The 461,373-nt window shown below is 41.0% G+C and carries 469 protein-coding genes, 1 tRNA gene, 9 pseudogenes, 10 riboswitches and 2 other annotated features (2 of these 491 only partly in view); of the genes and pseudogenes, 145 read left to right on the top strand and 334 right to left on the bottom strand.

Annotated elements, in window-relative coordinates; translation table 11 throughout:
- Positions 1–1,330: the 3' portion of an aminotransferase class I/II-fold pyridoxal phosphate-dependent enzyme gene (locus NST39_RS07535; RefSeq protein WP_341027725.1), read on the top strand. It extends 143 nt beyond the left edge of the window; 1,330 of the gene's 1,473 nt are visible here — the last part of the coding sequence; its start codon lies off the left edge, out of view; it ends in the stop codon at positions 1,328–1,330.
- Positions 1,331–1,373: 43 nt separating this feature from the next.
- Here the strand turns inward: NST39_RS07535 and NST39_RS07530 are convergent, their stop codons facing one another.
- A complete protein-coding gene (locus NST39_RS07530; RefSeq protein WP_003212464.1) occupies positions 1,374–1,493 on the bottom strand; it encodes a GapA-binding peptide SR1P in 120 nt (39 codons plus the stop codon).
- Between the two features lie 316 nt (positions 1,494–1,809).
- Here NST39_RS07530 and NST39_RS07525 point away from each other — a divergent pair, with 316 nt between their 5' ends.
- Complete coding sequence (locus NST39_RS07525; RefSeq protein WP_223250645.1) at positions 1,810–2,190, top strand: hypothetical protein; 381 nt, start codon at positions 1,810–1,812, stop codon at positions 2,188–2,190.
- A gap of 117 nt (positions 2,191–2,307) precedes the next feature.
- On the opposite strand, the gene lpdA (NST39_RS07520) is transcribed toward NST39_RS07525, so the two are convergent.
- From lpdA (NST39_RS07520) to NST39_RS07500, 5 genes are all read right to left on the bottom strand, one after another.
- Complete coding sequence (gene lpdA, locus NST39_RS07520; RefSeq protein WP_003211097.1) at positions 2,308–3,720, bottom strand: dihydrolipoyl dehydrogenase; 1,413 nt, start codon at positions 3,718–3,720, stop codon at positions 2,308–2,310.
- Between the two features lie 4 nt (positions 3,721–3,724).
- On the bottom strand, positions 3,725–5,065 hold the full coding sequence (locus NST39_RS07515; protein WP_003211261.1) for a dihydrolipoamide acetyltransferase family protein: 1,341 nt from the start codon (positions 5,063–5,065) through the stop codon (positions 3,725–3,727).
- 108 nt (positions 5,066–5,173) lie between these two features.
- Complete coding sequence (pdhB, locus tag NST39_RS07510) at positions 5,174–6,151, bottom strand: pyruvate dehydrogenase complex E1 component subunit beta (protein WP_341027722.1); 978 nt, start codon at positions 6,149–6,151, stop codon at positions 5,174–5,176.
- Between the two features lie 3 nt (positions 6,152–6,154).
- Positions 6,155–7,270: a pyruvate dehydrogenase (acetyl-transferring) E1 component subunit alpha gene (gene pdhA / locus NST39_RS07505; protein WP_044142026.1), complete on the bottom strand. Its 1,116-nt coding sequence runs from the start codon at positions 7,268–7,270 to the stop codon at positions 6,155–6,157.
- A 409-nt stretch (positions 7,271–7,679) separates the two neighbouring features.
- Positions 7,680–8,348 carry a YkyA family protein gene (locus tag NST39_RS07500; RefSeq protein ID WP_341027718.1) on the bottom strand — a complete coding sequence of 223 codons (669 nt, stop codon included), beginning with the start codon at positions 8,346–8,348 and terminating at the stop codon, positions 7,680–7,682.
- Positions 8,349–8,582: 234 nt separating this feature from the next.
- Here NST39_RS07500 and NST39_RS07495 point away from each other — a divergent pair, with 234 nt between their 5' ends.
- On the top strand, positions 8,583–8,771 hold the full coding sequence (locus tag NST39_RS07495) for a YjcZ family sporulation protein (protein ID WP_106067392.1): 189 nt from the start codon (positions 8,583–8,585) through the stop codon (positions 8,769–8,771).
- A 112-nt stretch (positions 8,772–8,883) separates the two neighbouring features.
- Positions 8,884–9,441, top strand: a complete 558-nt coding sequence (gene def / locus NST39_RS07490) for a peptide deformylase (protein ID WP_065097207.1) — start codon at positions 8,884–8,886, stop codon at positions 9,439–9,441.
- A 242-nt stretch (positions 9,442–9,683) separates the two neighbouring features.
- On the opposite strand, the gene NST39_RS07485 is transcribed toward def, so the two are convergent.
- On the bottom strand, positions 9,684–10,463 hold the full coding sequence (locus NST39_RS07485) for a Cof-type HAD-IIB family hydrolase (protein WP_341027716.1): 780 nt from the start codon (positions 10,461–10,463) through the stop codon (positions 9,684–9,686).
- 395 nt (positions 10,464–10,858) lie between these two features.
- On the opposite strand from NST39_RS07485, the gene NST39_RS07480 reads away from it, so the two are divergent.
- Both NST39_RS07480 and rnjA read left to right on the top strand, forming a co-directional pair.
- Complete coding sequence (locus tag NST39_RS07480) at positions 10,859–11,068, top strand: DNA-dependent RNA polymerase subunit epsilon (RefSeq protein WP_003211882.1); 210 nt, start codon at positions 10,859–10,861, stop codon at positions 11,066–11,068.
- A 5-nt stretch (positions 11,069–11,073) separates the two neighbouring features.
- Positions 11,074–12,741 (top strand): ribonuclease J1, encoded by a 1,668-nt coding sequence (gene rnjA / locus NST39_RS07475; RefSeq protein WP_003212511.1) that lies wholly within the window; start codon positions 11,074–11,076, stop codon positions 12,739–12,741.
- Between the two features lie 100 nt (positions 12,742–12,841).
- On the opposite strand, the gene ade is transcribed toward rnjA, so the two are convergent.
- The 5 genes from ade to NST39_RS07450 all read right to left on the bottom strand — a co-directional run bounded on the left by ade (position 12,842) and on the right by NST39_RS07450 (position 18,116).
- Positions 12,842–14,572 (bottom strand): adenine deaminase, encoded by a 1,731-nt coding sequence (gene ade, locus NST39_RS07470; protein WP_341027712.1) that lies wholly within the window; start codon positions 14,570–14,572, stop codon positions 12,842–12,844.
- Positions 14,573–14,835: 263 nt separating this feature from the next.
- A complete protein-coding gene (locus NST39_RS07465) occupies positions 14,836–15,504 on the bottom strand; it encodes a potassium channel family protein (protein WP_044142031.1) in 669 nt (222 codons plus the stop codon).
- Between the two features lie 37 nt (positions 15,505–15,541).
- Positions 15,542–16,378, bottom strand: coding sequence for a gamma-glutamylcyclotransferase (locus NST39_RS07460; RefSeq protein WP_341027710.1), 837 nt, complete (start codon positions 16,376–16,378; stop codon positions 15,542–15,544).
- 4 nt (positions 16,379–16,382) lie between these two features.
- A complete protein-coding gene (locus NST39_RS07455) occupies positions 16,383–17,693 on the bottom strand; it encodes an ATP-binding protein (protein WP_341027707.1) in 1,311 nt (436 codons plus the stop codon).
- A gap of 144 nt (positions 17,694–17,837) precedes the next feature.
- Positions 17,838–18,116 (bottom strand): AbrB/MazE/SpoVT family DNA-binding domain-containing protein, encoded by a 279-nt coding sequence (locus NST39_RS07450; protein ID WP_341027704.1) that lies wholly within the window; start codon positions 18,114–18,116, stop codon positions 17,838–17,840.
- Positions 18,117–18,392: 276 nt separating this feature from the next.
- Here NST39_RS07450 and mreBH point away from each other — a divergent pair, with 276 nt between their 5' ends.
- The 3 genes from mreBH to NST39_RS07435 all read left to right on the top strand — a co-directional run bounded on the left by mreBH (position 18,393) and on the right by NST39_RS07435 (position 20,945).
- Complete coding sequence (mreBH, locus tag NST39_RS07445) at positions 18,393–19,400, top strand: rod-share determining protein MreBH (protein WP_012009812.1); 1,008 nt, start codon at positions 18,393–18,395, stop codon at positions 19,398–19,400.
- Between the two features lie 74 nt (positions 19,401–19,474).
- Positions 19,475–19,606 carry a protein YkpC gene (locus NST39_RS07440; RefSeq protein ID WP_003210922.1) on the top strand — a complete coding sequence of 44 codons (132 nt, stop codon included), beginning with the start codon at positions 19,475–19,477 and terminating at the stop codon, positions 19,604–19,606.
- A gap of 106 nt (positions 19,607–19,712) precedes the next feature.
- Positions 19,713–20,945, top strand: a complete 1,233-nt coding sequence (locus NST39_RS07435; RefSeq protein ID WP_111911417.1) for an aminopeptidase — start codon at positions 19,713–19,715, stop codon at positions 20,943–20,945.
- Positions 20,946–21,183: 238 nt separating this feature from the next.
- On the opposite strand, the gene NST39_RS07430 is transcribed toward NST39_RS07435, so the two are convergent.
- Positions 21,184–22,803, bottom strand: a complete 1,620-nt coding sequence (locus NST39_RS07430; protein WP_341027701.1) for an ABC-F family ATP-binding cassette domain-containing protein — start codon at positions 22,801–22,803, stop codon at positions 21,184–21,186.
- A 143-nt stretch (positions 22,804–22,946) separates the two neighbouring features.
- On the opposite strand from NST39_RS07430, the gene NST39_RS07425 reads away from it, so the two are divergent.
- The gene (locus NST39_RS07425) at positions 22,947–23,222 is read left to right on the top strand and encodes a hypothetical protein (RefSeq protein ID WP_034619939.1); all 276 of its coding nucleotides are present in this window, start codon (positions 22,947–22,949) and stop codon (positions 23,220–23,222) included.
- A 65-nt stretch (positions 23,223–23,287) separates the two neighbouring features.
- Here NST39_RS07425 and lepB (NST39_RS07420) read toward each other — a convergent pair whose 3' ends face one another.
- The 8 genes from lepB (NST39_RS07420) to NST39_RS07385 all read right to left on the bottom strand — a co-directional run bounded on the left by lepB (NST39_RS07420) (position 23,288) and on the right by NST39_RS07385 (position 31,583).
- Complete coding sequence (lepB, locus tag NST39_RS07420; protein ID WP_034620046.1) at positions 23,288–23,860, bottom strand: signal peptidase I; 573 nt, start codon at positions 23,858–23,860, stop codon at positions 23,288–23,290.
- Between the two features lie 211 nt (positions 23,861–24,071).
- Complete coding sequence (locus NST39_RS07415) at positions 24,072–25,964, bottom strand: PTS fructose transporter subunit IIABC (RefSeq protein ID WP_106065215.1); 1,893 nt, start codon at positions 25,962–25,964, stop codon at positions 24,072–24,074.
- A 13-nt stretch (positions 25,965–25,977) separates the two neighbouring features.
- Positions 25,978–26,889, bottom strand: coding sequence for a 1-phosphofructokinase (gene pfkB / locus NST39_RS07410; RefSeq protein ID WP_106065214.1), 912 nt, complete (start codon positions 26,887–26,889; stop codon positions 25,978–25,980).
- A complete protein-coding gene (locus NST39_RS07405) occupies positions 26,886–27,641 on the bottom strand; it encodes a DeoR/GlpR family DNA-binding transcription regulator (RefSeq protein WP_003211999.1) in 756 nt (251 codons plus the stop codon). The genes pfkB and NST39_RS07405 overlap by 4 nt, the downstream gene beginning before the upstream one ends.
- 321 nt (positions 27,642–27,962) lie before the next feature.
- Positions 27,963–29,156 carry an ABC transporter permease gene (locus tag NST39_RS07400; RefSeq protein ID WP_044142039.1) on the bottom strand — a complete coding sequence of 398 codons (1,194 nt, stop codon included), beginning with the start codon at positions 29,154–29,156 and terminating at the stop codon, positions 27,963–27,965.
- Positions 29,143–29,844, bottom strand: coding sequence for an ABC transporter ATP-binding protein (locus NST39_RS07395; RefSeq protein ID WP_341027697.1), 702 nt, complete (start codon positions 29,842–29,844; stop codon positions 29,143–29,145). Before NST39_RS07395 ends, NST39_RS07400 begins: the two co-directional genes overlap by 14 nt.
- Positions 29,841–30,947 carry an efflux RND transporter periplasmic adaptor subunit gene (locus NST39_RS07390; RefSeq protein WP_111911409.1) on the bottom strand — a complete coding sequence of 369 codons (1,107 nt, stop codon included), beginning with the start codon at positions 30,945–30,947 and terminating at the stop codon, positions 29,841–29,843. Before NST39_RS07390 ends, NST39_RS07395 begins: the two co-directional genes overlap by 4 nt.
- 9 nt (positions 30,948–30,956) lie before the next feature.
- Positions 30,957–31,583: a YIP1 family protein gene (locus NST39_RS07385; RefSeq protein ID WP_341027694.1), complete on the bottom strand. Its 627-nt coding sequence runs from the start codon at positions 31,581–31,583 to the stop codon at positions 30,957–30,959.
- A 516-nt stretch (positions 31,584–32,099) separates the two neighbouring features.
- On the opposite strand from NST39_RS07385, the gene NST39_RS07380 reads away from it, so the two are divergent.
- Positions 32,100–32,477, top strand: coding sequence for a Rok-like winged helix domain-containing protein (locus NST39_RS07380; protein WP_003211488.1), 378 nt, complete (start codon positions 32,100–32,102; stop codon positions 32,475–32,477).
- Between the two features lie 46 nt (positions 32,478–32,523).
- Here NST39_RS07380 and moaD read toward each other — a convergent pair whose 3' ends face one another.
- The 6 genes from moaD to NST39_RS07350 are packed head-to-tail and all read right to left on the bottom strand — an operon-like array spanning position 32,524 to position 36,658.
- Entirely contained in the window at positions 32,524–32,757 is a 234-nt protein-coding gene (gene moaD / locus NST39_RS07375; RefSeq protein ID WP_065097192.1) for a molybdopterin converting factor subunit 1, read from the bottom strand.
- Entirely contained in the window at positions 32,750–33,241 is a 492-nt protein-coding gene (locus NST39_RS07370) for a molybdenum cofactor biosynthesis protein MoaE (RefSeq protein WP_341027693.1), read from the bottom strand. Before NST39_RS07370 ends, moaD begins: the two co-directional genes overlap by 8 nt.
- On the bottom strand, positions 33,238–33,762 hold the full coding sequence (gene mobB / locus NST39_RS07365) for a molybdopterin-guanine dinucleotide biosynthesis protein B (protein WP_268484875.1): 525 nt from the start codon (positions 33,760–33,762) through the stop codon (positions 33,238–33,240). The genes NST39_RS07370 and mobB overlap by 4 nt, the downstream gene beginning before the upstream one ends.
- Positions 33,744–35,021: a molybdopterin molybdotransferase MoeA gene (locus NST39_RS07360; protein ID WP_341027692.1), complete on the bottom strand. Its 1,278-nt coding sequence runs from the start codon at positions 35,019–35,021 to the stop codon at positions 33,744–33,746. The genes mobB and NST39_RS07360 overlap by 19 nt, the downstream gene beginning before the upstream one ends.
- A 9-nt stretch (positions 35,022–35,030) precedes the next feature.
- Positions 35,031–36,047 carry a thiazole biosynthesis adenylyltransferase ThiF gene (locus NST39_RS07355; RefSeq protein WP_113767610.1) on the bottom strand — a complete coding sequence of 339 codons (1,017 nt, stop codon included), beginning with the start codon at positions 36,045–36,047 and terminating at the stop codon, positions 35,031–35,033.
- 29 nt (positions 36,048–36,076) lie between these two features.
- Positions 36,077–36,658 (bottom strand): molybdenum cofactor guanylyltransferase, encoded by a 582-nt coding sequence (locus NST39_RS07350; RefSeq protein ID WP_341027690.1) that lies wholly within the window; start codon positions 36,656–36,658, stop codon positions 36,077–36,079.
- An 84-nt stretch (positions 36,659–36,742) separates the two neighbouring features.
- Between NST39_RS07350 and NST39_RS07345 the strand changes: the two genes are divergently transcribed.
- Positions 36,743–37,660 carry a sigmaE regulated sporulation protein gene (locus NST39_RS07345; protein ID WP_341027689.1) on the top strand — a complete coding sequence of 306 codons (918 nt, stop codon included), beginning with the start codon at positions 36,743–36,745 and terminating at the stop codon, positions 37,658–37,660.
- 122 nt (positions 37,661–37,782) lie between these two features.
- Positions 37,783–38,933: pseudogene (locus NST39_RS07340) on the top strand (IS3 family transposase).
- A gap of 66 nt (positions 38,934–38,999) precedes the next feature.
- On the opposite strand, the gene rok reads toward NST39_RS07340, so the two are convergent.
- The 3 genes from rok to ahpA form a co-directional block, all read right to left on the bottom strand.
- A complete protein-coding gene (rok, locus tag NST39_RS07335) occupies positions 39,000–39,581 on the bottom strand; it encodes a transcriptional regulator Rok (protein ID WP_268484881.1) in 582 nt (193 codons plus the stop codon).
- Between the two features lie 470 nt (positions 39,582–40,051).
- Entirely contained in the window at positions 40,052–40,510 is a 459-nt protein-coding gene (locus tag NST39_RS07330; RefSeq protein ID WP_050945138.1) for a TlpA family protein disulfide reductase, read from the bottom strand.
- An 82-nt stretch (positions 40,511–40,592) separates the two neighbouring features.
- Entirely contained in the window at positions 40,593–41,135 is a 543-nt protein-coding gene (ahpA, locus tag NST39_RS07325; protein ID WP_003211758.1) for a biofilm-specific peroxidase AhpA, read from the bottom strand.
- A gap of 271 nt (positions 41,136–41,406) precedes the next feature.
- On the opposite strand from ahpA, the gene NST39_RS07320 reads away from it, so the two are divergent.
- Positions 41,407–42,213 carry a mechanosensitive ion channel family protein gene (locus tag NST39_RS07320; RefSeq protein ID WP_341027687.1) on the top strand — a complete coding sequence of 269 codons (807 nt, stop codon included), beginning with the start codon at positions 41,407–41,409 and terminating at the stop codon, positions 42,211–42,213.
- A gap of 43 nt (positions 42,214–42,256) precedes the next feature.
- Here NST39_RS07320 and NST39_RS07315 read toward each other — a convergent pair.
- From NST39_RS07315 to fadH, 16 genes are all read right to left on the bottom strand, one after another.
- A protein-coding gene (locus tag NST39_RS07315) for an IS3 family transposase (RefSeq protein ID WP_341027685.1) occupies positions 42,257–43,419 on the bottom strand; the annotation gives its coding sequence in 2 pieces (ribosomal slippage) (positions 42,257–43,134 and positions 43,134–43,419; 1,164 coding nt in all).
- Positions 43,420–43,535: 116 nt separating this feature from the next.
- Positions 43,536–43,778, bottom strand: a complete 243-nt coding sequence (locus NST39_RS07310; RefSeq protein ID WP_003211408.1) for a YkuS family protein — start codon at positions 43,776–43,778, stop codon at positions 43,536–43,538.
- 50 nt (positions 43,779–43,828) lie between these two features.
- On the bottom strand, positions 43,829–45,007 hold the full coding sequence (locus tag NST39_RS07305) for an N-acetyldiaminopimelate deacetylase (RefSeq protein WP_341027683.1): 1,179 nt from the start codon (positions 45,005–45,007) through the stop codon (positions 43,829–43,831).
- A 34-nt stretch (positions 45,008–45,041) separates the two neighbouring features.
- Positions 45,042–45,752, bottom strand: a complete 711-nt coding sequence (gene dapD / locus NST39_RS07300) for a 2,3,4,5-tetrahydropyridine-2,6-dicarboxylate N-acetyltransferase (RefSeq protein WP_341027681.1) — start codon at positions 45,750–45,752, stop codon at positions 45,042–45,044.
- A gap of 109 nt (positions 45,753–45,861) precedes the next feature.
- A complete protein-coding gene (locus tag NST39_RS07295) occupies positions 45,862–46,320 on the bottom strand; it encodes a flavodoxin (protein WP_034662756.1) in 459 nt (152 codons plus the stop codon).
- Positions 46,321–46,336: 16 nt separating this feature from the next.
- The gene (locus tag NST39_RS07290; protein ID WP_065097185.1) at positions 46,337–47,230 is read right to left on the bottom strand and encodes a WD40/YVTN/BNR-like repeat-containing protein; all 894 of its coding nucleotides are present in this window, start codon (positions 47,228–47,230) and stop codon (positions 46,337–46,339) included.
- Positions 47,220–47,696: a flavodoxin gene (locus NST39_RS07285; RefSeq protein WP_111912633.1), complete on the bottom strand. Its 477-nt coding sequence runs from the start codon at positions 47,694–47,696 to the stop codon at positions 47,220–47,222. The genes NST39_RS07290 and NST39_RS07285 overlap by 11 nt, the downstream gene beginning before the upstream one ends.
- 187 nt (positions 47,697–47,883) lie before the next feature.
- On the bottom strand, positions 47,884–48,306 hold the full coding sequence (locus NST39_RS07280) for a DUF4275 family protein (RefSeq protein ID WP_341029949.1): 423 nt from the start codon (positions 48,304–48,306) through the stop codon (positions 47,884–47,886).
- Between the two features lie 111 nt (positions 48,307–48,417).
- Entirely contained in the window at positions 48,418–49,299 is an 882-nt protein-coding gene (locus NST39_RS07275; protein ID WP_003211236.1) for a LysR family transcriptional regulator, read from the bottom strand.
- Between the two features lie 96 nt (positions 49,300–49,395).
- Positions 49,396–49,839 (bottom strand): cyclic-di-AMP-binding protein CbpB, encoded by a 444-nt coding sequence (cbpB, locus tag NST39_RS07270; RefSeq protein WP_003210874.1) that lies wholly within the window; start codon positions 49,837–49,839, stop codon positions 49,396–49,398.
- Positions 49,840–49,985: 146 nt separating this feature from the next.
- Positions 49,986–50,177 carry an antirepressor AbbA gene (gene abbA, locus NST39_RS07265; RefSeq protein WP_003210802.1) on the bottom strand — a complete coding sequence of 64 codons (192 nt, stop codon included), beginning with the start codon at positions 50,175–50,177 and terminating at the stop codon, positions 49,986–49,988.
- A 149-nt stretch (positions 50,178–50,326) separates the two neighbouring features.
- Positions 50,327–50,842, bottom strand: coding sequence for a ribonuclease H-like YkuK family protein (locus NST39_RS07260; RefSeq protein ID WP_003212504.1), 516 nt, complete (start codon positions 50,840–50,842; stop codon positions 50,327–50,329).
- Positions 50,843–50,984: 142 nt separating this feature from the next.
- Positions 50,985–51,227, bottom strand: coding sequence for a YkuJ family protein (locus tag NST39_RS07255; protein WP_003212254.1), 243 nt, complete (start codon positions 51,225–51,227; stop codon positions 50,985–50,987).
- Positions 51,228–51,410: 183 nt separating this feature from the next.
- Positions 51,411–52,307, bottom strand: coding sequence for a manganese catalase family protein (locus tag NST39_RS07250; RefSeq protein WP_003210823.1), 897 nt, complete (start codon positions 52,305–52,307; stop codon positions 51,411–51,413).
- Between the two features lie 303 nt (positions 52,308–52,610).
- Positions 52,611–53,831 carry an EAL domain-containing protein gene (locus NST39_RS07245; RefSeq protein WP_044142107.1) on the bottom strand — a complete coding sequence of 407 codons (1,221 nt, stop codon included), beginning with the start codon at positions 53,829–53,831 and terminating at the stop codon, positions 52,611–52,613.
- Positions 53,832–53,895: 64 nt separating this feature from the next.
- Positions 53,896–54,660 carry a 2,4-dienoyl-CoA reductase gene (gene fadH / locus NST39_RS07240; protein WP_065097181.1) on the bottom strand — a complete coding sequence of 255 codons (765 nt, stop codon included), beginning with the start codon at positions 54,658–54,660 and terminating at the stop codon, positions 53,896–53,898.
- Positions 54,661–54,797: 137 nt separating this feature from the next.
- Between fadH and NST39_RS07235 the strand changes: the two genes are divergently transcribed.
- The 3 genes from NST39_RS07235 to NST39_RS07225 all read left to right on the top strand — a co-directional run bounded on the left by NST39_RS07235 (position 54,798) and on the right by NST39_RS07225 (position 57,660).
- Complete coding sequence (locus NST39_RS07235; protein ID WP_106065203.1) at positions 54,798–55,655, top strand: metallophosphoesterase; 858 nt, start codon at positions 54,798–54,800, stop codon at positions 55,653–55,655.
- Between the two features lie 156 nt (positions 55,656–55,811).
- Positions 55,812–56,309, top strand: a complete 498-nt coding sequence (locus NST39_RS07230; RefSeq protein WP_341027671.1) for a L,D-transpeptidase family protein — start codon at positions 55,812–55,814, stop codon at positions 56,307–56,309.
- Positions 56,310–56,382: 73 nt separating this feature from the next.
- Complete coding sequence (locus NST39_RS07225; RefSeq protein WP_044142063.1) at positions 56,383–57,660, top strand: MFS transporter; 1,278 nt, start codon at positions 56,383–56,385, stop codon at positions 57,658–57,660.
- A 22-nt stretch (positions 57,661–57,682) separates the two neighbouring features.
- Here the strand turns inward: NST39_RS07225 and NST39_RS07220 are convergent, their stop codons facing one another.
- A complete protein-coding gene (locus tag NST39_RS07220) occupies positions 57,683–57,901 on the bottom strand; it encodes a hypothetical protein (protein ID WP_341027669.1) in 219 nt (72 codons plus the stop codon).
- Between the two features lie 167 nt (positions 57,902–58,068).
- On the opposite strand from NST39_RS07220, the gene NST39_RS07215 reads away from it, so the two are divergent.
- Complete coding sequence (locus NST39_RS07215; protein ID WP_003211341.1) at positions 58,069–58,284, top strand: hypothetical protein; 216 nt, start codon at positions 58,069–58,071, stop codon at positions 58,282–58,284.
- 132 nt (positions 58,285–58,416) lie between these two features.
- On the opposite strand, the gene NST39_RS07210 is transcribed toward NST39_RS07215, so the two are convergent.
- Complete coding sequence (locus tag NST39_RS07210) at positions 58,417–58,848, bottom strand: hypothetical protein (protein ID WP_341027667.1); 432 nt, start codon at positions 58,846–58,848, stop codon at positions 58,417–58,419.
- A gap of 313 nt (positions 58,849–59,161) precedes the next feature.
- Here NST39_RS07210 and NST39_RS07205 point away from each other — a divergent pair, with 313 nt between their 5' ends.
- Positions 59,162–59,623 carry a YkyB family protein gene (locus NST39_RS07205; RefSeq protein WP_044139814.1) on the top strand — a complete coding sequence of 154 codons (462 nt, stop codon included), beginning with the start codon at positions 59,162–59,164 and terminating at the stop codon, positions 59,621–59,623.
- A gap of 33 nt (positions 59,624–59,656) precedes the next feature.
- On the opposite strand, the gene NST39_RS07200 is transcribed toward NST39_RS07205, so the two are convergent.
- From NST39_RS07200 to NST39_RS07190, 3 genes are all read right to left on the bottom strand, one after another.
- Entirely contained in the window at positions 59,657–60,565 is a 909-nt protein-coding gene (locus NST39_RS07200; protein WP_044139813.1) for a chemotaxis protein, read from the bottom strand.
- Between the two features lie 73 nt (positions 60,566–60,638).
- On the bottom strand, positions 60,639–61,949 hold the full coding sequence (locus NST39_RS07195; protein WP_341027665.1) for an MFS transporter: 1,311 nt from the start codon (positions 61,947–61,949) through the stop codon (positions 60,639–60,641).
- Positions 61,950–62,074: 125 nt separating this feature from the next.
- Entirely contained in the window at positions 62,075–62,614 is a 540-nt protein-coding gene (locus NST39_RS07190) for an RDD family protein (protein ID WP_065097176.1), read from the bottom strand.
- Between the two features lie 301 nt (positions 62,615–62,915).
- Between NST39_RS07190 and NST39_RS07185 the strand changes: the two genes are divergently transcribed.
- Positions 62,916–63,068 (top strand): hypothetical protein, encoded by a 153-nt coding sequence (locus NST39_RS07185; protein WP_341027663.1) that lies wholly within the window; start codon positions 62,916–62,918, stop codon positions 63,066–63,068.
- Between the two features lie 61 nt (positions 63,069–63,129).
- Here NST39_RS07185 and NST39_RS07180 read toward each other — a convergent pair whose 3' ends face one another.
- On the bottom strand, positions 63,130–64,014 hold the full coding sequence (locus tag NST39_RS07180; protein ID WP_341027662.1) for a cation diffusion facilitator family transporter: 885 nt from the start codon (positions 64,012–64,014) through the stop codon (positions 63,130–63,132).
- A 293-nt stretch (positions 64,015–64,307) separates the two neighbouring features.
- Here NST39_RS07180 and NST39_RS07175 point away from each other — a divergent pair, with 293 nt between their 5' ends.
- Positions 64,308–65,477 (top strand): aminotransferase A, encoded by a 1,170-nt coding sequence (locus NST39_RS07175; protein WP_341027661.1) that lies wholly within the window; start codon positions 64,308–64,310, stop codon positions 65,475–65,477.
- Positions 65,478–65,502: 25 nt separating this feature from the next.
- Here NST39_RS07175 and NST39_RS07170 read toward each other — a convergent pair whose 3' ends face one another.
- Both NST39_RS07170 and NST39_RS07165 read right to left on the bottom strand, forming a co-directional pair.
- Positions 65,503–67,332, bottom strand: a complete 1,830-nt coding sequence (locus NST39_RS07170) for a PAS domain-containing protein (RefSeq protein WP_341027660.1) — start codon at positions 67,330–67,332, stop codon at positions 65,503–65,505.
- Between the two features lie 155 nt (positions 67,333–67,487).
- A complete protein-coding gene (locus tag NST39_RS07165; RefSeq protein ID WP_341027658.1) occupies positions 67,488–69,614 on the bottom strand; it encodes a peptidoglycan D,D-transpeptidase FtsI family protein in 2,127 nt (708 codons plus the stop codon).
- Between the two features lie 336 nt (positions 69,615–69,950).
- Between NST39_RS07165 and NST39_RS07160 the strand changes: the two genes are divergently transcribed.
- Positions 69,951–70,751: a CAP domain-containing protein gene (locus NST39_RS07160; protein WP_044139808.1), complete on the top strand. Its 801-nt coding sequence runs from the start codon at positions 69,951–69,953 to the stop codon at positions 70,749–70,751.
- Positions 70,752–70,881: 130 nt separating this feature from the next.
- On the opposite strand, the gene NST39_RS07155 is transcribed toward NST39_RS07160, so the two are convergent.
- From NST39_RS07155 to NST39_RS07110, 10 genes are all read right to left on the bottom strand, one after another.
- A complete protein-coding gene (locus NST39_RS07155) occupies positions 70,882–71,754 on the bottom strand; it encodes an NAD(P)-dependent oxidoreductase (protein ID WP_341027656.1) in 873 nt (290 codons plus the stop codon).
- A 13-nt stretch (positions 71,755–71,767) separates the two neighbouring features.
- On the bottom strand, positions 71,768–72,553 hold the full coding sequence (locus NST39_RS07150; RefSeq protein ID WP_341027654.1) for an SDR family oxidoreductase: 786 nt from the start codon (positions 72,551–72,553) through the stop codon (positions 71,768–71,770).
- Between the two features lie 74 nt (positions 72,554–72,627).
- Complete coding sequence (locus tag NST39_RS07145; RefSeq protein WP_341027653.1) at positions 72,628–74,589, bottom strand: methyl-accepting chemotaxis protein; 1,962 nt, start codon at positions 74,587–74,589, stop codon at positions 72,628–72,630.
- A 118-nt stretch (positions 74,590–74,707) separates the two neighbouring features.
- Positions 74,708–75,736: a spore photoproduct lyase gene (gene splB / locus NST39_RS07140; protein ID WP_044139804.1), complete on the bottom strand. Its 1,029-nt coding sequence runs from the start codon at positions 75,734–75,736 to the stop codon at positions 74,708–74,710.
- 82 nt (positions 75,737–75,818) lie between these two features.
- The gene (locus NST39_RS07135) at positions 75,819–76,061 is read right to left on the bottom strand and encodes a transcriptional regulator SplA domain-containing protein (RefSeq protein ID WP_044139803.1); all 243 of its coding nucleotides are present in this window, start codon (positions 76,059–76,061) and stop codon (positions 75,819–75,821) included.
- A gap of 97 nt (positions 76,062–76,158) precedes the next feature.
- Complete coding sequence (gene ptsP / locus NST39_RS07130) at positions 76,159–77,877, bottom strand: phosphoenolpyruvate--protein phosphotransferase (protein ID WP_341027650.1); 1,719 nt, start codon at positions 77,875–77,877, stop codon at positions 76,159–76,161.
- Positions 77,877–78,143, bottom strand: a complete 267-nt coding sequence (locus tag NST39_RS07125) for a phosphocarrier protein HPr (RefSeq protein WP_003211078.1) — start codon at positions 78,141–78,143, stop codon at positions 77,877–77,879. Before NST39_RS07125 ends, ptsP begins: the two co-directional genes overlap by 1 nt.
- A gap of 93 nt (positions 78,144–78,236) precedes the next feature.
- Positions 78,237–80,336 (bottom strand): glucose-specific PTS transporter subunit IIBC, encoded by a 2,100-nt coding sequence (ptsG, locus tag NST39_RS07120; RefSeq protein ID WP_106067350.1) that lies wholly within the window; start codon positions 80,334–80,336, stop codon positions 78,237–78,239.
- A gap of 202 nt (positions 80,337–80,538) precedes the next feature.
- Positions 80,539–81,393 (bottom strand): glucose PTS transporter transcription antiterminator GlcT, encoded by an 855-nt coding sequence (glcT, locus tag NST39_RS07115; RefSeq protein WP_003212366.1) that lies wholly within the window; start codon positions 81,391–81,393, stop codon positions 80,539–80,541.
- A gap of 55 nt (positions 81,394–81,448) precedes the next feature.
- Entirely contained in the window at positions 81,449–82,438 is a 990-nt protein-coding gene (locus NST39_RS07110) for a LacI family DNA-binding transcriptional regulator (RefSeq protein WP_065097166.1), read from the bottom strand.
- A gap of 93 nt (positions 82,439–82,531) precedes the next feature.
- Here NST39_RS07110 and NST39_RS07105 point away from each other — a divergent pair, with 93 nt between their 5' ends.
- Positions 82,532–82,675 (top strand): hypothetical protein, encoded by a 144-nt coding sequence (locus NST39_RS07105; RefSeq protein WP_003211556.1) that lies wholly within the window; start codon positions 82,532–82,534, stop codon positions 82,673–82,675.
- A 53-nt stretch (positions 82,676–82,728) separates the two neighbouring features.
- Here NST39_RS07105 and NST39_RS07100 read toward each other — a convergent pair whose 3' ends face one another.
- The 6 genes from NST39_RS07100 to NST39_RS07075 form a co-directional block, all read right to left on the bottom strand.
- Complete coding sequence (locus NST39_RS07100; protein ID WP_319610496.1) at positions 82,729–83,823, bottom strand: M24 family metallopeptidase; 1,095 nt, start codon at positions 83,821–83,823, stop codon at positions 82,729–82,731.
- A gap of 104 nt (positions 83,824–83,927) precedes the next feature.
- The gene (locus NST39_RS07095; protein WP_341027646.1) at positions 83,928–85,847 is read right to left on the bottom strand and encodes a heavy metal translocating P-type ATPase; all 1,920 of its coding nucleotides are present in this window, start codon (positions 85,845–85,847) and stop codon (positions 83,928–83,930) included.
- Between the two features lie 293 nt (positions 85,848–86,140).
- Positions 86,141–86,629, bottom strand: coding sequence for an endospore biogenesis thiol-disulfide oxidoreductase StoA (gene stoA, locus NST39_RS07090; protein ID WP_044139797.1), 489 nt, complete (start codon positions 86,627–86,629; stop codon positions 86,141–86,143).
- Between the two features lie 54 nt (positions 86,630–86,683).
- Entirely contained in the window at positions 86,684–88,000 is a 1,317-nt protein-coding gene (locus NST39_RS07085; protein ID WP_044139796.1) for a polysaccharide biosynthesis protein, read from the bottom strand.
- Positions 88,001–88,113: 113 nt separating this feature from the next.
- On the bottom strand, positions 88,114–88,767 hold the full coding sequence (locus NST39_RS07080) for a cell wall hydrolase (RefSeq protein ID WP_044139795.1): 654 nt from the start codon (positions 88,765–88,767) through the stop codon (positions 88,114–88,116).
- Positions 88,768–89,074: 307 nt separating this feature from the next.
- Complete coding sequence (locus NST39_RS07075; protein WP_044139794.1) at positions 89,075–89,269, bottom strand: hypothetical protein; 195 nt, start codon at positions 89,267–89,269, stop codon at positions 89,075–89,077.
- 167 nt (positions 89,270–89,436) lie between these two features.
- Here NST39_RS07075 and NST39_RS07070 point away from each other — a divergent pair, with 167 nt between their 5' ends.
- On the top strand, positions 89,437–89,625 hold the full coding sequence (locus tag NST39_RS07070; protein WP_003211747.1) for a YkvS family protein: 189 nt from the start codon (positions 89,437–89,439) through the stop codon (positions 89,623–89,625).
- Positions 89,626–89,745: 120 nt separating this feature from the next.
- Here NST39_RS07070 and NST39_RS07065 read toward each other — a convergent pair whose 3' ends face one another.
- The 6 genes from NST39_RS07065 to NST39_RS07040 form a co-directional block, all read right to left on the bottom strand.
- Entirely contained in the window at positions 89,746–89,964 is a 219-nt protein-coding gene (locus tag NST39_RS07065; protein WP_044139792.1) for a hypothetical protein, read from the bottom strand.
- Between the two features lie 468 nt (positions 89,965–90,432).
- The gene (gene queF / locus NST39_RS07060) at positions 90,433–90,930 is read right to left on the bottom strand and encodes a preQ(1) synthase (protein WP_003211403.1); all 498 of its coding nucleotides are present in this window, start codon (positions 90,928–90,930) and stop codon (positions 90,433–90,435) included.
- 15 nt (positions 90,931–90,945) lie between these two features.
- Complete coding sequence (gene queE / locus NST39_RS07055) at positions 90,946–91,677, bottom strand: 7-carboxy-7-deazaguanine synthase QueE (protein WP_278178830.1); 732 nt, start codon at positions 91,675–91,677, stop codon at positions 90,946–90,948.
- Positions 91,670–92,110 carry a 6-carboxytetrahydropterin synthase QueD gene (queD, locus tag NST39_RS07050; RefSeq protein WP_044139790.1) on the bottom strand — a complete coding sequence of 147 codons (441 nt, stop codon included), beginning with the start codon at positions 92,108–92,110 and terminating at the stop codon, positions 91,670–91,672. The genes queE and queD overlap by 8 nt, the downstream gene beginning before the upstream one ends.
- Positions 92,111–92,767, bottom strand: coding sequence for a 7-cyano-7-deazaguanine synthase QueC (gene queC / locus NST39_RS07045; protein ID WP_065097160.1), 657 nt, complete (start codon positions 92,765–92,767; stop codon positions 92,111–92,113).
- A 159-nt stretch (positions 92,768–92,926) separates the two neighbouring features.
- Positions 92,927–92,971: riboswitch (PreQ1 riboswitch) on the bottom strand.
- A 71-nt stretch (positions 92,972–93,042) separates the two neighbouring features.
- Positions 93,043–94,086 carry a YkvI family membrane protein gene (locus NST39_RS07040; protein ID WP_341027636.1) on the bottom strand — a complete coding sequence of 348 codons (1,044 nt, stop codon included), beginning with the start codon at positions 94,084–94,086 and terminating at the stop codon, positions 93,043–93,045.
- Between the two features lie 243 nt (positions 94,087–94,329).
- Here NST39_RS07040 and NST39_RS07035 point away from each other — a divergent pair, with 243 nt between their 5' ends.
- From NST39_RS07035 to motB, 3 genes are all read left to right on the top strand, one after another.
- Positions 94,330–96,438, top strand: a complete 2,109-nt coding sequence (locus NST39_RS07035) for an ATP-dependent Clp protease ATP-binding subunit (protein ID WP_065097158.1) — start codon at positions 94,330–94,332, stop codon at positions 96,436–96,438.
- A gap of 374 nt (positions 96,439–96,812) precedes the next feature.
- Positions 96,813–97,607: a flagellar motor stator protein MotA gene (motA, locus tag NST39_RS07030; RefSeq protein WP_003212085.1), complete on the top strand. Its 795-nt coding sequence runs from the start codon at positions 96,813–96,815 to the stop codon at positions 97,605–97,607.
- Complete coding sequence (gene motB / locus NST39_RS07025) at positions 97,600–98,364, top strand: flagellar motor protein MotB (protein ID WP_065097157.1); 765 nt, start codon at positions 97,600–97,602, stop codon at positions 98,362–98,364. The genes motA and motB overlap by 8 nt, the downstream gene beginning before the upstream one ends.
- Positions 98,365–98,393: 29 nt before the next feature.
- Here motB and NST39_RS07020 read toward each other — a convergent pair whose 3' ends face one another.
- A complete protein-coding gene (locus NST39_RS07020; RefSeq protein WP_003211701.1) occupies positions 98,394–98,849 on the bottom strand; it encodes a MarR family winged helix-turn-helix transcriptional regulator in 456 nt (151 codons plus the stop codon).
- Between the two features lie 205 nt (positions 98,850–99,054).
- Between NST39_RS07020 and NST39_RS07015 the strand changes: the two genes are divergently transcribed.
- Positions 99,055–100,560 (top strand): ATP-binding protein, encoded by a 1,506-nt coding sequence (locus NST39_RS07015; protein ID WP_065097156.1) that lies wholly within the window; start codon positions 99,055–99,057, stop codon positions 100,558–100,560.
- 46 nt (positions 100,561–100,606) lie between these two features.
- Here the strand turns inward: NST39_RS07015 and NST39_RS07010 are convergent, their stop codons facing one another.
- The 6 genes from NST39_RS07010 to NST39_RS06985 form a co-directional block, all read right to left on the bottom strand.
- Entirely contained in the window at positions 100,607–100,849 is a 243-nt protein-coding gene (locus NST39_RS07010) for an aspartyl-phosphate phosphatase Spo0E family protein (RefSeq protein WP_065097155.1), read from the bottom strand.
- 301 nt (positions 100,850–101,150) lie between these two features.
- Positions 101,151–101,681: a 1,2-dihydroxy-3-keto-5-methylthiopentene dioxygenase gene (locus tag NST39_RS07005; protein WP_065097154.1), complete on the bottom strand. Its 531-nt coding sequence runs from the start codon at positions 101,679–101,681 to the stop codon at positions 101,151–101,153.
- A 16-nt stretch (positions 101,682–101,697) separates the two neighbouring features.
- Positions 101,698–102,336, bottom strand: coding sequence for a methylthioribulose 1-phosphate dehydratase (locus NST39_RS07000; protein ID WP_268508029.1), 639 nt, complete (start codon positions 102,334–102,336; stop codon positions 101,698–101,700).
- On the bottom strand, positions 102,300–102,995 hold the full coding sequence (locus tag NST39_RS06995; RefSeq protein WP_341027630.1) for a 2-hydroxy-3-keto-5-methylthiopentenyl-1-phosphate phosphatase: 696 nt from the start codon (positions 102,993–102,995) through the stop codon (positions 102,300–102,302). The genes NST39_RS07000 and NST39_RS06995 overlap by 37 nt, the downstream gene beginning before the upstream one ends.
- Positions 102,996–104,216, bottom strand: a complete 1,221-nt coding sequence (gene mtnW / locus NST39_RS06990) for a 2,3-diketo-5-methylthiopentyl-1-phosphate enolase (RefSeq protein ID WP_044139779.1) — start codon at positions 104,214–104,216, stop codon at positions 102,996–102,998. It abuts the gene before it with no gap.
- A 102-nt stretch (positions 104,217–104,318) separates the two neighbouring features.
- A riboswitch (SAM riboswitch) is annotated at positions 104,319–104,420 on the bottom strand.
- Between the two features lie 44 nt (positions 104,421–104,464).
- The gene (locus tag NST39_RS06985; protein ID WP_113767590.1) at positions 104,465–105,655 is read right to left on the bottom strand and encodes a pyridoxal phosphate-dependent aminotransferase; all 1,191 of its coding nucleotides are present in this window, start codon (positions 105,653–105,655) and stop codon (positions 104,465–104,467) included.
- A 165-nt stretch (positions 105,656–105,820) separates the two neighbouring features.
- A riboswitch (SAM riboswitch) is annotated at positions 105,821–105,979 on the top strand.
- Between the two features lie 79 nt (positions 105,980–106,058).
- Here NST39_RS06985 and mtnK point away from each other — a divergent pair.
- Both mtnK and mtnA read left to right on the top strand, forming a co-directional pair.
- Complete coding sequence (gene mtnK / locus NST39_RS06980) at positions 106,059–107,252, top strand: S-methyl-5-thioribose kinase (RefSeq protein ID WP_185106969.1); 1,194 nt, start codon at positions 106,059–106,061, stop codon at positions 107,250–107,252.
- 6 nt (positions 107,253–107,258) lie between these two features.
- On the top strand, positions 107,259–108,320 hold the full coding sequence (mtnA, locus tag NST39_RS06975) for an S-methyl-5-thioribose-1-phosphate isomerase (protein WP_113767589.1): 1,062 nt from the start codon (positions 107,259–107,261) through the stop codon (positions 108,318–108,320).
- Positions 108,321–108,345: 25 nt separating this feature from the next.
- Here the strand turns inward: mtnA and NST39_RS06970 are convergent, their stop codons facing one another.
- From NST39_RS06970 to NST39_RS06960, 3 genes are all read right to left on the bottom strand, one after another.
- Positions 108,346–108,480: a hypothetical protein gene (locus NST39_RS06970; protein WP_003211599.1), complete on the bottom strand. Its 135-nt coding sequence runs from the start codon at positions 108,478–108,480 to the stop codon at positions 108,346–108,348.
- 91 nt (positions 108,481–108,571) lie between these two features.
- Positions 108,572–109,063 (bottom strand): methylated-DNA--[protein]-cysteine S-methyltransferase, encoded by a 492-nt coding sequence (locus NST39_RS06965; protein ID WP_341027626.1) that lies wholly within the window; start codon positions 109,061–109,063, stop codon positions 108,572–108,574.
- Position 109,064: 1 nt separating this feature from the next.
- Complete coding sequence (locus NST39_RS06960) at positions 109,065–111,260, bottom strand: PAS domain S-box protein (protein ID WP_341027624.1); 2,196 nt, start codon at positions 111,258–111,260, stop codon at positions 109,065–109,067.
- A 293-nt stretch (positions 111,261–111,553) separates the two neighbouring features.
- On the opposite strand from NST39_RS06960, the gene NST39_RS06955 reads away from it, so the two are divergent.
- The gene (locus NST39_RS06955; RefSeq protein WP_341027622.1) at positions 111,554–112,573 is read left to right on the top strand and encodes an acyltransferase family protein; all 1,020 of its coding nucleotides are present in this window, start codon (positions 111,554–111,556) and stop codon (positions 112,571–112,573) included.
- Between the two features lie 27 nt (positions 112,574–112,600).
- Here the strand turns inward: NST39_RS06955 and NST39_RS06950 are convergent, their stop codons facing one another.
- The 5 genes from NST39_RS06950 to htpX all read right to left on the bottom strand — a co-directional run bounded on the left by NST39_RS06950 (position 112,601) and on the right by htpX (position 115,952).
- A complete protein-coding gene (locus tag NST39_RS06950) occupies positions 112,601–112,783 on the bottom strand; it encodes a hypothetical protein (protein WP_341027620.1) in 183 nt (60 codons plus the stop codon).
- Complete coding sequence (locus tag NST39_RS06945; RefSeq protein ID WP_341027619.1) at positions 112,776–112,940, bottom strand: hypothetical protein; 165 nt, start codon at positions 112,938–112,940, stop codon at positions 112,776–112,778. Before NST39_RS06945 ends, NST39_RS06950 begins: the two co-directional genes overlap by 8 nt.
- A gap of 6 nt (positions 112,941–112,946) precedes the next feature.
- Positions 112,947–113,465 carry a DUF421 domain-containing protein gene (locus tag NST39_RS06940; protein ID WP_044139769.1) on the bottom strand — a complete coding sequence of 173 codons (519 nt, stop codon included), beginning with the start codon at positions 113,463–113,465 and terminating at the stop codon, positions 112,947–112,949.
- Positions 113,466–113,562: 97 nt separating this feature from the next.
- Positions 113,563–114,909: a TrkH family potassium uptake protein gene (locus NST39_RS06935; RefSeq protein WP_106065174.1), complete on the bottom strand. Its 1,347-nt coding sequence runs from the start codon at positions 114,907–114,909 to the stop codon at positions 113,563–113,565.
- Between the two features lie 143 nt (positions 114,910–115,052).
- Positions 115,053–115,952 (bottom strand): protease HtpX, encoded by a 900-nt coding sequence (gene htpX, locus NST39_RS06930; protein ID WP_341027616.1) that lies wholly within the window; start codon positions 115,950–115,952, stop codon positions 115,053–115,055.
- Between the two features lie 278 nt (positions 115,953–116,230).
- On the opposite strand from htpX, the gene NST39_RS06925 reads away from it, so the two are divergent.
- Both NST39_RS06925 and NST39_RS06920 read left to right on the top strand, forming a co-directional pair.
- A complete protein-coding gene (locus NST39_RS06925; protein ID WP_106065172.1) occupies positions 116,231–116,944 on the top strand; it encodes a DUF1836 domain-containing protein in 714 nt (237 codons plus the stop codon).
- A gap of 129 nt (positions 116,945–117,073) precedes the next feature.
- On the top strand, positions 117,074–117,268 hold the full coding sequence (locus NST39_RS06920) for an alpha/beta-type small acid-soluble spore protein (protein WP_003211343.1): 195 nt from the start codon (positions 117,074–117,076) through the stop codon (positions 117,266–117,268).
- Positions 117,269–117,307: 39 nt separating this feature from the next.
- Here NST39_RS06920 and NST39_RS06915 read toward each other — a convergent pair whose 3' ends face one another.
- From NST39_RS06915 to NST39_RS06900, 4 genes are all read right to left on the bottom strand, one after another.
- Entirely contained in the window at positions 117,308–118,492 is a 1,185-nt protein-coding gene (locus NST39_RS06915; protein WP_341027614.1) for an anti-sigma factor domain-containing protein, read from the bottom strand.
- On the bottom strand, positions 118,489–119,244 hold the full coding sequence (gene sigI / locus NST39_RS06910; RefSeq protein ID WP_034662939.1) for an RNA polymerase sigma factor SigI: 756 nt from the start codon (positions 119,242–119,244) through the stop codon (positions 118,489–118,491). The genes NST39_RS06915 and sigI overlap by 4 nt, the downstream gene beginning before the upstream one ends.
- Before the next feature lie 215 nt (positions 119,245–119,459).
- Positions 119,460–120,251 carry a TerC family protein gene (locus NST39_RS06905; protein ID WP_065097142.1) on the bottom strand — a complete coding sequence of 264 codons (792 nt, stop codon included), beginning with the start codon at positions 120,249–120,251 and terminating at the stop codon, positions 119,460–119,462.
- 30 nt (positions 120,252–120,281) lie between these two features.
- Positions 120,282–120,453: riboswitch (yybP-ykoY riboswitch) on the bottom strand.
- 79 nt (positions 120,454–120,532) lie between these two features.
- The gene (locus NST39_RS06900; protein WP_003210834.1) at positions 120,533–121,147 is read right to left on the bottom strand and encodes a DedA family protein; all 615 of its coding nucleotides are present in this window, start codon (positions 121,145–121,147) and stop codon (positions 120,533–120,535) included.
- A 245-nt stretch (positions 121,148–121,392) separates the two neighbouring features.
- On the opposite strand from NST39_RS06900, the gene NST39_RS06895 reads away from it, so the two are divergent.
- Positions 121,393–123,816, top strand: coding sequence for a bifunctional diguanylate cyclase/phosphodiesterase (locus tag NST39_RS06895; protein WP_341027611.1), 2,424 nt, complete (start codon positions 121,393–121,395; stop codon positions 123,814–123,816).
- A gap of 30 nt (positions 123,817–123,846) precedes the next feature.
- Here NST39_RS06895 and NST39_RS06890 read toward each other — a convergent pair whose 3' ends face one another.
- The 3 genes from NST39_RS06890 to NST39_RS06880 all read right to left on the bottom strand — a co-directional run bounded on the left by NST39_RS06890 (position 123,847) and on the right by NST39_RS06880 (position 125,030).
- Positions 123,847–124,311 carry a MarR family winged helix-turn-helix transcriptional regulator gene (locus NST39_RS06890; RefSeq protein WP_088004396.1) on the bottom strand — a complete coding sequence of 155 codons (465 nt, stop codon included), beginning with the start codon at positions 124,309–124,311 and terminating at the stop codon, positions 123,847–123,849.
- Between the two features lie 357 nt (positions 124,312–124,668).
- Complete coding sequence (locus tag NST39_RS06885; RefSeq protein WP_044138874.1) at positions 124,669–124,833, bottom strand: hypothetical protein; 165 nt, start codon at positions 124,831–124,833, stop codon at positions 124,669–124,671.
- A 38-nt stretch (positions 124,834–124,871) separates the two neighbouring features.
- Positions 124,872–125,030 carry a hypothetical protein gene (locus NST39_RS06880; RefSeq protein ID WP_445662400.1) on the bottom strand — a complete coding sequence of 53 codons (159 nt, stop codon included), beginning with the start codon at positions 125,028–125,030 and terminating at the stop codon, positions 124,872–124,874.
- A 188-nt stretch (positions 125,031–125,218) separates the two neighbouring features.
- Here NST39_RS06880 and NST39_RS06875 point away from each other — a divergent pair, with 188 nt between their 5' ends.
- The gene (locus NST39_RS06875) at positions 125,219–125,548 is read left to right on the top strand and encodes a MerR family transcriptional regulator (RefSeq protein WP_012009715.1); all 330 of its coding nucleotides are present in this window, start codon (positions 125,219–125,221) and stop codon (positions 125,546–125,548) included.
- A 265-nt stretch (positions 125,549–125,813) separates the two neighbouring features.
- Here NST39_RS06875 and NST39_RS06870 read toward each other — a convergent pair whose 3' ends face one another.
- Entirely contained in the window at positions 125,814–126,185 is a 372-nt protein-coding gene (locus tag NST39_RS06870) for a cupin domain-containing protein (protein ID WP_341027609.1), read from the bottom strand.
- A gap of 212 nt (positions 126,186–126,397) precedes the next feature.
- Here NST39_RS06870 and NST39_RS06865 point away from each other — a divergent pair, with 212 nt between their 5' ends.
- The gene (locus NST39_RS06865) at positions 126,398–127,261 is read left to right on the top strand and encodes a LysR family transcriptional regulator (RefSeq protein ID WP_065097139.1); all 864 of its coding nucleotides are present in this window, start codon (positions 126,398–126,400) and stop codon (positions 127,259–127,261) included.
- Between the two features lie 86 nt (positions 127,262–127,347).
- Here the strand turns inward: NST39_RS06865 and NST39_RS06860 are convergent, their stop codons facing one another.
- The 3 genes from NST39_RS06860 to NST39_RS06850 all read right to left on the bottom strand — a co-directional run bounded on the left by NST39_RS06860 (position 127,348) and on the right by NST39_RS06850 (position 129,856).
- Positions 127,348–127,752 (bottom strand): hypothetical protein, encoded by a 405-nt coding sequence (locus tag NST39_RS06860; RefSeq protein ID WP_113767585.1) that lies wholly within the window; start codon positions 127,750–127,752, stop codon positions 127,348–127,350.
- 101 nt (positions 127,753–127,853) lie between these two features.
- Positions 127,854–129,212 (bottom strand): magnesium transporter, encoded by a 1,359-nt coding sequence (gene mgtE / locus NST39_RS06855; protein ID WP_003212108.1) that lies wholly within the window; start codon positions 129,210–129,212, stop codon positions 127,854–127,856.
- A gap of 207 nt (positions 129,213–129,419) precedes the next feature.
- Positions 129,420–129,583, bottom strand: a riboswitch (M-box (ykoK) riboswitch).
- A gap of 132 nt (positions 129,584–129,715) precedes the next feature.
- On the bottom strand, positions 129,716–129,856 hold the full coding sequence (locus NST39_RS06850; RefSeq protein ID WP_003212346.1) for a hypothetical protein: 141 nt from the start codon (positions 129,854–129,856) through the stop codon (positions 129,716–129,718).
- Positions 129,857–130,117: 261 nt separating this feature from the next.
- Between NST39_RS06850 and NST39_RS06845 the strand changes: the two genes are divergently transcribed.
- Positions 130,118–131,410 (top strand): aminotransferase class V-fold PLP-dependent enzyme, encoded by a 1,293-nt coding sequence (locus NST39_RS06845; protein ID WP_341027607.1) that lies wholly within the window; start codon positions 130,118–130,120, stop codon positions 131,408–131,410.
- 298 nt (positions 131,411–131,708) lie between these two features.
- Here NST39_RS06845 and NST39_RS06840 read toward each other — a convergent pair whose 3' ends face one another.
- From NST39_RS06840 to NST39_RS06825, 4 genes are all read right to left on the bottom strand, one after another.
- A complete protein-coding gene (locus NST39_RS06840; RefSeq protein WP_341027605.1) occupies positions 131,709–132,227 on the bottom strand; it encodes a PepSY domain-containing protein in 519 nt (172 codons plus the stop codon).
- Between the two features lie 93 nt (positions 132,228–132,320).
- On the bottom strand, positions 132,321–133,010 hold the full coding sequence (locus NST39_RS06835; protein ID WP_003211196.1) for a PepSY domain-containing protein: 690 nt from the start codon (positions 133,008–133,010) through the stop codon (positions 132,321–132,323).
- A 66-nt stretch (positions 133,011–133,076) separates the two neighbouring features.
- Complete coding sequence (locus NST39_RS06830; protein WP_341027603.1) at positions 133,077–134,426, bottom strand: sensor histidine kinase; 1,350 nt, start codon at positions 134,424–134,426, stop codon at positions 133,077–133,079.
- Between the two features lie 3 nt (positions 134,427–134,429).
- Positions 134,430–135,116: a response regulator transcription factor gene (locus tag NST39_RS06825; RefSeq protein ID WP_341027601.1), complete on the bottom strand. Its 687-nt coding sequence runs from the start codon at positions 135,114–135,116 to the stop codon at positions 134,430–134,432.
- Positions 135,117–135,384: 268 nt separating this feature from the next.
- Between NST39_RS06825 and NST39_RS06820 the strand changes: the two genes are divergently transcribed.
- From NST39_RS06820 to NST39_RS06805, 4 genes are all read left to right on the top strand, one after another.
- Complete coding sequence (locus tag NST39_RS06820; RefSeq protein WP_003212396.1) at positions 135,385–135,864, top strand: GNAT family N-acetyltransferase; 480 nt, start codon at positions 135,385–135,387, stop codon at positions 135,862–135,864.
- Positions 135,865–136,242: 378 nt separating this feature from the next.
- Positions 136,243–137,202, top strand: a complete 960-nt coding sequence (locus NST39_RS06815; RefSeq protein WP_309216562.1) for a S8 family peptidase — start codon at positions 136,243–136,245, stop codon at positions 137,200–137,202.
- A gap of 112 nt (positions 137,203–137,314) precedes the next feature.
- A riboswitch (cobalamin riboswitch) is annotated at positions 137,315–137,506 on the top strand.
- A 153-nt stretch (positions 137,507–137,659) separates the two neighbouring features.
- Positions 137,660–139,948 (top strand): 5-methyltetrahydropteroyltriglutamate--homocysteine S-methyltransferase, encoded by a 2,289-nt coding sequence (gene metE / locus NST39_RS06810; RefSeq protein ID WP_341027600.1) that lies wholly within the window; start codon positions 137,660–137,662, stop codon positions 139,946–139,948.
- Between the two features lie 139 nt (positions 139,949–140,087).
- Positions 140,088–140,558, top strand: a complete 471-nt coding sequence (locus NST39_RS06805; RefSeq protein ID WP_341027598.1) for a nucleoside deaminase — start codon at positions 140,088–140,090, stop codon at positions 140,556–140,558.
- A 59-nt stretch (positions 140,559–140,617) separates the two neighbouring features.
- Here NST39_RS06805 and NST39_RS06800 read toward each other — a convergent pair whose 3' ends face one another.
- Positions 140,618–141,034 (bottom strand): organic hydroperoxide resistance protein, encoded by a 417-nt coding sequence (locus NST39_RS06800; protein WP_341029946.1) that lies wholly within the window; start codon positions 141,032–141,034, stop codon positions 140,618–140,620.
- Between the two features lie 168 nt (positions 141,035–141,202).
- On the opposite strand from NST39_RS06800, the gene NST39_RS06795 reads away from it, so the two are divergent.
- Positions 141,203–141,649 (top strand): MarR family winged helix-turn-helix transcriptional regulator, encoded by a 447-nt coding sequence (locus tag NST39_RS06795; RefSeq protein WP_003212097.1) that lies wholly within the window; start codon positions 141,203–141,205, stop codon positions 141,647–141,649.
- Between the two features lie 32 nt (positions 141,650–141,681).
- On the opposite strand, the gene NST39_RS06790 is transcribed toward NST39_RS06795, so the two are convergent.
- From NST39_RS06790 to purU, 6 genes are all read right to left on the bottom strand, one after another.
- Positions 141,682–142,110: an organic hydroperoxide resistance protein gene (locus NST39_RS06790; RefSeq protein WP_044138892.1), complete on the bottom strand. Its 429-nt coding sequence runs from the start codon at positions 142,108–142,110 to the stop codon at positions 141,682–141,684.
- Positions 142,111–142,260: 150 nt separating this feature from the next.
- Positions 142,261–142,398, bottom strand: a complete 138-nt coding sequence (locus NST39_RS06785; RefSeq protein ID WP_065097131.1) for a phosphatase — start codon at positions 142,396–142,398, stop codon at positions 142,261–142,263.
- Positions 142,388–143,524 carry a Rap family tetratricopeptide repeat protein gene (locus NST39_RS06780; protein ID WP_341027596.1) on the bottom strand — a complete coding sequence of 379 codons (1,137 nt, stop codon included), beginning with the start codon at positions 143,522–143,524 and terminating at the stop codon, positions 142,388–142,390. The genes NST39_RS06785 and NST39_RS06780 overlap by 11 nt, the downstream gene beginning before the upstream one ends.
- A gap of 124 nt (positions 143,525–143,648) precedes the next feature.
- Positions 143,649–144,896 (bottom strand): glutamate-5-semialdehyde dehydrogenase, encoded by a 1,248-nt coding sequence (locus NST39_RS06775; protein WP_341027594.1) that lies wholly within the window; start codon positions 144,894–144,896, stop codon positions 143,649–143,651.
- Between the two features lie 12 nt (positions 144,897–144,908).
- Positions 144,909–146,006, bottom strand: a complete 1,098-nt coding sequence (proB, locus tag NST39_RS06770; RefSeq protein ID WP_341027593.1) for a glutamate 5-kinase — start codon at positions 146,004–146,006, stop codon at positions 144,909–144,911.
- Positions 146,007–146,061: 55 nt separating this feature from the next.
- Positions 146,062–146,284: a binding site (T-box leader), on the bottom strand.
- A 43-nt stretch (positions 146,285–146,327) separates the two neighbouring features.
- On the bottom strand, positions 146,328–147,230 hold the full coding sequence (gene purU, locus NST39_RS06765; RefSeq protein WP_003212058.1) for a formyltetrahydrofolate deformylase: 903 nt from the start codon (positions 147,228–147,230) through the stop codon (positions 146,328–146,330).
- Positions 147,231–147,392: 162 nt separating this feature from the next.
- Between purU and NST39_RS06760 the strand changes: the two genes are divergently transcribed.
- The gene (locus NST39_RS06760; RefSeq protein ID WP_341027591.1) at positions 147,393–147,578 is read left to right on the top strand and encodes a hypothetical protein; all 186 of its coding nucleotides are present in this window, start codon (positions 147,393–147,395) and stop codon (positions 147,576–147,578) included.
- Positions 147,579–147,610: 32 nt separating this feature from the next.
- On the opposite strand, the gene NST39_RS06755 is transcribed toward NST39_RS06760, so the two are convergent.
- The gene (locus NST39_RS06755; protein WP_341027589.1) at positions 147,611–147,925 is read right to left on the bottom strand and encodes a DMT family transporter; all 315 of its coding nucleotides are present in this window, start codon (positions 147,923–147,925) and stop codon (positions 147,611–147,613) included.
- On the bottom strand, positions 147,922–148,251 hold the full coding sequence (locus NST39_RS06750) for a DMT family transporter (protein WP_003211810.1): 330 nt from the start codon (positions 148,249–148,251) through the stop codon (positions 147,922–147,924). Before NST39_RS06750 ends, NST39_RS06755 begins: the two co-directional genes overlap by 4 nt.
- 66 nt (positions 148,252–148,317) lie before the next feature.
- Positions 148,318–148,425: riboswitch (guanidine-I (ykkC/yxkD leader) on the bottom strand.
- Positions 148,426–148,645: 220 nt separating this feature from the next.
- On the opposite strand from NST39_RS06750, the gene NST39_RS06745 reads away from it, so the two are divergent.
- Both NST39_RS06745 and NST39_RS06740 read left to right on the top strand, forming a co-directional pair.
- Positions 148,646–148,780, top strand: coding sequence for a YrzI family small protein (locus tag NST39_RS06745; RefSeq protein WP_341027588.1), 135 nt, complete (start codon positions 148,646–148,648; stop codon positions 148,778–148,780).
- 176 nt (positions 148,781–148,956) lie between these two features.
- Entirely contained in the window at positions 148,957–150,000 is a 1,044-nt protein-coding gene (locus tag NST39_RS06740; RefSeq protein WP_341027587.1) for a bifunctional transcriptional activator/DNA repair enzyme AdaA, read from the top strand.
- A gap of 17 nt (positions 150,001–150,017) precedes the next feature.
- Here the strand turns inward: NST39_RS06740 and NST39_RS06735 are convergent, their stop codons facing one another.
- The 5 genes from NST39_RS06735 to NST39_RS06715 form a co-directional block, all read right to left on the bottom strand.
- A complete protein-coding gene (locus NST39_RS06735; RefSeq protein ID WP_341027586.1) occupies positions 150,018–150,563 on the bottom strand; it encodes a GNAT family N-acetyltransferase in 546 nt (181 codons plus the stop codon).
- Between the two features lie 17 nt (positions 150,564–150,580).
- Entirely contained in the window at positions 150,581–151,069 is a 489-nt protein-coding gene (locus NST39_RS06730) for a small multi-drug export protein (protein ID WP_044138901.1), read from the bottom strand.
- 312 nt (positions 151,070–151,381) lie between these two features.
- Entirely contained in the window at positions 151,382–152,134 is a 753-nt protein-coding gene (locus NST39_RS06725) for an HAAS domain-containing protein (protein WP_341027585.1), read from the bottom strand.
- A 4-nt stretch (positions 152,135–152,138) separates the two neighbouring features.
- The gene (locus NST39_RS06720; protein WP_065097119.1) at positions 152,139–152,465 is read right to left on the bottom strand and encodes a PadR family transcriptional regulator; all 327 of its coding nucleotides are present in this window, start codon (positions 152,463–152,465) and stop codon (positions 152,139–152,141) included.
- Positions 152,466–152,579: 114 nt separating this feature from the next.
- The gene (locus tag NST39_RS06715) at positions 152,580–153,101 is read right to left on the bottom strand and encodes an acyl-CoA thioesterase (protein ID WP_034619972.1); all 522 of its coding nucleotides are present in this window, start codon (positions 153,099–153,101) and stop codon (positions 152,580–152,582) included.
- 179 nt (positions 153,102–153,280) lie between these two features.
- Between NST39_RS06715 and NST39_RS06710 the strand changes: the two genes are divergently transcribed.
- Complete coding sequence (locus tag NST39_RS06710; RefSeq protein WP_341027584.1) at positions 153,281–154,162, top strand: dimethylarginine dimethylaminohydrolase family protein; 882 nt, start codon at positions 153,281–153,283, stop codon at positions 154,160–154,162.
- A gap of 39 nt (positions 154,163–154,201) precedes the next feature.
- Here NST39_RS06710 and NST39_RS06705 read toward each other — a convergent pair whose 3' ends face one another.
- From NST39_RS06705 to proG, 10 genes are all read right to left on the bottom strand, one after another.
- Positions 154,202–155,170: an ABC transporter ATP-binding protein gene (locus NST39_RS06705; RefSeq protein ID WP_065097116.1), complete on the bottom strand. Its 969-nt coding sequence runs from the start codon at positions 155,168–155,170 to the stop codon at positions 154,202–154,204.
- Positions 155,160–156,077, bottom strand: a complete 918-nt coding sequence (locus NST39_RS06700; protein WP_341027583.1) for a C40 family peptidase — start codon at positions 156,075–156,077, stop codon at positions 155,160–155,162. Before NST39_RS06700 ends, NST39_RS06705 begins: the two co-directional genes overlap by 11 nt.
- Positions 156,077–157,156, bottom strand: coding sequence for a mandelate racemase/muconate lactonizing enzyme family protein (locus NST39_RS06695; RefSeq protein ID WP_278178750.1), 1,080 nt, complete (start codon positions 157,154–157,156; stop codon positions 156,077–156,079). Before NST39_RS06695 ends, NST39_RS06700 begins: the two co-directional genes overlap by 1 nt.
- A complete protein-coding gene (locus NST39_RS06690) occupies positions 157,153–158,094 on the bottom strand; it encodes a S66 peptidase family protein (protein WP_341027582.1) in 942 nt (313 codons plus the stop codon). Before NST39_RS06690 ends, NST39_RS06695 begins: the two co-directional genes overlap by 4 nt.
- Positions 158,095–158,404: 310 nt before the next feature.
- Complete coding sequence (locus NST39_RS06685; protein WP_341027581.1) at positions 158,405–160,027, bottom strand: peptide ABC transporter substrate-binding protein; 1,623 nt, start codon at positions 160,025–160,027, stop codon at positions 158,405–158,407.
- Entirely contained in the window at positions 160,027–161,037 is a 1,011-nt protein-coding gene (locus NST39_RS06680; RefSeq protein WP_341027579.1) for an ABC transporter ATP-binding protein, read from the bottom strand. Before NST39_RS06680 ends, NST39_RS06685 begins: the two co-directional genes overlap by 1 nt.
- 7 nt (positions 161,038–161,044) lie before the next feature.
- Positions 161,045–162,007 carry an ABC transporter permease gene (locus NST39_RS06675; protein WP_341027578.1) on the bottom strand — a complete coding sequence of 321 codons (963 nt, stop codon included), beginning with the start codon at positions 162,005–162,007 and terminating at the stop codon, positions 161,045–161,047.
- Entirely contained in the window at positions 162,004–162,939 is a 936-nt protein-coding gene (locus NST39_RS06670) for an ABC transporter permease (RefSeq protein ID WP_003211100.1), read from the bottom strand. Before NST39_RS06670 ends, NST39_RS06675 begins: the two co-directional genes overlap by 4 nt.
- A gap of 18 nt (positions 162,940–162,957) precedes the next feature.
- Positions 162,958–163,782 (bottom strand): M55 family metallopeptidase, encoded by an 825-nt coding sequence (locus tag NST39_RS06665; protein WP_224925177.1) that lies wholly within the window; start codon positions 163,780–163,782, stop codon positions 162,958–162,960.
- Between the two features lie 189 nt (positions 163,783–163,971).
- On the bottom strand, positions 163,972–164,796 hold the full coding sequence (proG, locus tag NST39_RS06660) for a pyrroline-5-carboxylate reductase ProG (protein WP_268508083.1): 825 nt from the start codon (positions 164,794–164,796) through the stop codon (positions 163,972–163,974).
- A gap of 168 nt (positions 164,797–164,964) precedes the next feature.
- Here proG and NST39_RS06655 point away from each other — a divergent pair, with 168 nt between their 5' ends.
- Positions 164,965–166,281, top strand: coding sequence for a trypsin-like peptidase domain-containing protein (locus tag NST39_RS06655; protein ID WP_341027573.1), 1,317 nt, complete (start codon positions 164,965–164,967; stop codon positions 166,279–166,281).
- Between the two features lie 135 nt (positions 166,282–166,416).
- On the opposite strand, the gene NST39_RS06650 is transcribed toward NST39_RS06655, so the two are convergent.
- Positions 166,417–167,373 (bottom strand): ring-cleaving dioxygenase, encoded by a 957-nt coding sequence (locus NST39_RS06650; RefSeq protein ID WP_044138917.1) that lies wholly within the window; start codon positions 167,371–167,373, stop codon positions 166,417–166,419.
- A 318-nt stretch (positions 167,374–167,691) separates the two neighbouring features.
- On the opposite strand from NST39_RS06650, the gene NST39_RS06645 reads away from it, so the two are divergent.
- The gene (locus NST39_RS06645) at positions 167,692–169,017 is read left to right on the top strand and encodes an APC family permease (RefSeq protein WP_341027571.1); all 1,326 of its coding nucleotides are present in this window, start codon (positions 167,692–167,694) and stop codon (positions 169,015–169,017) included.
- Between the two features lie 40 nt (positions 169,018–169,057).
- Here the strand turns inward: NST39_RS06645 and NST39_RS06640 are convergent.
- The 15 genes from NST39_RS06640 to ggt all read right to left on the bottom strand — a co-directional run bounded on the left by NST39_RS06640 (position 169,058) and on the right by ggt (position 184,307).
- Positions 169,058–170,208 (bottom strand): IS3 family transposase gene (locus tag NST39_RS06640; protein ID WP_341026768.1). Its coding sequence is split into 2 segments (ribosomal slippage): positions 169,058–169,935 and positions 169,935–170,208, totalling 1,152 coding nucleotides; the frame shifts between segments, so codons are not numbered across the junction.
- A 95-nt stretch (positions 170,209–170,303) separates the two neighbouring features.
- On the bottom strand, positions 170,304–170,645 hold the full coding sequence (locus NST39_RS06635; RefSeq protein ID WP_106032379.1) for a bh protein: 342 nt from the start codon (positions 170,643–170,645) through the stop codon (positions 170,304–170,306).
- Positions 170,646–170,708: 63 nt separating this feature from the next.
- Positions 170,709–171,665 carry a sugar-binding transcriptional regulator gene (locus NST39_RS06630; protein WP_003211594.1) on the bottom strand — a complete coding sequence of 319 codons (957 nt, stop codon included), beginning with the start codon at positions 171,663–171,665 and terminating at the stop codon, positions 170,709–170,711.
- Positions 171,666–171,758: 93 nt separating this feature from the next.
- Positions 171,759–172,544 carry an SDR family NAD(P)-dependent oxidoreductase gene (locus tag NST39_RS06625; RefSeq protein ID WP_341029945.1) on the bottom strand — a complete coding sequence of 262 codons (786 nt, stop codon included), beginning with the start codon at positions 172,542–172,544 and terminating at the stop codon, positions 171,759–171,761.
- Positions 172,522–173,223, bottom strand: a complete 702-nt coding sequence (locus tag NST39_RS06620) for an SDR family NAD(P)-dependent oxidoreductase (protein WP_341027568.1) — start codon at positions 173,221–173,223, stop codon at positions 172,522–172,524. Before NST39_RS06620 ends, NST39_RS06625 begins: the two co-directional genes overlap by 23 nt.
- Before the next feature lie 25 nt (positions 173,224–173,248).
- Positions 173,249–174,631 carry a dihydrolipoyl dehydrogenase gene (gene lpdA, locus NST39_RS06615; RefSeq protein WP_341027566.1) on the bottom strand — a complete coding sequence of 461 codons (1,383 nt, stop codon included), beginning with the start codon at positions 174,629–174,631 and terminating at the stop codon, positions 173,249–173,251.
- A gap of 12 nt (positions 174,632–174,643) precedes the next feature.
- Positions 174,644–175,966 carry a dihydrolipoamide acetyltransferase family protein gene (locus NST39_RS06610; protein ID WP_106067730.1) on the bottom strand — a complete coding sequence of 441 codons (1,323 nt, stop codon included), beginning with the start codon at positions 175,964–175,966 and terminating at the stop codon, positions 174,644–174,646.
- 17 nt (positions 175,967–175,983) lie between these two features.
- Positions 175,984–176,964 carry an alpha-ketoacid dehydrogenase subunit beta gene (locus NST39_RS06605; protein WP_034620051.1) on the bottom strand — a complete coding sequence of 327 codons (981 nt, stop codon included), beginning with the start codon at positions 176,962–176,964 and terminating at the stop codon, positions 175,984–175,986.
- 31 nt (positions 176,965–176,995) lie between these two features.
- Positions 176,996–177,979: a thiamine pyrophosphate-dependent dehydrogenase E1 component subunit alpha gene (locus NST39_RS06600; RefSeq protein WP_044138927.1), complete on the bottom strand. Its 984-nt coding sequence runs from the start codon at positions 177,977–177,979 to the stop codon at positions 176,996–176,998.
- A gap of 182 nt (positions 177,980–178,161) precedes the next feature.
- Positions 178,162–179,193, bottom strand: coding sequence for an alcohol dehydrogenase catalytic domain-containing protein (locus NST39_RS06595; protein WP_111912545.1), 1,032 nt, complete (start codon positions 179,191–179,193; stop codon positions 178,162–178,164).
- A complete protein-coding gene (locus NST39_RS06590) occupies positions 179,190–179,636 on the bottom strand; it encodes a hypothetical protein (RefSeq protein WP_044138929.1) in 447 nt (148 codons plus the stop codon). Before NST39_RS06590 ends, NST39_RS06595 begins: the two co-directional genes overlap by 4 nt.
- Before the next feature lie 61 nt (positions 179,637–179,697).
- Positions 179,698–179,976 carry a PTS sugar transporter subunit IIB gene (locus NST39_RS06585; RefSeq protein ID WP_003212259.1) on the bottom strand — a complete coding sequence of 93 codons (279 nt, stop codon included), beginning with the start codon at positions 179,974–179,976 and terminating at the stop codon, positions 179,698–179,700.
- A gap of 19 nt (positions 179,977–179,995) precedes the next feature.
- The gene (locus tag NST39_RS06580; RefSeq protein WP_003210771.1) at positions 179,996–181,369 is read right to left on the bottom strand and encodes a PTS galactitol transporter subunit IIC; all 1,374 of its coding nucleotides are present in this window, start codon (positions 181,367–181,369) and stop codon (positions 179,996–179,998) included.
- A gap of 54 nt (positions 181,370–181,423) precedes the next feature.
- A complete protein-coding gene (locus NST39_RS06575; protein WP_113768790.1) occupies positions 181,424–181,891 on the bottom strand; it encodes a PTS sugar transporter subunit IIA in 468 nt (155 codons plus the stop codon).
- Between the two features lie 664 nt (positions 181,892–182,555).
- Entirely contained in the window at positions 182,556–184,307 is a 1,752-nt protein-coding gene (gene ggt / locus NST39_RS06570; RefSeq protein WP_341027562.1) for a gamma-glutamyltransferase, read from the bottom strand.
- 226 nt (positions 184,308–184,533) lie between these two features.
- Between ggt and NST39_RS06565 the strand changes: the two genes are divergently transcribed.
- From NST39_RS06565 to NST39_RS06545, 5 genes are all read left to right on the top strand, one after another.
- Entirely contained in the window at positions 184,534–184,992 is a 459-nt protein-coding gene (locus NST39_RS06565; RefSeq protein WP_065097683.1) for an ASCH domain-containing protein, read from the top strand.
- 206 nt (positions 184,993–185,198) lie between these two features.
- A complete protein-coding gene (locus NST39_RS06560; RefSeq protein WP_003212390.1) occupies positions 185,199–185,816 on the top strand; it encodes a DUF47 domain-containing protein in 618 nt (205 codons plus the stop codon).
- A 15-nt stretch (positions 185,817–185,831) separates the two neighbouring features.
- Positions 185,832–186,830: an inorganic phosphate transporter gene (locus NST39_RS06555; protein ID WP_341027561.1), complete on the top strand. Its 999-nt coding sequence runs from the start codon at positions 185,832–185,834 to the stop codon at positions 186,828–186,830.
- 145 nt (positions 186,831–186,975) lie between these two features.
- Positions 186,976–187,746 carry a type II toxin-antitoxin system SpoIISA family toxin gene (locus NST39_RS06550; RefSeq protein WP_341027560.1) on the top strand — a complete coding sequence of 257 codons (771 nt, stop codon included), beginning with the start codon at positions 186,976–186,978 and terminating at the stop codon, positions 187,744–187,746.
- Positions 187,721–187,891: a type II toxin-antitoxin system SpoIISB family antitoxin gene (locus tag NST39_RS06545; protein ID WP_034620052.1), complete on the top strand. Its 171-nt coding sequence runs from the start codon at positions 187,721–187,723 to the stop codon at positions 187,889–187,891. The genes NST39_RS06550 and NST39_RS06545 overlap by 26 nt, the downstream gene beginning before the upstream one ends.
- Positions 187,892–188,111: 220 nt before the next feature.
- On the opposite strand, the gene NST39_RS06540 is transcribed toward NST39_RS06545, so the two are convergent.
- Positions 188,112–189,011: an N-acetylmuramoyl-L-alanine amidase gene (locus NST39_RS06540; protein ID WP_341027559.1), complete on the bottom strand. Its 900-nt coding sequence runs from the start codon at positions 189,009–189,011 to the stop codon at positions 188,112–188,114.
- Between the two features lie 310 nt (positions 189,012–189,321).
- Between NST39_RS06540 and NST39_RS06535 the strand changes: the two genes are divergently transcribed.
- The gene (locus NST39_RS06535; RefSeq protein WP_065097685.1) at positions 189,322–189,870 is read left to right on the top strand and encodes an ImmA/IrrE family metallo-endopeptidase; all 549 of its coding nucleotides are present in this window, start codon (positions 189,322–189,324) and stop codon (positions 189,868–189,870) included.
- Between the two features lie 26 nt (positions 189,871–189,896).
- Here NST39_RS06535 and NST39_RS06530 read toward each other — a convergent pair whose 3' ends face one another.
- On the bottom strand, positions 189,897–190,520 hold the full coding sequence (locus NST39_RS06530) for a poly-gamma-glutamate hydrolase family protein (RefSeq protein ID WP_065097686.1): 624 nt from the start codon (positions 190,518–190,520) through the stop codon (positions 189,897–189,899).
- Between the two features lie 239 nt (positions 190,521–190,759).
- Here NST39_RS06530 and NST39_RS06525 point away from each other — a divergent pair, with 239 nt between their 5' ends.
- A complete protein-coding gene (locus tag NST39_RS06525; RefSeq protein WP_044138938.1) occupies positions 190,760–191,131 on the top strand; it encodes a DUF5412 domain-containing protein in 372 nt (123 codons plus the stop codon).
- A 235-nt stretch (positions 191,132–191,366) separates the two neighbouring features.
- Here the strand turns inward: NST39_RS06525 and NST39_RS06520 are convergent, their stop codons facing one another.
- Positions 191,367–192,191, bottom strand: a complete 825-nt coding sequence (locus tag NST39_RS06520; RefSeq protein WP_341027558.1) for a methyl-accepting chemotaxis protein — start codon at positions 192,189–192,191, stop codon at positions 191,367–191,369.
- A gap of 223 nt (positions 192,192–192,414) precedes the next feature.
- On the opposite strand from NST39_RS06520, the gene NST39_RS06515 reads away from it, so the two are divergent.
- Entirely contained in the window at positions 192,415–193,887 is a 1,473-nt protein-coding gene (locus tag NST39_RS06515; protein WP_341027557.1) for an NAD(P)/FAD-dependent oxidoreductase, read from the top strand.
- 32 nt (positions 193,888–193,919) lie between these two features.
- On the opposite strand, the gene hag (NST39_RS06510) is transcribed toward NST39_RS06515, so the two are convergent.
- From hag (NST39_RS06510) to NST39_RS06460, 10 genes and pseudogenes are all read right to left on the bottom strand, one after another.
- The gene (gene hag / locus NST39_RS06510; protein WP_319610467.1) at positions 193,920–194,840 is read right to left on the bottom strand and encodes a flagellin Hag; all 921 of its coding nucleotides are present in this window, start codon (positions 194,838–194,840) and stop codon (positions 193,920–193,922) included.
- Between the two features lie 289 nt (positions 194,841–195,129).
- Entirely contained in the window at positions 195,130–196,062 is a 933-nt protein-coding gene (gene hag, locus NST39_RS06505; RefSeq protein WP_319610466.1) for a flagellin Hag, read from the bottom strand.
- 265 nt (positions 196,063–196,327) lie between these two features.
- Complete coding sequence (gene hag, locus NST39_RS06500) at positions 196,328–197,218, bottom strand: flagellin Hag (RefSeq protein ID WP_341027556.1); 891 nt, start codon at positions 197,216–197,218, stop codon at positions 196,328–196,330.
- A 263-nt stretch (positions 197,219–197,481) separates the two neighbouring features.
- The gene (gene hag / locus NST39_RS06495) at positions 197,482–198,447 is read right to left on the bottom strand and encodes a flagellin Hag (RefSeq protein ID WP_326287253.1); all 966 of its coding nucleotides are present in this window, start codon (positions 198,445–198,447) and stop codon (positions 197,482–197,484) included.
- Positions 198,448–198,775: 328 nt separating this feature from the next.
- Positions 198,776–199,729 (bottom strand): flagellin Hag, encoded by a 954-nt coding sequence (hag, locus tag NST39_RS06490; protein ID WP_341027555.1) that lies wholly within the window; start codon positions 199,727–199,729, stop codon positions 198,776–198,778.
- A gap of 366 nt (positions 199,730–200,095) precedes the next feature.
- Positions 200,096–200,859, bottom strand: a pseudogene (locus NST39_RS19980) (Kelch repeat-containing protein); the annotation flags it as partial.
- Between the two features lie 102 nt (positions 200,860–200,961).
- A pseudogene (gene alr / locus NST39_RS06475) lies at positions 200,962–202,144 on the bottom strand (alanine racemase).
- Between the two features lie 165 nt (positions 202,145–202,309).
- Positions 202,310–202,942: a hypothetical protein gene (locus tag NST39_RS06470; RefSeq protein ID WP_341027553.1), complete on the bottom strand. Its 633-nt coding sequence runs from the start codon at positions 202,940–202,942 to the stop codon at positions 202,310–202,312.
- Positions 202,943–203,270: 328 nt separating this feature from the next.
- Positions 203,271–203,720, bottom strand: coding sequence for a GyrI-like domain-containing protein (locus tag NST39_RS06465; RefSeq protein ID WP_341027551.1), 450 nt, complete (start codon positions 203,718–203,720; stop codon positions 203,271–203,273).
- A 223-nt stretch (positions 203,721–203,943) separates the two neighbouring features.
- Positions 203,944–204,177, bottom strand: coding sequence for a hypothetical protein (locus NST39_RS06460; RefSeq protein WP_341027549.1), 234 nt, complete (start codon positions 204,175–204,177; stop codon positions 203,944–203,946).
- 195 nt (positions 204,178–204,372) lie between these two features.
- On the opposite strand from NST39_RS06460, the gene NST39_RS06455 reads away from it, so the two are divergent.
- Positions 204,373–205,725, top strand: a complete 1,353-nt coding sequence (locus NST39_RS06455) for an IS1182 family transposase (protein WP_341027547.1) — start codon at positions 204,373–204,375, stop codon at positions 205,723–205,725.
- 116 nt (positions 205,726–205,841) lie between these two features.
- Here NST39_RS06455 and NST39_RS06450 read toward each other — a convergent pair whose 3' ends face one another.
- The 5 genes and pseudogenes from NST39_RS06450 to NST39_RS06430 all read right to left on the bottom strand — a co-directional run bounded on the left by NST39_RS06450 (position 205,842) and on the right by NST39_RS06430 (position 209,126).
- Positions 205,842–205,979: an aspartate phosphatase gene (locus NST39_RS06450; protein WP_341027546.1), complete on the bottom strand. Its 138-nt coding sequence runs from the start codon at positions 205,977–205,979 to the stop codon at positions 205,842–205,844.
- Complete coding sequence (locus NST39_RS06445) at positions 205,969–207,102, bottom strand: response regulator aspartate phosphatase (RefSeq protein ID WP_341027545.1); 1,134 nt, start codon at positions 207,100–207,102, stop codon at positions 205,969–205,971. Before NST39_RS06445 ends, NST39_RS06450 begins: the two co-directional genes overlap by 11 nt.
- Positions 207,103–207,341: 239 nt before the next feature.
- Entirely contained in the window at positions 207,342–207,863 is a 522-nt protein-coding gene (locus tag NST39_RS06440; RefSeq protein ID WP_341027544.1) for a ClbS/DfsB family four-helix bundle protein, read from the bottom strand.
- Between the two features lie 238 nt (positions 207,864–208,101).
- A pseudogene (locus NST39_RS06435) lies at positions 208,102–208,526 on the bottom strand (GNAT family N-acetyltransferase).
- 30 nt (positions 208,527–208,556) lie between these two features.
- Positions 208,557–209,126, bottom strand: coding sequence for a TetR/AcrR family transcriptional regulator (locus tag NST39_RS06430; protein ID WP_126741358.1), 570 nt, complete (start codon positions 209,124–209,126; stop codon positions 208,557–208,559).
- A gap of 185 nt (positions 209,127–209,311) precedes the next feature.
- Between NST39_RS06430 and lpdA (NST39_RS06425) the strand changes: the two genes are divergently transcribed.
- Positions 209,312–210,706: a dihydrolipoyl dehydrogenase gene (gene lpdA / locus NST39_RS06425; RefSeq protein WP_341027542.1), complete on the top strand. Its 1,395-nt coding sequence runs from the start codon at positions 209,312–209,314 to the stop codon at positions 210,704–210,706.
- A gap of 121 nt (positions 210,707–210,827) precedes the next feature.
- Here lpdA (NST39_RS06425) and NST39_RS06420 read toward each other — a convergent pair whose 3' ends face one another.
- Positions 210,828–211,982: an MFS transporter gene (locus NST39_RS06420; protein WP_341027540.1), complete on the bottom strand. Its 1,155-nt coding sequence runs from the start codon at positions 211,980–211,982 to the stop codon at positions 210,828–210,830.
- A 127-nt stretch (positions 211,983–212,109) separates the two neighbouring features.
- On the opposite strand from NST39_RS06420, the gene NST39_RS06415 reads away from it, so the two are divergent.
- Positions 212,110–213,000 (top strand): LysR family transcriptional regulator, encoded by an 891-nt coding sequence (locus tag NST39_RS06415; RefSeq protein WP_050945239.1) that lies wholly within the window; start codon positions 212,110–212,112, stop codon positions 212,998–213,000.
- A 56-nt stretch (positions 213,001–213,056) separates the two neighbouring features.
- Here the strand turns inward: NST39_RS06415 and NST39_RS06410 are convergent.
- From NST39_RS06410 to NST39_RS06350, 13 genes and pseudogenes are all read right to left on the bottom strand, one after another.
- Positions 213,057–213,287 (bottom strand): annotated as a pseudogene (locus NST39_RS06410) (SMI1/KNR4 family protein); the annotation flags it as partial.
- 109 nt (positions 213,288–213,396) lie between these two features.
- On the bottom strand, positions 213,397–213,570 hold the full coding sequence (locus NST39_RS06405; RefSeq protein ID WP_003212043.1) for a hypothetical protein: 174 nt from the start codon (positions 213,568–213,570) through the stop codon (positions 213,397–213,399).
- Positions 213,560–213,763, bottom strand: coding sequence for a tetratricopeptide repeat protein (locus NST39_RS06400; protein WP_341027539.1), 204 nt, complete (start codon positions 213,761–213,763; stop codon positions 213,560–213,562). The genes NST39_RS06405 and NST39_RS06400 overlap by 11 nt, the downstream gene beginning before the upstream one ends.
- A 64-nt stretch (positions 213,764–213,827) precedes the next feature.
- A complete protein-coding gene (locus tag NST39_RS06395; protein ID WP_181462043.1) occupies positions 213,828–214,004 on the bottom strand; it encodes a hypothetical protein in 177 nt (58 codons plus the stop codon).
- A gap of 360 nt (positions 214,005–214,364) precedes the next feature.
- On the bottom strand, positions 214,365–214,589 hold the full coding sequence (locus NST39_RS06390; RefSeq protein ID WP_017359644.1) for a hypothetical protein: 225 nt from the start codon (positions 214,587–214,589) through the stop codon (positions 214,365–214,367).
- Positions 214,571–215,086, bottom strand: coding sequence for a DUF3102 domain-containing protein (locus tag NST39_RS06385; RefSeq protein ID WP_341027537.1), 516 nt, complete (start codon positions 215,084–215,086; stop codon positions 214,571–214,573). The genes NST39_RS06390 and NST39_RS06385 overlap by 19 nt, the downstream gene beginning before the upstream one ends.
- Before the next feature lie 29 nt (positions 215,087–215,115).
- Entirely contained in the window at positions 215,116–216,033 is a 918-nt protein-coding gene (locus tag NST39_RS06380) for an ETX/MTX2 family pore-forming toxin (protein WP_341027536.1), read from the bottom strand.
- Positions 216,034–217,098: 1,065 nt separating this feature from the next.
- Positions 217,099–218,266 (bottom strand): annotated as a pseudogene (locus NST39_RS06375) (IS3 family transposase).
- 761 nt (positions 218,267–219,027) lie between these two features.
- Positions 219,028–219,315 (bottom strand): hypothetical protein, encoded by a 288-nt coding sequence (locus NST39_RS06370; RefSeq protein ID WP_341027535.1) that lies wholly within the window; start codon positions 219,313–219,315, stop codon positions 219,028–219,030.
- A gap of 29 nt (positions 219,316–219,344) precedes the next feature.
- Complete coding sequence (locus NST39_RS06365; protein ID WP_341027534.1) at positions 219,345–222,473, bottom strand: collagen-like repeat preface domain-containing protein; 3,129 nt, start codon at positions 222,471–222,473, stop codon at positions 219,345–219,347.
- A gap of 343 nt (positions 222,474–222,816) precedes the next feature.
- Positions 222,817–224,169 carry an IS1182 family transposase gene (locus tag NST39_RS06360; RefSeq protein WP_341027533.1) on the bottom strand — a complete coding sequence of 451 codons (1,353 nt, stop codon included), beginning with the start codon at positions 224,167–224,169 and terminating at the stop codon, positions 222,817–222,819.
- A 328-nt stretch (positions 224,170–224,497) separates the two neighbouring features.
- Positions 224,498–225,301, bottom strand: a complete 804-nt coding sequence (locus NST39_RS06355; RefSeq protein WP_341027532.1) for a peptidoglycan recognition protein family protein — start codon at positions 225,299–225,301, stop codon at positions 224,498–224,500.
- A 53-nt stretch (positions 225,302–225,354) separates the two neighbouring features.
- Positions 225,355–225,606 (bottom strand): phage holin, encoded by a 252-nt coding sequence (locus tag NST39_RS06350; RefSeq protein ID WP_341029944.1) that lies wholly within the window; start codon positions 225,604–225,606, stop codon positions 225,355–225,357.
- Here NST39_RS06350 and NST39_RS19975 point away from each other — a divergent pair.
- Positions 225,542–225,937, top strand: coding sequence for a hypothetical protein (locus NST39_RS19975; protein WP_445662382.1), 396 nt, complete (start codon positions 225,542–225,544; stop codon positions 225,935–225,937). The two genes, NST39_RS06350 and NST39_RS19975, sit on opposite strands and share 65 nt — an antisense overlap.
- 27 nt (positions 225,938–225,964) lie before the next feature.
- Complete coding sequence (locus NST39_RS19970) at positions 225,965–226,201, top strand: tyrosine-type recombinase/integrase (RefSeq protein WP_445662393.1); 237 nt, start codon at positions 225,965–225,967, stop codon at positions 226,199–226,201.
- A 94-nt stretch (positions 226,202–226,295) separates the two neighbouring features.
- Here NST39_RS19970 and NST39_RS06340 read toward each other — a convergent pair.
- From NST39_RS06340 to NST39_RS06330, 3 genes are all read right to left on the bottom strand, one after another.
- Positions 226,296–226,368: transfer RNA gene (locus NST39_RS06340), tRNA-Val, on the bottom strand.
- A gap of 128 nt (positions 226,369–226,496) precedes the next feature.
- Positions 226,497–227,675 (bottom strand): cystathionine beta-lyase, encoded by a 1,179-nt coding sequence (metC, locus tag NST39_RS06335; protein WP_341027530.1) that lies wholly within the window; start codon positions 227,673–227,675, stop codon positions 226,497–226,499.
- Positions 227,672–228,790 carry a methionine biosynthesis PLP-dependent protein gene (locus NST39_RS06330; RefSeq protein ID WP_044140432.1) on the bottom strand — a complete coding sequence of 373 codons (1,119 nt, stop codon included), beginning with the start codon at positions 228,788–228,790 and terminating at the stop codon, positions 227,672–227,674. The genes metC and NST39_RS06330 overlap by 4 nt, the downstream gene beginning before the upstream one ends.
- A gap of 79 nt (positions 228,791–228,869) precedes the next feature.
- Positions 228,870–228,991: riboswitch (SAM riboswitch) on the bottom strand.
- Between the two features lie 221 nt (positions 228,992–229,212).
- Between NST39_RS06330 and NST39_RS06325 the strand changes: the two genes are divergently transcribed.
- The 3 genes from NST39_RS06325 to NST39_RS06315 are packed head-to-tail and all read left to right on the top strand — an operon-like array spanning position 229,213 to position 230,962.
- Positions 229,213–229,953, top strand: a complete 741-nt coding sequence (locus NST39_RS06325; protein ID WP_341027529.1) for an alpha/beta hydrolase — start codon at positions 229,213–229,215, stop codon at positions 229,951–229,953.
- A 52-nt stretch (positions 229,954–230,005) separates the two neighbouring features.
- A complete protein-coding gene (locus tag NST39_RS06320; RefSeq protein WP_003210845.1) occupies positions 230,006–230,521 on the top strand; it encodes a YjcG family protein in 516 nt (171 codons plus the stop codon).
- 6 nt (positions 230,522–230,527) lie between these two features.
- Positions 230,528–230,962 carry a GNAT family N-acetyltransferase gene (locus tag NST39_RS06315; protein ID WP_044140428.1) on the top strand — a complete coding sequence of 145 codons (435 nt, stop codon included), beginning with the start codon at positions 230,528–230,530 and terminating at the stop codon, positions 230,960–230,962.
- Between the two features lie 82 nt (positions 230,963–231,044).
- Here the strand turns inward: NST39_RS06315 and NST39_RS06310 are convergent, their stop codons facing one another.
- Entirely contained in the window at positions 231,045–231,302 is a 258-nt protein-coding gene (locus NST39_RS06310; protein WP_003210759.1) for a hypothetical protein, read from the bottom strand.
- A 126-nt stretch (positions 231,303–231,428) separates the two neighbouring features.
- Between NST39_RS06310 and NST39_RS06305 the strand changes: the two genes are divergently transcribed.
- Positions 231,429–233,741 carry an ATP-dependent helicase gene (locus tag NST39_RS06305; protein WP_341027528.1) on the top strand — a complete coding sequence of 771 codons (2,313 nt, stop codon included), beginning with the start codon at positions 231,429–231,431 and terminating at the stop codon, positions 233,739–233,741.
- A gap of 16 nt (positions 233,742–233,757) precedes the next feature.
- Here the strand turns inward: NST39_RS06305 and NST39_RS06300 are convergent, their stop codons facing one another.
- From NST39_RS06300 to NST39_RS06280, 5 genes are all read right to left on the bottom strand, one after another.
- Entirely contained in the window at positions 233,758–234,015 is a 258-nt protein-coding gene (locus NST39_RS06300; protein ID WP_003212292.1) for a stage VI sporulation protein F, read from the bottom strand.
- Between the two features lie 138 nt (positions 234,016–234,153).
- Entirely contained in the window at positions 234,154–234,291 is a 138-nt protein-coding gene (locus NST39_RS06295; RefSeq protein ID WP_003212017.1) for a YjcZ family sporulation protein, read from the bottom strand.
- 84 nt (positions 234,292–234,375) lie between these two features.
- Entirely contained in the window at positions 234,376–234,597 is a 222-nt protein-coding gene (locus tag NST39_RS06290; protein WP_341027526.1) for a hypothetical protein, read from the bottom strand.
- Positions 234,598–234,683: 86 nt separating this feature from the next.
- Entirely contained in the window at positions 234,684–234,812 is a 129-nt protein-coding gene (locus tag NST39_RS06285) for a hypothetical protein (protein WP_258395192.1), read from the bottom strand.
- A 71-nt stretch (positions 234,813–234,883) separates the two neighbouring features.
- Entirely contained in the window at positions 234,884–235,234 is a 351-nt protein-coding gene (locus tag NST39_RS06280; RefSeq protein WP_034620057.1) for a DUF1360 domain-containing protein, read from the bottom strand.
- A gap of 177 nt (positions 235,235–235,411) precedes the next feature.
- Between NST39_RS06280 and NST39_RS06275 the strand changes: the two genes are divergently transcribed.
- From NST39_RS06275 to NST39_RS06255, 5 genes are all read left to right on the top strand, one after another.
- Positions 235,412–235,798, top strand: a complete 387-nt coding sequence (locus NST39_RS06275; protein WP_044140425.1) for a spore coat protein — start codon at positions 235,412–235,414, stop codon at positions 235,796–235,798.
- 44 nt (positions 235,799–235,842) lie between these two features.
- Entirely contained in the window at positions 235,843–236,178 is a 336-nt protein-coding gene (locus tag NST39_RS06270; protein ID WP_044140424.1) for a hypothetical protein, read from the top strand.
- 88 nt (positions 236,179–236,266) lie between these two features.
- Positions 236,267–236,749, top strand: coding sequence for a spore coat protein (locus NST39_RS06265; RefSeq protein WP_340910095.1), 483 nt, complete (start codon positions 236,267–236,269; stop codon positions 236,747–236,749).
- A 146-nt stretch (positions 236,750–236,895) separates the two neighbouring features.
- Positions 236,896–237,387 carry a CotY/CotZ family spore coat protein gene (locus tag NST39_RS06260; protein WP_003211658.1) on the top strand — a complete coding sequence of 164 codons (492 nt, stop codon included), beginning with the start codon at positions 236,896–236,898 and terminating at the stop codon, positions 237,385–237,387.
- 205 nt (positions 237,388–237,592) lie between these two features.
- The gene (locus tag NST39_RS06255) at positions 237,593–238,036 is read left to right on the top strand and encodes a CotY/CotZ family spore coat protein (RefSeq protein WP_044140422.1); all 444 of its coding nucleotides are present in this window, start codon (positions 237,593–237,595) and stop codon (positions 238,034–238,036) included.
- Between the two features lie 31 nt (positions 238,037–238,067).
- Here the strand turns inward: NST39_RS06255 and NST39_RS06250 are convergent, their stop codons facing one another.
- The 10 genes from NST39_RS06250 to NST39_RS06205 all read right to left on the bottom strand — a co-directional run bounded on the left by NST39_RS06250 (position 238,068) and on the right by NST39_RS06205 (position 247,016).
- A complete protein-coding gene (locus NST39_RS06250; RefSeq protein WP_341027524.1) occupies positions 238,068–238,682 on the bottom strand; it encodes a spore coat CotO family protein in 615 nt (204 codons plus the stop codon).
- A 114-nt stretch (positions 238,683–238,796) separates the two neighbouring features.
- Positions 238,797–239,573, bottom strand: a complete 777-nt coding sequence (gene fabI, locus NST39_RS06245; protein ID WP_003211867.1) for an enoyl-ACP reductase FabI — start codon at positions 239,571–239,573, stop codon at positions 238,797–238,799.
- A gap of 150 nt (positions 239,574–239,723) precedes the next feature.
- A complete protein-coding gene (thiD, locus tag NST39_RS06240) occupies positions 239,724–240,530 on the bottom strand; it encodes a bifunctional hydroxymethylpyrimidine kinase/phosphomethylpyrimidine kinase (RefSeq protein WP_341027523.1) in 807 nt (268 codons plus the stop codon).
- Between the two features lie 16 nt (positions 240,531–240,546).
- Positions 240,547–241,560: a thiazole biosynthesis adenylyltransferase ThiF gene (locus tag NST39_RS06235; protein ID WP_113768428.1), complete on the bottom strand. Its 1,014-nt coding sequence runs from the start codon at positions 241,558–241,560 to the stop codon at positions 240,547–240,549.
- Positions 241,557–242,324: a thiazole synthase gene (locus tag NST39_RS06230; protein WP_034322849.1), complete on the bottom strand. Its 768-nt coding sequence runs from the start codon at positions 242,322–242,324 to the stop codon at positions 241,557–241,559. The genes NST39_RS06235 and NST39_RS06230 overlap by 4 nt, the downstream gene beginning before the upstream one ends.
- 4 nt (positions 242,325–242,328) lie before the next feature.
- Positions 242,329–242,532, bottom strand: coding sequence for a sulfur carrier protein ThiS (thiS, locus tag NST39_RS06225; RefSeq protein ID WP_137054778.1), 204 nt, complete (start codon positions 242,530–242,532; stop codon positions 242,329–242,331).
- Positions 242,529–243,641, bottom strand: a complete 1,113-nt coding sequence (gene thiO / locus NST39_RS06220; RefSeq protein WP_341027521.1) for a glycine oxidase ThiO — start codon at positions 243,639–243,641, stop codon at positions 242,529–242,531. Before thiO ends, thiS begins: the two co-directional genes overlap by 4 nt.
- Positions 243,625–244,242, bottom strand: coding sequence for a thiazole tautomerase TenI (tenI, locus tag NST39_RS06215; RefSeq protein ID WP_044139616.1), 618 nt, complete (start codon positions 244,240–244,242; stop codon positions 243,625–243,627). Before tenI ends, thiO begins: the two co-directional genes overlap by 17 nt.
- The gene (tenA, locus tag NST39_RS06210; protein ID WP_341027519.1) at positions 244,217–244,927 is read right to left on the bottom strand and encodes a thiaminase II; all 711 of its coding nucleotides are present in this window, start codon (positions 244,925–244,927) and stop codon (positions 244,217–244,219) included. Before tenA ends, tenI begins: the two co-directional genes overlap by 26 nt.
- A gap of 78 nt (positions 244,928–245,005) precedes the next feature.
- Positions 245,006–245,115: riboswitch (TPP riboswitch) on the bottom strand.
- A gap of 59 nt (positions 245,116–245,174) precedes the next feature.
- Complete coding sequence (locus tag NST39_RS06205; RefSeq protein WP_341027517.1) at positions 245,175–247,016, bottom strand: monovalent cation:proton antiporter family protein; 1,842 nt, start codon at positions 247,014–247,016, stop codon at positions 245,175–245,177.
- Between the two features lie 162 nt (positions 247,017–247,178).
- Here NST39_RS06205 and prpE point away from each other — a divergent pair, with 162 nt between their 5' ends.
- Complete coding sequence (gene prpE / locus NST39_RS06200; protein WP_341027515.1) at positions 247,179–247,922, top strand: bis(5'-nucleosyl)-tetraphosphatase PrpE; 744 nt, start codon at positions 247,179–247,181, stop codon at positions 247,920–247,922.
- Positions 247,923–247,964: 42 nt separating this feature from the next.
- On the opposite strand, the gene NST39_RS06195 is transcribed toward prpE, so the two are convergent.
- The 4 genes from NST39_RS06195 to NST39_RS06180 form a co-directional block, all read right to left on the bottom strand.
- The gene (locus NST39_RS06195; protein ID WP_341027514.1) at positions 247,965–248,831 is read right to left on the bottom strand and encodes an RluA family pseudouridine synthase; all 867 of its coding nucleotides are present in this window, start codon (positions 248,829–248,831) and stop codon (positions 247,965–247,967) included.
- 44 nt (positions 248,832–248,875) lie between these two features.
- On the bottom strand, positions 248,876–249,676 hold the full coding sequence (locus NST39_RS06190; RefSeq protein WP_003211364.1) for an NAD kinase: 801 nt from the start codon (positions 249,674–249,676) through the stop codon (positions 248,876–248,878).
- Between the two features lie 65 nt (positions 249,677–249,741).
- Positions 249,742–250,371 carry a GTP pyrophosphokinase gene (locus tag NST39_RS06185; RefSeq protein ID WP_044139621.1) on the bottom strand — a complete coding sequence of 210 codons (630 nt, stop codon included), beginning with the start codon at positions 250,369–250,371 and terminating at the stop codon, positions 249,742–249,744.
- Between the two features lie 33 nt (positions 250,372–250,404).
- Complete coding sequence (locus NST39_RS06180; protein ID WP_282061866.1) at positions 250,405–250,770, bottom strand: UPF0738 family protein; 366 nt, start codon at positions 250,768–250,770, stop codon at positions 250,405–250,407.
- 236 nt (positions 250,771–251,006) lie between these two features.
- Between NST39_RS06180 and NST39_RS06175 the strand changes: the two genes are divergently transcribed.
- From NST39_RS06175 to NST39_RS06155, 5 genes are all read left to right on the top strand, one after another.
- On the top strand, positions 251,007–251,582 hold the full coding sequence (locus NST39_RS06175; protein WP_341027510.1) for a CYTH domain-containing protein: 576 nt from the start codon (positions 251,007–251,009) through the stop codon (positions 251,580–251,582).
- Between the two features lie 25 nt (positions 251,583–251,607).
- A complete protein-coding gene (locus NST39_RS06170; RefSeq protein ID WP_217012893.1) occupies positions 251,608–252,375 on the top strand; it encodes a lytic transglycosylase domain-containing protein in 768 nt (255 codons plus the stop codon).
- A 274-nt stretch (positions 252,376–252,649) separates the two neighbouring features.
- A complete protein-coding gene (locus NST39_RS06165) occupies positions 252,650–253,048 on the top strand; it encodes a globin domain-containing protein (RefSeq protein ID WP_003211417.1) in 399 nt (132 codons plus the stop codon).
- On the top strand, positions 253,045–253,956 hold the full coding sequence (locus tag NST39_RS06160) for a ClpXP adapter SpxH family protein (RefSeq protein WP_044139627.1): 912 nt from the start codon (positions 253,045–253,047) through the stop codon (positions 253,954–253,956). Before NST39_RS06165 ends, NST39_RS06160 begins: the two co-directional genes overlap by 4 nt.
- A 296-nt stretch (positions 253,957–254,252) precedes the next feature.
- Complete coding sequence (locus NST39_RS06155; RefSeq protein WP_226805021.1) at positions 254,253–254,426, top strand: hypothetical protein; 174 nt, start codon at positions 254,253–254,255, stop codon at positions 254,424–254,426.
- Positions 254,427–254,696: 270 nt separating this feature from the next.
- Here the strand turns inward: NST39_RS06155 and pepF are convergent, their stop codons facing one another.
- The 5 genes and pseudogenes from pepF to NST39_RS19965 all read right to left on the bottom strand — a co-directional run.
- The gene (gene pepF / locus NST39_RS06150; RefSeq protein WP_284906233.1) at positions 254,697–256,523 is read right to left on the bottom strand and encodes an oligoendopeptidase F; all 1,827 of its coding nucleotides are present in this window, start codon (positions 256,521–256,523) and stop codon (positions 254,697–254,699) included.
- 214 nt (positions 256,524–256,737) lie between these two features.
- Positions 256,738–257,898, bottom strand: a complete 1,161-nt coding sequence (locus NST39_RS06145) for a competence protein CoiA (RefSeq protein WP_341027506.1) — start codon at positions 257,896–257,898, stop codon at positions 256,738–256,740.
- A 162-nt stretch (positions 257,899–258,060) separates the two neighbouring features.
- Positions 258,061–259,581: a cardiolipin synthase gene (cls, locus tag NST39_RS06140; RefSeq protein WP_003212118.1), complete on the bottom strand. Its 1,521-nt coding sequence runs from the start codon at positions 259,579–259,581 to the stop codon at positions 258,061–258,063.
- 85 nt (positions 259,582–259,666) lie between these two features.
- The gene (gene mecA / locus NST39_RS06135) at positions 259,667–260,332 is read right to left on the bottom strand and encodes an adaptor protein MecA (protein ID WP_034619997.1); all 666 of its coding nucleotides are present in this window, start codon (positions 260,330–260,332) and stop codon (positions 259,667–259,669) included.
- Positions 260,299–260,419, bottom strand: a pseudogene (locus NST39_RS19965) (hypothetical protein); the annotation flags it as partial. The gene mecA and the pseudogene NST39_RS19965, both read right to left, overlap by 34 nt.
- Positions 260,420–260,594: 175 nt before the next feature.
- Between NST39_RS19965 and NST39_RS06130 the strand changes: the two are divergent.
- Positions 260,595–261,260, top strand: a complete 666-nt coding sequence (locus NST39_RS06130) for a TerC family protein (protein ID WP_003211565.1) — start codon at positions 260,595–260,597, stop codon at positions 261,258–261,260.
- Between the two features lie 40 nt (positions 261,261–261,300).
- On the opposite strand, the gene spxA is transcribed toward NST39_RS06130, so the two are convergent.
- The 8 genes and pseudogenes from spxA to NST39_RS06090 form a co-directional block, all read right to left on the bottom strand.
- Positions 261,301–261,696: a transcriptional regulator SpxA gene (spxA, locus tag NST39_RS06125; RefSeq protein WP_341027505.1), complete on the bottom strand. Its 396-nt coding sequence runs from the start codon at positions 261,694–261,696 to the stop codon at positions 261,301–261,303.
- Positions 261,697–261,889: 193 nt separating this feature from the next.
- A pseudogene (locus tag NST39_RS06120) lies at positions 261,890–262,466 on the bottom strand (GNAT family N-acetyltransferase).
- A 136-nt stretch (positions 262,467–262,602) separates the two neighbouring features.
- On the bottom strand, positions 262,603–262,890 hold the full coding sequence (locus NST39_RS06115; RefSeq protein ID WP_341027504.1) for a hypothetical protein: 288 nt from the start codon (positions 262,888–262,890) through the stop codon (positions 262,603–262,605).
- Between the two features lie 105 nt (positions 262,891–262,995).
- Complete coding sequence (locus NST39_RS06110) at positions 262,996–263,907, bottom strand: ABC transporter ATP-binding protein (protein ID WP_445662392.1); 912 nt, start codon at positions 263,905–263,907, stop codon at positions 262,996–262,998.
- 10 nt (positions 263,908–263,917) lie between these two features.
- Positions 263,918–264,979: an ABC transporter ATP-binding protein gene (locus NST39_RS06105; RefSeq protein WP_341027502.1), complete on the bottom strand. Its 1,062-nt coding sequence runs from the start codon at positions 264,977–264,979 to the stop codon at positions 263,918–263,920.
- A gap of 18 nt (positions 264,980–264,997) precedes the next feature.
- Positions 264,998–266,026, bottom strand: coding sequence for an oligopeptide ABC transporter permease (gene opp3C, locus NST39_RS06100; RefSeq protein ID WP_341027501.1), 1,029 nt, complete (start codon positions 266,024–266,026; stop codon positions 264,998–265,000).
- Entirely contained in the window at positions 266,026–266,955 is a 930-nt protein-coding gene (gene opp3b / locus NST39_RS06095) for an oligopeptide ABC transporter permease (protein WP_111912298.1), read from the bottom strand. Before opp3b ends, opp3C begins: the two co-directional genes overlap by 1 nt.
- A 109-nt stretch (positions 266,956–267,064) precedes the next feature.
- Complete coding sequence (locus NST39_RS06090; protein ID WP_111912296.1) at positions 267,065–268,723, bottom strand: peptide ABC transporter substrate-binding protein; 1,659 nt, start codon at positions 268,721–268,723, stop codon at positions 267,065–267,067.
- A gap of 449 nt (positions 268,724–269,172) precedes the next feature.
- On the opposite strand from NST39_RS06090, the gene NST39_RS06085 reads away from it, so the two are divergent.
- Both NST39_RS06085 and trpS read left to right on the top strand, forming a co-directional pair.
- Entirely contained in the window at positions 269,173–269,436 is a 264-nt protein-coding gene (locus NST39_RS06085; protein WP_341027500.1) for a DUF3899 domain-containing protein, read from the top strand.
- A 44-nt stretch (positions 269,437–269,480) separates the two neighbouring features.
- Positions 269,481–269,699, top strand: a binding site (T-box leader).
- A gap of 53 nt (positions 269,700–269,752) precedes the next feature.
- Entirely contained in the window at positions 269,753–270,748 is a 996-nt protein-coding gene (gene trpS / locus NST39_RS06080; RefSeq protein ID WP_341027499.1) for a tryptophan--tRNA ligase, read from the top strand.
- Positions 270,749–270,783: 35 nt separating this feature from the next.
- Here trpS and NST39_RS06075 read toward each other — a convergent pair whose 3' ends face one another.
- The 11 genes from NST39_RS06075 to NST39_RS06025 form a co-directional block, all read right to left on the bottom strand.
- Positions 270,784–271,536 (bottom strand): YjbA family protein, encoded by a 753-nt coding sequence (locus tag NST39_RS06075; protein WP_050945290.1) that lies wholly within the window; start codon positions 271,534–271,536, stop codon positions 270,784–270,786.
- Between the two features lie 72 nt (positions 271,537–271,608).
- Positions 271,609–272,886, bottom strand: coding sequence for an MFS transporter (locus NST39_RS06070; protein WP_341027498.1), 1,278 nt, complete (start codon positions 272,884–272,886; stop codon positions 271,609–271,611).
- Positions 272,887–273,056: 170 nt separating this feature from the next.
- Entirely contained in the window at positions 273,057–273,809 is a 753-nt protein-coding gene (locus NST39_RS06065; RefSeq protein WP_341027497.1) for an SAM-dependent methyltransferase, read from the bottom strand.
- Between the two features lie 118 nt (positions 273,810–273,927).
- Positions 273,928–274,827, bottom strand: a complete 900-nt coding sequence (opp4C, locus tag NST39_RS06060) for an oligopeptide ABC transporter permease (RefSeq protein ID WP_106064987.1) — start codon at positions 274,825–274,827, stop codon at positions 273,928–273,930.
- A gap of 33 nt (positions 274,828–274,860) precedes the next feature.
- Positions 274,861–275,811, bottom strand: coding sequence for an ABC transporter permease (locus NST39_RS06055; RefSeq protein WP_044139928.1), 951 nt, complete (start codon positions 275,809–275,811; stop codon positions 274,861–274,863).
- Positions 275,812–275,944: 133 nt separating this feature from the next.
- Positions 275,945–277,579 (bottom strand): peptide-binding protein, encoded by a 1,635-nt coding sequence (locus NST39_RS06050; protein WP_341027494.1) that lies wholly within the window; start codon positions 277,577–277,579, stop codon positions 275,945–275,947.
- An 83-nt stretch (positions 277,580–277,662) separates the two neighbouring features.
- Complete coding sequence (locus NST39_RS06045; RefSeq protein ID WP_065098859.1) at positions 277,663–278,685, bottom strand: ABC transporter ATP-binding protein; 1,023 nt, start codon at positions 278,683–278,685, stop codon at positions 277,663–277,665.
- Positions 278,682–279,662 (bottom strand): ABC transporter ATP-binding protein, encoded by a 981-nt coding sequence (locus tag NST39_RS06040; RefSeq protein WP_341027493.1) that lies wholly within the window; start codon positions 279,660–279,662, stop codon positions 278,682–278,684. The genes NST39_RS06045 and NST39_RS06040 overlap by 4 nt, the downstream gene beginning before the upstream one ends.
- Before the next feature lie 170 nt (positions 279,663–279,832).
- Entirely contained in the window at positions 279,833–280,627 is a 795-nt protein-coding gene (locus tag NST39_RS06035) for a DUF2268 domain-containing protein (RefSeq protein ID WP_185107555.1), read from the bottom strand.
- 77 nt (positions 280,628–280,704) lie between these two features.
- The gene (gene fabF / locus NST39_RS06030; RefSeq protein WP_003211631.1) at positions 280,705–281,946 is read right to left on the bottom strand and encodes a beta-ketoacyl-ACP synthase II; all 1,242 of its coding nucleotides are present in this window, start codon (positions 281,944–281,946) and stop codon (positions 280,705–280,707) included.
- 21 nt (positions 281,947–281,967) lie between these two features.
- A complete protein-coding gene (locus tag NST39_RS06025) occupies positions 281,968–282,906 on the bottom strand; it encodes a beta-ketoacyl-ACP synthase III (protein WP_003212296.1) in 939 nt (312 codons plus the stop codon).
- Between the two features lie 169 nt (positions 282,907–283,075).
- Between NST39_RS06025 and NST39_RS06020 the strand changes: the two genes are divergently transcribed.
- Entirely contained in the window at positions 283,076–283,309 is a 234-nt protein-coding gene (locus NST39_RS06020; RefSeq protein WP_226805013.1) for a hypothetical protein, read from the top strand.
- Between the two features lie 10 nt (positions 283,310–283,319).
- Here NST39_RS06020 and NST39_RS06015 read toward each other — a convergent pair whose 3' ends face one another.
- From NST39_RS06015 to NST39_RS06000, 4 genes are all read right to left on the bottom strand, one after another.
- Positions 283,320–283,517 (bottom strand): ComZ family protein, encoded by a 198-nt coding sequence (locus tag NST39_RS06015; RefSeq protein ID WP_341027490.1) that lies wholly within the window; start codon positions 283,515–283,517, stop codon positions 283,320–283,322.
- A 10-nt stretch (positions 283,518–283,527) separates the two neighbouring features.
- Positions 283,528–284,490, bottom strand: a complete 963-nt coding sequence (locus NST39_RS06010; RefSeq protein WP_341027488.1) for a BMP family ABC transporter substrate-binding protein — start codon at positions 284,488–284,490, stop codon at positions 283,528–283,530.
- Between the two features lie 90 nt (positions 284,491–284,580).
- Positions 284,581–285,156: a nad binding enzyme gene (locus NST39_RS06005; RefSeq protein ID WP_268484149.1), complete on the bottom strand. Its 576-nt coding sequence runs from the start codon at positions 285,154–285,156 to the stop codon at positions 284,581–284,583.
- Positions 285,157–285,231: 75 nt separating this feature from the next.
- Positions 285,232–285,972, bottom strand: coding sequence for a hypothetical protein (locus NST39_RS06000; RefSeq protein WP_341027485.1), 741 nt, complete (start codon positions 285,970–285,972; stop codon positions 285,232–285,234).
- Positions 285,973–286,183: 211 nt separating this feature from the next.
- On the opposite strand from NST39_RS06000, the gene NST39_RS05995 reads away from it, so the two are divergent.
- Complete coding sequence (locus tag NST39_RS05995) at positions 286,184–286,378, top strand: YjzD family protein (RefSeq protein WP_003211779.1); 195 nt, start codon at positions 286,184–286,186, stop codon at positions 286,376–286,378.
- 116 nt (positions 286,379–286,494) lie between these two features.
- Here NST39_RS05995 and NST39_RS05990 read toward each other — a convergent pair whose 3' ends face one another.
- From NST39_RS05990 to NST39_RS05930, 13 genes are all read right to left on the bottom strand, one after another.
- The gene (locus NST39_RS05990) at positions 286,495–287,760 is read right to left on the bottom strand and encodes an MFS transporter (RefSeq protein ID WP_341027483.1); all 1,266 of its coding nucleotides are present in this window, start codon (positions 287,758–287,760) and stop codon (positions 286,495–286,497) included.
- 169 nt (positions 287,761–287,929) lie between these two features.
- Positions 287,930–288,109: a YjzC family protein gene (locus NST39_RS05985; RefSeq protein WP_003211282.1), complete on the bottom strand. Its 180-nt coding sequence runs from the start codon at positions 288,107–288,109 to the stop codon at positions 287,930–287,932.
- 102 nt (positions 288,110–288,211) lie between these two features.
- Positions 288,212–289,162, bottom strand: a complete 951-nt coding sequence (gene argF, locus NST39_RS05980) for an ornithine carbamoyltransferase (protein ID WP_065098864.1) — start codon at positions 289,160–289,162, stop codon at positions 288,212–288,214.
- On the bottom strand, positions 289,159–292,239 hold the full coding sequence (locus NST39_RS05975) for a carbamoyl phosphate synthase large subunit (protein ID WP_341027481.1): 3,081 nt from the start codon (positions 292,237–292,239) through the stop codon (positions 289,159–289,161). Before NST39_RS05975 ends, argF begins: the two co-directional genes overlap by 4 nt.
- Positions 292,232–293,293: a carbamoyl phosphate synthase small subunit gene (locus NST39_RS05970; protein WP_106067194.1), complete on the bottom strand. Its 1,062-nt coding sequence runs from the start codon at positions 293,291–293,293 to the stop codon at positions 292,232–292,234. The genes NST39_RS05975 and NST39_RS05970 overlap by 8 nt, the downstream gene beginning before the upstream one ends.
- Positions 293,294–293,362: 69 nt before the next feature.
- The gene (locus tag NST39_RS05965) at positions 293,363–294,514 is read right to left on the bottom strand and encodes an acetylornithine transaminase (protein WP_341027478.1); all 1,152 of its coding nucleotides are present in this window, start codon (positions 294,512–294,514) and stop codon (positions 293,363–293,365) included.
- On the bottom strand, positions 294,511–295,287 hold the full coding sequence (argB, locus tag NST39_RS05960; RefSeq protein ID WP_111912280.1) for an acetylglutamate kinase: 777 nt from the start codon (positions 295,285–295,287) through the stop codon (positions 294,511–294,513). Before argB ends, NST39_RS05965 begins: the two co-directional genes overlap by 4 nt.
- 14 nt (positions 295,288–295,301) lie before the next feature.
- Positions 295,302–296,522, bottom strand: a complete 1,221-nt coding sequence (argJ, locus tag NST39_RS05955; protein ID WP_341027476.1) for a bifunctional ornithine acetyltransferase/N-acetylglutamate synthase — start codon at positions 296,520–296,522, stop codon at positions 295,302–295,304.
- 20 nt (positions 296,523–296,542) lie between these two features.
- Positions 296,543–297,580 carry an N-acetyl-gamma-glutamyl-phosphate reductase gene (argC, locus tag NST39_RS05950; protein WP_341029942.1) on the bottom strand — a complete coding sequence of 346 codons (1,038 nt, stop codon included), beginning with the start codon at positions 297,578–297,580 and terminating at the stop codon, positions 296,543–296,545.
- A 137-nt stretch (positions 297,581–297,717) separates the two neighbouring features.
- Positions 297,718–298,266 carry an MFS transporter gene (locus NST39_RS05945; protein WP_341027475.1) on the bottom strand — a complete coding sequence of 183 codons (549 nt, stop codon included), beginning with the start codon at positions 298,264–298,266 and terminating at the stop codon, positions 297,718–297,720.
- The gene (locus tag NST39_RS05940) at positions 298,263–299,708 is read right to left on the bottom strand and encodes an FAD-binding oxidoreductase (RefSeq protein ID WP_341027474.1); all 1,446 of its coding nucleotides are present in this window, start codon (positions 299,706–299,708) and stop codon (positions 298,263–298,265) included. Before NST39_RS05940 ends, NST39_RS05945 begins: the two co-directional genes overlap by 4 nt.
- 122 nt (positions 299,709–299,830) lie before the next feature.
- Entirely contained in the window at positions 299,831–300,139 is a 309-nt protein-coding gene (locus tag NST39_RS05935; RefSeq protein ID WP_003211530.1) for a metal-sulfur cluster assembly factor, read from the bottom strand.
- Between the two features lie 45 nt (positions 300,140–300,184).
- Entirely contained in the window at positions 300,185–300,970 is a 786-nt protein-coding gene (locus NST39_RS05930; RefSeq protein ID WP_044139908.1) for a prolyl oligopeptidase family serine peptidase, read from the bottom strand.
- 136 nt (positions 300,971–301,106) lie between these two features.
- Here NST39_RS05930 and NST39_RS05925 point away from each other — a divergent pair, with 136 nt between their 5' ends.
- From NST39_RS05925 to NST39_RS05915, 3 genes are all read left to right on the top strand, one after another.
- Entirely contained in the window at positions 301,107–301,919 is an 813-nt protein-coding gene (locus tag NST39_RS05925) for a Cof-type HAD-IIB family hydrolase (protein WP_113768411.1), read from the top strand.
- A gap of 88 nt (positions 301,920–302,007) precedes the next feature.
- Complete coding sequence (locus tag NST39_RS05920; protein WP_060699564.1) at positions 302,008–302,157, top strand: hypothetical protein; 150 nt, start codon at positions 302,008–302,010, stop codon at positions 302,155–302,157.
- Complete coding sequence (locus NST39_RS05915) at positions 302,154–302,345, top strand: DUF3813 domain-containing protein (RefSeq protein ID WP_024425070.1); 192 nt, start codon at positions 302,154–302,156, stop codon at positions 302,343–302,345. The genes NST39_RS05920 and NST39_RS05915 overlap by 4 nt, the downstream gene beginning before the upstream one ends.
- Before the next feature lie 59 nt (positions 302,346–302,404).
- Here the strand turns inward: NST39_RS05915 and NST39_RS05910 are convergent, their stop codons facing one another.
- Entirely contained in the window at positions 302,405–302,860 is a 456-nt protein-coding gene (locus NST39_RS05910) for a BsuPI-related putative proteinase inhibitor (RefSeq protein ID WP_341027473.1), read from the bottom strand.
- 14 nt (positions 302,861–302,874) lie between these two features.
- Positions 302,875–303,717 (bottom strand): YitT family protein, encoded by an 843-nt coding sequence (locus NST39_RS05905; RefSeq protein ID WP_003211320.1) that lies wholly within the window; start codon positions 303,715–303,717, stop codon positions 302,875–302,877.
- Positions 303,718–303,857: 140 nt separating this feature from the next.
- Between NST39_RS05905 and NST39_RS05900 the strand changes: the two genes are divergently transcribed.
- Positions 303,858–304,715, top strand: coding sequence for a DegV family protein (locus tag NST39_RS05900; RefSeq protein WP_003211090.1), 858 nt, complete (start codon positions 303,858–303,860; stop codon positions 304,713–304,715).
- A gap of 48 nt (positions 304,716–304,763) precedes the next feature.
- Here the strand turns inward: NST39_RS05900 and NST39_RS05895 are convergent, their stop codons facing one another.
- From NST39_RS05895 to NST39_RS05885, 3 genes are all read right to left on the bottom strand, one after another.
- Complete coding sequence (locus NST39_RS05895) at positions 304,764–306,413, bottom strand: methyl-accepting chemotaxis protein (protein WP_341027471.1); 1,650 nt, start codon at positions 306,411–306,413, stop codon at positions 304,764–304,766.
- Positions 306,410–307,387: a BMP family lipoprotein gene (locus NST39_RS05890; RefSeq protein WP_106067192.1), complete on the bottom strand. Its 978-nt coding sequence runs from the start codon at positions 307,385–307,387 to the stop codon at positions 306,410–306,412. The genes NST39_RS05895 and NST39_RS05890 overlap by 4 nt, the downstream gene beginning before the upstream one ends.
- 232 nt (positions 307,388–307,619) lie before the next feature.
- Positions 307,620–308,468, bottom strand: a complete 849-nt coding sequence (locus NST39_RS05885) for a CvfB family protein (RefSeq protein ID WP_003212403.1) — start codon at positions 308,466–308,468, stop codon at positions 307,620–307,622.
- Positions 308,469–308,705: 237 nt separating this feature from the next.
- Between NST39_RS05885 and NST39_RS05880 the strand changes: the two genes are divergently transcribed.
- The 4 genes from NST39_RS05880 to NST39_RS05865 all read left to right on the top strand — a co-directional run bounded on the left by NST39_RS05880 (position 308,706) and on the right by NST39_RS05865 (position 315,712).
- Entirely contained in the window at positions 308,706–309,197 is a 492-nt protein-coding gene (locus tag NST39_RS05880; RefSeq protein ID WP_341027469.1) for a YajQ family cyclic di-GMP-binding protein, read from the top strand.
- Between the two features lie 81 nt (positions 309,198–309,278).
- Positions 309,279–309,397: riboswitch (SAM riboswitch) on the top strand.
- 78 nt (positions 309,398–309,475) lie between these two features.
- Entirely contained in the window at positions 309,476–311,317 is a 1,842-nt protein-coding gene (locus NST39_RS05875) for a bifunctional homocysteine S-methyltransferase/methylenetetrahydrofolate reductase (protein WP_341027468.1), read from the top strand.
- Positions 311,301–314,729 carry a methionine synthase gene (gene metH, locus NST39_RS05870; RefSeq protein ID WP_341027466.1) on the top strand — a complete coding sequence of 1,143 codons (3,429 nt, stop codon included), beginning with the start codon at positions 311,301–311,303 and terminating at the stop codon, positions 314,727–314,729. The genes NST39_RS05875 and metH overlap by 17 nt, the downstream gene beginning before the upstream one ends.
- A gap of 125 nt (positions 314,730–314,854) precedes the next feature.
- On the top strand, positions 314,855–315,712 hold the full coding sequence (locus NST39_RS05865; RefSeq protein ID WP_341027465.1) for a GNAT family N-acetyltransferase: 858 nt from the start codon (positions 314,855–314,857) through the stop codon (positions 315,710–315,712).
- A gap of 244 nt (positions 315,713–315,956) precedes the next feature.
- On the opposite strand, the gene NST39_RS05860 is transcribed toward NST39_RS05865, so the two are convergent.
- Genes NST39_RS05860 through NST39_RS05835 form a run of 6 tightly spaced genes read right to left on the bottom strand, consistent with a single transcriptional unit; the run spans position 315,957 to position 324,267 of the window.
- Complete coding sequence (locus NST39_RS05860; protein ID WP_065098878.1) at positions 315,957–317,771, bottom strand: IucA/IucC family protein; 1,815 nt, start codon at positions 317,769–317,771, stop codon at positions 315,957–315,959.
- 13 nt (positions 317,772–317,784) lie between these two features.
- Positions 317,785–319,134, bottom strand: a complete 1,350-nt coding sequence (locus NST39_RS05855) for a lysine N(6)-hydroxylase/L-ornithine N(5)-oxygenase family protein (protein WP_341027464.1) — start codon at positions 319,132–319,134, stop codon at positions 317,785–317,787.
- Complete coding sequence (locus NST39_RS05850; RefSeq protein ID WP_126741322.1) at positions 319,109–319,663, bottom strand: GNAT family N-acetyltransferase; 555 nt, start codon at positions 319,661–319,663, stop codon at positions 319,109–319,111. The genes NST39_RS05855 and NST39_RS05850 overlap by 26 nt, the downstream gene beginning before the upstream one ends.
- The gene (locus tag NST39_RS05845; protein WP_340909843.1) at positions 319,660–321,441 is read right to left on the bottom strand and encodes an IucA/IucC family protein; all 1,782 of its coding nucleotides are present in this window, start codon (positions 321,439–321,441) and stop codon (positions 319,660–319,662) included. Before NST39_RS05845 ends, NST39_RS05850 begins: the two co-directional genes overlap by 4 nt.
- Positions 321,438–322,934, bottom strand: a complete 1,497-nt coding sequence (locus tag NST39_RS05840; protein ID WP_341027463.1) for a pyridoxal phosphate-dependent decarboxylase family protein — start codon at positions 322,932–322,934, stop codon at positions 321,438–321,440. The genes NST39_RS05845 and NST39_RS05840 overlap by 4 nt, the downstream gene beginning before the upstream one ends.
- Positions 322,921–324,267, bottom strand: a complete 1,347-nt coding sequence (locus tag NST39_RS05835; RefSeq protein ID WP_341027462.1) for an aspartate aminotransferase family protein — start codon at positions 324,265–324,267, stop codon at positions 322,921–322,923. Before NST39_RS05835 ends, NST39_RS05840 begins: the two co-directional genes overlap by 14 nt.
- Positions 324,268–324,653: 386 nt before the next feature.
- On the opposite strand from NST39_RS05835, the gene NST39_RS05830 reads away from it, so the two are divergent.
- Positions 324,654–325,190, top strand: a complete 537-nt coding sequence (locus tag NST39_RS05830) for a serine O-acetyltransferase (RefSeq protein ID WP_341027460.1) — start codon at positions 324,654–324,656, stop codon at positions 325,188–325,190.
- Here the strand turns inward: NST39_RS05830 and NST39_RS05825 are convergent.
- From NST39_RS05825 to NST39_RS05810, 4 genes are all read right to left on the bottom strand, one after another.
- A complete protein-coding gene (locus NST39_RS05825) occupies positions 325,185–325,445 on the bottom strand; it encodes a hypothetical protein (protein WP_044139886.1) in 261 nt (86 codons plus the stop codon). The genes NST39_RS05830 and NST39_RS05825 overlap by 6 nt on opposite strands.
- A 36-nt stretch (positions 325,446–325,481) precedes the next feature.
- A complete protein-coding gene (locus NST39_RS05820) occupies positions 325,482–325,748 on the bottom strand; it encodes a hypothetical protein (protein ID WP_341027458.1) in 267 nt (88 codons plus the stop codon).
- Positions 325,749–325,814: 66 nt separating this feature from the next.
- On the bottom strand, positions 325,815–326,372 hold the full coding sequence (locus tag NST39_RS05815) for a GNAT family N-acetyltransferase (RefSeq protein WP_106067187.1): 558 nt from the start codon (positions 326,370–326,372) through the stop codon (positions 325,815–325,817).
- Positions 326,373–326,386: 14 nt separating this feature from the next.
- Positions 326,387–327,253 (bottom strand): AraC family transcriptional regulator, encoded by an 867-nt coding sequence (locus tag NST39_RS05810; RefSeq protein ID WP_341027457.1) that lies wholly within the window; start codon positions 327,251–327,253, stop codon positions 326,387–326,389.
- A gap of 112 nt (positions 327,254–327,365) precedes the next feature.
- Between NST39_RS05810 and NST39_RS05805 the strand changes: the two genes are divergently transcribed.
- On the top strand, positions 327,366–328,742 hold the full coding sequence (locus tag NST39_RS05805; protein WP_341027456.1) for an MATE family efflux transporter: 1,377 nt from the start codon (positions 327,366–327,368) through the stop codon (positions 328,740–328,742).
- 25 nt (positions 328,743–328,767) lie between these two features.
- On the opposite strand, the gene NST39_RS05800 is transcribed toward NST39_RS05805, so the two are convergent.
- The 4 genes from NST39_RS05800 to asnB form a co-directional block, all read right to left on the bottom strand.
- On the bottom strand, positions 328,768–329,607 hold the full coding sequence (locus NST39_RS05800) for a phytoene/squalene synthase family protein (protein WP_065098887.1): 840 nt from the start codon (positions 329,605–329,607) through the stop codon (positions 328,768–328,770).
- A complete protein-coding gene (locus NST39_RS05795; protein ID WP_341027454.1) occupies positions 329,600–331,075 on the bottom strand; it encodes a phytoene desaturase family protein in 1,476 nt (491 codons plus the stop codon). Before NST39_RS05795 ends, NST39_RS05800 begins: the two co-directional genes overlap by 8 nt.
- Complete coding sequence (locus tag NST39_RS05790) at positions 331,072–332,589, bottom strand: phytoene desaturase family protein (RefSeq protein ID WP_341027453.1); 1,518 nt, start codon at positions 332,587–332,589, stop codon at positions 331,072–331,074. The genes NST39_RS05795 and NST39_RS05790 overlap by 4 nt, the downstream gene beginning before the upstream one ends.
- A gap of 147 nt (positions 332,590–332,736) precedes the next feature.
- Positions 332,737–334,578 (bottom strand): asparagine synthase (glutamine-hydrolyzing), encoded by a 1,842-nt coding sequence (asnB, locus tag NST39_RS05785; protein ID WP_106067184.1) that lies wholly within the window; start codon positions 334,576–334,578, stop codon positions 332,737–332,739.
- Positions 334,579–334,733: 155 nt separating this feature from the next.
- Between asnB and NST39_RS05780 the strand changes: the two genes are divergently transcribed.
- Positions 334,734–335,261 (top strand): DUF2777 family protein, encoded by a 528-nt coding sequence (locus NST39_RS05780; RefSeq protein ID WP_065098891.1) that lies wholly within the window; start codon positions 334,734–334,736, stop codon positions 335,259–335,261.
- A gap of 38 nt (positions 335,262–335,299) precedes the next feature.
- Here the strand turns inward: NST39_RS05780 and NST39_RS05775 are convergent, their stop codons facing one another.
- From NST39_RS05775 to cotG, 3 genes are all read right to left on the bottom strand, one after another.
- Positions 335,300–335,668: a YisL family protein gene (locus NST39_RS05775; protein ID WP_003212021.1), complete on the bottom strand. Its 369-nt coding sequence runs from the start codon at positions 335,666–335,668 to the stop codon at positions 335,300–335,302.
- A 92-nt stretch (positions 335,669–335,760) separates the two neighbouring features.
- Positions 335,761–336,666 (bottom strand): fumarylacetoacetate hydrolase family protein, encoded by a 906-nt coding sequence (locus tag NST39_RS05770; RefSeq protein WP_341027450.1) that lies wholly within the window; start codon positions 336,664–336,666, stop codon positions 335,761–335,763.
- Between the two features lie 126 nt (positions 336,667–336,792).
- Positions 336,793–337,317: a spore coat protein CotG gene (cotG, locus tag NST39_RS19960; protein ID WP_445662381.1), complete on the bottom strand. Its 525-nt coding sequence runs from the start codon at positions 337,315–337,317 to the stop codon at positions 336,793–336,795.
- A 205-nt stretch (positions 337,318–337,522) separates the two neighbouring features.
- Between cotG and NST39_RS05760 the strand changes: the two genes are divergently transcribed.
- From NST39_RS05760 to NST39_RS05725, 8 genes are all read left to right on the top strand, one after another.
- Positions 337,523–338,617, top strand: coding sequence for a CotH kinase family protein (locus NST39_RS05760; RefSeq protein WP_106067181.1), 1,095 nt, complete (start codon positions 337,523–337,525; stop codon positions 338,615–338,617).
- A 122-nt stretch (positions 338,618–338,739) separates the two neighbouring features.
- Positions 338,740–338,901 carry an aspartyl-phosphate phosphatase Spo0E family protein gene (locus NST39_RS05755; RefSeq protein ID WP_065098894.1) on the top strand — a complete coding sequence of 54 codons (162 nt, stop codon included), beginning with the start codon at positions 338,740–338,742 and terminating at the stop codon, positions 338,899–338,901.
- A gap of 127 nt (positions 338,902–339,028) precedes the next feature.
- Positions 339,029–339,250, top strand: a complete 222-nt coding sequence (locus tag NST39_RS05750; protein WP_003211745.1) for a spore germination protein — start codon at positions 339,029–339,031, stop codon at positions 339,248–339,250.
- A gap of 14 nt (positions 339,251–339,264) precedes the next feature.
- Complete coding sequence (locus NST39_RS05745; protein WP_034323585.1) at positions 339,265–339,498, top strand: spore germination protein GerPB; 234 nt, start codon at positions 339,265–339,267, stop codon at positions 339,496–339,498.
- 31 nt (positions 339,499–339,529) lie between these two features.
- Positions 339,530–340,144: a spore germination protein GerPC gene (locus tag NST39_RS05740; RefSeq protein WP_217012831.1), complete on the top strand. Its 615-nt coding sequence runs from the start codon at positions 339,530–339,532 to the stop codon at positions 340,142–340,144.
- Positions 340,141–340,317 carry a germination protein GerPD gene (locus NST39_RS05735; RefSeq protein WP_003210893.1) on the top strand — a complete coding sequence of 59 codons (177 nt, stop codon included), beginning with the start codon at positions 340,141–340,143 and terminating at the stop codon, positions 340,315–340,317. The genes NST39_RS05740 and NST39_RS05735 overlap by 4 nt, the downstream gene beginning before the upstream one ends.
- Positions 340,317–340,748 (top strand): spore germination protein GerPE, encoded by a 432-nt coding sequence (locus NST39_RS05730; RefSeq protein ID WP_065098896.1) that lies wholly within the window; start codon positions 340,317–340,319, stop codon positions 340,746–340,748. The genes NST39_RS05735 and NST39_RS05730 overlap by 1 nt, the downstream gene beginning before the upstream one ends.
- A 22-nt stretch (positions 340,749–340,770) precedes the next feature.
- Positions 340,771–340,989 (top strand): spore germination protein, encoded by a 219-nt coding sequence (locus tag NST39_RS05725; RefSeq protein WP_003211468.1) that lies wholly within the window; start codon positions 340,771–340,773, stop codon positions 340,987–340,989.
- Positions 340,990–341,034: 45 nt separating this feature from the next.
- On the opposite strand, the gene NST39_RS05720 is transcribed toward NST39_RS05725, so the two are convergent.
- Genes NST39_RS05720 through addB form a run of 5 tightly spaced genes read right to left on the bottom strand, consistent with a single transcriptional unit; the run spans position 341,035 to position 353,133 of the window.
- Positions 341,035–341,334 (bottom strand): hypothetical protein, encoded by a 300-nt coding sequence (locus NST39_RS05720; RefSeq protein WP_044139870.1) that lies wholly within the window; start codon positions 341,332–341,334, stop codon positions 341,035–341,037.
- A gap of 19 nt (positions 341,335–341,353) precedes the next feature.
- Positions 341,354–344,749, bottom strand: coding sequence for an SMC family ATPase (locus tag NST39_RS05715; RefSeq protein ID WP_341027445.1), 3,396 nt, complete (start codon positions 344,747–344,749; stop codon positions 341,354–341,356).
- Positions 344,746–345,921 (bottom strand): exonuclease subunit SbcD, encoded by a 1,176-nt coding sequence (gene sbcD, locus NST39_RS05710; protein ID WP_113768392.1) that lies wholly within the window; start codon positions 345,919–345,921, stop codon positions 344,746–344,748. The genes NST39_RS05715 and sbcD overlap by 4 nt, the downstream gene beginning before the upstream one ends.
- Before the next feature lie 26 nt (positions 345,922–345,947).
- Positions 345,948–349,646, bottom strand: coding sequence for a helicase-exonuclease AddAB subunit AddA (addA, locus tag NST39_RS05705; protein ID WP_341027443.1), 3,699 nt, complete (start codon positions 349,644–349,646; stop codon positions 345,948–345,950).
- Positions 349,624–353,133, bottom strand: coding sequence for a helicase-exonuclease AddAB subunit AddB (addB, locus tag NST39_RS05700; protein WP_341027442.1), 3,510 nt, complete (start codon positions 353,131–353,133; stop codon positions 349,624–349,626). Before addB ends, addA begins: the two co-directional genes overlap by 23 nt.
- 164 nt (positions 353,134–353,297) lie before the next feature.
- Between addB and NST39_RS05695 the strand changes: the two genes are divergently transcribed.
- Complete coding sequence (locus NST39_RS05695) at positions 353,298–353,744, top strand: ferritin-like domain-containing protein (RefSeq protein WP_044139865.1); 447 nt, start codon at positions 353,298–353,300, stop codon at positions 353,742–353,744.
- A gap of 196 nt (positions 353,745–353,940) precedes the next feature.
- Here NST39_RS05695 and NST39_RS05690 read toward each other — a convergent pair whose 3' ends face one another.
- Genes NST39_RS05690 through NST39_RS05680 form a run of 3 tightly spaced genes read right to left on the bottom strand, consistent with a single transcriptional unit; the run spans position 353,941 to position 355,662 of the window.
- Positions 353,941–354,351: a DoxX family protein gene (locus NST39_RS05690; RefSeq protein ID WP_065098902.1), complete on the bottom strand. Its 411-nt coding sequence runs from the start codon at positions 354,349–354,351 to the stop codon at positions 353,941–353,943.
- Positions 354,352–354,407: 56 nt separating this feature from the next.
- A complete protein-coding gene (locus tag NST39_RS05685) occupies positions 354,408–355,247 on the bottom strand; it encodes a M56 family metallopeptidase (RefSeq protein WP_217012827.1) in 840 nt (279 codons plus the stop codon).
- On the bottom strand, positions 355,240–355,662 hold the full coding sequence (locus NST39_RS05680; protein ID WP_003210872.1) for a BlaI/MecI/CopY family transcriptional regulator: 423 nt from the start codon (positions 355,660–355,662) through the stop codon (positions 355,240–355,242). Before NST39_RS05680 ends, NST39_RS05685 begins: the two co-directional genes overlap by 8 nt.
- 266 nt (positions 355,663–355,928) lie before the next feature.
- Here NST39_RS05680 and NST39_RS05675 point away from each other — a divergent pair, with 266 nt between their 5' ends.
- On the top strand, positions 355,929–357,074 hold the full coding sequence (locus tag NST39_RS05675; RefSeq protein ID WP_185107650.1) for an AbrB family transcriptional regulator: 1,146 nt from the start codon (positions 355,929–355,931) through the stop codon (positions 357,072–357,074).
- A 36-nt stretch (positions 357,075–357,110) separates the two neighbouring features.
- Here the strand turns inward: NST39_RS05675 and lepB (NST39_RS05670) are convergent, their stop codons facing one another.
- Positions 357,111–357,623, bottom strand: a complete 513-nt coding sequence (lepB, locus tag NST39_RS05670) for a signal peptidase I (RefSeq protein ID WP_041815362.1) — start codon at positions 357,621–357,623, stop codon at positions 357,111–357,113.
- On the bottom strand, positions 357,623–358,240 hold the full coding sequence (locus NST39_RS05665; protein ID WP_080772985.1) for a TVP38/TMEM64 family protein: 618 nt from the start codon (positions 358,238–358,240) through the stop codon (positions 357,623–357,625). The genes lepB (NST39_RS05670) and NST39_RS05665 overlap by 1 nt, the downstream gene beginning before the upstream one ends.
- 150 nt (positions 358,241–358,390) lie before the next feature.
- Here NST39_RS05665 and NST39_RS05660 point away from each other — a divergent pair, with 150 nt between their 5' ends.
- Positions 358,391–358,753 (top strand): hypothetical protein, encoded by a 363-nt coding sequence (locus tag NST39_RS05660; protein ID WP_185107594.1) that lies wholly within the window; start codon positions 358,391–358,393, stop codon positions 358,751–358,753.
- Positions 358,754–358,821: 68 nt separating this feature from the next.
- Here NST39_RS05660 and NST39_RS05655 read toward each other — a convergent pair whose 3' ends face one another.
- The 7 genes from NST39_RS05655 to NST39_RS05625 form a co-directional block, all read right to left on the bottom strand.
- Positions 358,822–359,778, bottom strand: a complete 957-nt coding sequence (locus tag NST39_RS05655; protein WP_113768389.1) for an LCP family protein — start codon at positions 359,776–359,778, stop codon at positions 358,822–358,824.
- A gap of 141 nt (positions 359,779–359,919) precedes the next feature.
- Complete coding sequence (locus tag NST39_RS05650) at positions 359,920–360,864, bottom strand: siderophore ABC transporter substrate-binding protein (protein WP_217012983.1); 945 nt, start codon at positions 360,862–360,864, stop codon at positions 359,920–359,922.
- A 22-nt stretch (positions 360,865–360,886) separates the two neighbouring features.
- Positions 360,887–361,645, bottom strand: coding sequence for an iron ABC transporter ATP-binding protein (locus NST39_RS05645; RefSeq protein WP_044140715.1), 759 nt, complete (start codon positions 361,643–361,645; stop codon positions 360,887–360,889).
- On the bottom strand, positions 361,636–362,586 hold the full coding sequence (locus NST39_RS05640; protein WP_065098908.1) for an iron chelate uptake ABC transporter family permease subunit: 951 nt from the start codon (positions 362,584–362,586) through the stop codon (positions 361,636–361,638). Before NST39_RS05640 ends, NST39_RS05645 begins: the two co-directional genes overlap by 10 nt.
- Positions 362,579–363,529 (bottom strand): ABC transporter permease, encoded by a 951-nt coding sequence (locus NST39_RS05635; RefSeq protein WP_065098909.1) that lies wholly within the window; start codon positions 363,527–363,529, stop codon positions 362,579–362,581. Before NST39_RS05635 ends, NST39_RS05640 begins: the two co-directional genes overlap by 8 nt.
- 166 nt (positions 363,530–363,695) lie before the next feature.
- Positions 363,696–363,971 carry a barstar family protein gene (locus tag NST39_RS05630; protein ID WP_044140712.1) on the bottom strand — a complete coding sequence of 92 codons (276 nt, stop codon included), beginning with the start codon at positions 363,969–363,971 and terminating at the stop codon, positions 363,696–363,698.
- A gap of 64 nt (positions 363,972–364,035) precedes the next feature.
- On the bottom strand, positions 364,036–365,205 hold the full coding sequence (locus NST39_RS05625) for an MFS transporter (RefSeq protein ID WP_341027439.1): 1,170 nt from the start codon (positions 365,203–365,205) through the stop codon (positions 364,036–364,038).
- 144 nt (positions 365,206–365,349) lie between these two features.
- Between NST39_RS05625 and pdxR the strand changes: the two genes are divergently transcribed.
- Complete coding sequence (gene pdxR, locus NST39_RS05620; protein WP_341027437.1) at positions 365,350–366,789, top strand: MocR-like pyridoxine biosynthesis transcription factor PdxR; 1,440 nt, start codon at positions 365,350–365,352, stop codon at positions 366,787–366,789.
- A gap of 35 nt (positions 366,790–366,824) precedes the next feature.
- Here the strand turns inward: pdxR and NST39_RS05615 are convergent, their stop codons facing one another.
- The 3 genes from NST39_RS05615 to NST39_RS05605 form a co-directional block, all read right to left on the bottom strand.
- On the bottom strand, positions 366,825–367,307 hold the full coding sequence (locus NST39_RS05615; RefSeq protein WP_044140709.1) for a hypothetical protein: 483 nt from the start codon (positions 367,305–367,307) through the stop codon (positions 366,825–366,827).
- Positions 367,308–367,622: 315 nt separating this feature from the next.
- Positions 367,623–368,735, bottom strand: a complete 1,113-nt coding sequence (locus NST39_RS05610) for an alanine racemase (RefSeq protein WP_341027433.1) — start codon at positions 368,733–368,735, stop codon at positions 367,623–367,625.
- Positions 368,736–368,884: 149 nt separating this feature from the next.
- Positions 368,885–369,463 (bottom strand): competence protein ComK, encoded by a 579-nt coding sequence (locus NST39_RS05605; RefSeq protein WP_003212419.1) that lies wholly within the window; start codon positions 369,461–369,463, stop codon positions 368,885–368,887.
- 289 nt (positions 369,464–369,752) lie between these two features.
- On the opposite strand from NST39_RS05605, the gene NST39_RS05600 reads away from it, so the two are divergent.
- Positions 369,753–369,983 carry an IDEAL domain-containing protein gene (locus NST39_RS05600; RefSeq protein ID WP_003210924.1) on the top strand — a complete coding sequence of 77 codons (231 nt, stop codon included), beginning with the start codon at positions 369,753–369,755 and terminating at the stop codon, positions 369,981–369,983.
- A gap of 63 nt (positions 369,984–370,046) precedes the next feature.
- On the opposite strand, the gene NST39_RS05595 is transcribed toward NST39_RS05600, so the two are convergent.
- The gene (locus NST39_RS05595) at positions 370,047–370,907 is read right to left on the bottom strand and encodes an SDR family oxidoreductase (protein WP_113768384.1); all 861 of its coding nucleotides are present in this window, start codon (positions 370,905–370,907) and stop codon (positions 370,047–370,049) included.
- Between the two features lie 145 nt (positions 370,908–371,052).
- On the opposite strand from NST39_RS05595, the gene NST39_RS05590 reads away from it, so the two are divergent.
- The 5 genes and pseudogenes from NST39_RS05590 (at position 371,053) to NST39_RS05575 (ending at position 376,325) form a co-directional block, all read left to right on the top strand.
- Positions 371,053–372,585, top strand: coding sequence for an FAD-dependent oxidoreductase (locus NST39_RS05590; protein WP_341027432.1), 1,533 nt, complete (start codon positions 371,053–371,055; stop codon positions 372,583–372,585).
- A gap of 91 nt (positions 372,586–372,676) precedes the next feature.
- Positions 372,677–373,216, top strand: a pseudogene (locus NST39_RS19955) (protoglobin family protein); the annotation flags it as partial.
- A 144-nt stretch (positions 373,217–373,360) separates the two neighbouring features.
- Positions 373,361–373,972, top strand: coding sequence for a methyl-accepting chemotaxis protein (locus NST39_RS19950; protein ID WP_404841025.1), 612 nt, complete (start codon positions 373,361–373,363; stop codon positions 373,970–373,972).
- Between the two features lie 61 nt (positions 373,973–374,033).
- Positions 374,034–374,618 (top strand): histidine phosphatase family protein, encoded by a 585-nt coding sequence (locus tag NST39_RS05580; protein ID WP_065098916.1) that lies wholly within the window; start codon positions 374,034–374,036, stop codon positions 374,616–374,618.
- A gap of 561 nt (positions 374,619–375,179) precedes the next feature.
- Entirely contained in the window at positions 375,180–376,325 is a 1,146-nt protein-coding gene (locus NST39_RS05575; RefSeq protein WP_341027431.1) for a serine alkaline protease SapB, read from the top strand.
- A 36-nt stretch (positions 376,326–376,361) separates the two neighbouring features.
- Here NST39_RS05575 and NST39_RS05570 read toward each other — a convergent pair whose 3' ends face one another.
- The gene (locus NST39_RS05570; RefSeq protein WP_113768381.1) at positions 376,362–377,645 is read right to left on the bottom strand and encodes a M48 family metallopeptidase; all 1,284 of its coding nucleotides are present in this window, start codon (positions 377,643–377,645) and stop codon (positions 376,362–376,364) included.
- 177 nt (positions 377,646–377,822) lie between these two features.
- Here NST39_RS05570 and NST39_RS05565 point away from each other — a divergent pair, with 177 nt between their 5' ends.
- Complete coding sequence (locus NST39_RS05565; RefSeq protein WP_106067175.1) at positions 377,823–378,230, top strand: sporulation protein; 408 nt, start codon at positions 377,823–377,825, stop codon at positions 378,228–378,230.
- An 87-nt stretch (positions 378,231–378,317) separates the two neighbouring features.
- On the opposite strand, the gene NST39_RS05560 is transcribed toward NST39_RS05565, so the two are convergent.
- The 3 genes from NST39_RS05560 to NST39_RS05550 all read right to left on the bottom strand — a co-directional run bounded on the left by NST39_RS05560 (position 378,318) and on the right by NST39_RS05550 (position 381,778).
- Positions 378,318–379,871, bottom strand: coding sequence for a fatty acid--CoA ligase family protein (locus NST39_RS05560; RefSeq protein ID WP_341027430.1), 1,554 nt, complete (start codon positions 379,869–379,871; stop codon positions 378,318–378,320).
- A 171-nt stretch (positions 379,872–380,042) separates the two neighbouring features.
- Entirely contained in the window at positions 380,043–381,032 is a 990-nt protein-coding gene (locus NST39_RS05555; RefSeq protein ID WP_044140700.1) for a lipoate--protein ligase, read from the bottom strand.
- 2 nt (positions 381,033–381,034) lie between these two features.
- Positions 381,035–381,778 (bottom strand): MBL fold metallo-hydrolase, encoded by a 744-nt coding sequence (locus NST39_RS05550; protein ID WP_185847330.1) that lies wholly within the window; start codon positions 381,776–381,778, stop codon positions 381,035–381,037.
- A gap of 156 nt (positions 381,779–381,934) precedes the next feature.
- On the opposite strand from NST39_RS05550, the gene yhfH reads away from it, so the two are divergent.
- Together yhfH and NST39_RS05540 are read left to right on the top strand one after the other, a co-directional pair.
- Positions 381,935–382,072, top strand: a complete 138-nt coding sequence (yhfH, locus tag NST39_RS05545) for a protein YhfH (RefSeq protein WP_008359029.1) — start codon at positions 381,935–381,937, stop codon at positions 382,070–382,072.
- A 339-nt stretch (positions 382,073–382,411) separates the two neighbouring features.
- Positions 382,412–383,701 carry a cation:dicarboxylate symporter family transporter gene (locus tag NST39_RS05540; protein WP_044140699.1) on the top strand — a complete coding sequence of 430 codons (1,290 nt, stop codon included), beginning with the start codon at positions 382,412–382,414 and terminating at the stop codon, positions 383,699–383,701.
- Positions 383,702–383,735: 34 nt separating this feature from the next.
- Here NST39_RS05540 and NST39_RS05535 read toward each other — a convergent pair whose 3' ends face one another.
- The 7 genes from NST39_RS05535 to NST39_RS05505 all read right to left on the bottom strand — a co-directional run bounded on the left by NST39_RS05535 (position 383,736) and on the right by NST39_RS05505 (position 393,780).
- Positions 383,736–384,785 (bottom strand): M42 family metallopeptidase, encoded by a 1,050-nt coding sequence (locus NST39_RS05535; RefSeq protein WP_065098920.1) that lies wholly within the window; start codon positions 384,783–384,785, stop codon positions 383,736–383,738.
- Between the two features lie 143 nt (positions 384,786–384,928).
- A complete protein-coding gene (locus NST39_RS05530; protein ID WP_106067170.1) occupies positions 384,929–387,238 on the bottom strand; it encodes a YhgE/Pip domain-containing protein in 2,310 nt (769 codons plus the stop codon).
- A 64-nt stretch (positions 387,239–387,302) separates the two neighbouring features.
- Complete coding sequence (locus tag NST39_RS05525; RefSeq protein WP_034620016.1) at positions 387,303–387,881, bottom strand: TetR/AcrR family transcriptional regulator; 579 nt, start codon at positions 387,879–387,881, stop codon at positions 387,303–387,305.
- 174 nt (positions 387,882–388,055) lie between these two features.
- Positions 388,056–389,468 (bottom strand): protoporphyrinogen oxidase, encoded by a 1,413-nt coding sequence (gene hemY / locus NST39_RS05520; RefSeq protein WP_217012978.1) that lies wholly within the window; start codon positions 389,466–389,468, stop codon positions 388,056–388,058.
- Between the two features lie 22 nt (positions 389,469–389,490).
- On the bottom strand, positions 389,491–390,429 hold the full coding sequence (hemH, locus tag NST39_RS05515; protein WP_050945387.1) for a ferrochelatase: 939 nt from the start codon (positions 390,427–390,429) through the stop codon (positions 389,491–389,493).
- A 32-nt stretch (positions 390,430–390,461) separates the two neighbouring features.
- Positions 390,462–391,520, bottom strand: a complete 1,059-nt coding sequence (gene hemE, locus NST39_RS05510; RefSeq protein ID WP_065098924.1) for a uroporphyrinogen decarboxylase — start codon at positions 391,518–391,520, stop codon at positions 390,462–390,464.
- Between the two features lie 124 nt (positions 391,521–391,644).
- A complete protein-coding gene (locus NST39_RS05505) occupies positions 391,645–393,780 on the bottom strand; it encodes a transglycosylase domain-containing protein (protein ID WP_341027428.1) in 2,136 nt (711 codons plus the stop codon).
- Between the two features lie 127 nt (positions 393,781–393,907).
- Between NST39_RS05505 and NST39_RS05500 the strand changes: the two genes are divergently transcribed.
- Positions 393,908–394,393, top strand: coding sequence for an antibiotic biosynthesis monooxygenase family protein (locus NST39_RS05500; protein ID WP_217012976.1), 486 nt, complete (start codon positions 393,908–393,910; stop codon positions 394,391–394,393).
- Positions 394,394–394,622: 229 nt separating this feature from the next.
- Here the strand turns inward: NST39_RS05500 and NST39_RS05495 are convergent, their stop codons facing one another.
- Complete coding sequence (locus NST39_RS05495; protein ID WP_341027426.1) at positions 394,623–394,910, bottom strand: hypothetical protein; 288 nt, start codon at positions 394,908–394,910, stop codon at positions 394,623–394,625.
- Between the two features lie 147 nt (positions 394,911–395,057).
- Here NST39_RS05495 and NST39_RS05490 point away from each other — a divergent pair, with 147 nt between their 5' ends.
- Positions 395,058–396,245, top strand: a complete 1,188-nt coding sequence (locus NST39_RS05490; RefSeq protein WP_341027424.1) for a M20 family metallopeptidase — start codon at positions 395,058–395,060, stop codon at positions 396,243–396,245.
- A 229-nt stretch (positions 396,246–396,474) separates the two neighbouring features.
- Here NST39_RS05490 and NST39_RS05485 read toward each other — a convergent pair whose 3' ends face one another.
- Genes NST39_RS05485 through NST39_RS05475 form a run of 3 tightly spaced genes read right to left on the bottom strand, consistent with a single transcriptional unit; the run spans position 396,475 to position 399,189 of the window.
- Positions 396,475–397,182 (bottom strand): EcsC family protein, encoded by a 708-nt coding sequence (locus NST39_RS05485; protein WP_044140689.1) that lies wholly within the window; start codon positions 397,180–397,182, stop codon positions 396,475–396,477.
- A 53-nt stretch (positions 397,183–397,235) separates the two neighbouring features.
- On the bottom strand, positions 397,236–398,456 hold the full coding sequence (locus NST39_RS05480; RefSeq protein WP_341027422.1) for an ABC transporter permease: 1,221 nt from the start codon (positions 398,454–398,456) through the stop codon (positions 397,236–397,238).
- On the bottom strand, positions 398,449–399,189 hold the full coding sequence (locus NST39_RS05475; RefSeq protein ID WP_003212171.1) for an ABC transporter ATP-binding protein: 741 nt from the start codon (positions 399,187–399,189) through the stop codon (positions 398,449–398,451). Before NST39_RS05475 ends, NST39_RS05480 begins: the two co-directional genes overlap by 8 nt.
- Positions 399,190–399,676: 487 nt before the next feature.
- Between NST39_RS05475 and NST39_RS05470 the strand changes: the two genes are divergently transcribed.
- From NST39_RS05470 to NST39_RS05460, 3 genes are all read left to right on the top strand, one after another.
- Positions 399,677–400,105, top strand: a complete 429-nt coding sequence (locus NST39_RS05470) for an HIT family protein (RefSeq protein ID WP_003212458.1) — start codon at positions 399,677–399,679, stop codon at positions 400,103–400,105.
- A 159-nt stretch (positions 400,106–400,264) separates the two neighbouring features.
- The gene (gene serC, locus NST39_RS05465; RefSeq protein ID WP_341027420.1) at positions 400,265–401,344 is read left to right on the top strand and encodes a 3-phosphoserine/phosphohydroxythreonine transaminase; all 1,080 of its coding nucleotides are present in this window, start codon (positions 400,265–400,267) and stop codon (positions 401,342–401,344) included.
- 125 nt (positions 401,345–401,469) lie between these two features.
- Positions 401,470–401,988, top strand: coding sequence for a tryptophan transporter (locus NST39_RS05460; protein WP_003212065.1), 519 nt, complete (start codon positions 401,470–401,472; stop codon positions 401,986–401,988).
- A gap of 49 nt (positions 401,989–402,037) precedes the next feature.
- Here the strand turns inward: NST39_RS05460 and NST39_RS05455 are convergent, their stop codons facing one another.
- Positions 402,038–402,229 (bottom strand): hypothetical protein, encoded by a 192-nt coding sequence (locus NST39_RS05455; protein WP_003211362.1) that lies wholly within the window; start codon positions 402,227–402,229, stop codon positions 402,038–402,040.
- Between the two features lie 128 nt (positions 402,230–402,357).
- On the opposite strand from NST39_RS05455, the gene NST39_RS05450 reads away from it, so the two are divergent.
- Complete coding sequence (locus NST39_RS05450; protein ID WP_007497160.1) at positions 402,358–402,714, top strand: YtxH domain-containing protein; 357 nt, start codon at positions 402,358–402,360, stop codon at positions 402,712–402,714.
- A gap of 187 nt (positions 402,715–402,901) precedes the next feature.
- Entirely contained in the window at positions 402,902–403,525 is a 624-nt protein-coding gene (locus tag NST39_RS05445; protein ID WP_044140685.1) for an HTH-type transcriptional regulator Hpr, read from the top strand.
- Here the strand turns inward: NST39_RS05445 and NST39_RS05440 are convergent.
- Positions 403,500–403,847, bottom strand: coding sequence for a YhaI family protein (locus NST39_RS05440; protein WP_044140684.1), 348 nt, complete (start codon positions 403,845–403,847; stop codon positions 403,500–403,502). The two genes, NST39_RS05445 and NST39_RS05440, sit on opposite strands and share 26 nt — an antisense overlap.
- A gap of 233 nt (positions 403,848–404,080) precedes the next feature.
- Here NST39_RS05440 and NST39_RS05435 point away from each other — a divergent pair, with 233 nt between their 5' ends.
- Together NST39_RS05435 and NST39_RS05430 are read left to right on the top strand one after the other, a co-directional pair.
- Positions 404,081–404,599 (top strand): DUF3267 domain-containing protein, encoded by a 519-nt coding sequence (locus tag NST39_RS05435; protein ID WP_003210901.1) that lies wholly within the window; start codon positions 404,081–404,083, stop codon positions 404,597–404,599.
- 82 nt (positions 404,600–404,681) lie between these two features.
- On the top strand, positions 404,682–404,867 hold the full coding sequence (locus NST39_RS05430) for a hypothetical protein (protein ID WP_072368131.1): 186 nt from the start codon (positions 404,682–404,684) through the stop codon (positions 404,865–404,867).
- A gap of 53 nt (positions 404,868–404,920) precedes the next feature.
- On the opposite strand, the gene NST39_RS05425 is transcribed toward NST39_RS05430, so the two are convergent.
- Positions 404,921–405,010 carry a YjcZ family sporulation protein gene (locus NST39_RS05425; protein ID WP_017360317.1) on the bottom strand — a complete coding sequence of 30 codons (90 nt, stop codon included), beginning with the start codon at positions 405,008–405,010 and terminating at the stop codon, positions 404,921–404,923.
- Between the two features lie 145 nt (positions 405,011–405,155).
- Positions 405,156–405,242 carry a YjcZ family sporulation protein gene (locus tag NST39_RS05420; protein ID WP_008361129.1) on the bottom strand — a complete coding sequence of 29 codons (87 nt, stop codon included), beginning with the start codon at positions 405,240–405,242 and terminating at the stop codon, positions 405,156–405,158.
- 161 nt (positions 405,243–405,403) lie between these two features.
- Between NST39_RS05420 and NST39_RS05415 the strand changes: the two genes are divergently transcribed.
- A complete protein-coding gene (locus tag NST39_RS05415; protein WP_044140682.1) occupies positions 405,404–406,306 on the top strand; it encodes a peptidylprolyl isomerase in 903 nt (300 codons plus the stop codon).
- Positions 406,307–406,359: 53 nt separating this feature from the next.
- Here the strand turns inward: NST39_RS05415 and NST39_RS05410 are convergent, their stop codons facing one another.
- From NST39_RS05410 to NST39_RS05395, 4 genes are all read right to left on the bottom strand, one after another.
- The gene (locus NST39_RS05410) at positions 406,360–406,590 is read right to left on the bottom strand and encodes a sporulation YhaL family protein (protein ID WP_044140681.1); all 231 of its coding nucleotides are present in this window, start codon (positions 406,588–406,590) and stop codon (positions 406,360–406,362) included.
- 116 nt (positions 406,591–406,706) lie between these two features.
- Positions 406,707–407,651, bottom strand: a complete 945-nt coding sequence (gene yhaM, locus NST39_RS05405; protein WP_065098931.1) for a 3'-5' exoribonuclease YhaM — start codon at positions 407,649–407,651, stop codon at positions 406,707–406,709.
- Between the two features lie 62 nt (positions 407,652–407,713).
- Positions 407,714–410,503: an ATP-binding protein gene (locus NST39_RS05400; protein ID WP_341027417.1), complete on the bottom strand. Its 2,790-nt coding sequence runs from the start codon at positions 410,501–410,503 to the stop codon at positions 407,714–407,716.
- 16 nt (positions 410,504–410,519) lie between these two features.
- A complete protein-coding gene (locus tag NST39_RS05395; RefSeq protein WP_341027416.1) occupies positions 410,520–411,734 on the bottom strand; it encodes a metallophosphoesterase family protein in 1,215 nt (404 codons plus the stop codon).
- A 172-nt stretch (positions 411,735–411,906) separates the two neighbouring features.
- Here NST39_RS05395 and NST39_RS05390 point away from each other — a divergent pair, with 172 nt between their 5' ends.
- Entirely contained in the window at positions 411,907–412,095 is a 189-nt protein-coding gene (locus NST39_RS05390) for a YhzD family protein (protein ID WP_044140677.1), read from the top strand.
- A 31-nt stretch (positions 412,096–412,126) separates the two neighbouring features.
- On the opposite strand, the gene NST39_RS05385 is transcribed toward NST39_RS05390, so the two are convergent.
- From NST39_RS05385 to NST39_RS05360, 6 genes are all read right to left on the bottom strand, one after another.
- Entirely contained in the window at positions 412,127–412,897 is a 771-nt protein-coding gene (locus NST39_RS05385; protein WP_341027413.1) for an enoyl-CoA hydratase, read from the bottom strand.
- Between the two features lie 177 nt (positions 412,898–413,074).
- Positions 413,075–414,349 (bottom strand): lysine N(6)-hydroxylase/L-ornithine N(5)-oxygenase family protein, encoded by a 1,275-nt coding sequence (locus NST39_RS05380; protein ID WP_341027411.1) that lies wholly within the window; start codon positions 414,347–414,349, stop codon positions 413,075–413,077.
- A 275-nt stretch (positions 414,350–414,624) separates the two neighbouring features.
- Positions 414,625–416,124: a coproporphyrinogen III oxidase gene (locus NST39_RS05375; protein WP_341027409.1), complete on the bottom strand. Its 1,500-nt coding sequence runs from the start codon at positions 416,122–416,124 to the stop codon at positions 414,625–414,627.
- 114 nt (positions 416,125–416,238) lie between these two features.
- On the bottom strand, positions 416,239–417,105 hold the full coding sequence (locus NST39_RS05370; protein ID WP_065098937.1) for a Cof-type HAD-IIB family hydrolase: 867 nt from the start codon (positions 417,103–417,105) through the stop codon (positions 416,239–416,241).
- Between the two features lie 451 nt (positions 417,106–417,556).
- Positions 417,557–417,913 (bottom strand): YlbF family regulator, encoded by a 357-nt coding sequence (locus NST39_RS05365; RefSeq protein WP_012009440.1) that lies wholly within the window; start codon positions 417,911–417,913, stop codon positions 417,557–417,559.
- Positions 417,914–418,034: 121 nt separating this feature from the next.
- Positions 418,035–419,168, bottom strand: coding sequence for a DUF445 domain-containing protein (locus tag NST39_RS05360; protein WP_341027407.1), 1,134 nt, complete (start codon positions 419,166–419,168; stop codon positions 418,035–418,037).
- 213 nt (positions 419,169–419,381) lie between these two features.
- Here NST39_RS05360 and NST39_RS05355 point away from each other — a divergent pair, with 213 nt between their 5' ends.
- From NST39_RS05355 to NST39_RS05325, 7 genes are all read left to right on the top strand, one after another.
- Positions 419,382–420,485 (top strand): YheC/YheD family protein, encoded by a 1,104-nt coding sequence (locus tag NST39_RS05355; RefSeq protein WP_341027405.1) that lies wholly within the window; start codon positions 419,382–419,384, stop codon positions 420,483–420,485.
- Positions 420,442–421,800, top strand: a complete 1,359-nt coding sequence (locus NST39_RS05350; protein ID WP_341027404.1) for a YheC/YheD family endospore coat-associated protein — start codon at positions 420,442–420,444, stop codon at positions 421,798–421,800. Before NST39_RS05355 ends, NST39_RS05350 begins: the two co-directional genes overlap by 44 nt.
- A gap of 155 nt (positions 421,801–421,955) precedes the next feature.
- Positions 421,956–422,165: a YheE family protein gene (locus NST39_RS05345; protein ID WP_003211787.1), complete on the top strand. Its 210-nt coding sequence runs from the start codon at positions 421,956–421,958 to the stop codon at positions 422,163–422,165.
- 20 nt (positions 422,166–422,185) lie between these two features.
- Positions 422,186–423,061 carry a helix-turn-helix domain-containing protein gene (locus tag NST39_RS05340; RefSeq protein ID WP_044140669.1) on the top strand — a complete coding sequence of 292 codons (876 nt, stop codon included), beginning with the start codon at positions 422,186–422,188 and terminating at the stop codon, positions 423,059–423,061.
- 140 nt (positions 423,062–423,201) lie between these two features.
- Complete coding sequence (locus NST39_RS05335; protein WP_044140668.1) at positions 423,202–424,308, top strand: ABC transporter ATP-binding protein; 1,107 nt, start codon at positions 423,202–423,204, stop codon at positions 424,306–424,308.
- Positions 424,309–424,541: 233 nt separating this feature from the next.
- On the top strand, positions 424,542–424,745 hold the full coding sequence (locus tag NST39_RS05330; protein WP_003210761.1) for an alpha/beta-type small acid-soluble spore protein: 204 nt from the start codon (positions 424,542–424,544) through the stop codon (positions 424,743–424,745).
- Positions 424,746–425,234: 489 nt separating this feature from the next.
- Positions 425,235–425,852, top strand: a complete 618-nt coding sequence (locus tag NST39_RS05325) for an NAD(P)-dependent oxidoreductase (protein ID WP_341027402.1) — start codon at positions 425,235–425,237, stop codon at positions 425,850–425,852.
- Positions 425,853–425,956: 104 nt separating this feature from the next.
- On the opposite strand, the gene NST39_RS05320 is transcribed toward NST39_RS05325, so the two are convergent.
- Together NST39_RS05320 and NST39_RS05315 are read right to left on the bottom strand one after the other, a co-directional pair.
- The gene (locus NST39_RS05320; RefSeq protein WP_111912709.1) at positions 425,957–427,972 is read right to left on the bottom strand and encodes an ABC transporter ATP-binding protein; all 2,016 of its coding nucleotides are present in this window, start codon (positions 427,970–427,972) and stop codon (positions 425,957–425,959) included.
- Positions 427,969–429,726: an ABC transporter ATP-binding protein gene (locus NST39_RS05315; protein ID WP_341027401.1), complete on the bottom strand. Its 1,758-nt coding sequence runs from the start codon at positions 429,724–429,726 to the stop codon at positions 427,969–427,971. The genes NST39_RS05320 and NST39_RS05315 overlap by 4 nt, the downstream gene beginning before the upstream one ends.
- A gap of 560 nt (positions 429,727–430,286) precedes the next feature.
- Here NST39_RS05315 and NST39_RS05310 point away from each other — a divergent pair.
- Positions 430,287–430,793 (top strand): universal stress protein, encoded by a 507-nt coding sequence (locus NST39_RS05310; protein ID WP_003210990.1) that lies wholly within the window; start codon positions 430,287–430,289, stop codon positions 430,791–430,793.
- Between the two features lie 248 nt (positions 430,794–431,041).
- On the opposite strand, the gene dat is transcribed toward NST39_RS05310, so the two are convergent.
- Complete coding sequence (gene dat, locus NST39_RS05305) at positions 431,042–431,899, bottom strand: D-amino-acid transaminase (protein WP_341027399.1); 858 nt, start codon at positions 431,897–431,899, stop codon at positions 431,042–431,044.
- A gap of 296 nt (positions 431,900–432,195) precedes the next feature.
- On the opposite strand from dat, the gene NST39_RS05300 reads away from it, so the two are divergent.
- Positions 432,196–433,050, top strand: coding sequence for a polysaccharide deacetylase family protein (locus NST39_RS05300; RefSeq protein ID WP_106064914.1), 855 nt, complete (start codon positions 432,196–432,198; stop codon positions 433,048–433,050).
- A gap of 43 nt (positions 433,051–433,093) precedes the next feature.
- Here NST39_RS05300 and NST39_RS05295 read toward each other — a convergent pair whose 3' ends face one another.
- From NST39_RS05295 to NST39_RS05285, 3 genes are all read right to left on the bottom strand, one after another.
- Complete coding sequence (locus NST39_RS05295; protein ID WP_445662391.1) at positions 433,094–433,825, bottom strand: NAD-dependent protein deacylase; 732 nt, start codon at positions 433,823–433,825, stop codon at positions 433,094–433,096.
- A 29-nt stretch (positions 433,826–433,854) separates the two neighbouring features.
- Positions 433,855–434,943 (bottom strand): mechanosensitive ion channel family protein, encoded by a 1,089-nt coding sequence (locus tag NST39_RS05290; protein WP_106064912.1) that lies wholly within the window; start codon positions 434,941–434,943, stop codon positions 433,855–433,857.
- A gap of 164 nt (positions 434,944–435,107) precedes the next feature.
- Entirely contained in the window at positions 435,108–435,209 is a 102-nt protein-coding gene (locus tag NST39_RS05285; RefSeq protein WP_008359843.1) for a YhdX family protein, read from the bottom strand.
- Positions 435,210–435,516: 307 nt separating this feature from the next.
- On the opposite strand from NST39_RS05285, the gene NST39_RS05280 reads away from it, so the two are divergent.
- Genes NST39_RS05280 through crcB (NST39_RS05270) form a run of 3 tightly spaced genes read left to right on the top strand, consistent with a single transcriptional unit; the run spans position 435,517 to position 437,000 of the window.
- On the top strand, positions 435,517–436,233 hold the full coding sequence (locus NST39_RS05280; protein WP_268483921.1) for a glycerophosphodiester phosphodiesterase: 717 nt from the start codon (positions 435,517–435,519) through the stop codon (positions 436,231–436,233).
- A gap of 5 nt (positions 436,234–436,238) precedes the next feature.
- Positions 436,239–436,634 carry a fluoride efflux transporter CrcB gene (crcB, locus tag NST39_RS05275; protein ID WP_044140660.1) on the top strand — a complete coding sequence of 132 codons (396 nt, stop codon included), beginning with the start codon at positions 436,239–436,241 and terminating at the stop codon, positions 436,632–436,634.
- Positions 436,635–437,000 (top strand): fluoride efflux transporter CrcB, encoded by a 366-nt coding sequence (gene crcB, locus NST39_RS05270; protein ID WP_268483926.1) that lies wholly within the window; start codon positions 436,635–436,637, stop codon positions 436,998–437,000.
- Here the strand turns inward: crcB (NST39_RS05270) and NST39_RS05265 are convergent.
- Together NST39_RS05265 and NST39_RS05260 are read right to left on the bottom strand one after the other, a co-directional pair.
- Complete coding sequence (locus NST39_RS05265; RefSeq protein WP_044140658.1) at positions 436,997–437,389, bottom strand: hypothetical protein; 393 nt, start codon at positions 437,387–437,389, stop codon at positions 436,997–436,999. The genes crcB (NST39_RS05270) and NST39_RS05265 overlap by 4 nt on opposite strands.
- A gap of 89 nt (positions 437,390–437,478) precedes the next feature.
- Entirely contained in the window at positions 437,479–438,861 is a 1,383-nt protein-coding gene (locus NST39_RS05260; protein WP_341027395.1) for a hemolysin family protein, read from the bottom strand.
- 334 nt (positions 438,862–439,195) lie between these two features.
- Between NST39_RS05260 and NST39_RS05255 the strand changes: the two genes are divergently transcribed.
- Positions 439,196–439,636 carry a MerR family transcriptional regulator gene (locus NST39_RS05255; RefSeq protein WP_034620022.1) on the top strand — a complete coding sequence of 147 codons (441 nt, stop codon included), beginning with the start codon at positions 439,196–439,198 and terminating at the stop codon, positions 439,634–439,636.
- 58 nt (positions 439,637–439,694) lie between these two features.
- Positions 439,695–441,026 (top strand): hemolysin family protein, encoded by a 1,332-nt coding sequence (locus NST39_RS05250; protein ID WP_034620023.1) that lies wholly within the window; start codon positions 439,695–439,697, stop codon positions 441,024–441,026.
- A gap of 39 nt (positions 441,027–441,065) precedes the next feature.
- Here NST39_RS05250 and NST39_RS05245 read toward each other — a convergent pair whose 3' ends face one another.
- Positions 441,066–441,668: a lysophospholipid acyltransferase family protein gene (locus NST39_RS05245; protein ID WP_003212102.1), complete on the bottom strand. Its 603-nt coding sequence runs from the start codon at positions 441,666–441,668 to the stop codon at positions 441,066–441,068.
- Between the two features lie 372 nt (positions 441,669–442,040).
- On the opposite strand from NST39_RS05245, the gene NST39_RS05240 reads away from it, so the two are divergent.
- The 3 genes from NST39_RS05240 to NST39_RS05230 are packed head-to-tail and all read left to right on the top strand — an operon-like array spanning position 442,041 to position 443,861.
- Entirely contained in the window at positions 442,041–442,532 is a 492-nt protein-coding gene (locus NST39_RS05240) for a sigma-70 family RNA polymerase sigma factor (RefSeq protein WP_003211938.1), read from the top strand.
- Positions 442,525–443,583, top strand: coding sequence for an anti-sigma factor (locus NST39_RS05235; protein WP_113768356.1), 1,059 nt, complete (start codon positions 442,525–442,527; stop codon positions 443,581–443,583). The genes NST39_RS05240 and NST39_RS05235 overlap by 8 nt, the downstream gene beginning before the upstream one ends.
- Complete coding sequence (locus NST39_RS05230) at positions 443,571–443,861, top strand: hypothetical protein (RefSeq protein WP_044140655.1); 291 nt, start codon at positions 443,571–443,573, stop codon at positions 443,859–443,861. Before NST39_RS05235 ends, NST39_RS05230 begins: the two co-directional genes overlap by 13 nt.
- A 331-nt stretch (positions 443,862–444,192) precedes the next feature.
- On the opposite strand, the gene NST39_RS05225 is transcribed toward NST39_RS05230, so the two are convergent.
- Positions 444,193–445,026 (bottom strand): C40 family peptidase, encoded by an 834-nt coding sequence (locus tag NST39_RS05225; RefSeq protein WP_065098947.1) that lies wholly within the window; start codon positions 445,024–445,026, stop codon positions 444,193–444,195.
- A gap of 354 nt (positions 445,027–445,380) precedes the next feature.
- Here NST39_RS05225 and NST39_RS05220 point away from each other — a divergent pair, with 354 nt between their 5' ends.
- Entirely contained in the window at positions 445,381–446,745 is a 1,365-nt protein-coding gene (locus NST39_RS05220) for an alkaline phosphatase (protein WP_065098948.1), read from the top strand.
- A 244-nt stretch (positions 446,746–446,989) separates the two neighbouring features.
- Here NST39_RS05220 and NST39_RS05215 read toward each other — a convergent pair whose 3' ends face one another.
- The gene (locus tag NST39_RS05215; protein WP_411814156.1) at positions 446,990–448,414 is read right to left on the bottom strand and encodes a SpoVR family protein; all 1,425 of its coding nucleotides are present in this window, start codon (positions 448,412–448,414) and stop codon (positions 446,990–446,992) included.
- A gap of 67 nt (positions 448,415–448,481) precedes the next feature.
- A complete protein-coding gene (locus NST39_RS05210) occupies positions 448,482–449,681 on the bottom strand; it encodes a globin domain-containing protein (protein ID WP_341027390.1) in 1,200 nt (399 codons plus the stop codon).
- A 183-nt stretch (positions 449,682–449,864) separates the two neighbouring features.
- Here NST39_RS05210 and NST39_RS05205 point away from each other — a divergent pair, with 183 nt between their 5' ends.
- Both NST39_RS05205 and NST39_RS05200 read left to right on the top strand, forming a co-directional pair.
- Entirely contained in the window at positions 449,865–450,296 is a 432-nt protein-coding gene (locus NST39_RS05205) for an Rrf2 family transcriptional regulator (protein WP_003210795.1), read from the top strand.
- A gap of 160 nt (positions 450,297–450,456) precedes the next feature.
- Entirely contained in the window at positions 450,457–451,932 is a 1,476-nt protein-coding gene (locus NST39_RS05200) for a catalase (protein ID WP_341027389.1), read from the top strand.
- A 237-nt stretch (positions 451,933–452,169) separates the two neighbouring features.
- Here NST39_RS05200 and NST39_RS05195 read toward each other — a convergent pair whose 3' ends face one another.
- Complete coding sequence (locus NST39_RS05195; protein ID WP_341027388.1) at positions 452,170–452,553, bottom strand: YqzG/YhdC family protein; 384 nt, start codon at positions 452,551–452,553, stop codon at positions 452,170–452,172.
- Between the two features lie 128 nt (positions 452,554–452,681).
- Here NST39_RS05195 and NST39_RS05190 point away from each other — a divergent pair, with 128 nt between their 5' ends.
- On the top strand, positions 452,682–452,930 hold the full coding sequence (locus NST39_RS05190) for a YhdB family protein (protein WP_003211315.1): 249 nt from the start codon (positions 452,682–452,684) through the stop codon (positions 452,928–452,930).
- 35 nt (positions 452,931–452,965) lie between these two features.
- On the opposite strand, the gene NST39_RS05185 is transcribed toward NST39_RS05190, so the two are convergent.
- The 7 genes from NST39_RS05185 to glpK all read right to left on the bottom strand — a co-directional run.
- Complete coding sequence (locus tag NST39_RS05185) at positions 452,966–453,850, bottom strand: GNAT family N-acetyltransferase (protein ID WP_341027387.1); 885 nt, start codon at positions 453,848–453,850, stop codon at positions 452,966–452,968.
- Positions 453,851–454,101: 251 nt separating this feature from the next.
- On the bottom strand, positions 454,102–454,752 hold the full coding sequence (locus tag NST39_RS05180) for a response regulator (protein ID WP_003212112.1): 651 nt from the start codon (positions 454,750–454,752) through the stop codon (positions 454,102–454,104).
- On the bottom strand, positions 454,749–455,894 hold the full coding sequence (locus tag NST39_RS05175; protein ID WP_065098951.1) for a GAF domain-containing sensor histidine kinase: 1,146 nt from the start codon (positions 455,892–455,894) through the stop codon (positions 454,749–454,751). The genes NST39_RS05180 and NST39_RS05175 overlap by 4 nt, the downstream gene beginning before the upstream one ends.
- Positions 455,895–456,045: 151 nt before the next feature.
- Positions 456,046–457,791 (bottom strand): phospho-sugar mutase, encoded by a 1,746-nt coding sequence (locus NST39_RS05170; RefSeq protein ID WP_341027385.1) that lies wholly within the window; start codon positions 457,789–457,791, stop codon positions 456,046–456,048.
- Between the two features lie 232 nt (positions 457,792–458,023).
- Complete coding sequence (locus NST39_RS05165; protein ID WP_341027364.1) at positions 458,024–459,376, bottom strand: IS1182 family transposase; 1,353 nt, start codon at positions 459,374–459,376, stop codon at positions 458,024–458,026.
- A 127-nt stretch (positions 459,377–459,503) separates the two neighbouring features.
- On the bottom strand, positions 459,504–461,165 hold the full coding sequence (gene glpD, locus NST39_RS05160) for a glycerol-3-phosphate dehydrogenase (protein ID WP_217012959.1): 1,662 nt from the start codon (positions 461,163–461,165) through the stop codon (positions 459,504–459,506).
- Positions 461,166–461,304: 139 nt separating this feature from the next.
- Positions 461,305–461,373: the end of a glycerol kinase GlpK gene (gene glpK / locus NST39_RS05155; RefSeq protein ID WP_217012958.1), read on the bottom strand. It continues 1,428 nt past the right edge of the window; the window shows 69 of its 1,497 coding nt (coding positions 1,429–1,497); the start codon falls outside the window, past its right edge; the stop codon is at positions 461,305–461,307.

The raw sequence follows: 461,373 nt of genomic DNA, 5'->3' as shown, positions 1-461,373 counted from the left end.
CATTGATCTCATTAATATAGAACCTCTCGATGATTTACACTCACCTCGAGGAATGATAAAAGAAGCACAAGATTTAGCTGCTGAAGCCTTCGGTGCTGACCATACGTTTTTCTGTATTCAAGGAACAAGCGGCGCCATCATGACAATGGTTATGACCGTATGCGGACCTGGGGATAAAATCATCGTTCCGCGTAACGTCCATAAATCGATTATGTCCGCGATTGTATTTTCTGGCGCAGTTCCTGTTTTTATTCACCCAGAAATAGACAAAGAGCTTGGCATCTCTCACGGCATTACACCAGAATCAGCGAAAAAGGCACTCACGGAGCACCCAGATGCAAAAGGTCTGCTTGTGATTAATCCGACGTATTTTGGCGTTTCAGCAGACTTAAAATCGATTGTAGACATTGCCCATTCATTTCATGTGCCTGTCCTTGTCGATGAAGCACACGGCGTGCATATTCATTTTCACGATAAGCTCCCGCTATCTGCCATGCAGGCAGGTGCCGACATGGCAGCAACAAGTGTCCACAAACTCGGCGGTTCCCTGACCCAAAGCTCTATTTTAAATATGAAGGAAGGGCTTATCTCAAAAGATCGCGTGCAATCGATTTTGAGCATGCTGACAACAACGTCTACTTCTTATTTGCTCTTGGCGTCACTTGATGTCGCTCGAAAGCGATTAGCCACTGAAGGAAAGACACTAGCAGATGAAGCCATCCGTTTAGCTGAATCAGCGAGAAACCGTTTGAATCAAATTGATGGCATTACGTGTATTGGCAAGGAAATACTCAGTTCAGCTTCTACGTATGATTATGATCCAACGAAATTAATTATTTCAATTAAAGACCTTGGCCTCAATGGCCATGATGTCGAAAAATGGTTGAGAGAAAGCTACCGGATTGAAGTGGAGCTTTCTGACCTTTACAACATTTTATGTATTGTGACCCCTGGTGATTCTGATGAAACAATCGATACGCTTATAACGGCTATGAAAGACATTGCCGCAACCTCTACAAGTGAGAGCGGCACACAACCGGTAACAGAAGTACTGCTGCCTGAGATTCCATCGCTTGCCATGACGCCGCGTGATGCCTTTTACGCCACAACTGAAGTGGTTCCGTTAAAAGAAGCAGCTGGCCGCATCATCGCAGAGTTTGTCATGGTGTACCCGCCAGGCATACCTATTTTTATACCAGGAGAGATTATCACAGAAGAAAATATCTCCTATATCTTTAAAAACATTGAAATTGGTCTCCCTGTCCAAGGACCAGAAGATTCAACGCTAGAAATGATCCGCGTGATTAAAGAACAGAAAGCAATTTTATAAAAAAGAAACATGCAGCCCCAAATGGAGCTGCATGCTTTTTTATTTATTCAGAGGCTTCATCACAGCAATGACAGTGACCACACGTTCCGTATAGTGTTGTCACTTTTTCATTTTCAAATTGATCAATGGTCTCATTGCAATCTTGACAAATAATTGTACCCACGTACATTCCCCTTTTCTTCATTCAATATTTGAAAGCGTTTAATCTATTTCATACTTCTATAATATGGTGTCACATTTAAGTTGTCAACGGTTAATTGTATGACACATTTAATTATTTTTTATGAATATATGCTATTTTCTCATCATATTGAGAGAACGTTTCAATTGTATTTTGCTTCATATCAATTCTGTAACAATTGAGTAACAATCGAAAATTGTCAAAAAGGACATGATACACTAGAGTGACTAACAGGTAACCAGCTCCTAAAAATGTTGGGACAACCCCAAAGGATTTTGAGGTGAATAGATTGAATTTTATGAGGACACTTCTCATTATATTCCCCATGCTCTTTGTACTTAGTTCATGCTCATTTGCGTATATCATACCGAATCAGACAGACCAAGTCAGTCATATTCAAAAACCAAGAATTCTCTTTTTTACAGATGCAGAAAATCTCGATAAAGAAAGTCCTTATTATGATGCAGTCCTCGATTTAAAGAATGAATACCCGAAGGAAATGTCAAAGATGATTGTGAAAGAAGATCGTAAAGGCTGGAAAAATGAAGTAGACGAATTACCGGCTATTTTACTTGTAAATAATGAAAAAGTCATTGTAAAGGTTGAAGGAAATGTCAGCAGCAAAGAGGATATTTTATCGCCTTTATGCCACGCTTTAGACCGCGTGAATACAAATTAATGGCTTCACCTTGCACTTATATATCCATATGAAAAAGCCCCTCATTTCATGAGGGGTCTTTCTCATGCAGCGCTCAAAAAAACCCTCTCCTTGATGGAGAGGGTTTTAATAAGTTCATTATTTTACGATATGAATTGGGCTTCCAATTGCTACTTCAGCCGTTTCCATTGTAATTTCACCTAAAGTTGGGTGAGCGTGAATTGTCATTGCGATATCTTCGGCAGTCACTCCAGCTTCGATTGCAAGGCTAAGCTCTGAAATCATATCAGAAGCGCCAACACCTGCGATTTGTGCACCAATCACAAGACCATCCTCTTTACGAGTGATCATCTTCATGAAGCCATCAGTTGCGTCAAGAGAAAGTGCACGTCCGTTTGCTGCGAATGGGAATTTCGCTGCAACGATGTCGATTCCTTCTTCTTTTGCTTCTGCTTCAGTGTATCCAACAGTTGCAAGTTCTGGCTCAGAGAATACAACAGCAGGAATACCAAGATAATCAATTTCAGCTGGCTCTCCAGCGATTGCTTCAGCTGCAATTTTACCTTCGTAAGAAGCTTTGTGTGCAAGTGGTGGTCCATCAACGATGTCACCAATTGCATAGATGTTAGATACGCTTGTACGGCATTGTTTGTCTGTTTTGACAACTCCGCGGTCAGTCAATTCAACACCAACTTGCTCAAGACCAAGCTCATCTGTGTTTGGACGACGACCAACTGTCACAAGTACGTAATCAGCATCAACTGTTTTTTCTTCACCTTTTACTTCGAAAGTAACAGTGACACCATCAGATTTTTCTTCAACGCCTTTAGCAAGAGCGTTTGTATGGATTTCAACGTTTCCTTTTTTCTTCAGGTTACGTTTAACCAATGAGCTCATTTGCTTTTCGAAACCTGGAAGGATTTCGTCTCCACCTTCAAGGATGACAACTTCTGTTCCAAAGTTTGCATAAGCAGTACCAAGCTCAGTACCGATATATCCACCACCGATAACAACTAACTTCTTAGGTACTTCTTTAAGCGCTAAAGCACCAGTTGAGTTGATCACGCGATCTGTGTATTTAAAAGTAGGCAATTCAATTGGACGAGATCCAGTTGCAAGAATTGCATTTTTGAAAGTGTAAGTCTGTGCTGAATTTTCATCCATTACACGTACAGAGTTGCTGTCTACGAAATAAGCTTCACCTTTAACGATATCTACTTTATTTCCTTTAAGAAGACCTTGAACTCCACCTGTTAATTTGTTTACAACAGAAGCTTTCCACTCTTGAACTTTTGTGAAATCAACTGTTACGTTTTCAGCTTTGATACCCATGTCTTCAGAATGCTTAGCATTTTCGAAACGATGGCCAGCATTGATTAATGCTTTTGAAGGAATACAACCAACGTTTAGACATACACCGCCAAGAGTTCCTTTTTCAACGATTGTTACTTTTTGTCCAAGCTGTGCAGCACGAATAGCAGCTACATATCCACCAGGACCTGCACCGATGACAAGAGTATCTGTTTCGATTGGGAAATCTCCTACTACCATGACATTACGCCTCCATTAAAATTAATTGTGGATCATTCAATAAACGCTTGATGTGGTTAAGGGCATTTTGCGCAGTAGCTCCGTCGATCATACGGTGGTCAAAGCTTAGGGAAAGAGCTAAGACTGGAGCTGCAACGATTTCGCCATCACGAACAACCGCTTTTTCAGCGATACGGCCAATACCAAGGATCGCTACTTCTGGGTGGTTAATGACTGGAGTAAACCATTGTCCACCAGCAGAACCGATGTTTGTGATTGTGCAAGATGCACCTTTCATTTCAGCTGGAGCCAATTTACCATCACGTGCTTTTGTTGCAAGCTCGTTGATTTCGTTAGACACTTCGAAAATTGCTTTGCGATCTGCATTTTTCACAACTGGAACGAGCAGGCCTTTTTCAGTATCAGCTGCAATTCCGATGTTGTAGTAATGCTTTTGAACAACTTCATCTGTTTTATCATCGATAGAAGTGTTAAGTACTGGGTACTTTTTCAAAGCAGAAGTAAGAGCTTTTACAACGTAAGGCAAGTAAGTTAACTTGATTCCTTGATCAGCTGCAACTTGTTTGAATTGTTTACGATGTGCAACAAGGTTCGTTACATCAACTTCATCCATTAATGTTACGTGAGGAGCTGTATGCTTAGAGTTCACCATTGCTTTCGCGATCGCTTTGCGGATTCCGCTCATTTTCTCGCGAGTTTCTGGGAATTCCCCTTCAAGAACTGGAGCTGCTGCCGCTTTAGGAGCTGCTTCTTCTTTTGCACTTTCAGCTGCTTGAGGTGCTGCTTCTTGAGCTGCAGAACCACCATTAACGAAGCTGTCGATATCTTCTTTTAACACACGACCGTTTTTACCAGAACCTGCAACTTTGTAAATTTCAATGCCTTTTTCACGAGCATATTTACGTACAGATGGCATAGCGATAACGCGTTTGTTTGGATCAGCATCTACTTGTTCTTGTGCGCCTGCACCAGTTGCTGCTGCCGCTTCTTCTTGTGCTACTTCTTTCTTCTCTGGCTCGTTACCAGCTTCAGCAGTACCTTGTACTTGAGCTTCAGTTTTTGCTTCGCCTTCTTCTTCGCTGCCTTTAAATTGAAGATTTTCGTAACCAGGTGCATCAAACGTAATGATTGTTTGTCCTACAGTTGCAACTGTTCCCTCTTCAACTTTTAATTCTAATACTTTTCCTTTAACAGGTGAAGGAATTTCTACAACTGCTTTATCGTTTTGTACCTCTGCTAAAACGTCATCTTCATTAATTTCGTCGTTTGGTTTTACAAACCACTTAACGATCTCACCTTCGTGGATACCTTCTCCGATGTCCGGAAGTTTAAATTCAAATGCCACTGTTTTTCGCCTCCTAGATTTTGTTGAATCCTTGTTGTGTAAACATTACACGATCATGTAATTGATAAAGGGGAAGAGAAATAAATTCTTTTCCCCCTTGTCATTTAATTAAAATTCAAGAACTTTCTTAGCTGTTTCAAGCACGTCTTTATGGTTTGGAAGCCATACAGTTTCAGCTTGAGAGAAAGCAAATACAGTATCAGGTGCAGCTACACGAAGTACTGGAGCTTCTAAGCTAAGGATTGCTCTGTCATTGATTTCAGCTACTACGTTTGCAGCAATACCAGCTTGTTTTTGTGCTTCTTGAACAACGATCGCACGGCCTGTTTTTTCAACAGAAGCGATGATTGTTTCAATATCAAGCGGGCTTACTGTACGAAGGTCGATCACTTCAGCAGAAACGCCTTCTTTTTCAAGTTCTTCAGCAGCTTTAAGTGATTCGTGAACCATTGCACCGTAAGTAATGATTGAAAGATCAGAACCTTCACGTTTCACGTCAGCTTTACCGATTTCAATTGTGTACTCTTCTTCAGGAACTTCCTGACGGAAAGAGCGATAAAGTTTCATATGCTCAAGGAATACAACTGGATCGTTGTCGCGAATTGCAGAAATTAATAGTCCTTTTGCATCGTAAGGTGTTGAAGGAATAACCACCTTGATACCAGGCTGTTGTGCGATAAGACCTTCTAAGCTGTCAGCGTGAAGCTCAGGTGTGTGAACTCCCCCGCCGAATGGAGAACGGATTGTCACTGGAGAATGCCAGCGTCCGCCAGAACGGTAGCGCATACGAGCCATTTGTCCAGAAACAGAATCTAATACTTCGTAAACGAATCCGAAGAATTGAATTTCCATTACTGGGCGGAATTCTTGTAGTCCAAGGCCAATTGCAAGACCGCCAATACCAGATTCAGCAAGTGGAGTATCGAATACGCGATCCTCACCAAACTCTTTTTGCAATCCTTCAGTCGCACGGAATACGCCGCCGTTTTTACCAACGTCTTCTCCGAAAACGAGAACGTTTTCGTCATTTTTCAGTTCTGTGCGTAACGCATCAGTGATCGCTTGAATCATTGTAATTTGCGCCATGGCTTACTTCGACTCCTTCTGTTTGTAAATTTCAAGCTGTTCAACTAGGTTGAATGGTTTTACTTCATACATGTTTTCAATCAAGTCAGTGACTTTTTGCTTAGGCTGTTCGTCAGCTTCTTTGATTGCTTGTTTGATTTGTTCTTTTGCATCTTCGATGACTTTATTCTCTTCTTCTTCAGACCATAGGCCTTTGTTTTCCAAGAATTTGCGGTAGCGTACCAATGGATCTTTTTGCTCCCACTCGTTTTCATCTTCTTTTGTACGATATCTTGTTGGATCGTCACCAGCCATTGTATGTGGGCCGTAACGGAATGTAAGAGTTTCGATTAATGTTGGACCTTCACCATTTATAGCACGCTCACGAGCTTCAGCAGTCACTGCATATACAGCTAATGCATCCATACCGTCAACTTGTACGCCTACGATACCAGCTGCAGCTGCTTTTTGTGCAATTGTTTGCGCAGCAGATTGCTTTTCAACAGGTGTAGAGATCGCATATCTGTTGTTTTGGACAACAAAAATCGCTGGCGCTTTGTAAGCCCCTGCAAAGTTAATACCTTCGTAGAAATCACCTTGTGAAGCTCCGCCATCACCTGTGTAAGTGATTGCAACAGCTTTTTTACCGCGTTTTTTCAAACCAAGAGCTACACCAGCAGCTTGAATGATTTGTGCACCGATAATGATTTGTGGAGAAAGTACATTCACACCTTCAGGCATTTGGTTACCAACAAAATGTCCTCGAGAGAACAAGAATGCTTTTGTTAGTGGCAGGCCATGCCAGATTAATTGTGGTACATCACGATATCCTGGAAGAATGAAATCTTCTTTCTCAAGTGCAAAGTGAGTTGCAAGCTGAGAAGCCTCTTGTCCAGCGGTTGGCGCATAGAAGCCAAGACGTCCTTGACGGTTCAATGAAATTGAACGTTGATCTAATACACGTGTAAACACCATACGGCGCATTAATTCTTTTAATTGGTCATCTGAGAGATCTGGCATTGCCGCTTCGTTTACGACTTCGCCTTTTTCGTTTAAAATTTGAAACGTTTCAAACTGCTTTTTGATGGCATCAAATTGCTTTTTGCTATCAACAATTGCTTTTTTTGTTTTTGCAGCCATTCTAAAGTCACCTCTTCCTTTCTTTTAACAGTCAATTTGTCGTGAATCCATTTATACATACAGATATAGGATAACCCAAAATACACATATGACTCCTGTATTTAATAGCCACTAGGATCGTTGTCGAAACATGAGATGATCGCTCGTTTTTGAGTTCTTATAACTGTATTAACGATAGTTCACAAATAACTAATACAACTTCTGTTAACAAGGACTAGTTTACAACAAGAAAAATAGTCCGTCAATTGATTTAACGCCTTTATTTAAATAAATGTATTCGCTTTACTTTTTATGGTGAGCTGTATCAATCTGTTTAACAAACACTTCAAACTGTACTAGTATAGAGTATACTACTGTACTACAATAGAAAATGTTTGTTTTTGTCGAAAAATAAAAAAGAGCTGTTTTTTCAGCTCTTTTTGGACTCTTGATCTGCCGCTTTAGACAAAGCCTGTTTATGCTCATTCAATTGCTTTGTATATTGATTGAACTTTTTACCTTCTTTTCTGACTTTGCTATAAGAATGGTTCACCGTCTTCAGCTTGAATTTTAGCTCTTTATATCCTAAGTCCTTTTTCTTTAAAGATTGATATAAATGCTGATCTTGTTTCAACGCCTTTTGATATTCCTTGTAAAGCTGGTCATACGACGCATATCTTTTCTCAAGCGATTTGACCGTTTCATCTGCTTTTTCTTTTAAATCCGTATCTTGTATACGTCCCGCAGATTTCTTGACCGTTTTCAATTCTTTTTTCGATTCATCCATGCTGTCTTTTTCTGTTTTCAAATGTTCTTCTCGTTTCGCTGCAGATGCTAACGCCTGATCAGAAAGGCTTGTCACTGTATTAGTGTGATCCTTTGTGGTTTGAATCATTTTTTTATAGAGCTGCTGCTCTTTTTTCTCATAGCTTTGCAGTGCGCCTTGCTCTTTTTCAAAGGATGCTTCTTTTTCGCTCATTTTCTTCATCGCATCTTGCATGTCATGAAATGAACTTTGACCTCCGCATCCCGCCAGCAAAAGGGTACATATCCCCGCTAAAGCAGCACCTGCTTTCATGCTTCTTCTTATTTGTTTCATCACAAGGTTCCCCCTTTACATCTCCACATACCACTATAATTTTTATAGGCGTTTGTGACAAGGAAAGAGGTCATTCTGATGAGCTAAAGAAGATTTTTTTCAAGTGATAGGCGCATGACTATACAAATAGTGCATTCATACATAGTTTATATTACACGCTTCGCCTTCACTTATGAGAGGCCGAGTGTATTTCCAAAGGAGGTCAAAAGTATGTCTAATTATAGTCATGGAAGTATGTATGGTGGATACGGCGGTTACGGGTATGGACACGGTGGTGGATATGGCGGTGGCTGTTGTTACCCAAGTTATGGCGGTGGATACGGATACGGCGGTGGACGGACATTCGCTTTAATCGTTGTCCTTTTCATCCTATTAATCATCGTTGGCGCAGCATTCTTAGGCGGCGGTGGCGGCTGCTGCTAATGGCTGTTTAAGCCTCTGACCGGTCTCATAGGACCGGTCTTCTTTATTTCATTGCATATGTTGTGTATCATTTTATATACTTTACATACAAAGGAAATAGGAGTGAAGATTTGTGATTACCATGGAAGATATCGTACGGGACGGACATCCCGTCTTAAGACAAACAGCTGAAGCGGTCGAGCTCCCGCCGACAGAAGAGGAAAAACAGCAATTAGCTGACATGATTGAATTCGTTAAAAATAGTCAGGATGCTGACATAGCTGAAACGTATGGACTCAGACCCGGCGTTGGACTCGCGGCTCCGCAAATTAATGTCAGTAAGCGAATGATCGCTGTTCACTGTGAGGATGAAGATGGAGAGGAATACAGCTATGCCCTTTTCAACCCGCGCATTGTCAGTCATTCCGTCAAAAGAGCTTATTTAACTACTGGTGAAGGCTGCTTATCTGTTGATGAAGCCATTCCTGGATTTGTCCCTCGATATCAAAAGATCAGGGTGAAGGCCACAACGCTTGAAGGAGAAGACATTGACATTCGCCTAAAAGGGTTTCCGGCCATTGTGTTTCAGCATGAAATCGACCATTTAAACGGCATTATGTTTTATGATCATATTCAAAAGGATCAGCCATTCGCTGAGCCTGACAACTCTGTTGCGATCGGCAGATCATAAAATAAAAAGAAGACCCAATCACCTAAGGGTCTTATTAGATTGTTGACAAAGTGCTAAAATGATTTTTATTTTAGCACTTTGTCTTCTTTTCAGAGTGATAGAAAGCCTTTGCAGTCTAGGAAGGGCAGCTACTTTTGCGGAGCGAATTGAACATTCGTGAGCATCAGCGCGCAGACCTGCGGGCGAATGCGAGGGTTTGTCTACACGCTGAGAAGACCCAATCACCTAAGGGTCTTCTTTTTTTATTCTTCAATCAAGCCTAGATGAGTCACTGCATGGAATATGCCGTCTTCATCCACCGGCTTTGTCACAAAATCAGCCAAATCTTTTAGTTCATTCACAGCATTTCCCATGGCGACGCCTGTACCAGCAAACGAAATCATCTCTCGATCGTTCAGACCGTCTCCAAAGGCAACGGTATCCTTTTGCTCATAAGGCAGTCTTTCGATAACTCGTTTAATGCCTTCAGCCTTCGATCCGCCTTTTGGCACGACATCTGTTGACAGCTCGTGCCACCTGACAAGATCAATTTCTTCGCGGAACGCCTCGTATTGGACTTCCTCTTCTGCCTTACAGAATAACAGTATTTGAAAAATCTCGTTCTCTTTAAAGTAAGACAAATCATGTTCAGGATGCTTTATTTTTAAAGTCCCAATCCCCTCATGGATAAACGGATGATTTGGCACAGAAGCCTTCAGCGCTTTTTCTCCCATGAAAACAAGCGGATGATCTTGACGATCTGCCGTTTCATAAATTTTCTCCATCAGCTCCAGTTTAAGCGGATTGCCGTAAATGACTTCTCCCTCAAACATGACATACTGACCGTTATAAGCAATAAAGGAGTCAAGCCCCAATTCCTCTAAAATAGGCTTAATTAAAAAAGGCGAACGCCCAGATGCAATGAAGAGATGATGGCCTTTTTCTTTTAATAAATGAACCGCTCGCTTCGTTGATTCAGGTATTTTTTTATCATGATCATATAAAGTACCGTCGATATCAAAGAAGATGACTTTTTTATTCATATCCCGTCTCCTGTCTCTTGTTATGTATACCCACTCCCTTTCATCATACAGAAAGATTTCTGCTTTCGAAACCACTTCCTATGAAAACGCCCATTTCCCACATATAACCATGTAACATTCAATGGAAACGTCATATAATACAAGTATAAAGAGAGAACGGAATACAAGGTCTAATCTAAGTTCAATTCGAAAGGAGGCGACCTGCGATGCTTCGTCGTCTGCGCAAGAAAATTAGAAGACAATGGAAGGACATGCTTCGAAAAAAATCGATCGCTTAAAAGGATCTTCCGCACATTTGCTGAAGGTCCTTTTTTCTCAGAGACTTTTCTTATGCGCGTTTTTTTAATATAATAGAAATAGCGAGTGTAACATACGGTATTTAAGGAGAGATTTGGATGATATATAAGGTATTTTTTCAGGCAAGTACTACTGAGGTACCTGTAAGAGAACACACAGATTCACTATACGTTGAAGCGGTTTCTGAAAGAGACGTACGCGATAAGTTGAAAAAACATAGCTACAACATTGAATTCATTCAGCCTGTAGACGGTGCTTTTTTAGACTATGAACGAGAAAGTGAAAATTTTAAAGTATTGGAGCTATGAGAGGAATGAAATTTGTAAAAAACGATCAGGCGGCAGTTTTTGCGCTCGGCGGTTTAGGCGAGATCGGTAAAAACACGTATGGCGTTCAATTTCAAGATGAAATCATTTTAATTGATGCTGGTATTAAGTTCCCTGAAGATGAGCTTCTTGGAATTGACTACGTCATCCCTGACTATACGTACTTAGTTAAAAACGAAGATAAAATCAAAGGTCTTTTCATCACTCACGGACATGAAGACCACATCGGCGGTATCCCTTACCTTCTCAAGCAAGTGAATATTCCAGTTTACGGCGGCAAACTCGCAATCGGCCTACTTCGTAATAAATTGGAAGAGCACGGTCTCTTGAGACAAACAAAACTTCACATTTATGAAGAAGAAGATACCATTAAATTTAGAAAAACAGCTGTGTCTTTCTTTAGAACTACACACAGTATTCCAGATTCTTATGGAATTGTCGTGAAGACACCTCCTGGTAACATCGTACATACAGGTGATTTCAAGTTTGACTTTACGCCTGTTGGCGAACCTGCCAACTTAACAAAAATGGCTGAAATCGGGAAAGAAGGCGTTCTATGTCTTTTATCCGATAGTACAAACAGTGAAATTCCAGAATTTACGATGTCTGAAAGACGCGTAGGCGAAAGCATTGATGACATCTTTAGAAAAGTCGACGGACGTATCATCTTTGCTACGTTTGCTTCAAACATTCACAGACTTCAGCAAGTGATCGAGTCCGCTGTTGCCAACGGCCGAAAAGTTGCGGTGTTTGGACGAAGTATGGAGTCTGCCATTGATATTGGACAAGATCTTGGCTACATTAAATGTCCAAAAAACACGTTCATTGAACATAATGAAATCAACCGTCTACCAGCAAACAAAGTGACGATTCTTTGTACTGGGAGCCAAGGTGAGCCGATGGCTGCTCTTTCTCGTATTGCAAACGGAACTCACCGCCAGATTTCGATTAATCCTGGAGACACTGTTGTCTTCTCATCTTCACCAATTCCGGGTAACAATATTAGCGTAAGCCGCACCATTAACCAGCTGTACCGTGCTGGCGCTGAGGTTATTCATGGCTCACTTAATAATATTCATACATCTGGTCACGGCGGACAAGAAGAACAAAAGCTGATGCTCCGTTTAATTAAACCAAAATTCTTTATGCCGATTCACGGCGAATACCGCATGCAAAAAACGCATATTAAACTTGCGAATGATTGCGGAATTCCTGAGGAAAACTGCTTTATCATGGATAACGGTGAAGTACTTGCACTAAAAGGTGACGAAGCAAGTGTCGCTGGCAAAATTCCATCAGGTAACGTGTATATCGACGGAAGCGGAATTGGCGATATCGGGAATATCGTCTTAAGAGACCGCCGCATTCTTTCTGAAGAAGGTCTTGTCATTGTGGTCGTCAGCATGGACATGAAAGAATTCAAAATCTCTGCTGGTCCTGATCTCATCTCAAGAGGCTTTGTCTACATGAGAGAATCTGGAGATCTCATCAACGACGCACAAGATCTCATTTCAAAGCATCTTGAAAAAGTAATGGAACGCAAGACAACTCAGTGGTCGGAAATTAAGAACGAAATTACGGACACACTTGCACCTTTCCTTTACGAAAAAACAAGACGCCGCCCAATGATCTTACCGATTATTATGGAAGTGTAATCACAAAAAGAGACACGAGCCGACTGGCTGTGTCTCTTTTTTTCATCAAGTATTGAAAAAAGCCGCATATATCCATCGTACACATGCGGTTTCTCACTTTTTATGATTGAATTGGGAGGTGCTGAAAGTTTCTGACATCAAACAAGCCCTTTGTCGTCATTTTCACATCAGGAATGACTGGAAGTGCCAAGAAGGACAGCGTCAAAAACGGATTAAAGTCTAAGGTAAAACCTGTTTCTTTAAGCGCTTCATGAAGTGTATGAAGGCTTTCATTGACGAGATGTGCCGGCTGATCTGACAATAAACCAGAGATCGGTAATGGCAGCGTATGAAGAGAACGCCCTTCTTTAACAACAGTCAAACCGCCGCCTGCTTCTTTTAACGCCTCAATCGCTTTGATGATATCAGCATCATTTGTGCCAACTGCAATTAAGTTATGTGAATCATGTGCAACCGTTGTTGCAATCGCGCCCTGTTTGATGCCAAAGCCACTGACAATCCCTACGCCCATTTCAGATAAACCTTGATGACGTTCAACAAGCACCATTTTCAATACATCTCTGCCTGTATCACTTGTAAATTGTCCGTTCATTTCTGAAGGAGAGACTTGTTCTAACTTTGTTTCAAGCTGATTCGGAATAATACGGATGACATTCATCTGTTGATCGCCCGTGATAGGTAGTGCAATGTCTTCCTCTTGAACATCTACTGCATGAACAGATTGTAATAATGCTGGGCTCGGTGCGCTCTTTTCGACACTCGGCTTGTACTCTCCGTTCTGTGCAACCAATTCACCTGCGATAAATACGCTTGTAATGTCTACATGATGAAAGTCTGAAACGAGCATAAAATCAGCATCATAGCCTGGTGCAATGGCTCCCTTTGTTTTAAGACCAAAACACTCTGCGGCATTTAAGCTTCCCATTTGATAAGCTAAAAATGGATCTAAACCTTCTTTTATGGACATCCGTACTTGCTCATCAATACTTCCCTGTGCCATTAAATCATCCAAATGTTTATCATCTGTACAAAAGAAAAAGCGTCTCGCATTCTTTTCATTGACAGCGGGTAAAACATTTTTCACGTTTTTGGCAACAGATCCTTCTCTCAGCATCACATACATACCCCTTTTCACACGTTCAAGGGCTTCCTGTGCAGTTGTCACCTCATGGTCTGTTTGGACATTGGCCGTCCGGTAGACGTTGATTAAACGATCTGTTAAGCCTGCTAAATGGCCATCAATCAGTTTATTCTCATTTTGGGCATCAAGCAGCTTTTGAAGCATATCTTCTTCTGCCTGCTCCACACCGACATAGTCCATCACCTCAGCAAGACCAAGCACTTCCTTTTCTTGATAAAGAGGCTTTAAATCTTTCGCTTTTAATGTAGCACCTGATCGTTCAAAACTGACTGCCGGTACACAGGATGGCAGCATGAAATAAATATGTAAGGCAGCTTTTCTCGCTTCTTCCAGCATAAAACGGATGCCTGTTATACCTGACACATTGGCGATTTCATGAGGATCTGTTACGACAGTTGTCACACCGCGCGGAACGACAGCTTTGGAAAATTCAGCAGGGGTAACCATAGAAGACTCGATATGAACGTGGCCATCAATAAAACCAGGCACAAGCATTTGACCTGCTGCATCAAGCTCCTGCTTACCCTCGTACTCTCCTATCCCGACTATTTGTCCATTTTCAACAGCGACATCTGCGTCTATCCATTCTTGGTTAAACACATCCATGACTTTCGCATGTTTAATCACGAGGGCTGCTTTTTTTCTCTTTGCTGCTACCTCAATTTGATGTCTGAAAAGCTCCTTATCCAACGACACTGCCTCCTCCAAGTAAACAATATAATGTTTCTTATCGTAAACGAATCTGTTTGTCCAGTCAATGACATTTAGAGAAAATCAACCATATCAAAACACTGATTTTTATTTCTGAATAGTGATAATTGCATGAAAAATAGGATGACTTATTTTTGCGGTTATACATGAATAAAACAACCCTTTTCAGTGTCTATTTCCGTCTCAATGTCCACCTACCATGAACACATTCATATAAAAAAAACACCCCGTCATCGGAGTGCTTAATAATCGTTCTGCATTTCTCGTTTTTCAAAGCGTCCTATATCGGCTACTGCCCCAATGACAATGAGGATATCTTCTTTTTGAATCATTTCATCTGCCAGCGGGGAAACAATGACTTCTTTTCCGCGCTTAATGGCCACGATGTTGATGCCGTACCTTGCCCGTATATCAAGATCTAAAAGAGAATGTCCCGCAAGCCTGCTGTTTGCCACAATCTCAATCAGGCTGTACTCATCTGACAGCTCGAGGTAATCAAGTACGTTATTTGAAATGATTTTATGTGCAATCCGTCTGCCCATATCTCGCTCTGGATGAACGATGCGATCCGCTCCAATTTTGTTGAGCACCTTTTCATGGTAGTCATTTTGCGCTTTCACGGTGACCATTTTGACGCCAAGCTCTTTCAACATAATCGTTGTTAAAATACTTGCCTGAATATTTTCACCGATTGCAACGATGACATGATCAAAATTGCGAATACCAAGATTTTTTAAAACGTTTTCGTCCGTCGAATCACCAATGACCGCATGCGAGGCAATTTTCGCGTACTCGTTTACTCGATCTTCATTCATATCCATCGCCATGACTTCAAGTCCTTCTTCGCTCAGCGCCTTGCAAATACTTCCGCCAAAGCGTCCAAGACCAATGACTGCATATTCCTTTTTCATGTTCAGACTCCTTTTATCTCACTTACCATGCATTTTACTACGGTTTGATTAATGAATCCATATGCGAACGAATTTTTCTGCGGAACGCTTCACTTAAGTAAAGGTCTGCTCCTTTTTCGATTTCACTTCGATAATGAGCTGGCGGAGCGATTTCTTCGCTCTTTTGAATCACAAGAAAGGTTAAACAGTCCTCATAAATTTGATCACCTATTTTGACATCGACAAAAGCTGGACGATATGTACCTTCATATACTCCCTCTCGTTTATACAAATAACGAATGGCATCAAAAGGAACTTCATATAATACACCCTCTGTTTCGCCGCCGTCTTCTACCATATCAGCTCTTGATCCATCTGGCCTCACCAATGTAAATCTCGTAGTAAAACCATTTAGTACACCACCGCCGATGATTTGTCTGAAGTGATGATCGACTTCTGCTAGCTTAAACCTAGCATCATCCATACAGGAGCCATAGGCAAAATAATAGAAGGATGATGGCTTCTGCTGCCACAGTTTATAAGCTTTCCAGCACCCTCTCTTTATTTCTTTCAGCGCTGATGCCTTCTGCTCTGGCAAAGTGTATGTCACGGCTGCTACCTGACCTTGATCCGTCATGACATTGATTTCCTGCTTGTCATACCCTTCCTCTAGTACGTCTATCTTATTCAACGTGTCAGCGGTTACCTCGTATAATTCCCCGTATACAGTGCCTTTTTCTGCGGGAACACACGCTGGATATCCTTGACTTGTATCATAAATCCTTCCATTCATCCAAGCAGATTTAGCTATTAGTCTGCTTTCTTTCATGTACGCTTCTTGGTGCTCTTCATGCTGCAATAGCGTCCCATATACAAATAAAGCTTTCACCGTCATGACTTCACGTCCTCTCAACTTGCTGCTGTCTGCTTTTTTGACACATAGGCAAATAAATATGAAAAGCTGTGCCTTTTCCAAGCTCACTAGACACGTCCATTGTTCCGTGATGATCTTTTAAAATTGTCGCACAGATGGTCAGACCAAGCCCTGTCCCTTCTTTTTTCGTGGAAAAGAAAGGATCATATATTTTTTGAATATCCTTTTCTGACATCCCTTTTCCTTCATCTTGAATGGTAATCTTCCATTCATTCAATACTTTTTCTGTAGATATGTATATGCTGCCACCTTCAGGCATTGCCTCAATCGCATTTTTGATTAAATTAATGAACAGCTGCTTCATTTGGTTAGCGTCTGCTAGGATTGCGCCGGCATCCTGCCTTTTAAATGGCTGCTTGAGATCAATATTTGAAAGAACGGCATTTGTTTTTAATAAAGTAATCACTTGTTCTAGAAGCTCATGAAGCTGAACTTCTTGAAAATGGACCGATTGAGGCTTAGCCAATACAAGTAGCTCACTTAAAACAAAATCAATTCGTTTAATTTCAGAGAAGATAATGTCAAAATAATCGGTTCTTTCAGGATATTGTGTCTTCATCAGCTGTAAAAAACCATTTACTGATGTCAGTGGATTTCTGACTTCATGGGCGATTCCAGCGGCTATTTGTCCAGCGACGGCCAGCTTTTGCGCCTGCATTTGCAATTGCTGATTGGATCTTTCAAGCTCAAGCTTTGCCTGCTTTTGTTTCGTAATATCAGCTACTGTTCCAATTCCTCCGGTAAACTGGTGATGCTCATCAAAATAGAGCTTGTAATGAACGTCTCCCCATACCTTCTTTCCCTCTTTATGTAGAAGCTGCAGTTCTACCCGCCCCGCATCCTTATGCTCCTTGATCACAGATAACAAATGCTGCACCACGCGTTCCTCTTGATCAAAGTACTGATTGTACATGGTGCCTAGACATTCATCAATGTCATAGCCTGTCATTTGTGTCCATGCTTGATTCAAAAAAATAATTTCACCTTTTTCGTTTGTTTCAAAGACGATTTCTTGCAAGTTATCTGTGATTCGATTCAGCCGCTCTGTCAGTTCGTGTGCTTCTTTCTCTCTCGTATTTAAGTCTGACACAAATAGATTTAAGCGGTCTACATAGCCTGAGACAACCCAGATCCCTGTTAGAACAAGGACTGTAAAGGCTAGATCGAGCGGCCAATTAATTTGATAGCCGCCTAGATAATAAAAGAAATCCCAGCTTAATATTAAAATAAATGCAAGAACAGATAACACGATCCGCACTTGATATGTTTTGTTCAAATGATTCCACCTGCCGCCCTGAGATTCTTTGTCAATTGTACCATTTTCCACTTATTTTTTGAGGGAGATGGGGCATTTTTAAGGAACTTTTTTCATAAAAAATAGCCTGTTCTCCGCACAAAGAAAGAGAGCAGGCTATTTTCATTACTGTTGAAGGGCTTCTTGCAGCTCTTTTAGCAGTAGTTCTGCGCCTTCAGCGCTTAAATTAATTTTACCATTTCCATATTCATGATTCTCAGAAGTAATCTCACCAGTCATGAGGCAAACACCCTCTGGCTTGTATTTTTTCAAGACGATTTTCTCCCCATCTATAAAAAATTCCATACTGTCTTTAATTGCGATATCAAGTGCTCTTCTCAATTCGATTGGCATCACAATACGCCCTAGTTCATCTACTTTTCTTACGACTCCGATAGATTTCAATTTCGTTCCCTCTTTCTTTCATTAGCTCAAGATCAATCTGTTTTTCACCAATTGATATATCGTAGACGTAAGAGATTCACGAAAGGTTTCTCCAACTTGAAAATTTTTTTCACAAAAGAAAAAACAAAGGGAAAATTTATTGTGATTGTCAAAATGATACTTGAATTTTACAAGTTCATTTCAAGGTCATCACAAACCCCCACAAATGAGCTCAACCCTCTGAACTTTTAAATGTAAAATTGTTTAAAACAGCAAAAATAGAGATTGGGTGAAAACATGTTTCAAAATGCCGAAATTGGAATTGATTTAGGAACAGCTAACATATTGGTTTATAGTAAAAATAAGGGAATTATTTTAAATGAACCGTCCGTCGTGGCAGTCGATACAGAAACAAAAACTGTACTTGCCGTCGGAACAGAAGCAAAAGAAATGATTGGGAAAACACCTGGGAAAATTGTGGCGATTCGTCCGATGAAAGACGGTGTCATCGCTGATTATGATATGACAACAGATTTACTCAAACAAATCATGAAAAAAGCAGGAAAAAATATCGGGTTTACCTTCAGAAAACCAACGGTCGTCGTATGTACACCTTCTGGTTCAACAGCTGTTGAGCGCCGTGCCATCAGTGATGCTGTGAAAAACTGCGGAGCAAAGCACGTGCATTTAATTGAAGAACCAGTTGCAGCCGCAATCGGCGCTGATCTCCCAGTAGATGAGCCTGTTGCAAACGTCGTAGTCGATATTGGCGGAGGAACAACGGAAGTTGCCATCATTTCGTTTGGCGGCGTTGTCTCTTGTCATTCCATTCGAATTGGTGGAGATCAGCTGGACGAAGATATCATTACATTTGTGCGAAAGAAATATAACCTATTAATCGGCGAGCGGACAGCTGAGCAAGTTAAAATGGAAATTGGTTATGGTCTCATTGAGCATGAGCCAGAGTCATTAGAAGTACGTGGACGTGATCTGGTGACAGGTCTTCCAAAAACGATCACACTTGAATCTCATGAAATTCAAGGTGCCATGCGAGAGTCACTTCTTCATATTTTAGAGGCGATTCGTGCCACATTAGAGGACAGCCCTCCAGAGCTTAGTGGTGACATCGTAGACCGCGGCGTGATCTTAACTGGCGGTGGCGCTTTGTTAAACGGGATTCAAGAATGGCTCTCACAGGAGATTGTCGTTCCAGTTCATATTGCAGCAAATCCACTTGAATCTGTCGCAATCGGAACAGGTCGTTCACTAGAAGTCATTCATAAATTGCAAAAAACATTAAAATAATCTTCTTGTTCTACTTCTTTTTTTATCATTTCGATCATATCGTGAGGAATGGATAAACGTGAAGGAGGAAGAACATGTTGCTTGATTTAGGTAAACGGGTCGTTGTCACAGTCATTTTAACGGGTATTATATTAGGAGGAATGAGCCTGTCGTTTTCACATATGCCCCCTTCTAATGCACAGCCTGTGAAACAACTGAACCGCTAAAAAAGCCGCATGAAAGCGGCTTTTTTATTTTGGCTTTTCGCGTGCTCCCCATTTTCCTTTTCGGTCTTAAATCTGATATGATGAACATGACTAAAGGAGGGTTTTTATGAATTCATTTGAAAAACAACTAGATCAATATGCGAAGACCATCGTTGAAGTCGGTGTGAATGTTCAAAAAGAACAAGAAGTCGTCGTATCTGCATCTACTGAATCTGCAGACCTTGTTCGTCTTGTTGCGAAACATGCGTATGAGCGCGGGGCGAAAAACGTACATATCCGCTGGAGTGACGGTGTTCTTGCTCGTTTAAAATATGAACATGCACCGCAAGATGTGTTTGAGCAATTCCCAGAATGGGAAGCACAGATGATGGAAACCATCGCAAAACGCGGCGGCGCTTTTATCACGATCTTGTCAGAAAGCCCTGACCTTCTGCGAGGCATTGATTCGAAAAAAATCGCTGCACAGCAAAAAGCCGCTGGATCCGCCCTTCATACATATCGCCAATACGTTCAATCAGACAAAGTGGCTTGGACGGTTGTAGGCGCTGCATCAAAAGATTGGGCGAAAAAGATTTTCCCTGACCAGACAGATGAAGAAGCTGTCGCTTTATTATGGGATCAAATCTTTAAAGTCGCTCGCGCTGATCAAGCAGATCCTGTGGAGGCTTGGAAAAAGCACGATGAGTCGCTAAATGAAAAGGTCAAAATCCTAAATGAGCGCCACTACCACAAGCTTCATTATGATGCTCCTGGCACTGATTTAACGATTGAGCTCCCTGAGCAGCACATTTGGGTAGGTGCCGGCAGCGTGAGTGAGCGCGGCGTCTCTTTCATGGCTAACATGCCGACAGAAGAAGTCTTTACTGTACCTAAAAAAGACGGTGTAAATGGGACTGTCTCAAGCACAAAACCGCTCAGCTATGCAGGAAATATCATTGATGAGTTTACTTTAACATTTGAAAATGGCCGAATTGTCGATGTGAAAGCGAAGGAAGGCGAAGACATTTTAACTTCGCTCGTTGAAACAGATGAAGGCTCTCATTATCTAGGTGAAGTTGCTCTTGTACCAGATGATTCACCAATCTCAAACTCGAATATTCTCTATTACAATACCCTTTATGATGAAAACGCATCGAACCACCTTGCCATCGGCAGCGGATATGCGTTCAATATCGAAGGCGGAAAAGAGATGAATCGTGAAGAATTGGATGCAGCTGGTGTAAACAACAGTATCACACACGTCGATTTCATGATTGGTTCAAAGGAAATGAATATTGACGGTATTACAAAAGACGGAAAACGTGAACCGATCTTCCGTAATGGGAATTGGGCGATTTAACCGAAAAAAAGACATCCACAATTGGATGTCTTCAGATTGTTGACAAAGGGCTAAAATGATCTTGATTTTAGCCCTTTGTCTTCTTTTCAGCGTGATAGAAAACCTTTGCAGTCTAGGAAGGGCGAGTACCGGAGCGGAGCGAATTTGACATTCGTGAGCACCGGCGCGCAGGACTGACAACGAATGCGAGGGTTTGTCTACATGCTGAAGACATCCACAATTGGATGTCTTTTCTTATTTACGCATAAAGTTCAACGAGTCTCTTTTGAATCTCTTGATCTGATAAGAACTCATCATATGTTGTTTGTTTATCGACGATGCCATTTGGCGTCACTTCGATAATACGGTTTGCCACTGTTTCAACAAACTGATGGTCATGAGATGAGAAGAGCATCGCTCCTTTAAAGCTCATTAAACCGTTATTTAGCGCCGTAATGGATTCTAGGTCTAAGTGGTTCGTCGGCTCATCCAGAAGCAGTACATTCGCTCCTGACAGCATCATTTTCGATAACATACAACGAACCTTTTCTCCTCCTGATAAGACGCTTGCTTTTTTCTTTACTTCTTCCCCAGAGAAAAGCATACGTCCTAAGAATCCGCGTAAGAAGCTTTCGCTTTGATCATTAGGAGAATATTGGCGAAGCCAATCCACTAAATCGACATCGTTTCCTTCAAAGTATTCACTATTGTCTTTCGGGAAAAAGGCTTGAGATGTTGTGACGCCCCATTTATATGTCCCGCTGTCTGGCTCTATCTCACCAGCAAGAATTTTAAATAAAGTAGACACAGCAAGCTCATTACGGCTTAGGAACGCAATTTTATCCTCGCGATTCATGATAAAGCTGACGTTATCAAGTACTTTCACACCGTCAATTGTTTTCGATAGACCTTCTACTTGAAGGACATCATTTCCGATTTCACGCTCTGGCGCAAAATGAACATACGGATATTTACGTGAAGAGGGCTTAATATCGTCTAAAGAGATTTTATCAAGCAATTTCTTTCTTGAGGTCGCTTGCTTCGATTTAGAAGCGTTCGCACTGAACCGGGCAACGAACTCTTGAAGCTGCTTAATTTGCTCTTCTTTTTTCTTATTTGCATCTTGGCTGAGTTTCAGCGCTAGCTGGCTAGACTCATACCAGAAATCATAGTTACCGACATATACTTGAATTTTTCCGAAGTCTAGGTCCGCAATATGTGTACACACTTTGTTTAAGAAGTGACGGTCATGCGAAACGACGATGACGGTATTTTCAAAATGAATAAGGAACTCTTCTAGCCACTGGATGGCTTGTAAGTCCAAGTGGTTCGTTGGCTCATCCAGAAGAAGGACGTCAGGCTTGCCAAATAACGCTTGGGCTAGTAGTACTTTTACCTTTTCAGAACCACCAAGCTCAGACATTTTCTTCGATTGAAGGCTCTCTGGAATGCCAAGACCTTTTAATAAGATCGCTGCTTCACTTTCTGCTTCCCAGCCGTTTAACTCAGCGAACTCACCTTCAAGCTCTGCTGCACGAATCCCGTCTTCATCTGAGAAATCAGGTTTCATATAGATTGCATCTTTCTCCTGCATCACATCATATAAACGCTTGTGACCCATCATGACGACTTTTAATACTTCAAATTCTTCGTATTCAAAGTGGTTCTGTTTTAAAATCGCTAAACGCTCACCAGGGCTCATATGAATATCGCCCGTCTGAGCCTCAATTTCACCTGAAAGAATCTTTAGAAACGTTGATTTACCAGCTCCATTGGCACCAATTAAACCGTAGCAGTTGCCAGGAGTGAATTTAATATTTACTTCTTCAAATAGTTTACGATCAGCAAATCGCAAACTAACATTATTTACTGCAATCATTTATTAATCCTCCATCACTCATTCATCATTATGAAGTATAACATGAATAACGTTTGATAGAAACGTCTCTCACTAAGAACGAAGGCAAATTGTCCAATATGGTATAATAAGTGGGAATGATTTATTGAAGGAGTTCGTGCGATTTGAGATTACTTACACTGATGGAATACTGTTTATTGATTTTCTTTATGGGTATTTATTTATCTGCAACAGGCTTTAATGCGAGGGATTTTGGCCTTTATATTGGGCTTGTGCTTATTTACACACTGGTACACATCTTTTCGAAACGCTTTTTACAAAAGCGAGGGAAAGAAAATCATAAGATCGGATTGTTTCGGTCCGTTTTAGCCATTACTGGGTCTGTCTTCGCTTCTGTGTTGGCCATTGTGCTCATTGTTACAGTGCTCACGCCAAATTAAAAGCGACCCTTCTTTTAAGGGTCGCCCATTCAAGCACTTTTCTCACGCACCTGAGAAGGGTGCTTTTATTTTGTTTGCCGAATGTCGCCAAATGGGAAGAAAACAAATTCTGATGTCCCGACAACCCGATCCTTTTCAATGAGTCCAAGTCCATTTCTGCTGTCCATGGAATTGAGTCTGTTGTCCCCCATCACAAAGTAATCGTTTTTCGGTACTTTCACTGGACCAAAATCACCTGTCAAATGCACTTCATACTCTTTCGCATGTGCCTTGTTCTCTTTTAAGTAAGTCTCATCTACTTTTTTACCATTAATGTAAAGCGTATCATCCTTCATTTCAATCGTGTCTCCCGGAAGACCGATCAATCGTTTTACATAATGAATTTTCTGGCCATCTTTTCCATTAATAATCACGATGTCACCTCGTTTGACACCACCTAGATAGTTAATGGTTTTGTTGACAAACAGCTTTTCCCCATCATGAAGGGTCGGTTCCATTGACTCTCCTTCCACCACATACGGCTCAAATATAAACGTACGGATGAGCAAGACGAGCGCAAGTGCAATTAAAATGGCTTTGATCCATTCAAACAGTGAACTTTTCTTCTCTGTTTTGGCTTGCTTTGCATCAGATTGAATATCATTTTCGTTTTGTTTGTTTTCTTCGTTCAAAATACTGCTTCCTCCTAAGACTTTCTGCTAAAAGACTTGAAACGTGAATTGAATAACTTTACTTTATCACATGTCATTTAAAAATTCACAAGACAACCATTCAATTAGATATTTTTTCCTAATTTGTTCATAATTAAACAAAAAGAAGCACCGCTGTTCACGATGCTTCTCTTCTACTTTACGCTTCTAGTTTCACTGGTTTTTTCAAAATACCAAGTAAAATCGCTGTTACAACGGCACCGATTAAGATGCTGATGATATAAAGTATCGGATGATTTGTTACCCAGAAAACGAATAGTCCGCCGTGCGGTGCAGGAAGCGTGACTCTAAAGAATTCCGTTAATCCGCCAGCCACAGCTGCTCCAATGACAGCTGAAGGAATCACGCGTAGAGGATCAGCCGCTGCAAACGGGATCGCCCCTTCAGTGATGAAGGCAGCTCCCATGAAGTAGCATGTAATTCCTGCTTCTCGGTCACGTTTTGAGAATTTATTTCTAAAAATTGTTGTAGCAAGTGCAATACCTAATGGTGGTACCATTCCGCCTGCCATAATGGCAGCATGCGGTGCATAGTTTCCAGCAGCAATCATTGCAAGACCAAATGTGTAAGCCGCTTTGTTAATTGGCCCACCCATATCAATCGCCATCATACCTGCCAAAATAATGCCCATTAAGACAAGGTTTCCAGTACCTAAAGTTTCAAGCCAATGAGTTAATCCGTCCATCACCATTTTTACTGGTGTGTTAACAACGTAATGCATAATGATACCTGTGAAGAAAATACCGAACAATGGATAGAGCAGAACCGGTTTAATCCCGTCGAGCGACTGCGGTACGAAAGTGAATACTTTTTTAAGTAACACAACGACATAACCAGCAAGGAAACCGGCAATGAGTCCACCTAAGAATCCTGCACCTGCTGCTGACGCCATAAATCCACCGACCATACCTGGCGCAAAACCTGGACGATCAGCAATACTCATCGCAATAAATCCGGCTAATACAGCCACGATTAAGGCAAGTGCATTATCTCCGCCAATTCCTTTTAAAACAGCTGCAAATGAATTAAATGAAGGGTCATTAGGGTCAGCCGATTTAATACCCCAGAAGAATGAAATTGCAACAAGGATACCGCCCCCGACAACAAATGGAAGCATGTTGCTTACACCGCTCATTAAGTGCTTGTAGAAACCACTTCTCCCTTTGCCAGATGACTCATGTTCGTCTTTTGAAGAACTGCCGCCAGATCCTTTATAGATCGGCGCATCTTGATTGACTGCTTTTTCAATCAATTCCTGCGGACGACGAATTCCTGCTGTCACAGGTACTTCAATGACATGTTTGCCTTTAAAGCGTTCCATTTCAACTTGCTTGTCCGCTGCCACAATGATGGCTGGTGCTTCTTCGATTTCTTTTGCCGTAAGAGCGTGTTTAATACCGCCAGAGCCGTTTGTTTCGACTTTAATGTCAACGCCCATTTCTTTCGCTTTTTCTTTCAAAGCATCTGCTGCCATAAATGTATGTGCAATACCTGTTGGGCAAGCTGTTACTGCTAAAATCTTAGCTGGTTTACCTGATACAGCCGGCTCCTCTTGAACTTCCTCTTCTTCTTCATCGTCCTTGTCATGCGTATTGATGATATCGATGATTTCATCTTCAGTAGCCGCTTCAAGAAGCTGCTTTCTAATTTCTTCACGCATCAGAAGTGTTGATAAACGAGAAAGTGCTTCTAAGTGCGTGTTGTTTGCGCCTTCAGTTGCTGCAATCATAAAGACAAGATGACTCGGCTGCGCGTCCAGTGATTCATAATCTACACCAGCTACCGAGCGGCCAAATGCAATAGCAGGCTCTTTGACACTTGCTGTTTTAGCGTGAGGGATAGCAATTCCTTCACCAATACCAGTAGAGCTCTGTTTTTCACGGTTGATCACTGCTTCTTTGTAGCCCTCTTTATCATTTAACTTGCCAGCTGTATCTAAAACAGTGACTAGTTCTTCAATGACTGCTGCTTTTTGCTGGCTGTCTAATTGAAGCTTAATGGTCTGCTTTGTGAGTAGTTCTGTTATTTTCATGATGACTCCTCCTTTAAATGCGTGTGACTTTTACTTGTGGTAATAGTGTGTCGACAAGCTCTTTTGTCCCAAGCTCTTCAGAAAATGCTGTAGCACTGCCTGATGTGACGCCAAGCTTAAATGATTCTTCAATCGAAAGGCCTTTCGAAACGCCGGCTAAAAATCCTGCAACGACTGAATCCCCTGCACCAACCGAATTAACAAGCGTACCCTTTGGAACATTGGACTGATAAATCCCTTCCTTACTGAATAAGAGAGCGCCATCTCCAGCCATGGATACGATGACATGTTCAGCACCTTGTTCTAACAGCTTCTTCCCATAAGGAATGGCTTCTTCTGCAGTAGAGATGCTCGTCTCAAACATTTCACCTAGTTCATGATGGTTTGGCTTCATTAAGAACGGTTTCAAGCCTGCTGCTTTTTTTAGAGCTTCCCCGGAAATATCAAGGACAACTCTAACGCCTTGCTTTTCGCACACTTCAGCAATACGTTCATACGTGTTATGAGGCAATGAAGAAGGAATGCTGCCAGCTAACACAACGACATCTCCTTCAATCAATGAAGTAAATTGAGACAGAAACGACTCAAATTGCGCTTCAGTAATTGATGGGCCGAGTCCGTTGATTTCGGTTTCTTCACCTGTTTTTAGTTTCACATTAATTCGTGTATCTTCTGCCACCTCGTGAAAGGCTGTTTGTAATTGTTCGTTTTGTAAAAAGTCTTGAATATATTTGCCTGTAAATCCGCCTATGAATCCAAGCGCTTTTGATTCAACACCGTGACGTTTTAAAAGCCTTGAGACATTGATCCCTTTTCCGCCCGGATATTTTTTGTCATAGGTTGAACGATTCAAACCGCCGACTGCGAAATCCTCCACGTGTACGATGTAATCAACTGATGGGTTTAAAGTAACTGTATAAATCATGTTTTCACTACCTTTATAACCGTTTTTTCATGGTAATTATCGAATGAATCCTCTTTTGCGTCGTTTGTGATAATGGTGGCTTCCTGTAAACTAGCAAAGGTTGAAAACGATATTTCGCCAAATTTAGAGGCATCTGTTAAGATATAGGTTTTTTTCGCCTGCTTCATGGCCCTTTTTTTCATGAGCGCTTCCTCTGGATCAGGTGTTGTAAACCCTGCCTCGGGATGAATGCCGTTCGTCCCAACAAAGCTTTTGTCAAAACGGTAATTTTCCATCGCCGTCAAAGCTGCGGCTCCCACCATGGCTCCTGTTCGATGTTTCACTGATCCGCCTATCAGGTAAAAAGAAATGCCTTTTCTCATGAGTGCTTCAATGTGCATAACACCGTTTGTCACCACAACAATATCTTGTTCTGGATCGATATATTCAATCATTTGCTGTGTGGTCGTACCAGCGTCTAAATAAATACAATCGCCTTGTTTTAAAAGTGAAGCAGCTGCCTCTGCAACCAATGACTTTTCTTGAAGGTTTTTGGCAGATTTCTCAAATACATCTGGTTCAAGACGGATACTTGATATCTTGGCTGCTCCCCCATGAACTCTTTTAAGAAATCCTTTTTCTTCAAGGGCTGATAAATCTCTTCTAATAGTAGATTCAGACGCATCCGTCATAATCGTTAAGTCCTGTATTTTGATGACATCATTTTCTTCTAAACAGTCGATAATGAGTTGATGTCTTTCCGGTGTTAACATGAAAACACCCCCTTTTGAAAACGTATTCATTTTGCGCGCACCTTTATTGTAATCGCTTTTTTCAACATTATCAATACAAAACAATCAAATACATTCAATAACTATCAAAATCTTTCACAATGGTCATCTTACCTTTATATGTACCATTTGTAAACTGAAAAATATGTGACATTAAGATGAAAGTCATGATCTTAGCATTTCTATCATTTTTCATTTCATTCAATAGAACTAAAAAAAGCTTTTATGCGATGTGCATAAAAGCTTTTGATGTTTGATTACAGCGGAATTCACACTATTTGTATACTTTTGTTCTTCTCGAAATTATTCATATCTAAGAGAATCAATCGGATCTAGTCTTGCTGCTTTATTCGCAGGAATTAACCCAAAAACAATCCCAATAAACATACTAAACAGCACACCTACACAGATGATTTGCCAAGATACTAAGGACGGCCAGCCGGCAATGAGTGATACTAACGAGGCACCGCCTATACCTAGTGCAATCCCCATCAACCCGCCGATCAAGGTTAAGACGACAGACTCAATTAAAAATTGAACGAGTATTTGAGCCCTCGTTGCTCCAATCGCTTTTCGAATACCGATTTCCCTTGTCCTCTCTGTCACAGAAACAAGCATGATATTCATCACGCCGATACCGCCGACAAGTAAAGAAATTCCAGCTATTGAGCCAATGATTGTGGTCATAACAGACGTGATTTGACCAATGCCTTCTGCGATTTCTTCCATGTTGATCATTTCATAAGCATCTTCTGTATGATGATTTTCATTTAATAATGCAGCCGCACTCTTTCCTACTTCCTTCATTTGATCAGCATGTGCGACTTGAATTGACAACTTATCGTATTCATTGATCCCAAATGTGGAGGTGAGCATTGCAAAAGGGACATATATTTCATTCATATCGAATGAGAGCATCCCTTTTTGTTTGGCTAAAACACCGATGACTTCAACCGGCTGTCCGTTCATCCAAATCATTTCGCCCAATGCCTTCTGTCCATTAAATAATTCTTTTTGTAAGCCTTCAGAGATGAGGGCGGCTCTTCTGCCGCTTCTAAAGTCAATATCTCTTAAATTCTGCCCTTCTGCTATTTGTAATGAATGTACATTCGTATACCCTTCATTTATACCGTTAACTGTCGCATCCACTGTTGTATCTTGAAATCTCAACTGCATTCCTTGCGCAGTCGAAGAGGCAACCTGATTCACCCCATTGATTGTCTTAATGCTTTTTATGTCTTCCTCAGTAAATGTGGCATCGAATAAAGCGTTGGGATTTGCATTTAACTCTTCGTCAGACGGCGTATACGTCATATCAACTGTATTGTTTGGACCCGAAATTGACCCTTTTAGCATTTGCTCGCCGCCTTGACCGATAGCCACGACCGCAATGACTGATCCAACACCAATAATAATCCCAAGCATCGTTAAAATAGAACGTAATTTATGAGCTAAAACAGAATTCATCGCTATTTTGATATTTTCAAAGAGTTTCATTCATAGCGTCCCCTTGTGTCAATCTATCTTTAACGAGTCGGCCATCTCTTACAACGACCGTCCGATTTGTATATGCAGCTATTTCTTCTTCATGGGTGACAAGCACAATCGTTGTCCCTTCCTCATTCAGCTTAGTAAACTGTTCCATGATTGAGAAGCTTGTTTTTGAGTCAAGAGCGCCTGTCGGTTCATCTGCTAAGATAAGCTGCGGCTTATTGACAATTGCACGGGCTATTGCCACTCTTTGCTTTTGTCCTCCCGACAACTCACTTGGCATATGTTTCATTCGGTCTGTCAAACCAACCTTTTCAAGTGCCATCTCTGCGCGTTCTTTTCTTTCCTTTTGACTGATACCAGCGTAAATCATCGGAAGCTCAACATTACGCCTCGCATTTAACCTCGGCAGCAGATGAAATTGCTGAAAGACAAATCCAATGAATTGATTTCGAATCACTGCGAGGTCTTGATCCTTTGCTGCTGACAGCTCTCTTCCTTGAAAATGATATTGTCCTGTAGTTGGCCGGTCTAAACAGCCAACGATATTCATTAACGTCGATTTTCCAGAGCCGGACGGGCCCATAATGGACATATACTCGCCTTTTTCGATGACAAGATCGACCTCACTTAATACATCAAATGATTCTTGGGCAACCTCGTAGCTTTTTGTCACGTTTGAAAGCTGAATCATTCAGCATTCACTTCCATTCCGTCATACATATCATCTGATGGATGAGAAATGATTTGATCCTCTGCTATGACACCTTTTGTCACTTCAAGATCATGACCTGACGTTTCCCCTAGCTCCACTTTTACTTTTTTAAGTACATTCTTTTTGACAACATATACATATTGTCCATCATCCTCTTTTTTTACAGCTGATTCAGGAATCGTTAAGGCTTGACGCTTATCTGTTTCAATTTCCATGATCATTTTAAAACCAGGTTTTGCTTCAGGTTTTTTTCCCTTTATTTCGATTTCAACTGGATATTGCACCGTTTGATCACCTGCAGTTGTTTCGGATGCTGCCTGAGCAGGTACAACCCCCACTTTTTTCACGACCCCTTGCCAGCTCTTTCCGCGAATGACATCAGACGTTATCTTTACTTTTTGTTTCTTTTTCACTTTTATGGCGTCATACTCAGAAATCAATCCTCGCACAATCATTTTTTTCTCATTGCCAATATGAATGATCGGCTGTCTCTCTTCTGGCTTTCCTGCCCCTTCTTCTTGCTCAATGGAAATGACTGTACCGGCAATTTTACTATGTACGATTAAATCTTCTATTTGTGCTTTTACTTTTTCTTGGCTGATCTCTGCTTGTTTTTGTTCTAATTCAGCCGCTTTCAGCTCTAGTTCAAGCTGGTCTCGCTCGGTTTTAGGGTTGGCAGCGGAGTCGCCTCCTTGTTTTTTATCTAATTCGCTCAATCTATTTTGTAATTGTTCGCGTTTTAACGTACTGGATTCAGCCGCAAGAGCTTGCTGCTCTTCTTCAAGTTCCAGCTCTCTATTTTCATATGTAAGAAGCGGCGTTCCAGGCTTTACCTTTTCTCCTTCTTTCACAGAAATCCCCTTCAAGTGTCCCTTTTCCTCTTCTGCATAAATGAACTGCTCTTCAGAGAATGAAAGTGTCCCTGGCGTCATGACCGTAGTGGTGATTTCTTTTTGCGTAGGTTTTACTGTTTTGATAGCTGCTGTCGAAGCAGGCTTTGATTGATTTTTTGCAATGTTAAAGCCAATAAATAGACCGATAACAATAATAAAAATGGATCCGATGATGATTTTCTTTCTCATAAAGACATTCTACCCCCAGCTTACTGATATGGTGATTGCAGTTCCTACATATTGAAAAATGATAGATAAGAGATAAAAGACTCCTATAATGGTCCAAGCGATTCTTGGCGATATCTGGCCAACTTTCATCAATAAAAAGCCTGTTAAAACAAGGTTCCAGATCACAAATAGATCAATATTGGCAAGCACAGCATGCCATGGACCAGGCGTTTGAATGAGTGCATTTAATGAGGTGATTGTGATGTTTTTTGGCACATGGAACAGAATGATGGACAGATGAGAAATAATCGTACCAACGATCGTAACTGGTGTAATAAAAAGGACTGCTGAAAATAGCTGCTGAAACGATGCATCACCCTTTGCTAAAAATACGATGAACTTATATATTGCAGCATTAATCACAAGCCCGAGAAGTAGACCAATTAGCGTCACCACATAAACGACCGATACCGGCAAGCTTAAATCTGCCCACATTCCTTCATTCACCAGCTCTGACAAATAAGTGACAATCACTGTTAAAAGAAGTACACAGGATAAAGGCCACCAAACCACCGGATTTTCCCATACTCTTTTCAGGTGCTCTGAAGGTCTTATGCTCACTCCAATGATCGTAGGCTTTTGCATATTTTCTTTCATCAAATGTCACCCTCTCTATGTCATGCAAGTATGCAAACGCACATGCTCTCTCTTATTCTTTCTATTTTATCAAAAGATTGCCAATAAGTGATGGATGATTTGATTTTCTTATTTTCATTGCGGAAAAAAATGATCTATTATTCTATTATCATGAATGACAACCTCCAAATGACACCATGACCAGACCATATTCATATCAAAAAATAGAGGTTTTACTGACCTAAAAACATTTTATCAAAAAACACATGTCTTTCGGAATAAATATCCTTTTCCTTTGAATTTGGATAGTCTTCGTGAGACACAACATTTTTTTGTTAAAATAATCCTAGTAATTTCAACAAATCCCGGCTTTATAGGACTACGAATGGTTTCTTTTATAGAACAAATGAGCCTTTAGTAACAATACTTTCATATTAAAAAATTAAAAATATAATGATTTTACTTGATCAAAAGTTATTTTTTCATATAATGTAAAATAGAGGTAGGTTAAATGATAGTGGAAATGGAGTCAAGTGAATGTTAAGAGAAAAATTGAAAACGCAATTGATTTTACTTTATGAAAAGGAACAAGAAGCATGGCAATACTTTCGAAAGGAAAGAGAACTGATTTATCATGAGCTCAAATTACTTGATATGAAAGAAAGCAGACCCTCTAATGACAAAATATACTACGCTGCCAGATGTGTAGATATTATTAAAGAGAAAAAGGGTAGCATTGTGAGCACAAAAGAATTAAAAGAACAGCTTCAAGCCCAGACAGATTTCAATGTGAGACGAATTAGTGAATTGTATGATCTGATTCAGCAGCTCGATCCTCACATATCTAAAGCACGAAGGGGATGTTTTATTTACGAAGATCACACCCAAATACCTCTACAATCTTTTCACACATAAAAAATTGGTTACAGCCGCTGGCCATAACCAAATCCTCTAATATCTATTATCCACCGCTTACAGGAGGAATGAATGCAACAGTGTCCCCGCTACGCACTTCAGCGTTTCCCCTCGTATATAGTTCGTTGACTGCAACCATCACATTTTGTGCAGCATCAACACCGTATACCTCCTGTAATTCTAATTTAATCTCATCAACCGTTGTTTGATCTTTTTGAATGATGATTTGTTGTTTACCGGCCTTCTCAGCAAGGCCGGCGAACAATAATACACTAATCAAGCTGATCACCTTCTTTCTTTGCAAGTTGAAGATCGCTAGGTTTCCCCTCTGGATATGAAACTTTTTCAAGCTGATCACCTATCCAGGCTTCCCCGTCTTCCCAATATTCTTTTTTCCAAATCGGAACGATTTCCTTAATTCGCTCAATGGCATATTCGTTCGCTTCGTATGCAACCTTCCTATGAGGAGATGAAACGGCTATCGCAACAGCAATATCCGTTATATCAAGTGTCCCGATCCGGTGCACAATGGCTGCTTCAGTATCAGGCCATCGTTTCTTGATTTCTTGTCCAATTTGACTTAGCATGCTTTCAGCCATTGGTATGTAAGCTTCATAAGTTAAGCACAACGTTTTCTTACCGTTTGTCCACTCTCTGACCGTCCCGATAAACGTCGTAATGGCCCCTGCCTTCCGCCTTGTCACATGCTGAATCAATTCATTCACATCAATCGGCACTTTTGTTATTTTAAAAAGTTCACTCAAATAGAGCCACCTCCCTTCAATAAGTTATAACAAAATGTATGCGCATCCTTTTCAAAGGCTGAAAACACTGGAAAAGAGTAATTTTTGGCTAACTGAAACTCTTGAGAAAAATAAATAGCTGCTTGTATATCGGAAAGTGTTGAAAGATCAATGAGCTCCTCTTCATTCTTCACACAAACGATTTTACGGTATGGTGCCTGTTTATACCCTTCTATCAAGACCGCGTCTAATGGAAGATACTTACACATTTTGAGCAATTGCTTTAACGTGATGTGCTGCATTGAAAAGTGAAATTCACCCTCTCCTTCTACGCCAGCGGCAAATGCACCTGCCCCGACATATCGATCGGTGTCTTTTTCTTTCAAAAGACGATCTGGTTTACCGCCATGTCCATGGTGTTTAAAACAGCCTAGCTTCAGCTCATCAATTACAGCCAGCTGACAGAGCTTTTCAATCAACGACGTCTTTCCGCTGTTTTGATAACCGACCACCTGTAATATGCTTAATGTGTCATCCAGCATGGGGAACCCTCGCCTTCGTGCTGAAACAGCAGAACATGCACCTGATCACCAGCCTTAAAACCTCTTGTTCCACCTGGCAGCACAATGAAACAGTTAGCCTCTGCTATTGAGGTCACAGCACTTGATTTATCGAGACCTGTTGGGGTCACACTGAGCTGACTGCCAGTGAACTCAAGTGCCGCTCTAACAAATCGAGTAAACGGATTGGCTTTTGGGAAATCGTGTGTCAGCTTCGCCTCAGCAAAATCGGGTAACGACTGTGTCTTGAAAGACCATTTATAGATCATCGGTTTCACAAATAATTCAAAGCCAACGAAACAGGCAGCAGGATTTCCAGACAGGCCAAACAGCAGTTGACCATTTGGCATCACAGCAACCGTCGTCACACTGCCGGGTCTCATGGCCACTTTATTAAATAGCACCTGAGCTCCCAGCTTTTCATAAATTGCGGGGAGAAAGTCAAAATCACCTACAGAAACTCCGCCTGTTGTAATTAAGAAGTCTACCTTGCTTAAGGCTGCTTTGACTGCATGATAGCTTTTGTCAAATTCATCGGACACACCGCCTAAATCAAGCGGCTCTCCCCCAGCCTTAAGGATCTGGGCATAAACCATACTAAGGTTACTGTTTCTAATCTTCCCGTCCACCATCGCATCACTCACTTGAAGAAGCTCTGTACCTGTTGAGATGATGCCGATCACTGGCTTTTTGACAACTGGAACTACCGCATATCCGAATGTCGCCAATAAGGCCGTAACGCCCGGAGTTACTTTGGTTCCTTTTTTGAGCATCACATTCCCTTCAAGTACCTCTTCTCCTTGACGAGAAATATTGTCCCCTTTTTTCAGCGGTCTTTTAAGTGACATGTATGATTTTCCATCTTTTTCAAAGGTTTTAGTCAGCTCAAGCATGATGACGACATTTGCTCCATTCGGGATTTTTGCTCCTGTCATGATACGAATGGCTTGAAAGGGACCGATGGTTTTTGCTGAGACCACTCCTGCCCCAATATGATCAATGATCTCAAATTCAACCGGATGCTCGCTTGACGCTTCTTTTGTATCTTCTGCCCGAAGTGCAAAACCATCATACGGGGACCGATCAAATGCAGGCACATCATGATCTGCCAAAATGTCTTCTGCAATGAACCTTTCAAGGCTATTTCTTAAGGGCACCCATTCTGCTTCTCCATGCTTTTCATATTGATGGACTTTTTGAATGGCTTCTTGTACTGGAATTGGCTGACGTCTTTCCATCACACTTCACTCCTATATCCCTAGCAGTTTTGCTAGTAATGAATTGGCTGCTTTTTCATCATTTGTCCCATGGATTAATGCACGTCCACCTTTGAAAAAGACAATACGATAAGATTCATAGCGGACATGGATTAAGAAGTCATTCACTTCCACCTCACAAATAGATGACAGCCGCTCTTTCACATGCTGAAATGATAGATTAGCTAAATCCTTAGATACGACTTGGACGGTATCCCGCCCGCAAAGAATCGTCGTTTTTTTACGCTGCTCGTGTAAATAAGGATAGGTTCTATCTTTGCCGCAAGATGGACAGTCCTTCTGCTTAGTAAGAGACAAATCCATTTTAAACGATGTCGCCTGCCAAAGATCAAATGTGACAAATTTCCGTTCGATTTGATCTTCATGTCCTGTTAAATACTTTAGCGCCTCTGTTTGCTGATAAGCAGAAACCATCTGAACTGCTGGAGAAATAATCCCCGCTGTATCACACGTCAAGCCGCCAACAGGCAGTTCTGTAAAGACACACGATAAACACGGCGTTTTATCCGGCAAAATGGTCATATACATCCCCTGACTGCTCACACAAGCGCCATATATCCACGGCGTCTTCGTTTCCTGCGATAAATCGTTCATAACCATTCTCGTCTCAAAATTATCCGTCGCATCAATGACAATATTTGCGCTTTGAAATAACGGTCTTAACAGCTCCACCCCTGCATCTTCAATCAGGGCGTGTATGGTCACTTCATGATTGATCTCTTGGAGACGTTTTTTTGCCGCAGCTGCTTTCGGCACATGTGCCTTTGCATCATCTTCTGTGTACAGCTGCTGCCGCTGTAAATTTGAAAACTCTACATAATCACGATCAACAATCGTCAACTTGCCGATCCCAGACCGGACAAGCCCTTCCGCAGAGGCCGTTCCAAGTGCACCCGCTCCAACAATTAGAACATGACTGTCAGCAAGCGCACGCTGACCCTTTTCCCCAACCGGAGGGAACAAGATTTGTCTTGAATATCGGTCATTCAATGCTGTTCTCTCCTCACCATTTTTATGTATCATATCATACCGTTTTCAGGTAAATCGCTTCTTTTATTGATATTTCGAAATTCATTTGGTGTTGCGTTCAGTTCCTCCTCTGGGACGATACGCACCTTAAGCCTTTGAAGCAACTCTTTCATGGCTAATTGATTCTCTTTTAAACACGCATCAATGGACGGCAGACAGCGGCGGTGATAAAGCGCAAATAAAGGCTGTAATCTGCCCTGAACAAGCGGGATGATAGCATCTGTGTGATCGCTGCAATAGGACGATAATGCTTCGGCTGTCTCCCTCCGCACGAAAGGCATGTCACATGCCGTCATTAAATACCATGCTGCTTCTTGCTTTTGCATCGCCGTATACATGCCGGCAAGCGGCCCGCATCCGCGAACCTGATCATCATCCAACCACACATCTCGTTCACCTCTTTCTTTAAAAAAAGTCAGAAGTGATGGATGGCTGATGATAACTGTCTGTCCTTTCAAAAGCTGCTTTTTCACATGCTCATATAGTGGTTTTCCTTGATACATATAACTTGCCTTTGGCTCTCCAAAACGTCTGGATGCTCCTCCAGCTAAAATGACATTGACTACGTCCATCCGCTCACCCTCCTTTGATATGGTTGTTCTAATCGCACTCATCTCGCATACTTTATTGGTAACATGAATAAGGAGGGTCTATCGATGAAAAGGCGCCATGCTTCTCCACTATTCCATGACCTATCTCAAGAGAATTTATACTTAAAAGCGGAAACAGCCAAATATCAACAAATGATCTCTGATTTACAGTCCTCATATACGTATGCTAAAAATAAGAAGTTAACTCAAGAATATCACGAGATGAAAAAGGATTACACGCAATTAAAACAACAATTGGATGAAATGACCATTGATCAAGACGATGCAGCCTCAAAAATACAGGATCTTTCCTACAGCAAATCTGAATTATTACATAAAATAGTCCTTCTTCATGAAATGCTCCAAAAAGAAACCTTTCATAGAAGGAAAGAAACGGAAGAAAAACACCGGCTGCATTTAAAAGTAGTCAAATATAAAGAAATCTCTCAACAATTAAATGAACGGATGCAGGATCAAGATAAACGGCTTGCAAAAGAGGAGAAAAAAGGAAATACTTTATCCGCTGTGATTGAGAAACTGCAGCAAACATTAGGTGATAAAAACGCAGAGCTCAATCTATTACAGGAAGGCGTTAAACACCTGCAGGAGCGTTTTTTTGAAACACAAGAGAAATTACTGCAAATCGAAAAAGCAAAGGAAGCGATTTTTTATGAAACGCTCACAAGCTATCAAAAGCAGTTAGCAGAAAGTGAGGAATGGATCGCATCTCATTTTGCTGATATTGACCAGTCAGCCCAAACAAATTCACAACCATTCTCTCGAGACAGCCTCCTGCAAACAACGGAAGAAATCGAACCCATCTTGAAAAAGCTGAACGAACAAGTTCAAACACTCCAAGCACAAGTCGATGCGGTGCAGCAAAATGGAGAAGTCATGACAGTGAAGATTGAAGGCTTCAAAAAACAGCGTGATCACCTGTCAAAGGAACGAAAAATTGTCTATACAGTTGATCAAAAAAAGTAATGCTCGCAATAAAAAAACTGCTGGCTTGGAACTGACCCCATAAGATGAGACAAATAAAAAACACCTTCAAGTTTGAAAATGGATCGTTGTGATCCGAAATAAAACATGGAGGTGTTTTTTCTATGGGGACAAGAGTGAGTTATCCGGTTGAAGTCAAACAGAAGGCTGTAGAAATGAGATTGGCAGGCGTACCTATGAAAGAGATCATGCAGAAATTGAATATCAAGAATAAGACGCAGGTTCAGACATGGGTGAGGTGGCATAAGGCTGGGGATACACACCGGTTCGAACAGCCTGTTGGAAAACAATATACCTACGGAAAGGGTCCCGAGTACTCTTCCGAATTAGAGAGACTGCAGGCAGAAAATCGCTATTTGAGTCAACAGAATGAAGTTTTAAAAAAGTACAACGAATTGGAAAGGAAGTTGATAAGGAAACGTCAATCAAACTGGTAGAAGAATTGTGCAAAACGATGACGGTACAGGACATCTGTGTCCATTTAGGCATCTTACGTACTTCGTATTATAGATGGAAAAAGGAGTTGACTCAGAATCATTCTAAAAGACAACTAGAGAAATAGGTCGGCACGTTGTGCCGAAAGCACAAATATCGATATGGTTATCGAAAAATCACAGCCATACTAAAAAGGAGAATGCGTATTAACCATAAAACTGTTCAACGTATCATGCAGAAAAACCAGTGGCAATGCCGGGTTAAAATGAAAAAGCGTAAGAAGAATGGGCAGCCCTATGCCGTGGCCGGTAATATACTGGATCGGAACTTTCAGTCTGATCGCCCTCTTGAAAAACTAGTAACGGACATCACGTATTTGCCTTATGGACAGAAACAATTGTACCTTTCCAGTATATTGGATTTATATAATGGAGAAGTGATTGCTTTTACGATTGGTGATAAGCAGGACACAGACTTTATCTTAAACACACTTAATCAGCTCCCAGCACTGCCTGAGAATTGCGTGTTACATAGCGATCAAGGTTCTGTGTATACATCTTACGAGTATCAGAAAGCTGTTCATATAAAAGGCATTACCATGAGCATGTCCCGTAAAGGGACGCCCGCTGATAATGCCTCCATCGAATCGTTTCATTCCTCACTAAAGTCTGAAACGTTCTATCTTAACAGGATTGACCGCACTACGACCAGCATCGTAGAACGCACTGTCAAAGAATACATTTATTATTATAACAACATTCGTATTCAAACGAAACTAAACAACCAATCACCGATAAACTATCGGCAATTGGCTGTATAAAGGTGTTTTGATCCCTGTCTCAAAAACGGGGGTCAGTCCCCTTTTCGTCAGCAGTTTCTTTTTTATTTATTCGTCTTCTGTTTGAATATCGCCTTCTAAAATATACTGTCCGCGATATGGCTTTTTCACTTCAGGATACATTTTAATTAAGCTTTGCATAAACGTTGTCATATTGGGAATTTCAAGACCGCTCTCTTTTTCAATTTCTTTTTGAAGTTCAGAGCTTTTAATCGCTGCATTATGACGCTTTAACGTTTTAATCGCAGCTTCACGAAGCTTAGCTGCCTTTGAACCAGGGCGAGCTGTGCCTCTTCTGCGTCTTGTAGATCCTTCAGGAATACCTACAGGTGCACCGGTTAGCTGTCCTGTTCCTAAAGTTGATGCAGAATTTGATTGTGATTGTGCAGGCGGCTGGTAGCTTCTCATTTCTTGTGCAGCCAGTTCAGCTAATACAGGCAGTGAATCCGTTTTTCTTTCTGTACGCACTTCTTTTTTTGTATCTGACACTAGACCTGTTCCTTGACGGTCTAATTCTCTTAATTTTGCATAAATCGCATCTCGCTCAATTTGATATTCACGGATGACCTTTACTTCTGCTTCGTTTAATTGTTCCAATCGTAATCGTAACGCTTCCCTCTCATTAAACAATGGATTTCCCCCTCATCATATAAAAAATATTCTATAGTAAATATTAGATTAGAAAACTAATTTTATCAACTATTTTTTTATCATTTTACAGTTTGTTATCAGATAGGTATTTTCAACTAAAATTTTGCCAAAGAGGAACAATCGGCATCCATTTCATTGCCACTAAAGGCTTTTGACAAACCTTAAAATATTGTAAAAAATTTGAATAAACACTTATACTACTTGATTTACATCGTTATTTACCAAACTGAAATTTCTTTTGTGCAAAAACGTTCTGAATAGTAAAAAGTTAAAATCTTTACATTTTCATTTCAAAACAAAAATGTAAATAGGTCGTTATACCTTTTTGTTTCAGGAATATTTTTTTATAAACTCCCTCAATTTCTCTTTTCTTAGGAAGGCGAAGTCCATTCCGTGCAATAGGTCGCCTATTTTTGTCCATGAAAAAACCCCCATTTATGGGGGAAAGCCTATTCTGCAGCCTTTTCAGACTCAGAAAGCACTCGATTGACACGTTTCTCAAGCATTTTCATTCCGCTTCCGCCAGCTTGGAAGTGGCGCAGAGCACCTGTTTTATCAAATACATAATATGCTGGTACATATTCATTTTCAAAGGCTTCTGTTAATTTATGATCACTGTCCACAAAAATTGGCTGCGTGATTTCATGCTCTTTCGCAACTTCCTTGATCTTATCCAGATCTAGGTCATCCTCTGAACGCGGCATATGAACGGCTATCACGTTTAGTTGATCCTTGTATTCATCACGGAATTGATTGACTTGAGGCATTGCCTCTTTACAAAGATGACAGCTGACTGACCAGAAATGAATCAATGTTGGTTTCTCACCAATCAGATCTTCTTTTGTTACTTCTCCATTTAACCATTCTTTTGCACCAGTTAGTTCTGGCATTGGTTGACGTAATTTCATTATGAAGCGCCTCCATCCATTGTATGTGTCGAAACAAAAAGGTCTAACATTAGTTAGACCCTTCTGTTTCTTCAGCTATCAATTAAAGTGTTTTTTGACCAGGCTTCCAGTTCGCTGGGCAAAGTCCACCAGTTTGTAATGCTTGAAGAACACGTAATGTCTCATCTACATCACGACCGATATTGTTGTGGAATACTGTTTGATATTGAAGTTCGCCTTCTGGGTTGATAATGAATAGACCGCGAAGTGCAATTCCTTCTTCTTCAATTAAAACGCCGTATTCTCTAGATACTGTGTGGTTTGTGTCAGCAGCTAGCGGATATTTCAATTCACCTAGACCATTGTCTTTACGGTCTGTGTTGATCCAAGCAAGATGCGTATGGATTGTATCAGTAGATACACCAATAATTTCAGCATCTAAATCTTCGAACTCATCATAACGATCGCTCATTGCTGTAATTTCAGTTGGGCAAACAAATGTGAAATCCATTGGGTAGAAGAAAAGAACTGTCCATTTGTCATTCTTCATGTTTTCTTCTAGACTCACTTTACCAAATTCCTTGTTAGCAAGTACTGCTTCCATTTCAAAACGTGGAGCTTGTTTTCCTACAAAACGCTCTGCCATATGTAAATCCCTCCAAAAATAATATCTTTATACAGACTTCTAAGCTGCATATAAAATGAGAATCAAAAGTTGAAATTCTCATTTAGTTAATAACTTCACAATTACAATTATAATACTTAAGCGGTTTTTAGTCAATATTAATTAATAATAAATTTAATTAACGTTTTGTCACAATCTCTTACTCCACTTAACAAAAGTTTAACATGTCTTGCAGAAGGGAACAAATGATTAGCTTCTCTATTAGAGCATACATAGAAAGGTTTTGAAGATCATGAAAGCATTTGAACAAGTAGATTGGGTTTCTATTATCCTCAATAGCAGTGTGATTTTGCTAAAACTAATCGCTATTTTCGCGATTTATTTTATCATTAGAGCCATCGGAAATAAGATGATTAAGCGTGCCTATTCCACATTCTCTGAAAAGCATGATGTCTCTTTATCAAGAGCTCAAACGCTGCAAAGTCTTACGTTAAATATTTTCGCCTACTTATTGATTTTTATTCTAGTGGTCATGATCCTCGACTTATTTCATTATAACCCAACCGCTTTATTAGCTGGGGCAGGCGTTGTGGGGCTTGCAATCGGCTTTGGCGCTCAAGGGCTAGTGAGTGATATTGTGACAGGATTCTTTATCTTATTAGAGAAACAATTCGATGTGGGAGAATATATAACAGTTGCTGGCTTTGATGGGATCGTAGAACAAATTGGACTTAGAACCACGCAGCTTCGAAGCTTTGACGGCACCCTTCATTTTATTCCAAATCGAAGCATATTGAACGTGAGCAATCATTCAAGAGGGACTATGCAGGCACTCGTCGATATCGAGCTATCTCCAGAAGAGAATGTGGATCAAATGATCACAGCTCTTCAAGCTGCGTGTGATGAAGTGCGGGAGGACATTCCTCAAATTATCGAAGGACCTCAAGTTGTCGGCGTGGAGGCGTTCGGATCCTCTTCCCTTGTACTGCGCATCATTGCAAAAACCGAAACAATGGAGCAATGGCGGGTAGAACGAATCTTGCGCAAAAAAATGAAAGAAGTTCTCGATATAGAAAAAGAGCAAAAAGAACCGGGATGAATAGACTGACATAGCAGAATGAGACACGAATAAAACACCCTTATTAGGCTGACATGCTACCAAATGTTTTTGGTGCGTGGTAGCCTAATTTTTCTTGGATACGCTCTTCATTATAATACTTGATGTAACGGTCGATTCGTTGCCTGACATCTTTTTCTGATATAGAATTGAATTTTGTAAACATAAATTCCTCCGATTTTAAGCTGGAATGGAATGATTCAATCACTGCGTTATCCCAACAGTTACCTCGTCTGGACATACTGCTTGTGAGGTTCCTTGCCCCCAGTTCCTTTTGATATGCATACGAACTGTATACACTTCCTTGATCTGAATGCACAAGTACACCTTTAGGCAAATTCCTTTTCTCTAAAGCTGCCTTCAATGTGTTCAATATGAGTGATGTCTGTTGGTGATCATCTAGGGTATAGGCTACAACTTCGTTGTTGTATAAATCCATAATGGTCGAAAGGTAGAGCGTTCTCGGTCCATACTGAATATAAGTAATATCTGTTACCCATTTTAAATTCGGGTGTATTGCAGTGAAGTTTCGATTTAATATATTTGGGGCAATGATGACAGATTCCCCTTGTGATTTCCATTTCCTTTTACGCTTCACACGACATTGAAGATGGTATTTTTGCATGATGCGCTGTACAGTATTTCGGTTTCGTTTGATATCATATTGACGCTGAAGTAGCTTTCGAATCTTACGGTGGCCGTACCGGAACGACGTTTCGGTACATAAGGAAATAACAGCCTTCTCGACTTGTGATTTTTTACGTATTCCTTCGGATACCCAACGATAATAGGTCGATCTGGCGACCTGCAAAATACTTAAGATAGACGTTACTGTATATTTCTTCCGTAGTCTCTTGATCAAATACAAGGCTACTCCCTTTTCAACTCCTCTACGATCTCCAAATATTTTTTTAGAATTTCATTCTCCATCTTAAGGTGTTCAACCTGCCTATTCACTTTTTCCTCTTTGGATACATTGTCAGGTCCATGCCCAAAGCTATATTGTTTTCCAATTGGCTGATCGAATCGATGTAACTGATTTCCTCGATACCACTTCATCCATGTTTTAATCTGAGATACATTCTTTATATGATATTTATCCATAATTTGTTGATTGGTAAACTGCCCGCTTAATTTATCTTTCACAACCGCCCATTTTATTTCAGCTGAATATTTGTTTTTTTTCATAAAAAATACCCTCCAAATTAGCACTTAGTTTAAGTGTATCACTTGAAGGGTGTTTTTTTATGTCCCTTTTGACTAGGTTAGTCTAGATCATCTACCGGTTCTTTTTCTTGTTAGTTTTATTGAACACGCTGTTCTACTTCTTGACAAATTTCATCAGCCGTCATACCTGACGCGGTAATCACAGATGCTTTTGTCGTTGTGTCTGAGATGCCAAGAACATTTGAATCTAGTCCTGTGACAACATAGCAATCACACTGATCCATTTGCTGTTCATTTTGAATACGTACGACGTCATATCCTTTTTGCTTCAGTAATTCTTCTACATCGGATAAAGATGGTTCTACACCAATTCTTGTCATAATCAAGAACACCTCCTGTTCATAAGGTGTACAGGAGGCAGCTTGATTATTCATTCCCCTGCTTGCTTTTTGAAATAAGCTGTCATAACGTTTACAGCTGTTTCAATCGCTTTTTCATCAGGCATGAGTTTTGCATGATGCAGGCCATATTCTGAATCGACCCCTAACCAAAACATGAATCCAGGGTATTTTTTCAGCATGTAGCCAAAATCTTCTCCTGTCATGGCTTCTCTGCATTCAACCACATTCGCAAGCCCTTCTCCGGCAATATATGACATGAATTCCTCTGTCAGTTCCTTTGAATTGTCCACTTCGTAATAAGATGATGGATATCGCACGGTTGCCTTGCATTCGTAGCCAATTTCAATCCCTTTTGCTAGTGCTTCAATTCGCTTTCTCACTTTTTCCATAGATTCTGGTGAAAGTGTACGAATGGTGCCATCAAGCTTCGCATGCTGCGCAATGATATTTTGAGCCGTTCCTCCTGTAATCGTGCCAACCGTAATGACCGCACTATCAAGAGGATCGACATTACGAGAAATAACCGATTGCAGCTGACCTACAAGTGCACTCGCAGCCACAACCATATCATTCGCTAAATGAGGGTAAGCAGCGTGCCCGCCTTTTCCTTCAATATCAATTACTAGCTCACTCGTATTGGCAAAAAGCAGCCCTGGCTTTGTGGCTATCGTTCCGACAGGATACTCAGGTGCAATATGCAGCGCTGTAATAAAATCTGGCGTCCACTTTTTCAGCACATCACTTGTAAGCATCGGTTCAGCTCCGCCTGGACCTTCTTCTGCCGGCTGGAACATAAATAATAGATCTTCTTTGATAGGCTCATGAACGAAATGATCAATGACCCCAAGTGCGATGGTCATATGAAGGTCATGTCCACACGCATGCATCTTCCCTTCATGTACTGATTGAAATGGATACCCAGTGTCCTCAGGAATAGACAGACCGTCCATATCTGCACGATAAGCAAATACGCGCTCAGGATTTGTTCCCTTTACTTTGACAAAAAGTCCAGTTCGCCAAGTTTCTATCTCAACTCGATCTTTTGAATAAGCACCAAGATGATTGATGAGGTACGCTTGTGTTTTGAATTCCTTAAAACCAAGCTCAGGGATTTGATGTAAATCTCTTCGAATGGATATCAATTGCTCACGATTTAACAAGTGAACTCGCTTCCTTTCCTCTATACGAATAAGACGTGGATATATCATCCACGTCTATGTCTTCAGCTGCGAATTATTTGAATTAAAGCTGACGCAGTTCTTGTTTAATTTCTGTTTTACCTTTTGTTTTTTCATCAATGTCTTTGATTTTCTTTGCAGGTGTACCTGCTACAACTGTGTAAGGCTCTACATCGTTCACAACGATCGCACCAGCAGCTACGACTGCACCTTTACCAATTGTCACACCTTCTAGAACAACAGCGTTCGCACCGATGACAACTTCATCTTCTACGACAACTGGTTTAGCAGACGGCGGCTCAATGACACCTGCAAGAACAGATCCAGCACCGATATGACAGTTCTTACCTACTGTCGCACGGCCGCCAAGCACCACGTTCATGTCAATCATCGTACCTTCGCCGATCACAGAACCGATATTAATAGAAGCCCCCATCATGATGACTGCATTATCACCGATTTCAACTTGGTCACGAATGATCGCACCTGGCTCAATACGTGCTTTAATGTTCTTTAAATCTAACATCGGGATTGCAGAGTTGCGGCGGTCATTTTCCACGACAACATCTTCAATTTTGTCTTTGTTCGTTTCTAGCACTTCTTGAATGTCGCTCCACTCACCGAAAACAACTCCAGTGTTTCCTGTGATGAACGTTTTTGCATGTTCACCAAACTCAATACCTTCTAAATCACCTTTAATGTAGACTTTGACAGGTGTTGATTTTGTGCTATTTTGAATAAATGAAATAATTTCATTAGCGTCCATTTGTTTCATGTATGTATGTCCTCCTCTTAATTTATACTTCATTACTGTACCAAAGGAGAGTTTTAATGACAAGTGAAAGAGTTGACTCTTCAATGGACAATAAAACAAGTGGGACCGATTACCCCGCTTCCTGCTGGTGAAGATGAACAAATTGCTTGCCAAAAGAAATCAATTTCTCCTCTTCTTCTCCTTCTGGATTTAGCTCGATCTTGACGGATGGCAGGACAATGTCACCGCCAAGCTCCTTCACTTTTTCTTCGATTAGGTCAACAGCTCCGCAAAAATGCTCATAAGATGTATCCCCGGAACCGAATACAGCAAATGCTTTTCCCGTTAAATCAAGCTCTTCCATTTCTTCATATAAATCAATAAAATCATCAGGAAGGTCACCATCTCCCCATGTGTACGCACCTAACATAATGTGCGTGTAATCATTGAGAAGCTCTGCATCAATATCCATTGCTTCATGACGGTCCACGCTAGCTCCTGCTTCTGTTATTCCTTTTTCAATTAAATCTGCCATCGCTTCTGTATTCCCAGACATCGTGGCATACACCAGTAAAACCTTTTCTGTCACTTTTTCTTCCTCCTTATCAATGAATCAATGCCGGCTCCTCATATGGCCTCACAAACTTGCTTTCATATAAACCAGCACAGAAAAAGTTTTCATTTTGATTGGCTACACGAAAACCGTGTCCTTTGATCGTATCAAACCATTTGAGCTCTTTTTGCTCAATATCAAGCTGATACACTTTAGAAAACCCGTGTTCGTCTTGTGAAGTCGTCACATACACAATGCCATTATCCTCTGACACATCCAAGAATGATTCCTCTCTAGCAAAGGCTTGTGATTGAATATCATGCAGCATATTGGTATGTAAATCTAAAATTTGAACAGATCCCTTTTTACCTTTTTTTGACCCCAATGCGCAAACAAGCAGATGCTCCTGACAGAGCAGCATAGAAGCTGTCATTCGGTGCTCCTCTCTGTTTAGGAGAAAAACCTGTTCACTCTCCAAGTCATACACCCATATTCCTCCGTGAACCTCATGAATCTGTGTTCCAATATAAAGGTGATCACCCGCAGCACATAAAGAACGAATGACAGGCGGGTGGTTCACATGAGCAAATGGCTTCATAATTTCCCAGGAAATCCCGAAATCATTTGACACATAAATACTATGTTTTCCATGTGCACACACAAACCCATCTTTGCGTCCTGTAATAGACCAAACGACTGCATTTGTTGGAAATGATGATAGCGCCCATGTATGGCCTTCATCTCCTGATCTAATCACTGTGCCATTTTCACCAACACCGAATAAATAAGGTCCAATATAGCTGATGGCATGAATTTTATGCTTGAACTTAAACAGTTGCTGCCACCCGCGCTCCACACTGTAGTGAAAAATACCTTCACGTTTTACAGCGACAAAGTATCCACCGTTTTTAGATGCAGCAACAGCTGTCGCTCCTTTATGAAACATGATTTTCAACTCGTTTCTCAGATAACGCCGCCCACGTTAAGAAACTCGTGGCAAATTCCTGACAGCATGCCACATCCTCATCGGTATCAGGCGCAAGCTCCATTTTCAATGTTTCAGGAAATACAGATGCACCGGTTGATTTGAGCATGTCATGAAATGTATGGACAGCCTCACAAAACTTCGGGTAGCTGTAATCTCCAGATCCGAACACAGCTGCTTTGATGTCACTTAGTTCAAGCGTAGAGACCTCTTCATAAAAGTCCTCAGCTTCATAAGGTAAATCACCATCACCCCAAGTATAAGAACCGATGAACACATAATCGTATGAAGAAAGGTCCTCTGCGCTTGTATCATCAAATTCCAACATCTCTGTATCGATCCCTTTTCCTTCTAGTGTTTGCTTTATGATTGCTGCCATATCTTCTGTATTACCAGACATACTCGCAAATGCAATTAGTGCTTTCATCTATCGGTCACCTCATCTAAATGATAATCATTTTCAATTATTATATGTACACTTTAAATGATAATGATTTTCATTGTCAAATGATTTCATAAAAAAGCTTTGACCAAATCAACACTATAACCCAATGAAAAACCCGCTCATTCCAATTGGAAGGCGGGTTTTTCGTATCGAAGAGATCATCGGTTCCTCATTCGTTCGTTTCATCTATTCGAATAAAATATGGACCATAATCCGTTTCGTGCGTCATCACAAATGTCCATTTTTCATTCCAGTCCATCACATACATATCGTTATAATCCATATGATTAGATTGATATGGTAAATCATTGATTAAAAGAGAGCTGGCATTTTCGAAAAGATACGCCTCGTCAACAAATTGATAAAAAACAGTACACTTATCCTTTGATTGTTGAAGAAATGCTTCTATCGCTTCAGCCTTTTCAAGGCATGTAACCATTCCAAAACTGCATAAATGCCATAAAAAATCATCTATTGATATCTCATTTTGTTCTTTAATTGAAAGATGACTAGCAAAACGTTCACGCCACCTCGCGCGCAAATGATCTCCCCATTCAGGTTTGTTGATTTTGATTAATTGATTGTTTTTCATAAGATCGAAGTCTCCTCTATGATTCGCTCCATCTATCTGTTGCTTTGATATGCGTGCAATAAGTAAATGATCATTCAACTAAAAAAAGCACCTCCTCTTCCAAGAAGGTGCTTACACCGCATCACTTTCAAGCATTTCTTTGACCACACCAACAAATGCTTGCACCTGTTTTAATTGAAAAGAAGCTTCATAGCCTAGCAGCCATGTGTCACGTCCGATTTGCTCTCCATTCACGTCAACAAGCGGTGTTTTATGAACACTTTTTTCGTGGTCGTATAAGGTGACCGAAGGCAAAATGGCGTAACCGATGCCGTGGTAGGCCATTTGTTTACACGTCTCAATCTGGTCCACTAGAATCGTCTGCTTTGGAGACACTTTGAATTTTTGATGCCACCAGTGCTGGATTTCCTGATAATACGTGCTGTCGCTTTTAAATTGAATAAACGGGCGTTCTGTCTCGATTAACTCGTCCACGTCTTTGATAACAGAATCGACTAAATATAAATGATCTGTCATCAAATATTCCTTTGTTCCCTTCCAATCAGGGTTTCCGCGAATGATCCCAATGTGCACATGGTCCTCATATAAGCTTTTGAGCATTTCACTACTCCAGCCGGTCACAAGTGATACCTTCGCATTTGGGTACTTTTCGACATATCGCTTTAACACTTTCGGCAGCCAGTGCTGTCCAATAATGGATGCAACCGCAAGCTTTAGTGTACCGTGAATTTCCCCTTCAAGTTCATCGATTCGTTCTCTCACTCGATCTTGCTCAACCGTCACCTCTTTTGCAAATTGAATGATCTGTTCACCTGCTGAAGTTACGGTGAGCCCTTTCTGAGAACGAAAAAAGATTTTGGTTCCCCACTCTTTTTCGATCGTCTGCAATCTTTGGGATAAAGCAGGCTGAGAGACAAAGAGCCGCTCCGAAGCCTTTCTCATATTCAATTCTTCACTTAGCACAACAAGCATATGTAACTCCTGAAGCTGCATGGGCGTCCCCTTTCTCTCTATAAGTTTTTCTTATTCCATATGGTCATTATATAAATTATAGCTTATGAAGGCAAAAAAAATAAGCTGGGTTTCAGCTCATTTTTTCGCGGCATGAATCACTTCATTTAAGCGCTTTAATACAACACGTCGTGTAAATATTCCTTCAAAGACTTGCTCCTCATTTACGACACAAACAAATCCATTATTCGTTACAGCGTGAACGCCTTTTAGCACAGGATCCGTCGTTTTAAGCCTTGGGATATCAGTAAGCATAACCTCTTCTACCTTCAGTTGGTCCAGCTTTTCGAATTCAATTCGTTCTAAACCAAAGATCTTATCCATGATCATATTCGTTCCAATTAACCCATGCAGGTGATAAGAAGGATCTAATACCGGGATGGCTGTATATCCTGTTTTTGTAAGGACCAATAGAGCATGCTCAAGGTTATTTCCAATTTGAACATGTGCCACTTTATCTGCATCAATCATATGCTCGGCTACTGTTGACTCAAGCAATTGAGTTGGTTCTATCTCTATCATGTTTCTTCGACCCCTTTTCTCTCAATCATCAATCATACATTCCCCTTTACCATTAAGCATAAACTAAAACGAAATTTGTCGAAAGATTTTTTCTGCATAAAAAAGATACTCAGCTCCCGAGTATCTAATAGAATGTTAAATCAATATTAATTCTCAAACCTTACTCTGTCATACAATGTGATCAATTGCTTATACGTATTGTCATCGACATTTTTTGTTCCACATTCTATATCATTGATCTCACTGCTTAGTAATTCGACAGCATATTCCTGATTCAGCAATACGTTTAATAATAGCTTTTTCTCTTCTTCATTAAAACGATTTTCGATGACGCTCATCCAACATCAGGCCCCCTGTTTCATATATGCTTTTATATTGATTAGCAGGCTTTTGAATGTCTGCTTCCTCTCTATACAGCTAGAATAAGGAACTAGAATCGAATCGTCAACCGCACGTTTCGACAAGGTTTGGAGAAAAATGACGGAATTTATTTTGTGTATCGATTGGCATAGCAAAATGCTGCGTATGAGTCGGGTTTTATTTTAGCTTCAATTCCCATAGCTGTGATCATTCCGGTCATTTCCTGAATTAGATCTTTTGTACTTCCTTTTTTGCCAATATCCAGATGGGCTTCAAAACGGAGGTCTGCCCCTTCCTCAGCAAACGGAAGAAGCAAATCCATCAGTTCTGTTAAAGGCCCCTCAAGGATGTCTGCACATACCTTTTGGCTAAACGCTGTCTCTAATGAAATTTTTTCTCTAAGGCTTTGCACAGGCCTGCTGATCACTTGTTGCGTGAGGCAACCCCAAGCCCCTTTGCCAATCCGGTGGAGATGAATTGCAGTCATAAATCTTGTGACATTTTGATTGACCTGAGAGTCCGTACCAATTGATAACACATAGGCGGATCTAGGGTCTTTTCGAATAAAGTCTTTCATTCTCATGACGACATCAGAAAACGCTAAATGATCTTCAGAAAGATTGTAGTAAAAAGAATCACTCACAGAAAGGAACTCCTTTTTAATGGTCTCTTATCCGAAATGTGCGCTGATTGATCATCTTCCATTACACTGCCAAAAATGACACATGTATATTGCCGCAAATAAACGAAGGAATCCTTAGAAAAAACATTTCATACGATTCAGCTTAGGATTGTAGAAGCTCAAAAATCTCAATCGAAATCATATCAATGTTGTCAAATGGGAAAGTATTTGGCTTATCCCCTTGTTGAAAAACAGTCAATTCAAACGTTTGATTCTTTTCGAAATACTTAACACTGCAGATTTTCTCACCGTTCACTTCGAAATAACGCTGTGCCGGTTCGTTTGCAGCTTCTGCTGTCTCTTGAAGACTTTGCAGCCTTGTAATGATACCCATTAATTGTGACATTCTAAAAAAAGACTCCTTTCAAAAAAACAACTCAAGATGAACCCGTATTGATTATACACAAGTCCTACAAAGCATCATACCATAAAGTGTTCTCAGATGATATTTTTCCTCTTGAATTCAAAAAAAGAAAAAGAATCTGTTTTTTTAGTTTGAGTCTTTTTTCTGATCTCATGCACCATGTTTTTATAAACCTGCAGATCTCATCAGCCGTTTGGCAATTTCGTCAAAATCCTCTTTGGAAATGCCTGGGGCAAACTCTTCCGGTAATTCTCTATAATCTGGCACAGGTGCTCCTTGCGGGGTGCCCTCAATCACTGTCAGCGGCTTTCCATCAATCGGATGGCTGCCCTTCCAAATCTTATTGATATCCTTGTAATCCGTATCACTAAATGTGTACAGCTTTGTATGAACATTTTGGTCTTCAAATTTCCTCGCTGAATCAAAGTATTTGTTGTCGAGGTTTGGGATCGGCAGCATCTTTCCTACATCTACACCTGTGGCTACCTCAAGCGCCTTTGCATATGCCACAACATGCACTCCGCCCCTGACGAGTAAATAACCGATCATCTCTCTTGCTGTAGGATGATCTGTCATTTCATATACGCGCATTTTGTGCGTACGTGCTCCGCATTCTAGGAAGAAATTATGAAGGAGATCAAGAATCAGGTTTCCGCTTGAAAACACGTTCTCTCCAGTCCAAGGTTTTGCCATAGAATCAAACGGATAGCCTGTTTGAGCCGTTTGAATAAAATGCTGTGTATTTCGTTTATCGACAGCCGCTTTCATCGGTGTCGTATCTGGATCTCCACCATGAGTGGTCCCTGTAATCATGAGGTTCACAGCTGTGGTCACTAGCTCTACGTGACCGAATTCTTCAGCCGTAATGCTGGATACGAGGTCATAAAACGGCTTGAGTTTTCGTTTTCCTCGAAAGTTAAAGGATTGAAACATGTAATTATTTAATGTGGACATTTCACCGAATTTTCCGCCGAGTAATTCTTGCACAGCAGCAGCACCATTTGCATCTGGGTGATCTGGTCTTGGCAAATCAATCAGCAGCCGCTTGTCGCGTTTGATCATGACGTTCCCTCCTACTATCTAACTGTCATCACTTAAGATGTATGGAAGGATTGGGCTGTCCTATGCATGAGGCAAAGATGAAAAGTACAAAAAAAACTTGGCGGGGGTAGCGCCAAGTTTTTTGGATCTTGATCTGATAGAGGGGTTGGGGAACAGAGAGTAGCTTCTCTCTATAACTAAATGATAATGATTATCAGTTTCATTGTCAACCATTTTTTATTTCTTTTTTTCAATCAAAAAAAGCAGCCTAAAAGGCTACTCATATTGTTAATAAATGGATAATATGATCTTCACACTTTACTTTTAAATTAATCCATCTTGCTCATATAAATAGGCATACGGAAGATCTATAAATAAATACATATCTCCCTCTAACGGGTAAGAAAACGTACGTATCCTCTCACCAGTTTCTAAATCGCTGTATATATCACTGAAAAATCCTTTCCCGCTCATTCTCATTTGGAGAATATTTGCTAGAAAATAAGGACGCCAGCTCCAGTTTTTCTCGATATATTCAGGCTGAAATAGCCATTCTTTTTCTTTTTTAAACACATTTCCAGTGATTTGAAAGCCTTCTTCATTACACATATAAATTCGAAAGCTACAATCCGTTAATTCTAATGCCAGCTTTTGGATGAGTTCATCATTTGTACTGCATGATTTTTTTAAGGTCGTGACAGCTTGGTGAATTCGCTTATAAAATGTTTCAGAATGTTCGTAGACAGTTTGAAGTTTCTTTTTCTCATGGGCAATAAATTGCTGGAATTCTTCTCTCAGCTGATCTTTTCGTTTATTGCGGTCAATTAATTCCGCCGCCGGCTCGTGAAGATAGAACCCTTGAAAGTATCTGCCACCATTTCTCCAAGCATATTGCAGCTGGAAATTTGCTTCAATGTCTTCATAAATTAAAGCCGCCCCTATTTTTCTCGCAAGCAATGAAATGCTGTACAAGACATATTCATAGGAAGGAGAAGGCGCCGATGCCCTTAATGCGTGTAAATCTATTTTTAATAGATCGGGTGAGAGCAAGGCAATCCGGTCAAGATTGCTGCTTTCTTTTCCGATATTCGAGATGGCGATTTTAATACCATATGTACGAAAATACGTTAACGTATGGTAAAGCTGTTCAATATCGCCGCTAAACGTATGCTCTGTAAATTCGATAACAAACCGATTAAGCTGAATGCCCCTTGCTTCATATCGCTTCAAGAGTTCTAAAAAGCTTTCACCATGATCAAGCATCAGGATATTGGCATCATGATTAATAAAAATGAGCAAATCATCATCTGCTGTTGTGAAAAGATCGAGTGCTTGCGTCAGTACTTTATGATCTACTTCCACTTTATATTCGTCAGGAATAGATGAATCCGTAAAGAAGGAGCCTAGGCTAACTGTTTCAGACTCGAGCTTCATTCTTCCTAAAATCTCATAGCCTATCACTTTTTGCTCTTCCGCACTGAATATCGCTTGATAGTGCGGGAAAACATCTTCAATATTCGTTAAAATATCCAATGGATCGACCATTTTCATCACCTGCTTCTCTCTTTGTGTGATTATAACACATCAAAAGCAGGTCTTACATCGTCATTCAAAATGGGGATTGGTTGAGCCATTGCCCCCCATCCATTGTGATACAATCTCCATTTATATAAGACGCTTGTTCAGATAATAAAAAGCTTGCAAGCTTTGCAATTTCCTCTGGTGTGCCAAGTCTGCCAAGAGGAACACTATCTAATGTTCTTTGCGCTGCCTCTTCCGATTCCCATAGTTTATCCGCACCACCTGTTCTCTCGATTGGACCTGGCGCGATGGCATTAACGCGAATTCGATATTGCTTTCCCCATTCGACGGCAAGCGTTCGAGTGAGAGATAAAACACCTGCCTTTGCTGCCGCTGAATGCGCCACACCTACACCAGCACCCCATGCATAGGTCGCCACCATATTGACCATACTTCCCCTTTTCTTTTGACGAATCCAGTAATTACCCACTGCATGACTGCAAAAAAATGTTCCATTTAATACAATATCAATGACAGCCTTCCAGCCGTTAGGAGATAGTTTTTCTGCTGGAACCAAAAAGTTTCCTGCAGCATTGTTAATCAGAGCATCCACATCGCCAAATGTATCTACGGCAAAATTGACCATTTGATCAGCATCTTCTGGGTTTCGCACATCCATTTGGAAGTAAGCGATCGAGCCGCCATTTTGTTTTATTTCATTTGCTACCTTTTCTAACGTTTCTTCTGTTCTTCCAGTAATCACGACATTCCAGCCTTCATGTGCCAAATGGACAGCCATTGCCTTCCCCATTCCGCTTGATCCTCCTGTGACAATCACTGTTTGTTTCGTCATTTGTTCTCCCCCTCTTTGGTTTTGAATGACTATTCATTCATTATTTTCTATCATATCATGATTGACCCTAGATGCACCATATGGGAGATTCTTTAAATATGATGCTATACTTAATTTTATTTATAAAGGAGTCTTATATGAAGCAACTTTCTCGGAGACAGTTTTTAAAAGGAGCAGCTGGCGCGAGCATTCTCGGTTTTTTAGCTACAACATGTGGATACGGATATGCCAGATACATCGAACCACGCATGATCGATACCGTGTCAATGACCATTCGGGATGCTCAGCTTCCAGCTTCATTTGACCAGTTTAAAATCGCTCAATTTAGTGATGTTCATTTAAGTGATACATTTCCTGCGAAGGAATTAGAATCCGTCGTCCAGCAAATCAACGCTGAGTCTCCAGACCTCATTGTGTTCACAGGGGATCTCGTTGATTTTCAAGCATCGATTGAAGAGCATGAAAAAGCGAAAGCCTATTTGACTAAGCTCCATGCCCCGTTTGGTAAGCTCGCGATATGCGGTAATCATGACTACGGGCCATTTGGCATTGATCTTTATGAGAATACGATGAAAGATTGCGGCTTTACAATATGTAAAAATGATGTGTTTCCATTAGAAAAAGAAGGGACGCATATTCAGATTGCTACAATGGATGACCTGATGATGAGTGTGCCGGATTATGACCTGATGAAGCGAGAAGTATCATCTGATTTATTTACCTTGCTGCTCGTACATGAGCCTGATGCAGCATTGGAGCTGGATACAACCCCCATTAACTTGCAGCTTTCTGGACATACCCATGGCGGACAGGTGCAGCTTCCTTTCTACGGACCCATTCTCACAGCACCTTTTGGCCATACATATGTGGAAGGTTTATACGGAAGTTATCAGCACCGAATCTATGTCAACCGCGGACTTGGGACAACAAGACTGCCGCTTCGATTTTTAGCAAAACCTGAATTAACCTTTTTCACCCTCTCTTCTCGCATTTAGACAGAAGCCAAACCGCTCCTTTTTGCATATGTATAATCAAAGATATTTCTCATGACAAATGTTAGGAGAAACCTTCCTTAGCCTGATTCCGTCCATATATATATTAAGTGACAGGCATCATGGCTTCTTTTATTTGAGCAAAAGGAGTGTACTTTGATGCTACGATATACGGTAAAACGCGGAGAAACGCTTGCTTCTATAGCACTTGATTTCCGAACAACAGCAGATGCTTTAAAGGCTGCAAACCCTTCACTTCAAGGTCAAGAGCCGGTACAAAATGAGGTCATCATCATTCCTGGTCTACCCGATCCTAATACGATCCCTTACCGCATCTCTGTTTCGATTTCAAGGAAACGTCTCGTCTTGTTTTCTGGACCAGAGCTTATTCGGTCGTATCCGATTGCAACAGGAAGAATTTTAAATATGACACCGACAGGTTCTTATTATATTGTGAACAGACAGCCAAACCCAGGAGGTCCCTTTGGCGCCTATTGGCTGAGCCTCTCGAAAGTTCATTACGGCATCCACGGTACGAATAACCCGTCTTCAATTGGTAAAGCTGTGTCTAGGGGATGCATTCGTATGTATAATCAGAATGTCATCGAACTTGCTTCAATCGTTCCAAATGGAACACCTGTGACCATTAGCCAGTAGGAGAAATTATTTGTATGAATGCTTAAAATTTTATATGATATAAAGTGGGATCTTCAGGGTAAGGAGCGTATTTATGGATATTTTTAAAAACAGAAATTTTGTTCGTCTCTTTTTTGCAGCACTGGCTTCGCAAATGGGGACAACAGTAGGCAATATGGCGTTTGCCTTTTATTTGCTCGATCATTTTAGTCATCAGCCCGCCTATGCCACATTAGCAGAGCTCATGTATTCACTTCCAACGATCTTTGTCTTTTTTATGGTCGGTGTCGTAGCAGATCGTTTTGATCGTAAAAAAGTCGCAGAGAATTGCGATTGGATACGAGCTGGGCTGACGATTGTTTTATTCATTGTTATTTATTTCAATTCACTTCCACTTATTTTCTTGATCTTGTTTATACGAAGTGCCATTACGAAGTTCTTCTATCCAGCTGAAGCCTCTCTCGTTCAGGCGATTTTAAATAAAGATCAATATGCAAAAGCCGCTGGCTTAAATCAAATGCTGTTTAGTTTATTCATGGTATTTGGTGTTGGTATCGGTGCGATTATGTATAAGACAATTGGACTTCACGGTGCCATTACCATTGATTTGATCAGTTTTATTGTGTCAGGCATCCTGATTCGTACATGTAACATTCCAATTGAAGCACGTCAGCCAAATGGACAAGCAGGCTGGAGAGGCATGACCATTAAAACGTCTCTAAAAGATTTTAAAGAAGGCATTCTTTACATTATAAAAAATAAATTATTGGCTTCTTTAATTTTTGGCTTCTTTGTTTTTGGTCTAGTCAATGGCGCATTTGCTGTACTTCCGATGTTTACAATGAAATATGGCCTTTCACCGGACCATTTTGAACTGCATACATCATTCTTTACAATCGCAATCGGTGCCGGTCTACTTGTTGGCAGCTTAATGGGCTCTGTTCTCGCTAAAAAAGTAAAGATGCAATATCTCATGTCGCTTCCAATTTTGGTTGCAGGCATTCTGATTTTTGTACTTGGTTCCACGCATACACTATGGTTGTTTTATGTCACATCATTTGTCATTGGTACATGCATTGGCCCAGTCAACATTGTCATTGGCGGCTGGCTGCCGAGAATCGTCCATCCTCGTCTGATGGGACGTGTGTCAGGATGGGTTGATCCGCTTACCATGTTTGCTCAATCCTTGACATTAGGTTTGATTGCGGTACTATTTCCAAAACTCATTACAAACGTTTCTTATATTTATTACGGAATGGGCGTTATTATTTTACTCGTTTTCCTTTTTTACTTCTTTACACTGCCAAAGTTCAGCAGAGAAACTGACGACTTAGACGTGCAGCGTGAACTAAAAGGTCAGGGAGCGCAATAAATGAAGCAAAAAGGACTTTCTTCTATAGAAAGTCCTTTTTGCATGGCTGAAACAGAAACGGCGTTTTTTTTTTCTGCTCATCGAAATGATTCGAAGCAAAATGAATGATTCTTTCAACTGCATAAATGCTAATAAATAGGATGAGAAATAGAAGCAAAGGATGAACGGGCCGATCATCTATCACGTACACAATGCCTCCAACGACAAATGCGACCAATAAAGGAGTTAACATCTCTTTCAATCTAAACAGCCCTTTATGTTCTCATTCACTTTGATCTTCTTATCTTATAACATATTTTTCTTTTTATGAAATAAAAGGAATGTGTATAAAAACGCAATATTTTTAATTAAAAATATTTACATCAATGGAAGTTTTATAGTAATATAGTCAGGTTGGAGGTGAGGGGTATGCTAAAAAGTTATTATTTTATTCATACAAAAGATGATCAAGGTCAATATGTTGTACATACAGAGGATTGTGCATTTTTAGGTGATGCTGCAAGCCGTAAATTGATTGGTCTGCACATGAGTGGCGAAAGTGCCATTGATGAAGCTAAACAAATGACGAATGAAACTGATTTTAATGGTTGCTTCTACTGCGCTTATTCAAGCCATAAGAAATAAAATATGATGTTATGTTTGTCTTACATATGATAGATTTGCAGTCATCTAAACCTATTTAACTTTAATTTGTAAAATGAAAATTCTCCCTACTAAAGGGAGAATGAATTATATCTATTAGCTTTTATGAATTTTCTAACGTTTTTTTATATTGAGCTTATTAGATTCTACAAACCCCAGATCTTTACCATTTTTACTATATAAATCGACAAATACTTTAGCTTCATATCCTCTTTGCTTGTATTCTGGTAGATTTAAACTTAATTTTTTCAGTGGGGTTTTATATTTAAAACTTCCTCTTACAAATTTTGCATTGTATGTATAAAGTGCAATTGGAATCAAATGAGCTTGATATCTTAATTCACCACATTTACCATTTTGTTCAATTGTAAAATCGACAGTTTTAGCATTTTTAGAATAATTGGTAGCATCTGTCCATACTCTTACCTTACATGTAGATTTAGCAAAATAAGGGGTTTGCCAATTGCTAGTTGCTGCTGATGCATCAATAGAAAAAAAGATTGATACACATAAAAATACGAACGAAATTACTAGTCTTAATTTCATAAAATCACCCTTTTCTTAAAATATTAATAAATTATACAATATTATTACATTTTAATCAACAACCCTTTCTGAATCACACTATATGAAAGCGCTACCAAAATTATTTATTCAATTTTCATATTATAAATAATTTTTCGAGTATTTAACCCCGTTTTGTTTCTATAATAAACATCAAGTCATGTGCACAATTTAAAAAATGCTGATCAAATCCAATACATATATCGCTTTTTACAATAACTCTATTTGCAATTTACTAATAAAAACGTATAATTTATACTAAGCACAGGAAGACGAAAGACAAAGGAGAGAAAAAATGGACGATTATGCTCATACTAAAGACATAGAACCTACAGCAGAAAACATCGCAAAAGCCATTTATACTGTTAACCGTCATGCTAAAACCGCACCAAATCCCAAGTTTCTTTATCTTTTGAAAAAACGTGCGCTGCAAAAACTATTGCAAGAAGGTAAAGGAAAAAAAGTAGGCCTACATTTCTCTAACAATCCCAAATATAGTCAACAACAGTCCGACGTGCTGATTGAAATTGGAGATTATTATTTTCACCTGCCACCAACCAAAGAAGACTTCGAATTTTTGCCACACTTAGGAAATTTAAATCAATCATATCGCAATCCGAAAGCGAATATGTCATTAAACCGAGCAAAGCAAATCCTTCAAACGTATGTCGGTTTAAAAGAAAAACCTGCCGCCACAAAACAAAAATCACATTATACGAAACCCGTCTTCAAACGACTCGGGGAAAGTTATTTTTAAAGAAAAAACCACTCATGACGAGTGGTTTTTTCTTTAGATAATAAAGTGATCAACCTTTTCAATCAGCTGATGAATTTCTGGTTTACTAATTTGATCATCAGCACCGATTGTTTCCCCTTTATGCCGCAAATCTTCAGTGATTAACGAAGAGAAGATGAGAATCGGTATGGAACTCGTTAAAGGGTTTTCCTTTAGCAGTTTTGTTAATCGGTGACCATCCATTTTTGGCATTTCAATATCCGTAATAATCATATCAATTTCTTCTGTCACAGTAATTCCTTTGCTAACAAGATCCATGACGTGATCATATGCCTGTTTGCCATCTTCAAAGGTCACAATGTTTTTATAACCTGCTTCAGTTAATTCATTTGATAATAAACGCATGAGAAGCGGAGAATCTTCAACGACATATAGCTTCTTCCCTGTTCTTCTTTCGTCTTTCTCACCGTCAAACATATGGTACGTTTCTACACCAGAAGCCGATTCAATATCATAAATGATTTTTTCATAGTCTGGAAGGAACATCATTTTCCCATCAAGCTTAATAATGCCTGTTAAATGACGTTCCATACCTTGATTGAGTGCAGTTGGCTTTTCAATCTCTTCCCAGCTGACGCGGTGAATTTGTGAAACCGTTCCTGTATGGAACACAAATTTCCGTTGGTTGAATTCAGTCACGATATACTTCTCTTGTTCGGACTGATCTGACTCGACATTAAAAAAGGAAAATAGATTGATGACTGGCAAAATCTCGCCTCGTAAACTAATCATACCTTCTACGTCTTTGTGAGAGTGCGGTACAACAGTCAACTCTACCGGCTGAATGATTTCTCTTACTTTCATCACGTTAATGCCGAATTGATTTGAACCAATTTCAAACTTTACAATTTCCAATTCATTTGTACCAGAATCAAGTAAAATTTCTTGTTTGTTTAAAGCCACGGAAATCCCTCTATTCTTCAATATAAGATTGTACTTTTTATATCGGCAGCATAGGTAAAAAGTTGACGTTTCTTTATGCTTTCTCTCGTACGAATTGATGAATCACAAGTCCTATCGCTGCAAGAATAAGTAAAGACCCTAGCGCAAGACGGCTTGCGAGGTTTCCGTGCTCTGCAAACAGCAGAGTGACTGACCCATAAATGATGGGTCCAATAATGGAAGACACTTTCCCTGAGAATGCAAAGAGACCAAAAAACTGTCCTCTCTTTTCCTTTGGTGTCAGCTCAATAATCAATATTCGTGATGCCCCCCAGCTTGCGCCGAGTGAAATACCGAATAAACTGCCAGCCACCCAGAAGATCCATTCTGTTGTGGCTGTCACAGCCAGAATCAGGGCAACGATCAAAATCACATACACGACTGTAATTGAGCGCTTTGCCCCAATCGCTTTTGTGATATATCCAAATAAAAAGGAGCCAATGATACTTGAAATGGTCGACACAAGATAAAGCAGAATAAATTGTCCTGCAGTAAAGCCAATGATGATTTTGGCATACACAGCCATCATCGCAATCGCTGTCTGTAAGGCATCATTCATAAAAAAGAAAGCAATCATAAAGATAAAAGCCGGCTTGTAATGCTTCATCTCTTTAAACGTGCGAATAATTTCTTTATACCCGCTGAAAAATGACGCCTTTTTCTCTTGCTGCGGAAGTGGATGAGGGTCTTTTACAAAAAAGAGAAATGGCAGGAAAAAGAGAAAGAATAATAGTGCTGTCGGAATAAATGCTTCATGAAATTGGTCATTGCCAACAAGTAAATAAACTGAGAGACCGACGAGTGTCCCTAAATAACCAACGGCAATGCCAAATCCAGAAATTAGTGGTATTTCATCCTTTGTCCCAAGATCAGGCAGGATGGTGTCATAAAACACTAGGCTCGAGTGATAGAAAAATTTTGCAATCACAAACAAGGTGACCACTACTAATAAAGAGACAGGCAGCCCAAACCATTCGGCTGAGAAATCAATTCCAGCAAAGATCCCCATTAAAAACGTACAAGCTATACATATTAGAGTAAACACTGTGATGTAGCGCTTCTTTTTTCCTGTACGATCAATCAGGACTCCATATAATGGTGTGAAAATGACGAGAAAAAAACTAGCTAGTGCGTTTGCATAAGATATAAATGTACTAGCGATCTGATCCATTCTCGCACTGTCTCCGATCGTTTCCTGCAAGTAGAACGGGAAGAAAATGGTGATCATATTCGATGAAAATATCGTATTTGCAAAGTCATACAATGCCCAGGCCAAAATGGGTGCTGTCATAAACAGCCCGAAGCCTGCCCCTTTTTTCTGCATGGTCTTTTTCCCTGTTTTCAATCCTTTGTCTCCCTTCCCTGCCTAATTTTCCACTATCATTCTATTTTATGTCATACGTCTCTCTTCCATACAAGCAATCTATAGAAAAAGCACCTCTTACGATTGAGCAGAGGTGCTTTTTTTCATTATTTCTTCACAACAATGGTACTTGCAATTAAATCGTGAAGTGCTTGTTTTTTCTCTGTGAAAAAGGCAATGATGTAGCCAATATATAAGATTGGAGACAAAAAGCCTTTTGCAAAGAAGCGGCCTGTTGCACGGCCGAATGTCACTTTTTCGCCCGTTACTCTTGTCACTTTAATCCCAAGAGCCATCTTACCAAGCGTTCCTTGCAGTTTTGTTGATTCCATAATGGCGTAATAAAGCCATGTCACCACGATACCGATCAAGATCGCTCCTATATAGAAAAAGATAAGTCCCATAATCACTGCCCATTCTTCATCTGTCATCACGGTTGTTGAATAGTAATAGCTGTCGTCATCCATCATCAAGGCTGCCTCTGGACTTGAGACAAAAAAGAGTGTTGCCAAAATAAACATGATAAAAGAATATGGTACGCCGATGATGATACCATCTAAAAGGTGTGCAAGAAAACGATAGCCTACGCCTGCTAGCTCAGGATGTTTCTTTTCTTGAATGTGTGGTTCTGTTATGTTTGTTTCCATCCTATTTCTCCTTTATTATGTATGTTTTCTATAAATTTCTTATAATCATTCGTTATTATATCTTATGAATATCGCAAGATCAATGTAACTTTACACTTTTACATATATTTTAGATCAGTTCATCCTCAATGATTTATGTGAATAAATACTGAAAATTTGTGAAAATCATGGCAATTCTAGTTCTTTTACCTCCTGATTTTTTAACATTTTGTGATATTTTCGTCTTGTTTCCATTCTGCTGTTGACAATCGTTCTTCACATGGTACAATAGTCAAGGATTTTTTAAAGAAAGGTGTTCATGATGGGAACTGTCGTACAATTAAAGAACAATGAAATGACTGTGATTGAAGATATTTGCGAAGCTGATTTTTTAGACATGAAGCATGATTTGTCAAATGATGACGCAGCTTATATCTCTTGGTATGAAGATTACGATACTGCTTATGGATATTGATTTCATTTCATAGATGAAGCGTAAAAAAAGGCGATACAACCTAAGTTGGTTGATCGCCTTTTTACGTTTGCGTGCTTCTTTCACTTTCAGGTTCTACATGAATAAAGATTTGTGCATGCGGAAATTCTTGCTGAATCTTCTCTTCAATTCGATCACATAATTGATGAACATCTTCAATCGTTGTCTTGCCATCTACAATCAAATGAAAATCAATATATTCCTCTGCACCGGATCGTCTTGTTCGAAAGTCATGATATTCGATGAATTCTTGACTGAATCCTTGAATGATTGCTTCGATCGATTGTTCTTCCTCGGGCGTTAGCCGGGCGTCTACGAGCGGCGGGAAGGCTTCTTTCATGAGTTTAAATGCTTCACGCATAATAAAGAGAGCAAGTATCATTCCAATGATCGGATCTAAGAAATACCAGTCGGTTAATGCGACGAGCAATAAACTGAATGCGACCCCTAATGACGTATACACATCTGTTAACAGGTGCAATGCATTCGATTTCATGGCGACAGAATGTACTCGCTCTGCCTCTTTGTTCACAACCTTCGATACGATAAAATTGATGAGCGCGCCTATCAGCATCACCACAATGCCAAGCACAGGCAGCTTGACTGGCTCTGGATGCATTAATTTGTGAACACATTCGTAGATGATCCAAATGCCCGCAACGAAAATCAGCAAGGTCTCAATCGTTCCAGAAATATTTTCGACTTTTCCGTGTCCATAAGGATGTTTAGAATCTGCTGGCTTTCTTGAAATACGAACAGAGATAAATGCAATAAAAGATGCCATTAAATCGAGAAAAGAATGAATGGCTTCTGATAAAACCGCAACAGATCCAGTGAGCAGACCCACAATGACTTTTAAGATGACAACAAATGTGTTACTTATCACGGATAGAAACGCTATTTTCGATGTCTTCGCTGATTGTTCCATTTATCGTCCTCCTTTAGGAGATCGTATGTCTATGAAAGCAATTCTCATGACCCTGATTCTCACGTTCTTTCAGTTTACGCAGTTGTGACGTTTTCTAATCATGTTCACCGCAGCCTGTATTTTCTCGTGAGGTTACGCTATAATAAATGTTGCTCTTTCTTCAATATATCACTCATGCTGTGATGAATAGGAGAATAGACTACAGATAATGATATCCAGTGCCTTTCGCAGGTGACATTTATGCAGTGAATGGTAAAATAGGATAAAAACATAAATTTTTAAGGTGATGAGAAATGGAGCATTTGCTGAATCCAAGAGTAAAGGATATTGAAATTTCAGGCATTCGAACATTTTCAAATCTCGTATCGTCATATGAGGATGTCGTTTCTTTGACGATAGGCCAGCCCGATTTTTATACGCCGCATCATGTCAAAACAGCTGCAAAAGCAGCCATTGACGAGAATTTTACTTCGTACACTCATAATGCTGGTTTCCTAGAGCTAAGACAAGCAATCCAGCACTACATCAAGAAGAAAGTCAACCTTGAGTATGATGCAGAGTCAGAAATCATTGTGACGACAGGTGCAAGTCAAGCGATTGATGCCGCGTTTCGAACCATTTTGTCAGAGGGTGATGAAGTGATTTTACCTGGACCTGTCTACCCTGGCTATGAACCGATCATTCGAATGTGTGGCGGGAAGCCCGTACATATCGACACAACGAATGCTGGCTTTAAATTAAATGCCAAGCTGATTGAGGATGCATTAACGGAAAAGACAAAGTGTGTTGTGCTTCCTTATCCTTCAAACCCAACTGGTGTCACGCTTTCAGAAGAAGAATTGAAAGAGATTGCCCAGCTCCTTGAAGGAAAAGACATCTTTATTTTATCCGATGAAATCTATAGCGAGCTGACATTTGACCGGCCGCATCATTCAATCGCTTCTTTCTTAAAGGAACAGACCATTGTGATTAACGGACTGTCTAAGTCTCATAGCATGACCGGCTGGAGAATTGGCTTTTTATTTGCTTCAGCTCCCATTGCTAAACATGTATTAAAAGTACATCAATATAACGTGTCTTGTGCCTCGGCTGTCTCACAAAAGGCGGCACTTGAAGCTGTGACAAATGGTGTGGATGATGCACTCATCATGAGAGAGCAATATAAGAAAAGGCTCGATTATGTATATGATCGGCTCATTTCTATGGGGCTTCCGGTCATTAAGCCTTCTGGCGCTTTTTATATTTTTCCATCCATTGAATCGTTTGGGATGAGTTCCTTTGATTTTTGTATGGAGCTGTTAGAAAGTACAAGACTCGCTGTCGTACCAGGGTCTGCTTTCTCTCCACTCGGCGAGGGGTATGTGCGTCTATCCTATGCTTATTCACTTGAAACACTGAAAGAAGGACTTGACCGCCTAGAACAATTCGTTCTTGAAAAACGTTCCATTCATTTAACAGACTGAAACAACGGCTCTCCTGCCGTTGTTTTTATTTTGCAGGAAACATGATGTGAAATGCGGTGCCCTTTTCGGGATGACTATCCACACGGATCGTGCCGTTGTGATTTTCTAAAATATTAAATGTCACCATAAGGCCAAGTCCAGTCCCTTTTTCCTTTGTCGTTAAAAAGGGCTCTCCTATTCGCTTCATGACCGATTCAGGAATACCGACCCCTTCATCACGAATGGTAACGTGGATTCCATCTCTTTCTGCTTTGGCCGTAATGTCAACCTTACCTCCGTCCGGCATGGATTCTACGGCATTTTTGATTAAATTGATAAACACCTGCTTGAGCTGATTTTGATCCCCGTTCATCAGGAGACCCTCTTCTATCTCACTAGTATTCATTAAAATGCCATTTAAGTTCGCTTGTGTTTCTAATAAAGCCGTGACTTCGCTGATGATTTTTTTCAAATCTAGTGTCTGCATCGATGCCGTTTGCTGCGGTTTTGCCAGCATGAGCAGCTCACTTAAAATAATTTCTATCCGGCTCAGTTCAGAGAAAACAATCTCGAAATATTGATCCCGATCTTTTGTTTGCGGTTTAATGAGCTGCAAAAAGCCTTTGATGGCAGTCAATGGGTTTCTGATCTCATGTGCAATGCCCGCAGCCAATTGGCCTGCGATCGATAATTTTTCAGATCGGAGCATGAGCTCTTCTGTCTGCTTACGTTCGGAGATATCTCTTAAAATAATTTGAACGGCTGTTTCTCCAAAAAATGTAGTTGGGATACACACCATTTCTGTATAAATCAGCTTGTGTTTAAACGTATGACAGCTCATCGTGACAATCTCAGAATCTGATGCTCTTTCAATAATACGTGATATGCTTTTTTTCACTTTTTGCTGGTCACATGAATGGATTTGATGGAAAATATCTTTTCCTATTAATTTATCGTAATGCTCGGCTTCAAATAATTTAATGCCTGATTCATTCATAAACACCCATTTGTGATCATGAATAACCGCAATCGTATCAATGGAGTTTTGGATGAGCAGCTGATACCGCTCACGGCTTTTTTGCAGAACGGTTTGAAATTTCTTACGGGATGAGATGTCTACTAATAGCAAAAGCTCTGCCCGCTGATTTTGATAGATCGTTGGTGATGACTTCACTTCGATATGAATGCTGCTTCCATCTTTCCGTTTCCAAATCTGTTCAATCATTCCGACTGGAAGACCTTGCTGCAGCCTTGTAATTCGGCTTCTCACAATGTCATGGTACTCCTCAGCAATAAAGTCAAATGCAGTTTTGCCAATCATGTCATCCCTTGTACTTACCCCCATTAATTGAAGCATCGCATCATTCGCATAAACAATTTCCCCTAAAATCGTAATACATAACGGATTTGGCAGCATGGCAATCAATTGTTCAGCTTCACTGACATGTTGGAAAGCCGGCAGACTGCCTAACGACTGTTCTGACACTTCTGATGTTGTTTGAAATGCTGCTTTTTGCGGTTCAGTGTCCAGCACCCTCATTTTTAGGATCATTTCTCTACTTAATTCACTGTCTAACTCATCACAAGCAACAAAATCAATACTAGCTTCAATCCATACAGCTGTTAGGTCACTTCTAAGCAGCCTAAAGTGGGAAATCTCTAGCATGTGCTGATTGTAGAAATAACTCTCGACGAGAAATTGATCTTCGGTATGAACAAAGTCTTTCAAAAAACACCCTAGTAAATCCTTTTGTTCATAGAGCAAAAGCTGCTTACAGTTAGAAGAAATGTAGAGAAAGCGGCCATTAGAAGAAAGAACGGCATGTAAATCAATATTCGAATAAAGCTGATTCGAATCTTTCATTTTTTGTTCCATCGTCGTCCGACCCTCCTTTTCATTTTTTAGGGTTGTCCTTAGATTGATGTATAAAAAAGATTCGCTAGAAAACCCGTATTTTCCTTCCGTCATCGAGGGAAACGTCCATATTTTCAGCAAAAAAGAGCACATTCTCTTGCTGTGCTCTCTGCTGTTTACTGCTTTTCGTATTTCTTTTGTAATTCAACGTACTTATCAATAATTTTACTTGGGATGGTTTTAATGACGGAATCTTTGTCTGAGACATAAGGGGTCACGACACTAAAAGCCACCTTCGGATTGGACGATGGATAATATCCCCCAAAGGTTAAATTGTACGTGGCATTCCCCCACCAGCTGCGGTTAGCACCATAGTAAAAGGTTTGGGCCGTCCCTGTTTTTCCTGCGACATCATGCTGACCAAAGCGGCCTGCGGCAGTACCGCCGGTCGATGTGACCATTTTCAGCCCCATTTTGACGCGGTCAATATCTGCTTTCGAGTTGTTAATTGTATTCAGCACTTTCGGCTCATATTTTTTCACAACTGGGCCGACTTCATTCTTCTTCGTTGGAAGGTGAACGCTTTTCACCACTCTTGGCTGAACGCGATTTCCTCCATTGGCGATCGTCGACATGTACTGGGCAACTTGAAGCGGTGTATACGTGTCATACTGGCCAATTGCTTCATCAAGCAAAAGTCCTCCGACCGTCTTCGGATGTGTCTGCATCCCGCTTGATTCCTGCGGCAAATCGATCCCTGTTTTCACGCCAAGACCAAATTGCGCATAGTAGTTTCTCATTTTTTGTAAGTGTTCAGGTCTCGCTGGTAATGGCCCATTCTTTTGGTAGGTAATCCCTGCCATTCTCATCGCTACTTGGAACATGTATACGTTGGAACTCTTTTGGAGAGCCTGAAGGTCGTTGACCCATCCAAGGTCTTTGTAAGACTTTTTCGGTTTCCCTCCAGTACCTGCAAAATAGAGCCCAGTATCCAAATATGATTGATTGTGTGACATGCCATCTTGATAACCAGAGAGGACAGTAGCTCCTTTGACAACAGAGCCCATTTCGTACTGGGTCGTAAATGTTCCGATGGCATAATCAGTGACGTCTCTACCGTCCATTTTCTTGCCAGACATCGCAAGAACATCCCCAGTGTTAGGGTCCATCATCACAACAAATGCACGGTCCATCATATAGTTTCTCGCACTAGCGGATCTAAGCTCTGATTCGACGATCTTGTCGACTTCCTTTTGCAGTTCCATATCAAATGTCAGTGCAAGATCAAGTCCTCTTCGTCCCTCTGTCCGCTTGATTTCATCGAGCAGCTTCCCGCCAACCTGAGTATATTGAACGGTCGCTTTCTCCGGGTTCAGAAAATCCTCGTATTGATACTCTAAATAGCTCTTCCCTACTCGGTCATTACGTGAGTAGCCTCTTGCCATATAGTAATCTTCACGCTCTTTTATAATCCCCTGCTCAGGTGTGGTCACACCGCCAAGTACATTATAAAGGGTCTTCTCATACGGATATTTTCTTGTCCAATCATTGATGACATTCACACCAGGCAGTTCATCAAGATGCTCTGACACAAGTGAAATCTCTTCATAGGTCAAACTCACAGATGATGTCTGCTTTGACTCTTTTGTTTCATCGAGTAAAGCAACTTTTTCGTCCCCTTTTTTCTCTTCATTGGGGTCCATTGCTTTCACGATTTGAGGCTCAAAGGCATATCCGCCTGTAAATCGACGATAGATCGCTGCAACTTCTTTTTCCTCTGCATCTTTTTCGATCGCCTTAACTTCTTTCTTAGGCACACGCTCTACTTGAAGCGGATAGACATCTTTTGCTTTAAGATTCTTTTGCTCTGCTTTTGAAATGAGCTTATCCGCTTCTTTCGGATGGCTTGCCAGCCAAAAATCTCGAATGTCACGCTCTCTCAAAAAATCAGTATCCATTTTTATATAAGTCGCAAGTTTTCTTGCTACCTTAATCTTATCTTTCGCTTTCACACCGCTTTCTGATGTATAAACGATGGCAGGTACACTTTCATTATCAACGACGACTCTTCCTCTCGCGTCATACATTTTTCCTCTCGGAGAAGGGTATGATGCTGTTTTGACCTCTGTTCGGTTTGCTTGCTTTTTATAATCCTCACCATTGACGATTTGCAGCACACCAAGCTTGATCACAAGCACAGCAAACAAACTAAAGACAGCGAAGAAAAAGAGATTAATCCTCCAGGCGTTCCGGCGCTTGAATTTTTTCTGCTCGGCACCACCTTGATGCTGTTTCTCTCCCACTTATGTAGCTCCTCTCATCCTTTCAATCTTTTACAATTACCACTCATTATTGTAACACTTTTGTAATAGTTGTTACAGCGAAACAAGTGAAAAAAAGCTGTCAATCCCTATTATGAAAAAAAATATACTAACACTTTAAAATATTGGTATGTTTATGTCGTTTTCATTAAATGGAAGAATCCCCTATCCATTGATATGAGGCGGATTTTTTTGTGACTTTAACAAAAATGACAAACAGGCATTGTCAATGGAGGATGCTGGTACGTTTATAACAAAAAGTCCATGTTATGATTTTCTGTGAGAAAACAAAACAAAGATTTTAGGAGGAGTTACAATATGAAGAAGAAATCATTCTTTTTTTCAGCGCTAACGGCTGCTGCACTCATCACGTTCACTGGGGGACATTCAGCTGATGCGAAGGAGCTTAACCTGAAACAAGTAATACATGTACAGCATCAAACCATTGATCTTCATACATTAGCTACAAAATTACATATCTCTTCAGATGTAAACAAGCTAAGCAAGTCGAATCAAAAAGAGATCGAAGCTCTTTTAAACAAGCTGATCAAAAGCGGTCAACCTGTTACTGGCACAAAAGTGGTGAAAGAAGTAAACAAAGCAAAAAATGAACAAAAACAAGAATCAGTGAAAAAACCTACTGCTTCTAAACCAAGTGCGCCAGCAAAACAAAATACAAACAACAATAACAATACAAAAGCTGATCAAAAAGACACAACGACAGCAAAAGCAGACAGCAGCTTGAATGCATTTGAAAAAGAAGTCGTTGAGCTTACAAACAAAGAGCGTGCAAAGCAAGGATTAAAAGCACTTTCTGTTGATTCAAAGCTAAGCAAATCTGCTCGCGCAAAATCTCAAGATATGAAAGATAAAAACTATTTCTCTCATACAAGCCCAACTTACGGATCTCCATTTGATCAAATGAAGAAATTCGGGATCACTTACAAAACAGCAGGTGAAAACATTGCCCAAGGTCAAAGATCTCCACAAGAAGTGGTGACTGCTTGGATGAACAGTGAAGGCCATAGAGCCAATATCTTAAACAAAAACTATACACATATCGGTGTTGGTTATGTGAAATCTGGCAACTACTGGACGCAGCAATTTATTGGGAAATAATATCAAAAAAACCTGTCCCTCTGGGGCAGGTTTTCAATTTGTCTTCTTTTTAGCGTGATTGAAAACCTTCAAAAAATGAGAGGGTTTGTTTACACGCTACAATCTGTCCCATCTACGTGGGACAGATTTTTTATTTCACCCATAATTTATATATACTTTGGGTGCCGCTGTTTTCTTCTCCCTGCTCACTCAGCTTTTCATAAAGTGACTTTGCAAGTGAGAGTCCTGGCATTTCTTCTCCCATCAGCTCTGCTTCTTCAAGTGCAATGCCCATATCTTTAATAAAATGCTTCACGTAGAACCCTGGCTCGAAATCACCTTTCAGCATTCTTGGTGCAAGGTTTGACAAGGACCAGCTTCCTGCCGCGCCCGTTGTGATGCTTTTGAGCACGTGCTCTGGATCAAGTCCTGATTTTTCGGCATAGGCCATAGCCTCTGCGACACCTACCATGCCTGCTGCAATCGCAATTTGGTTACACATTTTGGTATGCTGGCCGCTTCCTGCAGGTCCTTGATAATGAATGTTTTCGCCCATTTTCTCAAATAAGGGCAAACACGCTTCATAGGCTGATTTTTCTCCGCCAATCATGATCGCAAGCGTTGCATTTTTTGCGCCTACGTCTCCGCCAGAAACTGGTGCATCTAATGCAAACAGCCCTTTTTCTTTCGCTTTTACTTCAATTTCTTTTGCCAGCTGAGGCTTCGATGTCGTCATATCTATCAGATAAGTACCAGGCGCAGCATATGCCACAAGCCCCTCTTCACCTAAATAGATTTCTTCTACATCTGATGGATATCCTACCATTGTGATGACAGCATCTGCATGTTGTGCAATTTCCTTCACTTCCGGCTTCCATGATGCGCCTTTTTGAATGAGTGCATCTGCTTTCGCTTTTGTTCTTGTATAAACGAGAACTTCATAACCTGCATCCATTAAATGTTCTGCCATACTGCGTCCCATTACACCAATTCCAATAAAACCAACTGTTTTGATTTGTGTCATCTCTTGTTCCTCCTTAAAGAGACTTTGTCAATCCACCATCAATGATAAGTGTTTGACCTGTCATATATGTACTTGCTTCAGATAAAAGAAAAGCTGCATATGCTGCAAATTCCTCTGGCTGTCCATAACGGCCAAGCGGAATCGTACGTTCAGCCTGTGCTTTGATCTCTTCAACCGTTTGGTGCTCTGCCTGCGCGCGGTGCTTATCTAGCTGTTTGACGCGCTCTGTTTCAATTTTCCCTGGGGCTAACGTATTAATCAAAATACCATCCTTTGCAAGCTCCTGAGCGGCTGTTTTTGTCCAGCCGGCAATAGCCGGTCTAAAAGTATTTGACAGCATTAAGCCTGGGATCGGTTCTTTTACTGACATAGACGCAATGTTTAACACGCGTGCACCGTGTTTTTTCAAATAAGGCAAGGCCGCTTTTAATAATCGAATATAGCTGAGTAAATGAAGCTGAAATGATTCCATCCAGTCTTCATCTGTTAAGGTTTCAAGCGTCCCTGTTTTAGGCCCGCCTGTATTGTTCACAAGAATGTCTACACACTTCTCATCACCAGCTGCCGCTTGAACTAGCGCCTTGATTTGCTGCGCGTCAGACACATCACATACTTGATAAGTCAGCTTTCCTTTTACAAGTGGAGATAATTCTTTCACCGTTTCTTTCAGCGTGTGCTCATGCCTTCCTGAAAGCATCACATCTGCTCCCTCTTTCGCTAGAGCAAAGGCAATCGCTTTTCCGATACCTTGACTGCTTGCAGCGACCAATGCTTTTTTTCCAGATAAATTGACATTCATGTCAACACCTCCTCTGCTTTATTTTATCATACAAAAAGAACCTTGCTCACGTCGCAAGGTTCCTTTCCGCTTCTTTACAGCTTAAACCGATCTACTGCCTGACGTAATGCATTGCTTGATTCGTTCAGCATTTCAGTCGAGGTTTTCGTTCTTTCTAAAACTTGGACTTGTTCATCTGTAGACGCATGCACTTCCTCAGCTGAAGCCGCCGATTCTTCTGAAATTGCAGCAATGCTTTGAATGGAGTCACTCATCTTCTGCTGTTCTTCTGTCATTTCATTGATCTGTGTATGAATGTTGTCGATTGTACCGACAAGTGCCTGCATTTCCATTGTGATGCTGCTCAGTGCCTCACCTGTTGCATTAATGGCGTCACCTTGTTCCTCATTCATCTTGCTTGCTGCTGTCATCGCTTCAGCCGCCTTCTTCGATTCATCTTGAATGAGTTTGACGGTTTCACTAATGTGTTTGGTTGATTGCGCAGATTGTTCAGCAAGCTTTCTGACTTCTTCTGCAACAACAGCAAATCCTCGTCCGCTTTCTCCAGCTCTCGCTGCTTCAATGCTTGCATTCAGTGCAAGTAAATTCGTTTGATCCGAGATTTGAGAGATGGCTGTCACCACGTTTTCGATATTTTTCGTTTTATGCTCAAGGTCTAGCAGCATTTGCTCTACCTTTTTCGATTCTTCGCTCGCTTGTGTTGATTTTTGAACGAGCACACCAAGTGCATCAAGCCCTTTATAGCTTGCATCTTCAGATGATTTTGAGTTGGTTTGCATTTGCGTGGCAAGCTCACCCATATGGCGCACTTTCTCATACAGTTGCTCTGATTTCTCATTAATTGTTTCTGCATCTGATGCCTGTTTAGACGCGCCTGTTGCCACCTCTTGAATGGCGGTCGCAATCTGTTCGCTCGACAGCAAGGTTTCATTTGAAATTTGTGTGACTTCATCCGTTGATGTCACTACTTGGTCTGAAGCCCCTTTCACTTTTTCAATTAACTCTCTGATTCCCTCGGTCATTTGGTTAAAGCTCTTTGTGAGGATACCAATCTCATCTTGAGATTTCGTTTCAAGTGAATTGGTTAAATCACCTTCAGATACTTTACGCACATGCTCGATCAGACGCTTGATTGGCGTTGTAATGCTTTTTGCTAATAAGAAACTGAGAATGATCGCAAGAATAATGGCAATCACTGAAATAATGATGCTCGTCTGATTCATTTGTTCTGTGATCCAAAGCAGTTTCTTTTTCTCAAAGCTGACACCTATTGTCCAGTCTGCCTCTTTGATTTTAGAAATGACCGTCAGTTCTTTATTATCATCAATACCGGAATTGTCGATCGCTTTTTTTACAGAAGCAACTTTTGATATGTTTTTTCCTTGCTCAGTTGGATGTGCCAAAATCGTTCCTTTGCCATCAACTAAGAAAGCAGTTCCCATATAAGGGATCTTTTGTTCCTTAATATATGATTGAATGGAAGACAGCTTCAAATCAAGTCCTGCGACGCCAACAACTTTTCCATTTCGCACAATTGCCTTGGTGGCTGAGACAACCATTTCATTCGTTGCTTTATCAATGTACGGATCTGTCCAGATGACTTCATCAGGCTTTTCAGCAGAATTAATAAACCAATCTCTCTTTGTTGGATCATATCCCTCGCCAAAATCAGATTCTGGGAAGGCAAACATTTTGCCGTCACTTGTTCCTATATAGGCAAGTGAGATCAGTTCATCCTGCTCCTGCAAGCCTTTTAGTTCATCGTTTTCAAAAGTTAATGTTTGTTTTGTTTGCTTTTGGGCAAAATCTTTTGTCAGTGTACTTGTTGCCAGTCTGTTTATTGTATCCCCGTAATTATCAAGCTTTTGAGCAATAATATCTCTCATGCTTTCTGCTGTTGCTGCTGTAGTTGTTTTTGCATCCCGTTCAATGAGTGGTGTCAATACTATGTTGGAACCCACTTGAACTGCCACAACGGTTAAAATTAAAATAACTGAGATAAAAACAGCTATTCTCACTTGAAGTTTCTTAAACATCTCCTCACACCCCTATATCCTACTTTCATACCTTGTTGTATATATCGGCATAATTGATACCGTATTCAATAGTTGTAAGAAAATTTAAATAGAAAAAAACAAGCCACAAAGGCTTGCTTTAAGTAAAATATTCAATTTTTGCAGACGGAAAGTACTGATCAATATATGATTCTAACGTCTGTCTTAGTTCTTGTTCCTCATCTTTTTGGTAGATATATTTCCCAATTCCATACCTACCCCACTTGTAACGTCTTTTTTCTTCATCTAATTCTAATTTTGATTTCGGATAGTTTTTTTGGATCACACGCTTCGCTGGTTTTGTAAAACGATGCTGGATCATTTCAAAGGTGATATCGTGCCTCACATCTTCAGGAAGAGCTGCATCGAGCTTTTCAAAAAGAACTTTATATCCTTCCTGCCAGCCTTCATGAATGTAGATTGGGGCAATAATAAAACCAAGAGGATAACCTGCTTTCGCAACCTTGACAGCCGCTTCAATTCGCTGATCTAACGGTGATGTACCGGGTTCGAAATATTTAATGACATAATCCGCATTGATGCTAAAGCGGAATCTTGTCCGGCCATTATGCTTTGCATCAAGTAAATGATCGACATGATGAAATTTTGTCACAAAGCGAAGCTTACCAAGATCAGTCTGGCCGAAGTATTCAATTGCTGTCTTTAGTGTATGTGTCAAATGGTCAATTCCTACAATATCTGACGTACAAGAAGCTTCGAATCTCGTGATATCCGGTGCACGCTCGTTCATGTACTGCTCCGCCTGATCTAATATTTCTTCAACATTCACATATGTTCGAATGTATGGCTTACTTCCCATCGTCGTTTGCAGGTAGCAATAATGGCAATGCCCCATACAGCCTGTTGCAAATGGGATCGCATACTCCGCAGATGGTTTAGACGTATCAAACTTCAACGTTTTCCTCACACCAATGACAAGCGTTGATTTCGCATTACGATACTTTTGCAAGTCATTTTTACCCGGAATATTTCTTACTTGGTTATGTGAAGTCGTTTCTCTTATTTCAATACCCATCCCCTCGAACTTTTCCTTCAGCTCTCGTCCTAACGGGTACTCTAACGCCCGTGGTTCAATGTACACAAGCTGGGGCACAAAAGGTTTGATCATATTTAGCACATCCTTACCTTATAGGTTTTCATACCGTTACTTTAACCGTGCAGGATGGCTTTTATCCTTTCTAAAATCTCCCTTATTCAAATAAATCTTGATAAAGAGCTTCTGCTTCTTCATATGTCGGAAAGACCGCATCATCTGGAGCTAAAGGATGGTACGTTTCAAGTAAAAATAGGGCAAGCTCCTCTTCGTTGTATGGATGTGAAACGATTTCTGCTTCTTTGATTTGTGCTACGTTTGCTGCATGTGGATTTCGATAAATCACATATACTTGATCACCCGGTTTATAGTCTGAGAAAGGCAATCTGGACACCTCCATTTTTCTTATAGAATGCCCTTCTCTCTGACGGATATGACCCAATATGATAAAATTCGACAAAAAAACCAGACAGGGTTACTGTCTGGTTTGAATTCACTTAGTGATGTTGAAACGTTTTCTTCACGAAATCAACCACTTCTTCTGTCGTGCTAAGTGATAAAATATGCTCTTTAAATGATGCAGCTTCTTCCTTAGAAAGCTTGCTTAGCTGAGTTCTTGCTGGAAGAATAGATGTTGCACTCATTGAGAATTCATCTAATCCTAATCCAAGAAGAAGAGGAATTGCGATTTCATCTCCTGCCATCTCTCCGCACATGCCAACCCATTTACCTTCTTTATGCGCTGCTTCAATAACAAGCGTAATCAGACGTAAAATCGCTGGATTGTAAGGCTGGTAAAGATAAGACACTCGTTCGTTCATTCGATCAGCAGCCATTGTGTATTGAATCAAGTCATTTGTTCCAATACTGAAGAAATCCACTTCTTTTGCAAATTGGTCTGCAATGACAGCTGTTGATGGAATTTCTACCATTATACCGATTTCAATGGAATCGGATACGTCTGTACCAGCGGCAACCAATGCTTCTTTTTCTTCAAGTAAAATGGCTTTTGCTTCTCTAAATTCTGATAACGTCGCGATCATAGGGAACATGATTTTCAAGTTTCCATATGTACTTGCACGAAGTAAGGCGCGTAGTTGTGTTCTGAAAATCTCCTGTTCTTCGAGGCAAAGGCGGATCGCTCTAAAGCCAAGAAACGGGTTCATTTCTTTTGGAAGCTGCAAGTAAGGGAGTTCTTTATCGCCACCAATATCTAGTGTGCGGACAACCACTGCTTTGCCTTCCATTTTCTCTAAAACAGTTTTATACGCATCGAACTGCTCTTCTTCTGTAGGAAGCTGATCTCTGCCCATGTATAAAAATTCTGTACGGTACAATCCGACTGCTTCGCCGCCATTTTCAAGCACACCTTTTACATCTTCAGGTGTTCCGATATTTGCAGCTAGCTCTACGTGAACGCCGTCTTTTGTGACCGTTGGCTGGTCAACCAGTTTCGCCCATTCCACTTTTTTAGCTAAATAGTCTTCATGCTTTTTTTGATACGCTTTCACTTCATCTTCAGAAGGCTGAATGATGACGTCTCCGCTAATACCATCAACAATGATCAGATCATTGTTTTTCACCGTTTTTGTTGCTTCTTTTGTTCCAACAACAGCTGGAATCTCCATTGATCTTGCCATAATCGCTGAGTGAGAAGTACGACCGCCGATATCTGTCGCAAATCCTTTGACGAATTGTCTGTTCAGCTGAGCAGTATCAGAAGGAGTTAAATCTTCAGCAATGATGACCACTTCTTCAGAAATCATGCTTGGATTCGGAATGTCAACGCCTAGCAAATGTCCAGTTACACGTTTTGTTACGTCGCGAATATCCGCTGCGCGTTCCTTCATGTATTCATTGTCCATTGCTTCGAACATCGTAACAAACATTGTCGCTGTTTCTTTTAAAGCAAATTCAGCATTTACTTTATCAGAGTTGATTTTATCCTTTACTGGGTTTAGCAGCTCTGGATCACTTAACACAAGAAGGTGTGCAGAAAAGATATCTGCTTTGTCTTGGCCAAGCTCTTTTAGCGCATGTTCTTTAATTGCTTCAAGTTCTTGTTTAGAAACATGAATTGCTTCTTCAAAACGCTTCACTTCTGTCTCTGGATCGTTGATGTCTTTTTGGTGAACTGTTAAATCTGGTTCTTCCAGACGATATGCTTTTGCAATCGCAACGCCTGCTGAAGCACCGATTCCTTTCAGTTGTTGCATTACTCGCCTAGGCCTTCACTTTTCATTGTGTCTTTAAGCGCAGCAAGTGCATCATTTTCATCAGAACCAGAAGCAGAGATAGTGATTGTAGCACCTTTCGCAATTCCTAGAGACATTACACCCATAATAGATTTCAGGTTCACTGTTTTACCATTATATTCTAAGTTGATATCAGCATCATATTTACTAGCAGTTTGTACAAGTACTGTTGCAGGACGTGCGTGAATTCCAGAATCTGCAGTTACTTTGAATGTTTGTTGAGCCATTTTTATCAATCTCCTTTTTATACAATTAATACATCCACAATATTATATCATACTGCCGAGCTTGTCATCTAACAAGAACGGCAGTTATGAAAATTATTTTGAAATTTTCATGATGTTTTCTTGACCAGCTTTGATTTCACCGGATTCTTGAAGGTCAATAAATTGTCCTTCACTTAAGTTGGTAAATACAATTGGTGTCATCAAAGATGGTACTTCAGACTTAATTTTATCAATATCAACCTCTAAGAGTTTTTGACCGATTTCTACTTGATCTCCCTCTTGTACAAATGCTTCAAATCCTTCTCCTTTGAGGCTGACCGTATCAATACCGAAGTGGATCAAAATTTCAAGTCCACCATCAGATTGCAGGCCAATTGCGTGTTTCGTTGGGAATACATTTAAGATCTTCCCTTTCACCGGTGAAACCACCGTTCCATCTGTTGGCAAGATGGCGAAACCGTCACCCATCATTTTCCCTGAGAATACTTGATCTGGTACATCTGTAATCGGATGAAGCTCCCCTGTAATTGGTGAAGCAAAGATTTCTTCACCTAGTTCGTTTTGAAGCGGTTTTGCAATGACTTCTTCGACCTGCTGGCTGACTTCTTCTTTTGCAGAAGGGTCTTTCGCTGGACGAGGCGTGCGGCCTGCAATGATGTCCTGCATTTGTGTTTTTAAATTATCAGAGCGAGGACCGAAGATGGCCTGGATGTTGTTCCCTACTTCGAGAACTCCTGAAGCACCAAGCTTTTTCAAGCGGTCCTTGTCCACTTTCTTCTGATCGTTAACAGTGACACGTAAACGCGTAATACAAGCATCAAGGTGTTTAATGTTTTCTTGGTCACCCATTGCTTCAAGAATTTCATAAGGTAAGTCATTACCCTTTTCAGACTTAGCACTATCTGCACCGTCAGCTGCTTCATCCTCACGGCCTGGCGTTTTCAGATTAAATTTGCGAATGGCGAATCTAAATCCGAAGTAATAAATAGCAGCAAGTGCGAGACCAACTGGAATCACAAGCCACCAAGCGGTTCTGTTTGGCAAGATACCGAATAAGAAGAAATCGATTAATCCTCCTGAGAAGGTCATACCGATTTTCACGTTTAGAATATCCATTATCATAAAGGATAATCCAGCAAATACACAGTGGATGGCAAATAACACTGGTGCAACAAACAAGAATGAGAATTCAAGCGGTTCAGTAATCCCTGTTAGGAAAGAAGTCAGGGCTGCTGATCCCATAATTCCTGCGACAAGCTTTTTATTCTTTGGTTTTGCTTCATGGTAAATCGCAAGTGCTGCTGCTGGCAGACCAAACATCATGAACGGATATTTCCCTGTCATGAATGTACCAGCTGTCAGCTGAACACCATCTTTGATTTGAGCCATGAAGATACGTTGATCACCACGGATAATATCTCCTGATAAGCTCTTATAGCTAAAGAACTCATACCAGAATGGCGCGTAGAATATGTGGTGCAGACCAAACGGAATTAATGAGCGTTCAATGACACCGAATACAAAGGCAGCAAGCGGCTCATTCGCTGCGAGCAGTCCTGTTGAGAACGAGTTCAGTGCACCTTGGATTGGCGGCCAAATGACTAGCATCAAAAGCCCTAAAATAAGTGCTGAAATAGATGTAACAATTGGAACAAAACGCTTACCAGCAAAGAAGCCAAGATATTGCGGGAGCTCAATTTTGTAAAATTTATTAAACATATAAGCTGCTAATACCCCGACAATAATCCCGCCAAAAACTCCGGTAGACAAGGTCGGTATGCCGAGCATATTAACATATGCTGGATGGCTTTCCTTAAAGAACTTAGCCAATTTGATTGAATCGGATGGAATGGATCCGTTGGCCATTAATACGGCACTCATCGTTACGTTCATGACAAGATAACCGATAATTGCGGCAATCCCTGCCACACCGTCTCCATTAGCAAGACCGATGGCAACCCCTACAGCAAATAAGAGCGGAAGATTCGAGAAGACAATGTTCCCCGCATTTTCCATGACGCTTGCAACAAGCTGAATTGTATCATTGCTTAAAAATTGAGCCACATCGATCAGCTGCGGATTTTGCATCGCATTCCCAAGTGCTAGTAAAATACCAGCAGCAGGAAGGATCGCAACTGGAAGCATAAGTGCTCGTCCAATTTTTTGCAACACACCAAAAAGTGATTTAAACACTAGTTGAACCTCCTTTTATTTTCCCTTACAACATACATGTGGGACGCTCCCTGACATACATTTCATAGTTAACCGTTTACATTTCACTTTCAAACACAAAAAAAGGCATGGTGATATAAGGTTGCGCAAATAACAGGATCTTATCCTGTATTTACCTTAAGTCACTCATGCCTGATCGAATCAGTTACACGTTTCAAGGAAACTATGAAATTTTATTTGTCAATCTGTACAGATGAAGGGTCAGGTAGACAGCCTCTGCATCTTGTACAGGCTTTTTCAATGCGTGTTGTAATATTTTGATCATTTTCCAAGCAGTATTGTAGCATAAAGGATATTCATTTTTCAATAGATGAAGCAATTTTTCTGGCTCCTCTAAAGATTCTTCCCGTTTAATACGCTCAATCGAAAACGTAATATGGCGCAATAAGCGTAAATAATGAATACTTTCTCTGTCTACTTTCATATGAAATGAATCTTCTATGACTTGGACCATTTGCGTGATGAGCTGCGAATGACGGTTCACCTCAGATAATGGCCGATTCGTTAAAGCTGAGTGAATGTGGAGCGCAATAAAGCCAATCTCTCCTTCTGGCAGCTTTGTTTCGACATCAGGACGCTCGTTAATTAGCTCAACGACTTCCTTTGCGACCTCGTATTCTTTCGGATACAGCGACTTCGTCTCAAGCATAAAGGGATTGGTGATATCATATCCTTGCTGCACCCGCTTAAAACTAAAGGCAATATGGTCAGTCAGGGCAATATGAATATGCTCATTCAAACGGTGTCCCATTTTTTCTCGTATATGATAAATGACGTCATTGGCAAGCTCGATCATGTTCTCATCAATGTGGTGAAGCAGTTGTTTATATTCTGTTTGTTCCTTTGTATTTTTAAGGACAAACATTTTTTCAAATGTATCTTGATCGAGAACATCACCCGATTTTTTCCCGAAGCCGATTCCTTTCCCAATCAGAACTACTTCGCCCAAAGAAGGGTGTCTTGCAATGATGACATTATTATTTAACGCTTTATCAACGGTGAAGGATTCCATGAACATCCCCACCTCCTTCTTATTCAATCCCTCTTATCGTACAAAACAGATGAAACGTGCGTCAACGATTGTTTTTGAAAACGGTGGTTGATCGCTCGATCAGGCGAAATGGCAGCATTCTTTTCTCTGGCACCTCTCCCTTTATGGCCCGATCGAACAAATCAAACGCTTCCTGACCCATTCGTTTCAGCGGAATATCAATGCTGGAAATCCCCAAAGCCTCACTTAATTGGTTATATTGAAAGCTCAGTATGGCTGGAAATTCTCCTACTTTTATGTCATGACGCTGCGCCTCTAATAAAAAGCCTGCAGAGACATCGTCATTTGTCATGAATAATGCCGTAGGGCGATTTTTCATTTCCTTCCATTCTGCAAACAATCGTTTCCCATCAAGAAGTGATAGCTTCCCTTCGATGATCCACTCTTCATCAATGGCCTGCCCGAGTGATTTCATCATGTCTTGATAAGCCTGAAGGCGCGACTCGCTATTCGCTCCTTCTGTTCTGGCGAGAACAATCGCAATTCGTTGATGGCCGCATGCTGCCAAATGATGCAGGCCTTCCTTAAATGCTTGATCATGCGCAATTGACACTGTTGAGCATGTATCATGCGGCGTGGGATGACAAAATATAATCGGCCCAGATTCCTGCCACTTTAGAAGGTGCCCATCACTTAACGCATTTGAACAAAATATTAAACCATCCACACGGCGTTCTTTTAAACTCATTAACGCTTCTTTTTCTTTTAATGGATCATACCCCGTTTGAAATAAAGCAAAATGCATACCGCGCGCCTGTGCTTTTTCTGCAATACCTGTGACAAGTCCGCTGAAATAAGAGTGTTCAATCGTCGGAAGAACGATGCCAAGCATATTTGAATAGCCCTTTGCTAAATGGACAGCTTGAATGTTTCTCGTATATTTAAGCTCTTTCATCGCATGTAGAACACGTTCTCGTTTTTCCTCTTTGACATAAGGATGATCATTCAACACACGTGAGACAGTTGTCACAGATACGCCCGCTCTTTTCGCAATCTCCCTTATGTTTGCCATTTTTTCTCCTACTTTCTCTTGCTATGGTAAGCGTTTCATACTTTAAGATGTATGTGAGCTGAACAAATCACTGGATGGAAAGGGGAATTCAAGATGGGTTTCATCATATGGATTATATTATGTATGACTGTTTTGTTTTCTGCTCGTTTTGCACTACATCCTTTAGGAAAAGAACATAAAATCAAACCGTTTGAATCAATTGATGATTTTTTTGTTGATAAGGATCGAAAAGAGTGACAAAAAATCACGATGACACTTCCAAGACATGGACGTTCATCGTGATTTTTTTATTACTTGATGATCGTCAGCTCTTTCGGATAATTGGTTAAAGTGATTGGACCGTCTGCTGTGATCAATACATCATCTTCAATTCTGACGCCGCCGACTCCTGGGACGTAGACCCCCGGTTCGATCGTATACACCATGCCTTCTTGGAGAAGATCATCATTTGCCTGGCTCATCGAAGGAAACTCATGAACAGACACCCCTAGACCATGTCCAAGGCGGTGAGGGAAATAGTCTCCATATCCAGCATCTGTGATCAGCCCGCGTGCTTTTAAGTCCAGGTCTCCAATTCTCACACCCGGCTTACTCATTTCAAGTGCTGCCATTTCTGCGTTTAGAACGGTTTGATAGATGTCCTTTTGCTGATCAGAAGCTTCCTGATAGATGAATGTTCTTGTAATGTCTGAGCAGTACCCATCAACAATGACTCCAAGGTCAAATAACACAAAGTCGCCTTTTTTTAAGGCTGCCTGTCCTGGATTTCCGTGAGGCTCTCCTGATTTTTCGCCAAAGAGAACCATCGTCGAAAAGGACATGCCTTGAATGCCTTTTTTCTTTAGCTCATATTCAATGACAGCGAGCACTTCTGTTTCCGTGACTCCTTCTTTTAAGGCGTTCACCCCAATTTTTACCCCTTCATCTGCCAATTGAGCTGCTTTTTTCAGTGTAGCAATTTCAGATTCATCTTTAATCAGCCTTAGCTGATTGAGCTCTTCTTCTGCCCGGACAAAAGTTTCTGCCCCAGTGGCAGCTTGAAGCTGTTCTGCTCTTTGAAGCGGAATCGACTCTTTTTCAATTGCAAGTCGAGTTGCTCTTACACCGCGTTTTTCTACTTCTGACTGAATGAAATCAAATGGATTCTCATGGTCTTCATAACCAATGATATCGCCTGACCATCCAGCATTTTTCGCCTGTTCGACTTCCATTTTAGGCAAAATAAAAAATGGATCTGCCTCTTGAAACACAAACAGCCCCATTACTCTTTCATGCGGCTCTGTGAAGTATCCAGATAGATAAAACACATTTTCCTTTGTATGTATAAATGCACCTTGAATGTCTTTTTCCTTTAGCCAAGAAGACAAGCTCTTCATTCGGTTCATCGTGATCCTCCTCACACGTTTTACTACTGATCTATTGTATCAGTTTTTGCTTTATTTCGCACAAAAGCGCACTGGCAGAAGCCAAGTGCGCTATGATGATTTGCTTAAGATGCACGAAGCAGACGCAATCCATTTAAAATGACCAAAATCGTACTTCCTTCATGCCCGATGACGCCAAAAGGCAAATCAAGCACTTGTAAGAAATTCGCACAAATTAACAAACAAATCACCGTTAATGAGAAAATAATATTTTGCTTAATAACTCGATTCATCTTTCTTGAAAGACGGATCATCTTTGTTAAGTTATTTAAATTGTTTTTCATTAAGATCAAATCTGCTGTTTCTAAGGCTACGTCTGTGCCTCCGCCCATCGCAACCCCGACATCTGCTGTGGCGAGTGCCGGTGCATCATTGATTCCGTCGCCTACCATGATGATCGAGTTCCCTTGTTTTTTAAATTGATTGACCTCATGGACCTTTTCATCTGGCAGACACTCAGCAACAACCGTTTGGATGCCGGCTTCCTGCGCAATGGCTTCAGCCGTTTTTTGCTGATCTCCTGTCAGCATGACAGTTTGGATGCCTAAATCATTCAGCTCTTGAATCATTTTCTTCGCTTCAGGTCTAATTTGATCCTTAAGGCCAAGGCATCCAACGACTTCTTGTTCCTTCTGAACATACACCACTGTATATCCTTTTTCAGAAAGATGCTCACCTGCCTCTTCAATCTCGCGGTCCATTGAAGCCTTGCCAGCAAAGTCTTTCTTCCCAATCCGCCACGTTTCTCCATTCAATTGTGCCTTTACACCAAAACCAGAGGTTTCTTCAATGGTGACATGAGCTGATCTTTCTATTTGTTGCTCTTGTGCCATATCAGAGATCGCTTTCGCTAATGGATGGTTTGATTGACTTTCAATTTGATAAAGCGCCTGATAAAAGGCCGCTTCCTCTTGTCCTTTAGCGATCACCACCTGCTCCACAGCTGGCTTTCCGCTTGTAATCGTCCCCGTTTTGTCAAAAGCAATCATGCTGCTTGTGCCTAGCTTTTCTAAAAAGACGCTCCCTTTGACGAGCATTCCGTTTCTTGCGCCGTTTGAGATCAGTGACAAAGCAGCTGGCATAATGGATGCAACAAGCGCACAAGGTGATGCAACAACCATAAACACCATGGCCCGGTAGAAGGTTTCACTCATACTCCAGCCTAGTACAAAATGAGGCAGAACCATTAAAATCGCAACGGTGATCAGTACACCTTTTACATACACACCTTCGAATTTTTCAATAAAAGCCTGGCTTGGTGACACACTTTCTTGAGCCGATTCGACAAGTTTAATAATTTTATGGAAAAGCGTTTCTTCATTATGTTTTGTCACTTCTACTGTTAAGGAACCATTTAAGTTCACTGTTCCCGCAAACACATCTTCGCCTTGCCCTTTTTCCTGGGGCACAGACTCTCCCGTAAGCGCAGATTCATCCACACTTGTTCTGCCGCTTAGAATCACACCATCTGCTGCAATACGTTCCCCAGCTTTGATCATGATACGGTCACCTGGTGTTAATGATGAAGCAGCGACTTGAATGGTCGTGCCATCTTCTTCAATGAAAGTCGCTTCATCTGGTGCGATGCTCATTAAAGCTGTTAAATCCTTCTTGCTTTTATTTGAAGTATACGTTTCAAGCGCACCACTAAGTGAGAAAATAAAAATTAAGATCGCGCCCTCTGCCCAATATCCAATGATTGCTGAGCCTATAGCTGCGAAAATCATTAAAAGTTCAACATTCAAGCTTTTAGACGAAATGGTTTCTTCAATTCCTTCCTTCGCCTTTGCAAAACCTCCAATAATAAACGCAAGGATAAATAAAGGAATACTCCACATGCTCTCATCCTTTAACATCCATCCAACCAAAATGAGAATCCCCGAGATACCTGCTGCTATTAATTCTCCGTGCTGTGCCCATTGATGAAGGGACCATTTCGATTTCTTTTGATTTGTTGTTTGATAAAGTGCTGTATTCTCATTCATGATTGTTTTCTCCTCTCTAATTGATAATGATTTTCACATCATCAATTGTTGCCCGTTTCCTTTTTTCATCTATATTTTCTGCTATTTCAAGCTTTTTATAGGTCTGTTATTCATTATAACAGGTTCTGACCGATTTTCAATTAATAATTATTATAATTTCTTTTTGATAATAATTATCATTATTGATGTAGACCATTTCATCTCTTCTGAGCACAGTTTATTCAGATAAAAAGCAATTGAACACAAAAAAGAACCAAAGGAATGATCCTTGGTTCTTGAAATAATGTTTCGTTCTAAAAATCCGTCCACTCCTTGATTTGTTTTTTCGTCAGTGGACCTACATGATTTTTCACAATTTCCCCTTTTTCATTTATCAAAAAGCTGGTTGGAATGGTGATGATTTGGTATTTCTTCATCATTTCCCCTCGCTCATCTAGTATGACCGGGAATGTAAACTTTCTGTCTTTCACAAATTGGGCAACCGCATGTTTACTTTGTTCTGCCCCTAGTAAATTCACCGTTAAGATATCAACATCACTCTGATTTTCTTTCACGATCTGGTCAAATACGGGCAGCTCCATTTTGCAGGACGGGCACCATGTTGTCCAAAAATGCAAAATGGTCTTTTTTCCTTTCGCCGGAATCATCTGCGTTTCACCAGTTAATGCAGGAGCCTCTATCTTTGGCGCCATAACGGGCTCTTTCGCTTCAGCCTCGCTGCCTATGAGTAATAGAAGCAAGGTCATTATAAGAAGACTGGCGGGTAGATATTTACGATTCATCAGGATCTTCCTTCCCAGTTTTCTTATAGCTTGCCCGCTCGACGAAGAGGACATTCATGCTTTTTTCACTCTAAGAAACATGGAAACGCCGAGCTCCTTACAAATCGTCGCATAATGCAGTGCAGTCAACAGAAGCATGCCCGTATTCATCCCTAATATGACCCCCATCATATTCAAGCTTTCAATTGATCCGAGAAAATACACCATTGAAAACGAGACGACATGCACCCATATATTATGTAGGAACACATCTTTAATGAGCCCCATACCGATTAAGCACGCTTGAAATGGCATCACAAACAGGTGGCATAAAAAGTACGGCCAAAGCAGCTGTAAGTAGACAGCAGCTTGCGGTGAATCAAAAAAGAGCTGCGTGAGCGGATAAGCAAAATAATACATCACCATCACTGCCGGCACCCCGTACCCAAATGTAATGAGAATCGCCTGCCTGACACGTTTTTTCACAAGGTCATACTGACGTAAAGCATAGGCTTCAGATACACTCGGAATCATCACAATCATGATGGAATGAGCGATAAACGCAGGGAAAAAACCGATCGACATCGCGACACCAGCCAGCATGCCGTAATGATCAACAGCAAGTGTGCCAGAGATGCCTGCTGCAATAAGGGCTCCTTTGATTAAAAATGGTTCTATGGCATTTGCGATCGCATGAAAAATCCGCATGCCCGTTGTCGGAATGGAGACAGCTAATAGGCGCTTTCTCACGTCAATTCCTCTTAATTCAACAGACCTGACATTGACAGCATTTTTCGCCATGACGTATTGGGAGTATAAATAAATAAAGACGACGAGATCACTCGCGACAATGACACCGATGGCAATGAGTACCGCTGTTTCAATATCAAACGAATACCAATGGAAGAACAAAAACAAGCAGATGAGCTGGATCGTTTTCTTCAGCATATTGGCAAGAGCGATCCTGCCCATTTGCTGCTTTCCCATAAAATAGCCGCGTGCGATCGAGGTAAACGCAATAATTGGAATAAGAGACAGCACAAGCCCTTTCATGAGCGGATGATACGACTGAAACACTGGAATGAACGGCAGGACAATCGCAGCGATCCCCGTTGTTGTACATGTCACCACAAGCGTCATTTTAAACGCATGACGGAGCATACTTTTATGGAGCCGCTCATGCGATTCTGCAATGAATTTAGAAATGGAGACTGGCAGCTCTAAGCTGGCAATCACAAGGACAAGCATAATGATTGGAAGGATACTCATATATAGACCCATTCCATGTTCTCCAAGCTCTCTCGCTAAAATCATATTGACTAAAAACTCGATACACTCCGCAATGAAAGCTGCGACAGATAGCAGAATGACCCCTTTTACAAATCGATTCATGTAGCCTCCCCTTTATCTAAAGCAAATTCTTTTCACATTCTATGAGACAAGTCCTGAAAATATTTTGATAAATGAAGACAAAAAAGAAGCGATCCATCAAATCGCTTCTTTCTTTATACGGCAAATACGTGACGACCGATACGTTCTACAATTTTGCGAGAACGAATCCAGTTATCTGTTGCCGTTTTGGGATTATAAAAATAAATGGCCTTTGTTGTTCTGTCATGTTCTTTCACTACTTGCTTCACAGCTTTAACAGAATCTTGATCTGCTTTATCATGAATACTTCCATTCGATACTGGCTGGAAAGCATTTCGCTGATAAATAACACCTTTGACACTGTCAGGAAAAGAGCGATGCTCCACCCTGTTTAAGACGACGCTTGCCACAGCTTTTTTACCTGCGTAAGATTCACCTTTCGCTTCAGCATGTACCAATCGTGAGAGCAGCTCCATTTCCTCATTAGAATAGCGTTTGGCGCTTTCCTCATTCGTCGTTTCTGATTTTACTCTTTTCTTTTGCTTCGTTTTTGAAGACTTTTTTTCTGTAGACGTACTTAGCATTTTGACTTTCGGCTGACGCTTCTCCTCTGAAAATGCTGGGATGACTTGATCGTGATCATCTTGATCTATATATGAAAGCTCATGCTTAACAGGTGCTTGTGAAAGTTCGTGACTTAGTGTGCCTTGCTGCTCTTGTATGTTGTCCATCTTCATGGCTGCGATTAGCATAAGGATGACAAAAAGAGCGGTATGAATTTTCATCATTCGCCTCATTCCTCCTTTAATTTAAGTAGGCGGTAAGATACTTGTCCACTCTAACAAGAGCTCCTTTTATTTTCACGCACAAAGATTTGCATGCTTGTCCAAATTCCGTCATTAAATGGCATGTCCTAGTTGAATTACGCATCAACTGGAATTGTTAGCGCTTAAAAAGGCCCCTTTTCCGCCTATAATCATCCTTATGCTCCTGATTATGGGTTATTACATTTTCTTTTCAGATGTATCAAGCTCGTTTGAAGTGTGACAAAAGAACTAAAATAAAAAAGCTTTCTCTCATTCATGAGAAAAAGCTTTAGCTTCTTGCTTCTGTAAGATATTCAAAAATAACATCTCCACCATGTTTCGCAATCCCGCGAAAATACTTAAAATCATCTTGATTCACTAAGATCGAACGAAACGTTAAAAAATCATCTTTCTGAATGGTCACTTGCTTTTCTGTCCCATTTCGTAACGATTCAAGTATTGTGAGGATTTGTTCTTCCGTCAAATAAACCGCTCCTTTACAGCCATCATCAAATATTAAATATACCATCCGTTAGGAAAGCATACAACGAAAACAAAACAAAAACGTCTTTATCCTTTACATTGGTATGAAAATATTGCAAAATACTTTTTAATAGGGAATGAAATCTGTTTTTAAAGGAGAGGGATCGGTTGAAGATTGCAAAAATTGGAAATGTGATCGAATTTAGAAATGGTTTAACAGGTGTAGTTGAAAAAGTGAATGAAAACTCTGTCATTGTCGATGTCACCATTATGGACAACTATAGAGATTTAGAACTGGATTCACTAACAGTCGTTAATCATAAAAACTATAAAATCATCAAAGACTCCGTACATTAATTTGCAATCCTCAATTCAGACTATCGATACATACGTAAATACAAAGCAAAGCTGCTTTCTGACAGTTTAGCTCTCTTTGACAATCACATATGAAAAAGACTGACACCATATGAAGAAGTGTCAGTCTTTTTGCGTATGAAAGGTCTGCATTTCCGCTTTCGTTTTGTACATGTCCACTTCCTCGGGGGTGATAACGCCTTTATCAATCAAAAGTGCAATCACTCCAAGCAATGTGGAGGCACTCCATTTATATCGTTCTTTGTTTTGATGTTCGAGCATTTGAAGCTCTTCTTTTAGCTCCATCAGCAGCTTCTCTGTCTTTTCTTCTTTGTTTGCCAACTCAAACGCCTCCGTTATTCGTTCATTTCCTCTATTTTATCTCAAAGCAAATAAGATAAGCAAAAAACACAATTTATCTTTACAAACATACGTTCTGTCATGTATAATAAATTTACGAGCTGGTAGCCCCCAGCCGTCCTAGCAAGTTCTATTCCCATTTGTATGAGGAGAGCGACATGACTCTTCTCTTTTTTTATCACTTCAGTCTAATTCATCTCATTCAAACCCATAAAAAAAGACATGTCATTAGGCATGTCTTTCAGATTGTTGACAAAGGGCTAAAATGATCTTTATTTTAGCCCTTTGTCTTCTTTTCAGCGTGATTGAAAACCTTTGTAGTCTAGGAAGGCCAGCTACTTTTGCGGAGCGAATTTGCAATTCGTGAGCACCAGCGCACAGGACTGACAAAGAATGCGAGGGTTTGTCTACACGCTGAAAGACATGTCATTAGGCATGTCTTTTCCTTTATTAGCGATTATCAATCGTTTCAGGATACATATCATGATTCATCATGCGATATGAAGCCATTTCTTCATATTTGGTACCAGGTTTTCCGTAGTTCGTGTACGGGTCAATTGAAATACCGCCTCTTGGTGTAAATTTGCCCCATACTTCAATGTATCTTGGGTCCATCAATTCAATGAGATCATTCATAATAATATTCATACAATCCTCATGGAAATCACCATGGTTACGGAAGCTGAACAAATACAATTTTAATGATTTACTTTCAACCATGATTTCATTTGGGATATAGCTGATATAAACTGTCGCAAAATCCGGCTGACCTGTTTGCGGACAAAGTGACGTAAATTCTGGGCAGTTAAATTTCACAAAATAATCTCTATTTGTATGTTTATTCGGAAATGTTTCAAGCACTTGCGGTGCATAATCAAACAAATAATTGGTTCCTTGATTTCCTAGTAAAGTGACACCTTCTAATTCTTCTGGTTTTCTTGTCGTCATGTCGTCTCTTCCTTTCTATACGCCTCGTTTATTTCCCCACAATAATGTGTGCAGCTGCGGCAGCACTCTTACGCGATTTAAGTCTGGATCTTGCGCTACTTGATCAACAAGCGCTTCATATTTCTTTAATAAATGCGTCAATAAGTACGCATCATCACCTGTCGTTGTGTCATCATTTCCTACCTGCAAATAAAAAGGAAGCTCTGGATATTTCGCATGAACATCCTTTGCATAGGCTAGATCATGATCGTCAAAAATCACGACCTTCAGGCTTGCATGCTGTAATCTATTTTCGTTTTTCAGCTCATCTATAATACATGTGAGTTTCGTAAAATCTGTTTTCATATTAGAGCTTGGCGGCTTCGGAGAAATGGTTAAATCATCAATTTTCAAAAACCAGTCCTGATACATCGTCCCTTGTGTTTCAAGCGCTGTATCAATTCCTTCTTCGTGAAGCAAATCAATAAGTGATTCCATTTGTTTTAAAAGCGCAGGGTTTCCCCCTGAAATGGTGACATGGGAAAAAGCCTGTCCACCTATTCTTTTTAATTCTTTGACAATGTCTTCAGCGTGAAGCCACTGAATGTCATGCTTTGCTGAGCCATCCCATGTAAAGGAGGAATCACACCAGCTGCATGAGTAGTCACAGCCAGCTGTTCTGACAAACATGGTTTTTTGTCCAATGACCATCCCTTCTCCTTGAATGGTCGGACCAAAAATTTCTAATACAGGAATCGCTTTAGCCATTGTGTTCAACTCGTTTCGGACGGTAAATGCAGTAGCTTGTCGGTGTCTCCCTAACAAAGACCTGAACACATACTGGTTTATTTGCTAAAGTCGATAAATATGCTGCGACTTTGTCATGGACTGTCTTTGCCACAACCTCTGTAGTAGGCATCGCGTATGGATCAGTTGATGAGAATTCCTCATGATCATTGAGCAGCGTGTGATCATACTGTCCATGAATAAGTTTTTTCAGTGTACTAAAATTGACAAGGAAGCCCGATTCATCTAGGTCGTCCCCAGCAATGGTTATATTGATGGTGTACGTATGACCATGTACACGGCTGCAAGCACCTGCATCTTCTCTTGGAATGAAATGAGCAGCCGATATATGCATATCTTTGTTCAATTCAAATGAGTATGGATGATTCGCTTGTGGATAGATTTGAGAAAGCATTTATTTTGCCTCCTTCATTTCCATATAAGTGTCATAGCCATTTTTCCGAAGCTTACACGCAGGACATTCCCCGCAGCCATCAGAAATGATGCCATTATAGCAAGTGAGCGTTTCATTTTTCACAAAATCTAATGCACTCAGCTCGTCCGCCAGCTTCCATGTTTCTGCTTTATTGAGCCACATGAGTGGTGTATGGATGACAAATGGTTTTTCCATCGCTAAATTCACTGTGACATTACAAGACTTTACAAACTCGTCACGGCAATCTGGATAGCCGCTAAAGTCTGTTTCACATACACCTGTGATAATATGTCTTGCACCGATTTGATACGCAAGAATAGAAGCGAAGGATAAGAACACTAAGTTTCTTCCTGGTACAAATGTGGAAGGCAGCTCTCCTTCTTTTTCCTCAATGTCAATGTCAACTCTTGTTAAAGCATTTGGTGCCAGCTGATTCAAAAGAGACATATCTAATAGATGGTTCTTCACACCTAACTTGTCAGCAATTCTTTTGGCGACATCAATTTCTTCTTGATGACGCTGATTATAATGAAAGGTCACGGTTTCTACCTCTTCGAATTGTTGAAGTGCCCATAACAAACATGTCGTACTATCTTGTCCCCCGCTAAAGACAACAACTGCTTTTTCATTTTTCATTTTCTGTTCTCCTCCTTTTGCAGATCTATACCATCGTACAAAGCTGCATCTGAAAGGCTCATGAAAACCCCTATTTTTCTCAAAAGAAAAGACACCTTTACATGTGTATGAGGTGTCCCAGCCATAAAAAATAAAAAATGCCACATCCAAGGATACGGCAAGTCCTTAGTTTTTTATAGAGGGTTTTGCTAGAACCTCTCCCGTTTACACGGATTTTTGTTCAATTTTCACAGAGGATAGTGTACCACATATTTGTCATGCAGGCTATCCCTTCTTTACTTATCAAGTGATGTAGGCACTTTTTTTAGAAAAAGAAAGAGGATAAAAAAGATGCTCACATATCCAAAAATAGGATAAACCGTTGATATCAATGTACCGTAACCAATTTTACTAATCACATAGCAGCACATGAGAATAAGGGATATCGTCAAGACACTATTCATTCGTATATACGCCCTCACTTGTCTCTCCAGTCCATATAAATTGCCTATGACGGATGTAAAGACTTCGCCGAAGATCACAAATAAATAAATGAGGTGAATGGAATTTGCTACTTGATACACAACCTGAGCCATTGGAATATCAAACGCCTCCAGCATATCTAATGAAGAAAGAGATAAAAAGCATACAAATAAAATAACTGTCAGCATGACGCCCCCAAGCACAGCTCCCTTTTTAATCACCGCTTCAGAGGTCATTTCATTTGCGACGGGCACTAATACCGCTTGAGAAAGTGCCAAATTAAAAGCACCATATGAGATAGCTGATAAAATCCACTCTCCCTCACCCATTTGCAGCGCAAGAACATAACTTTCACTACTGCTAAAAACGAATGAATCAAGAAATACGATCAATGAAAAGAAAATAAGCATTGGGACGACGAGAACATTGACACCAAATAACCCTTTTGATCCTTTCAAAAGCACAATTACGCTCAGAATAATTGTTAAAAAAATGCCATATTCCTTCGATATGCCAAGCTGTTCTTCAAATATAGCACCTGCGCCAGAAATCATCACTGAAGTGACGCCTAATAAAATAAAAAACATGACGACATTAATATACCTGCTTGCAGCTGCGCCAAATAGAAACCGGTTCATATCTTGATAAGACTCCGCTTCAATTCGTTTAGAAATGAGCATCATTTTTGCCCCAAGTCCAGTAAAAATAGCGCCGCTAATCAAGATTCCGAATAATCCAATCCAGCCAAAACGAACAAAAAACTCTACGATTTCTTTTCCTGTCGCAAACCCAGCTCCAACCACTGTTCCTACATATACAAAGGCAAGCTGAAAAGCGGATTCATTTGAACGTTTCATGTGACCCCTCCGCACCCATCACTTTCGATTGTCTTTTTTTATCCTATGAGACAAGTTCCTTGAAAAGAAGGACAAACCATGATTAAATGCAAAAAAGGATTTTCACCTGCCTTTGAGCAAAACAGTTGAAAGTCAAAATAGGTCAGAGTATACTATAGTCAAAGATGGTCAAACAACAGACCATTTTCTTTAAATTCATTGGTCAAATAAAGTCAAACTTTTATCATAAGGAGGTCATGGCAAATGCGTTGTCAACATTGTCAAGTAAATGAAGCAACAATTCGCCTGAATATGCAAGTGAATTCATCCCGGAGCCAAATGGTTTTATGTGAAGACTGCTACACCTCTTTGATGGAGCAATCAAAAATGAAAATGGGACCTCAATTGTTCGGAGGAAGCTCATTCTTCTCTGGGCAAGAGCAAGCAGGACATACGCAAAACGTAGAGCAGCCAAAGCAAAAAGGCTTACTCGATGAACTTGGCCGCAATTTAACAGATGGCGCAAATGCTGGTTTAATTGATCCAGTCATCGGCCGTGATGAAGAAGTCGCAAGAGTCATTGAGATTTTAAATAGAAGAAATAAAAACAATCCTGTCCTCATTGGTGAACCAGGTGTTGGGAAAACAGCGATCGCTGAAGGACTTGCACTGAAAATTGCAAGTGGCGATGTACCAAATAAATTAAAGAACAAACAAATCTATTTATTAGATGTCTCCTCCCTTGTAGCGAATACAGGGATACGTGGTCAATTTGAGGAAAGAATGAAGCAGTTAATTAAAGAACTACAAAGCCGTAAAAATATTATCTTATTTGTAGATGAAATCCATCTTCTTGTAGGCGCAGGCTCTGCTGAAGGGTCAATGGATGCTGGCAACATTTTAAAACCAGCTCTTGCACGAGGCGAGCTCCAGCTAGTAGGTGCGACGACATTAAAAGAATATCGTCAAATTGAAAAAGATGCCGCACTTGAACGACGCTTTCAGCCCGTCATTGTAGATGAGCCAACACAAGCTGAAGCGATCGAGATTTTAAAAGGCATTCAAGATAAGTACGAAAGCTATCATGGCGTCACCTATTCAGCGGAAGCCATTCAAGCGTGTGTTCAATTATCTTCCCGGTATATTCAAGACCGTCATTTGCCGGATAAAGCCATTGATTTAATGGATGAAGCAGGTTCAAAAGCGAACCTCTCCATTGATGCAGCAAGTGAAGATGAACTAACGAATCGTCTGACAGAAATCGCTGCTGAAAAACATGCTGCTTTAAAAGAAGAACAATATGAAAAAGCGGCGAAGCTTCGAGATGAAGAAGAAGCCATTGAAGCAAGACTTCAAAACAAAACAAATGACAAAGAACATGTCGTCACAGCAGAAGACATTCAAGCCATTGTGGAACAAAAAACAGGCATCCCTGTCGGCAAACTGCAAGCAGACGAACAAACCAAAATGAAAGAAATTGACGTCCGCTTAAAAGCACGAGTGATCGGCCAGGAACATGCGGTTGAAAAGGTAGCGAAAGCTGTGAAAAGAAGCAGAGCCGGCTTAAAATCGAAACATAGACCAACTGGCTCCTTCCTTTTCGTTGGACCAACAGGTGTCGGGAAAACCGAATTGTCGAAAACGCTAGCTGAAGAATTATTTGGTTCAAGAGATGCGATCATCCGTTTAGATATGAGTGAGTACATGGAGAAACACTCAGTATCTAAGCTCATCGGTTCTCCTCCTGGTTACGTTGGGCATGATGAAGCAGGCCAGCTGACAGAAAAAGTGCGCAGAAAACCATACAGCATCATTTTGCTGGATGAAATCGAAAAAGCACATCCTGATGTGCAGCATATGTTCCTTCAAATCATGGAAGATGGCCGGTTAACAGACAGCCAAGGCAGAACCGTCAGCTTTAAAGATACAGTCATCATCATGACAAGTAACGCAGGCAGCACAGATAAAACGGTCAAAGTCGGCTTCCAGTCTGATCAGGAAGAAGCGATTGAAGAACAATCACTCATTGATTCACTCAGCGCCTATTTCAAACCAGAATTTTTGAACCGTTTTGACAGCATCATTCAGTTTGACTCATTAGATCGAGATGATTTAGTGAAGATTGTGGATCTTCTGCTCAATGAGCTGTCAGAACAATTAAAAGAGCAGAATTTGACAGTCCATGTGACAAAAGAAGCGAAAGAAAAAATTGCAGAACTTGGATATCATCCTGCATTTGGTGCTCGTCCACTGCGAAGAACCATTCAAGAGCACGTTGAAGATCAAATGACGGAAATATTGCTTGAAGAAGAAAAGTTTTCAGGATTTACTGTAGATGTTGAAGATAACGAAATTGTCGTAAAAAAAGGATAGTTACATCTTAAGAAGGATCTACAGCTCCATCATGTTGCGGTGTTTAAGTTCCATCTGCACGCCGACGCTCCCCCGCCTCTTTTCCTTTAAGATAAAAAGAAAAAGAGGTGGATCACATGATGAATTGGAGCTATGATCTTGTCAAAATCATGTATGAAGAAAAATTAAAAGAGCTGCTTTTAAATGAAACTGCTCAAAGAAATTAAAAGAAACTCCCTTTATATCAGAGGGAGTTTCTTTTTTAAGGTAATAGAAAGCGCTTTCGTCAAAAATTCTTCACAGAAACTGCCTTAATTTGATATTCAGACTAAAACCCTTCTAGAAGACACCGATATTAACTATAGAAAAAGATAGTTAAAGGATTTGGTGAGATAATGGACAAAACATCGTTAATAGGTATTATTTTAGCATTTATTGCACTGAGTGTCGGTATGGTTCTGAAAGGTGTAAGTCTAACCGCTCTTATCAACCCAGCGGCTATATTGATCATTGTGGTTGGGACGATTGCAGCTGTTGTCATCGCATTCCCATCTAGTGAAATTAAGAAAACACCAAAATTGTTCGGCAAAATTTTCAAAGACAATAAGCTTCCAACGATTCAAGAAATGATCCCTCTTTTTTCAAACTGGGCACAAATTGCGCGTCGTGAAGGTCTTTTAGCATTGGAAGCTAGCATTGAGGAAGTAGATGACGATTTCCTTAAGAACGGCTTAAGCATGGCGGTTGACGGTCAAAGTGCAGAATTTATTCGCGACGTCTTAACAGAGGAAGTTGACGCCATGTCTGAAAGACATCAGTCAGGCGCATTAATCTTTACACAAGCCGGTACGTACGCTCCGACGCTTGGTGTACTTGGCGCCGTTGTCGGACTTATTGCCGCACTTGCAAACATGGGAGATATTGAAGCACTTGGACATGCAATCAGTGCAGCCTTCGTTGCCACACTGCTTGGGATTTTTACCGGGTATGTGTTATGGCATCCATTTGCCAACAAGCTGAAGCGTAAATCAAAGGAAGAAGTAAAACTTCGTCTGATTATGATCGAAGGGATCCTTTCTGTTCTTGAAGGTCAATCTCCAAAAGTGATTGAACAAAAACTTCTTATGTACTTACCAGCAAAAGAACGTGCAAATCTTGTCATTGAAGAAGGAGAAAAACAAAATGGCTAGGAAACGTAAAAAACATGATCACGATGACCATGTAGATGAATCTTGGCTGATCCCTTATGCCGATCTTCTGACGCTTCTTCTCGCTCTCTTCATTGTGCTTTTTGCATCTAGTTCGATTGACAAGGCAAAGTATGAACAGATGGCCAAGTCTTTTAATGTCGTCTTTACGGGCGGTACTGGTGTCATGGATCAGACCAGCATGCAAAGCACTGAAGAAACTGAAAATAGCAACCAGACCAAGAAAGCTGCTGAAGAAGATGAAGAAGCTAAAGCGAAAGCTCGAGATCATGCCGTTCTCTCAAAGGTCAAAAAGCAAGTGGATTCCTTCATTGCCAATAAGAAACTTGGAGCTAAGCTCGAAACAAAGCTCACGGACGAAGGTTTGCTCATTACGATAGAAGACAGTATCTTCTTTGATTCTGGCCGGGCGATTATTCGCCCTCAAGATGTCCCGTTAGCAAAGGAAATCTCAAAACTACTCGTCATTAACCCCGCTCGTGACATCGTCATTAGCGGACATACTGATAATGTACCGATCAGAAATTCAGAATTTGAATCCAACTGGTATTTAAGTGCCATACGTGCTGTAAACTTTTTGAGTATTCTTCTTGAGAACAGCAATTTAAACCAAGAGAACTTTAGTACAAAAGGTTTCGGTGAATTCAAACCAATCGCTTCAAATGATACAGCAGAAGGCAGAAGTAAAAACCGACGCGTAGAAGTACTTATTTTACCGATTGAGAAAAAAGCAAAATAAAAAAGGGAGCCCTCGGCTTCCTTTTTTATTTATTCTTTATGATCATATAAATGTTTTGCACGGAGTCCCACATGTTTAAGCATGTCAATGCAGGCATCCTTCTCTTCTTCGCTCAGGACACTGATCATCTCATGAATTTCTTTCGCATGATCTGGGAAGATATCATCAAGCAAAGCTCGTCCCTGCTCTGTAATATGCGCAAATGTGACCCTGCGGTCTTCTGCACAGGCCTTACGACTGAGGAGTTCTTTCTTCTCCAATTTATCGACCACATACGTGATGCTGCCGCTTGCAAGTAAAATCTTATCACCGATTTGCTGAAGCGGCTGATCCCCTTTATGATACAGCAATTCTAATACTGCAAATTCAGTCGGATTCAGCCCGTGCTTCACAATATGCTTGTTCATGTGATGATTAATCGAGCGATAGGCACGTGATAATACAATAAATAATTTCAAAGATTTCTCAACATTATGATTTTCCATTTTTTTATCATCCTTTATGAAATGCAACCCACTAATGTGACATTAATAAACAATAAGTAAAATGTCAACATCTTGATCCATCTTTAGCATGAAAATGAGACCAGAACGAATCACCTAATTTTTTAAAAATCACACAAGTCATCGTAATAAAGATAGGTTCAATGCTATAATAAGTCTATTAGGTAATACGTTGGAGCGATGAATGATGAGTATATTGAAAGGGTTTTGGAAGAAGATCAGGCTGTACCTTATTTTGGTCATGATTCCAACCCTAATCATTAGTTATTTTATCTACGAAAAAGAAACGGAAAAAATCGACTTAAAAAACAAACAAACTGCTACACTTATGTTAAATATTCACAAAAACCAAATGAATTATTTAATTAGTGAAACAGAAGCGAGATTAACTTCTCTTGCCATGGGATTTGACCAGCCTCTCGAGACGAAAAAAGTACAAAACATCCTAGAGAAAATCTATAAACAAGAACCTCGTTTTTCAGGTCTGTATCTCCTAGACAAAAAAGGAAATGTAACAGTAAGCACGACACCGTTAAAGGAAAAAATCAACCTATCATTCAGAGATTACTTTAAGCGCATTCAAGTGACCAAGCAGACGGTGATCACAGATAACTATGTGAGCCGAATTACAAAACAGCGGATTCTTTCCATTTGTGTGCCTGTGCTGGATGAAAACGAAGAAGTCACCAATGTGCTAGTCGCCGCCATTCAAATTGATTATTTAAGAAATATTATGAATGTATTGAACCCTGATCTTCATTTTAAGATGCTGAATCAAAATGGACATGTCGTGTTTACAAGTGGTCCACAGCCAGCATCAGAAAATGGCAGCACCGTGTCTACATATTTAGATGAAAACAGCTGGAAGCTGGAGGTCTATCCGCAGCGCGCTTCTACAGGTGAAGTGCTGTCTGTTATGCTGATCCCTTTATCCAGTGCTTTTATTTTATTAAATATTTTATTCACACTTGTTCAATATATCATTTTAAGGCGTCAAACCCAGCAGGAGCGTCACCAAAATGAAGCACAAAAGCTTGAATTAATCGGGACCCTCGCAGCAAGTACAGCACATGAAATTCGCAACCCATTAACAGGGATTAGTGGATTTATACAGCTTTTGCAAAAGAAGTATCACTCTGAAGAAGATCAGCTCTATTTCTCTGTCATTGAAGAAGAAATCAAACGAATTAACCAAATCGTCAGTGAGTTTCTTGTATTAGGGAAACCAACGGCAGAAAAATGGCAGAATAACTCTGTAAAAGAAATTGTAAGTGAGATCATGCCGATCGTTTTCTCTGAGGCGAACCTTTATAATGTTGAGGTTGATTTGCAAATTAATACGATTCAAGATGTTGGGGTTTATTGCACAAAAGATCACATTAAACAAGTCGTATTAAATGTAGCGAAGAACTCATTAGAAGCGATGCCAAATGGCGGTCATTTGAAGATTTTGATTGAGGCTGAAAAAGAACATGTCATTATTAAAGTGAAAGATACGGGTGAAGGCATATCAGAAGAAATGTTAAAACATATCTTCCTCCCTTTTATTACGTCGAAGGAAAAAGGGACAGGTCTTGGGCTTGTCGTGTGTAAACGAATCATTTCGATGTATGGCGGAACAATTGATATCGAGAGCGAAGTGAATAAAGGATCAACCGTCGTGATCATGCTTCCTTCTGCTCACTCAGCATAGCTGAAACATTCAGCCGGTTTTGCTTAGGCAAGACCGGTTTTTCATGTCAATAAGAGGGACGGTTTACAGATAGAAGACTCATTTGAGATACAAGATCATGAAAGGAGGGGGCAGATTGTTTCTCATGAAAAAGGAGATGCTGATACTCATTCATCAGGTTGTCCAGTTCTTGACTATATTTAATTGTCGTCTCACCAGTGTAGCCTTCTGCTTGAGCAGCTTCTACCATCTGTTTTCTCTTCTCATCAATTGACATTAGCAATTGTTCTTTCCTTACATAACTATTCATGATCTCAGCTCCCACAATGAATTCGACTGTCTATGCTCAAAATGATCCGACACCAAAATTATACTTTATTTGTAAATTAAATTAAATATGCTAATTTTATTTAATTTTATACAGCCTAAAGACCTCTTACCCAATCATATTTGGGGGTAAACTTCAAATTTGGACAGGACTGACACATGGATTAAACAGAATTTTATCCTATGTAGAAGATCAAAATCAACTATTTTCTTTCTCATTTTATGTCTATTTCCCTAAAAAAAAGCTGATCTTCCGCCTCATGCGGAATGATCAGCTTTTTTCATTAAACCTTTTCTTCCTCGTAAATTGGCACCCAGCCCTCAGTTGTGACAAATATGCGAACTGCAACCACTTTTCGATCCTCTTGCAGTGTAAAGTAGTGACGAATATGTGGCGGAACAGAAATTAAATCGCCTGGATTCAGTCTCACGTCAAAAAAGACGCCATCCTTACCTTGAATGGCAAAGATTCCATGTCCGCTTACAATAAAACGTACTTCATCATCTGTATGGTGATGCTCACGCTGAAAGTTTTGGAGCAGCTCGTCAAGATTTGGTGTCGCATCAGATAATGAAATCACGTCCTGCGCTTTGTATCCTCGTTTTTCAGATATACTCTCAATTTCCTTTTGGAAAACAGTCAAAATCTCTTTCTTTTCCTCATCTGTTAAATCATACTTTTCTGATAAACGGTTTGGCAGCTTTGCAATATCCCAATGTTCATAAATGACCCCTTGGTTTTCTAAATAGGCTGCCACCTCTTGCTCGCTTTCAAGTAATGTGTTCTCTTCATTATGAATCAAAATCGTCGCCATGTGCTTTTCCTCCTTTTTATGTGACAAGCTGCTTTTGATAAAGCGTTAATTTTAAGTGGTAGCTAAACAAAAATTCATACGCCTCTAATACTCGTTTTGCTTCAGAGGCTGTTTTCCCCCATACTGTGATACCGTGATTTCGAATGAGCACAGCACCTGATTCCGACTCTTCAGTGAGGTGCTTTGCAAATTGTGCTGCAAGATGCGGGATATGGGCTGGATTTTCAATAATCGGTAACGACACTTCTGCATCCTCTTCCCAGTAACCAAGCGCTTTGATGATTTCGTTTCCTTTGAAACGAACCTCGCCCTTATCCCCATACAGTTCAGAGATCACATTATTATCGATTGTATGGACATGGAGACAGCAGCCTGCATTCGTCTGCTCATACACATAGTTGTGAAGCAGTGTTTCAGCTGATGGTCTAAGCGGTTCATTCAGATCAACAGGCTTACCTGCCGCATTTACTAAAACAAAGTCTTCATCTGTTTCTTTTCGTTTATCTTTGCCGCTTGCCGTCACCAAAAACGTGATTGGATCATCCGACACCTTGATCGATAAATTGCCGCTTGTTCCATAAAACCAGTCTCTTTGTGCCAGTTCACGTTTGATGTCTGCTAGCTCCTGCCAGCGCTTGCTCTTTGCGTCTGCCATTCCTTCACTTCCTTTATTTGATCAAATTGTGCTTTAAGATCAATAAATGTTTCATACTCTAGATGGACAAGCCCGAGCTCTTTACATTCGTTTAGTAAGTAGTCACGCGCAAATGTGAGATCCGCATGCTTTGACGCCTCCACATCGGTGACTGAATCTCCAATCATGATAATGAAGTCATTCTCACAGGTCAGCTCTCGAATGATTGACGGCTTGCAGCATCCGCAGCCATTTTGACATTGCGAATCGCAGGCATGCGGCCATTCAATCTGAATATGCTCTTCCCCAAATGACGCATGATTGCAATAAATATCGTCTCGATCCACAATGCCCTTGAGTATGGGATAAACAAAGAAGTCCATCCCGCCGCTTAGCACATAGAAGGGAATATCAGCCTTTTTCACATGATCAACAAATTGCTTGAATCCTTCTCGAATCTCTGTATCTTCTAAAATAAACGATTGAATGGCTTCTTTTTGATCACTCGTCAGTAATTGAAACATCTGCCCGACGCCTTCTTGAATGGTGATCTCCTTTGTGAGAACATCGTCCTTCAGCTCCGTCCATTCACTTGGTGCAAAGTGTTTCATGATGCGAATGATATTATCATTTTTCGTAATGGTTCCATCAAAATCACAACATACAATTGGTTTTTTCATTTATTCTGCTACCCTTCCCCATAGTTCAAGTGCTGCTTTTAAATCTTGGCAAGAAGCTGCCTTCTCTTGGATCGACTCTCCATGTGTCACCGCATCAATGATCGATCGAAATGCTTTCCCTCCCCCGATGGCTCCATGCGGATGTCCGTGAATTCCTCCACCAGCATTTATCACATGATCGAGTCCAAAATCTTTCATCAAAACTGGTACCATTCCAGGATGAATGCCTGCTGACGGAACAGGGAACGTTTTTTGAACCGAATCCTCTTTTACACAAGCTTCATAGATTCCAAAGGCATCTTTTTTCGAAAGTGCGACCGACCCATACGGTGAGGGAAAAAGACTCAAATCAGCACCAGCATATCGATTTAATTTACCTAAAAGAAGAGAATGGGAGAATCCATATTCGTGCGATGATGTCAAAGCGCCGCTTACTGCGGGATGGGCCATAATAGGCAATCGAATATCTGGATCCTCAGCTAAGCTTTGCATGACATCTAGCCCATAGGCAAAGACATTGAATAAGAGTGCATCCGCTCCAAGCTCAGCTGCCTTTCTTGCTCGATCCTTTAGTTCAAAGGTTCTGCCTGTTAAATTAACGGCATATAGCGTTCGGTGCCCTGTCTCTTCATATGTTTCTTTTAATATCTTTTTTCCTTCTTTGATTCGTTCTTCAAAAGGGGCTAGTGGGCTCTCAAATAAAATTTCATCGTCTTTGATAAAGTCAACGCCGCCTAATGCTTGTAAACGGAGCTGTTCTTTTAAATCTGCCATATCACGGCCAATGACACCTTTAAAAATACTCATCAACAAAGGTCGATCAAACACGCCTGCTTTTTTTCGTATGCCATCAATTCCAAATACCGGTCCTGGCAGACTTCTTTTAAATCTATCTGAGAATTGAATGTCGACTAGCTTCACTTTTCCATCTAGTGAAAGCTTTCCAAAGATCGTCGTCAAAACGGCCGGTATATCCGCTGAAAAGTTAGCCTCAGGATAAGCAATGGTCACCTCAGATTGATATAGGCCATTTTCGGCTGGAGCAAACTTTTCTGATACCTTTTCCACCCGGCCTTTATGCTTTTGAAGCTGCTCTTTTTTGAGCTGCGGCAAATCCGTCCATGATCCAACTGTTAAACCAAGCGCGATCTGCTCCGCTTTTTGGTTCACTTGTTCATCCTCTCGATGTGTTAATACGTATGTTGCCAGTAATTCACTCACTAGGAATCCCCTTTCGATTGCGTCATGCATATGGTCAATAAAAAAACCTCTTCAAGTGCTTTATCAGCGCCTTAAAGAGGTTGTTTCGTGTCATTCATCCGAATCTTATCTCTCAGCGCTTGCTGCAAGAATTAGCACCGTGCTTCATGGAAGTCGGTTGCCGGGCTTCATTGGGCTAGTCCCTCTGCCTACTCTTGATAAGAATATTCAATTTTCTTAAATATTGTCTGAATTATCGCACCGTTTATTCATGTTGTCAATGGCTTATTTTCAAACAGATTCAAGGCATCGATTCGCCGAGCGGCTTCTTTTAACCGCTCCTCATTTGTTAAAAGTCCTACTCTCACGTATCCTTCACCGTGAGTACCAAACCCATTCCCCGGCGCCACAACCACATGTGCTCTCTCTAATAATACGCCAGCAAAAGATTCAGATGTATATCCTTCTGGCACCTTTAGCCAAGCAAAAAACGACCCCTTTGGTGCAGTGACCTCCCAGCCAATCTCCTTGCAGGCAGCAATCCACACATTTCGCCTTTTCTCATATCGATCATTTTGCACCTGTACGCACGTTTGGTCGCTTAACAAAGCTTCCGCTGCTGCATCTTGAGTGGCTTTGAACAGTGAAACAAACAGGTGATCCTGATAAAGCTCAATCGCTTCAATAACAGACGGATTTCCTGCTGCAAAACCTACTCTCCAGCCTGCCATATTATACGTTTTAGACAATGTGTATATTTCAATTCCTGTCTCTTTCGCTCCATCTGTTTGCAAAAAGCTGATTGGCTTTTCCCCATCAAACCCAATGCCTCCATAGGCAAAATCATGGACAACACAGAGCTTGTGATTTTTTGCGAATGTAACGGTTTCTTCAAAAAATGAACGGCTTGCCGTGGCACCTGTCGGATTGTTGGGATAATTTAAATACATCAACTTTGCTTTTTTCTTAACATCCTCAGGCAACCGGTCATAGTCAGGTAAAAAATCATTTTGTTCAAGAAGCGGCATCGTCACCATCTGAGCCCCAGCAAGCACGGCACCTGACCAATAATCAGGATAACCTGGGTCTGGAACAAGGAGTGTATCACCCGGATTCAGCAGGCATTGCGGCAGCTCAACAAGCCCCGCTTTTCCGCCAAATAAAATCGCAATTTCCGTCATCGGATCAAGCGTGACACCATATTCTCTGTCATAAAAGGCAGCGGCAGCCTTTTTTAATTTCGCTGTTCCGCGGAATGACGAGTATTGATGATTTTCAGGTTTTAATACCGCTTCCTGCATGGCTTTTACAATGTGCGCGGGAGTTGGCTGGTCAGGATTTCCCTGCCCTAAATTAATAATATCTGCGCCTTCCTGCACTTTTTTCTGCACCTTTTGGACAAGAGATGCAAAAAATTGTGTCGGTAATTGTTTCAATACATCTGATTGCTGAAATTCCATTTATCTTCACCTTCTATTCAAGTTACATAGCAATACAAATACTGTAATGGATTGTTTTACGAATTGTAAAGCAATTTTGAAAAAGGATTGACATGTGAAGCGCAGCTCTGATAATATCTTGAATTAAGAAATGCAAACAGACACGAGACAATTACATATTGATTTCTCTTATCGAGAGTTGGGCGAGGGATTTGGCCTTTTGACCCCAACAGCAACCGACCGTTAATACCACTGTGAAGTGGGGCGCAGCAAGTAAGCGCCAAGACAATTGTCTTATAGGGCACGGTGCTAATTCCATCAGACGTATGTGCTGAGAGATAAGAGAGGCTTTGAGCATACACACCATCAAGCCTCTTTCTCTCAGGAGAAAGAGGTTTTTTTATATGATTTGGAGGGGAAGCAATTGGTTACACTTACGGCATCATATGAAGAATTAACAGAAAGCTCGGCAGTTGCACTCGCAATTAGACTTGGCTTGATACAAGAAAGCAGTCATTTGACATGTACGGAAATCGGTGACGGGAATTTAAATTACGTCTTTCATATTTTTGATCATAAACAAGAAAAAGGTTTGATCATCAAGCAGGCACTGCCTTACGCCAAGGTGGTCGGAGAGAGCTGGCCGCTTACATTAGACCGTGCGAGAATCGAAAGTACTGCCCTGATCAAGCAGTCAGAGTATACACCGCATCTCGTACCAGCAGTCTATTATTCAGATACAACTCTTGCTGTGACGGCAATGGAGGATCTATCACACCTAGAAATCGTCAGAAAAGGGCTAATTGCCGGAAAACAATATCCGCATTTATCCGATCATGTCGGAGAATTTTTAGGAAAAACACTTTTCTACACTTCTGACTTTGCCACAAATCCTAAAATCAAAAAACAATTTGTGAAGCAATTTACGAATCCGGACCTTTGTGACATTACCGAAAAGCTCGTCTTCACAGATCCTTTCTTTGATAGCGGCACAAATGATTTCGAAGAAGAATTAAGAGAAGCTGCCGAAGCGCTTTGGGCAGATCTTGAAGTGCAGGCAAAAGCAGCTGAATTGAAGCGTATTTTCCTGACGTCTGCCGAAACACTTGTTCATGGAGATCTTCATACAGGTAGTATTTTTGCAAGTGAGACGGAAACCAAAATCATTGATCCAGAATTCGCATTTTATGGTCCCTTCGGATTCGATATCGGTCACTTTATCGCTAACCTGTTCCTGAATGCTTTGTCCCGTGAGAATGAACATGATCAGCAGCACCTTTTTGACCATGTCGTCAATGTATGGGCAACCTTCAAAGAAGTGTTCGCAAAAGCTTGGAAAGAAGACAGTATTGAAGCGTTTAGTGTATCTGACAGTTTTTTAGAAACAACCTTTGACCGTATTTTAAAAGAAGCGACAGGCTTTGCGGGCTGTGAGCTTGTCCGCCGAACAATCGGTCTTGCTCATGCCGCTGATCTCGATGCGATTCCATCACCATCTAGACGGATTCAGCAGAAAAAAGCAGCACTTACGCTCGGAAAAACATTCATCAAACAATATCATGCAGTGGAAACAGCGTCTGACCTCGTCGCATTATTCCAGCAATCTGTAAAGGAGTGACGGGTTTTGTCTAAAGAATTTGAAGTCCCCCGTTCTGTCGAATGGGAAGAAAACCATATTAACATTTTGAATCAGCAAAAATTACCGGCAGAAACCGTGTTTGAGCATCTATATACAAAAGAAGACGTGTATGATGCCATTGTCACATTAAAAGTGCGGGGAGCACCTGCCATTGGCATCACAGCAGCTTTTGGACTGGCGCTCAGTGCCCAAGACATTGAGACAGAAGAAATTGATGTGTTTAAACAAGAAGTCATTCAGATAAAAGAATATTTAAACAGTGCTCGTCCAACTGCTGTGAATCTAGCCTGGGCATTAGAGCGATTGTTGCAGCGCATTGATCGTGCAGCTTCGGTCAATGCAGCCAAAACAGACCTTGTCCATGAGGCCATTCAAATTCAAATTGAAGATGAAGAAACATGCAAACAAATCGGTCAAAATGCACTCCAGCTCTTTAAATCGGGTGATCGGATTATGACCATTTGCAATGCAGGCTCCATCGCCACGAGCCGGTACGGAACAGCCCTTGCTCCATTTTATTTAGCCAAAAAGAAAAATCTCGATCTTCACATTTATGCCTGTGAAACACGACCTGTTCTCCAAGGGGCTAGGCTGACAACATGGGAGCTCATGCAAGGCGGCGTAGATGTGACGCTCATTACAGATAACATGGCAGCCCATACGATGAAAGAAAAGCAAATTTCTGCTGTCATTGTTGGGGCTGATCGCATTGCCCGTAATGGAGATGCGGCGAATAAGATTGGCACGTTAAGTCTTGCCATTTTAGCCAAGCATTTTCAAATTCCGTTTTTTATAGCTGCACCGCTTTCTACCTTTGATATCTCAACCAAAGACGGGGCAGATATTCCAATTGAAGAGCGCGACCCGCTGGAAGTAAAAGAATTAAACGGCGTCCAAATTGCACCACCTGATGTTCAGGTATTCAATCCCGCCTTTGATGTCACTCCTCACCATCTCATTTCAGGGATCATTACAGAGAAAGGGATTATTACGTCGAACTATACAGAAGAGATTGACGCTCTGTTCACTGAAAGCATCTCACTCTGATCATAAAAAAAGCGCCGTGTACTTCTTATTTAAGAGCACCGCGCTTTTTTATTTCATTCGTTTTTGCTAAAATTTCTTTTTTCTGTTCTTCTGTCAAAACCTTCATTTTGACACATAGTGATGTGACGGCATACATTTTATTCTTTTTGTCCCAAAACATTCCCTAGCGCCCTCCTTTTTCCCTCAACCAACTTTTTTAGCTTAATAAAAGGATATGTCGTTTGGAAAACATTTGGAACAGGTCAATCGATTTATTTTTGAACAAATGGGATACCTTCTAATTCAAGCAGAACCGCTTTCATATCTGTCTTCGTTCCTGCATAGCCCGTCAGAGAACGGTCTTTTCCAATCACTCTGTGACAGGGAATAAAAATAGGTAATGCATTGCGTCTATTGGCTTGTCCAATCGCCCTCACTGCCTTTGGGTGACCAATCGCTTTTGCAATGTCTGCATAGCTTTTTGATTCACCATACGGAATAGTCGAAAGTGCTTCCCACACTTGCTCTTGAAACGAAGTTCCCTTTTGCTTGAGCGGGAGATCGAATACTTGGCGCTGCCCCTTGAAATATTCATCTAGCTGCTTTTTCGCTTCTTGTAATACTGACGTTTCTTCTTCTTTTAGATTAGATTCTTGCTTTTTTGCTAAAAACGGCTCATCATCAAACATCACTTCGATGATGGCATCGTCTTTTTCTAGTATGTATAATGTCCCAATTGGTGCGTGATAGACGGTATAATACACGTTAATGCTCTCCTTCTTGTTTCTTCTGCCTCAGTGGCAGCGTGAGATGGAAGACGGTTCCTACCCCTTCCTCACTTTCTACCTCAATGGTTCCTTGATGCTCTTCAATAATTTTATAACTAACCATTAAGCCAAGTCCAGTTCCTCTTTCTTTTGTCGTATAAAATGGTTCCCCTAGACGCTTTAGCTTGTCCTCTGCCATTCCGCAGCCTTCATCCCGCAGTGAAATAACAATATGCTCTTCACCCTTCCGCTGAATGCTCACATAGACATTTCCTTTTCTCGGCATGACTTCAATTGCATTTTTTAAAATGTTAATAAAGACTTGTTTTAATTGGTTTTGTTCACAATAAATGAGCGGAATTTCATCCAATACATTGAGATGCATTTGAACGTTGCCAAGATTCGCCTGTGCGTGCAGCAGATCCATCGTGTCCTTCACAATTTGCACCACATTTTTTTCTTCATATACGATGGCTTGCGGCTTCGCTAAAATCAAAAATTCGGTGATGATCGATTCAATTCTTTTTAGCTCTGAAGTGATGACATTGAAATAGAGCGAATACTCCCCTTCTATATTTCCTTTTAGCAGCTGAATAAAGCCTTTTAATGCTGTCATCGGGTTTCTGATTTCATGCGCAATTCCAGCGGCAAGCTCTCCGACCACATGAAGGGTATCTGATTTTCTCACCCGCTCTTCTAATTCCTTCCGCTCTGTCACATCTCTAAAGATCGCCAAATTCATATTATGAATGATGTTGCGTTTAAAAGAGAATTCCAATATACGCTGATCTGGATGGTTCAGCACAAATGGGACTTCATTGTCCATTTCATCTAATGACATCGCCTGGGCAGGCTGTGCCAAATGTTCAATTTGATAAGGCGCAAGGATATGGAAAAGGTTCATTTCAGTTAAATGATCATCTTTCAATCCGAGCAGCTCGCTTGCGGATGGATTGACTTCGATAATGCGGTATTGGTTATCAAAAAGAACAATGCCGTCCATTGATCCATTAAATACTTTACGGAATTTGAGCTCACTTTCGCGCAGCTCCTCCTCCATCCTTTTTCGATCACTCACATTACGTAAAATGGTTAAGTGCTGTCCTTCTAATACCGCATGCTTTGATGTAAACTCGAGCTCTTTAAACTGACCATTTGCCATTCTGAACAAAAGCTCTTCCCTTATTTCATGATTCCGAATATATCGTCTTCTAGTCGGTCTATATCTCTGATCAGATTTCACGAGAAAGTCTGTGAGTTTTTTGCCAATCAGTGAATGCATAGGCAATTCAAAAATGCGACAGGCTGATTCATTGGCTCTCACAATCTCTCCATCATCCGCCCATATGATGATTGCATCCATTGCATTTTCAAAAATTTCTCTAAAGCGTTCCTCACTTTTTAACAGCTTCTCTTCCATTAACCTTTTTTCTGTAATATCCCGCATGATGGACATATAAAAACCGCTCATCACATTTGATGTAATGGTGAGCTCGAATAATTTGTACTGGCCAGATTGAAGGGTAACGGGAAGTTCTCCCTTGGCTTTCCCTGTTTCTTTAAGTGACGTTAAAAGGTGCTGCAAGGCTGGAAGATTTTCATCTTCGACAAATTCATTTAAATAACGATCGGTTAAATCCGTCTTTTGCAGCTCAAAGCTCTGACAAAAAGAATGATTGGCGTCGATCATGCAGCCATCCTGATCAAAAATGACCATTCCGTCAATGGCTCGGTCAAACAAATCTTTGAACAGCTGCTCATTCATGGATCTTTCTCGTTCTAGTATTTTCTTTGAGGAAATATCTCGCATGACGACAATATATTGCTGATTCAAAACGTCATGCTCTGCAACAAATTCAATGTATTTTGTTTCGCCGTTTTCAAGCTGAATGGAAATTTCTCTTCTTAACGTTCCTTTTCGAAAAAATAAATCGAGGGAGCATTCAATTCTGTCTTTCGGGATGCCATATAGGAAATCTAGAACAGATTTATTGAGGAGGTCTTCTTTCGATGTCTGTACAAGCCTGCATGTCGCTTCGTTGGCTTGGATGATATTGAGGTGTTGATCAAATATGAAAATGGCATCTAACGTCTTATTTAACAGCATTTTTTGCTGCATCAACTCTGTTCGCAAATATTCGTTCTCTTTTTCTAATTTTCTGATATCTTCTGCGCCATCGAGCGTTTCAGTCATTTTCTTACACTCCTTTTCCAGCCTCATTCCTCTACAATATTTCTACAATATTTTCATTGTTCCTTCATTCGACTCATAAAAAAAGATAACTTCTTGCATGAAGACTGTCTCTTTTGTTTCATTCGGATGACAGGATTGAACCTCGATTCTCTTTTCTTACGCTTCTTTTACAGCCGTTCTACAATTTCACATCAAATAGCGAAATGAGCCAAAATGTATTTTAAAATGGGGCAAATACGGGAACAGTGCACTTAGAGCATTTATGTTTAAAATCAAACAGGAAAGGTGATGTTATGGCATCTTCACGAGATAGTTATTTTGATAATGCGAAGTTTCTTCTGATTTTTCTAGTTGTTTTTGGTCATTTGTTACGATCATTCATTCATGATAATGATTGGATGCTTTATTTATACAAGTTTATTTATACTTTTCATATGCCTGCCTTTATTTTAGTTTCCGGTTTCTTTGCAAAAGGGTTTAGAAAGCCAGGTTTTATGAAAAAAGTTGCTGTTAAGCTGATCATCCCATATTTCATTTTTCAGGTGATCTATTCCGTTTACTATTATCTCTTGCAGGATCAAAGCATGGCCAATTTAAATCCAATTGATCCGCAATGGTCTTTATGGTTCTTAATTAGTTTATTCTTTTGGAATTTGCTGCTCATTCCTTTTTCTAAACTGCCATTTCACTGGGCGATGATCGTCAGTTTATCGATTGCGTTACTTGTCGGTTACGTGGACAATATTAGCAATACGCTGAGCTTATCACGTACGTTTGTCTTTTTGCCAATGTTTTTAGCAGGCTTCTATTTAAAAAAGCAGCATTTTGAATTCATCCGTACAAGTAAAGGAAAGCTGTCAGCACTTCTTGTATTAATGGCTGTATTCTTGTTTTGCTATTTCTATGAATTTGATTATTCCTTCTTATTTGGATCACAGTCATATGCTTCTCTTGGTGATGAGGGAGTGATTGCGCCAATGAAACGAATGGCATGGTATCTGCTTGCATTCGGCGCTACATTCAGCTTCTTTGCTTTAGTGCCAACACGCCATTTCTTCTTTACAAAATGGGGCACAAGAACGTTATATGTGTATTTATTACATGGCTTTGTCATTAAGCTGCTTAGAACGACTTGGTTTGATGACTGGGCCCTGAATGCAGCAAGTGTGCTCATGTTATTGCTGCTAACCATTCTGTTAACCTTTACCCTGTCTAGCACCTTTGTTAAAACCGTTGCACAGCCAGTGATTGAGCTCAAAATGACCAATCTCATGCGTACAATCACCGGCAGACAAGGCAGTTATAGCAAATAAAAAACGATCCCGCGCGGATCGTTTTTTCTATTTTTCATTCATGTGTCCATCGTGACATTCAGCATCTTTCTTAGGCTTTACAAGCGTATCAATCCATTTGCTGCTGTTGATATCTCCAAGCTCACTGCCAAATTCCTCTTCTAAAATATCTGGGTCCATTGGCTTTTTATGGTCTTTCATGTCCTTGCTTTTTACATGCTTCTTAGTCACGAGATCCTCCCCCTTGTTTCCCTTTATGAGAATTTCGGTTTGCCTGACGATCTCTTGATTGTTCATCAAATTGCGTTTGTCCTTGATCATGTTCCATGCTTTCTGTCGGTGTCATATTATTTGTCAGTGCTTCATTTTTCGCTGCTTTTCTTTTCATCTGAAATCAGTCCTTTTTTAACATATTTAGTTCTTCTCTTAATTGGTCTAGGAGTTCCTTCATTTGTTTAACCGTCACGGGCTTTTCCTCTGGCTTTAACTCATAGCCGATTTGTCCATTGGCTTCTAGGGTGGCTTTTTTGAGACTGCTGATCTCTGTAATGCCTTGCTGCTTTAAGCGCATTTTGAATTCATCCCTTGTGAGCCTCGTTTTCTTCAGCTTGTGATCAAGCATTTCTCCATCCTGCAAAATGACGACAGATTTCCCTGAAACCAATTTTTCAAAGAAATCAGATTGGATAGACAATTTTTCCATGATGACGAGTGCAATGATAAATGTAGCGGCGGCATAAATCGTTTCAAGTAAATTGTGCTCAATAAAGGGTTGGATAATAATCGATCCGATTGAAATCATGATCACTGTTTGTTGAACAGTTAATTGACTAATGGATTTAGGCCCTGCTATTCTCAGCAGCAAGGTACCAACTAGCAGCATGACAATTGCTTTCCATATTACATCCAGCACGTCTCGTTCACCTCTTACCTATAGATTGCGAACATCCCATGTGATTTAGCCAGTTAGATAATGGAAATAAAAAAACAGCATTCGCTCGGAATGCTGTTTAGCCGATGATGACGCGCTCTTTCGGATAATGATAATTCGCTTCGCTTTCTCTTCGGCCAATTAAATATAAGAAGCTTGGAATGCCAATTCGCCCAATAAACATGACCATCATAATGATACACTTACCGAAAACTGAGAGCTCAGAGGTAATCCCTAGTGATAAACCTGTTGTTCCGAAAGCAGAACAGACTTCAAATAAATTTTGAAGAAGCGTATTATGCTCGGATAAGGTTAATAAGAATGTAGCACCAAACACCAATATAAAGGCCATCATCGTCACCATCAGAGATTTGTTAATATCTGCTTGATGCAGTTCTCTTTTGAAAATTTTAATGGACTTATTTCCCCGAGCAAAATGAAACAGTGCGAGTAAATTAAGGGCAAACGTGGTTGTCCGAATCCCACCCCCGACAGAGCTTGGAGATGCCCCGATAAACATGAGCAGACATAAAAATAACAGCGTCGGTTCTGTCAATTGAGTAATATCTAATGTGGAAAGTCCCCCACTTCTTGTGGCTGTCGATTGGAACAATGAATAAAACAAAACTTCGTGCCAGCTTTTCCCTAGGAAACTGAACCCGGCTTCAAGTGCATATATGCCAATCGCTCCAACAACGACAAGACCGCCAAACGTAATCGTTGTGATTTTTGTAAACAATGAGAACGATGCGTGCTTTCGGTCCTGATTAAATAAATAATCCTTTACTTCCACGAGCACAGGAAAGCCAATCGCTCCAAAGATGATTAGCAGCATCGTAATAAATTGGACGAAATAATCATCTTTGTATGGGATGAGCGAGTTCCCTGTAATATCGAAGCCACCATTGGTGGTCGCACTAATACTTGAGAAGAAGCCATGTAAGAATGCTGTCTGCACATCGTAATATTTGAGAAAATACATACTTAAAATCAGACCGCCTACAAACTCAATGAGCAAAATTAAATAGAAAACCTGCTTCATTAATTTCACAATTCCTGATAAATTGCTCTGGTTTTGATCTGCCATAATGAGCTTTCTTTCTTTAATACCGATTCTTTTTCGCATGACAATCCACACAAAGGTACCGAGCGTCATAATGCCGATACCTCCAATTTGCAGGACAAACGCAAGGATCCACATACCTGCCACACTAAATGTTTGGGAGGTATCAACCACAGTAAGTCCTGTGACACTTACCGCACTCACCGCCGTAAATAATGCATCAATAAATGTCCACTTCACTCCATCTTGATGAGCGACTGGCAAACTGAGAAGAATAAATGAGACGGTTACTGCGAGAAAATAATAAAGGGCAATCAGCTGGAAAGCCGATAGCCGGTCGATTAGCTTTTTAATTGGGTTCATTGTCATTCCTTCTTTTAACTTTCATTTTTCAATACTTATCATTTTAATGAAAAGAGACATGATTTTAAAGATATTTTATGCTTTATTTTCTTTTTCATCAAAAAGAAAAAGACATCCTGTTGCAGAATGTCTTTTCGTCTTTCTTATTTTGCTTCTAGTCTTCTGATTCTTTCGTTTAAATCAGGGTGTGTTGAGAAAAGAGAAGCTTTTCGTTTACCACTGATTTTAAGGGTAGCAACTGCTGTTTGATCATCATCTTTGATTCTTGACGTATACGCCTCAAGTGAGCGAAGCGCATGAATCATTTTATCTTTACCGGCAAGGTCAGCTCCGCCGCGGTCTGCATGGAATTCACGATGTCTAGAATATGCAAACACGACAAGGCTTCCTAGGACAGAGAAAATGATTTGGAAAACAATCACTGCAATAAAATGAACAATCGGAACAAGCTCTTCACGCGGTACAAAGCGGCTTGCGATCCATGCCGCAATTCTTGAAAGGAAGACAACGAACGTGTTGACAATCCCTTGAAGCAGCGTCATTGTCACCATATCACCGTTCGCAACGTGAGCAACTTCATGAGCGATGACACCTTCAACTGCTGCATCATCCATTTCATGAAGCAATCCAGTTGAAACGGCAACAAGTGATCTTCTCTTAGAAGGACCTGTCGCAAAAGCATTTACTTCAGATGATTGATAAATACCAACCTCAGGCATTTTAGAAAGGCCTGCTGCTCTTGATAACCTGTGCACGCGGTCAACAAGCTGCTGCTCATCATATGTTAATGAATCCTTTTCAGGGTTTAACACACGCACACCCATCATCATTTTTGCCATCCAGCGAGACATCGCTAGTGACATGAACGAGCCAACAAAACCAACAACTGCACTGAATACTAGCAGTGCCACCAAATTAATTCGACCGTCTGCTCCTATATAAGAACCAACACCAGTTGCTGCACTAATAACCGACAGTACAATACCAATCGTAGTGATAACAAGAATGTTCGTTAATATAAACAGAAATATTCTTTTACCCATACATAACCTCCGCTGTCATATTAAGTTCATTTGAACTTATTAATAAAATTATAAAAATAAACGTCTTAAATTGCAAGGAAAAAGGAATCATTCCTTCTGTTTATCATAACGGCTTAAGCCCCGTCACTTCAATATTTACGACTTTGTCACAGCTGAAAAGTGAACAAATTGTGACGCTACGTTCTGGATTTTAGTTTATTTTGCATTTTCATCAAAAAGAGATTATGATGTTGAATTAGATCAATAATCACGTTTTTGACGTACAAATGAGGTGGAACATGGTGACTTTTAAATTAACGAGAATTGACATGACGAGACTTCTATATTCTCTAAAAGGAGAGGGAGATCTGACTCCGCTTCAGCTTTTGAATCTATCTGTAAAGGGCGATAAGGATCATGAATATGATGAGTTAAAGATCCCTTCGTTTTTTGAGAAGCTCGAACGGCGGAAGCAAAAATCAGAGCACGGTCTTTCTACAAATGAAATTGTTGAGCTTGGCAACTTGTGTGAGCTAACGTCTCTTAAATCGACGGCGATTCAAAATTGGATCAAGCGTGATATTAAAGATATGATTGGTCATCCAGAGCTTGGCAAGAAGTACTCCATTGATCAGGTCGTTATTTTATTAATAGTCAGGGATTTAAAATCAGTTTTTGACTTTGATGCCATTCGCATGATCTTATCTGCCTTATTTAACACGATCACAGATCGAACAGATGATATTATTAGTCCAATCCGTTTTTATGAAGCATATGCGCACGTCCTAGATTTTATTTATCACCATACACATTTTCCGTTAAAGGAAACAAATTTACGAGAAATGACTGAGGAGCAGACAGACATGCTCCATGAAGAGTTTACAGAATTAACGAAGAATCAATGGAATTTGATTAAAGGCATTATCTGTTCTACCGTCTTCTCTGTGTTCACTTCCCACTTGCAAAGTACAGCGCAAGAAATGATGTTTAATACGCTGCAGGCAGCTAAATAAAGATAAAAGAAAACCGAGGTGATGAGGTCACCTCGGTTTTTTTGTGCAGCAATTGCCAGCATAATTGTACGCCGTTTTCTTCAAAATAAGAAGGCGCAACAAAGATGAGGTGAAAGGAGGAATATGGACATGGCAAATCGAAATCAGCTTCTTGTTCCTGGAGTAGAACAAGCATTAGATCAATTTAAATACGAGATCGCTCAAGAATTTGGCGTGACTCTCGGTTCAGATACAGTCGCACGTGCAAATGGTTCTGTTGGCGGTGAAATTACAAAAAGACTCGTTCAACAGGCTCAATCACAAATGGGCAATCAATCTAAATAAAAACATGGTGAAATACGCCGGAGCTATTCTGGCGTTTTTTTATTGTTCATATGTGTGCTCATACCGGTTCTCACGATACGGGGACGGTGCACCTTTTCCTTGCTTCTTCATATGGTCTTTTTTTCGTTCAGTGAACGGCTGTTTCTGATCCCTGGCGTTTTTTTTTGCGTGCTTTTCAGCACCACCATGTGATGTGCCGTTTGGATTCCTTTTGTCACCAGGTTCCGTTGAGTGATTTTTTTTTTGTTCTTTATCGATCGAACGATCCTTTTCTTCCTTTATTTGATTGTCTTTGCTTTTATCATCAGGTTTTGTTTGGTAAGGCTTTTGAATAGATCCTTGCTCTTCCCTCTCTTGATCCTTCTGCTCTTTGTCTTCAGCTTCAGGAGCCTCTTGATCTGGCTTCATCTCTTCGCTATCGTCTGTCTTGACGTCTTCTTGTTTGTCTTTGTCTGCTTGATCTACATCATCTTTTTTAGGCTCTTCTTCTTTAACAGCGTCACTCTCTGCTGCGTCTTCATCCTTTTGAATGTCTTCTTGTTCTTTATCTTGCATTTCTTGATTTCTGATATATGTGCCTGTTGAAATGCCTGCCTTTTGAGCTTTTTCTCTTGTTTCCAGGTCACTTTCTACAGTCTTTAGCTTGTAATCGCGCTTTTGATATTCACCAGAGATGGTGTTAATTTTACTTTTGACGTTGGTTTTATATGTATCGTCCTGCTTGTTTTCATAAACCGTTGAAATATAAATGCTCTTAGAGTTGTTCACATAACCTTTTTTGTCACAGTCATCTATGATTTCCTGCACGACTTTGGTCATGTCGTTTTTTTCTAAATCCTTCATACTAGCCAGTACTTGTCTCGCATCTTTATTCAGTGGTGTGACACCGATCACTTGATAATTGTGATCAAGCTTCAGTTCAAAGCTTGGATTAATGTCAATCGTCATATATGCATATGCTTTTTGACTTGAGAAAGATGGCATCATAGTAAAAATCACGACGATAATCGCTGCGATTGATAGGATTCCTGCATTTAATGGACGTAAACGAAGCAAGTCAAAAAAACCGGCTTTTTTTCTTTCGAGACGTGATTCATTCGGAAATGTCACTTCTTGACCGATTTCATAATCTTGCTGTTCATATTTTGTCCGCAGAAATTGTCCATCAGGGGTCAGCAGCGTGACATATTTTTTGTTTTTCTCTACTATAATGCCTCTTCTCATGAATTAAGCACCCCTTTAAGGTAATCTTTCAAATACACATAATCACCCGTCATAATGATCGCCATCGCAATGATATATTTTCTATTTCTCTCAATCGTTTTGCGGCTGACTTCCACTAGCTTTTCAAGCTGTTTGACTGGCAATTGTTTTTTCTGAAATAAAATGGTTCTGAGCTCATCGTGTTCAACGAGTGTGTGAGCTACTTTAATGGCATTTTGCCTTGCATCTGCATGCTTTGGTGAATGTTCAAGCAGCTCTTGAAACGTGAGGCCGTATACTTTCAATCGTTCTTTAAAATGTTCAATTTCTTCTCTTCTGTGTTCTTGTTCAATTAAACGTCTATATTCATTTGTAGACAGCTCTGCTTCAATCATGCTTTGAGAGTACTCGCCATTTTCACTTTCTTGCAGGTCCATTTGAACCGTTGGCGCATTTCTTGCTTCTTTTCGAATATAGTCGATCACTTTTCTTTTAATAATTAATTCTGCGAAAGCAAGGAGTGAGTTTCCTTTTTCGGCAGAGTATTTTTCTATCGCTTCATTAAAGGCAATTAAGCCTATGCTGAATTCATCATCTTTTTCATCTATATATCGTTTACAAACGGATGAAACCGTCTTAGCGACAAATGGTTTGTATTGCTCTATTAATGCATTTTGCAGCTCGATATCACCTTGTTGAATACTGATAGCCGACTGCTCTAATGTTTGCTTTTTCTTTCCTTTTTTAAACAAAAGGCTAAGCAATGGTTTCACCTCAGTTCTCCCTATATTACTCATTTATGATAGCTAATTTATGAGGGAAGCGCAAAGGAAGAAATGAGGAATTCAATTCCTGTTACTCAATTATGACAAGCATATCATCATCTACTTTACAGTGTTTCGTCTAAATGCAAAGAAATAAGGGGGTATCTCCCCCTTATTTGTAATATACGTGTTATGAAAATGAAATGATATTTCTTTCAAAAACCCTACTCTTCTAGGCGTCCCTCTTGTTTTTCTTTGTTTTGTTGCCCGCCTTTTCTTGATGGACTTGATAAAAACCAACCAAATGCTGCAATTGCGAGAAGCACTGTCCAGAAAATCACTTTCCATAATGTTGAATGAATAAAATGAGAGGACACGATGCCAATGGCTGGATGTGACAGTGTGTAAAGCGTGAGCTTCACACCAACCCATCCGACAATGACAAAGGCTGCTGTTTCTAGGCTCGGTCTTGTTTTGAGCAGTTTCACAAAAACAGTCGCTGCAAATCTCATGATGATCAGACCGATGATACCACCTAAAAGAATGACAATAAATTGACCGCCATCAAGTCCACCGATTTGCGGAAGACTTGTTGTTGGCAAAGTTACGGCTAATGCGACCGCCGCTAAGATGGAATCGACAGCAAAAGCGATGTCAGCAAGCTCGACTTTTACGACTGTTGCCCAGAAGCCGCTTTGCTTCATGTTTGTGTCTGATTCCTTTTTCTTAAATACGTGCGATTTTAAAATATGGTGAATGGAAATATAAAGAAGATAAATTGCACCAATGGCTTGAACTTGCCACACATCCACTAAAAACGAAATAAGAAACAGGGAACCAAATCGCATGACAAACGCACCCGCAAGTCCGTAAAACAATGCTTTTTTCCTTTGCTTTTCTGGAAGGTGTTTCACCATCACAGCCATGACCAGCGCATTATCAGCGGCTAAAATCCCTTCTAATCCAATCAGTACGAGAAGAACCCACCCGTACTCTAAAATAATTGCTGCATCCATCATCATTCCTCCTTGTTTTATCTATTGTCCCACAACAGACAAAGGCTTATGAATGCAAAAAAGACCTTTGCCTGTAATGGCAAAGGTCTTGCTAGACATGTGATATGTAGAATCATGCCAACAAAGCCGATGGAACTTGAGTCCATGTAATGACGACTTTGTTTCCGGTAAAAACCGGACGCTACTCCCCTTTGGTGGGATATAAGAATATTTAGATTACTTATATTTTAATCAATAGACACTGTATTGTCAACTGGGGACTTTCACCTCGTGTCCAGTGATTAGGCAGTTGGTGTTTCTGCTTTTCTTTTTCTACGTTTCAGCCATATATACATCACGAACAACAACACAATCCCGATCCCAATCGGCAGAAGATATGGATCTAACATTGCGCCAACCTCTTTCCAGTTCTCCCCGAGCACAAATCCAAGATACACATATACAAATGTAATAGGTGTAATCGCTAAAAACGTGTACAGGCAAAAGACCCACACATTCATCTTGGCAATACCGCACGGGATGGAAATAAGCGTTCTGACTCCCGGAATAAACCGGCCGCTAAAAGCGACGAATCCACCATGCTTTTCAAAGAAGGCATCCGATTTATCAAGCGACTCCGGTTTAACAAAAAAGTACTTCCCATATTTATTTAAAAAGGGTCTACCGCCATAACGTCCTAACCAGTACAAGGTCAAAGGACCAGCCACGCCGCCAATAGAGCCGGCTGCCACAACACCAATGAAGGCCATGTCCCCTTCTGAGACCCAGTAACCCGCAAGAGGCAGAACCACTTCAGCAGGAACAAATTCAATACATAATGCAAGGAAGATGCCAAAGTACGACAAGTTCTTAAAGGCATCAGCTAAAGAAATAATAAAATCTTCGATGTTTATCAATCCCTTTCACACATAATCGTTTAACTGATTCTATCTCTTTTAGAATCGCACATATATTAAACGAATAAAACCGAAGAAACGATTCACTTTTCGTCGTTTTTTTACATTAAATTTGATTTTACTATAAAAGACAATTGAAAAAAACGTTGATTGTGGTATTTAAGTGAAGGAAAAGTGAACACAGAAGCCATTCGATCCGATATATTAGGTATACGTCTGTTTTAAGATACTGGAGGTTTTCTTACATGACCCATTTAACAGGAAGCTACAATGGATGGCTTGTCTTTCTGTCAATCGCAGTCGCCGCTGTCGCCTCCTACTCAGCTCTTCAATTAGCCAGCCGAGTGGCACAGTCAAGCGGTGTAAAGAAAAAGGTATGGCTGATCGTTGGTGCCATGATCATGGGAATGGGGATATGGTCGATGCATTTTATCGGCATGATGGCATTTCACATGCGTGCTGGCATCACATATGAAACACCCTTGCTCATTTTATCGATTTTGGCATCTTTTGTCGGGTCCTTGATCGCATTCACAATATGCATTCAAGAGCAGCTCTCCACAAGACGGCTGCTCATTAGTTCAATCACCATGGGCTCAGCTATTTGCAGCATGCATTATCTTGGAATGGAATCAATGGCCAATGTCTCAATCAGCTATGATCCAGGCCTCTTTTTTCTTTCATTTTTCATTGCTGCGATAGCGTCTTTCTTTTCGCTTCATCTCTTTTTTCGGCTCCATCGAACCGGGAAAAAGCAGGAGGATCATCTGTTAAAAATAGCTGGTGCACTCGTGATGGGCGGGGCTGTTTCTGGCATGCATTATACCGGTATGGCTGCTTCTACTATGTTTTTTCATTCAGACGGACAGTCCTATGGGGGTGGTTCTCTTGAATTATCACCATTCAGTCTGTCGATTTTCATCGGCTTAATGACACTGATTGTCCAAACACTGATGATTTTTGGTGCCTATATAGATCACCGAATCATGAAGCAGGCGGATAAGCTAAAGGAAAATGAACAGCGGTTCCAATCGCTCATCAAACATAATATCGATGGCATTATCGTGTTATCTGTCGATCGAAAGGTGCTTTCTGCTAACGACTCAGGTAAGCAAATTTTAAAAATGTGCAATTTCTGGATCGGTGATGATGTCAGCCAATACGTCATGCCGACTGAGGTGTGGGAAGAATTTATTAACCAATCTAAGAAGGCCATTACACGTGAAGCAGAATTGAAAACAGCAGATCGCTTTTATTATTACCATGTTACTTACATACCTGTTCACGTCAACAATAGACTTGACAGCATTTATCTTATTTTAAAGGATTTAACGCAGCAGCGGATTGCAGAAAAAGAAATTCATGTCATGGCACATTATGATGCGTTAACTGAGCTTCCTAATCGGCGCCACGCCATCAACCATTTAAGTGATGTTCTCTCCGCTCAAGAAGAGACAGGAACATCGACGACTGTTCTGTTTCTTGATTTGAATCGTTTTAAAATTATTAATGATGCACTTGGTCATAACATAGGGGACTTACTTCTTAAAGCAGCTGCAAACAGACTAACGCAATGTTTACCAGGCAACGGCTTTATAGCCAGACTAGGCGGGGATGAATTTTTAATGATCTTCCCTGACATGGGGCATGACACACAGAAAATTGAACAGCTTTCTCAAAATATCATTCGGCAATTTGAGCGTCCTTTTTTCATCCAGAATCATCAGCTCATTACTTCTATCAGCATTGGAATCGCTATCTCACCTCAAAATGGCAAAGATGGGATGGAATTAATGAGGAAAGCCGATATGGCGATGTATTTATCCAAAAAACATAAGCAAAGCCGTTATGAGTTTTTCACCGAATCAATGGAAAGATCAAGTGAAGACAGGTTGAACCGAGAGCTTGAGTTACGGGATGCCATTCAAAGAGAACAGTTTGTGCTCCACTACCAGCCGCAAGTGAGTGCGAAAACAAGACAGATGACTGGCGTAGAAGCTCTTCTAAGAATGAAAGCACCAGATGGTTCTTTAAAATCACCCGAGGCTTTTATTGAGCTGGCAGAGGAATCAGGACTGATCATTGATATTGGCAGATGGGTGATTGATACCGCATGCAGGCAGGCTAAAACGTGGTATGACAACGGGTTGAAAATTCCCGTGGCTGTCAATTTATCTGCAAAACAATTCAATTCTGAAGACTTAATTGATTTGATTAAGCTGACACTGAAAAAATACGATATGACACCGTCACTGCTCGAGCTTGAAGTCACAGAAAGTATGACAATGGACAATATCAAGCAATCAAAACAAGTGCTGACCTCACTGAAACATCTGGGCGTTCGCATTAGTATTGATGACTTTGGTACAGGGCATAGCTCCTTAAGCTATTTAAAGGATTTGCCCATTCATCGACTAAAAATCGACAAATCCTTCATCGAAGATATTTTAAATGATTCGAAATCTGAACAGATTACAGGTGCCATTATCGCGATGGGACATCAACTATCTCTCGAGGTCATAGCAGAAGGTGTTGAAACCTTTGCGCAGGCGCAGCTTTTATCTGCGCAAGGATGTGACGACTTGCAAGGCTTTTATTATGCAAAGCCCCTTCCAGCAAACGATATCGAAAAATTCATTGCCTATCCAGCACATCAGCTGGACACATAAAAAAGGTGCCAATCATGGCACCTTTTCGTTCTATCTAAATAATAAATGTTGACTGTGAATACCTGCTTTTTTCAATAGACTAATCAATTGTTCTTGTTCTTCTCGCGAGAGGCCAGAGAAGGCACGCGCAATCCGGAGAGAATGAATCGGGTAAATCTTATCAAGATAACTGCGCCCTTTATCCGTTAAATGGGCATAAACCGACCGTTTATCCTTTGGGTCCTGCTCTCTTTCAATGAAACCATTTCGTTCTAATTTGTCAATTACGTACGTCACATTCCCGCTGACAAGCAGGAGTCTTGAGCCGATTTGCTGAAGTTTTTGAGCACCTCTCGTATACAGCAATTCAAGAACCGCAAATTCAGTTGGATTAAATCCATGCTCTTTGCTGTCTCTAATGCTGTGTTCTGAAACGCTTTTAAATGCTCTTGCAAATACCTTGTAAAGTGTCATTGAACGTTCTACTTCTTCTTCATTAAACGATAGTCTCATCACATATCTACCTCTTATAATATTTTTTTAACTTCAAGGCTTTCTTGCGGTGCAGTTGGAGCCTTTCGTAAAAAATAGAAGTACGTTTTTGAAAACCCTTTCAACCACATAAGTGACTCCATTCGTGTTATGTATAAGATTTCGATATAAACTTTTAAAATCCTTCTTATTTTTCACAATCATCTCGAAAAAAAGGTTTTTTAGCAAACCATCAAGATACGACACAGTTTAACATAATCTGTAAAGACTCTATGTTTCTTTACACTGTATTCGTCAAATTTCTACAAAATTCAATATTGCTATAATATTGAGCACAAAAAAAGAACCCTTTATGTGACATACGCACATTTCAAGGGATTTTCACAAATCACGCTCTGTTTTGTTGAAATAGAAGTGATACTCTTTTTTTAAGTCACTAATTGTCATGTTCTTGGCCGCACTAGGGCTGTACACTCCCAATGAACAGAGCTGCTTCGTATAATAATGTCTTTCCTTTGCTAAAGCTTCTGTTAAGATACGCCGCACCGATTATCCCCTCCTATCAATTGATCTGGAGCAGGTGCTTATGAAGACCTTTTATACAAATCATTTTGTACAGCTCTTAGAAGAGCATGCGCATTCTGACCTGCAGCCTGCATGAATCGCTCCATTAATTCATCCCTCTTCATATCTATTGCGATAATTTCCTTTGCCATACAGATGATCCGTGTTTTCTCCATCATATGCTCCTCCTCCTATTTCAACTCATCATCATTATATGCATGCGTAGCAATCACTTCACATATGTTGTCAACTTTCCTTCCATCATTTTTTCATTTTTATGTTTTTGTGTTATATTTTCTAACAAACGATAGGTTTTTTTCGTTGTCATTTTGTATAATATGAAGAAAAGACTTGCAGGGGTGAGTATATGACGCAGGAAGATGTATCTTATAAAGATAAAAAAGTCATTTCAATCGGGATTGTCAGTGAATTAACAGGGCTATCCGTCAGGCAAATCCGATATTATGAGGAACGCAGACTCATCTACCCCCAGCGCTCAACAAGAGGCACGCGTAAATATTCTTTTTCTGATGTAGAACGATTAATGGACATTGCCAACAAACGAGAAGACGGTGTGCAAACAGCGGAGATTTTGAAAGACATGAAGAAAAAAGAACAGGCATTAAAAAGCGGACAATATAAGAAAAAAATGCTGGAAGGTCAAATTAACGCACACTTCAGGTACAAAAATCGATAAACAAATAAAGTTTAGCTGACTCTTTTAGGCTTTGTTCGCACTTGATTTTTGGTCATGGCTTAATGAAAAAGAGACAGCTTTTTTTGCTGTCTCCGTTATCAAACCAAAGCCCTTGGCAATGCCAAATCCTATTAAGTGAAATAAGCTATATAAGCAAGGACATCAGTTTAAATTTACTTTTTTCAGGCGGCGTGCAACAACATTTCATTCTAAGAAACAACACTATATCAAATAGCGTTTAGGTATATTGTTAAGTGCAGGCGATCTAGCGTTTATCCATTCGTTCAGGAATCGAAACAGTTCGTTCATTGATCACATTCCCCGTGTTTAGAGTCGTTTTTGGTTCAATTAAGAGCAAATGAACTTCTTCTTCAGCAATTGGCTGATGTTCAATTCCTTTTGGAATCACAAGAAACTCCCCTTCATTAAGCGCTATTTCTCTATCCCTAAAACGGATGACTAGATTTCCTTTCCATACAAAGAACATTTCATCCTCGTCATCATGGTGATGCCAAATGAATTCACCATTAATTTTTACCATTTTCATGTATGAGTCGTTCAACTCTCCGCTTATTTTTGGATTCCAATAATCATTTATTTGCGAAAATTTCTCTTGGATATTAACCTTTGAAATCAATAGATTCCCTCCTCATTTACTTGAAAACGTCTTTTTATCTTTCCTAAGCTAAAACTCCCTACCTCTCAAATTCTCCTCCTCATGATCAGACACCAAGGGACACAATGAGCATCAACCTCTTATTATTAAGTTTACTTATTCTATTGGATCACGTAAAATCAAAAAATAGTGTATAGTTCTTCACAATTTGTGATGCAAAAAGGAGCATTATTTTGGATATTAAATCTTTGGAGATATTTAAAGCAGTAGCGATTGAACAAAGCGTTACAAAAGCTGCTGAGAAATTAAATTATGTGCAGTCCAATGTCACTGCACGAATCCAGCGTCTTGAACAAGAATTAGGTGTTCCTCTTTTCTATCGATATCACAAAAAGATATCCTTAACGCCTGCAGGGCGTGAATTGTTGCCATATGCAAACAAATTACTCTACGATTTTGAAGAAGCGATAGAGGCCGTAAAGCTTTCCTCTACTCCGCGGGGAACTTTGCACATTGGATCTATAGAGTCTACTGCTTCGACAAGATTGCCCAGCATTTTCGCAGCATATCACAAGACATTTTCACAAGTAGAATTGAGCTTGTATATGGCACCTACTGTAGATCAGGTTCATGCTATTCTCAACTACAAGGTAGATGGTGCATTGGTTGATGGGCCTATTCTTCATCCCGACATTATTGAATATCCGGTATTGGAAGAATCTCTTGTTCTCATTACAAGCTACTCCCAGGAGGAATTCCAGGTAGAATCAATTTTGCATGAACCATTGCTTTCGTCATTTGCGCATTGCATCTATTTGGGGCGTTGGCAACGATGGTTAGAGAGCAATGGCTTTGCTCCGATGAAGGTAATGGAATATGGCACTTTAGAGGGCGTGCTTAAATGCGTCGAAAACGGGCTAGGGGTTACCGTATTACCAAAATCTATGGTCGAATCTCGGGTGCAAGGCAAATTTACCTGTCATCCTTTACCGGAACCACATAGAATCGTGCCCACTGTGTTTATAAGGCGCCGCGATTCGTACATGACCAGTGCCCTCTCACGGTTTATGGAATTATTGGGCATAACTCATATGTGATCGGGTCATTTGTGGTAAAAAAGAGGATAGATAGAGCAAAGTTCTTTCAGCTCTTCTATCCTTTTTAAATAAAATCATTTTAACTTTCATTGAGAGGAAGCATCAGTTCCTTCAACGAGCCCTACAAAGTCAATCCGTACACCGCCTTTTTCAGGATCTTCTATGACCCGCATGGCCAGTGCCTTTTTCTCCCCTGTTTTTTCATCTTCGTAATTCGCATGAAAGACGTGAATGCTGGCTTCTTCCAATTGAAAATCTTCATAAGAAAGTGTCTCTATGCCCCATTCTTTTTTCATTTTTAGAATGTCTTTCGGGCTTGGGACAGCGCCTTCAACATAGATGTTTTCTATTTTTTGTTTATTTCCTTCGGTAATCGCTTCAATCATATGCTCTGCTGCCACCAGTCTTCTGTCTTTCCCCTCGTCTTCCCTTGAACATGCACCTAGCAATACAATTACAATGCACATTAAAATGAATAAAAACTTCTTCATTTTTCTCTCCCACCTTCTCCTTAAAATGTAAAGGATGGAAGCGCTATATGCAATCTTTATTCAAAAAAGACTGTAAAACGTCACGTTTTACAGTCATTTTGCTACATCAGTGTATGAAGGAATGCTGTTGCAATTCCAAAATAGATCAGTAAGGATAAAATATCATTCAATGTTGTGATCAGCGGCCCAGATGCAATAGCTGGGTCCACGTTTAATCTGTGTAAAATAATCGGTACGACCGTACCTGCCATAGTCCCAATAATCAGTGTTGCAAGCAGCGAGGAACCAACAACAAAACCTAAAATCATATTGCCCTGCCACACCATTGCGACGACTGTAATAATAATGGAACAGACAATCCCAATGTAAATACTCGTTCTCAGCTCTCTAAAAATAAGACGCATGATGGTTTTTTTCGTTAATTCTTCTTTTGAAAGCCCTCTAATGACGACGGCAAGAGACTGTGTCCCTGTATTCCCTGTCATCCCGGCAATCATCGGCATGAAGAACGCTAAAGCAACGACTTGCTGAAGGGTACCTTCAAAATAATTTAAAATACTGCCTGAAATCAGCCCAATGAACAAGAGTAAAATGAGCCACGGAAGACGGCGGTATGCCGCCACAAATGCCGGCGTATCGAACGTGATATCTTTACCAGAGGCAGCAAACTTTTCATAGTCTTCGCCCGCCTCTTGAATCACAACATCAATGATATCATCGACTGTAACAATTCCGACTAGAACATTGTTCTCTTCCACAACAGGAATCGCAAGGAAATCATATCGTTCAATCAGCTTTGCGATTTCCTCCTGATCCTGAAAGGCTCCAACGGCAATGACTCTTGTAAACATGAGATCCTGTACCTTTTCATCCGGTTCACCTAAAATGAGATCCCGGTATGAGAGAACGCCTACAAGCTGTTTTTGATCATTAATCACATATAAATAGTTGATTGATTCCGCAATTTCAGCAAAGCTTTTCAGCTTCACAACTGCATCCTGCACTGTAAAATGCTGAGGAATCCAAACGTAACGGTTGGTCATGATCCGTCCCGCTGTCTCAGCAGGATAATTCATAAGAAGCTGGACGGCCTTGGATTCCTCTGCTTCCATGTTAGATAAAAGCTGATCCTTTAGCTCATCCTCCATCTCATCAAACAAGTTAGCTAGATCATCGTTATCCATTTTATTTGTGACGAAGGTCGCTTTGTCTTTCCCTACTTTTTCAAGAACAATTTCTTGATATTCCCGCTCCAGCTCACCCATCATTTCTGTCACGTCATCGACTGGTAAAAAGCTGAGGAAGCGGCCGCGGTGTTTCTCTGGAAGTTCTTTAAATAAGTAGGCCATATCATATGGCTGAAGTTCTTCCATGATGTTTTTAAATTCTTTTCGTTTTCCATCTCTTAGTAAAATAATGATGCGTAAAATGAGTTCATCATACGTAATATTTTGTATCATCGCTGTTACCTCCCCAAAGTCAGGAGATACCCGAATCCCTTAGAATGTGCGGGGGTCAGGATCTCCTCTATCTGATGTCTCAATCTGATCTTTTGACATATCCTCTATGTGTCTCGAATCGGGATGATCCATCCCCACACCTCCTTTTCTCATAAAAAAGCACCTTCAACCGAATGAAGGCGCTTTGTAAGCATGACAAATAAACACTTGCTCCTTCAATCGTAGAGCTTTAGCACTGTATGGCATAGGAAAAATCCAGCTGCATTAAAAATCACCTTATGTCGATGATTTCTGTTGACCCATTGGCGTCTTTGGACATTTTTGGGCAGCAGCGTATCTCCATACAGGAGCCTCACCTAACGAAGTCTCATATTGTTGACACACTGAGATTACAGAAAAAGCGCAGTAATGTCAATAAGCAAGATGCCAATTTCCCTTATGTATTCGCTTACTTTTGAAAAAAAGAGCGATAGACAAAGTAGACCATCGCCCTTTCATGTCTTTTATTCCTCTTCTGGCTGATTCATATCCTCTTGGGAGAGGAGATGAAAGGAATCATGCAAAAACAAAGCATATCCTTCTCCATCAGGATGCGGAACATATTCCGCATGGTCCATTGTTTGCTCTTCTTCTTTTTTCTTCATATTCTCTCGCCTCCTTTCCCGTAGTTTGTCCCAATGAAAAAACCTTACACATGAAAGTGTAAGAAGTGATTAGTACAAAACGGCTGAACTCATAAAGGTGCGGCGAATGTCACCATTGGCAATGCACTGATAACCGTCGCTATAGCTAAAAATGAATGATTGTTTACAGAAAAAAAGATCTCTCTGATTAGGGTACAACCATTGATTGATAACACAATGTATAATACTAAGTATAAAAATTGAATATTGGGGGATATGATAATGAACGAAACTACACTGAACATGCACTTTTCAAATGATTTATTAAAAAAAGTAAGAGAACAATTTTTATATATTGATGAGGATCCTATCCTAAAAAAGGAACGACTTTTTTTTGACAATGCAGGTGGCTCTCTTCGTTTAAAACAGGCAAATCATATATTTTCAATCATTGATGGCATCCCAGATTGTTCTGAAAGAAATCATAAAACTGCAAAACACTTGATCGATATCCATAAAAAGGGAATCGTTGATCTTCAAACCATTTTTAACGTGAAACAAGGAAGCTTCGCCACATATCTGACAGCATCACAGGCTATCTTTCAAACTACGGGTATCATTGCAGAACATATTCAAGGAACAAATATTGTCACAACATCCTTAGAACATCCAGCAGCCTATGACGCAGCTAGTTTTTATGCAAATAAATTAAACAAAGAGCTGAGAGTGGCCAAGTCTAATCCTTTAACAGGTGGAGTGAACGTAGAAGACATCTTGGCATTAATCGATCAAGATACTGTTCTTCTAAGCGTCATCTATGCTTCGAATATCTCTGGTGCTATTTTAGACATTGAACAAATTGTACAAGAGGCAAGAAAAAAGAAACCAAACTTATTTATCATGGTTGATGCCGTTCAACATGCACCTCATGGTTTAATTGATATTGAAAAAACACCTGTGGATGTGATAAATTTTGCCCCATATAAATTTTTTGGTGTTAGAGGCTGCGGGATTGCTTATTTATCGGAAAGAGCTGCTCTTCTCCCTCATCATAAGTTAAAAGGAAAGAAAGAAACTGAATGGGGTCTAGGAACTCCAGCACCTGCTCATTATGCGGCTATTAGCGCAATTGTTGATTATGTGTGCTGGCTTGGAGGTCATTTTACAACAGTGAATGCCAGACGACAGTTATTCGCAGCAGGTATGGAAGCTATCGGAAAACAAGAAAGGTCTTTATTAAAAATAATGCTAGACGGGACACCCAACGTAAAAGGGCTAAGAGAAATCAAAGGAGTTACCGTGCATCTTGATGACCATGATTTATCAAAAAGAGATTTCATCGTAGCCATATCGATAGAAGGAACAAACCATGAGGATGCAGTAAGACAATATGAACAGCACGGTGTGATCGTATATGAAAGGTTGAATACAAGCATTTATTCTAAAAGGATGCTGGATTCCTTTGGAATGAAAGGGGCTATTAGAATATCACCTCTCCATTGTCATACTATTCAAGAGATTGAGACGTTTTTAAGAACAACTGAAATGATAAGCAATCAATATAAAAAGCATTAACATGCATGCAGATTGTTGACAAAGGGCTAAAATGACCTTTATTTTAGCCCTTTGTCTTCTTTTCAGCGTGATAGAAAACCTTTGAAGTCTAGGAAGGACGAGTACTGGAGCGGAGCGAATTTGACATTCGTGAGCACCAGCACGCAGGACTGACACCGAATGCGAGGGTTTGTCTACATGGAAGTACGCTATTCAGTTTGATATTCATTTGTACTTGTATACAATCAATTAGGCAAAAATAACGGTCTGAACCATCGGTTCAGACCGCATACAAATTTATCTTAGGATTGCTGCCGTATTAATCATCCCATTCTTGCTTCAGGATTTTGCCTGTTTTAGCGGAAATCTCAAAATCAACTTCCTCGCCGTTTGGTGTGGTGATTTCGACTTCATATAAGTACACACCATTTTCTTTATCTAAATCAGAATCTGTGACTGTTCCTTTTACTTTTGCAAGGGCAATTTGTTCAGCCTGCTTTTTAGTGATTTTCACATTCTTTTTCTTTTCTTTGACTGGATCATTCAGCGCTTTCCCTGTTTTGGCATCGACATATACTTTATATTCAAAGCCGCCTTTTTTAATCTCGACCTCATACACCCATTTTCCTTTTTTACGCTCAAGATCCACATCATCCACATAGCCTTTCACAACTTTTAATGCTGCTTTTTCAGCTTGTTTCTTTGAGACAAACGATGATTTCTTTTGCACCACTTGCTCGGCGTTTGCGGTTTGATTTGTATTTTGCGCTTGAAGTGTGAAACCACCTGCGACAAGAGTTCCTGTTAATGCTGTAACTACTAGTACTTTTTTCATCATGTTCATGTCCTCCTCTATTTGATTTCTCCTTTATCTTAAAGAAACAAGATGATAAAGGAAGGAAAGAAACATGAGAAAATCATGAGAAAAGGATTAGTTTTCGTACGTAATTCCTTCTATATCTCCTGTATATGCGTTCACAAGCACCTCTGCCTCTCGCCCATCAGGCAAATCCAGCTCCACCTCAAATACGAGCATACCGCTAAATGTTTCAAGATCGGCATCATCCACTGTCCCTCCGACTTCTTTTACTGCAATTCGGATGGCTTCTTCGACCGTGATTTTTGTCATTTTCTTTTCTTTAGAGGTCGGGTTTTTCTTTTCTGCTTCAAGCACCTTAAACGTTTGCTTGTCGACATCGACTTGATATAATTCTTTTTTTGATTGGATCGTAAAGATAAAACGATCGGACTTTTCTTTCTTTTGAATGACCGTACCGCTCACTTTTTTAACAGCCGCTTCTTCTGCCAGAAGCTCAGCATTTTTTTCATTTGGCTTTTGATAGCTTTTTAACTGCTTGATTTCTTTCATTTGACCGCTTGCGGAAGATGCAATGATTTGATAGATCCCATTTGAATTTTCCAGGGTCAAGGTATAGTCCTGTTTATGATTGATTAAATCAATATTTGTAATGTTTCCATTGTAGTCTTTTGCGATGATTTTTTTGATTTCTGCTTCACTTAATATTTTTTGATCAATGGTTTGAATCATGAGCATTGCAAAGGCTGCAAGAACGACGAGACATCCTGCAAGCGCAAGCACCATTTTCGTTTTTCTAGACATGCAGCGCCTCCTTCCTATTTCCTATTTTATAAGGAGGAAATGAGAAATTGATGAGAAAAGACCCATTTATTTCGGAAAAAGAATGGTCATGGCTGTCCCTTCGCCGATTCGGCTGTCTACCATCAGCTCAGCTCCATGCTCTTCTGCAATTTGCTTCGCAATTGAAAGACCAAGACCCGTTCCGCCGGTCTCACTGTTTCTTGCTTCATCCACACGGAAAAAGCGGTCAAAGATTTTCGGGAGATCCTCTTCTTTTATGCCAATCCCATGGTCAACGACTGAAATAAACGGCTTCTCTCCTCTCCATCCGCAGGTCACATCAACTGGCTCTGTACTATATTTGACCGCATTATCAATCAAGATGGTCAAAAGCTGTTTGATTTTCTCTTCATCCCCCTCAGCGACGAGCGGCTGATCTGTTTGCACATCAGGATCAATGGTTCGATTCGTTGCGACTTCAAGTGTATGGCATATCTGCTTGCATAAATGGCCAAGATCAACTGGCCTCATGTCCAAGTAAAGCGGCTGACCATTTTTCGCAAGTGTTAATAATTGATCTGTCAGCCTTTTCATTTTTTTCGCTTCATCATGAATCGCTTGAGAGGATTCTTCTATAACCTCTGGACGTGTTTGTCCCCAGCGCTTTAGTAAATTGCTGTAGCTCATAATGACGGTAATCGGTGTCTTCAATTCATGAGAGGCATCATGCAAGAATTGCTGCTCTTTCTCATAATGCTTCTCGAGTATTTCTGACATTTCATTAAAGGTTTGTCCCATTTGATACAATTCATCCTTTGAATCCCCTGCTAGTTTGATTCGCTTAAACGCCTTCTCCTTCATACTTGCCTTCATGGTGCTCGTCATTCTACTAATAGGGCGTACGATTTGTTTTGTTAAAATGTGGCCAGCAAAATAGGAAAGCACTATAATTAAAACGCCAGCAGCGATTAAAATCATTCTTAATAACGCCAAATTCTCTTCCGTATTTTCGATTTCTTCATATACTTGAAGCGACACAATCTCTCCATTTGTCCAAATGACCGGAATCGCAGCGAACGCAATCATATGCTTGTTGTATTCTTTTATTTCTGCTGTCTGACCAGTTTCATATGTAAAAGGCAGTGAGCTAAACGTTGATTCCTTTGTGACAGTCAACTTTGACTCACCCTTTTCTGTCACGACACGGATCATACCATTTTGGGGCAGGTACGCTTTCAGCAGCTCCGAGGATGGAAGACCCTCTTCTTCTGATTTTTTTAAAGCAATGGCAATATTTTCAGCGACCTCAGACAGCCGGGACATATCTTTTTGCGTTAAGGTCATCGAAAAAATAAAATAAATGGCTGTATGAAACAGCAGCACCATTAAAAACAAGGACAACGATGTATAAAGCTGAATTTTATTTTTTAATCTCATTCTTTATCCTTTCATCACATAACCCACACCTCTCACTGTGTGAATCAGCTGTTTTTCGAATGGGTAATCGACTTTTTTCCTTAAATAACGAATATAGACATCCACTACGTTTGTGTCACCGAAGTAATCAAAGCCCCAAACGGCTGTTAAAAGCTGATCTCTTGTAAGCACTTGCTGCTGATGCTTCAGCAAGTGGACAAGCAGGTCAAATTCTCTCGGTGTGAGCTCAAGCATTTGCCCGGCCCTTTGTATGTCTCTTGTTTTCTCGTTGACGGTCAAATCTGCTATGCTAAGCTCTGTTTCCTTTTCTTCTTGCGCATGAATATTCAACCTTAGCTGCGCACGAATTCGCGCTAATAATTCTTCTATGTCATAAGGCTTTGTAATATAATCATTCGCCCCAAGATCGAGGCCGCTTACTTTATCAGGCACACTCCCTCTTGCTGTTATCAAAATAATAGGTGTCGCTGTATTTGTCTTTCGAACCCTTCTCAGCACTTCAAGACCGCTTAATTCTGGAAGCATGACGTCAAGCAGCACCAAATCGAAGCTTTCCTCTTCAAGAGCCTGGAGTCCATCCATTCCTGTCTCTTTGACTGTCACCTCATATCCTTCATATTCAAGCTCTAGTGACAGCACCCTTGCAATTTTCTTTTCATCTTCGACTACGAGTATCTTCCCTTTGTTCATCTCTATCTCTCCTATCTGAAAGGCAAGCTTGTCTTTCCATTATTATATGTTGCCTTTCCCATTTGGAACAGCCACAAACTTCACATGTTATTTTTTATATGAACATTGATAAAAAAGAACATTTGTTCTATAATGAGGTTATCATCATAACAGTTATTGACATTGTAAGCACCTGAACGTAATCCTATTTCATTCGTTTTTATAAACATACCTATAGAATATGCAAATCGCACTCATTTATAAAAAATACAAGGAGGAACACCATTCTATGAAAAGCAAAAACAATGTGAAATTAACGCACTTTTCAGATGTATACATAGAAGGCTTATCGTCTTTTGTTCTAGAGGAAGAACAAGCAAAATTTACTGCTTTACCAAGCGCATATTTTGAGTTTACCGAAGGGCAATACAGAATTGTCATACTCAATGAAGATGAACCGGTTGGATTCTTTGTATTACATGCAACAGATCGTATTAAGGATTATTCAGATAACCCAAACGCTATGTTGTTAACTTCATTATCTATTCATCAGACGCAGCAAGGAAAAGGATTTGCTAAACAAGCAATGTTCTTATTAAATCAATTTGTCACCTCTGAATTCCCTAACTGTAACGAGATCGTACTGGCTGTAAATCATCAAAATATTCCTGCTCAGACTCTGTACTCACAAGTAGGCTATAAGGATACAGGTAAAAGAAAAATCGGTCCAATTGGTGAACAGTTGATTATGAGCTTATGGTTATCCTAACTGTTCACCAAACGGGTACTAGAGTGAAAAATATTTTAGAACAAAAATATTTCCGCTCAATCTTCCTTCTTCTCACTTCTCAACTATCACTTATTTTCGTTGTCTAATCAGAAAGCCTTTTTTAGTCCTTTTCACCCATTTTCACCTGTACAGGTGCAAGCTCACTATGCAGCATTTCCTTCTTTTTCATATGATATCAAGAGTTTTCCTCAAAAGTTGAGTTCTTTCGTCAAGAAGTGAGGAGAACTGCACTTTTGATAATAGATTGATTATTTGAAAAATTATTACAATTGACCCTTTCCGATCAAAAGTTTCTTTTATACAATAACATTACGCAGCCTGAATCTACTTTGAAAACAAAATAAGGAGGGCTTTCTTATGAAAGGTGAAATTCGCTTAATTCCGTATGAAGTAAAAGCCAATGTGATGGAAGCGAAAGAGACGCCGGAAAGTATTCAGGAGATTAAAGCACCCGAACTTTGGTCAAGTGGCTTCAAAGGAAAAGGCATAACCATTGCTGTCCTTGATACAGGCTGTGACACAAAGCATCCCGACTTAAAAGATCAGATTATCGGAGGCAAGAACTTTACCGATGATGACAATGGAGATGCTGAAAATGTAAAAGACTACAACGGGCATGGTACCCATGTAGCAGGAACGATTGCAGCAACAGATCAAAATGGCGGAATTCTAGGGGTTGCCCCTGAAGCCAAGCTGCTGATCGTGAAAGTTCTTGGCGGTGAAAATGGCAGCGGGAAATACGAATGGATCATTAATGGCATCAACTATGCCGCTGAGCAGAAGGTGGATATTATCTCTATGTCTCTCGGTGGTCCAAGCAATGAGCCCGCCTTGCAGGAAGCCATTCAAAATGCTGTGAAAAGCGGTGTACTTGTTGTGTGCGCAGCAGGAAATGAAGGGGACGGGGACGAGCGTACAGAAGAATTCTCCTACCCAGCAGCATACAATGAAGTCATTGCCGTCGGCTCTGTCTCCCTTGCAAGAGAATCCTCTGAATTCTCCAACGCCAATAAAGAAATCGACCTCGTCGCTCCAGGAGAAGACATTTTATCCACTCTTCCTAACCATAAATATGGCAGACTCACAGGCACCTCAATGGCTGCCCCTCACGTGAGCGGTGCACTAGCCATTATTAAAAATGCCGAAGAAGAAGCGTTCCAGCGCAAGCTGACAGAGCCTGAGGTCTATGCTCAGCTTGTCAGAAGAACCCTTCCACTGAAGCAATCTAAAGCCCTCGTCGGAAATGGATTTTTATATTTAACTGCGCCTGATGTCCTTTTAGAAAAAACATTGGAAGCAGATCTTTTATCTCTATAGCTTGAATAGAGGTCCTGAGAATAGATAGAATTTTCTCAGTATTTCTTTAATTAAAATTATTCAAAATTTACTTTGACGAAATGAAATGGACGTTATATAATCGAACACAATAAATTCATAGTTTGAGAGTCGGTAATTCGATCACACGTCGAATTTTAATTGGGAAGACCGGTGAAAATCCGGCGCGGTCCCGCCACTGTGAGTGAGGAGAGCTTTTCTCATGAATCCACTGTCATAAGGACGGGAAGGAAGAAAAGCTTGGAGATTCACCAGCCAGGATACCAGCCGCTCTATCACATCAAACCCCCTACGGTTGATAGGAGATGTCGGAAAAAGCGTCAGTTATGCTCACGTCTTATTTCGCACACACATTTTGTCTTTTTAGACCAGACATTTGCCCTCATCAATCTTCACCATGAGTGTAAATGTCTTTTTATATTTAGAGGAGGAATTGGAATTGACAATTGTTAAAACAAGTAATCTAGGTTTCCCGCGTATTGGTTTAAACAGAGAATGGAAAAAAGCACTTGAGTCTTATTGGAAAGGTCAAACTGACCGTGAAACCCTCTTAAGCACACTGGATGAACAATTTTTAACTGCCATTAAAACGCAAATTGATCAACAAATTGATGTTGTTCCTTCTGGAGATTTTACCTTCTACGATCACGTGCTCGATACTGCTGTCATGTTCAATTGGATTCCAGAGCGCTTCCGCAGCTTAAAAGACCCGCTAGATACATACTTCGCGATGGCAAGAGGAACAAAAGATGCTGTCTCAAGTGAAATGACAAAATGGTTTAATACAAACTATCACTACATCGTTCCAGAATACGAAAAAACCACCGAATTCAAACTCACACATAACAAACCGCTTGAAGCTTACGAAAAGGTGAAAAAGGCGTTTGGTGTTGAAACAAAACCTGTCGTACTTGGTCTTTATACATTTGTCTCACTTTCTAAAGGCTATGAACCAAATGAAGTAAAAGAGATTCAGCAGCGTCTCGTCCCGCTTTATACTCAAGTTTTAAAAGAACTTGAAGAAGCCGGCGTCAAATGGGTACAAATTGATGAGCCAGCACTTGTCACAGCTTCATATGAAGACGTGACATCCGTCAAAGAAATCTATCAAACAATCAAAGAAGCCGTACCTGCCTTAAATATTCTTCTTCAAACCTACTTTGATTCAGTAGATGCGTATGAAGAGCTTGTCACATATCCTGTTGAAGCCATCGGTCTTGATTTTGTCCATGATCAAGGACGCAATCTTGATCAAGTGAAAAAGCATGGCTTCCCGAAAGATAAAATTTTATCAGCAGGCGTCATTGATGGAAGAAATATTTGGAGATCAGATCTTGGCGAAAGATTGTCATTCGTTTCTGAGGTCATTGCTGACGCTCAGCCGAAGGAAGTATGGCTGCAGCCATCAAGCAGTTTGCTGCATGTACCAGTTGCAAAACACCCAAGCGAACAGCTTGAAGAGAAACTATTAAACGGACTGTCTTATGCTACTGAAAAGCTGGCTGAATTAACAACATTAAAAGAAGGCTTAACAAAAGGCGCCGCAGCGATTGAAGCCGACATCAATGAAGCCAAGCAAGCACTTCTTACTTTAAAAGAATTTGCAAAAGGAACCAATGCGGATTTGACAGCAGAACGCAACAATCTTTCATCGAAAGACTTTAAACGTCCAGTTGCCTTTGAAGAGCGCCTTCGTATCCAAAACGAATCTCTTGAACTGCCGCTCTTGCCAACAACAACCATTGGCAGCTTCCCGCAGTCTGCTGAAGTGCGAAGTGCTCGTCAAAAATGGCGTAAAAATGAATGGACAGATGCAGAATATGATGAATTTATTAAGAAAGAAACAAAAAGATGGATTGATATTCAGGAGGAAATCGGTCTGGACGTTCTCGTACATGGAGAATTCGAGCGTACAGACATGGTTGAATACTTTGGTGAAAAGCTGGCCGGATTTGCCTTTACGAAATTTGCTTGGGTACAATCCTACGGCTCGCGCTGCGTGAAGCCGCCAATCATTTATGGAGATGTCGAGTTTACAGCGCCAATGACCGTGAAAGAAACGGTTTATGCACAAAGCTTAACGGAGAAAAAGGTCAAAGGAATGCTGACAGGTCCTGTCACCATCTTAAACTGGTCTTTCCCAAGAACAGATATCTCCCGAAAAGACATTGCCTTCCAGATTGCTTTCGCATTACGTAAAGAGGTAGAGGCGTTAGAAGAAGCAGGGATTCAAGTCATTCAAGTGGATGAACCTGCACTAAGAGAAGGTCTTCCGCTCAAAGAAAGTGATTGGGCAGACTATTTAAACTGGGCAGCAGAGTCATTCCGTCTATCAACATCATCTGTTCAAAATGAAACGCAAATTCATACACATATGTGCTACAGTAACTTCGAGGATATTGTCGATACGATCGAAGACCTTGATGCCGACGTGATCACTATTGAACATTCACGCAGTCATGGTGGATTCCTCGATTACCTAGAGAAGCACCCGTATTTGAAAGGACTTGGACTTGGTGTATATGACATCCATAGCCCGCGCGTTCCATCTATCGAAGAAATGAGTCAAATCATTGATGATGCACTGAACGTATGCCCGGCAGATCGCTTCTGGGTGAATCCTGACTGTGGTCTAAAAACGAGACAAGAGCCTGAAACCATTGCTGCTTTGAAAAACATGGTGACGGCAGCTGAAGTCGCTCGTAAAAAGCTGGCGCAGCATGCATAATTGATACCCTCTCCCCTGCTATCATGGCGGGGGAGTTTTATGCGTAAATTATCCTGCTTGACCATCTACTAGGAGGTTTCCTTTTCTAGCATGATTCGTTTATACTAGAGAAGTCAGTCGAAACAAAGGGAGGAAGACAATGAATCACGAAGATTTTTTACAACGCGCAATTGATCTTGCAGTAGAAGGAGTCAATAGTGGTACTGGCGGCCCTTTTGGAGCAGTCATTGTCAAGGATGGACAGATTATTGCCGAGGGAAGCAACAATGTGACAACAACAAATGATCCAACCGCACATGCTGAAGTCACAGCCATTCGAAAGGCGTGCCAGACGCTGAATACATACCAATTACAAGATTGTATTTTATATACAAGCTGTGAGCCTTGTCCGATGTGCCTTGGTGCTATTTACTGGGCTAGACCAAAAGCGGTCTATTTTGCTGCTGGACATCAGGATGCAGCAGTTTCTGGTTTTGATGACTCGTTTATTTATGAAGAAATCAATAAAGATTACGAATCAAGAAATATTCCATTTTATCAGCTGACACTTCAAAAAACCCTTGCACCATTTGAAGCATGGGAAACCTACGAACAAAAGAAAGAATATTAAAAAAAGACACCTGCTCATCAGCAGGTGTTTCTTTTTTTCAGCGTAATAGAGAACCTTTTTTATTCAGCCACTTCAAGCTCTACTTCGATGTTCCCTCTTGTTGCTTTTGAATATGGACAGAATTCATGCGCAGCCTCGACAAGCTCTTTCGCCTTGTCATGGTCAAGCCCTTTTGCAGATACAATCAGCTTGACACCAAGCTTAAATCCGCCATCACTTTCATCTTTTAAAAGACTGACATGTCCCTCGACTTCTGATTCAATGTTGACCCCTTGGTTTTTCGCTACTTGTTCAAGTGCCCCTCCGAAACATGCTGCATAGCCCGCTGCAAATAATTGCTCTGGATTCGTACCAGTTTCTCCGTCTTTCTTTGCATTAGGCATGACAATGTTATGATCGAGCACACCATCTTCTGAACGAACATGTCCAGCTCTTCCGTGTTGTGCCTTTACTTTTGCTGTGAATAATGGTTTCATCTTCATCTTCATCTCCTCCTTTATCTATTTATTCCTTTCACGTTCTATCCATTTCTCAAACATTTATCGCACATTAAAGAATTTTTTCGTTTTTGGGCTGTATTTATTTTAAAAAAGAAGAAAATCTTATACAATGATAAGTATGACAAAAAATAGTTGGTGACTGACATGACAAATGAATTCGAGCATATGAAGCTGGAAAATCAGCTTTGTTTCTTGTTATATGCAAGTTCAAGAGAGATGACGAAGCAGTATAAACCGTTATTAGAAGAGTTAGACATTACGTATCCGCAATATTTGGCACTGCTTTTATTGTGGGAGCATGGGACATTAAATGTGAAAACGATGGGAGAGCTTTTATATTTAGACTCCGGTACACTCACACCTATGCTGAAACGGATGGAGCAAAACGGACTCATCATCCGCGAGCGCTCGAAAGAGGATGAACGTTCTGTGCAAATTCGTTTAACGGAATATGGCGAGCAACTAAAAGAGAAGGCTACTGCAATTCCATTTCAGATGCTGTCTGGGACAGGCAGATCGGAAGAAGAGTTAAAAACGCTGCGCGCCTCTTTGCATGAGCTTTTGCAAAAATTAACACAATCAAAAGGCTGAGGGAATATTCCCTCAGCCTTTTATGATATCGATTATTGTGCGACAGCTACTAATTCTACTTCAATATTTCCTTGAGTTGCTTTTGAATATGGGCATACGCCGTGTGCTTTATGAACAAGCTCATCTAATGCTGATTGCTCGATTCCAGTTCCTTTTACTTCTAGCTTAACGCCTAGTTTGAAGCCGCCATCTGAACTGTCTTTTACTAAGCTCACATGTGCTGTTACTTCACTTTCAAAACGGATACGCTCTTGTCTTGCGACCATTTGAAGGGCTGAATCAAAACATGCAGAGTAGCCTGCTGCAAATAATTGCTCTGGATTTGTTGCTTTTTCAATTTTTTTCGCTCTTGGTGTTCCAGGCATTGCTACATCATGCTCAAGCACACCATCAGTTGAAACAACCTTTCCTTCTCTTCCTCCTACAGCTGATACCGTTGCAGTAAATAAAACTTCTGACATGTATATAACCCTCTTTCTCTCCAATAATATTTTCTACAATTGAATTGTACACAATTAAAATTCAAGAGTCAACGAATACACACTCTTTTTTAAGATTTCCTTTCTCCTCTATTTTATGTACACAGTAAAAAAAGCCCTTAATAAGGGCTTTTAGAGGATGTCATGCTGCGCATTTGGTTGTTGTAGCGTATGGTTTCTGTTATCCGGGTCGGCATTTGGTGCTGCTGCCAGCCATAATGCCAGGATGGTGATGCTTGTACAGACGACTGCCCATTTTTTAAAATTCATATAAACAATCCCCTCTCTGAATATAGATTCGAGCATGTTCCGCTTCTCCGTAGAAAATGGAAGATTTTTCATAATCTTCCATTTCATTATAATGCTTTGCGGTGTCTAATGCCAGCTCCTCTATATCTGGATATGCATAGGCAGACTCTAAAAAATGAAAAATTCGTTTAATATGCTCCGCATCTTGCTTTAAATACAATGCTTCTAAAAATATCGTCTTTTGAATATGAATGTCATCTTGAAGTGCTTCTGCTCGCTTCATACATTCTTCTCTGTAGTGTAAGGCTTCTTCGTGTTTACCTTGTTTGTATAATATCTGAGCGGCTGTATAAAGAGGGTCTATGGATCGACGAAGGTGATCAGATTGATTTTGGTCAAATAACGAGATGGATTCTTTCATTAGTTCCAGTGCGCGGTCAAGATCTCCCATTCGGTAATAACTGTTGCCCATATTAAACAAAGAGGAAGCAATAAAACGCACATTTTGAAAGTCTTTTGATCTCGCAAGCGCTCTCTCGAGATGTGGTAATGCCTTTTCATGTCTTCTCATATCATCATAATTACCTGCCACAATAAATTCGCACTGGATCGTGCGAAGCGCATATAGCTCATGCTGTATATAGACATCTAGCGCCAGTTTGGCATGATGCATCGAGATATGTGTTTGTTTCATGTGATAATATATTTCTGACATTTTAAAATGAAATTCCGCACGTTCAATATCATCTGACACAAAAGAAAGCTTGTGCTCTGCCTTTTGATAAGACGAGATGGCAGCAATATACTGCCTACGGCCAAATTCATACATGCCTCTGAAAAAATGATAGTAGTATTCAAGCATGCCTGTGACATGTGTTTGATGCTCATCTATTTCTTTCGAAAGCTCGGAAAAGTTGGCGCGGAGCTTTCCTTCCTTTAATGGCTTTAAATAATCGAGCATGACCTCATGTCTGAATTCCATTAAAGAAAAATAGAGAAGCAAATTCTGATCTTCTTCCATTGAATCAAGAGAGGTGCGAATTTCCTGCTTTAGTTGTTCTGCTTGTTCTGAATCAAATCTGCGGATTAATTCATACCACTTGTTGATTTTCACTCCAATATCCGAAGAGGGAATGATTTTCGCCATACGTTGCTTTCTCCAATCTTCTCAAAATATAAAACATTACCATATTTTATCATACTTGACCGAAGAAATACAAAAATGAAAGGAAAAAGAGAGCCTATTGTCACGAGACTCTCTTTTGAATTCGTTATTCTCTTATTTGTCCTTGACCGCGAATGACAAACTTTTCAGAGGTTAAGGCAGGCAGACCCATAGGTCCTCTTGCATGCAGTTTTTGTGTGCTAATCCCTATTTCTGCTCCGTAGCCAAATTCAAAGCCATCTGTGAACCGAGTAGAGGCATTATGATAGACAGCGGCAGCGTCAACAGCTGTTAAGAAAAGTGACGCACTTTGATCATTTTCCGTAATGATCGCTTCAGAGTGCTTGGAGCTATACGTTTGTATATGCTGAATCGCTTCTTCTATATTGGCTACGATTTTAATACTGACAATCGGCGCTAAAAACTCTGTTTCATAGTCCTCTGTGGTCGCTAATGAAGCACTTGGCGCAAGGGCACATACAGCTTTATCGCCCCGTATCTCTACCCCATTTGCATGAAGGGCTTCAAATAACGAAGCGCCATATGTTTTTGCCCATGTTTCATGAATGACAATGCTCTCGATCGCGTTGCAAACAGATGGCCTTTGGGTTTTAGCATTCAGCACAATCTGCTCAGCCATTTCGTTTTTCGCTGTTTCATCAATGTAGATATGACAGTTCCCTGCACCTGTCTCAAGCACTGGCACGGTAGACTCTCTCACGACAAGATCAATTAAATTTTTCCCGCCGCGCGGAATAAGGACATCCAGATATTCATTTAAAGTGAACAGCGTTTTCGCCGTTTCACGGCCTGTATCTTCAATCAATTGCACACTGTCTACTGGAATATCCGTTGTGTGAAGCGCTTCATGGATCACCTTCACAATCGCTTTATTACTATGAATGGCAGAGGAGCTCCCGCGAAGAATAACAGCATTCCCAGTTTTCAAACAAAGGGTGGCAGCATCTACAGTCACGTTTGGTCTTGCTTCATAAATCATTCCAACCGTTCCAAGAGGCACACGTACCTTTTCGATGTACAGACCGTTTTCTTTTTGAATGGTTTCTAATGTTTCACCAATTGGGTCTTTTAGGTGAATGAGTTGAAGGGTCGCGTCTGCGATGGCTTCAATTCTCTCTTCTGTGAGTGTAATCCGGTCAATAACAGAAGGCGTGAACTGCTTTTCCTCTGCAGCCTGCACATCCTTTTTATTCTCCTCGAGTAAATAAGCGGAAGATGCTTTAATTGCAGTTGCGATGGCATGTAAAGCTGCATTTTTTTGCTCCGTCGTTTTTAACAGCAGCTGATCTTTGGCTACACTTGCTTTTTTTGCTTTTTCAAGAACTTCATTCATCGTATTCCCTCCTCAGTTTTGTACATGCTGTACCCAGTGATCTCTGTGTATGACTTCAGGCTTCTCATTTGAAAGCTGATCACTTCGCATCCCTTTAATACCGAGAAGCTCATCGGATGCATACAAGGTTTGTCCTTTACCTACTAGTCCGTTCGGCCCTACGACTTCAACGACCTCTCCTTTAGAAAAGTCCCCAGCGACATCAATGACGCCAGCTGGAAGAAGACTTCTGCCATGATGCAAAATCGCCGCTTCCGCTCCTGCATCTATCATAATTTTCCCAGAAACGGGTGAATGGAATTGAATCCATTGACGGCGGTTGTTAACAGCTGATAAGTCCTGTTCTCCGATATACGTTCCGTCTCCTTGACCCCCTAGAATATGAAGCAGCTTATCCTCACCAGTACCTGTGCCAATGAAGACTTTCACGCCTAGTGAAAGTGCCGTTTGTGCAGCAGACAGCTTTGATTTCATCCCGCCTGTTCCCACTTTTGAGCCTGTGCTCTTCGCGTATGAAAACAATTCTTCTGAAATGTGTGTTAGTACATCAAAACGCTTCGCCTCAGGATGCTCATTTGGATTTGCATTATAAATTCCATTAATGTCTGTTAAGATGATCAATTGGTCTGCATGAATTAAACCGCTGACAAGAGCTGACAGCATGTCATTATCACCAAAGGTAAGCTCCTCAATGGAGACAGAATCATTTTCATTAATGATCGGTAAAATTTTTCTTTCTAGCAGCTCCATCATCGTTGCGTAAGCATTTCGATATCTTGTTCGATCTGAAAAGTCATTACGGGTTAAAAGCATTTGCGCAGGTGTCATGTGAAACTGTGAAAATAGTTCTGTATATTTCTGCATTAACAAGCCCTGACCAACGGCTGCTGCTGCCTGTTTTCCCTTTAAGGTCACAGGTCTTGATGGATACCCTAAGCTGCCAAACCCTGCTGCCACGGCTCCTGATGAAATTAAAATAATTTCATGCCCAGCCTCTTTCAGCTTTGCTATCGCTTTCACATGATCCTGCATTTTTTGTTCATCAATGGCTCCTTTTTGCTCTGTTAATGAACTGCTGCCAATTTTGATGACGATCCTTTGCTTTTTCATTATTGATTCCCTCCGCTATACCTTTAGGCACAAAAAAATCCCTTTTTCTCCTTATGTAAAGGACGAAAAGGGATTTTCCGTGGTACCACCTTCATTGAATAAGCATGCATACATTTAGCTTATTCCACTCAACTCCTGTAACGCCAGGCACGCGCTTAGATTTTTCCTCTAAGGCTCAAAGGGCAGGTTCAGCAGGTGTCTGCGGCAAATGTTTCAGCATGTCATTTGCTCTCTTTACGCATCAGTTCCTGCTTACTATTCCTTTTCAACGCTCGTTAATTTTTTTATATTATCACCAATTGCTAAGGAAAAGTCAAGCGGTCAATTAAATACAATCGTTTTATTCTCATGCACAATAATTCGATCTTCTAGATGCCATTTGACGGCACGTGCAAGCACACTCCGCTCAATTGTTCGGCCAATATTTTTTAAAGCTTCCGCATCATCCCGGTGATCTACACGCTCAATATCCTGTTCAATGATCGGTCCTTCGTCTAAATCATTGGTCACATAATGAGAGGTTGCACCAATTAATTTGACTCCTCGCTCATATGCACGCTTATATGGATTCGCACCGATAAACGCTGGCAGGAAGGAATGATGAATATTAATGATTTTGTTCGGGTGTTGTTCTATAAATCCAGGCGTTAAAATTTGCATGTATCTAGCAAGCACAATGGCATCAATATCATACTCTTCTAATAATGTGAGCTGCTGTTTTTCCGCTTCTTTGCGAATGTCTTTGTTCGCCTTCACAAAATGGAACGGAATTCCAAGCGCTTCTACTGTATCTTTTGCCGTTTCATGATTGCTGATCACGACCGCAATTTCAGCCATCAAATTGCCGCTTTGCCATTCCCATAGCAGCTCATGTAAACAATGAAGCTCTTTTGACACAAAGATTGCCAGCTTTTTCAGCTCACTTGCACGCGACATGCTCCACGTCATTTGAAAAGATGCTGCAATTGGTTCAAACTGCTGCTTCAGCTGATCCATATTTGCCGAGATGTCTTTCCAATCAAATTCAATTCTTAAAAAGAACCGGCCGCTTTCATGATCTGTTGTGTATTGGCTGGATTCAATGATATTTGCTCCGTGCTCAAATAAAAAGGAAGAGACAGCTGATACAATTCCAGGCTGATCCGGGCAGCTGACAAGCAATCTTCCTTTTTGCTCATGCTTTTGTCTGTGTAATTCAAGTTTCTCTGTTATCAAAGTTCTCATGTATCATGACCTCATTTACGTTTTCATTCTAATGAAATATTATACTGGACTGGAAAGAGAAAAAGCAATGTAGAGCCCTATTTTTCATTGAATATTCATTCAATTCTGCACCTGGCGTGATATAATGTGAATAGACCTTTTATCATAAAAGGAGTGATGGAGATGAAAAGTATGACTTTGTTTGGAAAAGTGAGCTTTTGGCTCGGCATCATTTGTCTGATCACAGGTATTTCCCTTTTTATAGCCGGTGAAAGACTCATTCCTTTTCTCACATTTGGTGTGTGTTTTCTGCTTGTGAGCCAGCTTTACCGCAAAAATGAAAACGGTTCCAATCATCGTTCGATGTAACAAAAGGCTGGCATCTATCTGCCAGCCTTTTCTTATTCAATGATTTTCAATCCTACTGCCGCAGATAAAATCAGTGCGATGAAGAAAATACGTTTTGCGTCTTTCGATTCTCCGTAAAACAGCATACCGACGATGGCGCCTCCAGCAGCTCCGATTCCAGTCCAAATGGCGTACGCCGTTCCCATCGGAATCGTGTTCATCGCAAGAGACAGCATCAGAAAGGACATCGAAAAGCCAGCCGCAATGAATAAAATCCATTTGACATGCTTGTCTTTTTGGAATTGGTTCATCATGGTCACACAAAACATTTCTAAGATGCCTGCTCCAATAAGTAAAAACCAGCTCATGATTCAGCCTCTCCCTTCTTTTCACCTGTTGTCAGCTTCAGTCCTAATACACCGCACAAAAGCATGACAATCAAAAGCAGTTTGACAAGCTGAACCGGCTCACCAAGCACCATGCCTATGACGACGGTACCTGCTGTCCCAAGCCCGGTAAAAACGGCATAAAGTGTGCCAACTGGGAGTACACTTGTTGCTTTCAGGAGTAAATAAAAGCTCACGATAATACAAACGATGGTTGCGCCCCATTCTATGAGCGAGTGGGCATATTTCAGCCCCATCACCCAGCCGACTTCAAAGATGGCCGCAATAAAGACATTTCCCCATTTCATCTGATCTTCTCCTTTCTGAACGATTCCAACCAACAAAAAAAGCCTGGAAATCGATCGTTTGATCAAATCTCCCGGGCTTTTATCCCTCCGTGTCCATATGGCCTCTTCTAAGACCCTATGTGTTTTCTCTCGGTCCAGACTGCGCCAGCGCACGGAACCCTAGAAAACCAATTCATGATAAACAGACCTGACTTAGAGCAGATTCTGTATTAAAAATCTTATCACACCCCAATATACCGGTCTACCAGTTTGCTCTCCCTCTTCAAATATACTTGTTCATTTTTCGAAAGAAATGATTTGGGACCGGCGTATACTAAGTGTTAGAAACAGATCAACTGATAAAGAAGATCTGCGGGATATTTGCGTGCTGCTAACCGAAGGGAAATGAGCGTATATGACAATCCATTTATTTTTTATTACATTGACGATCAAGCGTAAATACAAGGACATGGAGACCATTCTTTACGAACAAGAAGTTGAAACATTTTATGAAGAAATGAAACAGAAACAACTAAAGTATATGAACTAAAACAGAAAAAATATGGAAGAAGGACCAAGTTGAGACACGTTCAGACGTTAAAGGAACGATCATATCGCTGGTATAATGAACTTTAGATTGATGTGATGAACGTTCAACTTTAGGATGCTGCATTTACAGATCATCCGTTGTATCGGCCCAAATAATGAAACCAAGAGGTGGATCGTATGATGATAACCGACGTACAGAAACATGAATTTTATCAAGCACTGGTTGACAAGAATCCGCAATATGACGGCACATTCTTCGCCGGCATTAAGACGACCGGTATCTTCTGCCATGCCACATGTACCGCTAGAAAACCAAAATATGAGAACTGTGAGTTTTTCTTTACAGCAGAGGAAGCACTGCTAGCAGGATATCGTCCGTGCAAGCGCTGCACTCCATTAACCTATCCAAACAGCATTCCAGAAGAAGTCAAAACACTCGTTTCAGCAGTTGAAACACATCCTGAAAAACGCTGGAAAGAAGAGGACTTTCGCGAGTTAGGGATTCACTCTGCAACGGCCCGGCGAAAATTCAAAGAAATCTACGGCATGACCTTTGTTCAATATGCGAGATCACGCCGAATGGGGCTTGCCTTTAAAGAAATTATGAATGGAAAAAAAGTGATTGATCAGCAGGTCGCCTTGGGCTATGATTCTTCGAGTGCCTTCAATGATGCCTTTACGAAAATCATGGGAAATCCCCCTAAAAAGGCGCAGACTAAGATTCTTCATGCCAATTTTATTTCCACACCGATCGGACGGATGATCAGCGTGACAGATGCCGCGCATGTGTATTTACTGGAATTTATGGACAGGCGGGGACTAGAAAAGGAAATTGAGAACATGAGAAAAAAGCATCATGCGCGTATTTTAGTTGGGGAAACAAACGTCCATCAGCAATTGGTACAGGAATTGACCTTATATTTCGAGAAAAAACTCACGCAGTTTACCGTACCACTGTCCATGCATGGCACCCCTTTTCAAATGAAGGTGTGGGAGCTGCTCACACGCATTCCATCAGGCGAAACAAGTTCTTACCGAGATCTTGCTGTGATGCTGGGCGATCCGCATTTGGTCCGGGCGGTAGGGAATGCAAATGGTGCCAATCAATTGGCGATCATCATTCCATGCCACCGCGTCATTCAAACAAGTGGTGAGCTTGGCGGCTACGGCGGCGGGGTTGAACGTAAGAAATATTTACTTCAGCTAGAACAGCGGATATAAAATAAAAACGGCTCTGCTTATTTTGTAAGCGAGCCGTTTTCTTCGTTGTGGGTGATGCTGTATACATCAATGATTTGGTCCCATTTTGAAATGGTTTTTTCTTTTTTCATGCCCATTTTTAAAGCGACTTTTACCGATGCTTCATTGTCTGGGCGGATTAAGCTCACCATTCGTCTGACCTTCATTTCTTGAAAACCATAGGTGAGACAGCCTTTTGCGGCTTCAGCAGCATAGCCATTTCCCCACGCTGCTTTTTTTAGCATGTAGCCGATTTCAAGTTCTGTTCGTCCTTCAATGTTTTGCAGAACAATCCCGCTTTGTCCAAGTGGTTCATTCGTTTCTTTGTCTTCAATGATCCAGAGAGAAGTATGATACATACGGTCATTCTTTTGATTCCATGCAATCCACTCTTTCGTCTGCTGCTCATCCTTCAAAGAAGGATAATACTTCATTACTTCTTCATCTTGGAACAACATGTCATATAAAAATGGCGCATCATGTTCATTCATCGTTCTCAGTCTAAGGCGCTCTGTTTCAAGCACTATGCGTGTTTGAAGTTTCATTTATGGTCTCCCCTCACTTACTGATTAAAAATATCACCGAACAATCCATTTGAATCTGGGGCAAAGTAATGGATTCCCGCACCGGTTAAACTAGCTGCCAGCGCCGTCCACATGATTAAACTGACTGTCATCCACACTGCGACTTGCTTTCTTTTCGTTCCGAAGCTCATGCACATAAATGCCGCTAGATGACTGCCGATGATAAAAGGACCAATAAGCGCTAATCCCGGGAGACCATATCGTTCCCAAATTTTTCTGGCTCGCAGTTGCTTTTTTTCTCCTTTTTCATCACTTTTGTCCTCTTTTCTCCTCAACCGCCATGCTTTGAAGCGGTCTACGAAAACAATGAGGAGCAAGACTGTGAGAAAGTTGCCGATGAACCCGATTACAGCCGTTGTCACAGGATGCAGTCCACCTAAGATGGCCAGTGGAACAACACCAACCACTTCAAAAAAAGGCAAAGCAGCCAATACAAAAACAAGTACATATCCCCATAAAATATCCAAGCATAGAACCCCTTTTCATTTTTGTCCTCTTCCCATTGTAATGAAAAATACGCTACCATTTCTACATTTTTTTAGAAAAAGAAAAGCACATCGGATGGGATGTGCTCTCAGATTGTTGACAAAGGGCTAAAATGATCTTTATTTTTGCCCTTTGTCTTCTTTCAGCGTGATAGAAAACCTTTGAAGTCTAGGAAGGACGAGTACTGGAGCGGAGCGAATTTGACATTCGTGAGCACCAGCGCGCAGAACTGACAACGAATGCGAGGGTTTGTCTACACGCTGAAAGCACACCGGATGGATGTGCTCTATTTTTTACATCGTGTTTTCATTTTTCTTGTTCGCCCGGCGTAAGACCATGAGCATAAGCCCTATTACGATCACAACCGATAGTAGACTTTGCATGAGAAGCACGCTTGGTGATGTCCAGCCAATCCATTCGAATATGAGCTGCGGTCCGAAGAAGATGATCGGAATCAATGAAATGAGATTCGCCTTCATGATCGCATTAAAGACAATGATACATAACAGCATAAGCAGGATGACGCCCCATCTTTGACCTGAAGTCAGCACAAGTAATGGTGTGCCGAGCTTTTGATCCAATAGTTTGATTGTGACCATTGAAGTCAGTTGAAAGATTCCTAAGATCCAAAAATAAAGAAATGCCCGGCCGCTTGTCTGAAAGGCAGACGCTCTAAACATCACAATGATCATGATAACATTGGCAACTAAAACGAGCGGATATCCTATTAACGCATACCAAGAATAGGATAAGCTTTGACTGATCGCATCTGATAAAATCATATAGAAGAGTGATCCAATTAAGAAGGCACTGACGAAGGGAACCCAGTCTTTATGGTTTCCTGACAGCTCTTTTGCGAGTTCATCAGCATAGCCCCTCGGATCTCCGCCAAATACAGCCTCCCCTGTTTTGCCATCTTTTTCAGCCTCAACCGCATGCGTCGTTAGCTCATCCATCAGCTCATCAATTTCGTCCTCATTTTTTCCCATTGATATGAGATAAAATTTCAGCTCTAGTAAGATGTGTCTTGTTTCTTTTGATACCATAATCTCACTTCCCTTTTTGTAGTAAACAGTTCACATTTTTTGAAAGCTCACTCCAGCGGGTAATAAACTCTGTGAGCGCTTGTTCTCCAGCTTGTGTGAGCGTATAGTATTTCCTTTTCGGCCCGCTTGCTGATGCTTTTGTGACAGTGGTCACGAGCTGTTCCTTTTGCATACGCAGCAGGATCGGATAGATACTTCCTTCACTAATTTGATCAAACCCATAATAAGCGAGCTTCTTCGTCATTTCATATCCATAAATCTCACCCTCTGAAATAATCGACAGCAGGCAGCCTTCTAAAATTCCTTTTAGCATTTGTGTGGATGTTGTCATCTTTGTTCCTCCGATTCCAGTACCTTGCATCACAAGATAGCATCATCTTACCACACACTATCTTGCCATGCAAGATACCGTTCTAGAAAAAAATCACCGCTTAAAGGGTGATTTTTACGCCCATGGTTTATCTGTCCCAAGTGCGTCAGCCAGTGCCTTGCTATGCTTTCGGCGGCTTTTTCTTTCTTCAGCTCGCTGTTTTGCGGTTTGATGCAGCATGATTTCTTCCTCTGTTTCCGGCATGACTTGCGGGACTTTCTTTGGCTTCCCATTGTCATCTAACGACACAAAGGTAAGAAATGAAGTCGCTGCGAGTCTGCGCTCTCCAGACATCAAGTTTTCTTTGATGACCTTGACGAACACTTCCATAGAAGACGTACCCACCCATGTGACATAGGACTCTAAACATACCGACTCCTTTTGTCCAATCGGCTCTAAAAAATCAACTGAATCCATTGATGCCGTGACCGTTTCACATCGGCTGTGCCTTGCTGCCGAGATGGAGGCAATGTCATCTATATAACTCATTAATTTCCCGCCAAATAAGGTTTGGTGATTATTCGTATCGAGAGGAAATACCCTGCTGGTTTTGACAACTTTCGATTCCTTGCAGTATTTGAAATTTTCTTCACTCATCATCATAGCTCCTTCTTGCTGTTTTCGTGAATGCGGAACGACTTTTATTAAACACTATTCTTTTAGGTTTGTCTAAACTTTTTGCTTTAGTCTCTTGTGAGAGATTTTCTTTCGGAAATGTTTCAACTATGACTAGAACGAGGAATAATAGAACTATGAACAAACAAGGAGGCCATTTGATGGATTCTATGAGAGCAGAACAAATACACAAAATGCCGCAATGCATGAGTGAATATGATGATTTACAAGAAGTCCTTTTATGCAGTCCCATCTATATGGAAATCAAACAGATCATCAACGAAACCCAAAAACAATTTGCAAGAGAAAATATTTCTCAAATGAAAGCCGTTGCTCAGCATAAGCAATTGATCCAAACCCTAAAAGACCATCAAGTACGCCCCATTATGCTTCCTGCAAATGACCGCTTTCCTGAGCAAGTCTTTACTCGGGATATTGGGTTTACGATTGGACATACACTTTTTGTTTCAAGCATGGCCGCTCCGGTTCGGCAAGGAGAAGAACAATTGTTAAATGAGTGGGCACAGGGAAATGGCTTGAAAACTGTTACCCTGACAAATGGAACGATTGAAGGCGGCGATGTGCTTGTCGATCAAAGACGCGTATTTGTCGGAACGAGCAAAAGAACAAACCAAGCTGCTATTCATGAGCTTAAAAAAGAACTGCCGGATCATGACATCATTCCCATTCATCTTCCTCCTCACATTTTGCATCTCGATTGTGTGATGAATATTCTCTCTCATGATGAAATATTGATTTATCCAGAAGCGTTCAAAAATGAGGATCTTCACCTGCTCAAAATGCATTATCATCTAATTGAAATAAGCGAACAAGAGCAATTCACACTCGGCCCAAACGTTTTATCCATTGGACAGAAAAAAGTGATCAGTTTGCCCATCAATCAAGAAACAAATGCTGCATTAACCGCTCACGGCTACACTGTCATTGAAGTGGATTTTTCAGAAATCATTAAATCTGGCGGCTCTTTTAGATGCTGCACATTGCCGATTCGGCGTTCGTTCACTAAAAAAGCCAGCGTGTAGAACAGCTTGTCTACTTGCTGGCTTTTTTTCTGCCTATTTTTATGTCCGATCGTATAAATGACAGGCGACATCATGCCCTTCTTCTACTGCTTGTAATATTGGCTTTTTTTCAGCACACACATCCATCGCTGCAGGACACCTTGTTCGAAATACACAGCCGCTTGGCGGGTTCACTGGACTTGGAATTTCTCCTTTTAAAATGAACCTTTTGCGCTTGTCCTCCACGTCAGGATCTGGAATGGGGATCGCAGACAGCAATGCTTGTGTATAGGGGTGCAGCGGTGTTTGATATAACGTATCACTGCTGGTCAATTCGACGAGATGACCTAAATACATGACACCGATTCGGTCGCTAATATATTTGACCATCGACAAGTCATGCGCAATAAAGAGAAATGTCAGCCCTTCCTCCTTTTGCAGTTTCTTCAGCAAATTCACGACCTGCGCTTGAACAGAGACATCTAGTGCAGAAATTGGTTCATCTGCCACAATAAATTTCGGCGCTAAGGCGAGTGCTCTTGCAATACCGATTCTCTGCCTCTGTCCTCCGCTGAATTCATGAGGATAGCGCGTGGCAAAGTCATAGCTAAGTCCAACAGCTTCCAGTAGTTCTTTCACCCGGGCAACCCTTTTCTTTTGACTCCCATAAAGGTTATGAATCTCCATTGGCTCCAGCATAATATCTTTTACAGACAGCCGCGGATTTAAGGAGGAATACGGATCTTGAAACACCATTTGAATTTGCCGATTAAAATCAAATGATTCTTTTTGAGAAAGGTGATGAAGGCTTTTCCCTTCATATAAGGCTTCCCCATCTGTCGGTTCATAAAGACGCATAAGCACTTTTCCAAGTGTGGATTTCCCGCAGCCGGACTCGCCAACAAGGCCAAATGTTTCGCCTTGTTTCAGCTGAAAGGAGACACCGTCTAGCGCTTTTAGCGTTCTTCCTTTCGATAGATGAAAATGTTTTTTGAGATTGTTTACTTGTAAAAGTGGTTCAACTGCCATGACCTTTGCTCCTCTCGCTTGGCAAATACCGTCTTGCACCTGCCCATTCTTTTTCATATGAAGTGCCAGCAAGGGAAAGAAGTTCAATTTCTCTGCCGGTTTTAGGCGAATGAAGCATCATACCGTCACCTGCGTAGATCCCAACATGGCGGACTGCTCCCTTTCCGTTGTCATTGGCGAAAAACAATAAGTCGCCTTGTTCTAAATGGCTTGATGCGACCGGTGTTCCTTGCACTGCTTGGTCACTTGCGTCCCTCGGCAAAAGATATCCGCACGCTTTATACATGCTGTAAGCAAAGCCCGAACAGTCATAGCCAAAGCTGCTCATGCCGCCCCATAAATACGAAAGACCAATAAATTGTTTTCCCTTGTCTACAACATCTTTGCCGGCCATAGAAGAAATGGATGAAACTGGATGCATATCTGCTTTATTGATTTCTCTCGTACCTGCTGGTGTGACAACACGAAAGCGATCACTCGTTTCTTCTACAGCTACGAGCTCTGTTAAAAAACTAATTTCCATGTCCGCTTGCCCGTTTCGATAGAGCATGGATTTTTTCTGACAAACGATATGAGATGCAGTAGGTGCACTTCCTTCTGTCACTTGCTTTAGTTGGTTCGCAGGTATATAGCCAGGATAACCTTGTGGATGTTTCCGGCTGGCCTGCTGCGGAATAACGACTTTCATCCAGCCGTCTGTTTCTTCTAATCCAATGACTCGTTCGCCGAGCAGTACTTGCGACTGGATCAGATTTTCTTCACATAAAGCCAGTTTTTCTTCATATGTTTGCTTGTCAATCCACTCTTTGATTTTGAAGGAGCCATGAAGAACCTTTTGATCGATTTCTCTCGGTGACTGCGGCGCTGTCCATACGTTCGCAACTGCAACCTTTGATTCAAATATCATCATGAGACTCCTTTCACCCCTTGAATGCCTAACCCATGTTGCGGCGGGAAAAAGATATTTTTTCCTTTGTACACGATTCCTCCGTCTACCATGTCCTCTTTTAGCATCAGCGGGGCATCAAAATCATAGCGGGTGATATTTGGCTGGCTGGCGGCGAGATGAGCGGCTGCTGTAATGCCAAGTTTTGACTCAATCATACTGCCAACCATGCACTTTACGCCGTATGCTTCTGCCAAAGCATTGATTTTTAAGGCTTCTTTTATGCCGCCTGATTTCATTAATTTTAAATTGATTAAATCACAGCTTCTCGTTTCAAGCACCTTGATCGCATCATGAAAACTGAAAATGCTTTCGTCTGCCATAATCAGTGTATTTGTTGCCTGCGTCACACGGCGCAGACCTTCGATATCTTCTTTTGGCACTGGTTGCTCGACTAGTTCGATATTCAGTGATTCCATTTTCCGAATGGCTACAACCGCTTCCTTCCACGTCCAGCCCTGGTTCGCATCGAGCCTAATCTGAATATCCGGCCCGATCTTTTCTCGAATTCGCTTGATACGCTGAATATCCGTGTCTATATCATCTTTTCCTACCTTGATCTTTAATGTCTGAAAGCCTTCTGCTGCGTATTGCTTCGCATCTTCCGCCATCTCAAGCGGACGGTTTACACTGACCGTATAATCGGTTTCAAGCTGACTGCGATATCCGCCAAGATATTGATAAAGCGGAAGCCCTGCCTGCTTCGCTAAACCATCATAAATGGCCATGTCAACCGCTGCCTTTGCGCTTGTGTTGCAAGCGAGCACACGGTTCATATGAGAAAAAATTTGTTCATATTCTGACAAGGAAGCTCCAAGCAAAATCGGTCTGATCACTTCGCAGATGGCATAGTCGATGCTTTCCAGCGTTTCACCTGTAATCACCGTTGTCGGGACTGCTTCTCCGTAGCTGACGTCACCTTGATCATATGTGATGATAACAATCAGAGATGCTGCGTCATACACCGTTCGTAAAGCGGTTTTGAAAGGCTTTTTTAGCGGTACACTCATTCTGCATGTACGAACATCGACGATTTTCATTTGATCGCCTCTTTCGCTGCAACGCCTGGAGAAATATGCAGTTTTTTTCCTGTCGCATCTAATGCAGCCTGCGTGCCCATTGGAATGGCAAAGTTCGGCGAAGAATGACCGATTCGGAAGCCCCCAAGTGTAGGTTTCTTTTGCGGAACAATATAGGTGTCCCATACTTGATTCAATGTGAGAGACTGATCTTTCTTTTTTGGCTCACATTGATGAAAATCTCCAATGATGAATCCAGCCGCATCATCCAATTTTCCAGCAGATTTGAGGTGCTGCATCATTCGATCGATTTTATAGGGCTCTTCGTCAATATCTTCAATGAACAATAGCTTTCCCTTCGTATCGATTTCAAAAGGCGTACCAAGTGTTGTCACGATGAGGGCAAGATTTCCTCCTACAATCTCACCTGAAGCGGTGCCCGGATAGAAAGTATGAAGGGGTGACAAGTGGTGCGCATACGTAAAGGCTTTCGGTGCGAACAGCTGTAAAAAGGTATCTTTCGTATAAGGATGGACCTCCTCAAGTCCCACATCTGAGGAAAGCATTGGCCCATGAAACGTCACAAGACCCGTCTGCTGCTGGATGGCCGTATGTAAAAACGTAATATCACTATAGCCCCAAAAGATTTTTGGATTCCGGCGAATGAGGTCATAGTCAATGGCTTCCGCAAGTCTGCCAGTCCCGTATCCTCCGCAAGCACAAATAATCGCCTTCACTTCTGGATCTTGAAACATACGATGAAGATCCTCCACTCTTTCATGATCATGACCTGCTAAATATCCATACCGGCGGCCCAAATACTTCCCTTTTTTCACCTTTAGCCCGAGGCTTTCTAAAAAGGCAATCCCTTTTGCTAATTTCAGCTCATCAGGCGGGCTTGCTGGTGCAATAATCCCCACCGTATCCCCTGTTTGAAGTGCCACTGGCAGCTGGCTCATGCCATATCCCCTCTTTCTCTTTGTTTCTTTCAATCTATGGGTTTCTGCTTCATAACATGAACGAATAAAGGAACAGACGCTTTTATCTCAAAGCGTCTTAGATTGTTGACAAAGTGCTAAAATGATGTTTATTTTAGCCCTTTGTCTTCTTTTCAGCGTGATAGAAAACCTTTGAAGTCTAGGAAGGGCAGCTACTTTTGCGGAGCGAATTGAACATTCGTGAGCACCAGCGCGCAGACCTGCGGGCGAATACGAGGGTTTGTCTACACGCTGAGACGCTTTTATCTAAAAGCGTCTTTTGATCCTAATATTACTCTCCATCTACTTGTGCCCATTTCAAATCGATATACCCAACAGGGTGACGGACAATCCCCTTCACGCCTTCTTTTTGTAAATGAACTTGGTTATAAAAATGAATCGGAATGATCGGTGCTTCTTCAATAAGTAGTGCCTCTGCATCATGAAGGATGTTGTTTCTCTTTTGTTCGTCTGCTTCCTGGCTCGCCTTCTTGATCAGTTGGTCATAGGTATCGTTTGACCATCCTGTCCGGTTCATGGCATTCCCTGTTTGAAAGCTCTCTAAGAAATTGATCGGATCTGCATAGTCTGCTAAAAATGAACTTTGTGAGAATTGGAATTTCAGTGCCTTTTGATCTTCTGCAAATACATTGGCTTCCATGTTTGCAAGCTTCACATCTACACCTAGCGCTTCTTTCAGCTGCTGCTGGATGGCTTCAGCTTTTTTCTTGTTCTCAGGCTTTGTACTATATGTCAATGTGACGGCTGGCAGTTTTGAATAGTTCTCTTCTTTCAGCCCTTTTTCTAGTAGCTTCGCAGCTTCACTCTTATCATTCTTCACAAGATCACCGCCAGCTTTTCTGAAATCTTCACCCTTTGAATCAAGAATGCCTGGCGAGACGAAGGCACGTGCTGGCTTCTCTTCATTTTTCGTTACATAATCCACGATATCTTGCGGGTTGATCGCCATTTGAAAAGCTTTGCGGATGTTCTTATTTTGAAAAGGTTCCATGTTCACATTCAGACGATAAAAGAACAATCCAGCCTGGTCTTCAATTTGTACATCTTTATTTTTCAGCAGGTTTTCACTTTGCTCTGCTGGGACAAAGGCAGTATCTAAATCTCCTGATTGATACATTTGATAGTCTGTGTTTCGATCACTGATCATCAGCCACTTCACTTGATCCAACTTGACTGTTTTTTTGTCCCAATACGTCTCACTTTTTTCCATTGTGAAGCTCTCATCATGCTTCCACTCTGTCAGCTTGAACGGTCCATTTCCGACAAAGGTTTTGGCGTCTTTTGCCCAGTTTGGGTCCTTCTTAGCTACCTGTTCATTGACAGGAAAAAAAGCAGGGTTTGCGGTCATATTTAAGAACGATTTCTGCGGATATGCCAGTGTGACCTTGAGCGTTTTGTCATTTACAGCGCTGACTTTCACGTCTTCTTTCTTTCCTTTTCCGCTGTTAAATGCCTCTCCGCCTTCAATCATGTAGGCTAGGAACGATGCAGATGAGCCTGTTTTCGGATCAAGCAGCCGCTTCCACGCATATTCAAAGTCACTCGCTTTCACTGGATCACCATTTGACCACTTGATGCCATCTCTTAAATGGAACGTGTACGTTTTTCCATCCTCTGAAATCTCCCATTTTTCAGCCATTGCAGGAGATGGTTCCTGCTTTTCATTTAGTCTTGTTAATCCCTCCATTAAGTTATTGAGTCCTTGCCACGATACATTATTAAAACCAATCGGCGGATCAAACGACGTCGGTTCATTTTCGTTATTTAAGGTTAATACTTTCTTTTCACCCTGATTGCTTGATGATCCTTTCCCTGCTTGCTCATTTGCTGTACATCCTGCGAGCAGCATGATCGTGAACAAACATATACTGATGATCCACCCTTTTTTTCTCATCAAAAACTCCCCCTTTGTGTTGAAGATAAAACCGTTTGATTCGCTCGCTCATCTTGGAGCCAGCAATGCACTGTGTGGGTAGGTGACCGCTGCGTTTCGTGCGGCATGATATGATCACATATCTTCATGGCGGACGGGCAGCGATCTGTATACGGACAGCCCTTTGGCGGAGCAAATAAATCAGGTGGGCTTCCTTCAATTGGAATGAGTTCATCTTTCATATCAAGTCTTGGAACGGATTGCAGAAGTCCTTTTGTATAAGGATGCTGCGGACTGTAAAAAATATCTCGCCTCGTTCCGACCTCTACCATTTTCCCTCCGTACATGACGGCTACCCGGTCTGCGACTTGGGCGACGACCCCTAAATCATGTGTGATTAAAATAATGGTGACCCCTGTTTTTCTCTGAATCTCTTTAAACAGCTCTAATATTTGTGCCTGTATGGTCACATCCAGCGCGGTCGTTGGTTCATCAGCAATCAGCACTTTGGGCTCGCAAATCAGTGCCATGGCAATCATGAGCCGCTGCCTCATTCCCCCGCTGAACTGATGAGGGTATTGCTTTAGCCTTTCCTTCGGCTGCGGAATGCCGACCAAATCAAGCATCCGAATGGCGGCTTCTTTCACTTCTTTTTTCGTCAGCTTTTGGTGCTCCTTTGCCGCCTCCATGAGCTGATCGCCGATTGTCAAGGTTGGGTTCAGTGCGGTCATTGGATCTTGGAAGATCATCGAAATATCGACACCTCGTATGGCGCGCATTTCTTTTTCAGATAATGACAGCAAATTGCGGTCTTCAAACCAGATTTCTCCCTGATCAACATGAGCACTGTATGCTGGCAGCAGCCTCATAATGCTTTGTGAAGTCACACTTTTCCCGCAGCCTGACTCTCCTACAATGGCAAGGGTTTCTTTTTCATATACATCCACATTCACCCCGCGTACCGCTCGAACTGAGCCGCCATATGTCCGAAAGCTGACGTGCAGATCGATGATTTGTAGAACTTTTTTCAAAGCGCCATCACCTCTTCATCTTCGGATCAAGCGCATCTTGCAAGCCATCACCTAAATTGTTAAAGCAAAACATCGTGAGCGAAATAAAAAACGCAGGGAAAAATAAACGCCACCAATGTCCATTATCTGATAGCACTGTCGGCAGCGCATCGTTTGCCATCACGCCCCAGCTTGCAAACGGTGCTTGAATGCCTAAACCAAGAAAGCTTAGGAACGCTTCTGCAAATATCGCGGTCGGTACAGTTAAGGTCATCTGAACGATAATCGGCCCCATCGTATTCGGCAGCAGGTTGCGGCGAATGATACGAAGGCTCTTTGCACCAAAGGTTTTTGAGGCAAGGACATATTCCTGGCTTTTCAGCTGAAGAACTTGACCTCTCACGATTCTTGCCATTCCAATCCATCCGGTGACAGTGAGCGCTACAATAATGGTGACGAGCCCTGGCCCCATCAGAACCATCAATAAAATGACAACAAGTAAATAAGGAAGACCGTAAAGCACCTCGACGATTCGCATCATGACATGGTCATATCTCCCGCCCTTATAACCGGCAATCCCTCCATAAATCACGCCGATGGCAAAATCAATCAGGGCTGCCATGACGCCTACAAATAAAGAAATACGAGCCCCGTACCATGTACGTGTGAACACATCTCGTCCAAGCTCATCCGTTCCGAACCAGTGAGCAGCGGATGGCGGCAGATTTTGCATCGAAAGACGCTGCTCTGTCACGCTATTAGGTGCAAGCAATGGGCCTAATAGTGCCATGATAAAAAGAAAAATCAATACCGATAGACTAAACATCGCAAGCTTATTTTGCTTCAGTCGTCTCCATGTGTCTGCCCAATAAGAAAGAGAGGGCCTTTTAATGGCATGGGTCTCTGTTTTCTTTTGCTCTCTCGGAGAAAACCATTCGTCCGGCACTTCATGATGCGGATTCGGTTGATCCTGCTGCAAATGTATACTCATGCCTTGCCTCCTTTCTGATGCAGCTGAATCCTTGGATCAAGCAGGCGATACGCCACATCAACAATGAAAAGAAGTGTGATTAAAATGATGCTGTAAAAAACAGTGGTTCCCATGATGACAGGATAATCACGGTTGTTAATACTCTCGACAAAATATTTTCCCATTCCAGGAATCGCAAATATTTTTTCAATGACAAAACTTCCTGTTAAAATGCTTGCGACAAGTGTGCCAAGAATGGTCACAACAGGCAAAAGCGCATTTCGAAGCGCATGTTTGAACACAATTTTAAAGGGAGAAAGTCCTTTTGCTTTAGCAGTGCGAATATAGTCCTGAGACAGCACTTCAATCATGCTCGATCTTGTTAACCGGGCAATAATGGCCATCGGACTAACGGCAAGAGCAATGGTCGGTAGCACCATATGCATCGGACTTGTCCACATCGCTGTAGGAAAGAGCTTCAAATTCACAGCAAGCTGCTGAATTAATAAAGTAGCAAAGATAAAGTTTGGAATGGATATACCGAAAACAGCAATGGTCATGGCGATATAATCAATCAAGCCATTGTGCCGGAGGGCAGCCATGACCCCTAGCAGGATGCCGGAGATGACAGCAATCAATATTGAGATAAGACCAAGTTCTAATGAGACTGGGAAGCCTCTCGCCAATAGATCATTGACACTTTCAGAAGGCTTTTTAATGGAAGGACCAAAATCAAAGGTAACGATGGATTTTAAATAGATGACATATTGAACATACAGTGGTTCGTCTAAGTGATAGTAGCTTTCGAGGTTTCGCTGGACGGTTTCGTTTGTATTTCGTTCTTCATTGAAGGGCGATCCTGGGATGACCTTCATTAAAATAAACGTTAACGTCGTAATCGTTAAGATCGTGGCAATCATCGCAATAAAACGCTTGAGCAAAAAGCTGGTCATCTGCCGTCTCCCCCTCGCTTAACAAAATGTTGTACGTGCGGCAAGCTCTGTCATGACAAGCATCGCTTGGTAGGCTTCTAATATATTCTCTGCTTGATACGTCACCGTTGTTGTCCCTTCAATAATGGCAGTACCAGGCATTAAATTCGCCCATTCAGCTTGTCCATAATTGGCAAACTCAATCTTCAGCAGCGGCTGATCAGGAGGCGTCAGCGGCTTGATGTGATGAATCTGTTTCATTGCGACTTCCACTTGCTGTGAGATTTGTTGGTTGACTTTGGCAGGAGTGAGACATTTCACAGCAGATCTTGAAATGGTCTCTTTCACTGCCACTGTTTTCACACCAGGCATCAGCTTTTCTGCTTCAAGTGCCGCTTGATCATCTCCGCAAACAAGAATCACCGGTACACCATAGTAGCCTGCAACATACGCATTAAAGCCCATTTCACCAATTGGATGATCATTTATGTAAAAATGTCGGACACCAAAAATCATACTGTGGGACATCACACCTTTCATAGACGCCCTCGCATGATAGCCTAAAAAAACAGCAGCATCATAGGTTTGATCTAACCCTTGAACCATTGAATAAGGCTTGACGTCACCAGATATAAGAGATGCTTCTTCATGCAATTCTTCAATCAACAAATTATTCATTTTAGAATGACTGTCATTGACCAAAATATCCGTTGCGCCATGCTGAAGAAGTGCCTCCACACAGGCATTCACTTCACCCGTCATGATCTTTCTGCCCCGTTCATAATTGTGCTGACGGGCATCGACAAATGTATGATCAGCTAGACCAGTAATTCCCTCCATATCGACAGATACATAGAGCTTCATCCCCATCCCCCTTTAATTAAACTTAAAATTTGTGTATATTTTTCTAAATTTTCTAAAAAATTATATGATTACTTGATTGATTTTTCAATACAATGTCTGAAAATAAGGAAATTAGACTCAGTTAATACAGGTCAATAGACTGAATGAGAAAGGATTTTTTTAACAAATAAAACACCACTAACTGTGTCTTTAGTGGTGTTTGTCCGCTTCGTTAATCTGTGATTTCAGTTGTTCATATTTCTTCATGGTTTGTGTAAATAGATCATCAAACATCTGAGGTGCCTGCTTTTGAATCACCTCGGCGCCTTCTCCTGTAATGCCCCCTTTTGTCGCCACCCTATCGACAGTTTCAGCAAAGGTGAGACCTCGTTCTACAAGGACTTGACCTGTGCCTAAAAGGGCATATGTTAAAAATTCATACGCTTCCTCTAAAGAAAGCTCACTATTTCTCACAGCGGCTCTCGCCATTTCTTCAAAAAGAGCAGCGATAAAACCAGGAGATGAGCTCGTCAAGTTACTCGCCGCATCAATCCGGTCTTCCTCCACTTCACGGACGATGCTAAAAGCTGAAAGCAGACGATGCAAACACGCCTTTTCTTCCTCTCCAGCAGTTTCGCCATGCACAACGAGGGATACGCCCGTTCCAACAGCTGACGTGAGCGTTGGGATGTATCTGGATACTGGTTGAGTCGTATGCTTTGATAACTTGTCTAACGTCACAGCCGCGGCTACTGATACAATATGGACCGATTTGGCTGCTGAAGGCAGTTGATCGAGTACATCAAGTACAGCAAGTGGCGGCACGCAGATAAAAAGTACATCACATGACGCAGAAAGTTCGTCTAATGAGCAGATGTTTATTTCTTGATGCTTGTCTTTGAGTTGAAGCAGGCGGTCCGTTTCACTTCTTGTGTGGATCATGATTTGATGGGCATTGAGTACTTCTTTTTCCAGCCATTTTTGCACCATCATATCAGCCATGCTTCCATATCCAATGATTCCAATTGTCTCCACAGTTTAATCTCCTCTATTTTGCTTAGATTCACTACTTATTTTAACAATTTCCCACAATGTTTTCATTTTTATCCCACACTTTTTTCTTACGATCAAGTCAGTATCCACCACAAAAGGTAAAACCCCTTAAACCCATACATGAAAAAATGATGAAAGAGAGTGATTTGAATGACACATCACAAAAATGAACAACAACCTTCTCAAGAACTTCAAACAACGGAACAGCCACAAAAACAAAAGAAGAAGCCAAACGGATGGTTTAAGCCATTTGTCAGCGGTGTTGTAGGCGGTACGCTGGCGTTAGGTGTGTACGTCCTTTCGCCATATGCCCAGCACGCATCAGACAACTCAGCACATAATTCAGCAGCAAAAACAGAAGCTGTATCGACAAATGATACAAGTGCCAATTCGTCAAAAACAACCGCAGTCCAAACATCACATTCTTCAAGCAGCATCTCCAGCATGGTAGAAAATGTATCACCAGCCATTGTTGGCATTACAAACTACCAAGCGCAAAGTCAAACAGACATGAGCTTTGGCGATTTCAATACACCTTTTGATGAATCACAGCAAAATAAAAGCAGTCAAGAGGAAAAAACAGGTACAGGCTCAGGAGTGATTTTCAAAAAATCCGGAAGTAAAGCCTATGTCTTAACAAACAACCACGTCATTGAAGAGGCAAATAAACTCACAGTATCCTTGCACGATGGCAAAACCACCAATGGTAAATTGGTCGGAGCTGACCCGCTGACTGACCTAGCAGTTGTAGAAATTAGCAGCAGTCACGTAACGAAGGTCGCGGCATTAGGCGATTCCTCCTCGCTGCGTGCTGGGGAAACCGTCATCGCGATCGGAAACCCGCTTGGTGAAGATCTATCAAGAACCGTGACCCAAGGAATTGTCAGCGGTGTCGACCGAACAGTCTCGATGAACACATCAGCAGGCGAAAGCAGCATTAATGTGATTCAAACAGATGCAGCTATTAACCCAGGAAACAGCGGCGGCCCGCTTCTTACGACAGATGGAAAGGTTGTGGGGATCACGAGTATGAAAATTTCTGAAACAGGTGTTGAAGGCATTGGATTCGCACTTCCAATCAATGATGTCAAACCAATCGCCGATCAGCTTCTCGCAAAAGGAAAGATTGAGCGTCCATATATCGGCATCAGCATGCTGGATCTCGAACAAGTCCCGGACGTGTATCAGAAAGAAACACTCGGTCTCAAAAATAGTCAGCTTGATCAAGGCGTATACGTCAAAGAAATCGCCGCAGGCTCACCTGCCGCCAAAGCCGGCTTAAAGTCAGAGGATGTCATTACCGCCATCAATGGGAAGCAAATCAAAACCGGAAGTGAATTACGTCATGAGCTATACACGAATACAAAGATTGGAGACACCGTGAGCATCACACTCATTCGAAACGGAAAAGAAGAAACGAAGAAGGTGACATTAACACAAACTGAATCTAAGCAGGTAAGTTCCTAATGCAAAAAGAAGGGCTAAAATCATCTTGATTTTAGCCCTTTTTTCTTTTCAGCGTGATAGAAAACCTTTGCAGATCTGACAAAGAATGCGAGGGTTTGTCTATACGCTGAGCAGCTCATGAATGAGCTGCTTTTATTATGATGACTGAATTGGCGTTAATCTCTGTTCTATTTCTGCTCGTTTGTGCTCTAGAAATGGCGGAAGGGCTAATTGATCGCCAAGCTCATCTACTCCTTCGTCCACTGTAAACCCAGGACCGTCTGTTGAGATTTCAAATAAGATCCCATTCGGTTCTCTAAAGTAAAGGGCTTTAAAGTAGAAACGTTCCACAACACCAGAATTCGTGAAGCCTGCTTTTGATATTTTGTCATACCATTTTTCCAGTTCCTCAGCATCTTCCACGCGAAAGGCTACGTGATGCACACTTCCTCTGCCTGAACGCTCAGAAGGTCCTTCCGTTTTTTCGATCACATGAATTTCTGTTCCAGCACCGCCATTTCCTGACTCAAAAATGGTCACGATCTCACCATCATTTGATTGTTCACGCGCTCTTTCGGTAAAGCCAAGGATGTCTGTTAAAACACGAATCGTTTTGTCCGCTTCTGCAACGGTTAATTCCACTGGACCCAAGCCTCTAATGGCAAACTCTGCCGGAATATCATCATGCACTGGCGGTGAGCCTGCTTCTTGTGCGTTCGGTTCTACTGTTAAAAATAGCTGCTGTCCTTCTGGATCTTGAAAGCGCAAGGCAGGTCTGCCCCCTCTCAAGGAAGCCGTTTCTTGCTGCACGCCTGTCTCTTCAAAACGCTTTTCCCAAAATGAAAGTGCTTCTTCAGAAGAAACGAGAAGGCCTGTGCTTGTGATGGCGTTTGTTCCTTTCAAACGACGGGCGAGCATTGGAATTTCAAAGAATGTGAGCTCCGTTCCCGGTGAAGCGACCTCATCTCCATAAAATAAGTGATACATAGATGGGTCATCTTGATTGACCGTTTTCTTTACAAGTTTTAAGCCAAGAATCTGGCGGTAGAAATCAACATTTTTTTGAGCATTGGCTGTTAATGCAGATACGTGGTGAATTCCATTGATTTTCATTACGTTCACTCCTCTTTCAAAATATCTCGAATTCAAGATAATATCCTTATGAATAAAATAGGTCATTTTTCAAGAAAAGTCAACCATTTGGCTAGATGTTCGGTTTCTAACGATAAAATTAACATTAAATCAAAAATAATCTTTTATTGTTCGTTTTTAACGAAACATTTACCCTGATATCTCCAATAAACGAACACTTTTAAATACAAATACGAAAATCAGAAAATTTTTTTAATTCTTGTTTTCCTAAAATCGTATTACAATGAACAAAATACATGTCACAGTAACGTACGAAAGTGATGCAGGAGGTCGCGAGTAATGAACAAAGAACAACCAGCGTTAAAACAGGACATCGGCTTATTTTTCGCCCTATCTCTTGTCATCGGGACGATTATCGGGTCCGGCGTCTTTATGAAGCCAGGCAACGTCCTTTCCTATTCAGGAAGCTCAAATATCGCATTATTCGCTTGGCTGCTAGGCGGCATTTTAACCCTTGCAGGCGGACTCACTGTTGCTGAAATTGGTACACAAATCCCTCGGACTGGCGGATTGTATGCCTACCTTGAAGAAGTGTATGGTGAGTTTTGGGGCTATTTATGCGGCTGGGTGCAGATTATCATTTACGGACCTGCCATCATCGGTGCACTCGGTCTTTATTTTGGTTCATTGTTAGCCAATTTATTTTCTCTTTCTTCTTTATGGTCAACAACAATCGGCATTATCACTGTTTTATTTTTATGTTTGATTAACATCATGGGAACAAAATACGGCGGTTTTGTACAAGGACTGACCACCATCGGAAAGCTTGTCCCGATTGCCGCTATTATTGTGTTTGGCTTATGGAAAGGAAACGAAAATATTTTTATGGCTGTCAATGATAGCATTGCTCAAATGAACTTCGGTGCAGCGATCCTAGCTACGCTTTTTGCCTATGATGGCTGGATATTGCTTGCAGCACTTGGCGGTGAAATGAAAAACCCAGAGAAGCTGCTTCCTCGTGCAATGGCAGGCGGGATTTTAATCGTCACGGCTTGCTATCTCTTTATTAATGTCGCTCTTTTGCACGTATTACCAGCAGATCAAATCGTACAGCTTGGAGAAAATGCGACAAGTACTGCTGCGACAATGCTCTTTGGACCAATCGGCGGTAAGGTCATTAGTATCGGCATCATCATTAGTATCTTTGGCTGTTTGAACGGAAAGGTTCTTTCATTCCCACGTGTGATTTTCGCGATGGCAGAGCGAAAGCAAATTCCTTTCGCAAACGCGATCTCACGTATCCACCCTACATTTAAAACACCGTGGATTGCTGTATTTGTACAAATTTTGATCGCCATTGTGTTTATGGTCGTCAGCAATCCAGAAAAGCTGTCAGAGGTTTCGATCTTCATGATCTATATCTTTTATGTCATGGCCTTTTTCGCAGTCTTTAAACTGAGAAAACAAAACAAAGGAATGGAGCGTGCTTATAGCGTACCACTTTATCCGCTCACACCAATCATTGCGATTATCGGTTCTTTATTCGTCTTAATCAGCACCATGATCACCGACTGGAAAAGCTGTCTCATCTCCATGCTGATCGGGATTGCTGGACTGCCTATTTATTATTATATGAAAAAAGCACACAAAAAAGCAGAGCGTTAAGGGACTGACCCCCGTTTTTGAGACAGGGATCAAAACACCTTTATACAGCCAATTGCCGATAGTTTATCGGTGATTGGTTGTTTAGTTTCGTTTGAATACGAATGTTGTTATAATAATAAATGTATTCTTTGACAGTGCGTTCTACGATGTTGGTCGTAGTGCGGTCAATCCTGTTAAGATAGAACGTTTCAGACTTTAGTGAGGAATGAAACGATTCGATGGAGGCATTATCAGCGGGCGTCCCTTTACGGGACATGCTCATGGTAATGCCTTTTATATGAACAGCTTTCTGATACTCGTAAGATGTATACACAGAACCTTGATCGCTATGTAACACGCAATTCTCAGGCAGTGCTGGGAGCTGATTAAGTGTGTTTAAGATAAAGTCTGTGTCCTGCTTATCACCAATCGTAAAAGCAATCACTTCTCCATTATATAAATCCAATATACTGGAAAGGTACAATTGTTTCTGTCCATAAGGCAAATACGTGATGTCCGTTACTAGTTTTTCAAGAGGGCGATCAGACTGAAAGTTCCGATCCAGTATATTACCGGCCACGGCATAGGGCTGCCCATTCTTCTTACGCTTTTTCATTTTAACCCGGCATTGCCACTGGTTTTTCTGCATGATACGTTGAACAGTTTTATGGTTAATATGCATTCTCCTTTTTAGTATGGCTGTGATTTTTCGATAACCATATCGATATTTGTGCTTTCGGCACAACGTGCCGATCTGTTTCTCTAGTTGTCTTTTAGAATGATTCTGAGTCAGATTCTTTTTCCATCTATAATACGAAGCGCGTGAGACGCCTAAATGGACACAGATGTCCAGTACCGTCATCGTTTTGTGAAATTCTTCTACCAGTTTGATTGACGTTTCCTTATCAACTTCCTTTCCAATTCGTTGTACTTTTTTAAAACTTCATTCTGTTGACTCAAATAGCGATTTTCTGCCTGCAGTCTCTCTAATTCGGAAGAGTACTCGGGACCCTTTCCATAGGTATATTGTTTTCCAACAGGCTGTTCGAACCGGTGTGTATCCCCAGCTTTATGCCACCTCACCCATGTCTGAACCTGCGTCTTATTCTTGATATTCAATTTCTGCATGATCTCTTTCATAGGTACGCCTGCCAATCTCATTTCTACAGCCTTCTGTTTGACTTCAACCGGATAACTCACTCTTGTCCCCATAGAAAAAACACCTCCATGTTTTATTTCGGATCACAACGATCCATTTTCAAACTTGAAGGTGTTTTTTATTTGTCTCATCTTACGGGGTCAGTTCCTTAATCAGCTCTGCTTTTTTTATATTGCTTAATCACTTTGTATGATTCGTTTAAATATCTCATGAGCCGGTATGGCTTACTAAGCACGCGGATTGGGAGTCTTGAGATAAATCCATTCAAATTCGCCTTATATTCCTGCGTCATCCGCTTTGGCTTTGTCGCAATTTTTTCGTATACTTCTTTGTAAAATTCCTTCATGATGTCGACTTTCACACTGATCTTCTGATGACACTCTGTACACTCAACGCTTTTCATCTGATCATTCACATAAACGATGCTGTGGAGGGTCTCTTCTTGGCACCGAGTACAATGTAGGTTTGCTTCCATTTCGGTTTTCTTCAAGATACACAGCTCCTTTCTCGTTTGATGTTGCTCTTTTTATACAATTCGATAGCTGTTAGCCGTTTATTGGACGGAAGCTTCCTTTAAAATGGCTGCGGCCGTTAGTTCGTCTGTCACCAGCACTTGAATAAAGCCGCCATTTAAAGCCCCTAAAATACTTTCAGCTTTATGGGTTCCTTCTACAACAGCGATGACCGTTTTGACGCTCTTTAACTGCTCCAGTGATAAACCAATGACCTTTTGATTCAATTCATCTTGGACAGGCTTGCCTTGACCGTCAAAGAAACGAAAGCCAATATCACCAACAGCCCCTGATTGCCTTAAACCAGATAAATCCTCTTCTTTTAAGTAACCAACTGTTTTTAACGTTGAACCTTTATGCGGGTTGCCAATACCGATGAGGGCAATGTCTACATTTTTACCTTCTTCAAGCACAGCTTCTATATCCTGCATTGCCATGAGCCGCTCTTTTAATTCTTCTGTTTCTAAAATCGCTGGTGCATATAAATAGGAACATGTGCCATTCATTTTCTTTGCCAGCTCATATGCCAGCTGATTGGCATGAATGTCGACTGCCTGCCTGCCCATTCCGCCCTCTAAAGGAATGACCTTCACATCGTTTCTTCGCTCGAACGGGTATTCCTTTACAAGCGCAGCCAGTGTAGTTCCCCATGAAATGCCGATTTTCTCCGCGTCTTTCATGTTTTTAGATAAATAATAGGCGCCTGCTTGACCGACTGCTCGTTTCACCATCTCAGACATTGTCCCGACGCTTGGGACAACGACAGCATCTGTTAATTGAAAAGTTGTTTCTAGCTGCTTTTCCAGTTCCACCGTATGAATACTTTCGTCTTTAATGTACACCTCAACGATTCCCACATCTTTTGCTTTTTGTAAGAGCTTTGAAATGACTGGTCTTGAGACATTGAGCTTTTTTGCAATTTCCTGCTGCGTCCACCCGTCTGTATAATAAAGATGAGCAACTTTGACGAGCTGTCGTCTTTCTTCCCAATTCAGCATGTGACATCATCCTTTTAATATACTATGATTCCCAGTATACCAAACATTCGTTTCTAATTGGCACAATTGTTATGAAAATGACAAAAAGAGCGATTACCTCTCCGCTCTTTTTCCCTCCGTATATTTTGGCTGATACGTTCTCCCGCCGTCTAACAGGATAATTTGTCCGTGTAAATAGCTTCCCTCGTCACTTGTAAGAAATAAAGTGAGTCCTGCGATATCGTCTGGTCTTCCTAATCTCCCGACAGGAATGAGCGATTGTAGCTGCCTTTTCTCCACCTCAGTAGGATAGAGCGTATCAAGCATTTGAGATTCAATCACGCGGGGTGCAATCACATTGATACGCACATGGCGTGCCCCTAATTCCTTTACAAGCGAACGCATCAGGCCAAAAGCACCTGCTTTTGAGGCGTAATACTGAATTCCACCGCCTGAACCAGTGATAGCAGATCCTGATCCAATCACGACAATGCTTCCTTCTTGCCGCTCACATATATAAGGTGCTGACGCTTTGATGCAATAGTAAAGACCATACAAGTTCACAGCCAGTGTCTTTTTCCAAAGTGAAAAATCGACTTCTAAAAAAGGAAGTGATTTTGTCATCCCTGCTGAATACACAAGATGAGCAATGCCGCCTAGCTCCCTTTCAGCTGCTGAGATCATGTGCTGAACACTTTCCCACGATGAAACGTCAGCTTGAAATGTCAGCAGCTGAGAGTGCTGTTTTTTTAAAAGCGAAAGTCCTTGTTCATCTATATCAGACACAGCCACTCTGTGCCCTTCTTTTAAAAAACGCTCGGCAATTTCCTTTCCAATCCCTTGGGCACCACCAACGATGAGAACCGGTTTTTGATCATTAGCCAGCACTCTCACCCCCATCAAGCATAATCGCTGCACCATCTGTAAATGCGCCATATGATGTACTTAAAAAGACCGTCATATGGGCCACAGACTCCTTGATTTGCTCTGCATTAGGAATCAAATGGAGAGGCGGCGGCAATAAAGCGAGCACTCGAATCCCTTTGTCTTTAAATTCTCGCGCCAGCCCTTTTGTCATGGCATTCAGCATAGAATTCGATGTCGCATGTGAAATTCCGCCATCACCTGTGATACTGCCTGATGACGATATATTAATAATGCAGCCTTTTTTTTGGTCAACCATGTGCCATACGGCAGCTTGACTGGAAAGAAAGACAGTATTCACAGCTGTTTCCACTTCGTCCATCCACTCATTAGGGTGAGCGGCATCAAGCTCCGCTTCAGCTCCTTGTGTTGCTTGATTGACCAAAATATCCAGTTTCCCGCACGTATCGATCACTTGTCTCAGCATACCCGTGGCATCACGAGGCGTTTCAAGCGGATTCATGATGATACTCGCCTGACCACCCATTTTTTGAATGTCTTCACAAATGGTTCTAGCCTTTGATTCATCATGAAATGTGTGTAAAAAGACATGTGCACCTGCCCGGGCTAAAGCCAGGCAGATGACTTCTCCAAATCCATCTGTGCTACCTGTCACAAGTGCCGCTTTCTGATGAAGCTGGACGTGCACATGCATCTCCTCCCTATCCCTTGTTTGGCATTTATTTTCTCAGCTTACTCACGATATCAAGAGCTGCTTCATAAAAACCTTCTGAGATGGTCGGATGCGGATGAATCATTTTCGCCATCTCTTCTGTTGTTCCTTCTAAATACATAAAGGAAGAAGCTTCTGAAATCATCTCTGTGACATGCGGACCTACCATCGTTGCGCCGATCACTTCTCCATAGGTTGTATCGTACACCAATTTAATAAAGCCTGTTTGAACACCTGCCGCTAACGCTTTACCGCTTGCCGCTAAATCAAATCGTTCTGTTTGTACGCTGAGCCCTTTGGCTTTTGCCTCTTTCTCCGTAAGACCGACACTTGCTACCTCTGGTAATGTATAAATACATCTAGGCATAATATCAGCATTCATCTTTTCCGGCACGCCGCAAATATTGCTGACCGCAACAGCAGCCTCTGCCATCGCCGCATGAGCCAGCTGATAACCGCCGGCGACATCCCCAACTGCGTATACACCTTCAGCACTTGTCTGCATCTGATTATTCACCTTGATAAACGGGCCATCGAGCTGAAGATCAAGCTGGTTAACAGCTGATACATTCGGTTTTCTTCCAACGCAGACAAGTAGTCTTTCCGCTGTAAAGATGTGCGTCTCCCCTTTATCATCTGTTGCATGAACCGCTTTGACTCCTTCGCTTTCCGTCACCTCTGTCACAGTGGTCTTCTTCGCGATATGGATGCCCTTTTTCTTGAGTTCTCTTTCTAGCAGCTTAGATGCTTCTTCATCCTCTTGTGGAATTATGGACGGTGCCGCTTCAATAATGGTGACTTTTGATTGAAGACTTTGGAAGATACAAGCAAGCTCAAGACCAATGACACCTCCGCCAATAATGACGACAGAAGCAGGAATATCTGGGATATCAAAGATTGTATCACTTGTATCAAATGAAATATCTTTAAGCCCCGGTATTGGTGGAATGGCTGGTGTAGATCCAGTAGCAATGATTAATTCTTTCGTTTCAATCGATTCTGATCCATCTTGTTTTTCTATTTCAATCCGATGCTTTGTCACTGCTGTGCCTCTGCCGTTATATACATCAATCTTTCCTTGCTTTAATAAAAAGGCGATTCCACCTCTGAGCTTTTCAATGACGTCATCTTTGCGCTTTCTCATTTTATCGAAGGAAAGAATCATGTCACCTGTTTCGATTCCCCAGCTTTTCGCCTTCTCGATTGATTCAATGACTTCTGCATGTTTCAGCAGGGTCTTTGAAGGGATACAGCCTCGATTTAAACAAGTACCGCCTAGAAAATCCTCCTCAATCAAAGCAACCTTCCGTCCGCGCTCAGCCGCTTGAAGGGCGGCAGTATACCCGCCAGGCCCTCCGCCAATGACTGTCAGATCATACGTTTTCGTCATCCGATTCATCTCCTACATTAGCAATTCAAATGGTTGTTCAAGCACTTTTTTAAGGTCTGTTAAAAAGGCAGCCGCTGGTGCGCCATCTACAACTCGGTGATCAAACGATAAACTGACACCCATCATTGGCCGCACCTGAATTTCTCCATCTACTGCAACAGGTTTATCTTGAATCCGTCCTACACCTAAAATCGCCACTTCTGGCTGATTAATGATCGGGGTAAAGGTATCAATGGCATACATGCCTAAGTTACTAATCGTAAAAGTGGACCCTTTCAACTGGTCTGGAAGTAGTTTTTGATCGCGTGCGTTTCGGCCAATTTCTTTCGCTTCTTTTGTCAGTTGTTTTAATCCTTTTTGATTCGCATGAGAAATGACTGGTACCATCAAGCCGTCTTTCACTGCAACAGCGAGACCAATGTGTACATCTTCATGGAAATGGAGCTCATTTTGTTCAAATGTCATATTGATCTGCGGGTGGCGCGTGAGTACATGGCTGACCGCATGAATGATGATTTCTGTGAACGACAACCTGTAGCCTGTCTCTTTTTCAATCGCCGGAAGTAACTGCTGACGCACTTCTTTCGCTTTCGTCATATCAATTTCACTTGTTAATGTGACGTGCGGTGCTGTAAAGGCACTTTGTGACATGCGATCAGCAATCACTTTTCTCATGCCAGCTAATTTTTGTGTTTTCACAGGCGAAGCCTCTTTTGTTTGCGTTGCTGCTTGTACGTCACTCTTCATGATCTTACCGTGAGCGCCAGATCCAGAAACTGCTGCTAAATCGATTCCTTCACGAGCAGCGACTTTTTCTGCAAGCGGTGAGACGCGCTGGTCTTTCTCGCTAGAATGAACGACTGCCTCGACGTCCCGCTTTTGGACTCTGCCTTTTGGCCCTGTGCCAGATACCTCTTGAATCGCCACATGATGATCCTTTGCCGTTTTTCTCGCTGCGGGCGTGGCACGTACTTTTTCATCAGATGTTTTTGGGGCTTCAGTAGAACTGGATGAAGACGAGTCTGGTGAAGACGATTCGCCGCTTTCTGAGGAATCTTCATCAGCCTGTGCTGGCGGCTCGCTTGGCACCTGTTCATTTGCCTCTCCGATATATCCAATAACAGCATTGACTGGAATTTGATCATCAGCTTCGTAGTATTTCTTTAGAAAAATGCCATCATCATAGGCTTCCACCTCGATGTTGATCTTGTCTGTCATAATTTCAAAAAGAGGCTCACCGACTTCAACCGAATCTCCTTCTTCTTTCAACCATTGAAGCAAGGTTCCGATCTCCATCGTACTGCTTAGCTTCGGCATAAATATCTCTTTTGGCATGATCTTCTCCCCTTTATTTAAGAACGTACAAGCTCTTTTGCTGCTTCAATAATATCTGGCACTTGTGGAATGACCGCTTTTTCCAGTGTCGGGTTGTATGGTATTGGAACTGCAAGGCCGCCAAGTCGTTTAATCGGCGCATCTAAGTAGTCAAACGCTTCACTTTCCGCTATCATACTTGCAATCTCTCCGCCATAGCCGCCTCGTTTGACCGCTTCATGAACCACGATACATTTACCTGTTTTCTTCACAGATTCGATAATGGTTTCTTCATCTAATGGGACAAGTGTTCTTGGGTCAATGATTTCAACATCGATTCCCTCTGCTTCTAGTTCCTTTGCCGCTTCTAATGCTTTGTGTACCATAATCGCTGTTGCTACGATCGTGACGTCCTTCCCGCTTCTTTTCACATCAGCTTTCCCTAGAGGAATCGAATACGGTTCTTCAGGCACTTCACCGATTGTTTTATATAAAAGCTTATGCTCGTAGAAAATAACAGGGTTGTCATCATCCATTGCTGCTTTTAAAAGTCCTTTGGCATCATAAGCTGTTGAAGGCTGAACCACCTTTAGTCCCGGAATATGAGCCATCCACGCTTCTAAGCTTTGTGAATGCTGCGCTGCGGCACCCGTTCCTGATCCTGCTGGTGTTCTCACAACGAGTGGTACTTTTCCTTTTCCGCCAAACATGTATCGTGTTTTGGCTGCTTGGTTTACAAGCTGATCCATTGCGATTGTAATAAAGTCAGAGAATTGAAGTTCTAAAATCGGACGCATACCTGTCAAAGCCGCTCCGACTGCACCTCCTGCGATGGCAGCCTCAGAGATTGGTGTATTGCGTACGCGCTCTGGACCGAACTCTTCAATCATGCCGCGCGTGACCCCAAAAGCACCACCATATACGCCGATATCCTCACCTAAAATGAATACATCTTGGTTCTCTCTCATTTCCTGACTCATAGCCTCTCGAACGGCTTCTAAATATGAAATCTCTCTCACTGTTGTTTTTGTCACGTGATTCCCCTCCTAATTAGGCGTATACATCCTCTAATAGTGTATCGATTGACGGTTCTTTACTGTTTTTAGCGAATTCTACAGACGCTTCAATTTCCTGCTTCGCTTCTTCCTGCAAGACCGCTGCCTGCTCTTCTGTCAAAACATTCAGTTCAATCAAGAGAGACTTAAAGCGTTTGATTCCGTCTTTTTGTCTCCACTCTGTTTCTTCTTCACGTGTACGGTATTTTTTCGCATCACTCTTAGAGTGACCTTTCCAGCGATACGTTTTCATTTCAATAAGTGATGGACCTTCTCCAGCTCTTGCGCGGCTGACTGCTTCATCTACTGAGTTCATAATCTCGACCATGTCATTTCCATCAATCGATTTTCCTGGTATTCCGTAGCTTTCTGCTCTTGTTGAAATGTCTTCAATGTTGATCATTTCTTTTACAGGGCCAGACATGCCGTACTGGTTGTTTTCACAAATGAATACAACAGGTAGATCCCAAATGGATGCAAGATTTAGCGCTTCGTGAAAGCTGCCTTCATTCGTCGCTCCATCTCCGAAGAAACAAAGAACGACAAAGCCTTCCTGTTTCATTTTAGATGTGAGCGCTGCACCTGTTGCCAATGGGATACCGCCGCCAACGATTCCATTTGCGCCAAGGTTCCCTTTTTCTAAATCAGCGATATGCATCGAGCCGCCTTTTCCTTTGCAATAGCCAGTCTCACGTCCGAATAGTTCTGCCATCATCTTATTGACCTCTGCACCTTTTGCAATACAGTGACCATGTCCACGATGTGTGCTGATGATCTTATCTTCGTCCTTTAATACGGCAATTGATCCAACAGCTGACGCTTCCTGTCCGACACATAAATGAGTGGTTCCATGGATAAGTCCTTTGGCAAAGAATTGATCGACCTTTTCATCAAAATATCTCACTAACCACATTTGTTTATATAAATCTGCTAATCTCTCATGACTAATCTGTTCAGGCAAAGTGATTTGTTTTTGCATTTCTTCTCTCCCCTTTACATTTGTTCTTGTATGTTACATTTGTAATTATCATACGTTTAAGTATCATTGAAGTCAAGCATTTCTCTTTCATTTTTAAGCGTTTTCATCTTTTATCAGAAAAAAAGAGAAAGGCAAAGCCCTTTTCTAAAGAACTTCTCTTTCTCTTCCAATCTAGTGCGCCCTCATTCATCTGGATACATCATGATTTTGACACTCTCACCTTCAGGATGCCTTGCGCATTCTATCGCCTGAAGGAGCTGACTTAACGGATAACGATGCGTCACCATCTTTTCTGTGTTGACTACTTTTGCTCTTAGAAGTTCAAGGGCTTCGAGGTAGTGATAAGGATGTGAGGAATAGGCTCCTACTACTTTCACTTCATCATGGAAAAACCGATCAGCCGGAATGGAGACGTCTCCCTTTGGAAAATGAGCAAACACTAAAATCGTTCCACCTCTCGCTACTGCTTGAAACGCTTCTTTTAAAAGCGCACTACTCCCAACAGAAATAATGACGAGGTCTGCTCCCTTTCCATTTGTTTCTCTCATGACCCGGTCTTCCACCGGCTCAGAGGCAGGATGAAAAGCGACGTCTGCACCTAAATTTCTCGCTTGCAGCAGCCGGTTCTCATTCACATCCGTTATCATCACTTTCCCAGCCAAGTAATGCTTGGCAAGCTGTAGTTGAATACAGCCAATTTGCCCCGCTCCAAGGATCAGCACAGAATCTCCTGGATGAACAGGTGCTCGTTCAAACCCGTGCAGGCAGCAGGCGACTGGCTCCACCATCGCCCCTTGCTCATATGAGACGTCATTCGGGAGCTTGCCCATTGTGTGCTTGACATGCAATGCAGGTACGCGGATATACTCTGAAAACCCGCCTGGCTCTACATTAGTGGCTGCAAACTGCGGACACATTGTATAAAATCCCTTTTGACAAAAGTCACAGGTGAAGCAAGGTACATGGTGTGCAACATAAACCCTGTCTCCCGTTTTGATATTTGTTACATGCTTTCCAGTTTCAACAATATCACCAGCGATTTCGTGCCCTAGTACCGTTCCTGGAGGTACCGTCTCATGTGTTGCTTTGTAAATATCTGTGCCGCATAAACCGCAGGCACGCATTCTTAATAGCACTTCATCATCACCAATCGCAGGCCGGTTCCGCTCCTCATACCGAATGTCCTCTGAAGAATAAAAGACAGCTGATTTCATGTAGCTGCATCCTCCTTTGCATCACCTTTCGCAAAATCTTGCAACGTTTGCACAAGCTGCTTGTACTCACTCATCTCACTGGATATCCAGTAACGTCCTCCGAATATGCGAGATGGACCCACCCTGACATAAACTTTTCCGATATGAGGGTATGGCTTGATAAAAAGCTTTCCTTTAATATCAGAGACCGCATATGTGTGCCATCTGCCAAACGCTCCGATTTTGAGTTTATCTTCACTAATAATGACGTTTGTCGGCTGGTTCAGTCCAGTGATGCTAGAAAGCATGAGGATAGGCAGCGTATAAACGCCTAACACAGCTAACGGTTCAGGTCCTGCTGACATTAACGTATAAAGAGACCAAAGAAAAAACAGACAGATGAGTACGGCTGGAAGAAAAATAGACAACACTGCAGACGTTCGGCTATAAGCATGATGCTGCATGAGACGTCCTCCTTTCAGATACATAAAAGGAGCCGAGAAAGCTCCTCCATGGAATGATTGTTTACTTAATATGATCGATGATTTTTTCAATATCATCTTCAATGCCAAATCCGGTTAAAAAGGATAATGTTTGAATCACAGGCGTTCCTTTCGTATCACTCACTGGTGTTGTCGTTACAATTAAATCGGCGCCCTCCGCTTTTTGCGGGACTTCAGATGCCTTGCACTGTTCCACCACAACATCATATCCTTTTTCCTTTAACGTCTCTTCGACCTTTTTGGCAACAACCGTTGATGTTGCAACTGCTGTTCCACATGAAACCAATATTTTCTTTGCCATAAGAATCCCTCCAGCTCTTTTATTGATCTTTCTGATCTAAGCCCATTTCTTTCGCATACTGCTTTCTAATATCATTTCGCACCCAGTACCATAGAAGCGCATAAGCCAGAGCACAGATGATGGCTGCAATAAAGTACGGGTTGCTCGGATCAAGAAGTCTCACCATGATCCAAGGAATGACGTGGGAACCAAGGTCAATACCTGAAATCATATTGGCTCCTTCTGGGAAGTCAAACCCGACTGCTTTCCCCATTGTTGTCGCAAGCGGTGCGAGATTCGTTGCGATAAAGAAGACAATCATTAATGTAAAAATACTGTTAATAAGACCGCGAATAATGTTTCCACGAGCGGCTGCTACTGCCCATACAACTGTAAATGGTAGAACTGATAAGTCAGCAAACGGCAGCATGCCATTGTAAGGCAGAACGACTGCAAGTAGAATCGTAATCGGCACCATAAGAAGGGCTACCGCCATATTCGCCGGATGACCAATTACAATTGCTGTATCTAACCCAATATAGACATTTTTCCCAGGGAAGCGCTTTTGAATATAAGAACGAGCGCCCTCAGAGATTGGAATAAGACCTTCCATTAATAACGCAACCATTCTTGGCATGAGCACAAGAACTGCTGCCATTTGAATACCAAGTGTCATGACGCCTTTCGCATCATAGCCACCTAAAAGACCAATAATGATACCAAGTATGAGACCCATCACAAGCGGTTCGCCAAAAATACCAAAACGTTTCTTCAATGTTTCTGGATCAGCATGAATTTTGTTTAAGCCAGGGATCTTGTCAATGATACGGTTGGACGCATACATAAGCGGTGCGAAGTTGACCGTTTCAGCATGAGCCATCGATACGCCTTTCAATCCAAAATGGTGTTCGATTGTCGGTGCCGTCCAATCAGCTAATTTAAGCGTGATAGCAGAGACGATCAAACCAACAGCAAGTGCCAAGAACATATTATGATAAGCGTAGTAAGTCACAGAGGCTGCGAAAATCAAATGCCAGAAGTTCCAAATATCCACATTCAGCGTTTTCGTAAAGTTAACGGACAATAAGATGACATTTAACAAAAGCACAAGAGGTATCATCAAAGGGGCAACAGGTGTACCGAAGGATATAGCCGCTCCAATCGGCCATCCAACATCCAAAATATCGAGCTTTAGTCCAAGGGAATTAACCATAGCTTTTGCTGCTGGCCCAAGGCCGCTCACAAGCAAATTAATGACAAGGTTGACACCGACAAAACCAATTCCGATTGTAATACCGGCTCGGAAGGATTTTTTAAAGCCTTGCCTTAAAATCATACCGAAAAGCGTCATAATAATCGGGAGCATAATAGTTGGTCCAAGGTCTAATATAAAATCGACAGCTTGCTTGATCATACATCCACCTCCTGGATTTTTCGGATAAAGCGCTTACATTCTTTTTGTGAAAGGCTATTGGTTTAATTCTTTCTGAAGCACAGCAACCGCTTCTTCATACGACGTCATATCAGACAACCTCGTCATCACCTCTTCTTTTCTAAAAAGTGTCATGAGCTTCTCTAACATCACAAGCTGCTTACTAGGTTCAGAGATTGCTAGGACGAACACAATTTTGGCTAGCACAGTTTCATCAGGGCTCCCCATCTTGTGAAAGATAACAGGTTCCTTTAAAGTGGCTACACTAATCGCCGGTTTGTTCACATGCTCAGGATCTGTATGTGGAATTGCTACCCCAAAGGTCGCAAGTGGAAGGCCCGTAGGATATGTTTTTTCTCTTTCAAGCACCGCTGGTAAAAAGCTCGACTTAATATATCCTCCCGCTTCTAATCGCTCTGCTAAATATGTGGTCACCTCCTCTCTCGAAGATGCATCGTACTGTAGCTTGATCAGCTGTTCATCTAACTCAAACAAGTTGTTCAAACAACCACTCCTTTCATTTGGTATAAATATGAACACATGTAACAAAAAGAAAGAACATTTTGGAATAGAACCTTTTATAAAGCGCTTACAAATATACGTTCTGAAAAATGTTCAATGTTGTTACCTTTGTAAAGATATTATAATATTCTAAATTATAAGTCAATGTCCCTAGGAAAAATTTTATAAAAAAAGATGCAGTCTTTTCTGCATCTCAGATTGTTGACAAAGGGCTAAAATGATCTTTATTTTAGCCCTTTGTCTTCTTTTCAGCGTGACCTGAAAACCTTTGAAGTCTAGGAAGGACGGCTACTTTTGCGGAGCGAATTTGCAATTCGTGAGCACCAGCACGCAGGACTGACACCGAATGCGAGGGTTTGTCTATACGCTGAGATGCGGTCTTTTCTGCATCTTTCATCAACTCTGCTCTACTTCTTATTAAATGTGACTTCCTCTCTCTAATTACTCTGTACTTGCTCTTTGATGTCAGCAACAAATTTGTCATTCATACGCAAAAAAGACCCTTAATCATTGAGAAATACATTACAGTCCTGTACTTCATAAATGGCGAAGCGTCTTCCGCTCTCTGATCAGCTGTGTTTCTTTTATTTTAAATAAAAAAAGAAACGCCATCCTTAAGAGGCGCTTCTTTTCCCGGGAAATGTTCTTATTGGGCAGATAGCTTTAAATTGACGCCAACGGCAGTTCCGTTTCTCGAGGAGTCAGCCACTCCAGTAAAGGTTCCTGCTTTTCGATCAATGAGTAGTGCTTGGACATTTCCTATATCAATAGGCGAATTGCCGAAACGATGTCCCATGTCATTAAGCTTTGTTCTCACATCGAGAGGGACACCTACTTCATAACGATAAGAAGTTGGGCTGTTTGTATAAATTCTTGGTTCTTCAACTGCATCCTGAAGCTCCATCTCATATTCAAGCAAATTCAAAATGGTTTGTGAAACAGAAGCAATGATGGTCGTTCCCCCCGGTGAACCTACTGTCATGACAGGCTCATTATCTTTAAAAATGATGGTCGGTGTCATACTGGACAATGGTCGTTTATTCGGCTGAACTTCATTTGCTCCGCCTGGCCTTGCATCAAAATCTGTTAGTTCATTGTTTAAGAAAAAGCCATATTCCGGGACGAGAATCCCTGTACCAAATAACTGTTCAATGGTTGTCGTAAATGACACAACATTTCCCCACTGATCGGCAACAGTAAAATGTGTGGTCTCACCAATGGTTTTATCTTCAGGCTGCGGAACAATAGGGGATGGATTTTTTTCATCCTCATACGCCCATGGATCTCCTTCTTTCGGGTTACGATTCATTTGATCTAATTGAATAAGAGAGGCTCTTTCTGAAATGTAATCATCGTCTAATAGTCCGTTTAGTGGAACATCTACGAATTCGGGGTCGCCGGCATATGCAGCACGGTCAGCATAGGAGAGATGCATTGTTTCAGCAAGTAGTTGATATTTTTCGAATGATTTGGGGTCATATTGAGATAGGTTAAAGTGATCAAGTATTTTGAGCATTTGCAGCATAAACACCCCGCCTGAGCTTGGTGGAGGCATACTTGCAAGCTGGTATCCTTTATAGTCTCCCCAGATAGGCTTGTCAGTCTTGACCTCATAACGACCAATGTCATTAGTTGTCATTGTTCCGCCAAAATCTTGGACTGTATTTGCAAGTGCCTTTGCTACTTTTCCTTCATAAAATGCTTTGCTTCCTTTTTTCGCAATGAGCTTAAATGTTTTTGCAAGACCTGGCTGAACTAGGAGGTCCCCTTCTTTGAGCGGCTGACCATCTGGAAGAAAAATTGGTGCAGCGGCCGTTTTTTTCAATTTTCCTTGATGATCATCAATGGCTTTTGCCAGGACAGAATCGATTTCAAATCCATCCTCTGCAAGCTGAATGGAAGGCTTAATTAATTCCTTCATCGAGCGGGTACCCCACTTATCTAATGCCGCCTCAAGACCTTTTACAGTCCCTGGAACACCAACAGCATTACCGTGTGTAGATCGCTCATCGAACGGGATGACTTTTCCCTCATCTGTTAAAAACATGTCTGGTGTTGCGCCTTGTGGTGCTCTTTCTCGACTATTGATGATGGATGTTTCTTTTGTCTTCCCATCATAAACCATCATAAATCCTCCGCCACCAATTCCAGACATCATTGGCTCTGTCACATTCAGTGCGTACTGGATGGCAACAGCAGCGTCAACAGCGTTTCCACCTTTCTTTAATACATCTGCACCGACTTCTGATGCGAGCGGATGGGCAGTAGCCACCATGCCATCCTTCCCAACAGCTACTTTATTCCCATGAGTTTCGTTTGCAGTGACCTGACTGACAGGCAGAAAAAACGAGAAAACCAACAGACATATGGACAAAATAGTTAGAGAAATGCGTTTCATACACAACACCCCTTCCATATTCTTACTTTGACCATACCGACTTCTTGACCAGAATACAATAGATTATTCTAAAATTTCTAAATTTTTCATTCTATCATCCTATATTCATCAAATATAAAGCGGATTTTCAAAACATATGACATACTTACTAAGTAGGGATAAAGACATGCCCTTTCATGTTTTTGATTTCGCGGTATAATAAACGCATCACGAAGGGGGAAGGATGATGAATCAGAAGAGCACCTTATTTTGGGAAACATATTGGAAAGAAAAATCAGAAAGCGCACCAATTGACGCATCTGTTTCCGCTTGGGCATTTGGAGCAGACCCAGATCATTTACTTGACCTTGTTCTGAAAGGAAAAAAAACAGCGACTTGTTCTGGACATCTTTTTTACGAAAAGGAACAGGAGCCGCTTCCAAAGGCAGGACAATATGCGGTCATTTTGGACAGCCATGACGAACCAAAAGCCATCATAGAAATCACGCATGTAGATGTCATGCCAATGAATGAGGTTCCAGAATCATTTGCCCAAGCAGAAGGTGAAGGCGATCTTTCATATAACTATTGGTACAGAGCTCATCAAGCATTTTTCACAGAAGCACTCAAACCGTACGGATTAGAATTTAAAGAAGACATGCTCCTAGTTTGCGAGCGATTTAAACTAGTTTATTCAGCTACTTAAGCTTTAAGCGGCGCCAAAAATGGACCGCTTTTTTCATTTCTTTTCTCCTTTCTGCAAAAGGTGTGTTGAGAACACATCTTTAGGTCAGAATAAGATCAAATAGAAAAAGTGAAGAAATTTTCGACTACACCTGTTTTTTTTCGACAAAAGAATATATAATTATTTGATGTGTGCATTGTCTCATTTATACAATGGAGGGTTTTTACATGTTAAAAAGGAAAAAAGACAAGTTTTCCGTCTTGTTAACGGAAATTGCTAAAAATTTAGATGAAACTGCTGAGTATTTTGTTAGCTATAAAGTAACAAATCAAACCACTCTGAAAGAATTTTCTGACACATTGAAGGAATATGAGACAAAAGGTGATAATCATGTTCATACGATGATTAAAGAACTGAACAAAGCCTTTATTACGCCGATTGAACGTGAAGACATTCTTCAATTGACGAATAGCCTCGACGATGTTTTAGATGGAATTGAGCATTTTTCAGCAACAATGGAAATTTATTCAATGACAAGCTCTGACGAACATATCGACAAATTCAGCCACTACATCAGAGAATGTGCAAAGGAAATTTTAATTACAATCGATTTACTGGCTGAAAATCGCTTAAAAGATATTCAACCACACGCAATCAAAATCAAAGAGATCGAGCATAATTGTGACAATCTTTATCGTAAATCACTAAAGAACTTGTTTGGAAAAGAAACTGATCCAATCAAGGTCATTCAATACAAAGAAATTTACGAAACACTTGAAGAAATTGCTGATTCCTGTCAAAGTGTTGCCAACAATCTAGAAACAATCATTATGAAGAATGCGTAACGGGGTTAGTTAAACATGGACACATTACTCATCCTTACCATATTTATTGTCATTTGTGCACTTGCTTTTGATTTCATCAACGGATTCCACGATACAGCAAATGCCATTGCCACTTCGGTTTCAACAAAGGCGTTAAAGCCTAGACATGCTATTATTATGGCAGCGTTCATGAACTTCTTAGGAGCAATGACATTTACAGGTGTGGCAAAGTCCATTACAAAAGACATCGCAGATCCTTTCACACTTCAAAACGGTTCTGTCGTCATTTTGGCTGCTTTAATTGCGGCCATTACTTGGAACTTGCTTACTTGGTATTACGGAATTCCGAGTAGTTCTTCGCACGCACTGATCGGATCAATTGCAGGAGCTGTTATTGCCTCTGCTGGTTTTGGCGCTTTAAACTATTCGGGGTTCATTAAAATCATTCAAGCACTGTTGCTTTCACCTATCCTAGCTTTCGTATTGGGATATACCGTGTATACCATTATCAAAATTATATTCAGAAACAACAATCTCGCAAAAACAAATAAACAATTCCGACGTGTTCAAATTTTAACTGCTGCACTGCAATCGTATACCCATGGAACAAACGATGCGCAAAAAGCGATGGGAATTATTACGATGGCTTTAATTGCAGGTAATTTGCATACAACTGACGACATTCCTTTCTGGGTACAATTCTCTTGTGCGCTTGCAATGGGACTAGGTACTTCTATTGGCGGCTGGAAGATTATTAAAACAGTCGGCGGTAAAATTATGAAAATTCGTCCAGTAAACGGAGTATCTGCCGACTTAACGGGTGCAGCTATTATCTTCGGTGCGACATTTATTCACTTACCTGTTAGTACCACTCACGTGATCTCATCTTCTATTCTAGGTGTAGGTTCTGCACACAGAGTAAAAGGAGTAAACTGGGGTACGGCAAAACGCATGCTTGTCACTTGGGTGATCACATTACCGATTTCGGGAACTCTAGGGGCTCTTATATACTTTGTGTTACATGCGATTATCTAATATCAAAGACCTGTCTGACAGGTCTTTTTTTATTTGCCCGCACACTTCAACACCTTTTCCTACAAGCCATTTTTTCATGAAGCAGGGTTTCCAATCATATCCATAGAAATGAATAAGTATCCATCTGTCTATGGGAGAGAAGAACATGCTATTATTTTTTCAATTGACCGTGTGGTTATTGCTAGGTGCTCTTGCTGTATATGTATTTGCCGTATGGCGCTTTGAACAAAAAGTAAAAGAAAAGATGTTTGCCATTCGTAAAACGTGGTATTGGATTTATGTAGCTGGTGCTGTTGTGTACTGGACAAATGACCCTTCTTCAATCTTTACCGATTGGATGCACTACTTGATTATTGCCGTTTTTTTTGCATTAACCGATGCATTCATCTTTCTCAGCTCCTATATTAAAAAACTCGGAAATCACGAACTGGAAACCGACACCCATCAACTCCTAGAACAAAATAACGATCTACTTCATTCTTACCTCAATAAGCTAAAAACGTACCAATACCTATTGAAAAATGAACCGATTCATGTATATTATGGAAGTGTAGAGGCATATATAGAGGGAATTGAACGGCTCATTTATTCTTTTGCCGACAAGATGAATATTCAAGCAGTTCTTTGTCCATACGATACGCAAGAACAAAAAGATGACCTGCTGCGGACACTTGACCAGCGAGCTCTTATTCAGGCGAAGCTTAACAGGCAGGAAGTCTATTACGATGATTTCGGCAAATTGGTGCTCATCCCGTTTTCTGTAGCAGATGATCACTTCGTCATTAAGCTCACCTCTGATGACATTGTCACTGAGTTCGACTATTTATTAATGACGTCACTTACAACAATTTATGACCTAATCTTGCCTGACGAAGAGGAAGGTGATGAAGATGGACCACGCACTTCAAGGGGATAACAACAATCGCAAGAAAAACCCTTTTAAGATTTTAAAGAAAAAGCAACATATCAGTATGGCTGATTACAAGGTAAGCCCCCATACAGAGCGTATTTTTAAAAAGAACGAACAGCTCTTGGGTGAGTATAAAAATAAAAGGGCTTGATTACACTAAAGGACGCGGAACAAAATCCGCGTCCTGCTTCCATTTTCACATAGACTTGCATACAATAATCTATACGCTGCAACGATTGAGGTGCCAATAAATGAAAAAGAAAATCAAACAATTGAGATATGTTCAGTTTGCTGAATATAAGTCGTCGCCTTATATGCGTCGATTAAATGAGCAAAGTGAAGCAGTCATCCAATCATACAAACAGAAACACTCACTTACTTAACAGCTTCAGAAGTTTTTCCTTCGTTTTAGGTCCGTATATCCCATCACTTGGCAGACCATTTACCAGTTGAAAACGCGCTACGGCGTTCGCCGTTTTTTCTCCGTAAACTCCGTCTATTCCTTTATTTGCAGCTGCTTTATCAGGATAAAAATAAACAGCAGCAAGCGCCTGTTGGACGAGGCGTACGTGCTCTCCCTTTGTCAATGGAGAAGTCACCTTTAAAACCCCACCTGGCAGCTCATACAAGCTCTTTGCATCATTACGATAAATTTTGAGAACCTGTCCAATTTGAATCTTATTCGGATCGCTAATGTCATTCCACTTCTGTAAATCCTGAACTGTGACCCCATGAGCTTTCGCAATACTCGTTAACGTATCCCCGCTTTTCACGACATACGTGATGACCGTCTCCGGATCTTCTGCCGTTTCAATCCCTTTTTTAAATTCATCCCAAGTAGATAGAAGCTGGCGTGGACATGCTTTTCCAGACCAGTACTGATGTGTGACCACGTTTGCTAGCGGAATGTGATGTTCTTTTAACAGCTTTTGAATGAGCCATTGTGCATGTTTGACCGCTTTCCGAAAATTTCCATCTTCATTCTCACAAATTTCAATACCGATCGACTTCCGGTTACCCTTCCCATGACCATCCCCTGCATGCCAGCCATTTTCATTTAATGGCAGATGCTGAAAGATTTCATGATCATCCACTGTAAAGTGCCAGCTCACCTCAGTCGTTGGGCTTTTTACATAGGCCGCATGACTTTTCGCATCCGCTCCCTTTGACGTGTTTGCTGTGTTATGCACTGTTACATACTCCGGTGTCATCGCATATCCTGGGCGGTTCCCGTTTCCAACTGGAATAAAATCTTGATAAATTTGTACCATCTACTGCACTCCCTTTTGCTAGATTGAATTGATCTTTCTCATCAATCGGTGGCGTTCGTAAGACAATACTTGTTTGTTTTCATGAGAAGACTATGGTAAAATTTGAATTCAATTCACTCTTTTTATTAGTGAGAAGTGCAAAAATACAGAAAAAAACAGGAATTAATTCCATTTTTCCTTGATTTTATGTTAAAATTGTTAAAAATACGCCGATATAAAAAGTAAGTAATAGCTCATTTAGCTATTTAGTCCTATATGGACTTTTCTTTTACGCTAAAAATAGAACACACGTTTGTATGGAGGTTTTCAAATGACTGGTTTTTTAACCCATTTAGAAGAAGATATTAAGCGTTTATATGATCAATTGCAAATAAGCGGTCCTGCTTATAGAGAGATGCAAAGGATCGCTTCTGAATTTCGTGTATGGGTCCATTACGAAGAGACTGGCAGCATGATGATCCAGCATCAAGGTCTTTACAGTATTATCTTAAACAGATCCCTATCACCTGAAGAACAGTGGCAGGATTTTGCCCACGAGCTTTGTCATGTGCTAAAGCATACAGGCAATCATTTCAAAATGAACAAACTCTTTCGAGAACTACAGGAGTTTCAGGCAAAACAATTCATGTACCACTTTTGTGTGCCAACCTTTATGCTGCTGAAAATGAAGCTTCCAACCCTTCGGCAACAAGCCATTTTGCATATTGCTCAAACGTTTCACGTCACTTGGGCTTTTGCTGAAAAACGGGTTGCCTTATTCGAACAGCGAAAAGCAGGTATTCGCTTTCAACAGGAGTTTACGTCTTATTTAATGAAAGCAGAAAGAGTCGCAGAAAAAGAAGCCGTTTATCAAACGTAAATAATCGGACATAAAACGATAGAAGTTTATTCATAAAGGGCTAATACTTGTTTGAGTACATTTGTGTACCGATAAAATTGTTCAGTTTGTGTATCTCGCCGGTATCGACGCCTAAAGTCTTGAAAGAATGCTCTTCTTTGCGCCTGACTAATTTCAAGTTGAACACTTTTTCCTGTCAAACATTTGTTATTGATATTATCAGGATGTGTTCCAGAAAAACGATCAGATTCGGCTAGCAGCAATGCGTGAAAGCCATTTAGCGTTAAACGCTTCACAGTTTCTGCCGCTCTTTCTCTGTCCGTACCTCCCACTAACGTTTGAAGCACCTCTGTTTCTCCGTAACCATGAAGTGCAAACGTATAATGATGGGTATGCACCTCTGAAAGGCAAAGCGGCTCATCAAAGCGTGTGCTTGTAATATGAAGAACATGATTGCCTTTTACTTTAAGGCCTTCAAATAAATACATAGAATAATCACAAGATATTTCATGAACGAGCTCACTCACGCCTGATTCAATTCCTCCGGCATGAGGCGACAAAACTAGTAGCTGGTCACCTTTCCGCTCATGAAGAATTTGATAATCAATCCCTTTTCTTTCATGAGCGGAAAGCTCTTCATAACTTTGATACGTATCGATAATTTGCCTCATGTCATCTGCTCCATTTCTTTATATGAGCATAAGTCTACTGATCCCTCATTCTTTTGTAAAGAGGTTTCGAATCAAATATACCACTTGAATTCTTCCTTAAATTTTCCTTACATTTACGCCATTCTGTTGAATCTTGAGAAAAAATGACCGATAATTGAATAGAACTTTTGGACTATATGAATCTTTTTGTATTCTCTCTCATAAATTAGAAATATTGTGATCTACATCTGGAGGAAATCATGTTAAAAAAGAAAACGACCCTCACTCTGATCATCTTACTCCTTAGCTTCGCTGGCATTATTTATTGGAAATGCTTCTCTCTTCAAGGCGTGTCTCACGGAACATTCATCCGCTCGATGTCATCACCTGACGGAATGTACATCATCAACACCTATCAGCATAGCGGAGGAAAGCTAAAGGAAAACGCAGTCAGAGCAGAAATTGAAAACAAACTGACCCACCGCAAGAAAACGATTTACTGGAAATACCCTGATAAAGACCCTCTCATCCAATGGAAAAACGGACAGCTTGTTCAAATTGGACATGAATTTTTAAATGTGGTGAAAGGCGACACGTATGATTATCGCTTTGATCAGAACAAGAGAAAATAACGACATACAAAAAACGAATCCTCTTGGATTCGTTTTAGATTGTTGACAAAGTGCTAAAATGATGTTTATTTTAGCACTTTGTCTTCTTTTCAGCGTGATAGAAAATCTTTGAAGTCTAGGAAGGGCGGCTACTTTTGCGGAGCGAATTGAACATTCGTGAGCACCAGCGCGCAGACCTGACAACGAATGCGAGGGTTTGTCTACACGCTGAAACGAATCCTCTTGGATTCGTTTTTTACGTTGACATGACGGTTTGCATGAATTTCTTCATATCCTTACTAACCGTCGTCAATCGATCGACAATTTCACTAAACTCTGTCACAAGTGAAGCCTGTTCTGATGAAGAACCTTTCATATGGTCCATACTTTCAAGTAATGTATGTATGTTGGAGGAAATTCCTTGCAGTGAGCTTTCGATGTTTTCTGTTGCACGTGAAGTTTCACTTGAAAGCTTTTGAACCTCACTTGCTACAACACTAAAACCTGCTCCCTCTTTTCCTGCCCTGGCCGCTTCAATTGACGCATTCAATCCTAGCAAACTCGTTTGTTTCGAGATGCCTTTAATCATTTTTGTAATATCGGCTGTTTGTTTCGAGCTTTCAAGAGTTTGCTGCGTTTGTAAGGTCATCTCCTCACTTGTAGCAGAAAGCTCCTCTGAATGTGCCGCCACCACGTGTACTTTTTCTTGAATACTTTGAATAATGTCATTCAATGATTCCATATACGCTTCAAGCTCTAATTGATTTTTGAGCGGAAAACCTAAAGCGAGTGCACCAATGACTTGCCCATTTCCATCAAAAATGGGCAATCCCATTGCATTTAAAGGTACTCCATATACTGATTCAGGCACAAACATACTCGATGTCTCACCTCTCAGCGCTTTTTTCATATTCAGATCATCTGGTTTAATACGTTCACCAGCTCGAATTTGAAAATCAACATCTTTCGATGGCAAATACAGCAAAAATTTCTCTCGGTCAATGACACCCATCGTCACTTCATTTTTTAAAATCTGCATCATATAAGGTGCTGCTGTCACTATACTCTGTAGTATAGCCATTTTACCTACACCCTTGTATTATTTATCGGTTGTTCTTCTTAAAATAATAGTTATTTTTTAAAAATAATGATGATGATGAAAGTTATTTCTCATATGTACGAGTAAAAAGAAGGGGATTCCCTATTGATATTCAACAAAACGTAAATTTGCTATAATTTAAGTATCAACATATGATGAAATGGTCATGTAATCATTTTATATATATTCATTGGAGGCGCATGTTGTGAGACAACCTATGACATATGAGCGGGCGATCGTCATTGGCGGTGGTATGACGGGAATACTCGCTGCAAAAGTTTTATCAACGTTTTATCATCAAGTTTTCATGATTGAAAAGGACGAAATGCCAGACTCTCCTAAGAATCGTCTCGGCACTCCTCAAGCTTATCATCCACATAGAATGCTGCCACTAGGCAAGCAAATAGTGGAACGTCTATTTCCTGGTTATACAAAAGAGTTACTGGCAATTGGCGGGTTTAATACATTGCATCAAACATCTCGATTTATCACAAAAGATGGTGAATTAGCGCTCACCGATACAGAAGAAACAGCTGTCACAAGACGTGCCATGCTAGAGTGGGTGCTGATGCAAAGAATGTTAAGTGAGGAACGTGTTCATTATCTAGAAAAACATGAAGCGATCTCGCTTCAGTTTGAGGAAGGAACAAATCGAGTCATAGGACTCATTGTGAAAGATCGGCATGTAAAGCCGGGAAATATTCATCAAATGAAAGCAGACTTAGTGATTGATACGTCTGGAAGAATGTCTAAATTACCAAAATGGCTGAAAGACGAAGGACTGTCCTTGCCACAGACAGATGAGCTAAGCGTCTCTCTTGGCTACAGCACAAGATACTACCAGATACCACCTGAGGCGCCAAACCTGCAAGCAATGGTCGTAGTTGGACAACCAAATAAACAAATCCCGACAGGACTGTTTGAACGGGTAGATCATGATTTAGTAGCTGTTCTTCTCTCAGCAGCTGGCGGATCACATTATCCAACAACAGACGCTGATCAATTTGATTCAGAAACGGCTGCACTGACCCATCCCGCAATAGCAGATGCCATCACCCATTTAACGCCCTATACTAAACCAAAAGGATTTAGAGTACCTTCTTGCGTGAGATATCACTATGAACAAATGCACGATTGGCCGAGTGGATTATTGGTGATGGGCGATGCCTTGTGTACATTAGATCCCATTCATGGGCAAGGAATGACAAAGGCCGCACTCGAAGCACAAACTCTTGAGCGTATGCTCAAACAAGCACAAAAAAAGGAGCAGCTATCTTTTGAAAAGGACACATTACAACAAATGCAGCATGTCAATGAACTTGGCTGGTGGCTTTGTGCGATTGCTGATATGGCGTGGGAAGGCGTCAAATTAAAAGGAGAAACAACCATTCCCCATTTGACGTTCGTACAAGGATTTTTAAATCGCTACGTACAATACGCCATTTTAACAAAACAGCCTGAACGTCTTGAGGCGTATCACCAAATGCATTCTTTCTTAACAGAACCTAGAGACATCATTAACTTAGAACAGCTACATGACATGATTCAAGTCGACACCTCTGGAGAAATCGCTGAATGGTGGAGTCAATGGGATCAAAAGAACAATGAATTAAATCGAGCTTTTTTCCATGAGGCTGTTCCTGAATTTCATTTACACAACCTGCTTCATACAAATTGACAGAAAAAAAGCCCCTCATTGGGGCTTTTTCATTAACGTAATAATTGAAGCACGTTTTGTGGCTGTTGATTTGCTTGAGCTAACATTGCTTGAGAAGCTTGAGAAAGAATGTTGTTCTTTGTGAACTCACTCATTTCTTTTGCCATGTCAACGTCACGAATACGAGACTCAGCAGCTGTTAAGTTTTCAGCAGAAGCGCTAAGGTTGTTAATTGTGTGCTCTAGACGGTTTTGGACCGCACCAAGCTTAGATCGCTGATCAGACACTTGCTTAATGGCTGTTTCAATAATACCAAGTTGTGCATCAAATCCAGCAGCTTCCTCGCCATCTTCACCACTTGCACTAATAAATTTTGTCACATCGATTCCAGCAACAGAACCAGATCCATCTTCACCTTCAGCAGTCCCATCTGTACCTAAAACTGAAGCACCCATGTTTTCAATGTTAAGTGTAATTTGTTGTGTTGCGTTTGCACCGATTTGGAATACAAGGCTTTGTGCCTCACCTTCTCCTTCAGTACCCTTAGACGAATAAGTCCCGTCTAATAATTTTTTCCCGTTAAACTCTGTACGAGTAGAAATGCTTGTAATCTCATCTTGCAAGTTTGAGATTTCATCTTGAATTGATGCTAAATCCTCTTCCTGTTGTGTACCTGTGTTCCCTGCTTGAACAACAAGCTCACGAATACGTTGAAGTATCGCATGAGATTCAGTCAATGCACCTTCAGCCGTTTGAATAAGAGAAATACCATCTTGAGAGTTTTTAGTAGCCATTTCTAAACCACGGATTTGACTTCTCATTTTTTCAGAGATCGCAAGTCCTGCTGCGTCATCCCCTGCACGATTGATGCGAAGACCAGAAGAAAGTTTCTCCATGTTCTTTTGGCTTGAACCGTTGTTAGCAGAAAGACGATTCAATGTGTTAAGTGCTGCGATATTGTGGTTAATTCTCATGTTAAATGACCTCCATGTGTTTGAACCAATTAGACATCCTTGTCCAAAAGTTCTAAATTAGAATTTTTTTGTAAGCCTTACAATCCATTTATCGAACTTTAATGGAATTTGTTTAACAAAAAAGGATTAAATAAGGGAAAAGTCTCACTCATTATGATCATTTCGCTAGTGTATACCAAATTTAAAGGTCATTTTTCATGATTTACCAGAGGGATTTAAGAATCATAAGACTGGGGGAAAATCGAAGAAAAAAACACCATAAAAAAAAGCCCCATTAAGGGGCCTGTCATTAACGTAGTAATTGAAGTACGTTTTGTGGCTGTTGGTTCGCTTGTGCAAGCATTGCTTGAGACGCTTGAGAAAGAATGTTGTTCTTTGTGAACTCACTCATTTCTTTCGCCATGTCAACGTCACGGATACGAGACTCAGCAGCTGTTAAGTTTTCAGAAGAAGCACCAAGGTTGTTGATTGTGTGCTCTAGACGGTTTTGAACTGCACCAAGTTTACCACGTTGAGCAGATACTTGGTTGATAGCTGAATCAACAATGTTTAATTGCTCATCAAAACCACCAGTGTCATCAGCAGCTACATCTGCAAATTTAGTTACATCAATATCTTTAACAGATTGGTTAGCTAAGATTGCTCTTCCAGTTGTATCAGCTGGATCTTTAGCTCCAAGTCCATCAGTGCTCATCTTTTCAATGTTGACTGAAATTTGTTGAGTTGCGTTAGCACCGATTTGGAAGACTAAAGATTTCTCAGTAGCAGTTGGTGCTGCAGGATCAGCAGGAGCTTTAAATGTACCATCTAATAATTTCTTACCGTTAAACTCTGTACGATTTGAGATACCGTCTACTTCTTCTTGTAGAGCTTTAATCTCATCTTGAATAGATTGAAGATCAGTAGTTTTATCCTGTGTACCAGTATTTCCAGCTTGAACGACCAGTTCACGAACACGTTGAAGGATTGAGTGAGTTTCAGTCAATGCACCTTCAGCTGTTTGGATAAGAGAGATACCGTCTTGTGCGTTTTTAGAAGCCATTTCTAATCCGCGGATTTGTCCACGCATTTTTTCAGAGATTGCTAGACCTGCTGCGTCATCTCCTGCACGGTTGATTTTAAGACCAGAAGAAAGTTTCTCCATGTTCTTTTGGCTCGCACCATTGTTTGCAGACAAACGGTTTAATGTGTTAAGTGCTGCGATATTGTGGTTAATTCTCATTTCCTATTACCTCCATGTATGTGGGACCTGACAGACGTCCTTGTCTGAAAAAAGTCCTTTATTCTAGGGCTTAACAACCCTGACAATTAAAATATCGGTTTATTTTAAAGGATGTTTAGCATGATTTAAGATTAATTTAATAATTTATATATCTAAATTCATAATTTCACTTAATACTTTATTCCTCAATTCTTATTAAAATATTCAAGGTTATCCATATTCTTTAATTAATAAATGTAAAAAAGCCCCATAAAGGGGCCTGTCATTAACGTAATAATTGAAGTACGTTTTGCGGTTGTTGGTTTGCTTGTGCAAGCATTGCTTGAGACGCTTGAGAAAGAATGTTGTTCTTTGTGAACTCACTCATTTCTTTCGCCATATCAACGTCACGGATACGAGACTCTGCCGCTGTTAAGTTTTCACCAGAAGCACCAAGGTTGTTAATTGTATGCTCTAGACGGTTTTGGACCGCACCTAGTTTAGCACGTTGAGATGATACTTGGTTAATTGCATCGTCAACAATTTTTAACTGTGCATCGTAACCAACAGCTGCTGTCGCAGGTGCATTATCAGCAAATTTAGTTACATCTAAAGAAGAGACATTTAAAGTATCGCTTGTTCCAAGTGCATCAGCAGACATTGCATCAATGTTAACTTTAATTTGTTGCGTAGCATTTGCACCAATTTGGAAAACCAAATCCTTTTGATCTGCAGGAGTATCTGTATTAACTTTGTATTCTCCAGTTAGTAATTTTTTACCGTTAAATTCTGTACGGTTAGAAATACCGTCAATCTCTTCGATTAATGCATCCATTTCATCTTTAATAGCAGTTAAATCTTCACCTTGTTGTGTACCCGTGTTACCAGCTTGAACTGTTAGTTCACGCATACGTTGAAGGATTGAGTGAGTTTCAGTCAATGCACCCTCAGCTGTTTGGATAAGAGAGATACCGTCCTGTGCGTTTTTAGATGCCATTTCTAATCCGCGGATTTGTCCACGCATTTTTTCAGAGATCGCTAGACCTGCAGCGTCATCTCCTGCACGGTTGATACGAAGACCAGAAGAAAGTTTCTCCATGTTCTTTTGGCTCGCACCGTTGTTTGCAGATAAACGGTTTAATGTGTTAAGTGCTGCGATATTGTGGTTAATTCTCATTTCCTATTACCTCCATGTATGTGGGACCTGACAGACGTCCTTGTCTGAAAAAAGCCCTTTGTTCTAGGGTTTATCTACCCTGACAATTAAAATATCGGTTTGTTTTAAAGGATGTTTAGCATGATTTAAGATTAATTTATTAAATTATCTGTCTAAATTCATAATTTCTATCGGTACTTTTTTCTCAACCCTTATTAAAAATTCAAGTTTTTCCATATTCTTTAATTAATAAATATAAAGAAGCCCCATAAAGGGGCCTGTCATTAACGTAGTAATTGAAGTACGTTTTGTGGCTGTTGGTTTGCTTGTGCAAGCATTGCTTGAGACGCTTGAGAAAGAATGTTGTTCTTTGTGAACTCACTCATTTCTTTCGCCATGTCAACGTCGCGGATACGAGACTCAGCAGCCGTTAAGTTTTCAGCAGATGCACCAAGGTTGTTGATTGTGTGCTCTAGACGGTTTTGGACTGCACCAAGTTTTCCACGTTGAGCAGATACTTGGTTAATAGCTGCATCAACAATCTTTAGTTGAGTATCAAAACCAACATCAGTAGCATCTGCTGCATTATCAGCAAATTTTCTTACATCGATGTCTTTAACGGCTTGATTTGCTACAATATTCCCAGCATTTTTAACTCCTAATGCATCAGTACTCATTTTATCAATATGAACTGAAATTTGTTGAGTTCCGTTAGCTCCGATTTGGAACACTAAAGCATCACCAGATGCTGGGACTGCTGGTGTTCCTGTACTTGGATCAGCTGGATCTGTCGGCGGAATTGCTGGTGTTCCTGGGGTTCCTTCAAACGAACCATCTAATAATTTTTTACCGTTAAACTCTGTACGATTTGAGATACCATCTACTTCTTCTTGTAAAGCTGTAATTTCATCTTGGATAGATTGTAGATCTGTATCTTTATCCTGTGTCCCAGTGTTTCCAGCTTGTACAACTAGTTCACGAACACGTTGAAGGATTGAGTGAGTTTCAGTCAATGCACCTTCAGCTGTTTGGATAAGAGAGATACCGTCTTGTGCGTTTTTAGAAGCCATTTCTAGTCCGCGGATTTGCCCACGCATTTTTTCAGAGATTGCAAGACCTGCTGCATCGTCTCCTGCACGGTTGATTTTAAGACCAGAAGAAAGTTTCTCCATGTTCTTTTGGCTCGCACCGTTGTTTGCAGATAAACGGTTCAATGTGTTAAGTGCTGCGATATTGTGGTTAATTCTCATTTCCTATTACCTCCATGTAATTGGGACCTGACAGACGTCCTTGTCTGAAAAAAGTCCTTTATTCTAGGGGTTTTATGCCCCGACAATTCTTTTATCGGATTATTTTATAGGAAGTTTAGTACTTTAAAGATTTATTAATTAATTTATCAGCCTTAATTCATGATTTAATTCTATGAAAAAGCTATGTTGTGAGCTCCGTTTGAAAATTTTATTGTTTCTTAACGCACTTTTAACTTAAAGTACGACAGCACATAAAATGATTCCAAAATGAGATCGCCTACAAGCAATAAACCAGTGAACAAAAAAAGCCCCATAAAGGGGCCTGTCATTAACGTAGTAATTGAAGTACGTTTTGTGGCTGTTGGTTCGCTTGTGCAAGCATTGCTTGAGACGCTTGAGAAAGAATGTTGTTCTTTGTGAACTCACTCATTTCTTTCGCCATGTCAACGTCACGGATACGAGACTCAGCAGCTGTTAAGTTTTCAGAAGAAGCACCAAGGTTGTTGATTGTGTGCTCTAGACGGTTTTGAACTGCACCAAGTTTACCACGTTGAGCAGAAACTTGTTTGATAGCTCCATCAACGATTGCTAACTGATCATCGAATCCACCATCTTCATTAGCTGCAATTGTTTCAAATTTAGATACATCGATATCTTTAACAGATTTACCTGTCTCAATTGCACCATTGCCGTCATCAACGCCTAAAGCAGCAGCGCTCATATCTTGAATGTTTACCTTAATTTGTTGTGTAGCATTTGCACCAATTTGGAATACTAAAGCATCACCAGGAATTGCAGGTGTACCTGTACTTGGATCAGCTGGATCTGTCGGCGGAACTGCTGGTGTGCCTGTTCCATTAAACGTACCATTTAATAATTTTTTTCCGTTAAACTCAGTACGATTAGATATACCATCTACTTCTTCAACAAGCGCTGTGATCTCATCTTTAATTGCAGTTAAGTCTTCACCTTGCTGTGTCCCAGTGTTTCCAGCTTGAACAACGAGCTCACGTACACGTTGAAGGATCGAGTGAGTTTCAGTCAATGCACCTTCAGCTGTTTGGATAAGTGAGATACCGTCTTGTGCGTTTTTAGAAGCCATTTCTAATCCGCGGATTTGCCCACGCATTTTTTCAGAGATTGCAAGACCTGCTGCGTCATCTCCTGCACGGTTGATTTTAAGACCAGAAGAAAGTTTCTCCATGTTCTTTTGGCTCGCACCGTTGTTTGCAGACAAACGGTTCAATGTGTTAAGTGCTGCGATATTGTGGTTAATTCTCATTTCCTATTACCTCCGTGTAATTGGGACCTGACAGACGTCCTTGTCTGAAAAAAGTCCTTCGTTCTAGGGCTTATCAACCCTAACAATTTTATTATCGGTCGTGGTTATAGGATGTTTAGAAGATTCTTTAAAAGATATCACATTTTTATCATGACGATGATCCTAATTTTAACAATTTTATAAAGACAAAAACTGCTGAGCTATCATCAGCAGTTTTTCCATTATATGAATATCATATCAGTATTGTTTGATATCAAACATTAAAATATTTTGGTACACAACGTACTCTTTCTTACTTGTGAAAGGACCTTTATTGTGTTCTTCATTGATTTCATAGAAGTTCATACCAACTCCAAAGCTTCTTTCTTCCCCATTATTTGCTTCGTAGGCCGGTTCAAATACAGTTGAAGTTAAGTCACTATCTTTTAATTTACTCCATTTATCTGTTGAAATATCATACTGGAACAAAGATCTTTCTCTACTATGTCCAATCAAATTTTCGCCGCCTGCAACATATATTTTGCCGTCAATTGCAGAAATGGCTCTCCCATTTCGAGATGGTAAAGCCGATGAGTTCAAGCTCTTCCATTCACCAGAAGCTGTATTATACCGATAGACATTATTCTTATAAGAGTTTTTTGAAGATACAATATATATATTCTCTTTCACTGCAACTGCGTACAAAGTTCCTTTGTCATAAGTTGAAAATACAGGGTCTCTTGGAATTTGAATCGGTTCTTCAGCCCACTGATCAAGTTCTGTATCATATATATCAATCGTGTTATAAGCTGTTTTTGTTTCTTCGTTTATTCCACCTATTAGATATATTTTCTTACCTACTGTAGCATATGTACCGCCTGTTCTATTTGTCGGCATGCTCGTTTTTTCTTCCCAAACATCTTTCTTAGGGTCATACATAAATGTTTGATTATTTAACTTATTTTTTCACTTGCGCCACCAAATAAATAAATCTTTCCATCTACCACTCCTACACCAGCATTAATACGTTCTTCTGGTAAATCAGCTCGTTTTGTCCATCCAGTTGATTTTGTTTCTGCATCAGCTTTAAATGGACTAAGAGTACTTGTTAAAAGAAGTACCATGATAAATAGTAAAAATTTCTTTTTCATTTTTATTCCTCCACATCATTATATTCCCTCCTTTTATCGATCTAATATTTGTAAAGTTTACAATTTAATGGTTTTTTAAATAAACTTTTTATAATAAAATCCTCACACATACATCACCGGCGTTGATATTTTAATAATCTTCCCGCCCTCGACGATAAAACCTTGGAACGCGGCGGCTTAAGGTGGCGATGACTTCGTAGTTGATTGTATTGAGCATTTCAGCGATTTCATCGACAGAAATTTCTCCGCCTTTTTGACGACCGTATATGACGACTTCCTCGCCTTGCTTTGCTTTCATTTCTCCTAAACTGATCATCGTCATATCCATTGTGACTCGGCCAGCAATCGGCATTCGTTCTCCGCGGAAAAGCATAAATCCCCGATTTGATAAAGCACGTGAGTACCCATCTGCGTAACCGATTGGTATGGTGGCAATGACTTCATCCGGTTTTGCTACATACGTTGCCCCATAGCTGACAGTCCTTGGCTTTGTTACCATTTCCTTCACGAAAGCAATTCTCGCTTTTAAACTGAGAGCCGGCTCTAGCTGAACAGCGTCTAAGCTTTCAATGTATTGCGAGGGATACAGTCCATAAAGTCCGATGCCCAGCCGAATCATATCGGCGCTAAATTCAGGAAATGCGATAGCAGCCGCTGTATTGTTCATATGTACGGTCGGTAGCTTAATTCCTTGTTTTTTCAAAAAGCGGAGAAAATCAATAAAAATACTGTGCTGCAGCAGCGTGAAATCAGGGTCAGGCTCATCCGCAGTAGAGAAATGCGTAAAAATCCCGTCCCATCTAAGGTTTTCACTCTTTTCAAGTGAATCCACCACTCCTAAAAGCTCTTCCTTCGTCCGTACACCTAATCGCCCCATCCCTGTGTCGACATTGACATGTATCCCAAGCCGGCGCTGACTTTCTTCTTCCGCTAAGATCTCATTTGCTTCAACAATCCAGTCTTCACGAAGGCCAGATAGATCAATTCTCCAGGCCGCAGCCCTTTTCACACAGTCGAGCGGGGTAAATCCAAGAACCAAAATCGGTGCTTCAATTTTTGCTCTTCGCAGCACAATGCCTTCCTCCAAGCTAGCAACTGCGAGCTCCGTCGCACCGCTTTCCAGTGCCTGCCGGGCTACCTCCACTGAACCGTGACCATAAGCATTCGCCTTCACGACAGCCATGATCTTACTTTTTCTCGGAATATGCGCTTGAATGGCTTCGATATTTCTTTTAATCGCATCGAGATTGACTTCGATCCAGACTTCCCTGCATAGCTTTTTCATTTATTTTTCCTCCTCATCACATGAGCGTTCTTTCTATCTCCATGCTCGCTTTTGCGTCTAGTCTATCTTTATTCATTTTTGAGAAAAACATTCAACTACAATGACTGGACCTGCTTTGTCTTGTTTCACATAAAAAAAGAAACCACATCAACTGTGATTTCTTCTCTATGAGCGATGATATTCAATTTCATCCGCAGATTTCATCATTTCATCAATTTCATGATAAATCTCCTGCAAATTTTCCCGTTCAGTTAAGTATTGAGCATTGCTCTTAGGAACAGGCACATCAAATTGCAGGAAGTTGATTGTCATCGCGTGTAATTCTTGGTCATTCATTGTGAACCTTAATTCAAGCGTCGAGACCTCTTCTTTATCATCACTCTCCGCTACATCATCAATCGGCACACCATCTTCTAACATCTCAACTTGTTTCAAATCTTTCAAGGAAATATCTGTGACTGCAAATCTTTTTTTTCTAGTTGACCCGCCAGGCTGATGTTCAATAAAGCGCATTTTCTTTAACTCATCATCAATCGCGAAGCCCTTATCAACTTGCTCTGAAAATATATAGGTAGATGCTTGAAACCCATCTTCGTGAAAAAACATCATCATTTTGTCCAATAATATGTTGGGATCATTCTGTTCTTTTCGCCTTTGACATCTACCGGCTATGAATAAAATGACCAGTCCTCCGATGATGCTGAGAACCGTCCCCAATCCATTCCCTACATCTACGAAAACAGTAAAACCTAAAATAGCAATCATAAAAGCAATGACAATGCCTATGATGAATATCACACAATGCTCCTCCTATCATGACCCTTCATGAATGGTTTAGCCATAGTATAGCATTTGAAGCAAGATGATTTAAGAATATGAATCTGATAGGAAGAAAAACAGACCATAAAGGTCTGCCAGCATGTAGACAAACCCTCGCATTCGTTGTCAGTCCTGCGTGCTGGTGCTCACGAATGTCAAATTCGCTCCGCGCCAGTACTCGTCCTTCCTAGACTTCAAAGGTTTTCTATCAAGCTGAAAAGAAGACAAAGGGCTAAAATCAAGATCATTTTAGCCCTTTGTCAACAATCTGACAGACCATAAAGGTCTGCTAATTTCGTTCAAGTGTTTAAAAGATAGGTAGTAAGAACTCACACACGCCTTCTTCTTCTCTATATCTCTCCATAATAGATGCCTGACGCATGTTCAATTGATTGTTTTGGATCATTTGAGGCAATTGGCTCCAAAACAAATTCACTTTTTCGGTTGTATGTGTCACTGTAAACACAGCATACTTTCCCCCTTCAAAATGTCCAGTCTGAACCATTTGATCTTTTGAGAAATCTCTATTTGTCATCAACATGAGGTCGTATCTGCATTTTTCTGGTGGGGTTTTTCCAGGATCATCTTGAGGAACACCATATATACCATATTCCTTTAATTCATCATTTAATTGATGTTGATTGATCCATTGTTTAAATCTCTTCATCATCTCTACATTTTCTTTGCTACCATATGGTCCTATATTCCTCATATACACCATTTTCATATTCGTTAACATTTCAATTTTGCAATTCATGATTTCCCTCCAACTTTTATTGGAAGATTGGCCAATCATTCCTTACATCCAACGGTAACATCCTTTAAAATATAATACGGCAGGATATTAAAAATAATTGAATTATGTTGAAAAAACATTCACAGGAATTGCGATTTAGATAATTAAGTCATCTCATTTTCTCTTAAAATAGCATGTCCAATTTTTAAAAATAAAAAAGAACGGTCTTTAGCCGCTCACTTGTTTATTGATTTTCCTTTGAAGATTTAGCAAAGAGAAGGGTGACAATCAAATAGATAATTGTGCCGAAAAATAGACCATTTAACAAGCTGATAAACAATATTTTACAAACCAGGACAACATAATAAGACACTGGCGTCCCTGGAAACACCGCCATATTGAACAGACTAATCATAAAGGTTAAAGCAAAAAATATAATGAAAATCTTTCGAAATACTGTTGATTTTAACATTGTCATTTTACTTCCTCCTCAGTATGTTTTCTATGGGAAAAATATTCTTTATACATAGCGTATATTCCGTTTTATAGTAAAAAGCCCTTAAAGGGCTTCAGGCTGTCGAGAAAATCTCGACAGCTTTATTTTTTTCCTTAAAGTTTCCATTCCCCCGTTTTATAATAGAGAAAAGACTACCAAAGGAAGGTGTTTTTTCTGATGTTTCACACTAGAAATTCTTCTCAGCACGAAGCCGAATTTGTATTGCTAGATCAACTGGTCGAAGAGGATCACCTGCTTCGTAAAATTGATCAGTACATTGATTTTTCATTTATCGTAGATAAAGTAAAACCGTATTATAGCGAGAATAAAGGTCGCCCTTCTCTTGATCCACTTATTTTGTTCAAAATGATGTTTATCGGTTACCTGTACGGTATCCGTTCTGAAAGACAACTTGAAAAAGAAATTTACTATAACATGGCGTATAGATGGTTTTTAGGTTTGAACATCAATGACCCCGTTCCCCACCACTCGACCATTAGCTGGAATCGTCGTACTCGATTCAAAGATACAACGATTTTTCAAGACATTTTTGATGAAATTGTGCTTCAAGCCATCAATCATGATATGGTAGGAGGCCGCGTTCTTTTTACTGATTCGACTCATCTTAAAGCCAATGCCAATAAACATAAATATACGAGAAAAACGATTGAACAAGATACCCAGAACTATATCAATGAATTAGAAGAAGCGGTCCAAGAAGATCGGATGGCACACGGAAAAAAGCCCTTAAAGGTAAAAGAGGAGGTGCAAACGAAAAAAGATATTCGCCAAAGTACGACTGATCCTGAAAGTGGCTATCTTTATCGTGAAAACAAGCCAGAAGGCTTTTTCTACCTAGACCACCGTACAACGGATATGAAGTACAATATCATCACGGATGCCCATGTCACGCCCGGCAATATCCATGACTCTGTTCCGTATCTTGATCGATTGGATCACCAAATCGCCCGATTTGGTTTTCAAGTAGAAGCGGTTGCCCTTGATTCTGGTTATTTGACAACGCCAATCTGTAAAGGTTTATCCGATCGCCGTATTTTTGGTGTCATCGCACATAGACGCTTTCATCCAACAAGAGGATTATTTGAGAAGTGGAAATTCCAGTATGATTCTGAACAAGATCATTACATATGTCCAAATGGTGAGAAGCTGTTATATACGACAACTGATCGAAAAGGTTATAGGTACTACAAATCAGACCCTAAAAAATGCATCTCGTGTCCTTTCCTCGAGAGCTGTACAAGATCGAAAAATCATCAAAAAGTGATCTCAAGACATGTATGGGAAGAACATAAAGAAAAGATCAGACAAAATCGTCTGTCTGCTTCTGGAAAAGAGCTATATAAAAAAAGAAAAGAAAAAATAGAGCGAAGCTTTGCAGATTCAAAACAACTGCATGGGCTTCGCTACTGCCGGTTGAGGGGAAAACAAAATGTGAGTGAGCAAGTGCTTCTCACAGCTGCCTGTCAAAACATGAAGAAGATTGCCACACACCTAGCGAAGCTAGGCTAGGTGTGTGGGAGGCCTTTTTCATTAAATTTCTTCCATCATCATTACGATGAAAATAAAAAAGATTGTAGAAAAACATGAGTTTCTCTACAATCTGAAGCCCTTAAAGGGCTTTTTACTTAAGCAGTATAACCAATACTTGCAGTATGACCTCTCCTAGCTTCATCATGACTTGCTGTCACTTCAGACATAAAATAACCAACAACACTTATGACACTAATCATCACGAATACTACTGATAACGTTTTAAATTTCATACTGACAGTCCCCCCGCTTTACTTGAGTTTGGAAATAAAGAATCTTTTCATAGAAATGCATCGCATTGTCTTTATCTCCCATTTCATTATAATATTTTGCAGCATCTTTTGCTAAATCTTCGAGGTCAGGATACATTGACTTTACTTCTAACAATTCCATTATTTTTTCCAACTGCTCAAAATTATTGTCAATGTATAGGGATCTTAAAAACTTGAATATCAATAATAAAATATGGTCTTTCAGCTTTTCAGATAGTTCTATGCCGTTATTTAAAGCGTATGTACCTAAATCCTGTTCTTTCTTTTTGAAGTAGGCTTTTGACAACATAATGAGCGGATCTAAGATTCTATTTAAATGCTCGTATCCCTGCTCTTTAAATGCTCGTATTGAATCATTAAAGTGAGTAATCGCTTGTGCTAATTCTTTGTTATGAAAATAACTCAACCCTAAATTATAAAGTGCTGATCCTTTTAATCGTTTTGTTGAGTTGTCGGCGGCTTTTTCTAGTGCGTGTTGAAAATGGGGTATCGCTTTTTCGGGGCAGCCCATATCGATATAGTTTAATCCAATAACAAAAGAACATTGAATCTCTCTAACAGTGTATGTATCTTTTTCTCGGTAACATTCTATCGCCTGTGCGATATGGTGCATCGACATGTGGGTTTGTTTCATGTGGTAATAGATTTCTGCCATCTTGTAATTGAACTCGGCACGTTCAATATCGTCGCTGACAAGAGACAGTTTTTTTTCTGCCCGCTTATAGAAGGTAATCGCATTTAGGTATTCATAGTTTTCAAATTCGTACATGCCGTAGAAAAAATTGAAATAATACTCGAGCAATCCTGTTAATTTCTCTTGGTCCCTTTTGATTTTCAGTGCGAGTTCCCTAAAGTTCGCCCGCTCTTTCCCATTTTCTAAAGGATTTGAGTAATCAAGCATTAATTTATGTCTGAACTCCATAAGTGAGAAATACAATAATAAATCTTGATTCTCTTCCATATGATCAAGCATTGATTTGATTTCCTCTTTATATGCTTCGGCGTCCGGTACGTTAAATCGTTGAATATGATAATACCATTCATTGATTTTCAAACCGACGTGAGAAGAAAGTACTTTCTCCATCAGCCCTTACCCCTTCCTCTAATTTCCCTATAATGACACATATTATCATTTTATGATTCTTCCAGCACCGAAAAGAAACCGCAAAAGAACAAAAAAAGCTTCTTGAAAGAAGCCATGTGAGTAATCATAATTTTGAGAAGGAGGAATAACTGAGCTCGAATCAGTGCCCTCTGTACTCTCTAAAATTTGATGATAACATCAGGTCTAACGAAATATATGTATCTAGTCTATCCTTCACGTCATACTTGTTTTAATCGTTTCCATTTACGAATTTGAGTACGGAAATTTTTAAAAGGGGCGACGGTATTCACATGAATAAATTTATAAACTGGCCAAACAGCCTTTGCTGTAGCTTCATCCGCCCATTTTCGTTGATGAGGTTCAAACAATTCTTCTTCACTCATACGATCCAACATATCACAAATAGTTAAAACATTCTGTTTGAGCTGAGCTCTTAATGCGACTAGTGATTGACAAGCATACTTCTCATTAAAAAGAGAATATAATGCGCCAAGCTGATTCCATTTATATCCTTCTGCTGGCGTATGGACAACCTTTCCTTCAGTTTCGTCTTGCTCCCATTGAAGCAGCAGGGTTGTCCAACCAACTTGATAAGCCAAATTTTCTGCAGGAGTTCGGCTCACATCCTCTATTCGATCATCTTTCATTTCTTCTGGAATCATATCGAATTCTTCATCGTATTGATTGTACGATTTCATGATTGCTTGTTTTAAAATGTCTTTCGACTCATAGGTTGTCATCATATTCACCTCTAGTTCTTTTCGTGAGAATTTTCCTCAGAACATATCTAGCAAAAGTAAAAAAATAACTAGAGCTCATGGTACTGAATTATTCTAATGTTTTCTGCTTTATTATCTCTATTATAATCAAACTCTTAATCGAACAAAAAAGCAATAGCATTTCTGGTTAAATGAAAGCATCTACGTAAGTTTAATAAAGAATATCTATAAAACCGGCTGTGAAAAATGAAGACACTCTTTACATTCCATCATAAACAAGCACCCAGTATCTCGCCCCAGGTTCCCCTTCTTCTACTACAGCCTTCCAGCCTCTTTTTTGATAAAAAGCCAAAGCCTTGTGATTGTCATAGACACATTTGAGGGTGACTGGTGTTCCCAGCACTTTTATAGCTCGTTTGAGCAGTAGAACGCCAGCCCCTTGACCACAGCTTCTGGATGTACAAACAAGAGATGAATAAAACGATCTGGTACATAGAGCGAGATAAATCCGAGAATTTTATTGTTTTCCTCAGCTAAGAAAATTTGTTCTTCCAGCATATCTTGATCAAAATCTTGCAGATTGATTTCTTCTGTATTGAGCCAGTGAAAGCTCTGACGGCGGGATTATAAATAGATTTGTCTAAATTTTGGATAGTCTTTGGTGCTCGCTTCTCTAATGAACATCACAACATCACCTATGCTTTTATTTCAATGTTACTTCGCCTCTAAAATGTGTTTTGCCTGTATTCTGCCTGCCAGTAACAATTGATCGCTGAACTGCGAATCATTGACAGCACGTGCAAGAGCGATTGTACCGACCATGCTGCTTACTAGTGCGTAACTCGTAGAGAGACCGATGTTTCCCGTATCGGCTATAAACGCCATAAACCGTTTCAATTCATCCGTATAGGCTTTCCGTACCTCTTGCGATAATTGAGAAATCTCCCCTGCTAGTGCAGGCAGTATACAGCCTACCTCCGTCTGATCACGGTGAACGGAACTTAAATAGAATTCAATGATCGTCTGAATTCGAGACTGGTCTGCTTTCTTATCTGCAACACTTTGTAGCAGCTTTATCGTATCAGTAATAGCAAAATGAAAAGCCTCTATCACCAACTGATCCTTGTTCTTAAAATGAGCGTAAAACCCTCCATGAGTTAGACCTGCCCCTTTCATAATGAATGGCAAACTGATATTACGAACGCCATTTGTTCGAAATGCTCGTGCAGCACTTGCAATGATTTGCTCTCTCACTTTTGACTTATGACCTTTCGGATAAGGCATTTTCTTACTCCCCTCCTTCACTTCAACTCTTTCTAAGTGTATTTATCAAAATATTATAATCATCATATTTTCTTGTGTCAATTGACTGAAATCCATCTTTCCTCACTTAGATGGGATTGACTTCATCAAAATATGACGGCTATAATATATTATGGTCATCATATTTTAAGGTGGAGGTGCAAGAAATGATCCATTTAGAAACAGTAGATACTTTAGTGATCGGATCAGGTCCGGGAGGCTACGTGGCAGCATTACGTTCAGCTCATCTCGGCATGAAAACAGCGATTGTAGAGCGTGATCAATTAGGTGGAGTATGTACCCATGTAGGCTGTATCCCTTCTAAAGCCCTAATAGCAGAAGCAGAGCGGTTCAAACTCCGCACACAATTGGGGGTTTTTCAAGAAAGCGGCTCTTTCAAGGATGCTCAAACGTTCAAAAAAGCTGTTGTGAAAAAACAAGCTGGAGGCGTCCAATTTTTGCTAAAGTCAGCGGGAGTTACCATTCTGGAAGGTGAGGCAAGCTTGATCGATCATCATACAGCGGTGGTTCAACATGCCGAAAAAGGTGAAAAGCGAATCAATTTCAAACACCTAATACTAGCAACTGGTTCCCGTCCGATTGAAATTAGATCACTCCCTTTCGGAGGTCGTATATTGTCTTCAACTGAAGCACTATCCCTTCCTAAAATTCCGAAAAGCCTTGTCGTAGTTGGAGGTGGTTATATTGGGATTGAACTAGGACAGATGTTTGCAAGGTTTGGAGCAAAAGTCACCATTTTGGAAGGCGGCAATCAAGTATTGCCTGGCTTTGAAAGTGAACTTGTCTCGCCTGTCGTTCGACAATTGAAAGAAGATAACATCACCCTGATTACAGGAGCAAACGTCACAGATGCCGAACAGCATATAAGCGGAATTGATCTTCATTATGAGAAACAGAAAGAAAGCCACACGGTGAAAGCGGAATATGCACTGATTACTGTCGGAAGAAAACCGAATACAGATGATTCATTAGGCCTTGATTCTATCGGGTTGTCCATTACCCCTCACGGACTGATTGAAGTTGATGAACAATGCAGAACATCCATTCCGCACATATATGCCATTGGAGATATCACCGAGGGTCCTGCTCTGGCTCATAAAGCTTCCTATGAAGCGAAGGTTGCAGCAGAGGCAATCGCTGGTAAACCTTCTATTATAGATTATAAAGCGATCCCACTTGTTGTGTTTTCCAGCCCAGAATTGACGAGTGTTGGACTGAGCGAAACGGATTGCAAGCAACAATCTATTCCGACTGTCGTTGGAAAAACAATGTTCTCCATTAATGGTCGAGCGCTGGCATTAAAAGAACCAAAAGGATTTGTGAAGATTGTAGCTCATGCCGAATCTGGCCTTATTTTAGGAGCACAAATCGTAGGTGCAGAAGCATCTACTCTTATATCAGAACTTTCTCTCTCTATTGAAATTGGTGCTACAGTAGAAGATTTAGCAATGACGATTCATCCTCACCCAACATTAGGTGAAATGATCATGGAAGTTGCAGAAATGGCCACCCGTAAAGTTGAAAAATATCTTGCACGATAATTGGTTCAGGTGTAGCTTCTAAAATTGAGCAAAAATAATCGCCATAGCTTATTTATTTAAGAATAATAGGCTATGGCAATTTCAATTGAGCACTCATATTAAAACGTCGGTCAATTTATCGTTAATTGGATCCTACTTCACGCTTTTTACCGAGATTCATGGATAACTGAACGCCAATCATCAGCATGACGATGACAAGCATTGCCACAATAGAAGCATAAAAATGTCCGCTTAGATCGAAAACCAAGCCAATGAAAAACGGACCGAATCCTCCCATGATATACCCGCCCATCTGCGACATGGCGGACCATGTACCAGCTTCCTCCGGTGTACGCGTCTCAATAATGGGCAGCATAAGTGCTAAAGGAAATAATCCACCTGCCCCAATACCTAGAAAAATGACGGCTGGCAAAATAGGCATTGGAAGTAGAAGGAAAATAAGGCCGATCAACTCTGACACACTGCATAAGATCAGAAATAATTTCGGTTTTCCTAAGCGAGTGACGACCGCTGGAACGAGTAGTGCCACCGGAATCTGAATGAGTGTAAATATGGTCAGCAGCATGGCAGCATATTGCGGACTGTTTCCGAAACTAAGAGCAATCGGTGAAATCCATGCCGTCAAAGAATAAAACATGCTGGACATAAAGCCAAAAAACAAGGTAAATTGAATCGCCTTTTTGTTTCGCAGCGGCAATTTTAACGGCAAGGTTACATGATCACTCTGCTCATTTTTGCGAGCTATACCTACCCATAGAATAAGCGCGATTACCCCTAGAATAGCCCAGCAAGACAATGCAAACGGAAGATGGTGACTGCGTAGGTAAATCGGAATGGTGAAGCCGGAAGCAAGTGCTGCCCCAATCGTCATCGAAATAGAATAAACACTCACAATCCCCGGATTTTTCGGGAAATACTTTTTGATAAAACTAGACAACAAAGGACCTGCAAAGCTAATCCCAACTCCTCCTGCAAATGCAGTGATAAGAAGGACGGCAACCGTTTGACTCGTCCCACGTAGTCCAGTAGCGATCGTGATGAGAAGAATCGAGAAAAAAAGCGTTCTCTCTAAACCAAAACGGCGGCTTAGTTTAGTTGCTACAGGTGCAAACACCCCCATGCACAAGACCGGTAAAGTGGTTAGAAGACTTGCTGTCAGCGCACTAACACCAAGCTCTGATTGGATCATACTCATCATAGAAGCCACGGACGTAATGATTGGGCGCAAGTTTAATGCAGCTAAAAATAAAGCGGCTAAATAAAATATTTTTTTCATCAATGCACTTCTTCCTCTCTCAACTTGTTGAAGTTACTTTGAGTATAAATCTGCCGCGTTCATTGATCAATACAATAATTCGTATTATAATGATAGTAAAAAACTATCATTAATGAGAGGATGACAAATGGATACTCGGCATATTACATATTTCATGGCTGTATTCGATCATTTACATTTCACAAAAGCTGCTGAGCAATTAGGGATATCACAGCCTACATTAAGCCAGCAGATTCGGCTGCTTGAAGCAGAAGTTGGGATGCCGCTCTTTGATCGAATCGGCAAAAAAGTCGTCGCTACCGAAGCGGGTTCTTTGCTATATCAATATGGGATGAAAATGCTTCAAGCTGAAAGAGATGCAAAAAATGCGATGAAAGAACTATTATCTGAAAAACGGGGAAACGTTCGACTTGCCGTTCTCCCTTCCGATCTTGACTTTCAGCTTGTTCCGCTATTTGTAGAATTTAAAACACTTTATCCTGAAACCAATCTGAAAGCATATTCAACGATCTTCGTTCGTGAAGAGGTTCTGTCGCATAAGGTGGATCTCGGCATCGGGCTGAGAGGGCCTGCGGATAAGCGTCTCATTCAAATTCCACTTGGAAGTGAGCCCTACGAATTATTTGCTCATTCAGAAAGTGAACTAGCCCAACAGAGTGAAGTGACATTGGAAGAGCTGACGCAGCATGCTTTGGTTATGTATCCGAAGGGATATCTAGGAAGAGATTTAGTAGAAGACGTATGTAAAGAACAGGGTGTGGAACTAGACACTGTCATGGAGGTTGGGTCCGCATCTTCATTATTGCAGCTGGTTGAAGCCGGCATCGGTGCAACCATTCAGCCTCGAGGATTGCTGCAACAACATGCGACATGGCCAAATATTGTTTCGATTCCTATTGCTGATCCGGCACCTGTTCGTCACTTAGAATTAACTTATTATGCAGATCGATTTGTCAGCAAAGCACAGCAGCAGCTATCTGAATGGCTAATAGACTTTTTCAAATCAAAAACAAACTAAAAATGAGGGTAAAACATGAAGAATGCAAACAGCATATTTACAAGGACAAACCGGGTAGCGATTCCTCTTAGATGGTCAAATTGAACATGATCCTTAGCCCATGAATTCGGCTGTTCGGTTGGAAAAGCATTACGAACTGTAAAGCCGCCATTCCATTCTAAAATGAGCTTTTTGTATGTATCTGGTAAAGTGACTCCAAGTGTTCCCTCTGCTTCACGAATTTGTTCCTCATCTATCTTTTTTAACGTAAAAGGACTCTTTTCTTCTTTCTCCCAGAATGATTTCAAAGTGGGTGCCTCCTCGTATCTATTGAGATAAGTATAACATTGACCAACTGTTCATTTGCTCATTCTACTTCATAAAAAAACAGACTCTTAAAGTCTGTTTTAATCTTGTCTATACGTTTTCAGTGGTTGTATTTCGATCAATCATAGTCGTGTTTCGATTTGATTTTTGTTCCTCCATTGTTGTATTCCGAATTGATTTTGTTTCAATGATTTTTAAAGTTTCTGCTGTTGAAACACTTAACAATACAATGGATAAAATGATTAGTAATTTTTTAATAATCATACAGACACTCTCCTTTTTGAATATCATTTTGAGCCTTAAGAGCCTTTCTGTAATATTCGGCAGCTTTTTCAAAGTCCCCTTTTTTTTCATAAAATAACCCGACACTTTGAGCAAATGCTTCCACATAGACATGTAGTTTCTTTTCTTCAAAAATATCAAACACTTCTTTCAAAGCTTGTTCATCAGTATCCATATAAATAGCTTTTAATGCTTTAAATAACAAGACACTTAGCGAATCATTTAGACTAGGGCTATTTTTATTGCTGTTTTTGCTCTTTTAGCTTTTTGAAAATCACAAATTGGTATACTCCAAATAGTACGGTTAGAATCATAATTGCGGTAAATATTTGATCGACTGGAAGCAAGAAATATACGACAATAAAAGATAAAAGCAAAACAAAATAACCTATATTGAACGCTTTTTTAAATGTCATCACATTACCTCCTTTTTACAATCATATCACGTTTCACCTAACCTTATAACCAACTTTTTCCCAATTAAAACAAAAAAATTCCCCATCCAACAAAAATGAGCTGGAATCGTTTGACCACATTTTCTGTTTTTGCTCCAAGTAGCCGTCTATCCCATTGTTTATAGCATCCTTTTCAAAGGCTCGGTCACTTTAACGATGCCAGATGGTAAGTCGAACACTTAAATCGTTCTGATCCTAAAAATGCTGAGAAACAATCTGGCGGATAAAATTCGGCCCCAATCAAAAGAAACTGAACAAATATTCGTTACTGAAAAAACAAAAAAACCCTTGCTAAGCAAGGGTTTAAACGATGATTCCGATTTAAGCTTTATCACCATTAATATATTTCACCAACATGGCTGCTGCGTACATAAAGAAAGCAGCGATTAATCCATTCACCATACTCCCAAAAACGACAATCAAAATCTGTCCTGCGTAATCTGTCCATGTCTTATCTGGAAATACAGCAATGTTCCATATACTCACCAGCATATAGAATCCAGTCACAACGATAAACGTCCAAACAACTAACTTTGATTTGAGCATTTACTGACAATCCCCCAATATCCATTTTCTTCTATGATAACATGGGTTCTTTTCAAATCCTCGATTAATTCATCATGATCCATATTCCTCGCTTCATCTATCTCACGTTCTAATCGCTTCTTATCTTGTTCCGCTTCCTTTAATGCTTTCTTCACTTCACGCAACTCACGCACAGTCATTTCGTCTACAGTTTTTGTTTCACCTGTTGATAGGATTTGGTGAGAAATGGTTCGAGCATCTTCGGGTATCGTCGCAATTTCGTACAAAGTTTTCAGACCTAAATGTGCGCCTGGGCGCACATTTGATTCGCTTAGATTATCGAATACTTTGATGAAACGTGCTGCCTGATATCTATCCATGTCTATATTCTCTAACCACTTAATCCACTCATCATGCACCAAATCATTCTCTTTAACATGTTTTAGTCGTCTGCCAATCTCAAATATGGCTTGACCAGCTACTTGTTTATATGAGTTGATTTCTATTAAAAAGGCCAAAGAGACTACTACACTCTTTGGCCTTTTTATTATTCTAATGGTAGAGTAAATTTATCAACTAAAATTCGTTGATTCTTTTTATTTTTTTCATAAATTTTAATAGTATACGTACTGCCATAAACGGCTTTAGTAGAAACTTTACCATCAAATGAAAAACTATTATTCACATTGTTTATTTTTAAGTTTTTTATTTCAGACTTGCCATTGTTTGATAATGCATTCCAGTAATAAATTGTGTCGTTGGACAGGTTACCTTTTTTGAGATGTGGAGTTCCATCGTACGCTATCCACAATGCAGTAGTTTTAATATCTGTGCGCCCTAAATTACCTTTGGCTGTATAGGTAGTTGTGAAATCATATTGATCTCTAGTTAGGTATGTTTCTACAACATAAGTTGTATGAGCAGGAACTATAACTGTTTGAGGAGAAGCTGTAAGTGTTTGTTTCTTTGTTTCGCTTGATACTGTTTTTGATGCTGTATTTTGAATAATATCAAACTTTTTTCCATCAATCATCTGTAACACAATAGCAATAAATCTATTGCCGCCTAAATTGAAACCAGAAACATTTGAAGTGTCAAATGTTTGAGATATCTCTTCTGAATAAGCTTGGGTTGTCAAGTTCTGTGATTCTTTTGTACCATTATAAATTTCACTTCGACCAATAAATACAGGTGATATAGAAGTTCTATTACTTGTAGTTTTTACACTAGAACTATCAATATCAAAATTTTTATAACTTGTATCAACTGATTTTGGTTCTCTAGAATATTCGTATAAACCAGTCATAGTAGTACCAGCTACTCGTTCGTGATAATAACTTATTCCAATTTGGTCTAAATCGGATTGGAGATTGTGAATCTGAATATCTTGTGCTTTTGTAACTAATGGGAATGAACTTAAAATAAAACTAAAGATAATCGTACTAAACAAAAAGACTTTTTTCATGTAATCTCATCCTTACCGTTTGTATTTTATATTGAACATAATTATCATAACACAAATATACATAAATACAATTTATTGTAAATTTAATTCACCCCTAATAGAATACCTTAGTTTTAAACGACTCAATTGTTCGTTAGATTATATCTCCACTCCTACAGTGGGCTACTTCACTTCCTTAAGTTCAACTTATCAGCTTAACACTCTCATTTAAAATGATAGTGGTGACCGTCATAGTGTTCCTATCATATAGGGTGTCGGTTAAAACTACTCCCTTTAATACCTGTCAAATGGACAGACATGAAGCTAACCCTTTGACATAAGTTTGAGGATTCCCCGGTTTCTTACAACTCCTCAATTTATTTTCACTATTAGTCTTGACTTGTCGTTTGCTTTTTGGCTTGATAGGTTGAAAGCAATGGACAACGGCTGGACAAGTTGTCTGCCTGAATTTGCTTGTAAAAAAGAAACAAGCTCAGACAGGCGACTGATCATCTTGATAGTGTATCAAGCTTATGGTATCCGTATGTGTCACCCTATTTGCCGTTGGTTATTCCCCAAACAAGCCTACTGTGTCAAGTGTCCCTAACAGTTTCAGAGAACCCAAAATGGATTCTCCTACTTGTGGCTTGTCCGCATCGTCAGAAACGATACACCCATCCTTCGTTCAGCACTTAATGGCAGCTTTCGCACTTCAGATACATGTACAAATAGGGAAGCAGGGTATGCTATTCTCATTAATTGCATTAATTTTTAGAGCTTTTTCATTTTAAATAGACAAAAGCCATCCTTGAATAACTCAAGAATGGCTTTATATCAACGTCTTTTTATATGATTCCGACTGGGCTCGAACCAGCGACCTCTACCCTGTCAAGGTGAATGACCTCATTCAAAAAAAACGTATGTTCTCTTAAAAAGACTGATTTAATAAGGTTTTATGATGAGCATTTCTGATAAAAAATGTGCATTTCTGAAGAAAACTGAAAGGGTTGGTCCCCAATCCGTCCCTATAAAAAAATAGACCTTTAGACTGACATAGCAGAATGAGACACGAATAAAACACCCTTATTAGGCTGACATGCTACCAAATGTTTTTGGTGCGTGGTAGCCTAATTTTTCTTGGATACGCTCTTCATTATAATACTTGATGTAACGGTCGATTCGTTGCCTGACATCTTTTTCTGATATAGAATTGAATTTTGTAAACATAAATTCCTCTGATTTTAAGCTGGAATGGAATGATTCAATCACTGCGTTATCCCAACAGTTACCTCGTCTCGACATACTGCTTGTAAGGTCCCTTGCCCCAGCTCCTTTTGATATGCATACGAACTGTATACACTTCCTTGGTCTGAATGCACAAGTACACCTTTAGGCAAATTCCTTTTCTCTAAAGCTGCCCTCAATGTGTCCAATATGAGTGATGTCTGTTGGTGATCATCTAGGGTATAGGCTACAACTTCGTTGTTGTATAAATCCATAATGGTCGAAAGGTAGAGCGTTCTCGGTCCATACTGAATATAAGTAATATCTGTTACCCATTTTAAATTCGGGTGTATTGCAGTGAAGTTTCGATTTAATATATTTGGGGCAATGATGACAGATTCCCCCTGTGATTTCCATTTCCTTTTACGCTTCACACGACATTGAAGATGGTATTTTTGCATGATGCGCTGTACAGTATTTCGGTTTCGTTTGATATCATATTGACGCTGAAGTAGCTTTCGAATCTTACGGTGGCCGTACCGGAACGACGTTTCGGTACATAAGGAAATAACAGCCTTCTCGACTTGTGATTTTTTACGTATTCCTTCGGATACCCAACGATAATAGGTCGATCTGGCGACCTGCAAAATATTTAAGATAGACGTTACTGTATATTTCTTCCGTAGTCTCTTGATCAAATACAAGGCTACTCCCTTTTCAACTCCTCTACGATCTCCAAATACTTTTTTAGAATTTCATTCTCCATCTTAAGGTGTTCAACCTGCCTATTCACTTTTTCCTCTTTGGATACATTGTCAGGTCCATGCCCAAAGCTATATTGTTTTCCAATTGGCTGATCGAATCGATGTAACTGATTTCCTCGATACCACTTCATCCATGTTTTAATCTGAGATACATTCTTTATATGATATTTATCCATAATTTGTTGATTGGTAAACTGCCCGCTTAATTTATCTTTCACAACCGCCCATTTTATTTCAGCTGAATATTTGTTTTTTTCATAAAAAATACCCTCCAAATTAGCACTTAGTTTAAGTGTATCACTTGAAGGGTGTTTTTTTATGTCCCATTTGACTAGGTTAGTCTACTTAAAGGATCTGTTTTATTTTTGCCTATAGATTTTAAGATGATATGTCTTTTGGGGATCATTGTCAGGTTTTGATCATTTTTTTACTTACCCTGTCCGCCCTTGAATATCATACTTACAAGGATCGATTTCGCGCATTAATTTTTTATGGTTTTCCGAACTTTCCCTCTTACAACTATCACACCCCTATCCATCATCCTCATGGCATCATACCAGCTTTTTTAGTATTGCTTTTTCGATTTAATTAGAACGGGATGACTCTGTTAAAGTCATCCCTGAGTTTCAATTACGTGATTAATATATCAACACTCTTAACCCACTGTGGAATCACCAAAACTATCTTAGATTACAACGACCTCGTTTCCTGTTTAATTGATATATTTAATTTGCGCGGCTAGAGTTAAGACTTTCTCAATATTGGAGCCAAATTACCTGCGACTATAATACTTTTTCCAACCAATACAGTGCTACGCAACTATCTTACTAATATATAGCAAACGAAGCTGGTGTTCTATTTATTACAATCCAGAGCTATCATGATTAAAAACACTAACTCCTCCTGTTAATAGAACACCATAATACCAACACACATTACAAAGTTATCCAACTAACTATCGTTGCTAAGTCAATATATAAACCTAATATAAACGGATTAATATCAACCAATCCTGTTACTACTGTGATCAACTGATTTTGACAACAGTAAATCTTACCAGATTTATTGAAATAGCCTGCCCGCTAACATTCCTTAATTGAAGTGTACTTCCTGCAGCAACTTGAGCTGCAAAACCGATAGCTGTTACTTCTAGACCAGCTGTGGTTGCGTTAACTCTACCACTACCGATAGCAAAAACACCATTGAGGATTATATCAATGAAAAGCGGACCAGCTTGCCCAGCATCAGCGGAAACAATTGCCTTTAAGTCATAAGTACCACTTTGTGGTAAGACAAGAGTATCTGGAGGAGTCAAAGTTATATTATCAAAGAAATTATTCCCAATTAATGGAATATTAGCATTATCAGCAATGGTTTCAGGAACGAATCTAGCAATAGCGGAGAGGCTGTTGCAAGCGTTCCCGTGGCTCCTGTATCTCCTGTGGCTCCCGTTGCTCCTGTGGCTCCGGTTGGTCCGGTTGCTCCTGTGGCTCCTGTATCTCCTGTGGCTCCCGTTGCTCCTGTGGCTCCGGTTGGTCCGGTTGCTCCCGTTGCTCCTGTGGCTCCTGTATCTCCTGTGGCTCCTGTGGCTCCTGTGGCTCCCGTTGCTCCTGTGGCTCCGGTTGCTCCCGTTGCTCCTGTGGCTCCTGTGGCTCCGGTTGCTCCCGTTGCTCCTGTGGCTCCGGTTGCTCCCGTTGCTCCTGTGGCTCCGGTTGCTCCCGTTGCTCCTGTGGCTCCGGTTGGTCCGGTTGCTCCTGTATCTCCTGTGGCTCCGGTTGGTCCGGTTGCTCCCGTTGCTCCTGTGGCTCCGGTTGCTCCCGTTGCTCCTGTGGCTCCGGTTGCTCCCGTTGCTCCTGTGGCTCCGGTTGGTCCGGTTGCTCCTGTATCTCCTGTGGCTCCGGTTGGTCCGGTTGCTCCCGTTGCTCCTGTATCTCCTGTGGCTCCCGTTGCTCCCGTTGCTCCTGTGGCTCCGGTTGGTCCTGTATCTCCTGTGGCTCCGGTTGGACCGGTTGCGCCGGTTGCTCCCGTTGCTCCCGTGGCTCCGGTTGCTCCCGTGGCTCCTGTATCTCCTGTGGCTCCTGTTGGTCCGATTGCTCCCGTGGCTCCTGTATCTCCTGTGGCTCCTGTTGGTCCGGTTGCTCCCGTGGCTCCCGTGGCTCCTGTGGCTCCTGTTGGTCCGGTTGCTCCCGTGGCTCCTGTGGCTCCTGTTGGTCCGGTTGCTCCCGTTGCACCTGTATCTCCTGTGGCTCCTGTTGGTCCGGTTGCTCCTGTGGCTCCGGTTGCTCCTGTGGCTCCTGTTGGTCCGGTTGCTCCCGTGGCTCCTGTATCTCCTGTGGCTCCTGTTGGTCCGGTTGGTCCGGTTGCTCCCGTTGCACCTGTATCTCCTGTGGCTCCTGTTGGTCCGGTTGCTCCCGTGGCTCCTGTGGCTCCTGTTGGTCCGGTTGCTCCCGTTGCACCTGTATCTCCTGTGGCTCCTGTTGGTCCGGTTGCTCCCGTGGCTCCGGTTGCTCCCGTGGCTCCCGTGGCTCCTGTATCTCCCGTTGCTCCTGTTGCTCCGGTTGCTCCCGTGGCTCCTGTATCTCCTGTGGCTCCTGTTGGTCCGGTTGCTCCCGTTGCACCTGTATCTCCTGTGGCTCCTGTATCTCCTGTTGCTCCCGTGGCTCCTGTTGGTCCGGTTGCTCCCGTGGCTCCTGTATCTCCTGTGGCTCCGGTTGCGCCTGTGGCGCCTGTTGGACCAGTGTCACCGGTTGCGCCTGTAGCTCCTGTGGATCCCGTTGGGCCTGTTGCACCTGTGGCTCCTGCTGCTGCTATTAAAGTGTAGTCTGGTGATGAGCCCGGTACGCCCGTTGGTGGTGCGGTATTCACTACAAACGTACTGCCATTAGAAGTTACCACTTGACCTACTGGGTATGTCGGACTGACTACTGGATCAAACGCTACGATTCCTGTTAATCCTGCGCCGGTTGCTCCGGTTGCACCTGTGGCTCCTGTGGCTCCTGTGACTCCTGTGGCACCTGTATCTCCGGTTGCTCCTGGATCTCCGGTTGCTCCTGTTGCTCCTGGATCTCCGGTTGCTCCTGTGGCTCCGGTCGCTCCGGTGGCTCCCGTGGCTCCGGTTGGACCCGTTACTCCTGTTGCCCCGATAGCTCCTGTTGCTCCTGGATCTCCTGTTGCCCCGGTGGCTCCCGTGGCTCCGGTTGGACCCGTTACTCCTGTTGCCCCGGTAGCTCCTGTTGCTCCTGGATCTCCTGTTGCCCCGGTGGCTCCCGTGGCTCCGGTTGGACCCGTTACTCCTGTTGCCCCGATAGCTCCTGTTGCTCCTGGATCTCCTGTTGCCCCGGTGGCTCCCGTGGCTCCGGTTGGACCCGTTACTCCTGTTGCCCCGATAGCTCCTGTTGCTCCTGGATCTCCTGTTGCCCCGGTGGCTCCCGTGGCTCCGGTTGGACCCGTTACTCCTGTTGCCCCGATAGCTCCTGTTGCTCCTGGATCTCCTGTTGCCCCGGTGGCTCCCGTGGCTCCGGTTGGACCCGTTGCTCCTGTTGCCCCGGTAGCTCCTGTTGCTCCTGGATCTCCTGTTGCCCCCGTGGCTCCGGTTGGACCCGTTACTCCTGTTGCCCCGGTAGCTCCTGTTGCTCCTGGATCTCCTGTTGCCCCGGTGGCTCCCGTGGCTCCGGTTGGACCCGTTACTCCTGTTGCCCCGGTAGCTCCTGTTGCTCCTGGATCTCCTGTTGCCCCGGTGGCTCCCGTGGCTCCGGTTGGACCCGTTACTCCTGTTGCCCCGATAGCTCCTGTTGCTCCTGGATCTCCTGTTGCCCCGGTGGCTCCCGTGGCTCCGGTTGGACCCGTTGCTCCTGTTGCCCCGGTAGCTCCTGTTGCTCCTGGATCTCCTGTTGCCCCGGTGGCTCCCGTGGCTCCGGTTGGACCCGTTACTCCTGTTGCCCCGGTAGCTCCTGTTGCTCCTGGATCTCCTGTTGCCCCGGTGGCTCCCGTGGCTCCGGTTGGACCCGTTACTCCTGTTGCCCCGGTAGCTCCTGTTGCTCCTGGATCTCCTGTTGCCCCGGTAGCTCCTGTTGCTCCTGGATCTCCTGTTGCCCCGGTAGCTCCTGTTGCTCCTGGATCTCCTGTTGCCCCGGTGGCTCCCGTGGCTCCGGTTGGACCCGTTACTCCTGTTGCCCCGGTAGCTCCTGTTGCTCCCGTGACACCCGTGGCTCCTACTCCTGGTCCCGTTGGACCGGTTGGACCGGTTGGACCTGCTGGGCCTCTTCTACCTCTACCCCCTGGCCGACCTTGGATGACACACACACAAGGATCCTTTCCACAGCAAGGATTTTTCACTGGTTTTCTTGTTTTTCCTTTCTTACAGCTATCACACTCCCAGTCATAATCTTCATACGAACCATACCAACTTCCTCGCTTATTATTATTTCCCGAATGAGATGTACATAATTTTCCACAATGTCTACACCTTTTCATAAAATCACCTCTTTGACATCTTATGCATCTGATCTACATTAGTGAGATTGTTTAGCAAAATGAATAAAAAGTCTAAATTAACAGATGATTTATAACAACATTTTTATTATTGATAAATATGTATAATGTTCTTTTTCTTATATAGTTTTCAAAAAAGCATTAGTAAGGAATTACAATAAATTATTCCCCTCCACAAGAAAAGAAAAATAAGATAAAGACACAAAAAAAAGACCTCCCCATAAGGGGAGACAGATTGTAGAGAAACTCATGTTTTTCTACAATCTTTTTTATTTTCATCGTAATGATGATGGATGAGATTTAATGAAAAAGGCCTCCCACACACCTAACCTAGCTTCGCTAGGTGTGTGGCAATCTTCTTCATGTTCTGACAGGCGGCTGTGAGAAGCACTTGCTCACTCACATTTTGTTTTCCCCTCAACCGGCAGTAGCGAAGCCCATGCAGTTGTTTTGAATCTGCAAAGCTTCGCTCTATTTTTTCTTTTCTTTTTTTATATAGCTCTTTTCCAGAAGCAGACAGACGATTTTGTCTGATCTTTTCTTTATGTTCTTCCCATACATGTCTTGAGATCACTTTTTGATGATTTTTCGACCTTGTACAGCGCTCTAGGAAAGGACACGATACGCATTTTTTAGGGTCTGATTTGTAGAATCGATAACCTTTTCGGTCAGTTGTTGTATATAATAGCTTCTCACCATTTGGGCATACGTAATGATCATGTTCAGAGTCATAATGAAATTTCCACTTCTCAAATAATCCTCTTGTTGGATGAAAGCGTCTATGTGCGATGACACCAAAAATATGGCGATCCGATAAACCTTTACAGATTGGGGTTGTCAAATAACCAGAATCAAGGGCAACAGCTTCTACTTGAAAACCAAATCGGGCGATTTGGTGATCCAATCGATCAAGATATGGAACGGAATCATGGACATTGCCGGGTGTGACATGGGCATCTGTGATGATGTTGTGCTTCATATCCGTTGTACGGTGGTCTAGGTAGAAAAAGCCTTCTGGCTTGTTTTCACGATAAAGATAGCCACTTTCAGGATCAGTCTTACTTTGACGAATGTCTTTTTCCGTTTTCACCTCCTCTTTTACCTTTAAGGGCTTTTTTCCGTGTGCCATCCGATCTTCTTGGACCGCTTCTTCTAATTCATTGATATAGTTCTGGGTATCTTGTTCAATCGTTTTTCTCGTATATTTATGTTTATTGGCATTGGCTTTAAGATGAGTCGAATCAGTAAAAAGAACGCGGCCTCCTACCATATCATGATTGATGGCTTGAAGCACAATTTCATCAAAAATGTCTTGAAAAATCGTTGTATCTTTGAATCGAGTACGACGATTCCAGCTAATGGTCGAGTGGTGGGGAACGGGGTCATTGATGTTCAAACCTAAAAACCATCTATACGCCATGTTATAGTAAATTTCTTTTTCAAGTTGTCTTTCAGAACGGATACCGTACAGGTATCCGATAAACATCATTTTGAACAAAATAAGTGGATCAAGAGAAGGACGACCTTTATTCTCACTATAATAGGGTTTGACTTTATCTACGATAAATGAAAAATCAATGTACTGATCAATTTTACGAAGCAGGTGATCCTCTTCGACCAGTTGATCTAGCAATACAAATTCGGCTTCGTGCTGAGAAGAATTTCTAGTGTGGAACATGAGAAAAACACCTTCCTTTAGTATGCTTTTCTCTATTATAAAACGGGGGAATGGAAACTTTAAGGGAAAAAATAAAGCTGTCGAGATTTTCTCGACAGCCTGCCTCCCCATAAGGGGAGATTTTTTCTAGATGGGGTAAAACCATAAAAGATTAAAGACATACGGTCTGTATACTATATGTAAGTGGAATTGGAAAAGTGATTATTTATAAATTTGGAGTTATAACCACTAGAAGATTTGGGTAAAATATGTAAGGAGAACCTCCTCTAACGCTTGCGGATAGAAAAAGACCTCATTTGATGGTGAGGTCTTTTTTATTTTTTGATAATTATTTCAATGATTTTTGAAGAGCTGCTTTAGTCTTTGGACCATAAATACCATCAGCCACAAGTCCATGCATGAGCTGGAATCGTTTGACCGCATTTGCTGTCTTTGGACCATAGTAGCCGTCAATGCCGTTATTTTTTGCCCCTTTATCAGGGTAGAAATATGCAGCAGCAAGGGCTTCCTGCAATGCTTTTACTCCCGCTCCCTTTGTAAGAGGCTTGGTCACTTTAATGATTCCAGATGGTAAGTTAAATGATTTTTTAGGTTTAGGCTTGGATGGCGTATTTTTGACAGGTGTTGCTTTAACAGGCTTAGCTGTTGCCTTTTTACCTGTATGAGCGGTTGCAATACCCGTTTTGAAGGAATCCCAACGATTCAACAGCTTGCGAGGACAATTTTTGCCACTCCATCTCTTATGTGGCACAACGTTTGCCAATGGAATGCCTTGCTCTGTCATCAGCTTCCGAATGAGCCATTGAGCATTTTCAACCGCTTTTTCAAAATTGCCGTCTGCGTTTTCGCAAATCTCAATTCCAATTGACTTCATGTTTCCGGTTCCTCGTCCATCTCCTGTATGCCATACGTTTTCGTTTAACGGCAGATGTTGATAAATGACTTTATCATCCACTATAAAGTGCCAGCTTATAGCTGTATTAGGATTTTTCACATAATTGACATGACGCAAGGCATTTGCTCCTTGGTCCGTGTTAGCGGTATTGTGAACCGTAATATATAGCGGCTTCATCCTATTTCCTGGTCTGTTGCGGTTACTCTTTGGAATAAAATATTTAATGATTTTCACCACGTTCATCCTCTCCTTTTGGTGTATTAAAAAGAGCCACCTCTCATGGCAGCTCTTTATTTCGTTAATCCTTTTTCTTTTAGAACTTCTTTTTGCAGCTTTCCTTTATCCGTCACATAGTTGTTTTTGAACCATGCCATCAAGGTTGTGACAATTGTAAAAATCATTGAGACTGCAAGATATAACGTATCAGCCAGAGATGTGACTTGATCTTCATCAATTGGCAAAACAGGTTTGCCAAACATGATTAGCTCCTGGTTGATTAATGCAATAAAATGTATAAAAATTTTGTATAAAGAAGTTGATATTAAATGGAGACTTTATTTTTTAGCTGCTATGATCGGCGGTCTAAGACGCGGTGAAGGTCTTGCACTTGAATGGCATTTGGATGTTGATTGGGCTCTCGGCGGCTTTCATATTAATCGTTCAATTCCAAAGACAGTTGATGGCAAACCCTATGTTAAAGAACCTAAATCAAGAAGTTCTAAACGTTTTGTAAAGATGCCTAACTGGTATATGGATGAATTAAAGCAGTACCATATCATGTGGAAAAAAGAAAAACTATTAGTTGGTGACTTATGGGAAGGAGATGATCACCAATATTTATTTCATAATGGCTTTGGTGAGCCTTATTATTAGACAACCCCTACTTCCAAATGGTCAAAAATCAAAAACAAACACAAATTAAAAAACATTCGACTACATGATTTAAGACATACAATGGTCGCTCTCCTTAAAGAGGCAGGTGAGAGCATTAATGCTATTCAGAAAAGAGCCGGACATGCTAGTGCTAAAACAACCTCAGATATTTATGGTCATGTAACAAACAAATTAGAATTTAACACTGCAGAACACCTTAATCGTTTTTATCCAAAAAATATTGAGAAACAATCTGGTGGATAAAGATCGTCCCCAATTCGTCCCCAATCAACAGAAACAGAACAATTATTCGTTTTCAGAAAAACAAAAAACCCTTGCTAGGCAAGGGTTTAAACGATGATTCCGACTGGGCTCGAACCAGCGACCTCTACCCTGTCAAGGTAGCGCTCTCCCAGCTGAGCTACGGAATCGGGTTATGTATCAGTTCTGGGCTTTCTGTTACTGACAGTCTCTATTATATAACCATCATAACCAGTCGTCAATGGTTTTGTTCAAAAAAGGTCAAAAAGCCGGCGGCTGTGCCGGCTTTTTCTCTTCTTTATGATTGGTTTACAAGAACGGGCTTGAGTTGATCGAGTGCTTGTTTGAAGTCGCGTTTGAGGTCTTCTCCGTTTTCTACTCCTACACTTAATCGAAGCAGGCCGTCCGTAATCCCTCTTTTTTCTCTTTCTTCTTTTGGCATAGCAGCATGTGACATTTTGGCTGGGTATGACAGAATGGATTCGACGGCGCCAAGGCTGACGGCGAATACAGGTAATGTGACAGCATCCACTAATTCTTTGACAGCTGCTTGGTTTTCTAATTCAAATGAGAGAACTGCTCCAGCTCCGCTCGCTTGCTTTCGCTGAATGTCTGCACCAGGATGGTCATCTAAGCCTGGATAGTATACTTTTTTCACCGCAGGATGTTCTTTGAGAAATGAAGCGAGTTCTAATGCCGTTTGGCTTGCTTTTTCTAATCTGACTTGAAGGGTTTTTAACCCTCTTAATACGAGCCAGCAATCCTGCACGCCAAGGACCGCACCGAAGGAGTTTTGCAGCGAATAAAGTTCCTCACCCAGTTTCTCGTCTTTCACTACAGCTAAGCCTGACAGTACATCACTGTGACCGCTTAAAAATTTCGTTGCGCTGTGCAGGACAACGTCAACACCAAGATCAAGCGGACGCTGAAGAGCGGGTGTTAAAAATGTATTATCTAAAAAAGTCAGACATCCATGTTCTTTGGCAAGCTGGACGACGCCCCCAATATCCGTAATTCCTAGCGTAGGGTTTGACGGCGTTTCCATGTAAATGACTTTTGTATTTGATTGAATGCCTCTTTTGACTTCATTCAAATCCGTCATGTCCACAAAGGTATGCTCAATGCCAAATCGCGAAAGAACTTGAGTAATCATTCTGAAAGTACCGCCATACACATCTCTTGTGACAAGGACGTGATCTCCTTTTGATAATAGAAGAAAAGCAGTTGAGATGGCTGCCATGCCTGATGCAAAAGCAAGCCCTCTTGTTCCTCCTTCTAGCGCCGCAATCGTATCCTCTAATGCTTGACGTGTAGGAGTTCCCGATCTTGAGTAGTCATATTGACCAAAATCATCGAAGCTGCTTTGATGAAAGGTGGATGCATGCTGAATCGGCACACTGACTGCACCTGTTGAACGGTCTGTTTTGAATGCATTATGAACGAGTTGGGTTTCGAATGTCCAATCATGTGTGGTCATTTGGCATGTACCTCCTCTTTTACTTGTGATAGTGCCTGCTTTAAGTCTGCCTTCAGGTCATCTACGTGCTCAATACCAACGGAGAAACGGAGCAGTTTGTTACACACACCGTTTGCAATGCGAATTTCCTCAGGAATATCCATGTGCGTTTGCGTCGCAGGATACGTAATGAAGCTTTCGATTCCGCCAAGACTTTCAGCAAAACAAATCGTTTTCAGCTGCTTTAAAAATGGATTGACCCAGTCCTCTTCGGCTACACGGAATGACAGCATTCCTCCTTTGCCTGGGTAAAGGACATCTTGAATTTCTGGCTGTTTCTTTAAAAACTCAGCTAGCTCCTTCGCATTTGCCTCGTGCTGGCGCATTCTAAGTGCCAGTGTTTTCATCCCTCTCATTAACAGCCATGAGTCAAATGGAGATAAAACGGCGCCAATTGCGTTTTGATGCTGGAACATGTCTTCAGAGAGCTTCTCTCCTTTTGTCACCACAAGCCCGGCAAGAACGTCATTGTGTCCACCTAAATATTTGGTTGCACTATGGATGACAATGTCCGCTCCAAGCGTAATCGGCTTTTGCAAAACGGGTGTGTAAAAGGTGTTATCGACAATGACCAAAGCGCCATGTTCTTTTGCAATCTTCGCTATTTTTTGAATATCCGCTTCCTGCATAAGTGGATTTGTCGGCGTTTCAATAAAGACTGCTTTTGTGTTTGGCGTGATTTTAGAGCGTAAACAGTCTTCATCTGAAAAATCATCGTAAAGAAAACGTAAGCCGTACTTTTTCCATTCGTTTTCAAACAAACGATATGTACCGCCATATAGGTCTGATGAGACGATGAGTTCATCACCGCTTTCAAATAGCGCCATGATCGTTTGGATCGCAGCCATTCCCGAACTGAAGGCAAATCCGGCCGTCCCTTCTTCGAGTGAAGCAATCGCATCCTCTACAAGCTGCCTTGTTGGGTTTTTCGTTCGAATGTAATCAAATCCGGTTGATTCCCCTATGCCTCTATGTCTGTATGCTGTTGAAAGATAAACGGGGGGACTGACCGTACCAGTCGCCTCTTCGCTGCGGTTTCCAATTTGCGCTAATGTCGTTTCCACATGTTCTGTCATTTGACACCATCCTAAGTAAAAATCTGATTTCAAAACAGAAAACCCCTTCTTCATAAGAAGAAGGGGTTTTAATCGCTTCCTCTTATCTTCCAAGCAAAAAAGCTGCTTGCTGGATTTAGCACCTTGGTACATCACATGAAGTGATGCATACCGGTTGCTGAGGTTTCAAAGGGCCAGTCCCTCCACCTCTCACGATAAGAATGTGTTGTCTGTCTGTTCTAATTCTTAATACTGTAACGCATTAAATCTCATTTTTCAAGAGGAATCTGAACAATTAATTGAAATTTTCTGTATTTTATAACAGATTCGGTGTTAACTGAATTGATTGCATGTTAGCATATAGGAACAACGCTATTTTTCATGTTACAATGAATGGAAACGTTTCACTTTGTGATGAAATCGGTTAGCTGGAGGAATGGATTATGGTGAAGAAAACAGGCATTATTCAAGAAAAAACCTTACATTCAAAAGAACTTGGGGCGGATATGACCCTTTTGATCTATTTGCCAGTCAATTATTCCCCCCTTTATACATATCATGTCATCATTGCCCAAGATGGTCATGATTATTTCCGCTTAGGAAAAATAGGCAGACAGGCAGAAGAATTGATGCAAAACAAAGAAATGGAACGCTCCATTATCATTGGTGTCCCTTATGAAAATGTCACGGAAAGACGGAATACGTATCATCCAGATGGCACAAAATTTGAAGCGTATAAACGCTTTTTAGCAAATGAACTTGTCCCTTATATTGATACGCACTACCCTACCTATCAAATTGGCTCAGGACGCACGTTTATTGGTGATTCGCTAGGTGCTACGATTTCCCTTATGACAGCGATTGATTATCCTTCTTTATTTGGCGGACTCATTTTGCAGTCTCCTTACGTTGATGATTCAGTCTTAGAAGCTGTTAAACAGTCGACAGCCCTTTCTCATTATGCGATTATCCATCAAATTGGACTGGAAGAAACGGCTGTGAAAACGACAGATGGCCAAGTGCTTGATTTTATTCAGCCAAACGACGATTTAAAGGCACTTCTTGAACAGTCAGGTGCGGATTATTTATTTGAGACATTCGAAGGGGATCATAAATGGACGTTTTGGCAGCCACTCATTGCGCCTTCGTTAAAAAGAATGCTCCCATATTCGTTAATCAACTGAATTTTGTTATAATAAACAATAATAAATACTTTCTTAATCAGGAGGGAACACGATGAAATACGGAGTTGTTATATTTCCATCAAAAAAATTGCAAGATATTGCGAACTCTTACCGGAAGCGTTATGATCCGAACTATGCACTCATACCGCCTCATTTAACACTTAGAACACCTTTTGAATTAACGGATCTAGAAGCGGCTGAGGTCGTCTCAACGTTAAGAGAGTATGCAAAAAATGTTTCTCCTATTACGTTACGTATTAAAAAATTCAGTTCATTCGCTCCTGTAAACAACGTCATTTATATGAAAGTAGAACCGAACGAGGAAATCATGGCGCTCAATGAAAGATTGTACGCAGATCCACTTGAAGGTACACCTGAATATGCCTTTGTTCCGCATGTGACAGTGGCTCAAAAACTATCAGATGATGAGCATTCAGACGTACTTGGCACATTAAAGCTGAGAAAGATTGACCATGAAGAAACAGTGGATCGCTTCCACCTTTTATATCAATTAGAGAACGGATCTTGGACCGTCTATGAAACATTTATTTTAGGAGAAGAGGGTTAAGTACACTTGAAAACAGTCATCGCAACAGCACAAACACAACGAGAAGATGCATATTACGTTCGAAAAGAAGTATTCGTCAAAGAACAAGAAGTCCCAATAGAGATTGAAATAGATGAACTAGAAGACGAGGCCATTCATTTTGTCATTTATAACGATGAAATGAAGCCTCAAGCAGCCGCTAGATTACGGATCATTGAAGGGCCAAAGGCAAAGCTAGAACGAATTTGTGTGTTAAAAGAGGCGCGCGCTTTCGGCCTTGGCCACAAACTATTAGAAGCGCTAGAAACAGAAGCCATTGCGAATGGAGCGAAGGAAGCGGTTATGCACGCACAAGTCCAAGCTCTTCCTTTCTACGAAAAAAAAGGCTACAAAGCCGTATCTGAACCGTTTGAAGAAGCGGGGATCACACATGTCAAAATGACAAAAACACTGTCTGTTTGACCAAAAGAAAAGCCAGAGCATTCAAGATGCCCTGGCTTTTCTTTCTTTATCATCGTTCGTCAATGGAAGAAAGCGCAATCATTTATATATACGTATTAATATGAACGCCTTTGCCTTCCTCCATAAACATATCTCGTACAAAGCGTTCCCGCTTTTTTTGTTGTACTTTCGTTTCCGCTTCTGTCACTAAGTCCTCTTTTTTCTCCAGCTCTCTGTATATCTTGTCATGAAAGGTGCGAGTAACCTTAGTTACTTTCGCGTAGTCTTCTTTATCCTGAGGAGCAGGACGATTGATATACTGAAAATACAGATCCGGCTGAATCGGGGCTATATATCCCATCAAGAACGCCTCCTTTGCTTCTCTTCTACTCTACTATTCCCTAATTAATACTGTTTGAAACACGTCTCATTTGATATGATTAGATGTGTTTCTTTTTAAGATTGATTAACTATTGGAGGACTAGCTTTGAAATGCGCACGACGACATGATCGAACGATCTCATTACATACGTATTCGAGAGAACATTATCAATTCCTCCATGACGAGGGAAAAAAAGGGCACTTATTCTGCCCATATTGCGGACAACCAGTCTTTTTCAGATTAAATATACATGAAGAACCTGCCTTTATTCATAAACATATGTCTCAGCAAGTGCTGTGTGAACAAGCAGAAGAACAAGAAGATCAGAAAAAACACGCAGATCGAGAGGAAAGTGCTTCTTATAAAGAACTTGGGGGCTTCCGTTTTCCAACAGGTAAACAAATCATCTCGCAAACGAATGAATCATATGACTGGCAGGAACCAAGGTCGATTCAATTTAGTGATGCGTTACATTTAGAAGAGAATGAACAAGCACATACCATCGATCTCTTTCCGCATATCACCTTTAGCACACCGCAGCTTCAAGCTGTCACACATAAAGACGGTCCAATGCTGGTGCTGGCTGGCGCTGGCAGCGGGAAAACAAGAGTCCTAACAGCAAGAGCGGCTTATCTCATGTCACATCATCATATTCCTGCTCACCATATCTTACTCGTGACTTTCACCACAAAAGCCAGCAGTGAAATGAAAGAAAGACTGCGCAAGCAATATCAGCTTCACCCATCACAAGCAAGCCAAGTGGTGACAGGCACCTTCCACAGTCTTTTTTATAAAATGCTGCTTCACGATGACGCAAACAAATGGAATGGGCAGCACCTGATTAAGTTTGATTGGCAGAAGGAACAGTACATTCGGAAAGCCATCATGAATGAAGGACTAGATGAAAAAAACTACCCTACCGATCAAGTCCTGCAATCGATCGGCTATTGGAAAAATGCTTTTTTACCAGGTGAGCTTCCTGATTTGAAGGATGAAAAGGAAAAGCACATGTGGACGATCTATCAATCTTATGAACATCAAAAACGAGACAATCAGCAATTTGACTTTGATGACATGGCCATTGCCTGCTTGCACATGCTGACTGAACAGCCTGAACTGCTGGAACGGTATCAAGAACGGTTCAAATATATATTGGTGGATGAATTTCAGGATATAAATCCAGTTCAATATCAATTGATTCAGCTGTTAGCTGGAGAATGTGAGCAGCTATTTTGTGTCGGTGATGATGATCAAGCCATTTATGCCTTTAGGGGCAGTAATCCTGCTTTCATTCTTGAATTCAAACGAGATTATCCTTCGGCTCAGATTGTCCATTTACATGCCAATTATCGGTCGCATCATACAATTGTCGCAAGTGCGGATGCCATTATTAAGAAAAATCAGCATCGTTATGAGAAAACGTTAAAAGCCGTCCGATCGGAGACAATCCCTCCTACGCTCTTTTATCCATATGACGAGGAAGAAGAAGCGACCATGATCGTGGCAGATATTCAGGAGAAAATTAAAAACGGCGCAAAGCCGAATGATATGTGCGTACTCTTTCGCACCAATACGGGAGGCCGCGCGATTTATGAGCGTCTGCATCAATCCGCGATTCCGTATGAGACGGAGGCTGGTGTCAAAGCCTTCTACAGCAGACGAATTGTTCGGGTTCTTCTCGCCTTTCTCTCTTTAAGTCAGGATGCCGATGATGTGGCTGCTATGAAACAGCTGCTTCCGGTTTTCTTTTTAAAGCAGCAGACCTTAAACACAATGAAGGCACTAACCATCACGGAAGATTGTTCAATGGTCGAAGCACTCGGAAAACTAACAGATATTCAGCCGTTTCAACGGAAAAAGCTGCAATCCATTGTTCCTCTGTTCCGCACGTTACGAAATTTAAAGCCGTCTGACGCTGTGGCGTTTATTGAACAAAAGATGGGACTTGGTGATTACTTGAAAAAACGAGTGAATGATACGAATGTACTTGAAAAAGGGGCGGATGATGTACGAGATGTAAAAACCGCCGCCAAACGCTTTGAAACGATTGAAGCCTTTCTCGCACATGCCGAACATATGAAATCTGCTGAAAAAGAAAAAACAGACGAACCAGGTGTTCAGCTCATGACGATTCACCGTGCAAAGGGACTGGAATTCCAAACGGTGTACATCACTTGCGTGGTCGACGGAGCACTGCCACATGATTTCTCACTCGATGAACTCAGAAACGGTGATGAAGAAGCCTTGGAAGAAGAGCGCCGTTTATTATATGTGGCCATGACAAGAGCTGAACAATCTCTTTATCTATCGGTTCCATCATTTAGACGAGGAAAAACTGCTCATCGCTCGCGCTTTTTGTATCCCCTTCTAAAGAAAAACCGAGAATTATTCACAGAAAAACAACAGGCCCCCCTTTAAGCGGAGAGCCTGTTGTTTATTTTTTGTTGTTCATCATTTTAGCGATGGTATTGAAATCAAGCTTTTCTTTTCCACTTGTAATCGATTGAACGATTTTGTCTTCCATTTCTTTCGGTACACGTTTATTCGCAAGCTGTGCTACTTTTTTAATGACGCCTCGAACTGTTGCTTCATCTTTAAAGTTGGCATTTTGCAAAGAACCTGCAAGTTTAAAAACGTCGTTCATATTCACACCTGTTTTATTTTCAACGCTTTTAAAGAATTTATTATCCATTCATTTGCCTCCTCTTTGTGGAGTAATCACCTTACTATATGAAAATAGGCGAGATATGTGCCTATCCTAAAGCCTTGTTTGCCCAAAGAGAAAGGAAAGCAAAAGGCTCCCCTATTGCTTCCCTCACCTTCTTACTGTTTAGTTAAAGAAAGAAGCACCAACGATGATTAAAAGGATGAAAAGCACAACGACAAGAACAAATGTTGATCCATATCCGCCGCCATAACCTCCGCCGTAGCCGCCGCAAGAACCGCCACCGTAACCGTAACAACTCATATATAAGCACCTCCTCTTCTCCCTTACAAAATATGAAAAATACAACAAATGGTTTGGACGATCACATAAAAAAGTGCGGAATTTTTATTTCTGCTGTTTAAAGACGTAATCTGCCTCTCCATGACGTATCATGAATGCTTCTGTTTCTTTCGCAAAAGCATCCATCTTCACGCCAAATGCTTTTAAATGCTCCTCAAGATCCTTCGCTTTATCCGTTAGATCCATTTCAACCTTTTCATGCGCTTGCTCTTTCCCATCATGGGGTTCAGTGAACAAGGAACCGATTAATTGTTCGAATGCATCCATTCTGGTCACCCCTTCTCTCTTACATATGCTTCACTCAAAAAAAGGGCAACAAAAAAACCGGATAAATCCGGCTTTTGTTTTCTCTTCTATTGAGGTTTCTTTTTCTTTCCACAGCCGCAGCCTGCTTTTTTAATTTTCTTCGTATAAACAGATTGTTGATTTGACTGCGCTGGATAACCTTGAAGCATATGTGACGGTGTTTCATTTGGTTTCATCGCAACCCTTCCTTTCCTCTTCCATGATAGTATATGCATTTTTTAAAAGCGTGTCTGATCAGAATGCCTGTTTATTTCACCAGCTTTGAGACGATCGCTTCAATAATGCCTGCTGCTGCGGCAATTGCTAATAGTAAATTAAGCCACATGCTAATGACAGGAAATAATATGTATATCAGAAGTAAAGCAGCAGTGCACCACATGCCAGTACACCAATAACAGCTTAACAGCTCTCCTACCCAAGACCGCAGCCCTTTACCTTTAATGATAATATATGTCTCTACTTCACCTTGTTCATTGACCTCTTCTTGTTCTTCATGAAATAAACGGCGGAAAGGAGCAGTAATAGTATCAAACACAATGAGCCTCGTCAGTCTAAACGATGCGAGGGCAAACACGACAAATGACAAAGCACCGCTCAGGAGCCTCCACCTCCTTCTTTCTTCTTTTTTGCGTCCTTTCTTTATATATGCAAAAAGAATGAGCGCCATGATGAATCGAGCGGAAATAAAATTGGGTTGTACTTTTTCACTCTTTCCGATTCCACCTTGAGCCTCTGCTGCATTAAATAATGTATAGATAAGAAAGGAGTGAAAGTATTGTCTATTGAAGAAAGTGCTGATTTATTATACACACAACTGTTAAACGAACTAATCAGCAATTATGATGATTTCATTGAGATCAAAGATTCCGAAAATGTCACAATTCATAAAACAGATGTAACAGCCGCACTCTCCCTTCAAGCGACCGTAACGACAATCATTACTCTTTTAATCCAACTTCTTGTACCAGACGATGAATTGGCTACAGACATCACAGATCAGCTTTTAGCCACACAACAAGTGACAGTCCAAAAGAAAACTGTGATCCAAATCATCAATTGCTATAACGTCACGATTACATTATCAGATGCATCTATTATGAACTCTGTCCAAATTCTCACTCAAACATTGAATGTACTATTAGTTGAAGCCGGCATTCTTTGACCCTTTCTTTTTCTAACATTATGTATGAAAGAGGTGAAATAATCGTGGCTGAAGAGAACGAAAAAAAGGAATTCCAAATCAACACCGATGTTGATCCATTAACGAGCCTTCTTGTAAGTGATATTTTAAACAAAAACAATATCACAGATGATCAGAAAGCAAATATTTCAGATGATCAAAGAAGAATGATTTTGAAATTAGTTGAGGACTTACAAAAGAAAGCAGATGACTTCGTACAGCAACAGCAGGAGAAAAAAAGGCAGGCTGAGGCAGCAAAACATGTGGAAGAAGCAGAGCCTGAACCGCAAGTACGTCCAAAACGCAATTCACTTCGAGATCGTATTCAGCAGCGCCGTGATGCGCAGCGAAACAACGATTAAATAAAAATGGGTTGCCTGCTAGGGTAAATGCCCGAGACAAAACCATTCATTGCAGCATTTAATAAAGTAAACGGAAGGAGGAATAGAAATGGAATCTAAACCATACTCTTGGGTCGCTCTAGATCGTAACTGTACACACCACGGCGATTACAACAACTACGAAAGAAAAGCAGTTTGTGACGGCCACTATTATGATGATGAAGATGTCTTACAAGACTTTGATCAAGTGAGTTTTACAAAGCAGACGTCTGAGGAAGTCATTATCGTCAGAGACTCTTGTGACATTAACGTATCTTCTGTTGACGCACAGGTTGCAGCATCTATCCAAGTAGCTGTTCAAACAGCGATCATCACCATTACAAATATCTCAATCGCAGACGGTGATTTGGCAGACCGCGTCACACAGGATCTTTTACAAGCCGCTACTCACAAACAAACAAACCGCCAAAAACTTGTTATCGAAAATTCAAGAAACGTTACAGTATCGACAATCGATGCGGACATCTCGATCGCAATCCAAACACTTACTCAAACACTCGTTGCGACAATCGTTGCAATCGGTATCCTCTAATGTCCAAAAGCAGAGCGAAAAGCTCTGCTTTTCCTTTTATAAAAATACAACAAATATAAATAGTCATTTACCCACACCAACTAGAGGGCGCATACATATGTTGTTAAGGACTAAAGTCAAATACCTTGTTAAAGGAGCTGAAATCCATGAGCTGCGGAAAACACCATGGCCGACATGATGAAAACTGTGTATGCGATGCGGTTGATAAGATTTTAGCAGAGCAGGAAGCTGTAGAAGATAAATGTCCTACGAGCTGCTACAGTAATTTATTAAGCCCAACCGTTTCTGGAAAAGATACGATTCCGTTTTTACTTTTCGATAAAAAGGGCGGATTGTTTTCTACTTTCGGAAACATTGGAGGATTTGTTGACGATTGCCAATGCTTCGAATCCATTTTCTTCCGGGTTGAAAAATTACACGACTGCTGTGCTACGTTATCTGTATTAAGACCTGTTGATGTACACGGACATACGCTGAGCGTTTGTCACCCTTGTGACCCTGACTTCTTTGGTTTAGAGAAAACGGACTTTTGTATTGAGGTTGATCTAAACTGCTTCTGCGCGATCCAATGTTTAAACCCAGAGCTTGTCGACAGAGTCATGCCATCGAAAGATAAAAAGCATCATCACCACGGCTAAATCAATCGTCCGTTGACCTAACTTGTCATGAGTCAAAGCATCCCCTTCCTTACGAATGACAGCCAATCATGCGGAGCAGTCAGCATAAGAGCTGCCGCTTCCGCATTGATTGTAAGTAGAAGTATCAACCGGCAAAACAAAAAGCTTGTAGATGATGACAGTGCTCAAACACTCAAACAAATTTCCTAGTATAGGAGGGTTGAATATGAGCCGCAAACATTCATGGAATTGTGTAGCAGAGGCTGTTGAAAATATTAACGACTTACAAAATGCCGTCGAAGAAGAATGCCCGACCAGCTGTTACAGCAATCTCCTTTCTTCATCCCATTCATTAGGTGACACTGTCCCGTTTGTTCTCTTTACATCCAAATCAAAACCATTCGTCGCATTCGGAAACGTCGGAGAAGTAGATGCAGGTCCTTGTTTCAGCACTACATTTTTCAGAGTCGAACACATCTCTGATCACTGCGCAACACTCAGCTTGCTTATCGCATTTGACAAAGACCGTCATATTTTAGATTTTACAGACAAAGATTCCGTATGTGATGTGTTCCGATTAGAAAAATCGAAGTATTGCATTGAAGTAGATCTTGACTGCTTCTGCGCAATCGAGTGCTTAAATCCAAGACTCATCAACCGTAACTGCTAACAAAAAAAGTCCCTCTATGGGACTTTTTTCGTTAAAAGCCAAGTGGATGAATCGAGGAAATTTCATCTATTGCTAATTCAACTGGATTTCCCCCGCCTGCTGTTCGAATGACCACTGTATCTTCTTTTCGATCCATGATAATCCCTCTATATGTTTTACCAGCAGCTTCAATCAGGCAAAGGGCTCTTGGCATATTATGAGGCAGGCTTGTGAGAAAATCGACTTTTTCGTCAATGCTCATCTGACTTAAAGGCTTTTTCACACGTTTTCTTCTAGGTTCTTCTTTTGTTTCATGAAATACACCTTCTGGCGGCTTCTCCTCTTCTCGCTGAGGTTTTCGTTCTTGTATAAGCTCTGGTTCTTTTATGATGTCTTGTTCTTGGGTAAGCTCTGCTTCTTGCATCATGTCTTGCTCTTGCTGACGCTCAGGCGGCTTTGCTTCTTTTTTCTTCTCGATTTCTTGAGCCACGGGTTCCTCGTGTGTACTTTCTTCGACCTTGTCTTTTTTACTCTTAGAAATTCCTTGTGGTTTTTCTGATTTCTTTCGCTTTCTCACAATATTTTGCATGGCCGGCATTGATTCATCATAGCTCGGCTGAACAATATACATAAGCGGCTTCTGGTTCTCATCACCTTTATTTGACATACTAATCCCTCCCGAATGATTCATTCCTTATATATATGAGCGGACGCCTCAAATCAGAAGAAAAATAAAAAAACAGCATACCCTTATTCGGTATGCTGCAAATCAATTAGTTGTTTAGCGAGCAATGATATGGAAGCCAGAATCAACATGCAGATTCTCACCTGTCATGCCGCGTGATAGATCACTGAATAAGAATAGAGCTGTATCGCCAACTTCTTCAGGAGTCGTTGTACGGCGAAGCGGTGCACGCTCTTCAATATCCTTCAGAATGGTATTAAAACCACTGATGCCTTTTGCAGACAGCGTACGAATTGGACCAGCAGAAATACTATTCACACGAATACCTTCTGCGCCTAAATCAGCTGCTAAGTATTTCACACTTGCTTCAAGTGCTGCTTTCGCTACACCCATTACGTTGTAGTTAGATACTACACGCTCTCCGCCTAGGTATGTAAGCGTGACAATGCTTCCACCTTCTGTCATCAATGGACGTGCTGCTTTTGCTACAGCTGTTAAAGAGTATGCACTAATGTTGTGCGCCAAAAGGAAACCTTCACGGTTCGTGTTTAAGTATTCACCGACAAGCTCTTCTTTGTTTGCAAATGCAATCGCATGCGCAACGCCATGAATGACTTGTACTTTTTCTTTAATTGTAGCGAAACATTTTTCGATTTCTTCGTCACTTGTCACGTCACATGGAAGAATGATTGAATCATCACGCTCAAGTGTGCTTGCAAGTTCTTTTACAGATTCAGCAAGACGATCTCCAACATAAGTAAAAATCAAACGAGCTCCAGCTTCGTGAAGTGAGCGGGCAATTCCCCAAGCGATGCTTCGTTTATTGGCAACACCCATTACCACGATATTACGGCCTTCTAAAGAAAAGTTCATATGTAATAAAGCCTCCTATTTTTTCAAGACATAGTATTAGTACCTGATCATAATATTATCACAGATCAAGAGAGAATGACAATTTCCGCTGAAAGAAAGTTTCTTTTTCATCAAAAAACCGTCCTCGCAAATGAAGACGGTTCGATTCTCTTATCGTTTGAGCCGGTTTTGCTGATAAGCAAAATGGTTGGTAGGTCCGTGTCCAGCCCCAATATTCAAAGGGAACTTGATGGCTTCATGGACAAAGGTTTCTGCTGTGTCAAAAGCCTCCCTCATGGAGGATCCTTTCGCTATTTCAGCTGTTAACGCCGCTGCAAACGTGCAGCCTGTGCCATGTGTATGCGGTGTATCAATATGTTCATTTGTGACTTCTATAAAGCCTTTTCCATCATACAATAGGTCTGTAATCATCCCGCCAGATGGACCGTGACCGCCTTTGATCACGACATGTTTCGTACCAAGCTCATATAAACGCTCCGCTGCTAGATAGCGATCTTCTTTTGTCTGAATGCGCACATCTGTCAGCACTTCTGCCTCAGAAAGATTCGGCGTTACGGCATAGCTGATAGGCAGCAAGTGTGTTTTCAACGCTGAGACCGCATCTTCATTTAATAAAGAAGCGCCTCCTTTTGCGATCATCACTGGATCGACAATGAGCTTCATGTCATATTGAACCGTTTTTTCAGCAACTATCTTGATCATGTCTGCGCTCCACAGCATTCCTGTTTTGACGGCATCTGGCAGTAAATCCTCTGCCACTGCATCAATTTGACTTTCTAACGCCTCGTTTGAAAGCGGATATACTCCGTGAACACCTAGTGTGTTTTGTGCTGTAATCGCTGTGATCGCAGACATTCCGAACACACCGAGCTCCTGAAAGGTTTTTAAATCAGCTTGAATGCCTGCTCCGCCGCCAGAATCAGAACCTGCAATTGTGAATGCTTTTTTGATCGTCATTTCATCACACCTCTCATTAGCCAATCCATTGATGATAAATGGTTCTTGCTTTTGCCACATCATTTGTGCCATGGACAAGGGCTCTGCCGTCTTTAAATAAGACAAGCTTATATTCATTCTTTTGACAGGAAAGCAAATACGGATTCTCAAGAACATCCATCCCTGCTTTCTTTAACCGAAGAGCCACTTCGTGTAACGACGGCGGGGTTTCGGCTGCACTGCGGATTTGGACCGTATTGCGGCCGCATAGTACATCTGCTTTCGCTCTCTTGTCATAGGAGAGAAAAGGATATGTCTTCAGTCCGCAGCTTGGACATTGTTTCTTCTTTAAGGAGCTGGTTGATCGGATGTCAGACCGCTCATTGGTCCATAAATCAAACGACCTTAAAATTGGCGTCACTTGATGACCTGTTAAATACTTCAGGGCATCTGCCACTTGATATGCTGCCACCTGCTGCACCACTGGACTAATGATACCGGCTGTATCACATGTCATGCCTTGTGCAGGTAAATGTTCAAGAAGACAGTGTAAACACGGCGTTTCACCAGGAATGACAGTAAATTGAATACCATAGCTGGCGACACAAGCTCCATAAAGGAATGGAATTTGATGTTTCACAGCAGCATCATTAGCGATCATTCTCACCTCAAAATTATCCGCTGCATCGACAATAATTGAAGCGCCGCTGACTAGTTCATCAATATGTTCAGCAGTCACATCGACGACGATTCCTTTGACCTGCACGTCACTATTTATCTGTTTGAGTCTATTTTCAGCCGCCACGGCCTTTGGCAGCCGATCCTGCACATCTTGCTCTGTGTAAAGCTGTTGACGCTGAAGGTTGCTCCATTCAATATAATCTCGATCTAAAATGGTGACAGACCCAACGCCAGCACGAACGAGCATTTCCGCACTAGCTGTTCCAAGCGCTCCCGCACCAATAATGACAGCCTTTGAGTCATTTAACCGCTTTTGCCCCTCTATGCCAATTGGCTGAAAGAGCTCTTGTCGTGAATAGCGTGTGCTCAAAATGCCGGCATTCCTTCCTGCGGACTGCTTGCTGTCCCATAGTTTTTCAAAGGAATACGTCCCGCCTCGAAGCCTAGCCTTCCTGATTCAATCGCCAGCTTCATGGCTTTTGCCATTTTCACAGGGTCCTTTGCACCTGACACAGCGGTGTTCAGTAATACAGCGTCAGCCCCTAGCTCCATCGCATAAGCCGCATCCTTCGGAGAGCCTACACCAGCATCAATAATCACCGGTACCTTTGCCTGCTCGATAATAAATGAGAGATTCAGAGGGTTTAGTAAGCCTTGCCCTGAACCAATCGGCGAAGCACCCGGCATGATGGCATGGACACCAAGCTCTTCTAATTTTCTAGCCAGTACCACATCATCAGATGTATATGGCAGCACGATAAATCCTTCTTCGAGTAGCATTTCGGATGCTTTTAACGTTTCGACTGGATCTGGCAGAAGAGACCTTGAGCAGCCAATGACTTCTACCTTGATCATGTCACACAGTCCAGAAGCCTTCGCTAAACGAGCAATACGAACTGCCTCTTCTGCTGTACTAGCACCAGCTGTATTCGGAAGCAGCGTATATTTTGATAAATCAAGCTGCTCCAAAAAGTTTGGCTGAGATGCTTCGAAAATGTTCATTCTTCTCACAGCAAAGGTTAATATTTCTGCTTCTGATACGTTCACGGCTTCTTTTTGAACTTCAAATGATGGGTACTTCCCTGTACCAAGTAATAATCTAGATGTGAATGTTTTCCCGCCAATGTGCAGCATGTTGTCATCCTCCTCCTACAAAGTGAACGATTTCGATCGTGTCATTAGGTTGAATTTTCACTTGTTGAAACGCTTCTTTATCAATAATTTCTTGGTTCTTTTCCACAATCACTACTCGATTTTCAAGCTGATAGTCTGATAGCAGGTCATAGATCGTTCCATTCTCTTGTTCGAAATCAACGATTCTGCCATTCAATTGAATTTTCATACAAACAGTGCCTCCTTTCGGCCAATACGAAATGCGTGAAGCCATTCCGTTTTGACCGGCTCACCTAATATCAGGTCGCGAATGATTTCTCCAGTAATCGGGGCAAGTAAAATACCATTTCTGTAATGCCCTGCAGCAAAAAGAATACGCTGATCTTCTGGATGTCTACCAATGTAGGGATGCCGGTCGCTTGTCGCTGGACGAAGGCCAGCCCAGCACTGATCAATCGGCATCTCCTTGATCGAAGGCATCAGCTGTGACGCCTTTTGAATGACAGCTTCGATGCCGCCAAGCGTCGGAACAGTTTGCCACTCGTTTGGCTTCATCGTTGCGCCAACGACCAGTTTGCCGCTATCTCGTTGAACGATGTAACAATGATCATGATAAATGGTGTGTTGGAGTGCTGGACCATGATTCCATACAGACACACATTCCCCTTTTACTGGATAAAGAGAATGAGAAAATCCAAGCTCTTCAAAAAAACGGCCAGACCATACACCACTTGCTACAGTGAGATCATCACATGTGAATGTTCCCTTCGTTGTTCTAATCGCTAACGCTTCTTTCTCCCGCTTCACTTCGATCACGGGTGTACACTCTTTCACTTCTGCCCCGTACCTGACCGCCGCCTGCCAAAATGCCCGGCATACCGCATAAGGTTCGACATGAACATCCTCTTTAATCAAACCTGCTCCTAAAATGTTCTCTGCTATTTGAGGCATGCATTTTTTTACGCTGCTTGCGTCAAGCCACTCAAATGTAGACAAATGCTGCATCCGGCAAAGTGCTTGTTTCTCCTCTTCTGAAAAGGCTACCTTCATGATACCGCCCGCTGATGTTCGAATATCAATGCCAGATTCATGCTGTAGATCGACTTTTAACTTTTCGTACAATGCCTGGCTTGCTCTGCCTACTTGAAAAAAAATATCCTCATGACCCTCTCCTTCAGCATGTGCACCGAGCATCCCAGCAGCCGCACTTGTTGTTTGCTTCCCTACCTCATTCGCCTCAAGTAAGACGACCTGCTTTCCTGCTTTTGCAAGGTGATAGGCAATGGACATCCCTATGATTCCACCACCAATGATTGCCACATCATAATGCTTCTTCATAAGGATGCTCCTTTACTTGTTTAGAAAATGCTTGTGCCATCTTGCGCGGCTGATGATGAGTAAAAATTCCAGACATGACAGCAATCCCTTTCACATTCGCGTGTCTCAATTCTGGAATGCGGTCAGGTGTCACACCACCGATCGCCACGACTGGAATAGATAGTAGAGATGTCAGTTCTTTCACAAGCTGTACGCCTCTTGCCTGAAGTCCTGGTTTACAAGTGGTGTCATATACGTGCCCAAATATGACATACTCTGCTCCATTTTTCTCAGCTGCTTTCCCTTCTTCTATCGAATGAACAGAGACGCCCGCATGAAGATGAGGGAATTTTTTCCGCAGCTCTTTTGGCGAAAAGCTATGGCCCGGGAGATGTACCCGGTGAATATTGGTGAGCAGCGCAACGTCTACTCTGTCGTTGATGATGAGCTTCTCTTTCGGTACACCTTCTAAAAGGAGACCTTTCACGAGATCAACAAGCTCACTTGCTGTTTTAGACCGTTCCCGGATATGAATAAAATCCACTTCAGGTGCAATGTTTTTTATTTGTTTGATCAGCTCACCCGCAGGAAGCGAATCATTTGTCACTGCGTGGAGTTCCATTTGCACCAACCCCATCTAAACATGCTGTTTGCCACAATTCTTTTTGATACGCCATCTCCCAGAAATGGTATTCGTAATAGCTAGAAATCACAAAATTTTCTTTCATATTGGTCCGTACATGTTCTGGTGCTTTTTCGGCTAGTTCATCAAAGCGGTTGACCTGTTCAAAGACGAGTTCCTTAAACCAATCCCCTCCATATGTCAAAATCCATTCTTGATAAATCGGATGGTCAGGTGTGGTTTGTTTCAGCTTTTCACCCACCTCATAATAAAGCCAGTAGCACGGCAATAACGCAGCTAAAACCTCTTCGAATCGTCCACTTTTCACAGACCGGTACATATGTGAGGTATACGCGTAAGCAGTAGGAGAAGGCTTAAAGTTTTCGATGGCTTCATCTGAAATCTCTAAAAGCTCTGTAAACTTTCTATGCAGCGACAGCTCCGCTTCATACGTTCCCTGCGCATGATACGCCATTCTGCCCGTCGTATGTAAGTCCTCACTAATCGCCGCTCCATATGCTTGCACCTTTGCAAAATGAGTTAAATAATATGAATCCTGCATCACATAATACGTGAAACGATCGAGTGACAGCGTGCCATCTCCAATTCCTTTCACAAAGGGGTGTGTAAAGCTTCCATTCCACCATGTTGCTGCTGCTTCTTTACATTCAATTGAAAACGTCATGTTCCTCTCCTCCTGTTTTTCCATATAAAAAAGCCACTTTCCGCGTGGAAAGTGGCTTGGAATTTGTCAAAAACATAGTCAAAAACCGCACCACTTCCCTACGCAGGTATGAACCTGTTCAGGTAATGAGGGTCTAAAAGTCGATACTTTTATCTCAGCCCTTTTAAAGGACTCCCCTAGTGGATCAAATATATGATGTTGTACTTCTATCTTAATCAGGAATTGTTCATTGGTCAAGGGTTCATTCTCACTCTAATTGGGCTCTAAGTCCTGCTACATACTCACGAGAGCCCGACACAAGCACACGGTCACCGCTTCTAAGCGTCGTATCTCCATGTGGGACTAAACTGTCTATCCCTCTGAAAATACGGACAAAGACCAAATCGCCGGTAAACGGAAATTCCCTCAGCATGACATTGTGATAGCGATGATTATTCATTTGAATTTGATACAAGGAAGTATCCTCATTTGTTAATAATCGAATCGCATCCGGTGCTTCAATCAAGGCTCTTAGCACCGTTTTAGATGATAGGAAATTAGAAAACGTATCAATGCCCGCTTCCTTCAATGTCAGCTCTGCCTCCGCTTTGCTCACACTCGCAATGACTTGTTTCGCTCCTTCTTCCTTTGCAAATAAAGCAATTTCCTTATTTTTCGTCTCACTGCCTGTTGCGACGACGAGGACATCCTCCTGGCCAACGCCTGCCTTTCGCAGCGTCTCATCATCGTACTCTTCAATCGATTCGACTTCAAAGATGGAGTCAGCAAGCATCGCTTCTTTATTTTCTTGAAAGACATGCAAAATTCGAATATCATATTCATCCTGATGTAAATCGAGTGTGACAGGTAAGGTCAGCTGATTTGCACCAATAAAGGTCACACGTTTTTTATGGCTCGCAGCTTGCTCTTTTTTAAACAGCGCTTTAAACCAGACAGGCGTTAATATACTCGTGAGTATCGCGACTAAAATCAGCGCGCCGGACATTTTATGATCAATGACTCCGAGCCGCTCCCCGATCGTCGCAGCTGCAATGACGAGTGATAATGTCGATGTTAATAAAAAGCCAGAACCGATCACTTTTTTCATGTCATACCATTTTTTCAAATAAAGAATCGGGATGAGCTTACTAATCAATAATGCAATAAATAGCAGCGGGATCATGATCATAATGGTTGGGTCCTTGAACAGTGCCCATATATTCAAATCCACGCCGACCATCACAAAGAAGATGGGGATCAAAAATCCGTAGCCAAATGAATCCAATTGCTGGACAAGCTCTTTATTCGGCGAAAGAAGGGACACAAGTACGCCCGCTAAAAACGCTCCAAGAATATTTTCAGCACCGAGTGATTCAGATAAGGCAACTAAGACTATAATGAGAGTAAAGATCGCCCTTGTCCCAATTTGCACGGTCCCTTTTGACATGGACTGAAAAATTGACTTTGTCTTAAATACACGGCCAAATAAATAAAGAAGGATGCCCGCAGCAAATAATAAGAGCAGAAGCCACATATTCCCTGTACCATCGCCATAAATGGAGGAAAATACAGCAAGTAAAATCATCGTCACCAAATCAGCAATGACAGCGACAAGCAAGATGATTTGACCGATATTCGTCTGCATCAACTTTTCCTCTTTTAAGGTGGGAACCACTACCCCTAATGAGATCGTCGATATAATGAGCGTCATTAAAAAGGCATTTTGGATAAACCCTGCAAGGACAAACGCATAGGACAGAATAAAAGAAATACTAAATACGCCAAGAAAAACAATAGTGGCTGCTTTAAACGTATTCGGTTCTTTTAGACCATTTGGTAGTTCTCGTGCTTTCTTCTTTGACTCGAAAGAAGAAAAATCTATTTCAAGTCCACTTAAAAACATCAGAAAAATAAAACCGAGCATGGATAACGTATCTAACCATGCATCATGTTCAACAACCAGCTGAAGACCGCTTTTTCCAATGATGAGCCCCATGATGATTTCAGCAACAACGACCGGAATGGTCAGCTTAAATCGGTGCAATAAAAGTGGGGTGAAAAAGGCGACAATAATAACGATAACGAGTGATGAAACAGATGTATGCTCCATTGGCTAAAGCCTCCTAACATTGATGTTTAATCTTCTAAGGTTTACGTTAAAGCATTGATTCTAACAATTGCCTAAACGAAAAGAAAGCCATTCGTTATATGTTCTAAAATTCAAACTTCTTTAGCCCCGATGAATGGATGAGAAAAATCAGGAGGAAATCTTATGGAATTTGATATCATTGGTGATATCCACGGCTGCTACGAAGAGCTGCTTACCCTCATACACAAACTAGGATACGAATTCAAACATGGATTACCCGTCCATCCTGATAAGAGAACGCTAGCCCTTGTCGGTGATTTAACAGATCGAGGACCTCAGTCAGTAGATGTGATGCGATTTGTCATTCATGCCTACTCACACGGCGCGATCCGCTACGTACCTGGCAACCATTGCTTTAAGCTTTATCGTTATTTAAAAGGAAATCCGGTGAAATTACTTCATGGCATCGAAACCACAGTGAACGAAATAAAAAAGCTGCCCCTTCATGAACAAACCAAATTGTCACATGAATTTAAGCAGCTATTTGAGAAGGCTCCGCTTTACGATGTACTTATTCCTGATGAACTGATGATTGCTCACGCAGCGATGAAGGAAAAGGACATTGGTAGAAAGCCGAACAAACAGATGCGATCCTATCTATTATTTGGCGCAGTCACAGGAGAGACGTGGCCGGATGGACGACCTGTGCGGAAGGATTGGGCAAAGGAATATCGCGGAAAACCATGGATTGTCTACGGACATACACCAGTGAAAGAACCACGATTTGTTGGCAGAACTGTCAACATTGATACAGGCTGCGTATTTGGCCACCGGCTGTCTGCCCTCAAATATCCTGAGCTTGAAACGCTTTCTGTTCCTTCCTCTATGCCTTATGACGATTCAAGGTTTCAGCATTTCACATCATAAAAAAACCCGGCCCTGCGCTTGCAGGTAGCCGGGTTTCTCTATTTAAAGCAGCAATGATTTCATGTCTTCTGGAAGCGGAGCCGAAAATGTCATTACCTCTCCAGTTATCGGATGAGGAAAGACAAGAGTCTCACTATGCAGTGCCTGCCGGTTCATCCGCTCACTCGTTCCGCCATATAACGTATCTCCGATGAGTGGGTAACCAAGATACTGCATATGAACACGAATTTGATGGGTTCTCCCCGTTTCAAGTGCTAGCGTCACATCTGACATGTTCAACTCAGCGTCCACCGCTCGCACTGTAAAATGCGTCACAGCTTCCTGTCCAGTATCATCGACCATTCGCTCAATGATACTATCTCCTTTTCGGGCAATTTTTGCACGAATGGTTCCATGCTTTTCTTTGATCATGCCATGTGTAAACGCTCTGTATGTTCGTTTGACCGCTCCACTTCTCTGCGCTTTTGATAAAAGGCTGTGGGCAAAGCGATGCTTGGCCACAAGCATGACGCCAGATGTATCACGATCAAGACGATTCACTAAATGAACTGTCAGCCGAACAGACTGCTCTGCATAATGGTGCAGCAACCCATTTGCAATACTGTGCTCTCGGTGCTCCCTAGAAGGAATGGACGGGATATATGGCTTTTTATTCAGCACAAGGACATGCTCGTCCTCAAATAAAATATCAAGCGGAATCGGAGCAGGCTTTAGCCCTTCACTCACTTTTTCCTGTGGGAATAAAATGGTGAGCCTGTCTCCGTTATGCAGCTTGTATCTCACAGTCACATGCTCTCCATTAATGAGAAGATCACCGCCATCAAATTTAATATCCGTCAGCATTCTTTTCGAAATGCCAATATCTATTAAATAATCCTTTAAAAGCAGCCCTTCTTCTTTGGCTGTCATGGTTTTGTTTAGTGTAAAGTATTCCAGCGAGAACGACCTCTTTCTTATTCTCCTTTTCCGATAAAGGAATCTTGCACCCTTTTCCAAAACGGAAATGGTCTAAATCGGGCAAAGCGGACATTCTCGTCTGCTACCCGGCATTGAATGGATTTGACATCCTTATGAAGCAGCGTCAAATGATCAATGGTTACCTGAAAATCGACATCATTCCTCGGTTTTATGACACAAGTATGGTGGTCTGGTAAAATAAGCGGCGAACCGACCGTTCGAAACACTCTGTTATTGATTGAAGCCATTTCTGCCAGCTGAATGGCTCTAATGGAAGGATGAATAATGGCGCCCCCAAGTGCTTTATTATAGGCTGTACTGCCAGATGGTGTAGACAGACAAAGACCGTCACCTCTGAATGTTTCAAACAGCTGACCCCTAATTTCAACATCTGCCACAAGTGTCCCTTCCATACTTTTAATCGTACATTCATTCATGGCTAAATATTTCTCTTCTCTGCCACCGTCGTTGTATCTGACAATGACTTCTAAGATCGGATATTCCACAATATGATAAGGGGTTTTCGCAATAGCTAAGACGAGTTTTTCAATTTCACTTGGCACCCAGTCAGCATAAAAACCAAGATGACCTGTATGAACACCGACAAAAGCTGTTTCATTCAGACGGTCGCTATAACGGTGAAACGCATAAAGAAGGGTGCCGTCTCCACCAACCGTAATGACAAGATCTGGTTCCTCTTCATTGAGTTCCATCCCGAAATCCAATAAATAGGTCTGAATTTTACTTTTGAGTGTGTCAGATACAGAATTCCCTTTCGAAGAAACTGCAAATTTCATGAATTCTTCTCCTTTTCCACCTTGCTGCTATGAGAGGGCAGCATCATATTTGATCAAGCACAGGCTCAGCTATCGTTTTTCTTTTTCCGGGAAAATGCCACTTGTGCTTCTTGAATTTCCCCTCTAATTTCAGACATCTCATCATCAAGAAGAGATGCTGCCTCAGAAGCTCTTTGAAGGCGCAGCTTGACTTTTTCCGGGATATTCCCGCTATATTTATAATTCAGAGAATGCTCAATGGTCGCCCAAAAGTTCATCGCAAGTGTACGAATTTGGATTTCGACGAGGAGCTGCTTCTCTCCGTTGATCGTTTGCATCGGATATAACACAACAAGGTGGTACGAACGGTATCCGCTTTCTTTATGCTCTGCAATATAGTCGCGTTTATCAACAACCACAAAGTCTTTTCGTGACTGGAGCATTTTTTTCACGACTTGTATGTCTTCTACAAACTGGCACATAATGCGAAGCCCAGCAATATCCTGCATCGTTTCGATTTCATGCATTGGGATGTTTTTACGCTTTGCCTTTTCTAATATGCTGGCAACAGGTTTCACTCGGCCTGTAACAAATTCTACTGGTGAATGGTCATCCTCGAATTCATATAGCTTTCGAATGCCTTTTAGTTTCACTTTTAATTCTTCGACTGCTTGTTTATACGGTGCGAGGAATTGATCCCATTGTTTTTTGTCCATGAAACTTCCCCCAATTCCATATACCTAATTATTTCAGAGGAATGTGATCTTCACTTTCTCTTCCATATCTCCGTAATTGGCATTGTCTTTAATATTGTCGATTAAATAATGTAATTCTTGATGAAGCTGAATGAGTTCTAACGAATGTCCTCCCGCTGTCAAATAGACAGGGATGTCAAGATCCATTGCTTCTTTTAATGGAGCCCATGTATGTTCCCCTAAGATAAGATATGAAAAGGACTGCTCGTTTTCAAGTATGTAAACGAACGCAAAGTGATCAGAATCAACAAGCATTTGTCCTGATGCTTTTGCTTTTTGGATTTGCTCTTCTGACTTGGTCGTCAAAATCAGCCTGTCTTCTTTTAAAGTTGCTTCTGCGATTTCAATTCGGTTTTGCATCATGATCTCCTTTACAACAAAGTACAGCTTTATTTTATCATATCAAGTTCAATATTGATAAACCGAACTTATTGAGAAAATCCTATTTTCTTCTTATAAATGATCCTTTCACGTAATTATCCATTGATTTTGGCACATATGGAAAGAGAAATAATAGATAAAAACAGTCTTTTACATGATGAACATACTTCATGTACAATAATCATATTTCCTCTAAATGAAAGGTTGATGTCAAAATGGCACAGGAAATTGAAATAGAACTAAAGCAATTGTTAATGAAAGAAGAATTTGAACAGTTGAAACAACATTTTCAATTGAAGAATTCGGATTTTCACACGCAAACCAACCATTACTTTGATACACCTCAATTTGATATAAAATCTCAATTCGCTGCATTAAGAATGAGAGAAAAAAACGGTCAGTGGGTTCTCACGTTAAAGGAACCACACGAAATAGGCTTGCTCGAAACCCACCAAACGATCGCTCCTCCTTCAAGCCTTGACGATTTTCAGCTACCAAAAGGTGAAGTGGCTGATAGGCTAGACCATCTGAACATTCAAAAGGATCAAATTGTGTATTTTGGTTCACTTGAAACGTCAAGAGCTGAAAAAATGATCAAAGAAGGCTTAATTGTTTTGGATCACAGCCGATATTTAACAGTAGAGGACTATGAACTTGAATTTGAAGTGAGCGACCTGGAAATCGGACAAGCCGCATTCTCCGCATTGCTCCAAAAATTCCAAATCCCTGTACGAAACACGAAAAACAAAGTCGTACGTTTTTATGAAGAGAAAATGAAAACACAGAAATAGATGAATTCCTTGAAGGAGGAACATGATGAACGTCAATCAACTTCAATCCTTTATGCAGCTCCAAGCGCTTAAAACATTACAATCAGAACCTGGACAAACGCAAATGCCGGGCGGCCAAGAATCGAATGCTCAAGCTTCCTTTCAATCGCTGCTGCAAGATTTTTTAGGCGGATCAGAATTATCACGCCTGCCGCTTTCAATTTCTGCATTTATGGGAACGGACCCATCAACGGCTCCGAACACGCAATACGCGCGTACAAACCCATACTTATCTGCTATCGCTGGCGGTGAGCAGCTTCAAGCTCAACCTTCATATGCGAATGACGCTCAATTGAATACAGCGAATGGTATTGGAAATGTCTTAAACAACAGCTACACGCCGCCGCTTCAAAAGGCTGTTTCAAGCGGCTCATCATCAAAAGAAATTAATCAAATTGTGTCACAAATGGCTCAAAAACATGGTGTTCCAGAAAAGCTGATTCATGCGGTCATCAAGCAAGAATCCGGCTATCGTACGAATGCGGTCAGCCATGCAGGCGCGCTTGGTCTCATGCAGCTTATGCCATCTACAGCTAAATCACTTGGCGTGAATAATGCCTTTGATGCGGCTCAGAACATCGAAGGCGGCACGAAGTATATCAAACAAATGCTTCAGAAATATAATGGAAATGTCTCACTCGCCTTAGCTGCTTATAATGCAGGCTCAGGAAATGTTGATAAATACGGCGGCATTCCACCATTTAAAGAAACACAAAATTATGTAAAGAAAATTACAGCACAATATTTCGCTTAAACCGAAGAGAATAACCTCTTCGGTTTTTTGTATGTCGCTTTTCACCCTTTTTTGACTGAATGTGTTATGATATGGTCAATTGATCACGGAACCCGCCTCTCCCCTTATTTCCAATAGACCAAAGCGGTTTGTTTGTGGAATTGAGATGAGGTTGTTAAAATAAGTACAAGAATAGAAACATTAAAATAGAACAAACTGAATATCACTTTTGAAATAAATGAATTCACAATAGGGCGCTTCATCCTATTAACTACGAGTAAAAGGAGTAGTCAACATGGTACAATCGTTTAACGCACCTTACGAAGCGGTTGGAGAGGAACTTCTATCGCAACTTGTTGATACTTTTTATGAAAATGTAAAGTGTCATCCTTTGCTTCATCCTATTTTCCCGGATGACTTAAAAGAAACAGCAAGAAAACAAAAACAGTTTTTAACGCAATATTTAGGCGGACCCTCGCTTTATACAGAGGAGCATGGCCACCCCATGCTACGGGCGAGACATCTCCCTTTTCCGATTACTGAGGAGCGGGCTGACGCATGGCTTGAATGCATGGAGGATGCAATGGATCAAGTAGGATTAACCGGCGATATTCGTGACTTTTTATTTGAGCGGCTTTCTTTAACGGCTCGTCATATGGTCAACCAAACACCTGAAAAGGATGGACGATCTTGAGCTGCAATACGCACGATCAATATTTCTCACACTGTCACGGACATCCTCAAAAGCCGATTGAAATTTATGTATTCATTGACCCTCTAAGTCCAGACTGCTGGTTATTAGAGCCATCCATTAAAAAATTGAAAATGAAGTACGGCCGTTTTTTCACTTTACGAACGGTGACAAGCTCTAGTATTAATGCATTGAATCGAAAACGTAAAAAGCATTTACTGACCGAAGCGTGGGGGAAATTTGCGACCAAAACTCAGACCAAAAAAGAACAAATGCTGTCTGAACAAATTGTGACTTCACCTTATCTCGCCTCGCTTGCATTAAAAGCGGCTGAACTTCAAGGTAGAAAATGCGGAATGAAATTTCTGCGTCTCATTCAAGAATCACTTTTTTGCCATCAGCAAGATGTTACAAGTGAACATGTACTGCTAGAAAATGCAAAAAGCGCTGGACTAGACATCGAGGAATTCCAGCGCGATATTCATTCTCAAAGTGCTGTCAAAGCACTAAAATGTGATATGAAAATTGCCGCTGAAATGGACGTGTCTGAGCTTCCGACCTTTGCCTTTTTTAATACAGTAAACGGAGACGAAGGATTAAAAATTTCAGGTGCGTACTCTTATGATATATACGAGGAAATCCTTTTTGAAATGATTGGTGAAAAACCAACCCCTTCAGAACGGCCTCCAATTGAATGGTTTATTGCTTACTTTCAATTTGCATCTGCCAAAGAGATTGCGGTTGTTTATGACCTGACACTTGAAGAAGTTGAACGAGAAATGAAAAAGCTAGCTTTCGCTAAAAAAGTCGAACGTGTACAAGTGCATCAAGAAATGTTTTGGCGCTATAAAGAAGATGATCATCATTCAGATCTTGATGTCTATCGCTGTGAGAATGAACATGGGTGCTGACCCATGTTTTTTCTTTACCTCAAAAAGGAACATTTGTTCTTTTTTAAACCACGAAGAAACCGCGCCGGGATAAGCGCGGTTTCACTATGTCTTAACGACAACAAAGGGGATGGGAGAAATTTTTCACGGTCAAACAAAGGGGTAATGTTTGTATGTGATTAATTTCACATCTTTAGTATATCAAATTTTGTCGACTTATGACAACAGATATACTATATGTTCATATTTTTGTCACAAAACATAAGAGGGTTGTCACTTTCATATAGTGAAAGTAATGAAAAAATGGAGGGATCTGCATGCGCAGCACAACCATTGGACTTGTTTCCATTGGCTTATGTTTCTTTTTAAACATATTAGGCTTAATGAAAATGCTTCCTCTTTATCTCACATCGCCACTCTTATTTGCTGCAATACTTTTTACACTTTATCGACTGAACCACCGGAAGACCTTTAAGGGATTTAAAGGTTGATGATAAGGATCGGCCTCTTCATACGAAGAGGTCTCAGCATGTAGACAAACCCTCGCATTCGTTGTCAGTCCTGCGTGCTGGTGCTCACGAATGTCAAATTCGCTCCGCGCCAGTACTCGTTCTTCCTAGACTTCAAAGGTTTTCTATCAAGCTGAAAAGAAGACAAAGGGCTAAAATCTGCGGCCTCTTCATGTGAAGAGGTCTTTTTTGTGAAAAAAACTCCTGTCAAAAGATGAGTATGCACTCACACGTCTGACAGAAGTCTTTTCATTACTCACCCGTTTTAGAGATGAGCTCTTCCATTTCTTTTAATTTTTCTTCGAACAATTGACATGCTGCTTCTATTGGTTCTTTGGAAGCCATATCAACACCCGCTTTTTTCAGCACATTGATTGGATAATCAGAGCTGCCTGCTTTAAGGAAGTCTGTGTAGCGCTCCACCGCAGGTTTTCCTTCTTCTAAGATTTGCTTGCTTAATGCCTGTGCAGCACTATAGCCTGTTGCATATTGATAGACATAATAGTTGTAATAGAAGTGAGGGATTCTCGTCCATTCTAATCCGATTTCTTTATCCACAACCATGCCGTCTCCAAAATACTTCTTGTTCAGGTCGTAATAAAGGTTCGTCATGAATTCTGGCGTTAAAGCCTCTCCTTCTTGTGCTTTCACATGAATCAAATGCTCAAACTCAGCAAACATCGTCTGTCTGAACACCGTTCCTCTAAATCCTTCTAGCAAGTGATTTAACACATACAAACGCTGTTTTTTATCATCTAGATGATTCAGCAGGTATTCGCCTAGTAACGCTTCATTTGTCGTGGAAGCTACTTCAGCTACAAAGATGCTATAGTTTCCATACGGATATGGCTGGTGCTTTCTTGTATAGTAGCTATGAACAGAGTGCCCAAATTCATGAGCCAGTGTAAATAAATTATCAATATTATTTTGCCAGTTCATGAGGATATAAGGATTTGTGCCATAGCTTCCAGATGAATACGCACCGCTACGTTTCCCTTTATTCTCATAAACGTCTACCCAGCGATTATTGAGTCCCTCTTTTAACACGGACACATATTCTTCTCCTAATGGCGCTAACCCTTTTAGCATATAATCCTTTGCTTCATCGTAGGTTAGCTTCATGCCAGCATCTTTTACAAGTGGTGTATACAAGTCATAATTGTGCACTTCATCAAGCTTTAACACCTTTTTACGCAATTCAATATAACGGTGTAATAACGGTAAATATTGATGAACTGTATCAATTAGATTGTCATATACTTCTTCTGGAATACTGTTTCGAGATAGTGCTGATTCTCTAGCCGATTTATAATTTCGTACTTTTGCATAAAAATTATCCTTTTTAATCGAACCGCTCAGTGTCGAAGCAAGCGTGTTTTTATACTGATCATACGTTTTATACACAGCTTTAAAGGCATTCTTTCTCACTTCACGGTCATCACTGTTTAAAAATGTGATAAAGTTGCCGTGGGTAATTTTCTTTTCTTCCCCATTTTCATCCTTTACAGAAGGGAACGAAATATCAGCATTGTTAAACATACTAAAAGTAGTAGATGAAGTTGAGAGAGGTTCAGATGCCTCAGCTAATAAGGCCTCTTGCTCCTCACTTAAAATATGTGGACGTTCTTTATTAATTTCTTCAAGAGCATGGGAATACAGTTTTAATTCTTCTTTTTCCAGAATAAACTGCTGCAATTTATCTTCTTGAATCGACAAAATCTCTGGAACAATATAAGCAGAAGTACTAGAGAGTTGTGTAAATAAATTCGATGCTTTATCATTCAGCGCTTGAAATGATGAGTTAGTTGTATCCTCATCGTATTTCATGTGCGCATATGTATAAAGCTTGCCAAGCTTTTCAGAAAGCTGATCCTGAAAGGTTAGGGCTTCATACAGTACATCAGCAGAATGGGCGAGCTTGCCTTTAAATTGGGCGAGCTTAGGAATTTCTTTTTTGACCGCTTCGAATTCCTTGTTCCATGCATCGACGCTTTCAAAAATATCTTCAAGTCGCCATTTGTTTTCTTCTTTTACTTCGCTTCTGTCTGGTAAATGGTTGTTTTTGCTTTGTGAAGTCATATGAATCCCCCTTGCATAAGTTGTGTTGAACCAACCTTTCGGAAAGTGAAAGAAATTGGTGTTGTATTTATCTTCTTTGTTTTGAACTATATTTGTCAAATCATATGCAGAAATAAATACCAAACAGACTAAAAAAATGAGAAAAAAGCGTTTCTTTCTATTCAATCGCAGCACCACCTTTTTCTTATCATGATCAAAGTGGGGATGAAACATGCTAATGAAATAAGAAAGTATCTTGTTTGAACGCTTCATCTACTGTTTGTATTGGCATTTGATTTGACGCTACTTCATAATTACCCTCTTTTGTCATGTGTAAAAACCCTTGTCTAACAAGCGCATGAACATATGCAGTGATGACCTCTTTTATTTCTTCTATTGAAACATCGCCATATCGAAGCTTTACTTCTTTCATCTGGATACACCGCTTGATTTCTTTCATCAGCAGTTGAATCGTCACTGGACTGCTTCCTTTTTTCCTTATTATCCAATCATATAGACACCCCTGCCAGACATAAACGGGACTTGTGAAGATATACGCTTCTTTCAGCGGGATAAATAATTCAGTTGGCAGAAAAGGAAAAGCTGTTTGATGATGCTCATAAAAAACGTCTCTCAACCGTTTGCTTTCATTTGATAAAATGCGAGGAGGCCGCTGCCTAAATTGCTGTATACATTTTAGCCATTGTTTGTAGACTTGACGCTTGCTTGAGGGCGGCGATAGAATATCCGAAAGTTTGCGGTATGCTGTTGGCGGTCTGACAGTCATGGCAGCACATATTTTCGTTGGTTGAAATACAAGGAGTTGAGCAAGATGGATGAATCGATTCTGGAGCGGACAATAAAAAATCAGACTTCCTTTCTGTGATTCCCTTAACATTCTCCAATGAATGGAGGAGAAGGAAAAGAGCTGGGCAGATTTTCGCTTTAAACGATTTGCTCCTATGACCCATATAGGGAAGAGCCCTGCTTCGCGGAGTCCTGCTGTCCTTTTACGGAGCTCTTGCCGTGAAATATTTGAGCATTGATATTCGATTGCATAGCTTGTTCCTCCAATAGAGACGGCCACGTCAGGACGCTGATGAATCTTTGACACATACTTTTCAAGCACCGGTTTATGTCCAAGCCGCTGAAGCCAATTCATAATGGCTTCTTTCCCCGCCTGATGATATGCCGTTTCGCCTGAGGCTAGTGGACATGTTGTCAGCTGTTTATGTGCAAAATGATAAACACGTTGTTCACCAAGCTTTAATTGCACTTCTTCCCTGCATTCAGGGCAGTAAAATTTGCACGTCGTCCTGACATGCTCCAACCTGTTTTTAGATAAGTGATGTGTAATTCGAATAAGTTTTCCATTATCCATGATCGCTGTATTCATTCAGTTCGCCCCTTAGTCTTTGTTGACCGTATTATAGCTTTTTCATCTATAAGAGAGCGAATAGGTGAAATGAATTTTTATTGTGTGAAAACATGATTTTACTGTTGTTTTCCTGAGGAAAATGAAAAAACCCCCTCATAAAAAAGGGGGGAAATACAATCTTTATAGTAATGGCGATAATAATCTTGCTGTTGATTCAAAGAGTCTTACCCTTAACGGTCTCTTTGCAAATTCTTCTGGGACAATCTCGTGCGACTGCTCTAAATCACCTAAGAAGTCGTTCACGAGCTTCTCAGTGCTTTTCGTTTTATAGAGGAAGGCATTCACTTCAAAATTCAAATGAAAGCTTCTCATATCCATGTTGGCCGTTCCTATCGAAGCCAGCTCACTATCCACAATGATAAATTTACTATGCATAAAGCCTTGATCATATTCATACACCTTTGCCCCTGCTTCTAAAAGCTCCGGGAAGTATGAACGGGACGCATGGAAGACGATCCGTTTATCTGGATTCTTCGGTGCAATAATCCGTACGTCTACTCCGCTTAATGCAGCAATTTTCAATGCAGACAAAATATCATCATCCGGCACAAAATATGGTGAAGCGATCCAAATAGACTTTTTGGCAGAGATAATCATGGAGAAAAAGAGATTTTTAATGACCTCCCACTGTTTATCAGGTCCGCCAGCGATCATTTGTACGCCTTGTGTTGTGCTTTCAAGGTGGCTGAAATCTTTAAAGTAGTCCACACCTGCGCATCTTTCATTCGTCATATAGTACCAATCCTGCATGAAAATCTGCTGCAGGTCACGAACAGCTTCACCCTTAATCATCAAATGGGTGTCACGCCAAAATCCATATTGTCTGCTTCTGCCCATATATTCGTCTCCAATGTTTAGCCCGCCAACAAATCCAACTTCTCCATCAATCACGACAATTTTTCGGTGATTTCGGAAATTGATTTTATTATTTAACAGAGGCAGCCTCACGGGTAAAAATGGAACGATCTGAACGCCAGCCTTTTCGAGGTCAGCAATATATTGACGAGAGAGCTTTAAACTCCCTACATCGTCATATAAAAAGCGGACAATCACGCCATTTTTCGCTTTATCAATGAGAATATCTTTTAATTCTTGTCCAAGGTCATCGTGGCGGAGAATATAATATTCTAAATGAATGTGATGTGTCGCCTTTTTGATTTCTTCAAAAATATGAGAGAATGTTTCTTCTCCATTCGTCAGGACTTTAGAGGACGTGCGATACGTAATAGGGGTATGTCCAAGTCTGTGGGCCAGCTTAAATAAGAGCTGCTGATGATCACCCATATGCGTCATTTTCTCAATTGCTTCTCTATGAATATGTTCATCTTCCTGGATTAACTGTTCGTCCAGGATGGCTTTCTTTTCAAACAACCGGCGCTTTTTGATATTGCGTCCAAAGAAAATATAGAACAAAAAGCCAAATAACGGAAAGCTGCCAAGCAGGACAAGCCACGTAATCGTTTGAGATGGATTCCGGTTCTCCAAGAATATGACAAACCCGATGAAGATAATCGATAAAGTGAATAGAACACTGACAGAACTTAATACACTTACCGCTAAATCACCGGCAATTAATTGAATGACTAAATAAGCACCTATCGTAATGATAAGAAAAAATAGAACTTTGACTAAATTTCTCATTTCATTTTCTCCTTGCCGATCTCTTTATTTACCGATTCATTCAGATAAAAAAGCCGATTCCTCTATAGAAATCGACTTTTGTTGGTTACGAGAAGTGCTGTTGAATCGTTTCAAGGGCATTTCCTTCGATAATCAGCTGACCATATTCTTTCAGTCTGTAAATGCTGACCACTGATTCATGAGCATATTCAAGCAAAATGCTGAGCTTATTCTCCACTTGCTCATCTGACAAATCCTCGTGGAAGTCAACATATAGATAATAACGGTTTTCAAACGAATATAAACTTGTGGTAAAATCCTGCATATTTAATTGAGAAAGTGCAATCAAATCTTCAAAGTCATCCATTTTCAACACAAATTGAAGTTGAAGTTTTTTGTCCTTCTCATTATCGTCTTCTTGATCCTGCTCTTCTTTTTGAAAATCATCAAGCAGTGCGTCTAGACTTTCTTCATCTGTTTGATCTTTTTTATCTTCTGGAATCGGCAATTCGAGCTTTTGTCCATCTTTAGAAAGTTGGGCTTTCGTCACGACAATTTCAAGACCTTTGTCAAGTGCCTGCACTTGAATCCAAAGCGGTCCCTCAACTGCAAATTCTTCTTCTTCGTGTACTTCGTCCATTACTTCCCAAAACAGCTCTTCACTGCGTTCACGATTATACCAAATCTCTTCACGGTCAAATCCGCGGTCTTCAATATCACCGTAGGAAATATAAAATTTCACTGTATGTTCATTAATTCTTTCAATTTCCATTTTGCCAACCTTCCCTTCTATATAAGATGTTGAAGGGACATACAAGCTCCCAATTAATAGTACTTTACTACACTTTACCCGTTCCGTCTACATGTTAACCTTTTAAAGAATTGAGGTATTTCTTTGTACTGTCTATTTTATGATAAAACATGAATAAAAGAAATAAAAACGCATTTTTTGCAGAGAAAACTTAAAGAAACATATATTTGAATTGTCTTCATATATTGGTTGTACGAGCTCTATTAGACATGAGGTGAAATGGATGGAAACAGAGTGGATCATATCCTTACTGATGATTATTGGCATCGATCTGATTTTAGGCGGAGATAATGCGTTGATCATTGCGATGGCTAGCCGCAGCTTGTCAAATGACAAACGCAATAAAGCCATATGGATCGGCACACTTTTGGCAGTGCTGATGAGAATAACAATGACAGGTGCCGCAGTTTATTTATTGACCATCCCTTATTTGCAATTTATCGGCGGACTTTTTCTCCTTTATATAGGATACAATTTGTTAATTGAACAAAAGAAAGAATCGATTCGCATTAAAAGCAGCGGCTCCCTTTGGCGTGCGGTTCAGACCATTGTGATTGCCGACCTCTTTATGTCACTTGATAATGTGATTGCAGTTGCAGGAGCGGCAAAAGGCAACATGCTGCTGACCGCTTTTGGCCTAATGATTTCAGTACCGATTATTATTTGGGGAAGTAAGCTAATTCATGCCGCTTTCACCAAATTTCCGTATCTATTATACGGAGGAAGTGCTCTTTTGGCTTTTACTGGCGGTGAAATGATTGTTCGTGATGTGAAATTGAATGAATTTATGGCTCAGCATGCGACTCTTGAATTGATGCTTCCGTTTTTAACAGTCGTAATGGTCATTTTAGCCAGCCTGTTTTACGAACAAACGGCTGAAAACAAATAAAAAAAGCTGCCAAATGATCGGCAGCTTTTCGTTTTTTCTATTAGTTAGCAAGTCGCTGAGCTTCTCTTAGTTGGAATGTACGAACCGTTCTTGGAAGGAAACGTCTAATTTCATCTTCATTGTAGCCAACTTGTAGTCTTTTTTCATCCAAGATGATTGGACGTCTTAAAAGACCTGGATGCTCATTGATCAGTTTATACAATTGTTGAAGAGGCATTGTCTCAACATTCACATTTAGCTTTTGAAATACTTTTGAACGTGTTGAGATAATTTCATCTGTACCGTCTTCAGTCATTCGAAGAATTTCTTTAATTTCATTGATTGAAAGAGGCTCTGAAAAGATGTTTCTCTCTTGATACGGAATATTGTGCTCTTCTAACCACGCTCTTGCTTTTCTACATGATGTACAGCTTGGTGATGTGTATAATGTTACCATAAATCTTCACTCCTCAATTTGTAGAATGAATATTGATCTGTATTCTTAAATTAAAATTGTTCTAAATAAGTAATCTTTATAGTGATTATACTATAAAAAAGTAAGTGTGAACAGATATTCTTGCAATTTTTGTGACAAAAACTAGACAATTTCATTCATTTTGTGGTGTTGCTTGATGTCTGAACATTCTCATTTAGTCGAGATGATCGAAAATATTTTTTTGTTTTCTATTTTCAATGACCTTCAACATCATCAACATCCTCATACGACTGCCCATACCATTCTTCATCTTTATACGTATGGATTCGTTCATAGGTCTTCCTCATAGCCTCCATCATTTCTTCCTCATTATCTGTAAGAGGCGACCAATAAAGGATTTCCATGCGGTTCACTTCATTTGTTGCAAGTGACCTGCGTTTATAACCGATTGATTCGGCATGCTTGAAGTGCTCTCTTTGGTAAAACTTTAGGCGTTTTGCAGTATCTGCATCATCTTCATCTACAGGCTCGACCTCAAGCAAGATCGGTTTCTTTTTTTCCTTCAGCTTATGAATGAGCTTTGATCCGAGGCCTTCACCTCTTGCATCTCTGGAAACAAATAAATAATCAATAAAGATGAAAGAATCAAATTCGGCGTACATCATCACATGATGAGGCCCTTCTTCCTTATGATAAATTTCACTTCTTTCCTTTAATAAAGCTTCCATATGCTCTTTTGACTTCATTTCTTCTATCGGGAAGTATTCACTGAGCTTTTCATACCAATTCATGGATCCGCTCCTTATGATATAGTGAAGAACCACTTCCTTATATATTCCCGATTTCCTGCTATTTAAACGCCTGTACTAGTAAGACGCAGCAAAGTCTCCTCTAGTTTCACTTTTTTTCAAACAACAGAAAAAAGTTTTATATCGAACGATTCATGAGTAATTGAAAACAGACAAACAGGATGAGTGTCATCCCAGTTTGGAACATGATGAAATAAAGATACTTCATGCGCCTTGCTTCCTCTTTCTGATTGCTTGTTTTCCGGTGAAGCATATATTCCACGGAAAAAGACAAGATGCCAATGAGCACCATAAATATGAGCATCCACTGCCCTCCATTTGGCTTTCTCAAAAAAGACGTTGAAAAAAGCATGAATACAATGAGAAAGTGAAAGAATGAATAGCGAAACGTCTTCCATATCGACATTTGATTTCCTCCTAGAACCCGCTTGTTGTTAACTAGAAATTACCATCATCTTGTTTTTTTGTAAAATAAAAAAAGAAGCACTGACATAGCAGTGCTTCTTCCTTCTTATGATTGTTTTGCCTGAAGCTCTTTGAATTCTTCCTCTGTGCAGTTCACAAAGTGACCTGGCTTCACTTCACGGAAATCAGTGTTTGTTCCTTTGTGAACGGAAGGATCATACTTGATTCGCTTGCGGTTACGCTCATAATCTGGATCTGGAAGCGGAATCGCAGATAGTAATGATTTTGTATATGGATGAAGCGGGTTTTCGTATAATTCATTCGCTGGTGCCAGCTCTACCAATTTCCCGAAATACATCACGCCAATACGATCGCTGATGTATTTTACCATGGACAGGTCATGGGCAATGAATAAATACGTTAAGCCTTTTTCTTCTTGCAGTTCTTTCATTAAGTTAACGACCTGCGCTTGAATCGACACATCTAATGCAGAGATTGGTTCATCGGCAATGATGAAATCTGGCTCAACTGCTAATGCACGGGCAATTCCGATACGCTGCCTTTGACCACCAGAGAATTCATGCGGATATCTGTTTGCATGCTCTTTGTTCAAGCCAACAGTTTCAAGCAATTGGTACACTCGCTCTTTACGTGTTTGCTTTGTTTTTGCTAGGCCATGAATGTCGATACCTTCTGCAATGATGTCTTCAACTTTCATTCTTGGATTGAGAGAGGCATATGGATCCTGAAAGATCATTTGCATTTTTCGATTAAATTGCTTCAGATCAGTAGTCGATTTTTTATCATGAACATTCTGTCCATTAAAAATAACCTCACCATCTGTTGCATTATACAACCGAATGATACTTCTGCCAGTAGTAGATTTTCCGCAACCAGACTCACCTACTAGTCCCAATGTCTCCCCTCTATAAATATCGAAGCTAACATCATCAACAGCTTTTACTTCATTTGGTTTGCCCACATTAAAATATTGCTTAAGATTATTCACCTGTAAAATAACATCTTTTTCACTCAATGTGATCCCCCCCTTTTTGCGCTTTAAATTGTCGCATTCTTTGCTTAATCGATTCAGGAGGTTCTACTTTGGGTGCATTAGGATGTAATAGCCATGTAGCTGCATAATGCGTTTCTGACACCTGATATAAAGGCGGCTGCTTTTCAAAATCGATTTTCATCGCATATTGATTTCTAGCAGCAAACGGGTCGCCTTTTGGAGGATTTAGAAGGTCTGGCGGCGTACCAGGTATAGCAAATAATTTCTCCTCTTTTGCGTCCAGACTAGGCATAGAACTTAATAATCCCCAAGTATAAGGATGCTGTGGGTTATAGAAAATCTCATCAACTGTACCAATCTCGACAATTTGACCACCATACATAACTGCTACACGATCAGCTACATTCGCAACGACCCCTAAATCATGCGTAATAAAGATAATCGATGTTTCAATTTTCTTTTGTAGATCCTTCATGAGTTCTAAAATTTGCGCTTGAATTGTAACATCTAACGCTGTTGTCGGCTCATCAGCAATTAGTATTTTTGGATTACAAGCAAGAGCAATTGCCACCACAACTCTTTGTCTCATACCCCCTGAAAATTGATGAGGATATTGCTTAAACCTTTGTTCAGGTTTTGGAATACCTACAAGGCTGAGTAGCTCAAGCGCTCTTTTTCTAGCTTCTTCTTTATTAGTATTTTGATGTTTTAAAATAGGTTCTATAATTTGTTTGCCAATTGTCATCGTAGGATTTAAAGAGGTCATTGGATCTTGAAAGACCATTGCAATATCTTTCCCACGTATTTTTTGCATTTGTTTATCAGAAAGTTTTGTTAAATTTTTGTCTTGAAACAAAATCTCGCCTTTTTTCACTTCAGAGTTAGATTTAGGAAGCAGTCCCATGATTGATTTTGAAGTAACTGATTTTCCTGAACCTGATTCTCCTACAATTGCAAGTGTTTCGCCTTTTTTTAGATCAAAATTCACACCTCTTATCGCCTTAACTTCACCAGCGAACGTGTGAAATGAGATATTTAAGTCATTTACTTTTAGAATAGTTTCTTGTTTATTCATCATCATCACCGTCCCGTACTAATCTTTCATTTTTGGATCAAGTGCATCTCTCACACCGTCGGCAACAAGGTTAAAGACGATCATGATAACACTAATGATAATTGCTGGATAAACCATCTGATATGGGAAAGCGATCATTGATTTAAATCCGTCTTCAATTAACGTCCCTAGTGAAGCTTGTGGCTCTTGGAGACCTAAACCAATAAAGCTTAAGAAAGCTTCGAAGAAAATTGCACTAGGAATGGTGAACATTGTATTAATAATCATCACACCTGTTAAGTTAGGCAACATGTGTTTAAAGATAATTTTAAAGTTGCTTAATCCCAAAGTTCTAGAGGCTAGTACATATTCCTGTTCTTTCAGCTTCATGACTTGGGCTCGTACAACCCTGGCCATACTGATCCACCCGGTAATACTTAGAGCAATAATAATTGGAATAATCCCTGGCTTTAAGACGAGAATCATTAATATGACAACGATCAAGTTGGGAATACCCATTAGAACCTCTAAAACACGTTGCATCGCATTATCAATTTTTCCCCCAAAATAACCAGAAATAGCACCATAAGCAACACCAATAATTAAATCGATCACAGCTGCAACAACAGCAATAAGCAGTGAGATTTGAGTTCCTTTCCACACTCGTGTGAATAGATCTCTCCCAAGATTATCCGTACCGAACCAGTAGTAATGATCAATTCCTTTTTGTTCATAAGGATTGACCACATCACCATTTTTCAGCGTTCTATCCCCAGTAAATGGAAGAAAACTAACGTGCTCTAATCCTTGGATTCGAGGTGGTAGGTTCGCTTCAGACGTTGTCTGAGTACTAAAATCTTTGCCACTAATTAACGGTCCGACTATAGCCATGAATACAATTAAAAATAAAATCACCAAACTTACAACTGCGGCTTTATTCTTTTTGATTCTAAGCCATGCGTCTTGCCAATAATTTAGACTAGGTTTCTCAATTTTTTCAGCAGAAAATGTATCAACACCAGCGGGCTCAAATAGACTTTTATCAATATTTTCTTCTTGCTGTTTCATCATTTGTTACCCCCTGCTACACGAATTCTCGGATCGATAATTCCATAAAGAATATCGACAATAAATACAACCACAACAAAAAGAACGGCGAATAAAATTGTTGTTCCCATAATAACTGGATAGTCATTTACAGTAATGGCTTTTACAAACTGCTCACCAATTCCAGGAATTGAGAAGATTTTCTCTATTACGAGAGATCCCGTCATTAAACTAACAGTTAGTGGACCAAGAACTGTAACAACAGGGATCAAAGCATTTCTCATCGCATGCTTAAATGCTAATTCGAAGTAGCCTGCTCCTTTTGCCTTTGCTAGTAAAATATAGTCTGTCTCAAGAACTTCAACCATTTCTGTTCGCATAAAGCGTGCACAAATGGAGATAGGGAACATAGCTAATGCTATTGTGGGCAAAATTGTATACTCGAATCCATTCCAAAATTGAGTTGGCAGTAATCCCAATTTCACCGCAATAAAGTATTGAAGTAATCCCGCGAATACAAAACTAGGTATTGATTTACCAATAACCGCCAAGAAAGTAGCAGAATAATCTATCCATGTGTTCTGCCTTAAAGCTCCAACTACTCCCAAGAAGATACCTACAATCGTTCCTATAATAATCGCTTGAAGGCCTAGGACAGCAGATGGTCCTACTCGGTATGAAAGAAGTTCTGTTACGGAGGTATTGTTGAATTGGAATGAAACACCTAAATCCCCAGTGAATGTATTAATCATGTAATGAAAGTATTGAACTGGGATAGGCTGATCTAGCCCATATTTTGCATTAAGTACAGCTTGCTGAGCTTCTGACAACTTTTGTGCATTAACAAAAGGAGAACCCGGAATGAGTTTCATTAAGAAAAAAGTGATTGAAACAATGATGAAGAGGGTAACGACCATGAAGCCGACCCGTCTAATTAAGTATTTCAGCATACTTGCACCTCCTGATAAAACTGATTTTTCTGTATATTTCGACATATTTCTCCCAGTGAAAAAGAGAGTATATTCAGAGAATACACTCTCTTTTCTATAAGATTGTTAATTATCCTTCAATTTTCATCCATTTGTAACTGAATTCTGGTCCAACCTTGTGAATGACAAACCCTTTAACTCTGTTATTAATCAGATAGTTAGTTGCTCTCTGATAAATTGGTGAAAGTGCTGCGTCATCTTGTAGTAATACTTTTTCAGCTTCTTGTAAAGCTTTCCAGCGTTCTTCAGGTTTAGCAGCTAATTTACCAGATGCATCTTTTAACAGCTGATCATATTTCTTATCAGAGTATCCCATGTGGTTGTTTCCACCACCTGTGATAAACAAGTCAGAGAATGTGATTGGATCAAGATAATCAGGACCCCATCCAGCCATCTGTAGATCATAATCCTCTTTCTTATCACGATCAATACGAGTAGCAAAAGGAACACTTTGAATATTGATATCTAAGCCAGGTAAAGTTTTCTCAAGCTGATCTTTAATGAAAGCTCCGATTGTTTTAGCTGTCTCAGAATCATCACCTAAGTAGTTAAGCGTTACTTTAGACGTTCCTAATTCTTTTAGACCTTTTTCGAAAAGTTTCTTAGCTTCACCTTTGTTTGTTTCTAAGTATTTAGGCATTCCATCGCGGAAGTCTTTTCCGTTTTCATCATGTACAAAGTCTTTTGGAATTTGATAGTTTGCAGCAACTGAACCATTCTGCAATACATCTTTTACAAACGCTTCTTTGTCAATTGCGGTTGCAATTGCACGACGAACGTTTTCATTCTTTAGTGATTTATTTCCTTGGTTCATTTTCAACCAGAACACAGTAGGTTCTAGTAATCTTTTCATTCGCTTATCACCTTCGTACTGAGAGATGATTGCAGGAGTTGATAATTTAGGTGTAATATCAGCTTCTCCAGCTTCGAATGCGTTAACAGCTGCTTGTGGATCTTTAGATACTTTAAAAGTAAGTTTTGTCATAGAGACGTTCTTTTTGTCCCAATATTCTTCATTCTTTTTGTATTCCCAAGTTGTTGCTTGTGGTCCATCCCAAGAAGAAAGTTCATATGGGCCATTGTATACAAGGTTTTTTGCAGTCTTCGCATATTTATCACCTTGTTCTTTAACGAACTTTTCATTCACTGGATAGAAAGTTGGGAATGAAAGTAGAGATTGGAAGTAAGGAATTGGTTTTTCAAGTGTAATTTGCAATTCTTTATCACTTACAGCTTTAATTCCTAGTTCGTCAGGCTTTGCCTTTTTGTTGTAAACCTTATCAGCATTTTTGATTTTACCAACCATCATATATGGGCCATACTCAGACTTTTGTTCCGGATCTAAAGCACGTTGCCAAGCGTACACGAAGTCTTGAGCTTTAACTGGATCACCATTAGACCATTTTGCATCTTTCAATTTAATGTTATAGACTGTTTTATCTTTGTTAGCAACTGGTTCGCCATCCGCCATACCAGGTACTAATTCTTCTTTATCGTTGAATCGATACAAACCTTCAAAAACGTTATTCATAGTTGTGAAACTAATTGTATCACTTGCTTGGATTGTATCCATCGCAGGCATTTCCTGTGATTCTAAAATTGTAGCCTCTTGTTTTGAATCTTTGGATGCAGTGCCCTTGTCGCTACTTTGTTTACCTGAACATGCAGATACAAAAATAGTCAGCACCAATAAAAAAACTAAAAGCAGTGAAAATTTAGACTTTTTCATCTAGTTGTTGACCTCCCCTTCATAAATGAACTACAGGAACTATTATACTAGCAAATAAGTAATTGTGCATTCATTTTTTTAAGAAAATTTTCATATTTCGATGATTTTTTAATAAATTTATTAAAAAATTGAAACAAATTGGGTATTTCCCTTTGATTTTGTGATCTGAAATACCTAATCAGAAGTAATCCTGTCTATACAATTGGCAATCTTCATGATTCATTGTAAACTGATATCAAGAATTTTGTTAAAACAACTGCTTAATTCCTTGTTTCGTTTTTCTTATATAGTGAAAGTCTCGAATTAAATGTTTTTATTGCTATTTTAGTACAGTAAAGTTTTAATGCACAGGAGTGATTGTTATCAGATTTTTTATTCTTTTAATTAGTTCTAACTGCCTTGTATTTATTTTAAGTTTCATCTTTTATGGGCACCTCTCTCTCTTAAGTATGATTAACATCACTTTTTATTTAGCATCGATCACTTTGCTAATATGGTTATTGTTAATCACTTTAAAAAGTGGTTTTTTTGATCAAACAGCTTACAGCTTTCGAAAGGTATTTGATTCATTAAACAAGCAAAAGGGCACTATTGACGATGATTTAAACAAACATTTATCATCATCTTTCCAAAGTAATTTTCCCTTCATGAAAATAATAGGTTTTAGCTTATTAATTGAAATGTTTATTCTGCTCTTCATTTATTATATATAGGCTTTGACTTTTGATTTTTGCTTAATTATAATGAATTAAATTATACTGTTGCGATGAAAAAGAAGAGTACATATATTCACCATTAACAGAGAGTCTGCGGCCGGTGCGAGCAGATAATGGCATGTATGGAATGGGCTTTGGAGCAGCTAACCGAACACTTTTGAAAGTCAGTAGGCTTAGACGGAGCAGTCTCCGATATCAACGTCTTGAGTGATTTCCATGTGAAATAACAAGGGTGGTACCACGGTTCATTCGTCCCTTTTCTGTTGAAAAGTGACGAGTGGGCCTTTTTATATTGAAGAAAAGAGGTTTTAGTATGACAAAGAAGAAAATTTTTTCAGGCATTCAGCCGAGCGGTTCTGTGACATTGGGGAACTATATTGGAGCGATGAAGCAATTTGTCGATTTGCAGCATGATTATCACGGCTATTTTTGTGTAGTCGATCAACATGCGATTACAGTGAGCCAGGACCGACTAGCCCTACGCCAAAATATTAGAAGCTTAGCAGCTCTTTATTTAGCAGTTGGACTTGATCCAGAGAAGGCGACATTGTTTATCCAATCAGAGGTACCTGCTCACGCCCAGGCAGGATGGATGCTGCAATGTGTTGCTTATATTGGGGAATTAGAAAGAATGACCCAATTTAAGGACAAATCCGCTGGTAAGGAAGCGGTTGTTTCAGGCCTATTAACGTATCCCCCATTAATGGCTGGCGATATCTTATTATATGGTACTGATTTAGTCCCTGTCGGAGAAGATCAAAAGCAGCATCTTGAATTGACTAGAACGCTTGCTGAACGTTTTAACCGCAAATACAATGACATCTTCACTGTACCTGAAGTGAAGATTCCAAAAGAAGGCGCTCGGATTATGTCTTTAGCAGATCCAACGAAAAAGATGAGCAAATCCGATCCGAACCAAAAATCCTTCATTACCTTATTAGATGAACCAAAGCAGCTTGAAAAGAAAATCAAAAGTGCTGTGACGGATTCAGAAGGCATCGTTAAGTACGACAAAGAAAACAAGCCTGGGATCGCCAACTTGCTGACGATTTACTCTGTCTTAGGTAACATATCGATTGCAGAGCTTGAGCAAAAGTATGAAGGCAAAGGGTATGGCGAGTTTAAGGGAGATCTTGCGAACGTCGTCGTTGATGCTTTAAAACCAATTCAAGATCGATACTATGAACTCATTGAGTCAGACGAGCTTGACCGCATTCTTGACGAAGGTGCTGAAAAAGCAAACCGCGCAGCAAACAAAATGCTGAAAAAAATGGAGAATGCAATGGGTCTAGGTAGAAAGCGCAAATAAAAAAAGCTTGCAGCACATCACGCTGCAAGCTTTTTCTAATTCACCTTTGATTCGTTTTCCATTTCCCAAAGCTTTTCAAAAAACGGCTGTCCCTTAATCATTTTTTCACAAAATGCTAAATGATTCTCTGACCATCCATCAATGGTTTCATTGTAAAGCATGTTCCAAATCTCTTCGAATGACATTCGTTTGATTTGATTGTACATGCGCGGATTCCATTCCGTATACCAATACGCAATCTCCGCCCTGTTTTGAAGACCTTTTAATTGATCGAGCGCCATAAACATTAGCTGCTTCAGCTGTCTTTCTTTTCTCGTTAATCCGCTGATGTGCTGCGGCGGCAAAGACAAAATGTGATACTCCTTCGCCGACTCAAGACGGTCCTGAGAGAATTCATATTCCTCAGCCTTCACATCCTTCACCATTTCATACACCAATTGCTCCTGCCTTGGGATTAAGCGGCTTTTCCTCACAGGAATAGAATACCCAATCGTATCCACAGCAATAATTCGTATGCCGTCTGTCACCACAAAGCAATATTCTAATTTACGCCGTTCATGATTTTTTCGAATATATGATTTCTCAAAAACAGATTCTAGCAGCGTCTTCGGCAGCTCTGAAAGATCATTCTCTATGTAATCATACAAAGGACTCTGCACCTTGAGTAAAGGTACTTGATCTAACAGCTCCACACTGTCCTCCTTGCGCCACTCATGAAAATGACACACATTGTAGCCATTTTCTTCCCCTTCAAACCAATTCACCCATACGTCATGAAGAAATAACATAACCAATCCCTCACTTTATAAAAACTGTTGTCCACAGTATGGGCAAGGGATAGAGAAATTATTCCAACTTTATTAAACTTCAAGCTGGGCATCAGATGGTTTATCTTTATTTTCTTTCGTGACAGTTAATAAAGCATAAAAACCTTTCATCCGCATTGACAATAAACTGATAGCGAGCAATACTCCGCCGGAAATGGCAGTAATCCATATAACACCAATATATTTAGAAAAAATACCGGCGATGATTAAACCGAGAATGATACCAAGATTGGAGAACATTTGTAAAATGGACATCGCTCTTCCTCTATAGGCATTTGGAGTCAGCCCAAGAAATAAACTGCTAATCGGTACATTCAAGAAAGCGTTCATTAATCCTATACCGAACATCCAAAGATAGACTGGGGGTAATCCAAATAATGTTTCAAAAAACTCAATCGGCAGGATAGCCATCATCCAAAGCCCCATAAAGATCGTCGTGGTGATTAAGATATAGCCTGGTTTTAATTTCCCTAACAAATATGGACCTAAAATGGATCCAATAACGGCACCGATCCCTGAAAATGCTTCAATCATTCCGAAATGAAAACCTGTCACTTTAAATTCGTGCAGCAAAATAGAGTTTGATGTTGTGTTAAAAATACCAGCGATAAACATTACTTGTGTTAATAAAATGATTAAAAAAGCAAGAGGAGCTGATTGAAATACAACCTTCAATCCTAGTTTGATCGCCGTCCATTGTTTTTCTTTAAATGATGAGGAAATCTCTTCTTCTTTTTTATTTTTCTTTTTCACAAGTACAGCCGTTAACAAAATCAAACATGCGGATAGACTATAAGAAAGAATATCGATCACAAGCAGTATAGTTGGAGAGAAAAAAAGAAGCAACAGCCCTGCAATACCAGGTCCCGCAATTTGCATAACAGAATAAATACTCTGTGAAACGCCCATTGCCTCTGTAATATTTTTCTCCCCTACTACAACCGGGATATAAGAGGAACGTGCTGGATAAAAGAAAGCACTTCCTATACCTGATAAAAAAACAAGAACAATGACATAAACTGGGTGGTTTATACTAAAGATCATTCCTATTAATATGAGAGCTCGAAATAAATCGGCAGCTATCATGATATGGTGTTTTTTAAAATGGTCTGCCGCAACACCACCTATCAATCCGAAAAAAAACATAGGTGAATATTGACAAAACAAGACAAATCCAATTAATAAAGGGTCATCGGAAGTGGTCCCAACAATATAAAGGATGACAATAGTGGTCAGACCGTCCCCAAAACGGGAAATCAGTTGCGCCAAACAAAAGGTTAAAAATCGCGGCTGTTTCAGGATAGCGATCAATCAAATCAACCTCTCTATCTTCTCTTCTATTGAATTATTTACGTAAGAAAGTGCGTGTTCTTTTACACGCACTTTACAGAATAAATATAAATGATTTGTTTTCTATAGATAGTTATTTTGGTACGATGATGATGACGTTTGTTTTCATATGACTCACCCCCTTTAATGCTTTATTTAGTGCATAAAAGTATCATGTTGTGAGCTTCTACGGTATAAGGATTGCCTTCAAAATCTCCATAAATTTGTTGGACGATAAAACCAATATCTTTTAACATATTTGTGATTTCTGAGACACTGTATAACCTCATCTTAATAACATGTTTAGTTGTTTTGTCATTCACTATTCTTGTTTGGTCTATCTTAATGGTGCTGTTTACAATGTCTAACTGTCTTCTTTCTAAAGCATAGCCTGTCTCTTCGTCACCAAACCAAATAAGCGGATGGAAATATTTAACTATAAATTCTCTGTTTGCAAGATGGAGAAGCAAAGTTCCTCCTTCTTTTAAACATGCATACATAGTTTTAAGCATCTTCATGTTTTCCTCATCTGACATATAGACAATGGACGTTTCCATATTAAGCACAACATCATACGTTCTAGGAGGCTGAAAGTCTCTTCCATCTGCTAAAAAAGTTGTCACTCCGTGATTTGAAACTTCTTCAATATGCGCCAAAAAATCCTGATTGAGATCTAGTCCATCTACCTGATATCCTTCTTGCCAAAGTTTAAGAAGATGTCTTCCATGCCCGCAACAAAAATCTAATATTTGCGGATGATCATAAGTTTGAAGGATTTTTCTTCGGATGAAATCAATTTCTACATCGACATTACGTGATAAAAGATGTGAGTAAATTTCTTTATACTGAGCACCAAAGAAATCAGTGCCTTCATCTGAAATTGGTGTTTCCACTTTAGCAGACAATTAGGAGCTCTCCTCTCAATCTCTTTATTCATTGTAAATCTATGGTATCATATTAAAATACCTTTTCCAACCTTTTTTGTTATAAAAATACATATTTTTGATACTTAAGTATTGAGATTCACTTCAGCTTTTTAGGATCAAGCGCATCTCTCAGTCCATCTCCTAAGAAATTAAAGCATAAAACGGTCAGCAATATCAGTAAACCTGGGAAGAGAGGATACCACCACGCTTGCACCATAATCGAGAAGTTTTGTGCATCTTGCAGCATGTTGCCCCAGCTCGCTGTTGGCGGCTGTATGCCAAATCCTAGATAGCTCAGCGTTGATTCGGCTAAAATGACGGAACCTACTTTTAGTGTAGCTGACACAATAATAGGACCGATACAGTTCGGTAAAATATGCGAAAAGATGATGACATGGTTTTTCGTTCCAATGGTTCTTGCTGCGAGTACGAATTCTCTTGTTCGTAGTGATAAAAATTCACTGCGGATCAGTCTCGCGGTTGTGGTCCAGCCGGTCAAAGCAAAGATTAAAATCAATTTATCAATGCCCGGTTTGAAAATGGTAACGAGCGTGATCAAGAGAAAAATATCGGGAATCGACAACACGACATCCACAAGTCTCATTAACAAGGAATCAACAAATCCTTTGAAATACCCCGCTACCGCTCCGACCACCGTGCCAATGGTAATCGCACCGACCACCGAGACGAAACCGACTAATAAAGAGACCCTCGCGCCATAAAGCACCCTTGAGAAAATATCTCTACCAAACTTGTCAGTTCCCATCAAATGCTCAGCACTTGGCGGCTGGAGTCGTTTTAATAAATCTTGCTGCTCTGGTGCGTAAGGGGCAATTACTGGAGCGAAAATGGCTGAAAAGATAATCACCAATAAGATCACGGAGCCGGCAACCGCCAATTTATTTTTGAAAAATTTCTCACAAAATAAACGCAGCATCGTCTCTGGCTTTGGCGGAAGACCTTCCTTTAATTTGATATCTACAGGAGGTGTTCCCATATTAGGCTGTGCCAATTGTGCTTCAGCTCCCTTCTAATATTCAATACGCGGATCAACGATCGCATAGAGAATATCCGCTATTAAATTTCCAACCACCACGAGCACTGCGGAAATAACAGTCATCGCCATAATGACCGGATAATCTCTCGAAAAGGCAGAATCAATGAACAGCTTTCCAAGCCCTGGCCAAGTGAAAATTTGTTCCACCACGACTGCACCACCAATAAAGGATGGAATCATCAATCCGAAAATCGTAATGACAGGCATAAGACCGTTTCTTAACCCGTGCTTGAAAATGACTTTGTTTTCTCGAAAGCCTTTCGCTCTTGCGGTACGAATGTAATCCTGCCTCATGACATCAAGCATACTCGACCTTGTGTATCGGGTGAGCCCTGCCATATCAGCGGTTGCTAAAACAAAGGCTGGTAAAATGATGTGATGAAGCCGGTCAAATACATTAAAATCGGCATTTAAGGTAGAGACGCCGCCTGTTGGGAACCATCCTAAATTCACAGATAAAACCATTATTAGAATGAGTCCAAACCAAAAATTCGGAATAGCCAGTCCGATAAAAGATGTAACCGTAATGCCATAGTCTAGCTTTGTATATGGACGTTTTGCTGAAAGAACACCGAATGGGATGGCGATAATCAGGGCGACTAATGTAGAAAAGATCATGAGGATGAGGGTATTTGGCAGCCGGGCAAAAATCAAATCAGCCACAGGCGTTCCCTTTTTAACAATAGAGGTGCCAAAGTCACCTTGAAGCATATTGCCAAGCCATTTCATATACTGCACATATTCAGGGTCGTTCAAGCCGTACTTATCAATAAAAGCTTCCCGGTCTGCCGCACTAATGGTTGGGTCCATCATAAGTGACATCGGATCGCCTGGTGCTGCTTTCATAATGGCGAAGGACAAAATGGTAATCCCAAATAAGATGGGAATGGAAAGCAGTGTCCTTCTAATGATATATGTAACCATATGCACAACTCCTTTTTCATCGGATCGCCATACTGTGATGAAAAAGGGCTAAAATGGTCTTTATTTTAGCCCTCTGTCTTTTTTGGTGTCTTCACGCTGAAAGGGGAGAACCTTCCCCTTTTTCACTAGCAGCCTACTGTTCAATCCACCATTTCTCGATTTTGTAATACTCATCTTTGGGGTGGTAAGAGTAGCCTTGGAGATTAGATGGCATCGCACGATGTGAGTTGGCATAATAAAGGAACGTATATGGCTGATCTTCTGCGATCAATTCATAAATTTTTTCATATGCCTTTGAATATTCTTTTCGATCGCTTAAGTTCTTAGCATCCACTAACAGCTTATCGACCTCCTCATTTTTATACCAGATGTTATTCAAGCCTTTTTCTGACTGGCTTGAGTGGAAGATGCTGAATTGATCAGGGAATGTGGCAAGGCTCCAGCCGAGCAGCAACGCATCATAATCCCACTTAGGCGGTGTCGTCTGCTCAATGAGTGCACTGAATTCCACAATTTGCGGCTTCGCTTCCACACCAATTTCTTTGAGCTGCTGCTGGACAACGACAGCAATATCTTCACGGACTTTGTTTCCTTGGTTGGTCTTTATGACAAAGGAGAATTTTTTGCCGTCCTTATCAAGATAGCCATCTCCATCTGTATCCTCCCAGCCCTCTTCTTTCAGCATCTTTTTCGCTTTTTCTTGATCAAACTCAAATACTGGAACACTTTCATTCTTCGGATAGTTCCATGACAGCGGACTTTCTGGAATGTTGGCTACTTTGCCGTCTCCATCTAACACTTGATCAACAATCGTTTGACGATCAATGGCATGTGTCAGCGCTTGACGGACCTTTTTACTTTTAAACAGATCATTTTTCTGGTTCCAGCCAATGTATGAATAATTGAGCCCTAGATCAGATTCAATTTTAATGTTGCTGACTTTTTCAGCCGTTTGCAGCTCTGCTCCCGGTACAGCAAAGAAATCAATATCACCTGCTGACAGCTGGGCAATCGCTGCGTTCTGATCAGGAATGGTTTTAATCGTGACGGTATCAAGATATGGACGTCCATCCCAATAATCGTCAAAGGCTTCTAGTTTCACGTAGTCGCCTTCTTTCCACTCGGCAAATTTAAATGGACCTGAACCAATTGGTTTTTTTCGGTTAAATTCATTTTCACCGAGATCCTTTACAGGCTCATCACCTAAAATATGCTTAGGCAAAATGCCATAGCTTCCTAGTGTGACATTATAGAAATAAGGATCTTTTTTATTGAGCTTGAATTCGATTGAGTAATCTCCTGTCTTTTTAACAGAATCTAATACTTCAAAGCCTGATCCGCGCTCCCCGTTGTAGTCCTTATTGATCGGAATGCTGTATGTAAACACAACATCATCAGCTGTCAATTCTTCTCCATCATGAAACTTTACGCCTTTTTTAATGGTCACATCAAACTGCTTCCCGTCATCAGATTCTTTAATATCTTCTGCGAGTGATAACTGAGGGTTCAATTTTCCGTCCGTTTGAAGTAAAAAGCTGTAGATTCTTTCTTCAATATCAGAGCTAGCCACATCTGTTGAATACAACGAGTTAAATAATGTTGGTTCTGCAATGGAACCGATGACAAGATCTCCGCCCTGTACAGGTTTACCGGTGGATTTCTTTTCACTGTCTCCAGAGGTTTTATTTCCACTAGAGCAAGCCGCAAGCATGAGCGTGAAAATCAGCAGTAAACTGATCAATATGGATTTTCCATTTCTACCTTTCATATACAATTCCCCCTATCCTTTTTTAGAAATGACGACAGATGCCGCTTCATCCCCCCTCTCAAAGATGAAATCATCCAAGCCGATTAAGCGTCGTAGAGGTGACAGGCAACGAAGTGATTTGGTTTTAATTCTTGAAATGCTGGTATTTTTTCTTTACAGATTTGTTTCGCATGCGGGCATCTTGTGTGAAATACGCACCCTTTTGGCGGATTCGCAGGACTTGGCAAATCGCCTTGAAGCATGATCCGTTCTCTTTTGATCTGACCCTTTTTACGGGTAACAGGTACAGAAGAAAGCAGTGCCTGTGTATATGGATGGAGCGGTTCATCGTACAGGCTGTGCTTATCGGCAAGCTCCATCATTTTGCCGAGATACATCACGCCGACTCGATCACTAATGTGCCTGACCACACTTAAGTCGTGAGAGATAAATAGATAGGTCAGGTCAAATTCCTCCTGAAGCTCCTCCATCAAATTAATCACCTGCGCCTGAATGGATACATCCAGTGCTGATACCGGCTCATCTGCGATGATCATTTCGGGATTCATGGCAAGCGCACGAGCGATGCCGATTCGCTGCCTCTGTCCGCCAGAAAATTCGTGGGGATAGCGATTAGCAAAGCTTGGATGAAGGCCCACCTTTGATAAAAGCTGTTCTACTTTTTCATTTCTTTCTTTTAAGGAATATAAGTGGTGTGTTTTGTAGGGTTCTTTGATGATGCTTCGAAGTGTTTTTCTAGGGTTGAGTGATGCAAAGGGATCTTGAAAAACCATTTGAATGTTTTTTCGTGTTGATTGTCTTAGCTTTGATTCTGATACACGGGAGATATCTTGCCCTTTAAAAAGGATTTGACCGTCAGTTGGTTCATATAAACGAATCATGGTCCGGCCTAATGTCGATTTACCGCATCCTGATTCCCCCACTATCCCTAACGTTTCACCTTTATAAATCTTCAAATCTATGCCGTCAACAGCTTTGACTGCACCGACTTTCTTCTGAAAGACGCCTGCTTTAATCGGAAAATGTTTTTTGATTTGTTTCAGTTCAAGAATGGTTTCTTTCTCTATTAGATCTGTTGCATGTGGTTGATTTTGAGCAAGGGTCATGTTTGGTCTGCCTCCTCATATAAGAAGCATCTGACGCTTCTGCCATTTTCAAAAGTCCTCAGCTTAGGCAGTTCACCTAGGCAGCGCTCCTTCACTTGCGGGCATCTAGGAGCAAAGCGGCAGCCGGCTGGAAGCTGATCTGGCGCAGGGACATTCCCTTTTATCGCTGTTAGCGGCTGTATGTCTCCTTCAATGACAGGAATCGATTCAAGCAGCCCTTCTGTGTAAGGATGCAGCGGCTGATCAAATAATTCTTCGACGGTCCCATTTTCAACAACCTGTCCGCAGTACATGACAATGACTCGATCTGCCACTTCAGACACGACACCTAGATCATGAGTAATGAGGAGAATCGATGTACCAAATGTCGTGCATAAATCTTTCATCAATGTGAGCACTTGGGATTGAATGGTCACATCTAGTGCCGTTGTCGGTTCATCTGCAATGAGAAGCTTTGGATCACAGCTTAGCGCAATGGCAATCATCACTCTTTGCCGCATACCGCCGGATAAACGGTGCGGATAATCTTTGATGATTTGTTCCGGTCTGGAAAAACCAACAAGCTTCAGCAGATCAATCGCTTTTTTCATCGCTTCTTTTTTTGAAAGTTTTTTGTGATAGATGAGGATTTCTGTTATTTGTTCCCCGATGGTTAAGACGGGATTGAGTGAGGTCATGGGCTCCTGAAAGATCATCGACACGTCATTACCACGAATGCTGCATAATTCCTTTTCACCATATGTAACGAGATCCTTACCATCTAGCTTGATGGAACCGTCCATAATTTTTCCACCAGTGCCGTTAATCAAGCCCATAATGGATAAGGACGTAATGCTTTTGCCAGATCCAGACTCACCGACTAATGCGACAGTTTCTCCTCTGTTGATGCTGAAATCAACGCCATCTACAGCAGGTATCGCTTCTTTTTTTCGAAAAAAATAGGTTTTTAAGTTCTGCACTTCAAGCAGCGTGGTCATGTATTCGCCCCTTTCACCATCAATCAATCGAACTGAATCTAAAAATTCCTTCTTTTTTGAATAAAAAGAATTATCAAAATTTATATTTGTATATTATTACATTATTATGACGAAATCAAGAAGAATTTAGTAAATTTGTAATATGTCTCTTTTTATGTGAATCATTCATTTTATGAGTCTATCGCCTTTAAAAAAGTTTCGGACGGCTCTGCAATCATAGACTCCTCGCTGATTCTGTGTTCACTGAAATATTTTTTCACAATATAATACCCAGTAGCGTAACCAAGCATTTTGGGGTAGTTCCCTTTTCCATAAAGGAGGTTCTGTATCAGTCTTTCGTCGTCCTGCACTTTTTGATCAAGATGACTGGATACCCATTTCTGATACATACGCTGAAGCTGCGTTTCGTCATAGAGAGTGGTCCATTTGGCTGTATAGCTTTCTCCGTATCTATGATACACAGCATATTCAGCGAGCCCCTCCATCATGATTGTATCAAGGAATGTAAAATCTTTTTCTTCTTTCGTGAGAAAATGCAACCTGCATACATGGTGATATTCATGAGTCAGCAATGTGCCGATACGTTCTTTCGGGGTATTTGGCGACAAAAAGAGAAAGACCTTGTCGTCAAATGCCATGCCGGATTGATAATAAAATTGCTCTCTAATTTCTTTACTGCTCTCATTGACTGGCAAAATAAAGACTGGAATGTCAGGGCCTTTCCACTGCTTTTGGAGCGCCTTGTATTCTTTCATGACGAGCTGGAAGTACCCTTTTTCTTTGAGCTTGTCGATCATGTCTTTGCATGATCGAAAAGACCGAATCATGCCGTGATGTTGCAGGTGGGAGAGAATAGAGGACCATTCTTTTTCCTCCGCCCCTTTAAAATAAGGAACAAAGCGCGACGCAAGCTCCTGAAATGATGAAGATTGATGAATGAGATATTGTGTATTGACTAGACCCATACCGCTAAACACCTCCATTTTCATCATATGCAAAAAAGCGGCGATCTGTTTATAGATCACCGCTTTCCTAGGAAATATTACGCTTCGTATTTTTTAAAGATAATTGTCGCATTGTGTCCGCCAAAGCCAAGTGAGTTACTTAGAGCCACTTGTACTTCTTTTGAACGTGCTTCATTTGCCACATAATCAAGATCACATTCTTCATCCGGTGTTACAAGGTTAATGGTTGGAGGAATAACACTGTCTTTAATCGCAAGCACAGAGAAAATAGCTTCTACTCCACCTGCTGCACCAAGTAAGTGACCTGTCATCGATTTTGTCGAACTGATCGCAAGCTGATTCGCATGCTCTCCGAACACTTCTTTAATCGCCATTGTTTCAAATTTATCATTGTACGGTGTGCTTGTTCCGTGGGCATTGATATAATCAATTTCTTCCACAGACAAACCAGCATCTCGAATCGCTTCTTTCATTGCGCGTACGCCGCCTTCTCCGTTTGGAGCCGGTGCTGTAATATGATACGCATCTCCAGTTGATCCATATCCAACAATTTCTGCATAAATCGTCGCGCCACGTTTTAATGCATGCTCAAGTTCTTCAAGAACGACAATCCCTGCGCCCTCTCCCATAACAAATCCGTCACGGTTTTTGTCAAATGGACGGCTTGCTGTCTCTGGATCAGGATTTGTCGAAAGAGCTTTGTTCGCACAGAAGCCAGCAAACGACATTTTTGTTAACGGCGCTTCTGTTCCGCCTGTGATCATCGCATCTGCATCTCCGCGCTGAATGACTTTAAATGCATCACCAATTGAGTTTGTACCTGTTGCACATGCTGTTACAGTACAAGAGTTAACCCCTTTTGCGCCAAGTGCAATTGAAATTTGGCCTGTTGCCATATCTGGAATCATCATTGGAACGAAGAACGGGCTTACGCGTCTTGCCCCTTTATTTGAATACACTTCAAACTGCTCTTCAAATGTTTCAAGTCCGCCAATACCAGATCCAACCCATACACCAACACGCGGTGCGATTTCATCTGTGATTTCAAGACGTGAATCTTCTAGCGCCTTTTGAGCAGCAACGACTGCATATTGCGTGAAGCGTGCCATTTTTCGTGCTTCTTTTTTCTCCATGTAATCTTCAATGTTAAAATCTTTTAATTCTGCAGCCACTTTTGCTGTATATTCACTTGAGTCGACACGTGTGATCGGTCCAACTCCTGATACACCTGCTAAAGCATTTTTCCATGTTGATTCTACATCGTTGCCAAGAGGTGTCAAAGCACCTAATCCTGTAACAACTACTCGTTTTTTATCCATTAATTTGTGCACCTCACTCTTTTATCGGCCCCATCGCATAGCGATTGCGCCCCACGTTAATCCGCCACCAAAACCTACCATTACAATCACATCGCCGTCATGAATTTTTCCGGCTTCGATTTCTTCACATAGTGAAATTGGAATGGATGCTGCTGATGTGTTTCCATATTTATGGACTGTTTTCGACATTTTTTCAACTGGTAGCTCTAGGCGTTCGCGGGCTGCTTCCATAATGCGAATGTTTGCTTGATGCGGGATCAAGAAGTCAACATCTTCTTTTGATAGTCCAGCTTTTTCGATGACGTTTACGCTTGACTCGCCCATTTGTCTTACAGCAAATTTAAATACTTCTCGTCCATTCATGATTGTATGATCTTTTTCATCTAAGTACAAGTGCTTCCCGCCTCTTCCATCGGCTCCAAGCTCAAATGAGAGAATTCCTTTCCCTTCGCTGACCTCTCCTAACACAGCAGCCCCTGCTCCATCTCCAAACAGAACAGCAGTATTGCGGTCATCCCAGTCGGTAATGCGAGAAAGTTTTTCAACGCCAACGACGAGCACGTGCTTGAACGTACCTGATTCAATAAATTGTTTTCCAGTAACAAGCCCATACATAAAGCCAGCACACGCAGCGCTAATATCCATTGCACATGCTTTATGTGCACCGAGCTGCTCTTGAATCATACAAGCGACTGTCGGAAATGATTGATCTGGCGTGACTGTCGCCACAAGAATCATATCGATATCTTCTGCAGCTACATTTGCGTCAGCTAATGCTTTTTTTGCAGCAGCAAGCGCCATATGTGATGTATTGACATCATCAGAAGCAATTCTTCTTTCTTCTATACCTGTTCTAGTACGAATCCATTCGTCAGAAGTTTCAACCATTTTTTCTAAATCAAGATTTGTTAACACTTTTTCAGGTATATAGCGGCCAAGGCCAATAATTCCAGCATTCATTGAATAAGACTCCTTTTACTCATACGAGCATGTGATATTGTGATCTTATATTAGTATCTGGTACTAATTTTAACTTATTTTTTTCTCCTTGGCAATACAAACGTCTAACCTTTCCTCTCACTTTTTTCATAGATTATTGATATACCAATAGTAGAAAGGAGCATTTGATATGGCGCAAAAAGATATTTTTTCGGCTATGATGTTTGGACAGCCGCTTGAAAAGGAGAAAAGCAAGGAAGAAGCAAAGGAGGAACGCGTGGAGACATCTTCAAGTGAAGACTCCATTGACTACATGCATGTCATGAATCAAATTGGGAACATTATGAACTCCATCGATGAGCTGAAGCCTGTGTTTAAAGATGTTGGCCCTATGATTAGTGCCTTCAAAAAAAAATTATCATAAAAAAAAGCCACTATTCTGTGGCTTTTTCTGATTCTGCATCTGCTTTTCCAAGCTCATATGCCTCTTGCATAACAGATGTAAACAATGATAAAAGCGGCTGAAGAGCTTCGGGCTCAAGCTGAATACCTGCTTTATCTAATTCTTCTTTTGCCTGCGGAAAATACTTCATGGCAATATGTAAAAACTCCATCGATTTTTCGTGTTGCATCGCCTTATCCTCACTTTTCATTTGGCAGTTTGCCAGTTTTTTTGTAAGACGCAATATCACTTTCAATGTCTTTCAAAAAAGCACGGTCAATGGTGGAACTAAATTTCCCCATTTCGATCACTCCTTCTTTAAAGTCAAAGGAGTACTCACCTTGTGCATTTAGCTTGCCTTCATTAAATTTCTTCGCAATAATACTATACGCTTTATCCACATGCTGGACTGTGCTTGTTAAGACAGTATGACTGCCGAGGTTAGATTGATCGGTGACATATCCGATCGCTGATAAATTATCGGCTTTGATTTGTTCAATGACAGGGATATTATAACCATCACCTGCTGGATACACAACATCTACGCCCTGTTTTTTTAATTTTTGATAGAGCTCCACGGCTTTGTCCGCATCATCCCAGTTTTCGACAAACTCGGCAAGCACTTGTACATGTTCATCTTGATACTTTGCACCTTTGATAAAGCCGTCTACTTCGCTTTGCCAATCATATGTAGCAAGAATACCAATCTTTTTTGATTTTGACATATGGGCTGCTGTCATGCCTCCAAAAAAGCCCATCGCTTCACCTTTAAACGTCACATTCGCAACATTATCCGCCTGAGGCTTGTTTCCATTTACCGTGATAAATTGTGTTTTCGGATAATCTTCACTAATGATGTTGAAAATTTCGCTGTATTCATTGCCATGGCCAATAATCAAATTGACTCCTTTTTTGTGAAATTCTTCAATGGCATCAACGATTTTCTCTTTGTCGACCATTCCTTCCCTATAATAAACATCTACACCAAATGTTGATTGAATATTTAATAAGCCTTTATAACCTTTCGTTCCCCACACTTGATCATTAATTGTATCGGGGACGAGTAAACCCACCTTCTCAATCTGTCCTTTTAAAGGTGCCTGTGAGCAGGCAGATAATAGGAGAAGGAACGAAAAGATCATGACAAGCCGCTGATACTTCATGCCATGTTCAACTCCCTTTGCCACATGCAGGCATGAACCTGTATGTTAAATATAGGTTTATTTTATACTGAAAAAAGATAAGATGGAAGATCATTCTTGCTTTTTGTCGAAAAATGTTGAGTTTTGTCTTTTCCATTCTGCCATCATTTCTTCTGCTTGTTTGTCATCTGTTTGTCTTTCTACCTTCAATTCATGTGTTATTTCCTGTCTTTGTTCAGAGCCTGATGCCCACTTGAACAAATCCCTTGCCACATCTTCTACAAAAAATGCCTCATCACGCTTCGTTCTTTCTTTATCAAGTGTCCATGGTCCAAACATGCGAGGAAGAATAATAGCCGGCACTTTCTGATTGGATGATTCGTCTTCGTTTTTTTCGTAAAGTACTCGGTACATGCCATGCGCCGCTTTCAAGTCTTCCTGTCTTTTATCTGGTTCTTCTGATTGAATAAAGATCAGATCATACGTGTCTTTTCCATCCTGAAAGTCAATGACACGGAAAAGATCATTTCTGCCAAGCCACATCATTCGTTCTTCTAATAACCTCTTTTGCTCTTCTGTTTGATTATGAGGGCATGTGATATCCACATGAATGCCCTCTTTCATCATATATTCACACAGCGCTAGGCCAAAAAATTCATCTGCCCCTATGATCAGTCCTGTCTCCATGTTCATGTCCCCTTTTTTAGCTTATCAAATAAAAAGAAGAGCCCTTTCCATGAAGGGCTGTTATCATCCTATTCATCACAATTCTCTTTCATGCGATTTATAAAACTTGTGAATGGATTGAAAGATTCTTCTCGGATGATCAAACATATGCAAGGTGAGATCGATTTGACAATGCTCTGGATTCTTCATGTGCTGATCAATAAAAGGCTTTGCATGCAGTTCATATGCATAGGGTGCACCGTTTAGTCTTTGCCATATGTGAATCGGTACATGAGCAGAATGAACAGGGCAAGCTGGGAGCGGATACGTTTCCGCTTCCTTTTCAGAGCAGCCGTAGCTCTTCGCTAATTCTTTGATTAGCTGTTTATAAAAGAATTTGTGTTCCTTTTCTCTTTCTCGTTGTGCATAGAGATGCAGACATGGATTCACCATCGCAATGGATCTTAGCACTTCTGGCATCTCTTCAGCAAGGCTCATAGCAATGAGTGCACCCATCCCCTCTGCCAGCACATGAATTTCCCGGTTTAATATTTCTTGTTTTAATGTGTGATGAACGAGCTGCTTTGTACTAAAAACAGCATCTTCGCATCCCCAGTGATTCCCATGAAGATGACTATTAAACAATGTATATCCTTCATCCTTTAAGGCAGTTAAAAGCTGGTTTCTTCCATAGTGCTGAAGCCAGAATGATGTATTTTCCTGCACAAAGTGATTTCGGTCACCGAGGATAAGAATGCCAAAGCCATTTGGTTTTTGAGGAAGGTGAATGACGTTCCACTGGGAACCAAGCTGGAAAAACCGTTCGCTTACACCCATATGGCCAGCCTCCTTTCAGTGATTCTGCTTTCTATGATATGAACAACAACTCTTGTAGGAATAAGGAAATCCCCTAATGACAGAAGAATTCTTTTTATTTTTATAGAAGAAGGTCTAAAAATGGTCACATAAAGGCTAAAACAGTCTTTTCCCCTCACTCGTATCTATGGTATGATAATCAATAGATTGTTACATAAAGGACGGTGGGATTATGCATTATATTATCACCCTCATTTGGACTTTTCTGCTGACACATATGGCTGGTTACATCGTTGCTTCGATGAATGGCGCTGCTTATGACTTTACTTTGACTTCTATTCTTGCAGTGGTGTTTACGGTTATTTTATTCATCTTTGCTGAAGTAAGTCCAATGAAAGAAACGGAAAGTTCAACAAAACACTCTTAATACGTAAGAGATGAATGTGAGAAAGAGCTAAAATGATCTTGATTTTAGCTCTTTTTCTTTTTGCTTGAAAAGCGGTACGCTAAAACCCCCTGCAGCCACAGGGGGTTTTTTATTGCTTACACCTCGACGGTTTCGGACTTCTGTTTGTCTGCTGTCAAATGGCTTTTCGCAAGCCCTGTAAACAGGAAGATCGCGATACCTGATAAAATTTCAAGGACCCCGCCGCCAGCAATGACAGGTCCCGCTCCAAATCTTTCTGCCAGGACGCCTGATACGACAGCTGCAAACGGGAGGAAAACATTTGATGAAGCATTGATCACCGCGTATACTTGCGGCTGATCATCTTGGTCGACAGACGTTTGAATAATGACCATTTCCGGTACATTGATCGCACTAACGGCGGCACCGAATATAAAGGAAGCAAGTAAAACGACCGGCAGCCATGTACTCATCCCTGTGATAAAGAATGCAGCCCCTTCAATCATACCAGCGACAATAAAGAACAAACCAAATCTCTTAATTTTTACCTTCGCCAAAGCAAAGCCCATCATAAACGCGCCGACTGCAGCAACTCCTCTTAAAATGGAATACACCATGGAATCACTTTGCAGCGCTTCTGCTACGTATACAGCAGATAGTGCCTGCCACGGAGCTGCGGCGACATTCATTAAAATACAATACAACGTCAGCGCAAATAAAATGTGATGATTTTTGACGACGAGAAACCCTCTTTTTAAGTTATACAAATATGTATTCTTTACTTGTTTTATACCTGCTGCTTTGTCTTCATCGGTTTTCTTTAATTTAACACCGATAATAAACAGGCCGGATATGATGAATAAGGCAGTGGTGATGAGCAGGGTATCTGCAGGTCCGATTAATTTGACTAAGAGACCAGCGACCATGACTGCTGCAAGTGCAACAATTTCAAAAGAAGATTGCAGGATGGCATTTGCTTTTTGAATCAGATGCTTCGGTACAATCTGCGGTAAAATCGCCACCGAGGCTGGGTTATACGCTGCACCTGTTGCCGATTGAATAACCATTAATGAGATCAATAACCATAATGGCAATAGATGCGAAAAATGCAGTAGCGGAATAATGAGTACAATGGTTGCTCGAACGACGTCTGAAGCGAACATCCATTTAGACAAATGGTGCTTTTTCATAAGAGGTCCTAGTATTGGGGCTAGCAAAGATGAAGGAAGTACGGTTACTGCTAGGAGAAGTCCTGTACCGAGCGCTCCATCCCCTCTCAAAATCAATAGCCAAAGGACGGATGTAAAAGCAAAACTTTCTCCTGTGTTTTTAATGAGTCTTGATATGAATAATGAGGTGAAGCGTTTATTCCAAACACTTTCACTGAGATTCATCTTTTCCATCACACAAATCCTTTCAACAATATATTACAATTACATATTTTACCTTATTTTCTCTTTTATTCATACTATTTATTTGAAAATTTGAACTTAATTGTTTTTTATTATAAAGAAAAAAGAGGCATGACACATGCCTCTAAAGACTTATTCCAACCGACTCTTAGTCAATTGCTTATGGCTTTCTCTGATAGGTCCAAACACGGTTATGGTTCGAGTTATCCGGAAAGACGTCGCCTGCTTGAAGCTTAATCTTTAAAGGATCTTTCACCATACTGCCGGTTTCACCGATCTCGACATACACACCATTATTTGGTGCTTTATTCCCTGATTTAAACTGATGCTGCTGACCCATTTTCATCCTCCTTTCTCGATGATGTTATTATGTCCCGTGACTTACCTCTCCAATCCTTTATGCAAAAAGTCCCTGCTCCTACGAGTCAGGGATACTTTTCATTTATTTGGTTTGTTGATACATGAGCTCTTTGATTAATGCTTTTTGAACATGTAGGCGGTTTTCTGCCTGCTGAAATACTTTTGAGTGCGGTCCGTCAATAATGTCTGCTGTCACTTCTTCTCCGCGATGTGCTGGGAGACAATGAAGGAAAATATATTCTTTTGCTGCATGACGCATTAGTTTGTCATTGACTTGATATTCTTTAAATTCAGCAAGGCGTTTCTCTGTTTCTGCTTCCTGCCCCATGCTTGTAAACACATCGGAATAAATGACATCTGCATTTTGGACAGCAGAGATTGGGTCTGTTGTAATGATGACTTCTGCGCCTGATTGTTTTGCAAACTCACGTGCTGTGTCTGTTACTTCTTGAAGTGGTTCATAGCCTTTTGGTGATGCAACTGCAATATCACAGCCTAGCTGCGCACAGCCAACCATCAAGGAGTGTGCCACGTTATTTCCGTCACCGATGTAGGCGACTTTGATTCCTTTTAATGTTCCTTTTGCTTCTTTTATCGTCAATAAATCAGCAAGTGCCTGGCATGGATGGGAGTAGTCAGTCAGTCCATTGATGACAGGAATGGACGCGTATTGTGCCAGCTCCTCGACCTTCTCATGTTCAAAGGTTCGAATCATAATGCCGTCTACATAGCCAGACAGCACCTGCGCTGTATCACTGATCGTTTCTCCTCTGCCGATTTGCAAATCATTTGAGCTGAGGAAGAGCGCATGTCCCCCCAGCTGCGTCATTCCCGCTTCAAACGACACTCGGGTTCTAGTTGACGATTTTTCAAAGATCATCGCTAACGTTTTCCCTTTGAATAAATCTTGGTATGGGTTTTGTTTCATTTCTTCCGCTTTTTCAATTAAATAAGCAATATCCTTGATTGAGAAATCTTTTAATGATAAAAAGTCTTTTCCGTATAATGTTGGTTGCAGATCAACTTGACTCATGCCGTCACTTCCTTTTTGTATAATTCTTGGAGCGATACTGGTGATACATCTCCATTTTTTCCTTGCAGGAATGCTTGAACTGTTTCATATTCGGTTAGAACCTGGACGCCATGTGTGAGTGCTTTTACCCGTTGCTCTTTTGCCTCTTCATCTTCGCCTAAATGGATGTGAAGGGATTTATCTTCGTTTTGCAGCCAAGTGTCAAAGCTGTCCGTCCAGACATCAAATCCTGCATGTTTTGCTTCATCTACTAATTGTTCACTGCCTTTTATAAAGAGGCTACCTTTCTGATGCCAGATCGACGCAAACACTTTTTTCAAAGCGCTTTCTACGTTCTTGCCTACACACATTCCTTCTCCTGTCGCTTTCATTTCAGGTGTCAGCTTTAAGTCAATATCTTGAATGGCATGTGATGAGAAGACTGGGAATTTGACCGCTGTTCCCCCTTTGTTTTTCGTTACTGGGTTCAGTTCTTCAAGCGTTGCACCCGCTAATAATTGAGTCGCAAGCGGAATCATGTCAATGCCCATCACCTTGCTGACAACTGGAACGGTCCGGCTCGCCCGCGGATTCACCTCTAGTACAAGCGCCTGATCCCCTTTGATCACAAATTGGATATTCATAATGCCCTTAAACGCTAATTTCTTCGCTATTTGTTCGGACGCAATATGCACCTGCTGTTTGATGTCTTCACTGATGGAGACACTTGGTAAGATGGCAAAGCTGTCACCTGAATGGACGCCCGCTTTCTCAATATGCTCCACGATCGTTGGGATGAAAGTCGTTTTTCCGTCAGAAATCAGATCCACTTCAGCTTCTTTTCCAGTGACATACTCATCAATTAAAATTGGATATGGCAGATGATCTGGCTGATCAAGTAGTGACGTCAAATGCGCTTCTGACTGGACAACAATCATTCCCATTCCGCCAATGACATACGATGGGCGAATTAACACAGGGTAACCGATGCTTTTAGCATGCGTGAGCGCTTCTTCTTTTGAATGAGCTGTATTTCCTTTTGCATGAGGTAGGTTCAGTTCATCAAGAAGCTGATAGAACAGATCACGATCTTCCAGCGCATCTAGCGTGTCAAAGGATGTACCTAATAACGTAATGCCCGCTTTTTCTAAACCTTCTGCTACATTGATGGCAGTCTGTCCGCCAAATTGAACGATGACGAAATCAATTTGCTCTGCTTCCACAACGTTTAAGATGTGCTCTAATGTAATGGGCTCAAAATATAAACGATCTGCGATTTCATAATCCGTACTGACCGTCTCTGGATTGTTGTTCATCATGATCGTTTCAAAGCCAAGCTTTTGTAGGGTAAGAACGCCATGCACCGCACTATAGTCAAACTCTACTCCTTGCCCAATTCGAATTGGACCAGAGCCAATGATGAGTGCACGCTGTTTGGTTTTCTCTTGATGCTCTCCATCACTTTTGCCAAAGTATGTGGAATAGAAGTAGTTCGTTTTTGCATCAAATTCCGCTGCACATGTGTCGACAATCTTAAATGAAGCCGTAATGCCATATTCTTGACGAAGCTGTCTAATAGCCTCTTCACTATTGCCTGTTAGAAGAGCAATCGTTTCATCAAGGAAGCCCTTTTCCTTTACCTTTTTCAAGGTGTCTTTTGAGAGCGTTCCCTCATGGTTCTTCAATTCCTGTTCGAGCGTGATCATATTGTTGAATACATGTAAGAAGAATAGATCGATTTTCGTCGCTTGATGGATCGCTTCAACCGTTTCCTGTCTTGAAAGAAGCTCCATGACAGCAAAGAAACGTCGATCGTCTGGTGTTTTGACAAGCTCAAATAGTTGTTCAGTCGATTGGTCTTTCAATTCTGGCAAGTGGAAACCCTTTGTTTTGATTTCAAGAGAGGCGACCGCTTTTTGGATGGCTGACTCTAAATTACGGTCAATCGCCATGACTTCGCCAGTCGCCTTCATTTTTGTACCTAATTGACGATCTGCCTGTTTAAATTTATCAAACGGCCAGCGCGGAAATTTCACGACGACATAATCGAGTGCCGGCTCAAAACTAGCATAAGTTGTGCCTGTGAGCGGGTTTTTCAGTTCGTCTAGTGTATAGCCTACCGCAAGCTTTGCTGCCATTTTAGCAATTGGATAGCCCGTTGCTTTTGAGGCAAGAGCGGATGAACGACTAACCCGCGGATTCACCTCAATGACAAAGTATTCTTTACTGAGTGGATCAAGGGCGAATTGGATGTTGCATCCCCCGACTACATCCAGTGCTGAAATGATTTTCAGGCTCGCTGAACGAAGCATTTGATAATCCTGATCCGTTAATGTTTGCGAAGGTGCAACGACAATCGAGTCTCCTGTATGCACGCCAACTGGATCGATATTTTCCATATTACAAACCGTAATACATGTATTTTGACGGTCTCTCATGACCTCATATTCGACTTCTTTAAAACCCGCGATGCTTTTTTCAACTAAACACTGATGAATCGGGCTCGCTAAAAGGGCTCCTTCAATAAGCGGTTTAAACGCTTCTTCTGTTAAAGCAATTCCGCCGCCCTTTCCGCCAAGTGTGTATGCTGGTCTTAGGATGACTGGGAAGCCTACTTCTTTTGCAAATTGAAGGGCATCCTTTGCATTATCCACAATTTCACTATCTGGCACAGGTTCGTTCAACTGCTTCATGAGAGCACGGAATTTCTCTCGATCTTCACCGTTTTCAATTGTTTCAACTGACGTTCCGAGCAGGGTTACCCCGTGCTTTTTCAGCACATCGGCTTTTTCGAGCTCGACAGCAAGGTTTAAAGCGGTCTGTCCGCCAAGGTTAGCTAAAAGACCATCTGGTTTTTCCTTTTCGATGATTCTTGTCACTGAATCAACTGAAAGCGGTTCAAAATAGATTTCATCAGCAAATGATTCGTCTGTCATAATGGTTGCTGGGTTGTTATTCACTAAAATGACTTTGTAGCCCTCTTCTTTTAGGGCCATACATCCTTGTGTTCCTGAGTAATCAAATTCTGCTGCCTGACCAATGATGATTGGACCAGACCCGATGACTAGAATGGTTTGTATGCTTTGATCTTTAGGCATGTGCAACTTCTCTCCTTGCTTGTTTCACTTTCTCAATAAAATCATCGAATATCCATTCACTTTCAGCAGGACCTGGGTGTGCTTCTGGATGAAATTGAACTGACATAATGAGCTTCTCTTTATGAATGAATCCTTCGACAGATCCATCATTAACATGAAGGAATTTCACGTCCACTTCTTTGTCATTCATGCTTTTTTCATTCACCACATAGCTGTGATTCTGACTTGTCATGAAAACACGTTTGGATTCTGTATCTTGTACAGGGTGATTCGCCCCGCGGTGGCCAAATGGAAGCTTATACGTATCCCCGCCAAGTGCAAGAGCGATTAATTGATGACCTAAGCAGATTCCAAGTGTCGGGAAGGTCATCATGATGTCATGAATGGTTTTTAAATATGGCTTCATTGTTTTGGGATCTCCAGGCCCATTTGATAGCAGGACCGCATCTGGCTTAATTTCAAACACCTTTTCCAGTTGTTTGTACGGAATGACGGTTACTTTACAGCCGCGCGCTTCAAGCGAATCTGCTATTGATTTTTTAAAGCCAAAATCAATAAGCGCTACATGTTCCTCGCCGCTGCCTTGAGTGTAGATTTCATCCTCTGTCACCTGTGCGACCACATTGTCTTGTTTCATGGCCGGCGGTGTTTCGTTTTCGTCTACACTGATCACAGCGTTCATCGTCCCATTTGCCCGGATGTTTTGCACGACTGCTCGTGTATCTGTATGAGTCAGAAGCGGAATGTTCCACTTCTGTAAATAATCTTTTAAGCTAACCGCTGCCAGATGGTGAGAGAAATGATCCGCTGCTTCATACACAACGACAGCTTTCACTTGTGGTTTTTTGCTCTCAAAGTCTTCATGATTAATGCCATAATTTCCGATGAGTGGATATGTGAAAACAATGATTTGTCCCTTATAGGAAGGGTCTGTGAGCACCTCTTGGTAACCGGTCATCCCTGTAAAGAAAACCACTTCACCCGTCATGCCAGCTTCTCCTGTCAGATCTCCTTCAAAAGAGGCTCCATCTTCTAAATTTAAATAACCTTTCATGCTTGTGTCACCCCAAATTGAATAATTAGTAATATAAATGCATTTTTATGCGTTTTGGTGTAAAAAAATTTATGCCGTCACTGTTTCATTTGCTAAAACATGAGTCATCGCTTCTATTGCTTGATCTATTTCTGCTTTTTCTACATTCAGCGGAGGCAATAACCGAATCACATTCGGACCAGCTGGAAGTACCAGCAATCCCTGTTCTCTCAGAGCTGTGATATAATCTCCGACTGGCTGATGACATTCAATCCCTGCCATCAATCCTTTTCCGCGTACTTCTTTTACGATATTCAGTTGTTTCAGATCTTGCAATTTTTCTAGCAGATAAGCGCCTTTTTCTTTGACTTCTGTCAGAAACTCATCTTTGAAAATGACATCGAGTGTTGCATTCACAGCAGCCATGGCAAGCATGTTGCCACCAAAAGTTGTTCCATGTGAACCTGGTAAGAATGCGTCTCCTAAAGCCTTTTTCCCGATGACTGCACCGACTGGGAAGCCATTTCCTAATCCTTTAGCAGAAGAGATAATATCAGGATCAAGTCCCGTCTGTTCGTATGCAAATGCTGTTCCTGTACGTCCAATACCCGTTTGAATCTCATCTACGATCAGAAGTGCTTCATGCTTTTGGCAAAACGCTTGAACAGCTTCTAGAAATTCTGTTGACGCTGGATTTACTCCACCTTCTCCTTGCACAACCTCAAGCATCACCGCTGCCACATCATCGACTTCACATGCGGCAATAGCGTCTGGGTCATTAAACGGTACATAATGAAAGCCTTCCAGCATGGGGCCAAAGCCCATTTTGATTTTATCTTGACCTGTAGCAGCCATACCAGCATACGTGCGCCCATGAAAAGAGTGCAAAAATGTCACGATATTTGTTTTCCCTGTTGCTTTACGTGCTAATTTGATTGCACCTTCATTTGCCTCAGCTCCGCTATTACAGAAAAACACGAGATCCCCTGAACTGTTTGCAGCCAGCTTTTCTGCTGCTTTTTCCTGCAGCCCATTTTCAAATAGATTCGATACATGCCAAACGTGATCAAGTTGCTTCTTGATGGCTTGATTGACCTTTGGGTGATTATGACCGAGATTTGTGACCGCAATGCCTTGTATAAAGTCTAAATATTTTTTCCCATTTGTATCGACTGCCCAAGAACCTGCTGCCTCTTTAATTTCAACATTCCACCGTCCATAAGTTTGAAAGAGATGACTCACAGGACCGCCTCCTTTTCCTTCACAATTCTTGTTCCTTTAAACGTTTCCCCTGTAAAGATACTGCCTTTGCCATTCACGATCATGACTTCATCCACATCTCCTGATAAAGCACTCAAAGCGGATTGTACTTTTGGAATCATTCCCCCGGAAATAATGCCTTCATCAATGAGCGTGAGAGCTTCTTGTTCGGTGACGACATCTAATAATTCACCATTTTTTAAAATGCCTTCCACATCTGTCACAAACATGAGCTTATCAGCTTTCATCGCTCCTGCGACAGCTGATGCTGCTAAATCAGCGTTTACGTTTAACGTTTGGCATTCTTCTGTCATAGACAACGGTGCAATCACAGGAATAAATTGTTTTTCCATTAATGCTTCTACCATCTCTGGATGCACTTCTTTGATTTCACCAACGTACCCGTACACGTCTTGATCAAGAAAATCAGCGACAAGCATCTGACCATCTTTCCCAGACACGCCGACAGATGAGATATCATGCTTTGCGAGCTCTGACACAAAGTATTTATTGACCGTTCCCGAGAGGACCATTTCGGCTACCTCTAATACCGGCTTCGTTGTTTTGCGCTGCCCGTCAACAAATTCTGTTTTCACTTCTAATTTTTGCAGCATGCTAGTGATTTCAGGTCCTCCGCCATGGACGATAGCCAGCTTAAATCCAGCAGCTTGAAGTGAGCGGACATTTTCATAAAAGGTATCTGAAAGTTCTCGAATGACACTGCCTCCACACTTGAATACGATCGTTTTATCCATGTCTATCTCCTTCATTATGTGCGATAGCTCGCGTTAATTTTCACATAATCATAGGTAAGGTCACAGCCCCATGCCGCTGCCTGACCATTTCCCTCATTCATTTGAATCAAAATCGTAATCTCATCCTGCTCTAGATACGCTTTTGCTTCCTCTTCTGAGAATGACTGCGGTTCGTTATGTTTAAACAGACATTGTCCACCTAAATACACTTCTACCTCTTGTGGAGTGACGGACGCTGCGCTATGGCCAATCGCTCCAATGATACGCCCCCAGTTGGCGTCGGTACCGTATACGGCTGTTTTCACTAGACTTGAACCGACGATTTTCTTCGCTATGATGCCAGCTTCTAAATGATTTTTAGCGCCAGCGACTTGCGCTTCAATTAATTTCGTTGCACCTTCTCCGTCTCTTGCAATCTCTTTAGCAAGATCCTCACAAGCTAGCTTTAATCCTTCTTTGAACAATGGCCATTCTGGATGCTCTTCATTTAGCACATCATTTTCTGCCATGCCATTTGCCATCACGAGCACCATATCGTTTGTCGATGTTTCTCCGTCGACAGTAATTTGATTAAAGGTCACATCGGTAATATCACGCAGTGCATTTTGCAGAGCTTCTTGTTCGACATTTGCATCCGTTGTCACGAAGCCAAGCATTGTTGCCATGTTCGGATGAATCATGCCAGAGCCCTTCGCTGCACCTGAAATGAGAATCTCTTTGCCGTTTATCGTCAGGGTGTATGTTGTGTTTTTAATGACTCTATCTGTCGTTAAAATTGCCTCTTCAAAGTGGCCATTTCCTGCTTTTGCTTCTTTCAGCTGAGTGATGCCGTTTTTGATTTTATCCATATCCAGACACTCTCCAATGACACCAGTAGAAGAAACAGCAATGTAATCAGGTTCTATCCCTAACATATCTGCGCAGGCTGCCTGCATTTCGTATGCGTCTTTCAAACCTTGCTCACCGGTACATGCATTGGCGATAGCACTATTGACAATGACCCCTTTTAATTGCCCTGTCTTTTTTAAGCTTTTCTGAGTGACTTGTAGAGGCGCAGCTTGAAAGTGACTTTGTGTGTATACAGCTGCACTCGCTGCCGGTACTTCACTGACGATCAGTCCAAGGTCTTTTTTTGAATAACGTAATCCAATATGAATTCCCTTTGCTTCAAAGCCTTTTGGTGATGATACGTCACCGTCTATTTTAACAATGCTTTTTTCATTCAATTCGATCATGTTTGTTGTCTCCCCTGTTCTTAAGGATAGAGAGGTGTCATTGTGAGGCCCGCCTCTTCATCTAAGCCTTTGATGATGTTGAAGTTTTGAACCGCTTGGCCGGCTGCGCCCTTCATGAGATTGTCGATCACAGACACAATCGTGAGTCTGCCTGTACGTTCATCTAAATGAAAGCCAATGTCACAGAAATTACTGCCATATACTTCCCTTGTTTGCGGATACACCCCGTGATCTCTCACTCTGACAAAATAGGAATCTTCATAAAAGCCTTTCATATGCATCATCAATTCCTCTTTTGTGATATCTGATTTCAGCTGGGTATACATCGTCGCCATAATCCCCCTTGTCATCGGGACAAGGTGCGTTGAAAAGGTGATGTTCGCCGTTTGCGGATTCCATTCTCTTAATATTTGCTCTATTTCAGGTGTATGTTGATGTTCATTTACCTTATAAATTTTGAAGTTGTCGTTTAGCTCTGAAAAATGCGTTCCAAGTGAGGCAGATCGTCCTGCACCGGACACTCCTGTTTTTGCATCTATGATGATCATAGATTCATCGATTAGATTCTGTTTCATCAGCGGTGCTAAGCCGAGAAGAACTGCGGTAGGGAAGCACCCTGGGTTTGCAATGACTTCAGCCTGCTCAATCGTTTCACGATTCAATTCAGGTAACCCATACACAGCTTGTTGAACAGATGATTGATCAGCTGCCCTTCGTTTATACCAAGCTTCATAGGTTGCACCATCTTGAATGCGCAAATCACCTGATAAATCAATGATAGGCACTCCTTGGTTCATGAGCTTCGGTGTGAGTTCACTTGATACGCCTGCTGGTGTCGCTAAAAACACAGCATCTGTTTCTCGCACAATGGCAGCAGGATCAATGGCTTTTAATGTTTGATCAGTAATCGTTGTTAGATGTGGATAAGATTGACTGTATAATTGACCATCACCACTTGATGAATACAATATACATTCATCCACGTGTGGATGTTGCTTGAAGATACGAACTAATTCCGCACCACCGTATCCCGTAGCACCTATAATACCTATTTTCAACGTCAATACACCCTCTTGATCTTTGTGAAATTATTTAACATTATAACATGTATAAAAATTAATTCAATTGTATATTTAATATTTCTTTTCGTTTTTTTTCATAAAAAAATCCACATATCTTCGTGAGACATGCGGATTTATCTTTCATATTTCATCATGATGACCATGAGAGCACTGCATAAATATAATATGGAGCTTGCATAAAAAATGAAATACACGGTGAAGAAATCTGCAAACAGGCCGCCAAGCATAATCGCTATCGATGAAAAAAGAGCTGTCCAAAAATGATAGCGGCCGACCTCTTTCATTCTCTTATTCTCTGTTGTCAGCTCTGTGACAAGCAGTTTTTCCCCGTGCTTTTGAAAGCCGCCTAGCGCACCAAGAGCCAGTTGAATCATATACACTTGCTCGACTTCTGTGATATGAGGAAATAGCAGTAAAAGAAATGCCATTCCGAACGAATGAATGATTAAAAAGAGACGCCTGTCAGTGGTTTCGGGCAGTTTCCCTAAGAGTAAATGAATAAACGCTCCACTCAAACCAAACAGGCCATAGGCAAGACCAAACTGAGAGTAGCTTGATCCAACATTTTTAATAAAAAGAATGTAAAAAGGGAAAATCAAACTGCTGGCGAAAAACAGCAGGCTTTGTGAGTAGACGAACCATTTCATTGCTTTTGCATTCATTGTGTATTGTACCTTTCATAAAAGTAATTGATAAACCTGCCATCTGGATCTGCTTGCTTTTTCTTTTGAAAGAATACATCCGTTTTAGGATACGCCTGTTTCATTTGTACCTTCGTTTGATAAGGCATGTACGGTAAGTAATAGCTTCCATGGTGCTGAAGCGTGATATCTGTCATTTGCCGGATGATCCGCTCTGCTTCTGCCTTCTCTTCTTTCTTAAAACCATAATTCACTAAAAGAACAAGGGCAAACATATCTTCTTTCGCATATGAGAGATCCGCTTTTTCATTTTTTTGTACGTAGCGGATCGTGATGTTCATTAAATTCAAATCTTCCTGTTGTAAAAAGTGTCTCATTTCATCGATATACGCACGAAAGCGATCCACTGGGACGAAATATTCCTGCAGTACATCTGTGTCTGACTCATTCTCATAGTCTAAAAAAGCAGAATCTGAGCGCATCACATTATTTCTTGTGATCAGCTGATCATTTTGACTTTGGAAATACTTCTTTTGCAAATTCCATAGCAGATCTTTCCCCATATCAAACCTTCTTGAAAGACCGAGCATAAATTTGAGTGGCATAACGAGTTGATCCTCTTTCAGCTCTTGATATGATTCGATCTCTTGTTGTGAAGTGAGGGAATAATTCGTTACATACATCTCTTTCAAAAAGTTGGTTTTCGATGTTGAGATTCTGGCAAGATGCATGCGTACTTGTTTATTTTGTTTGACATGTTTTTGAAAATAATCAGTGTATTCATCGTAATTTAGAGAGGTTGTCTCCATTTTATATAATTCATCCTTTGTTAAGGAAAGTTCAACATCTAAAATGACACCGAACAAGCCGTACCCTCCAATAACGGCAGTAAATAAATCATCGCCTGGCTTCACTGTGATAATCTCACCATCTGCTTTTAACAGTCTGAAAGAACGAACGGTGTCAATGAGTGATCCGTAGCGAATGTCACGTCCATGTGCGTTTGCACTGAGGGAACCGCCAATCGTAAAGATGTTCTGTGATTGCATGACCTTCACGGCAAGACCATATGGGTTGACATATCTTTGTATATCATCCCATGTAGCGCCGCTTTGGACACGGATGGTTTTCTTTTTTTTATCAAATGCTAAAATTTGGCGGAATTCTGTCATATCGAGCACGATGCCATTTTCATAATACGTGTGGCCGCCCATGCTATGCTGTTTGCCGGCAATGGATATCGGCAGGTTTTTTGCTTTCGCTTCTTCTACTACTTCTTTTAAAGTATCTATTTCTTTACCTTGAACGACTTTTTTTATTTTAACAGGCATGAGATGACTGACATCTGTAAACGCCTCAAGATCTTGTTTTTTGTGTGCTTGCTCCTCGCGGATGGTGATTGATGTAAAAAATGCAGCAGCGTATCCCATTAAAAGAACAATCCATAACCATTTTCGTTTCATTATGAGGTACTCCGATCTGTCATATTACACCCATTATATCAATCCATTCTCTTCCTCCACCTTATTTTTTCATAAAAAAACCTGGCATGAGTTCAACTCATACCAGGCATTTTTATTTGTGCTTATTGAATACCGAGCGCGATTTTTGCGTATCTTGACATTTTGTCTCGTGTCCAAGGCGGATTCCATACGATGTGAACTTCTGTTTCTTTCACTTCTGGAAGATCACTTAATGCTTTTTTCACTTCATCCACGATAACTGGTGCAAGGGGACACCCCATTGATGTTAAGGTCATCGTGATATCCGCTTTTCCATTCTCATCAAGATCGACATCATAGACAAGTCCAAGGTTGACGATGTCGACATTCAGTTCAGGGTCAATCACCTGTTCTAGGGCGCCTAAAATATTTTCTTTCAATGCTTCATCCATGATATCCACTCCTTTTCCATTAGTATAACGTACTTTTTCTTTTGACTAAACGTTTGTGCTTTTCAAATGTGTCACAAACCAGTCAATCGTTTCAAACATTGCTTGTCTTGAGACCTTATGGCCAGCCTGTCCATCTGTAATAAAGCGAATCAGGTGCGGATCTTCTTTATATTGGGTTGCTGCTAACTCGTCATAAAGAGCTTTTGCATGCCGGTAAGGGACAACTGGATCATTTTCTGCATGCCAGAATAACAGCGGTCTTTTGTTTAATCGATCTGTTTGCAGCGTTAAATCATAAGGACGCAGCACGTCTAATTGCTGATGAACCTCTTCGTCTGTAATTTCTTTCATCAACCCTTTGTTCCGCATGTTCATGATTTGTGCTTGTAGGAATGTCGTATATTTCGGACTGCCCATCAAGCTAACTGCTGCTTTAATCCAATCATGCTTGGCGAGTGCACCAAAGGTCGTGATGCCGCCCATGGAAGTACCTGCAACACCGATCAGATCGGCTTCAATCAAATGTTTTTCTTCAAAGTATGTTTTGAGTATATCGATTTCACGTATTTCGTTCAAGACAATTTCCCAGAACCTTGACGCCAGTTCCTCTAAGCTGAGGTTTTCTGATCTTACACCATGATAAGCACAGTCAGGCAAAATCACTCTCATGCCTTTTTCCGCCAAATGAAAGGCGAAGTGTAAGTTGTGCTCGCGTGCACTTGTAAATCCGTGTATAAAAAATACAAGCGGCAGCGGTTTGTCTTTATTTTCAGCTTTTACGATATGTAAAAATGGAATATCGCGCGCAATTTGCTCATCAATGGTGATCACAGCCTATGAATCCTCCTTTATCATTCCCGTCTTTGTTTATTTTAACATGTAGACAACAAAGATGTGATAAAGATACACTATAGGTAGAGGCGCCGCACGAACTGCCTCCTATCACTTACAGATCAAAGGAGATTTTATGGAGACTAAACCTTACCTAATCGCACTTGACCTGGATGGCACGTTATTAAAAGATGATAAAACCATCTCTACACACACACTTGACGTCATTCAAAAAGTGAAAGACAGCGGGCATCATGTCTGTATTTCAACCGGCCGGCCATTTCGTTCCAGCTCTCCTTATTATCAGCAATTACAGCTTGATTCACCCATTGTGAATTTTAATGGAGCGTTTGTCCATCATCCTCTTGATGAAAAATGGGGCAGATTTCATACGTCACTTGATCTTCAAGTCGTTAAACAGCTTGTAGACATTAGTGAGGAGTATAAAGTGCATAATGTGCTAGCTGAAGTGTTAGACGATTTGTATTTCCATTATCATGATGAGAAGCTCATTGATATATTTAATATGAATGCAAATAAAGTCACTGTTGGAGACCTTCGGGACAACCTTGGAGAGAATGTGACGAGCGTGTTAATTCACGCAAAAGAAGAGGACGTCGGAGCCATTCGAAGCTATTTATCAGATGTTCATGCAGAAGTGATTGATCATAGGCGATGGGCTGCTCCGTGGCACGTGATTGAGATCATTAAAACAGGCATGAACAAGGCCGTTGGACTGCAAAAGATCAGTGATTATTACGGCGTTCCACAGGAGCGGATTGTGGCATTCGGAGATGAAGACAATGATTTAGAAATGCTTGAATTTGCTGGATGCGGTGTGGCTATGGGCAACGGAATCGATGCCGTGAAACGTGTTTCAAATGAAATCACAGATACAAACGAACAAGATGGGATTGCAAAGTTTCTAACGAATTACTTCTCCCTTTAATTTTTCCATTCATACATAACCGAAGGAAGCGGGCATACTACCTTTAGACAGGTTGTCCTGTCAGCTTGTGTAAAGGGGCGGATTCCGAATGGGTAAAAGAAGCAAATCGAAACGCTTTATACAACAAGGTAAAGATTCAGTCAGTCTGCATGACGCACGTTTTCCTTATCGTTCTACGCTTGAAGAAGCGTCTGGCAGAGAAAATATGAAGACTGATGCTTCTGGAGGTTCATTGTGAGAAACGAACTTTTTGATCAAGCCAAATCATTTACTGAAGAAGCCCTTACTTCTTCATTTTCATCTGGGTTAGAGCGTCAACAGGCGGTCAAACGAGCCAAAAATGCCGTATCTTCTGCATTTGCCAATTCGACAGATGCAGAAAGAAACCAGCTGCATACCTTCCAAGACTTGCTCGATGATCTCTAACATAAAAAAGCTGTCCAACATTGGACAGCTTTTTCTGATTCTCATGAAGCTGAAAGCACTTATTTCACTTGGAACGTTTTCTTTTCCGTGATTTGCTTCAGCCCTTCTGCTTTTCCTTTAAATGTGACGACCGCTTCATACGTTCCCGGCTTGACACCATTTGACCACGTATCTTGAAAATCATAGGCTTCGCCTTTCTTCAGCACAAATGATTGGATGGCCTGTGTGAACATACGGTCTTTTGAATAGCGGTATTGTTCATTTCCGTTTTCATCATACACACTGAGTTCGAATTTCTGGCTTGTGTTAAAGGTAAATTCAATATCTCGATCTGATTCATTTTTCAATGACATGTTAAATTGAACCGAAGAACCTTTCTGGACGGGGTCTACTGTGAATACAACCGTTTTTTCTCCCATTTGACCTGATACCTCCTTGTTTGGTTCATCCTTTTTTTGTTGTCCACAAGCGGTTAAAATCAATACAACGAGGAGAAGCACCAACCCTTTTTTCATTCGCTACCCACCTTTTAATCTCGTCTGAAAAATCCAAGAATATTAGTTGTTTGCACAATATTTGTAAAGGCTTTTGGATCGACTTCTTTAATAATTTGTTCAAGTTCATATAGCTCATACCTTGTAATGACGATCACCATCATTTCTTTTGGCTCATTGGTAAAAGCTCCCTTTGCAGGTACAGTCGTAATACCTCTGACCATTTTTCCATAAATGGCTTCCTTGATTTCATCAGCCTTCTTCGTTACAATCATCGCGGTCAGCTTCTCATGTCTTGTATGGATGGCATCAATGACCCTTGTGGTCACATACAATGTGACAAGGGTATATAATGCTTTCTCCCAACCTTGTAATAATCCTGCTGTAAAAATGATGATACCATTTAAAATGAAGAAATACGTGCCGACTGGTTTATCCTTCCACTTCGCTAAGATCATGGCTATGATGTCGAGTCCGCCTGTCGATGCCCCAAATTTGAGCGTGATCCCAATCCCTACTGCGGATATCACGCCGCCAAACACAGCATTTAGTAAAATATCATGTGAAACACTCGTTTCTGGTAAGATGCCGAGGAAAATGGTCGTCAGGGCCACACTGATGATGCTGTAAAACGTAAAGGAACGGCCCACTTTCATCCAGCCTAAAATGCCGACTGGAATATTTAAAATAAATAATAGAATCCCTGTGGATACATAAAATGGCGCATATTGATCCATTAAGCTGGATAACAGCTGGGCTACCCCTGTAAACCCACTCGCGTATACATCAGCTGGGATTAAGAATAAATTCAGTCCAATCGCATTGAGCAGTGCACCAATGACGACGACAATGAGTTTTTTTGCTTCTCCGATGAACATATTGTCATTCCTCCACTTACCATTCTCTCTATGGTTTTCCCTAAAATTTAGAATTTGAACACGAAAAGTTGATTTCTGTGATATAGTTAGGCTAAAAAGTTGTAAAATATGGCTGATTTTTTTAGAAAGAAGGGATTTTGATGACTGTTCATATCATAGCAGACAGTGCTGCTGATCTGCCTCTTTCTTATTATGATGAACATAACATGACGGTTATTCCGCTCCGTGTATTGCTTGGCGAGCAGGAATTTGAAGATTTGGTCACCATTGAACCAAAACAAGTATTTGATGCGATGAGACAAGGTGCCAGCCCAAAAACGTCACAAGCTTCACCAAACCGAATCAAAGAAGCCTTTGTTTCTCTCGCACAAACCCATACATCTGCAATCTATGTTGCCTTTTCATCAGAGCTTTCTGGTACATATCAAACCGCTGTGATGATGGCAAACGAAGTGAAGGAAGAATACCCTGATTTTGATTTACGAATCATTGATTCTAAATGTGCTTCACTCGGCTATGGGCTTGCTGTCAAACACGCTCAATCACTTGCCATTGACGGAAATACAATACAAGAAATTGAAACGTCTGTAAAGCATTTTTGCGAATCTTTACAACATATTTTTACTGTAGACGATTTATCGTATTTAGCAAGAGGCGGAAGAATTAGTAAAGCGTCCGCATTTGTTGGCGGTTTATTGAGTATTAAGCCCATTTTACACGTCGAGGATGGAAAGCTCATCCCCCTTGAGAAAATCCGCGGACGTAAAAAGCTGTTGAAACGCATTATTGAACTGATGAAAGAACGTGGAACGGATTGGTCAAATCAAACTGTTGGCATTAGTCATGGTGATGATCCTGCACTTGCAGAAGACATGAGACAATTGATTGAAGCCGAATTTCATCCAAAAGAAATTGATATTCAGATTGTCGGCGCAGCTGTTGGGTCCCATTCAGGCCCAGGCACACTTGCCATCTTCTTTACAGGCAAACCATCATAAAAAGCACCCTTCCCTGACACATCACGGGAAGGGTGCTTTTCTTATGACTTATGAAAGTTTAAAACGGTGGACGGTTTCATTTAACCTTGCCGTCATACTCATCAGTTCTTCTACCTGTTTATTCATTTGATGGAATGATTGCAGCTGTTCATTGGCCGAGGCAGAAATTTCTTCACTGCCAGCTGCTGTTTCTTCTACAACCGCACTAATATTTTCAATCGAGTTGAGCACTTGTCCGCCAAGCTCTGTTGATTGAACAATTTGGTCATTTAAGACCGCCATTTCTTGTTTAATGTGCTGCGCTTTTGTTTCTATATCTTCAAAGGAGTGTGAGGTTTTGTCCATCGCATCCTGCTGTTGAAGTGAAAGCTTGACTCCTTCTTTGACAGTTTGACTAATGGATTGAATGCCTCTTTCAATATGACTGACCATATCAAAGATTTGTCTTGTAGCGTTAGATGATTCGTCGGCAAGCTTACGAATTTCATCTGCTACAACGGCAAAGCCTTTTCCAGCCTCACCTGCTCTTGCCGCTTCGATCGCCGCATTTAGCGAAAGTAAGTTTGTCTGATCCGCAATGTCAGAAACTGTTTTGGCCATAGCCGAGATCCCGCTAGCATATTGCGTGAATTCTCCTGCCGACTGCTCGATTTGCCTTGTGGCATGTGTATTTTTTTCAATCGCCGTTTTTGTTTCTGTTAACGTGTGCTTTCCACTTTCCACTGCTTCTATCGCATCCTCTGTACTTTGGATGACTGTTTGTGAACGTTCGGAATTTTTACGTCCATGCTGATCCATCTTTTCAATCAAGCTAACGCCATGCTGGAGATCCTCTGAAATGGCTTGTGACCCATTTGCCATTTCGTCTGTCGAGACAGATACTTGATTTGCAGATTCCATCAGCTTTTTGTTTTCATCATCTAACTGGATCGAGAATGTCTCTACTTGACTTGAGACATTACTGATTTCTTTAATCAAACTAATCAGTTGATCTGTCATTTGATTAAAGGATTCATTCAAGCCGCCGATTTCATCCTTACGCTGAATATCCATTCGCTCGACAGCAAGGTTGCCTTCTGCGATCTGCTTCGCTCGGTAGGAAAGTGATTTAATCGGTGTCACGATGGATCTTGTTAATCCAATATTTAAAAAGACAGCAATGACAATCAGTGTGAGGGCTGCGACGAGTGCACTTGTGATGATCCATTGCACATTATCCGCTGTATTCTCTAGATTTTGTTTATATGCTTCTTCTGCTCTTTTATTCATTGTATGGATGTCGTTTAAAACACCATCAATTCTTGCAGCGACCCGTCTTGTATCCGATGCGTTTTTTTCACCAATGGCCTTATTTGCTTCTTTGGTCCACGTGTCATATTTTGCATTTAACCTTGTTAATTCACCTTTATTTATATTTCCTGCATGTTTGTTTAACGTTTGCAGTTGTTTTTTTGCTGTAGAAATACCGGTTTGAACAACCTCTAGCTGTTCATCAGAAAGTGTCATTGAATAATTGGTCATGGTTTGTTCGACGCTTTCAAAGCTTGCCTTTGTTTTTTGAACATTTAATAAGGTTTGAACTTCTGTTTCATTTGATGATTGGATCTTTGTCATACTGACAATGATAAAGGCGATGACGCCAACTGCTAAAAGAAGTGAGACGAGTGAGTTGAGTAAAATTTTGATGCGCAAGCTCATGATGCGTCCCCCTCATCTTTTAGCAATTTCTGCTTCAGTTCATTTACTTTTTTGGTCAATGTTTCAGCATCTTTGAGCACCCGAATTCTTGCCATATCGATTCCGTCATTGCTTAAGTCATAAATAACATGCCCATTTTTGATTTGATTGCTCTTAACGAGCTGTTCGCTGAATTGATAGACCACTTCATCGACTTTTTTTACCATGGACGAAATCACCGCTTTTTCAGCGGTGTAGTACTGATCGCTATCTACACCAATGGCATATTTGCCCTGCGCTTGCGCTTCTTTTAATACACCGACACCTGTATAGCCAGCTGCGGCATATAAAACGTCTGCTTTCTTTTTGATCATGCCTTTGGCTATTTTACTGCCTTTGTCCGCATCACTAAACGTATTAGCATAGGTGGATAAGATCTTGATGTTCGGATTCACTGATTTGGCGCCTTTTTGGAACCCTTTTTCAAAACGATGGATCAACTCCGCATCAACACCGCCAACAAATCCAATGACATCACTTTTCGTTGTCATTGCAGCAAGTGCGCCCGCTAAATAGCTGCCTTGCTCTTCTTTAAACGTCACGGAGGTCACATTTTTCAGCTCAGATACGGCATCGATGAGCAAAAAGTGCTTCTTCGGATATTTCTTTGCGACTTTTTCTAAGTCTTCTTGCATACTAAAGCCTACCCCGATGACGAGATCATTGCCAGCTTTTACAAGCTCGGTCAGTCCTTTTTCATATGTATCGGTTTCTGCAATTTCTCTATAATCAAATTCAATACCTAGGTCATCACGTGCTTTTTCTAATCCTTTAAACGATGAATCGTTAAATGATTGATCACCAAGACCATCATCTGTGAGCATAACGCCAATATGCTTCGCATTTGATGCTGGTGGTTTCCCTTGTTGATTGCTGCATGCGGCGAGCACCATAAGCACGGCTACCAACAGAAGCAATGAAATTTTCACTTTCATCCAAACACACACTCCTTTTATCATCCTTACTCCTTTCTTATCGGATTTGAGAGGCGGTGTTTCAATGATTAAGTGAAGGTTTTTCAGCTTTTTTCATGACTTTTTTCACTAAAAAAACCCATTATTTATCACAAATATAAAAAAAGGGATAAAACCATGATGATTTTATCCCTTTTTCTTCATTTCAGTTTGATATGAAAACCCATGAGGTTAGGGTTCTCTTTCACGCTGCTCATTTTTTCTCGTATGTCCAGCCCTCTTTTTGGTAAACTAGGCCGTTTTTCATCAAATGACCTAATGCTCGTTTAAAGGCTGCCTTGCTCATTTGGAATCGTTCGCGGATGTCTTCTGGATCACTTTTGTCTCCATAAGGCATAGCACCATTTCTCGTTCTCATATAGGTTAAAATTTCTTCTGCATCGACAGATAACGCTTCCTGTTTTCTAGGAAGCAGAGAAACGTTCACGGTTCCATCCTCTTTCACTGCGATGACGCGTCCTGTCACGGTCGATCCTAATCTTGGCTCTTCCTTTCGTTCCGTACGGTGGATAAACCCTCGCACGCCTGTATCTGTGAGCATAAAAGAGCCTGTCGCAATTAAGCGATAAATCGTACCAGTGATTTCTTTGTTCATTAAGGTTTCGGGTGCTTCAGTAAACAATTCACTGATCACATCTTCAGTGGCTGGCTTTGCGAACATTCTGCCGTAGCTTGTGACTTTCAGCATACAGTAAAGTTTGTCTCCTTTTTTCGGCCATGCTTCCTCGAAAGGCGGAAGGTGTTCTGTTGCAACAAGTGCATCCTTTGACAGCCCAACATCCACAAATGCGCCCATGTCTTCTAGGACGTCTACGACTTCTACCCAGCCATATGTATGCGCATTGATTGTCGGTATTTTCATCGTCGCAGCTAGTCTTTCTTCATGATCTACGTATAAGTAGACCTCTACTTCATCTTGGTCACCAATATCTTCTGTCATTTCACTGCGGTGCAAGAGGACAGAATCTTCACCATCTGTCAAAAAGTAACCGTATTCCATTTCGTTCTCTATTTGCAAGGTCAGTTGCTCACCTGGTCTCATGTTCTCTTCCTTCCTATCTGCTCATAAAAGAGCGTTCGTTCATCTTTTGATTCACTTTATTCTACTATACTTCTCCTCACATGAACATCTCTAGTTATGTTAGCTAAAGTGGTCAAACCGAACGCGATTTATACCGCTGCCAGCAGAACTCTTTGACTCGTCTCTTCGATAAAGTTTCTTCTTCTCCACGTTGCATGATAAAATAGACGCAATATCTATCCATGGAGGTCATGTGTTATGGCAAAAGAAAGCTCATTTGACATTGTATCGAAGGTTGAACTGCCAGAGGTGCAAAACGCCGTTCAAGCAGCGCTGAAGGAAATTAAAAACCGTTATGATTTTAAAGGAAGTAAAAGTGATATTTCTCTTGAAAGAGAAGAGCTTGTGCTCATCTCTGATGATGACTTTAAGCTTGAGCAGCTAAAATATGTACTTGTGTCGAAGCTGATCAAACGAAATGTTCCAACTAAAAACATCGACTACGGAAAAACCGAGCATGCCCTTGGCGGAACCGTACGCCAGCGTGCAAAGCTGATCAGCGGAATTGATCAAGACAACGCCAAAAAGATCAATGCACTCATTAAGCAATCCGGCATCAAAGTGAAGTCACAGTTTCAAGATGACCAAGTGCGTGTAATAGGAAAAAATAAAGATGATTTACAAGAGATTATTTCTCTTATGCGCAAGGCAGATTTACCGATTGACGTTCAATTTATAAATTTTCGATAAATTTCAAATTTTCCATTGATTATTTCCGATTTTTTCGATACAGTGGATGGAAGTTCAATTTATTGACATGTTCATATCGCTTTCTTATCAAGAGAGGCAGAGGGACTGGCCCTGTGAAGCCTCAGCAACCGGTGTAGTAGAAATATATTTTCTATGACCAAGGTGCTAAATCCAGCAAGCAACTGCTTGGAAGATAAGAAGAAGAATTACGATACAGCCAAAAAGTCTTCTTCTTATCAGAAGGCTTTTTTTGTTACATACAAATAAGGAGGAAACCAATGGGCCTATTACAAGACTTACAAAACCGCGTACTGATTGCTGACGGTGCAATGGGAACACTTTTATACTCTTACGGCATTGACCGCTGCTTTGAAGAATTAAATTTATCGAAAGAAGATGAAGTAAGGCGCGTGCACGAAGCATATGTGCAGGCTGGTGCGGACATCATTCAAACAAATACGTATGGCGCAAATTATATTAAACTATCCCGCTACGGCTTAGAGGAAGAAACAAAGCGTATCAATTCAAAGGCGGTACAAATCGCAAAAGCAGCCGCAGGCTCTGCTTATGTCCTTGGAACGATCGGCGGCATTCGAACGTTTAACAAAAATGCCTATACGATTGAAGAAATTAAACGAAGCTTTAGGGAACAGCTATACATTCTATTAAATGAGCAGCCCGATGGATTATTGCTAGAAACGTATTATGACATGGAAGAAGCGAAGGCCGTTCTCCAAATTGCACGAAAAGAAACGACTCTCCCGATTGTCATGAACGTCTCCATGCATGAACAAGGTGTGTTGCAGGATGGAACACCGCTCAAGGATGGTTTATCTGAATTGTCCTCTCTTGGCGCAGACGTCGTTGGCATCAACTGCCGGCTGGGCCCTTATCATATGATTCAGGCACTCGAAGGCGTTCCAATTTTAGAAAATTCCCATTTATCAGTCTATCCTAACAGCAGTCTTCCCTCTCTTGAAGAAGGCAGACTCGTCTATGATACAGATAACGATTATTTTCGAAAAAGTGCACTTGAATTTAGAAATCAAGGCGCACGTATTATCGGCGGCTGCTGCGGAACAACGCCTCAGCATATTCACGCAATGGCTGAAGCGGTCAAGGATTTAGCCCCGATCACTGAAAAAGAAGTAAAAGTATTAAAAGAAGAAATCATTTCGATTCAAGATCAGCGGACTGAACCAGGTCTTGATGAGCTCGCTACGAAAAAACGGACGATTATTGTAGAGCTTGATCCGCCGAAGAAGCTGAACTTCGAAAAATTCCTCGTCGCGGCAAATGAGTTAAAGAATGCAGGTATTGATGCCTTGACATTGGCTGATAATTCTCTTGCGACTCCGCGCATTAGCAATGTGGCTTGCGGCGCTTTATTGAAACAGCAGCTTGATATGCGTTCACTCGTCCATATCACATGCCGTGATCGTAATTTGATTGGGCTTCAATCCCATTTGATGGGTCTTGACACCCTTGGTTTAACTGATATTTTAGCCATTACAGGCGACCCTTCTAAGATTGGAGATTTCCCAGGGGCAACGTCTGTGTATGATTTAACCTCCTTTGATTTGATTCGGCTGATTAAGCAGTTTAACGAAGGCCTTTCTTTCTCAGGGAAGCCCCTTGGCAAAAAGACCAATTTTTCAGTAGCTGGCGCGTTTAATCCGAATGTTCGCCACATTGATAAAGCGGTCAAACGTCTTGAGAAAAAAATCGAATACGGTGCTGATTATTTTATTTCACAGCCTGTTTATTCTGAGGAACAGCTTGTGAAAATTCATGAGGAGAGCCGTCATTTAGATAAACCGATTTATATTGGCATTATGCCATTAACAAACAGCCGAAATGCGGAGTTTATTCACCATGAAATTCCAGGCATCAAATTATCTGATTCCATTCGTGACATTATGGCCAAGGCTGGTGAGGATAAAGAGAAGCAGCGAGCAGAAGGCTTAGCGATTGCCCGCTCTTTATTAGATACAGCCTGCGAATTGTTTAACGGCATTTATTTAATTACCCCTTTCCTTCGATCAGACTTAACAGCAGAACTAACCACCTACATTCATCAGAAAGAAAAGGAGTCAAACACCCATGTCAACTATCACTGAACAGCTTAAGAAACGCATCCTCGTCCTTGATGGTGCAATGGGGACCATGATTCAAAATGCCAATCTCACAGCAGAAGACTTTGGCGGAGAAGAGTATGAGGGCTGTAACGAGTATTTGAATGTGACAGCCCCTCACACCATCCGCGCGATTCATAGAGAATACCTTGAGGCAAGCGCCGACCTCATTGAAACAAATACGTTCGGGGCTACAAAGCTCGTCCTTGACGAATACGGGCTTGGCCACCTTGCCTATGAACTCAATATACGGGCTGCCCAGCTGGCAAAGGACGAAGCTGACCGTTTCTCCACGCCGGAGCAGCCCCGATTTGTTGTAGGCGCGATGGGTCCCACTACGAAAACATTATCTGTGACAGGCGGCACAACCTTCGATGAGCTCGTCAGAAACTATGAAGAGCAGGCCCGCGCCTTGATTGATGGCAAATGTGATGCCCTTCTTTTAGAAACAAGTCAAGACATGCTGAATGTAAAAGCTGGTTTCAAAGGCATTCAGGAAGCCTTCCAGCAGACAGGTATTGAGTTGCCTCTAATGGTATCAGGTACGATTGAACCGATGGGCACTACCCTCGCTGGTCAGGATATTGAAGCCTTTTATATCTCTCTTGAGCATATGAAACCAATGAGTGTCGGCCTGAACTGTGCGACGGGTCCTGAATTCATGACAGACCATATCCGCACGCTCTCCTCCATCGCCAAGTCAGCGGTTAGCTGCTATCCAAATGCTGGTCTACCAGATGAAGAAGGTCAATATCATGAATCCCCTGTTTCACTTGCTAAAAAAATTTCCGCCTTTGCCAAGGAAGGCTGGTTAAATATTGTTGGCGGCTGCTGCGGAACAACACCTGCACATATACAGGCATTGTCAGATGAAGTACGAATGATTCAGCCACGTCACATTGCGCATGAATCGTCTCAGCATACCGTATCAGGAATTGAGCCCCTGATATATGAGGAATCAATGCGCCCTCTTTTTGTAGGAGAACGGACCAACGTGATTGGTTCACGCAAATTCAAACGACTCATTGCGGAACAAAAGTTTGAAGAAGCATCAGAAATTGCTCGTGCACAGGTAAAAAACGGCGCTCACGTGATTGATGTGTGTCTCGCTGATCCAGATCGCGAGGAGGCGGCTGACATGGAAGGCTTTTTACAAGAGGCTATGAAAAAAGTCAAAGCCCCTTTTGTCATTGATTCAACGGATAAACACGTGATCGAAAAGGCGCTCACATATTCCCAAGGGAAAGCCATCATCAATTCCATTAACCTTGAGGATGGTGAAGAACGCTTCGAAGAAATTCTTCCACTTGTGAAGCTGTACGGCGGTGCACTTGTTGTCGGCACGATCGATGAAACAGGGATGGCCGTAACAGCAGAACGAAAGCTGGAGATTGCGGTACGCTCTCATGATCTATTAACGAAGAAATATGGCATTCCCGCAAGTGACATCATTTTTGATCCACTTGTCTTTCCAGTAGGCACTGGAGACGAGCAGTATATTGGCGCTGCCGAAGAAACGATCAAAGGCATCAAGATGATCAAGGAAAACCTGCCTGAGTGCTTGACGATTTTAGGCATCAGCAACGTGTCTTTTGGACTCCCGCCTCTTGGGAGGGAAATCTTGAATGCCGTCTACTTGTATCACTGCGTCCAAGCAGGACTTGACTACGCCATTGTAAATACAGAAAAACTTGAACGCTTCGCTTCTATTCCAAAGGAAGAAATCAAGCTCGCCGAAACGTTGCTCTATGAAACAAATGATCAAACCCTTGCTGAGTTCACCCAATTTTACCGCGGCAAAAAGAAAACGGTGAAAAAACCAAAGGTCTCCTTATCACTTGATGAAAGGCTAGCACTCTACGTCGTCGAAGGAACAAAAGAAGGACTTATCGATGATTTATCCCTTGCTCTAGAGCAATTTGAATCACCACTTCATATCATCAATGGTCCGTTAATGCAGGGAATGGCTGAGGTTGGACGTCTTTTCAATCAAAACGAACTGATTGTGGCGGAAGTGCTTCAATCGGCAGAGGTCATGAAGGCATCTGTATCGTATCTCGAGCAATATATGGAAAAGCAGCACGCAAACGGAAAAGGTAAGATTCTACTTGCCACTGTAAAAGGAGATGTCCATGATATTGGGAAAAACCTTGTCGACATCATTTTGAGCAATAACGGCTTTCAAGTGGTCGATCTCGGGATTAAGGTGACACCACAAACATTGATCGAAGCTGTGCAAAAGGAAAAGCCCGATATGATTGGATTATCAGGATTACTTGTGAAGTCAGCCCAGCAAATGGTACTCACCGCTCAGGATTTACAAAAAGCGAATATTTCCGTGCCCATTTTGGTCGGCGGCGCTGCACTTTCTCGTAAATTTACGAAAATGAAGATTTCGCCTCATTATGACGGACCGGTCCTTTACGCAAAAGATGCGATGGACGGCTTATCTTTAGCCAATGAGTTAAAAGCAAATCCTTTTCAGTTTCAAATAAAGCCCGATGAAGAGTCTGTGGCACCTGTCAAAGAGAAAGAAACAAAGCAGCCACAAGCTGTCATTGAATTACTAGAAAAACGTGTGGCACTCCCTGAGGCACCTATTTTCACGCCGGAAAATACGGCACGTCATTATGTAAGAAATATCGACCTGCACCACATTATGCCTTATGTGAATGAACAAATGCTCATCGGCCACCACCTTGGATTAAAAGGAAAGGTCAAAAAGCTGTTGGCCGAACAGCATCCAAAAGCATTGGAATTAAAGCAGCTTGTTACAGATCTTCTAAACGAAGGTAGAGAAAAAAACTGGTTTGCCCCAGCGTTTGTCTATCAATTTTATCCTGCTAGTTCAAACGGAAATGATCTGCATATTTATGATCCCGAAGTGCCTAACCGTATCATTGAAACATTCCAATTTCCAAGACAGGAGAAGCTTCCGTACCGCTCCATTTCTGATTATGTGCGGGGAAGCGGTGAAAAGGAGAAAGATTATATTGCTTTATTTGCCGTTACAGCTGGTGCGCGTATACGTGAAGTCGCGCAGCAATTTAAGCAAGAAGGAGATTATTTAAAAATGCATGCAGTTCAAGCTCTAGCACTTGAGCTTGCAGAAGGATTAGCCGAAAGAACCCACCAAGTGATTCGTGACAAATGGGGCTTCCCTGACCCAGTCGATTTCACAATGGAAAAACGATTCCAAGCGAAATATCAAGGGCAGCGCTATTCCTTTGGTTATCCCGCTTGTCCAAATCTTGAAGACCAAGAAAAGCTGTTCAAGCTGCTTCAGCCTGAAAAAATCGGCATCCATCTAACAGAAGGATTTATGATGGAACCTGAAGCATCTGTTTCAGCGATCGTCGTTTCTCATCCTGAAGCTCGATATTTTAATGTTCATTAATGCAGAACCTCCGAAACTGGAGGTTCTTTTTTGCTGGGAAAATTAGATAAACTTCAATTTTTACACTATATCTTCTTATGGTACGATACACATAGATGAATTCAGCTAAGAAGGAGTTGCGTGTCATGACAAACGTTGTTCAACGAGCATTAACACTCGATGACATACCAGATCTTATCGCATTGTCTCAAGAGGTAGACTGGCCTGATTACAATGCGGAAGAGCTCTCATCTCTTTTAACAAATGGATATTTCACAGGTTTTTCAACAGCGGATGGACAAGTCATCTCATGCGCAGGACTTTTCCAATATGATCGAATGGCGTCAATTGGTGCTGTCATTGTATCTGAGACACATCGCGGCTTAGGTCTTGCAAGGAAAATGATTGACACCCTGCTAGATCAATGTGATCAAAGCGTTCCTGTCGTTTTAACCGCTACTGTCCAAGGGCGGCCAGTTTACGAAAAAATCGGGTTTCACACGGTTGGCTACATTACGACTTACAAAACGCAAAACCCAAACCCAGAAGCGCTTCGTGTGTCAGATGACATCCACCTGTCTCCTGCCGATGAATCGCACCTTCCGTGTATTGAAGCACTAGATGAAAAAGGAGCAGGCACAAATCGATCAAGCTTTTTAAAAAACCGGATGAACCGAGCAGCACGGCGTATCATTGCAAAGAATGAACGTCACGAAACAACTGGCTTTGCGTTTGGTGTTGAAACACCTGCCAATTTAATGATTGGACCGCTTGCTGCAAATGATGAACTTACAACTCTCTCGCTGATCCGTTCTCTCATTTCGTCTTATTCGGGTCCGATTCGTTTAGATATGCAGGAGGAAACAGCTGAGCGCCTCCATGAATCACTTGTTGAAGCAGGTTTTACGAAAACAAACAAGGCGCATTTTATGATGATTCGTGGAAAAGAAAAGCTGAACGATCCCGCACTTCTTTATTTCCTTGCCTCTCAAGCATTTTCGTAAAATATAAAAAGCTGTAGACACTTAATGTCTACAGCTTTAGATTGTTGACAAAGGGCTAAAATGACTTTTATTTTAGCCCTTTGTCTTCTTTTCAGCGTGATAGAAAGCCTTTGCAGCCCTAGGAAGGACGAGCACTGGCGCGGAGCGAATTTGTGATTCGTGAGCACCAGCGCACAGGACTGACACCGAATGCGAGGGTTTGGCTACACGCTGAAGCTGTAGACACTTGATCCCAGCTTTTCTATTATTTCTCGCCGACGGACGAAAGAACATGCGCGAGTGCATTTGTGACCTTTCCATGCTCTGATGCATGTGGGCGGTCATCTCCATCTCCATACCCATAATCAATCATTCGATTACGATTTAAGCACAGTTTTGTCAGCTTCGGCTGGAATAGATCAAATAGGTCAAAACGGTCCTTCAGCTGTGGGAATTGCTTTTGATACTGCTGAATTTCTTCAGCAAGCAAGCGCCAAAGCGCTGTTTCATCTAACAGTTGATGATTGTCTAACACATTTGATACGTAACGCAGGTTACAAATAAACAATCCTGTAAAGATAAACTGCACTAACCCTTCCGGCGGCTCACTCCGCAGCACTTCTTTTAAATCTTCTCCTAGAGAAGCCAATTCAGGCAGCGGCTGATCACTAATGTTCACATCGTCAACAAAATCTTTGATCGCTAAACGATGAGGCTGATGATCTTTTAACACAAGAATCGTATTTTGTCCGTGCGGTGAAAAGACGGTGCCGTATTGATACATAAAGTGCAATAGCGGTGGCATCACCACATGGAAAAATTTCGCCATCCACTCTTTTGCTGAGAGACCTGATTTTTCAATCAGCTGTTTCACATAGGGCTCACCTTCATGATCCTCATAAGTGAGTGCCGCAAGTGTAACAGGATTCTCTCCTTCATCTAAGTACGAGTAAATGCTTTCTCTAAAAATGACACCGAGCATTTCAAGATATTGATACGGGGCACCAGGCAGTTTGCTATAGTAAGGATGATCGACATTGATACTTGCATTCTCACCAGGTAATATCACGCGGCAGACATCAGATAAAAATGAATCTTGATCCGCGATCCCTTTAATATGCGCTGTAATGCGAGGGGCAATGACTGTCCGTTCTGACGGAAGTCCTCGGTACACAAGTGTATTTAAAATGCTCATTGGCAGTTTAATATGATGCTTGCCTTTATTTGAGATGTTCGTAAAGGTTCTGATCGACTGCTGCGGGATATATTGATCCAGTCCCTCTCCTACATACACAATCCGGCGCAACGCCAAATCTTCTGGGAAATGTTGAATAATCATATGTGTCCACTGCCATTTATGAACAGGCATCAAATAATAATCAGCTGTATTCAATCCTTCATCCTTTAGCACGCGGTGAAATTGACGAATCGTGACTTCATCTAACTCTTTGGCAATTACCTGCTCATAGTTTTCATGATCGACTGCATGGAATGTGGCAAGGTCCCGGTGAACAGCAATCCAAGACAGCTGCACACTTTCTTGCCTTTCAGGTGCATAGGCTAGGTAGTCATCGTAACTGAACCCAATGCGTCCTTTGTTATACACAATCCAAGGATGACCTGTCATTTCTCCTTCAATCCATGCATAATCAGTATCTGTCAGTTCATCCGCACGAAGTGCTTTTTTCGACAGCAAATGTACATCTGCTAACAGGGTGTGATGAAGCTCTTTTATTAGGTGTCCTGTTGTCTCAGAAGACATTGGAATGAGCGGCTGAATGTCTAGTAAAAACACAATTGCACTGACATCCTTTGACCATTTTCCGTCTTGACAGCACTCGATTGATTCAGCGATTGTATCAAAACTATCAAACAAACGAGGTTTTGCAAGATAGCGATATTTCTTATGTTCGTGAATGATTAATTCATACTGAGCAATGCCATCCTTATGATCTAGCTGCACGGGATGAAGCATATCCTCATACATGTATTCAGACAGCATTTTTGCCACCATTCGCTGGTTTGCCTTTTTCCAAGCAGCAGGATTCACCGCTTTTTTCAATTCATCTTGTACACTCATCGCTTCATCCTCCTTAACCTTTGATTTCTTCGAATGTATTGACGTTCTTTTGTGTACCAAATGTCTGGAAGACGTGCTTTTGATAAAGTGGATACACGGTTTGACGAGCAAGTTCATTGATAATCACACTGTTTCGATAAGCGCCAAGACCTAAATCCGGAGCGCCAACGCCATGTGTATGAAGCTCTGCATTTTGGACAAAAATATCATTTTCACCCATTGTATTTGTTTTCAAGCGATATTCACGTTCGACTTGGAACCGTCCTTGATCATCCCATTGAATGTGATGAGAAATTGGGTTGATAAACGGCGGCAGTACGGATTGATAGCCCGTCGCCAGCACGACAATATCTGTCTCGTGGGTAAAGGTGTCCTCTTTGACCCATTGCGTGCATGAAAGGGACAAGCCGCAAGCTGTTTCCTCAATCAAGTTGACCTCTGTCATCGCTTGAAGCACTGTGTTCAACTGCTCTCCGCAGGCAGAACGTTCATAAAGCAAATGATAAATATCACGGATCATTGCAGAGCTGATGCCCTTATACAGCAAGTCTTGCTGCTTTAACAACGCATCCTTTTTTGTTTGCGGAAGCTCATAAAAGAAATCAATATAATCTGGAGAGAAATATTCAAGACCAAGGTTTGAATATTCCATTGGGAAAAATCCTTTAGAGCGTGTGAACCAGTGAATATCCTTCGCCTCATCATCTGATAAAATATTATAGAACACTTCTGCCGCACTTTGACCAGAGCCGATCACTGTCACAGATTTCCCTTTGAAACAGCCTTCTTTCTTTCGTTTTAAATAGTCCGCAGAATGAAAAACTTTCTCTCCTAAAGCTGGCTGGAGCGATGCTGGTATCGCCGGCTGTGTACCAATTCCTAAGACGAGATGCTTACTTTCAAACACCTCTACCGTTTGGTCTTTCACATGACGCACATGCACTTCATATCGCTTTTCTCCTGCTTTCTCGATCAATGAGACAGATTCGACGTTCATGCCAAATCGGCAAGAGTCTAACTGGTCTGCGACCCAACGGCAATAATGACTATATTCCTTGCGCGGGATATGAAAATCCTCTAGAAAGTAAAATGAATACAAACGGTTTTGTTCCTGTAAATAGTTGAGAAAGCTATATTTACTTTTCACATCTGCCATACTGACAAGGTCCGCTAAAAAGGGAACCTGCAGTGTCGTCCCCTCAATGAGCATCCCTGGGTGCCAATGAAAGGCTTCACTTCTTTCAAAAAACAAAGCGTCAATTTCATTTACCTCTTCAGATAATGCGGCAAGTCCTAAGTTAAACGGGCCAATGCCAATTCCTATTACATCCACTACATTATTTTGCTTGTTGAACCACGTCATGGTTATACTTCCTTTCGAATCGTTCTCGATCACAAAACATTAAAAGACCTGTTTTATCCGGTAAATTGACTGGTTTTACACGTTCAAAGCCGCATTTTTCAAATACATGGATCATTTTTTCATTGCGAATATCCGGCTCAGCGACGACTTTTTCTGTTCGTTTGTTCTGCTCAAATTGAAATGCTGTCATGGCCAGAAGTAGCGGGGCCGCAAAACCTTTTCCCACATAATCCGGCTCCCCTATTAATAGATGGATTCCTTGATCATGCGGAGAAGGCTGATAGTAAGATTCAATGATGTCACCTTTGACGTTGTATGCCTCAAAATAACTCATGGGCGTCCCATCAATTGTGCCTAAATATAGGGTTTGATGCGGATCATGAATCGCCTGATAAAAATGCTTTTCAAAAGCAGGAAACGGAATATTCAAATGCCAAAATGGGTGAACATACTCCTCTTGCATCCACTTGTGGACAAGCCGGACATCTCTTTCATATTCAGCGCGAATAAACTTAATACGATCCCTCATCCAATCAGCGCCTCCTTATGTAAAAAGAGCGGATTCAAGACAGCTGTGTAACGAGACTGTGTTTCCAGAGATCCTGTCAGTTCATCCATATCTTCAAACCGTGTCAGCAAATTCGCTTTTGAAGGCAGTTCTTTTGAGCGCAGAAGGCTGTTTGTCAGCTCAGATGCCCCGTAAGTTTCCTCATGAGCAAGCAATGTGTCTCTCACGAGTGCGAGCAAGTCTTCTTCTTTCGCCAGACCTTCTGTACCAAAACCGTTAATGAGACCAAATAAATGATTAAAGAAGAAATAATAACGCAGTCTCTCAACGGCTACCTCATCTGCACAAATCGTTTCACTTCTCACGCTCAGATTTTGGACAAGATTTGCGAGTTTATCCTTTTTCGATTCACTATAGTAGTAGCCTTGATTGTCACGATAATAGAAGGTGTGCGGGTAACCACCCTTCATTTGCACAACAGCGTTTTGCTGATGGGCTTCCAGTGCAAGACCATACGTTTCAAACAGCCAGAGCATCGGTTCTAACGAAATGGTTAAATATTGCTTAAACCAATCTTGGCTTACAGCCTCTGGTGATCGACCTTCTGCGTCTGCAAGGTCATGGATGATCCCTGCTAATCGCGATTTTCCACCATACGCATGATCCTGACATAATCCAGCAATTAAGCTTGCCCCTTTTTCACGATGTAAAAATGGATTTTGACGAATGACTACTTCAAAGCCAGATTCCGCCTCTTCTCCTTGAATGGATAAATAGGCAGGATCTTCAATGACCCGAAATCCAGAGAATTCGTCGTATAGAGAAACGCCTAATTCTGTTTTTAAAATGCGCGACATCTCTACTCCGCGATCCAGTTCCTTTTGTTTATTGATACGTAAGGAGTTTGTAATTTTCACAGGAACAGAGAATTTGAGCATGTAAGCAGAATCCTTTTGATAGACGGTTCTGAAAGATGAAGTCGCTGTGTATTCAGAACCCATCGGTCCTAAATAAGTGAGTTTCCCTTCCTCTATATAACGGTTCACGAACGCTTTCTCCATGACCACCTTCACTTGAAGCGGGTGAATCGGAATGAGCACATATTCTCCGTTTTCTACTAACGTATTCAGTCTCTCTTTTTCTGCTGGTACCTGTCGCAAGAGCTCCTCTAGCATGAGGCTTGCCGCAGACTGTGTAATTGACGAATCCTGAAGCACAATCGAATGATGCGCTTTAAAGTAATGAAGCTGGAAAGTCCCTTTCAGCTCAGGAGAATAGATCGCTTCCTCCTCCTCTGTCATTCCTTGTCTGCTTTTTGGGGTAGGATGCGTTAAATGACCAAGGAGAAGTGACTGCTCAGCCTCGATATACTCAAAATCGGCTTCAGAAAGAGCGGCTCGATCACTTTCTCGCTCCTTTAAGAACCGTTCAATATTTCGGCAGCTTAAAATGATGCGAAGCATGAATTCATCCTCTGCATCTGTACGGCCATATTCAATGAGAAGCTCCTTTGAACATAAAGCAACAAGTGTCGTGTAATCGACGATTGCGCCCTCTTGTTCACTGCCTTGCGGGCGAAAGCGAATCGGAAAATCAAAGAGATGGCGGCCAACAGATGAAACATATCGGATCGGAATCACAAGCTCTAGATCTTGCTTTGCTAATTTTGCGATGAAGACAAGCGAGCCATCTGCTCTCGTCTCTTTTTTTGCAGATCGATCGATTCCTGTTTCGCGTAAAAAACAGTTTAAAAAGCTTTGCATGGTTGCATTTTCAGCCATTTGTTTATATTGACTCAACGTAGTACCCTCCCGGATTGAATATGAGCGATCCCGATATCAACGATGTCAGAAAGGATTTCCTCAATATGTGTGATTGTCGTTCTCGGATTTAACAAAGTGAATTTTAAGCAGGTTTGACCATCCACTACTGTTTTTGCAACGACAGCAGTTCCTGTTTGGAATAATGTGCGATGAATGATTTTATTGACATCATCTGTTTGGTGGTCATCCTTAAATCGGAACACAACTGCATTGATTTCTGGCTCAGGATTGATCACTTCAAGGTCATCATTTTTCTCAATAAGCGCGGCCACATCCTTTGCAAAATGGATCGTATGGTCTATGATATCGCCAAACCCTTCTTCTCCAATAAGACGAAGTGATAGAAGTAATTTCAGTGCGTCAAATCGGCGTGTTGTTTGGACAGATTTATTAACGAGATGTAGAATTCCTTCCAGCTCATCTTCCTTTGGATTGAGATAATCTGCATGATAATCAATCAAACCAAAATGCCTTTTATCCTTTAGCAAAAATGCCCCGCAGGAGATCGGCTGATAAAATTGTTTATGAAAGTCGATCGTGATCGAATCTGCAAGCTCAATACCGTCTAATTTCTTACGATAGGTTTCGCTTAATACAAGTGCTCCGCCGTAGGCAGCATCCGCGTGAATCCACAGACCGTATGGCTTGACGAGGGCATATACCTCTCGAACTGGGTCAATACTGCCAAAATCCGTTGTCCCGCAAGTTGCTACTACCGCAAAAGGCAGCAAGTTCTGCTCCTTCAACTCAGCCAGCTTCTTTTTCAAATCATTGAGGTCCATTCGATGATGCTCATCTGCCTCGACTAGTACGACTGCCTGCTCTCCTAAACCTAACTGGGAGGCAGATTTTTTCACAGTAAAGTGAGCATTCCTCGAGCAAAGGATTCTCATGCGGTGAGATTCACTTGGCAAGCCTTTCTGCTGAACATTCCACTGCCATGTGTTTTCACAAAAGGCATCTCTCGCCAGAAGCAGCCCCATGTAGTTAGATTGGGTTCCACCGCTTGTAAAAGTCCCATCTGCTAGGCCGCCATAAGAAAACTTCGCACATAGCCACTTGAGAATTTCTTCCTCAACCAAAGAAGCAATACCGCTTTGATCAAAAGAATCCATTGATTGGTTAAAGGAACTTACCATCACCTCTGCGGCAAGTGCAGGAATGAGCGGTGGACAATGCAGATGTGCCAAGCATTTAGGATGCGATACATCAATCAAATGCGGCAAAAGATGTTCTTTTATATCCTGAAAGACAGATTCAATGGATTCTCCAGACGGTTGAAATCGGAATAATGATTCGACACTAGCCGCTAATTTCCCAGGCAATATTCCACTGTAGGGGCCTGTGTCTTTTTGCCATTGATCCAGTAAGCTGTCGATAGATGTATGAAGAGCCGCTTGGAAGGACTCTCTTCCAAGCTGGCTTTGATTGATAAATAATGAATCCACAGAAGCTTTAGTTGGTGGCATCGTACACGGCCTCTTTAAAAATAGCGATGACTTTTTCAAGCTGTTCTTCTGTCATAATGAGTGGTGGCAGGAATCGAATGACACTTCCGAAACGGCCTCCTGTCTCCACAATTAATCCTTTATCAAAGCAATTCTTTTGAATAAGACTGGCCAGCTCTGGATTCGCTGGATAGCTTCCATCCACATCCTGTTTCTCATTTGGATTGACTACTTCAACGCCAATCATTAAACCTCTCCCTCGAACATCACCGAGAGCAGGGACTTGTTTTTGGATGTCTTTTAGATGAGCCTGCATACGATCTCCTAACCGTTCTACATGATCAAGCAGGTTGGTTTCTTTGATAAATTTAAGCGTAGCGGTTCCTGCAGCCATCGCCATTTGATTCCCTCTAAATGTCCCGATGTGTGCACCTGGATTCCATTGATCTAAATCTTGATCATAAATCACAACTGAAAGCGGCAGGCTTCCACCAATGGCTTTTGACAGCACAATAACGTCAGGTACAATTCCTGCATGTTCAAAGGCGAACATCTTACCTGTTCGGCCAATGCCTGATTGAACCTCATCAATAATGAGTGGGATCCCTTTTTCTTTTGTGATTCTTCTCATTTCTTTCATCCATTCAATCGATGCTGGAATGGAGCCTCCCTCGCCCTGCACTGCTTCAAAGATCATACCTGCTGGCGGAAGAATACCACTTTCAGGATCATTTAATACGCGCTCAATATACGAACTTGAGATGCGGTGCGAATCCTTCCCACCAATTCCAAATGGGCAGCGATATTCATATGGGTAAGGCATAAAATGAACATCAGGTATTAACCCTTGCACTCTTTCCTTCGGAGATAAATTCCCGCTTAATGACATCGTGGCATGTGTCGCACCGTGATACGCACCATGGAATGTTAGAATGCTTCGATTCCCTGTCGCTGTTTTGACTAATTTAATTGCTGCTTCTATGGCGTCACCACCAGTTGGCCCACAAAATTGAATTTTGGCTCTTTTTGCAAACTCTTCTGGCAAGTGTGAAAAAATTTCATTCACAAATTCTTCTTTAATTTCTGAGGTTATGTCCAGCGTATGCAACGGTCTTTTTTCATGAAGCATACGTTCAATAGCTTCTATAACAACTGGGTGATTGTGACCAAGTGCAAGTGTTCCTGCGCCTGCCAGGCAGTCATAAAACTCTCTGCCATCCGCATCTGTCACGATCATACCCTCGGCTTTTTGCATGGCTAATGGGAACCGTCTCGGGTAAGACCTTGCATTCGATTCTCTTTGACTTTGCTGCTCTAAAAATTGCTGATTTTTAGAAACGGTTTTGATGGACATAATAAAACACTCCTCCAATTGATAAAGATTATCATTTTCATTTACTAGCCTAGAGGATGTGAGATATGAAAGTCAATTGTATTCAAAAAGATGATTCGAAAAGCATATGAATGCTATATTCTCTTTTTAGCGAGTATTTTCGTGTAATCTTTACAAACCTCTACTGCCATAAAGACATAAAACGGATGAGACGGAATGATGTAGAAAAAAATTACAAATCATTATTCCTAGTTCTTTTGCTCTAATCATGATGAAACTCTCATTTTATATAGGAAACTGGATGAAAATGATGTAGAAAAAGAAAGAAAGAAACGTCATTCTTTATTGATATAAATGGTTATAATGGTATAATTTCTCTGAAACAAAAGGGATTGGAGAGGGATCTGATGATTTTAACAAAGCATGATCTTCACCACTACTTAGCTCAGGACAAGAAAGCATTAGCCATTAAGCGCAAACGACCTAAGTGGTTTGGGGATGATATATGGAAATATCAAAGGATTTTACGAAAATATGAATACTATTCTAATAGCGGTGCTGCACTTCGCAAATGGTTTTATCGCTATTTACATAAAAAGAAAGGCATGCAGCTTGGCTTTGATATCCCGATTGGTGTCTTCGGTCCCGGTCTTAGAATCAATCATACGGGGCTCTTAATTGTGAACAAGTATGCAAAAATTGGGGCATTTTGTGATATTCATCAAGGGGTGAATATTGGTCAGAATCATCATAAAAAGGATGTGCCAACCATTGGGAATCATGTATGGATCGGCCCAGGTGCTAAGCTGTTTGGGGATATCCATATTGCAAATCATATTTCCATCGGAGCAAATGCTGTGGTAAACCGTTCTTTTCACGAGGAGAAGATTGTTATTGCAGGTGTGCCTGCGCAAAAGGTAAAAGAAAAAAGCCCTTCTTCATGAAGGACCCACCTGATAAAAAAGAATGATACCGATCAAAACAGAGATGAGCAGCATGAGGTAAAACAAAATCGTTAAAATAAGAATGGTCCAGCCAAGTCCCTTCCTCTCTGTCTTGATCAAATAAATACCGAGAACGATCGTACTAAATAAGACACCTAAAATGGCCCACAGCCATTTGTCTTTATCATGCTTTGGCGCATCAAACCATAAATAAATGGCAACAGCAAGTGAAACGAATAAACCCGTGATTCTCAAGATCAAACTCCCCCTTATGTACACACGTGCTTTCTATTATGCGTTTGAGTATCCGATCACCAGCAATAAGAAGTAAAAGACATAGACTAGAATGAAAATAGAATAGATGATAATGGACACGATCAGAACCGTCCAGCCCAATCCTTTTCTTCCTGTTTTGATCAGGTATATTCCAAATGTAAAGAGCCCGAATAAAAGGCCTAAAATCGCCCACAGCCATTTATTTTTCCCATGTTTAGGCGCATCTACAAATAGGTAAACGGCCACTATAATCGACACAAACCATCCGGTAATCCAGCGCAACTCATTCGCCCCCCTTCTTTTTTAGTTTATTCAATCCCGCTACTTTTTTACTAAAAAGAAAAGGAATTATTCAGTTGAATGTTGCAGAAGACTTTGCCATTCCTCTCTCAGCATCCCGTAACGCATAGAATCATAATACTCTCCTTGGTAGTAACGGACCTTTCTCAGTCTTCCCTCAAGGGTAAACCCGCATTTCTCTGCGCACCGCATCATTCGTTCATTCCCAGACCAGGTGGTGAGACCGATTCGCGGGATATCAATGTGTGAAAATAACTCATTTATCCATAGATTTAAGGCCTTTGTTCCAACTCCTCCATTCCAAAAACGTGAGTCATAAATAAGAATCCCGCATTCAAGCCAGCGCGTTCGTTCATTCTCCCAATAATAAGAAACGGTGCCTTTCAATTCGCCACCTATGACAATGCCATATAGCTTTGGCGGAATGGCGTCATCCTGTACATATCGTTTCTTAAATGCAGCAAGCGGGATCTCGTGTTCATGAAAATAAGGTGCATTCCACTTTCGATAGGACTGGTCTGATGCTTTAAACTTTAAATGCCACACGACCTCTAGATCAGTTTCGTCTAATGGACGTATGCTCACATGCTCTTTTTTTCCTTTCATCATTTCACGTTCCTTTACTTTGTCGTTCTTTTTGCGAGATGACGGTACTCGATAGGCGTCATGCCTTCGTTTTGCCGAAACAGCTTAGAAAAATAAGTAGGGTCGTCAATGCCTATCTGTTCAGCAATCGCTGCGATTTTATCATTCGTTGAGGCAAGCATGCTTTTGGCTTTTTCGACCTTGAGACGATTGATATATTGGTTTGGCGTCAGTCCATAGACAGTCTGCATACACCTTGTCATGTAATCAGGGTGATAGTGCAGCTTCTCTGCAAGCTCCTCCATTTGCAGTTTCTTCATAAAGTGACGCTCAAGATAATGAACCACTTCTGAGGCGACATTCTCCTTTGCACTTGGAATGTGAAATGCTTCTTTTTGTAAATGAATGAGCAGTTCTTCAAACTGAAGCTGTTTTTTCAGTGGCTGTTCAGATGCATCATCATTTAGTGCCCGCATCTGTGCAAGGTGCTTTTCTAATACATTTCTTCCTTTCACTTTTCCTTTACGGGGCAGGCTAAATTCATATGTTGCCGGTTTTTCAAAGGTGGCTTTATTTTGTTTCATATCAAACCAGTGTTCTCTCGGCCGATTCGTGAGCTCGTATGGGTCAATTGAGAAATGCAGCCACTCATAGTGCGTTTCTTCTTCGCATGGCAGGTGTCCGCCATGCGACAAGCCAGGTGAGAGAATGATATACTCTCCTTCTTTTACGTGATGAGCCTCTCTATCTTCTGTGATCCATAGCTGCCCTCTTGTGACATAAAGAAGATCAAACACGGTGAAGGTTCTAGAGATATGTCTTTCTCCTTGATAAAATACGCCTTTACCTGAAACGATATAAACCGGGAACGGCGGTACAGTAAATGTAATAAATCGATTCATATTCATCCCCTTATGAAGTCGGATTTCTCCAATAAGTTTCGGTTTCATCTCTTCTTATTATAGTCGATGCAAGGTACACTATAAATCGGATTTATACGAAAGGAGGCTTATGATGAAACCTCAAGCACTGCCAATTCAAAAGATTCAAGCCAAGGATAAGAAAACCCATCCTTCATTATTTGCATTAACTTGGCCTATTTTTATTGAAATCTCTTTATATATGCTGATGGGAAGCGCGGATACCCTCATGCTCAGCCAATATTCCGATAATAGTGTTGCCGCAGTTGGTGTAAGCAATCAGCTCCTGAATTTATTGATTGTCATGTTCAGCTTCATTACAACTGGAACGACGATTGTGATTGCACAACTTTTAGGAGCGAGCCGCAGGCAGGAAGCGACTCAAGTCGCCTATGTCTCACTAGGAACCAATTTCTTGATTAGCTTTGTCATTAGCCTTCTCATGTTTGTATTAGCTGTTCCCATTTTACACCTGATGGGCCTATCAAGTGAGCTCATGCCGGATGCGACTGTATTTTTACAAATTGTCGGGCTGCTGTCTTTTATTCAAGCGCTCATTATGACGTATAGTGCTATTTTAAAAAGCTACGGATATACAAGAGATACGATGTATGTCACCATCGGAATGAACTTGTTAAACGTTGCCGGTAACTATTTGGTGATTTTTGGTTCGTTTGGCTTCCCTGTATTAGGTGTCATGGGGGTCGCTTTTTCAACCTCACTCGCTCGATTGATCGGTTTAATGGCTATGATCCTCATTGTACGCCGCCGAATTGGATTACGCTTTTCACTGAAGAAAATGTTTCACATCCAGCGGACATATTTAAAAAAGTTGCTGAAAATCGGCATTCCTTCTGCTGGAGAGCAGCTTTCTTATAACGGCTCTCAAATGATCATTACACTGTTTATTACATTTATGGGGACGCAGGCATTAGCTGCAAAGGTTTATACTCAAAATGTCATGATGTTCATTATGCTATTTGGTGCAGCCATTAGCCAAGGGACACAAATTTTAATCGGGCGCCATATTGGGGCGAAGGAATTCGATGCTGCCTATCACAGATGCATGAAAAGCTTATACTGGGCCATTGGCATCTCCCTTCTTTCTTCTATTGCTTTATCTTTATCATCGACGCATTTGCTTGCTTTCTTTACTAGCAATAGCGAGATCATTCAAACCGCCGCCACCCTCCTCCTTTTGACCATTATTTTGGAACCGGGCCGTTCTTTTAATATGGTCATTATTAATTCCTTGCGGGCTGCTGGTGACGCGAAGTTTCCAGTGTATATGGCGATGATTTCAATGTGGGGCATCGGGCTTCCAATCGCTTACTTGTTAGGCATCCAGCTTGAGATGGGCCTCATTGGGATTTGGATTTCTTTTATCGTGGATGAATGGGTAAGAGGCATCTTTATGTATAGGCGGTGGCGTTCAAGGGTTTGGACGGAATATCGCTTTTCTTCCACATAAAAAGGACTGCGGGTGCAGTCCTTTTTTACGTAATATTTTCTAAAATAAGTGCTTTTTCTTGGTTCGAAATAAATGATCGCTGTGTAAATACGCGGTATTCATTTTCTCTTGTCTTATCTAAAATGGCTTTATAAAAGTGAGCAGCTGCTTTCACTGGTATACGTGAATAAAGCGGGAATTCATGAAGATGATCAAAAAACTCCTCGTAGTATGCCTCTGCCTCAAAGGCAATGTACTCCCATACGTGCTGAAATGCTTGATTGACAATGCCTTCTTGCAATTCTTGCTCTGTATATCCGAATTGATCCATGACTTGCTTTGGCAAATAAATGCGGTCTCTTTCGGCCTTATCCTCGCCAATGTCACGAAGAATATTGGTCAGCTGCATGGCAATCCCTAATGAAATCGCTGCTTCTTTCAGCTGTTCTTTTTTACGCGGTGCAATAATAGGAAGCAGCATAAGTCCAACGGTACTAGCAACATGGTAGGAATAAATGAGCAGTTCATCTAACGTTTCATATCGGTGCTGCTCTAAATCCATCTCCTGACCTTGGAGCAAGTCACGGAACGGAGCTTCATCCATACGGAACTCTTGAAATGTATGTTCTAGCGCCACCCACATCGGATCATTCCGATCTACCTCACCTTGTAAAAATCGATCAAACGTCTCTCGAAAGGAGGCAAGCTCCTCTTTTGGCGAGGGGGACTCATCTACAATATCATCTGCTTTCCGGCAAAAGGAATACACAGCCCAGACGGCCTGTCGTTTCTTTTTAGGCAGCATGGAAAAGGCACGGTAAAACGTTTTAGAATGGGTTTGAATCGTCTCCTCACATAATTTCAATGCTGTTTGTACATCAACCACTTAGCTTCACTTCCTTTCTGTCATTCAAATCTTTTAACAGCACAGAGGCCATCAGCTTCGCACTTTGCATCACGATCGGCACTCCGCCACCAGGATGGATGGAAGCACCTACTGCATAAAGATTATCAGTCTCAGCTGCCTTCACTTGCGGGCGGAACACACCTGATTGAAATAAGTTAGGCGCAAGTCCAAAGCTGCCACCTTCAAACAATCCTTCTCGCAAGGAATCATTTGGTGTTCTGATTTTTTTCCAGACAATCGACTCTCGCAAGCTTGGAAAGCCTCTTTTCTCAAGACGATCGAGCATTTTCTCTACAAAATCTGTCTCCTCTTCCCAGTTGATATGATCTCCTGAGGGAACGGGAATCAGCATATATAAAACACTACAACCTTCCGGGGCAAGAGATGGATCAATGATCGATGGATTAAATGTATAAAACGACGGGTCTTGAGGGATCGTCTTCGTTTGAAAAACCTCTTTCATATGCTGATCAAAGTGTTCGCCCATCAAGAATTGGTGCACAGGCGCATCATGGTACATTTTGTTTAACCCGAGATACACCATTACACAGCCAGAGGACGGCACGTATTTACGCCGATCTTGTTCGTCTAAACCAAGCTGTTTTAACGCAGCTGGATAATCTCCGTTGATGACAAAAGCATCAGCTGCTATATGGGCGTCACTGACTTTTGCTTTAACCACGCGCTTCCCATCAAACTCAAGCTCCATGACTTCTGCATTTTTTCTCACATGCACACCCATTTTCATGAGCTGCCTCTCCAATATATCTACTAAACTCGCATAGCCGCCTTTTAAATAGTAGATTCCATGTGCGTGCTCACTATATGAAACAAGCGAATATATAGCAGATGATTCATATGGATTTCCTCCGACATAGAGGGTTTGAAGTGCATATGCATCTCGCAGGCGTTCGTCTGAGAAATACTTTTTCAGGGCGCTTTGAACCGTGCGATACGCCTTTAATTTCATTAAAATTTTCATGTTTGCTTTTGTAAAAAATGTACGCTTTTCATGAAATGATTTCTCTAGAAAGGCTTGTTGTCCTTCTTGAAACCGGTCTGTCATTTCTTCCATAAACCTTAGGAATCCTTGATCTTCCTTTGGAAATACACGTCTGATTTCCTCTAGCTGACGAAGTGCATCGGAGTACTTCGTGTAGGAGGTACCATCTTGAAATTGAATCGTATACAGCGGATCAAGCTGCAAAAGATCAAGAGATGCTTCGTCAATTCCAACCTCATGTAAAATACCTTTTAACATATCTGGAAGTAGGACAATGGTCGGACCTTCATCTACTTTATATCCTTTCTCACGTACAAAAGCAAGTCTTCCGCCAAGTCGCTCATTTTTTTCGACAAGCGTGACATCATGTCCCGCTTTTTTTAAATAAAGTGCTGAGATCATCCCGCCAATACCGCCACCTGCAATCAATATATGTTTTTTCATGAGGCGCTCCCCTTTTCTTGTTGCGACAATGTTTTGTGCGTATGTTTCTCTTTTGAAAGAATCGCATTTGTCGTGATACGTGCTGATTCTAAAATGGTCGGTAGTCCGCTTCCTGGATGCGTTCCTCCTCCTACGAGCCAGCAATGATCCAATTCATCAAATTCATTGTGCGGCCTTAGAACCATCATCTGCGTCAGCTGGTGACCAAGGTTAAATGTGGCTCCTTCGTATACGTAAAGGTCTTCCTCCCATTGCTTCGGTGTGATCATCCGCTCGACTTCTATATGCTGCCTTACATTCTTAAAACCGGTTTTTCGCTCCAGTGTATTCAGTACAAGTTCTCTGAATTCATCTTGATGCGCTTCCCAGTCAATGCCGCTCTGATTGTTAGCAACGGGTGCCAATACATAAAGAGCTGACTTTCCTTTTGGCGCAAGTGAGTCATCTGTGACACTAGCATTTTGAATATAAATAGATGGATCATCTGGCAGCTCATATGTTTTCGTAATGCCTTTGACAAATTGCGCATAATCATCAGAAAAAACGATGGTATGATGTGGCTCCTCATATATGGTATCTAATCCTAAATAAAGCATAAAGGTGGAGCATGAGAATTTTTTCTTTTTTAATTTTTTCTCGCTATATTTCTTTAAAAGTCCTGGCTCTACAAGCTTTGTCATCACATGTGCAAAATCTCCATTTACGACAACCTCATCTGCCTGTATTTCTTCCCCAGATTCTAAGCGAATGCCCTTTACTTTCCTGCCTTCTGTCAACAGTTTTTCGACGCCGGCTGACAGATGAATCGTTGCTCCAGCTTCAATTGCCGCTTTTGCCATCGCTTCTGACAGCTGATTGACCCCGCCCTTCGGATGGAACACACCTGTGTCATGCTCCATAAATGATAGAATGGAGAAAGCACCAGGGCACTCCCACGGTGACATGCCTAAATATTTTGATTGAAATGTAAACGCATATTTCACTGATTCATTTGAGAAATAATCTGACAGCACATCATATAAACTCTTATTCAACGAAAGCTGCGGAAGTGCTTTGAGCACCTTTGGACGCAGATAATGATGAAAACGATCCATTTTACTTTGTAAAATAGGTGTCAGCCGATCCATTTTGCGCTTCGTATCGTTCATAAATCGTATATACCCTTCTCCCTCTCCAGGTGCAAAGGCTTCTAACCGTCTATACATTTCATCACGATCTCGTATCATATCTAGCTGCTCGTCTTGGAAAATCAATCTATACATTTCTTTTAATTCAATCACATCAATATAGTCATAAAGATTTTTACCAGCAAAGGTGAACAGCTCCTCTGCAATATGAATCATGCTGAGAAAGGTAGGACCCGTATCAAACGTGAAATCACCAAGTTGAAACTTAGAGTTACGTCCGCCAACAAAGGGCTGTTTTTCGTAAACATGAACATCATGTCCTTTGCTTTGAAGCATCATAGCTGCCGCAAGTCCCCCTGGTCCTGCTCCGATCACAATGATTTTCATTATCCTTTTTCCTCCAAATTAATTCACTTTAAGTTAATTATACAAATTAGAAAGATTAGATCAACTTTCGATGTGCTCTATTCGTCTCATGTTATGTATCAAAAAAGCCGGCTTCCCTTCAACAAATGTAAGAAAGCCGACTCTTTATTACGCTTCTATATCAATTCGATACGTTTCAAACCAATGATGAATTTGCGCCAGATGAGCGATTAATTGCGGGCCCTTCATGAGCTGGCCATACCAAGGCACTTGAAAGGAAGCTCCTTCCGTTTCAATCAGCTGCTTTAATTGATGTGGATCTAGAAATTCGTGAAGGACAGAATCTTTTTGCGCAAGGCAGTCTGTTAACATCTCTTTCACAGCCTGGGTATAGGCTGGATGATGTGTTTTCGGGTAAGGACTCTTCTTGCGATAAAGCACTTCATTCGGTAAAATTCCCTCTAATGCTTTCCGTAAAACCCCTTTTTCACGATTTCCATGCATTTTCATTTCCCAAGGAATATTCCATACATATTCGACAAGACGATGGTCCGCAAATGGTACACGTACCTCAAGACTCGCCCCCATACTCATTCGGTCTTTTCGATCTAGCAGCGTTGTCATAAACCAGACCATATTTAAGTAAAAAAGTTCTCTCCGGGCTTTATCTACTCCAGTTTCTCCATCTAAAAGAGGCGTTTCAGCCACGGTTTCTTCATATTTGCTTTGTGCATATTCTTTTAGTGACAGCTTCTTTTGCCACGAGTCTTGTAAGAGCTGCGTTCTAGCTTCCGTCGATCTCATCCAAGGAAAACCATTCGTTTCATTTGCCGAATGGAACCAAGGATAACCTCCAAAAATTTCATCCGCACATTCACCTGACAAACCGACAACAAAGTCCTTTTTAATTTCTCGGCAGAACCAAAGCAAAGAAGAATCAATATCTGCCATACCCGGTAAGTCTCGGACCTCAACCGCTTCCTTTAAATAAGCAGCCAGCTCCTTTTGTCCAATGATGCAGCTGTGATGATTCGTTTGAAACGCCTTGGTCATGTGGTCAATCCATGGACCGTCCGCATTTGGCTGGAATTGACTTGCTTCAAAGAATTGATCATTCCCTTCGTAGTCAACGGAATACGTATGAAGCGGTGCTTTCCCTATTTTCTCAAAGTGCTTAGCGGCAATGGCGGTAATGGCACTCGAATCGACGCCACCCGATAAAAATGTACAAACAGGCACATCAGAGACGAGCTGCCTTGTGACGGCATCTGTAAAGAGATCCTTGACGTGCTGTGCGGTGTCATCAAGTGAGTCCGTATGCACCTTGCTTTTGACATTCCAGTATCTCCACACACGCAATCCGTCTTTTGAAAAGGTCAAGGCATGAGCAGGTCTCAGCTCTTTTACCCCTTTAAACACTCCTTGCCCTGGTGTTCTAGACGGTCCTAAACCAAAAATCTCCGATAATCCCTCATGATCGACTTTTGCTTTCATATCAGGGTGAGCAAGAAGCGCCTTGATTTCTGAACCAAATAAAAAGGAATGATGACGTTCTGTATAGAAAAATGGCTTGACGCCGAGCCGGTCTCTCCCTGCAAATAATAATTCACGCTCACTATCCCAAATCACAAATGCAAAAATACCATTAAAATGGGTCACACACTCTTCCTTCCATTCTGTGTAGGCGTGAAGAAGTACCTCTGTATCAGAATGCCCTAGAAAACGGTGGCCTCTTTTTAACAATTCTTTTCTTATATCCTCTGTGTTATAAAGCTCTCCATTGTATACAACGGTATAAGCATGGTTTTGATGTGTATATGTCATCGGCTGTTTTCCGCCTTCTACATCTACAACCGCTAACCTTTTATGCCCAAATAGAACGTGCTCACTTTTCCACGTATTTGTATCGTCTGGCCCTCTTTTAGATAATGTATCTGTCATTTGATTGATTACATGGTCCTGTTGGATGAGCTGCTTTTTAAAGTCTGCCCAGCCTGTTATTCCACACATCATCATCAGCTCCCATCCGTTTTTCCTCAAGTGTTCTCATTCAGCCTTTCTTAGTTTATGCATCGTCTCCTTGATAGTTGATTTGTCCTTTTTTCTCGGGCGTATAGGACAAGCATGATTTGGTAAGAAAAGAAAGAGGAAAGGAGTGTCTGCAAATGGAAAAACGAATGAAGCAGCTTGAACGCTGCAGCCGAAGATGGTGCAGCGGGTATTTACTCATTGAAAACGGGCATTGTCTGATTGAAGATGAAGAAGGAGAAATCATGCTACCAGAAAGTCTTCAAAGCACGATGATCTGTTTGAAGGAAAATGACAGGTGGACAAAAGGGGAACTGCTCGGGTCCATGATCCTTCATGAAAGTGGACAGCTTGTAGAAGTACAAGGCGGTGAAGTGATTCAATATACAGCATCACTTGCCAAAGGATGGCTTGACCTACTGATGTTCGTACCTGAAAACGTCTTTTATGAAATCATTGCACAGGTAGAGCAGCTTGGTTTTTCCGTCTACGATTGTGTTTTCTCCTCCTTTCATTCTTTTCAACGAGTTTCTTTCTTTCAGTTTTCGACAGATACACAATCACTTGCTCTTCAATGTCACCACGACTCTGCCGCAGGTCAAATTCGTTTTGAATGGACCTCTTCTGACGGTCACCGGTCGGTTTCGCAATTTGAAGGCATATAAAAAAGACACTGCTTCGTATAAGCAATGTCCTTTTTATGTTAAAAGATATGGAAACCGATCGGCAGACGTAAACCGAGAAGAATGGTCACAATCGCGAGTACGATAAAACCAATCAATACACCAGTCACCGATTTTCCTTTTTTCTTGCGTACAAGAACCATTTCCATGAAGCCGATCACAAGGATACCGAAAATCATTTTACCGATATACTCGCCACCGAAACCTGGAATCTTCATTCCTGTGCGAACATACAGCTCTACGCCTGTTGCAATAATGATCAAGTACAATAGTCTGACAATCATGTGCACAATTTTAGCACCTTTGTCGTTTTTACCTGCTAGAGCAAAGGCCACGAAGAATAAAATAATTCCTAGCACCCATGCTGTAATATGTAAATGCGTTCCCATCTGTTATTTCCCCCTTTATCAGAACAATTACCTTCTCATCGTACCACGAAATAAGTCGAACACAAAGCGACAATCCTGTGTCATCTCACTCTTTATTTGACGCGATTTGATAGCGTCCCAATCGGTTCAATCGTGATGTCGATTCGATCCCCTGAAGCTAAGAATTTAGGCGGTTCAAAGCCTTTGCCAACCCCAGAAGGTGTTCCCGTTGCAATGATGTCACCAGCTTCTAGTGTCATCCCTTTTGAAAGAGTAGACACAATGTTCTCGATGGAGAAAATCATTAATTCTGTACTTGCAGACTGGCGAACCTCTCCGTTAACCTTTGTTTCCACATGGAGCGCGCCGTGATCCTCGATCACAGACTTATGCACAATATAAGGTCCTATCGGGCAGGTTGTATCTAAGCTTTTACCTATAAAAAATTGTTTGTGTTTTTTCTGTAAATCTCTTGCCGTTACGTCATTTAAAATGGTGTAACCAAATAGATAATCATGGACTTCTTCAGGTGCAATATTCTTCCCTGATTTGCCCATCACGATCGCAAGCTCTCCTTCATAATCCAGTTCACTCGTCACATCTTCATGAAGGAGGATATCCGCTTCATGTCCAACGACTGAAGTAGGTGCCTTTGTAAAGATCATCACATCTTTAGGAATATCCGCTGCACTTCCCATCTCCATGACATGATCTTGATAATTTTTTCCAACACACATAATGTTTTTAGCTGGCTTTGGAATCGGCGCATGGAGTTTCACGTCTGACAGCGGATATACATAAGAACCGCGATCCTCTTCTTTTTTCTCAGCCCAGTCAAGGAGCTGTTTGACATGCTCAACAAACTTGTCCCCCATATGAATACATTCAGCTAAAGAGTTTGGCAGTGTCTCAAGCTCGAATAATTTGGCTTCTGCCTTTTTGACGTCCATGACCCATTTATCATCAATGACTACCCCGATAAACATCCTGCTATGTATCTCACCTGTAAAAAACTTCATGTCTTCCCCTCACAATCTTCATTTCGCTAAGTGATGATGTCTCATTTTACTTCTCTATGAAATAAAAAAAACCCTTTTTTATCATACTCTCTTTTAAAAAGGGTTTCAAAAAAGATGATCTGATGTTTAGCGGTAGCGGCGATACTCCCACATGTTCCCTTGATCCCATTTGCGATCAACATTTCCTCTGCTGCGGGAATGATGCTTTTTCTTCCCACATCTTTTGCAAGAGCGGCTACGTCTATGGTGATGAGATCGTTTAGAACGGTGGCTGCGATGAGACTTGCGGCAACTTTTCTTATGATGGGATCTGTGTTTGCTGCGGCATGATTTTTTCGGTTCACTCTTTTTGCTTCTGCAAGATTTCTTGCTTTTGCACGACTTTTTACTTTTGCATGGTTTCTCACTTTTCACGCTTTTCTTTGAACAGCGGCTCTTTTTCGAACGATAGCTCTTACAGCTTTTTTTACTACGATGTGATTTACGGCATCCGCCTCCACCAAAGAACCAATTACCGCGATTTGAATGACGAGAACGAGCTGACTTATGCGATCGTCTCGATTCTGGTTCACGATCTAAGTGATGATCACGTCCTTCACTTCGAAGTGAATCCACTGCATGTTCAATATGTGAATGATCAAATGTGCTCACGAACGATTCCCCTCCCAGTCTATACTTTGACAAAACAAACAGATCAAACTGTTTATCTTCTCTGCTTTATGTTACGAGACTTGGTAGACAAGTGTTCTTGGCGGATGCCCCTTTCTTTTAAAACTCCATGAATACCTAACAAACGGGTACAGGACATTCCTTCATTTTCATATCGTAAAGAAGAGCATAGGAGGAGGATGAACGCATGACCACAGAACCTTTAAAGCAAATGGATATTTGGATTCACCCAAAGGACCTGATTGAATTACGAAAAGACATATGGAACGACGAACCAGTTGAGGGCATTTTGAAAACTGGTCAGATCAAATCGCACATTTATGCTTCATACCGGGGGTCTCACATCAGAAAGCTGAAAAAAAAGTCCTATCAAATTGAATATCGAAAGCCAAAACAAAGACAAGGCGAATCTATCTTTCATTTAAATGCAGAATACAATGACCCTTCGTTTATCCGAAACAGACTGTCCTTTTATTTCTTTGAGCAGATAGGGGTGCTAAGCCCTGCTGCGTCTCATGTGTTTCTTACTATAAACGGAAGAAAAGAAGGCATTTATTTAAAAATAGAATCCGTCGATGAGCACTTTTTTCAGAAAAGACAGCTTTCAGAAGGCGGCATTTATTATGCAGTCGATGACGACGCCAACTTTTCCCTTTTGAGTTCGTTTGATAAAAAGCCAAAAAAACACCTTCTCCTCGGGTACGAGAAAAAAACAGGGACTTCTCAACATGATCAGCAGCTAAGTGAATTTATTTACTTTCTCAACACAGCGAAAGATGACATATTTGCAGAAAAGATTGAGCATTACCTAGATGTGACCCAGTATTTCCGCTGGCTCATTGGTGTCGTGTGCACTCAAAACTTTGACGGCTTTGTCCATAACTACGCTCTTTATGTGAATGAACAAGGCAGATTCCAAGTGCTTCCTTGGGATTATGATGCGACATGGGGCCGTGACATTCATGGAGAAGAAATGGCGTTTGATTATATTCCAGTAAGCGGCTTTAATACGTTAACTGCTAGATTACTAGATATCCCTTCGTTTAAGAGAGCCTATTACACGCTTTTCCAGCATGTACTCGATACACAATTTTTAGAAGAACGTCTTTGTCCAATTATTGAGAAATGGCATGCTTCTATTGAGAACCGAATTGGAGATGATCCTTATACGAGAGATAGAAAAGACATCCTACAATCAGAACGAGAGGTCATCCGGCAGTATATCAACAAAAGACGACGTTATTTACAGGCTGAAATAAGAAAAGAGAGAGATCGCACGTAAGGACGCTTTCGAATTTTGTCACTTTATTACTCATATTGACGAAACAACTTTTTTTATAGAAAAATAGGGTATACTAACCATATCCTTCTATTCGATAAAAAATGTGAGAGTTGGCGTCCGTTATGATCAATTATGAAATTGAACAAAAAAGATTACATTTAATTGAGACCGCAAAAAAATTCGGGATGAATGCCGAAGAAACCATCAGGTGCAGTCAAGAGCTTGACACACTCTTAAATAAAGGCAGCAAATACACCTCGAATGAATGCTCTAAAAAAGGGTAAACCATACACCTCAACCCTCTCATCGAAAGCTTTCAAAAAGACAATCACACATTAAAAGACCCATCATAAGCTATGGTGAAACGCCCAAAAACAAAGTGCCTTATTTTTATAAAGGATGTGCACCGCTATGCCGGCTATTGTTGGAGCCTTTAAAGTAAATGCCGTCGGAACGAGCGGAGTCGTTCATGTTGGAGACTGCATCACCATTTCTCCAAATAGTCAGGTTAAAACGTTTGCTGGCGCAGGCAGTTTTAACACTGGTGATCAATTGCGCATTAGCAACTATAAAAGTGTGACAAATACGTATGACAGTGATGTCATTGATCAACCGCTTGTTGGTAACTTGTAAGGAGTGAGAATCCGTTGAACTTCTATATTAATCAAGCGATACAAATTAATTATTTACGCGTGGAGTCTGTCAGTAACTCATCTGTTCTGCAAATTGGGAGTGCTGGATCAATCAAGGCGCTTTCCAACCTGTATAACACAGGCAGCTACGTAGAATCAGCACCTGCCGCAGCAGGCTCACAAGGAATTGAAGAATCCCAAGGCGCAAGCACAGCACCTTTTGTACCGCTTCAGTCACCAACAACTTAAGTTCATCTGCAACCCCCGGAGGTGTATGTAAATGTATGACTATCAAAGCAACGCTTCACAAGTGTATGGCATCATTCAAAAACAAACACAACAAATCATGATGCTTGAAAAAAGGCTTAACGAGCTTCAGCAGGAAATGCAAATGATCAAAGATAAACCGACAACGAATATTGAACGGATTGATTATCAATTTGATCAACTGAAAATCGAGCGGCTGGAAGGTACATTGAATATCGGCCTCAATCCATCTGATCCAAACAGTGTTCAAAATTTTGAAGTGGGCCAAACAACACCCCCGGGCATTGGTATGATGCAGCAAGAAACGGCTGATCAATTTTTCAATCAAACACGCCAGCTTGTCGACGCATTCTTAAACGAAGAAGCGCCAGAACTTCTTGAAGAACTAGAGCAGCGATATGAAGGCTCTCTTGATGAAAGCAATAAACACCATATCATTGAGGACATTCGCAAGCAAATTGACAGCAGAATCAAATACTATGCAGGACAGCTCCCGCACCGGGAAGATATGACCCCGCTGCAACGTTCAGAGCAAATTGCTGAATATGTGAAGCATGATGTCAAACGGGCAATTGAACACTTCTTAGCCCATATTCCAAATGAAACGAAAGGAGAGGAAAACGGATGAATTTCACAGTCGTCAACCGCAACATCGAGACCGGAAGCATTAAAGTAGTTGGGGTTTCGTCCTCTTCCCTATTTATCATCGGGGACACAGATCACGTACAATTATCCTCCATTTTTGATACACCGCCAGAATCTTTGATCATTGGCCCGTTTGTTCCTCTGGCTCCTCGATAATGATAAAGCGCACATCTCAAGTGAAGTTCACGAAGGTGAATTCTGTCGGGATCTCAAGTGTTGTTCAAATCGGCGATACGCAGGAGCTATGCCCGAAGGTCAAGGTGTTAGCTGTTCAACGGACGCTTAGTTTGTTTTATGGCTATGAAGCAGAAAACTTAAATGCGAAAGAATTTGAAGTATATTTTGAGCCGATTCCATTGATGCTGCCAGAACGATCAGTTAGAACGGCATTTTACCATGAAAAGCCTGTGATTAAAGTTTCTTCGATACATGTAGAAGGGGTATCATCGTCCTCTGTCTATCAAATCGGCTCTACTTGTAGAATGAATGCCGTTGCGCGAGTGAAGCATATTCGAGAGTTATTTAGCAACGACGAAAGTCCGCCAAACTCACAAATGGACCTACCTGCGCATATGATGGTGATATGACTTCGAATAAAGGATGTCGATTATGCCAGCAATTGTCGGACCCATTTACATTAACTCTATTTCTGGAGGCGTCGTAAACGTCGGTGACTCATTCTACTTGTCGCCTAAAAGTTCGTCGAAATCTGCTTTAGGCTCTGGAGCGGGAAATACCGGAGATTTCTTGATATTAAATAATGGCATTAGCGCCACCAACTATGTGGATCCTGACTTAAATGATCAGAATATGGTAGGCAATGCATAAAGCAGCTCCTCTACAGTCATTTCATGAGAGGAGCGCTTTTTATGCTTATTTTTTTCTGTGTTGTCTCGATTTTTTTGTTTTGACCAGCTTGCTTGCGGGCTGTTTTCGAATCCATTTGATGTACGAAGCAAGCTTTTCATCCTGCCTTAGTGCATCAAGTGTGTTTAAGCGCACGGCAAGCTCCTGGTTTGTAAAGAGGGCATGCACTTGTTTATGGCAAGGGATACACAGGAAGGCAGTCGGTAAAAAAGCCCCACCTTCTTCTCTTGGTGTTAAGTGGTGTTCTGTGAGCAGGACATGTTGTCTTCCGCACAGCTCACATAATCCAATGGTTTGCTTTGCCACCCTGTCATCACCTCAACATTTACATTAATTCCATTGAGACCGTTGTCCCTTTCCCGCTTGGATCTGCTGGATGGACAATCAGTTTCTTCGGTAGTCTCATTTTCAATTCTTCCACGTGGCTAATAACACCAACTGCTAAATTGTGAGACTGAAGCTTTTCTAATGCGGTAATGACCGTATCAAGCAAGTCTTGATCGAGCGTACCGAATCCTTCATCAAGGAAAAAGAATTGCAGCGGGAATTCACCTCTCAGCTGAATTTGTGCAGAAAGAGCAAGCGCAAGCGCCAATGATGTCAAGAAGGTTTCCCCGCCGGACAAGCTGGACACGGGACGCCTAACACCGCCATTTGCATCATCACGCATAACAAAGCCGCCTTCTGAGTCGACCTCAATCGCATATCTTTGTCTCGTCAACATACCTAAGCGGGCGGATGCATCACGACTGACACTTTCCAGCTGTTCTTCTGCTAAAAATTCAACAAACGTATTCCCTTTAAAAACAGTTTGCAGTTTATCAAGGCGATCAATTTCTTCCTGCAGTGCTTCCAATCGTTCATGAATACTTGCAAAGCGCTGATGATTCTCTTCAATCACACGCAGGTGTTCATGTGCGGACCCACTCATTGCTGTCGCTTCTTCCAATGCTTTTTCAGCTGCATCTTTTCTGTGCTGAATGTCCGTCCACTGCTTTTCATCCAGTGACTCTTCTTTCAGTAATTCAGAAATTCGCTTTAAGTTTGCGGCACATTCCTTTCTTTTATCCTCAAACTCCTCAATTTCCTGTTTGACCGATTGACGTACTGGCTGTTCCATTGAAACAGACTCAATTTCCTGCGGCATATGAAAAGGAGAAGATTCTGCTTCTTTTTCCCATGCTGCTTCTGCTTCTTGTTTTCGCCTGTTCGCCTCTTGAAGCTGACGCTCACTGCTTGAAAAATGACTTTGCGCCTCACTAAACAACTGCTGCGCGTGCTGCAATTGCTTGTACGATTGCTGCTCTTTTTCATTAAGAAGAGAAAGGGTGTGTTCAACCTCTATAAGTTCATCAGAAATAGAGCCAGCTTTTAATGGATATCGGCCTAAATCTATTTCATATTGTTGGATAAGCTGATGCTGACTTTCTAGCTGATGCGCTAGTTTATCAAGTTCTTTCTCGACATTGTATATCACTGTCTGCAGCTGCTCTTTTGCTAGCTGTTTTTCTTCCAAAAACGAAATGCTTTTCTCAATACGTTCTTTATAGCCTTCCGCTTGTTGGTCCTTTTCATCGATTTGCTTTTGCATTTCTTGTACTTGATTCAATGTAAGATGCGGGAAGGTCTGTTCAAATTGAGTCGTTTGCTCTGAAAGCTCAGCATCAAACTCTTTGATCAGCACCTCTAATTCTTCGATGCGCTGCTGTTCAAAAGTCAATTGCTCTTTTATCTTGCTCATCTCTGCTGCTTGATCATGCGTTTCATCCATTAAACGAGCTCGTTTATGTTCAACTTCTTGAATATCTTGCTTTATGCCTTTCCATTCTTGCATTAGATCCTGCAAAGACTGCGAATTTTGTACTGTTTCTACTGCTGCAGCGACTTCCGCCCCAGGGGCTTTCTGAGATAAGAAAGCGAATTGCTTCACTAATTGATTGGCATGCGTTTCGAGAAGCTGCTTTGCGGCATACATGTCTCTCCCATACTCCTCTGCCTGCTTGAGCTCTTTGTCCATCCGTTGAATGACTTCATCAACTTGTGCCACGGTTTCTTCATGGTCATTGGATTTCAAAGCCTTTGGATCATGATGAATCGACCCACAAACCGGACATGGCTCACCATCTACTAGCTCTGCCGCTAATTCTTTTCTTAATTCTGCCGCCCTTACCGCATCTCGCTGCTTTAATTTTTCAAGTTTCTGTTGTTGTTCTTTTTGACTCCATTCTGTCAGAGCTCGTTCGAGTTCACATACATAAAAATAGAGGTGTTCAATTGCTTGAAACGATTGGTCTATTTTTTCATGATGGTCGCTTTGCTGCTTTTGAAGCTTTTCATATGCTTCTGAAGTCTGTGAGGCTCGCTTGTTGAGCTCCTCCAGTTTTTGCTTTTCCTTTTGAATACTAAGGTTTATTCTTTCAACATTTTCACTTAAACGTAAAGCATCCTGTACACTTTTGCGTTCTTTCACTGAAACTTGTAACTGCTCCAGCTCATTCTTCAGCTGTGTTTGTTTCGTTAGTGCACGCTCTAATAGAGATTGGAGATTCTCCGCTTCTTTCTTCTTTTGGAGGAGTTGCTGCGCTTTTTCATTTTTTTGGCGCTCTATGCTCGTCTTTTCCTGAAGAGCTGCCTCTTTTTTACGTTCAATTTCTTTTAGCTGAATCAGCTGTTCTTTCTTTTGGAGAAGGTCTGGCTCTGTCTCTATTTTCTTTTGCCGGGCTTGCTCATACTCCCGCGCCATTTGATCATAGATCGTTCGTTGATGCTGCATCTGCTTTTCTGCTCCCTGTTTCTCTTTCGATGCTTGAGAAAGCTGTTTTTCAGCCTTTGTCAATGCATCCGCATAAGGCTTTAGCGTCTCTGCCTGCTCTGCGATATGGAGCTTCGTCTTTTTCTCTTCTATTGATGGTGCCAGTAAATTCAGCTTGTTTTGTTCAGTCTCGTAAGCTTCTTGTTCCTTTTGATACTGCCAGATCGCTTGCGCCTTTGTAAAAGCAGTGAACGCTTCGTCCCGCGCTTGTTTTTTCTCATGAAAAATAGCCTTTGTCTGCTCAGCTGCTTCCTTTGCTTTTGCCAGCGCCTCTGGACCAGCTTCTCCTAAACCATTCAGTTCAGCCAGCAGTTCATTTTTTTGCCCATAATGTTTTTGAGCCTTTGCACGCAATCGCTTGACGAGTTGATCCCCATATTTCTCCAAGTTAAACAACCGCTGAAGCATTTGACGTCTGTCTGTCCCTTTGAGTGAAAGAAATTCTGCAAACTTCCCTTGAGGTAAGACAACCGCACGGGTAAAGTCATCAATGGTTAATCCGAGTAGTTCTTCTACTTTACGATTCACCTCACTCGCTTTATCTGCGAGAACTGTCTGCGTATCACCGATTTCAATTAGGCGGCATAATGTCGTTCTGACTTTCATTTCATCCGCTCGTTTGAAAGCACGTTCAACTTTATAAAAAATGTGGTGTTCCTTTTGCAAAGCAAATGTAAAGGAAACCGACAGCTTTTCTTCCGCTTGGTTCAAAATACCATGTGTATTATTTAACGCACGCTCCACTTTGCCATAGAGTGCCAGTGTCATGGCGTCTAATATGGACGACTTTCCACTTCCTGTCGGTCCAAATATGCCAAACACACCCGCATCACATAATGAGCTAAAGTCAATTATTTGTTCTTCTCTGAAGCTATGAAGTCCTTTAATGGTCAGCGTAATCGGCTTCAAGTCGCTTCCTCCTCTTGCATATCATTGGCTAGCTCTAAAAACAGTTTGACTGTTTTTTCATCAGGCAGACCGCCACCTGTCTGGCGCTCATAAAACTTCACGAACCTCTCTTCGATCGAGAGTTTTTCCACTTGCTTTTGCTCTTCTATTTGCTGTAGTTCTTTGAATTTTGGACGAATGTGAACAAATCCACTATGCTGCTTTCGGAGCTGATGAATCTCTTCAATAGAGAGCTGATCTGTTAAATGAATCTCTAGATCAATCCATGCCTGAAGATCCCGTTTTTCATTCAGCCACTCGTACACTTGACTCAGTCCCTCAGTCGCCTTCCATTTCATAAGTGGTTTTCCGCTTGATAAAAACACTTCTTTCCAGCTCGCTTTTTCATTCGGTTTTGCCTCCACAATTGTGACTGATTTGGCATAGCCTGATTCAGAAAAGCTATAAGCAAGAGGTGATCCAGAATACCGGGCAATCGTTTTGGCACGTTTGATCGTTTGCGGGCGGTGCAAATGACCGAGGGCAACATAGCAAGCGGCTTCTGGCAGACTTTCAGCCGCAACAGTATATGCGCCGCCTACTTCAATCGGTCTTTCTGAATCTGTTTGACTTCCCCCTGCCACATAAATGTGGCTTGTTGCCATATTGACCGTATCCGGTTGAAATTGATTACTTAAATGTTGAAATGCTTGCTGAATCTTTAAATTGTAATGATCACGAAGCAATTTCTCTTCAAATGTTTCAGCTAGCACCTCATTTAGTCTCGCCTCAGACGGATAAGCGAGTGCTGCAATGGATAAACGTTCATCCGCAGAAGGAACATCGACACGGATGATGTCATTTGTCGGATATCCAATTAAATGAATCCCTTGATCATTTGTTAAAGGTGATGCGGCTGATAAGCGATCCGGATTATCGTGGTTGCCTGAAATGACCACTACCTGGCGTTTTCCTTTATCAGATAAAGCAGATAGACTCTCATAAAAAAGCTGCTCTGCTCTAGCAGGTGGATTCACTGTATCAAAGGCATCACCGGCCATCACAATGACATCAATGTGTTCGTCTTTCACGATTTGATACAGTTCATCTAAAAACTGTGCTTGCTCATCAAGCCGGCTTCGACCTTCAAGGGTTTTCCCTAAATGCCAATCCGCTGTATGCAGAATCCTCATGTGATTCACCTCTCATTCCGATACATTTATAAAGAAATTTCTAAATTCCCATCGAAGAAATAGAGAATTTTCTCCTCTAATGTTCTGTTTGTCAAACGTTCTACAGCTTTTGCATATAAGGCTATTTGGGTTTCATAACGCTTTTTCAAGATCGGTTCAGCAGCGTCAACTGTATATCTGCCTTGTACTCTATCAGTTTTATAATCTAGTAAATATAGCTTTCCATCTGTTTCAAATAAACAGTCAATCATCCCTTGAATCAGAACAGGCTCTCCCTCAGTATCAATATGACTGTATACCTCTTTAACAGGTAACACCATACTAAATGACACCTCTCGTTTCACCCAGTCCGCTTTTAGCAGTTTTTGACCAATTGAAGTAGAGAAGAAAGCAGCAATTCCCTCTTGATTTATTGACTGGATCTGCTCATCTGTTAGCAAGTCTCGCTGCTGTAAGGATTCGAGCAAGTGTCCTATACGTGATTCATCAGAGGGCTCCTCAGAAGGAAGCGGGATATGCTGCATCACTGTATGCATTGCAGTGCCTTGTTCTGCGGCAGTGAGTGTTTTTTTCTTCATGAAAGCCGGCCGGTCATACAATGTTGCACGAGCTTTTCGAATAGAAGAAGGAACACTGTACTCATCCTGTATTTCTTTCATTCTTTTTATCTCGGAAACAGACTGCTTTGTGCCGACTTGCGAGGCCGCTAGATACGGATATTTCCATGAGAGCCTCTCTGCCACCTGCTCATCAGCATCACCATATCCTTCAACAGGCAGACCATTGATCAATGCTTGTACAATCTCGTCTTGCTCATTCTTTTCAAGTGACATATCTTCCTTTAAAAGATCAGAAGCTTGCGTAAATGAGATAGTGAATGTAGACGGATGCGAAAGAACAACATCTCCTGTTTCTTCTAAAACAGATGACATCGCTTGATGACGGATGAGGGCAGGGCCAATGAAATCTAAGTATGTTTTCGATTGATACCGTTCAAAATCAGGGAGCAGCCACTCTTCTCCGGTTGCGGCATTTTGCCATTTGCTTAATGCTCTCACCTGATTTTTGACAGAGCCGACCAGAAATAATTTTTCTTTAGCCCTTGTGAGCGCTACATATAGGACCCTTAATTCTTCAGATAATAACTCTTTTCTCATCTTTTTTTTCATCGCCACAAGCGGTAATGTCGCATAACTAATTCTCAGCTCAGGATGGATATACTTGCTTCCAAAGCCTAGTTCTTTATCAAGTAAATAAGACTGGTTTAAGTCCATCATATTAAAGTTCCTGCCGAGCCCTGCGGTAAAGACGACTGGAAATTCTAATCCTTTACTGCTATGGATCGTCATCATGCGCACAACGTCCTCTGTTTCACTGAACGTTTTTGCCGCACCAAGATCATCCCCACGCTCCTGCATTCTTTCAATAAAACGAAGGAATCGAAATAGCCCTCTAAAGGCAGCTTTTTCATATTGCTTGGCCCGGTCATAAAGGGCACGAAGATTCGCCTTCCGCTGCTTACCTCCAGGCATCCCGCCAACATAATCAAGATACTGCGTGTCACGGTAGACTTCCCAAATTAATTCTGCCACCGAATGATTGATAGAAAAATCACGCCACTTGCGCAGTAATTGGAAAAATCGCTCTAGTTTTTTGCATGTAGGGTGATCAGAATGCGTCACACTCATAAATGCCTTTACAGCATCATAATACGTGCCTTTTTTATCACTTGTTCGAATCAGTGCCAATTCATTTTCGTCTAAATAAACAATAGGTGATCTTAAAACAGCAGCAAGCGGGATATCCTGATATGGATTATCGATGACTTTTAACAAAGAAAGAATGACAGACACCTCTGTTGCTTCAAAATAACCAGAGGAAAGATTCGCATATACAGGGATTCCCTGCTTCTTTAATTCCTCCATCATTTGCGGAGCCCAAGGCATAGATCGAAGCAAAATGACAATGTCACGATACTGTAAGTTACGGGTCATTTGCTGCTTTGCATCGTACACTTGAAATGGCTGCTCCACTAATTCTTTTATTTTTTTAGCAATGATTCTCGCTTCAAATTGGACGGTCTCGAGCTCTTCTCGCTCTTCGCCGGGTTCTGTTTCCTGCTGATCTAAGTGGACAAGAAGCATTTCTGTCGTTGTATCTTTGCTTTCTGGATAACTCGCTCCAAGCTTTAATTCAGCTTGTTCATCATATTCAATTTCTCCAACTGTTTCCCCCATCAGCTGCTTGAACAAAAAGTTCGTACTATCTAAAACATCTGAACGGCTGCGGAAGTTTTTATTTAAATCGATCCTCTTCCCTGTTTCTTTGCCGTCTGGTTGAAAGTGTTTATATTTGTTTAAAAAAAGCATGGGCTCAGCCAGTCTAAAACGATAAATAGACTGCTTTACATCACCAACCATAAACAGATTGCCCTCTGCAGAATGTTTCCCCTTAGATACAAGCTTTAAAATCGTTTCTTGTACAAGGTTTGTATCCTGGTATTCATCAACGAGTACTTCTTCAAACTGCTGTTGATAGTACTTGGCAGCTTCTGTTTCGATCAAATGTCCTTCTGCATCCTGCTCCGCTAAAATGCGTAAGCAATAGTGCTCTAAATCCGAAAAGTCGACAATTGACTTTTCCTGCTTCGCTCTTTCGAAACGCTCACCAAATTGGATCACAAGCTCTACAAGTGTCTCCACAACTTGCTTCATTTCAGCTAAGCTTTTTAAATGCTGGGCAGGACTGCGCATGAAATATTCATCTTTTAGTTTTTCTAATTGTTTTTTTGCTTGATTACGTGCATCTGTGGCTTTTTCTATTAAAGCAGGGTCATATTCGTCCCCTTTGCACGTTTTGAGCCTTTTAAAATTGACGTTCGGCAAAAGCTCATAAAGCTTCTCAAAATCATCTTGATGACGGATTAATTCATTAACTTGCTCTAAATCATCTATAAAATTCTCTGCTCTCGGTGCTGGGCCGCTCGGTTCTTTTGATAGCGAAAGAGCTCGTTCAAGCAGCTCCTGGCAGCTCCGGAGAACGAGAGAAAGATCTTCTTTGATATATGGATAAAACGGTAATTCTTCTACTTTTGTTTGAGCATCTACATCATAAAGTGAAAGAAATGCCCGCATCCATTGCTCCGGAGAAGGATGAGATCTCGAAAACTCATAAATTCTCTTCACGAGCCATTGCAAATCTAAGTCGTGACGGTCAGACGTGTAACGATCAACCAATTCAAAGAATGATGGCTTTCCAGCCTTATATTCATCCTCAAACAGTTCGTCTAACACTTCATCTCCTAATAGTTCTCCTTCTGTTTGGTCAGCCAAACGAAAGCCTGGATCAAGATCAATTTCATAGTAAAAGGTGCGCAAAACCTGCAAGCAAAAGGAGTGCAAGGTTGAAATATTGGCTCGATTCATGAGGGACAGCTGCCTTCTCATATGAAGAGACCCAGGGTTTTTGGCTAATTCTTTTTCAAGTGCTTCTGTGATCCGATGCTTCATCTCTGCCGCAGAAGCATTTGTAAAAGTCACAACGAGCAGACGGTCCACATCAACTGGATGTTCAGGCCGGGTCATTTTTCGAATCAGGCGTTCAACCAAAACAGCTGTTTTACCTGACCCAGCCGCCGCCGCAACCAAGATATCTTGTCCTTCTGAAACGATGGCTTCCCACTGGTCATCCGTCCACGTACTGTTATTCGGTTTTGGTATTTGCATACTGATCCCCTTCTTTTTTGATCCGTTCTATCACAACATCATCCTTTTCAGAGGTGAGCACCCTAAAATCATTATCTTCTATTGATTCATCGAATTGGCAAATAGACTTGAATGAACAAAAGCGGCAAGGTGTTTGATCCTTTAATTTATATGGATTAATTGCGACCTCTCCATTTGTAATTCTTTCGCCTGCTTCTTCAAATGTGCGCCGAACGTGTTGTGTGAGTATATGGAAATGATCTTCACTTAAAACTGCCGAATCAGAACGGAAAGACCCATCCTTTTTCAAACCGGCTTGAATGACTTGCGATCTACCTGAATCAAGCGTTTGATCCATTAGCTTTACTGCTTCCACATCTTCAAGCAATAAACCCTTCATTTTAAATTTCTTGAATATTTCCTGCTCAATTTCATCCTCTGCAAGTGGAATCGGTGCTTGAATGAGCGGATCATGAATATGGAAATATAAAATGCCAGCAGGCGTTGCTTCTACGCCGAGCCACTCTTTCGAATACGTAATGGTTAGGTCTAAGTATGTGAGCATTTGCAAGGCAAGACCATAGTATACTTCTGCTAGGTCAAGACCTTTCTCACTGGATTTGTAATCGACGATTCTTAAAAGCAGCCCTTTTGAACCTTCTGCTTTATCTACCCTGTCAATTCTTCCGACAAGCTCCATCGTGCAGCCATTCTTTAATTGAAAAGTAAACGGCGGCAAAGGCCCTTGGCCCCCAAAACCTAACTCAAGCCCTACTGGAGAAAATCCACTCAATTTGGCATGTTCACTTAATATAGAAGAGACTCGAATTAAGATTTTCTGAAGCTTTTCTTTAATATAAGCATGCCGATTAGAGCTTAATAGAATCTCCTTTTGAAGACGCGGAGCAAGCTGTTCGATTGCATATCTTGAGTAGTTTACACAATCTTCCTTCGTTAGGTTTTTCCAATCCTTTTTTTGTTCAACTAGCGTATCTGAAATATGCTTCAAAGCCGAGTGAAACAACTGGCCAATATCGGGTGCTTCCAATTTGTAAAATTGTCGATCCTTTAGTTTTAAACCGTGGGAAGCAAAGTGAGAAAATGCACACGCATTGAATTTCTCCATTCTTGAAACACTGCCCTGAATATGGTCACCGTAAAGTTCTTTTGTGACATTAGGTTTTAATGGCTGCGCTCGATTTGTAAAAAACAAACTTGACATGATGTTTTTTGATACATCCCGATGAGGAGATGTCATTAAGTAGTTATAGACACTCCACCATACACCGCTAATGGGATATTGATTGAGCCATTGCTGCAGCTGTGAGACGGTATACGACAACGAAACATGCTCATTCGCTACAAATTTTAATTGCTCCTCATCTTCTAGCTGTTCTGGATCTAACACATAAAGAGCCTGCTGATGATTTGGCATAAGCTCTTGGCAATACTTGATGAGTGTCGAAGGCAATAGAGAACGTCCTTCTGCATCAGAAGCCGCATAGGATAGATACAAATGTCGGGATGGACTTGATAACGCTTGGTAAATTAAAAATTGCTCATCTAGCAGCCGTTCCTTTCCTGTCTCTGCTAGCTCTGCTCCTGCTCGTTTTAACCATTCTCGGTCATCCTCAGACAATACACTCTCATCAGAGGGGCGTGCGGGAATAACGCCATCATTTACACCAATGATAAACGTACACTTCACTTGATACATTCTGGATAAATCCATACTTCCGATAAATACTTGGTCGAGTGAAGGCGGAATCAAAGCGAATTTTAGAGAAGCTAATCCTGTATCTATCATCTGTTGGAATAAAGGAAATGAGAGCTCTTCGTCACCTAGCATGTCAACAAATTCATCCATTAATTGAATCACCGCATCCCATACTTGCCCGTGCTGCATTGCTTCAGCTAATCGACCTGCTTCTTCAGCCTCAAGCCTCGCTTTTTCAAGCTTATCTGGTACTTGTATCTCTTCTAAAAAGACATAGACAGCCTCTACCATGTCCCTTACCTTTTGCGCTTTTTTGAGCCTTTTTTGCAACTGGTAAAGCGGGGGCGCGATCCATTCTTTGACGTCATTTAGCATTTGTTCCATTTCAATTTCTTGATCTGTTTGTCCGAAATCCTCATCTAATGATTGGAAACGCCTGTAATGAAACCGGGAACCGTTTGTCCAGCGCTCTCCTTTTACACCATAAGCAATACAATAGTTTTCAAGCTGATCTGCATGCTCTCTCGCTTTGTTCTTAGTGATTTCAGCCGGAAATAAGAACTCTGTTTTCACGCAGCGAAATACCGCTTCATACCGCCAATTTCCTTTTATGACATCCAAGCTCGAACGAATCAATTCGATGAGCGGATGATACTGCATCGATTCATTTCCATCAATAAAAAAAGGAATATCGTAATCTCTAAAAACCTCTTTTAACGTATCTTTATAGTCATCTACATGCCGCGCTACAATCGAGATATCTCGCAGTCTGAGTCCTTTTTCTCTCACTAAATCAAGAATATCTCTTGCTACTCCCTCAATTTCAGCTCGTTTATTTGCACTTTTAGACACTGTGAGATGAGGGGTGTTTTCCTGATATGGCTGCACGGGCCGCTGCTCATATTGGTGTTCTAAATAAGCAAGATCTGGTGTATAAAGGTGCCGATGATTTCTTTCAAAAATGTTTTCAGAAATGTCAGCTCCGCACTCTTTAGCAAGCTGATAGAGCTGGAAATACGTTTTACCTGTCATACGAAATAAATCAAGTTCATTTGGCTGCCTATCATGATAGGATCGATCTACTGTGAAAGCCGCAGTTATTTTTGCTGCATGCAGCAAGAGCTGTTCAATGACAAGAAGCTGCTGCGGTGTAAATTGATAAAAACCATCTATATAGATGTGTGCTCCTTTTATTTCTTCAGCTGAAGGAATTTGCTGGGCAAGAAGAGTCAAATAGTCTTCTGAGTGCACATATTCATCTTGTAAATGCTGCTCCATCTGCTGATAAAGAACATGGAGATCATGCAATTTTTCGGCTGCCCGTCTTTCTTCTGTATACTCTGAATGCATGCTAGACGCTGAAATTTTCTCAATATCCTCCGGCAGCATACAGTATCTTTTGAATTCAGCTATCGTTTTTTCGATTTGCTCCACAAACCCCGGCTTATCACTCGCTTTTTTGAATACTTTAAACTTGTCTTTCTGCTCTTCAATCACTTTTCTTAAAAGCATTTGAATTCCTGTGCTTGTCACAAATTGCCGGTTCGCTCCACCAGTCTGCTGTAAAATAGACCAAGCAAGACGAGTGAAACTAAATACTTTAGCTCTGATCATTCCACCAGCTTCAGACGTTTTCGCAAGCTCATATTCCATTAAAAATGTCATTTGATCCGGGACTAAAAAAATGATTGGCGGACCCAACGGATCAAGCCGAAGCTGTTCTTTGATTTCCTCTAAGATTGCAGTCGTTTTTCCACTCCCCGATCTGCCTGCTAAAAACTGAATCTCCACGTTCCACAACACCTTTCTTATGTACTCATATTCTAGCGAAAATAAAGGTAAATAGCTATTTTCCGATCACGTTCCCATTCTCCTTTCTGAAAAAAACATAGGCACCTTTCCTCACTCTTTTCATATCATAAACCATCATGAACTAAAAGGAGGCTGGCAATATCATGTATTACGGTTACTATGACTACTCGCCTTATGACATGCGCCAAAACACAAGAATCATTTCAGACCTTGAGAAAGCGATCAATGGTGAGTATTCTGCGATCCAATGCTACGAAAAACTTGCCCAAAAGGCAAAAAATCCTGAAGCAAAGAAGATCATTCAAGAAATACGCCAGGATGAAGTCAGACACTATCAACTATTTTCAAAGCTATATTATTCTTTAACAGGTAAAAACCACAAACCAAGCGTAACAGAACCTTGTCCAGACCAATTCAGAGAAGGACTTATGTTTGCCTTTAAAGATGAACAAAAAACGGTCGATTTTTACTTAAGCGTATCAGACTATGTCCGGGATCAAGGAACAAAAGAGCTAATGAAACGTATCGCTCAAGATGAGCAGCAGCACGCTGTATGGTTTTTATATCTTTTAACGCACCATGCATCATAGATAGTCCTATTTTAATAGGAGATCGTATGTTCCGTCAAAAAATGAAATCGATATTTCGTTCATTCAATCTGTCAAAGAAAGCGCTAAATATAGCAAAGCCTCACATCCCTTCCTTATTTTCAAACGAGAAAATGAGAATTCGACCATTAAAAAAACTCCTCTGCCACAAAGAGCAGAAGGAGTTTTTTATCATCTTTTAATGAAATTTTGCTTCATTGCTTTGCTGCTGATGCTTGAGAATCCCATCAATTGATAACAGCTTACTGCCACTAAGAGTTAAATAAAGCGCCATGACGAAAAGCGAAAGTTCAAATTCATAACCACCAACAAATCCTTTAGAAAAACCAACAGTGATAATCGCTACTGCCATAATTGGTACGAATAATGCTGCGAAAATACGTGTTCCTAGACCTAAAATCAAGGCGATACCACCGACTAGCTCAATTGTCTTGACAATGTAGGCCATGAATTCAGGTACACCGATTTGTCCGAAGAATGCTGCTGTGCCTCCCAGCCCTTCTTGATATGCCTGAAGCCCATGTAAAAAGAAAATAATACCTAAAATAACGCGTACAAAAAGTGTTCCTATTTCTTGATTTGTTTTCATATAGTGATTTCCTCCTGTTTTTACACTACATAATGTAATGTTAATAAGTAAAAAAATTAGTAATTAAGGTTGAGCATAATCATTAAGACCACCATCAGAATCGCTGAAGTGACGATTGGAATCATTGGTACATTAAAAGGAATATTGTAAGTAGGATTTAAAATTTTTTGTATTCTTAAATTCAATGCCCGATCCCCAAAGGACACCGCAAACTTTGTTTGTTTTTGAAACTGGGTTCTCTTTTTAATCAGCTTCAAAAGGGCCTGCCCTACTCCAAGCTCAGTACCTGTCTGCTGAATGGCATAGTCATCTGCAATCACTTCACGAAAAACAGAGTAGCTTTGTCTCATATGCTTTAACACTGGAATGTACCAAATGACTTTTGTGAGCATTGAGAACATGAAAGCCTTTAAAGGATCATAGCTGTATTTGTGATGCAATTCGTGATGAACAACAGCGTCAATCTCTTCTTCATCTAGCATGTCCATGAGAGCTGTTGATAAATAAACCTTTGGGTGAAGCATCCCCATTGCAAAAGCAAGCGGTTCATGACAATGAAACACGATGATGTCATTGGCATATTTCTCAGATAAAGATTCGGTCGACTGGTGATCGACTGCAAGCATCAGATTTTGCTTGAATTGAATGTACTTTTTGATTTGTTTCGTCATATAAAAAATCGCAAAACCCAATGTGTAAAAGACTAAGGCATCCAGAAAGTATTTTAAAGGAGTGAATCCATAGAATTCGAGCACAGACTGGCATACATGGATCAGGTTATATGCTTGATTCCAGCCAAAAAAGCTTGAAAGCACGTAATACCCCATCTGATAAAAAATGGCTAAACCAATCAATATACCGCCTGAAAACAGCAGACTCGACTTCATTTTATTCATTTTGCTGCTCCTCTTTTTTAGACGCTAGCCGTGCTTCTAGTACTTTGAGTAATTCAGGATCAGCACTTTCAATCGCATCCACCATATGATTCACTGCCAGTGGACCGAAATCGTCCATCAATCCTTGTGTAATCCATTTTGTTTGCTCATTTAGAAATTCTTCTTTTGTTAAAATAGGATTATAAATAGATGAGCGCCCTTTTGTTTTTTTCTCCACAATTCCTTTTTCGGTTAAGCGGTTCAGCACAGTCATCACGGTGTTGAAATTAATCGGCTTCTCATCTGACAACTTTTGCTGCACCTCTTTAATCGGCATATCCTCACCTTCATAAAGGATCTCCATAATTCTTCCCTCTAAAGGACCAAAAAAACGATTCAATCCCTTTTCATTATATTTAAAAGAAGGAATTTTCATGTTATCACCTCACACTAAGCATTGTAGTGTAATTGAAAATGATAGTCAACTGATAACATAAATAGGGGAAAATCGTTGTATATTGACTTTGTTTTTGGTAAAAATTATATCTTTCTTTATAAAAATATACTAACCATTTAGCGATAAGATAATCTTATGAAAATAGTGAAAAAATTCGTATTTTATTTATAGAGACTTTTGTATTATAGTGAAGTTAACAACATTTCACTTACTGAACAAACATATAGGAAGAAGGTTTACATGTGATGAAACAAGGAAACAGCCTTCGAACCGATCTCATTCTCATTGCGATAAGCGGTTTAGGTGGATTTCTTTTGTCTTTAACAGGTATGTCTATTGGCTGGATGGTAGGTACATTAATTACAGCAGCTTTTATTGCTATGCGCCGCCCCACCCTGTTTCAGCGTAAAGGAACCAGCACCTTACGTATTCACAGCAGATGGCTGCTCCTTGGTCAATTCATTCTCGGAATCGAACTCGGACAGAAAATGAATATGAAGGTCCTTCACATTTTCGCTGAAAATTGGCTCCCTGTGAGTTTCATGCTCGTCTTTTCTATTCTACTGGCGATGCTCTCAGGCTTTGTCTTATGGAAGCTGAGCAAAACAGATATGCTGACAAGCTTTGTCGGAACTGCCCCCGGCGGTTTATCCGCTATGCCGGGGATTGCCCAAGAGGTGGGAGCCAATACAGCTGTTGTGAGTCTTGTGCAAACGATACGTGTATTAATGGTTGTACTCACTATCCCATTTACAGTGTTTTATTTAAATACAAAAAACCAAGCGGATGCGGCTGTAGTTACGCAAGGGAGCGCTTTTTCTTCGGGTGTTTTCACCCTTTCAAACATCTCTTGGACCGCTGCGCTTATTTTAGGTGCCTGGCTCATGTCACGCCTAACAGTTCGTCTTCATTTCCCTGCTCCTTGGCTGATCGGCAGCATGCTAGGCGTCGCAGCTCTTCAAGTTGGTGCGGGCGCACTCATAGGTTATGATTTGATTCCTTATTGGCCGGCACAAGCGAACATTGCGTCTCAAGTATTTCTAGGTGCAACCATTGGTTCAAAAATGAATAAAGAGATGTTTGTCGGGCTAAAAAACACTCTCATTGTGGCTGTCGTCAGCTCAGCTGGGCTAATTGCTGCGACTGTCCTCAGCTCTATTGCCATTGCTGAAATCACAGGTATCTCTGTCATTACAGCCATTCTTGCTTTTTCGCCTGGCGGTATTGCAGAGATGGCAACAACTGCAGTCACACTGCACGAGGATTCTACCTTTGTTGTGGCTGTACAAGTCGTCAGAATTATTCTCGTTATTGCAATGCTGCCACCGTTTTTCCGGTTCTTACACCATGTATGGGCAAAAAGGCAGCCTGATTATAAAGCCGCAAAATAAAAAAAGAGACGCTTTGCATGTGCAGAGCGCCTTTTTTTATTCGCTGGTATTCCTTTTGACACCGACAACTTGATCCTTTGAAATGGTGCCAAAATGCCGGCTGTCGAAGCTATGTATTCGGTTATCTCCGACTACAAAGTAATGATTGTTTTTGATTTTATCGTCTCCTGTGATGGCTTTCAGCTGAAAATCCCCTGTCAGGACGTTCCCCATTTTATGTTGTTTCTGCTCTTTTAAATAAGGTTCCTTCTTTTTTTCACCATCGACAAATAACTGATCATCTTCATACTTGATCGTTTCTCCTGGGAGTCCAATGACCCGCTTGATCAAGATTTGATTTTTAGGTCCGTGAAATAACACATAATCAAACCGGCTAATTTTCGTGAGTTTTGGCGAGAACTTATTGATTAATAATTCTGTTCCATCTGTAAAAGTTGGGTCCATACTAACCCCTTCTACTTTGTACGTGACAAACATGAAATTCTTTACTTGGAACAATAAGACGATGCCTGTAATAATCATCAACCATAGCAATGGCTTCTTTTTCATTAAGAGCCTCCTTTGTCCTCACGTTTGCTCATTCGAATGTTCAATCTATTTTCTACTCTCTTTCCAACATACCATAATAACGCAATAACTAGAACCGCAAAAACACTTCTTAACGGATTCTTAACTAAAGCAGAAAGATCATAACCAATAAAACTAATGATAAAGAGCATGACACACTTGCCCGATAAAGTAGCTAATGAGAATTGCCAAAAACTAATTCTTGATAAACCTGCTACAACATTGACGGCAGCAGAGGGCGTGAAAGGAAAGCAAAGTAAAATAAATAATGGACCAAACCCCCGCTTCTCCACCCAAAGCATCAATTTTTTAATGGAAGGATGCCTGCTGATAAAGTTGAGCATTCTCATCTGTCCAAATTTTCTGATCAGTAAAAAGACAAGAATAGACCCTGCACTTGCGCCAATCCAGGTCAATAAAAATCCTTCCCAAAGACCGAATGCATTTGCATTCGCTACAGCAAACGCAACGAGTGGTAAAAACGGAAGAAATGCTTCTATTAAAGGGAGCAATATGGCCACAATCGGTCCAAAGGCCTTGTAGCTCTCAAAAAATGATGTGATATTTTCGTGAGTAAATAGAGAAAGAAATGATGTCAACTTGTTTGACTCCTTCAAGATTTGTCTACTTTTCATTTTACATGGAAAACATAAAAATATACAAATGAATCCCCCCCTTGAGATTATTTGACTCATTCGGTATAATAAACAAGAACATGTGTTCTATCAAGAAAGAAAGCAGGCTTGGACATGACGAGACTATCAAGAATACAGCTTCAGATGATGGAACAGGCCATCTTTCTTCCAATGGTCGTCTCCATCCTCAATCGTGATTTGACTCACTTAAAACAACATCAAACATTCAAACTAAATGAACCATACATTCAGCTTGTGACCTCCGCCTTAAAGGAAGCACAGAAAGCACTTTATGAACTAAAGCAGCATTTACGTAAAGAAAAAATGAAGGTACAGCAAATTGAACACGATGAAGGATTTACAACGTATCTATTTATCATGGATGGCTATGAAGAAACACATAAATACTTTAATCCACGTATACGTCACCGGGTAGAGGAACTACTGACTCGTTATTTTCTTCATCAAGCGAATTGAAGTTGCTTCATTGTCGCGCTTCCCCATTCAAAGCAAAAAGCCTGCCACAGCGGCAGGCTCCTACTTATTTATGATAATTCAAGCTGTTCTCTCAGCTCTGTTCTCACTTCTTCTAATCCAGCGCCATCTAACTCAAAGTAATACACATTCCCAGGCTGATAATCATGGCCCTTTAGCTGAATGGGATCCACTGATTTCAATGAGCTCAATAATGGAAAAAGACCGATAAACTGCTTCATGGACAGATTGGTTGAAACATTATCACCAAGTGTATCAATGATGTTGTCATAGGATGGGATCGAAGAAATAGATTTAGACTTTTCAAAGATGGCTTGAAGTGCTTCCATTTGGCGCTTCCCGCGCATGAGGTCACTATCTGCCTTTCTCGTTCTTACAAAGGCTAATGCTTCTTCGCCATTTAACGTATGTGTTCCTGTTTGCACATGAACTTTCCCTTTTGAATCCTTTTCCATTTGTTTTGCGATACCTTCATCTTCAATCGTTACTTCAATTCCATTTAACTCATCTACAATGTCTTGAAACGCCTTAAAGTTCCCTGAAATCACATAGTCTACCGGAATATTCAACAGGTTTTCGACCGTTTTGACTGACAAATCTGCACTCCCAAACGCATGGGCGTGGGCGATTTTATCATATCCTCTTCCCGGAATATCTACATAAGAATCACGAGGAATACTAAGGAGCTTGATGGTTTTCTCTGTTCGGTTCACAGCCGCCAGTAAGACCGCATCACTTCTTGCTTCGTCTACCGTTTCACCTGGACGGCTGTCAATTCCAAGCAGCAGGACCGAGAAGCTGTCCTTTCCTGGATCAAAAGCTTTCACACGCTTTTGCGAGGTGTCTCCTCTTTCTAATGACACTTGCGCCTTATTCGACGCTTTTGAAATTTTATAGTAGGCATATCCTGTCACGGATATTGCCATCACCATGACAAATGCCATGATAAACAGCACGACTTTCACCCAAGGTCTCAGCCTTCTTTTTGATCTTGTTTTCTCCTTCATCCTTTCCGAACCCTCACTCTATCTTAGTCTATCAATGTAGGTTCCACTATAACATATTTCAATGAAAGTTTCCTGCACGCAACATATTTTTATGAATCCACAATAAAAAAAAGCCGCTCAGTATGAGCAGCTTTTCTTCCATTATTTTTGGTCAATTCCTTGTTTTACTTCATCAATCATGGCAGTCAATGATTCAAGGCCGCCGCCAGATAAATACCACATGTCAGAGTTCAAATACACCACATGGTTGTTTTTGACCGCTTTGACTGATTTCACATAATCATTCTCAACAAGCTGTTTCGCAGAAGTTTCTTCTCCGATCGCTGCGCCTCGATCAATGACAAATAAGTAATCCGGATTCGTTTTGACCATGTACTCATACGAAATGCTTTGCCCGTGTTTGTCAGATGGCTCAAGCTTTTGATCTGCCGGCGTGATACCAAACACATCATGAATGAGTCCGTATCTTGACTTAGCACCAAAGGCTGTCATTTTACTGTCGTTGGCCATGATCACTAAACCATTCTGTTTCAACTCTTTTGTCTGTTTCTTTAATGCATCTACTTTTTGATCAATAGCTGCTAGTTCTTTTTTGACTTCGTCTTCCTTATCAAAAATTTCCCCTAACGTCGTGGCATTTTTTTTAAATGATTCCATATAGTTGGCAGTATCTACATCCATCAAAATCGTAGGAGCAATTTCAGAAAATTCATCGAATGCATCTGATTGACGTGACTGAATAATAATCAAATCGGGCTTAATCTCTGCAATTTTTTCGAAGTTCGGCTCTTTTAAACCGCCGACATTCTCATATTTGTCATCCTCATATTTGGATAGATATTTTGGGACCACTTGTTTTGGTAATGCTGTCACATTTACACCTAGCTTGTCTAACGTATCAAGACTTCCCATATCAAACACGACAACTTTTTTCGGGTTTTTCTTGATCTTCACGCCATCTTTATTCAGCATGTCTTTTACCGTGACGGTTTCCTCTTTTGTTCCTTCTGTTTTTCCTTGGTTCCCGCAGGCAGCGAGTACAACAATCGCTGTTAATACAGTCATCATCCAAATCCATTTTTTCATACGTGATCACCTCTTCATTTTTTTAAGAAAAATATAAGCAAATACGCTCACCGTGAATGACTTCAATCGGTATGCGCATGTCATAAATTTGTTCAAGTGCATCTGCTTGAATCACTTCTTCTACTCCGCCTTCTTTGATCACCTGACCATCTTTTAAAGCGACGATATGATCGGAATACACAGATGCAAAGTTAATATCATGGAGAACCACAACAATCGTTTTCTCAAGATCGTTGACGAGCTGCTTAAATAGCTTCATCATCTCAACAGAATGATTCATATCCAAGTTGTTTAAAGGCTCATCTAAGAAAATATAATCCGTATCCTGAGCCAGCACCATCGCAATAAAGGCTCTTTGCCTTTGTCCTCCGCTCAGTTCATCTACATATTGATGCTGGATATCGGCAAGCCTCATGTATTGGAGGGACACATCAATCATTTTCTCATCCTCTTTTGTCAGATGGCCCTGTGAGTAAGGAAAACGACCAAAGCTGACAAGTTCTCGAACGGTCAGGCGCACACTCATGTGATTGGCCTGCTTTAAAATGCTCATCTTTTTTGCTAGTTCCTGTGGTGGGTACGCGCTATATGGCTTGTCTTCTAAATAAGCTGCACCTGAGTCTGGCTGAATCAAGCGGCTCATGATTGATAAAAGTGTGCTTTTCCCCGCTCCATTTGGACCAATGAGAGAGGTCAGCTGTCCTTTTTTCACACTGACAGTTGTTTTGTGAAGCACTGTTTTTCCGTTATATGTCTTACTGACTCCCTTCATCACGACCATGAGCGACTCTCCTTTAAAAGTAAGTAAATAAAATACAACCCGCCTACTAAATCAATCAGGACACTCAGCGGCGTTTGAAAAGTAAATACCTTTTCTACAAGAAACTCCCCGCCTACAAGGGCAATCACACTGATGAAAAAAGAGCCTAGTAGCAAGTATGTATGCCGGTACGTCCGAAAGAGCTCTCGTGCGACATTTACGACGAGTAAGCCGAGGAACGTAATCGGTCCGACAAGTGCTGTTGCGATGGACACAAGAACGGCTATCACGATCAGCATCTTTTTTGTGATGCTGTCATAGCCAATTCCCAGATTCACCGCATGCTCCTTCCCAAGTGACATGACATCTAATTTGGAGCGGAATGTCCAAATATAAAGGCACAGCGCCGCAAATAAAACAGAAGCAATGAGTAAGATATCTGTGTTCATGTGATTAAAGCTTGCAAAGGATTTATCTTGTACGACCTGGTATTCATTTGGATCAATCAGCATTTCCATAAAAGAAGAAAGGCTTTTGAACAATGTCCCAAAGACAATACCAACAAGCAGAAGCAAGAAAATGTGTTTATTTTTGCGTTTGAACATCACCGTATATAACAGCACAGAAAATAGAATCATCAGCCCAACGCAAAGGAAAAAATTCAGGTTTTTATTGACGATCATAAAATTGGTCGAGCCAAACAGATAAATAATCGCTGTTTGCAAAAACAAGTATAGTGCGTCTAAACCCAGTATGCTCGGCGTTAAGATTCGATTGTTGGTCAAGGTTTGGAAGACAACAGATGAAAAGGCAATCGCGCCTCCAGTCAATGTCATCGCCAGCACTTTCTTTAATCGACTTGGCACTGTGTACGGCCAGTACCCCATTTGAAAGGTAATGAAAATCACGATCAGCACGGCTGCAATGGCTGCAATCAGGCATAATGTTCGTTTCTTATGCATAGTGTTTCCTCCTTAATAACATGTACAGGAAGATCCCACTTCCGATGATGCCTACCATGAGCCCAACTGAAATTTCATATGGATAAATGATTACCCTTCCGAGCACATCACAAATCAGAACAAAAATGGCTCCTAGTAAGGCTGTATGCGGAAGGCTCTTTTTCAAGTGATCGCCGCGGTAGATCGATACAATATTCGGAATGATTAAGCCTAGGAATGGTAGCATCCCGACAGTTAATATGGTGACAGATGTAATCATCGAAACAATCACCAAACCAACCGCCATCACACGTTTATACGTTAAACCTAAGTTGATGGCAAAGCTCTCACCCATTCCCGCCACTGTAAAGCGGTCAGCATATAAATACGCGATGATCAATAGTGGAACACTCACATAGAGAAGTTCATAACGCCCCTGAACAATAAGAGAAAAATCCCCTTGAAGCCATGCGGATACGTTTTGAATCAGATCATATTTATAGGCTATAAACGTAGATATTGAACTGACAATCCCGCCAAACATTAAACCGACTAAAGGTACATAGATCGTATCGTTCACCTTAATATGCCGCAGGATTTTTAAGAAAAGAAGATTCCCAGCTAAAGTAAATAGAAACGCGATTCCCATTTTCATGAGCGGGCTCGCATGTGTAAAAACAAGCATTGCTGCTAAAATACCAAGCTTCGCCCAATCCATCGTTCCTGCAGTGGTTGGTGAAACAAATTTATTCCTCGTCATGCTTTGCATAATAAAGCCGCATAAACTAAGGCTCATGCCAGCAAGCACAATACTCATGAGACGCGGGATGCGACTTGAAACTAACGTATGCACTTGTTCATCTGTTAAATGAAACAGCTGTAAAATGGACAGATCCTGTACACCGACAAACAGTGATACACATGCCAAACATACAAATAATAAACTTAATTGATACAACTTCATACTGGTTTCTCACTTTCTATCAAGCTCTTCCCAATAAAAATGATTATCATTATCAATTAAACGACAATTCATATATTATCACATCTAGTAAAATATTCAAATAGCAGAATGAGAAAGACGGAAACTCATAAAAAAACAGCCTGCGGTAGCGGCTGCTTTTTCACCATTATTGAATACTCACTTGAAATTGTCCCTTCAATTCCTCTTCTGCTTCTTGAAATAACTGCTTTACGCTTTCTGCATACTCGCCAAGAGCGTCCTTGCTTGTGTCAAAATTCACCCATGTTAGCTCTACTGGCAGATTTACTTCTCCTGTCAAACAGTCCCATAGGGCATCAAGATTTTTCCCGTAATAGTCAGGAAGGTGTAAAACTGTTTTTAGTTGGTCATGAAGCTCTTCTTGCGACCTGCACGATGCGCCGTCCAGCTGCACTTTTTTCATGTCATCTTCCCCTCTCATGCCTTTATTTTAAACGAATGGAAGGAAAAAGAGAAAGCAAGACTCCTCACTTTTGTTTCTGTCTGACACTTGAGATCAAAAGGGTGAGACAAGCTGCCAAAACGACCAAGAAAAAGACGGTTAACACCATCTGGGTTCCGTACAGATCAGCGAAAAGCCCGACAAAAACACTTGGAAGTCCCAGACCTAAATAGGCAAACAAATAAAAACCTGCAACGGCTCTAGCTGCCTCCTTTTTTCCCCGCTCGACAATAAGCTGAAGACCACCTAAATAAGTAAATCCATAGCAGGCAGTACCCGCAATCATCGTTCCGGCAAGCACAAGAATGATGGACCCACTATTTGCTCCAAATAGCAAGAGACCGTATCCGCATGGAAGACAGATAAATCCGGCAAGGAGCGCTGCTGTGCTATTCATTTTGCGAACAAAAGGCTGCATCAGGACACCTGCCATATTAATCAAAAACAGTGCCGGACCTACCCATAATTCATATCCATTCAATTTAAGCTGTGCTGGCAAAACCGAAATGACGAGGCCGCACACCGACCACGCGACAGCAATCGCTGCATTCGCTGGCATTGTTCCTTTTGGAAATGTTGGCATATTCATCATCCGTTTACCTGAATCTCCTTGTACAGGTGGAACGAAAAAGAAGACACCCACGATCGTTAGGATTAAAAAGCCAAGCACAATCCAATAACTAAGCGGCGCAAGCGACACATGCTTAAAAGAAAGAAGTGCCGTAAAAAGAGCACCGCCCCCAAAGCCAACCGAACTGCATAACGCAATAAAAGTTGGAATCCAGCTTGATTTTTCTGGATATAAAGCAATCAAATAAGCGGTGCATGTACCAACACTCAGGCCAAGCCCCACCCCTTGCAGCAGCCGGGCCAAAAAGAGCATCTGAATGGTAGGATGTACGATCATCAATAAGGTAGCACATAACGAAAAACTAAGTGCGACCAATAAAACCAGTTTGCGTCCAGCCCGGTCAGATATCCCGCCAAGAAAAAGCAAAACTGGAATCAGTCCGAAGACATATGCAGCAAATACAAAGGCTGTAGCTGCTTTTCCGTACCCTGCTTGTTCGGCATACAACGTATAAAGGGGCACCTGCAGGTTCACTGCGGTCGTAATCATAAAAAGACCAAATAAAACAAATATAAATGGAATGATGGATAGGGGTGCGATTTCTTCTTTAGATGCAGGGATCATTTCACTCTCTCCTCTAGTCATAAGCATATGAGAACAGTGTACACACCTTTTGGCTTACTTCCTATATCCAAAAATGACGCTGTTGACCACTCCATATTTCCGTGTCATCATCATGTTATATGTGACAATGAGAGAAGGTGCCCGATGTATATTTATTTAGACCGCTCAAGTACTACCCCGCTCTGGCAGCAAATCGTGACTGGGATCATTCAACAAATTCATTCCAAAAAACTGAATCCTGATGATCAGTTAACACCGACACGCGTATTAGCACAGGAGCTCAATGTATCAAGATCAACTATACAGCTTGCTTATGATGAACTGCTGGCAAGAGGATATGTCAGCACATCTAGAAGAGGCGGTACGAAGGTTATTTCGAGTGACCACTATGCAGCCTCCGCTCCCCATCAAGGTGAGCCTCCTTTTCCTCTTCCAATAAGACCACACTTTCAAGAGGCGGAGAAACAAATGAACCACTGGCTGTCGGCCAATCAATTTCATGAAAAGCTTGATATTGATTTTCGTCATCAGGAACCAGCCATCGATGAACATTTCCAAAACATATGGAAACGCTCGCTCATGAAAGCTTTACAGCGATTAGAGATGAAAGATTGGGGCTATTCCTCCCCGCATGGTTTATGGGAAGTACGTTCAGAAATACGCCAATACTTATCTGTAGAACGCGGTATCGATGTAGAAGAGGATCAAATCGTGTTAACAGGAGGCACGCAGCAAGCCATTGATTTGATTTCACAGGTATTGCTTAAAAAAGGCGATACAGTAGCTGTTGAAGATCCAGGCTTTCCTGGAGCAAGGCTTTCCTTTATGCATCGTGAAATGAACATTTATCCCGCGCCCGTCGATGAAGAAGGAATGATGGTGAATACATTGCCACGGCGAACAAAGCTGATTGCGGTGACGCCCTCCCATCAGCGTCCAACCGGTGTATGTATGAGCGTCAACAGAAGGCAGCAGCTGCTGAAATTTGCCGTCAGCCATCAGTCTTATATACTAGAGGATGATTTTGATGGAGATTATCGTTATCATGGCGGACCGCTTCCTTCATTATTTTCAGAAGCATCAGGCCATGTGATTTATATCTTAAGCTTCTCCAAAGTACTGGCACCCGGCATCCGCCTTGCTGCCATTATCGGCTCCAAAGCGATCATAAAAGAAATCGCTTCCTTGCAATCACTCATTCAAAGACAGCTGCCCATTATGGAACAGATCACCCTCGCCTCTTTTTTCAGAGAAGGAGAATTTACGCGTTATGTCAGGCGAATGAGACAGCTATATAAAAAAAGACAGGCTACCATGATGGATGCCCTTTTGACACAACAATTTGACAAGCACTTTCATATTTATGGAACAGATACCGGTCTTCATGTCTTTTTGGAAGGAGCGCCAGACTTTGACGAAAAAGGCAGTATTGAGGCAGCAAAAGCAGCAGGTATTGGCATTTATCCATTAAGTCCTTATTGTTTTGAGAGCAATCGAAAGGGATTACTGCTAGGCTTTGCTTGTACGGACGAAAACATGATTCAAGATGGTGTGCAGCGCTTAAAGCAAATACTTTATATGTAAAAAAAGCCTGGAAGTCCGCCGCCTTCCAAGCTTTTTTATGTTGATTGCTGAATGCGGCCTACTTCTTCAATAAATGCAGCTGTCTGTTGCAATCCATCTTGGAGATGATGAGTAGCGGAAATAAACAGCTTTTCTTGATCTGGGCGCTTTAATAGCTGCTCCACCTGACCAATTCCTTTTTCAAATGAATGAAGACCTGTCTTTAATTGTTCATCTGCCTTTTGATAAGCGGCTGGAACTTCTTGATGAGCAAGCCCCTTTTGAATCACACGATCAAAGGCTTTCGTCGCCTTTTTCAATTTTTTATTTGCTTGGATCTTTCCCTGTCCATCTGAAATAAATTGGTCGGTCATGTTTTCATAAGCTTCATTTAACTCATCCATATAACGCTGAACCCATTGTTCATACGCAGCTGCTTTTGTGTCTTGTTTTGAAGGCGATTGACCTGCTTGCTGACAGGCTGCTAGTAAGGTCACTGTCAAGGTGAATAACAGCAGCAATTGCGATTGTTTTTTCATACAGAGCCTCCATTTCTTATTCCCATTCGTTCATATCGGTCAAAATAGGAGGATCCTTTACCACATACGAACACTTTGCAAGAAATGATTTCTTTTATTGTAACAGACGGCTCGTGTCACTTCTGTGATTTATGAATAATTGCTTAAAAATACGTCTAAGGATCCACATTTCTCTGTCATTTGGTGGACAGTCTACCGACACACACTCAATAGACGACTGGATATATGGATTTGGTTTCAACAAATTCATGTGCATGGTGGATGTTGTCGTGTCATCATAATGATGCCCCAACGAAGTCGCCTTGTCCTGTTGATTTATTGAAGTTTACCTTTACAAGCAATGTCAAGCTCTTCGACTACTTCACCATCTTGGATGAGATAGGCTTTTTCATGGAGATTGACAGCGGGACAAATATGATTTGGAATGATTTGCACCTTCTCACCGATCTGGACAGTCTGACGAAAGCCTTCGTGATAAATGATGGCATGCTCCTCATCAAATACACTGGAAACAAATACATCATCAAAGTCTTTTACCTTACCTAGTCCCTTTGTTTTCGTCAGCCCTTTTGTACGGGTTTGAGCCGTGAGCCCTTTGGCTCCAACATCTGTTATGATACGAGTCTTTGTTGGCTTACTAATCACCGTCGTCAGGACAGCTGCTGCGCAATGTGAAAAAGTGCCGATCACATTGGAATGAGAGGCATCCATGAAGATGTAAGTACTACCTGGTCTGATTTCGGTCACTCCCTTTGGAATATCAAATTGAAATAAGAACGGCGGTGTTGATCCTATGCTCACTACCTCTAGCAGCATGCCTGATTCTTTTGCAATCTGTGCAAACCGAAGCGTTCGATTCACAGCGTCTTCATATAATGTTTGACAATGCGCTTTACTTTCCGCCTTGTATGTATGACCATCATGAGAAAAAATCCCCTTTAAATGAACGAAGTCACATGTTTTTATCGCCTGCAAGATTTGACGGAAATCATTCTCTTCAATGACACCAGACCTCTCTTCTCCAACCTCTATCTCAATTAAAACCTCCGCTTTTTTCTCTGCTCCACGAAAGACATCTTCAATTTGAAACACATGCTCTACACAATCTATTCCAAATGAAATGTGTATCGACTCTGCCAGCTTTCGAATTCGCTTCAGCTTTGTCTCACCTACAATTTGATTGGCGATAAAGATATCTGTTAGCCCATGCGCTGCCATCACTTCCGCTTCCCCTACTTTCGCTACAGTTAAGCCAGATGCGCCCATCTCCTCCTGCACCTTTGCAAGACTAGGTGTTTTATGTGTTTTCGTATGAGGACGCAGTTTGACTTGCTGACGGTCCGCATATTGCTGCATAGCAGCTAGATTCTCCATCATCACCTGTTTATCAATTAATAGCGCCGGTGTATCTAGTTCATCATAACTCATCATCATATCCCCTTTCACTGCTGCACATTACATAAAAATCTATACATTTCAATTAAATTATATAATTTTTTATATAATTATCAATGTTTTTGATATGCTAAACCCTCGCTTCATAAGGAGTCCAGCGGCTGTGCTGCCGCTGGTTTTAGTTAATATCTGTTCCGAAGCTCCCTTAATATAAAATCATATACAAGGTTGAGCTGTTGTTCCTTTGGATACAGCATAAATTCTTGTTTTTTAGGAAGACCACCATCAAGGCGATCTTGAAATTTCGTTCGGAGATACGCTGTTCTGTGCACCTGACTCTCAAATGACTTATATGAGACATCGAGTTTGACGGTTTGCTCATTTGTAAAGATGACCACCGTGTCTCCGAGGGATGATTCCTGGAAGGTATGAATGTATTTGTGGGAGATCCAACCGCACTGAGGACGGTTGGATGAATAGGTTGGGAAGAAATACAGATGATTGGATGAGTCAATCACAATGGGAGGCTTGTGAGAAATTCCTGTTACTTCATATGTTCCCGCTTTTCTGCCTGCATAGCTTGAGCCGAAGAATCGGCAACTGCGTTCAATAATTTGCAGGGGCTTTAATTCAACGTAAAAGCTTGTCTCTCTTTCTATGACTTTTGAATATACTCTTTTTCCTTCTTCAACCGGAAGGATCGCCATTGTTGTTTGATTAATGACGTATGAATCTAAAGGTGTTTCACTAATTCCTGACACTTCATTTCCTCCTGTGTTAATTTTTGGTTATTTTAGATACTATTAATCTATCACCAACATATAAGAAACGACAGGATTTTTTCAAAATTTATTAAAAATCATTTTTTTATCGTATTATTTAGTCCATTCGATCTATCGAAAAGCCTTTTTTAAAGATATATCACATTGTGTCGATCGGACAAGAGGTGTCGATTTCGCTCAAAAATAAATTGTCTAAAAATTATAAATTCTTGTTGATTTTTTCTCCGCCAATCCATATACTATAAAAAAGGCATCGGGGGGATTCTTTATGAAAGAGAAAAAAACGTATGCTGAGCTCATGAAGTCCCGCAACACCCAAAAAACCGAAGAAAACGGCGTGACGATTTTAGACATCTATATTCAAATGGTTTTAGATGAGGCGCTTTATAAACAGCGCTTAACCTTCCTTAGAGAAGAGATTGATAAGGCACTGGATCAGCGTGATGAAAAACGATTCAACGACCTGTCAGCTCAATATGCAGAACACTGCTTACATTAATCATGATGATTTTACTTGCGGCAAAGAGGGCAGCAACTCGTCTCTTTACCGCAAGTTTTTTGTTTATCCATTTAAAATGGTTCCGCCATTTACATGCAGGATTTGTCCATTTATATAAGAGGAGTCTTCGCTCGCTAAAAATAAATAACTCGGTGCAAGCTCTACTGGCTCACCAGGACGCTCCATTGGAACATCTCCGCCAAATTCAGAGACTTCCTTTTCCGTAAAGGTCGATGGAATGAGCGGTGTCCAAATGGGTCCTGGGGCTACCCCATTCACTCTAATCCCTTGCTTAATGAGCGATAAAGATAATGATCTCGTAAATGTCACGACTGCCCCTTTTGTAGATGAATAGTCGATCAAGGTTTCATGACCTTTATAGGCTGTGACAGATGTGGTATTAATGATACTGCTTCCTTTCTTTAAATGAGGAAGTACCGCTTTTGTTAAGTAAAACATGGCAAAAATATTCGTTTGAAATGTTCGAAGAAGCTGATGTGAGGTAATCTGTTCAATGCTTTTTTGCGGATGCTGTTCCCCGGCATTGTTCACCAAAATATCAATGGAACCGAAAGCATCCTTCGTTTTTTTGACGACCTCGTTTGAAAACGACTCATCTCCTAAATCACCTGCAATTAAAATGGCGCGGCCTCCCGCCTTTTCAATATAGTCCTTCGTTTCCTCTGCATCGCGGTGTTCACTCAAGTAAACAATGGCGACATTGGCGCCTTCCTTCGCAAATAAGACCGAGACTGCTCTTCCGATCCCGCTGTCTCCACCTGTCACAATAGCTGTTTTCCCTGCTAACTTTTTATCCGGCATCTCTCGATCAAAAACAGGCCTTGGATTCATTTTATATTCAAGACCTGGACGCTCACTTTGATGCTGAGGCGGCAATGTTTTCTTCGGCTGCTTTGTTGACACGTCTGACCACTCCTTCCTTTTATCTTGTTTATTTTTATGTGTTAGCTATTTTTTTATGTATGCCGAACTAGTTTCCTTTCAAATGTATGATTTTCTTCATTGTGGAAAAATTATACACAACAAGTCACTAACTGGAGGCGACAGTATGGAACAAGAACATAAAGGATTGGAACAGGCAAAATCATTATGGATAGCGGATAGTCAAAAGCATTCTTTTCCTGCAGTAGATGAGGATCTCACAGCAGATGTCATCATTGTTGGCGGTGGTATTACCGGTATCGCTACCGCGTTTGAAATGACAGAACGCGGGCTGGATGTCATCATCATTGATGCTGATCAACTGCTGCAAGGTACGACCGGACATACGACAGCTAAGATTACCTCACAGCACGATGTGTACTACCATGAGCTGATTCAGCAAATTGGTATGCCCAAAGCCCGTTTGTATGTAGAAGCAAATGAGAAAGCAAAAGAGCTGATTCAAGCTCGCGTCAAAAAGTACGACATTGATTGTCAGCTAGAAGTCAAAGATGCGTACCTCTATACAAAGGAAGAAAGCGGTGTAAAAAAATTAAAAAAGGAATTAGATGCCTACAAACAGCTTGGGATTGATCGAGAATGGAAAACAGCGCTTCCTTTTGATGCTGACATCAAGGCTGCCCTAACAATGACACAGCAGGCACAGTTCCATCCCCTTCATTATCTCAATGCACTCATTGACCAGCTCCTAGAGCGAGGTGTACGTATTTATGAACAGACAACTGCTGTTGACGTGAAAGAAGGAAACCGCCCTGCTGTCGTCACAAAAGACGACCATCACCTGACAGGCCGCTATATCATTTCCTGTTCGCACTTTCCTTTTTATGATGGAAAAGGACTTTATTTCACGCGCATTCACCCAGAGCAATCTTATGTGGTAGCAGCCAAAACAACGAAGCCGCTCCCAGATGGAATGTACTTAGGGATCGACCAGCCTGCTCATTCTTTAAGAACGGCAGAATGGCATGGTGAGGAAGTGGTTCTCATCGGAGGAGAAGGTCATAAAACTGGACAAGGCGGGGATGAATCTGCTCACTATGAAGGACTAGAAAGGTTTGGAGACGCTACCCTTGGAATTGAAGAGGTGCTGTATCGCTGGTCTACCCACGATATGGTCACAATGGATCAAATCCCTTACATTGGCCGCCTAACCAAACACCATCAAAATATCTTTGTTGCGACCGGTTTTAGAAAATGGGGCATGACGACAAGCCACGCGGCAGCTACTCTTATCGGTGATTTGATTGAAGGAAAATCGAATCCATACGAATCCATTTTTACGCCATCAAGACCTGTTTCTGATTCTTTCGTCAAAGATTTCGTTAAAGAAAACAGCAATGTCGCTGCCAAGCTGATCAGTGGTAAATTAAAACGAACCGATCAAACCATTGATGATTTAAAGCCAGGAGAAGGCGGCATTGTCTCTTATGAACATAAAAAATGTGGCGCCTTTAAATCAGAGGACGGGAACATCTTTCTTGTCGATACAACGTGTACTCACCTAGGCTGTGAAGTCGCTTGGAATAATAGTGACCGCACTTGGGATTGCCCGTGTCACGGTTCACGTTTCTCCATTACTGGAGAGGTAGTAGAAGGCCCAGCAAAGAAACCACTAAAAAGGTCTTATAAAGAACAGTAAAATTTTACTGATTCCCTTTAAAAAATCCAATATTATCCGATAGATAATATAAAGTCTGATAATTTGTGATGATTATAGGGGGACAAAAACATTGTTATTTAAAAAAGAGACGAAAAGAAAAAACACTGCTTTTTTCACACAGCAGAATGATGGGATAAAACGTATCAACTTTTCTGACAATACGGATATCGCGAAACAAATCAAAATGATAGACCTGACGCAGCATGACCTATTGATTCTAAAACAGCTCAATCCAATTGTTCAGGAGGATATTGCACGTATCGTTGATAAATTTTATAAAAATTTAGAAGTCGAGTCTTCCTTGATGCATATCATTCAGGATAATAGTTCTGTCGAGCGTTTGAAAAAAACACTCCGCATTCATATTAGTGAAATGTTTGCAGGTGTGGTTGATGAAGCCTATGTGGCAAAACGAATTAAAATTGCGCAAGTTCATTTACGGATTGGCCTCCAGCCTAAGTGGTATATGGCAGCATTCCAGGACCTTCTGCTATCAATTATGGATTTATTTGCTCAGCATATCCAAGATTTCAAAGAATATCAGACAGCAGTCAAAGCGACGACGAAAATCTTAAATTTAGAGCAGCAGCTTGTCCTTGATACATTCCAAAATGAATATTCTAAAATTCGTGATGAAGCAGAACAGCAGCAGCAGGAGCTCCATACAAAAATCACAGAAACATCAAATTCGCTTGCATCTCTCTTCTCAAACACAACAAATGCAGTGGACAAGCTTGTATCAAAATCTGATGAGATGGCGGACATGTCGCAAGCTGGAACGCAAATTTCAGCACAGGTCGAGGAAAAATCGATTGGCGGAAAAAAAGAATTAGAGATTCAACAAACACAAATGAACCAAATTGATGGCAGCATGACAAAGATTGAAACAGAAATTAAACGTTTAGAAGAAATCGCCAAACAGATTGAACAAATCTTTGGGATTGTCACAGGCATTGCAGAGCAGACGAACTTGTTATCTTTAAATGCTTCCATCGAATCTGCACGAGCAGGCGAACACGGAAAAGGCTTTGCTGTCGTCGCAAACGAGGTTCGTAAATTATCAGAGGACACAAAGAAAACGGTTTCAACCGTATCTGAACTCGTCAACAATACCAATTCACAAATCTCCATTGTGTCTCAGCACATTGGGGACGTGAATTTACTCGTGACAGATAGTAAAGAAAAAATGACTCAAATCAATTCGCTCTTCGATGATATCGTCAGCAGCATGAACTTAAGCAAAAATCAAAATGGAAAAATTGAAATAGACCTTCAAACCTTCCTGAACGAATTGAAGGAAGTCAAACAAACGGTGTCCCAAGTTGCCAGCTCAGTCGAATCCTTAACAAGTCTCACAAATCGCTGATCCAGTCTTTTTTCTTCTGCTTTAGTATAATAGAAGAAAAGATAGAAAAGGCGGGATTTAATTGACAACAATTTGCCTAGTCAGACATGGGGAAACAGATTGGAATGCAGCGAAACGAATTCAAGGACGAACAGATATCCCTTTAAATGATACTGGTAAATGGCAGGCTGAACAAACGGGCCTTTATTTGAAGAATGCCCGTTGGGATGTTGTCATTTCCAGTCCACTCACAAGGGCAAAAGAAACAGCACACTTGATTTTAAAACATGTAGATGCGCCTCTTGTCATCATGGATGATTTCATTGAGCGTGATTATGGCGATGCTGAAGGCATGTCATTTGAGGAGCGCCAAAAGCTTTTTCCAGATAAACAGTATCCAAATATGGAGCCGCTTGAGACAATTCAAGATCGAATGGTAGAAGGCATTGAGAAAGTTAGAGCAGCCTATCCGAATCAACAAGTCCTGATCGTGGCACACGGCGCTGCCATCCATGCTTTACTCACCACCATAGCGGGTGAACATCTTGGTCTTGAGAACACGAGGCTCGTCAATGCTTGCTTAAATTATGTGGAATGGAAAGATGGTAAATGGAAGGTGCTTGATTACAACGTGGTCAGCCATTTAACTCAATCCTCTCCTACTTAAAGAACCTGTTATGTAAACAGGTTCTTTAAGCGTGTAGACAAACCCTCGCATTCGTTGTCAGTCCTGTGCGCTGGTGCTCACGAATTGCAAATTTGCTCCGCGCCAGTGCTCGTCCTTCCTAGACTGCAAAGGTTTTCTATCACGCTGAAAAGAAGACAAAGGGCTAAAATCTGAGAACCTGTTATATAAACAGGTTCTTTTTAAATGACAAAAACAATGATAAAATAGTATTTTTTTATATCGAAATTCGAAATAGATGCTAGACGTTTCTACCTATTTTAAGGCTTTTCGGGTATCGAATATTTCTCCGAAAATGGATCATAAGAAAAAAAGCACACTTCCTTTTTAATAGATAACCGTTGAAATAGTAGAATAAACATATTTTACCATCATTTCCAAGTGACTTAATTCCCCACTTTTCGCTAGGACTTTCACAAAAATTCAGGTCTACTCTTATTTGCCTACTTCCCTTAAACTGAATATACAGAATAGTCAAACGGATCATTCTTATCGACTACGGATGATTATTCTGAAATAAGAAAAAAGGGATGTGGATTGTGCGTGAAAAAGAAAAATGTGATGACAAGTGTTTTATTGGCTGTCCCTCTTTTGTTTTCAGCAGGGTTTGGAGGCTCCATGGCAAATGCCGAGACGGCCTCAAAGTCAGATAGTGAAAAGAGCTATATTGTTGGCTTTAAAGCCTCTGCCACTACAAACAGCTCTAAGAAACAAGCCGTCACTCAAAATGGTGGAAAACTTGAAAAGCAATATCGTCTCATTAATGCCGCACAAGTAAAGATGTCCGAACAAGCCGCAAAAAAACTTGAACATGACCCTAGCATTGCTTACGTAGAAGAAGACCACAAAGCAGAAGCATATGCACAAACCGTCCCTTATGGAATCCCTCAAATCAAAGCTCCAGCTGTACACGCTCAAGGTTATAAAGGTGCTAATGTCAAAGTAGCTGTCCTTGATACGGGCATCCACGCTGCACACCCTGACTTAAATGTTGCAGGCGGTGCCAGCTTCGTCCCTTCAGAACCAAATGCCACCCAAGACTTTCAATCACATGGAACTCACGTAGCCGGAACTATCGCTGCCCTTGATAACACAATTGGTGTTCTTGGGGTCGCTCCAAGTGCTTCCCTATATGCTGTTAAAGTATTAGACCGTTATGGCGACGGACAATATAGCTGGATCATTAGTGGTATTGAATGGGCAGTAGCCAATAATATGGATGTCATCAACATGAGCTTAGGCGGACCGAACGGTTCAACAGCGCTTAAAAATGCCGTTGATACAGCGAATAACCGTGGAGTCGTTGTTGTGGCGGCTGCAGGTAACTCAGGTTCCACTGGCTCTACAAGTACAGTTGGCTATCCAGCAAAATATGATTCTACCATTGCTGTTGCCAATGTAAACAGCAGCAATGTCAGAAATTCGTCTTCCAGCGCAGGTCCTGAATTAGATGTTTCTGCACCTGGTACTTCTATTTTAAGTACAGTACCAAGCAGTGGATACACATCTTATACTGGAACGTCTATGGCGTCTCCTCATGTAGCAGGAGCAGCAGCGCTTATCCTTTCTAAGTACCCGAATCTATCAACTTCTCAGGTTCGCCAGCGCTTAGAAAACACGGCAACACCGCTTGGTAACTCCTTCTATTACGGAAAAGGGTTAATCAACGTTCAAGCGGCTTCTAACTAATAAATAAAATCCGGCTGATGCAGCCGGATTTTTTATTTATTGCTTCCTCGACGTTTCCTCTTTTTCCGCTGCTTTTTCCATTTCCATGATTCTCTCCATCATAGTTGGGTGCCCGTAGCGGAAGACCTTCACTAAAAGTGGTGGATTCACCTGAGACAGCCCTGATTTTGCAAGCTTTTGAAAAGACGTCACCCCTGCCTCTCCGTCTTTTGTCAGGTTTACCGCATACTCATCAGCTGCACGTTCTTGATGTCTTGAAACTGCATTTGTAAAAGGTGATGCTGCAAATGACAGCATCGATACAATAATGAGAAGAAGCGGAAGAGCAGCGATGTCGCGCGGATCCCTCAGCCGAAATAGAACTGCTCTCTTACGATAGAAATAAAAATAGAGACGGTCAATCGCAAAAAATCCCGCAAGTGACAGTACTAGATATCCTGCTAATCCTATATAGACATGCTTCATGACGTAATGTCCCATTTCATGTGCCATGATAAATAAAATTTCGCGATCTTTCAGCTTTTGCAATGTCGTATCCCATAACACAATACGCTTATTTTCACCAATCCCTGTGACATAAGCATTCATCGTGTTCGTTTTCTCAGACATATTGACCTCATATACATGATCTGCTGGGATATGAGCTTTGTCTGCAAGTGTTAAGATCTTGTTCTCAAGAGCTTGATTCTTTAGTGGATAAAAATTGTTATATAACGGATCAATGACGACCGGCTGTATAAAGAAGAGAAATAGCGTGAATGGAACTGTCAAACACCAGGCATACAACCACCAACGCTTTCTTCTTTTTTGAATAAGCCAAAAGAATACAATGGCACATAGGGCAAGAAGCGGATATTGAATCCAGAAATCTAGAATTTGATCTTTAAACCAGCTTGCCGTACTTTGAGCAGATACTCCGTAGTGCAAAGACAGCTGATAACCAATCCACTTAATGGGAAGTGAAATCAGCATTGTCAAAAGCGACAGCACAAACACATATACAAGTTTACTTAAAAATGTGAAACGAGCTGCTGCCAGGCTCCAGTCTGCTAATTTTCGTGAAAACCCTGAAATGAGCAGAAGAAAAAAGACATACCAATCTAATGGAATTGTCATGAAAAATAGCAAGTTACGTAATCTCGAGAAATTCTCGCTGATGACAAGCTCATGGCTTGTCATAAAGGTATGCGGATCTGCACTTGTTCCTTTTACACTGTCAGGAACTGATGCATCCCCAAATAGAAACAAATAAGAATAAATAAAAAGACCGTACAATATGTATGCTACCGTTGCAAGAACTACCCATTTACGTACTCGCACAGGTCAGCCTCCTTTCCATCCCTCTCTCTATTCTAATCATCCATTATTTTGTTTAGAACCTGTCTCATGTGGCTCCATCATAGCATGCCCTATCTGAAAAAGCTTTCACGAAAAAAATGATTATGCTACTCGAAAATCGGAGATGCTACATATAAAATAGAGAGTTGGAGGATCGAAATGAAGAAAATCCTTGCAGGAGTTGTAATCTTTGGACTTTTACTTATTACCTTCTTTTATGTATTCAGCCGGACGAGCGAAATCTTTGATGAGAATCGAGCAGAAAAATTGCTCCTTTCATCTGAAAAAGAGTCCATTTCTTATGAAATAGATGATAAGGACACAGCAGAAGATTTAATAGAAGATTTAAACAAAGGTAAACAAACAAGCAATCATCTCAAGAAAAATTTAAAGAAACCAGATTATATTGCCAAGGTGATGTACGGCCGAACAAACGGCACCACCTTTCAGCTTTGGACAAACCGTTCGCAGGTCGTTTTTTTAGTAGATGGGACTTATTATGAGCTGAATCAAAAACAGTCTAATTCTTTTCAGAAACAGTTAAAAGAAGCCATTCAAAAGGGCTGAAATTTTATTTTATCCCTTTGTCTTCTTATCAGCGTGATAGAACCTGTACACACTAAGGGAGTCTCTTCATAAAAGACTCCCTTTTTTTTATTTACTTTCCTCTGCTTGATACTTTTCCTTTAGTGCTCTTCTTAAAATTTTACCTGTTGTGTTCTTTGGAATATCATCTATGAAATGGATCGTTTGGGGCTGCTTATATTTCGCTAAAAAGCGTGAACAATGTGTGATGATGTCTTCTTGATCGATGTGAGCATGTTTCTTAGGGGAAATGTAACAGACGACAGCCTCTCCGGTGTTCGGATCTGGCACACCGATGACAACGGCTTCTGCTACAGCTTCATGTTGATAAAGCACTTCTTCTACTTCTCTTGGATACACATTATAACCGCCAACGAGAATCATATCCTTTTTCCGATCGACAATATAAATGTATCCTTCTTCATCTCTTCTCGCTAAATCACCGGTGTACAGCCACCCGTCTCTTAGTGCAACTTCAGTATCTTCTGGCATTTGATAATAGCCTTTCATAATGTTTGGCCCTTTTGCTATGAGCTCTCCGACTTCATTTGGACCGACTTCTTCTCCCAGTTCATTCACAATCTTATTTTTCACATTCATAATGTCGGTCCCGACTGAACCGGGTTTTCTTTTTCCATCAAGAGGATTGAATGCAGTTACTGGGGAAGCCTCTGATAATCCGTAACCCTCCAGCACCGTGACACCAAATTTTTTCTCAAAACCGTGAAGTAAAGCAACAGGCATTGAGGCACCGCCTGATATACAAATCCTCACAGAGGACATTGCTTTCTCATGCCCTTCCTGGCGGTACAAATAGTTATACATAGTCGGAACACCAACAAATAACGTTGGCTTCTCTTTTTCCATCATACGCAAAAGCTCTGATGGGCTGAAATGCGGCAGAACATAGATGGTCGCGCCATGAATCAATGGTGCATTCATACAAACCGTTAAACAAAATACGTGGAACATCGGCAATGCGGCAATCACCTTGTCCTTTTCATCAATGGATAGGTACTCAGCAACGTCCCTGGCATTTGAATACAGATTAAAATGAGTCAGCATCGCACCCTTTGGTTTTCCTGTCGTGCCAGATGTAAATAAAATAACTGCCGTATCGTCCTGATGAATAGAAGGATGTACGCTTTCTTTCGCATGACCAGACACAAGCTTTCCAAAGAAGACAAGTCGATCAGATACTTCCTTAAAACTTGATCTGCACGCAGATTCATTTTCTGCACAAATAATCACCCGTTCAATAGACGGAAGCTGTTCGTACACCTGCTCGTACACTGGCAGTAGCTGTTCAGGGGTAACAATCCCTTTTACATCACCTGTAATCAGCATATAGCCAATTTCACTAGGCGTGTATGTTGGATTGATTGGTACTACGACAAGCCCTGCCTTTAAGGCACCAAAAAAAGAAATGACAAAATGCGGTGAATTTCCTAAAATAAGCGCGATATGATCCCCAGCTTGAAACCCTTCGCTCACTAAACCATCTGCAAAGCGCTCGATACTTGTCATGAGCTCTCGATAGGTCCACTGATTTCCTTCAAAGATCAGTGCGATATCTTCTCCCTTCGTCATCGCCGTCTGCTCTAGATTTTTGATCAAATCCATTCTCCCACCCCTTACATGTCATCAATGAATGAATAGCCATTCATTTTATGGCCAAACATTCCTCCTTTCTATTATAATAGACAATCGAAAAAATCCACAAGATCAAATGTAAATCGCTTTCATTTCTTTCAATCAAAAAAGCACCGCTATCTCTAGCCGTGCTTGTCCCTCTTAATAAATCAAATCAAGAAAATCCTCTTTTGATACGTTGCCAAAGTAGTGGCGCATGTCCATATCTTCTAATACGTCACTGATCGTTTTGCGATCATATTGCTGGCCAATGAGTCTTTTTTCAATATCAGCAATATCCCCTACACCAAAGAAATCACCAAAGATCTTGCAGTCCTGGATCATCCCTTTTTTCACTTCTAATCGAAGATCAATGGAGCCTGCTGAGAATCTCTTAGAATGCTGTAAATTAAATTTCGGTGAACGGCCGTAGTTCCATTCCCATTTTTGATATCGATCCCGAGAAATCTCGTGAATCTTTTCCCAATCCTTCTCAGTCAACTGATATTGAGGGACATCCCCATTCGTATCGAAAATGTAGCTTAACAGAATTTTTCTAAATTCTTCTGTTGTCATCTTTTGATCCATTAATTCACTAATATTGGCAACCCTGCTTCTAATGGATTTAATGCCTTTAGATTCAATCTTTTCTTTTTTCACATTTAAAGCCGAAACAACATGTTCAATTTCTGAATCAAATAGCAGCGTGCCATGGCTGAAAATGCGCCCTCTTGTAGCGAACTGGGCATTTCCGGAAATTTTCCGACCATCTGCCATGATGTCATTTCTGCCACTTAATTCAGCCTTGACGCCTAGCTTTTCAAGCGCCTGGATGACTGGCTCCGTAAACTTTTTAAAATTATGGAAGCTGTCCCCATCATCTTTTGTGATAAAGCTGAAGTTTAAGTTTCCTTTGTCATGATAAACTGCGCCACCACCGGACAGGCGGCGGACAACTTTGATGCCGTTGTCTTCGACATACTTTGTGTTGATTTCTTCTATTGTATTTTGGTTCTTTCCTATAATAATCGACGGCTGGTTAATATAGAACAGCAAATACGTTTCTTCTGGGTCTAAATATTTTAAGCAATATTCTTCAATTGCCAAATTAATCATTGGATCATAATGTTGTTCGTTATCGATAAACAGCATCTCTATCTTCCTTCCTTGTTCCATCTAAGCCCTGAATGGGCAAGCTGTATATTGCCAGTATATAACGCCTGTGCTTCATTGACTAGGTCTTTATGACGACCAAAATGGGGCAGGTGGGTGATGATAAGTTCACCAACATTCGCTTCCATTGCAAGCTTGCCCACCTCTGTACTATTCATATGTCCTGCACTCGATCCGTCCTGTCCAGCGTAAAAATTGCTTTCAGCAATCAGTAGATCTGCATCCTTGCTAAATGGGACAAATGCCTCCTGATAACTTGAATCTGCTGTATATACCACCACAGCATCCTCTGCCTGAATTCTCATCGCATAGCATTCTGCTGGATGAACCGTTTTCAAAAAATCAATTTGAAATGGACCAATTTGAATACCCTCTTCTGGCTGATAAGCCTTTGCCTTAGTATGTACATCATCCGCAAGCCGCCCAAAAGCTTCTTGATTACCTGTATGTCCATAGACCGGAAGCGGACCGCTGCTTTTTCCTAAATGATATCCCACTAGCTTCGCATATTGGAGTGGTCCGATATCTGCAATATGATCGTGGTGATAATGAGAAAGGAGAACAGCATCAAGTTCTTCTATATCTATGTATTGCTGCAGTTTGGAAAGAACACCGCTTCCGCAGTCTACAAGTAGACGAAAGCCATCTGATTCAAAAAGATACCCTGACGTCGCTTCACCAGCGGCCGGAAACCCTCCGTAGCATCCAATGACAGTTAATCTCATCGTCATTTTTCCCTCCTTTTCTAAAAATCCCCTTCTTACAATATACCCATTTTTCATGAAAAAAGCATTCTTCTTGCCTATTGTTACAAAACAGATTGACAATTATTAATCTGTTATAATACAATAATAGCAACAAAACGTATTGGAGGATGACAAATGCTAGGAAAAATCACAGAGTTTTTTAGAAATTTGCCCTCAAAAAAATGCACAAAATGTGGAAATGATTTAATGGAACAACACGAGTGTTACGGTAATGAATGTGAGGAATGCTCACAAGTAAGTTATCTTAAATAAGGTAAAAAAATGAATTAAAAAGCACTTTTTTCCTCCGTCGTCAGTTGGAGTCAAAAGTGCTTTTTATTTTTTCTGAAAAATAGGTAAAAAGGTAAAACCCTTGTCCTAAAAGGGTTTTTTAGTATTTTCATCTGATGAGTTTTAGTTCTGAAGACACTTTTTATTGACTTGAATCAATAAAGGAGGTTCTAAATGTTCATTTTTTCAAATAATTTTGTATTTTCTTAATATAATTTAATCGTGGACGAACCTCTTTAATTTTAGTTATACTTTATTTCATATATTAAAACTTAATATGATGGGAATATTCCTTTAATGAATATGCTAGGGAGGAAATCTATGAAAAAATTAAAATTTGGATTAGCTACACAAATCCTAATCGGTCTTATTCTCGGTGTCGTTGTTGGGGCAATCTTTTTCGGTAACCCAGGCGTTGAGACTTATTTAAAACCAATTGGAGACTTCTTCTTAAGACTCATTAAGATGATTGTTATACCAATTGTCGTATCTAGCTTAATTTTAGGAGTTGCAGGTGCCGGTGATGGTAAAAAGGTAGGGAAACTTGGTTTTAGAACCATTCTTTATTTTGAAATTATCACAACATTTGCGATTATCCTTGGTCTTGTGCTTGCTAACTTTGTTCAACCTGGTGCAGGCGTTGACTTTGGAAATACGGAAAAACAAGATATTAGCCAGTATGTTGAAACGGAAAAAGAGCAAAGCAGCAAATCAATTGCTGATACGTTCCTTCATATCGTTCCAACGAACTTCTTCCAATCATTGGCGGAAGGTGATTTGCTTGCGATTATTTTCTTCACTGTGCTATTTGCTCTTGGCGTTTCTGCCATTGGTGAACGCGGCAAACCAGTGCTCGCCTTCTTTGAAGGTGTATCACACGCCATGTTCCATGTCGTCAACGTCGTGATGAAAGCTGCACCATTTGGTGTCTTCGCACTCATTGGTGTGACTGTATCAAAATTTGGTCTTGAATCTCTTATTTCATTAGGTAAGCTTGTAGGTCTTGTTTATTTTGCGCTCGCTCTCTTCCTTATCGTTGTATTCGGAATTATTGGAAAGATGATTGGCGTCAATATTTTCAGATTTCTTGCTTACATGAAAGACGAAATGCTTCTTGCTTTTAGTACATCCAGCTCTGAAACAGTTTTACCAAGAGTCATGGATAAAATGGAGCGCATTGGATGTCCGAAGGGAATTGTTTCTTTCGTTATCCCAATCGGTTATACGTTTAACCTGGACGGCTCCGTCTTGTATCAAGCGATTGCTGCGCTTTTCCTTGCACAGGTATATGGCATTGACCTCACGATCGTCCAGCAGCTCACACTTGTTCTTGTGCTGATGGTGACATCAAAAGGAATGGCTGCCGTTCCTGGTACGTCCTTTGTTGTATTACTCGCTACATTAGGAACGATTGGTGTACCTGCTGAAGGTCTTGCATTTATTGCAGGTGTGGATCGTATCATGGATATGGCGCGAACAGTTGTTAACTTAACAGGAAATGCACTTGCAGCTGTTGTGATGTCTAAATGGGAAGGGCAATATGACCCTGAAAAAGGACATCGCGTAATGACTGGACAAGATGTACCTGAACCAACACAGCTCTCAAGCTAATGAAAAAGAACCCCATTTATCGGGGTTCTTTTTTTTATGCTGTGATTAAGGATGATTGCACGTAGTGATAAAGAAGATTCGCTGTATGGACAAGGGAATCTTCATGTGTTCGTTCAAAAGCATGCGAGGAATCTATCCCCGGTCCAATCAGTCCATGAATGATATCATGACCTGCTCGAATCGCTGCTGATGCATCAGAGCCGTAATAAGGGTAAATATCTAGACGGTAATCTATGTTGTTCTCTTCTGCCAATGCGGCTAAATGCTTGCGTAATCCATAATGATAAGGACCGCTTGAGTCCTTCACACAAATAGACACGCTATATTCATCTGTTGATTGACCATCGCCGATCGCTCCCATATCAACAGCGAGATATTCCACCGTTTCTTCTGGAATATTGGAGTTTCCACCGTAACCAATCTCTTCATTATTAGAAATTAAGAAGTGCGTCGTATGCGGCAGTGTGATATTTTCCTTTTGAATACGGTGGATGAGTCGCAGCAAAAGCGCTACACTTGCCTTGTCATCAAGGTGTCTTGATTTAATAAAGCCTGATGACGTCACTTCCACTCTAGGATCAAATGAGATAAAGTCCCCTACTTGAATTCCAAGTGCTTTGACATCGTCTGCATTTTTCACCTTTTCATCGAGACGAATCTCCATATTTTCTTGGTTTCGTTTTGCTTTTCCAGCATCCGCATAGACATGAACGGACGTTTGATGCATAAGAATAGTACCTGTGTATGTATGACCTGTTGCTGTTTCAATTTCACAATATTCGCCTTCAATTGAGTTATATTGAAAGCCTCCAATGAGTGCAAGACGAAGCCGTCCATTTGATTTAATTTCCTTTACCATCGCACCGAGCGTATCGACATGTGCTGTCAGCATGCGGTGTTCCTCGTCATCAGTTCCTTTAATAGTGGCAATTAAGCCGCCCTTACGATTTCGTTTTGTCTCAATATTTACATCTTGTAAAAAGCGTTCAACAAAGCCGATCACCTTTTCTGTATTCCCTGACGGACTTGGGATCGATACGAGCTTTTGAATCAGCTGAACGGTTTCGTTTACTTCAGTAGTCATTCGGCATTTCCTCCTTTGTGTGAAAGCAATTCCTTCCATGTATGCCTTTTATAGCATCTCTCCTTAAAATATATCGCTTCGGGTTCAAGATGTCTAATTTCAAATCAAAAATCCTTCCTCTATCAAGAGAAAGGATTCATTGATTAAGCTTCGTCTTGTTTCATTTTTCTTACGTTCCAAGCAAAGTATGCAGTTGTTGCCGCCATCATGATGATCGCAACTGTACCGAGAATCGCTGCTTGGTGCCATAAATAGCTGTCATCACCGCTTGCAATGATCGTTCTAAATCCATTGATTGTATACGTCATTGGAAGCAGACTATGAATGATTTGGAAGAACTTCGGCACAAGCTCAAGCGGGAATGTACCAGCACTTGCTGCGAGCTGAAGAACTAAGATAATGACGGCAATGAAGCGTCCTGGGTTCCCCATTGTTGTGGCTAGCAGCTGAATAATCGCTAAGAATGTCAGACTGACGACGATCGCAAAGAGATAGAAGCGCCAGAGGCTTTCCACCTCAAGACCAAGCCCAAAGATGAGCATCGTACTTGCAATGACTGCTTGAAGGATACCGACAAGCAGAAGTACGCTATATTTGCTGACAAACCATTCAAACGCATTTCTAGGGCGTCCAGCAGGGTCTTTCATTGGGAATACAACGGTGAGCATTAGAGCCCCAACAAAGAGTCCCATGGATAAAATATAAGGCGTGAGCCCTGTTCCATAATTATCAATCTTTTTCGCTGTATCGTTTTCTGTTTTAACAGGGCTTGCAATCATATTGTAATTGTCTTGATTTGCATCAATTTCACCTGTTTCATCAGCAGCGCTTTTCAATTTATTGGACAGCTTACCTGTACCGCTTTTTAAATCTCCCAATCCTTTATCAAGCGATTTTGAGCCTTCGGCAAGCTTAGATGTATTGCTTTGGATATTTGTTGAACCACTTTCCAGCTTATTTAACGCTGCGCTAAGCTGACTTGATCCATTTGCAAGCTTATCCGCTCCGCTTTTCGCCGTATCAAGCTTTCCATTTGCTGTTTGCAGGCCATCTTGTAATTGACCTTGACCTGTTTGAAGCTTCAGTGCACCTTGATACAATTTATTCGTACCAGATGTCATTTGGTCGATCGCATTTTGTATCGCAACTGTAGACGTGTACAGCTGTTCTGTTTTCTCTGGCAGCTGTTTGACTTGCTGCAGCTGCGCTTTTGCAGATGCAACTGCTTGTTGAACCTCACTTGCATCAGGCAGTTCCTGCAAGGCCGCTAAGCTTTGTTCGAGTCCAGACAGATCAGGCAGTTCGATTTTAGGCAGACTGTTCAGCTGATCCATTGCCGCCTTTTTCTCTTCATCTGTCATGGAGCTGTTTTGGATAATGCTTTTTACTTTAGCATCTCGATTTGATAATGCTTCTTTTAATGAAGCAAGTTTTGTACTGAACGTTTTTGCGTCTTTTTTCACCTGATCAAGTTTAGGCGCCATCTTTTCAAGATTCGCTAACTCTGGTGACGACAAGACTTTTTCTACTGCTGCAATTTTTTCTGAAAAGGATTGGGCTTTGTTGTTTAACTGCTCAATGCCTGCTGTGAATTGCGGCATTTTAGAAGCGAGTTGCTGATGTCCTTCTTTGCTTGTGTTTAATCCTTCGGTTAATGTATCAATTCCTGAACCAAGCTCTCCAAATTTCTGATCAATGGTTTGATAGCCTGTTAAGAGCTGACCAAGCCCACTGTCTAGAGACTGTATGCCTGTGTTCAGTTCACCCATTTTCCCTGCGAACTGATGAACACCTTCGCTATAGGTTAACGTACCTTCAGCCAATTTGGCTAAGTTGTCTTTTAACTTCGTACTGCCATCTTTTGCGCTTTTTGTTCCGTCATCAATTTTCTTCGCACCATCGCTTGCTTGATCTAATCCTTTTGCAATCGTTTTGAAGTTATCAAAGATGACCTCGGCGTAATTTTTTGTGACTTCTTTTGAAACTGAATCTTTTAATTTGATAATGGCATTATTCGCAATTTGTGACGCCGCATAGTTGGCGCCTGGATTCGTATAATATTTCAGATTCGATTTTTTCGGATGTTTTTCTAGCACTGTACTTGCATTTTTCGAGAAATTCTTTGGTATTTCCACCACGAGGTAATAGTCCTCGTTATTTAATCCTTTTATAGCCTTTTCATGACTATCGACAAAGTTCCATTTGAAATTATCGTTTTTCTTTAATTCCTTTACTAAATCATCGCCAACTTGAAGGGTTTTCCCGTCATAATGACTGCCTTCATCCAAGTTGACAACCGCTACAGGCAATTGATCAACTGTACCATAAGGGTCCCAGTACGCTTTTAAAAATACACCACTGTAAATCAGCGGAATAAATAAGACAGCTAAAATCGGGATCAGTAGTTTTTTGCTCGTTACAATGTCCTTCCATTGATTCCGAATTAAATTCATTGCTGTTTTCCTCCCATAGATGAATGACTAAATATAAAATTTGGTCATTTGAACTCAAAAAAAATTATGTTGTTGCAGATAGTCCTTTTAAGACATAAAGCTCCAGCGATTCGGCTACCTCTTCTTTTGTTAAAGGCTCGTATCGCTTTTCCCAATCAAAAATCAGTGCAATATATAGTTTCACCATCACAAATGCAGTCAATTCAGGATCACAAGGCTTAATGTCGCCTTTATCCATCGCTTCTTGTACTTTCATTTTGATATAGCGAATGATCATCTGCTCCATTTTTTCGATCATTTCCTTGACCGCTGACGTGCCAAGCTCTGCATTTTCCTGAAAAATCTTAATTGTGAGCTGGTGGTTTTTTCGAAATTCTAAAATTGCAAAGAGTGCTAAGTGAAGGTTTTCAGAGAAACTATTCTTCTCATCAATTGCCTCATCCGCAATTTTCCTCATCTCTAGTAAAAGGGATGTGAAAATTTCATCAAACAACTCTTCTTTGTTTTTGAAAAATGTATAAATGGTTCCTTTTCCGACGTTGGCAAGCTTTGCCACAAGGTCCATTGTGGTCGCTTTATACCCGAATTGAGTAAATGCCTTCGTCGCACCATCTAAAATCATTTGTCTCCTATCAACACTCATGATCTCACTCCCGAAATGACTATTTGAACGTTTTGGTCATTAAGTACAGAAAGTAATATACCATATCCTTTTCCCCAGATGCAACAACTTTGTTCACATTTATGATTCCCAACTCTTTTTGAATGATTCGATCATGAAAAACTCCCTTTCCATGACAGAAAAGGGAGTCGTTTTTTATGCAAATAGGTACGATAAAGCCTCTGAGATGGCAGCTTTTCCTTGATCAATACAATCAGGGATTCCGACACCTTCAAAAGCGGCACCTGTGATATAAACACCAGGATATGATTGCTTAAACGTTTCTCGCATGTTCGAAATAGCTTTCTGATGACCGACGTGATATTGCGGCATACTTGTCTTCCAGCGAGTCACTGTCGTCAATTCTGGATCTGCTTTAATATCCATGATTTTCTTTAAATCTTCGAGCACGATGCTGACGATTTGACTGTCTGACTGCTCGACAATCGATTCGTCACCAGCTTTTCCGACGTACGCACGCAATAGCGTTTTTCCTTTCGGAGCGGTATGCGGCCATTTTTTGTTTGTCCATGTACAGGCCGTAATAGAGAAATCACTGTTTCTTGAGATGACAAAACCAGTGCCGTCATATTCATTATGAACATCCTCTTCTTTAAAACCGAGTGCTACTGTTGCAACAGAAGTAGAGGTCATGTCATGCAAATACTCTAGCCCTGCTTCTTTAGGAAACATGGAATAAATCGATTGATGCGGAGTCGTGACAATGGCTGAATCGGCAAAAAGCGTTTGACCGCTGTCTAATTGCAAGCCATAGCCCCCATCCGTTTTTTCAATCTGTTTTACTTTTGTCCCTTTATACACCGTTGTCAGCTTGAGCTTACTTTCTACTGCTTCCACAAGCGACTGCAATCCTTGATTGATCGTTTGGAACTGCCCTTGTTTTTTCGCAGTCACTTGCTGCGCTTTCGCATGCTGCTGTGATTTTTTCATCCCAAGAATCAAACTGCGATGCTGCTGTTCTGTTTGATAAAATTGCGGGAAGGTGGACATTAAGCTCAGGCGGTCAATATCCCCTGCATAAATGCCTGATAAAAGCGGCTCGATTAAATTCTCAACGACCTCATCACCCACACGTCTTCTAAAAAATTCACCAAGCGACTGATCTTCGGTCTGCTTGCTTTTTGGCAACACGAAATCCATCGCTGCTCTTGCTTTTCCCGCAACTGAAAAAAGACCAGTTGTAATAAATGGGCTGATTTGAGTTGGAATCCCCATAACAGCACCCTTTGGCATCGGGTGAAGCTTTTCATTGACTAGTACATACGCTTGCCCAGTTTCATTATTGACGAGCTGATCGGTCAGACCGACATCCTTTGCCAGCTGCGGCCCACTGACCTTTCTTTCTAGAAATGAATCAGGTCCACGTTCAATGATGTAGCCGTCTTTATATAATGTTTGTATTTTTCCACCTAGCCTAGGGCTCGCTTCAATAAGTGATATTTGAATCGGAAGACCTTTTTCTTCGACTTCCTTTTCCAAATAGAAGGCGGCGGCTAAACCAGTGATGCCACCGCCAATGATGACAAGGTGTTTTTGATTGTCATGCATAGGATCGCCTTCTTTTATATGATTACTTGCTTTCGTCAAGCTTCTTTAATACGACTGTTGCCAGAGCATCAATAAATGCTGGTTTCGCATTTGGCATTTCTGGACGATAGTAGGCTGCACCAATTTCATCTGTCACGACTTTACATTCATAATCGTTGTCGTATAACACTTCAAGATGATCAGCGACAAAACCAACAGGCACATACACGAATGTTTGATAGCCTTTTTGTTCAAATAAGTCCCGCGTTAAGTCTTGTACGTCTGGTCCTAGCCATGGATCCGGCGTATTGCCTTCACTTTGCCAGCCAATTTCATAGTGTTCAATTCCCGCACCTTCTGCAATCATTTTGGCAGATTGTGCGAGCTGATCAGGATATGGATCTCCTGCTGCAATAATTTTTTCAGGAAGGCTGTGTGCAGACACAATAAGTACCGCGGAATCTCTTTCCTCTTGACTCATTGATGCATACGTATCCTTCACTTGCTTCACCCAATAGTCCACAAACTTTGGCTCATCGTACCAGCTTTCAACAGACGTAATCTGTAGATTGCCGAGCTTGTCTGCCTCATCTTGTGCACGTTTGTTATATGATTTCACACTAAAGGTAGAGAAATGCGGCGCTAAAACGATACTCACAGCTTCTGTCATGCCGTCCTTGTGCATGTCAGCAACTGCATCCTCGATGAAAGGCTCGATATGTTTTAAGCCAATGTACACATGAAATTCAATGTCGTCTTGAATGTCATTCAAGTGCTCACACAAACCATGTGCCTGCTGCTCTGTAATTTTTGATAAAGGAGAAATACCGCCAATTGCCTTGTAGCGATCCTTTAAATCTTGCAGCATTTCCGGCTCAGGCTTTCTGCCTCTACGAATATGTGTATAATAACGCTCAATGTCTTCTTCTTTATATGGGGTGCCATATGCCATGACAAGAAGCCCCATTTTCTTTTTCTCCACAACCAACACTCCTTCAGATCAATTGAAATAGTTTAGATGGATGATTTTTTATGTGAAGCTGAATAGTCATGAATAAAATCGGTCAGCTTCTTTAACGTATCTGGTGAAACATCTGGAAATACCCCATGACCTAAGTTAAAGATGAAGTGATCTGATTTCATCCCTTGATCTAATATGTCTTTTGCTCTTTCTTCAATGACTTCCCAAGGAGAAAGTAAGATCGTTGGATCAAGATTTCCTTGTAACGTTTTTGTGAGCCCTTCTTTTCGCGCTTCGTCTACACTCATTCGCCAATCAAGTCCAACGACGTCTAGCGGCAGGTCATGCCAATCTTTCACAAGATGGCTTGCACCAACTCCGTACATGATCATTGGTACATTTTCACTCTTCAACTCTGTGAAAATTCGCTGCATGACAGGTTTAATGAATGTCCGGTAATCCGCTGCATTTAAAGCGCCCACCCATGAGTCGAAGATTTGAAATGCACTGACCCCTGCTTTTACCTGCGCGCGTATGTACGTGATCGTCATATCAGCTAATTTGTTCATGAGCAGCATCCATGTCTCAGGCTCACTGTACATGAGCGCTTTTGTTTTATGATAGTTTTTAGACGGGCCGCCTTCAATCATATAGCTAGCCATCGTAAATGGTGCACCAGCAAAACCGATGAGCGGTACATTCAGCTGCTCTTTCGTTAAAAGCTGAATCGTATCGAGCACATATGGCAGGTCTTCTTCAGGATGAAGTTCCCCAAGACGTTCGATATCTGCTTTTGACCGAATCGGTGAATCAATGACAGGTCCAATGCCATTTTTAATTTCAACGTCCACTCCAATAGCTGGAAGCGGGGTCATAATATCTTTATATAAAATCGCGGCATCTACACCATATTGTTCTACAGGAAGTCGTGTTACATAAGCACATAGCTCTGGCTGATGCGTAATTTCAAATAGCCCGTACTTTTCTTTAAGGGCACGATATTCAGGCTGTGAGCGTCCTGCCTGCCTCATATACCAAACTGGTACATGGTCTGTTTTTTCCCCTTTGCACGCCTTTAAGAACGTGTCGTTAAAAGCCTTCGTTTTTCCCATTACCTTTCATTCCACCTTTCGCCTTACACTCTCTTTGTATAAGGCTCAAACACTGCTTTTACTATACCGCTTTTTCAAGGCACGGTATACTAAACCGGCTCATTGTTCAAAAAATCGCCGAATATTAACGTCCAAAAGCCTCTGGCTTGACATATGGACTGCCTTCTCCTTCTTCTTGCGTTTGGGTATTATATGGAACCACCTTATACTCCGCATCTGAAAACACATTGGCATACGGCATTGTGTAGCTATTTGTGCCTGTCACTGAGTCAATCAGCGTTTCGCTTCCATTTCTCTTTTCATAGATGCGGTATTCAACGCGTTTATCCTCCTGCTTGTCCCAAGACAGCTCTAATGTAAACAATCCTTTGATTTTAAACACATAGCGGGCTTCAAATCCAGAAAGTCCTTCTAAATGAATTGGCGCTTGAAGTTCTTTAATCCCCTCTGGTTTTTTAAACGTTTCATTCGTTATTTGGGCTGCCGTTAAAATATCCTTAAACAGCTGCACTGGGTATTGACTTCCGCCAGTTAAATAGTGACTGTTATCGGTTTTGTCATACCCCATCCAGATCGCACCCGTTGTACTTGGCGTATAGCCGGCAAACCAAGCATCTTTTGTTGCACCCTTCACACCTGAATATGTGGTCGTGCCTGTTTTACCTGCTAAATCTCCAGCATACGAACCGCTCTGGGCTGTTCCGCCTTTGACGACTTGCTGCAGCATTCTTGTCATATTCCAAGCATTCTGCACGCTGAACACTCGTTCTGGCTTACTGCGATTTTTCTCTACCGTTTCTCCTTCATCATTGGTGATTTTCTGAATGAAGAAAGGCTTTTTATATACGCCTTCGTTGGCAAATGTGTGGAAAGCTCCCGCGATTTGAAGTGGAGAAACCCCTTTTTCTAAACCGCCAAGGGCTATCGCAAGTCCTTGATCCGAAATATCGATTCCCATTTTCTCGAGATATGTTTTCGAAGTATCAATACCAAGCTGGCTTAATGTCCACACCGCTGCTGTATTCTTACTTTTCATGAGGGCCTCCACCATCGTGACCTTGCCTTCATACTGTCCATCGTAATTCTTTGGTGAATAACCGTCATAGCTTTTTTCTTCGTCTTCAAGCAGGGAATAAGGTCGGAATTTTTTCTCCTGCAGCGCAGGTCCATATACCGCGATCGGCTTGAAAACAGATCCAGGCTGTCTAATAGCAGTCACCCTGTTATAGCCCCTCGCTTGATATTCTCGTCCTCCGATTGCTGCTTTTACTCCGCCAGACTCATTATCAATAAAGATGGCACTGCTTTCAGGAGAACCGCTTTTTCCCGGGAAATAACGGTTGTTTTTCATCGCATCGTAGGTGAACTTTTGCAGATTCATATCGATCGGAACTGTAATGGTATAACCACCTTGAAGCAATTGCTCATGTGAAATGGCATACTCTGATTCAGCTTCCTTAATGATGAGATCGACATAGCTATCGACCCAAGGCGTTTCTGATTTCTTTTTCAAATGAATGCCAAGTGTTCTCCCTTTTGCTTCTACTGTTTCTGTTGATGATAAATATCCTTGCTCATTCATTAAGTTAAGAATCGTGTCCCGCCTTTGTTTATTTTTATCAGGGTGTAAAACAGGCGAGTAAGTAGACGGCGCCTTTGGCATCGCAGCGAGTGTAGCCCCTTCGCTGACCGTTAAATCTTTCACATCTTTACTAAAGTAATAATTGGCTGCTGCTTGGATACCGTAGACGCCATGACCGAAGTAAAGCTGATTCAAATACATTTCGAGCAGCTTATCCTTTGAATAATCTCTTTCTAAATTAATTGCAATGATGACTTCTTTTGTTTTTCGCAGAAAGGTTTTGTCATTTGTGAGAAAAATATTTTTTGCGAGCTGCTGAGTAATTGTACTACCGCCCTCTACCTTTCCACCTGCTAATATATCTCGATAAACCGCCCTTGAAATTGACTGCGCATCAATTCCATGATGCTCATAAAACCGCTTGTCCTCAACAGCCACAAAGGCTTTTGCTACTTTATCAGGTACATCCTTTATTGACACAGGGTCCCGATTTTCTGAATACATACTTGTGAGTTCTTTTCCATTCTGATCAATGATTTGGGATGAAGCGTGAAATACAAGCTTCTTTTCATCTATGACATAATGTCCTAAAAATAAAATGGTCAGATAGCCAATAAATGAAAGCACGATTGTACTTCCTGCAATGACTAATGGAATGATTATCTTCTTTTTCTTCAAATTAGGTCACCTCATTCCTTTATACGGATAGTATGGGATGTATGGCTTCATAATATGTTTTATGGATTGACTACCAAAGAATTATATATCATTCTTTTGTTATACTATCAAGCAGGAGGCGGTTTAGATGAATGTCTATATGACTTATGGAACAGCAGATTTCTTGCATAAAATCGCAAAAAAACACGATCAGGAAAATCTGCTTTATATGGTCGGAAAAGAACAAGCAGCTCTTTTCCATGAGACGGAGGGTGAGACTGTTTTTAAAGCCCCTCATGCCTATGATGTGATTTATGCGAAAGGCGAGCTAGTCCAACCTGGCTTCGTCACCTTGAATCATATCCCTGTGAAGCTTGAAAGTAGAGCACTGTTTGAATCTACTTTTCAGAAGAAGACGAACATCTCAGAACATCAGCGGGGCTTCAAGGCTCTTCGAGTGTTAAGACCGAAAAAAGATGAAGAAGTGTATTTGATTATGACACTCTGGGAATCAGAGGACTTATTTGAAGACTTTCAAGAATCAGAAGCTTTCTTTCAGCCAAACGATGATACTGGCTCCATCTTCTCTCGTCCTGCTTATCTCACATCCTATCATGCCGTTACAGACAATTAAGGAAGTGCTGCTTTCAGTACTTCTTTTTTCATGAAAAAAAGCCCAATCGCTGGGCTCTTCAGATTGTTGACAAAGGGCTAAAATGATATTTATTTTAGCCCTTTGTCTTCTTTTCAGCGTGATAGAAAACCTTTGCAGTCTAGGAAGGACGAGCACCGGAGCGCAGACCTGACACCGAATGCGAGGGTTTGTCTACACGCTGAAAAGCTCAATCGCTGGGCTCTTCATTTTATCGTCGTGATGTCAGCTCGTACCGATGAATGATCGGCTGAAGTACATAGAAATTCAATAGGATCCATCCTAATAAGATCGGCCACTTCAACATAGGTGAAGCCCCTTTCAATTGAATGAGCATCACCAATAGCGGAATCAAACAGATCATGAAAAAACTCATTTTTGATACAATGGTTTCTTTGATTTGATGCCGACAGCTTGGACACATCATCATTTTCGTATGTGATAAATGAAACTTTTCAACGAAAGAAAACGCTTTTGAACAATTTGGACAGCTTCCCAATACAATTCCTCCCTTTCCCCGCTTCATAGCAACTTCGACTTTTATGTAAAATGACCTTTTGATGCGCAAACAACATCCTCTTCTGTTGAAAGATTCTAACAATTACCATACAATCAGTAAAAGAGCATGAAGGAGGTTTTCAAATCAATGACAATATCCACTTTACAAAACAGCATCAATGAACGTCTTGATGAACATTATGAGGAAATGGTTGAAATTAGACGCCATCTCCACATGAATCCTGAACTTTCTTTCCAGGAAGTAGAAACAGCCGCTTTCATCGCCAGCTACTATGACAGATTACATATACCAACACGTACACAGGTGGGCGGCCATGGTGTACTCGCCTTTATCGAAGGAGCTTCTTCGGGCCCGGCGATTGCCCTCAGGGCTGATTTCGATGCACTTCCTATCCATGATGAAAAGGAAGTGCCTTACAAATCGACAAAGCCCGGTGTGATGCATGCCTGCGGACACGATGGGCACACAGCGACACTACTTGTCTTAGCGAAAATTTTGAATGAGCACCGTGATCAATTAAAAGGGAAAATCGTCCTCATTCATCAGCACGCAGAAGAATATGCGCCAGGCGGTGCAAAACCAATGATTGAAGACGGCTGCTTAGACGGTGTCGATGTCATATTCGGGACGCACCTTTGGTCTCCAGAGCCTTGTGGCACGGTTCTTTATAAAAGCGGGAACTTTATGGCAGCTGCCGACCGCTTCTCTATCCGAGTTCAGGGGAAAGGCGGACACGGTGCCCAGCCTCACTTAACGAAAGATGCTGTACTCATCGGTTCACAAATCGTCGCAAACTTGCAGCAAGTCGTTGCCCGTAAAGTCAATCCAGTTGATTCTGCTGTTGTATCTGTTGGAGGTTTTGTGGCAGAGAATGCTTTTAACGTCATTGCAGATTCAGCAGTTTTAACTGGTACTGCACGATCCTTTGAAGAGAGTGCACGACACACCATCGAACGAGAAATTGAACAGGTCGTAAAAGGGGTGTGCGACATGCATGATGCAAGCTACACATATGAATATGTGAGAGGATACCCTGCTGTCAAAAATCATCCAAAGCCAACTGAATTTATTGCTGACATCGCAAAACAAACAGATGGTGTCACAGAAGTAATAGAAGCCGAAACCCAAATGGGCGGAGAAGATTTTGCTTACTACCTTCAGCATGTCCCTGGAACCTTCTTTTACACAGGCGCCATGCCGGAAAACAGCGAAGACACGTATCCCCATCACCACCCTAAGTTTGATATCAACGAAAAAGCAATGCCTATCGCAGCAAAGGTTCTCGCCCGTGCTGTCCTTTCCTACGATGAATAGAAAAAGCCGCTGGCAAACAGCGGCTTTTCAGCGTGTAGACAAACCCTCGCATTCGTTGTCAGGTCTGCGCGCTGGTGCTCAAGAATGTTCAATTCGCTCCGCGCCAGTGCTCGCCCTTCCTAGACTTCAAAGGTTTTCTATCACGCTGAAAAGAAGACAAAGTGCTAAAATAAACATCATTTTAGCACTTTGTCAACAATCTAAAAAGCCGCTGGCAACAGCGGCTTTTCTATTTCATTTCTTTCAACACCCGTAAGTGAAACACATGACGAGCGACATCTCCGAGCTGTCCTGTCAGATGATGATTTGCCACACCGCCAACAGCGGCTCCGACAATCGGCATTAATTGAAACAGCTTCACTAGGTCAATGTAATCTCGATACTCCTGCTGAAAGCTGTACCAATCCATTTTCTCACGGCTCGTTTCCCAATTATCAATGATGCTCATCATTTTTTGACGATGTGTACTGCCGGAAAAGGCGAGTTGAAATATACAGAGCAAAAAGAGTCTTTCCTCTTTTTGAGACAAATCAAAGCCATAAATACATGCCAGTTCATAAAGACATTTCATCTTGATGCTAAGCAACAGCGGAAAGTCTGCCATACCGAGCAAAATACCACCTGCACCTGTTCCAATTCCTTCGATCGCAGCTGCCTTTTGATAGTACTTCACTTTCTCCTTTGCGAGTTCATTTCGCTCAATGATGGATAATTGCTCATCAATGACTGAAAATGAAGTGAAGTGAGATCCTGATACGGTGGATTCAACCATTGTTTTGACCGCACTTGTGATGACTTGATGAAACCTGGCAGGGATTCGGCGGTTCACCTGCTGCTGAACTCCTTTTGAAAACCGTTCAACCTTTGAAGGTCTTCTTAAAAATCGTGTTTGAAAAAGAATGGCTTCTTCATATAACTCCCGTTCAGCTGCATTCATCCGGTCCCCTCCTTGATGTCATCATACGCTCGCTGTCAGAAACATATCTCTGCTTATCGCATCTTTTTTAATCGACTGAGTACGTAAGGCTTGAAGAGGACAAGCACAAATGCCAGTGAAATCAGAAGGGCAAGACCACTTCCCTGCCATCCTCCTGCCGGTAGTACTGAACAGCTCAGCAATATCGACTGGATGATGAGCACGTTACGGACGAGAACAAAAAAGCTTCGATCCTTTTCTTGCTGAGCAACAGGATAAAGTGCCTGTAATGAAAGATGGGCAAAGTGCTTCGTTAACGGCACAAGCTGGACACCTGTGATAAACACGGTGAACAAGACAAGCAATGCACCCACCCAGCCTGCTGCACCTGTATACAAAATAATCAGCACAAACACGGCAGTTAGCCTAAACACGAGACCAAAATAGTCATTTGATCGTAAAAATGCCCTCACATACATGTGAGAAAAAGTTTTACGCTGGTCATACGGAACAAACTGCAAAAGCCAGTCCATATAGGCTCTTCTTTTCACCTGTTTCTTTAAATGAGGCACATCTGTAAATAAATTGGCCAAACGATAAAAACGCTGTTTTCGTTTTAATTCGTCAGAAATATGCAATTCCCATTGAAAAGGCTGCTTTTTGACTGCATTGGTTAAGTAAACGAGATAGACACCATAGATGAGATAAAAAACGATTGCGATTGCATAAGATGCCTGTAAAACGGTATAGATTAAAATCATATTCAATAGAAAACGAAGGACTGCATCAAGCCACCTCATCTGTTTTCCTTGAAAATACGTCATTCTCCATTGAATCGCTGTATTCAGACCCTTGATCAAAATCATTTGCGCCAATATAAGCACATACATCTTGATGCCGCCTGAAGACACCGCCGAATAAAGCGGGAGTGCGACAATGGATACGGCAATGAGAGGAAACAGCTGAGAAATGAAGCTAAAGTTAAAAGCTTGTTTTAAATAAGGCTCCATCTTCCCTTCCAAAGGAAGCAAAAACACAAGATCTGCTTCTTTGATCAACGTCCGCACGTAAGAGCTTGTCAGCACCAATGAGAAAACAACTGCCATGACCCAGTAGGAAGGAAAATGACCTGGAATTTGTTTGAGCCAGTTACTATACCAGCTCGCTCCGCCTGCAAGGAAAAAAATGAGCACAATGACAAGATGATCATTGAACATGTATTTTAAATATTTTCTTGTATCTTGTATGTGTTCCGCTAACCGGGATTTCCAAATGCTTTGCGTCGTTTTACTCATAGCTTTCTTCCTTTGTTAATTCCAAATAAAGATCATCGAGTGTCGCATCTCTCATATTGAACTGTTCTCTCAGCTCTGTCAGTGTTCCTTTCGCTCTAATTTCCCCTTCGTGCAAAATAATAAAGGAATCACAATAGCGTTCTGCTGTCGCCAAGATATGCGTTGACATCAGGACACTAGCGCCGTTTTTCTTTGCAGCATTCATCCGTTCAAGCAGTGCATTAATCGCAAGAGGATCGAGCCCTAAGAACGGTTCATCGATGATATACAGTTCTGGTTCAACAAGAAACGCACACATAATCATGACCTTCTGCTTCATTCCTTTTGAAAAATGAGCAGGGAACCACTTCAAACGTTTCTCCATTCGAAATTCTTTCAGCAATGACGGCAGACGCTCATCTAATTGTTCTTTTGATAGTCCATAAGCCATCGCTGTCAGCTCTAAATGCTCTTTTAAAGTTAATTCTTCATATAATACAGGTGTTTCTGGAATAAATGTAAATTGCGAGCGATACGCCTCTTGATCATCTTGAAGGGTTCGTCCATTCAACTCAATGACACCTTTATGCGGTTTCATGAGTCCGATGATATGGCGAATGGTTGTGCTTTTCCCCGCCCCGTTTAAACCGATAAGACCGACGATTTGATTTCTTTCTAATTCAAATGAGATATTTTTTAGAACGGGATTCTTCGTATATCCACCCGTTACATCTTTTACAGTGAGAAGGGACATGAATTCGTTCCTTTCTTTCGTTTTTCCTTTATAGTAACAAAAACGAAAGGTAATTTGAAATGTTTACCTATAAACAAGTCATGAATAAAAAATAGGCATCTTGGTCATCATATTGTTTGTAGAAGAAATGAACTTGATGACCAATAAGTAAATGAGGTGTTTGTTAAAGGCAAAGAACCGCATGACAAGTTGGTTTTTCATCTAAAAACCTTAGCTTCTGTTTTGCTTCACTGATTCTTGATTTTTGTGTCCTATACAATATGTATACGACAAACCAAAACGTCAAATGAGGTGTTTACGGCAGAAATAGCAGGCATATGAATTCTTTATTTCAGTAAATAGAGAATTCAAAAGGCATATCGAATGAAAGCATCAGCATTTCTTCTGCAGGAGCAGGATGAGCGACCAAAGGAGTTCGCTTGTCCTGTTTTCTTTTTTGCTCATTTTTGTGATACGATGAAGGAAAATGATTGAGGAGTGACATGATGTGAGCGATTGTATTTTTTGCAAGATCATTGATGGAGACATTCCATGTGCAAAAGTATATGAAGACGAGCATGTATTGGCTTTTCTAGATATTAGCCAAGTAACAAAAGGGCATACCCTCGTAATCCCGAAAATACATAAAGAAAATATCTACGAAATGACACCAGAAGTGTCTAATCACTACTTCCAGGCGATTCCGAAAATTGCAAGAGCCATCAAACAGGAATTTGAACCCATTGGATTAAACCTTTTAAACAACAACGGCGAAAAAGCCGGACAATCTGTGTTCCATTACCACATGCATATCATTCCGCGCTACGGCAAAGGCGATGGCTTTGGTGCTGTATGGAAATCACATCAAGATCAATACACGTCAGAGGATTTAAAAGAGATTTCTTCTGCCATTCATACGCGGCTTACCTCATCTTAATAGATGAGGTTTTTCTCATTTCCACCCCTTTTTATCCCCTTCATTTCTTAATAGTAAGATATTTAGAACGATTCAAATTTTTTGTCCAATTGCTTCAAATTTGTGATAGGATGGTTTTATCTTTTGATCCATTAACGCGAGAAATAGGGAGAGATTGTGATGAAGCGAACGACGAATTTTAATGCTGGTCCGGCGGCACTGCCGCTAGAAGTGCTTGAAAAGGCACAGGAAGAACTTGTTGATTTTAAACAAACTGGAATGTCTGTGATGGAGCTGTCTCATCGCAGCGGTGAATATGAAGAAGTCCACAATAAAGCAAAAGCACTGTTGGTGGAACTGATGGACATTCCTGAAGATTACGAAGTCCTCTTTTTACAGGGCGGAGCTAGCCTTCAATTTGCGATGATTCCTATGAACTTCTTACATGAAGACGAAACGGCTCATTTCATTCAAACAGGCGCTTGGTCAGAAAAAGCATTATCAGAAGCAAAAGGGTTTGGTGAAACATCTGTGTTTGCTTCAAGTGAAGACGACAACTACTCGTATATTCCAGAAGTAGATGCCTCCGGTTTAACAGATGGCGCTTACTTACACATCACATCAAACAATACGATCTTCGGCACTCAGTGGAAAACGTTCCCTGGTACATCATTACCACTCATTGCGGATATGTCTAGTGATATTCTCAGCAAAAAAATCGATGTTTCTCAATTTGATCTCATTTATGCTGGGGCACAAAAAAACTTAGGGCCTTCTGGTATCACGATTGTGATCGCGCGCAAACGTTTATTAGAAAAAGAGAAAAGCAGCACACCGAAAATATTAAAATATTCAACACACGCAAAAGCTGGCTCTCTTTATCACACACCACCGACTTTTGCGATTTATATGCTGTCTCTTGTCCTTGAGCATGTCAAACAGGCTGGCGGCGTAGAAGCAGCGGAAAAACGCAATGAACAAAAAGCAGGCATTCTCTATGACACAATTGATCAAAGCGGCGGTTTTTACAAAGGACATGCGCGTGCTGACAGCCGGTCGCATATGAATGTCACATTTACCCTTCGTGATGATGCGCTCACTGCTTCCTTTGTAGAGAAAGCAAAGCAGGAACAAATGGTTGGACTTGCCGGCCACCGTTCTGTCGGTGGATGCAGAGCATCTATTTACAATGCGGTATCGATTGAAGACTGCCAAAAGCTTGCGGACTTTATGAAAAAGTTCCAGCAAGAAAATGAGTGAAAAAGCTTTTCTATAGAGAAATAAATTTGGTATAATAACGAGAAATATAAAGTGATGACTCTTGCAATAAATGATGAGCCATATTATTGGAGAGTTCTAAGAGCTTAGCAGAGGAGAGCATAGAAATGAAAACAAAAGAATTAGTTATTATGTCATTGCTTGCAGCAATGGGAGCTGTTTTGCATACGATTTTCCCGCCCATCTTTTTCGGAATGAAACCTGATATGATGCTGGTCATGATGTTTTTAAGCATCATCCTTTTCCCAAAGGTACAGCATGTAGTGGTTATTGCCCTCGTAACAGGCGCCATTTCTGCATTAACAACGGGTTTCCCAGGCGGACAAATTCCAAATATGATTGATAAACCAGTGACAGCCTTTATCTTCTTAGCCCTTTTCTTATCTTGCATGAAGATAAAGAACAAAGTAGTGCTGACCGCTGTATTAACTGCGATTGGAACCATCGTATCCGGCGTGATTTTCCTATCTGCCGCATTACTGATCACTGGACTGCCAGCTGCATTACCGGCACTTCTTGTAGGCGTCGTCCTGCCAGCAGCCGTGATTAATACCATTGCCATGGTATTTGTCTTCCCAATTGCTCAGTCCATTCTTAGACGTGCAAGAATGATAGAAGTTGCTTAACGAATAATCGAACCTCTTCATAATAGATGAAGAGGTTTTTTTCATGCTTTTATAAAAGAAAAAGGGTCAGCAGCAAAATGAGGAGCGAAATTCCTGCACCTGCCGCACACACAAGTGCTTTTTGCTTTAATACATGTTTTGGTGGATAAGACCCTGCATACCCCAGCTGTCTTGCATAATGAATAGAACCACCTGTAAAAACGACACCGATACACGTAAAAACGAACAGAAAGACAGACAACCTTCTCCCCTCCCTTTTCTTCAAAAGTATGCTAAAATAAAGCAAGCTATGTATGGAAGTTCAATGAAGCTGATCGTCAGCTCAGAGAGAACATGCGAATGTGTAAAATTTGACTAGAGGTGATTTGAATGGCTAGTGGACGTTCTTTATTAACAGGATTATTTGTAGGCGGTCTCCTCGGAGGTGCGGCAGTGCTCCTGACGACTCCCTCTTCTGGCAGAGATGTGCGCGGAAAGATGAAAGACGGCTATGACAAATTTGAAGATACGCTGACAAGATTAAAAAGAGATGGACAAGCTTTAAAAGAACAAATTGTTGAAACAGCAAAAGAAAGCGCAGAGGTCATTAAAGAAGTCGGAACTGAATTACAAACATCGATTCAGCAATGGCGTGAAGAAATCAAACCTCACCAGCAGGACTTGCAAAAGGAAATTCAGGAAATTGAGGAAAAACTCAAGCAATTGGAGAAAACCTTACAAAACTAATATACTCAAGAAAAAATATTCGTTTACAAAAGTGTGCGGGGTGCGTATCCCGCACTTTTTTTGTTGAAAAAAGGTTATTTTGTCAATGTTTTTCATGAGTTTTAAAAATTCTTGAATTTTCAGCTTTATTAATCTTTATTTTATTGGCATAATAGAATTACAAGAAAAAGAGAAGTAGGTGAAATGGATGAATCATTCGGAACAGCCTTTCGATGTAAAAGAAGCACTTTTATTCAGTCAAAGAATGGCCCAATTGAGCAAAGCTCTTTGGAAATCCATTGAAAAGGACTGGCAGCAGTGGATCAAACCGTATAACCTAAATATCAATGAACATCATATTTTGTGGATTGCGTATCAATTAAAAGGAGCTTCAATATCAGAAATTGCAAAGTTTGGCGTCATGCATGTATCAACGGCGTTTAACTTCTCCAAGAAACTCGAGGAACGAGGATTTTTAAAATTTTCTAAAAAGTTAAACGATAAACGCAATACGTATATTGAGCTAACGCCAAAAGGCGAAGAGACATTCCATAAACTACTCGAAGATTATGACCCGGCACGAACTGGTATTGTCAAAGGCGCACAGCCGCTTCATGACATTTACGGAAAGTTCCCTGAGATTTTAGAAATGATGTGTATTATCCGAAACATCTATGGTGAGGACTTCATGGAGATTTTTGAGAAATCGTTTTCAAACATTGAGAAGGACTTTTTGAATGAGCGAGGAAAAGTCACGAAAAAACCTGAGGAACTTGAAGACTCAGCTGATGCAGCAGAAAAAGCGGCTAATAAAGCAAATCAAATTGTTTAATGATCTTTATAAATTCATTCATCAACGGCTGAAACAGCCCTTGATCATGCAATGCAAATATCGTCTCATGCACATCCAGCTTTTCAATTAACTGTCCTGCAAAAAGCGCAAGCATATCGTCAAACATGACGTAGCCTTGTGCTTTTTGCTTGTCCATTTCCTCTGAAAGCTCAGCACAAATACGCTCAATTTCCTGCGCCTCTTCTTTCGATACCCGCTGCCTAATCAATAATGCATAATATGGATAACGGCTCATATCGGTCGCCGTCAGCAAAAGTTCCATATAATATTCGAGCTGGCTCATTCGTTCCTCAATACTCATGTACGTTCCCTCTTTCTCTTAGTCTTTCTATTCTAGCCGAAATTACTCATTGACGAAAGAGACGAACCTCCCTCTTCTGTCTTTTTTTCTTGAAAAATCCAAAGTTTCCTCTCTTTATTCCATATGAACACAACATTTTATTTTTTTTCATGAAAACCATTGATTTTTATCTTCAGGAAGAGTAAATTATCTTGAGATATTCAATTAGTTTTTTAAGATTGGAAGGATGAAAAATGAATTGTTGGAAGACCATTAATCTTGAAAAGGATTATGGTTATACAAGACTGCTGATTTCAGCCATCAGCCTTGCTATACTTTTTTTCATTACGGCTTTTTTATGTTTTCAACTGACTCATCCTGAAACGAGACTAAGCAGTCACAACGCACCGCTTTTTGCTATGCTTTTACTTGTGACATTGCTTGTCCACCGTGTGGTTCACTTGATCCCAGTGATGAAAAACAAGAAAAAAATGACGCTATTTAAACGAAATTGCTGGCAACGTGTACCAAAGAACATCATGCTTTATTCACTTCTCAGTCCATTTTGTGTGATTTCACCGGTTTACTTTGTGTTAGGTGTGGCGTTTCCAATGTATGCACACTATTTTATCATCATCGCAAGTATTCATGCAGGCTATTGTTTGCCTGACTTTTTATTTGCATGGAAACTGCTCAAAGCACCTAAATCCTGCATCATCGATCAAGCCCAAGACGAGTTTGATATTTTAGTTGACCAAACATCCTCATCATGAGGTTTTTAAAGCCAACTTCTATCTTTTTCATAAAAAATTTGGTAATGTAGTATGGGAATAGCATAGAGAGGGGGGATCTCCGATAGTTTTATTTTACTTCATCGTCTTTGCCGCGTTTATTGTGTATTCAATAAACAGGCTTACTAATACATTATGCCTTGTCAGAGAGATTCCTGAAGAACGGCAAGATAAGGTGTTTCGCTTTATCAATGTATCGATACTGATCTTACTGATCTCATCATTTGTTGAAATTACCATATCTATTTAAGATCAAAGCAAAAGCTGCCAGTTTGAGGGCAGCTTTTTGTGTATATTGATTAATTAGCAAATCCAAGATGCACCGATAATGATCAATAAGATGAATAACACGACGACTAGTGCAAAACCGCCAGCGAAGACTTCTCCTCCCATGTAAAAACACCTCCTGCCAGTTCTTCCTCTGTTCTAAGCTCAGTGTATGCTATAAAATTGAAAACGTTTAGGCACCTGTCATCGTTTGAAAAAAGAACCGCCCGCACGCATGGCAGGACGGCTCCTTTCTGTCACAGCGATTTAATTAGTAAAGATATGCTGCACCAACGATGATCAGCAAAATGAATAGCACGACCAATAAAGCAAACCCATTAGAATATCCTGCTCCCATATAATTCAGCCTCCTTTTTGTGATCACTATATGTGTATGTAGCGCGCAAATTTTTGACTAGACGAATGCCCTTCCATTTGCATTTCTTTTTACAGCGTGTCACAATATGTTATGATACAAGCAATGATAAATAAATTGGAAAGATTAGGAGTGTTTTTTGAATGAAAAAAATGGCTTTAGCAGCTGTAACAGCAGTTAGTGTTTTAACTCTTGGCGCATGCAGTAGTGGTGATAAAGATGTCATCGCAACAACAAAATCAGGAGATGTCACAAAAGAAGAGCTTTATACGACTCTTAAGAAACAAGCAGGTGGAGATGCTTTAAATCTACTTGTTCAACAAAAGGTTCTTGCTGACAAATACAAAGTATCTGATAAAGAAATTGATAAGAAAATGGAAGAATATAAAAAGACACTTGGTGAAGATCGTTTAAAACAACTTCAAGATGAATTCGGAAAAGATTACATCAAAGATCAAGTGAAATATGAGCTGCTGACTCAAAAGGCTGCCAAAGCTAACATCAAAATCACTGATAAAGAAGTAAAAGCGTATTACGATGACCTAAAAGGGAAAATCCGCGCAAGCCACATTTTAGTAGCTGATAAGAAAACAGCTGACGAAGTGGAAAAGAAATTAGATAAAGGTGAAAAATGGGATGCTGTTGTGTCTGAATATTCAACTGATACCGCTTCAGCTGCACAAGGCGGAGATGTAGGCTGGTTCGCAAAAGAAGGTCAAATGGACGAGAACTTCAGTAAAGCTGCATTTAAACTAAAAGTGAATGAAATCAGCAAACCAGTGAAATCACAATTCGGCTACCATATCATTAAAAAGACCGAAGAACGCGGTAAATACGATGACATGAAAGCAGACTTGAAAAAAGAACTACTTAATCAAAAACAAGCAGACACAAATGAAATCCAAACCATCTTAAACAAATTGGTGAAAGATGCAGATGTGAAAGTAAAAGATAAAGAGCTTGAAAACACGTTCAAAGAAAAATCTGAACAACCTGCACAAGATCAACAACCTGCACAAAATCAACAATCTCAACAAAACCAGTAATCGCAAAAAACCCCTCTGCCGTGATTGGGCAGTGGGGTTTTTATATCACCTGATTAAGCAATCGAGTGATCTTCATGTGCCGCCGTATCTTGGGATCTTTTCATTTGCTGCCCCTGACGTCTGCGCTCTCTTTCTTGCTCCATTCGCTCGATAAAAATTTCTCCTTCCTTTTCAATAAAGGATTGATCAATCTCTTGCTCCTCTTTGGCCGTTGTCATTAATTTATACGCACAGAAAATAATGCCAATGATACATGCATACACCCACCATGGAAAAAACAACATTTTTTCATCGCCTCCTTTTTTTCAGAACAGCTCTCTCTTCCCTTGTGTTACATGCTTATGCAAAAAGAAGACAAGTTATGAAAAAAACGCCCGCAGAAGCGGACGTTTTGACATGGTTATTCGTGAAAGGTTGGTTTATAAAATGAACGATTCTCTAGCGCAAAAATACGTTCTGTATATTCTCCTGGTTTCACATGCTCAAGCGCACGATCCATCATATTCATCTTCGCATCTAAATTATCAATATAGTGGAGAATTTCGGCTTCCTTCACCATTGGTGGTTTCGGGCTGCCCCACTCTCCTTTTCCATGATGACTCAGTACTAAGTGCTGTAAAATCAGAATTTCTTCTGAGTCAATACCAAGCTCTTCTGCAGCTTTCGCAATTTCTGTCACCATAATCGAAATATGACCGATTAAATTCCCTTCCACCGTATAGGTGGTTGAGACTGGGCCTGAAAGCTCTTTGACTTTTCCTAAATCATGAAGAATGATGCCTGAATATAAAAGATCTCGATCTAATGATGGATATAGATCAACAATCGATTTAGCCAAATGCAGCATGGACACTACGTGATAAGCAAGACCAGAGACAAATTCGTGATGGTTTTTTGTTGCTGCTGGATAGTCAGCGAATTCCTGTCCATATTTTTTCAGCAAATGCCTTGTGACACGCTGTAAATTAGGGTTTTTCATATCAAAGATATATTGCATAATCGTATCCATCATATCATGTTTTGGAATAGGAGCTGTTTCGAGAAAATCATCAATTCGAATTTGCTCATTTTCAGCAACAGGGCGTATATTCCTAAGTTTCAGCTGATTCCTCCCGCGATAATGATGAATATCGCCTACTACCTTCACAATGGTTTGCGCGGCATAGGTTTGTTCATCATTCTGCTTCGCATCCCATAGTTTCGCCTCAATATCTCCACTTTGATCTTGAAGAATTAACGTTAAAAATGGTTTGCCATTACTCGCAATCCCTTTAGTAGATGATTTAATTAATAAATGCAGGTCAACTTGTTCGCCGACATCATAGGTCATGATCCCTTTAGCCATTCAATAAAAGCTCCTTCCATGTTTCTGCTCATATAAGTATAACATAAGTCATTATTTGTCAATCATTCAACTGCTAAACTCGTAACCTGTCCATCTTCTGCCGCTTGCTTCATATGCTCATGACAGGTGAAATAAAACAGCTGTGTTTCAAAACGTGTGAGCTCGTTCATCATCTCCAGCACTCTGCCTAGACGAACGTGATCGAAATGAACAAAGCTGTCATCCATCATAAACGGAAGCTGACAATCTCGCTGATGAGACAAAGCAAGCGCAAAACGAATCGCCAGATAGATCTGTTCACACGTTGCCTGTGAAAGCTCCTCTGGACGGAATATTCGTCCATCCATTCTTTTCACCATGAGCAAGTCATCTTCAGGTGAAAATAAAATCGCTTCATAACGATCATTTGTTAACGGTTGAATAAAACTAGAGGCTGTTTGAAGCAATGCAGGCAGCCTTGTTTCTTTATGCTCATTCAATTTTTCTCGTATGACGGAGCGGACAAGCTGAATGGCCGCCCATTTTTTTGCGAGGTGCTTCGCATGCTCCTGCTCTGCGGCAAGCTGATGAGTCAATTCAGACACTGTTCCAGAAGCTTCTATTTGCCGGATTTCCACTGCTAGTTCTGCTAAACGCTTTTCCATATTCTCCGCATTCAATTGAACGTCATGAAGGTGCTGCTTTGCTTCTGCACACTCCTCCTCAAGGAGAGGTAGTCCTTTATGAACAATCCATTCCTCCTCATCAAAACAACCGCTTCTATGAAGCTCTTGATTCAGCTGCTGCAGCTCAGAAAGCCGTTCCCGGTATTCTTTCGATAGATGAGAAAGCACTTGGTAATCTTCTTTGGACTTTGCTTCTACTTGACGAAAAAGCTCGTCAGTTTGTTTTTCATAATATTGAATTTCACCTTCTAGTGTCGAGAGCTGCTGCATCGCATGTTGAATGGATACATGTAATGTCTGGCGTTCTTTTTCTCTTTTCGCCTCATCTTTCAATATCTCTTGAAAGGCTGAAATATTCTCCTGAATCGTTACTTCCTTTTTTTGACAAATACTACTTAACGCTGAAACCTTGCGCTCATAAACTGATTGCTTATCGGAGAGCATATCTATTTCACGCTGAAGCTCCTCATATGCCGCTGTATTCATTTTTAATTGTTTTAGAATATGGAAGGCCTCGACTAGGAAAGAAAGCTCTGACGACAAGCCAAGCTGTCTCTTCTTTTCCTCTACTTGCTGCTGGACAGGCTCTAGCTCTAGCTCCCAGTCTTCATATTGTCGGATGATTCTTTCGTACAGCAGCTCCTTCTGCCTCATAAGTGTTTCAGTTGAAGCTGCCTGCACTTGAAAGGAATCTAAGGCGTCTTCGCCACTTCTTTGTTTCATAGGGCTCATTTGACTGAATGAGTAAATGACAAAGAAGAGAAAAACAGAAAATCCCGCAAACAAGAACGTGATCCACCACTCTGTTAAAAAGAATAGAACAAACAGAAACACCACATCAAATGCGATCAAGCCTCGGAATAATGACGTCAGGGAATAAACCGGTTTCTTTTTCGATCTTGTCTCCTTCGCATCATCTTCTGCTCCGCGCAGTCTCACTTGTTGTTCCTTTAATCCTTTTAGCGCGGCTTCTGCTTCGTCCAGCTCATGTCTTGCGTGATCAAATCGTTCATCTAACTGCGCCTTTCTGTCCATGAGACGAACGTATTGAGTGACAGACTCCTTTAATTCCCACTCAAATTCAAGCGAATCGTCGATTTGTTCGAGCTTTATCGGGCGCTCCCACTTTAGCTTTGCTACCGCTTCGTCGATTTTTTGTTTCAATGAATCACGGTTTGCTCGACACTCTGCTATACGCTTTTTCACAAGCTCAGCATTAGATGCTTCATCTACGACTCGTTTCATTTCCATTAAGGTATCCTTGTCATAAAGCGGTTGAACTTGTACGAGTGAGGTTTGCAAATGATCTAACTTCTGTTTCAGTGCAGTCAATTGAGCCTTTTTCGGGTGAAGGTGTGATTCTAGTTTATCCAGCTCATGCTCTGTTTCTGCTCTAAAACGTTTGACCCGGTCTGGAAAGCGGGCTAATTCCTTTTTCAACTCCACTTTTTTCTCAATCATGGGATACACTTGAATGGATTCAGTCAGTTTCTGAAGGTGTTCTTCTGCTTGCTTCATTTCATTTTGAAGCTTTTCGATCGTCTCCGTTAATTCAGATTGCTCCCGTTTCTTTTCGGTATAGCTGCCTTCTACCAATCTCGCTTGTTTCAGCTGACCTGTCAGCTCTTTTAAATGACCAAGCTGCTGGTTTAATTCAGGCTTGCGGCCATTTGGTTTAAACAGCTGCTCCTGCTGCTTTAGCAGCCTGCTATCCATCTTGTTGGCTGCATCTGAGCCAAATAAACTTGAGAAAAGTAGAAATTCGCCTATTTGATCCTGATTTAAGGCTTGGACATTTTGCAGTCCGAACACATCAAATGAATAGATTGATTGATATAATCTGCGATCCGTTCCCTTTAAAAGTGTCTGTAGAAAAGCCTCGTCTTTCACTTCACCATTCGGTAAAAACACCTGTGCTTGACCACCGCGGTCGGATGTTCTCTCAATGTGAATAACGCCTAACTCGTCATCTTGGCAAGTGAGGGAACCACCATAAAAAGAACCCTGTTTCGTCTTGTACATCTTGTTTTTCGGAAAACCAAATAACATCGATTCAATAAACGTTTTCAATGTCGTTTTCCCCGATTCATTCAGGCCGTAAACTAGCTGAAAACCGTCATCAGAAAAGTGAAAGGTCCGATTTGAAAATTTCCCAAAATGGGCGATATGGAGTGAACGTATTTTCATTGTGCCTCTCCTTTTCTCATAATTGCTTTAGCTGTTCTTTCAGCAGCCTTTGTGCTTCTTCTTTTATATCCACTTCATCCTCTATTGTGAGAGCTTTTCCTGACTTTCTATAAGTTGGGTGACGCTTGATCGGTGATAGAAGCTCTTCATATGCCTCAAACTGTGAAATTTCAGCAGTGAGTTCCTTTAAAAAAGAATCTTCTGGATAGGCGATTTCCTCATTTGTTCGGCAATCAATCGATATCACCCAAACGAATACATCTTCATCTTCTTCCTGTTCATGAAGAACGGTCATCAGCTCCTCAAGCAACTCAAGCTGCATATGCTCAAAGTAAGGAGGAGCCTCACCCGTCAATTCAATTTTCACAAAATGAGGGACGCCATCCTTTTTCAGTTCACTGATTTTGTTATCCACAAGTATCACAAGATCCGTCATATGAACCGTCTCTGTGATGTCTATTGCAAGTGTCTCAAACATCACATCCGCACAGCTCATAAATTCCGCTGTCGCAGAATCCTCGGAGAGTTGAACAACGTAACAGCCTTTCTCTCCTGTTTCTTTTATATGTCTGCCCTGCATGTTACCAGGGTAAATAATCAACGGGTCTTCATGCAGAAGGGCTCTCTTATGTATATGTCCAAGCGCCCAATAATCGAAATCTAGGGAAACGAGCTGCTCAAGCTGAAAAGGTGCGTACGCGTCATGACCTTCTTGTCCAGCTAATGTACCGTGAAGCATCGCAATGTGAAAGGCAGCATCTGTCGTTTTGACGTAATGCGAGGTCATATTTTCATAGACAGCACGCTCTTTGTAGCTAAATCCATAAATACTTGCGACAAGCTGATCTCCTCTATAGTAGGATTGCTCACTTGGGGTACTGGTTGAAAAAACGTGCACATTCTCAGGCCACTCAACCGGTGTCCATTCACCGCTTAAATGATCATGATTACCATAAATAATAAAGACTTCAATCCCTTGAGTTTGCAGTCTTAGAAACTGATTTCTTAAAAACAGCTGTGCTTTGAGGCTGCGGTTGGATTCGTCAAATAAATCTCCACTCAGTAGCACAAAGTCTACTGCTCGAGCAATGGCGAAATCAAACATATTCTTCGCACTTTGAAATGTACTTTCTTTGAGCCGCTTAAAGGGTAAGCTAGGGATATTCGACATTCCTGCAAATGGACTGTCTAAATGTAAATCTGCGGCATGAATAAAGGTGAGCTTAGTCAAACGTCTATCTCCTTGTCCGATACTGTCATTGTCCATATTTTATCATGCCATTTTTGCGAATGCACGTTCTATCACTCTCATTCTAAAAAACACATTTTTAAGGGCTAAAAAAGAGGTTTTATCTTATTCCTTGTTTAATTACATAGAAAAGTAGAGGAAAGGAAGATGAGGAATGGCGAAGACATACTTTTTAACTGTATTTGCCCCATCGGGTGAGACTTTATTAAATGAAAAAATCACAACGGATAGTGATGAAAAGGCAAAGGAATTAGGCCGCCATCGCTTAATCGAACAGCAATACACGAAGCATTCTCATCGGCTCGTTGATGATGCAGGCAAGCTGCTTTTATTTGAACGTTAAAAAAGCCGGCATTCGCCGGCCTCACATCCGTTTATACATTCTGGAACACAGGTCGTCTTTTTTCTAAAAAGGCCTGAATGCCTTCCTTATGATCATGGCTTTGCCTCAGCCTTGCCTGTGCTGTCCTCTCTTTTTGAAGAACGGCTAGCAGCTCAGGTTCTGACTGCTGGAAATAGATTCGCTTTGTCTCGATAAATGCTTGAAGTGGCATGTTCATAAACGGCTTCACACATACCTTTTGATACGCATCGACTTCCTCTTGAAACACGCCGTCTGCAAGGCCCAGCTTTAGCGCTTCTTCAGCAGGAAGCTTTTGTCCGCTCCAAATCAATTGTTTCGCGGTTTGTTCACTGACTCTTTTTGTAAGGAAAAAGTGCCCTCCGCCATCTGGAATTAAGCCTACTCCATTAAAATTCATGGCGAGCTTTGCATCTTGATGCATAAACAAGTAGTCACAGCTTAAAGCAAAGCTAAAAGCAAGGCCTGCCGCTGACCCGTGGACAAGAGCAATCGTCACTTTTTTCATACCAGCTAGAGAAAGTGTAATCCCCTCGATCAAATCCATCACACGATGGAAATCTTCTTCACTTTCCTGCTTAAGCATCATGCCAATATCTCCGCCTGCTGAAAACCCTTTTCCCACGCCCTTGATCACAACGACTTTTGCACTGCTTTCCTCCGCTGCATCACATGCCTCTTTGAATTCAGCAAACATGTCCATATGAAATGAATTATAAGCCTCAGGCCTGTTGAAAACGATTTCAAAAATATCCCCGTCTAGCTGACAATTGATATATGTCATCACCCATCCCCCTTTTCTTTAAACACATGACTTACTTCCATTTCAACCCGAATAATCCCTTTTCCTCTGCACAAGAAATTTCAGGATCAGTCGATACCAAAATAAGCATAATTATTGAAACGAAAAATATATTTTTATATAGTAAAGGGCCCTATGCTTGGGGCCCTTTTTCATCTCTTATTCAAATTGCTGAAAGGCTGTTTCTTGTTTGTCTGGCGCTTCTTTGCCCCCACGAATGGTTTGAATCACTTTCTGGTTGCGGTAGATGGATAGTTTTAAATTGGTCGCCGCTGTTCCATGAGAGTGATCTAGGTGCGTGAATGTAAAGAAATGATGCGGACACTTGTCTTTGAACACAAGCCTGAAGTCTTCTGTCACTTTAAAATGCTCTTCACTTTCCCATTCAATTAAAGGTTCATACGCACTAAACCATGCCGGGATATTCGGTTTGTACCCTGTAGCCAATACGACATGATCTACTGTTATACTCTTTTCTTTCTTTAGCTGCCACTGCTTTAGGTGCAGCTTCAGGGACTGATTCTCCTCCACCTGAATGGCTTCAAGCTCGGTCATTGGCTGAATAATCACAGATGGCTCTTCACCTGAAACAGACCGATGATACAATTCCTGATAAATGCGTGAGAGCGTCGATGCATCTATCCCATTTCTTAATCCAGTCAGCCTAGGCAATGTGTTCATTCGTTCTTCATAAGGAAGCGAATGGAAATATTCAACGTACTTTGGTGTAAACAGCTCCTGACCAAGCTCAGCCGTCTCCAGCTCTCTAAATTCACTAGATCGCGTAAACCAAGATAGCTGCTGCCCTTTCTTCTGATGCTGAAGCAGGTCTAAGAAGATTTCGGCTGCACTCTGCCCAGAGCCAATGACCGTCACCGCCTCAGCTTCATGAAGTTCTTTCTGCTGCTCTAAATACCGGCTGCTATGGGTCACATATGGCAGTGCAGCATCAGGCACATCGACAGGAATCATCGGTTTGCTCCCTGTTCCGAGCACGACATGCTTTGCCCGATACTCAGAAAGCGATCCATCCTTCAATCGCCGGACTTTCACAAGATAACCACCTTGGCAGTCCGTCACTTCCTCTACCTTCATCCCAAATTGACAGCTATCTAATTCACCTGCGACCCATGACAAATACTCATTGAATTCTCTTCGCGGAATGTCAAACTGTTCAAATGTATAGAACCGGTGAAGTCTATTTGATTCATGTAAATAATTTAAAAATGTATATCTGCTCCTTGGATTCGCCATCGTCACAAGATCAGCTAAAAAGGAGACTTGTAAATCCGTTCCTTTGATCAGCATACCAGGATGCCAAGCAAATTCAGTCTCCTGTTCAAAAAAACAGCATGAAACATCTTCATACTCCTCTAACAAAGCCGCCAAACCTAAATTGGCAGGTCCAATCCCAATTCCGATCACATCAATCATATGTACACCTGCTTTAACTTTTTATCACTTATATACCCTTTTACAAATGAAAAAAACACTGCGTCACCGCAGTGTTTCAGCGTGTAGACAAACCCTCGCATTCGTTGTCAGGTCTGCGCGCTGGTGCTCACGAATGTTCAATTCGCTCCGCGCCAGTGCTCGACCCTTCCTAGACTTCAAAGGTTTTCTATCACGCTGAAAAGAAGACAAAGTGCTAAAATAAAGGTCATTTTAGCACTTTGTCAACAATCTGAAACACTGCGTCACCGCAGTGTTTAAACGTGAGGAACAAATAATGACTCAAGAAATTGAATTTTCTCTTCAGTATAGTGTTCATAACGGTCATTATATGATTTTGGATCTTTTGGATTGGCATATTGCGTAATTTTTCCTGAACGTGGATCAATGAACTTACTAGCAGCACCGCATCCAATCCCAATGATTGTCTGCACTTCTTCCATAATAATGATATTATACAAACTTTCCTGTCCATCTAATGAATACCCGACATTTTCAAGGTTCCCTAAGATGTTTTTTTGTCTATATAAATAATAAGGATGATAGTCATGTGCTTTCGTCCAAGCGACCGCTTCATCCATCATACGTGTGATTTCTTCTCGGTCAGCTACTTGATATTTGTCCTTATTGCGTGTCATCTCAGACGCTCTTTTAAAGGAGAGCGTATGCACAGTTAAAGATTCAGGCTTAAGTTCTTCAGTCTGCTGCAAGGAATGCTGGAATTCCTTGAGCCCTTCTCCTGGCAAACCAATAATTAAGTCCATATTAATATTATTCATGCCATACTGTCTTGATAAGTGATACTTTTCAATCGTTTCTTCTACACTATGGTGCCGGCCAATGGCTTTCAGTGTTTCATTCTCATACGATTGTGGATTGATACTAATCCGGTCAATATGATATCGGTTTAGCACCTCTAGCTTATCAGGCGAAATCGTATCAGGACGTCCTGCTTCGACAGTCACTTCCCGTATATGTTTCACATCAGGGAACGAGCGATACATTTCTTCATACAGCAAATCCATTTCTTCCGCAGTGATACTTGTCGGCGTACCTCCGCCAAAATAAACAGTCGTCACTTTGATCCCATGTTCTTTTAGCCAAGCACCAATTTTTTGCATCTCATAATGCAGACCAAACAAAAACGTTCCCACTCTTCCAGCTTGTCCTTTAATCGCATAAGCAGGAAACGTGCAATAAGCGCATTTTGTTGGGCAGAAAGGAATACCAATATAAATACTTACTTCATGCTGAAGGTCATACAGATCCGGAATCGCTTGAAGCTGACGGTCAACAATCTCCTGCATCAAATCGATTTTTTCATCATGAATCAAATAATCACGCTTTAATGCAGCATGCGCATCTTCCTTTGTCATACCTTCTCTCAGCATCTTATGAAGTAATTTTGTAGGACGTATCCCTGTGAGAATACCCCACTTTTGCGTCATTCCTGTGTGCTCCTGAAGCAGATGTAAATAAACAGACAGCACTGTGTTTTTGATTTGCTTCCAGCGCTCCTTGTCATTCAAGCCCTCTGGGACGTCTCGCGAAAAACGACTAGTGATGTCTGCCCCAGCGATATAGCCAGATGCTTCCACCGTTCCATTTTCTTCTTCCCAGCTAAACACCATGGTTAAGCCATCTTCCAATTCATCTGGATCAAACAGCACTTCACTATCTTCTTCAAATAAATTGGCTATATTGACAAGCGGGCGATGAAATCGTTCATCTGACAGCCCTTTAATTAAAATTCGCATCGTATCACCTTTATCTTCAAACTTGTTTCATTTTACAAAATCTATGTAGGAAAAGCAATGACTGGAACAGTTGAAGGCCCTGCCATTTCTTAATTGACAGGGCCTTCGTCTATATTATCGTTTAATATCGAATTGATGTAAAAATCCTTCTCTTTGCTGCATTCTAAAGTATTCTTTGATCATATAAGCGACTCCCTGTTCATCGTGCGAACGTGTCACCCAATCGGCTTTACGCTTAACAGTATGAGGTGCATTTCCCATCGCAACGCCTAAGCCAGCCAATTCGAGCATTGGGATATCATCTGTTCCCTGCCCAATGACCACCGTATCTTCTAAAGTCAAACCTAATGCTGAGGTCAATAGAGAAAGCCCCGCTTCTTTCGATACGCCTTTGCATACAATATTCATTTTCTCATCACTGATCCGAATAAGATCGACAGATGGAAAAGCTTGTTGAATGGTGCGGTGAATTTCAGGCTGAAGCTCTGCGGTTGAATATACTTCAATCACTGGTGTACTGACCGGTTCATCCATCAGCATATCACTTAGCGATTCAACAAATTGCACGGGATAGAAAATTGGATCAGACGGATGAATCAACGTCTTTCCCATCAGCTGTGACTGCGTTTTTTTCCGGTTGCCAATCGAGAATTTTTCATGCAGCAAGCGAACATTACAATCAAAGCTTTCAAGAATTTGTACAAGATTAAACGTTTTTTCTTCCGTTAGTTTCTTCACATGAAGCGGCTCATCGAGTTTATTCGCGATAAATGCACCACTATGCGTCACAAGGGTTGACGTTGGAATCTTCAACGCCTTGGCAATTTTTTGTGCGGAACGAAAATGCCGGTTGGTGACAAGCGTCACGTAAACCCCTTTTTTCTTCACGTATTCCACAGCTTCTTTTGTAGCGGAATGGATTTTTCCATTGGAACGAAGTAACGTTCCATCTATATTGAGTGCAAGTAATTTTTTTGACACTGAGGCATCCCCCTTCTTGATGACTGTACTTACGATGAGGATATGCCCTAGCTTGGTGCTTTAGAACATGCAGTTGAAAGAGCTCTGTGTGTTATGAATCTTTTGCAAATAAAAAAAGCCTACCCCTAGGCTTTTTTTTATGTATGGTTTGGATGCGTCACAATGAGGTGATGAAGCTCCCCATGATCCCCTTATCTTTCACACACCAAAGCATTGCTTATATCAGATCCCCTTATGCTTTGTGTTTCTCCCAGAAGCGCTTCTCTCTCGTTTGGCTAATCGCCATAAATCCCAAGTGAAACGCACCCAATTGTCCCATGAGAGCGCTCGTTTGAAAGCACTTTCAATATAAGTATTATCGCAGAATTTATGAGCTTCGACAACCTTTTTTTGAAAAGTTGGACAGGGAACATCTGAAATAAAAAAAGGGCGAATATCATCGCCCTTTTTATTAATTTTCTTCTGGATTCCCATAAAGCTCTTCAAGAGGCTTCATGATCACTTTATTTAATTCTCCGATGAGAACACTCACACGTTGTTCTGCTTCCATCAACTGAGAGATTTTATCGTGCTGTTGAACAAGTGCTACTGTTTTTTGAGCTTGCTCCACTTCTTCTTGTGTGATCTCTTGACCAGTCATTTGTTTTTGTTGAAGGTTTACTTGAATGTCACGGAAGTTCTCGAACATTCTTTTAGAGGATTCATCCGCGTTTACCTCATCATAAAGATTTTTTAAAGTTGAATATTCTTCGCTATGACGCAGTGCTTTTTCAAGGTCATATGCAACATCATAAACATTTACAGACATGTTATGTCTCCTTTCTATCCGTTATCACCGATATGATCGGCGGACACCACTCCACTATAACAAACTATGGCTTTCGTTTCACATATATACAATGAATTCATCAAAATTTCTCTAGTCTGTCTTAAAATAGCGTGACAAAGATTGCTTGGATTGCGCCGATTAATCCGCCTAAAAGACCGCCTAAGAATGTAATCATCTTGAGCTCCTTATTGGAAATACTGACGACAAGCTCTTCCATTTTTTCTAGCGGGAAAAGTTCAATTTGTTCACGAATGATGTCTTCAAATTGCAACTTTGCCAGCAGACCCTCTAAAACATTTGATGCCGCACTGATCCCCTTTTGAATCAGTACTGGTGCAACGTGTGTTTTAAGATCATCCGCTACAGCACTGACATATGACCCAACTGACCTGTCTAATATCAGCTTGGTTGAGAAATGAGAAAGCAATTGGTTTTTCACGCTAAATATAAGTTCCTTCACATTCCATCTTTCATCAAGCTCATGTAGAGAGAACTGCTTCACCTTGTCCCATTCTTGAACAAGCAAATCTGATAAAAACCTTTTTGTCTCTGCGTTTCTTAAAAATTTGATGATTTCAGGATGTACCCGATCAATTAAGCTTGAATTTCCTAGAAACATTTGGACCATACTGCCGAGCATTCCTCTTTCTTTTAAGAAATCATCAATCATATTACCGAGTCTTGATTTTCCTTCCTCACTTTCAAAATAATGAATCCCTCTCTTTAAAATATAATCTGCTGCATCTGGAATTTTTGAAGATATTTTGTTTTCCACATCTAGCGGAAGCAATTCAGATAAAGTTTGCTCATTATAATTTTCAAGTAGTGAATTGAGCTTATGATCAGACCACTCATGGATCCATTCATCTGCTTTGACGTCAGCCTGTGATACGCCGAAGCTTTCAAGCAAAGATAGCATTGTTATCTCCATTTCAGCGCCTTTGTCAATATATCGATGGACTGTATGTAAGATCTCTTGCTTTGCCTCCGATGATTCAAATCGCTTTTGAATACCTTCTGGCGTGAGCAAATGCTCCATCACCATGACACCAACCTGCTTGGCTACTTCGTCTCTTCTTTTTGGAATGAGCCCTGGTGTAAAAGGAAGCTGTTTCCCGAATAAGTAATACGGCTTATAAGGGCGAAAAAGCATTTTAATCGCAAGATGGTTTGTTGCTGCTCCAATGACTGCGCCTATCACAATCATAAAGATAAACGTTGTGAATATATTCAAAGTCGTCATCAACCTTTCAAATAACACCTGATGTTTATTGTTTTAACCTATACGTATTATAGTTGTTGTCAAGTTCCCAAGCAAATGAAGCATGCTGCTAGACATATGATCAATCGATCTGTCGTAATGATAAAGGAGCGAAATCTTTAAGTAAAATCATGAAAAAGTGTTTTTCTGCTGGTAAAAAAAGAAGTTGAAAAGAAGGTGTTTTTAATGACATCAACATTAGGTATTGTGACCCTTTCACCGAAGTACGAAGAGGCATTCACACGTGGGCTAGCCAAAGCTGCCCCTGCTTATGGTTTAAAGGTTGTCCGTTTTACACCACTTGATTTAAAGCCGGCTTCAAATTTGATACAAGGTCAAACATATACGAATGGTCATGGATTCGTCGCAGCAGAATTTGAGATTCCTGACTTGATTTACGATCGATGCCTTTACAAGCATGACGCACAATCTAAAAAAGCAAAACCAATCATGGAATGGCTGAAAAAGTATCCGAAAACAGATTTTTTGAATACAGGTATTTCAAATAAAATGATGCTATTCGAGCAGCTCTGCCTTCTCCCTGCTTTACAGCCATATTTACCTGTCTGCTCATTATTAAAAAAGCCATCAGACCTTCTCAGCATGTTAAGGAAAGATGGTTATTGTAAAATGCAGCCGCTTTCTCAACACCATGCAGCATCTACTTACTTCATTTTCTTAAAAGACAACACTTTCACTGTTAAGCTAAGTCCCGAGCAAGTTATCACATTTTCGCATCCATCAGATATAGAGCGCTGGTGTAAAAAATATGTAGGCCGATATTTCCTTCAATTTTTTCAGACGAGTGATGAAAAAGACTTTTTATTCAATGAAATAAGGATTTTCCTGATGAAAGATTCACAAAATCAGTGGAATCGCATAGGGATTCACACAAAATCACCTACAGAAAATAGTCATTTAAGCATTACACAAAAATCAACATCCATGATAGTCTTTGATCACTATATAAACACCTTGCAGCCGCACATCAAAGAGCTTCTTTTAGATGATATTGCATCCATTCAAGCATCTCTGCCAGCATATATAGATAAAACCCTTTCCCCTTGCTTTGAATTCGCTGTAGACTTACTCCATACAAGTGAAGGCAGGCTTTTCATATCAAATATAAGATCAAAACCAGGGCGATCCGCTTTTTTAAAAGCTTATCCTGACAAGGAAAATCATTTGATTCGTACCATTCTTGCACATGCCCAATCGATGAAGTCTCAACCGAAGGAGGTTTCTTATGAACAAAAATCGCTGCATCATCGCTCCTCATCCCACAAGTGAAAAAACAGTTCATCTTCCCGTCCGTTTTAAACAGCAGGAGGCGATCTATTCTCTTGCTTTAGGTTCCCGTTTAGTAGATGACTTCACCGTTTCCTATCATCAACATCCGAAGAAAATTTTATTATCAGAAGATCTATACAGAGATTTACTAATTCCATATCAATCAAAAGCTGATGTGATTGCCATTGATCATACCCTGTTTATAGGGCCACTGCTTGGTATTTTCACCGCAGGTTTTGAGCAAAGCGCGCAGCCACTTGGAACGAGATCAGACTTTTTTATCAAACTGCTGCGCTCTTTCAAACAACATGCCGGTTTTGCCTATCTTTTTGGTACTCATTCTATTGGTTGGGATAAAGGAATGGTAGAGGGATTGTTGTACCAACAGCAAACATGGGTTAAAAAACAGATGCCCCTGCCTTCAGTCATTTACGACCGTCTTCCAAGTAGAAAGGCTGCTCAGTCAGCATTCATTCAAGAAACAAAACGTAAACTCACTCAAGACTATGATATTCCTTGGTTCAACCCTCATTTTTTTAACAAATGGGATATTCATGAACAACTGTTAACAGATGAAAAAACATGTCCTTTTCTTCCACATTCCATACAATTGGACCCGGTGGACGCTCTAAATAAAATAGAAACACTACTCCATCTTCATCAGGTCATTTACTTAAAACCGTCAAACGGCAGTCACGGCGACGATATTTATCAATTAAACAAGAAGGCTCATGGAATCATTGTATGCTCAAATCAAGGAAGAGCTGTTCCATATGACTCATTAGAGGATTTCGTGACCAATCTCCGGAAAGATCACGCAGTTCAAGACTTTATGGCTCAACAAGGCATTGCACTTCTTCAAATAGACAATCAACCAATGGATTTCAGAGTCCATACCAATAAAAATAAGTACGGTCATTGGACAGTCACAGCAGCAGCAGCAAAAATTTCTGGCAATCACAACGTCACGACTCACCAGTCACATGGTGGCTCGGTGAGAACACTTTATGATGTTTTTCCAGAAAAGAAGAAGCGTTTAAAAATCTTAGAGCAGCTTTCTTTTACTGCCATCACGCTTAGTCAGGTAATTGATGAAAAAATGTCCGGTCATATTGGTGAAATCGGTTTTGATTTAGGGATTGATCAGACAGGAGCTATCTGGATGTTTGAAGCCAATTCTCGCCCTGGCCGAGAGGTTTTCCAGCATGTCTCATTGCGAAACTCAGAAAGGCTGATCGGCAAAAGAATCATGGATTACGCATCTTACGTTTCACAAACGACCTCAACAACTACAGACCATACAAACGTCTACTGACTGTTTTTCGTTTTAAAGTGAGGGTGTTATGAAATCTATGCTTTTCCTATGCTCTTTTCATCAGATGAGATACAATAAAATCAAGTTCAAGGTTGTTTCCGTATTGTCGTGTTTATTTATTGTTTCATCAATATAAGCAAGGAGGCAATGATGATATGATTTCTCATTTTCAATGGAAACCTCTCTTTAAAAAAGCACAATTGCCAGGCTGGAAAATATCCTTTTTTCACAATGGTGCGCACTACGAAGGCATCTACCACAAAACAGGTGATATTGAATGGGGCTCTCAGCTTCCGCCCCATGAAGTCGAACCAACATTAAAAGAAGAAATCCACGAATTAATGCTATTCCATGTCTATGATTAAACTGTTTAAGGAGCTTCGCCATGTTAGAAAAATTAAAGCTTGTTTACGGAGAGCATATCATCAGCTCCCCTACAGATGATCATCAAATTCTTTGGTACCAAACAGACGAAGGCGAATTATTTGGAGTAGACAAATCAAAGCTTACAGCTAGAGAAACACTTCTTCTCAATACTTTCCTTACACCAATTGATCTTTCTCACACAAAGCAGACTGAGGATGAACAAAAATGGTACAGCTATCTTTTTGATAACAAACCACTAACTGTTCAGCACCCCGTCCGTGTATATTATTTTAAAATGGCACATCAAGCAGAACAAAGGCAGCAAATAAAAGAGGCTGTGGTCAACAGCCTCGAACAAACTCATTTCATTTGGACAGGCGCTCATACAGCGATGCTGATTCAAACAAACGCTACATCAGAAAATAGTCAATTAGAGCTGCTATATGATTTGTCTCTAGCCATTACAAGTGACTTTTTAACAGACTCAGTCTTTTTACAAGGACAGCTTCATTTGCCAAATGAACATTTACAGAATAAATTGTTAAAAGAACAGCAGCTTTTCTTGGGCCATATGCAGCGAGCTAAGCCTAGGTCGGGGATTTGCACATTTTATCAATGTCTGCCATCACTCTTACGTTATGATGAACCCGCCCTCTCTCATGCTATTTCAGATGCTTTTAAAGAGGCGGTCCTTGATCGGGACGTTTACCGTACCCTCATGACTTATATGCAATGTAACTTAAATGCATCTAAGGCAGCAAAAGCTTTATATGTTCACAGAAACAGCCTTCAATATCGAATCGATAAATTTATCGAGCGAACAGGAATTGATATACGACATTTTCCAGAAGCATCTGCCGTCTATTTTATGATGAATCTTCTCGACCTTTCATAACATTCAGTAACATGAGCACCCTGCCCAAAAATGAAAATGAGATGTTGTGCACGTTGTCCATTTACAGACGCTTCCCCATTTTATACACTTTATTTACAAGATAAAGCGCTTTCAATAAGAGAATGGGGAGGTTATCATCTATGGCTGAAATGATGCTCAATCAAATTTATAAAGTGTATGATAACAAGGTAACAGCAGTAGACAACTTTAATCTACATATAGAAGATAAAGAATTTGTTGTGTTTGTTGGTCCATCTGGGTGCGGAAAATCAACAACCCTTCGCATGATTGCAGGACTTGAAGAGATTTCACAAGGGGATTTTCTTTTAGACGGAAAACGGATGAATGATGTAGCACCAAAAGACCGGGATATCGCAATGGTATTCCAAAACTATGCATTATACCCTCACATGAATGTATACGATAATATGGCTTTTGGATTAAAGCTGCGAAAGTTCCCGAAAGCAGAAATTGATGAGCGGGTTCGAAATGCCGCTAAAATATTAGGCCTTGAGCAATATTTAGACAGGAAACCAAAAGCACTGTCTGGAGGTCAAAGACAGCGTGTTGCACTCGGGAGAGCAATTGTGCGTGATGCAAAGGTCTTTCTTTTGGATGAGCCGCTTTCTAATTTAGATGCAAAACTTCGCGTTCAAATGCGTGCTGAAATATCTAAGCTTCATCAGCGTCTGCAAACGACATTTATCTATGTCACACATGATCAGACTGAAGCTATGACAATGGCTACTCGTCTTGTCGTAATGAAAGATGGCTTTATTCAGCAGGTTGGAGCGCCGAAGGATGTATATGAAAATCCTGAGAATGTATTTGTTGGTGGATTCATTGGTTCTCCTGCGATGAATTTTTTTACAGGAAAGCTCTCTGACGGTGCCATTGCAGTTGGAAAAACACATATACGTGTACCAGAAGGAAAGATGAAGGTATTACGCAGCCAAGGTTATATCGGAAAAGATATCATCCTTGGTATCAGACCAGAAGATTTTCATGATGAACCCGTGTTTATAGAAGCGTCTGAGGGCACAAAGATCGATGCCAACGTAGAAGTTGCTGAATTAATGGGAGCAGAAACGATGCTTTACTCTTCTCTCGATGGTCAGTCTTTTATTGCACGTGTTGATTCTCGTACCGAGGTTCAGGCCGGACAATCTATACCTCTTGCCATCGATATGAACAAAGCCCACTTCTTTGATTCGGATACGGAGCTCCGCATCCGTTCCGCTGAATAAAGAGATATATGCAGTGCCATCACTCATGATTGAGTGATGGCTTTTTTGCATGTTGAACAACATTTACCATGTTCTTTTCTCGTATGTTTTTTTCGAAAATCACCATAATACTTAGTACAAAGCAGTTACTGCATTGGGTTTCGCCAAGTGGCAAATGACTTGATCATTTCGCTGGTGCGATTCCAGCAAACCCAACCAAAAACCAAATCATATACAAAAAGGAGATTCACATCATGGCAAATTCTAATAGTTCAAATCAATTACTAGTTCCAGGAGCAGAGCAAGCAATCGATCAAATGAAATACGAAATCGCTTCTGAATTTGGCGTTAACCTTGGAGCAGAAACTACAGCTCGTGCTAACGGTTCAGTTGGTGGAGAAATCACAAAACGTCTTGTGTCTTACGCGCAACAACACATGGGTGGAACAAAAGCTTAATTTCATATCTGGATATTAGAAGGCACCTCTTAAGGTGTCCTCTTCAGATTGTTGACAAAGGGCTAAAATGATCTTGATTTTAGCCTTTTGTCTTCTTTTCAGCGTGATAGAAAACCTTTGCAGTCTAGAAAGGACGAGTACTGGCGCGGAGCGAATTTGTCATTCGTGAGCACCAGCACGCAGACCTGACAACGAATGCGAGGGTTTGTCTACACGCTGTAGAAGGCACCTCTTAAGGTGTCTTCTTTTTTTGTTATTCCTCCTCACCAATCTCCTTTCCAGCTCATATCATGGAGTAGAAAGGAGCGGATCTTCATGGACATTATTTCCGGTATGAACTTTGAACTTCTACAATTCGTAGGTATCTCTCTATTATGTGAATATGCTCATAGTATTCGGTCCTTTCACCTTTATAAAAAAAGCATCACATAAAAGTTGTACCATTTTCGGTTCTTTTCACTTATAGTATGTAGTGGAGGGATCGAACAGATGAAAATAGCTCTTTTCGGTGCTCATGGACGTGTAGGACAAGCATTTCTTCGTTTCGTTCAAGTAGATGATCGTTACATAGTTCGTTCATTGATTCGGACAAACCGAGAAGAAATGCTTGCGGGTATGTTTCAAGTCACCGGCAATTCAAGAAATCAAGAAGATGTGCTTGAGACGATCAAAGGAGCAGATATTGTTGTGAGCTGTCTATCGACAGATGGTGATGATACATTATCTGTTTCAATGGAACATATCGTACAAGCCATGAAGCAATCAAATACATCAAGAATTATTACAATAGGTACAGCAGGTATTTTAAAGGCAAGGCAGCAGCCAGAACTTTACCGTTTTGAAACAAATGAATCAAGGCGGACCACTTCCCGAGCAGCTAAGGAGCATGCCAAAGCGTTTGAAATCCTTCAATCGACTGATTTAGATTGGACCATTATTTGTCCAACCTATTTACCAGACGGAGAAGTGACACGGTCATATCGCTATGAGAAAGATTTTCTCCCTATAGATGGAAAGAAAATTTCAGTTGAAGATACCGCACACTTTTTATATCAGCAGTTAAATTCGAAGGAATTTGTACATCAACGCGTCGGCATTGCCTACTAATGACGCATAACGAGTAAAGATCGAGGTCAAAAACGATTTCTCGACTTTTTTATGCAAATCAAAAGAGCCTCATTCAATATGAATAGGCTCTTTTTTGTGATTCATCAGCTGTTTGCCACAGCACCTTTTTGCAGTTCGTACATTTGCGCATATAGCCCTTCTTGCTGCATGAGTTGATCATGACTGCCCCGCTCGACAATTTCCCCTTTTTCTAAAACCAAAATCATATCGGCTTTCTTAATGGTGGATAATCGGTGAGCAATGACAAAAGTTGTTCGTCCTTCTTTGACGACATCAAGCGCTCGCTGAATGATCGCTTCTGTTTCTGTATCAATGTTTGCGGTGGCTTCATCTAAAATTAAGATCGCTGGATCGTACGCTAGTGCACGAGCAAATGAAATTAACTGACGTTCCCCTGAGGAAAGAGTACTTCCCTTTTCAACGACTGGTTCATCAAATCCTTCTGGCAGGTGCTTCAATAACTCTACTGCGCCTACTTGTTTTAATGATGCTTCAATCGTTTCTCTTTTAATGTCTTCATTTCCTAAGCTGACATTAGATGCAATCGTTCCGGAAAATAAATACGGGTCTTGAAGCACAATGCCCATTTGTTTCCGCAACGTTTGCCGAGACTGGCGATAAATGCTTTCTCCATCAATGAGAATGTCTCCTTGCTGAATGTCATAAAAACGCAGCAGCAAGTTCATGATCGAGCTTTTCCCAGAACCAGTATGCCCCACAAGTGCAACCGTTTGGCCTTTTTTCGCCTCGAACGTAATGTTCTTTAATACATTATTTCCTTCATTATAAGCAAAGGTGACATCTTGGAACTGAACGTGTCCCTCCATTTTCTTTTGAACAGGTTCTTCCACTGTTGTTCCTGGCTCATCCAATAATCGGAAAACCCTTTCCGATGAAACCCTTGCTAATTCCAATCTCGAGAATTGGTTCACAATACCTGTAATCGGCTGAAATAATCGATTTAAATAATCGACAAACGCATAGAGCACACCAATTGACACAATGCCCGTCGCACTTAAGGACGCACCGCCAAAATACCAAATGAGTGCCACATAGGCTAAATTCCGAAGCAGGTTAACCAAGTTATGCGACAGAAGTGAATTTAAATGCAGCATCTTTCGCTGATATCGAAAGTGATTGTTGTTCAGCTCATCAAATTCCTCTTTCGTCACTTTTTCATGACGAAACGCTTGAATAATGGTCATCCCTTGAATGGCTTCATTTAGCTTGGCATTGATGTCACTAATGATCGAACGAATGCGGTGGTTGTACACTGATGCAAACTTTCTGTAGGTCATCGACCATAGGAAAATAATCGGTACCGCCACTAAACAAATGAGTGCCAGCTTCACATTTAATAAAAACATGGCAATATAAATTCCTATCATGTAAATCGCACTCGTCACGAAATTAGCGAGGACTGTCACATATAAATCACGAATGGTTTCTGTGTCATTGGTAATCCTCGCTACGACCTTTCCAGCAGGTAAATTATCAAAATACCGGATAGGCAGTGTTTGAATATGCTCAAATACATCCACCCTCATTTTTTGAATAATTCGATTGGCTATTCGTTGTAACAGATAATGCTGCGCATATTGAAAGAAAATCGCAATAACGAGAAGCCCTAGATAAAATAGAACAAGCTGCACCAAACCACTGATTTCCGGCTCATAAAAAGAGAAAATTTCCTCTTTCGATAAACGCTGTACTTGATAGGTCTCGCGCTCGTTTCCATTTTCAATGGTAAGCTGATCTCCCGAGATCTTTCGGTTTCCATCAAAACGAATCGGCTCATTCACAAAATAGTAACCGAATCCAACTTGCACCACATTGATTTGTTTTCCAGATTCCATACCACTGTCTAATCGATCGCTTCGTATATAGTTATTTCCCTGGTAATAAACGGTTTTGTCTGTTTTTTCATTGACCTCGACATAAGGCTTTTCTACACCTAAAATATGATCATCAATCATTTTCTTCCCAATAAATGGTCCTGTCAGTTCAGCACCTACTGCAATGATGAGAAAGATCAAGGCAACAGACAGTACTTTCTTATAAAGGAGTGCGTAGGCAAGGAGTCTTCTTCCTGTTGTCATGCCTCATCCCCTCCTTCCAGCTGGTTTGTCAGCTGCTGACGTAGAAATTGTTCTTTGTACCATCCAACTTGCTGAATGAGCTCTTCGTGAGTTCCCTTTTGAACGATGCGTCCTTCTTCCATGACAAGTATGAGATCTGCATGCTCAACAGCTGATAGACGATGAGTCGTAATAAACGTCGTTTTTCCATGACGATTTTGCCTTAAATTTTCTAAAATAGCGGTTTCTGTTTTTGCATCTACCGCAGAAAGTGAGTCATCCAGTATTAAAATGTCGGGATCTATTAATAAAGCGCGTGCAATGGAAATACGCTGCTTTTGTCCACCTGACAGCGCCACACCTTTTTCTCCGACCATGGTTTCGAGACCCTCTGGCAAAAGACGTAAATCTTTTTCAAAATAAGCATCTTTGATCGCTTGTGCTAATTCATTTTGTTTTGCGTCTCGATGACCAAAACGCATATTCTCTTCTACACTTTTAGAAAAAAGAATATGATCTTGCGGTACGTATCCGATCCATTGAAATAGCTGATCCAATTCGATTTCTTGGATTGGGACTCCTGATAGCAGGATTTGACCATCACCTGTTGGATACTGGCGCAGAAGCTGTTTTACGATAGTCGTTTTACCGCTTCCTGTTTTGCCTGTAATTCCGATCGTCTGCCCCTTTCGAACCGTAAAGGACACATCAATTAAATTATCTTTAGGGGAAGTTGGATACCTGAACGTCACTTGGTCAAACTGAATATCGCCAGGCTCTTGTAACGTTTTTGGCTGAGAAGCGTCTGTGACATCCGGCTTGTAGCTGAGTGTATGATTCAACCGGTCTAACGACGCATTTCCTCTTTGCATAATATTAATCAACTCGCCGATCGCAAACATTGGCCAGATCATCATCCCAAGATAGACGTTAAAAGCGACAAGCTCACCAATGGTTAAATCGCTTTGGAATACAAGGTAGGCTCCGTAGCCAATTCCTATTAAGTAGCTGACACCGACAAGTAATTTCACTGTCGGCTCAAACAATGAATCAATGACCGCCACTCTCATATTTTTTTGAAATACATCATCAGTCATTTGACGAAAGCGTTCGACATCTTGTTTCTCCTGTACAAAAGACCGGATGACCCGGACGCCTGCGACTGATTCAAGCACGCGGTCGTTCATATCACCAAATGCATCTTGAGCAACTGTAAAGCGATCATGAATCTTGCTGCCATAATACGCAATCAAGAGCGCCATTAGCGGCATAGGGATAATCGCCATTAAAGTTAATTTCCAGCTAATCGTCAGCCCCATCGTAAAAAAGATCATCAGCATATAAGCAGTGGAATCCACCAATGTCAGAACGCCAAAACCTGTCGTTAAAGCTACAGCATTCAAATCGTTTGTACCTAATGCCATTAAGTTACCAGTTTTTTTCTTTTCATAAAAGGTGGGTGTCATTTTGAGTAAGTGGCGCATGAGTTTCCCGCGCATTACACGCTCCATGACATTTGCGCCGCCAAATAACTGATACATCCAAAAATATGTCAGCGTATAGACGACGACACCTAGCAAGCAAAAAATAGTGACATAAAACATTATACTGGATGTTGTAAATTGACCAGAACGAATGTCATCAACTGCCTGCCCAAGATATCTTGGCGGCAGCATTTCAAGCACATTCACAATGAGCAGGAGTGTAATGGCGATCGTATAACGCCTCCACTCTTGTTTGAAGAACCAGCCTAATTTCGTAAATACTGAAAACATGTGTGTCTCTCCTTTTAAAGCTAGCCGCTTTCTAGATTTTCTTGGCTGTCACCTTGAATTGTTTTTTTGGTTTTTGTCATTTGTCTTGTTTTTGGCATGTTCACATGCTTTCACTCCTCTTCATTTACTTGTTGATCTCCATCCCTTTATTTCGAAATGCGAAATGAATACAACAAAAAAAGAGGCAACCAGCTATCTGGTACGCCTCTTTTCGTCATGTAAAAAGGCGCATGTTGACAAATACGCAACATACGCCTTGATTCATCCGATCAATTGGAACATACGAGTCCCTTTTCAATGACCAATGAAGGTGTAATTGTCACGTGAATCAACCCATTCATACAGTTTGATTTCATTCTTCCAATGATGTTGCACATGACATTTCCTCCTTTTGGCTCTTGAATCTTTTTTTATCTTATAGTGGCTGTCACCATTTTGTCAATAAATATTTTTCAATAAATGAAATTTTCTAACAAAAAGTTCATCGCCTTCATGTGTATCTTTTTCAGATAACGGGTATACCATGAGTGTAAAGACTCCTTTTGAAAGGAATGAGGACATTGTTTCAAGCTGATCGGATGGTCGTTGCGTTTGATGGACATGAAGACAGTAAGAAAGCATTAAAAAAGGCAATCGCTTTAGCCAAAACCTTGAATGCCAAGCTGACCGTTGCCTATGCACATGATGGCAAATCAAGCAGACAGGTGTTTGATGCACCGCGCCCAATGACTGGCGGAGCTTATATCGGCGGCGGCATGGCAGACCTTCAAACACCCCCTGTGTATGTACCTCATGATGAACAACAAAGTCCCTTGATTTTTGAAGATCATACAGAAGAGGTCGTTGCAGAAGCAAGAATGCTTTTAAATGAGGAGCAGTTTGAAGCTGCCATTGAAATTGTTGAGGGGGAACCAGCGGAAGCGATTATCGAATATGCTGAAGACATTTCAGCAGACCTCATCGTCATGGGAGCCCGTGACCAAAGCAGATTGAAAAAAATGCTCTTTGGCAGTGTAAGTGAAAAGTTATCATCAAAATCAGATATACCTGTGCTTATTGTAAAATAAAAGAATCACAAAAGGCTGTAAACATTCGTTTACAGCCTCAGATTGTTGACAAAGGGCTAAAATGATCTTGATTTTAGCCCTTTGTCTTCTTTTCAGCTTGATAGAAAACCTTTGAAGTCTAGGAAGGACGAGTACTGGCGCGGAGCGAATTTGACATTCGTGAGCACCAGCACGCAGGACTGACAACGAATGCGAGGGTTTGTCTACATGCTGAAGGCTGTAAACATTCGTTTACAGCCTTTTTTTATTTATGAAGAAATCGATGCTTCACTTTCCTGTTTAATTTTTTGCTGGAAGCCTTCCTGTACACGCTTTGTTAACTCTCCTGGAACGCCTTCCCCTACTGGCTGACCATCAATTTCAACAATCGGAATGACTTCAGCCGTCGTCGAGCTGATGAAGATTTCCTGCGCGCGCAGCAGCTCTTCTTTACTTATACGCGTTTCTTCAACGCTATATCCCTCTACATCACATACTTCAAGAAGCTTTCTACGGGTAATACCGTTTAGAATAAAATTGTTTGCGGGATGTGTGCGAATCACGCCATCAATGATGGCATATACATTCGAGGAAGTACCCTCTGTCACAAAACCGTCTCTAATCAGAATGGCTTCAAACGCACCAGCTTCAGATGCTTTCTGTTTTTCCATGACGTTATATAAAAGATTTAAGCTTTTAATATCACATCTTAACCAGCGAAGGTCCTCAGATAATATAGCCTTTGCACCAGCTGTCTGCTCATGAACAGGCTTTTTCACCTGGAACGTATATGCTGTGATTTGAGGAGTGAGAGAATTGCCATATTGATGTTTACGAGGTGCGACGCCTCGTGTGACTTGAATATACACACCGCCATCTGTTAATTGGTTATGGGCGACGAGCTGTTTTAACTTTTCTTCCATATCTGATACTGCACCTTGAAGATGAATGCCGATTTCTTTTGCACTCTTGAACAGACGCTCTGTATGCTCTTTTAATGTAAACAAATTCCCATTGTATACACGGATGACCTCATAGACGCCGTCACCAAATTGATAGCCCCTGTCTTCAATATCCACATGCGCATCCTTTTTTTCAATGAAATCGTCATTATACAATACTTTCATACGGAATCTCCCCTTCGCTTCGCATTAATGGTTGAATCTGATGCTATCTTAGCGGATAAATGGGTACGTTTCAATGATTATTCAGAATTATTTCACATCATGGTAAATGGACAACTTTCTATTGTAACAAACATAGACTCATAACCAAAAAGATTCCAATTTTTTAGCATCTTCTATATTCATAGGCTCTTTTTTCCTGTATACTTACTCCATATAAACACGACAAAAAACAATAAAAAAAGACAGAATCTAATACATGATTCGACACAAATTTTTGATTTATTGGAGCGATTGTAATGCAACGGGTTACGAAAAAACAGACACCTTCAAACACGATGCTGCTCTCAAAGGCGATTGGTTTAGTGATTCTGTCACTGATCCTCTTTTTTATTTGGGATATATCTAAAACCAATATGCAGGCAGCAGATCAGCCGGCTAAAATGTCTGCGAGCAGTCAATTCCGAGACACAAGCACAAGTCTGAAAGCAAAAGATGATTCTACGAAAACATTAGATGCACATTTTAAGATCAACCCAAACAAACATGTAACGGATCAAACGATCTTTTTAACCTTCGATGATGGTCCGTCAGCGACATCAAACCAGCTTTTAGATGTGCTTAAGGCACATCAAGTAAAGGCCACATTCTTCATGCTTGGGCCACAGATTAAAGAACATCCGGCAGCTGTGAAAAGACTTCATCAAGAAGGTCATCAGTTAGGTCTTCATGGGATCACACATGATGTGAAACGCTTTTATCAAAAAAGTGATTCTCCCGTTAATGAGATGAAGGAAGATCAGCGCATTTTGGCTTCTGTCACAGGAGAGTATACACACCTTGTGAGAACACCTTATGGCAGCGCTCCAAATTTAACGGATCAGCAAAAAGCACGTTTAAAACAAAAAGGCTTTATCTACTGGGATTGGACAATTGACAGTCTTGACTGGAAATATAAAAGCTCTAAATATGTACCAGAGGTATTAAATCAGCTGCAAATGCTAGAGACAAAACATCCAAAAGAACCAAAAATCATCTTAATGCACGATCAGCCAGCGACAGCAAAATACTTAAACAGTTTGCTCACACAGCTAAAAGCGAAGGGCTATACATTTGAAGTTCTTGATGAAACGATGAAGCCGCTACAACAATAAAGTAAGACCCCGCTCCTTTTTTGGATGCGGGGTCTTTGATGAGTTATAAAGCTTTCACGAGATCGCCAATTCGCTCATGAAAGACAAGATCAAACAGTGGATCGTATTCTGTTTCACTCAAATTCATCATCACCTTGAAGATGGAAGGATTTTGAGCGGCATCTTCTGGAATATATCTTGCTGGCGCTACTTCTAGGGAAGTCCCCATGACGAGCAGAAGGTCCGCTCGCTGAAGTGATTTCTCTACTTGATCAAAATGTTTGACCCTGTCTCCAAAAAGGACAACATCTGTTTTCAGCACTTGCCCACATGTCCGTCCGTCTGAGGAAACCTTTAGACATACAGGCACTTCTTCTTGTAATAAATAAGGCAATTCATATGTCGCTTGGCATGATGGGCAAGTAGCTGTTTGAATGGAGCCGTGAAGTTCATATACATGCTGGCTTCCTGCTTTTTTATGCAGGCCATCAATATTTTGGGTAAAAATCTCTACAAGTTTTCCTTGTTTCTCAAGGCTTGCTAAAAAGGTATGCCCGCTATTCGGCTCGTATTCCCCGCTCATTTTCATCTGAAACAATTCCTTGAATTTCGGCCAGAATTGATGAGGATTTGATAAAAAGTAGGACCGGCTCATCGCCTCCATGCGAACGGTGTCTTCAGTCCATAAACCGCCCGTTGACCTAAAATCAGGAATACCTGATTCCGTGCTCATCCCCGCACCTGAAAGTACCATTATATGTGAAGCCTGCGTTAATTTCTCTCTTAGCACTGCCACCTTTGTTTGATCCACTCATCCTTCCTCCTTTATTCACTCAGCTGTTTTTCACCTTTTTGTTTCATGTAAATGGTCTGTCCAGGGAAGGCAAATTCTACACCTTCTTCATGGAAGATATCCATAATACGGTAGTTAATATCCTGTTTGATATTCAGGTTTTCAGCCCAGGCCGTCGTGTTTGTGTAAAAGTTAAAAAATAAATTCAAATAACTGTCTGCCAGTACATCGAGATTCACCATGATTGTCTCCTTGTGCACCCCATCATGTTCATAAAGCATTTGTTTGAGACGTTTGATACAATGGTCCAGATTTTCCTTTGGTGTATTGTAGGATACACGTACGGAAAACGTAATTTGGCGTTTATTCATTCTCGTCCAGTTCGTAATTGGTTCCTTTGAAAGCGTAGAATTCGGAACTGTCACGACAGCTTCAGCAGGTGTTCTAAATTTTGTACTTCGAAATGTAATGTCCTCGACAGTCCCAAGAACACTTGGTGTCTCCACAAAGTCGCCCATTGTAAAAGGCTTCTCTGTAATGATGACGACCCCTCCAAAAAAGTTCGCCACCGTGTCCTGTGCTGCAAGCGCAAAGGCTAGACCCCCTAGACCAAGACCTGCCACAAGTCCATTTACATCATAATTAAATTCCTGTGCAATGACACTAATACTTAGTGCAATAATAATGAAACGAAGCACCTTTGATAAAAACGGCGCTAAAATATCATCCATTTCTAATTCAAATTTCGAATTTACTTTTTGAAATAAGAAAGAAGAAGCTGCGGTTAAATTACAAAGCCCCCACGTCAGCATCAATATAATGGAGGATCTATATAATTTGACGATGACATCCATATGATGCTCAAAGTATGGTGCCTGTCTTAACGCAAAATATAACCCAAGTGCGACAAAAAACAGTCTGGCTGGCTTCTCGAATGCCACAACAATTTGGTTAATGACCTCCGTTTTAGACCGATTGGTCAGCCTAAAGAGAAGATGAAATAAGTACTTCGTAAATACTTTCCGAAGCAATAAAAAAAGCAATAAAATACAAAGACTAATACCGATTTGGATCGCAACATCTACTGTAAAATATGTATCCATCCATTTTTGTGTAAACATGTTTGTCTCTCTCCTTTAAAACAATCCTCTCTAGTTTATAATATAACCTTCGTTTATGTCCTCTCATAAATGTCTGACCTCTAAATAAAAAGCCTCGGGACCAGTCCCGAGGCATGATGTTCAATTATGAAATTTTGGCTAGAGACATATCGACGGGCAGCAAACTACTTTTTCTTCTGAGCCTGATCAAGGAGAGTCGCTTTAAACATTTCAGCATCCGTTTCGACCTTAATACGTTCTTCCACTCTAATTCTCCCTTTACCCAATCATCTCGCCTCCTTTTCATCATTATAAAACATCAGAATTTTCAGTCAACATGACGAAAGCACTAATATTTTGGCGAACGCTGACGATTTGGACAAAATTGATCGAAGAAAAAATTGATGTACTTCAGATTTACTCAATCATGGCTTGGGATATTCCTGCAACTTATCACATTTGTATTCTCATACTTTCTTAGCAATCCGCTTCACCATTACATACAGCTCTTCTTTCGTCCATATAGTAAAGAAGGAAAAACGGTAAAGCATTTGATATGATAAGACCAGAACTTAAGTCAGGGAGCTGGAGCATGTGTATATTATTGCGCATAGAGGGTCATCAAGCGCTGCCCCAGAAAATACAATTGCTGCATTTGATTTAGCTGTTCAGCAGGGTGCAGATTATATTGAATTAGATGTACAGCTCACATTGGACCAGCACGTCGTCGTGATCCATGATGATACAGTTGACCGAACGACGAACGGGAACGGCTTAGTCAAAAGCTATACACTCGATCAGTTGAAAAAACTGGACGCAGGAAGCTGGTTTGACCAACAGTACACAAATGAACGAATTCCAACATTACACGAAATTCTTGAAAGATACAGCCAGCGGATCGGGATATTGATCGAGATCAAACACCCAAAACGGCAGATAGGAATTGAAAAGGCAGTTGCCCGCATCGTCAATCGTTTTGCCTATTCTCGTCATATCATGATTCAATCTTTTGACGATCATGCACTGCAAAGAATCAAAGCTTTCGCCCCTTCTCTTCGAACAGCTTTGATTATAAAGCCCAATGCATTTAAACTGACAAAAAGAAAGTTAACGGCATACAGCTCGTTTGCAAATTGTCTTAATATGAAAAAAACGATGATCAACAGGTGGTGGATAGACCGCATCCACGCATTCGGGATGGATGTGTTTATATGGACTGTGAAAGATCAAAAAACAGCCGATCGAATCAAAAAATATCCCGTTGATGGTGTGGTGACGGATCACCCGCCATTTTTTCTAAAGGAGAAATGATGTAAATGAAAGCGTATCTTGCCGTATTTATTGGTGGACTGATTGGGACACTTTGCAGATATGAACTAAGCCAATCGATCGTCAGCCAAACATTCCCCTATGCAACGCTAATCGAAAACGTGACAGGCAGTCTGCTTCTTGGTTTTTCAACAGGATATTTTATGTTCCAGAAGGGAAAAAAATATCTTGCCGCTTTGATCGGAACAGGTTTTTGCGGAGGTTTTACGACAATGTCCACTTTTTCTAAAGAAACGATTCTTTTATTACAGACTGGGCAATTCACTTCAAGTGTGATCTACATCCTGCTCTCAGTCATTGCTGGAGTAGCCGCTGCCTTATGTGGTCTAATGCTAGCTCAGCAGCTCTTTCATCAAAATAAGCAGCAGAGAGGAGGCAGATAAATGATCGTTTTATATACAGCTATTGCCGGCGGGATTGGCAGCGCCCTTCGTTTTTTCATTAGCCAATCGATACAGAAAACTAAGTCTCATGCTCGTTTCCCGTACAGCATTATTCTCATCAACTTATTAGGTGCTGCCGGTTTAGGTATACTGACAGGTGCCGTGACTGCCAATCATCCGCTGCTTGTGATCATTGGAACAGGTTTTTTCGGTGGTTTCACAACATTCTCTACGTTTAGTGTAGAGTCTGCGACCATGCTACAGCAGCGGCAAATCGGAAAACTTGCTGTCTACTTATTGATGACAATCATCGGGTCTTTCTGTCTCTTTGCTGCGTTCTATCAAATAGGACAACACCTTTTTTAAATATTGGTAATCGCAGCTAAGCTAATGAGCAGTTGATCCATAAGCTGGCGCTTCATTAAAAAGAGGGTTTTTTCACTATAGCCGATTTCCATCGCACATTTGGCCATACGCCAATCTCGAAAGTATTTGTAATCGATGAGCTGCTTCTCTATCTCATCCAGCTCTTTTAGTGCTGTTTCAATACAAGCAACGATGAGTTCATACTGATTTTTTTGCTGTTCTAACTTCTTCCGTGTCATGTGATCCAAATGATGCGTACTTCTTTTTTCAAGCTGTCTTTCGATATTTAAAATCGCAGCCTGGTAATTTTTGAAATTCTTCAAATGAAACTCAATTCGTTTCATTGAGGTTTTTTTCTCCGTGATACTTGCTGTTTCATACCAAAGCATGTCCATCCCCCTCTATCGAACGTTTGTTCTCATTATAACCCGAACGAACATTCGCAAAAAGAGACTAAATACCTAAAAAAACCTTGAGCTTATTTTTCGCTCAAGGTCATTTCATTTACTAACAGCGGCTCTTTTATATCAAGCCCTGTGCGTGCATTTCCTTTTTCTGATGATGTGACGCCTTTCTTCAGGTCGATCTTTTTCACATAGCGTCCATCCATCTCCAAGACCTTCATCCGAATATCATCAAGATAAATGGATTGTCCCTCTCGGATATCAATATTCTCATTTAAGATTAACCCGCCTATTGTATCAATTTCTTCATCATGATATGACATTTCGATCAAATCTTGAACTTCATCTAATCTGACTTTGCCATCTAAAACATAATGATGATCGGCTCTTTTTTGAATAACCGGCTGTTCATCTTCATCGAATTCATCTCGAATATCTCCAACAATCTCTTCTAAAATATCTTCTGTGGTGACAAGTCCAGACGTTCCGCCATATTCGTCGGTTAAAATCGCCATATGCATTCGATCTCGCTGCATCTTGACGAGAAGCTCCTGAATAGGAATCGTATCAATGACCTCAATCACTGGATATATATAATCTTGAATCTTCAGTTGATCTTTTTCTCCTTGATACACAAGATCTGCAAAGAGCTGCTTTTTGTTCAGCATGCCGATGACATGGTCTTTATCTCCTGAAAACACAGGAAAGCGTGTATACTTCTCCTGCGTCATGATGGAGAGGATATCATCTAGCGGCATATCTTCTGGAATGGCACAAATTTCTCTCCGCGGGACCATGATCTCTCTGGCAATTCGATTATCAAAGTCGAAAATTTTGTTCATATAATTATATTCTGATGGGTTGATTTCCCCATTTTTTAAGCTCTCAGATAATAAAATCTTTAATTCCTCTTCAGAATGGGATTGTTCTTTTTCAGACCCCATATCGATGCCCATCATTTTGGTTAGAACACGGGCTGACCCGTTTAACACATAAATGAAAGGGAACATTAGGATATAAAATGCATGCAGCGGGCCTGACAGCCAGAGCGTCATTTTTTCCGCCTTTTGAATCGCCAGTGTTTTTGGTGCAAGCTCACCGACGACTACATGCAAAAAGGTAATAATAGAGAACGCAAGTGTTGCTGAGATCAGGCTGATTGCTGAATCAGGAATGTTTGTCAAACCGAAACCTCGAACCAAAAGTTCTTTTACAGCTGGCTTACCAATCCACCCTAAACCAAGGGATGTCACTGTAATACCGAGCTGACAGGCTGACAAATATTCATCCAGCCTTGATGTCACCTTTTTCGCCACGATGGCCTTTTTAGACCCTTCGGCAACAAGCTGATCAATTCTTGAGCTTCTCGCCTTTACTATGGCAAATTCAGATGCAACAAAGAAAGCTGTTAAAGCAATCAAAACACCGACTATACTCAGATTAACAATATCGTCCATTTAACCTTGCTCTTTCTTAGAAGAACAAGGAGTCACCTCCTGATTGATGATGTTATGTTTTGCAAAACGGTTAACTGATTAAATAAGACTATATTGAGGGCCCCACTTAACCACCTCCGGTTCACGTATAAATCCGCTTCTCTACATATATATGAAACGGTCTTCATTTTATCTTACCATAAATAATCTGAAAATTCCTGTATCACTATGTTAAATTTGCCAGGACAATCTCGACTAAGAAACCCCTGTTTACTCTTCATATCGGCAGGAAATATGAACAATTAACTTGTATTTCAGGCTAGAATTATATTAAACTATTTTCATAAACTATAACGTGACGGTTAGGAGGAGATGTTCAGATGGGGCTGAGAAAAAGTATCGTATTGGTGAACTAGCACAGATTGCACAGGTGACGAAACGTACTGTAGATTATTATACAAATCTAGGGTTGCTTGCGCCTGTTAGATCTTGCTCAAATTATCGTTATTACGATGAACATGCTTTAAAACGATTACAATTAATCGTTCTTTGCAAACAGCAGAGATTGGCTCTTTCTGACATCAAATCCAGATTAGATGAACAATTCCCTTCTCAAAAGGAAGATCCTGATGAACTTGTCCATTTAACCTCTGATATCGATCGGATGAACGAGCATATGGACCGCATTTTGGTACGTTGTAAGCAGCTTCAACCAGAACAACGTGAAAAATTAAAAGAACAGCTTACACCTGAGAAGATGACGGCTGTCCAATCATTTTTACTGCTGTTAAGTTAAAATTTTTACTAAACAGGAGGTGTTACCTTCGTTCTCAAAGTCAGAACGAAGGCCTTAATTGGACATAGTTAATTTACTTATAGTTGCTTTGCTTATAGCTTTAACCGCATTTTTCGTTGCATCAGAGTTTGCGATCATTCGCTTAAGAAGCTCAAGAATTGATCAGTTAATCGCAGAAGGTAATAAAACAGCAGTTGCTGTCAAGCATGTCACGACTCACCTTGATGAGTATCTGTCGGCCTGTCAGCTCGGTATTACCATTACCGCCCTTGGTATTGGTTGGTTAGGGGAAGAAACAATTGCGCACATGCTTGCTCCACTATTTGTAGAGCTGTCCATTCCTCAATCAGCTAGTTCTATTGTCACTTTTATTATTGCGTTTAGTATTATGACGTTTTTACACGTTGTGGTAGGAGAACTTGCACCAAAAACACTCGCCATTCAAAAGGCGGAGCAAGTATCTCTTCTTTTTGCTAGACCGCTCATGATTTTTTACAAAGTGATGTTCCCGTTTATCTGGGTATTAAATGGATCTGCTCGTTTGTTAACAAAAGCGTTCGGTCTTCAGCAAGTTTCTGAGCATGACATGGCGCACTCTGAAGAAGAATTGCGGATTATTTTATCAGAGAGCTATAAAAGCGGCGAAATTAACCAGTCTGAATTCAAATATGTAAATAAAATTTTTGAATTTGATGACCGTCTGGCGAAAGAAATTATGATTCCTCGTACCGAAGTTGTCAGCTTCCCTCATGATATTACCATTGAGGAAATGCTGAAAGTGACCAAGGTAGAGAAATATACACGTTATCCAATTGAAGATGGCGATAAAGATAATATGATTGGTGTTCTGAACATTAAAGAGGTTCTTACTGCATGTATTAGCGGTGAGTGTTCTACAAGTGATACGATCGAAAAGTTTGTCAATCCAATTATTCATGTGATTGAAACCGTTCCTGTACATGATTTATTGCTCAAAATGCAGCGTGAACGTGTACACATGGCGATTTTATCAGATGAATACGGCGGTACAGCTGGTCTTGTGACTGTAGAAGACATCCTTGAAGAAATCGTCGGTGAAATTCGTGATGAATTCGATATGGATGAAATCAACGAAGTGCGTAAACTTGGAGAAGACCATTACATCTTTGATGGAAAGGTTCTAGTTGACCAAGTCAACTTGCTCTTAGGTACGCAGCTTGATAACGAAGAAGTCGATACGATCGGCGGCTGGTTCCTTACTCAGAAATATGAAGTTGAGAAAAATGACACCATTCGTGAACAAGGCTATGAATTTATCATTAATGAAGTCGATGGACACCATGTGGTATATATCGAAGTCAAAAAGTTAAATGAACAATTAGCAGAAGCCGCTGAAGAAGGCGCTTCTTAAGAAAAAAACGACCCTTGCCAAAGCAAGCGGTCGTTTTTCTTATGCCTTTTCCATTAATTGAGCTTCAAGTTCTTTAATTCTCGTGTTTAATACTTCCGTCATGGCACCTAATCGTTCTTTTGGCGGCAGATGCTCAAATTCTGACTGCTCAATCGGTTCACCAATAATTAAGCGCATTTTCCCCTTTTTGAAAAGACTTTTCGCATTGGACGGTCCTTTGTACGCTGCTGGAACGATTGGCGCTTTACCGAGCTGCGCAATAGTAACCGCACCTCTTTTTAAAGGTACATCCTCTGTTGTACGTGTTCCACTTGGAAAGATCCCGACGATCTTTCCCTCTTTTAATAATTTAATGGGCGTTTTAATACTGCTTGGCCCAGGATTCTCTCGATCAACTGGAAAGGCATGAATCTTCTTTAAAAATCCACCGATCCATTTGTTTGCAAACAATTCTTTTTTCGCCATGTAGTGGATCTCAAACGGAAGAATTCCTGCGCCTAATGCAAGAACATCCACAAAACCCTCATGTGTACATGCAATGACAAATCCCCGATCCGTTGGCAGATTCTCTTTTTGATATACTTTGATTCCGCCTCGGAGAGTAAATACTACTTTAATGGTATAGCCTGAAAATTTATACATAGTGCACTTCCTTTGTTTGAAGAATGAAGGATTTGTTTCTATTATAACAAATTTTTTATTACCTGGTACTAAAATTTTCATGAAGCAGCCAAACCATCACATCATTTTTCTTTTTAAATCATCGTTCTTTCTGTATTCAGGTCTATGGTTTTAGGAGAGAATAGAAGAGGAATTGTGTCCAATTTTGTCGTTTTTTAAGGTTTTTTCCTGATTTGTTCTATTGAAAATGCTTTATAAATGGTGCAAATTTCGCTATGATAAGGAGAAATGATTTTGATTCGGCGAAAGAAATGAGTATTGTACGGTATTGAGAAGTTTCGTGCAACTTTATGCCTTTCTTATGCGTGTATAACATAGAGGGGAGAAAAATCAGTGACGATCGATGAAATTTATCAAATGTATATGAACGATGTTTACAGGTTTCTGCTCTCCATGACAAAAGACAAACATTTGGCAGAAGACTTATTGCAGGAAACCTTTATGCGTGCTTATATACATATTCATTCCTACGACCATAGCAAAGTGAAACCTTGGTTATTTCAGGTGGCACGAAATGCTTTTATTGATTATGTCAGGAAACATAAAAAAGAAGTGACCATATCGGATGATCTTATTGGCGGCCTTTTACAAACGTCTGTACAAAGCCCTGCTGAACAGGTTGAAATAAAAGAAGTCCTCAACATGTATTTAGAACAGCTTCCAGATAACTACAAGGAAGCGTTGACATTGTATTATTTAAAAGAACTGAATTACAAGGAAGCATCCAAGGTCATGAATATTACTGAAGCAAATTTTAAAAGTGTTTTATTTCGTGCAAGGCAGCGCCTAAAAGCACTTTACAACAGAGGTGTTAATGATGAATGAAGAGTTTAACAAGCGATGGGAACAATATAATAATGGTGAGATGAACGAGGAAGAAATGATAGCGTTTGAAGAAGAGCTTGAAGAAAACGAAAAACGCTTAAGTCAGGAACTGAATGACTCGGATTGGACCGATTTTTCCATCAGTCCTGAAAAGCAAAAAGCCATCTTGCAATACGGAAAAAGAAAGTCTTATTTACGTATTTCTGTACTTGCTGTCATCTCTACACTTATTATTTTACCGCTTTGTACATTAGGGAGTTATCTATACTACGGCGTTGGCGGAGCAGAGAGTAAAGGGAATCACTTCATGGAAACAGCCGCTGTAACAGTCGCTTTGACGAAACCAAACGTGGCGATTGATATGAAGGATTTAAAAGGCCAAGTCAAGCTTTTTGGAATGAACACCGAATTGAAGCTGCAAAAACAAATTGGCAATAAAACAGAAGCCATTGGCAGTGAACAAATCGAGATGTTTTTCGATAAATTAAAACAGCCTACCATCTCATATTATGGTGACAGCGCACGCGATACGGAGGATTTTTTTACCCATCCTTCTACTCAGGCAGATGCATCAAAAAAACAAACACTCACTACTTTAGACAAGCTTCCTGAAGGAACAGTCAGTGAAGTGTATGTCTCCTATGACAAAGCGTATACACCAAAGGACGTTTATTCCTTTGCTAAAAAATATGATATGAAAGTGCTCTGGAATGCGATTAAAACAGAGGATTCATTAAGCGAGAATCAGCGGCCAATTGGCTTTCCTGGAAGAGACTCTGAATTCTTAAAAGAGCTTCAGCACACATCAAAAACAGAGGTAGATCAATTTAAAGATGCCCTTACTTATGTCAATCAGCACCCAACCTGGGCAAAAACAATCTCTGGCAGACCTGAACTGGATCTGTCAAACCGAATACGCTATATCAACCAAAATGGTGTCACGATTTATGGCTCTGTGATCACAGGTCCTTCGAAAGAAATCGAGAAATTTGTGAAGACAAAACGCATTAAAACGGCAAATGTGAGCGAGGTGGAATTATGGAATTGGTAAGAATTTTTAAAGAGCATAATGTATTTGGCTGGATTTCTGTCGGTACTGCGATATTATCCCTGCTCATGCTGAACCTCGCCATTATCAGTAATGTGACATTTTATTCTTTTCAGATGCTTCCTTTTGCAATGGCCGCAGTTCCATTTGGCATTATTGAACTGTTCATTAAAAAAGGCCGTACGGGCCCTGGGTTTCTCGGTGTCGTACTGAATATCTTTGTCATTGTATGTGTCTATGCCATCGTATCGATCGATATCGATCTTCAATTAGGCTTTTAAGCCATTCTCAACATGAAAAGCCCGTGTTACTTGACTAATGCCAAGTAGCACGGGCTTTTTTGAATATCGATTTATTTTCTTAAGTCTACAGCGCAAATAAAAAAGACTGCTTCATCAGCAGTCTCAGCGTGTAGACAAACCCTCGCATTCGGTGTCAGTCCTGCGTGCTGGTGCTCACGAATGTCGAATTCGCTCCGCGCCAGTACTCGTCCTTCCTAGACTGCAAAGGTTTTCTATCACGCTGAAAAGAAGACAAAGGGCTAAAATCAAGATCATTTTAGCCCTTTGTCAACAATCTGAGACTGCTTCATCAGCAGTCTCTTAAAATAAATTAGTTTACAAATGTTTTCGCTCCAAGGTAAATCGGCTTCCAGTAGCTTGAATTCATATCACTGATCGTCACACCATCGGAAGCAGCATGAATAAACTTGTTGTTCCCAATGTAGACACCCATGTGAGATGGACCTGATTTATATGTTGTAAAGAACACAAAATCGCCAACCTTTGGAGTTGATACGCTTTTCATTGATCCCCAAAAACCTTCAGTTGTTTGTCTTGAAATCTTTTTTTGTTTGTTAATGATATACCACATAAACCCGCTGCAATCAAAGCCCTTTGGTGTCGTTCCACCCCATCTATATGGTGTGCCATTGTGCGCTTTAGCATCCGCAACAAGCTTAGACGTGTTTAAAGAAGAAGCAGAAACTGTTTTTTCTTTAACAGGTGTTGTTTTCACTTTTTTAGACGTCTTTTTGACCTTTAGCTTTTGCCCAATTTTGATCAGGTTTGTTTTGAGTTTATTTAACGATTTCAGCTCTTTTACAGTCATGCCGTACTTTTTGCCGATTTTAGATAATGTATCACCTTTCACAACTTTATGAGTGGCTGTGGCTGACGCCGCTTTTACTTTTGTTGTTGTTTTTGATGTTTTTGTTATTTTTTTTGCGGCAGTACCATTTACTTTTAACGTTTGTCCAACAAATATCGTGTTAGATTTCAGCTTATTGTCTGATTTAATCTTGCTCACGCTTGTTTTGTATTTTTTCGCTAGAACAGAAAGAGAGTCACCTTTTTGAACTTTTACTGATTGTGCTGAGGCAGCTCCGGCAAATAATGTCGTCCCAAGTAAAACTGCACTTGCAGCTGTGATCAATTGTTTTTTCATTTGTTCCTCCTGTATGTATCTATCGAGATCCGAATTTTTATCTACTTACTATTATAAGGATCAAATACCAGAAGAAATAGTCTTGACTTCCTACGACATTATGCTTATTAATTCGGCAAAATTTATTTTTTTTTAGGGTTCTTTATATTTCATTTTCATTACACAATCATGACAAAATAAACGCATCTTGTCATGGATAAATGATACATTCATTTCTCTTTTTGGCTCATTCTATGTAAAGTGGGCCTTTACAATTTTAAAGGGAACTTTACGATCCTGTAAATGGGAATCCACAATTCTGCTCTACCATTGTAAACGTAAGAGCGATACATAAACATTGAGGAGGCAAAATGAATGAGTGTGTTGAAAAGCTCGAAAACGAAAATCGCTGCAGTGGCGGCAGCATCTGTGCTATCGATTGGCATTTTTTCAGGAATTGAATTTGGACAAGCTGACAAAGCAGAGGCTAAAAAGAAGCCAAAAAATGACGTGCAAAATGTGATCGTGCTGATCGGGGATGGCATGGGAACACCGTATCTTTCAACTTACCGTTCATTTAAGCATAACGGAGACCTTTCAAAGCAAACAGCGTTTGACCCTTACCTCACTGGCATGCACAAAACATACCCTAGCGACTCGAAAAGCAATATCACTGATTCTGCCGCAGCTGGTACAGCTATGGCAACTGGTAAAAAGACTTACAACAATGCGATCAGTGTCAATAAAAACGGTAAAAAATTAAAAACAGTTCTAGAAGAAGCAAAACGGAAGGGAAAATCTACGGGACTTGTCGTGACCTCTGAATTAACAAATGCCACCCCTGCTGCGTATGCGGCTCACGATGTATCGAGAAAAAACACAGCAGCCATCGCTGATGATTTCTTCGATGAAAAAATCGGTAAACAGCATACAGTCGATGTCATGCTTGGCGGAGGTCTCGTCGATTTTGTCCGAAAGGATCGTGATTTAACGAAGGAATTTAAACAAGCCGGATATGATTATGTCACCAATAAAGATGCCTTACAAAAAAACAAAAACCAAAAGGTGTTAGGCATTTTTGCTGATGGCGGTCTTGATAAAGCGATTGATCGTGATAAAAAGACCCCTTCCCTGCAAGACATGACATCTTCAGCCATTAAACAGCTGTCTAAAAACAAAAATGGATTTTTCCTTATGGTAGAAGGCAGTCAAATTGACTGGGCAGGACATGATCATGATATTGTGAGTGCCATGAGTGAAATGAAGGATTTTGAAAAAGCATTTGAAGAAGCGATTCGTTTTGCAAAAAAGGATAAAAATACGTTAGTCATCACCACTGCCGATCATTCAACTGGCGGACTTTCCTTTGGGGCAGACGGCTCAGGCAGCTGGGATTACAAACCGGTAAAAGCAGCGAAAAAGACCCCTGATTTTATCGCAAACAAAATCGTCAGTGGCATGCCTGTTGAATCAGCGCTGAAACAATATATCGATCTTGATTTCACAAAAGAAGAAATGGCCTCCATTCAAAAGGCCGCTGAAACAAAGGATGCTCTTAAAATTGATGATGCGATTGAAGAAGTGATCAACGTGAGATCACATACAGGCTGGACCACATCAGGTCATACGGGCGATGAAGTGCCATTCTTTGCGTATGGCCCAACAAGCCAAAAGCTAAAAGGTCTGATGGAAAACACCGATCAAGCAAAACACATTTTCAAACTGCTGAAAAACCAATAAAACTGGCAAAAAAGATGTCTGCTAAGAGACATCTTAGATTGTTGACAAAGTGCTAAAATGATGTTTATTTTAGCACTTTGTCTTCTTTTCAGCGTGATAGAAAACCTTTGCAGCCCTAGGAAGGGCGTCTACTTTTGCGGAGCGAATTGAACATTCGTGAGCACCAGCGCGCAGGACTGACAACGAATGCGAGGGTTTGTCTACACGCTGAGATGTCTGCTAAGAGACATCTTTTTTTGTTTTTTTATGCGAGATATTTTCTGTGGACTCCTTTTCCATCATACGAAAACATGACTTCTTTTCCTTCAAGAATGGATTCGATATGCACACTTCTTCCCCATAGCTGATGCAAATATGGGAGTACTTTTTCTAAGTATTTCAGATCTAGTTCAATGCCCTCATACCAATGTTTAATATAGAGTTCATTGTTTTTTAAATAGTCGCCATCCATCACGGTCAAATAAGGAAAGCCGCCATTGACCCTCATGCTGACTAGCTGATCACGAACAGCCTTCCATTCTTTATCGATGACTTTATAATCTCTCCCTTGTTTTTGAAACAAGTACAAATCTTCTCTCATCACAAGGTCTTTTGTTAAGTAATTTCGAATGAAGGAAATATCTGATTCAATCTCCCTTACTTCAAACATTTTGCTGCGGCCCGATCCTTCTTTCACCCCTGCTTTTTTTAATTCTTCACATGGGTTGTCATAGCGCTCTTCGATATCTTCAAAAATCTTCAAACCTAAATAGTAAGGATTGATGCCTGTTTTTGATGGCTGTACCACGCCAGCATTTAATTTGGCAAACTCGATCGATTCACTTGAATCTAATTCAAGCTCTCGCATTATCCGCTGATGCCAATACGATGCCCAGCCTTCATTCATAATCTTTGTTTCTAGCTGAGGCCAAAAATAGAGCATTTCCTCCCTCAGCATCGTGAGGACGTCGCGCTGCCACGGCTCTAACTCCCGGGAGTGCGCCTCAATAAAAAGTAAAATATCTTTTTCCGGCTTTGGCGGAAATGGCTTGGCGATTTTCTTTTTCTCACGTATTTTCGGCTCATCCATTCCCCACAAATCATCATACGGCGTCTGACGCTTTGGTTGGTCATCTTCATATTCTTCTTCATCGCCGATATTCCAGCTTAGTTTTGAACGAACAAGAGACGGATCAATATGCTCCTGAAGAGCCAATACGGCGTCTAAAAAGGATTCAACTTCTTTTGTTCCATGAAGATGCTCATATTCCTTGATCCGCTCTGCCGCTGCTGACATGCTTTCTACCATGTCTCGTTTTGTGTTTTGGAAACGGCAATTATTTTTGAAGAAATCACAGTGTGCCAGTACATGAGCCACAATTAATTTATTTTGAACAAGCGTGTTGTTATCAAGTAGAAAGGCGTAGCAAGGATTTGAATTGATGACTAGCTCATAAATTTTGCTTAATCCTAAATCATAATGAAGCTTCATTTTATGAAATTGTTTACCAAAGCTCCAGTGGCTGAATCGTGTTGGCATTCCGTATGCACCGAACGTATAAATAATTTCCGCGGGACAGATTTCATACCTCATCGGATAAAAATCTAGACCAAATCCTTCTGCAATTTCTGTAATTTCATCAATGGCTCTTTGTAAAAGACGTTTTTCTGATACGCTCAAGGAAACCATCCCTCCTCATCGGACTTATCCCTACTATATGAGCGCATCTAAAAAAACATGATGTTCCGCCATTCGTTTAGACGACTTCCATTTCTTTCGTGGATTGCCCGCCGAATGACTCGAAATGTATATTCTGTTCTGGAATTCCCAGCTCTTTTAGTATATGAATCATCTCCTGTGTAAACACCGGGGAACCGCATAGATAAAATTGGCCTTTCCCTTCTCCAACCACTGATTGAAGGAATGGACGGTCAATGCGGGAAGCTGCCTTTTCAACAAGCTCACCCTTACCAGACTGCGCAAATTGTTCATTACATAAGATGATGCGGCCATGCGGAGCTGATGCTAGAACGCTTTCAAATTCATTTTCAAAAGCGGTGACATCCTCTAATCGATCTGCATGAATCATTGTAAATGGATGGCTGTTTTGCGCTGCTGTTTTCAATAAACCGATCATTGGCGTGACTCCAGAACCAGCACTAATGAAATAAACAGGCTCTTTTGTGGCTTCTTGCAAGCAGAACATTCCCTGCGGCATACTCACTTGAAGAACGTCTCCTTCTTCCATTTCATCATGCAAAAATGTAGACACATGACCATCGCGCTTCACTGTGATGCGGTAATAAGATGGATGATGCGGATCTGATAAGCTGTATTGTCTGCTACACATATAAGCCTCACCTGGCATATCTGCCTGAACCGTCATATATTGACCTGCTTCAAACATTGGCAGCTCTGATTCATCTTCTGGTACTAAGTAAAAGGAGATCAGCGCTGGAGATTCCTGTACCTTTTTCTTTATCACAAACGGCTTCACATCTGCCCATCCACCTGGTTGCTTTACATTCACCTCCATCATTTCTGCTTCAATCGTGATAAAAATATTTGCAATGATGTCATATGCGGCCTTCCAAGCTAAAAGCGTGTCATCTTTTTCCGTTAAACCAAACACTTCTTTCATCGCTTCAATCAAGTGATATCCGACGATTGGATATTGCTCTTTTTTGACCATCACACTGACATGCTTATGGGCAATCTGTTTGACCGCAGGAAGTAATTCTTCTAATCGATCGATGTGTAGTGCAGCTTGATATAGTGTCGCAGCAAGCGCCTCTGGCTGACTTCCGTTCATGAGGTTTGTTTGATTAAATTGATTGAGTAGCTCTGGATGCTGACGAATCATATTTTGATAAAAAACAGTCACAAGGTTGGTTCCCTCGGCTTTTAATAGAGGGGCTGATTGTTTAATAGCATTCATTTGATCTTTAGATAACATCGTCATTCCTTCTTCCTAAAGATGTATTTTAAATACATCTTTATCGTAACGGATGACAGCTTATAAAAGCAATATTTATAATACATGTTTTGAATGTTGACACATTTAACACTTTCTCGAACAGTTTTTGTCTAAAATGTGTTACGATGATACAAAACTCTATAGGGTTTAGAGGTCGTCAAAATGAAACTAACGAATTATACAGATTTCTCATTAAGAGTACTCATTTATTTAGCATCAAGAGAGAACAATGAACTGTCAAATATTCAGCAGATCGCCGATGTTTATGGCATTTCTAAAAATCATCTGACAAAGGTGATTTATCATCTTGGAAAACGCGGCTATGTTGAAACGATCCGTGGAAGAAATGGCGGGATTAGGCTTGGGAAAAGCCCAGAAAGCATTAACATTGGAGAGGTTGTCCGTTATACAGAGGATGATTTAGTCATGGTTGAATGCTTTGATCCAAGGAAAAACAGCTGTATCATCTCCCCGATTTGTTCATTAAAGCATGTACTTCATGAAGCACTTACTGCTTACTTGCGCGTTCTTGACAAATACACATTAAAAGATTTAACACAAAACAAAGATGCTCTTAGAGAGCTCCTCCTTTAGACGAAAGAATTCTATTCTTTCGTCTTTTTCTTTACCTTCTTGTAATAATAATTAATTTAAAATTATTATAAATAGATATTGACTATCATGTTTGATTCAATATAATTAGGGTATATAGATTGCTAGAAACCATTTTTTTGTTTACAGGAGGAGAAAAAGAATGACAAATTCAAATCATAAAAATTTGACAACGAACCAAGGCGTACCTGTTGGCGATAACCAAAACTCAAGAACAGCTGGTCACCGCGGACCTACATTTCTTGATGATTACCATTTGATTGAAAAACTTGCACACTTCGATCGTGAACGTATTCCAGAGCGTGTCGTTCATGCGAGAGGCGCCGGCGCTTATGGTGTGTTTGAAGTTGAAAATAGTATGGAGAAACATACAAAAGCGGCTTTCTTAAGTGAAGAAGGAAAACAGACAGATGTTTTTGTTCGCTTCTCAACCGTTATTCATCCTAAAGGTTCACCTGAAACATTGCGTGATCCGCGCGGCTTTGCTGTCAAATTTTACACAGAAGAAGGCAACTATGATCTAGTTGGTAACAACTTGCCGATCTTCTTTATACGTGATGCATTGAAATTCCCTGATATGGTTCACTCTCTCAAGCCAGATCCTGTAACCAATATCCAAGATCCTGACCGTTATTGGGATTTTATGACCTTAACACCTGAATCCAGTCATATGCTCACATGGCTCTTCTCTGATGAAGGAATCCCTGCGAACTATGCTGAAATGCGCGGTTCTGGTGTGCATACATTTAGATGGGTCAACAAATATGGAGAAACAAAATATGTGAAATATCACTGGAGACCTTCAGAAGGTATTCGCAATTTATCTATGGAAGAAGCAGCAGAAATCCAAGCGAATGATTTCCAGCATGCGACAAGAGACTTATATGACCGTATTGAAAATGGCAACTACCCAGCATGGGACTTATATGTCCAGCTGATGCCTCTGAGCGATTACGATGATCTTGATTATGATCCATGTGATCCAACAAAGACATGGAGCGAAGAAGATTACCCGCTTCAAAAAGTAGGACGCATGACTCTGAACCGCAATCCTGAGAACTTCTTTGCTGAAACAGAGCAAGTTGCTTTCACACCAAGTGCACTTGTTCCAGGAATTGAAGCATCTGAAGATAAATTGCTTCAAGGTCGTCTGTTCTCTTATCCAGATACGCAGCGTCATCGTCTTGGTGCCAACTATATGCGCATTCCGGTGAACTGTCCTTATGCACCTGTACACAATAATCAGCAGGATGGCTTTATGACAACGACTCGTCCAAGCGGTCATATTAACTATGAACCAAACCGTTACGATGATCAGCCAAAAGAAAATCCTCACTACAAGGAAAGTGAACAAGTTCTTCACGGTGATCGTATGGTGAGACAAAAAATTGAAAAACCAAACGACTTCAAACAAGCTGGGGAAAAATATCGAAGCTATTCTGAAGAAGAGAAACAAGCATTGATCAAAAATCTAACCGCTGACCTGAAAGACGTAAATGACAAAACAAAATTACTTGCGATCTGCAACTTCTATCGTGCAGATGAAGACTACGGACAACGATTAGCCGATTCACTTGGCGTGGATATCCGCTCATACCTTCAAGGAAGCATGAAATAATTGATCCGGAAAGGGCACCTCTAATAAAGAGGTGCTTAGATTGTTGACAAAGTGCTAAAATGATGTTTATTTTAGCACTTTGTCTTCTTTTCAGCGCGATAGAAAACCTTTGAAGTCTAGGAAGGGCAGCTACTTTTGCGGAGCGAATTGAACATTCGTGAGCACCAGCGCGCAGACCTGACAACGAATGCGAGGGTTTGTCTACACGCTGGGCACCTCTAATAAAGAGCTGCTTTTTTATAGACGGAATACGTTAATACTAATCAAATGACCGGTCACCGGGTGAAAATAGATTTCTGCATGCGCAGCAAAAAGCGTTGAGCCTTCCTTCACGGTGACGCGAAAGACATCTTTTGTCTGATCTTCATTTACTTGTGTACGCCCGATATATTGATAATCGTTTAAAGCGGCGCCTTCATATTCCTTTTGCAACGCTGTGTACGCAAGTCTTTCCCAATTTTCAACAGGCTGCATCGCTGCATTTGTTGGAGGATGGATCATGAAACTGCCAAACAAAACCATTCCTGCTGCAAAAGGCACCCACCATTTCGGCTGCATGATATCATTGCTCTCACTTTCATGTATATTTTGTTTATGTTTTGCTGATCGATCCATTTTCATACATGAAGCATTTATTCAGCCTATAATTCCCGGTACACGATTGATGCGGACACCAACTTTTCCCCTGAAAATGTCGATATGTTCCGAGCAAACTAATGAGGACTTCTCAAGGGAAAGGAGAAGGTTTGATGAATGTGGCGGATTATGATAAAGCACTTTATTATACGCATCGCTCGCAATGGGATAATTTACTTATTCTTATGGTACGTACGCAAGATGACTTGCTCTCGAAACGTATTGAGCATTTCTTACACGCGTATCAATTTAACCGGAACGATGCTGATGTTGAAAAATGTTTATATGGGCTCCTGCAGTACATTGACCATGCTTCAGAGGCTGCTGCTTCTGAAGTTTATTCACAACCGGTGTACACATAAAGAAAAAGGCTGATGATCAGCCTTTTTACATACATTTAGCAGTGCGCAGTGATTGGAAGCATAAAGTGGTCTTTTACCCAATCTTGTTTTGTATAAACAAACAGCGCATCCTCGTCATTTGGTGCCTTCACCGCGTGTAAGCCGTCAATTGACGTATCAGGTGTAAAATAGAACAGCACTTTTTCCGTCGTTTCACTCACAATATATGCAACAACTTCCTCTATATTTTGTCGCTCGAGAGAAATGATATCAAAGACATGTATGGTTTCATTTTCTTCATTCATCAGAACAATCGTATCCAACGCTTCAATATAGAAAATGGCATCCCGCCAAACGAATGTAAAATAAAACATCAATAAGCTGCCATGATCCTTAGCATCTAATTTCATTGAGCCTGTTTGGCGTTTCTCTGCGAACTGTTCAAGTAATGGCAGGTCATGTTCCAACGTCAGCTGCTTGAGACGCACGTTCTTTTTCATTTGAATAGCGCTTTTGCCGATATTTAAAATAAATTCACTTTCGTCATAACGAGTAAAGCCGAACCTTGGATAAAAATCCAGTACAGTTTCATTGGCAAAAAGAAAGATCAAATCACAATCATGTTCGTACGAATCCATAATATGCTGCATTAACTTTGTCGCTAATCCCTTGTGGCGGTAGGCTTGATCCGTCATCACCGTGCCAATTTGAACAGCTCGATACGTTTGGCCATCAATGTTCAGCGACATGAGATAGACGGAAGCGTTTGAGATCACTTTCCCGTGATGGACAAAGGAATAAGGAATATATTTTTCATCCCAATACCCTCTTTTATACCAGTCACTAAAATCCAAATCAAATGTCTTGATCGCTAACTGATTAAAACTTTCTTTCAATTTTTCATTATGGCGATAATCACTCACTAATTCATATGTCTCCATGCTCATTTCCTCCTTTTATCATTTCACCTTTAGTCAGCCGGTTTATCACCCCCTTCAAAATAAAAAAAGACTTGATGAGCATATACTCATTAAGTCTTTTTTCGTTTTACTCATAGAAATTAGACTGAACATGCTTCTCTTTTCACGCAAAAGGGCACGTCAAATAAACCAACAACCGTGCTCTTTTTATTCAATTCATTGAACTGAATGTGCGCTTAAAAATTTTAGCATAACGACTAAATTCCCTTCTGTTATAGCAGCTCTTTAGGCTGACTTTTTTGATAATCCACTGCATACAGAGCCGCTTGGGTACGATCTGCCAGCTCTAGTTTTGATAATACATGAGATACGTGCGTTTTGACAGTTTTTTCAGAAATAAACAAGGATGAGGCAATTTCTTTATTGCTTTTCCCCTTTGCAATTTCGAATAAGACATCTCGCTCTCTATTGGTCAGCTCTTTCATTAACTCCCATTTTTGCTCTTTTGGCTCAGTCAAATGTTGCACAAGAAAATTGGTGATATGACCATCTAATTGATAGGTGCCTTTTTGTACGTCAATCATTGTCGTAAGAAGTTTTTCTGGCGCTACATCCTTGAGTTGATAGGCTTTTGCCCCTGCTTGAATGGCGGGAATAACATAATCTTTATCCGCATAGCTTGTCAGGATCACAATGCGGGTATCAGGCATTTCCAGCGTCATTTGTTTCGTTGCCTCAATGCCATTCATTACAGGCATCGATAAATCCATGAGAACGATATCAGGCCGCGTTTGTCTGACAATTTCTAATGCTTCTTCTCCATTAGAAGCCTCACCAACGATTTCGACGTCAGGCTGTGTCTGCAGGAAAAACACAAGCCCTTTTCTCACAATATGATGATCATCTGCAATGACAACTCTCATGACGACCCCTTCCTTTCTTGAGAAAATGGCACCTTCACTTGAATAGTGGTTCCTTTACCGAGCTCAGACTCTATACAAAATGTTCCACCAGCTCTTTTGATACGGTCTGACATCCCTTTCAGACCAAGTGAAGGGAGGCTCATTTGCTCGTCATACTGAAACCCTTTTCCGTGGTCGATGATTTTCATCTCAAACGTGTCTTTTGATTGTTTAAGCTGGACCTTGACTTCCTCTACTTCCGCATGTTTTTGACAATTATTCAGCGCTTCTTGGCATACCCGAAACAACGTTTCATGCTGGGAATGATCCATCTCCATACAGCCTGATAACGATAATGTACAGCGTAATCCTAAAAGCTTTGCATACTCTTGAATCCCTGTTGTGAATCCTTTTTCAAGTCCTCTTGGCCTTAGCTGCCAAATGAGTGACCGCATTTCAACCAGTGCATCTTGTGACAAATGCTGAATAAAATCAATCATTTCCCCTAGATTCTGATCGTTTGTCATTTGACGGGCGGCTTTAGCAGTCAGGCTGACTGAAAATAGCATTTGGTTAACGGAATCATGTAAGTCCTGTGCAAGCCGGTTTCTTTCTTCCAAAAGAGCATGCTGATGTTCGTTTTGCACAAGCTTCATCCGTTGAATGGCGGTACCAATTTGAAGCGCAATGCTTTCAAGCAAGTTCAATTCTTCTTGCGTAAATGTGACTTTTCCTTTTGCCGCCACATTCAATAACCCGAACGTACGCTTACATGCTTTGAGGGGAACCGTCGCATGATGCGTAATTCCTTCAGTATCCCCAAGCTGCTTTTTCATCGCCGTTTCGATGCGTTTACAATTCATAATGTTTGTGGCTGATTGGAGTGAACCTTTTGTGTATCGATTGATGCAATAGCAATCGTTTTGGCACATGAGCTGCTTTTGATGCTTTGCCAGCGCTTCGGGTAAGGAGACCTCTGCCATCAGTTCATACGAGCCGTCTTTTTCTATAAAATAAATCCATGCGGAATGAAAGCCTGTGACATCCATCAGCATATGGAGCACTTCATGAAGCGTATCTTTCATTTCCGTGCCTTCATTTAGCTTTTCAGCAATTTCTTTTAACGTTTTTAATGTTTCAACCTTCTCTTGATATTCTCCCATACTGTTTACCCCCGGCATTTGCTGCCTTCTCTTTTCATTACGCTCATTATATCATGAGCATTCTGCCGGTTCTTTCGCTAAAAGGATGATTTTTTCTCATCCTTTTGATGGAGAAAAAGCCATCATGTATTCACACAATGGCTTTGTTTGTTTATTTAGCTGTTTCTTCCACAATTTCATAAACGACTTTCATCACTTCTTCTGACAAATGCTTCAGCTTTTCTTCGCTATCTGTTAACGATGTACCTTTGACAGCAATATAAAATTTCACTTTAGGCTCAGTTCCGGAAGGTCTTAAGCAGAACCACGAACCATCCTCAAGGAAATATTTCAGCACGTTTGATGCTGGAAGGTGAATGGGTTCTTCTTTCTTTTCGGCAATCAGATATCTTTGACTTGATTGGTAATCCTCGATGACAGTGATGCGCTGACCCGCGATAGCAGCTGGCGGATTTGTTCTAAAGGTATGAAGGATCGCTGAAATTTGCTCTGCTCCTTCTTTTCCTTTTAAGGTTAACGACTTTAACCCTTCCCGGTAAAATCCAAACTCCTTGAAAATATCAACAAGCGCATCATACAAGGACTTGCCTTGTTTTTTATAGAAAGCAGCGACTTCGACAGCTAACAGCGCTGCTTGCACGGCATCTTTATCTCGAGCAAAGTCACCGATCAAATAGCCATAGCTTTCTTCGTACCCGAATTGAAACGTGTATTCTCCGCTCTCTTCGAATTGCTTGATTTTTTCACCGATAAATTTAAAACCAGTAAGCGTGTCAATCGTATGGGCACCAAATGCTGAAGCAACAGCACGCCCGAGCTCACTTGTGACAATCGTTTTCATCACAACAGGACGAGGCGGCAGCTGACCAAGCTTTTGTTTTTCAGACAATAAATAATGGAGCAATAGGGCTCCTGTTTGGTTGCCTGTTAAGACGGTAAACTCTCCATCATGATCTCTGACCGCAATACCTAACCTATCCGCATCTGGGTCTGTTGCAATGAGGATATCGGCATTCTGCTTTTCGCCAAGCTTGATGGCATACTCAAATGCTGCATGCTCCTCTGGGTTTGGCGATGTCACTGTTGAAAATTGCGGATCTGGTCTTTCCTGTTCAGGCACAACGGTTACGTGCTGATAGCCTAAAGCTTGAAGCCCTTTTCGGACAGGCTCGTTGGCCGTACCATGAAGCGGTGTGAAAACGACTTTAACATCGACCTCACCTGCCAGCTCAGGGTGGACACTGATGGTTTTTAATTTTTCAATATAAGCATGATCGATTTCTGCTCCGATCATGTTGATCAGCCCTTGTTGTTTTAACGTTTCTTCTGAATCAACTGAAATCGACAGTTCATTTTCTATTGCATCTACTTCTTGAATGACTTGATCTGCTTGAAGTGGAGGCAGCTGTCCGCCGTCTTCTCCATATACTTTATAGCCATTATATTCTGGTGGATTATGACTTGCTGTTACGACAATCCCAGCAAATGCATTCAGCTCTCGTACAGCAAAGGAGAGCTCTGGTGTTGGACGCAGTTCGTCAAATACGTATGTTTGGATGCCCTGCGCGGCAAGAGTTTTGGCTGCTTCCATCGCAAATTCAGGCGATTTATGGCGTGAATCATATGCAATGGCGACGCCTCTTCTTTTTGCATCCTCTCCATGTTTCGCAATATACGCAGCAAGACCTGCAGATGCTTTACGAACCGTGTACACATTCATTCGGTTCGTGCCAGCACCAATCTCCCCGCGCATTCCTCCAGTGCCGAACTCAAGGTTTTTGTAGAAACAGTCTTCAAGTGCTTGTTGATTATCTTGATGTGCCTCCAGCCATTCCCTTAGCTCAGTATCCAGGTGCTTCTCATTGATCCATCGCTCATAATTCGTCTTCCAACTCATGGTCGTCCTCCCAGCTCTTATCATCAATAAAATAACCTCTACTGCTATTTTATATGGAATCAACCTTTATGTCATGCTATATCATTGAGAGATGAAGAAAATGCTGAACAAATAAAAAAAGCCGATACATGATCGGCTCAGATTGTAGAGAAACTCATGTTTTTCTACAATCTTTTTTATTTTCATCGTAATGATGATGGATGAGATTTAATGAAAAAGGCCTCCCACACACCTAACCTAGCTTCGCTAGGTGTGTGGCAATCTTCTTCATGTTCTGGCACGCAGCTGTGAGAAGAACTTGCTCACTCACATTCTGTTTTCCCCTCAACCGGCAGTAGCGAAGCCCATGCAGTTGTTTTGAATCTGCAAAGCTTCGCTCTATTTTTTCTTTTCTCTTTTTATATAGCTTTTTTCCAGAGACAGACAGACGATTTTGTCTGACCTTTTCTTTGTGTTCCTCCCAAACATGTCTTGAGATCACTTTTTGATGATTTTTCGATCTTGTACAGCTCTCGAGGAAAGGACACGAGATGCATTTTTTAGGGTCTGATTTGTAGTACCTATAACCTTTTCGATCAGTTGTCGTATATAACAGCTTCTCACCATTTGGACATATGTAATGATCTTGTTCAGAATCATACTGGAATTTCCACTTCTCAAATAATCCTCTTGTTGGATGAAAGCGTCTATGTGCGATGACACCAAAAATACGGCGATCGGATAAACCTTTACAGATTGGCGTTGTCAAATAACCAGAATCAAGGGCAACCGCTTCTACTTGAAAACCAAATCGGGCGATTTGGTAATCCAATCGATCAAGATACGGAACGGAATCATGGACATTGCCGGGTGTGACATGTGCATCCGTGATGATATTGTACTTCATATCCGTTGTACGATGGTCTAAGTAGAAAAAGCCTTCCGGTTTGTTTTCACGATAAAGATAGCCACTTTCAGGATCAGTCGTACTTTGGCGAATGTCTCTTTTCGTTTGCACCTCCTCTTTTACCTTTAAGGGCTTTTTTCCGTGTGCCACCCGATCTTCTTGGATCGCTTCTTCTAAATCATTTATATAGTTCTGAGTATCTTGTTCAATCGTTTTTCTCGTATATTTATGTTTATTGGCATTGGCTTTAAGATGAGTCGAATCAGTAAAAAGAACGCGGCCTCCTACCATATCATGATTGATGGCTTGAAGCACAATTTCATCAAAAATGTCTTGAAAAATCATTGTATTTTTGAATCGAGTACGACGATTCCAGCTAATGGTCGAGTGGTGGGGAACGGGGTCATTGATGTTCAAACCTAAAAACCATCTATACGCCATGTTATAGTAAATTTCTTTTTCAAGTTGTCTTTCAGAACGGATACCGTACAGGTAACCGATAAACATCATTTTGAACAAAATAAGTGGATCAAGAGAAGGGCGACCTTTATTCTCGCTATAATACGGTTTTACTTTATCTACGATAAATGAAAAATCAATGTACTGATCAATTTTACGAAGCAGGTGATCCTCTTCGACCAGTTGATCTAGCAATACAAATTCGGCTTCGTGCTGAGAAGAATTTCTAGTGTGGAACATGAGAAAAACACCTTCCTTTAGTATGCTTTTCTCTATTATAAAACGGGGGAATGGAAACTTTAAGGGGAAAAATAAAGCTGTCGAGATTTTCTCGACAGCCTGAGCCGATACATGATCGGCTTTTCTTTTATTCAGCATCAAGCGGTACAACTGCTTCATGGAATAGTTGATCTAATTCTGTTTGATGCTTCTGTTTTACTGCTTCATCCCAGCCAAAACGCTCTGCCATATAATCAGCGACTGGCTGTGCATATTTTTTTGCCCAGTTGATATTAAATAGTAGGCTTCCTGTTCTTCTTAAGAAGAAATCGACAGGAGTAACAGCTAATTCTTCTTCGATTGCATAGACAAGCTCTGCGAGTACATACGCTGGAATGTTTCGTTTGTCTGCTTCACCTTGAAGCTGCTCTACACGCTTGAAGAGACTGCTGACGTTTGAGCCATATTTTTCGGCGAGTTTTTGAGCAATCGGTTCTGTTAAACCAACAGATGCTCCTTCTGCTGTTTTCGCTTGGACAAAGGCAGCCATATTTTTAGATCCGCCTACATGACCGCCTGAAATTGGCATATGCTTTGTTTTACATGGCCCGAAGTCTTTGCCTGTTTCTTCTTTCAGTCCATCACGTACAAGATTCACAATGTGCTCAGCCATTTTGCGGTAGCCTGTTAATTTACCGCCAGCAATGGTGATTAAGCCTGAAGATGATGTCCATACTTCATCCTTACGAGAAATTTCTGAAGGGTCTTTGCCCTCTTCATGAATGAGTGGACGAAGACCAGCCCAGTTAGATTCAACATCTTTTTCTGTAATATTGAGATCAGGGAACATGTATTGAATCGCTTTGATGACATAATCTCGATCTGCTTTTGTCATACGCGGATGTTCCAACTGCTTTTTGTACACTGTATCTGTTGTTCCAACGTACGTTTTTCCTTCTCTTGGAATCGCAAAGACCATCCGTTTATCAGGTGTGTCAAAGTAGATCGCTTGTTTTAATGGGAAGACTGATTGGTCGAATACTAAGTGAATACCTTTTGTATGCTGTAAGTGCTTCCCTTCTTTTGAGTGATCCTTGTCTCTTAGTTGATCGACCCATGGACCTGTCGCATTGACGATTTTCTTCGCATATACATCGTAGGTTTTCTCCGTCATGACATCTTCAATGACAACACCGACAACTTTGCCTTTATCATAAATAAATTCTTTTACTTTCGCATAGTTGACCGCTTCTGCTCCGAATTTCACAGCCTCTTTCATGACTTCGATTGTAAGGCGTGCATCGTCCGTACGGTATTCAACATAGTAGCCACCGCCTTTTAAGCCGTCCTTTTTCACAAGCGGTTCTTTTGCAAGTGTTTCCTTCGCGCTCAGCATGCTTCTGCGTTCGCTATGCTTGACACCAGCTAAAAAGTCATACACTCTAAGCCCAATGGATGTTGAAAACTTACCGAATGTCCCGCCTTTATGCATCGGAAGAAGCATCCATTCTGGTGTTGTTACATGAGGACCGTTTTCGTATACAATGGCACGCTCTTTACCGACCTCTGCGACCATTTTTACTTCAAATTGTTTTAAATAACGAAGTCCACCGTGCACTAGTTTCGTTGAGCGGCTAGATGTACCTGCTGCGAAATCCTGCATTTCTGCAAGACCGACGCGCATTCCCCGTGAAGCCGCATCAAGTGCTGTACCCGCGCCTGTAATACCCCCACCAATGATAAACACATCATATGGTTTTTTTGTCATTTCCTGCAGCATTTGTTCTCTTTCTAAGCTAGAAAAAGTCATCTCTTGTTCCTCCCATGTTGTACGGTAAAGAAAAAGAGACCGCAAACACCCAAAGCGTATTTCTACACTTCGGTGCCTGCGGTCTCTCCAGTTCTCCAACCGTTCTATTAACTTAATTGAAGTATACCATACTTTTGGTTTATTTGAAAGCTTGAGCTGCTTTTACAGCCTTTTTCCACCCGCTGTATAACGAGTCACGGCTGCCTTC

Source organism: Bacillus sp. FSL W8-0645, from assembly GCF_038007905.1.
GTDB classification, from domain to species: domain Bacteria; phylum Bacillota; class Bacilli; order Bacillales; family Bacillaceae; genus Bacillus; species Bacillus pumilus.
Note: the sequence above shows the minus strand (reverse complement) of the source record. Positions and strands in the feature narration are given on the sequence as shown.

What these genes read in the sequence shown, in the direction of transcription:
- NST39_RS07525 (WP_223250645.1), top strand. Translation starts at nt 1,810, where the DNA reads ATGAGGACACTTCTCATTATATTCCCCATGCTCTTTGTACTTAGTTCA.
- lpdA (WP_003211097.1), bottom strand. Translation starts at nt 3,720, where the DNA reads ATGGTAGTAGGAGATTTCCCAATCGAAACAGATACTCTTGTCATCGGT.
- pdhB (WP_341027722.1), bottom strand. Translation starts at nt 6,151, where the DNA reads ATGGCGCAAATTACAATGATTCAAGCGATCACTGATGCGTTACGCACA.
- pdhA (WP_044142026.1), bottom strand. Translation starts at nt 7,270, where the DNA reads ATGGCTGCAAAAACAAAAAAAGCAATTGTTGATAGCAAAAAGCAATTT.
- NST39_RS07500 (WP_341027718.1), bottom strand. Translation starts at nt 8,348, where the DNA reads ATGAAACAAATAAGAAGAAGCATGAAAGCAGGTGCTGCTTTAGCGGGG.
- NST39_RS07495 (WP_106067392.1), top strand. Translation starts at nt 8,583, where the DNA reads ATGTATGGTGGATACGGCGGTTACGGGTATGGACACGGTGGTGGATAT.
- NST39_RS07485 (WP_341027716.1), bottom strand. Translation starts at nt 10,463, where the DNA reads ATGAATAAAAAAGTCATCTTCTTTGATATCGACGGTACTTTATATGAT.
- NST39_RS07480 (WP_003211882.1), top strand. Translation starts at nt 10,859, where the DNA reads ATGATATATAAGGTATTTTTTCAGGCAAGTACTACTGAGGTACCTGTA.
- rnjA (WP_003212511.1), top strand. Translation starts at nt 11,074, where the DNA reads ATGAAATTTGTAAAAAACGATCAGGCGGCAGTTTTTGCGCTCGGCGGT.
- NST39_RS07465 (WP_044142031.1), bottom strand. Translation starts at nt 15,504, where the DNA reads ATGAAAAAGGAATATGCAGTCATTGGTCTTGGACGCTTTGGCGGAAGT.
- NST39_RS07460 (WP_341027710.1), bottom strand. Translation starts at nt 16,378, where the DNA reads ATGACGGTGAAAGCTTTATTTGTATATGGGACGCTATTGCAGCATGAA.
- mreBH (WP_012009812.1), top strand. Translation starts at nt 18,393, where the DNA reads ATGTTTCAAAATGCCGAAATTGGAATTGATTTAGGAACAGCTAACATA.
- NST39_RS07440 (WP_003210922.1), top strand. Translation starts at nt 19,475, where the DNA reads ATGTTGCTTGATTTAGGTAAACGGGTCGTTGTCACAGTCATTTTAACG.
- NST39_RS07435 (WP_111911417.1), top strand. Translation starts at nt 19,713, where the DNA reads ATGAATTCATTTGAAAAACAACTAGATCAATATGCGAAGACCATCGTT.
- NST39_RS07430 (WP_341027701.1), bottom strand. Translation starts at nt 22,803, where the DNA reads ATGATTGCAGTAAATAATGTTAGTTTGCGATTTGCTGATCGTAAACTA.
- NST39_RS07415 (WP_106065215.1), bottom strand. Translation starts at nt 25,964, where the DNA reads ATGAAAATAACAGAACTACTCACAAAGCAGACCATTAAGCTTCAATTA.
- pfkB (WP_106065214.1), bottom strand. Translation starts at nt 26,889, where the DNA reads ATGATTTATACAGTTACTTTAAACCCATCAGTTGATTACATCGTACAC.
- NST39_RS07405 (WP_003211999.1), bottom strand. Translation starts at nt 27,641, where the DNA reads ATGTTAACACCGGAAAGACATCAACTCATTATCGACTGTTTAGAAGAA.
- NST39_RS07400 (WP_044142039.1), bottom strand. Translation starts at nt 29,156, where the DNA reads ATGAAACTCTTTGAAAATATCAAAATAGCGATGAATTCTGTTTTAGCT.
- NST39_RS07395 (WP_341027697.1), bottom strand. Translation starts at nt 29,844, where the DNA reads ATGATTCAGCTTTCAAACGTGACAAAAAGCTACGAGGTTGCCCAAGAA.
- NST39_RS07390 (WP_111911409.1), bottom strand. Translation starts at nt 30,947, where the DNA reads ATGAGAAAGAAAATCATCATCGGATCCATTTTTATTATTGTTATCGGT.
- NST39_RS07385 (WP_341027694.1), bottom strand. Translation starts at nt 31,583, where the DNA reads ATGAAAGAAAATATGCAAAAGCCTACGATCATTGGAGTGAGCATAAGA.
- NST39_RS07380 (WP_003211488.1), top strand. Translation starts at nt 32,100, where the DNA reads ATGTTAAGAGAAAAATTGAAAACGCAATTGATTTTACTTTATGAAAAG.
- mobB (WP_268484875.1), bottom strand. Translation starts at nt 33,762, where the DNA reads ATGCTGGATGACACATTAAGCATATTACAGGTGGTCGGTTATCAAAAC.
- NST39_RS07350 (WP_341027690.1), bottom strand. Translation starts at nt 36,658, where the DNA reads ATGGACGTAGTCAATGTCATTTTAGCTGGAGGAGCATCCAGACGTTTT.
- NST39_RS07345 (WP_341027689.1), top strand. Translation starts at nt 36,743, where the DNA reads ATGAAAAGGCGCCATGCTTCTCCACTATTCCATGACCTATCTCAAGAG.
- NST39_RS07330 (WP_050945138.1), bottom strand. Translation starts at nt 40,510, where the DNA reads ATGAAATTACGTCAACCAATGCCAGAACTAACTGGTGCAAAAGAATGG.
- ahpA (WP_003211758.1), bottom strand. Translation starts at nt 41,135, where the DNA reads ATGGCAGAGCGTTTTGTAGGAAAACAAGCTCCACGTTTTGAAATGGAA.
- NST39_RS07320 (WP_341027687.1), top strand. Translation starts at nt 41,407, where the DNA reads ATGAAAGCATTTGAACAAGTAGATTGGGTTTCTATTATCCTCAATAGC.
- NST39_RS07310 (WP_003211408.1), bottom strand. Translation starts at nt 43,778, where the DNA reads ATGACAAGAATTGGTGTAGAACCATCTTTATCCGATGTAGAAGAATTA.
- NST39_RS07305 (WP_341027683.1), bottom strand. Translation starts at nt 45,007, where the DNA reads ATGATATATCCACGTCTTATTCGTATAGAGGAAAGGAAGCGAGTTCAC.
- dapD (WP_341027681.1), bottom strand. Translation starts at nt 45,752, where the DNA reads ATGAAACAAATGGACGCTAATGAAATTATTTCATTTATTCAAAATAGC.
- NST39_RS07290 (WP_065097185.1), bottom strand. Translation starts at nt 47,230, where the DNA reads ATGTTTCATAAAGGAGCGACAGCTGTTGCTGCATCTAAAAACGGTGGA.
- NST39_RS07285 (WP_111912633.1), bottom strand. Translation starts at nt 47,696, where the DNA reads ATGAAAGCACTAATTGCATTTGCGAGTATGTCTGGTAATACAGAAGAT.
- NST39_RS07280 (WP_341029949.1), bottom strand. Translation starts at nt 48,306, where the DNA reads ATGAAAAACAATCAATTAATCAAAATCAACAAACCTGAATGGGGAGAT.
- NST39_RS07275 (WP_003211236.1), bottom strand. Translation starts at nt 49,299, where the DNA reads ATGCAGCTTCAGGAGTTACATATGCTTGTTGTGCTAAGTGAAGAATTG.
- cbpB (WP_003210874.1), bottom strand. Translation starts at nt 49,839, where the DNA reads ATGATAGAGATAGAACCAACTCAATTGCTTGAGTCAACAGTAGCCGAG.
- abbA (WP_003210802.1), bottom strand. Translation starts at nt 50,177, where the DNA reads ATGAGCGTCATCGAAAATCGTTTTAATGAAGAAGAGAAAAAGCTATTA.
- NST39_RS07255 (WP_003212254.1), bottom strand. Translation starts at nt 51,227, where the DNA reads ATGTCACAATTAATGGGTATCATTACAAGGCTGCAAAGTCTTCAAGAG.
- NST39_RS07250 (WP_003210823.1), bottom strand. Translation starts at nt 52,307, where the DNA reads ATGATCAAACGCGACAAGCGGCTGCTGATTGATTTGCCAAGACCAGAT.
- NST39_RS07245 (WP_044142107.1), bottom strand. Translation starts at nt 53,831, where the DNA reads ATGGTCGATCCATTGGATATTTTAACGAATATTGAAGATGTTTTCCCG.
- fadH (WP_065097181.1), bottom strand. Translation starts at nt 54,660, where the DNA reads ATGACGAAACAAACAGTGATTGTCACAGGAGGATCAAGCGGAATGGGG.
- NST39_RS07235 (WP_106065203.1), top strand. Translation starts at nt 54,798, where the DNA reads ATGAAGCAACTTTCTCGGAGACAGTTTTTAAAAGGAGCAGCTGGCGCG.
- NST39_RS07230 (WP_341027671.1), top strand. Translation starts at nt 55,812, where the DNA reads ATGCTACGATATACGGTAAAACGCGGAGAAACGCTTGCTTCTATAGCA.
- NST39_RS07225 (WP_044142063.1), top strand. Translation starts at nt 56,383, where the DNA reads ATGGATATTTTTAAAAACAGAAATTTTGTTCGTCTCTTTTTTGCAGCA.
- NST39_RS07215 (WP_003211341.1), top strand. Translation starts at nt 58,069, where the DNA reads ATGCTAAAAAGTTATTATTTTATTCATACAAAAGATGATCAAGGTCAA.
- NST39_RS07210 (WP_341027667.1), bottom strand. Translation starts at nt 58,848, where the DNA reads ATGAAATTAAGACTAGTAATTTCGTTCGTATTTTTATGTGTATCAATC.
- NST39_RS07205 (WP_044139814.1), top strand. Translation starts at nt 59,162, where the DNA reads ATGGACGATTATGCTCATACTAAAGACATAGAACCTACAGCAGAAAAC.
- NST39_RS07190 (WP_065097176.1), bottom strand. Translation starts at nt 62,614, where the DNA reads ATGGAAACAAACATAACAGAACCACACATTCAAGAAAAGAAACATCCT.
- NST39_RS07185 (WP_341027663.1), top strand. Translation starts at nt 62,916, where the DNA reads ATGGGAACTGTCGTACAATTAAAGAACAATGAAATGACTGTGATTGAA.
- NST39_RS07180 (WP_341027662.1), bottom strand. Translation starts at nt 64,014, where the DNA reads ATGGAACAATCAGCGAAGACATCGAAAATAGCGTTTCTATCCGTGATA.
- NST39_RS07175 (WP_341027661.1), top strand. Translation starts at nt 64,308, where the DNA reads ATGGAGCATTTGCTGAATCCAAGAGTAAAGGATATTGAAATTTCAGGC.
- NST39_RS07170 (WP_341027660.1), bottom strand. Translation starts at nt 67,332, where the DNA reads ATGGAACAAAAAATGAAAGATTCGAATCAGCTTTATTCGAATATTGAT.
- NST39_RS07160 (WP_044139808.1), top strand. Translation starts at nt 69,951, where the DNA reads ATGAAGAAGAAATCATTCTTTTTTTCAGCGCTAACGGCTGCTGCACTC.
- NST39_RS07155 (WP_341027656.1), bottom strand. Translation starts at nt 71,754, where the DNA reads ATGACACAAATCAAAACAGTTGGTTTTATTGGAATTGGTGTAATGGGA.
- NST39_RS07150 (WP_341027654.1), bottom strand. Translation starts at nt 72,553, where the DNA reads ATGAATGTCAATTTATCTGGAAAAAAAGCATTGGTCGCTGCAAGCAGT.
- NST39_RS07145 (WP_341027653.1), bottom strand. Translation starts at nt 74,589, where the DNA reads ATGTTTAAGAAACTTCAAGTGAGAATAGCTGTTTTTATCTCAGTTATT.
- splB (WP_044139804.1), bottom strand. Translation starts at nt 75,736, where the DNA reads ATGATCAAACCTTTTGTGCCCCAGCTTGTGTACATTGAACCACGGGCG.
- NST39_RS07135 (WP_044139803.1), bottom strand. Translation starts at nt 76,061, where the DNA reads ATGGAGGTGTCCAGATTGCCTTTCTCAGACTATAAACCGGGTGATCAA.
- ptsP (WP_341027650.1), bottom strand. Translation starts at nt 77,877, where the DNA reads ATGCAACAACTGAAAGGAATCGGTGCTTCAGCAGGCGTTGCGATTGCA.
- NST39_RS07125 (WP_003211078.1), bottom strand. Translation starts at nt 78,143, where the DNA reads ATGGCTCAACAAACATTCAAAGTAACTGCAGATTCTGGAATTCACGCA.
- glcT (WP_003212366.1), bottom strand. Translation starts at nt 81,393, where the DNA reads ATGTTCATGGAATCCTTCACCGTTGATAAAGCGTTAAATAATAATGTC.
- NST39_RS07110 (WP_065097166.1), bottom strand. Translation starts at nt 82,438, where the DNA reads ATGGCAAACATAAGGGAGATTGCGAAAAGAGCGGGCGTATCTGTGACA.
- NST39_RS07105 (WP_003211556.1), top strand. Translation starts at nt 82,532, where the DNA reads ATGGGTTTCATCATATGGATTATATTATGTATGACTGTTTTGTTTTCT.
- NST39_RS07100 (WP_319610496.1), bottom strand. Translation starts at nt 83,823, where the DNA reads ATGAACCGAATGAAGAGCTTGTCTTCTTGGCTAAAGGAAAAAGACATT.
- NST39_RS07095 (WP_341027646.1), bottom strand. Translation starts at nt 85,847, where the DNA reads ATGAATGAGAATACAGCACTTTATCAAACAACAAATCAAAAGAAATCG.
- stoA (WP_044139797.1), bottom strand. Translation starts at nt 86,629, where the DNA reads ATGAATCGTAAATATCTACCCGCCAGTCTTCTTATAATGACCTTGCTT.
- NST39_RS07085 (WP_044139796.1), bottom strand. Translation starts at nt 88,000, where the DNA reads ATGAATCGATTTGTAAAAGGGGTCATTCTGCTATCTGTCGCAGCTTTC.
- NST39_RS07080 (WP_044139795.1), bottom strand. Translation starts at nt 88,767, where the DNA reads ATGATGAAAATTCATACCGCTCTTTTTGTCATCCTTATGCTAATCGCA.
- queF (WP_003211403.1), bottom strand. Translation starts at nt 90,930, where the DNA reads ATGACGACAAGAAAACCAGAAGAATTAGAAGGTGTCACTTTACTAGGA.
- queE (WP_278178830.1), bottom strand. Translation starts at nt 91,677, where the DNA reads ATGGCTAAAGCGATTCCTGTATTAGAAATTTTTGGTCCGACCATTCAA.
- queD (WP_044139790.1), bottom strand. Translation starts at nt 92,110, where the DNA reads ATGCTTTCTCAAATCTATCCACAAGCGAATCATCCATACTCATTTGAA.
- queC (WP_065097160.1), bottom strand. Translation starts at nt 92,767, where the DNA reads ATGAAAAATGAAAAAGCAGTTGTTGTCTTTAGCGGGGGACAAGATAGT.
- NST39_RS07040 (WP_341027636.1), bottom strand. Translation starts at nt 94,086, where the DNA reads ATGAAACGTTCAAATGAATCCGCTTTTCAGCTTGCCTTTGTATATGTA.
- NST39_RS07035 (WP_065097158.1), top strand. Translation starts at nt 94,330, where the DNA reads ATGCGTTGTCAACATTGTCAAGTAAATGAAGCAACAATTCGCCTGAAT.
- motA (WP_003212085.1), top strand. Translation starts at nt 96,813, where the DNA reads ATGGACAAAACATCGTTAATAGGTATTATTTTAGCATTTATTGCACTG.
- motB (WP_065097157.1), top strand. Translation starts at nt 97,600, where the DNA reads ATGGCTAGGAAACGTAAAAAACATGATCACGATGACCATGTAGATGAA.
- NST39_RS07020 (WP_003211701.1), bottom strand. Translation starts at nt 98,849, where the DNA reads ATGGAAAATCATAATGTTGAGAAATCTTTGAAATTATTTATTGTATTA.
- NST39_RS07015 (WP_065097156.1), top strand. Translation starts at nt 99,055, where the DNA reads ATGAGTATATTGAAAGGGTTTTGGAAGAAGATCAGGCTGTACCTTATT.
- NST39_RS07010 (WP_065097155.1), bottom strand. Translation starts at nt 100,849, where the DNA reads ATGAATAGTTATGTAAGGAAAGAACAATTGCTAATGTCAATTGATGAG.
- NST39_RS07005 (WP_065097154.1), bottom strand. Translation starts at nt 101,681, where the DNA reads ATGGCGACGATTTTGATTCATAATGAAGAGAACACATTACTTGAAAGC.
- NST39_RS07000 (WP_268508029.1), bottom strand. Translation starts at nt 102,336, where the DNA reads ATGGCAGACGCAAAGAGCAAGCGCTGGCAGGAGCTAGCAGACATCAAA.
- NST39_RS06995 (WP_341027630.1), bottom strand. Translation starts at nt 102,995, where the DNA reads ATGAAAAAACCAATTGTATGTTGTGATTTTGATGGAACCATTACGAAA.
- NST39_RS06985 (WP_113767590.1), bottom strand. Translation starts at nt 105,655, where the DNA reads ATGGAATTTCAGCAATCAGATGTATTGAAACAATTACCGACACAATTT.
- NST39_RS06970 (WP_003211599.1), bottom strand. Translation starts at nt 108,480, where the DNA reads ATGTTTTGGGACAAAAAGAATAAAATGTATGCCGTCACATCACTATGT.
- NST39_RS06960 (WP_341027624.1), bottom strand. Translation starts at nt 111,260, where the DNA reads ATGACTGAAACGCTCGATGGCGCAGAAGATATCAGAAAATTAGAAAAA.
- NST39_RS06955 (WP_341027622.1), top strand. Translation starts at nt 111,554, where the DNA reads ATGGCATCTTCACGAGATAGTTATTTTGATAATGCGAAGTTTCTTCTG.
- NST39_RS06945 (WP_341027619.1), bottom strand. Translation starts at nt 112,940, where the DNA reads ATGAAAAGAAAAGCAGCGAAAAATGAAGCACTGACAAATAATATGACA.
- NST39_RS06935 (WP_106065174.1), bottom strand. Translation starts at nt 114,909, where the DNA reads ATGAACCCAATTAAAAAGCTAATCGACCGGCTATCGGCTTTCCAGCTG.
- htpX (WP_341027616.1), bottom strand. Translation starts at nt 115,952, where the DNA reads ATGGGTAAAAGAATATTTCTGTTTATATTAACGAACATTCTTGTTATC.
- NST39_RS06925 (WP_106065172.1), top strand. Translation starts at nt 116,231, where the DNA reads ATGGTGACTTTTAAATTAACGAGAATTGACATGACGAGACTTCTATAT.
- NST39_RS06920 (WP_003211343.1), top strand. Translation starts at nt 117,074, where the DNA reads ATGGCAAATCGAAATCAGCTTCTTGTTCCTGGAGTAGAACAAGCATTA.
- NST39_RS06915 (WP_341027614.1), bottom strand. Translation starts at nt 118,492, where the DNA reads ATGAGAAGAGGCATTATAGTAGAGAAAAACAAAAAATATGTCACGCTG.
- NST39_RS06905 (WP_065097142.1), bottom strand. Translation starts at nt 120,251, where the DNA reads ATGGATGCAGCAATTATTTTAGAGTACGGGTGGGTTCTTCTCGTACTG.
- NST39_RS06895 (WP_341027611.1), top strand. Translation starts at nt 121,393, where the DNA reads ATGACCCATTTAACAGGAAGCTACAATGGATGGCTTGTCTTTCTGTCA.
- NST39_RS06880 (WP_445662400.1), bottom strand. Translation starts at nt 125,030, where the DNA reads ATGATGGAGAAAACACGGATCATCTGTATGGCAAAGGAAATTATCGCA.
- NST39_RS06875 (WP_012009715.1), top strand. Translation starts at nt 125,219, where the DNA reads ATGACGCAGGAAGATGTATCTTATAAAGATAAAAAAGTCATTTCAATC.
- NST39_RS06860 (WP_113767585.1), bottom strand. Translation starts at nt 127,752, where the DNA reads ATGAAGAAGTTTTTATTCATTTTAATGTGCATTGTAATTGTATTGCTA.
- mgtE (WP_003212108.1), bottom strand. Translation starts at nt 129,212, where the DNA reads ATGATACAAAATATTACGTATGATGAACTCATTTTACGCATCATTATT.
- NST39_RS06850 (WP_003212346.1), bottom strand. Translation starts at nt 129,856, where the DNA reads ATGAAGAAAAAAGAAGAAGAGCAAACAATGGACCATGCGGAATATGTT.
- NST39_RS06845 (WP_341027607.1), top strand. Translation starts at nt 130,118, where the DNA reads ATGAACGAAACTACACTGAACATGCACTTTTCAAATGATTTATTAAAA.
- NST39_RS06840 (WP_341027605.1), bottom strand. Translation starts at nt 132,227, where the DNA reads ATGATGAAAAAAGTACTAGTAGTTACAGCATTAACAGGAACTCTTGTC.
- NST39_RS06835 (WP_003211196.1), bottom strand. Translation starts at nt 133,010, where the DNA reads ATGTCTAGAAAAACGAAAATGGTGCTTGCGCTTGCAGGATGTCTCGTC.
- NST39_RS06830 (WP_341027603.1), bottom strand. Translation starts at nt 134,426, where the DNA reads ATGAGATTAAAAAATAAAATTCAGCTTTATACATCGTTGTCCTTGTTT.
- NST39_RS06825 (WP_341027601.1), bottom strand. Translation starts at nt 135,116, where the DNA reads ATGAACAAAGGGAAGATACTCGTAGTCGAAGATGAAAAGAAAATTGCA.
- NST39_RS06820 (WP_003212396.1), top strand. Translation starts at nt 135,385, where the DNA reads ATGAAAAGCAAAAACAATGTGAAATTAACGCACTTTTCAGATGTATAC.
- NST39_RS06815 (WP_309216562.1), top strand. Translation starts at nt 136,243, where the DNA reads ATGAAAGGTGAAATTCGCTTAATTCCGTATGAAGTAAAAGCCAATGTG.
- NST39_RS06805 (WP_341027598.1), top strand. Translation starts at nt 140,088, where the DNA reads ATGAATCACGAAGATTTTTTACAACGCGCAATTGATCTTGCAGTAGAA.
- NST39_RS06800 (WP_341029946.1), bottom strand. Translation starts at nt 141,034, where the DNA reads ATGAAACCATTATTCACAGCAAAAGTAAAGGCACAACACGGAAGAGCT.
- NST39_RS06795 (WP_003212097.1), top strand. Translation starts at nt 141,203, where the DNA reads ATGACAAATGAATTCGAGCATATGAAGCTGGAAAATCAGCTTTGTTTC.
- NST39_RS06790 (WP_044138892.1), bottom strand. Translation starts at nt 142,110, where the DNA reads ATGTCAGAAGTTTTATTTACTGCAACGGTATCAGCTGTAGGAGGAAGA.
- NST39_RS06785 (WP_065097131.1), bottom strand. Translation starts at nt 142,398, where the DNA reads ATGAATTTTAAAAAATGGGCAGTCGTCTGTACAAGCATCACCATCCTG.
- NST39_RS06780 (WP_341027596.1), bottom strand. Translation starts at nt 143,524, where the DNA reads ATGGCGAAAATCATTCCCTCTTCGGATATTGGAGTGAAAATCAACAAG.
- NST39_RS06775 (WP_341027594.1), bottom strand. Translation starts at nt 144,896, where the DNA reads ATGAATGAAGTTCTTGAAAAAGCAAAAAAAGCAAGTGTAGCCAAAGAT.
- proB (WP_341027593.1), bottom strand. Translation starts at nt 146,006, where the DNA reads ATGAAAAAGCAAAGGATCGTCATCAAAATTGGCAGCAGTTCATTAACA.
- purU (WP_003212058.1), bottom strand. Translation starts at nt 147,230, where the DNA reads ATGAGAACTTTGATAACAGAGAAACTTGAATTACACAGACAAAAGCAT.
- NST39_RS06760 (WP_341027591.1), top strand. Translation starts at nt 147,393, where the DNA reads ATGAAAAGTATGACTTTGTTTGGAAAAGTGAGCTTTTGGCTCGGCATC.
- NST39_RS06755 (WP_341027589.1), bottom strand. Translation starts at nt 147,925, where the DNA reads ATGAGCTGGTTTTTACTTATTGGAGCAGGCATCTTAGAAATGTTTTGT.
- NST39_RS06750 (WP_003211810.1), bottom strand. Translation starts at nt 148,251, where the DNA reads ATGAAATGGGGAAATGTCTTTATTGCGGCCATCTTTGAAGTCGGCTGG.
- NST39_RS06745 (WP_341027588.1), top strand. Translation starts at nt 148,646, where the DNA reads ATGACAATCCATTTATTTTTTATTACATTGACGATCAAGCGTAAATAC.
- NST39_RS06740 (WP_341027587.1), top strand. Translation starts at nt 148,957, where the DNA reads ATGATGATAACCGACGTACAGAAACATGAATTTTATCAAGCACTGGTT.
- NST39_RS06735 (WP_341027586.1), bottom strand. Translation starts at nt 150,563, where the DNA reads ATGAAACTTCAAACACGCATAGTGCTTGAAACAGAGCGCCTTAGACTG.
- NST39_RS06725 (WP_341027585.1), bottom strand. Translation starts at nt 152,134, where the DNA reads ATGGTATCAAAAGAAACAAGACACATCTTACTAGAGCTGAAATTTTAT.
- NST39_RS06720 (WP_065097119.1), bottom strand. Translation starts at nt 152,465, where the DNA reads ATGACAACATCCACACAAATGCTAAAAGGAATTTTAGAAGGCTGCCTG.
- NST39_RS06715 (WP_034619972.1), bottom strand. Translation starts at nt 153,101, where the DNA reads ATGAGTGAAGAAAATTTCAAATACTGCAAGGAATCGAAAGTTGTCAAA.
- NST39_RS06710 (WP_341027584.1), top strand. Translation starts at nt 153,281, where the DNA reads ATGGATTCTATGAGAGCAGAACAAATACACAAAATGCCGCAATGCATG.
- NST39_RS06705 (WP_065097116.1), bottom strand. Translation starts at nt 155,170, where the DNA reads ATGGCAGTTGAACCACTTTTACAAGTAAACAATCTCAAAAAACATTTT.
- NST39_RS06700 (WP_341027583.1), bottom strand. Translation starts at nt 156,077, where the DNA reads ATGATATTTGAATCAAAGGTTGCAGTTGCGAACGTATGGACAGCGCCG.
- NST39_RS06695 (WP_278178750.1), bottom strand. Translation starts at nt 157,156, where the DNA reads ATGAAAATCGTCGATGTTCGTACATGCAGAATGAGTGTACCGCTAAAA.
- NST39_RS06690 (WP_341027582.1), bottom strand. Translation starts at nt 158,094, where the DNA reads ATGAGCCAGCTGCCAGTGGCACTTCAAACAGGGGATACGGTGGGGATT.
- NST39_RS06685 (WP_341027581.1), bottom strand. Translation starts at nt 160,027, where the DNA reads ATGAGAAAAAAAGGGTGGATCATCAGTATATGTTTGTTCACGATCATG.
- NST39_RS06675 (WP_341027578.1), bottom strand. Translation starts at nt 162,007, where the DNA reads ATGAGTATACATTTGCAGCAGGATCAACCGAATCCGCATCATGAAGTG.
- NST39_RS06670 (WP_003211100.1), bottom strand. Translation starts at nt 162,939, where the DNA reads ATGACCAGCTTTTTGCTCAAGCGTTTTATTGCGATGATTGCCACGATC.
- NST39_RS06665 (WP_224925177.1), bottom strand. Translation starts at nt 163,782, where the DNA reads ATGAAGCTCTATGTATCTGTCGATATGGAGGGAATTACTGGTCTAGCT.
- NST39_RS06655 (WP_341027573.1), top strand. Translation starts at nt 164,965, where the DNA reads ATGACACATCACAAAAATGAACAACAACCTTCTCAAGAACTTCAAACA.
- NST39_RS06650 (WP_044138917.1), bottom strand. Translation starts at nt 167,373, where the DNA reads ATGAAAATCAATGGAATTCACCACGTATCTGCATTAACAGCCAATGCT.
- NST39_RS06645 (WP_341027571.1), top strand. Translation starts at nt 167,692, where the DNA reads ATGAACAAAGAACAACCAGCGTTAAAACAGGACATCGGCTTATTTTTC.
- NST39_RS06630 (WP_003211594.1), bottom strand. Translation starts at nt 171,665, where the DNA reads ATGCTGAATTGGGAAGAAAGACGACAGCTCGTCAAAGTTGCTCATCTT.
- NST39_RS06625 (WP_341029945.1), bottom strand. Translation starts at nt 172,544, where the DNA reads ATGGGGGTGAGAGTGCTGGCTAATGATCAAAAACCGGTTCTCATCGTT.
- NST39_RS06620 (WP_341027568.1), bottom strand. Translation starts at nt 173,223, where the DNA reads ATGCATGTGCACGTCCAGCTTCATCAGAAAGCGGCACTTGTGACAGGT.
- lpdA (WP_341027566.1), bottom strand. Translation starts at nt 174,631, where the DNA reads ATGACGAAAACGTATGATCTGACAGTCATTGGCGGAGGGCCTGGCGGG.
- NST39_RS06610 (WP_106067730.1), bottom strand. Translation starts at nt 175,966, where the DNA reads ATGCCAAAAGAGATATTTATGCCGAAGCTAAGCAGTACGATGGAGATC.
- NST39_RS06600 (WP_044138927.1), bottom strand. Translation starts at nt 177,979, where the DNA reads ATGCAAAAACAAATCACTTTGCCTGAACAGATTAGTCATGAGAGATTA.
- NST39_RS06595 (WP_111912545.1), bottom strand. Translation starts at nt 179,193, where the DNA reads ATGAAATCAGCTGTCTTTTATTCTTCAGAGGACATTCGGTATGAGGAG.
- NST39_RS06590 (WP_044138929.1), bottom strand. Translation starts at nt 179,636, where the DNA reads ATGCAGCATCATGCTTATAGCCGAACGTCTGCAGTGTTGTCTATTTTT.
- NST39_RS06585 (WP_003212259.1), bottom strand. Translation starts at nt 179,976, where the DNA reads ATGGCAAAGAAAATATTGGTTTCATGTGGAACAGCAGTTGCAACATCA.
- NST39_RS06580 (WP_003210771.1), bottom strand. Translation starts at nt 181,369, where the DNA reads ATGATCAAGCAAGCTGTCGATTTTATATTAGACCTTGGACCAACTATT.
- ggt (WP_341027562.1), bottom strand. Translation starts at nt 184,307, where the DNA reads ATGAAACGCATTTCTCTAACTATTTTGTCCATATGTCTGTTGGTTTTC.
- NST39_RS06565 (WP_065097683.1), top strand. Translation starts at nt 184,534, where the DNA reads ATGAATCAGAAGAGCACCTTATTTTGGGAAACATATTGGAAAGAAAAA.
- NST39_RS06560 (WP_003212390.1), top strand. Translation starts at nt 185,199, where the DNA reads ATGTTAAAAAGGAAAAAAGACAAGTTTTCCGTCTTGTTAACGGAAATT.
- NST39_RS06555 (WP_341027561.1), top strand. Translation starts at nt 185,832, where the DNA reads ATGGACACATTACTCATCCTTACCATATTTATTGTCATTTGTGCACTT.
- NST39_RS06550 (WP_341027560.1), top strand. Translation starts at nt 186,976, where the DNA reads ATGCTATTATTTTTTCAATTGACCGTGTGGTTATTGCTAGGTGCTCTT.
- NST39_RS06545 (WP_034620052.1), top strand. Translation starts at nt 187,721, where the DNA reads ATGGACCACGCACTTCAAGGGGATAACAACAATCGCAAGAAAAACCCT.
- NST39_RS06540 (WP_341027559.1), bottom strand. Translation starts at nt 189,011, where the DNA reads ATGGTACAAATTTATCAAGATTTTATTCCAGTTGGAAACGGGAACCGC.
- NST39_RS06535 (WP_065097685.1), top strand. Translation starts at nt 189,322, where the DNA reads ATGACTGGTTTTTTAACCCATTTAGAAGAAGATATTAAGCGTTTATAT.
- NST39_RS06530 (WP_065097686.1), bottom strand. Translation starts at nt 190,520, where the DNA reads ATGAGGCAAATTATCGATACGTATCAAAGTTATGAAGAGCTTTCCGCT.
- NST39_RS06525 (WP_044138938.1), top strand. Translation starts at nt 190,760, where the DNA reads ATGTTAAAAAAGAAAACGACCCTCACTCTGATCATCTTACTCCTTAGC.
- NST39_RS06520 (WP_341027558.1), bottom strand. Translation starts at nt 192,191, where the DNA reads ATGGCTATACTACAGAGTATAGTGACAGCAGCACCTTATATGATGCAG.
- hag (WP_319610467.1), bottom strand. Translation starts at nt 194,840, where the DNA reads ATGAGAATTAACCACAATATCGCAGCACTTAACACATTGAATCGTCTT.
- hag (WP_319610466.1), bottom strand. Translation starts at nt 196,062, where the DNA reads ATGAGAATTAACCACAATATCGCAGCACTTAACACATTAAACCGTTTG.
- hag (WP_341027556.1), bottom strand. Translation starts at nt 197,218, where the DNA reads ATGAGAATTAACCACAATATCGCAGCACTTAACACATTAAACCGTTTA.
- hag (WP_326287253.1), bottom strand. Translation starts at nt 198,447, where the DNA reads ATGAGAATTAACCACAATATCGCAGCACTTAACACATTGAACCGTTTA.
- hag (WP_341027555.1), bottom strand. Translation starts at nt 199,729, where the DNA reads ATGAGAATTAACCACAATATCGCAGCACTTAACACATTGAACCGTTTG.
- NST39_RS06465 (WP_341027551.1), bottom strand. Translation starts at nt 203,720, where the DNA reads ATGAATTGCAAAATTGAAATGTTAACGAATATGAAAATGGTGTATATG.
- NST39_RS06460 (WP_341027549.1), bottom strand. Translation starts at nt 204,177, where the DNA reads ATGACAATGTTAAAATCAACAGTATTTCGAAAGATTTTCATTATATTT.
- NST39_RS06455 (WP_341027547.1), top strand. Translation starts at nt 204,373, where the DNA reads ATGTTTCACACTAGAAATTCTTCTCAGCACGAAGCCGAATTTGTATTG.
- NST39_RS06450 (WP_341027546.1), bottom strand. Translation starts at nt 205,979, where the DNA reads ATGAAATTTAAAACGTTATCAGTAGTATTCGTGATGATTAGTGTCATA.
- NST39_RS06445 (WP_341027545.1), bottom strand. Translation starts at nt 207,102, where the DNA reads ATGGAGAAAGTACTTTCTTCTCACGTCGGTTTGAAAATCAATGAATGG.
- NST39_RS06440 (WP_341027544.1), bottom strand. Translation starts at nt 207,863, where the DNA reads ATGACAACCTATGAGTCGAAAGACATTTTAAAACAAGCAATCATGAAA.
- NST39_RS06430 (WP_126741358.1), bottom strand. Translation starts at nt 209,126, where the DNA reads ATGCCTTATCCGAAAGGTCATAAGTCAAAAGTGAGAGAGCAAATCATT.
- lpdA (WP_341027542.1), top strand. Translation starts at nt 209,312, where the DNA reads ATGATCCATTTAGAAACAGTAGATACTTTAGTGATCGGATCAGGTCCG.
- NST39_RS06420 (WP_341027540.1), bottom strand. Translation starts at nt 211,982, where the DNA reads ATGAAAAAAATATTTTATTTAGCCGCTTTATTTTTAGCTGCATTAAAC.
- NST39_RS06415 (WP_050945239.1), top strand. Translation starts at nt 212,110, where the DNA reads ATGGATACTCGGCATATTACATATTTCATGGCTGTATTCGATCATTTA.
- NST39_RS06405 (WP_003212043.1), bottom strand. Translation starts at nt 213,570, where the DNA reads ATGATTATTAAAAAATTACTAATCATTTTATCCATTGTATTGTTAAGT.
- NST39_RS06400 (WP_341027539.1), bottom strand. Translation starts at nt 213,763, where the DNA reads ATGGATACTGATGAACAAGCTTTGAAAGAAGTGTTTGATATTTTTGAA.
- NST39_RS06395 (WP_181462043.1), bottom strand. Translation starts at nt 214,004, where the DNA reads ATGACATTTAAAAAAGCGTTCAATATAGGTTATTTTGTTTTGCTTTTA.
- NST39_RS06390 (WP_017359644.1), bottom strand. Translation starts at nt 214,589, where the DNA reads ATGCTCAAATCAAAGTTAGTTGTTTGGACGTTTATCGTTGTGACTGGA.
- NST39_RS06380 (WP_341027536.1), bottom strand. Translation starts at nt 216,033, where the DNA reads ATGAAAAAAGTCTTTTTGTTTAGTACGATTATCTTTAGTTTTATTTTA.
- NST39_RS06365 (WP_341027534.1), bottom strand. Translation starts at nt 222,473, where the DNA reads ATGAAAAGGTGTAGACATTGTGGAAAATTATGTACATCTCATTCGGGA.
- NST39_RS06360 (WP_341027533.1), bottom strand. Translation starts at nt 224,169, where the DNA reads ATGTTCCACACTAGAAATTCTTCTCAGCACGAAGCCGAATTTGTATTG.
- NST39_RS19975 (WP_445662382.1), top strand. Translation starts at nt 225,542, where the DNA reads ATGATTAGCTCCTGGTTGATTAATGCAATAAAATGTATAAAAATTTTG.
- metC (WP_341027530.1), bottom strand. Translation starts at nt 227,675, where the DNA reads ATGACCACACATGATTGGACATTCGAAACCCAACTCGTTCATAATGCA.
- NST39_RS06330 (WP_044140432.1), bottom strand. Translation starts at nt 228,790, where the DNA reads ATGACAGAACATGTGGAAACGACATTAGCGCAAATTGGAAACCGCAGC.
- NST39_RS06325 (WP_341027529.1), top strand. Translation starts at nt 229,213, where the DNA reads ATGGTGAAGAAAACAGGCATTATTCAAGAAAAAACCTTACATTCAAAA.
- NST39_RS06320 (WP_003210845.1), top strand. Translation starts at nt 230,006, where the DNA reads ATGAAATACGGAGTTGTTATATTTCCATCAAAAAAATTGCAAGATATT.
- NST39_RS06310 (WP_003210759.1), bottom strand. Translation starts at nt 231,302, where the DNA reads ATGGGATATATAGCCCCGATTCAGCCGGATCTGTATTTTCAGTATATC.
- NST39_RS06300 (WP_003212292.1), bottom strand. Translation starts at nt 234,015, where the DNA reads ATGGATAATAAATTCTTTAAAAGCGTTGAAAATAAAACAGGTGTGAAT.
- NST39_RS06295 (WP_003212017.1), bottom strand. Translation starts at nt 234,291, where the DNA reads ATGAGTTGTTACGGTTACGGTGGCGGTTCTTGCGGCGGCTACGGCGGA.
- NST39_RS06290 (WP_341027526.1), bottom strand. Translation starts at nt 234,597, where the DNA reads ATGGATGCATTCGAACAATTAATCGGTTCCTTGTTCACTGAACCCCAT.
- NST39_RS06285 (WP_258395192.1), bottom strand. Translation starts at nt 234,812, where the DNA reads ATGAAACCAAATGAAACACCGTCACATATGCTTCAAGGTTATCCAGCG.
- NST39_RS06265 (WP_340910095.1), top strand. Translation starts at nt 236,267, where the DNA reads ATGGAATCTAAACCATACTCTTGGGTCGCTCTAGATCGTAACTGTACA.
- NST39_RS06260 (WP_003211658.1), top strand. Translation starts at nt 236,896, where the DNA reads ATGAGCTGCGGAAAACACCATGGCCGACATGATGAAAACTGTGTATGC.
- NST39_RS06255 (WP_044140422.1), top strand. Translation starts at nt 237,593, where the DNA reads ATGAGCCGCAAACATTCATGGAATTGTGTAGCAGAGGCTGTTGAAAAT.
- NST39_RS06250 (WP_341027524.1), bottom strand. Translation starts at nt 238,682, where the DNA reads ATGTCAAATAAAGGTGATGAGAACCAGAAGCCGCTTATGTATATTGTT.
- fabI (WP_003211867.1), bottom strand. Translation starts at nt 239,573, where the DNA reads ATGAACTTTTCTTTAGAAGGCCGTAATATCGTGGTAATGGGTGTTGCC.
- thiD (WP_341027523.1), bottom strand. Translation starts at nt 240,530, where the DNA reads ATGACGATCAAAAAAGCATTCACAATTGCAGGTTCTGATTCTGGCGGC.
- NST39_RS06230 (WP_034322849.1), bottom strand. Translation starts at nt 242,324, where the DNA reads ATGCTGCACATTGGCGGGAAAACATTCACATCTAGATTATTACTTGGT.
- thiS (WP_137054778.1), bottom strand. Translation starts at nt 242,532, where the DNA reads ATGAAAATTCAATTGAATGGCAGAATCGTTGATTTCGAACAAGAGAAT.
- thiO (WP_341027521.1), bottom strand. Translation starts at nt 243,641, where the DNA reads ATGAAGAAGCATTATGATGTGGCAATCATTGGTGGTGGAATCATAGGG.
- tenI (WP_044139616.1), bottom strand. Translation starts at nt 244,242, where the DNA reads ATGGAACTCCACGCAGTGACAAATGATTCGCTTCCTGCGGGTGAGCTG.
- tenA (WP_341027519.1), bottom strand. Translation starts at nt 244,927, where the DNA reads ATGACGTTTTCAATTGAATGTAAAGAAGCAGCAGCAACATGGTGGAAT.
- NST39_RS06205 (WP_341027517.1), bottom strand. Translation starts at nt 247,016, where the DNA reads ATGGAGCATACATCTGTTTCATCACTCGTTATCGTTATTATTGTCGCC.
- prpE (WP_341027515.1), top strand. Translation starts at nt 247,179, where the DNA reads ATGGAATTTGATATCATTGGTGATATCCACGGCTGCTACGAAGAGCTG.
- NST39_RS06195 (WP_341027514.1), bottom strand. Translation starts at nt 248,831, where the DNA reads ATGACAGCCAAAGAAGAAGGGCTGCTTTTAAAGGATTATTTAATAGAT.
- NST39_RS06190 (WP_003211364.1), bottom strand. Translation starts at nt 249,676, where the DNA reads ATGAAATTTGCAGTTTCTTCGAAAGGGAATTCTGTATCTGACACACTC.
- NST39_RS06185 (WP_044139621.1), bottom strand. Translation starts at nt 250,371, where the DNA reads ATGGACAAAAAACAATGGGATCAATTCCTCGCACCGTATAAACAAGCA.
- NST39_RS06180 (WP_282061866.1), bottom strand. Translation starts at nt 250,770, where the DNA reads ATGCAAAACCGAATTGAAATCGCAGAAGCAACTTTAAAAGAAGACAGG.
- NST39_RS06175 (WP_341027510.1), top strand. Translation starts at nt 251,007, where the DNA reads ATGGCACAGGAAATTGAAATAGAACTAAAGCAATTGTTAATGAAAGAA.
- NST39_RS06170 (WP_217012893.1), top strand. Translation starts at nt 251,608, where the DNA reads ATGAACGTCAATCAACTTCAATCCTTTATGCAGCTCCAAGCGCTTAAA.
- NST39_RS06165 (WP_003211417.1), top strand. Translation starts at nt 252,650, where the DNA reads ATGGTACAATCGTTTAACGCACCTTACGAAGCGGTTGGAGAGGAACTT.
- NST39_RS06155 (WP_226805021.1), top strand. Translation starts at nt 254,253, where the DNA reads ATGCGCAGCACAACCATTGGACTTGTTTCCATTGGCTTATGTTTCTTT.
- pepF (WP_284906233.1), bottom strand. Translation starts at nt 256,523, where the DNA reads ATGACTTCACAAAGCAAAAACAACCATTTACCAGACAGAAGCGAAGTA.
- NST39_RS06145 (WP_341027506.1), bottom strand. Translation starts at nt 257,898, where the DNA reads ATGAATACAGCGATCATGGATAATGGAAAACTTATTCGAATTACACAT.
- cls (WP_003212118.1), bottom strand. Translation starts at nt 259,581, where the DNA reads ATGAGAAATTTAGTCAAAGTTCTATTTTTTCTTATCATTACGATAGGT.
- mecA (WP_034619997.1), bottom strand. Translation starts at nt 260,332, where the DNA reads ATGGAAATTGAAAGAATTAATGAACATACAGTGAAATTTTATATTTCC.
- NST39_RS06130 (WP_003211565.1), top strand. Translation starts at nt 260,595, where the DNA reads ATGGAAACAGAGTGGATCATATCCTTACTGATGATTATTGGCATCGAT.
- spxA (WP_341027505.1), bottom strand. Translation starts at nt 261,696, where the DNA reads ATGGTAACATTATACACATCACCAAGCTGTACATCATGTAGAAAAGCA.
- NST39_RS06115 (WP_341027504.1), bottom strand. Translation starts at nt 262,890, where the DNA reads ATGTCGATATGGAAGACGTTTCGCTATTCATTCTTTCACTTTCTCATT.
- NST39_RS06105 (WP_341027502.1), bottom strand. Translation starts at nt 264,979, where the DNA reads ATGAATAAACAAGAAACTATTCTAAAAGTAAATGACTTAAATATCTCA.
- opp3C (WP_341027501.1), bottom strand. Translation starts at nt 266,026, where the DNA reads ATGAAACAGCAAGAAGAAAATATTGATAAAAGTCTATTTGAGCCCGCT.
- opp3b (WP_111912298.1), bottom strand. Translation starts at nt 266,955, where the DNA reads ATGCTGAAATACTTAATTAGACGGGTCGGCTTCATGGTCGTTACCCTC.
- NST39_RS06090 (WP_111912296.1), bottom strand. Translation starts at nt 268,723, where the DNA reads ATGAAAAAGTCTAAATTTTCACTGCTTTTAGTTTTTTTATTGGTGCTG.
- NST39_RS06085 (WP_341027500.1), top strand. Translation starts at nt 269,173, where the DNA reads ATGATTAACATCACTTTTTATTTAGCATCGATCACTTTGCTAATATGG.
- trpS (WP_341027499.1), top strand. Translation starts at nt 269,753, where the DNA reads ATGACAAAGAAGAAAATTTTTTCAGGCATTCAGCCGAGCGGTTCTGTG.
- NST39_RS06075 (WP_050945290.1), bottom strand. Translation starts at nt 271,536, where the DNA reads ATGTTATTTCTTCATGACGTATGGGTGAATTGGTTTGAAGGGGAAGAA.
- opp4C (WP_106064987.1), bottom strand. Translation starts at nt 274,827, where the DNA reads ATGGGAACACCTCCTGTAGATATCAAATTAAAGGAAGGTCTTCCGCCA.
- NST39_RS06055 (WP_044139928.1), bottom strand. Translation starts at nt 275,811, where the DNA reads ATGGTTACATATATCATTAGAAGGACACTGCTTTCCATTCCCATCTTA.
- NST39_RS06050 (WP_341027494.1), bottom strand. Translation starts at nt 277,579, where the DNA reads ATGAAAGGTAGAAATGGAAAATCCATATTGATCAGTTTACTGCTGATT.
- NST39_RS06045 (WP_065098859.1), bottom strand. Translation starts at nt 278,685, where the DNA reads ATGACCCTTGCTCAAAATCAACCACATGCAACAGATCTAATAGAGAAA.
- NST39_RS06040 (WP_341027493.1), bottom strand. Translation starts at nt 279,662, where the DNA reads ATGACCACGCTGCTTGAAGTGCAGAACTTAAAAACCTATTTTTTTCGA.
- NST39_RS06035 (WP_185107555.1), bottom strand. Translation starts at nt 280,627, where the DNA reads ATGGGTCTAGTCAATACACAATATCTCATTCATCAATCTTCATCATTT.
- fabF (WP_003211631.1), bottom strand. Translation starts at nt 281,946, where the DNA reads ATGGATAAAAAACGAGTAGTTGTTACAGGATTAGGTGCTTTGACACCT.
- NST39_RS06025 (WP_003212296.1), bottom strand. Translation starts at nt 282,906, where the DNA reads ATGAATGCTGGAATTATTGGCCTTGGCCGCTATATACCTGAAAAAGTG.
- NST39_RS06020 (WP_226805013.1), top strand. Translation starts at nt 283,076, where the DNA reads ATGGCGCAAAAAGATATTTTTTCGGCTATGATGTTTGGACAGCCGCTT.
- NST39_RS06015 (WP_341027490.1), bottom strand. Translation starts at nt 283,517, where the DNA reads ATGCAACACGAAAAATCGATGGAGTTTTTACATATTGCCATGAAGTAT.
- NST39_RS06010 (WP_341027488.1), bottom strand. Translation starts at nt 284,490, where the DNA reads ATGAAGTATCAGCGGCTTGTCATGATCTTTTCGTTCCTTCTCCTATTA.
- NST39_RS06005 (WP_268484149.1), bottom strand. Translation starts at nt 285,156, where the DNA reads ATGGAGACAGGACTGATCATAGGGGCAGATGAATTTTTTGGCCTAGCG.
- NST39_RS06000 (WP_341027485.1), bottom strand. Translation starts at nt 285,972, where the DNA reads ATGGGTGTAAGCGAACGGTTTTTCCAGCTTGGTTCCCAGTGGAACGTC.
- NST39_RS05995 (WP_003211779.1), top strand. Translation starts at nt 286,184, where the DNA reads ATGCATTATATTATCACCCTCATTTGGACTTTTCTGCTGACACATATG.
- NST39_RS05990 (WP_341027483.1), bottom strand. Translation starts at nt 287,760, where the DNA reads ATGGAAAAGATGAATCTCAGTGAAAGTGTTTGGAATAAACGCTTCACC.
- NST39_RS05985 (WP_003211282.1), bottom strand. Translation starts at nt 288,109, where the DNA reads ATGGGTCAGCAGCATCAGTTTAAATCAGGGAATAAAGCACCAAATAAT.
- argF (WP_065098864.1), bottom strand. Translation starts at nt 289,162, where the DNA reads ATGAGTCAAGTTGATCTGCAACCAACATTATACGGAAAAGACTTTTTA.
- NST39_RS05975 (WP_341027481.1), bottom strand. Translation starts at nt 292,239, where the DNA reads ATGCCTAAAGATCAAAGCATACAAACCATTCTAGTCATCGGGTCTGGT.
- NST39_RS05970 (WP_106067194.1), bottom strand. Translation starts at nt 293,293, where the DNA reads ATGAAAGGTTATTTAAATTTAGAAGATGGAGCCTCTTTTGAAGGAGAT.
- argB (WP_111912280.1), bottom strand. Translation starts at nt 295,287, where the DNA reads ATGGATAAAACGATCGTATTCAAGTGTGGAGGCAGTGTCATTCGAGAA.
- argJ (WP_341027476.1), bottom strand. Translation starts at nt 296,522, where the DNA reads ATGATCGAATTGAATGAAAAAAGCATTGTTAAAATAGACGGTGACGTA.
- NST39_RS05945 (WP_341027475.1), bottom strand. Translation starts at nt 298,266, where the DNA reads ATGAATGCAAAAGCAATGAAATGGTTCGTCTACTCACAAAGCCTGCTG.
- NST39_RS05940 (WP_341027474.1), bottom strand. Translation starts at nt 299,708, where the DNA reads ATGAAACGAAAATGGTTATGGATTGTTCTTTTAATGGGATACGCTGCT.
- NST39_RS05935 (WP_003211530.1), bottom strand. Translation starts at nt 300,139, where the DNA reads ATGGATGAAGCATTGAAAGAAAATATTTTAGGCGCCCTAGAACAGGTG.
- NST39_RS05925 (WP_113768411.1), top strand. Translation starts at nt 301,107, where the DNA reads ATGGAGACTAAACCTTACCTAATCGCACTTGACCTGGATGGCACGTTA.
- NST39_RS05920 (WP_060699564.1), top strand. Translation starts at nt 302,008, where the DNA reads ATGGGTAAAAGAAGCAAATCGAAACGCTTTATACAACAAGGTAAAGAT.
- NST39_RS05910 (WP_341027473.1), bottom strand. Translation starts at nt 302,860, where the DNA reads ATGAAAAAAGGGTTGGTGCTTCTCCTCGTTGTATTGATTTTAACCGCT.
- NST39_RS05905 (WP_003211320.1), bottom strand. Translation starts at nt 303,717, where the DNA reads ATGTTCATCGGAGAAGCAAAAAAACTCATTGTCGTCGTCATTGGTGCA.
- NST39_RS05900 (WP_003211090.1), top strand. Translation starts at nt 303,858, where the DNA reads ATGACTGTTCATATCATAGCAGACAGTGCTGCTGATCTGCCTCTTTCT.
- NST39_RS05895 (WP_341027471.1), bottom strand. Translation starts at nt 306,413, where the DNA reads ATGAGCTTGCGCATCAAAATTTTACTCAACTCACTCGTCTCACTTCTT.
- NST39_RS05890 (WP_106067192.1), bottom strand. Translation starts at nt 307,387, where the DNA reads ATGAAAGTGAAAATTTCATTGCTTCTGTTGGTAGCCGTGCTTATGGTG.
- NST39_RS05885 (WP_003212403.1), bottom strand. Translation starts at nt 308,468, where the DNA reads ATGAGACCAGGTGAGCAACTGACCTTGCAAATAGAGAACGAAATGGAA.
- NST39_RS05880 (WP_341027469.1), top strand. Translation starts at nt 308,706, where the DNA reads ATGGCAAAAGAAAGCTCATTTGACATTGTATCGAAGGTTGAACTGCCA.
- NST39_RS05875 (WP_341027468.1), top strand. Translation starts at nt 309,476, where the DNA reads ATGGGCCTATTACAAGACTTACAAAACCGCGTACTGATTGCTGACGGT.
- metH (WP_341027466.1), top strand. Translation starts at nt 311,301, where the DNA reads ATGTCAACTATCACTGAACAGCTTAAGAAACGCATCCTCGTCCTTGAT.
- NST39_RS05865 (WP_341027465.1), top strand. Translation starts at nt 314,855, where the DNA reads ATGACAAACGTTGTTCAACGAGCATTAACACTCGATGACATACCAGAT.
- NST39_RS05860 (WP_065098878.1), bottom strand. Translation starts at nt 317,771, where the DNA reads ATGAGTGTACAAGATGAATTGAAAAAAGCGGTGAATCCTGCTGCTTGG.
- NST39_RS05855 (WP_341027464.1), bottom strand. Translation starts at nt 319,134, where the DNA reads ATGACGTGGTTCAACAAGCAAAATAATGTAGTGGATGTAATAGGAATT.
- NST39_RS05850 (WP_126741322.1), bottom strand. Translation starts at nt 319,663, where the DNA reads ATGAGGGATCGTATTAAGTTTATTCGCGCTGAATATGAAAGAGATGTC.
- NST39_RS05840 (WP_341027463.1), bottom strand. Translation starts at nt 322,934, where the DNA reads ATGCCACCAACTAAAGCTTCTGTGGATTCATTATTTATCAATCAAAGC.
- NST39_RS05835 (WP_341027462.1), bottom strand. Translation starts at nt 324,267, where the DNA reads ATGTCCATCAAAACCGTTTCTAAAAATCAGCAATTTTTAGAGCAGCAA.
- NST39_RS05830 (WP_341027460.1), top strand. Translation starts at nt 324,654, where the DNA reads ATGATTTTAACAAAGCATGATCTTCACCACTACTTAGCTCAGGACAAG.
- NST39_RS05815 (WP_106067187.1), bottom strand. Translation starts at nt 326,372, where the DNA reads ATGAAAGGAAAAAAAGAGCATGTGAGCATACGTCCATTAGACGAAACT.
- NST39_RS05810 (WP_341027457.1), bottom strand. Translation starts at nt 327,253, where the DNA reads ATGAATCGATTTATTACATTTACTGTACCGCCGTTCCCGGTTTATATC.
- NST39_RS05805 (WP_341027456.1), top strand. Translation starts at nt 327,366, where the DNA reads ATGAAACCTCAAGCACTGCCAATTCAAAAGATTCAAGCCAAGGATAAG.
- NST39_RS05795 (WP_341027454.1), bottom strand. Translation starts at nt 331,075, where the DNA reads ATGAAAAAACATATATTGATTGCAGGTGGCGGTATTGGCGGGATGATC.
- NST39_RS05790 (WP_341027453.1), bottom strand. Translation starts at nt 332,589, where the DNA reads ATGAAAATCATTGTGATCGGAGCAGGACCAGGGGGACTTGCGGCAGCT.
- asnB (WP_106067184.1), bottom strand. Translation starts at nt 334,578, where the DNA reads ATGTGTGGAATAACAGGCTGGGCAGACTTTAAAAAGCAGCTCATCCAA.
- NST39_RS05780 (WP_065098891.1), top strand. Translation starts at nt 334,734, where the DNA reads ATGGAAAAACGAATGAAGCAGCTTGAACGCTGCAGCCGAAGATGGTGC.
- NST39_RS05775 (WP_003212021.1), bottom strand. Translation starts at nt 335,668, where the DNA reads ATGGGAACGCATTTACATATTACAGCATGGGTGCTAGGAATTATTTTA.
- NST39_RS05770 (WP_341027450.1), bottom strand. Translation starts at nt 336,666, where the DNA reads ATGAAGTTTTTTACAGGTGAGATACATAGCAGGATGTTTATCGGGGTA.
- NST39_RS05760 (WP_106067181.1), top strand. Translation starts at nt 337,523, where the DNA reads ATGACCACAGAACCTTTAAAGCAAATGGATATTTGGATTCACCCAAAG.
- NST39_RS05755 (WP_065098894.1), top strand. Translation starts at nt 338,740, where the DNA reads ATGATCAATTATGAAATTGAACAAAAAAGATTACATTTAATTGAGACC.
- NST39_RS05750 (WP_003211745.1), top strand. Translation starts at nt 339,029, where the DNA reads ATGCCGGCTATTGTTGGAGCCTTTAAAGTAAATGCCGTCGGAACGAGC.
- NST39_RS05740 (WP_217012831.1), top strand. Translation starts at nt 339,530, where the DNA reads ATGTATGACTATCAAAGCAACGCTTCACAAGTGTATGGCATCATTCAA.
- NST39_RS05735 (WP_003210893.1), top strand. Translation starts at nt 340,141, where the DNA reads ATGAATTTCACAGTCGTCAACCGCAACATCGAGACCGGAAGCATTAAA.
- NST39_RS05730 (WP_065098896.1), top strand. Translation starts at nt 340,317, where the DNA reads ATGATAAAGCGCACATCTCAAGTGAAGTTCACGAAGGTGAATTCTGTC.
- NST39_RS05725 (WP_003211468.1), top strand. Translation starts at nt 340,771, where the DNA reads ATGCCAGCAATTGTCGGACCCATTTACATTAACTCTATTTCTGGAGGC.
- sbcD (WP_113768392.1), bottom strand. Translation starts at nt 345,921, where the DNA reads ATGAGGATTCTGCATACAGCGGATTGGCATTTAGGGAAAACCCTTGAA.
- addA (WP_341027443.1), bottom strand. Translation starts at nt 349,646, where the DNA reads ATGCAAATACCAAAACCGAATAACAGTACGTGGACGGATGACCAGTGG.
- NST39_RS05695 (WP_044139865.1), top strand. Translation starts at nt 353,298, where the DNA reads ATGTATTACGGTTACTATGACTACTCGCCTTATGACATGCGCCAAAAC.
- NST39_RS05690 (WP_065098902.1), bottom strand. Translation starts at nt 354,351, where the DNA reads ATGAAAACAAATCAAGAAATAGGAACACTTTTTGTACGCGTTATTTTA.
- NST39_RS05685 (WP_217012827.1), bottom strand. Translation starts at nt 355,247, where the DNA reads ATGAATAAAATGAAGTCGAGTCTGCTGTTTTCAGGCGGTATATTGATT.
- NST39_RS05680 (WP_003210872.1), bottom strand. Translation starts at nt 355,662, where the DNA reads ATGAAAATTCCTTCTTTTAAATATAATGAAAAGGGATTGAATCGTTTT.
- NST39_RS05675 (WP_185107650.1), top strand. Translation starts at nt 355,929, where the DNA reads ATGAAACAAGGAAACAGCCTTCGAACCGATCTCATTCTCATTGCGATA.
- lepB (WP_041815362.1), bottom strand. Translation starts at nt 357,623, where the DNA reads ATGAAAAAGAAGCCATTGCTATGGTTGATGATTATTACAGGCATCGTC.
- NST39_RS05660 (WP_185107594.1), top strand. Translation starts at nt 358,391, where the DNA reads ATGACGAGACTATCAAGAATACAGCTTCAGATGATGGAACAGGCCATC.
- NST39_RS05655 (WP_113768389.1), bottom strand. Translation starts at nt 359,778, where the DNA reads ATGAAGGAGAAAACAAGATCAAAAAGAAGGCTGAGACCTTGGGTGAAA.
- NST39_RS05650 (WP_217012983.1), bottom strand. Translation starts at nt 360,864, where the DNA reads ATGAAAAAATGGATTTGGATGATGACTGTATTAACAGCGATTGTTGTA.
- NST39_RS05645 (WP_044140715.1), bottom strand. Translation starts at nt 361,645, where the DNA reads ATGGTCGTGATGAAGGGAGTCAGTAAGACATATAACGGAAAAACAGTG.
- NST39_RS05640 (WP_065098908.1), bottom strand. Translation starts at nt 362,586, where the DNA reads ATGCATAAGAAACGAACATTATGCCTGATTGCAGCCATTGCAGCCGTG.
- NST39_RS05635 (WP_065098909.1), bottom strand. Translation starts at nt 363,529, where the DNA reads ATGAAGTTGTATCAATTAAGTTTATTATTTGTATGTTTGGCATGTGTA.
- NST39_RS05630 (WP_044140712.1), bottom strand. Translation starts at nt 363,971, where the DNA reads ATGAAAAAAGTGCAGCTGGACGGCGCATCGTGCAGGTCGCAAGAAGAG.
- NST39_RS05625 (WP_341027439.1), bottom strand. Translation starts at nt 365,205, where the DNA reads ATGATCCCTGCATCTAAAGAAGAAATCGCACCCCTATCCATCATTCCA.
- pdxR (WP_341027437.1), top strand. Translation starts at nt 365,350, where the DNA reads ATGTATATTTATTTAGACCGCTCAAGTACTACCCCGCTCTGGCAGCAA.
- NST39_RS05615 (WP_044140709.1), bottom strand. Translation starts at nt 367,307, where the DNA reads ATGAAAAAACAATCGCAATTGCTGCTGTTATTCACCTTGACAGTGACC.
- NST39_RS05610 (WP_341027433.1), bottom strand. Translation starts at nt 368,735, where the DNA reads ATGAGTTATGATGAACTAGATACACCGGCGCTATTAATTGATAAACAG.
- NST39_RS05600 (WP_003210924.1), top strand. Translation starts at nt 369,753, where the DNA reads ATGAAAGAGAAAAAAACGTATGCTGAGCTCATGAAGTCCCGCAACACC.
- NST39_RS05590 (WP_341027432.1), top strand. Translation starts at nt 371,053, where the DNA reads ATGGAACAAGAACATAAAGGATTGGAACAGGCAAAATCATTATGGATA.
- NST39_RS19950 (WP_404841025.1), top strand. Translation starts at nt 373,361, where the DNA reads ATGGCGGACATGTCGCAAGCTGGAACGCAAATTTCAGCACAGGTCGAG.
- NST39_RS05565 (WP_106067175.1), top strand. Translation starts at nt 377,823, where the DNA reads ATGAAGAAAATCCTTGCAGGAGTTGTAATCTTTGGACTTTTACTTATT.
- NST39_RS05560 (WP_341027430.1), bottom strand. Translation starts at nt 379,871, where the DNA reads ATGGATTTGATCAAAAATCTAGAGCAGACGGCGATGACGAAGGGAGAA.
- NST39_RS05555 (WP_044140700.1), bottom strand. Translation starts at nt 381,032, where the DNA reads ATGCTGTTTATCGATAACGAACAACATTATGATCCAATGATTAATTTG.
- NST39_RS05550 (WP_185847330.1), bottom strand. Translation starts at nt 381,778, where the DNA reads ATGAGATTAACTGTCATTGGATGCTACGGAGGGTTTCCGGCCGCTGGT.
- yhfH (WP_008359029.1), top strand. Translation starts at nt 381,935, where the DNA reads ATGCTAGGAAAAATCACAGAGTTTTTTAGAAATTTGCCCTCAAAAAAA.
- NST39_RS05540 (WP_044140699.1), top strand. Translation starts at nt 382,412, where the DNA reads ATGAAAAAATTAAAATTTGGATTAGCTACACAAATCCTAATCGGTCTT.
- NST39_RS05535 (WP_065098920.1), bottom strand. Translation starts at nt 384,785, where the DNA reads ATGACTACTGAAGTAAACGAAACCGTTCAGCTGATTCAAAAGCTCGTA.
- NST39_RS05530 (WP_106067170.1), bottom strand. Translation starts at nt 387,238, where the DNA reads ATGAATTTAATTCGGAATCAATGGAAGGACATTGTAACGAGCAAAAAA.
- NST39_RS05525 (WP_034620016.1), bottom strand. Translation starts at nt 387,881, where the DNA reads ATGAGTGTTGATAGGAGACAAATGATTTTAGATGGTGCGACGAAGGCA.
- hemY (WP_217012978.1), bottom strand. Translation starts at nt 389,468, where the DNA reads ATGCATGACAATCAAAAACACCTTGTCATCATTGGCGGTGGCATCACT.
- hemE (WP_065098924.1), bottom strand. Translation starts at nt 391,520, where the DNA reads ATGGGAAAAACGAAGGCTTTTAACGACACGTTCTTAAAGGCGTGCAAA.
- NST39_RS05500 (WP_217012976.1), top strand. Translation starts at nt 393,908, where the DNA reads ATGAATGTCTATATGACTTATGGAACAGCAGATTTCTTGCATAAAATC.
- NST39_RS05490 (WP_341027424.1), top strand. Translation starts at nt 395,058, where the DNA reads ATGACAATATCCACTTTACAAAACAGCATCAATGAACGTCTTGATGAA.
- NST39_RS05485 (WP_044140689.1), bottom strand. Translation starts at nt 397,182, where the DNA reads ATGAATGCAGCTGAACGGGAGTTATATGAAGAAGCCATTCTTTTTCAA.
- NST39_RS05480 (WP_341027422.1), bottom strand. Translation starts at nt 398,456, where the DNA reads ATGAGTAAAACGACGCAAAGCATTTGGAAATCCCGGTTAGCGGAACAC.
- NST39_RS05475 (WP_003212171.1), bottom strand. Translation starts at nt 399,189, where the DNA reads ATGTCCCTTCTCACTGTAAAAGATGTAACGGGTGGATATACGAAGAAT.
- serC (WP_341027420.1), top strand. Translation starts at nt 400,265, where the DNA reads ATGAAGCGAACGACGAATTTTAATGCTGGTCCGGCGGCACTGCCGCTA.
- NST39_RS05460 (WP_003212065.1), top strand. Translation starts at nt 401,470, where the DNA reads ATGAAAACAAAAGAATTAGTTATTATGTCATTGCTTGCAGCAATGGGA.
- NST39_RS05450 (WP_007497160.1), top strand. Translation starts at nt 402,358, where the DNA reads ATGGCTAGTGGACGTTCTTTATTAACAGGATTATTTGTAGGCGGTCTC.
- NST39_RS05445 (WP_044140685.1), top strand. Translation starts at nt 402,902, where the DNA reads ATGAATCATTCGGAACAGCCTTTCGATGTAAAAGAAGCACTTTTATTC.
- NST39_RS05440 (WP_044140684.1), bottom strand. Translation starts at nt 403,847, where the DNA reads ATGAGTATTGAGGAACGAATGAGCCAGCTCGAATATTATATGGAACTT.
- NST39_RS05435 (WP_003210901.1), top strand. Translation starts at nt 404,081, where the DNA reads ATGAATTGTTGGAAGACCATTAATCTTGAAAAGGATTATGGTTATACA.
- NST39_RS05425 (WP_017360317.1), bottom strand. Translation starts at nt 405,010, where the DNA reads ATGGGAGGAGAAGTCTTCGCTGGCGGTTTTGCACTAGTCGTCGTGTTA.
- NST39_RS05420 (WP_008361129.1), bottom strand. Translation starts at nt 405,242, where the DNA reads ATGGGAGCAGGATATTCTAATGGGTTTGCTTTATTGGTCGTGCTATTC.
- NST39_RS05415 (WP_044140682.1), top strand. Translation starts at nt 405,404, where the DNA reads ATGAAAAAAATGGCTTTAGCAGCTGTAACAGCAGTTAGTGTTTTAACT.
- NST39_RS05410 (WP_044140681.1), bottom strand. Translation starts at nt 406,590, where the DNA reads ATGTTGTTTTTTCCATGGTGGGTGTATGCATGTATCATTGGCATTATT.
- yhaM (WP_065098931.1), bottom strand. Translation starts at nt 407,651, where the DNA reads ATGGCTAAAGGGATCATGACCTATGATGTCGGCGAACAAGTTGACCTG.
- NST39_RS05400 (WP_341027417.1), bottom strand. Translation starts at nt 410,503, where the DNA reads ATGAAAATACGTTCACTCCATATCGCCCATTTTGGGAAATTTTCAAAT.
- NST39_RS05390 (WP_044140677.1), top strand. Translation starts at nt 411,907, where the DNA reads ATGGCGAAGACATACTTTTTAACTGTATTTGCCCCATCGGGTGAGACT.
- NST39_RS05385 (WP_341027413.1), bottom strand. Translation starts at nt 412,897, where the DNA reads ATGACATATATCAATTGTCAGCTAGACGGGGATATTTTTGAAATCGTT.
- NST39_RS05380 (WP_341027411.1), bottom strand. Translation starts at nt 414,349, where the DNA reads ATGATTGATGTGATCGGAATTGGGATTGGACCTGCCAATTTAGGTTTG.
- NST39_RS05375 (WP_341027409.1), bottom strand. Translation starts at nt 416,124, where the DNA reads ATGCGAATTTTAATTAAAGGGCTGTCAGATGAACGATTTCATCGCCCG.
- NST39_RS05365 (WP_012009440.1), bottom strand. Translation starts at nt 417,913, where the DNA reads ATGTCTGTAAATGTTTATGATGTTGCATATGACCTTGAAAAAGCACTG.
- NST39_RS05355 (WP_341027405.1), top strand. Translation starts at nt 419,382, where the DNA reads ATGACATCAACATTAGGTATTGTGACCCTTTCACCGAAGTACGAAGAG.
- NST39_RS05350 (WP_341027404.1), top strand. Translation starts at nt 420,442, where the DNA reads ATGAACAAAAATCGCTGCATCATCGCTCCTCATCCCACAAGTGAAAAA.
- NST39_RS05345 (WP_003211787.1), top strand. Translation starts at nt 421,956, where the DNA reads ATGATTTCTCATTTTCAATGGAAACCTCTCTTTAAAAAAGCACAATTG.
- NST39_RS05340 (WP_044140669.1), top strand. Translation starts at nt 422,186, where the DNA reads ATGTTAGAAAAATTAAAGCTTGTTTACGGAGAGCATATCATCAGCTCC.
- NST39_RS05335 (WP_044140668.1), top strand. Translation starts at nt 423,202, where the DNA reads ATGGCTGAAATGATGCTCAATCAAATTTATAAAGTGTATGATAACAAG.
- NST39_RS05330 (WP_003210761.1), top strand. Translation starts at nt 424,542, where the DNA reads ATGGCAAATTCTAATAGTTCAAATCAATTACTAGTTCCAGGAGCAGAG.
- NST39_RS05325 (WP_341027402.1), top strand. Translation starts at nt 425,235, where the DNA reads ATGAAAATAGCTCTTTTCGGTGCTCATGGACGTGTAGGACAAGCATTT.
- NST39_RS05320 (WP_111912709.1), bottom strand. Translation starts at nt 427,972, where the DNA reads ATGACAACAGGAAGAAGACTCCTTGCCTACGCACTCCTTTATAAGAAA.
- NST39_RS05315 (WP_341027401.1), bottom strand. Translation starts at nt 429,726, where the DNA reads ATGTTTTCAGTATTTACGAAATTAGGCTGGTTCTTCAAACAAGAGTGG.
- dat (WP_341027399.1), bottom strand. Translation starts at nt 431,899, where the DNA reads ATGAAAGTATTGTATAATGACGATTTCATTGAAAAAAAGGATGCGCAT.
- NST39_RS05300 (WP_106064914.1), top strand. Translation starts at nt 432,196, where the DNA reads ATGCAACGGGTTACGAAAAAACAGACACCTTCAAACACGATGCTGCTC.
- NST39_RS05290 (WP_106064912.1), bottom strand. Translation starts at nt 434,943, where the DNA reads ATGTTTACACAAAAATGGATGGATACATATTTTACAGTAGATGTTGCG.
- crcB (WP_044140660.1), top strand. Translation starts at nt 436,239, where the DNA reads ATGAAAGCGTATCTTGCCGTATTTATTGGTGGACTGATTGGGACACTT.
- crcB (WP_268483926.1), top strand. Translation starts at nt 436,635, where the DNA reads ATGATCGTTTTATATACAGCTATTGCCGGCGGGATTGGCAGCGCCCTT.
- NST39_RS05265 (WP_044140658.1), bottom strand. Translation starts at nt 437,389, where the DNA reads ATGCTTTGGTATGAAACAGCAAGTATCACGGAGAAAAAAACCTCAATG.
- NST39_RS05260 (WP_341027395.1), bottom strand. Translation starts at nt 438,861, where the DNA reads ATGGACGATATTGTTAATCTGAGTATAGTCGGTGTTTTGATTGCTTTA.
- NST39_RS05245 (WP_003212102.1), bottom strand. Translation starts at nt 441,668, where the DNA reads ATGTATAAATTTTCAGGCTATACCATTAAAGTAGTATTTACTCTCCGA.
- NST39_RS05235 (WP_113768356.1), top strand. Translation starts at nt 442,525, where the DNA reads ATGAATGAAGAGTTTAACAAGCGATGGGAACAATATAATAATGGTGAG.
- NST39_RS05230 (WP_044140655.1), top strand. Translation starts at nt 443,571, where the DNA reads ATGGAATTGGTAAGAATTTTTAAAGAGCATAATGTATTTGGCTGGATT.
- NST39_RS05225 (WP_065098947.1), bottom strand. Translation starts at nt 445,026, where the DNA reads ATGAAAAAACAATTGATCACAGCTGCAAGTGCAGTTTTACTTGGGACG.
- NST39_RS05220 (WP_065098948.1), top strand. Translation starts at nt 445,381, where the DNA reads ATGAGTGTGTTGAAAAGCTCGAAAACGAAAATCGCTGCAGTGGCGGCA.
- NST39_RS05215 (WP_411814156.1), bottom strand. Translation starts at nt 448,414, where the DNA reads ATGGTTTCCTTGAGCGTATCAGAAAAACGTCTTTTACAAAGAGCCATT.
- NST39_RS05210 (WP_341027390.1), bottom strand. Translation starts at nt 449,681, where the DNA reads ATGTTATCTAAAGATCAAATGAATGCTATTAAACAATCAGCCCCTCTA.
- NST39_RS05205 (WP_003210795.1), top strand. Translation starts at nt 449,865, where the DNA reads ATGAAACTAACGAATTATACAGATTTCTCATTAAGAGTACTCATTTAT.
- NST39_RS05200 (WP_341027389.1), top strand. Translation starts at nt 450,457, where the DNA reads ATGACAAATTCAAATCATAAAAATTTGACAACGAACCAAGGCGTACCT.
- NST39_RS05195 (WP_341027388.1), bottom strand. Translation starts at nt 452,553, where the DNA reads ATGAAAATGGATCGATCAGCAAAACATAAACAAAATATACATGAAAGT.
- NST39_RS05190 (WP_003211315.1), top strand. Translation starts at nt 452,682, where the DNA reads ATGAATGTGGCGGATTATGATAAAGCACTTTATTATACGCATCGCTCG.
- NST39_RS05185 (WP_341027387.1), bottom strand. Translation starts at nt 453,850, where the DNA reads ATGGAGACATATGAATTAGTGAGTGATTATCGCCATAATGAAAAATTG.
- NST39_RS05180 (WP_003212112.1), bottom strand. Translation starts at nt 454,752, where the DNA reads ATGAGAGTTGTCATTGCAGATGATCATCATATTGTGAGAAAAGGGCTT.
- NST39_RS05175 (WP_065098951.1), bottom strand. Translation starts at nt 455,894, where the DNA reads ATGGGAGAATATCAAGAGAAGGTTGAAACATTAAAAACGTTAAAAGAA.
- NST39_RS05170 (WP_341027385.1), bottom strand. Translation starts at nt 457,791, where the DNA reads ATGAGTTGGAAGACGAATTATGAGCGATGGATCAATGAGAAGCACCTG.
- NST39_RS05165 (WP_341027364.1), bottom strand. Translation starts at nt 459,376, where the DNA reads ATGTTCCACACTAGAAATTCTTCTCAGCACGAAGCCGAATTTGTATTG.
- glpD (WP_217012959.1), bottom strand. Translation starts at nt 461,165, where the DNA reads ATGACTTTTTCTAGCTTAGAAAGAGAACAAATGCTGCAGGAAATGACA.